Annotated in this window: 433 protein-coding genes, 9 tRNA genes and 5 pseudogenes (2 of these 447 cut by a window edge); 203 read left to right on the plus strand and 244 right to left on the minus strand. The window is 59.8% G+C overall.

Annotated elements, in window-relative coordinates; translation table 11 throughout:
- Both AC13Q5_RS00300 and tehA read right to left on the minus strand, forming a co-directional pair.
- Positions 1–313, minus strand: partial view of a VOC family protein gene (locus tag AC13Q5_RS00300; RefSeq protein ID WP_075856955.1) — the 5' portion only. 59 nt of this gene lie to the left of the window's left edge; 313 of the gene's 372 nt are visible here — the first part of the coding sequence; the start codon lies at positions 311–313; its stop codon lies off the left edge, out of view.
- Between the two features lie 32 nt (positions 314–345).
- Positions 346–1,347 carry a dicarboxylate transporter/tellurite-resistance protein TehA gene (tehA, locus tag AC13Q5_RS00305; RefSeq protein ID WP_488500551.1) on the minus strand — a complete coding sequence of 334 codons (1,002 nt, stop codon included), beginning with the start codon at positions 1,345–1,347 and terminating at the stop codon, positions 346–348.
- A 305-nt stretch (positions 1,348–1,652) separates the two neighbouring features.
- Here tehA and gnd point away from each other — a divergent pair, with 305 nt between their 5' ends.
- The gene (gene gnd / locus AC13Q5_RS00310) at positions 1,653–2,678 is read left to right on the plus strand and encodes a phosphogluconate dehydrogenase (NAD(+)-dependent, decarboxylating) (protein ID WP_075856957.1); all 1,026 of its coding nucleotides are present in this window, start codon (positions 1,653–1,655) and stop codon (positions 2,676–2,678) included.
- A gap of 125 nt (positions 2,679–2,803) precedes the next feature.
- On the opposite strand, the gene AC13Q5_RS00315 is transcribed toward gnd, so the two are convergent.
- The 5 genes from AC13Q5_RS00315 to AC13Q5_RS00335 are packed head-to-tail and all read right to left on the minus strand — an operon-like array spanning position 2,804 to position 8,292.
- A complete protein-coding gene (locus AC13Q5_RS00315) occupies positions 2,804–4,030 on the minus strand; it encodes a molybdopterin molybdotransferase MoeA (RefSeq protein ID WP_488500552.1) in 1,227 nt (408 codons plus the stop codon).
- Positions 4,031–4,033: 3 nt separating this feature from the next.
- A complete protein-coding gene (gene moaC, locus AC13Q5_RS00320; protein WP_488500553.1) occupies positions 4,034–4,528 on the minus strand; it encodes a cyclic pyranopterin monophosphate synthase MoaC in 495 nt (164 codons plus the stop codon).
- Between the two features lies 1 nt (position 4,529).
- Positions 4,530–5,345: an indole-3-glycerol phosphate synthase TrpC gene (gene trpC, locus AC13Q5_RS00325; protein ID WP_488500554.1), complete on the minus strand. Its 816-nt coding sequence runs from the start codon at positions 5,343–5,345 to the stop codon at positions 4,530–4,532.
- A 6-nt stretch (positions 5,346–5,351) separates the two neighbouring features.
- A complete protein-coding gene (gene trpD, locus AC13Q5_RS00330; RefSeq protein WP_457879946.1) occupies positions 5,352–6,374 on the minus strand; it encodes an anthranilate phosphoribosyltransferase in 1,023 nt (340 codons plus the stop codon).
- A gap of 25 nt (positions 6,375–6,399) precedes the next feature.
- Positions 6,400–8,292, minus strand: a complete 1,893-nt coding sequence (locus AC13Q5_RS00335; RefSeq protein WP_457879945.1) for a peptidylprolyl isomerase — start codon at positions 8,290–8,292, stop codon at positions 6,400–6,402.
- Between the two features lie 180 nt (positions 8,293–8,472).
- On the opposite strand from AC13Q5_RS00335, the gene AC13Q5_RS00340 reads away from it, so the two are divergent.
- The 4 genes from AC13Q5_RS00340 (at position 8,473) to AC13Q5_RS00355 (ending at position 12,282) form a co-directional block, all read left to right on the plus strand.
- On the plus strand, positions 8,473–8,754 hold the full coding sequence (locus AC13Q5_RS00340; protein WP_075856963.1) for a hypothetical protein: 282 nt from the start codon (positions 8,473–8,475) through the stop codon (positions 8,752–8,754).
- A 304-nt stretch (positions 8,755–9,058) separates the two neighbouring features.
- Positions 9,059–9,523: a MarR family winged helix-turn-helix transcriptional regulator gene (locus tag AC13Q5_RS00345; RefSeq protein WP_075856964.1), complete on the plus strand. Its 465-nt coding sequence runs from the start codon at positions 9,059–9,061 to the stop codon at positions 9,521–9,523.
- Positions 9,516–10,742 carry an HlyD family secretion protein gene (locus AC13Q5_RS00350; RefSeq protein WP_488500555.1) on the plus strand — a complete coding sequence of 409 codons (1,227 nt, stop codon included), beginning with the start codon at positions 9,516–9,518 and terminating at the stop codon, positions 10,740–10,742. The genes AC13Q5_RS00345 and AC13Q5_RS00350 overlap by 8 nt, the downstream gene beginning before the upstream one ends.
- Positions 10,735–12,282 (plus strand): DHA2 family efflux MFS transporter permease subunit, encoded by a 1,548-nt coding sequence (locus AC13Q5_RS00355; protein WP_488500556.1) that lies wholly within the window; start codon positions 10,735–10,737, stop codon positions 12,280–12,282. The genes AC13Q5_RS00350 and AC13Q5_RS00355 overlap by 8 nt, the downstream gene beginning before the upstream one ends.
- A gap of 75 nt (positions 12,283–12,357) precedes the next feature.
- Here the strand turns inward: AC13Q5_RS00355 and AC13Q5_RS00360 are convergent, their stop codons facing one another.
- Positions 12,358–12,954: a DNA-3-methyladenine glycosylase gene (locus AC13Q5_RS00360; RefSeq protein ID WP_075856967.1), complete on the minus strand. Its 597-nt coding sequence runs from the start codon at positions 12,952–12,954 to the stop codon at positions 12,358–12,360.
- Between the two features lie 776 nt (positions 12,955–13,730).
- Here AC13Q5_RS00360 and AC13Q5_RS00365 point away from each other — a divergent pair.
- A tRNA-Ser gene (locus tag AC13Q5_RS00365) sits at positions 13,731–13,820 on the plus strand.
- Between the two features lie 96 nt (positions 13,821–13,916).
- On the opposite strand, the gene AC13Q5_RS00370 is transcribed toward AC13Q5_RS00365, so the two are convergent.
- Positions 13,917–14,672: an FkbM family methyltransferase gene (locus tag AC13Q5_RS00370; RefSeq protein WP_488500557.1), complete on the minus strand. Its 756-nt coding sequence runs from the start codon at positions 14,670–14,672 to the stop codon at positions 13,917–13,919.
- A 222-nt stretch (positions 14,673–14,894) separates the two neighbouring features.
- Between AC13Q5_RS00370 and AC13Q5_RS00375 the strand changes: the two genes are divergently transcribed.
- From AC13Q5_RS00375 to AC13Q5_RS00405, 7 genes are all read left to right on the plus strand, one after another.
- Positions 14,895–15,518: a flavodoxin family protein gene (locus AC13Q5_RS00375; protein ID WP_488500558.1), complete on the plus strand. Its 624-nt coding sequence runs from the start codon at positions 14,895–14,897 to the stop codon at positions 15,516–15,518.
- Positions 15,511–16,383, plus strand: a complete 873-nt coding sequence (locus AC13Q5_RS00380) for a sigma-70 family RNA polymerase sigma factor (protein WP_488500559.1) — start codon at positions 15,511–15,513, stop codon at positions 16,381–16,383. Before AC13Q5_RS00375 ends, AC13Q5_RS00380 begins: the two co-directional genes overlap by 8 nt.
- A gap of 79 nt (positions 16,384–16,462) precedes the next feature.
- Positions 16,463–16,966 (plus strand): GNAT family N-acetyltransferase, encoded by a 504-nt coding sequence (locus tag AC13Q5_RS00385; protein ID WP_488500560.1) that lies wholly within the window; start codon positions 16,463–16,465, stop codon positions 16,964–16,966.
- 332 nt (positions 16,967–17,298) lie between these two features.
- Positions 17,299–18,468: a septal ring lytic transglycosylase RlpA family protein gene (locus AC13Q5_RS00390; protein WP_488500561.1), complete on the plus strand. Its 1,170-nt coding sequence runs from the start codon at positions 17,299–17,301 to the stop codon at positions 18,466–18,468.
- 70 nt (positions 18,469–18,538) lie between these two features.
- A complete protein-coding gene (locus tag AC13Q5_RS00395) occupies positions 18,539–19,750 on the plus strand; it encodes a D-alanyl-D-alanine carboxypeptidase family protein (RefSeq protein ID WP_488500562.1) in 1,212 nt (403 codons plus the stop codon).
- A 153-nt stretch (positions 19,751–19,903) separates the two neighbouring features.
- Positions 19,904–20,581, plus strand: a complete 678-nt coding sequence (tmk, locus tag AC13Q5_RS00400; protein WP_457879936.1) for a dTMP kinase — start codon at positions 19,904–19,906, stop codon at positions 20,579–20,581.
- Positions 20,578–21,609, plus strand: a complete 1,032-nt coding sequence (locus tag AC13Q5_RS00405; protein WP_075856974.1) for a DNA polymerase III subunit delta' — start codon at positions 20,578–20,580, stop codon at positions 21,607–21,609. Before tmk ends, AC13Q5_RS00405 begins: the two co-directional genes overlap by 4 nt.
- Before the next feature lie 141 nt (positions 21,610–21,750).
- Here the strand turns inward: AC13Q5_RS00405 and AC13Q5_RS00410 are convergent, their stop codons facing one another.
- From AC13Q5_RS00410 to AC13Q5_RS00420, 3 genes are all read right to left on the minus strand, one after another.
- Complete coding sequence (locus AC13Q5_RS00410) at positions 21,751–24,237, minus strand: glycogen/starch/alpha-glucan phosphorylase (protein WP_488500563.1); 2,487 nt, start codon at positions 24,235–24,237, stop codon at positions 21,751–21,753.
- Between the two features lie 334 nt (positions 24,238–24,571).
- On the minus strand, positions 24,572–25,198 hold the full coding sequence (locus tag AC13Q5_RS00415) for a cysteine hydrolase family protein (RefSeq protein ID WP_075856975.1): 627 nt from the start codon (positions 25,196–25,198) through the stop codon (positions 24,572–24,574).
- 185 nt (positions 25,199–25,383) lie between these two features.
- Positions 25,384–26,127, minus strand: a complete 744-nt coding sequence (locus AC13Q5_RS00420) for a sulfite exporter TauE/SafE family protein (RefSeq protein ID WP_457879958.1) — start codon at positions 26,125–26,127, stop codon at positions 25,384–25,386.
- Between the two features lie 305 nt (positions 26,128–26,432).
- Between AC13Q5_RS00420 and metG the strand changes: the two genes are divergently transcribed.
- From metG to AC13Q5_RS00445, 5 genes are read left to right on the plus strand one after another with little or no spacing between them, the layout of a single operon-like run.
- Positions 26,433–27,986, plus strand: a complete 1,554-nt coding sequence (metG, locus tag AC13Q5_RS00425) for a methionine--tRNA ligase (RefSeq protein WP_488500564.1) — start codon at positions 26,433–26,435, stop codon at positions 27,984–27,986.
- Between the two features lie 8 nt (positions 27,987–27,994).
- Positions 27,995–28,777: a TatD family hydrolase gene (locus AC13Q5_RS00430; RefSeq protein WP_075856978.1), complete on the plus strand. Its 783-nt coding sequence runs from the start codon at positions 27,995–27,997 to the stop codon at positions 28,775–28,777.
- Positions 28,778–28,781: 4 nt separating this feature from the next.
- Positions 28,782–29,609: an MBL fold metallo-hydrolase gene (locus AC13Q5_RS00435; protein ID WP_075856979.1), complete on the plus strand. Its 828-nt coding sequence runs from the start codon at positions 28,782–28,784 to the stop codon at positions 29,607–29,609.
- Positions 29,606–30,097 carry a YbaK/EbsC family protein gene (locus AC13Q5_RS00440; RefSeq protein ID WP_075856980.1) on the plus strand — a complete coding sequence of 164 codons (492 nt, stop codon included), beginning with the start codon at positions 29,606–29,608 and terminating at the stop codon, positions 30,095–30,097. Before AC13Q5_RS00435 ends, AC13Q5_RS00440 begins: the two co-directional genes overlap by 4 nt.
- Positions 30,098–30,155: 58 nt before the next feature.
- Positions 30,156–30,635, plus strand: a complete 480-nt coding sequence (locus AC13Q5_RS00445) for an SRPBCC family protein (RefSeq protein WP_488500565.1) — start codon at positions 30,156–30,158, stop codon at positions 30,633–30,635.
- 291 nt (positions 30,636–30,926) lie between these two features.
- Here the strand turns inward: AC13Q5_RS00445 and AC13Q5_RS00450 are convergent, their stop codons facing one another.
- Both AC13Q5_RS00450 and AC13Q5_RS00455 read right to left on the minus strand, forming a co-directional pair.
- Positions 30,927–31,667 (minus strand): class I SAM-dependent methyltransferase, encoded by a 741-nt coding sequence (locus AC13Q5_RS00450; protein WP_488500566.1) that lies wholly within the window; start codon positions 31,665–31,667, stop codon positions 30,927–30,929.
- 463 nt (positions 31,668–32,130) lie between these two features.
- A complete protein-coding gene (locus AC13Q5_RS00455) occupies positions 32,131–32,985 on the minus strand; it encodes a D-alanyl-D-alanine carboxypeptidase family protein (RefSeq protein ID WP_488500567.1) in 855 nt (284 codons plus the stop codon).
- 368 nt (positions 32,986–33,353) lie between these two features.
- On the opposite strand from AC13Q5_RS00455, the gene AC13Q5_RS00460 reads away from it, so the two are divergent.
- Positions 33,354–35,483 carry a TonB-dependent siderophore receptor gene (locus AC13Q5_RS00460; protein WP_488500568.1) on the plus strand — a complete coding sequence of 710 codons (2,130 nt, stop codon included), beginning with the start codon at positions 33,354–33,356 and terminating at the stop codon, positions 35,481–35,483.
- 86 nt (positions 35,484–35,569) lie between these two features.
- Here AC13Q5_RS00460 and AC13Q5_RS00465 read toward each other — a convergent pair whose 3' ends face one another.
- A complete protein-coding gene (locus tag AC13Q5_RS00465; protein ID WP_075852597.1) occupies positions 35,570–35,794 on the minus strand; it encodes a DUF1127 domain-containing protein in 225 nt (74 codons plus the stop codon).
- 103 nt (positions 35,795–35,897) lie between these two features.
- On the opposite strand from AC13Q5_RS00465, the gene AC13Q5_RS00470 reads away from it, so the two are divergent.
- From AC13Q5_RS00470 to AC13Q5_RS00490, 5 genes are all read left to right on the plus strand, one after another.
- A complete protein-coding gene (locus tag AC13Q5_RS00470) occupies positions 35,898–36,788 on the plus strand; it encodes a LysR family transcriptional regulator (protein ID WP_488500569.1) in 891 nt (296 codons plus the stop codon).
- Positions 36,789–37,161: 373 nt separating this feature from the next.
- Positions 37,162–37,371 carry a cold-shock protein gene (locus AC13Q5_RS00475; RefSeq protein WP_075852595.1) on the plus strand — a complete coding sequence of 70 codons (210 nt, stop codon included), beginning with the start codon at positions 37,162–37,164 and terminating at the stop codon, positions 37,369–37,371.
- A gap of 110 nt (positions 37,372–37,481) precedes the next feature.
- Entirely contained in the window at positions 37,482–37,763 is a 282-nt protein-coding gene (locus tag AC13Q5_RS00480) for a cold-shock protein (protein ID WP_488500570.1), read from the plus strand.
- Between the two features lie 28 nt (positions 37,764–37,791).
- A complete protein-coding gene (gene rpsU, locus AC13Q5_RS00485) occupies positions 37,792–38,034 on the plus strand; it encodes a 30S ribosomal protein S21 (RefSeq protein WP_075852593.1) in 243 nt (80 codons plus the stop codon).
- A 45-nt stretch (positions 38,035–38,079) separates the two neighbouring features.
- A complete protein-coding gene (locus tag AC13Q5_RS00490) occupies positions 38,080–38,289 on the plus strand; it encodes a hypothetical protein (protein WP_075852592.1) in 210 nt (69 codons plus the stop codon).
- Positions 38,290–38,566: 277 nt separating this feature from the next.
- On the opposite strand, the gene AC13Q5_RS00495 is transcribed toward AC13Q5_RS00490, so the two are convergent.
- Positions 38,567–39,223, minus strand: coding sequence for a dihydrofolate reductase family protein (locus AC13Q5_RS00495; RefSeq protein WP_488500571.1), 657 nt, complete (start codon positions 39,221–39,223; stop codon positions 38,567–38,569).
- A gap of 264 nt (positions 39,224–39,487) precedes the next feature.
- On the opposite strand from AC13Q5_RS00495, the gene AC13Q5_RS00500 reads away from it, so the two are divergent.
- The 3 genes from AC13Q5_RS00500 to AC13Q5_RS00510 all read left to right on the plus strand — a co-directional run bounded on the left by AC13Q5_RS00500 (position 39,488) and on the right by AC13Q5_RS00510 (position 43,972).
- The gene (locus tag AC13Q5_RS00500; RefSeq protein ID WP_425298676.1) at positions 39,488–41,341 is read left to right on the plus strand and encodes an ABC transporter ATP-binding protein; all 1,854 of its coding nucleotides are present in this window, start codon (positions 39,488–39,490) and stop codon (positions 41,339–41,341) included.
- A gap of 2 nt (positions 41,342–41,343) precedes the next feature.
- Positions 41,344–43,245, plus strand: a complete 1,902-nt coding sequence (locus AC13Q5_RS00505) for an ABC transporter ATP-binding protein (RefSeq protein ID WP_075852590.1) — start codon at positions 41,344–41,346, stop codon at positions 43,243–43,245.
- A gap of 136 nt (positions 43,246–43,381) precedes the next feature.
- Complete coding sequence (locus AC13Q5_RS00510; protein ID WP_488500572.1) at positions 43,382–43,972, plus strand: NADPH-dependent FMN reductase; 591 nt, start codon at positions 43,382–43,384, stop codon at positions 43,970–43,972.
- Between the two features lie 84 nt (positions 43,973–44,056).
- On the opposite strand, the gene AC13Q5_RS00515 is transcribed toward AC13Q5_RS00510, so the two are convergent.
- Positions 44,057–44,548 (minus strand): GNAT family N-acetyltransferase, encoded by a 492-nt coding sequence (locus AC13Q5_RS00515; RefSeq protein WP_488500573.1) that lies wholly within the window; start codon positions 44,546–44,548, stop codon positions 44,057–44,059.
- A gap of 147 nt (positions 44,549–44,695) precedes the next feature.
- Here AC13Q5_RS00515 and AC13Q5_RS00520 point away from each other — a divergent pair, with 147 nt between their 5' ends.
- From AC13Q5_RS00520 to AC13Q5_RS00530, 3 genes are read left to right on the plus strand one after another with little or no spacing between them, the layout of a single operon-like run.
- Positions 44,696–45,202 (plus strand): winged helix-turn-helix transcriptional regulator, encoded by a 507-nt coding sequence (locus tag AC13Q5_RS00520; protein WP_075852677.1) that lies wholly within the window; start codon positions 44,696–44,698, stop codon positions 45,200–45,202.
- Positions 45,203–45,219: 17 nt separating this feature from the next.
- Positions 45,220–46,485 carry a beta-ketoacyl-ACP synthase II gene (gene fabF / locus AC13Q5_RS00525; protein ID WP_488500574.1) on the plus strand — a complete coding sequence of 422 codons (1,266 nt, stop codon included), beginning with the start codon at positions 45,220–45,222 and terminating at the stop codon, positions 46,483–46,485.
- A 57-nt stretch (positions 46,486–46,542) separates the two neighbouring features.
- Positions 46,543–46,965 (plus strand): DUF4864 domain-containing protein, encoded by a 423-nt coding sequence (locus AC13Q5_RS00530; protein WP_457879921.1) that lies wholly within the window; start codon positions 46,543–46,545, stop codon positions 46,963–46,965.
- A gap of 75 nt (positions 46,966–47,040) precedes the next feature.
- Here AC13Q5_RS00530 and AC13Q5_RS00535 read toward each other — a convergent pair whose 3' ends face one another.
- The 7 genes from AC13Q5_RS00535 to coaD form a co-directional block, all read right to left on the minus strand.
- Positions 47,041–47,931, minus strand: a complete 891-nt coding sequence (locus tag AC13Q5_RS00535; protein ID WP_075852586.1) for a cell wall hydrolase — start codon at positions 47,929–47,931, stop codon at positions 47,041–47,043.
- A 253-nt stretch (positions 47,932–48,184) separates the two neighbouring features.
- Positions 48,185–48,610, minus strand: coding sequence for a VOC family protein (locus AC13Q5_RS00540; RefSeq protein ID WP_457879957.1), 426 nt, complete (start codon positions 48,608–48,610; stop codon positions 48,185–48,187).
- A 245-nt stretch (positions 48,611–48,855) separates the two neighbouring features.
- Entirely contained in the window at positions 48,856–49,986 is a 1,131-nt protein-coding gene (gene tgt, locus AC13Q5_RS00545) for a tRNA guanosine(34) transglycosylase Tgt (protein ID WP_488500575.1), read from the minus strand.
- A 6-nt stretch (positions 49,987–49,992) separates the two neighbouring features.
- Positions 49,993–51,078 (minus strand): tRNA preQ1(34) S-adenosylmethionine ribosyltransferase-isomerase QueA, encoded by a 1,086-nt coding sequence (gene queA, locus AC13Q5_RS00550; RefSeq protein ID WP_488500576.1) that lies wholly within the window; start codon positions 51,076–51,078, stop codon positions 49,993–49,995.
- 76 nt (positions 51,079–51,154) lie between these two features.
- A complete protein-coding gene (locus AC13Q5_RS00555; protein WP_075852582.1) occupies positions 51,155–51,664 on the minus strand; it encodes a peptidylprolyl isomerase in 510 nt (169 codons plus the stop codon).
- Between the two features lie 114 nt (positions 51,665–51,778).
- Complete coding sequence (locus tag AC13Q5_RS00560; RefSeq protein WP_075852581.1) at positions 51,779–52,351, minus strand: peptidylprolyl isomerase; 573 nt, start codon at positions 52,349–52,351, stop codon at positions 51,779–51,781.
- Positions 52,352–52,380: 29 nt separating this feature from the next.
- Positions 52,381–52,893, minus strand: a complete 513-nt coding sequence (gene coaD / locus AC13Q5_RS00565; RefSeq protein ID WP_015339888.1) for a pantetheine-phosphate adenylyltransferase — start codon at positions 52,891–52,893, stop codon at positions 52,381–52,383.
- 201 nt (positions 52,894–53,094) lie between these two features.
- Between coaD and AC13Q5_RS00570 the strand changes: the two genes are divergently transcribed.
- The 4 genes from AC13Q5_RS00570 to AC13Q5_RS00585 all read left to right on the plus strand — a co-directional run bounded on the left by AC13Q5_RS00570 (position 53,095) and on the right by AC13Q5_RS00585 (position 54,848).
- Complete coding sequence (locus tag AC13Q5_RS00570) at positions 53,095–53,319, plus strand: hypothetical protein (RefSeq protein WP_075852580.1); 225 nt, start codon at positions 53,095–53,097, stop codon at positions 53,317–53,319.
- A gap of 91 nt (positions 53,320–53,410) precedes the next feature.
- The gene (locus AC13Q5_RS00575; RefSeq protein ID WP_015339886.1) at positions 53,411–53,569 is read left to right on the plus strand and encodes a hypothetical protein; all 159 of its coding nucleotides are present in this window, start codon (positions 53,411–53,413) and stop codon (positions 53,567–53,569) included.
- Between the two features lie 39 nt (positions 53,570–53,608).
- Complete coding sequence (locus tag AC13Q5_RS00580; protein WP_280173817.1) at positions 53,609–53,743, plus strand: hypothetical protein; 135 nt, start codon at positions 53,609–53,611, stop codon at positions 53,741–53,743.
- A gap of 214 nt (positions 53,744–53,957) precedes the next feature.
- Positions 53,958–54,848 (plus strand): NAD-dependent epimerase/dehydratase family protein, encoded by an 891-nt coding sequence (locus AC13Q5_RS00585; protein WP_488500577.1) that lies wholly within the window; start codon positions 53,958–53,960, stop codon positions 54,846–54,848.
- A gap of 148 nt (positions 54,849–54,996) precedes the next feature.
- Here the strand turns inward: AC13Q5_RS00585 and gyrA are convergent, their stop codons facing one another.
- On the minus strand, positions 54,997–57,792 hold the full coding sequence (gyrA, locus tag AC13Q5_RS00590; RefSeq protein ID WP_488500578.1) for a DNA gyrase subunit A: 2,796 nt from the start codon (positions 57,790–57,792) through the stop codon (positions 54,997–54,999).
- A gap of 224 nt (positions 57,793–58,016) precedes the next feature.
- Here gyrA and AC13Q5_RS00595 point away from each other — a divergent pair, with 224 nt between their 5' ends.
- Positions 58,017–58,649: a MarC family protein gene (locus tag AC13Q5_RS00595; RefSeq protein WP_075852675.1), complete on the plus strand. Its 633-nt coding sequence runs from the start codon at positions 58,017–58,019 to the stop codon at positions 58,647–58,649.
- A gap of 51 nt (positions 58,650–58,700) precedes the next feature.
- On the opposite strand, the gene AC13Q5_RS00600 is transcribed toward AC13Q5_RS00595, so the two are convergent.
- Positions 58,701–59,273 carry a single-stranded DNA-binding protein gene (locus tag AC13Q5_RS00600; RefSeq protein WP_488500579.1) on the minus strand — a complete coding sequence of 191 codons (573 nt, stop codon included), beginning with the start codon at positions 59,271–59,273 and terminating at the stop codon, positions 58,701–58,703.
- 271 nt (positions 59,274–59,544) lie between these two features.
- Here AC13Q5_RS00600 and uvrA point away from each other — a divergent pair, with 271 nt between their 5' ends.
- Both uvrA and AC13Q5_RS00610 read left to right on the plus strand, forming a co-directional pair.
- Positions 59,545–62,466, plus strand: coding sequence for an excinuclease ABC subunit UvrA (gene uvrA / locus AC13Q5_RS00605; protein WP_488500580.1), 2,922 nt, complete (start codon positions 59,545–59,547; stop codon positions 62,464–62,466).
- 33 nt (positions 62,467–62,499) lie between these two features.
- Complete coding sequence (locus AC13Q5_RS00610; RefSeq protein ID WP_488500581.1) at positions 62,500–63,306, plus strand: DUF72 domain-containing protein; 807 nt, start codon at positions 62,500–62,502, stop codon at positions 63,304–63,306.
- Between the two features lie 2 nt (positions 63,307–63,308).
- Here AC13Q5_RS00610 and AC13Q5_RS00615 read toward each other — a convergent pair whose 3' ends face one another.
- Positions 63,309–64,784 carry an NAD(P)H-hydrate dehydratase gene (locus AC13Q5_RS00615; protein ID WP_488500582.1) on the minus strand — a complete coding sequence of 492 codons (1,476 nt, stop codon included), beginning with the start codon at positions 64,782–64,784 and terminating at the stop codon, positions 63,309–63,311.
- 347 nt (positions 64,785–65,131) lie between these two features.
- Between AC13Q5_RS00615 and AC13Q5_RS00620 the strand changes: the two genes are divergently transcribed.
- The 3 genes from AC13Q5_RS00620 to hspQ all read left to right on the plus strand — a co-directional run bounded on the left by AC13Q5_RS00620 (position 65,132) and on the right by hspQ (position 67,487).
- Entirely contained in the window at positions 65,132–65,470 is a 339-nt protein-coding gene (locus AC13Q5_RS00620; RefSeq protein WP_015339877.1) for a P-II family nitrogen regulator, read from the plus strand.
- A gap of 63 nt (positions 65,471–65,533) precedes the next feature.
- Positions 65,534–66,943: a type I glutamate--ammonia ligase gene (glnA, locus tag AC13Q5_RS00625; RefSeq protein WP_075852575.1), complete on the plus strand. Its 1,410-nt coding sequence runs from the start codon at positions 65,534–65,536 to the stop codon at positions 66,941–66,943.
- 214 nt (positions 66,944–67,157) lie between these two features.
- A complete protein-coding gene (gene hspQ, locus AC13Q5_RS00630; RefSeq protein WP_075852574.1) occupies positions 67,158–67,487 on the plus strand; it encodes a heat shock protein HspQ in 330 nt (109 codons plus the stop codon).
- 143 nt (positions 67,488–67,630) lie between these two features.
- Here the strand turns inward: hspQ and AC13Q5_RS00635 are convergent, their stop codons facing one another.
- On the minus strand, positions 67,631–68,290 hold the full coding sequence (locus tag AC13Q5_RS00635) for an invasion associated locus B family protein (protein ID WP_047633354.1): 660 nt from the start codon (positions 68,288–68,290) through the stop codon (positions 67,631–67,633).
- 264 nt (positions 68,291–68,554) lie between these two features.
- Here AC13Q5_RS00635 and AC13Q5_RS00640 point away from each other — a divergent pair, with 264 nt between their 5' ends.
- Together AC13Q5_RS00640 and AC13Q5_RS00645 are read left to right on the plus strand one after the other, a co-directional pair.
- Complete coding sequence (locus AC13Q5_RS00640) at positions 68,555–70,366, plus strand: extracellular solute-binding protein (protein ID WP_488500583.1); 1,812 nt, start codon at positions 68,555–68,557, stop codon at positions 70,364–70,366.
- 92 nt (positions 70,367–70,458) lie between these two features.
- Entirely contained in the window at positions 70,459–71,130 is a 672-nt protein-coding gene (locus tag AC13Q5_RS00645) for a DsbA family oxidoreductase (RefSeq protein WP_075852572.1), read from the plus strand.
- Between the two features lie 82 nt (positions 71,131–71,212).
- On the opposite strand, the gene AC13Q5_RS00650 is transcribed toward AC13Q5_RS00645, so the two are convergent.
- A complete protein-coding gene (locus tag AC13Q5_RS00650) occupies positions 71,213–71,800 on the minus strand; it encodes a TetR/AcrR family transcriptional regulator (protein WP_457879913.1) in 588 nt (195 codons plus the stop codon).
- Between the two features lie 169 nt (positions 71,801–71,969).
- Here AC13Q5_RS00650 and AC13Q5_RS00655 point away from each other — a divergent pair, with 169 nt between their 5' ends.
- From AC13Q5_RS00655 to AC13Q5_RS00665, 3 genes are all read left to right on the plus strand, one after another.
- A complete protein-coding gene (locus tag AC13Q5_RS00655) occupies positions 71,970–72,392 on the plus strand; it encodes a RidA family protein (protein ID WP_488501146.1) in 423 nt (140 codons plus the stop codon).
- 150 nt (positions 72,393–72,542) lie between these two features.
- A complete protein-coding gene (gene ubiA / locus AC13Q5_RS00660; RefSeq protein WP_488500584.1) occupies positions 72,543–73,457 on the plus strand; it encodes a 4-hydroxybenzoate octaprenyltransferase in 915 nt (304 codons plus the stop codon).
- 152 nt (positions 73,458–73,609) lie between these two features.
- Positions 73,610–74,407, plus strand: a complete 798-nt coding sequence (locus AC13Q5_RS00665; protein ID WP_488500585.1) for a class I SAM-dependent methyltransferase — start codon at positions 73,610–73,612, stop codon at positions 74,405–74,407.
- 341 nt (positions 74,408–74,748) lie between these two features.
- Here AC13Q5_RS00665 and mfd read toward each other — a convergent pair whose 3' ends face one another.
- Both mfd and AC13Q5_RS00675 read right to left on the minus strand, forming a co-directional pair.
- The gene (gene mfd / locus AC13Q5_RS00670; protein ID WP_488500586.1) at positions 74,749–78,249 is read right to left on the minus strand and encodes a transcription-repair coupling factor; all 3,501 of its coding nucleotides are present in this window, start codon (positions 78,247–78,249) and stop codon (positions 74,749–74,751) included.
- Positions 78,246–78,560 (minus strand): FAD assembly factor SdhE, encoded by a 315-nt coding sequence (locus AC13Q5_RS00675; protein ID WP_075852671.1) that lies wholly within the window; start codon positions 78,558–78,560, stop codon positions 78,246–78,248. Before AC13Q5_RS00675 ends, mfd begins: the two co-directional genes overlap by 4 nt.
- A gap of 173 nt (positions 78,561–78,733) precedes the next feature.
- Here AC13Q5_RS00675 and recG point away from each other — a divergent pair, with 173 nt between their 5' ends.
- Positions 78,734–80,839: an ATP-dependent DNA helicase RecG gene (recG, locus tag AC13Q5_RS00680; RefSeq protein ID WP_488500587.1), complete on the plus strand. Its 2,106-nt coding sequence runs from the start codon at positions 78,734–78,736 to the stop codon at positions 80,837–80,839.
- A gap of 42 nt (positions 80,840–80,881) precedes the next feature.
- Here the strand turns inward: recG and AC13Q5_RS00685 are convergent, their stop codons facing one another.
- From AC13Q5_RS00685 to pcsA, 15 genes are all read right to left on the minus strand, one after another.
- Positions 80,882–82,369: an esterase-like activity of phytase family protein gene (locus AC13Q5_RS00685; protein WP_488501147.1), complete on the minus strand. Its 1,488-nt coding sequence runs from the start codon at positions 82,367–82,369 to the stop codon at positions 80,882–80,884.
- Positions 82,370–82,607: 238 nt separating this feature from the next.
- The gene (locus AC13Q5_RS00690; RefSeq protein WP_075852568.1) at positions 82,608–83,306 is read right to left on the minus strand and encodes a DUF502 domain-containing protein; all 699 of its coding nucleotides are present in this window, start codon (positions 83,304–83,306) and stop codon (positions 82,608–82,610) included.
- 176 nt (positions 83,307–83,482) lie between these two features.
- Entirely contained in the window at positions 83,483–85,309 is a 1,827-nt protein-coding gene (gene glmS, locus AC13Q5_RS00695; RefSeq protein ID WP_488500588.1) for a glutamine--fructose-6-phosphate transaminase (isomerizing), read from the minus strand.
- A gap of 118 nt (positions 85,310–85,427) precedes the next feature.
- On the minus strand, positions 85,428–86,789 hold the full coding sequence (gene glmU / locus AC13Q5_RS00700) for a bifunctional UDP-N-acetylglucosamine diphosphorylase/glucosamine-1-phosphate N-acetyltransferase GlmU (protein ID WP_488500589.1): 1,362 nt from the start codon (positions 86,787–86,789) through the stop codon (positions 85,428–85,430).
- A gap of 101 nt (positions 86,790–86,890) precedes the next feature.
- Positions 86,891–87,637, minus strand: coding sequence for a FadR/GntR family transcriptional regulator (locus tag AC13Q5_RS00705; protein WP_075852565.1), 747 nt, complete (start codon positions 87,635–87,637; stop codon positions 86,891–86,893).
- Between the two features lie 16 nt (positions 87,638–87,653).
- The gene (yjfF, locus tag AC13Q5_RS00710) at positions 87,654–88,622 is read right to left on the minus strand and encodes a galactofuranose ABC transporter, permease protein YjfF (RefSeq protein ID WP_488500590.1); all 969 of its coding nucleotides are present in this window, start codon (positions 88,620–88,622) and stop codon (positions 87,654–87,656) included.
- Positions 88,619–89,647, minus strand: a complete 1,029-nt coding sequence (locus AC13Q5_RS00715; RefSeq protein ID WP_075852563.1) for an ABC transporter permease — start codon at positions 89,645–89,647, stop codon at positions 88,619–88,621. Before AC13Q5_RS00715 ends, yjfF begins: the two co-directional genes overlap by 4 nt.
- The gene (gene ytfR / locus AC13Q5_RS00720; RefSeq protein WP_457882267.1) at positions 89,644–91,167 is read right to left on the minus strand and encodes a galactofuranose ABC transporter, ATP-binding protein YtfR; all 1,524 of its coding nucleotides are present in this window, start codon (positions 91,165–91,167) and stop codon (positions 89,644–89,646) included. Before ytfR ends, AC13Q5_RS00715 begins: the two co-directional genes overlap by 4 nt.
- A gap of 229 nt (positions 91,168–91,396) precedes the next feature.
- Entirely contained in the window at positions 91,397–92,359 is a 963-nt protein-coding gene (gene ytfQ, locus AC13Q5_RS00725; protein WP_075852562.1) for a galactofuranose ABC transporter, galactofuranose-binding protein YtfQ, read from the minus strand.
- Positions 92,360–92,502: 143 nt separating this feature from the next.
- Positions 92,503–93,579 (minus strand): BMP family ABC transporter substrate-binding protein, encoded by a 1,077-nt coding sequence (locus AC13Q5_RS00730; protein ID WP_075852561.1) that lies wholly within the window; start codon positions 93,577–93,579, stop codon positions 92,503–92,505.
- 52 nt (positions 93,580–93,631) lie between these two features.
- Positions 93,632–94,552, minus strand: a complete 921-nt coding sequence (locus tag AC13Q5_RS00735) for an ABC transporter permease (protein WP_488500591.1) — start codon at positions 94,550–94,552, stop codon at positions 93,632–93,634.
- Positions 94,549–95,634 carry an ABC transporter permease gene (locus AC13Q5_RS00740; protein WP_075852559.1) on the minus strand — a complete coding sequence of 362 codons (1,086 nt, stop codon included), beginning with the start codon at positions 95,632–95,634 and terminating at the stop codon, positions 94,549–94,551. The genes AC13Q5_RS00735 and AC13Q5_RS00740 overlap by 4 nt, the downstream gene beginning before the upstream one ends.
- Entirely contained in the window at positions 95,624–97,198 is a 1,575-nt protein-coding gene (locus AC13Q5_RS00745) for an ABC transporter ATP-binding protein (RefSeq protein WP_488500592.1), read from the minus strand. The genes AC13Q5_RS00740 and AC13Q5_RS00745 overlap by 11 nt, the downstream gene beginning before the upstream one ends.
- Positions 97,199–97,239: 41 nt before the next feature.
- Positions 97,240–98,223, minus strand: coding sequence for a quinone oxidoreductase family protein (locus AC13Q5_RS00750; protein WP_075852557.1), 984 nt, complete (start codon positions 98,221–98,223; stop codon positions 97,240–97,242).
- A gap of 12 nt (positions 98,224–98,235) precedes the next feature.
- Positions 98,236–98,961: a phosphatidylcholine synthase gene (pcsA, locus tag AC13Q5_RS00755; RefSeq protein ID WP_075852556.1), complete on the minus strand. Its 726-nt coding sequence runs from the start codon at positions 98,959–98,961 to the stop codon at positions 98,236–98,238.
- A gap of 211 nt (positions 98,962–99,172) precedes the next feature.
- Between pcsA and AC13Q5_RS00760 the strand changes: the two genes are divergently transcribed.
- Positions 99,173–100,375, plus strand: coding sequence for a UbiH/UbiF family hydroxylase (locus AC13Q5_RS00760; RefSeq protein WP_488500593.1), 1,203 nt, complete (start codon positions 99,173–99,175; stop codon positions 100,373–100,375).
- On the opposite strand, the gene AC13Q5_RS00765 is transcribed toward AC13Q5_RS00760, so the two are convergent.
- Complete coding sequence (locus tag AC13Q5_RS00765; protein ID WP_488500594.1) at positions 100,352–101,314, minus strand: AEC family transporter; 963 nt, start codon at positions 101,312–101,314, stop codon at positions 100,352–100,354. The genes AC13Q5_RS00760 and AC13Q5_RS00765 overlap by 24 nt on opposite strands.
- Positions 101,315–101,379: 65 nt before the next feature.
- On the minus strand, positions 101,380–102,147 hold the full coding sequence (locus AC13Q5_RS00770; RefSeq protein ID WP_457882275.1) for a cytochrome c biogenesis CcdA family protein: 768 nt from the start codon (positions 102,145–102,147) through the stop codon (positions 101,380–101,382).
- A 284-nt stretch (positions 102,148–102,431) separates the two neighbouring features.
- Between AC13Q5_RS00770 and AC13Q5_RS00775 the strand changes: the two genes are divergently transcribed.
- Together AC13Q5_RS00775 and AC13Q5_RS00780 are read left to right on the plus strand one after the other, a co-directional pair.
- Positions 102,432–102,713 (plus strand): PsiF family protein, encoded by a 282-nt coding sequence (locus AC13Q5_RS00775; RefSeq protein ID WP_075852552.1) that lies wholly within the window; start codon positions 102,432–102,434, stop codon positions 102,711–102,713.
- Between the two features lie 433 nt (positions 102,714–103,146).
- Positions 103,147–103,362 (plus strand): hypothetical protein, encoded by a 216-nt coding sequence (locus tag AC13Q5_RS00780; protein ID WP_488500595.1) that lies wholly within the window; start codon positions 103,147–103,149, stop codon positions 103,360–103,362.
- A gap of 151 nt (positions 103,363–103,513) precedes the next feature.
- Here AC13Q5_RS00780 and AC13Q5_RS00785 read toward each other — a convergent pair whose 3' ends face one another.
- The 3 genes from AC13Q5_RS00785 to AC13Q5_RS00795 all read right to left on the minus strand — a co-directional run bounded on the left by AC13Q5_RS00785 (position 103,514) and on the right by AC13Q5_RS00795 (position 105,442).
- Positions 103,514–103,717, minus strand: a complete 204-nt coding sequence (locus AC13Q5_RS00785; protein ID WP_075852551.1) for a hypothetical protein — start codon at positions 103,715–103,717, stop codon at positions 103,514–103,516.
- A 458-nt stretch (positions 103,718–104,175) separates the two neighbouring features.
- Positions 104,176–104,538, minus strand: coding sequence for a hypothetical protein (locus tag AC13Q5_RS00790; RefSeq protein WP_488500596.1), 363 nt, complete (start codon positions 104,536–104,538; stop codon positions 104,176–104,178).
- 828 nt (positions 104,539–105,366) lie between these two features.
- Positions 105,367–105,442 (minus strand) — tRNA-Lys (locus AC13Q5_RS00795).
- 377 nt (positions 105,443–105,819) lie between these two features.
- On the opposite strand from AC13Q5_RS00795, the gene AC13Q5_RS00800 reads away from it, so the two are divergent.
- The 3 genes from AC13Q5_RS00800 (at position 105,820) to AC13Q5_RS00810 (ending at position 107,311) form a co-directional block, all read left to right on the plus strand.
- Positions 105,820–106,077, plus strand: coding sequence for a GlsB/YeaQ/YmgE family stress response membrane protein (locus tag AC13Q5_RS00800; protein WP_075852549.1), 258 nt, complete (start codon positions 105,820–105,822; stop codon positions 106,075–106,077).
- 205 nt (positions 106,078–106,282) lie between these two features.
- Positions 106,283–106,489, plus strand: coding sequence for a hypothetical protein (locus AC13Q5_RS00805; protein ID WP_075852548.1), 207 nt, complete (start codon positions 106,283–106,285; stop codon positions 106,487–106,489).
- A gap of 207 nt (positions 106,490–106,696) precedes the next feature.
- Positions 106,697–107,311, plus strand: a complete 615-nt coding sequence (locus tag AC13Q5_RS00810) for a GntR family transcriptional regulator (protein WP_457882279.1) — start codon at positions 106,697–106,699, stop codon at positions 107,309–107,311.
- Positions 107,312–107,368: 57 nt separating this feature from the next.
- Here AC13Q5_RS00810 and AC13Q5_RS00815 read toward each other — a convergent pair whose 3' ends face one another.
- The 5 genes from AC13Q5_RS00815 to cysG form a co-directional block, all read right to left on the minus strand.
- The gene (locus AC13Q5_RS00815; protein ID WP_075852546.1) at positions 107,369–108,181 is read right to left on the minus strand and encodes a ferredoxin--NADP reductase; all 813 of its coding nucleotides are present in this window, start codon (positions 108,179–108,181) and stop codon (positions 107,369–107,371) included.
- Positions 108,182–108,428: 247 nt separating this feature from the next.
- Complete coding sequence (locus tag AC13Q5_RS00820; RefSeq protein ID WP_488500597.1) at positions 108,429–108,941, minus strand: DUF934 domain-containing protein; 513 nt, start codon at positions 108,939–108,941, stop codon at positions 108,429–108,431.
- 11 nt (positions 108,942–108,952) lie between these two features.
- Positions 108,953–110,632 (minus strand): nitrite/sulfite reductase, encoded by a 1,680-nt coding sequence (locus tag AC13Q5_RS00825; RefSeq protein WP_488500598.1) that lies wholly within the window; start codon positions 110,630–110,632, stop codon positions 108,953–108,955.
- 17 nt (positions 110,633–110,649) lie between these two features.
- Positions 110,650–110,964 (minus strand): DUF2849 domain-containing protein, encoded by a 315-nt coding sequence (locus tag AC13Q5_RS00830; protein ID WP_015339836.1) that lies wholly within the window; start codon positions 110,962–110,964, stop codon positions 110,650–110,652.
- A gap of 3 nt (positions 110,965–110,967) precedes the next feature.
- Positions 110,968–112,404, minus strand: a complete 1,437-nt coding sequence (cysG, locus tag AC13Q5_RS00835; protein WP_457882285.1) for a siroheme synthase CysG — start codon at positions 112,402–112,404, stop codon at positions 110,968–110,970.
- Positions 112,405–112,698: 294 nt separating this feature from the next.
- Here cysG and AC13Q5_RS00840 point away from each other — a divergent pair, with 294 nt between their 5' ends.
- Positions 112,699–113,286: a deaminase gene (locus AC13Q5_RS00840; protein WP_075852541.1), complete on the plus strand. Its 588-nt coding sequence runs from the start codon at positions 112,699–112,701 to the stop codon at positions 113,284–113,286.
- Between the two features lie 22 nt (positions 113,287–113,308).
- A complete protein-coding gene (mazG, locus tag AC13Q5_RS00845) occupies positions 113,309–114,157 on the plus strand; it encodes a nucleoside triphosphate pyrophosphohydrolase (protein WP_457882287.1) in 849 nt (282 codons plus the stop codon).
- A gap of 108 nt (positions 114,158–114,265) precedes the next feature.
- On the opposite strand, the gene hflX is transcribed toward mazG, so the two are convergent.
- From hflX to dusB, 8 genes are all read right to left on the minus strand, one after another.
- Positions 114,266–115,600, minus strand: coding sequence for a GTPase HflX (gene hflX / locus AC13Q5_RS00850; protein ID WP_488500599.1), 1,335 nt, complete (start codon positions 115,598–115,600; stop codon positions 114,266–114,268).
- 78 nt (positions 115,601–115,678) lie between these two features.
- A complete protein-coding gene (hfq, locus tag AC13Q5_RS00855; protein WP_003539403.1) occupies positions 115,679–115,921 on the minus strand; it encodes an RNA chaperone Hfq in 243 nt (80 codons plus the stop codon).
- 107 nt (positions 115,922–116,028) lie between these two features.
- Complete coding sequence (locus AC13Q5_RS00860; RefSeq protein ID WP_488500600.1) at positions 116,029–116,892, minus strand: D-amino-acid transaminase; 864 nt, start codon at positions 116,890–116,892, stop codon at positions 116,029–116,031.
- A gap of 65 nt (positions 116,893–116,957) precedes the next feature.
- Entirely contained in the window at positions 116,958–118,322 is a 1,365-nt protein-coding gene (gene ntrX, locus AC13Q5_RS00865) for a nitrogen assimilation response regulator NtrX (RefSeq protein WP_075852537.1), read from the minus strand.
- Entirely contained in the window at positions 118,312–120,585 is a 2,274-nt protein-coding gene (locus tag AC13Q5_RS00870) for a sensor histidine kinase NtrY-like (RefSeq protein ID WP_075852536.1), read from the minus strand. The genes ntrX and AC13Q5_RS00870 overlap by 11 nt, the downstream gene beginning before the upstream one ends.
- Positions 120,586–120,869: 284 nt before the next feature.
- Positions 120,870–122,321: a nitrogen regulation protein NR(I) gene (gene ntrC, locus AC13Q5_RS00875; protein WP_075852535.1), complete on the minus strand. Its 1,452-nt coding sequence runs from the start codon at positions 122,319–122,321 to the stop codon at positions 120,870–120,872.
- Positions 122,318–123,475, minus strand: coding sequence for a two-component system sensor histidine kinase NtrB (locus tag AC13Q5_RS00880; protein ID WP_075852534.1), 1,158 nt, complete (start codon positions 123,473–123,475; stop codon positions 122,318–122,320). The genes ntrC and AC13Q5_RS00880 overlap by 4 nt, the downstream gene beginning before the upstream one ends.
- Positions 123,472–124,500 (minus strand): tRNA dihydrouridine synthase DusB, encoded by a 1,029-nt coding sequence (dusB, locus tag AC13Q5_RS00885; protein ID WP_488500601.1) that lies wholly within the window; start codon positions 124,498–124,500, stop codon positions 123,472–123,474. The genes AC13Q5_RS00880 and dusB overlap by 4 nt, the downstream gene beginning before the upstream one ends.
- 222 nt (positions 124,501–124,722) lie before the next feature.
- Between dusB and AC13Q5_RS00890 the strand changes: the two genes are divergently transcribed.
- Positions 124,723–125,943 (plus strand): bifunctional 2-C-methyl-D-erythritol 4-phosphate cytidylyltransferase/2-C-methyl-D-erythritol 2,4-cyclodiphosphate synthase, encoded by a 1,221-nt coding sequence (locus tag AC13Q5_RS00890; protein WP_075852667.1) that lies wholly within the window; start codon positions 124,723–124,725, stop codon positions 125,941–125,943.
- Positions 125,943–126,437 (plus strand): CinA family protein, encoded by a 495-nt coding sequence (locus tag AC13Q5_RS00895; RefSeq protein WP_075852532.1) that lies wholly within the window; start codon positions 125,943–125,945, stop codon positions 126,435–126,437. Before AC13Q5_RS00890 ends, AC13Q5_RS00895 begins: the two co-directional genes overlap by 1 nt.
- Before the next feature lie 12 nt (positions 126,438–126,449).
- Here AC13Q5_RS00895 and AC13Q5_RS00900 read toward each other — a convergent pair whose 3' ends face one another.
- The 15 genes from AC13Q5_RS00900 to AC13Q5_RS00970 all read right to left on the minus strand — a co-directional run bounded on the left by AC13Q5_RS00900 (position 126,450) and on the right by AC13Q5_RS00970 (position 139,682).
- Positions 126,450–126,896 (minus strand): type II toxin-antitoxin system RatA family toxin, encoded by a 447-nt coding sequence (locus AC13Q5_RS00900; RefSeq protein WP_075852531.1) that lies wholly within the window; start codon positions 126,894–126,896, stop codon positions 126,450–126,452.
- 9 nt (positions 126,897–126,905) lie between these two features.
- Complete coding sequence (locus AC13Q5_RS00905; protein WP_488500602.1) at positions 126,906–127,472, minus strand: P-loop NTPase family protein; 567 nt, start codon at positions 127,470–127,472, stop codon at positions 126,906–126,908.
- 52 nt (positions 127,473–127,524) lie between these two features.
- On the minus strand, positions 127,525–128,118 hold the full coding sequence (locus tag AC13Q5_RS00910; RefSeq protein WP_488500603.1) for a P-loop NTPase family protein: 594 nt from the start codon (positions 128,116–128,118) through the stop codon (positions 127,525–127,527).
- A 155-nt stretch (positions 128,119–128,273) separates the two neighbouring features.
- On the minus strand, positions 128,274–129,245 hold the full coding sequence (gene lipA / locus AC13Q5_RS00915; protein WP_075852528.1) for a lipoyl synthase: 972 nt from the start codon (positions 129,243–129,245) through the stop codon (positions 128,274–128,276).
- A gap of 35 nt (positions 129,246–129,280) precedes the next feature.
- The gene (locus tag AC13Q5_RS00920) at positions 129,281–129,529 is read right to left on the minus strand and encodes a GlsB/YeaQ/YmgE family stress response membrane protein (RefSeq protein WP_047633309.1); all 249 of its coding nucleotides are present in this window, start codon (positions 129,527–129,529) and stop codon (positions 129,281–129,283) included.
- Positions 129,530–129,563: 34 nt separating this feature from the next.
- A complete protein-coding gene (locus AC13Q5_RS00925; RefSeq protein ID WP_075852527.1) occupies positions 129,564–129,818 on the minus strand; it encodes a GlsB/YeaQ/YmgE family stress response membrane protein in 255 nt (84 codons plus the stop codon).
- A gap of 55 nt (positions 129,819–129,873) precedes the next feature.
- Positions 129,874–131,319, minus strand: coding sequence for a dihydrolipoyl dehydrogenase (gene lpdA / locus AC13Q5_RS00930; RefSeq protein WP_075852526.1), 1,446 nt, complete (start codon positions 131,317–131,319; stop codon positions 129,874–129,876).
- Between the two features lie 52 nt (positions 131,320–131,371).
- Positions 131,372–132,013 (minus strand): SGNH/GDSL hydrolase family protein, encoded by a 642-nt coding sequence (locus AC13Q5_RS00935; RefSeq protein WP_075852525.1) that lies wholly within the window; start codon positions 132,011–132,013, stop codon positions 131,372–131,374.
- 25 nt (positions 132,014–132,038) lie between these two features.
- Entirely contained in the window at positions 132,039–133,397 is a 1,359-nt protein-coding gene (locus AC13Q5_RS00940; RefSeq protein ID WP_488500604.1) for a pyruvate dehydrogenase complex dihydrolipoamide acetyltransferase, read from the minus strand.
- 15 nt (positions 133,398–133,412) lie between these two features.
- Positions 133,413–134,789 carry a pyruvate dehydrogenase complex E1 component subunit beta gene (locus AC13Q5_RS00945; protein ID WP_075852523.1) on the minus strand — a complete coding sequence of 459 codons (1,377 nt, stop codon included), beginning with the start codon at positions 134,787–134,789 and terminating at the stop codon, positions 133,413–133,415.
- Between the two features lie 15 nt (positions 134,790–134,804).
- Positions 134,805–135,848: a pyruvate dehydrogenase (acetyl-transferring) E1 component subunit alpha gene (gene pdhA / locus AC13Q5_RS00950; protein WP_075852522.1), complete on the minus strand. Its 1,044-nt coding sequence runs from the start codon at positions 135,846–135,848 to the stop codon at positions 134,805–134,807.
- Between the two features lie 157 nt (positions 135,849–136,005).
- Positions 136,006–136,317, minus strand: a complete 312-nt coding sequence (locus AC13Q5_RS00955; protein ID WP_047633302.1) for an FtsB family cell division protein — start codon at positions 136,315–136,317, stop codon at positions 136,006–136,008.
- Positions 136,318–136,535: 218 nt separating this feature from the next.
- A complete protein-coding gene (gene eno / locus AC13Q5_RS00960) occupies positions 136,536–137,810 on the minus strand; it encodes a phosphopyruvate hydratase (protein WP_092845195.1) in 1,275 nt (424 codons plus the stop codon).
- 148 nt (positions 137,811–137,958) lie between these two features.
- Complete coding sequence (kdsA, locus tag AC13Q5_RS00965; RefSeq protein WP_457882306.1) at positions 137,959–138,798, minus strand: 3-deoxy-8-phosphooctulonate synthase; 840 nt, start codon at positions 138,796–138,798, stop codon at positions 137,959–137,961.
- The gene (locus tag AC13Q5_RS00970) at positions 138,795–139,682 is read right to left on the minus strand and encodes a VOC family protein (RefSeq protein WP_488500605.1); all 888 of its coding nucleotides are present in this window, start codon (positions 139,680–139,682) and stop codon (positions 138,795–138,797) included. Before AC13Q5_RS00970 ends, kdsA begins: the two co-directional genes overlap by 4 nt.
- 419 nt (positions 139,683–140,101) lie before the next feature.
- On the opposite strand from AC13Q5_RS00970, the gene lexA reads away from it, so the two are divergent.
- The gene (lexA, locus tag AC13Q5_RS00975; RefSeq protein WP_047633298.1) at positions 140,102–140,824 is read left to right on the plus strand and encodes a transcriptional repressor LexA; all 723 of its coding nucleotides are present in this window, start codon (positions 140,102–140,104) and stop codon (positions 140,822–140,824) included.
- Here the strand turns inward: lexA and AC13Q5_RS00980 are convergent.
- Entirely contained in the window at positions 140,805–143,282 is a 2,478-nt protein-coding gene (locus AC13Q5_RS00980) for a ComEC/Rec2 family competence protein (RefSeq protein ID WP_488500606.1), read from the minus strand. The genes lexA and AC13Q5_RS00980 overlap by 20 nt on opposite strands.
- Positions 143,283–143,562: 280 nt before the next feature.
- Here AC13Q5_RS00980 and gltA point away from each other — a divergent pair, with 280 nt between their 5' ends.
- Complete coding sequence (gltA, locus tag AC13Q5_RS00985; protein WP_015339806.1) at positions 143,563–144,852, plus strand: citrate synthase; 1,290 nt, start codon at positions 143,563–143,565, stop codon at positions 144,850–144,852.
- Positions 144,853–144,879: 27 nt separating this feature from the next.
- Here gltA and lpxB read toward each other — a convergent pair whose 3' ends face one another.
- From lpxB to AC13Q5_RS01075, 18 genes are all read right to left on the minus strand, one after another.
- The gene (lpxB, locus tag AC13Q5_RS00990) at positions 144,880–146,061 is read right to left on the minus strand and encodes a lipid-A-disaccharide synthase (RefSeq protein WP_488500607.1); all 1,182 of its coding nucleotides are present in this window, start codon (positions 146,059–146,061) and stop codon (positions 144,880–144,882) included.
- The gene (locus AC13Q5_RS00995; protein WP_488500608.1) at positions 146,058–146,939 is read right to left on the minus strand and encodes an LpxI family protein; all 882 of its coding nucleotides are present in this window, start codon (positions 146,937–146,939) and stop codon (positions 146,058–146,060) included. Before AC13Q5_RS00995 ends, lpxB begins: the two co-directional genes overlap by 4 nt.
- A 2-nt stretch (positions 146,940–146,941) precedes the next feature.
- Positions 146,942–147,757: an acyl-ACP--UDP-N-acetylglucosamine O-acyltransferase gene (gene lpxA, locus AC13Q5_RS01000; protein ID WP_457882311.1), complete on the minus strand. Its 816-nt coding sequence runs from the start codon at positions 147,755–147,757 to the stop codon at positions 146,942–146,944.
- Positions 147,754–148,227 carry a 3-hydroxyacyl-ACP dehydratase FabZ gene (gene fabZ, locus AC13Q5_RS01005; protein WP_041677401.1) on the minus strand — a complete coding sequence of 158 codons (474 nt, stop codon included), beginning with the start codon at positions 148,225–148,227 and terminating at the stop codon, positions 147,754–147,756. Before fabZ ends, lpxA begins: the two co-directional genes overlap by 4 nt.
- Positions 148,220–149,287: a UDP-3-O-(3-hydroxymyristoyl)glucosamine N-acyltransferase gene (gene lpxD / locus AC13Q5_RS01010; RefSeq protein WP_457882312.1), complete on the minus strand. Its 1,068-nt coding sequence runs from the start codon at positions 149,285–149,287 to the stop codon at positions 148,220–148,222. The genes fabZ and lpxD overlap by 8 nt, the downstream gene beginning before the upstream one ends.
- 51 nt (positions 149,288–149,338) lie before the next feature.
- Positions 149,339–151,672, minus strand: coding sequence for an outer membrane protein assembly factor BamA (bamA, locus tag AC13Q5_RS01015; protein ID WP_075852513.1), 2,334 nt, complete (start codon positions 151,670–151,672; stop codon positions 149,339–149,341).
- Between the two features lie 197 nt (positions 151,673–151,869).
- A complete protein-coding gene (gene rseP / locus AC13Q5_RS01020; protein ID WP_488500609.1) occupies positions 151,870–153,543 on the minus strand; it encodes an RIP metalloprotease RseP in 1,674 nt (557 codons plus the stop codon).
- Positions 153,544–153,668: 125 nt separating this feature from the next.
- Positions 153,669–154,502, minus strand: a complete 834-nt coding sequence (locus tag AC13Q5_RS01025; RefSeq protein ID WP_075852511.1) for a phosphatidate cytidylyltransferase — start codon at positions 154,500–154,502, stop codon at positions 153,669–153,671.
- A complete protein-coding gene (locus AC13Q5_RS01030) occupies positions 154,502–155,248 on the minus strand; it encodes an isoprenyl transferase (protein WP_075852510.1) in 747 nt (248 codons plus the stop codon). The genes AC13Q5_RS01025 and AC13Q5_RS01030 overlap by 1 nt, the downstream gene beginning before the upstream one ends.
- A 109-nt stretch (positions 155,249–155,357) precedes the next feature.
- Positions 155,358–155,918 (minus strand): ribosome recycling factor, encoded by a 561-nt coding sequence (gene frr, locus AC13Q5_RS01035; protein WP_075852509.1) that lies wholly within the window; start codon positions 155,916–155,918, stop codon positions 155,358–155,360.
- Positions 155,919–155,973: 55 nt separating this feature from the next.
- Positions 155,974–156,693 carry a UMP kinase gene (gene pyrH / locus AC13Q5_RS01040; RefSeq protein ID WP_075852508.1) on the minus strand — a complete coding sequence of 240 codons (720 nt, stop codon included), beginning with the start codon at positions 156,691–156,693 and terminating at the stop codon, positions 155,974–155,976.
- A 135-nt stretch (positions 156,694–156,828) separates the two neighbouring features.
- Positions 156,829–157,755: a translation elongation factor Ts gene (gene tsf, locus AC13Q5_RS01045; RefSeq protein ID WP_457882316.1), complete on the minus strand. Its 927-nt coding sequence runs from the start codon at positions 157,753–157,755 to the stop codon at positions 156,829–156,831.
- Positions 157,756–158,129: 374 nt separating this feature from the next.
- Positions 158,130–158,897, minus strand: coding sequence for a 30S ribosomal protein S2 (gene rpsB / locus AC13Q5_RS01050; RefSeq protein WP_047633284.1), 768 nt, complete (start codon positions 158,895–158,897; stop codon positions 158,130–158,132).
- A 188-nt stretch (positions 158,898–159,085) separates the two neighbouring features.
- The gene (locus tag AC13Q5_RS01055; RefSeq protein WP_075852506.1) at positions 159,086–160,192 is read right to left on the minus strand and encodes a substrate-binding domain-containing protein; all 1,107 of its coding nucleotides are present in this window, start codon (positions 160,190–160,192) and stop codon (positions 159,086–159,088) included.
- A complete protein-coding gene (locus AC13Q5_RS01060) occupies positions 160,192–160,809 on the minus strand; it encodes a 5-bromo-4-chloroindolyl phosphate hydrolysis family protein (RefSeq protein WP_488500610.1) in 618 nt (205 codons plus the stop codon). The genes AC13Q5_RS01055 and AC13Q5_RS01060 overlap by 1 nt, the downstream gene beginning before the upstream one ends.
- Positions 160,810–160,918: 109 nt before the next feature.
- A complete protein-coding gene (locus AC13Q5_RS01065) occupies positions 160,919–162,493 on the minus strand; it encodes a substrate-binding domain-containing protein (protein WP_488500611.1) in 1,575 nt (524 codons plus the stop codon).
- A gap of 5 nt (positions 162,494–162,498) precedes the next feature.
- Entirely contained in the window at positions 162,499–163,578 is a 1,080-nt protein-coding gene (locus AC13Q5_RS01070) for a toxic anion resistance protein (protein ID WP_488500612.1), read from the minus strand.
- Positions 163,579–163,792: 214 nt separating this feature from the next.
- A complete protein-coding gene (locus AC13Q5_RS01075) occupies positions 163,793–164,620 on the minus strand; it encodes a cell envelope integrity EipB family protein (protein WP_457882320.1) in 828 nt (275 codons plus the stop codon).
- A 135-nt stretch (positions 164,621–164,755) separates the two neighbouring features.
- Here AC13Q5_RS01075 and AC13Q5_RS01080 point away from each other — a divergent pair, with 135 nt between their 5' ends.
- The 5 genes and pseudogenes from AC13Q5_RS01080 (at position 164,756) to AC13Q5_RS01100 (ending at position 168,026) form a co-directional block, all read left to right on the plus strand.
- Entirely contained in the window at positions 164,756–165,223 is a 468-nt protein-coding gene (locus tag AC13Q5_RS01080; protein ID WP_092715564.1) for a RidA family protein, read from the plus strand.
- On the plus strand, positions 165,223–165,942 hold the full coding sequence (locus AC13Q5_RS01085; RefSeq protein WP_075852500.1) for a glycerophosphodiester phosphodiesterase: 720 nt from the start codon (positions 165,223–165,225) through the stop codon (positions 165,940–165,942). Before AC13Q5_RS01080 ends, AC13Q5_RS01085 begins: the two co-directional genes overlap by 1 nt.
- Before the next feature lie 123 nt (positions 165,943–166,065).
- Positions 166,066–167,253: a GNAT family N-acetyltransferase gene (locus AC13Q5_RS01090; protein WP_488500613.1), complete on the plus strand. Its 1,188-nt coding sequence runs from the start codon at positions 166,066–166,068 to the stop codon at positions 167,251–167,253.
- Positions 167,254–167,294: 41 nt separating this feature from the next.
- On the plus strand, positions 167,295–167,723 hold the full coding sequence (locus tag AC13Q5_RS01095; protein ID WP_488500614.1) for an HIT family protein: 429 nt from the start codon (positions 167,295–167,297) through the stop codon (positions 167,721–167,723).
- A 13-nt stretch (positions 167,724–167,736) separates the two neighbouring features.
- A pseudogene (locus tag AC13Q5_RS01100) lies at positions 167,737–168,026 on the plus strand (Dabb family protein).
- An 89-nt stretch (positions 168,027–168,115) separates the two neighbouring features.
- Here AC13Q5_RS01100 and clpA read toward each other — a convergent pair.
- The 5 genes from clpA to cysE all read right to left on the minus strand — a co-directional run bounded on the left by clpA (position 168,116) and on the right by cysE (position 173,203).
- On the minus strand, positions 168,116–170,644 hold the full coding sequence (gene clpA / locus AC13Q5_RS01105) for an ATP-dependent Clp protease ATP-binding subunit ClpA (protein WP_488500615.1): 2,529 nt from the start codon (positions 170,642–170,644) through the stop codon (positions 168,116–168,118).
- Positions 170,645–170,654: 10 nt separating this feature from the next.
- Entirely contained in the window at positions 170,655–171,008 is a 354-nt protein-coding gene (clpS, locus tag AC13Q5_RS01110) for an ATP-dependent Clp protease adapter ClpS (RefSeq protein WP_041677877.1), read from the minus strand.
- A gap of 286 nt (positions 171,009–171,294) precedes the next feature.
- Positions 171,295–171,660, minus strand: coding sequence for a phasin family protein (locus AC13Q5_RS01115; protein ID WP_075852495.1), 366 nt, complete (start codon positions 171,658–171,660; stop codon positions 171,295–171,297).
- Between the two features lie 351 nt (positions 171,661–172,011).
- Positions 172,012–172,215: a DUF3126 family protein gene (locus AC13Q5_RS01120; protein WP_015339784.1), complete on the minus strand. Its 204-nt coding sequence runs from the start codon at positions 172,213–172,215 to the stop codon at positions 172,012–172,014.
- Positions 172,216–172,339: 124 nt separating this feature from the next.
- The gene (gene cysE / locus AC13Q5_RS01125) at positions 172,340–173,203 is read right to left on the minus strand and encodes a serine O-acetyltransferase (protein ID WP_457882328.1); all 864 of its coding nucleotides are present in this window, start codon (positions 173,201–173,203) and stop codon (positions 172,340–172,342) included.
- Between the two features lie 76 nt (positions 173,204–173,279).
- Here cysE and AC13Q5_RS01130 point away from each other — a divergent pair, with 76 nt between their 5' ends.
- Entirely contained in the window at positions 173,280–174,080 is an 801-nt protein-coding gene (locus AC13Q5_RS01130) for an enoyl-CoA hydratase-related protein (protein WP_488500616.1), read from the plus strand.
- Positions 174,081–174,172: 92 nt separating this feature from the next.
- Here the strand turns inward: AC13Q5_RS01130 and AC13Q5_RS01135 are convergent, their stop codons facing one another.
- Complete coding sequence (locus AC13Q5_RS01135) at positions 174,173–174,958, minus strand: alpha/beta fold hydrolase (protein ID WP_488500617.1); 786 nt, start codon at positions 174,956–174,958, stop codon at positions 174,173–174,175.
- A 201-nt stretch (positions 174,959–175,159) separates the two neighbouring features.
- On the opposite strand from AC13Q5_RS01135, the gene AC13Q5_RS01140 reads away from it, so the two are divergent.
- Positions 175,160–175,405 (plus strand): zinc-finger domain-containing protein, encoded by a 246-nt coding sequence (locus AC13Q5_RS01140; protein WP_075852492.1) that lies wholly within the window; start codon positions 175,160–175,162, stop codon positions 175,403–175,405.
- Between the two features lie 29 nt (positions 175,406–175,434).
- Positions 175,435–176,598 carry an FAD-dependent monooxygenase gene (locus tag AC13Q5_RS01145; RefSeq protein ID WP_488500618.1) on the plus strand — a complete coding sequence of 388 codons (1,164 nt, stop codon included), beginning with the start codon at positions 175,435–175,437 and terminating at the stop codon, positions 176,596–176,598.
- On the opposite strand, the gene AC13Q5_RS01150 is transcribed toward AC13Q5_RS01145, so the two are convergent.
- Together AC13Q5_RS01150 and AC13Q5_RS01155 are read right to left on the minus strand one after the other, a co-directional pair.
- Positions 176,599–177,789 carry a cystathionine beta-lyase gene (locus AC13Q5_RS01150; RefSeq protein ID WP_075852490.1) on the minus strand — a complete coding sequence of 397 codons (1,191 nt, stop codon included), beginning with the start codon at positions 177,787–177,789 and terminating at the stop codon, positions 176,599–176,601.
- A gap of 99 nt (positions 177,790–177,888) precedes the next feature.
- On the minus strand, positions 177,889–178,101 hold the full coding sequence (locus AC13Q5_RS01155; protein WP_457882334.1) for a hypothetical protein: 213 nt from the start codon (positions 178,099–178,101) through the stop codon (positions 177,889–177,891).
- Positions 178,102–178,160: 59 nt separating this feature from the next.
- Here AC13Q5_RS01155 and AC13Q5_RS01160 point away from each other — a divergent pair, with 59 nt between their 5' ends.
- From AC13Q5_RS01160 to AC13Q5_RS01175, 4 genes are all read left to right on the plus strand, one after another.
- Positions 178,161–179,186 carry an amino acid ABC transporter substrate-binding protein gene (locus AC13Q5_RS01160; RefSeq protein WP_075852489.1) on the plus strand — a complete coding sequence of 342 codons (1,026 nt, stop codon included), beginning with the start codon at positions 178,161–178,163 and terminating at the stop codon, positions 179,184–179,186.
- 96 nt (positions 179,187–179,282) lie between these two features.
- The gene (locus AC13Q5_RS01165; protein ID WP_488500619.1) at positions 179,283–180,476 is read left to right on the plus strand and encodes an amino acid ABC transporter permease; all 1,194 of its coding nucleotides are present in this window, start codon (positions 179,283–179,285) and stop codon (positions 180,474–180,476) included.
- Position 180,477: 1 nt separating this feature from the next.
- A complete protein-coding gene (locus AC13Q5_RS01170; RefSeq protein WP_075852487.1) occupies positions 180,478–181,632 on the plus strand; it encodes an amino acid ABC transporter permease in 1,155 nt (384 codons plus the stop codon).
- 18 nt (positions 181,633–181,650) lie between these two features.
- Positions 181,651–182,424, plus strand: coding sequence for an amino acid ABC transporter ATP-binding protein (locus AC13Q5_RS01175; protein WP_015339774.1), 774 nt, complete (start codon positions 181,651–181,653; stop codon positions 182,422–182,424).
- A gap of 97 nt (positions 182,425–182,521) precedes the next feature.
- Here the strand turns inward: AC13Q5_RS01175 and AC13Q5_RS01180 are convergent, their stop codons facing one another.
- Complete coding sequence (locus tag AC13Q5_RS01180) at positions 182,522–182,989, minus strand: Lrp/AsnC family transcriptional regulator (protein WP_457882336.1); 468 nt, start codon at positions 182,987–182,989, stop codon at positions 182,522–182,524.
- A gap of 104 nt (positions 182,990–183,093) precedes the next feature.
- On the opposite strand from AC13Q5_RS01180, the gene AC13Q5_RS01185 reads away from it, so the two are divergent.
- Both AC13Q5_RS01185 and AC13Q5_RS01190 read left to right on the plus strand, forming a co-directional pair.
- Entirely contained in the window at positions 183,094–183,702 is a 609-nt protein-coding gene (locus AC13Q5_RS01185; RefSeq protein ID WP_488500620.1) for a LysE family translocator, read from the plus strand.
- A 90-nt stretch (positions 183,703–183,792) separates the two neighbouring features.
- Positions 183,793–183,954, plus strand: a complete 162-nt coding sequence (locus tag AC13Q5_RS01190; RefSeq protein WP_167459818.1) for a hypothetical protein — start codon at positions 183,793–183,795, stop codon at positions 183,952–183,954.
- Between the two features lie 434 nt (positions 183,955–184,388).
- Here AC13Q5_RS01190 and AC13Q5_RS01195 read toward each other — a convergent pair whose 3' ends face one another.
- The 3 genes from AC13Q5_RS01195 to AC13Q5_RS01205 all read right to left on the minus strand — a co-directional run bounded on the left by AC13Q5_RS01195 (position 184,389) and on the right by AC13Q5_RS01205 (position 185,627).
- Positions 184,389–184,934 (minus strand): SMI1/KNR4 family protein, encoded by a 546-nt coding sequence (locus AC13Q5_RS01195; RefSeq protein ID WP_488500621.1) that lies wholly within the window; start codon positions 184,932–184,934, stop codon positions 184,389–184,391.
- A gap of 219 nt (positions 184,935–185,153) precedes the next feature.
- A tRNA-Arg gene (locus AC13Q5_RS01200) sits at positions 185,154–185,230 on the minus strand.
- 91 nt (positions 185,231–185,321) lie between these two features.
- The gene (locus tag AC13Q5_RS01205) at positions 185,322–185,627 is read right to left on the minus strand and encodes an ETC complex I subunit (protein ID WP_075852483.1); all 306 of its coding nucleotides are present in this window, start codon (positions 185,625–185,627) and stop codon (positions 185,322–185,324) included.
- 514 nt (positions 185,628–186,141) lie between these two features.
- On the opposite strand from AC13Q5_RS01205, the gene AC13Q5_RS01210 reads away from it, so the two are divergent.
- The 3 genes from AC13Q5_RS01210 to AC13Q5_RS01220 all read left to right on the plus strand — a co-directional run bounded on the left by AC13Q5_RS01210 (position 186,142) and on the right by AC13Q5_RS01220 (position 190,835).
- Positions 186,142–186,909: a GNAT family N-acetyltransferase gene (locus AC13Q5_RS01210; RefSeq protein WP_488500622.1), complete on the plus strand. Its 768-nt coding sequence runs from the start codon at positions 186,142–186,144 to the stop codon at positions 186,907–186,909.
- Positions 186,910–187,708: 799 nt separating this feature from the next.
- Positions 187,709–189,688 carry a hypothetical protein gene (locus AC13Q5_RS01215; RefSeq protein ID WP_488500623.1) on the plus strand — a complete coding sequence of 660 codons (1,980 nt, stop codon included), beginning with the start codon at positions 187,709–187,711 and terminating at the stop codon, positions 189,686–189,688.
- Between the two features lie 22 nt (positions 189,689–189,710).
- The gene (locus AC13Q5_RS01220; RefSeq protein WP_488500624.1) at positions 189,711–190,835 is read left to right on the plus strand and encodes a hypothetical protein; all 1,125 of its coding nucleotides are present in this window, start codon (positions 189,711–189,713) and stop codon (positions 190,833–190,835) included.
- Here the strand turns inward: AC13Q5_RS01220 and AC13Q5_RS01225 are convergent, their stop codons facing one another.
- The 13 genes and pseudogenes from AC13Q5_RS01225 to AC13Q5_RS01285 form a co-directional block, all read right to left on the minus strand.
- Positions 190,836–192,317, minus strand: a complete 1,482-nt coding sequence (locus AC13Q5_RS01225; protein WP_488500625.1) for a DNA cytosine methyltransferase — start codon at positions 192,315–192,317, stop codon at positions 190,836–190,838.
- The gene (locus AC13Q5_RS01230) at positions 192,314–192,733 is read right to left on the minus strand and encodes a very short patch repair endonuclease (protein ID WP_488500626.1); all 420 of its coding nucleotides are present in this window, start codon (positions 192,731–192,733) and stop codon (positions 192,314–192,316) included. Before AC13Q5_RS01230 ends, AC13Q5_RS01225 begins: the two co-directional genes overlap by 4 nt.
- A 250-nt stretch (positions 192,734–192,983) precedes the next feature.
- The gene (locus AC13Q5_RS01235) at positions 192,984–193,619 is read right to left on the minus strand and encodes a recombinase family protein (RefSeq protein WP_488500627.1); all 636 of its coding nucleotides are present in this window, start codon (positions 193,617–193,619) and stop codon (positions 192,984–192,986) included.
- A 117-nt stretch (positions 193,620–193,736) separates the two neighbouring features.
- Positions 193,737–194,117 carry a MarR family winged helix-turn-helix transcriptional regulator gene (locus AC13Q5_RS01240; protein WP_488500628.1) on the minus strand — a complete coding sequence of 127 codons (381 nt, stop codon included), beginning with the start codon at positions 194,115–194,117 and terminating at the stop codon, positions 193,737–193,739.
- Positions 194,118–194,160: 43 nt separating this feature from the next.
- Positions 194,161–194,304, minus strand: a complete 144-nt coding sequence (locus AC13Q5_RS01245; RefSeq protein ID WP_488500629.1) for a hypothetical protein — start codon at positions 194,302–194,304, stop codon at positions 194,161–194,163.
- Positions 194,305–194,606: 302 nt separating this feature from the next.
- Positions 194,607–198,389, minus strand: coding sequence for a transglycosylase SLT domain-containing protein (locus AC13Q5_RS01250; RefSeq protein ID WP_488500630.1), 3,783 nt, complete (start codon positions 198,387–198,389; stop codon positions 194,607–194,609).
- Positions 198,390–198,398: 9 nt separating this feature from the next.
- On the minus strand, positions 198,399–198,698 hold the full coding sequence (locus AC13Q5_RS01255; RefSeq protein WP_488500631.1) for a hypothetical protein: 300 nt from the start codon (positions 198,696–198,698) through the stop codon (positions 198,399–198,401).
- 84 nt (positions 198,699–198,782) lie between these two features.
- Positions 198,783–199,304, minus strand: coding sequence for a virion core protein, T7 gp14 family (locus AC13Q5_RS01260; RefSeq protein ID WP_488501148.1), 522 nt, complete (start codon positions 199,302–199,304; stop codon positions 198,783–198,785).
- 17 nt (positions 199,305–199,321) lie between these two features.
- Positions 199,322–199,693 carry a hypothetical protein gene (locus tag AC13Q5_RS01265; RefSeq protein WP_488500632.1) on the minus strand — a complete coding sequence of 124 codons (372 nt, stop codon included), beginning with the start codon at positions 199,691–199,693 and terminating at the stop codon, positions 199,322–199,324.
- A gap of 554 nt (positions 199,694–200,247) precedes the next feature.
- The gene (locus AC13Q5_RS01270) at positions 200,248–200,814 is read right to left on the minus strand and encodes a Rha family transcriptional regulator (RefSeq protein WP_488500633.1); all 567 of its coding nucleotides are present in this window, start codon (positions 200,812–200,814) and stop codon (positions 200,248–200,250) included.
- A gap of 258 nt (positions 200,815–201,072) precedes the next feature.
- Positions 201,073–201,376, minus strand: a pseudogene (locus AC13Q5_RS01275) (Rha family transcriptional regulator); the annotation flags it as partial.
- A 202-nt stretch (positions 201,377–201,578) separates the two neighbouring features.
- The gene (locus AC13Q5_RS01280; RefSeq protein WP_488500634.1) at positions 201,579–202,049 is read right to left on the minus strand and encodes a hypothetical protein; all 471 of its coding nucleotides are present in this window, start codon (positions 202,047–202,049) and stop codon (positions 201,579–201,581) included.
- A gap of 448 nt (positions 202,050–202,497) precedes the next feature.
- Entirely contained in the window at positions 202,498–202,857 is a 360-nt protein-coding gene (locus AC13Q5_RS01285; protein WP_488501149.1) for a Rha family transcriptional regulator, read from the minus strand.
- A 104-nt stretch (positions 202,858–202,961) separates the two neighbouring features.
- On the opposite strand from AC13Q5_RS01285, the gene AC13Q5_RS01290 reads away from it, so the two are divergent.
- Positions 202,962–204,710, plus strand: coding sequence for a DUF6119 family protein (locus AC13Q5_RS01290; RefSeq protein ID WP_488500635.1), 1,749 nt, complete (start codon positions 202,962–202,964; stop codon positions 204,708–204,710).
- A gap of 288 nt (positions 204,711–204,998) precedes the next feature.
- On the opposite strand, the gene AC13Q5_RS01295 is transcribed toward AC13Q5_RS01290, so the two are convergent.
- The 4 genes from AC13Q5_RS01295 to AC13Q5_RS01310 form a co-directional block, all read right to left on the minus strand.
- Positions 204,999–206,447, minus strand: a complete 1,449-nt coding sequence (locus AC13Q5_RS01295; protein WP_488500636.1) for a site-specific integrase — start codon at positions 206,445–206,447, stop codon at positions 204,999–205,001.
- 218 nt (positions 206,448–206,665) lie between these two features.
- A tRNA-Pro gene (locus AC13Q5_RS01300) sits at positions 206,666–206,742 on the minus strand.
- 146 nt (positions 206,743–206,888) lie between these two features.
- Positions 206,889–207,401: a DUF192 domain-containing protein gene (locus AC13Q5_RS01305; protein WP_488500637.1), complete on the minus strand. Its 513-nt coding sequence runs from the start codon at positions 207,399–207,401 to the stop codon at positions 206,889–206,891.
- 1 nt (position 207,402) lies between these two features.
- Positions 207,403–207,981, minus strand: coding sequence for a cold-shock protein (locus tag AC13Q5_RS01310; RefSeq protein ID WP_488500638.1), 579 nt, complete (start codon positions 207,979–207,981; stop codon positions 207,403–207,405).
- 197 nt (positions 207,982–208,178) lie between these two features.
- Here AC13Q5_RS01310 and AC13Q5_RS01315 point away from each other — a divergent pair, with 197 nt between their 5' ends.
- The 3 genes from AC13Q5_RS01315 (at position 208,179) to AC13Q5_RS01325 (ending at position 209,868) form a co-directional block, all read left to right on the plus strand.
- Entirely contained in the window at positions 208,179–208,619 is a 441-nt protein-coding gene (locus tag AC13Q5_RS01315) for a VOC family protein (protein WP_488500639.1), read from the plus strand.
- Positions 208,620–208,824: 205 nt separating this feature from the next.
- Positions 208,825–209,619, plus strand: a complete 795-nt coding sequence (locus AC13Q5_RS01320) for a hypothetical protein (protein ID WP_488500640.1) — start codon at positions 208,825–208,827, stop codon at positions 209,617–209,619.
- Between the two features lie 174 nt (positions 209,620–209,793).
- A tRNA-Glu gene (locus tag AC13Q5_RS01325) sits at positions 209,794–209,868 on the plus strand.
- A gap of 61 nt (positions 209,869–209,929) precedes the next feature.
- Here the strand turns inward: AC13Q5_RS01325 and recJ are convergent.
- The 4 genes from recJ to AC13Q5_RS01345 all read right to left on the minus strand — a co-directional run bounded on the left by recJ (position 209,930) and on the right by AC13Q5_RS01345 (position 215,061).
- Entirely contained in the window at positions 209,930–211,735 is a 1,806-nt protein-coding gene (gene recJ / locus AC13Q5_RS01330; RefSeq protein WP_488500641.1) for a single-stranded-DNA-specific exonuclease RecJ, read from the minus strand.
- Positions 211,736–211,788: 53 nt separating this feature from the next.
- A complete protein-coding gene (locus AC13Q5_RS01335; RefSeq protein WP_075852477.1) occupies positions 211,789–213,108 on the minus strand; it encodes a homoserine dehydrogenase in 1,320 nt (439 codons plus the stop codon).
- 57 nt (positions 213,109–213,165) lie between these two features.
- Positions 213,166–214,386: an LL-diaminopimelate aminotransferase gene (locus AC13Q5_RS01340; RefSeq protein WP_047634632.1), complete on the minus strand. Its 1,221-nt coding sequence runs from the start codon at positions 214,384–214,386 to the stop codon at positions 213,166–213,168.
- A 222-nt stretch (positions 214,387–214,608) separates the two neighbouring features.
- Positions 214,609–215,061, minus strand: coding sequence for a hypothetical protein (locus tag AC13Q5_RS01345; protein WP_075852476.1), 453 nt, complete (start codon positions 215,059–215,061; stop codon positions 214,609–214,611).
- Between the two features lie 160 nt (positions 215,062–215,221).
- Here AC13Q5_RS01345 and AC13Q5_RS01350 point away from each other — a divergent pair, with 160 nt between their 5' ends.
- The 6 genes and pseudogenes from AC13Q5_RS01350 (at position 215,222) to AC13Q5_RS01375 (ending at position 221,124) form a co-directional block, all read left to right on the plus strand.
- Positions 215,222–217,069: a PHA/PHB synthase family protein gene (locus AC13Q5_RS01350; RefSeq protein ID WP_075852475.1), complete on the plus strand. Its 1,848-nt coding sequence runs from the start codon at positions 215,222–215,224 to the stop codon at positions 217,067–217,069.
- Positions 217,070–217,085: 16 nt separating this feature from the next.
- A complete protein-coding gene (gene sfsA, locus AC13Q5_RS01355) occupies positions 217,086–217,832 on the plus strand; it encodes a DNA/RNA nuclease SfsA (RefSeq protein ID WP_488500642.1) in 747 nt (248 codons plus the stop codon).
- A 2-nt stretch (positions 217,833–217,834) separates the two neighbouring features.
- Positions 217,835–218,671: a type I methionyl aminopeptidase gene (gene map, locus AC13Q5_RS01360; RefSeq protein ID WP_075852473.1), complete on the plus strand. Its 837-nt coding sequence runs from the start codon at positions 217,835–217,837 to the stop codon at positions 218,669–218,671.
- A gap of 3 nt (positions 218,672–218,674) precedes the next feature.
- Positions 218,675–219,388, plus strand: a pseudogene (locus AC13Q5_RS01365) (JAB domain-containing protein); the annotation flags it as partial.
- Positions 219,389–219,586: 198 nt separating this feature from the next.
- Positions 219,587–220,828 carry a tyrosine-type recombinase/integrase gene (locus tag AC13Q5_RS01370; protein WP_488500643.1) on the plus strand — a complete coding sequence of 414 codons (1,242 nt, stop codon included), beginning with the start codon at positions 219,587–219,589 and terminating at the stop codon, positions 220,826–220,828.
- The gene (locus AC13Q5_RS01375; RefSeq protein WP_488500644.1) at positions 220,771–221,124 is read left to right on the plus strand and encodes a DUF1016 N-terminal domain-containing protein; all 354 of its coding nucleotides are present in this window, start codon (positions 220,771–220,773) and stop codon (positions 221,122–221,124) included. The genes AC13Q5_RS01370 and AC13Q5_RS01375 overlap by 58 nt, the downstream gene beginning before the upstream one ends.
- A gap of 246 nt (positions 221,125–221,370) precedes the next feature.
- Here the strand turns inward: AC13Q5_RS01375 and AC13Q5_RS01380 are convergent, their stop codons facing one another.
- From AC13Q5_RS01380 to AC13Q5_RS01400, 5 genes are read right to left on the minus strand one after another with little or no spacing between them, the layout of a single operon-like run.
- Positions 221,371–224,667, minus strand: coding sequence for a DUF499 family protein (locus tag AC13Q5_RS01380; protein ID WP_488500645.1), 3,297 nt, complete (start codon positions 224,665–224,667; stop codon positions 221,371–221,373).
- A 13-nt stretch (positions 224,668–224,680) separates the two neighbouring features.
- Positions 224,681–227,473, minus strand: a complete 2,793-nt coding sequence (locus tag AC13Q5_RS01385; protein ID WP_488500646.1) for a DUF1156 domain-containing protein — start codon at positions 227,471–227,473, stop codon at positions 224,681–224,683.
- 7 nt (positions 227,474–227,480) lie between these two features.
- Positions 227,481–229,112: a hypothetical protein gene (locus AC13Q5_RS01390; RefSeq protein WP_488500647.1), complete on the minus strand. Its 1,632-nt coding sequence runs from the start codon at positions 229,110–229,112 to the stop codon at positions 227,481–227,483.
- Positions 229,113–229,122: 10 nt separating this feature from the next.
- Positions 229,123–232,638, minus strand: coding sequence for a protein NO VEIN domain-containing protein (locus AC13Q5_RS01395; RefSeq protein WP_488500648.1), 3,516 nt, complete (start codon positions 232,636–232,638; stop codon positions 229,123–229,125).
- Between the two features lie 22 nt (positions 232,639–232,660).
- On the minus strand, positions 232,661–233,545 hold the full coding sequence (locus AC13Q5_RS01400) for a BrxR family helix-turn-helix transcriptional regulator (protein ID WP_488500649.1): 885 nt from the start codon (positions 233,543–233,545) through the stop codon (positions 232,661–232,663).
- Between the two features lie 293 nt (positions 233,546–233,838).
- Between AC13Q5_RS01400 and AC13Q5_RS01405 the strand changes: the two genes are divergently transcribed.
- The 3 genes from AC13Q5_RS01405 to AC13Q5_RS01415 are packed head-to-tail and all read left to right on the plus strand — an operon-like array spanning position 233,839 to position 243,244.
- Positions 233,839–236,493 carry a PD-(D/E)XK nuclease family protein gene (locus tag AC13Q5_RS01405; protein WP_488501150.1) on the plus strand — a complete coding sequence of 885 codons (2,655 nt, stop codon included), beginning with the start codon at positions 233,839–233,841 and terminating at the stop codon, positions 236,491–236,493.
- Entirely contained in the window at positions 236,493–239,888 is a 3,396-nt protein-coding gene (locus AC13Q5_RS01410; protein ID WP_488501151.1) for a UvrD-helicase domain-containing protein, read from the plus strand. The genes AC13Q5_RS01405 and AC13Q5_RS01410 overlap by 1 nt, the downstream gene beginning before the upstream one ends.
- Before the next feature lie 14 nt (positions 239,889–239,902).
- Complete coding sequence (locus AC13Q5_RS01415) at positions 239,903–243,244, plus strand: DEAD/DEAH box helicase (RefSeq protein WP_488500650.1); 3,342 nt, start codon at positions 239,903–239,905, stop codon at positions 243,242–243,244.
- A 142-nt stretch (positions 243,245–243,386) separates the two neighbouring features.
- On the opposite strand, the gene AC13Q5_RS01420 is transcribed toward AC13Q5_RS01415, so the two are convergent.
- Positions 243,387–244,607, minus strand: coding sequence for an ATP-binding protein (locus AC13Q5_RS01420; RefSeq protein WP_488500651.1), 1,221 nt, complete (start codon positions 244,605–244,607; stop codon positions 243,387–243,389).
- A gap of 304 nt (positions 244,608–244,911) precedes the next feature.
- Here AC13Q5_RS01420 and AC13Q5_RS01425 point away from each other — a divergent pair, with 304 nt between their 5' ends.
- Complete coding sequence (locus AC13Q5_RS01425) at positions 244,912–245,202, plus strand: hypothetical protein (RefSeq protein ID WP_488500652.1); 291 nt, start codon at positions 244,912–244,914, stop codon at positions 245,200–245,202.
- 5 nt (positions 245,203–245,207) lie between these two features.
- Positions 245,208–245,508, plus strand: a pseudogene (locus AC13Q5_RS01430) (hypothetical protein); the annotation flags it as partial.
- 69 nt (positions 245,509–245,577) lie between these two features.
- On the opposite strand, the gene AC13Q5_RS01435 reads toward AC13Q5_RS01430, so the two are convergent.
- The 3 genes from AC13Q5_RS01435 to AC13Q5_RS01445 all read right to left on the minus strand — a co-directional run bounded on the left by AC13Q5_RS01435 (position 245,578) and on the right by AC13Q5_RS01445 (position 248,049).
- On the minus strand, positions 245,578–246,489 hold the full coding sequence (locus tag AC13Q5_RS01435; RefSeq protein WP_488500653.1) for an aldo/keto reductase family protein: 912 nt from the start codon (positions 246,487–246,489) through the stop codon (positions 245,578–245,580).
- A 10-nt stretch (positions 246,490–246,499) separates the two neighbouring features.
- A complete protein-coding gene (locus AC13Q5_RS01440) occupies positions 246,500–246,811 on the minus strand; it encodes a DUF1330 domain-containing protein (RefSeq protein ID WP_488500654.1) in 312 nt (103 codons plus the stop codon).
- Between the two features lie 344 nt (positions 246,812–247,155).
- Positions 247,156–248,049 carry a LysR family transcriptional regulator gene (locus AC13Q5_RS01445; protein WP_488500655.1) on the minus strand — a complete coding sequence of 298 codons (894 nt, stop codon included), beginning with the start codon at positions 248,047–248,049 and terminating at the stop codon, positions 247,156–247,158.
- Positions 248,050–248,175: 126 nt separating this feature from the next.
- Here AC13Q5_RS01445 and AC13Q5_RS01450 point away from each other — a divergent pair, with 126 nt between their 5' ends.
- From AC13Q5_RS01450 to AC13Q5_RS01490, 9 genes are all read left to right on the plus strand, one after another.
- Positions 248,176–248,634: a (R)-mandelonitrile lyase gene (locus tag AC13Q5_RS01450; protein WP_488500656.1), complete on the plus strand. Its 459-nt coding sequence runs from the start codon at positions 248,176–248,178 to the stop codon at positions 248,632–248,634.
- Between the two features lie 12 nt (positions 248,635–248,646).
- Positions 248,647–249,438: a carboxymuconolactone decarboxylase family protein gene (locus AC13Q5_RS01455; RefSeq protein ID WP_488500657.1), complete on the plus strand. Its 792-nt coding sequence runs from the start codon at positions 248,647–248,649 to the stop codon at positions 249,436–249,438.
- Positions 249,439–249,461: 23 nt separating this feature from the next.
- The gene (locus tag AC13Q5_RS01460; protein ID WP_488500658.1) at positions 249,462–250,655 is read left to right on the plus strand and encodes an arabinose transporter; all 1,194 of its coding nucleotides are present in this window, start codon (positions 249,462–249,464) and stop codon (positions 250,653–250,655) included.
- A gap of 45 nt (positions 250,656–250,700) precedes the next feature.
- A complete protein-coding gene (locus AC13Q5_RS01465; RefSeq protein ID WP_488500659.1) occupies positions 250,701–251,111 on the plus strand; it encodes a (R)-mandelonitrile lyase in 411 nt (136 codons plus the stop codon).
- Positions 251,112–251,114: 3 nt separating this feature from the next.
- On the plus strand, positions 251,115–251,360 hold the full coding sequence (locus AC13Q5_RS01470; RefSeq protein WP_488500660.1) for a tautomerase family protein: 246 nt from the start codon (positions 251,115–251,117) through the stop codon (positions 251,358–251,360).
- A gap of 18 nt (positions 251,361–251,378) precedes the next feature.
- Positions 251,379–252,269 (plus strand): aldo/keto reductase, encoded by an 891-nt coding sequence (locus AC13Q5_RS01475; RefSeq protein WP_488500661.1) that lies wholly within the window; start codon positions 251,379–251,381, stop codon positions 252,267–252,269.
- A 208-nt stretch (positions 252,270–252,477) separates the two neighbouring features.
- Positions 252,478–253,437, plus strand: a complete 960-nt coding sequence (locus AC13Q5_RS01480; RefSeq protein ID WP_488500662.1) for an ArdC family protein — start codon at positions 252,478–252,480, stop codon at positions 253,435–253,437.
- Positions 253,434–253,817 (plus strand): DUF2958 domain-containing protein, encoded by a 384-nt coding sequence (locus AC13Q5_RS01485; protein WP_488500663.1) that lies wholly within the window; start codon positions 253,434–253,436, stop codon positions 253,815–253,817. The genes AC13Q5_RS01480 and AC13Q5_RS01485 overlap by 4 nt, the downstream gene beginning before the upstream one ends.
- 149 nt (positions 253,818–253,966) lie before the next feature.
- A complete protein-coding gene (locus AC13Q5_RS01490) occupies positions 253,967–256,099 on the plus strand; it encodes a ParB/RepB/Spo0J family partition protein (RefSeq protein ID WP_488500664.1) in 2,133 nt (710 codons plus the stop codon).
- Positions 256,100–256,158: 59 nt separating this feature from the next.
- On the opposite strand, the gene AC13Q5_RS01495 is transcribed toward AC13Q5_RS01490, so the two are convergent.
- On the minus strand, positions 256,159–256,314 hold the full coding sequence (locus AC13Q5_RS01495; RefSeq protein WP_488500665.1) for a hypothetical protein: 156 nt from the start codon (positions 256,312–256,314) through the stop codon (positions 256,159–256,161).
- Positions 256,315–256,450: 136 nt separating this feature from the next.
- On the minus strand, positions 256,451–257,362 hold the full coding sequence (locus AC13Q5_RS01500; protein WP_488500666.1) for a LysR family transcriptional regulator: 912 nt from the start codon (positions 257,360–257,362) through the stop codon (positions 256,451–256,453).
- Positions 257,363–257,538: 176 nt separating this feature from the next.
- Between AC13Q5_RS01500 and AC13Q5_RS01505 the strand changes: the two genes are divergently transcribed.
- Positions 257,539–258,456: an alpha/beta hydrolase gene (locus AC13Q5_RS01505; RefSeq protein WP_488500667.1), complete on the plus strand. Its 918-nt coding sequence runs from the start codon at positions 257,539–257,541 to the stop codon at positions 258,454–258,456.
- Between the two features lie 195 nt (positions 258,457–258,651).
- Here AC13Q5_RS01505 and AC13Q5_RS01510 read toward each other — a convergent pair whose 3' ends face one another.
- On the minus strand, positions 258,652–258,834 hold the full coding sequence (locus tag AC13Q5_RS01510; protein WP_488500668.1) for a hypothetical protein: 183 nt from the start codon (positions 258,832–258,834) through the stop codon (positions 258,652–258,654).
- 234 nt (positions 258,835–259,068) lie between these two features.
- Between AC13Q5_RS01510 and AC13Q5_RS01515 the strand changes: the two genes are divergently transcribed.
- The 11 genes from AC13Q5_RS01515 (at position 259,069) to AC13Q5_RS01565 (ending at position 269,890) form a co-directional block, all read left to right on the plus strand.
- Entirely contained in the window at positions 259,069–263,394 is a 4,326-nt protein-coding gene (locus tag AC13Q5_RS01515) for a strawberry notch-like NTP hydrolase domain-containing protein (RefSeq protein ID WP_488500669.1), read from the plus strand.
- Positions 263,394–264,428: a DUF7146 domain-containing protein gene (locus AC13Q5_RS01520; protein WP_488500670.1), complete on the plus strand. Its 1,035-nt coding sequence runs from the start codon at positions 263,394–263,396 to the stop codon at positions 264,426–264,428. The genes AC13Q5_RS01515 and AC13Q5_RS01520 overlap by 1 nt, the downstream gene beginning before the upstream one ends.
- A 309-nt stretch (positions 264,429–264,737) precedes the next feature.
- Positions 264,738–265,661: a DUF2493 domain-containing protein gene (locus AC13Q5_RS01525; RefSeq protein WP_488500671.1), complete on the plus strand. Its 924-nt coding sequence runs from the start codon at positions 264,738–264,740 to the stop codon at positions 265,659–265,661.
- 22 nt (positions 265,662–265,683) lie between these two features.
- Entirely contained in the window at positions 265,684–266,319 is a 636-nt protein-coding gene (locus tag AC13Q5_RS01530) for a hypothetical protein (RefSeq protein WP_488500672.1), read from the plus strand.
- A 220-nt stretch (positions 266,320–266,539) separates the two neighbouring features.
- The gene (locus tag AC13Q5_RS01535) at positions 266,540–266,704 is read left to right on the plus strand and encodes a hypothetical protein (RefSeq protein WP_162894760.1); all 165 of its coding nucleotides are present in this window, start codon (positions 266,540–266,542) and stop codon (positions 266,702–266,704) included.
- A gap of 141 nt (positions 266,705–266,845) precedes the next feature.
- Complete coding sequence (locus AC13Q5_RS01540; RefSeq protein WP_488500673.1) at positions 266,846–267,289, plus strand: hypothetical protein; 444 nt, start codon at positions 266,846–266,848, stop codon at positions 267,287–267,289.
- Positions 267,290–267,854: 565 nt separating this feature from the next.
- Entirely contained in the window at positions 267,855–268,181 is a 327-nt protein-coding gene (locus AC13Q5_RS01545; RefSeq protein ID WP_488500674.1) for a DUF736 domain-containing protein, read from the plus strand.
- Positions 268,182–268,368: 187 nt separating this feature from the next.
- Positions 268,369–268,626: a helix-turn-helix domain-containing protein gene (locus AC13Q5_RS01550; RefSeq protein ID WP_488500675.1), complete on the plus strand. Its 258-nt coding sequence runs from the start codon at positions 268,369–268,371 to the stop codon at positions 268,624–268,626.
- A gap of 96 nt (positions 268,627–268,722) precedes the next feature.
- Entirely contained in the window at positions 268,723–268,989 is a 267-nt protein-coding gene (locus AC13Q5_RS01555; protein ID WP_488500676.1) for a DNA -binding domain-containing protein, read from the plus strand.
- A 141-nt stretch (positions 268,990–269,130) separates the two neighbouring features.
- A complete protein-coding gene (locus tag AC13Q5_RS01560) occupies positions 269,131–269,442 on the plus strand; it encodes a transcriptional regulator domain-containing protein (RefSeq protein ID WP_488501152.1) in 312 nt (103 codons plus the stop codon).
- Positions 269,375–269,890: a DUF2285 domain-containing protein gene (locus AC13Q5_RS01565; protein WP_488500677.1), complete on the plus strand. Its 516-nt coding sequence runs from the start codon at positions 269,375–269,377 to the stop codon at positions 269,888–269,890. Before AC13Q5_RS01560 ends, AC13Q5_RS01565 begins: the two co-directional genes overlap by 68 nt.
- Before the next feature lies 1 nt (position 269,891).
- Here AC13Q5_RS01565 and AC13Q5_RS01570 read toward each other — a convergent pair whose 3' ends face one another.
- Positions 269,892–270,542, minus strand: coding sequence for a nucleotidyltransferase family protein (locus AC13Q5_RS01570; protein ID WP_488500678.1), 651 nt, complete (start codon positions 270,540–270,542; stop codon positions 269,892–269,894).
- Positions 270,543–270,782: 240 nt separating this feature from the next.
- Here AC13Q5_RS01570 and AC13Q5_RS01575 point away from each other — a divergent pair, with 240 nt between their 5' ends.
- The 22 genes from AC13Q5_RS01575 (at position 270,783) to AC13Q5_RS01680 (ending at position 289,546) form a co-directional block, all read left to right on the plus strand.
- Positions 270,783–271,064: a helix-turn-helix transcriptional regulator gene (locus AC13Q5_RS01575; protein ID WP_488500679.1), complete on the plus strand. Its 282-nt coding sequence runs from the start codon at positions 270,783–270,785 to the stop codon at positions 271,062–271,064.
- 11 nt (positions 271,065–271,075) lie between these two features.
- Positions 271,076–271,960: a replication initiator protein A gene (locus tag AC13Q5_RS01580; protein ID WP_488500680.1), complete on the plus strand. Its 885-nt coding sequence runs from the start codon at positions 271,076–271,078 to the stop codon at positions 271,958–271,960.
- 208 nt (positions 271,961–272,168) lie between these two features.
- Positions 272,169–272,807, plus strand: coding sequence for a ParA family partition ATPase (gene parA, locus AC13Q5_RS01585; RefSeq protein WP_488500681.1), 639 nt, complete (start codon positions 272,169–272,171; stop codon positions 272,805–272,807).
- The gene (locus tag AC13Q5_RS01590; RefSeq protein ID WP_488500682.1) at positions 272,804–273,058 is read left to right on the plus strand and encodes a hypothetical protein; all 255 of its coding nucleotides are present in this window, start codon (positions 272,804–272,806) and stop codon (positions 273,056–273,058) included. The genes parA and AC13Q5_RS01590 overlap by 4 nt, the downstream gene beginning before the upstream one ends.
- Entirely contained in the window at positions 273,055–273,576 is a 522-nt protein-coding gene (locus tag AC13Q5_RS01595; protein WP_488500683.1) for a DUF2840 domain-containing protein, read from the plus strand. Before AC13Q5_RS01590 ends, AC13Q5_RS01595 begins: the two co-directional genes overlap by 4 nt.
- Entirely contained in the window at positions 273,573–274,118 is a 546-nt protein-coding gene (locus AC13Q5_RS01600) for a S26 family signal peptidase (RefSeq protein WP_488500684.1), read from the plus strand. Before AC13Q5_RS01595 ends, AC13Q5_RS01600 begins: the two co-directional genes overlap by 4 nt.
- A gap of 36 nt (positions 274,119–274,154) precedes the next feature.
- Positions 274,155–274,490 carry a DUF736 domain-containing protein gene (locus AC13Q5_RS01605; RefSeq protein WP_488500685.1) on the plus strand — a complete coding sequence of 112 codons (336 nt, stop codon included), beginning with the start codon at positions 274,155–274,157 and terminating at the stop codon, positions 274,488–274,490.
- Positions 274,491–274,727: 237 nt separating this feature from the next.
- A complete protein-coding gene (locus AC13Q5_RS01610; RefSeq protein WP_488501153.1) occupies positions 274,728–275,270 on the plus strand; it encodes a lytic transglycosylase domain-containing protein in 543 nt (180 codons plus the stop codon).
- A 244-nt stretch (positions 275,271–275,514) separates the two neighbouring features.
- Positions 275,515–277,251 carry a relaxase/mobilization nuclease domain-containing protein gene (locus AC13Q5_RS01615; RefSeq protein ID WP_488500686.1) on the plus strand — a complete coding sequence of 579 codons (1,737 nt, stop codon included), beginning with the start codon at positions 275,515–275,517 and terminating at the stop codon, positions 277,249–277,251.
- A 28-nt stretch (positions 277,252–277,279) separates the two neighbouring features.
- Positions 277,280–279,277, plus strand: coding sequence for a conjugal transfer protein TraG (locus AC13Q5_RS01620; RefSeq protein WP_488500687.1), 1,998 nt, complete (start codon positions 277,280–277,282; stop codon positions 279,275–279,277).
- Positions 279,278–279,284: 7 nt separating this feature from the next.
- Positions 279,285–279,719, plus strand: coding sequence for a ribbon-helix-helix protein, CopG family (locus AC13Q5_RS01625; protein ID WP_488500688.1), 435 nt, complete (start codon positions 279,285–279,287; stop codon positions 279,717–279,719).
- Between the two features lie 217 nt (positions 279,720–279,936).
- Positions 279,937–280,872, plus strand: coding sequence for a P-type conjugative transfer ATPase TrbB (trbB, locus tag AC13Q5_RS01630; protein ID WP_488500689.1), 936 nt, complete (start codon positions 279,937–279,939; stop codon positions 280,870–280,872).
- Positions 280,869–281,201, plus strand: coding sequence for a TrbC/VirB2 family type IV secretion system protein (locus AC13Q5_RS01635; RefSeq protein ID WP_488500690.1), 333 nt, complete (start codon positions 280,869–280,871; stop codon positions 281,199–281,201). The genes trbB and AC13Q5_RS01635 overlap by 4 nt, the downstream gene beginning before the upstream one ends.
- The gene (locus tag AC13Q5_RS01640; RefSeq protein WP_488500691.1) at positions 281,201–281,482 is read left to right on the plus strand and encodes a VirB3 family type IV secretion system protein; all 282 of its coding nucleotides are present in this window, start codon (positions 281,201–281,203) and stop codon (positions 281,480–281,482) included. The genes AC13Q5_RS01635 and AC13Q5_RS01640 overlap by 1 nt, the downstream gene beginning before the upstream one ends.
- Positions 281,483–281,490: 8 nt before the next feature.
- Entirely contained in the window at positions 281,491–283,929 is a 2,439-nt protein-coding gene (gene trbE / locus AC13Q5_RS01645; RefSeq protein WP_488500692.1) for a conjugal transfer protein TrbE, read from the plus strand.
- Positions 283,926–284,684: a P-type conjugative transfer protein TrbJ gene (gene trbJ / locus AC13Q5_RS01650; RefSeq protein WP_488500693.1), complete on the plus strand. Its 759-nt coding sequence runs from the start codon at positions 283,926–283,928 to the stop codon at positions 284,682–284,684. Before trbE ends, trbJ begins: the two co-directional genes overlap by 4 nt.
- Positions 284,685–284,694: 10 nt before the next feature.
- The gene (gene trbK-alt, locus AC13Q5_RS01655) at positions 284,695–285,030 is read left to right on the plus strand and encodes a putative entry exclusion protein TrbK-alt (protein WP_488500694.1); all 336 of its coding nucleotides are present in this window, start codon (positions 284,695–284,697) and stop codon (positions 285,028–285,030) included.
- Positions 285,031–285,033: 3 nt separating this feature from the next.
- The gene (trbL, locus tag AC13Q5_RS01660; RefSeq protein WP_488500695.1) at positions 285,034–286,392 is read left to right on the plus strand and encodes a P-type conjugative transfer protein TrbL; all 1,359 of its coding nucleotides are present in this window, start codon (positions 285,034–285,036) and stop codon (positions 286,390–286,392) included.
- Positions 286,392–287,075: a conjugal transfer protein TrbF gene (trbF, locus tag AC13Q5_RS01665; RefSeq protein WP_488500696.1), complete on the plus strand. Its 684-nt coding sequence runs from the start codon at positions 286,392–286,394 to the stop codon at positions 287,073–287,075. Before trbL ends, trbF begins: the two co-directional genes overlap by 1 nt.
- Positions 287,072–288,100, plus strand: coding sequence for a P-type conjugative transfer protein TrbG (gene trbG / locus AC13Q5_RS01670; protein ID WP_488500697.1), 1,029 nt, complete (start codon positions 287,072–287,074; stop codon positions 288,098–288,100). Before trbF ends, trbG begins: the two co-directional genes overlap by 4 nt.
- The gene (locus AC13Q5_RS01675; protein ID WP_488500698.1) at positions 288,097–289,311 is read left to right on the plus strand and encodes a TraB/TrbI/VirB10 family type IV secretion system protein; all 1,215 of its coding nucleotides are present in this window, start codon (positions 288,097–288,099) and stop codon (positions 289,309–289,311) included. Before trbG ends, AC13Q5_RS01675 begins: the two co-directional genes overlap by 4 nt.
- A 1-nt stretch (position 289,312) precedes the next feature.
- The gene (locus AC13Q5_RS01680; protein ID WP_488500699.1) at positions 289,313–289,546 is read left to right on the plus strand and encodes a DUF2274 domain-containing protein; all 234 of its coding nucleotides are present in this window, start codon (positions 289,313–289,315) and stop codon (positions 289,544–289,546) included.
- Between the two features lie 22 nt (positions 289,547–289,568).
- Here the strand turns inward: AC13Q5_RS01680 and AC13Q5_RS01685 are convergent, their stop codons facing one another.
- From AC13Q5_RS01685 to AC13Q5_RS01710, 6 genes are all read right to left on the minus strand, one after another.
- Positions 289,569–290,549 carry a S1C family serine protease gene (locus tag AC13Q5_RS01685; protein WP_488501154.1) on the minus strand — a complete coding sequence of 327 codons (981 nt, stop codon included), beginning with the start codon at positions 290,547–290,549 and terminating at the stop codon, positions 289,569–289,571.
- A 13-nt stretch (positions 290,550–290,562) separates the two neighbouring features.
- On the minus strand, positions 290,563–290,925 hold the full coding sequence (locus tag AC13Q5_RS01690) for a response regulator transcription factor (protein WP_488500700.1): 363 nt from the start codon (positions 290,923–290,925) through the stop codon (positions 290,563–290,565).
- Positions 290,922–291,797 (minus strand): S1C family serine protease, encoded by an 876-nt coding sequence (locus AC13Q5_RS01695; protein ID WP_488500701.1) that lies wholly within the window; start codon positions 291,795–291,797, stop codon positions 290,922–290,924. The genes AC13Q5_RS01690 and AC13Q5_RS01695 overlap by 4 nt, the downstream gene beginning before the upstream one ends.
- A gap of 196 nt (positions 291,798–291,993) precedes the next feature.
- Positions 291,994–292,983: a zinc-dependent alcohol dehydrogenase family protein gene (locus AC13Q5_RS01700; RefSeq protein WP_488500702.1), complete on the minus strand. Its 990-nt coding sequence runs from the start codon at positions 292,981–292,983 to the stop codon at positions 291,994–291,996.
- A 91-nt stretch (positions 292,984–293,074) separates the two neighbouring features.
- Complete coding sequence (locus AC13Q5_RS01705; protein WP_488500703.1) at positions 293,075–294,463, minus strand: MATE family efflux transporter; 1,389 nt, start codon at positions 294,461–294,463, stop codon at positions 293,075–293,077.
- 1 nt (position 294,464) lies between these two features.
- The gene (locus AC13Q5_RS01710; protein ID WP_488500704.1) at positions 294,465–296,381 is read right to left on the minus strand and encodes a cation:proton antiporter domain-containing protein; all 1,917 of its coding nucleotides are present in this window, start codon (positions 296,379–296,381) and stop codon (positions 294,465–294,467) included.
- Positions 296,382–296,747: 366 nt separating this feature from the next.
- Between AC13Q5_RS01710 and AC13Q5_RS01715 the strand changes: the two genes are divergently transcribed.
- From AC13Q5_RS01715 to AC13Q5_RS01745, 7 genes are all read left to right on the plus strand, one after another.
- Complete coding sequence (locus tag AC13Q5_RS01715) at positions 296,748–297,656, plus strand: LysR family transcriptional regulator (RefSeq protein ID WP_488500705.1); 909 nt, start codon at positions 296,748–296,750, stop codon at positions 297,654–297,656.
- A gap of 323 nt (positions 297,657–297,979) precedes the next feature.
- Positions 297,980–298,987 (plus strand): zinc-dependent alcohol dehydrogenase family protein, encoded by a 1,008-nt coding sequence (locus AC13Q5_RS01720; RefSeq protein WP_488500706.1) that lies wholly within the window; start codon positions 297,980–297,982, stop codon positions 298,985–298,987.
- A 56-nt stretch (positions 298,988–299,043) separates the two neighbouring features.
- Positions 299,044–299,607 carry a DUF1579 family protein gene (locus AC13Q5_RS01725; RefSeq protein WP_488500707.1) on the plus strand — a complete coding sequence of 188 codons (564 nt, stop codon included), beginning with the start codon at positions 299,044–299,046 and terminating at the stop codon, positions 299,605–299,607.
- Positions 299,608–299,948: 341 nt separating this feature from the next.
- Complete coding sequence (locus AC13Q5_RS01730) at positions 299,949–300,956, plus strand: zinc-dependent alcohol dehydrogenase family protein (RefSeq protein ID WP_488500708.1); 1,008 nt, start codon at positions 299,949–299,951, stop codon at positions 300,954–300,956.
- Between the two features lie 34 nt (positions 300,957–300,990).
- On the plus strand, positions 300,991–301,740 hold the full coding sequence (locus AC13Q5_RS01735) for an SDR family NAD(P)-dependent oxidoreductase (protein WP_488500709.1): 750 nt from the start codon (positions 300,991–300,993) through the stop codon (positions 301,738–301,740).
- A gap of 66 nt (positions 301,741–301,806) precedes the next feature.
- Positions 301,807–302,685, plus strand: a complete 879-nt coding sequence (locus AC13Q5_RS01740) for an aldo/keto reductase (protein ID WP_488500710.1) — start codon at positions 301,807–301,809, stop codon at positions 302,683–302,685.
- A 199-nt stretch (positions 302,686–302,884) separates the two neighbouring features.
- Complete coding sequence (locus AC13Q5_RS01745) at positions 302,885–303,784, plus strand: LysR family transcriptional regulator (RefSeq protein ID WP_488500711.1); 900 nt, start codon at positions 302,885–302,887, stop codon at positions 303,782–303,784.
- 259 nt (positions 303,785–304,043) lie between these two features.
- Here the strand turns inward: AC13Q5_RS01745 and AC13Q5_RS01750 are convergent, their stop codons facing one another.
- Positions 304,044–304,949, minus strand: a complete 906-nt coding sequence (locus tag AC13Q5_RS01750; protein ID WP_488500712.1) for a LysR substrate-binding domain-containing protein — start codon at positions 304,947–304,949, stop codon at positions 304,044–304,046.
- A 117-nt stretch (positions 304,950–305,066) separates the two neighbouring features.
- Positions 305,067–305,795, minus strand: a complete 729-nt coding sequence (locus tag AC13Q5_RS01755) for a carboxymuconolactone decarboxylase family protein (RefSeq protein ID WP_488500713.1) — start codon at positions 305,793–305,795, stop codon at positions 305,067–305,069.
- Positions 305,796–306,227: 432 nt separating this feature from the next.
- Between AC13Q5_RS01755 and AC13Q5_RS01760 the strand changes: the two genes are divergently transcribed.
- The 8 genes from AC13Q5_RS01760 to AC13Q5_RS01795 all read left to right on the plus strand — a co-directional run bounded on the left by AC13Q5_RS01760 (position 306,228) and on the right by AC13Q5_RS01795 (position 314,013).
- Complete coding sequence (locus tag AC13Q5_RS01760) at positions 306,228–306,788, plus strand: flavodoxin family protein (protein WP_488500714.1); 561 nt, start codon at positions 306,228–306,230, stop codon at positions 306,786–306,788.
- Between the two features lie 133 nt (positions 306,789–306,921).
- Positions 306,922–307,809 carry an aldo/keto reductase family protein gene (locus AC13Q5_RS01765; RefSeq protein ID WP_488500715.1) on the plus strand — a complete coding sequence of 296 codons (888 nt, stop codon included), beginning with the start codon at positions 306,922–306,924 and terminating at the stop codon, positions 307,807–307,809.
- Between the two features lie 112 nt (positions 307,810–307,921).
- Positions 307,922–308,488: an isochorismatase family protein gene (locus AC13Q5_RS01770; protein WP_488500716.1), complete on the plus strand. Its 567-nt coding sequence runs from the start codon at positions 307,922–307,924 to the stop codon at positions 308,486–308,488.
- 233 nt (positions 308,489–308,721) lie between these two features.
- A complete protein-coding gene (locus AC13Q5_RS01775) occupies positions 308,722–308,838 on the plus strand; it encodes a helix-turn-helix transcriptional regulator (RefSeq protein WP_488501155.1) in 117 nt (38 codons plus the stop codon).
- 468 nt (positions 308,839–309,306) lie between these two features.
- A complete protein-coding gene (locus AC13Q5_RS01780; protein WP_488500717.1) occupies positions 309,307–311,418 on the plus strand; it encodes a xanthine dehydrogenase family protein molybdopterin-binding subunit in 2,112 nt (703 codons plus the stop codon).
- A gap of 17 nt (positions 311,419–311,435) precedes the next feature.
- Entirely contained in the window at positions 311,436–311,900 is a 465-nt protein-coding gene (locus AC13Q5_RS01785; protein ID WP_488501156.1) for a (2Fe-2S)-binding protein, read from the plus strand.
- Entirely contained in the window at positions 311,897–312,508 is a 612-nt protein-coding gene (locus tag AC13Q5_RS01790) for a hypothetical protein (protein WP_488500718.1), read from the plus strand. The genes AC13Q5_RS01785 and AC13Q5_RS01790 overlap by 4 nt, the downstream gene beginning before the upstream one ends.
- Before the next feature lie 23 nt (positions 312,509–312,531).
- Positions 312,532–314,013, plus strand: a complete 1,482-nt coding sequence (locus tag AC13Q5_RS01795) for an alginate export family protein (RefSeq protein ID WP_488500719.1) — start codon at positions 312,532–312,534, stop codon at positions 314,011–314,013.
- A 7-nt stretch (positions 314,014–314,020) separates the two neighbouring features.
- On the opposite strand, the gene AC13Q5_RS01800 is transcribed toward AC13Q5_RS01795, so the two are convergent.
- Positions 314,021–314,974 (minus strand): XdhC family protein, encoded by a 954-nt coding sequence (locus tag AC13Q5_RS01800; RefSeq protein ID WP_488500720.1) that lies wholly within the window; start codon positions 314,972–314,974, stop codon positions 314,021–314,023.
- A gap of 624 nt (positions 314,975–315,598) precedes the next feature.
- On the opposite strand from AC13Q5_RS01800, the gene AC13Q5_RS01805 reads away from it, so the two are divergent.
- The 5 genes and pseudogenes from AC13Q5_RS01805 (at position 315,599) to sthA (ending at position 318,483) form a co-directional block, all read left to right on the plus strand.
- Positions 315,599–315,829, plus strand: a complete 231-nt coding sequence (locus AC13Q5_RS01805; RefSeq protein ID WP_488500721.1) for a helix-turn-helix transcriptional regulator — start codon at positions 315,599–315,601, stop codon at positions 315,827–315,829.
- Positions 315,830–315,933: 104 nt separating this feature from the next.
- Positions 315,934–316,098 (plus strand): annotated as a pseudogene (locus tag AC13Q5_RS01810) (JAB domain-containing protein); the annotation flags it as partial.
- A 92-nt stretch (positions 316,099–316,190) separates the two neighbouring features.
- Positions 316,191–316,316, plus strand: coding sequence for a hypothetical protein (locus tag AC13Q5_RS01815; RefSeq protein ID WP_457882349.1), 126 nt, complete (start codon positions 316,191–316,193; stop codon positions 316,314–316,316).
- Positions 316,317–316,357: 41 nt separating this feature from the next.
- Entirely contained in the window at positions 316,358–316,954 is a 597-nt protein-coding gene (locus tag AC13Q5_RS01820) for a dual specificity protein phosphatase family protein (RefSeq protein ID WP_075852471.1), read from the plus strand.
- 122 nt (positions 316,955–317,076) lie between these two features.
- Positions 317,077–318,483, plus strand: coding sequence for a Si-specific NAD(P)(+) transhydrogenase (gene sthA / locus AC13Q5_RS01825; RefSeq protein WP_075852470.1), 1,407 nt, complete (start codon positions 317,077–317,079; stop codon positions 318,481–318,483).
- Between the two features lie 37 nt (positions 318,484–318,520).
- Here sthA and AC13Q5_RS01830 read toward each other — a convergent pair whose 3' ends face one another.
- Positions 318,521–319,192: an HAD family hydrolase gene (locus AC13Q5_RS01830; RefSeq protein ID WP_488500722.1), complete on the minus strand. Its 672-nt coding sequence runs from the start codon at positions 319,190–319,192 to the stop codon at positions 318,521–318,523.
- 370 nt (positions 319,193–319,562) lie between these two features.
- On the opposite strand from AC13Q5_RS01830, the gene AC13Q5_RS01835 reads away from it, so the two are divergent.
- Positions 319,563–320,372, plus strand: coding sequence for a phytanoyl-CoA dioxygenase family protein (locus AC13Q5_RS01835; RefSeq protein WP_488500723.1), 810 nt, complete (start codon positions 319,563–319,565; stop codon positions 320,370–320,372).
- A gap of 133 nt (positions 320,373–320,505) precedes the next feature.
- Here AC13Q5_RS01835 and tig read toward each other — a convergent pair whose 3' ends face one another.
- From tig to AC13Q5_RS01855, 4 genes are all read right to left on the minus strand, one after another.
- Positions 320,506–321,996, minus strand: coding sequence for a trigger factor (gene tig, locus AC13Q5_RS01840; RefSeq protein WP_075852468.1), 1,491 nt, complete (start codon positions 321,994–321,996; stop codon positions 320,506–320,508).
- Between the two features lie 279 nt (positions 321,997–322,275).
- Positions 322,276–322,360, minus strand: a tRNA-Leu gene (locus AC13Q5_RS01845).
- Between the two features lie 146 nt (positions 322,361–322,506).
- Entirely contained in the window at positions 322,507–323,127 is a 621-nt protein-coding gene (locus AC13Q5_RS01850) for a GDYXXLXY domain-containing protein (RefSeq protein WP_488500724.1), read from the minus strand.
- On the minus strand, positions 323,124–324,263 hold the full coding sequence (locus tag AC13Q5_RS01855) for a DUF2157 domain-containing protein (protein WP_488500725.1): 1,140 nt from the start codon (positions 324,261–324,263) through the stop codon (positions 323,124–323,126). The genes AC13Q5_RS01850 and AC13Q5_RS01855 overlap by 4 nt, the downstream gene beginning before the upstream one ends.
- A gap of 875 nt (positions 324,264–325,138) precedes the next feature.
- On the opposite strand from AC13Q5_RS01855, the gene AC13Q5_RS01860 reads away from it, so the two are divergent.
- From AC13Q5_RS01860 to trmFO, 3 genes are all read left to right on the plus strand, one after another.
- Complete coding sequence (locus AC13Q5_RS01860; RefSeq protein WP_015339702.1) at positions 325,139–325,285, plus strand: DUF1127 domain-containing protein; 147 nt, start codon at positions 325,139–325,141, stop codon at positions 325,283–325,285.
- 305 nt (positions 325,286–325,590) lie between these two features.
- Positions 325,591–325,734, plus strand: a complete 144-nt coding sequence (locus AC13Q5_RS01865; RefSeq protein ID WP_015339701.1) for a DUF1127 domain-containing protein — start codon at positions 325,591–325,593, stop codon at positions 325,732–325,734.
- A 160-nt stretch (positions 325,735–325,894) separates the two neighbouring features.
- Positions 325,895–327,331 carry a methylenetetrahydrofolate--tRNA-(uracil(54)-C(5))-methyltransferase (FADH(2)-oxidizing) TrmFO gene (gene trmFO / locus AC13Q5_RS01870; protein ID WP_488500726.1) on the plus strand — a complete coding sequence of 479 codons (1,437 nt, stop codon included), beginning with the start codon at positions 325,895–325,897 and terminating at the stop codon, positions 327,329–327,331.
- Positions 327,332–327,349: 18 nt separating this feature from the next.
- Here trmFO and AC13Q5_RS01875 read toward each other — a convergent pair whose 3' ends face one another.
- From AC13Q5_RS01875 to yajC, 5 genes are all read right to left on the minus strand, one after another.
- The gene (locus AC13Q5_RS01875) at positions 327,350–327,811 is read right to left on the minus strand and encodes a hypothetical protein (protein ID WP_075852464.1); all 462 of its coding nucleotides are present in this window, start codon (positions 327,809–327,811) and stop codon (positions 327,350–327,352) included.
- 76 nt (positions 327,812–327,887) lie between these two features.
- Positions 327,888–328,748, minus strand: coding sequence for a phytoene/squalene synthase family protein (locus tag AC13Q5_RS01880; RefSeq protein ID WP_075852463.1), 861 nt, complete (start codon positions 328,746–328,748; stop codon positions 327,888–327,890).
- Positions 328,749–328,765: 17 nt separating this feature from the next.
- Positions 328,766–329,152: an Mth938-like domain-containing protein gene (locus AC13Q5_RS01885; protein WP_075852462.1), complete on the minus strand. Its 387-nt coding sequence runs from the start codon at positions 329,150–329,152 to the stop codon at positions 328,766–328,768.
- A gap of 4 nt (positions 329,153–329,156) precedes the next feature.
- A complete protein-coding gene (secDF, locus tag AC13Q5_RS01890) occupies positions 329,157–331,700 on the minus strand; it encodes a protein translocase subunit SecDF (protein WP_457882361.1) in 2,544 nt (847 codons plus the stop codon).
- Positions 331,701–331,858: 158 nt separating this feature from the next.
- Positions 331,859–332,206: a preprotein translocase subunit YajC gene (gene yajC / locus AC13Q5_RS01895; protein ID WP_047634659.1), complete on the minus strand. Its 348-nt coding sequence runs from the start codon at positions 332,204–332,206 to the stop codon at positions 331,859–331,861.
- A 207-nt stretch (positions 332,207–332,413) separates the two neighbouring features.
- On the opposite strand from yajC, the gene AC13Q5_RS01900 reads away from it, so the two are divergent.
- Positions 332,414–333,286, plus strand: coding sequence for an ATP-binding protein (locus AC13Q5_RS01900; RefSeq protein ID WP_457882362.1), 873 nt, complete (start codon positions 332,414–332,416; stop codon positions 333,284–333,286).
- A gap of 76 nt (positions 333,287–333,362) precedes the next feature.
- On the opposite strand, the gene AC13Q5_RS01905 is transcribed toward AC13Q5_RS01900, so the two are convergent.
- The 14 genes from AC13Q5_RS01905 to AC13Q5_RS01970 all read right to left on the minus strand — a co-directional run bounded on the left by AC13Q5_RS01905 (position 333,363) and on the right by AC13Q5_RS01970 (position 349,344).
- Positions 333,363–335,054 (minus strand): peptidoglycan DD-metalloendopeptidase family protein, encoded by a 1,692-nt coding sequence (locus tag AC13Q5_RS01905; protein ID WP_488500727.1) that lies wholly within the window; start codon positions 335,052–335,054, stop codon positions 333,363–333,365.
- 169 nt (positions 335,055–335,223) lie between these two features.
- Positions 335,224–335,877: a protein-L-isoaspartate(D-aspartate) O-methyltransferase gene (locus AC13Q5_RS01910; RefSeq protein ID WP_075852459.1), complete on the minus strand. Its 654-nt coding sequence runs from the start codon at positions 335,875–335,877 to the stop codon at positions 335,224–335,226.
- Positions 335,878–335,881: 4 nt separating this feature from the next.
- Positions 335,882–336,646: a 5'/3'-nucleotidase SurE gene (surE, locus tag AC13Q5_RS01915; protein WP_075852458.1), complete on the minus strand. Its 765-nt coding sequence runs from the start codon at positions 336,644–336,646 to the stop codon at positions 335,882–335,884.
- Between the two features lie 15 nt (positions 336,647–336,661).
- Positions 336,662–337,945 carry a serine--tRNA ligase gene (gene serS, locus AC13Q5_RS01920; RefSeq protein ID WP_488500728.1) on the minus strand — a complete coding sequence of 428 codons (1,284 nt, stop codon included), beginning with the start codon at positions 337,943–337,945 and terminating at the stop codon, positions 336,662–336,664.
- Between the two features lie 99 nt (positions 337,946–338,044).
- Positions 338,045–338,872, minus strand: coding sequence for a twin-arginine translocase subunit TatC (gene tatC / locus AC13Q5_RS01925; RefSeq protein WP_075852456.1), 828 nt, complete (start codon positions 338,870–338,872; stop codon positions 338,045–338,047).
- Positions 338,869–339,606 carry a Sec-independent protein translocase protein TatB gene (gene tatB / locus AC13Q5_RS01930; protein WP_488500729.1) on the minus strand — a complete coding sequence of 246 codons (738 nt, stop codon included), beginning with the start codon at positions 339,604–339,606 and terminating at the stop codon, positions 338,869–338,871. Before tatB ends, tatC begins: the two co-directional genes overlap by 4 nt.
- Positions 339,607–339,661: 55 nt before the next feature.
- Entirely contained in the window at positions 339,662–339,868 is a 207-nt protein-coding gene (locus AC13Q5_RS01935; RefSeq protein ID WP_075852454.1) for a twin-arginine translocase TatA/TatE family subunit, read from the minus strand.
- A 241-nt stretch (positions 339,869–340,109) separates the two neighbouring features.
- On the minus strand, positions 340,110–340,832 hold the full coding sequence (gene scpB / locus AC13Q5_RS01940; RefSeq protein WP_488500730.1) for an SMC-Scp complex subunit ScpB: 723 nt from the start codon (positions 340,830–340,832) through the stop codon (positions 340,110–340,112).
- 13 nt (positions 340,833–340,845) lie between these two features.
- Entirely contained in the window at positions 340,846–341,643 is a 798-nt protein-coding gene (locus tag AC13Q5_RS01945) for a segregation and condensation protein A (RefSeq protein ID WP_075852662.1), read from the minus strand.
- Between the two features lie 74 nt (positions 341,644–341,717).
- Entirely contained in the window at positions 341,718–342,731 is a 1,014-nt protein-coding gene (gene nagZ / locus AC13Q5_RS01950) for a beta-N-acetylhexosaminidase (RefSeq protein WP_488500731.1), read from the minus strand.
- Between the two features lie 90 nt (positions 342,732–342,821).
- Entirely contained in the window at positions 342,822–343,331 is a 510-nt protein-coding gene (locus AC13Q5_RS01955) for a GNAT family N-acetyltransferase (protein WP_075852452.1), read from the minus strand.
- A gap of 112 nt (positions 343,332–343,443) precedes the next feature.
- Complete coding sequence (locus AC13Q5_RS01960) at positions 343,444–346,248, minus strand: SPOR domain-containing protein (protein ID WP_488500732.1); 2,805 nt, start codon at positions 346,246–346,248, stop codon at positions 343,444–343,446.
- A gap of 61 nt (positions 346,249–346,309) precedes the next feature.
- Positions 346,310–348,070 carry an arginine--tRNA ligase gene (argS, locus tag AC13Q5_RS01965; protein ID WP_488500733.1) on the minus strand — a complete coding sequence of 587 codons (1,761 nt, stop codon included), beginning with the start codon at positions 348,068–348,070 and terminating at the stop codon, positions 346,310–346,312.
- 56 nt (positions 348,071–348,126) lie between these two features.
- Positions 348,127–349,344: a deoxyguanosinetriphosphate triphosphohydrolase gene (locus AC13Q5_RS01970; protein WP_075852450.1), complete on the minus strand. Its 1,218-nt coding sequence runs from the start codon at positions 349,342–349,344 to the stop codon at positions 348,127–348,129.
- A gap of 307 nt (positions 349,345–349,651) precedes the next feature.
- Between AC13Q5_RS01970 and erpA the strand changes: the two genes are divergently transcribed.
- Both erpA and xth read left to right on the plus strand, forming a co-directional pair.
- Complete coding sequence (gene erpA, locus AC13Q5_RS01975) at positions 349,652–349,984, plus strand: iron-sulfur cluster insertion protein ErpA (RefSeq protein ID WP_075852449.1); 333 nt, start codon at positions 349,652–349,654, stop codon at positions 349,982–349,984.
- A gap of 128 nt (positions 349,985–350,112) precedes the next feature.
- Entirely contained in the window at positions 350,113–350,904 is a 792-nt protein-coding gene (gene xth, locus AC13Q5_RS01980; protein WP_488500734.1) for an exodeoxyribonuclease III, read from the plus strand.
- Between the two features lie 66 nt (positions 350,905–350,970).
- Here xth and exoR read toward each other — a convergent pair whose 3' ends face one another.
- The 5 genes from exoR to AC13Q5_RS02005 all read right to left on the minus strand — a co-directional run bounded on the left by exoR (position 350,971) and on the right by AC13Q5_RS02005 (position 358,973).
- Positions 350,971–351,774 (minus strand): exopolysaccharide production regulator ExoR, encoded by an 804-nt coding sequence (exoR, locus tag AC13Q5_RS01985; protein WP_075852447.1) that lies wholly within the window; start codon positions 351,772–351,774, stop codon positions 350,971–350,973.
- A 683-nt stretch (positions 351,775–352,457) separates the two neighbouring features.
- On the minus strand, positions 352,458–353,717 hold the full coding sequence (locus AC13Q5_RS01990; RefSeq protein ID WP_488500735.1) for an OmpP1/FadL family transporter: 1,260 nt from the start codon (positions 353,715–353,717) through the stop codon (positions 352,458–352,460).
- Between the two features lie 510 nt (positions 353,718–354,227).
- A complete protein-coding gene (locus tag AC13Q5_RS01995; protein ID WP_488500736.1) occupies positions 354,228–357,071 on the minus strand; it encodes a valine--tRNA ligase in 2,844 nt (947 codons plus the stop codon).
- Positions 357,072–357,193: 122 nt separating this feature from the next.
- Positions 357,194–358,063, minus strand: coding sequence for a PopZ family protein (locus tag AC13Q5_RS02000; RefSeq protein WP_457882375.1), 870 nt, complete (start codon positions 358,061–358,063; stop codon positions 357,194–357,196).
- 259 nt (positions 358,064–358,322) lie between these two features.
- Positions 358,323–358,973 carry a protein-L-isoaspartate O-methyltransferase family protein gene (locus tag AC13Q5_RS02005; protein WP_457882376.1) on the minus strand — a complete coding sequence of 217 codons (651 nt, stop codon included), beginning with the start codon at positions 358,971–358,973 and terminating at the stop codon, positions 358,323–358,325.
- A gap of 452 nt (positions 358,974–359,425) precedes the next feature.
- Between AC13Q5_RS02005 and AC13Q5_RS02010 the strand changes: the two genes are divergently transcribed.
- Complete coding sequence (locus AC13Q5_RS02010) at positions 359,426–359,866, plus strand: Rap1a/Tai family immunity protein (RefSeq protein WP_075852443.1); 441 nt, start codon at positions 359,426–359,428, stop codon at positions 359,864–359,866.
- A gap of 725 nt (positions 359,867–360,591) precedes the next feature.
- Positions 360,592–360,732 carry a hypothetical protein gene (locus AC13Q5_RS02015; protein ID WP_159444771.1) on the plus strand — a complete coding sequence of 47 codons (141 nt, stop codon included), beginning with the start codon at positions 360,592–360,594 and terminating at the stop codon, positions 360,730–360,732.
- Between the two features lie 251 nt (positions 360,733–360,983).
- Here AC13Q5_RS02015 and AC13Q5_RS02020 read toward each other — a convergent pair.
- A tRNA-Cys gene (locus tag AC13Q5_RS02020) sits at positions 360,984–361,057 on the minus strand.
- A gap of 316 nt (positions 361,058–361,373) precedes the next feature.
- On the opposite strand from AC13Q5_RS02020, the gene AC13Q5_RS02025 reads away from it, so the two are divergent.
- From AC13Q5_RS02025 to AC13Q5_RS02035, 3 genes are all read left to right on the plus strand, one after another.
- Positions 361,374–361,826, plus strand: coding sequence for an acetyltransferase (locus AC13Q5_RS02025; RefSeq protein ID WP_457882377.1), 453 nt, complete (start codon positions 361,374–361,376; stop codon positions 361,824–361,826).
- A gap of 833 nt (positions 361,827–362,659) precedes the next feature.
- On the plus strand, positions 362,660–363,766 hold the full coding sequence (locus AC13Q5_RS02030; RefSeq protein ID WP_075852401.1) for a porin: 1,107 nt from the start codon (positions 362,660–362,662) through the stop codon (positions 363,764–363,766).
- A 209-nt stretch (positions 363,767–363,975) separates the two neighbouring features.
- Positions 363,976–364,293, plus strand: a complete 318-nt coding sequence (locus AC13Q5_RS02035) for a hypothetical protein (protein WP_075852400.1) — start codon at positions 363,976–363,978, stop codon at positions 364,291–364,293.
- Positions 364,294–364,462: 169 nt separating this feature from the next.
- On the opposite strand, the gene AC13Q5_RS02040 is transcribed toward AC13Q5_RS02035, so the two are convergent.
- The 3 genes from AC13Q5_RS02040 to AC13Q5_RS02050 form a co-directional block, all read right to left on the minus strand.
- Positions 364,463–364,642: a hypothetical protein gene (locus tag AC13Q5_RS02040; protein ID WP_075852399.1), complete on the minus strand. Its 180-nt coding sequence runs from the start codon at positions 364,640–364,642 to the stop codon at positions 364,463–364,465.
- Between the two features lie 311 nt (positions 364,643–364,953).
- On the minus strand, positions 364,954–365,358 hold the full coding sequence (locus AC13Q5_RS02045) for a DoxX family protein (protein ID WP_488500737.1): 405 nt from the start codon (positions 365,356–365,358) through the stop codon (positions 364,954–364,956).
- Positions 365,359–365,657: 299 nt separating this feature from the next.
- A tRNA-Asn gene (locus AC13Q5_RS02050) sits at positions 365,658–365,732 on the minus strand.
- A gap of 116 nt (positions 365,733–365,848) precedes the next feature.
- On the opposite strand from AC13Q5_RS02050, the gene AC13Q5_RS02055 reads away from it, so the two are divergent.
- Complete coding sequence (locus AC13Q5_RS02055) at positions 365,849–366,160, plus strand: hypothetical protein (protein WP_075852652.1); 312 nt, start codon at positions 365,849–365,851, stop codon at positions 366,158–366,160.
- Between the two features lie 9 nt (positions 366,161–366,169).
- On the opposite strand, the gene AC13Q5_RS02060 is transcribed toward AC13Q5_RS02055, so the two are convergent.
- Positions 366,170–366,727 (minus strand): sugar O-acetyltransferase, encoded by a 558-nt coding sequence (locus AC13Q5_RS02060; RefSeq protein ID WP_457878558.1) that lies wholly within the window; start codon positions 366,725–366,727, stop codon positions 366,170–366,172.
- A gap of 327 nt (positions 366,728–367,054) precedes the next feature.
- Here AC13Q5_RS02060 and AC13Q5_RS02065 point away from each other — a divergent pair, with 327 nt between their 5' ends.
- From AC13Q5_RS02065 to AC13Q5_RS02080, 4 genes are all read left to right on the plus strand, one after another.
- Complete coding sequence (locus AC13Q5_RS02065) at positions 367,055–368,407, plus strand: extracellular solute-binding protein (protein WP_075852397.1); 1,353 nt, start codon at positions 367,055–367,057, stop codon at positions 368,405–368,407.
- A 98-nt stretch (positions 368,408–368,505) separates the two neighbouring features.
- Positions 368,506–369,390 (plus strand): carbohydrate ABC transporter permease, encoded by an 885-nt coding sequence (locus AC13Q5_RS02070; RefSeq protein ID WP_075852396.1) that lies wholly within the window; start codon positions 368,506–368,508, stop codon positions 369,388–369,390.
- A 7-nt stretch (positions 369,391–369,397) separates the two neighbouring features.
- A complete protein-coding gene (locus tag AC13Q5_RS02075; protein ID WP_075852395.1) occupies positions 369,398–370,312 on the plus strand; it encodes an ABC transporter permease subunit in 915 nt (304 codons plus the stop codon).
- A gap of 561 nt (positions 370,313–370,873) precedes the next feature.
- Positions 370,874–372,490, plus strand: a complete 1,617-nt coding sequence (locus tag AC13Q5_RS02080; RefSeq protein WP_488500738.1) for a tannase/feruloyl esterase family alpha/beta hydrolase — start codon at positions 370,874–370,876, stop codon at positions 372,488–372,490.
- Positions 372,491–372,604: 114 nt separating this feature from the next.
- On the opposite strand, the gene AC13Q5_RS02085 is transcribed toward AC13Q5_RS02080, so the two are convergent.
- Positions 372,605–373,717 carry a sn-glycerol-3-phosphate import ATP-binding protein UgpC gene (locus AC13Q5_RS02085; protein ID WP_075852393.1) on the minus strand — a complete coding sequence of 371 codons (1,113 nt, stop codon included), beginning with the start codon at positions 373,715–373,717 and terminating at the stop codon, positions 372,605–372,607.
- 248 nt (positions 373,718–373,965) lie between these two features.
- On the opposite strand from AC13Q5_RS02085, the gene AC13Q5_RS02090 reads away from it, so the two are divergent.
- Positions 373,966–375,423 carry a cryptochrome/photolyase family protein gene (locus AC13Q5_RS02090; protein WP_488500739.1) on the plus strand — a complete coding sequence of 486 codons (1,458 nt, stop codon included), beginning with the start codon at positions 373,966–373,968 and terminating at the stop codon, positions 375,421–375,423.
- A gap of 3 nt (positions 375,424–375,426) precedes the next feature.
- Here AC13Q5_RS02090 and AC13Q5_RS02095 read toward each other — a convergent pair whose 3' ends face one another.
- A complete protein-coding gene (locus AC13Q5_RS02095) occupies positions 375,427–376,257 on the minus strand; it encodes an SDR family NAD(P)-dependent oxidoreductase (RefSeq protein WP_488500740.1) in 831 nt (276 codons plus the stop codon).
- Between the two features lie 297 nt (positions 376,258–376,554).
- On the opposite strand from AC13Q5_RS02095, the gene AC13Q5_RS02100 reads away from it, so the two are divergent.
- The 5 genes from AC13Q5_RS02100 to AC13Q5_RS02120 all read left to right on the plus strand — a co-directional run bounded on the left by AC13Q5_RS02100 (position 376,555) and on the right by AC13Q5_RS02120 (position 380,415).
- Complete coding sequence (locus AC13Q5_RS02100; protein ID WP_488500741.1) at positions 376,555–377,595, plus strand: cysteine synthase A; 1,041 nt, start codon at positions 376,555–376,557, stop codon at positions 377,593–377,595.
- Positions 377,596–377,599: 4 nt separating this feature from the next.
- On the plus strand, positions 377,600–378,337 hold the full coding sequence (locus tag AC13Q5_RS02105) for an alanyl-tRNA editing protein (protein ID WP_075852390.1): 738 nt from the start codon (positions 377,600–377,602) through the stop codon (positions 378,335–378,337).
- Between the two features lie 60 nt (positions 378,338–378,397).
- A complete protein-coding gene (gene sseA, locus AC13Q5_RS02110) occupies positions 378,398–379,255 on the plus strand; it encodes a 3-mercaptopyruvate sulfurtransferase (RefSeq protein ID WP_488500742.1) in 858 nt (285 codons plus the stop codon).
- Positions 379,210–379,824, plus strand: a complete 615-nt coding sequence (locus AC13Q5_RS02115; RefSeq protein WP_075852388.1) for a GNAT family N-acetyltransferase — start codon at positions 379,210–379,212, stop codon at positions 379,822–379,824. The genes sseA and AC13Q5_RS02115 overlap by 46 nt, the downstream gene beginning before the upstream one ends.
- An 81-nt stretch (positions 379,825–379,905) precedes the next feature.
- On the plus strand, positions 379,906–380,415 hold the full coding sequence (locus AC13Q5_RS02120) for a DUF1203 domain-containing protein (protein ID WP_075852650.1): 510 nt from the start codon (positions 379,906–379,908) through the stop codon (positions 380,413–380,415).
- Positions 380,416–380,432: 17 nt separating this feature from the next.
- On the opposite strand, the gene ald is transcribed toward AC13Q5_RS02120, so the two are convergent.
- Complete coding sequence (gene ald, locus AC13Q5_RS02125; RefSeq protein WP_075852387.1) at positions 380,433–381,551, minus strand: alanine dehydrogenase; 1,119 nt, start codon at positions 381,549–381,551, stop codon at positions 380,433–380,435.
- A 152-nt stretch (positions 381,552–381,703) separates the two neighbouring features.
- Here ald and AC13Q5_RS02130 point away from each other — a divergent pair, with 152 nt between their 5' ends.
- A complete protein-coding gene (locus tag AC13Q5_RS02130) occupies positions 381,704–382,165 on the plus strand; it encodes an Lrp/AsnC family transcriptional regulator (protein WP_457878549.1) in 462 nt (153 codons plus the stop codon).
- 3 nt (positions 382,166–382,168) lie between these two features.
- On the opposite strand, the gene AC13Q5_RS02135 is transcribed toward AC13Q5_RS02130, so the two are convergent.
- Positions 382,169–382,972 carry an endonuclease/exonuclease/phosphatase family protein gene (locus AC13Q5_RS02135; RefSeq protein WP_488500743.1) on the minus strand — a complete coding sequence of 268 codons (804 nt, stop codon included), beginning with the start codon at positions 382,970–382,972 and terminating at the stop codon, positions 382,169–382,171.
- Positions 382,973–383,125: 153 nt separating this feature from the next.
- Between AC13Q5_RS02135 and AC13Q5_RS02140 the strand changes: the two genes are divergently transcribed.
- A complete protein-coding gene (locus tag AC13Q5_RS02140) occupies positions 383,126–383,485 on the plus strand; it encodes a PilZ domain-containing protein (RefSeq protein WP_075852384.1) in 360 nt (119 codons plus the stop codon).
- A gap of 138 nt (positions 383,486–383,623) precedes the next feature.
- Positions 383,624–385,612 carry a bifunctional 2',3'-cyclic-nucleotide 2'-phosphodiesterase/3'-nucleotidase gene (locus AC13Q5_RS02145; RefSeq protein WP_488500744.1) on the plus strand — a complete coding sequence of 663 codons (1,989 nt, stop codon included), beginning with the start codon at positions 383,624–383,626 and terminating at the stop codon, positions 385,610–385,612.
- Positions 385,613–385,654: 42 nt separating this feature from the next.
- Here the strand turns inward: AC13Q5_RS02145 and AC13Q5_RS02150 are convergent, their stop codons facing one another.
- Entirely contained in the window at positions 385,655–386,623 is a 969-nt protein-coding gene (locus AC13Q5_RS02150; RefSeq protein WP_488500745.1) for a LysR family transcriptional regulator, read from the minus strand.
- A 137-nt stretch (positions 386,624–386,760) separates the two neighbouring features.
- On the opposite strand from AC13Q5_RS02150, the gene AC13Q5_RS02155 reads away from it, so the two are divergent.
- A complete protein-coding gene (locus tag AC13Q5_RS02155) occupies positions 386,761–387,375 on the plus strand; it encodes an FMN-dependent NADH-azoreductase (RefSeq protein ID WP_075852381.1) in 615 nt (204 codons plus the stop codon).
- A gap of 53 nt (positions 387,376–387,428) precedes the next feature.
- On the opposite strand, the gene AC13Q5_RS02160 is transcribed toward AC13Q5_RS02155, so the two are convergent.
- Positions 387,429–388,010: a TetR/AcrR family transcriptional regulator gene (locus tag AC13Q5_RS02160; protein ID WP_075852649.1), complete on the minus strand. Its 582-nt coding sequence runs from the start codon at positions 388,008–388,010 to the stop codon at positions 387,429–387,431.
- Between the two features lie 105 nt (positions 388,011–388,115).
- On the opposite strand from AC13Q5_RS02160, the gene AC13Q5_RS02165 reads away from it, so the two are divergent.
- Positions 388,116–388,892 (plus strand): SDR family NAD(P)-dependent oxidoreductase, encoded by a 777-nt coding sequence (locus AC13Q5_RS02165; protein ID WP_488500746.1) that lies wholly within the window; start codon positions 388,116–388,118, stop codon positions 388,890–388,892.
- A gap of 108 nt (positions 388,893–389,000) precedes the next feature.
- Here the strand turns inward: AC13Q5_RS02165 and AC13Q5_RS02170 are convergent, their stop codons facing one another.
- Together AC13Q5_RS02170 and ilvA are read right to left on the minus strand one after the other, a co-directional pair.
- Complete coding sequence (locus tag AC13Q5_RS02170; RefSeq protein WP_075852379.1) at positions 389,001–389,339, minus strand: HlyU family transcriptional regulator; 339 nt, start codon at positions 389,337–389,339, stop codon at positions 389,001–389,003.
- A 37-nt stretch (positions 389,340–389,376) separates the two neighbouring features.
- Complete coding sequence (gene ilvA / locus AC13Q5_RS02175; protein WP_457878537.1) at positions 389,377–390,627, minus strand: threonine ammonia-lyase; 1,251 nt, start codon at positions 390,625–390,627, stop codon at positions 389,377–389,379.
- Positions 390,628–390,937: 310 nt separating this feature from the next.
- Here ilvA and AC13Q5_RS02180 point away from each other — a divergent pair, with 310 nt between their 5' ends.
- Both AC13Q5_RS02180 and AC13Q5_RS02185 read left to right on the plus strand, forming a co-directional pair.
- Positions 390,938–391,324 (plus strand): hypothetical protein, encoded by a 387-nt coding sequence (locus AC13Q5_RS02180; RefSeq protein WP_488500747.1) that lies wholly within the window; start codon positions 390,938–390,940, stop codon positions 391,322–391,324.
- Between the two features lie 88 nt (positions 391,325–391,412).
- Positions 391,413–391,498 (plus strand) — tRNA-Leu (locus tag AC13Q5_RS02185).
- Between the two features lie 80 nt (positions 391,499–391,578).
- Here AC13Q5_RS02185 and wrbA read toward each other — a convergent pair.
- A complete protein-coding gene (wrbA, locus tag AC13Q5_RS02190; RefSeq protein WP_075852376.1) occupies positions 391,579–392,178 on the minus strand; it encodes an NAD(P)H:quinone oxidoreductase type IV in 600 nt (199 codons plus the stop codon).
- 241 nt (positions 392,179–392,419) lie between these two features.
- Here wrbA and AC13Q5_RS02195 point away from each other — a divergent pair, with 241 nt between their 5' ends.
- The 7 genes from AC13Q5_RS02195 (at position 392,420) to AC13Q5_RS02225 (ending at position 403,415) form a co-directional block, all read left to right on the plus strand.
- A complete protein-coding gene (locus AC13Q5_RS02195; RefSeq protein ID WP_488500748.1) occupies positions 392,420–393,193 on the plus strand; it encodes a competence/damage-inducible protein A in 774 nt (257 codons plus the stop codon).
- Positions 393,194–393,308: 115 nt separating this feature from the next.
- Entirely contained in the window at positions 393,309–394,154 is an 846-nt protein-coding gene (locus tag AC13Q5_RS02200; RefSeq protein ID WP_075852375.1) for a universal stress protein, read from the plus strand.
- Between the two features lie 316 nt (positions 394,155–394,470).
- Entirely contained in the window at positions 394,471–394,968 is a 498-nt protein-coding gene (gene gpt / locus AC13Q5_RS02205) for a xanthine phosphoribosyltransferase (RefSeq protein WP_075852374.1), read from the plus strand.
- A 772-nt stretch (positions 394,969–395,740) separates the two neighbouring features.
- The gene (locus AC13Q5_RS02210; protein ID WP_488500749.1) at positions 395,741–399,547 is read left to right on the plus strand and encodes a vitamin B12-dependent ribonucleotide reductase; all 3,807 of its coding nucleotides are present in this window, start codon (positions 395,741–395,743) and stop codon (positions 399,545–399,547) included.
- Between the two features lie 655 nt (positions 399,548–400,202).
- On the plus strand, positions 400,203–401,162 hold the full coding sequence (locus AC13Q5_RS02215) for a DUF1963 domain-containing protein (RefSeq protein ID WP_488500750.1): 960 nt from the start codon (positions 400,203–400,205) through the stop codon (positions 401,160–401,162).
- A gap of 260 nt (positions 401,163–401,422) precedes the next feature.
- Positions 401,423–402,157 (plus strand): phosphotransferase enzyme family protein, encoded by a 735-nt coding sequence (locus AC13Q5_RS02220; RefSeq protein ID WP_488500751.1) that lies wholly within the window; start codon positions 401,423–401,425, stop codon positions 402,155–402,157.
- A gap of 259 nt (positions 402,158–402,416) precedes the next feature.
- Positions 402,417–403,415 carry an acyltransferase family protein gene (locus tag AC13Q5_RS02225; RefSeq protein ID WP_488500752.1) on the plus strand — a complete coding sequence of 333 codons (999 nt, stop codon included), beginning with the start codon at positions 402,417–402,419 and terminating at the stop codon, positions 403,413–403,415.
- 94 nt (positions 403,416–403,509) lie between these two features.
- Here the strand turns inward: AC13Q5_RS02225 and AC13Q5_RS02230 are convergent, their stop codons facing one another.
- A complete protein-coding gene (locus tag AC13Q5_RS02230; RefSeq protein ID WP_488500753.1) occupies positions 403,510–404,628 on the minus strand; it encodes an alpha/beta fold hydrolase in 1,119 nt (372 codons plus the stop codon).
- Between the two features lie 38 nt (positions 404,629–404,666).
- Between AC13Q5_RS02230 and AC13Q5_RS02235 the strand changes: the two genes are divergently transcribed.
- Positions 404,667–404,939: a hypothetical protein gene (locus AC13Q5_RS02235; RefSeq protein ID WP_488500754.1), complete on the plus strand. Its 273-nt coding sequence runs from the start codon at positions 404,667–404,669 to the stop codon at positions 404,937–404,939.
- A 2-nt stretch (positions 404,940–404,941) separates the two neighbouring features.
- Positions 404,942–406,564: an ABC-F family ATP-binding cassette domain-containing protein gene (locus tag AC13Q5_RS02240; RefSeq protein ID WP_075852369.1), complete on the plus strand. Its 1,623-nt coding sequence runs from the start codon at positions 404,942–404,944 to the stop codon at positions 406,562–406,564.
- Between the two features lie 17 nt (positions 406,565–406,581).
- Here AC13Q5_RS02240 and AC13Q5_RS02245 read toward each other — a convergent pair whose 3' ends face one another.
- The 5 genes from AC13Q5_RS02245 to AC13Q5_RS02265 all read right to left on the minus strand — a co-directional run bounded on the left by AC13Q5_RS02245 (position 406,582) and on the right by AC13Q5_RS02265 (position 412,876).
- Positions 406,582–407,595 carry an OmpA family protein gene (locus AC13Q5_RS02245; protein ID WP_075852368.1) on the minus strand — a complete coding sequence of 338 codons (1,014 nt, stop codon included), beginning with the start codon at positions 407,593–407,595 and terminating at the stop codon, positions 406,582–406,584.
- Positions 407,589–408,521, minus strand: coding sequence for a hypothetical protein (locus AC13Q5_RS02250; RefSeq protein ID WP_488500755.1), 933 nt, complete (start codon positions 408,519–408,521; stop codon positions 407,589–407,591). The genes AC13Q5_RS02245 and AC13Q5_RS02250 overlap by 7 nt, the downstream gene beginning before the upstream one ends.
- Positions 408,521–409,339, minus strand: coding sequence for a hypothetical protein (locus AC13Q5_RS02255; protein ID WP_488500756.1), 819 nt, complete (start codon positions 409,337–409,339; stop codon positions 408,521–408,523). Before AC13Q5_RS02255 ends, AC13Q5_RS02250 begins: the two co-directional genes overlap by 1 nt.
- Positions 409,317–410,765 (minus strand): hypothetical protein, encoded by a 1,449-nt coding sequence (locus AC13Q5_RS02260; protein ID WP_488500757.1) that lies wholly within the window; start codon positions 410,763–410,765, stop codon positions 409,317–409,319. The genes AC13Q5_RS02255 and AC13Q5_RS02260 overlap by 23 nt, the downstream gene beginning before the upstream one ends.
- 191 nt (positions 410,766–410,956) lie before the next feature.
- A complete protein-coding gene (locus AC13Q5_RS02265; RefSeq protein ID WP_488500758.1) occupies positions 410,957–412,876 on the minus strand; it encodes an AfsR/SARP family transcriptional regulator in 1,920 nt (639 codons plus the stop codon).
- A 231-nt stretch (positions 412,877–413,107) separates the two neighbouring features.
- On the opposite strand from AC13Q5_RS02265, the gene AC13Q5_RS02270 reads away from it, so the two are divergent.
- The 6 genes from AC13Q5_RS02270 to AC13Q5_RS02295 all read left to right on the plus strand — a co-directional run bounded on the left by AC13Q5_RS02270 (position 413,108) and on the right by AC13Q5_RS02295 (position 416,559).
- Positions 413,108–414,124, plus strand: coding sequence for a ketopantoate reductase family protein (locus AC13Q5_RS02270; RefSeq protein ID WP_488500759.1), 1,017 nt, complete (start codon positions 413,108–413,110; stop codon positions 414,122–414,124).
- 182 nt (positions 414,125–414,306) lie between these two features.
- Entirely contained in the window at positions 414,307–414,534 is a 228-nt protein-coding gene (locus tag AC13Q5_RS02275) for a hypothetical protein (RefSeq protein WP_488500760.1), read from the plus strand.
- A 12-nt stretch (positions 414,535–414,546) separates the two neighbouring features.
- A complete protein-coding gene (gene dapA, locus AC13Q5_RS02280) occupies positions 414,547–415,488 on the plus strand; it encodes a 4-hydroxy-tetrahydrodipicolinate synthase (RefSeq protein WP_488500761.1) in 942 nt (313 codons plus the stop codon).
- 144 nt (positions 415,489–415,632) lie between these two features.
- Positions 415,633–415,827 carry a hypothetical protein gene (locus tag AC13Q5_RS02285; protein WP_457890358.1) on the plus strand — a complete coding sequence of 65 codons (195 nt, stop codon included), beginning with the start codon at positions 415,633–415,635 and terminating at the stop codon, positions 415,825–415,827.
- A gap of 34 nt (positions 415,828–415,861) precedes the next feature.
- Complete coding sequence (locus tag AC13Q5_RS02290; RefSeq protein WP_075852360.1) at positions 415,862–416,131, plus strand: hypothetical protein; 270 nt, start codon at positions 415,862–415,864, stop codon at positions 416,129–416,131.
- A 95-nt stretch (positions 416,132–416,226) separates the two neighbouring features.
- Complete coding sequence (locus tag AC13Q5_RS02295; RefSeq protein ID WP_457890360.1) at positions 416,227–416,559, plus strand: DUF1883 domain-containing protein; 333 nt, start codon at positions 416,227–416,229, stop codon at positions 416,557–416,559.
- Between the two features lie 9 nt (positions 416,560–416,568).
- Here the strand turns inward: AC13Q5_RS02295 and AC13Q5_RS02300 are convergent, their stop codons facing one another.
- Positions 416,569–417,885 (minus strand): replication-associated recombination protein A, encoded by a 1,317-nt coding sequence (locus tag AC13Q5_RS02300; protein WP_075852358.1) that lies wholly within the window; start codon positions 417,883–417,885, stop codon positions 416,569–416,571.
- Positions 417,882–419,285, minus strand: coding sequence for a DegQ family serine endoprotease (locus tag AC13Q5_RS02305; RefSeq protein ID WP_488500762.1), 1,404 nt, complete (start codon positions 419,283–419,285; stop codon positions 417,882–417,884). Before AC13Q5_RS02305 ends, AC13Q5_RS02300 begins: the two co-directional genes overlap by 4 nt.
- A 175-nt stretch (positions 419,286–419,460) precedes the next feature.
- On the opposite strand from AC13Q5_RS02305, the gene AC13Q5_RS02310 reads away from it, so the two are divergent.
- A complete protein-coding gene (locus AC13Q5_RS02310; protein ID WP_488500763.1) occupies positions 419,461–419,808 on the plus strand; it encodes a lysozyme inhibitor LprI family protein in 348 nt (115 codons plus the stop codon).
- 212 nt (positions 419,809–420,020) lie between these two features.
- Here AC13Q5_RS02310 and ilvD read toward each other — a convergent pair whose 3' ends face one another.
- On the minus strand, positions 420,021–421,859 hold the full coding sequence (gene ilvD, locus AC13Q5_RS02315; RefSeq protein ID WP_457878499.1) for a dihydroxy-acid dehydratase: 1,839 nt from the start codon (positions 421,857–421,859) through the stop codon (positions 420,021–420,023).
- A 337-nt stretch (positions 421,860–422,196) separates the two neighbouring features.
- Between ilvD and msrP the strand changes: the two genes are divergently transcribed.
- Both msrP and msrQ read left to right on the plus strand, forming a co-directional pair.
- Complete coding sequence (gene msrP, locus AC13Q5_RS02320) at positions 422,197–423,147, plus strand: protein-methionine-sulfoxide reductase catalytic subunit MsrP (protein ID WP_075852355.1); 951 nt, start codon at positions 422,197–422,199, stop codon at positions 423,145–423,147.
- Positions 423,147–423,800, plus strand: coding sequence for a protein-methionine-sulfoxide reductase heme-binding subunit MsrQ (gene msrQ / locus AC13Q5_RS02325; RefSeq protein WP_075852354.1), 654 nt, complete (start codon positions 423,147–423,149; stop codon positions 423,798–423,800). The genes msrP and msrQ overlap by 1 nt, the downstream gene beginning before the upstream one ends.
- Before the next feature lie 31 nt (positions 423,801–423,831).
- On the opposite strand, the gene AC13Q5_RS02330 is transcribed toward msrQ, so the two are convergent.
- From AC13Q5_RS02330 to AC13Q5_RS02350, 5 genes are all read right to left on the minus strand, one after another.
- Complete coding sequence (locus AC13Q5_RS02330) at positions 423,832–424,722, minus strand: efflux RND transporter periplasmic adaptor subunit (RefSeq protein WP_488500764.1); 891 nt, start codon at positions 424,720–424,722, stop codon at positions 423,832–423,834.
- Positions 424,719–424,928, minus strand: coding sequence for a DUF1656 domain-containing protein (locus AC13Q5_RS02335; protein ID WP_075852352.1), 210 nt, complete (start codon positions 424,926–424,928; stop codon positions 424,719–424,721). Before AC13Q5_RS02335 ends, AC13Q5_RS02330 begins: the two co-directional genes overlap by 4 nt.
- Before the next feature lie 4 nt (positions 424,929–424,932).
- Positions 424,933–427,005 carry an FUSC family protein gene (locus AC13Q5_RS02340; RefSeq protein ID WP_488500765.1) on the minus strand — a complete coding sequence of 691 codons (2,073 nt, stop codon included), beginning with the start codon at positions 427,003–427,005 and terminating at the stop codon, positions 424,933–424,935.
- Positions 427,002–427,478, minus strand: a complete 477-nt coding sequence (locus AC13Q5_RS02345) for a MarR family winged helix-turn-helix transcriptional regulator (protein WP_488500766.1) — start codon at positions 427,476–427,478, stop codon at positions 427,002–427,004. Before AC13Q5_RS02345 ends, AC13Q5_RS02340 begins: the two co-directional genes overlap by 4 nt.
- Before the next feature lie 147 nt (positions 427,479–427,625).
- Positions 427,626–428,264, minus strand: a complete 639-nt coding sequence (locus AC13Q5_RS02350) for a TetR/AcrR family transcriptional regulator (protein WP_083961302.1) — start codon at positions 428,262–428,264, stop codon at positions 427,626–427,628.
- A 71-nt stretch (positions 428,265–428,335) separates the two neighbouring features.
- On the opposite strand from AC13Q5_RS02350, the gene AC13Q5_RS02355 reads away from it, so the two are divergent.
- Positions 428,336–428,854, plus strand: a complete 519-nt coding sequence (locus AC13Q5_RS02355) for a DinB family protein (RefSeq protein ID WP_488500767.1) — start codon at positions 428,336–428,338, stop codon at positions 428,852–428,854.
- Between the two features lie 19 nt (positions 428,855–428,873).
- Here the strand turns inward: AC13Q5_RS02355 and AC13Q5_RS02360 are convergent, their stop codons facing one another.
- The 33 genes from AC13Q5_RS02360 to rpsL form a co-directional block, all read right to left on the minus strand.
- Positions 428,874–430,067, minus strand: a complete 1,194-nt coding sequence (locus tag AC13Q5_RS02360) for a phosphotransferase family protein (protein ID WP_488500768.1) — start codon at positions 430,065–430,067, stop codon at positions 428,874–428,876.
- A 190-nt stretch (positions 430,068–430,257) separates the two neighbouring features.
- Positions 430,258–430,668: a ribosomal maturation YjgA family protein gene (locus AC13Q5_RS02365; protein WP_488500769.1), complete on the minus strand. Its 411-nt coding sequence runs from the start codon at positions 430,666–430,668 to the stop codon at positions 430,258–430,260.
- A gap of 171 nt (positions 430,669–430,839) precedes the next feature.
- Complete coding sequence (gene rplQ, locus AC13Q5_RS02370; RefSeq protein WP_015339614.1) at positions 430,840–431,262, minus strand: 50S ribosomal protein L17; 423 nt, start codon at positions 431,260–431,262, stop codon at positions 430,840–430,842.
- A 48-nt stretch (positions 431,263–431,310) separates the two neighbouring features.
- On the minus strand, positions 431,311–432,321 hold the full coding sequence (locus AC13Q5_RS02375; RefSeq protein WP_047634789.1) for a DNA-directed RNA polymerase subunit alpha: 1,011 nt from the start codon (positions 432,319–432,321) through the stop codon (positions 431,311–431,313).
- Between the two features lie 103 nt (positions 432,322–432,424).
- Positions 432,425–432,814, minus strand: a complete 390-nt coding sequence (gene rpsK, locus AC13Q5_RS02380; RefSeq protein ID WP_004118426.1) for a 30S ribosomal protein S11 — start codon at positions 432,812–432,814, stop codon at positions 432,425–432,427.
- A gap of 131 nt (positions 432,815–432,945) precedes the next feature.
- Positions 432,946–433,314, minus strand: a complete 369-nt coding sequence (gene rpsM, locus AC13Q5_RS02385; protein WP_004118424.1) for a 30S ribosomal protein S13 — start codon at positions 433,312–433,314, stop codon at positions 432,946–432,948.
- A 217-nt stretch (positions 433,315–433,531) separates the two neighbouring features.
- The gene (locus tag AC13Q5_RS02390; protein ID WP_488500770.1) at positions 433,532–434,182 is read right to left on the minus strand and encodes an adenylate kinase; all 651 of its coding nucleotides are present in this window, start codon (positions 434,180–434,182) and stop codon (positions 433,532–433,534) included.
- On the minus strand, positions 434,179–435,519 hold the full coding sequence (gene secY / locus AC13Q5_RS02395; RefSeq protein ID WP_075852346.1) for a preprotein translocase subunit SecY: 1,341 nt from the start codon (positions 435,517–435,519) through the stop codon (positions 434,179–434,181). Before secY ends, AC13Q5_RS02390 begins: the two co-directional genes overlap by 4 nt.
- Before the next feature lie 226 nt (positions 435,520–435,745).
- Positions 435,746–436,219, minus strand: coding sequence for a 50S ribosomal protein L15 (gene rplO / locus AC13Q5_RS02400; protein WP_075852345.1), 474 nt, complete (start codon positions 436,217–436,219; stop codon positions 435,746–435,748).
- 17 nt (positions 436,220–436,236) lie between these two features.
- Positions 436,237–436,449: a 50S ribosomal protein L30 gene (rpmD, locus tag AC13Q5_RS02405; protein ID WP_007690786.1), complete on the minus strand. Its 213-nt coding sequence runs from the start codon at positions 436,447–436,449 to the stop codon at positions 436,237–436,239.
- Between the two features lie 13 nt (positions 436,450–436,462).
- Positions 436,463–437,032, minus strand: coding sequence for a 30S ribosomal protein S5 (rpsE, locus tag AC13Q5_RS02410; protein WP_004118414.1), 570 nt, complete (start codon positions 437,030–437,032; stop codon positions 436,463–436,465).
- A 131-nt stretch (positions 437,033–437,163) separates the two neighbouring features.
- Complete coding sequence (gene rplR / locus AC13Q5_RS02415; protein WP_004118412.1) at positions 437,164–437,526, minus strand: 50S ribosomal protein L18; 363 nt, start codon at positions 437,524–437,526, stop codon at positions 437,164–437,166.
- 12 nt (positions 437,527–437,538) lie between these two features.
- Complete coding sequence (rplF, locus tag AC13Q5_RS02420) at positions 437,539–438,072, minus strand: 50S ribosomal protein L6 (protein WP_075852344.1); 534 nt, start codon at positions 438,070–438,072, stop codon at positions 437,539–437,541.
- 43 nt (positions 438,073–438,115) lie between these two features.
- Entirely contained in the window at positions 438,116–438,514 is a 399-nt protein-coding gene (gene rpsH / locus AC13Q5_RS02425; protein ID WP_015339607.1) for a 30S ribosomal protein S8, read from the minus strand.
- Positions 438,515–438,526: 12 nt separating this feature from the next.
- Positions 438,527–438,832: a 30S ribosomal protein S14 gene (rpsN, locus tag AC13Q5_RS02430; RefSeq protein ID WP_004118406.1), complete on the minus strand. Its 306-nt coding sequence runs from the start codon at positions 438,830–438,832 to the stop codon at positions 438,527–438,529.
- Between the two features lie 33 nt (positions 438,833–438,865).
- Positions 438,866–439,423: a 50S ribosomal protein L5 gene (gene rplE, locus AC13Q5_RS02435; protein ID WP_047634795.1), complete on the minus strand. Its 558-nt coding sequence runs from the start codon at positions 439,421–439,423 to the stop codon at positions 438,866–438,868.
- Positions 439,416–439,724, minus strand: a complete 309-nt coding sequence (gene rplX / locus AC13Q5_RS02440; protein ID WP_015339605.1) for a 50S ribosomal protein L24 — start codon at positions 439,722–439,724, stop codon at positions 439,416–439,418. The genes rplE and rplX overlap by 8 nt, the downstream gene beginning before the upstream one ends.
- Positions 439,725–439,735: 11 nt before the next feature.
- On the minus strand, positions 439,736–440,104 hold the full coding sequence (gene rplN, locus AC13Q5_RS02445; RefSeq protein ID WP_003573790.1) for a 50S ribosomal protein L14: 369 nt from the start codon (positions 440,102–440,104) through the stop codon (positions 439,736–439,738).
- Between the two features lie 225 nt (positions 440,105–440,329).
- A complete protein-coding gene (rpsQ, locus tag AC13Q5_RS02450; protein WP_069611899.1) occupies positions 440,330–440,569 on the minus strand; it encodes a 30S ribosomal protein S17 in 240 nt (79 codons plus the stop codon).
- 12 nt (positions 440,570–440,581) lie between these two features.
- Complete coding sequence (rpmC, locus tag AC13Q5_RS02455; protein WP_007690763.1) at positions 440,582–440,782, minus strand: 50S ribosomal protein L29; 201 nt, start codon at positions 440,780–440,782, stop codon at positions 440,582–440,584.
- A gap of 11 nt (positions 440,783–440,793) precedes the next feature.
- Positions 440,794–441,207: a 50S ribosomal protein L16 gene (gene rplP / locus AC13Q5_RS02460; RefSeq protein WP_004118395.1), complete on the minus strand. Its 414-nt coding sequence runs from the start codon at positions 441,205–441,207 to the stop codon at positions 440,794–440,796.
- A gap of 36 nt (positions 441,208–441,243) precedes the next feature.
- Positions 441,244–441,969: a 30S ribosomal protein S3 gene (gene rpsC, locus AC13Q5_RS02465; protein ID WP_004118393.1), complete on the minus strand. Its 726-nt coding sequence runs from the start codon at positions 441,967–441,969 to the stop codon at positions 441,244–441,246.
- A complete protein-coding gene (gene rplV / locus AC13Q5_RS02470; protein ID WP_004118391.1) occupies positions 441,969–442,358 on the minus strand; it encodes a 50S ribosomal protein L22 in 390 nt (129 codons plus the stop codon). The genes rpsC and rplV overlap by 1 nt, the downstream gene beginning before the upstream one ends.
- Positions 442,359–442,360: 2 nt before the next feature.
- Positions 442,361–442,639 carry a 30S ribosomal protein S19 gene (gene rpsS, locus AC13Q5_RS02475; protein WP_037199970.1) on the minus strand — a complete coding sequence of 93 codons (279 nt, stop codon included), beginning with the start codon at positions 442,637–442,639 and terminating at the stop codon, positions 442,361–442,363.
- Between the two features lie 15 nt (positions 442,640–442,654).
- Positions 442,655–443,491: a 50S ribosomal protein L2 gene (rplB, locus tag AC13Q5_RS02480; protein WP_047634800.1), complete on the minus strand. Its 837-nt coding sequence runs from the start codon at positions 443,489–443,491 to the stop codon at positions 442,655–442,657.
- Positions 443,492–443,502: 11 nt separating this feature from the next.
- On the minus strand, positions 443,503–443,796 hold the full coding sequence (locus tag AC13Q5_RS02485; protein WP_028753972.1) for a 50S ribosomal protein L23: 294 nt from the start codon (positions 443,794–443,796) through the stop codon (positions 443,503–443,505).
- Complete coding sequence (rplD, locus tag AC13Q5_RS02490; protein ID WP_075852343.1) at positions 443,793–444,413, minus strand: 50S ribosomal protein L4; 621 nt, start codon at positions 444,411–444,413, stop codon at positions 443,793–443,795. The genes AC13Q5_RS02485 and rplD overlap by 4 nt, the downstream gene beginning before the upstream one ends.
- A 13-nt stretch (positions 444,414–444,426) precedes the next feature.
- Positions 444,427–445,068: a 50S ribosomal protein L3 gene (gene rplC, locus AC13Q5_RS02495; RefSeq protein WP_075852342.1), complete on the minus strand. Its 642-nt coding sequence runs from the start codon at positions 445,066–445,068 to the stop codon at positions 444,427–444,429.
- 39 nt (positions 445,069–445,107) lie between these two features.
- The gene (rpsJ, locus tag AC13Q5_RS02500; protein WP_003547547.1) at positions 445,108–445,416 is read right to left on the minus strand and encodes a 30S ribosomal protein S10; all 309 of its coding nucleotides are present in this window, start codon (positions 445,414–445,416) and stop codon (positions 445,108–445,110) included.
- A gap of 309 nt (positions 445,417–445,725) precedes the next feature.
- On the minus strand, positions 445,726–446,901 hold the full coding sequence (tuf, locus tag AC13Q5_RS02505; RefSeq protein WP_075852341.1) for an elongation factor Tu: 1,176 nt from the start codon (positions 446,899–446,901) through the stop codon (positions 445,726–445,728).
- Between the two features lie 66 nt (positions 446,902–446,967).
- Positions 446,968–449,067, minus strand: coding sequence for an elongation factor G (fusA, locus tag AC13Q5_RS02510; RefSeq protein WP_075857235.1), 2,100 nt, complete (start codon positions 449,065–449,067; stop codon positions 446,968–446,970).
- 30 nt (positions 449,068–449,097) lie between these two features.
- Positions 449,098–449,568 carry a 30S ribosomal protein S7 gene (gene rpsG, locus AC13Q5_RS02515; RefSeq protein ID WP_075857234.1) on the minus strand — a complete coding sequence of 157 codons (471 nt, stop codon included), beginning with the start codon at positions 449,566–449,568 and terminating at the stop codon, positions 449,098–449,100.
- A gap of 81 nt (positions 449,569–449,649) precedes the next feature.
- The gene (gene rpsL / locus AC13Q5_RS02520; RefSeq protein WP_003507760.1) at positions 449,650–450,021 is read right to left on the minus strand and encodes a 30S ribosomal protein S12; all 372 of its coding nucleotides are present in this window, start codon (positions 450,019–450,021) and stop codon (positions 449,650–449,652) included.
- Positions 450,022–450,530: 509 nt separating this feature from the next.
- Between rpsL and AC13Q5_RS02525 the strand changes: the two genes are divergently transcribed.
- On the plus strand, positions 450,531–450,824 hold the full coding sequence (locus tag AC13Q5_RS02525) for a hypothetical protein (RefSeq protein WP_004123433.1): 294 nt from the start codon (positions 450,531–450,533) through the stop codon (positions 450,822–450,824).
- A gap of 119 nt (positions 450,825–450,943) precedes the next feature.
- On the opposite strand, the gene rpoC is transcribed toward AC13Q5_RS02525, so the two are convergent.
- Positions 450,944–453,593, minus strand: partial view of a DNA-directed RNA polymerase subunit beta' gene (gene rpoC / locus AC13Q5_RS02530; RefSeq protein ID WP_075857233.1) — the 3' portion only. 1,559 nt of this gene lie beyond the right edge of the window; 2,650 of the gene's 4,209 nt are visible here — the last part of the coding sequence; its start codon lies beyond the right edge, outside the window; the stop codon is at positions 450,944–450,946.

The following is a 453,593-nucleotide window of genomic DNA, read 5'->3' on the forward strand; positions in this document are numbered from 1 at the left end:
AGGCGCCATAATAGTTCTGGTGATAGTGAGGGCGAAGCCCGGGAGCGCCATTGTCGATGCCACCGGCCGCAAGTGCCGCCTGGTGAAATTCGTCGACGATTTTCCGGCTACCGGCAGTAAAGGCTATATGCGCACTTGTCTGCGGCGCATCACGCTGGCCGATCCAGAAGAATGCCTTCGGTCTGGCGCCATAACCTGCAAAAGTTTCGCCTTCCGCGTACAGGCGTTCGATGCCGAGAGGGCGCAATACCTTATCGTAGAATATCTTCGAACGTTCAAGGTCGCGAACGCCGATCGTCACATGGTCAAGCATGCCGTCCTCCAAATCGTGCCCCTTGGGCTTCCTCAACCCCGACCAACCGCGCCGGCACCACGATCGGCAAGCTCGACCCAGCCGATGACGAGTTTGCGATTGGCAATCAGCCATATCGTTGCGAGAGCGACCAGACCGACGACGATATTGGCGGCAACAAAGAGAATCGGAGCCAATTGCGTGACCGGACCGACATCGCCGCGCTCGACCAGCCGCATGGGAGCGGCCGCCAAGGCAGTCGCGCCGAAGGTGAAAGCCCAGTAAGCCGGGCTGAATCCTTCCTTCATGATCCAGGGCAGGAGGCGCAACATGATCAGAGCCTGCAGCACGCCGTAGCCGACCATTGCATGGACGAGCATGTCGGGAGCGCCTTGCGTAACGCTGATATAGGCAAGCGCACCAACGGTTGGTGGAGCCAATTGAATTCCAAGCGTCGGCCTTAGTGGCGGTGCCAGCGCCGGTCCCGTCAGCAGGCGATGCAGCAGGGCGGATTCGATGGCAAGCCAGGCGAAGAAGCCTGCGCCAAAGAAAAGCTGCGCCCATTGTGGAAAACCAAGCGCCGCGCCGACGATGGCGGTGACGAAGCTGCCGGCGACACTGGGCAGATAGAGTACGGCTGTCGTCGTCGCGATATCGCGTTCACCCTGCCAGAGCCCTCCTGTGCGCCAGACAGAAAATACCAGGGTGTAGACGGCGCCGATCAGGAATATGGTTTCGGCACCGATGCGCGAATAGGGCAGAAGGCCGCCGGCTACCAACATGGTCGCGACACCGACAAGGCCGATGAAACAGCACTGGACTGGGTGCGCCACTTCCTTGAATGCCTCCTCGCGCGCCACCATCCACTTCAAAGCGTAAAGCACGATCAGCAGCAGCCAGACGGCTAGTGCCAGGAAGGTCAGCACTTCACCGACAAGTCCCGGCAGGTGCCAGATACGCGCACCGACACGCCAGGCATTGGCCAGGCCGGAAAGCCCCAGAACCATGCCGAAAAATGAAGCTGGAACCAGCGGCAGTTTCAAAGACGCAGCCATATGCCCCCTTTGACGCACAATGTGAGCGCCGCCCTAAAGAGAATTATGCAAAGAACCGGAGATCGATGCTAAATCCATCCACTCGAATGGAAGAGCAAAATACAGCTTTCCTCGATGCCGGCAAAGCGCGATCATGGGGAAAAGCGGGAGGTTTGACCAGGCGATATCACAGATGCGTGAACGGGCGAATTTTTCTTCGCTGTCTGGCTTGTGCATAGCTCGCCCGTCATTTGTTCATTGGAAAATGCTGCGAAATGTCTCTATTGAACATTCAAACGATTAAAACCGTCCTAGGAGACTGACATATGCAAATCGGAATGATTGGCCTTGGCCGTATGGGCAACAACATGGTGCAGCGCCTGATGAGGGGCGGTCACAGTGCGGTTGTTTTCGATGCGCGTCCGGAAAGCATCGCGGGGCTGGAGCAGCTCGGCGCCACCGGCAGCAAGTCTCTTGCGGATTTCGTATCGAAACTCGCCAAGCCGCGCGTCGTCTGGATGATGTTGCCGGCTGCAATCGTTGATCAGGAGTTGGCTGCGATCGTGCCTTTGCTGGAAGAGGGCGACATCGTCATCGACGGCGGCAACTCCTATTATCACGACGATATCCGCCGCGCTGAGGAGTTGAAGCCGAAGGGTATCCATTATGTTGACGTCGGCACCAGTGGCGGTGTTTTCGGCCTGGAGCGCGGCTATTGCCTGATGATCGGCGGCGAGAAGGAAACCGTCGAGCATCTCTCGCCGATCTTCGCAACGCTTGCTCCTGGTGTCGGCGATGTAGCTCCGTCGAAGATGCGCTCCGAAGAGGCCGCCAAGAACAGCACGGCGGAGCAGGGCTATCTGCATTGCGGCCCATCCGGCGCCGGCCACTTCGTCAAGATGGTCCACAACGGCATCGAATATGGCCTGATGGCAGCTTACGCCGAAGGCCTGAACGTGTTGCATCATGCCAATATCGGCAAGCAGACTGCCGAGAAGGATGCTGAAACCGCTCCGCTTTCTCATCCGCAGTACTATCAGTATGATCTCGACATTGCCGAAATCAGCGAAGTCTGGCGCCGCGGCAGCGTGATCACCTCCTGGCTGCTCGACCTCACGGCCGACGCCCTGCATGGCGACGCAGCGCTTTCGCAGTATGCCGGTCGTGTTTCCGACTCCGGCGAAGGCCGCTGGACGATTTCGGCTGCCATCGACGAAGGCGTTCCGACACCGGTTCTCAGCGCAGCGCTTTATGGCCGCTTCGCCTCGCGCGGCAATGACGATTACGCCAACAAGGTTCTCTCCGCCATGCGCGCCGGCTTCGGTGGCCACCACGAGAAGCCGGCGAAGTAATTAGTTGGCCTATCGATCTGACGATTGCGAGCCGGGTGGGTCGAACCTCCCGGCTTTTGCTTGTCCGCTCTTATTGCCTCGCTACTTCCGGACGGAGAACCGCCATGCGATTTCCCTGGGCAGCTTCAGCCCAGCAGATCGGGCCGCAGGAATATGACTGGAGTTGGCGAGCCGACTTCAAGCTGCGATGCATGCGGCGGGCGGACGACCAGACAGTCGGCATGCGAAAACACCTTCATCATCGATGAATCCTGCTTCGAGAAGGGCTCGGCGAGCCAGCCGTCGTTATCGGCCCTCGTCAGCGTCGCACGCACATAATCCTGGCGCTGATCGTTAGCCGCAAAGGGCACCGCAGCGCGCGCAATGCCTTCGCGCTTTACCGGCGGCAGGGATGCAAGCTTTCTTATCAGCGGCTCGAGAAAGAGCAGCCCGCAGACGAGGCTGGAAACGGGATTGCCGGGAAGGCCGAGAACATGCATGTCGCCGAGGCTGCCGACCATCAGCGGCTTGCCCGGACGCATGGCGATGCGCCAGAAATCCAGCTTCATGCCTGCGGCAATCATCGTCGCCTGCACCAGATCGTGATCGCCAACGGAGGCGCCACCGAGCGTGACGATGATATCGGCCTTTGCTACCTGCGCACGGCCGATGGCAGCGGTAATCTCGTCGCTGTCGTCGGAAACGATGCCGAGATCAAGCACATGGGCGCCCGCATTGCGCGCAAGTGCGGCAATGCCGAAGGTGTTCGAGGCGATGATTTGCGATGGCCCCGGTTCATTACCCGGTGCGACAAGCTCGTCACCGGTCGCTAGAATCGCCACCAATGGCCGCCGATAAACATCCAATGCCGGATGGTTCATGGCCGCAGCGACAGTGAGCCGCGAAAAATCCATGACTATGCCTGCGGGAAGCACAGCTTCGTCCTCTAGGAAATCCTGTCCACGGGGGCGTATGTGCTGCCCTTTGCGCAAAGGATAGGCGGTGCGGATACGATCGCCTTCCAGGCGCTGCGCGTCTTCCTGCAGGAGAACCGAATCGGCACCTGACGGGACGGGAGCACCCGTGAAGATGCGGACTGCTTCGCCCTTGCCGACGCTGCCATCGAAGGCATGGCCGGCAGCGGAAGCACCTACGACCTCCAATTCTGCGCCCGGCGCCGCAGCATCCTCGAAGCGCAACGCGTAGCCGTCCATGGCCGAGGCGTCGAAAGGTGGTTGTGTCAGACGAGCGGTCAGATCCCTCGCCAGAACTCGGCCCTCGGCCATATCAAGCGGAACGCTCTCGAAACGATGGATCGGCGTGGCACTGTTCAGCAGACGCGCTTGTGCTTCGGCAACGGGTAACAGGCTCATAAATCAGGCCCCCGAATGGCGGAAATCTCCAGATTCGCCGCCGGATTTCTCCAATAGCGTGATGCCGCCGATTTCCATGCCACGATCCGCAGCCTTGGCCATATCGTAGATCGTCAGGCAAGCGACGGAAACCGCCGTCAGCGCTTCCATCTCGACGCCGGTGCGGCCGGTCAGCTTGGCCGTCGCTGTGACGCGCAGGCCGGGCAGGGCGGCATCCTCTTCGATATCGACGGCAACTTTCGTCAGCATCAGCGGATGGCAAAGCGGAATGAGATTGCTCGTCTGTTTCGCCGCCATGATGCCGGCAAGCCGCGCCGTACCGATGACGTCGCCCTTCTTGGCATTGCCTTCGCGAATCAGCGCCAGGGTCTCCGGCTTCATTTTGACGTAGCCGGTGGCCATGGCGCTACGCGCCGTTTCGGCCTTGCCGCCGACATCGACCATATGCGCTTCGCCCGAAGCATCGATATGCGTGAGACCGGCCTTCGGCGTGCTCATTTCACTCAGCCGCCAGAATGCCGGCTTCGCCGTTCAGCAGCAATCGGGTCGCGGCCGTGACGTCATCCTTCCGCATCAGGCTTTCGCCGACGAGGAATGTGGTGATGCCTGCGGCTTCAAGACGCTTGCAATCGGCGTGGGTGAAGACGCCGCTTTCGCCGACCAGCAGCCGATCCTTCTGCACCATGGGTGCTAGGTTCTCGCTGACCGTCAAACTGACTTCGAAGGTGCGCAGATTGCGGTTGTTGATGCCGATCAACGGCGAGGACAGTTTTAGCGCACGATCCATCTCTTCGGCGTCATGTACCTCGACCAACACATCCATGCCGAGGCCGAAGGCTTCGTCCTGGAGACGCTCGGCATCATCGTCCGAAAGCGATGCCATGATGAGCAGGATGCAATCCGCACCCCATGCGCGGGCTTCCTGCACCTGATAGGTGTCGAACATGAAGTCCTTGCGCAGCGCCGGCAGCGCACAGGCCGCGCGGGCAGCCGTCAGGAATTCCGGAGCACCCTGGAAACTCGGTGTATCCGTCAACACCGAAAGACAGGCCGCACCACCGGCCTCATAGGCCTTGGCAAGCGCCGGCGGGTCGAAATCGGGGCGGATCAGACCCTTGGACGGGCTTGCCTTCTTGATTTCGGCAATCAGGCCGAAAGCGCCGGCTTCTTGCTTAGCGAGCAGCGCCTTATGAAAGCCGCGCGGCGCGGACTGTCCGGCCTGCATCGCCTTGAGATCGGCAAGCGACAGCTTTGCCTTGGAGGCAGCGATTTCCTCGCGCTTGTAGGCTTCGATCTTTCTAAGGATATCGGTCATGACGTCCTAGTCCTGTTCTTCCTCGTTGGAAACGGCAATGAGCTTTTCCAACGCAACGGCGGTAGCGCCACTATCGAGCGAATGGGCCGCGAGCTTCATCCCATCATGGAGCGTTTCCGCCTTGCCAGCAATGACCAGCGAGGCCGCCGCATTGGCAAGTGCGATGTCGCGATAGGCGTTCTTTTCGCCGCCAAGCACAGCACGAAGGGCCGCTGCATTGGCAATACCATCGCCGCCCTTGAGATCGGCAAGGTCGGCATGCTTCAGGCCGAAATCTGATGGTGTCAGCTCGAAGGTGCGGATCTTGCCGTTTTCCAGAGCTGCGACGGAGGTCTTGCCGGTCGTCGTGATTTCGTCCAGGCCGTCGCCATGTACGACCCAGACGCTTTCGGCCTTCAGATCCTTCAGAACTTCGGCCAGCGGCAATACCCATTGCGGCGCGAAGACACCCAACAGCTGACGTCGCGCGCCAGCCGGATTCGAAAGAGGGCCAAGAAGGTTGAAGATCGTCCGCGTGCCGAGCTCGACGCGCGAGGGACCGACATGGCGCATAGAGGAGTGATGCAGCTGCGCGAACATGAAGCCGATACCGGCTTCACGAATGCAGCGGGCGATCGTTTCCGGTCCGATATCAAGCTTGATGCCCAATACGGACTGCGTGTCGGCGGTGCCGGCCTTGGAGCTTTGAGCACGATTGCCATGCTTTGCGACAGGCACGCCGGCGCCGGCGACGATGAAGGCCGCCAGCGTCGAGATGTTATATGTGCCAAACCCATCGCCGCCAGTGCCGACGATATCAATGGCATCCGCCGGCGCCTTCACCGGCAGCATTTTGGCGCGCATTGTCGTGACGGCACCGACGATTTCGTCAACCGTTTCGCCGCGCACGCGCAGCGCCATGAGGAACGCGCCGATCTGCGACGGCGTGGCTTCGCCCGACATCAGTATCTCGAACGCCTGCCGGGCTTCGTCCCGCGTCAGTGCCTCGCGATTGGCGACCTTGGCGAGGAAAGGCTTCAATTCGGTCATTGACTATCCATCCTCCCAAACGGGCCTAGCGGGACATCGCTTGTTCGGCGAGGTTCTGGTTGACCGTGACGGCGTATTTGGACTGCAGCTGGCCGACAATCTGGTCTAAGATATCGTCGCCGGCGGCGTTGGCGATCTGGGCGACCTGCTGATCGTCGTTGCTCAGCGCGTCGGTTGTTGGATTATCGTTGACATCGGTGACCTTGAGCAGGATCTGCGTCGTGTCATCGGCGCCGACCGCATTCGCAGCCGTATCGACCGGGCCGGAGAAGGCAGCAGCGATACCGCCACGGCCGAGAACCGGATCGTCGGTCGAGCGTGTAATGCCAGTCTTGCTTTCAACCGCAATGCCGAGTGGGGCGGCGATATCGGCAAGCGACTTGCCCTTCTGCGCTTCCTGCTTCAGCTCGGTCGCCTTGGCGGCAAGCGCCACCTTCTGCTGTTCGGCAGTCCAATCGGCAACGGCCTTTTCACGCACATCGGCAAGAGTGCGATCGTGATCGGGCGTGACATTCGTCACTTCGTACCAGATATAGCCATCGTTACCGACCGTCAGCGGTGCAGGGTTGCCGCCCTGATCGGCCTTGAAGACTTCCGAAATCAGCTGCTGGCGGGCTGGCAGATCCTTGACCTCGTTGCCACTCTGATCGAGGCCGGTCGCATCGATGGCATCGACGGTAACAAGCTTCAGCTTCAGCTGTGTTGCCGCCTCCTGCAGCGAAACGCCGGAACCCCGCAGATCCTCGAACTTGTCGTGGAAGCTGGTGATTTCGTTGGCGGCGTTGCCGAGCGCAATCTGCTTGCGGATATCTTCCTTGACCTCGTCGAAATTCTTCGCCGTTTCGGCCTTTACGTTGGTTACGCGCAAGATAACCGGGCCGAACGAACCATCAACGACGGAGCTGGTGCCGCCTTCCTTGGTTACGGCAAAGGCGGCCTCGGCAACGGTCTTGTCAGGAACCTGATCCTTGGTGAAGGTGCCAAGCAGAACGTCGGAAGGCTTCTTGCCCTGGTCGGTGACGAGCTGATCGAAGGTCGTGCCGGTCTTCAGCGCATCGGCGGCGGCGTTGGCGAGATCCTTATTGGCGAAGGTCAGCTGCTCGATGGTGCGGGTTGCCGGCGTGGTGAAGCTGTCCTTGCGCTTGTCGAACTGCGCGCGCACTTCGTCATCCGTAACACTTGCCAGATCGGCAATATCTTCGGCCTGCAGCTTCACATAGGCGAACTTGCGATATTCGGGCGCACGATATTTCGACTTCACGCCGTCGAACCACTTTTGCAGCACGTCGTCGGCCGGCGCCTTGACGGGATCGATATTGGCGTTGGTCAGCAGCAGATAATCGACGCTGCGGGTCTCGTCGTGATACTGCTTGACCGCATCGGCAAGAACCGCCGGCGCTGTAAAGCCGTTCGAAACAGCCTCGACAATCTGGCTGCGGATCGCGACCTTGCTGCGCTCCTTGATGTAGTCATCAGGCGATATGCTGCTGTTGCGCAGGAGCATATCGAACTTTTGACGGTCAAAGGCGCCATTCGCAGCCTTGAAGGCCGGATCGTCGCCGATGAGCTTGGCAAGCCGGTCCTGCGAAAGGCCGAGGTTCATGTCAGCGGCAAGCTGATCGAGCGAGGCACCAGCAACGAGCTGCGCCACCGTCTGCTGCCCGATGCCAAAGGCGCGAGCCTGCTCCGGCGTGATCTGCATGCGCAACTGCTGGCTGATCGCCTGGATCTGCCGGCGATAGGCAAGACGGAACTCGTTGGTATCGATGTGCTGATCGCCAACCGTGACAACGGTATTGCTGCTGCCGCCGGTGATGAGGGATCGCTCGACGCCCCACACGCCGAAGGCTGCCGCAAGAAGAAGCAACAAACCCTTGGCAACCCAGGTCTGGGCAATTTTTCTCAGCACGTCGAACATCGGAAAGCAAACCTCGTCATCATCAAGCCTTCGCCCGCAGGCGAAACAATCGGAGTTCCTTAGAACAATCCGAACCGGAATTGAAGAGCCAGCAGGGAAATCACCGAGGGAGGCACAAAGGTGCCGGAACCTTTGATAGGTGACAGCGTTCTAACAACACGGAAACTCAAGGAGCATACGATGGCAGAGACGAAATCAGCTTCCGCTCAGTCTTCTTCGGCACGAGCCCAGACGGAAACGGCGATGGAAGATCTTGCCGCCCAGGTGGCAGCGTTGCGCGAAGATCTGGCAAAACTGTCGCAAAGCGTGGCAGCCGTCGGGCAGGGAGCGAAATCTGTCGTCGCCGAAGAAGCCCAAGAGATCACCGAGCAGTTGCGCGAGAGAGTTCGTGAAGAGCCGATTTTCATGGTCGCGGCCGCAGCCGGCATCGGCTATCTGATCGGTCTCCTGAGCAGACGCTAGCTTCAGGACGAGCTTTCGCTCGGTGGACGAGCCCTGCGAGCCACCACAGCTGCGAAACTGCCGAAAAGGCGCGGACAACTTCCGCGCCTTTTCAATTGATCGCAAGTGGAATCGCCCGCACCTGAAAGCTGCAGTTCCTGCCGAATACGCCACAACCACCGCTTGGTGCGGCATCTTTGCGACACTCGCTGCGACATCTTGACCATCGCCACTTGTTGAACGCTCACCCTCTTGTATCACATGGGCGCTTACTATAGGTAATGACAATTATAAGGTTGCTTATGAATAGCAGGCTCCTCATACCATGATTTCGACCCCCACCGTTGGTTTTCTCCTCCATGACGTTGCCCGACTGCTTCGAAAGAGATTCGAGCAGCGTGCAAAGGATTTGGGCCTGACACGCTCGCAATGGCAGACCCTTGCCTACCTCGCGAACAATGAGGGCATCCATCAGGCTGGATTGGCCGAGATTCTGGAAATCGAGCCGATCACCCTGGTGCGTATCCTCGACAAACTCAGCGAACGGGGGCTGGTGGAGCGCCGGCAACATCCGAACGATCGCCGCAGCTGGCTCCTCTACATGCGCGAAGAGGCTCGTCCGCTGATGGACACCATGCGCAGCATAGGTGAACAGTCGCGCCGGGAAGCGCTCGAGGGCGCCTCTCAGGAAGATCAAGAGCGCCTCTATGAATTGCTTACCCTTATGAAATCGAACCTGGTCAGCGCCTGCCGCTCGAAGGCAGTCGACAAAGAGTTACAACATGGCTGAAGCATCTTCCCCGCTTCGCGTACCCGCGAACGCAAATTCCTCCGAACAAAATCAAACTCCAGTCGCCGAGGCCCCATCCTCCAACCCGGCGCCCCAGCCGTCGACGACTGCCCCGGCTACACCTGCGGCACCTCCCGAAAAGCCGCGCAAGCGCCGCAGCATGACGCGACCGGTGATGTTTGCGCTGCTTCCGGTCGCGCTCGTCATCGGCGGCTATTACTACGTCACCGGCGGACAGATCATGTCCACGGACAATGCCTACATCCAGGCCGACATGGTCGGCGTTTCCACTGACGTCTCCGGCACGGTGATTTCGGTCGACGTGCATGAGAACGAGGTCGTGAAGAAAGGGCAGGTGCTCTTCCGCCTGAAGCCCGATTCGTTCCGGATCGCGCTCGAAGGCGCGAAAGCGCAGCTCGGCAATGCCAGGAACCAGATCCTGAACCTGCAGGCAAGCTACAAGCAGGCCCTGGCCGAGATCGCCCAGGCGCAAGCCGACATCCCGTACTATCAAACGGAATTCGACCGCCAGCAGAATCTGATCAACAGCTCGGTCGCTTCCAAGGCGGCTCTCGACCAGGCCAGGCATAATCTCGAAGCCGCGCAACAGAAGGTATTGGTCGCACAGGCTACGGCTGCCGCAACTCTCGCTCAATTGGGCGGCGAAGGCACCGCCGATCTGCCTGCCGAACAGAACCCGCTCTATCTGCAGGCCAAGGCTGCCGTCGACAATGCGCAGCGCGAGCTTGACGATACCGTCGTGAAGGCACCCTTCGACGGCGTGACCGCCAATGTTCCCTCGTTGCAGGTCGGAGCCTATCTGACGGCCTCCCAGCCGGGCTTCTCGCTGGTTTCCACCACGCATCTATGGATCAATGCCAGCCCGAAAGAAACCGAGCTCACTTACGTTCGGCCCGGCCAGAAGGTCGACATCTCGGTCGATGCCTATCCGGGCGTCACCTGGAAGGGCACGGTCGCCAGCATTTCGCCGGCATCCGGCTCGAGCTTCTCGCTTCTGCCAGCGCAGAACACGACCGGTAACTGGGTCAAGGTCGTACAGCGCATACCGATGATCATCAATATCGACGACACGGCAGGCAAGCCTCCGCTACGCGTCGGGATGAGTGTCGTCGCCGATGTCGACACCGGCCACGCCCGCGGCCTGCCTGATTTCATTACCAACCTGCTGGGCCATTCCCGCGGTCAGGATCATGAGTAATAACGCCACAGCTTCTCCCGCCGCACCCGTCGTCGCCAATCGCGGCGCGATTACCGCCTGCGTCATCCTGTCCGTCATCATGCAGGCGCTGGACACGACGATCGCCAATGTGGCGCTGCCGCACATACAGGGCGACGTCTCGGCCAGCGCCGACCAGATCAACTGGGTGCTGACGTCCTACATCGTCGCGGCTGCCATCATGACTCCGCCCTCCGGCTTCCTCTCGGCGAAATTCGGCCGCAAGCGCGTCCTGCTGGTGGCAATTGCCGGCTTCGTCGTTGCCTCGGTCCTATGCGGCCTGTCGGAATCGCTGATACAGATCGTCGGCTTCCGCCTGCTGCAGGGCCTGTTCGGCGCATCGCTCGTGCCGCTGTCGCAGGGCATTCTGCTCGATATCTACAATGTCGAGGAGCGCGGTCGCGCCATGGCACTGTTCGGCGTTTCGGTCATGGTCGGCCCAGTGCTCGGGCCGGTCATCGGCGGCTGGCTGACCGACAATATCAGTTGGCGCTGGGTGTTCTACATCAACGTGCCGATCGGCGCGCTCGCCTTCTTCGGCATCGTCGTCTACGTGACCGAGACAAAGCTCGACGCGCTCGCCAAGCTCGACTGGTTCGGCTTCGGCATGCTTTCGATCGCGATCGCCGGTCTGCAGCTATTCCTCGACCGCGGCGAGCAGCTCGACTGGTTCTATTCGAGCGAGATCATCATCGAGGCACTCGTCTGCGTCAGCGCCTTCTATCTCTTCCTCGTGCATATGTTCACGGCCGAGCGAAGTTTCGTCAATCCGCGGCTCTTCATGGACCAGAACTTTGCCGTCAGCATCCTGTTCATCTTCATCGTCGGCGTGACCTATCTGGCTTCGCTGGCGCTGATGACGCCTTATCTGCAGACGCTGATGGGCTATCCGGTCGTGACGGCCGGCATCGTCATGGGACCGCGCGGCCTCGGCACGATGTTCTGCATGTTCCTGGTCGGGCGGCTGATCGGCAAGGTGGACACGCGCTGGCTGCTGTTCATCGGTCTCGCGCTGACGGCCTGGGCCATGTACGACATGACGGGCTGGACACCGGATGTTTCGCAATGGACGCTAATATCAGTCGGCTTCGTTCAGGGTGCAGGCCTCGGCTTCCTCTTCGTGCCGCTGACGACGATCGCCTTCGCGACGCTGCCGGCTCAGATGCGCGGCGAGGGGACCGGTCTCTACAACCTCTCGCGTAACATCGGCTCCAGCGTCGGCATCTCGGTCGTTTCGATGCTGATTACCGAGAATACGCAGGTCAACCATGCCAACATCGCGGCCTATGTGACGCCGTTCAATCGCTATTTCGACGTCACCGCGGCACAGGGCGTGAGCCCGTTTACGGCAGTCGGCAGGGCATCGCTCGACGGCATGATCACGACGCAGGCGACCATCATCGCTTATATGGACGACTTCAAACTGCTGATGCTGATGTCGATCTTCGCCATGCCGCTGCTGGTGCTCTTGCGCAAGCCTAAGGCGCCGCCGGCAGTCGATCACAGCGTCGCAATGGAATAGCCGCGCAGCCTTTCCAGTTTCACTGTGTGGCTCATGGCCGCCGGGCGCCACCCCGGCGGCCTATTTTTTTGTCGATCACGGAAAACGCCGGCTGACGAAGCGCGAACCGACGGCACCGAAACGCCAGAGCGGGTCCACATTCTTGGTGATGCCAATGCGCTTGCCCGCGACGATTGCCACGGGCTCGGCGAGCGAAACGGCAAACGGCATCGCGTCGAGGGCGCGACCGTCGAGACTTATGTCGACGGCCAATGCCTGGGAGAGTTTGCCAGGCCCGTTGCAAAGCGAAACGATATCATCGAGACCCCGCCGGCGAATCATCTGCTCAATACCGCTTTCCGGCTCCAGCGCGCGGATGAGCACGGCACTTGCGCCGACGCAGACGAAATTCAAACACCAATGAATGCCATAGGACCGGTAAACATAGGCATGCCCGGCCGGTCCGAACATGGCCGCATTGCGCGCCGTAGGCCCGCGATAAGCGTGGGATGCCGCATCATCCGGCCGATAGGCCTCCGTTTCGACAATACGCCCTCCGATACCCGCGACAGTCAAGCGCGCTCCGATCAGCTCCGAGGCAACTGCAACGGCGTCCCGGCTGAAGAAGGCGGCAAGGGCAGGGCCTGCGAGAGGCTTGGTACCGAGGGAGAGGGAACCATTGTCGAGTGTCATGGGCGAGGGCGATATCCAGGTTGATCGACGCCGAACCTTTTGTAAGAGAGCGCAGAACTTTAGAGCCTCTTTTCCTACAAATTTTGATGAAAGCACAGCAGACAATTAGCCCGACGACGGATTTCCAGGATACGCAATCCGATCGACGGCGCTGGAAAGAACATTCCTTTCGCTGGATCGTAAAATCCGCCGACGGACCCTTCTTTAACAAAACCGTCCAACTTACTGATCTAAATAAATCTCCATTTGAAAAAACTGAATAGAAGAGAGCGAGGCGGCAAACGAGGATTGTTTGCCCGCGCCTTTGATTCGCCGAAATGAAGAGGTCGGATGCTTTACGCGATGATAATTGACAAACACTAAGCTTTGCTTATCATTAGTCTGCTTCAGTCAGATTTGACCCCTGACCTGGCGAAGGGGGTTCGGCCGCTTTAGATGGCCGGCCCCCCTTGTTTTTGCCAGCCCAGGCAAGCGCCGCCGAATGGTTTGGATGCTCATCGAGAAGCGATGCGATCCCACAATCCAGCCCCCGACTTTTCATCGCGCTATCAGAATCATGATCCACGCTTGGCTAGCCTCGCCTTCTGGGTATTTCCCCAATTTGCCTATCCGCATGGTGCGCGGGCAATGGAGGCTGGCGATACCGAATAAGTTGACGCAGCGTTGCAAGTCGCTATAAGCGCAAGTCGGAAGCCGAAATAGTCGCTAACTGCGTCGCGACACTACGGTTGCCGCACTGGATATTGGAGAATAAAATTCTTCAATATCAAATAGATGGAAGAGTGTCCGAGTGGTTTAAGGAACCGGTCTTGAAAACCGGCGTGCGGGAAACCGTACCGTGGGTTCGAATCCCACCTCTTCCGCCATATCTCTATGAAATCATTATGTTTTAAGGGCAGGTAGGCGGCTCTCTGTCTGATGCCGCCCAAGGTCACTGCTGGTTAGCGCCGCCCCGATTGGTTTTACAAGGGCGTGCAGAAAAGCTGTACGAATTTGAAGCTCGTCAGCCAGCCAATGTCCGGTGAGACGCCGACGTCAATGACGTCTTTGCCGTCATAGGCATCCACCTTGAAGCTGTAGTCTAGATCCTCGAATATTTTCATGATCGTGTAGACCGTCCTGACGGGATTGTCGAAGAGGAAAGTGTGCAGTTCAAGATTGATGTAGGGCCGATAGGACAGAATCTTTGGTGCCCCGAGCAATACTTCGAGATCAGCTCCGTCCACATCGATCTTCAGGAAATCGACCTTTCTCAAATGATCATAGTCGTCATCCAGCCTGACGACCTCCACCTTCGTCGACATTCTCGGGTCTTGATCCGATGCCAGAACCATGAAGGAACCCTGGCTGTCGTAAACCGGCAACAAGCCCTTCCGGTCGCCAGCCGCGCGCGGATGGACGACGACGTTTTCCAATCCATTCAGCTTGGCATTGCGTTCGATCACGGCAGCATTGGCGGGAGACGCCTCCCAGGCATGGACCACACCGCTCGGCCCGGCGCACAGTGCCAGAAGAACCGTTGTAAGTCCTTGATGTGCACCACATTCAAGGATCGTGGCACCTGGCCTGATGGTGTCGATCCACCATTGCCGTTCGCTTTGCCACTGATTGGGGTAGCTGTACCATTGCCGGCCCAACTCGTCCTGAATATGAATATCGAACTTATGCGGACCGACAAAACGCTCGCGAGCGATGAACGGTTCGAAGACTTCAGACATCTTGGTATGCCCCCTTTACCCAACATACACGACCTGCCGAAAGCAGGCCCATCGAACGCCCGCAGTCTTACAGGATCGCCTGATGTAGATCAATAATTACTAATATATAATGTTGCATCCGATCGCGGGCTGATGGCCGTCGAGAGTGAAGCATGACGTGTCACATTGGGAACGCCTGTCTTGTCTTGTCCTTCGCAACGCCAATTTCAAAGGAGATGACAAATGATCCGCCAGCGCATCGCAATCGTCTATCATAGCGGCTATGGACATACGGGCCGGCAGGCCGAAGCCGTCAGGGCGGGGGTCGAAGAGGTCGATGGCGCAGAAGCCATGCTGTTGACCGTCGACGAAGTGGAGCGCCACTGGGGCGACCTCAATGCCGCGCAGGCGATCATCTTCGGTTCGCCGACCTATATGGGCGCGGTTTCCGCACCGTTCAAAGCCTTTCAGGAAGCGACGTCAAATACCGTTCTTGCCAGAGGCTATCTCTGGAAGGACAAGATCGCAGCCGGCTTCACCACCTCCGGATCGCGATCCGGCGACAAGCTTTCGACGCTGATGCAGATGGTGATCTTCGCAGCCCAGCACGGAATGCATTGGGTCGGCCTCGATCTACCGCCGGCGAACTGCTCTGCGACAGGCTCGGAGGAGGATATGAACCGTCTCGGCTTCTGGCTTGGCGCGGCCGCGCAGGCGAATACGGATGAAGGCCCCGAAACCGCGCCGCCTGCATCCGATCTTGCGACCGCGCGCCATCTTGGAAAACGTGTGGCGCTGACCACGCTGCAATTCGCTCGCGGCCGCGACTTCAATCCATTTCCACGCGAGCTTGCTGCCCATGAGTGAAGCGCCCTCCGACCCGATCTTTTCCGAGCTGCGTCCACGTCTGGTTCGGCTTGCCTACAGGATGCTCGGGTCGGTCGCGGATGCGGAGGACGTCGTCCAGGAGACGTGGCTACGCTGGCTGGCGACCGATCGTTCCTCCGTTCGCGAGCCGGCGGCATTCCTGCGCACCGTCGTCACCAGACTTTGTCTGAACGAGCTGAAATCGGCGCGCCGTCGCCGGGAGTCCTATGTGGGTTCCTGGCTGCCCGAGCCGATTTTCGATCCGGAGGACGGCGATGCCGGCGACGATATAACCATGCCGTTGATGCTGGCCTTGGAGCGCCTTTCGCCGCTGGAGCGTGCCGCCTTTCTTCTGCATGACGTGTTCGGCATGAATTTCGATGAGATCTCCTCCGCGATCGGTCGCGAGGCAGCCGCTTGTCGCAAGCTTGCCAGCCGGGCGAGGGCACATGTCGCTGAAGCCCGGCCGCGCTTCGCCGTCGGCAGGGAGCAGGGGCTCAAGCTTGCCGCGGCCTTCTTCACGGCATCGAGAACGGGAGACATGGCCTCCCTCCAGGCCTTGCTTTCCGAAGATGTCGCTGTCTATGCCGACGGCGGCGGCAAGGTGGCGACATCCCAGCGACCACACATCGGGCTCTCTGCCACCATGCGGCTTCATGAGCAGCTGGCGCGAATTTTCCGCGCGCAGCCCTCACAACTGATCCACTATGCCATCATCGATGGCCTGCCCGGCTTCGTGACAATAGAAGGCGACAATGTGGTGCAGACGACCGCGCTGCAGATCGAGCAGGAAAAGGTCGTCGCCATCTATTGCACCCGCAATCCGGACAAGCTGCAGCACGTTATCGGCGCCATGACACATTGATCGTTGACGGCGCGAAGAGTGAGATGCGAAATGCGCATCTTCCTTGCGCCTCGATGGCGTTTTAGCAGAGAGGATGGGCATGCAGCGCTTCAGCATACGCCGCCTGCAGCGTGACGACGCTTCGATGTTCAGGGAGATACGCCTGGAAGGACTGGCCCGCCATCCGGAAGCATTTGGCGCATCGCACGAAGAAGAGCTGGATTATTCGCGGGCTCAAATTGGCGACGGGATTGAAAACAGCGCCATATTTGGCGGCTTTGCGGATGACGGAACGCTGGTTGGCGTTGTCGCGGTTGCGCGGTCAAAGGGCGCGAAGATGCGCCACATCGCCTCCATCTGGGGCATGTATGTACGCCCGGAAGGCCGAGGCACCGGCCTGTCGCGCTCACTGATGATCGCGGCGATCGACGAGGCAAAACGCACCTGCAGCTCGATACGGCTCACCGTCGTATCTTCCAATGCGGCAGCCATTCGCCTCTATGAATCCCTTGGCTTCAAGGCCTGGGCGGTCGATACGGAAGCGCTAAAAGTCGACGATATCTATCATGACGAAATACTGATGCGTCTTGATACACGCGCCTGAAAGAGCTGCGCCAAATCTGCCCATCGCAATCCCAGCTCAATGACAAACCGAATGAATCTGTTGCAATCCGGAACGACCGGCGGCGGTCAGGAAATAGATTATCACCGGAGCGGGAAGATCATGACCCGCGCTACTTGCAGCAGACGGTACTTTACCGGGCATTAACTATGATCTTCAGAAATTCTTCGGTGCGCTCAATTTGCATCGCAAAATGGACAAACTGCAATCATGATTAAAGCACCGTTAGGTGATTGGAGCGTAGCAGGATACCGGAATGAGGGACCTACCGATAGCAGACCTCCGTCAATGTAATGAGTAGCGGCTTGGGACAGATGAAATTCGAAAATCGTGCAGTGACATACGCAACGGGTATGCGTTGGTTTGCTCTCTCACTGATGTGCGCAACCATCACGGCCTGCGGAACGTCTCAGAAAGTTGCTTCGACGCGTCAGCACGGCAAGGAATATTTCTCCGAGAAGGAATATGGCGTGAAGGCGAGCCCTCGCGTCGTCAACAACGGCCCCGTGCCGAAGGGCGGCGGTCGCTTCATGGTCGGCAATCCCTATCAGGTGAAGGGCAAGTGGTATTACCCCAAGGAAGATTTCGGCTATAACAAGGTCGGCATCGCGTCCTGGTACGGTTCGGCTTTCCACGGCCGCCTAACCGCCAATGGCGAAGTCTACGACCAGCAGTCATTGACCGCGGCACACCCGACCTTCCCGCTACCGAGCTACGCTCGCGTCACCAATGTCGAAACTGGCTCCTCCATCATCGTCCGCGTCAACGATCGCGGCCCATACCATCCCGGCCGCATCATCGATCTTTCCAACAAGACGGCGCAGCTGCTCGATCTCCAGCATAGCGGCACTGGCGACGTGCGTGTGCAGTATGTCGGTCGCGCCCGCATGGACGGCCATGACGAGCCTTATCTGATGGCCTCCTATACCCCGAAGGGTTCGCGTCTGCCCGGCATCAATCCGGGCGGCCAGATCGCGACCGGCGTGATGGTTGCCTCCGCCGGACGCATGACAGCGGATCAGCTGCCCGAAACGGATACTCCCTTCCGTACAAGCCGCCAGCAGCGCAGTTACGAACCCACGCCGGCAATTGCACCCATACCGCGCCAGTCTCCTTATGCGACCACGGCATTTGCCGGCTCAACGCCGGATGCCGGATATAACGGCAACAAGCGCAACAATCCGCCGCCGATGGAATGGAACGGCGGCGCCATGCCGGCCGCGGAGACCGCGGACCCCACAATGGTCGTGCTGCCGCGGATCGGTCCGATCCCCTATGAGCGACCGGACTTCTCTCGGCGTCTTGCAAGCGTTGGGGATCAATCGTTGGGTTCGACCGTTGCCGCCTATCAGGAAGCTCCCATCAAGACCGTCTATGTCGATCTCGCTTTCGATGCCGTCATGGTTCGCAATGACGGGCTCACGCGGGAATCTATCCTCTCGTCCTATCGCCGCCAGCATCAGGATACGACGCAGGTCGATTGATCGGCGTCATTGCCTGAATCTTAACCCGTCACTAAAATAATCGTGCCGGTGGTCGGATGAAGGGGACAATATGCCAAAGCGCTTGATTCTTTTGTTCCTTTTCCTCATCGGAGTCGGTAGCGCCGAAGCTTTTGCGCAGCCAGCCACACCTGGTGCTTTCGATACGAAAGCTGCGCAGGCATTCATGATCGAGGCGTCGACCGGCACCATCCTGCTTGCCAAGAACGAGGATCAGCCGATCTCTCCCGCGTCGCTTGCGAAGCTGATGACACTGGATGTCGTTTTCGATGCGATTGGACGAGGGGAGATCAATCTCGATACTGAGTATCCCGTCTCGGAAAATGCCTGGCGGACAGGCGGCGCGCCGTCGCGCGCATCGACTATGTTCGCGGCACTGAAATCGCGCATCCGCGTCGGCGATCTGATCCAGGGCGTCGCCGTGCAACAGGCGAATGACGCCTGCATCGTTCTGGCGGAAGGCATGTCCGTCAGCGAGCGCGAATTTGCGCGGCGCATGACGGCCCGTGCCCGCGAGATCGGCATGTCGCGGGCGACCTTCACCAATTCCACCGGGCTGCCCGATGCCAACGACCCCAATGGCGGCGGCAAGGTCTCCGCGCGGGAGATGGTCATGCTGGCGCAGGACCTGCAGGAGAAGCACCCGGATCTCTACAAATATTTCGGGCAGGCCGACTTCACCTGGAACAAGATCTATCAGCGCAACAAGAACCCGATGCTTCTGCTCAATATAGGCGTGGATGGCCTGGGGCTCGGCTTTGCCGAAGGCGAGGGTTTTTCGATCGTTGCCTCCATTCAGCGCGACGGCCGCCGGCTGTTTTTGGCACTGGGCGGACTGAAGAGTGACAAGGACCGGATCGAGGAAACGCGCCGCGTCCTCGAATGGGGCCTCAGCAATTTCAAGAGCCAGCGCATCTTCGCTGATGGCGAGGTGATCGGCGACGCCAGCGTCTATGGCGGCGCTGCCTCCACCGTCGGCTTGCAGGCGAAAATACCCGTCGATGTCTATGTTCCGATCGAGACGCCGGATCGGCTGTCGGCGCGCATCGTCTATCGCTGGCCGCTGACAGCGCCGGTGACTGCAGGTTACGAGGCCGGCACCCTTCGCGTGTTCCTGGGCGCGCGTCTGGTGCGGGAGCTGCCACTCTATACGAAGGAAGCGGTTGAGCAGGGCACATTGGGTCGCCGCGCTTTCGATGCCTTCATGGAGCTGGCGGAATCGCTCCTGTTCTCCTGGCTGTGGGACCGGCCATTGCCGACCTGAGTGGGCCGCAAGGTTCGCGAAATCTCTGTTCACACCCCATATAGAGTGGCGAACATCGGGACATGCACGGTTCCACCTGGACATGTCTTGGGTTAAACAGGATGCATATCGCGCGCCGGACAAATGGCACGCGAAAAGTGCAGGACATGATCATTGGCTGATGCAAACGGATTATTCGTAAGCTTCGAAGGCGGCGAGGGAGCTGGCAAATCCACCCAGATTCGCCGCCTGGCCGAGCGGTTGCGCGAGCGCGGCCATGAGGTTCTGGTGACGCGCGAACCCGGCGGATCACCGGGTGCCGAGGCCGTGCGGCACGTCCTGCTTTCGGGCGCTGCGGAAATGTTTGGCACCCGCATGGAGGCCATTCTCTTCGCCGCCGCCCGAAACGATCATGTCGAGGACGTCATCCGTCCGGCACTGGCACGCGGCACCATCGTCCTTTGCGACCGGTTCATGGATTCCTCGCGCGTCTATCAAGGCGTGACAGGCAATCTCGAGCCCGATTATATCGAGGCGCTGCAAAGGGTTGCCGTCAACGGCGTCATTCCGCATTGCACGCTGATTCTCGACATTCCCGCAGAGATCGGGCTGGAGCGTGCACGCAAGCGCGCTTCCGCCGTGACCGCACCCGATCGCTTCGAGAAGGAAGAGATGCAGACTCATGAGAAACGTCGCGAGGCCTTTCTCGATATCGCCGCTCGCGAACCCGATCGTTGCCACGTCATCGATGCGCAGAGGTCGGAAGACGAGATCGCCGCTGAAATCGCGGGGATTGTCGACAAGCGGCTGGTGGCGGCCAATCTCGCCACGGGAACGGAAGCCGCGCAATGAGCGACGAACGGCCGGGCGTTCTCGACGGCGCCATTCCTCCGCAGGATAATACGAAGCTCTTCGGCCACAAGGAGGCGGAGGCTTTCCTCGCGCAATCCTATCGCTCCGGCAAGGGCCATCACGCCATGCTGATCGAAGGGCCTGAGGGCATCGGCAAGGCGACGCTCGCCTTTCGTTTCGCCAATCATGTCCTCTCGCATCCGGATCCGGCATCCGCGCCGGAGGTGATCGGCGATCCGGATCCGGCATCGGTTGTCAGCCGGCAGATTTCTGGCGGCGCGTCCCACAATCTGCTGCATTTGAGCCGGCCGGTCGACGACAAGACGGGCAAGGTGAAATCCGCAATCACCGTCGACGAAGTGCGCCGCGCCGGAAAATTCTTCTCGCAGACCTCAGGCACCGGCAACTGGCGGATCGTCATCATCGATCCCGCCGACGATCTCAACCGCAGCGCCGCCAATGCCATCCTGAAGATCCTCGAGGAACCGCCGAAGCGGGCGCTGTTCCTCGTGCTGTCGCACGCGCCGGGTCGGCTCCTGCCGACGATCCGCTCGCGCTGCTTGCCTCTGAAGCTTGCGCCGCTCGGCGATGATGCCTTGTACTCGGCGCTCGAAAATCTCGGTGTGCCGGCCGGGCAGGGGAGTGGATTACTCTCGGCTGCCAAGGGGAGCGTCAGCGAAGCGCTGAAGCTCCTGAATTACGGCGGCGGCGAGATCATCGAAGCTTATCGGCAAGTGCTTTCGGCGGATGGGCCAGCGGCTCGCAAGGCGATGCACCGCCTCGCCGACGCGCTTTCCGGCAAGGACAGCGATACGATCTTCAGCTTCTTCCTGTCGCATATCGGCGATGACATCATCGACCGAGCTCGCGCTGCTGCGCTTGGCGGATCCATTTCCACCGCCGAGAGGCTGGCTCGGCTGCACTCCGAAACTACGGAGCGGCTGAACGTCTCGCAGGCCTACAATCTCGACCGCAAGCAGACGCTCATCACCATTCTCGGCGAGCTCAAGCAGCAGCTTTCGGCATAGTTTTGTCGCGCAGCCACCGCCGGAAGGCAACTGCGAGCTTTTTTCAGAATAGAGAGCAAACCCCATCAGCGATGGCTTGCGGCCAGAAGCGGATATCTTTCGGGCCGCAAGCAATACGTGTTCGCAGTGGTCGCGCATGCCTCAGGCAACCGGGCAGGGCTTCATGCCCCAGATCTCCGCGGCATATTGCGAGATGGCGCGGTCGGACGAGAATTTGCCCGAACCGGCAACATTAAGGATCGCCTTGCGAGCCCATGCGCCGCGATCGCCATAAAGCGTGCTCAGCGCCTCGTCGGCATTGAGGTAAGAGATGATATCGGCCAGATGCATGTAACGGTCGCCGTTCTTCAGGAGCACATCATGCAGGGCCGAAAACGCACCCGGTTCGTTTGCGCTGAAATAGTTCTGGGCGATCAGGTCGAGTGCATGGCGCGTTTCCGCATCATTCTCATAGTGCCAATAGGGGTTGTACCAGCCGCGGCTGTCAGCGACTTCCTGGGCGGTCAGACCGAAGAGGAAGAAGTTTTCCTCACCGGCCTCTTCGGCCATTTCGATCGTCGCACCGTCCCGCGTGCCGAGTGTCAGCGCACCATTCATCATGAATTTCATGTTGCTGGTGCCGCTGGCTTCGAAGCCAGCCGTCGAAATCTGGTTTGAGACGTCGGCGGCCGGGATGAGGCGCTCGGCGAGCGAAACGCAATAGTCCGGAAGGAAGACCACCTTGATGCGGCCTGCGACGAGTGGGTCCCTTTCGATCGTCAGTGCAAGATTGTTGATGAACTTGATGATGAGCTTGGCGACTTTGTAGGCGGGTGCTGCCTTGCCCGCGAAGAAGAAGGTACGCGGTGCCATGGTCATGCCGGGATTGGCGCGGAGGCGACTGTAGAGAATGATGACGCGCAGCGCATTCAACAATTGCCGCTTGTACTCGTGAATTCTCTTGATGTGGCAATCGAAAATGCTGTCGGGATCGACGACCTGCCCGCTGCTTTCCTTCAGCCAGCTGGCGAACCGCACCTTGGCGTTGCGTTTTGCGCTAAGGAAGGCGTCGCGGAATGACGCATCGTCGGCAAGCGGCTTCAGCCGGCCGATCTGGTCGAAATCGGCCACCCAATTGTCGCCGATCGCCTCGGATATGACGTTCGACAGCTCCGGATTGGCAAGACGCACCCATCGGCGCGGTGTCACGCCATTGGTCTTGTTGTTGAAACGCTCCGGGAACAGCTCGGCGAAATCGCGTACCGTCGTGGTTCGCAACAGTTCAGAATGGATGGCGGCAACGCCGTTGGTGCTGTGCGATCCGACGATCGCCACATGCGCCATGCGGACCTTGTCTTCGTGCCCTTCCTCGATAAGGCTGACACGCTCGACGAGTTTGTCATCGCCGGGATGGCGATTGCGTACGTCGTCGAGGAAACGGCGGTTGATTTCATAGATGATCTCGAGCTGGCGCGGCAGCATCTGCCGGAAATAGTGCAGCGGCCACTTCTCAAGCGCCTCCGGCAGGAGGGTGTGGTTGGTGTAGGCGAGGGTGCGCTGCGTCAGGTCCCAGGCATGGTCCCACTCAAGATGCACGTCATCGAGAAGGATGCGCATCAGTTCCGGCACGGTCAGCGCCGGATGGGTGTCGTTCATCTGGATGGCGACCTTGTTCGGCAGCTCGTTCCAGTCGTCATTGTCGCGGCGGAAGCGGCGCAGCAGATCGGCGAGCGAGCAGGCGACCAGGAAATACTCCTGTGCGAAGCGCAGGCTCTGTCCCATCTCGGTGGAGTCGTCGGGGTAGAGCACGCGTGTCAGCGTCTGCGCGGCAATGCTGCCGACAAGCGCGCCGACGAAATCGCCGGAGCTGAATTCCTGGAAATCGAAATAGTCCGGCGCCGCAGCACTCCACAGACGCAGGCTGTTGATCGTCTTTCCGCCGAAGCCGACGATCGGCCGGTCATAGGGAACACCGATGAGCGTCGAAGGCTTGTTGGCGATGATCGTCAGTGCGCCCTGATGCATTTCGAAGCTGCAGCCGAGCTTCACCTCGACGAACTGGCCGCGGCGCGATACTTCCCACGGGTCCTGCCGGCGCAGCCAGTTGTCGGGCTGCTCCTGCTGCCAGCCATCCTCGATCGCCTGGCGGAACATGCCGTATTCGTAGCGCAGGCCATAACCCATGGCCGGCAGTTCCATGCTCGCCATCGAATCGAGGAAGCAGGCGGCCAGGCGTCCGAGACCGCCATTACCAAGACCGGCGTCCGGCTCCTGCTCGAGAAGATCAAGCCAGTCGAGGTTCGCTTCGCGGCTGGTGTTTTCGATGAACCTGTCGAGCACGAGGTTCATGACATTGTTGCTCATCGAGCGACCGATCAGAAACTCCATCGACATATAATAGACGCGCTTGGGGTTCGCTTGGTCGTAGGTGCGTTGCGTCCTGATCCAGCGGTCGGCCAGAATGTCGCGAACCGAACGCGCCATGGCTTCGAAACGCTGCCGTTGATAGGCCGTTGCCGGCTCCACCAGGGCGTCGGAGAGAAGATGACGTTCGAAAAATGTATCGGCCTGACCTAGGTAAGGCATGGAACTCAGATTTGGGAGATGGGCATGCTTTTCGACAGCATCGGCATGAATCAATTCGTCCACAACCTTCTCCTTTGAAATTAATTAGAGATTTTATAATGTTCGGTCCGACCTTCGCCGCCCGACGGCGTGTACTCGCCAACATTCGACGGACGTTACGATTTTTCGACCGCAGAAATGTGACGCATCCTGACAGCCAGTGTGACGTCCACCCCAGAGGGACAGCCTCACTGGTCACAGGGTGAGCTATGGTGGATTGGCGTCTAGCGAAACCTGGAAATGTCTCCTGGCGGGAGAACCAGCGCTCCATCGCCCGGTTGCCATCCGCTATCAGGCGGCGGCAATTCTCTACCGGATCATATGACGGGCATCTGCCGATATTGTGAACCGGTGATTTTCATCGCGTGCCGGAAATGGCACCTACAAATTCGCTCGAAGTCGTCACGATTGTATCGCCGAGGAAACGCAGCGCATCGAAAGTGCGGTTGGCGGCCACTTCATCTCCGTGACCGCAAGCATCTTCGATGACGATGGGAACAATGCCGAGATCGGCGGCATGCCTGCACGTCGGTTCGATGCCGATTTCCGTGGCGATGCCGCAAATTGCCAGCGAGGAAAGGCCCGCATCGCGCATGGCCAATTGCAAGGGTGTTCCTTCGAAAGCCGACATGCCCAGCTTGTCAAAGACGAAATCCTGCTCCTGGGGACGAAGTTCGGGCACGATCTCGACCGCCTCGCTGCCCCGAAGGAACCAGGGATGCACCTTTTCCGGGTCATCGGTGCGCTGCCAAGCCATCGCCATACGGGTCGCGAACAACCCCATCCACGGCTTGGGCAACGAAAGATGGCGGCAGAAGGCCACGCGGATGCCGGCACTTCTGGCCGCGGCCACGATTGTCGCAATGCGCCGAACTGTTTCATCCGAGCCTTTGACCTGCCGAGCGATACCGATCTGCATGTCGTACACCAGCAAGGCGGTTCGATTTGGAGAAAGCCAATCGGCGAGCGTCGTGGGTATGGTCATCCGCGTAACATCCCTGACTGCAGTCGAGAGTTCTTTTTAGGATAAGCGCGTCCCTTTGCATAGCTTCGGCATTGGCTCTCCGGGAATTGGCAACTCGTCCGCTGCTGGCACGATGCAACCGATCCGATAACCGAACCCGGTTGACGGCACTTACTCTACAATTCCACATTTCCGTGTGAAACGCCTCAGGGAAAGATCAACTTCCAGGCAACAATGGCTAGCGTGACGGCCAGGATGATGCGCACGGACCGCTCATGCAGGCGCGGCGCCAGCAGACTGCCGGCGACGATACCGGGAATGGAGCCCACCAGCAGGGCGAAGAGCATCGTCCAGTTGATTTCGCCAATGAGCCAATAGCCCATGCCACCGATCAAGGTCAGCGGCACGGCATGGACGATGTCCGAGCCGACAATTTCGCGGACATCCGTCTGCGGATAGAGCACCAAAAGCACGGTGACGCCGAGCGCCCCGGCGCCGACGGATGTCATCGTAACGAGAATGCCGAGAACAAGGCCGAGAATGATCGTCAGCATGGCGATGCTGCGCGGCGATATCGTTCCGCGCTCACCACGCCACTTGCGGATTGCCTCCAGAATCTGGCCGCGGAAAATCAGCATCAGCGCCGTCAGAAGCAGAAGACAGCCCAATGACAGGGTAATGGTATGGGCGACAGCGGGGCTCTCGCGATTGACACCGGCCATGATCCACAGCATGGCAAGCGCCGCCGGGACGCTGCCCGACGCCAGCAGGCCGACAACCCTCCAATTGACCCGTCCGTGCATGCCGTGCACGGCCGTTCCTGCCGTCTTGGTGATTGCCGCATAGAGCAGATCAGTGCCGACGGCTGTTGCGGGATGGACACCGAAGAGAAGCACGAGCAGGGGGGTCATCAGCGAGCCGCCGCCCACTCCGGTTATGCCCACCAACATGCCGACGAAAAAGCCGGAAAAGGAATAAAGCGGCTGAAAGGAATCGATCAAACTCAAATTCACGGCCTCTTGAAGCCGTTAGGCAGACCAATACATAAAACGATGAAATTCACGGCCATGCCTGTCCTGCGCTCCACTCTTCCGAAGGCGTAAAGGCGAGGCGGAGTCGAGTCAAGCAAGGCGCCATCCCGAAGTTCCGAATGCTGCGGGCGCGAAACTTGGTGTTTCGCTCATGGCAAACATGCGCTAAAGCGAGCAAAGCAAGAATAACAGCGACGTAACAGTAAAAGCGGGCCACTGCCTCAATGACCGAAAAAACTCCGTTCTACATCACCACCGCGATCGCCTATCCCAACGGCAAGCCGCATATCGGCCATGCCTATGAGCTGATCGCCACCGACGCGCTGGCGCGCTTCCAGCGCCTCGATGGCCGTGACGTCTTCTTCCTGACGGGTACGGACGAACATGGTCAGAAGATGCAGCAGACGGCGCGGGCCGAGGGTCTGGAGCCGCAGCAGCTCGCCAACCGCAATTCCGATGAATTCCAGGCCATGGGCAAGCTGCTGAACGCGTCCAACGACGATTTCATCCGCACGACGCAGCCGCGGCATCACGAAACCTCGCAGAACATCTGGAACCTGATGGCCGATGCCGGCGACATCTACAAGGATTCCTATGCCGGCTGGTATTCGGTGCGCGACGAAGCCTATTACCAGGAAAACGAAACCGAGCTGCGCGCCGATGGCGTGCGCTACGGGCCGCAGGGCACGCCTGTCGAGTGGGTGCAGGAGGAAAGCTACTTCTTCAAGCTCTCCGAATACCAGGACAAGCTCCTGAAGCACTACGAGGAAAACCCGGATTTCATCGGCCCGGCCGAGCGCCGCAACGAAGTGATCTCCTTCGTCAAATCCGGCCTCAAGGACCTGTCGGTTTCGCGCACCACCTTCGACTGGGGCATCAAGGTGCCGAACGATCCCGCACACGTCATGTATGTCTGGGTCGATGCGCTGACGAACTATCTGACGGCGACGGGCTATCTCGAGGATCGGAACAATCCGCGGGCGAAATACTGGCCGGCCGATCTCCATATCATCGGCAAGGACATCATTCGCTTCCACGCGGTCTATTGGCCCGCCTTCCTGATGTCGGCGAAGCTGCCGCTGCCGAAGCGCGTCTATGCCCATGGCTTCCTGCTCAACAAGGGCGAGAAGATGTCGAAGTCGCTCGGCAACGTCGTCGACCCGGTCAACCTCGTGAACCATTTCGGCCTGGACCAGGTGCGCTACTTCTTCCTGCGCGAAGTCTCCTTCGGCCAGGACGGCAGCTATAGCGAAGAGGCGATCGGCACGCGCATCAACTCCGATCTTGCGAACGGTATCGGCAACCTCGCCAGCCGCTCGCTGTCGATGATCGTCAAGAACTGCGACGGCCATATCCCGGAATGCGGGGCACTGACCGACGAAGACAAGGCGCTTCTGGCGCAAGCCGACGGGTTGCTGGCCTCGACGCGCGACGACATGGGCAAGCAGCTCATCCATCGCGCGCTCGCTTCCATTATCGCTGTCGTGTCCGAGACGGACCGTTATTTCGCGGGCCAGGAGCCCTGGGCGCTGAAGAAGACCGACCCGGCCCGCATGGCGACCGTGCTCTATGTCACGGCCGATGTCGTGCGCCAGATCGGTATCTTGCTGCAGCCCTTCATGCCGGAGTCCTCGGCTAAGCTCCTGGATCTCATTGCCATCCCGGCCGACAAGCGTGATTTTGCCGCGCTCGGCGAGGCCGGTCGCCTCGTTGCCGGAACGCCGCTGGAAGCCCCGAAGCCGGTCTTCCCGCGCTATGTCGCGCCGACTGCCGAATAAGGTTTTCCATGTTGATCGATACGCATTGCCATCTGGATTTTGCCGATTTCGAGGAAGAGCGCGACGCGATCGTCGCCCGCGCTCACGAGGTCGGCGTCAAACAGATGGTCACCATCTCGACCAAGGTCAGGAAGCTCGATGGGTTGCTGGCGTTGACTGCACGCTATCCGTCGGTTTTCTGCTCGGTCGGCACGCATCCGAACAGCGCCGACCAGGAGCTGGATATCCAGACGGAAGATCTCGTACGGCTGGCAAATCAGCACGAGAAGGTGGTGGCGATCGGCGAGGCGGGTCTCGACTACTTCTATGATACTGTCAAGCCGGAGGACCAGAAGACGGGCTTCCTGCGCCATATCGCAGCCGCGCGCGAAACGCAGCTGCCGCTCGTCATTCACAGCCGCAGCGCCGACGAAGACATGGCTGATATCCTGACGGAGGAAACAGGGAAGGGGGCTTTCCCCTTCATCTTGCATTGCTTTTCCGCCGGCCCTGCCCTTGCCCGCACCGGCGTCGAGCTTGGCGGCTACATCTCCTTTTCCGGCATCCTGACTTTCCCGAAGTCGGAAGAGCTGCGCGAGATCGCCAAGACGATCCCGCATGACCGGCTGCTGGTCGAGACCGATGCGCCTTATCTCGCGCCGAAGCGCTGGCGGGGAAAACGCAACGAACCGTCCTATGTCGTCAACACGGCGGAAGTGCTGGCTGATACGATCGGCGTCAGCATGGACGAGATCGCTAACATCACGACGGAAAACGCCTTCCGCTGCTTCTCCAAGATGACGAGGGTCTGACGTCGTGACATACCGGCGGCGCTTCACCATTTTGGGCTGTTCATCGTCGCCGGGCGTTCCACGCATCACCGGCGATTGGGGCGCCTGTGATCCCAAGAACGCAAAAAATCGACGTACGCGTGCGGCCTTCCTGATAGAGCAGATCGCGCCGGATGGCGGCATTACCACCGTCGTCATCGATACAGGTCCGGATTTCCGCGAACAGATGATCCACGCCGGCGTCAGTTTCATCGATGCCGTGCTCTATACCCATGCCCATGCCGACCATATTCACGGCATCGACGATCTGCGCGGCTATTTCCATATCGCGAACGAGCGCATCCCGATCTATGCCGATCCGCCGACCATGGATCGCATTCGCGAGGGCTTCCGCTATTGTCTGGAAACGCCGCCCGGCAGCAGCTATCCGCCGATCGTGCGGCCGGTGCTGATCGAGAATCTCGAGAAAAGTTTCACGATCGACGGGGCAGGCGGCCCGATCCGCTTCTGGCCGCACAAGCAGGTGCACGGCGATATCCACTCACTCGGCTTTCGTATCGGAAAACTCGCTTATTGCAGCGATATCAGTGACTTCCCGCCGGAATCGATAGAAAAAGTTCAAAACCTCGACATCCTGATTATCGATGCTCTACAGTATCGGCCACATCCAAGCCATTTGTCGTTGGAACAATCGCTCGAATGGATCGGACGCTTGGCGCCGAAACATGCCATCTTGACCCATATGCATACGCCGCTCGATTATGAAACCGTGCTGGCTGAAACGCCCGATCATGTCGAGCCGGCCTACGATCAGATGCAGATCGAACTCGACGTGGAGGACGATGATCTATGAGCGAAGATATCAAGAAGCTTTCCAGCCTGGAGCGCGTCGAGCTTGCGGCGCGTAATTTGGGCCTCGATATCTCGATCAAGCGCATGGAGCAATCGACGCGGACGGCGGAAGAGGCTGCCAAGGCTGCGGGATGCGCCGTTGGCCAGATCGTCAAATCGCTGGTCTTTGTCAATGCCGATACGCACGCGCTGACGCTGCTTCTTGTCTCTGGTGCCCATAATGCCGATACGGCTTATATCGCAACAGCTTACGGCGTCAGGTTGAAGCGCGCCGATATCGATCGCGTGCGCGACGAAACCGGTTTCGCCATCGGCGGCGTCGCACCGATCGGCCATCTGGTCGATCTGCCAGTTTTCATCGACGAAAGTCTTTTGGCTTATGATCAGGTCTGGTGCGCGGCTGGGCGCCCGGACAGTATCTTCTCCTGCCATCCGACGACGCTGGCTGAGAAGATTGCAGCCAAGGTGATCCGCATCAAGGCGAGCTGAGGCGTAGCGGCGACAGGCTGATCATACGAACCGTCGCGGTTGCGGCGAGGAGGATGCGATGAGCGGAGCTTCCGGCGGCAAGAGAACCGACACGGCTTCCAGAGCGATCCGCGCAACGCCGCGTGCGATCTTCGAGGCTTTTATCGATCCTAAGGCATTGGCTTCATGGCTTCCACCCAAAGGCATGACATGCCGCATCCTTGTGTTCGAACTACGCCAAGGCGGCAGCTATCGAATGGCACTGTCCTATGATGCGCCGGATCATGCGACACCCGGAAAATCGTCCGAGCACACCGATATCGTTTCCGGCCGCTTCGTCGAGATCGTGCCTGACGAGCGCATCGTTCAGGCGGTGGATTTCGAATCCGATGATGCAGCATTCGGCGGAACGATGACCATAACCTGGTCCTTGGCGGAAGTTCCGACCGGCACAAGGGTCACCATAATTTGCGAGAATGTGCCTTGCGGCATCAGCAGAGAAGATCACGACGAGGGACTGAAATCGACCCTCGAAAATCTGGCCAACCATCTGGAATAAAAGCTGAAAATTCCTGCCTCGTTGCCGTAGCGGTATCCGGCTTGGTTCCATAATCTATCTTATCTGATATTTGTTTGCAGGTGGGGTGGGTTCTAGAATGAAGTGCGACTTGCGAATGATGCCAATGGGTTATCACTCGCAAGGACAATGCAATGAAACGCGCCTACTGCCCTCGCATCGTTCCCGACGAACAACGCTTGTCCCTAAGCGTCGATCCGATGCATGTGAGCAGCTTCGTCGCCGTAGCAAACCGCAGCGGCAGACTGGAATTTCAATCGCTCGACAAGCCCATCATGCCTCCAGGGCCATGACGACGATCCAGGCCTGCCATCTGACACCCGGGATTTTCAGCAGCAAATTGTCGATCTGCTTGCCGGTGCCCCGGACCGCGGCGCCGAGCGGGCTTCGGCGAAACGGAATGGAAGCAAGCGCAGTGAGCCCGAAGAATTCCAGATCGCACTTTGAGAAATATTTGCGCACGATCTCGAAGTCGGATTTCAAGAGCGGATGCTCATCGACCGTACGGGCCTCTGGCGTCCGGTTTCGGTAAAGATTGATCACGGGATTGTGGCCGAGCGGCTCGAAGAAGAAGGCCCTGCCGCCGGGTCGTAGCACGCGCCGGATCTCGCTGAGCGATCTCTCCAGAACGAGGTGATGCAGGATGCCGCTGCCGAAGACGACGTCAAAGCTCGCCGACGGCAGATTCATGTCCTCCGCATTGTCGACCTGGAACGTCACGTTGTCGATCCCACGGAGAGCCGCCGTATTCGTGGCCTGTTGAATGGCGACGTCCGAAATGTCGATACCGGTAATCCGCTTGGCGGAGTGTGCGAGGCCAATACTGCTCATGCCGTTTGAGCATCCGTACTCGAGCACGTCCCTTTCAGGACAGGCCTCCCTCACCAGCCGCCAATAGGCGTCCACAGCGGGCTTTACGGCGAAATAGAACGAGTCCTCTTTGCGCTCCTCCACCGCACCGAAGCGTTCATTATGGAAATCGCGCTCACGCGTTAAACGTGCATCATACGTCATTCCGGTCCTCCCAACTTGACCTAATGCGTTGAAATATTTGCGAGATCTATATTATAGGAGCATCAGGCCGATCGCGGCCAATGATGGGTCCTTCATTTTCGGAGAATAACAAACTGAAACCAGATATCTCCGCCTATGCGAATTCGCAGTTCGACGCTTATTCCTACCAGAACATGAAAAGAGCGCAGCGAACGAGCAACTTCCGCTCTAGACATAGGGCAGCCCGCCAGTTCGGCAACAACCACCCGACTATTCATCGTGAGAGAGTTTTCTCCACGATCCGCCGCGAAATGCCCCGGATAAAGAGGAGCATTCGGAGGCATTGCGCATTTGCATGAGGAAACCCGATCCCCCTACCCTTTACGATGGGTATAATGCGGTAGGGGTCAGCGTCTCAGCGGAGCCACCCCTTGTCGGCTGCCCAAAGATGAATGGCTGGCTGGATGCTGAAATCAGGCCGAAATCAGTTGGCTGAGCTTTGCTTGGTAGCACCGGTCGATACGGTGGCCGTTGTCGCAACCGGGGCTAGGTACGTGTCCAGAAGGCTTGCCATCTTGTTGTCGCGAATTTCAGCAGTCTTTTCGCCCATGACCACGCCGACAACACGGCGGCCATTCTTCGTCGCGGAGGTCACGAGATTATAGCCGGAGGCATCGGTATAGCCGGTCTTGATGCCATCGGCTCCAGCATAGCGATACATGAGATTGTTATGACCGCGCAGCTTCATGCCGCGGAATTTGAGGCCGCGCATCGAGAAGAGCTTGAACTCATCAGGAAAGTCCCGCATCAGCGCAACGCCGAGCGTTGCCATGTCGCGCGCGGTGGTCACTTGCTCCGGATCCGGCAGGCCCGAGGGATTCTTGAAGACGGTATTGCTCATGCCGAGTTGATGCGCCTTTGCGGTCATCGTCTTGGCAAAGCTGTCTTCCGAGCCGCCAAGCTGCTCGCCGATGGCAACAGCCGCATCATTGGCCGACAGGACGACGATGCCTTCGACGGCCTCGCGCACGGTGACTTTACGACCTGCACCCACCGCCAGTTTGAACGGTTCCTTGCCTTCGGCATTCGCCGACATGGTCAGCTTCTGATCCCATTTCAGGAGGCCGTCATGCAGCGCTTCGAAAGCAAGATAGAGCGTCATCATCTTGGTGAGCGAGGCCGGATAATTCAGCTCGTTCTCGTTCGATGCTTCCAGCACCTGACCGCTATGCGCATCAACGACGTAGCTCGCCTGCCCCGCCTCTGCCACCGAAGCCGTGCCGAGAAGCGCTAAGGTCGAAATCGCCGCGGCGAAAAGCAGGGATGTTGTCTTGAGCATGGATTTTTGCGGTCTCTTTTATTGGTGTTCTTGATGGAGCAGCCGGTACGCCGAGGTCAACAGGCTGCCAGCTTTTCGAGCGGAATGGATCGGGCAAATCTATGGCGGAAAAAAGAACGAGGCCATGAAAAAAGGACAATCCGAAAATAGTCCCCAGGCTGCTTGTTATCCACCCTCGCCCAAATGCTGATCTTGCAGCCAGTTCAAAAGTCCCTCCATAAAATATGATTATTATACTCATGTATTATTGACGATTACGAGCTTCGCCTTTAAACACTCACGCAACGGTTGCGACCCAGAGGAAGAGAGGCGGATTTCGTATGATTCCATGCAATGATATCAATGGCATAAGACGTCAAACCTCGAGCATGGCCACGGCCACATCGGCTTTCGCTCTTGCCCTGTCGCTATCGGGAAACGCTTTCGCTCAGGACGGCGCGGCGGGTAGCGAAAACGCGACGCGTTTGGAGCCGATCATCGTCGAGGGTGCTGAGTCCGAGCAAAGCGACGGCAGGACCGTAACGGCAAAGCGCAGCCGCGGTGCGACCAAGATCAGCACGCCATTGATCGAGACGCCCCGTTCCGTCTCCGTCATTACCAAGAAGGAATTGGAGGAGCGAGCGGCCAGCAACGTCGTGGAGGCCGTGCGCTACACAGCAGGCGTCACTACCGCCTCGACCGGTTTCGACCCGCGTTACGATGTCATCATGCTGCGTGGCCAGGTGCTGTCGCTGAACGGCGATTATCGCGACGGCCTGCGCCAGTATTACGTCAACTACGGCAACTTCCCGACTGAGCCCTATTCGCTGGAGCGCGTCGAAGTCGTCAAGGGACCTGTTTCGGTGTTCTACGGCTCCGGTTCGCCAGGCGGGATCATCAATAAGGTTTCAAAGGAGCCGCTTGAACAGCCGTTTCACGAGGTCGGCATTCTCTGGGGAACGAAGGATCGCGCGCAGGCGACCTTCGATTTCAGCGGCCCGGTCAAGCAGGGCGACGACCATCTCTTCTATAGACTGACCGGCCTGGCGCGCGTCGGCGATACCAATTTCGACATTGCCGACGATCGCTACATGCTGCAGCCCTCGTTGCGCTGGAATCCGGACGCGGCGACCACCGTCACCCTCTACGGATTGCTGCAGGCAGACGAGAGCGATGGGAGCCCGGGAGCCGTCATTGCGCCGGATGGCCGCGTCCTCGACATTCGCGCCAGCGATCCGGACTATGACCATCAAAAGGTACGCCAGCAGCAGATCGGCTACCGTTTCGAACACGAGTTCGACAATGGCCTGACTTTCCGCCAAAACACACGCTACTCCCACATGGATCTGCGCACGCGCTATCTCAGCGTCGCCAGCTGGACCGGCACGATCGCGCATCGCAGTGCGACGGCCCTGCGTGACGACGCCCATATCTTCCAGGTCGACAATCAGCTCGAAGCGAAATTCGACAGCGGCCCGCTCGCCCATACCATGCTGTTCGGGCTCGACTATACCTATCTGACCTCGTCCTTCGGCTATGGCCTGGATTGGGTCACGAGCGCCGCCTACGATCTCGACATCAGCAATCCGAGATATGGCGTATCGGGACCGACGCCCGACTATAATTTCTCACTGCTGGACAAGGATATCAGCCAGACCGGCATCTACGCGCTCGATCAGATCGAACTCGACAGATGGCGCTTCACGCTCGGCGCCCGCCAGACCTGGGTCAAGCAGACGCTCGACACCACCTACCCGACCGCCGGCACGAGCGACCATCAATCGGAGACCAACAGCGCAACATCCGTCCAGGCCGGTGCACTCTATTTATTCGACAATGGCATCGCGCCCTTTGCCAACTACGCCACTTCGTTCGATCCTGTGACGATGCGCTCGGCTTCCGGACGCGTGCTGGAGCCGACCAAAGGCGAGCAGTTCGAGACAGGCGTGAAATACCAGCCGCCGGGGACGAATATCCTTCTGTCAGCAACCGCCTATCATCTGGTCGAAAGGAACAAGCCGCAATTGGTCAATCCGCTGCTGCTCGCCTACCAGTCGCTTGGCGAGGTGACGACCAAGGGGCTGGAGCTGGAAGCACGCACGGCGCTCGATTCCGGGCTCGATCTGATCGCCACCTATACGCTGAGCCGCTCAGAAATCACGGAGGGCGAGAATGCCGGCAAGGAAGTCGCGGCAAGGCCCCGTCATGTGGCGTCATTGTGGGCAAACTATACCTTTGCGGAAGACTCCGCTGCTGCAGGGCTCAGCGTCGGCGCGGGCCTGCGCTACAACGGCAGAAGCTACACCGACAATGCGAACACCGCCGAAAACGCCTCGACCTTCTATGTCGATGCCGGAATGAGCTACGATTTCGGTGCTGCTAACAAGGACTACGCCGGTTTGATTGCGGCGGTGAATGTACGGAACATCGCAAACCGTCGCGATGCAATGTGCGAAAGCGGCTTCTGCTATCTGGGACAAGGCCGCAACGTCACCGCCTCGCTCAAATATCGCTGGTAGCCGTTTCAATAACACCGCTATTCAAAGGCGTCCGGCCCGATGGCTTGCGCGCCTTTGAGCATCCAATGTGCTTTGCGCAACACGCTTTAACTCCAGAACCATGACTTGCTGACTTCGGTACGTGCTTCGGCGCGCGTCATACCGATGTCGCGAAGCTGATCGTCGGTCAGCTCGCGGAGGGTCCATCTTGTCTCGCGCTTTTCGAGGTAGGCCAGAAATCTCGCCAGCACGCTCCGCAAAAATTGCCGCTTTGGCCGCCCCCTGCCCGCGCCGGCCGCTGCCAGCATCGGCCTATCGATATCGGTGGTCATCTTCCTGCTCCTTGGGGCTCGTATCAACATGGCCTTAGGATGCACTGGCATAAGCAATGAATGAAGCTTATGGTATTTATACAAATCATAAGGAATTCTTCTATTGCTCAATCTGGATCAGCTAACGACTTTCCTCAGCGTGGTCGATCTCGGCAGCTTCACAGCCGCTGCCGACAAGATCGGGCTGACTCAACCTGCCGTCAGCCTGCAGGTGAAGCTTCTGGAGCAGCGCCTCGGCGTAAAACTGATCGAGCGTGTGGGACGGCGGGCGCAGCCCTCGCCAGCCGGACTTGATCTGCTACCGCATGCGCGGCGCATCATCGAAGCCTGTTCCATGGCAGAGGAGGCGATGACACCCTTTCGTGAGGGGTCGGTAGGTCGCGTTCGTATCGGCAGCGGCGGCACGGCCTCGATCCATCTGCTGCCTCGCGCTATCGCCATGGCAAAGAAACGCATGCCTGATCTCGAGATCATCGTCCGCATCGGCAATATCGACGAGATTCTGCGCGATCTCGAAACCAATGCGCTGGATCTCGCGGTAGTCGCCCTGCCCGCTGCCGGACGTTCACTTGAGGTCGAACCATTCCATGACGACGAGCTTTTGGCTGTCGCCCCCAAGGGAAGTGTGATGCCGAATGGCGGGCCGGATGTGGCATTCATGAAGGACAGGACGCTACTGCTTTACGAAGGCGGCAACACGCGTCGCGCCACGAATGAATGGTTCGAGGCTCACGGAATTCGCCCTGAGCCGGCTATGGAGTTCGGTAGCGTCGAGGCCATCAAGGAGCTGGTCGCAGCCGGTCTCGGATGGTCCATCCTTCCGGACATGGCGCTGAGACGCGACAAGTCCGATCTGCTCGTTACTTCGCCGCTCAGGCCAAGGCTCGTTCGGCAACTCGGCATGGTGTTGCGCCGGGACAAGCATCTCACGAAGGGGCTTCGCGAAATCATGAAATCGCTGCGTGAAATTCAGGCGTCGGACCACACGGTATAGCGTAAGCAGAATATTCTGGTCAGCGGCCTTTCGCTTACGGACCAAAGAGTATGTCCACAGCTGCATACTCTAAGAGCGGGTCATCGGCCTCGGGCAGGATAGACCATGATTCAGTCTCGGGATGTTGAAGAGACGGGTCTCGTACCTGAGCAGGCCGAGGTTCGCCTCAAAAAGCCACACCACAGGCCGAGAACTGTCATTTTGAGCGCCTCTGTTGCTAAAATTTGAATTGAACCTATATAGAGCCTATCGACCATTGCTTGCGACGTCGCCGAAGAGCCAACGGACTCTCGCCGGATTTCCTCTCAAATAATCGATCTAATCCCGCAAGGCATCGCGGGAGCAACAACGGTTACTATGAAAGGAAATCGTTATGAACACTGGTACTGTGAAGTGGTTCAACTCCACCAAGGGCTTCGGCTTCATTCAGCCTGATGATGGCAGCACGGACGTTTTTGTCCATATTTCAGCGGTAGAGCGCGCCGGTATGCGGTCGCTTAACGATGGTCAGAAGATCACCTACGACATCGTGCAGGATCGCAGATCTGGCAAGAGTTCGGCCGACAATCTTCGGGCCGCATAAGTTTGTCACGGCTTTGTGCGACCACGGATGTACCGGCGCACAGAAACCATGATCGAGGAAGGTCGGGATACGTCCCGGCCTTTTGTTTTTCATTTCGAACGGAGAACGACATGGCACATGGTCGTTACCGGCCGGGCGACAGCATCGTCCTGAAGCCTGGAATTTTTGGAAACGTCCAACCCGCTGGCAGCATCGTGTCTGTCCTGCCGGTCTCACAAGGCGTTGTTCACTACCGCGTCCGCTTCCAGAACGAGAGTTTCGAGCGGAGCATCCGCCAGGACGATATTGACGTTGAAGCGTCACCATCGTCGCTTTCGCCGGTGCAAGTCGAGATATCGCAAATATCGAAATCGAGCTGGATCAACTCGAATTCAATCCGTACCAAGAAATAAACGCAGCGCGAGCTGAGAAGGAGACATTTTGCAGGTTCTGGTTAGAGACAACAACGTCGATCAAGCGCTCCGCGTCCTGAAAAAGAAGTTGCAGCGGGAAGGCGTGTTCCGGGAAATGAAGGCCCGCAGCGCCTATGAAAAGCCGTCCGAAAAGCGCGCCCGCGAAAAGGGCGAGGCGATCCGCCGCGCTCGGAAGCTTGCCCGTAAGCAGGCACAGCGTGAAGGCTTGCTGCCGGCACCTAAGAAGAAAGTCATAGCGCGAGCTCGCTGACCTCCGCCGTCTTTTGGAAAACGCGCCTGCTGAAATGGAGGAAGCATGACAAAGACGAAAGACAATCTGTTCAAGCCTGAGAAGCTGTCGGCACAGGCCAAATCCGAGCAGACGACGTCGATTGCCAAGGATATCCTGGCGAATGAGACGTCTGCTCGGCAGAAAAAGACGGAAAGGCTTCGTGCGCTCCGTTTGGCGCAAGAGGCGGAGCTAGGACCCGCGCCGAAAGCAACAAAGAAAGGCAAGAAGGGATAGCGATCGCCCGAGGCGGCTACGTTCCCTTCGATCGACTTGCGGCCGTACCCCTTGATCGTCAGCGCCATTGCAGGTCTGCTATGGAGGACAGCCGCAAGAAATATGTTCGTTCTCCTGTGCAGACTAGCTACGCATTAATATTCCGGCGGGCTCGCGCCTCAGGGCTACAGGAGTGGTTATGTACGGGAATTGGTTCTCGGGGACGAGCTTCTGCATTATCGCCGAGAGCGCTGGGTAGCCTCAAACGGTAAGACGGTGATGGCGCCGATCCGACTGTCTATCTAAGCCATTTGCGGCGCTCGATCTCCTCTTCGGACGGATTCGGCCCGACGAAGGAACCGGTCTTCACCGGGCCATCCGGCTGGTAAGTCGCAAAGATGACGCCGGTCGGGGAAGACTGGGTGCGCAAAAGCTTCATTGCGGCAGGAATTGCCCCGTCGGCGAACAGCTTCTTGCCGCCGCCCAGCACGACCGGAAAGATCATCAGCTTGAATTCGTCGATCAGTTCGTGACGCAGCAGGGTCTGAATGAGATCGCCACTGCCCTGAATAAGAAGATCAGGCCCCTCTCCCGCCTTCAATTCCTTGATCGCTGCCACAACATCTTTGCCAAGAGATTGGCTTCCGTTCCATTTCAGCTCGACATCGCTGCGCGTCGCAACATATTTGGTGACGCTGTTGAACCGTTTGGCAATCGGATCGTCGCTCTCAACGTAGGGCCAAAAGGCTGCGAAAATATCGTAGGTCTTGCGTCCGAGCAGCAGATCGAACGGATTTTCGAACAGTTCGAAGAGCGCCTTGCCGGTTTCTTCGTCGGAGTGAGGGAATACCCAGCCACCATGCTCGAAACCGCCTGTGGGGTCCTCGTCCGGGCCGCCGGGTGCCTGCATGACGCCGTCGAGACTGATGAATGTTGCTGCTATAATTTTGCGCATGATGTCCTCCTTTTCTGGCATGGTGCCCGGAGGACGTCTCGCCGGTTTCGATCCCGACATATTCATCGATTATTTTTTAAACACGCAATCTAACGTTCGCGTTGGACTTGTGACCGATTGACTCTTGAACGCCGCCACGGAATCGGCAAAATTCATCCTATCAATATTTTCCTTGAGATACGAACCCGTCTGCGGGCCAGCCTCGTTTAATTATGCCTGGATAAAAGCGTGAGCAGCGATTCATCAAGAAGCGCGCCGAAGCCAATGGCTTCGCGTGCGCATGTCAATGCGGTCGGTTGGGGCCAAGGCCTGTCGACGATCGTTCGTATCACCCATATGACGCTGCGCCATCCCTGGCAGACCAGTTTTGCCATTGGAGCAACTTTTGTAGCTGCAACGTTGCAGCTGACGATCCCGCGCCTGCTGGGCCGTGCCGTCGACGAGACGCAGACGGCGGTTGCCGGTGGTGCCGCCGGTCAGATTGCCGAAAATGCCTTGATGACAACCGCTCTTCTGCTGCTCGTCGTCAGTATTTTGCGCGGCCTGTTCACAATGGTACAGAACTATTATAGCGAGGCCGTCGGCCATCACATGGGCTATGAGCTTCGGCTCGCCTGTTATGAGAAGATTCAGCAGCTCTCCTTCAGCTTCCACGACAAGGCCCATTCCGGCGACCTCATCACAGTCGGCCTGCTCGATCTCGAAGGCGTGCGCATGTATTTCTCGACGGCACTGGTGCGCATGGTGCTGCTCACCATGCTGATCGGCGTCGGCGCCTATATGCTGCTGTCGACCGATGTCGCCCTCGGCCTGCTGGCTCTCAGCTTCGTGCCTTTCGTGGCGTGGCGCTCCTCCGTCACACAGTTGCGGCTACGCTCGACGTGGCTCGATCTGCAAGAGCGCCTCTCGGTGCTGACGCGCGTCATGGAGGAAAATCTCGGTGGCATCCGCGTGGTACGCGCCTTCGCCGCTCAGGCGCACGAACTCCTGAAGTTCGATCGCGCCTCGCACAACGCGCTTTCCCTCGCCCACCAGCGCGTCGGCATCCGCGTCATCAACACCAGCGCCATGAACCTCTCTTTCTTCGTGTCGATGGGGCTTGTGCTCTGGCTTGGCGGCCTGAAGGTCATCGATGGCGTGATCAGCGTCGGTACGCTGGCCTCGTTCCTCACCTTCATGACCATCCTGCAAATGCCGGTGCGCCAACTCGGCCTGATGGTGAATGCCTTCGCGCGCGCCTCCACCTGCGGTTCGCGCCTGTTCGAGCTGCTGGATCTCGATATTCCCATCAAGGATGCCCCAGACGCCAGGCCGCTTGTCGTGACTGACGGCACGCTGCGTTTCGAGAATGTCGATTTCAGCTATCCCGGTGCAGAAGAGCGGCCAGTGCTGAAGAATATCTGTTTCGAGGCGAAGCGTGGCGAGACGATCGGCATCGTCGGGCCACCCGGCAGCGGCAAATCCACCATCGCGCATCTTATTCCGCGCTTCTACGATGTCACGGCCGGACAGATTACGCTCGACGGCCAGGATATCCGCAAGGCGACGCTGCAATCGCTGCGGCAAAACGTTGCCGTCGTGCAGCAGGACTCCTTCCTGTTCACGACGAGCATCGAAAACAACATCGCCTATGGCGACCCATGGGCGAAGGAACCCCGCATCGAACGGGCTGCCGAGTCGGCGCAGCTGCACAACTACATTCTCGGTCTACCGGCCGGCTATACCACAATCGTCGGTGAGCGCGGCGTGTCGCTATCCGGTGGCCAGCGTCAACGCCTGACGATCGCCCGGACATTGATGCTGAAGCCCGCCGTGATGGTATTCGACGATTCCACGGCTGCGATCGACGCCGCGACGGAGCAGCGCATCCGCAGCGCCATGAAGCGCTTCGCGCGGGACCGGGTGACCCTGATCGTCGCCCACAGACTGAGTTCGCTGATGCATGCCAACCAGATCCTCTTTATCGAGGATGGCGAGATCGTCGAGCGCGGCACGCATGAGCAGCTTCTGGCCGCAGGTGGGCGGTACAAGGCGCTCTACGATCTGCAGGTTCGCCCGGAGGATGATATCGTCAGGACATCCGGCGGCGTGCTCGAAAGAGCGAAAAGGGAGGTTTGACGATGTCGGAAATCACCGAAACCGAGCGCAACGATGTGCGCGAGGATGGTCGTCGCCCGCCCCGCGCCGTGGTCGGGTCCCATCGTGTCGAAGAGGAGATCTTCGGCAAGGTCTTCGACAGCAAGATCATCCGCCGCATCTGGGCTTTCGTCAGCCCTTATCGCCGGCAGATCTACATCTCCGTCGCAGCCGTTCTGCTTTTTACCGCATCGCAGATCGTCATACCGCTTGTCATTCGCCATGCAATCGATAGTGCGATGGCGCCCGGCGCCATAGATTATTCTGCCCTCTGGTTGTCTCTGGGAGTTTTCACGGCAGCCATCCTCGTCAATTACGGGGCGAGCTATGTGCAGGAAACCTATGTCGGCCAGGTCGCCGAGGAAGTCCTGTTCGACATTCGCAGGGCGATGTTTGCGCATCTGCAGCGTGTGTCGCTGTCCTTCATGGACAAGACGGAGGTCGGACGCCTGATGTCGCGCCTGCAGGGCGACGTCAACTCCATGCAGGAATTCCTTGAAACCTCGGTGCTTTCCGTCGGCGACATCGCCCTGCTCTTCGGCATCGTCATCGTCATGCTGTCGCTCGATTTCCGGCTTGGCTTGTTGACGCTCTCCGTCATGCCGATCCTGTTCATCGTGCGCCTGTTCTGGCTGCCGAAGGCACGCGTGGCCTTCATGAACGCCCATGAGACCAACTCCGTCACCAATGGCGCGCTGGCGGAAGCGATCCATGGCGTGCGCGCCGTCCAGGGGATGCATCGGCAGGCAGTCAACTTTGCTCTTTTCGATGACAAGGCGCATACAAACCTGCAGTCGCATCTGACGGCTGCGCGCTATGCCCAGGTCATGGTGCCGATCGTCGATACGCTGACCGGCATGGCCATGGCGATCGTCATCATCGTCGGCGGCTCGATGGTGCTGAACCACAAGCTCGATGTCGGCATCATGGTCGCCTTCCTGTTCTATATCCAGCGCTTCTTCGACCCGATCCGCTCGCTGACCATGCAGTATTCGGTGATGCAGCGCGCCATGGCCTCCGGCCAGCGGTTGACCGAAGTGCTCGACGTGCCGGTCGACATCAAGGATGCTCCCGATGCCAAGGAGCTGTCGCCGAATATGGATGGCTCGGTCGAGTTCCGCGACGTCGTCTTCGGCTATAATCCGCAGCACCCCGTGCTGAAGAATGTCAGCTTCAGGGTCAATCCCGGCGAAACCGTAGCACTGATCGGGCCGACGGGTTCAGGCAAATCGAGCTCGATGGCGCTCATCCATCGTTTCTACGATGTGCAGCAGGGCCAGGTGCTGGTCGGCGGTCATGACGTGCGGTCCCTCACCCAGGATTCGCTCGGACGTCAGATCGCCATGGTGCTGCAGGAGCCGTTCCTCTTCACCGGCACGGTGCTGGATAACATCCGCTACAATAAAACGGAGGCGACGCGGGAGGAGGTCATCGAGGCCGCCAAGGCCGTCGGCGCACATGAATTCATCATGCGGCTGCCCGATGGCTACGACAACGTTCTCGGCCAGCGCGGCGGCGGTCTATCGCTCGGTCAGCGCCAGCTCGTCAGCTTTGCCCGCGCCCTGGTCGCCGATGCCAAAATCCTCGTGCTCGATGAAGCCACGGCGAATATCGACAGCTATACCGAAATGCTGATCCAGAAGGCATTGGTGAAGCTGCTCGAAGGTCGAACGGGCCTTGTCATCGCCCATCGTCTGGCGACCATCCGCGAGGCCGACCGTATCCTCGTGCTGCAAAACGGCCAGCTGCTTGAAAGCGGCAACCACAATCAGCTGATGGCGAACGGCAAGCTTTACTCGAAGCTCTATAACCTCAATTATGCGTCCTTCGACGATATTCCGGAGGAGGAAGTCTCCGCTTCGGTGCCCGTGGAGTCGCGAACCTAAAGCTATTCCAGGAAAAGTGCGCAACGGTTTTCCGTCCGGAATTGTGTGAAAACAATGAGATAGAACAGTTCAGAGATTCCATGAAGAGCTGAACTGCTCCAGACATGTCGCACAAGACTGTGGGGGCATAATCAACATGACCGACAGTATTCTGGTTCTCTACGGTTCCTATCGGTCGGATCGCGTCGGCATCCGTCTTGCAAATTATATCGTCAGCAGCCTGCAGCGGCGCAGAAACGATGTGGAGCTCATCGATGCGCAAGCGGTTGGCCTGCCGATGCTCGATCGGATGTACAAGGAGTACCCCAAAGGCTCCGCGCCCCCGACAATGGAGAGGCTCGCCGAAAAAATTCGGGCTGCCGATGCCTTCATCTTCGTAACAGGCGAATATAATTGGGGCATGCAACCCGGTCTGAAAAACCTGACTGATCATTACCTTGAGGAGTGGTTCTGGCGCCCGGCAGCGATTGCCAGCTACTCCGGTGGTCGGCTTTCCGGCGCGCATGCGGCGGTCGCCTGGCATGGCGCCCTTTCCGAGATGGGAATGATCGTCATTTCAAGCACGCTTGCCGTCGCCAATATCTCGGCCGCATTGGACGTCGACAGCAAACCGACCGGGAGCGGCGGCGATGCACTCGCGAGAGCTTTTCCCCGTTTTGCCGATGATCTCGCCTGGTGGACCGAGGCGGCGAAACAGCAGCGTGCCCGCAAAGCACCTCCATACTGAAAGCTCGAGGTCCGTCTGTGGGTAGCCCAGATATCTTACCTTCCCACAACGGTACTGCTACGGAGATGCCTTTGTGATGAATAGCTAACTCACATAGATGATTTGCTCGGCTCCGAATCGAAGCAATCGCCTCAATTCTCTCATCCCCATGCATTCCAGCAGGCGGCGGGATGCGAAATTGGCAGACTGGGTTTCCGCTATCAACCGCTTGAGCTGCAGATCCTTCAAAGCATAATCAAGGACACGCTTTGCAGCTTCCGCCGCATAGCCATGACCCCACGCGCCTGGAAGAAATTGATACGACAATTCGCGGTCCTGACCGTCTCCATGATGTGAAATGGAAATCAAACCAAGAGGCTGCCGCGAGTTCTTGGTTTCCACCAACCACACCGTTTCCCCTTCCTCAAACGCGAAATAGCCAGCAATCACCGCTTCGCGCTGATCAAGCGAAACAGGTCCGCCGAGAAAGCGGCGCACCTTTTCGTGAGTGATCAACTGCCCGACAAAGGCACTGTCGGTAGCAAGAAGCTCGCGCAGGTACAGTCGCTCAGTATCCAGATTACATTTCTCCATCATGGCGCCAGTCTATCGAGAGCCGGATTAGATGTCAGTCGTGGAAAATCATGGCTGATATGACCGCGTTGAAGCCCTTCTCGCAAATGAACTTCTGCCACCCAGCAATAACTTGCATGATGATAGTTACTCATGCTATCTGCCCTGCCCATGCAGAGAACAAGCTTCAGCAGTTTCAAATGCCCCGCCGCCCGTGCGCTCGAAAGCGTCGGCGACTGGTGGAGTATCCTGATCCTGCGCGATGCGCTTCAGGGGTTGAGACGATTCGACGAATTCCAGAAGAATCTCGGCGTTGCACCGAATATCCTGACGCGGCGTCTCAAGCATCTGACCGATGAAGGCCTGTTTGAGCGCCGCCTCTACAATGAGCGGCCACCGCGCTACGAATATGTGCTGACCGACAAGGGCAAGGATTTCTTTCCCGTGCTGATGGCGCTCTTCACATGGGGTAATCGGCATCTACCTGCTGAAGAGGTCGCGATGCGTCTTGTCGACGCCAATACCGGCGAAGACCGCGACCCTCTTCTCATCGACCGCGTCACCGGCCACGCCTTTCAGCCCGAAGACACGATGCTCGTGCCAGGGCCGGCGGCCGACGACACCGTTCATGAACGCATCGCCCAGATGAAAGCATGGTTTCTGGGCTTCGACGCCTGACCAAATAGGAGCAAGATATGGATCGTATCGTCGTCACCGGCATGGGACTGGTTTCTCCCCTGGGCGTGGGTGTCAACGCAAGTTGGAAGCGGCTTGTCGAGGGACGCTCGGGCCTGAGACTGTTGCCTGAGGAAATGGTAGGGGATCTCGCCGCCAAGATTGGTGGCGTCGTGCCCGATATCGCTGAAGACCCGGAGGCCGGATTCGATGTCGATCGCTACGTGCCTGTCAAAGACCAGAAGAAGATGGATCGCTTCATCCTTTTTGCCATGGCCGCCGCCGAGGAAGCGATCCTGCAGGCCGGCTGGCAACCAACCGATGTCGGCGCCCTGGAGCGGACGGCGACGGTGATCGCATCTGGCGTCGGCGGCTTTCCCGCGATCGCCGATGCCGTGCGTACGGCTGAGACAAAGGGCGTGCGCCGTCTGTCACCCTTCACCATCCCATCCTTCCTCGTCAATCTTGCAGCCGGCCAGGTGAGTATCCGTTATGGATACAAGGGACCGCTCGGCGCGCCGGTCACAGCCTGCGCCGCCAGCGTCCAGGCGATCGGCGATGCGGCGCGGCTGATCCGCTCAGGCGAGGCCGAGGTCGCCATCTGCGGCGGCGCGGAAGCCTGCATCGACAAGGTCAGCCTTGGTGGCTTTGCCGCAGCACGCGCGCTCTCGACCGGTTTCAGCAACCGGCCGGAAGAGGCCTCCCGCCCCTTCGACAGCGGCCGTGATGGTTTCGTCATGGGCGAAGGCGCCGGCATGCTTGTTATCGAGACCTTGGAGCATGCGCTCGCGCGCGGTGCCACGCCACTTGCCGAACTCGTCGGCTATGGCACGGCCGCCGATGCCTATCACATGACGGCAGGGCCGGACGATGGCGACGGCGCACGCCGGGCGATGCTTGCCGCCCTTTCCCAGGCGCGGATTTCACCGGCCGAGGTCAAGCATCTCAACGCGCATGCCACATCGACCCAGGTCGGCGACCGTGGCGAGATGGAGGCGATCAAGACCGTCTTCGGACGTGAAGGCGCGATCGCTGTCAGCGGTACCAAGGCCGCAACCGGCCATCTTCTGGGTGCAGCCGGCGGCATGGAGGCGATCTTCGCCATCATGGCTCTGCGCGACCAGATCGCTCCCCCGACCCGCAATCTGCAGGATCCGGATGCCGCTGCCGAAGGTATCGATATCGTCGGTGCCACCGCGCGCCCGATGGCGATGGAATATGCGATTTCCAACGGTTTCGGTTTTGGCGGCGTCAACGCCAGCGCACTTTTCCGTCGCTGGCAGTAATCGCTTCTGCTTGATATCAAAGCGCGCTATGCTCGACCCCTATGGCTGGAGACGGACATGCGCGCTTTCATTTTAGCCGCTTTTCTCTGCTGCACCGCCTTTGCACGGGCCGCTCATGCGGAAGATCCGGTGCAGACGGCACAGAGCCTCATTGAACAACAGATCGAAGCCTTTCTGCACGATGACGCGGCGACTGCCTATTCCTTCGCCGCACCCGGCATCAAGGCGCTTTTCCCGGACAAGGACAGCTTCTTCGCCATGGTGAAGAAGAGCTACCAGCCGGTCTTTCACCCTGGCAACTATGCCTTCGGCAAAAGCCGGGCAATCGACAACGGCGCAGTCGTCTATCAGGAGGTGCTGATCACAGGCACGGATGACAAGGACTGGACGGCGATCTATCAGATAACCCGCCAGCCCGATGGCAGCTACAAGATCAATGGCGTGCAGATGCTCTCCAAGGCGACGAGCGAGGGCATTTAGGAATAACTCAGCCGAAATGCGAACAGCGCGTCTCTTGGCGAGACGCGCTGTTCTAAGCTTTAGGCTAAACGCTTATCAACCGCGAATTCTAAGCGAATTTCCTGCGGATGCGTTGCCGTCGAACTCCGGCCGCGGCTGCGGAATGACAACCGTCGAAGCCGGCATCGGCGTATTCGTGTACATGGTATCGCCGTTCGAGAGCGGTCCCGAAATCGCCATGTCCGTGGGTGCCGGCGTCGGTATCGGCACTGCCGCCGGGATGAGAGCCATATTCTGCGGCATCGTCACCACCGGGTTGGAGACAGGCGTAAAGGCAACGACGGCCGAAGTCGTCGGCGCCGGCTGCGTTTCCGGCAGGACGAAAGGAGATTGCGGCGCGCCCTGCGTGCGCACATAATTCATCGCAACCTCGTATGCCGGAAGCGGCGCTGGCGTCTGAAGCTGGCCATCCCGGCCGCGCTTCTCATAAAATGCATTGCCGCCGGCGTAGGCCACGTAGTGCATATTGTCGTACGGGAACCTCAAGCCCTCCGTATGGAAGAACATCGCGTCCTTCACCTGAGGATGCCGCTCGCCACGCAGGATGGCCGCTGCAGCCGTATCGAGATCCTGCTTTGCCTGATCCTTGACTTCCCTGGTCATCACGCCCGGCGCGAACTGCCTTTCCTGGGAGACCACGCCACAGATCGTGGGCGGATAGGCACCGGACGTCAATCTGTTCATGACGACGCTGCCAACGGCCATATAACCGCTGGGATCAGAACGTTCAGATTCAAAATACATCGCGCGCTCGAGACAATCCTTGTCCTTCGCGGTGTAATTATAGGTAACTTTCGCACCACGGATAGGCTTGGTGGTGTTGCTGGGGGTAGCTGTTGTCTTCTGCGTCGTCGTGCAGCTGGTAGCGGCCAGACCGACAACCAATAGCCCTGAAAGACATGCCCCGAATTTGCGTTGCGCCCTCAACGGCAAGTGCCTCCTATTTTCGGTAGTACAGCCCTTATCGATTAAGAGAATGCGTTTTAGCCGGATTTTTTCAAAATTCCAAGCGGCCACGCAATCAAATCAGCCAATGATGTTTTTCAAAGGCGGATGGACCGTTTATTCCGATTCGCTATTTTTCCCAATGCTTTATTGTCGCCAGATCCATTTTGAAACGCAGTTGGAAACGGAGATTGCCTAGGGCAAGCCCGTTCCAGCCGGCTCAAAATGACGTTGGTTAAAGATAACAATCAATCGATAATAAATGATTTACCAACAGAGCAAGGTCCATGCGCCAGCCGACTTCGATGAGGATTCGCCCCGGCGCAAAACAATAAAACGACCAATTGCCGCGTATGATCGAAGGCGATTTCCAGATCTCGCAGCCGCTCGATTTCACCCGCTCGAACAACAGGTCGACCGCCTCTCGAGAGGGTTGGATGAAGCCGATATGATAAGTATTGCGCCCGATAGAGACGCTATCGGCGCCGCCAAATTTCTCGACTGGCCGGCTGATGACAAGTTCAAGCCCGGCATCGTCGCGAAGGATGGCAAGGCCATTTGCGCCTCGCGTTTCCACCTCCGTCAGGCCGAAAACGGAAACAAAAAAATCCCGGGTCGCGGCGACATCGGGAACATGCAGATCCAGGTGGTTTAGTCTCATGACAGCTCCAAAAGGCTTTCCCGCGGAGACATGTCGGTCGATCCGGCCCACGCCAACGCGAGACACTCGACCACAATGGCCAAGTTCCGCGTCGTGGGCTCTCATACCAATGGCAAGGAGCAGAACTTCCAAACTGGAAGGGGTTGGGCCTACCGAAACCAACCCTGCCTTTTTCGACACGCTTCTGTTAGCGCGAAATGGTAATGGGAGCAAGATCGTATAGTGACACTCACATCCTTCTCGGATCACACAGGCTCGAGATCACCCCTCGCCCAATTCTCCATAGTTTCGGCCATGAAATCGGCGAAACGGCCTTCCGCAATCGCTTGGCGGATGCCCTGCATCAGTTCCTGATAATAAGCGAGATTGTGCCAGGAGAGCAGCATGCCGCCGAGCGCTTCGTTGGCACGGACGAGATGATGCAGATAGGCTCGGGAATAGTCGCGAGAGGCTGGGCAATTGGATTGCTCGTCCAGCGGGCGCATGTCTTCAGCGTGACGGGCGTTGCGAATGTTGACCTTGCCGCGGCGCGTGAAGGCCAGTCCGTGACGGCCCGAGCGGGTCGGCATCACGCAGTCGAACATGTCGATACCGCGGGCAACAGATTTCAGGATGTCGTCCGGCGTGCCGACACCCATCAGATAGCGCGGCTTCTCCGTCGGCAGTTCCGGCAAGGTGATCTCGAGCATGCGCAGCATGACTTCCTGCGGTTCGCCGACGGCAAGACCGCCGACCGCATAGCCCTTCAGGTCCATCCCGCTCAGCGCTTGCGCAGACCGGACGCGAAGCTCCGGAACGTCACCACCCTGCACGATGCCGAACATGGCTTTGCCGGGCTGATTGCCGAAGGCCACCTTACAGCGGTCCGCCCAGCGCAGCGACATTTCCATGGCGCGCTCGATTTCCTTAGGCGTCGCCGGCAGGGCCACGCATTCATCAAGCTGCATCTGGATATCGGAATCGAGCAGTCCCTGGATCTCGATCGATCGCTCCGGCGACATGTGATGCAGGCTGCCGTCGACATGAGATTTGAAGGTGACACCCTGCTCGTCGAGCTTGCGCAGACCGGACAGCGACATCACCTGGAAGCCGCCGGAATCGGTGAGGATCGGATGCGGCCAGCGGATGAGCTGATGCAAGCCGCCGAGGCGAGCGACACGCTCGGCCGTCGGGCGGAGCATCAGGTGATAGGTATTGCCGAGAATGATATCGGCGCCGGTCTCACGCACCTGATCGAGATACATGGCCTTGACGGTGCCGACCGTGCCGACGGGCATGAATGCCGGCGTGCGGATGGTCCCGCGCGGCATGGAAACTTCGCCGAGGCGCGCACCGCCATCCGTCTTCTTCAATTGAAACTGAAAGCTCTCGCTCATCTCGTCCTAGTCTTTCCGGTGGAGCAGGCTGCCATCGCCATAGGAATAGAAGCGATAGCCCGTCTCGATAGCATGGGTATAGGCCGCGCGCATCGTATCGAGGCCGGCAAAGGCCGATACGAGCATGAACAGGGTCGAGCGCGGCAGGTGAAAATTGGTCATCAGCATGTCGACGGCCTTGAAGCGATAGCCGGGCGTGATGAAAATGCCCGTGGCGCCGTGCCAGGGCTTTATGGTGCCGTCGCCAGCGGCGGCACTTTCGATCAGTCGCAGCGACGTGGTGCCGACGCAAACGATGCGCCCGCCCCTTGCCTTCACGGCATTCAGCTTTTCGGCCGTCGCAGCATCGACATAGCCGATCTCGAAATGCATCTTGTGGTCGTCGGTGTCGTCGGCCTTGACCGGCAGAAAGGTGCCGGCGCCGACATGCAGCGTCACGAAGTGCCGCTCGACGCCGAGGGCATCGAGTGCGGCAAACAGGGATGGCGTAAAATGCAGGCCGGCGGTGGGTGCTGCGACCGCACCTTCTTCCCGCGCATAGATTGTCTGGTAGTCGGCACGATCACGCTCGTCTTCGGGACGCTTGGCGGCAATATAGGGCGGCAGCGGAATATGCCCGACCGCAGCAATCGCCTCGTCCAGCGCGGGACCGGAAAGATCGAACCGCAGCGTGATCTCACCGCCTTCACCCTTTTCCTCGACCGTGGCGTCGAGCGAGCCGAGCGCGCAGACATTTTCGCCATGACCAAACTGGATGCGATCGCCGATCTTGATACGCTTGCCGGGCTTTGCAAAAGCCTTCCAACGATCCGGCGCGGCGCGCATGTGCAAGGTCGCGGAGACCTGCTGGCCGGGCGCGCCTTCGCGATGGCGGATACCTTCCAGCTGCGCCGGGATCACCTTGGTGTCGTTGAAGACCACGGCGTCGCCTGGGCGCAAAAAGGATGGCAGATCCCGTATCTCGTGGTCACTCAGCGTATTGGCGCCATTGTTCGGATCGACGACGAGCAGGCGTGCGCTGTCGCGCGGCTCGGCGGGCCTGAGCGCGATACGCTCATCCGGCAGATCGAAATCGAAAAGGTCAACACGCATCTAGCTCATCCAGGCAAAGCGAAACCCGCCCCTCACGCCAAAAGGCGCAAGAGGCGGGTTTCAGGAATAATCACGATCAGACGTCGGCGGCAATCCGCGCAGATACGATCGAATCCGGATCCTTCACCGGCTCGCCGCGCTTGATCTGGTCGACGAATTCCATGCCGGAGATAACCTGACCCCAGACGGAGTACTGCTTGTTCAGCCAGGGAGCGTCGGCAAAGCAGATGAAGAACTGCGAGTTGGCCGAGTTCGGGTTCTGCGAACGAGCCATCGAGCAGGTGCCGCGAATATGCGAAGTCGCGGAAAATTCGGCCTTCAGGTCCGGCTTGGAGGAACCGCCCATGCCGGCACGGCCTGGGTTGAAGGTTTCGCTGCCCTGCTTGCCGAACTGCACGTCGCCGGTCTGAGCCATGAAGCCGTCGATGACGCGATGGAAGACGACGCCATCATAGGCCTTTTCGCGTGCAAGTTCCTTGATGCGGGCAACATGCTCGGGAGCAACCTGCGGCAGAAGCTGAATGACAACCTGGCCCTTGGTGGTTTCCAGGATGAGGGTGTTTTCTGGATCCTTGATCTCAGCCATGTTCGTTTCCTTGTTCTCTCTGTTTGTGCATGGTCCTGCCCGGATCATGCAACTTGCCTTGGCCTGATCTCATCCAAAAGCCGCACGGCGCCTTTTGGGATCATGCCCGTGAAATCACTTCTTGGTGACGGTGACCTTGATCATCTTGTCAGGGTTGCTCACTTCGCCGTTCTGGCCTTCGCCACGCTTGATCTTGTCGACAAGCTCCATGCCCGAGATGACCTTGCCGACAACCGTGTACTGGCCGTTCAGGAAATCGCCATTGGCGAACATGATGAAGAACTGCGAATTGGCGGAGTTCGGGTCCTGGGCGCGCGCCATGCCGACGGTGCCGCGCGTGAAGGGCGTTTTGGAGAATTCAGCCGGAAGGTTCGGCAGGTCGGAACCGCCGGTGCCGGCCTTGTTCGGATCATAACCCTTCGACGCATTGCCGTACTGGACATCGCCGGTCTGCGCCATGAAGCCATCGATGACGCGATGGAAAACGACGTTGTCGTATGCACCCTTCTTCGCCAGCGCTTCGATCTGGGCGACGTGCTTCGGAGCAACCTCCGGCATCAGCTGGATGACCACCGGGCCGTCCTTGAGCTGGATGGTCAGAAGATCTGCGGCTGCGGCCGAGAAGGCGCTGCCTGCCAAGGCGGCAAGGCTCAGGAATCCTGCAAATGCAATATGAAAGAGTTTCATGGATGCTCCGTTCGGGATTGGATTTCGGCTCAGCTGTTGCCGCTGGCCTTATTTTTGAGTTTGCCGTTCAGCGCTTCCAGAACCGCCGACGGCACAAAGGCGCTGACATCGCCGCCCATGGATGCGATCTGCCGCACCAATGTGGCGGTTATGGGCCGCGAGGCCGTGCCGGCGGGCAGAAACAGCGTCTGAATATCAGGCGCCATCTGCCTGTTCATGCCGGCCATCTGCATTTCATAGTCGAGATCGGTGCCATCGCGCAGGCCGCGGACGAGCAAGGTCGCACCATGGGCGCGAGCCGCATCGACCACCAGATTATCGAAGGCGACGACCGAAATATCACCAGCCTTCTGGGGCAGAGCCTCGCCAAGCGATCGGCGGATCAGCTCCGCCCGCTCTTCGAAGGAGAAAAGCGGCTTCTTGCCGGGGTGAATGCCGATCGCGACGATCACCTTGGCGGCGACATTCAACGCCTGCACGAGGACATCGAGATGTCCGTTGGTCATCGGGTCGAAGGATCCGGGATAAAAGGCTGTCGTCATAGCAAGCCGGCTCGTTGTTTCGACGCCTTTTGTCATGGATGCGGCCGCATCGCAAGTCATTTGCAACCCTGAGACCGCCTCTGAATGCGAGATGAACGCGGCGTTCAATCCTGTTTCAGCTGGAGAATGCTTTACTGACATCAACATCGAAACGGGCCTGGCTCAACGGCTCGCCGATCTCGGTTTCAGGGACATCTTGCCATGCTCGTCTTCATCATCGCAGGCGCTATCATCGGTTCATTTCTCGTCGAATATCTCGTTCATCTTTTCGCCGACAATTATGAGATCGAATGGGATTCCGCCTCGGAAAGCGGTAGGGATGTCGATTTTGCCCAAGAAATCGTCACTGCCATGCGCAAAACGCATCGCGAATCTGAACGCCAGATGAACAAGGCATTCAAGGTCGCTTCAGATGCGCATTGCTAGATAGCTCTCAATATCGGCGGAACCATTTGGGAAACGCCGCGTTAACAGTCCGAAACTCAGATTGCACATTGCGGCAAGAAGGAAGAAGAGTATGCCCGACAAGATCACCCTTATTAACGTTGTTTGGATGGCCATGATTTCGGGAATGCTTGCAGCAACGGTTGCGCTTTACGACCAGAAACCTGACCAGTCGAAGATCTACGGTCCCTTTGCTTCGGCTCGTCCCTTCGTTGCCTCAAGCCAGTACTAAGGGATCTGAACGCTAGTCCCACCAAAGGAGGGAGCGATCATGTTCACAATTTTGACGCTGCTTACAGTTTTCATCAGCATCATGTTTGTCGTGTCAGTCGCATCCACCATTTCGGCGCTCCATCGCGAAAGCGAAGAGAGCAAGAGGCTGCATAAGCGTCACAAGACGCTCTGATCTCCGCGTACCGAGCTCTCTCCCCGCCAGATGCTCGGATGGACCCTGAACCGGACGCTATTCCCGCCAGCGTCCGGTTTTTTATTGCCGTTACAATATGAATCCCCTCCCTCCATGCCCTTGTCGTCTCGAAGCAAAAGCATGATTTTGCGAGAGGAAGCGCGCCAGCCACTTCAATCATGCTATGGTGATCGTGGTTCATCGAGGGATCGAGATGCGCATTGTCCTGACAGGAAGCTCCGGGCGACTTGGCCGGGCGATTTTTAATGCGCTGGCGCCAAGCCATACGGTGATAGGCATCGATCGTTCGCCGTTTTCGACGACGCATCTCGTCGGGGATTTCACCGATGCGGCGTTGCTGCGCCAGGCGCTGGAGGGTGCGGATGCAGTCGTCCATTGCGCGGCCCTGCACGCCCCTCATGTCGGCACGTTTTCCGATGATGAATTTCGCCGTATCAATGTCGACGGAACACGTCGACTGGCTGAAGCGGCGTTGGATGCCGGCGTGAAGCGAATGGTCTTTACCAGTACCACGGCCCTTTACGGCCGCGCCGTCGTCGCCGGCGATTGCACATGGATCGATGAAGACACTGTGCCGCAACCGAAAAGCATCTATCACCGCACGAAACTGGAAGCGGAACAGATCCTCAAAGGCATGAGCAGCCTGGATCTGCAGGTCCGCGTTTTGCGCATGTCTAGAAGCTTTCCGGAGCCGACCAATGTGATGGCTGTCTATCGTCTGCATCGCGGCGTCGATATCCGTGATGTTGCGGATGCCCATGTCGCGGCGCTCACGAACGGCGGCAAAGATTTTCAACGACATATCGTCTCCGCCAGCACACTGTTCAAACCGGAAGATTGCGAGGCTCTCGCGGTCGACGCCGCCTCAATCATCCGGTTGCGCGCGCCCGGCCTTGCCGCGAAATTCGCCCAGCAAAACTGGCCTTTGCCTGACAACATCGATCGCATCTACGCATCGAAATCTGCAGGCACGGTCCTCGGCTGGCATTTCCGCTTCGGCTATGACGAGGTTTTCGCGCAGCTTGATCGGGAGAGCCTGGAGGTTTTGCCGCCCTTTTCGCAAAAAAACAGACGCCCGGAATAGAAGACCTTACGGATCCTTGGGCAGCTTCGGCACCCCCCGTTCCAAAAGCAAACGCATGAGCCTGTCGCCAAGCTCATGCGTTTGAAAATGTTATATTTTATTCGGCTCGGCGCGTGGCCTTGGCCTGCCGATAGGGAGCAGCGAAATCCTACTCTTCGCTGCCACCTTCGACATCGCCGCCGGCGTCTCCTGCCTCATCGGCAACGGTCTCATCATCGACCGCCGCATCCTCATCGCTTTCCGGCTCGCTGATACGTTCGACGGATACGACCTTCTCGTCCTTTGCGGTGGAGAAGATGGTGACGCCCTTGGTAGCGCGGCTGGCGACGCGGATGCCACCAACGGGCACGCGAATCAGCTGACCGCCATCCGACACGAGCATGATCTGATCGCCGTCTTCGACCGGGAAAGCGGCGACCAGTTCGCCGATCTCGCCCGTCTTCGAGGTATCGGTGGCACGGATACCCTTGCCGCCGCGGCCGGAGATACGGAAATCGTAAGAGGACGAGCGCTTGCCGAAGCCCTTTTCCGAAACCGTCAGAATGAACTGCTCGAGCGCCTTGAGTTCTTCGTAACGCTCGTCGCCAAGTTGTCCCTCTTCGGTGACTTCCTCGCCGACCAGCGCGATTTCCTCATCCTCGCCCGTCGCGGAACGACGTTCGCTGACGGAACGCTTCAGATAGGCTGCGCGCTCCCACGGCTCGGCGTCCACATGCCGGACGATCGTCATCGAAATAATGCGGTCGCCGGATGCAAGACTGATACCGCGCACGCCGATCGAGTTGCGGCCGGCAAAGACGCGCACATCCGATACCGAGAAGCGGATGCACTGGCCGAGCGCTGTCGTCATCAGCACGTCGTCACGTTCCGTACAGGTCTCGACGGAGAGGATTTCATCACCCTCCTCCTCGAGCTTCATGGCGATCTTGCCATTACGGTTGACCTGTACGAAATCGGACAGCTTGTTGCGGCGCACGGTTCCGCGCGTCGTCGTGAACATCACGTCCAGATTGTCCCAGCTGTCCTCATCCTCGGGCAGAGGCATGATCGTCGTGATGCGCTCGCCGGGCTCCAGCGGCAGCATGTTGATCAGTGCCTTGCCGCGCGACGTCGGCGTGCCGATCGGCAGCCGCCAGACCTTTTCCTTGTAGACGATACCACGGGACGAGAAGAACAGAACCGGCGTATGCGTATTGAGAACGAATAGCCGGGTAACGAAATCCTCGTCGCGAGTCGTCATGCCGGAGCGGCCCTTACCGCCACGGCGCTGCGCACGATAGGTCGTCAGCGGCACGCGCTTGATGTAGCCGAGATGGGAAACGGTCACGACCATGTCCTCACGGGCGATCAGATCCTCGTCGTCCATCTCGAGACCGCCATCGACGATCTCCGTGCGGCGCGGCGTTCCGAACTCGTCGCGAACGGCAGAAAGCTCTTGCTTTACAATGGCTTGTATGCGGGCGCGCGAAGACAGGATATCGAGGTAGTCCTTGATCTCGGCGCCGATCTGATTGAGTTCTTCGTCGATTTCATCGCGACCGAGAGCGGTCAGGCGCGCCAGACGCAGTTCGAGGATGGCGCGGGCCTGCTCTTCCGAGAGGTTGTAGGTACCATCCTCATTGATGCGGTGGCGCGGGTCGTCGATTAGCCGGATAAGCGATTCGACGTCCGCCGCATTCCAGCGGCGCGTCATCAGCTCTTCGCGGGCCGATTGCGGATCCGGTGCCTGGCGGATGACACGGATGACTTCATCGATATTGGCGACCGCGATCGCCAGACCGACCAAGACGTGGGCACGATCACGGGCCTTGCGCAGGAGGTACTTCGTGCGGCGGCTGATGACTTCCTCGCGGAAGGCCACGAAAGCGCGCAGCATGTCCATCAGGTTCATCAGCTCGGGCTTGCCGCCGTTCAACGCCACCATGTTGCAGCCGAAGGAGGTCTGCAGCGGCGTATACCGATAAAGCTGGTTCAGGATGACATCGGCATTGGCGTCGCGCTTCAGCTCGACGACGACGCGATAGCCCTGACGGTCAGACTCGTCGCGCAGGTCCGAGATGCCCTCGATGCGCTTCTCGCGCACGAGTTCGGCCATCTTCTCGATCATCGACGCCTTGTTCACCTGATAGGGAACCTCGGTGATGATGATCTGCTCGCGATCGCCGCGCATCGGCTCGATGGTCGCGACACCGCGCATGACAACGGAGCCGCGGCCCGTCTCATAGGCGGAGCGGATGCCCGCACGGCCGAGGATCTTCGCACCCGTCGGGAAATCCGGGCCGGGGATGATCTGCATCATCTCAGGCAGTTCGATCGCCGGATTGTCGATCAGGGCAATACAGCCGTTGATCACTTCGGAGAGGTTATGTGGCGGAATATTCGTCGCCATGCCGACGGCAATGCCGCCGGAACCGTTGACGAGCAGGTTCGGGAAGCGCGCCGGCAGAACCTTCGGCTCTTCCGTGGTCGCGTCGTAGTTTTCCTGGAAATCGACGGTTTCCTTGTCGATATCCTCGAGAAGCTCGTGGGCGACCTTCGTCAGGCGCGATTCCGTATAACGCATCGCCGCCGGCGGGTCGCCGTCGATGGAGCCGAAATTGCCCTGCCCGTCGATGAGCGGCACGCGCATCGACCAATCCTGCGCCATGCGGACCAAGGCGTCGTAGATCGAGGCGTCGCCGTGCGGGTGGTAGCTACCCATGACGTCGGCGACGGGACGGGCCGACTTCACATATTTACGGTTCCAGTGATAGCCGCTCTGATGCGCCGCATAGAGGATGCGCCGATGAACAGGCTTCAGACCATCACGAACGTCGGGAAGCGCGCGGCTGACGATCACGCTCATGGCGTAATCGAGATACGACCGCTGCATTTCCTCCATGATGGAAATCGGCTCGATGCCTGGCGGGAGCTTCCCGCCGCCGGGTGGTGTTTGCTCAGTCAAAACAGATCACGATCTCTTTTAGAATCACTGCGAAATTTATAGCCGAAAGGCCCAGCGAGCGCCAATTTAGGCCGGTGTTTTTGAACAGACTTTTGCCTCTTTAAGCCATGAAATCGAACATTTCCGTGGCGTAACCCGGCAATAGCGACGCGTGGCCCTTTGCGAAAGCCCATTCGTCGCATAACAATGCTCGATAACAACGATAGACAAGCTTCGGGGACTATATGGCGAGCGCGGATACGCTGATCAATGCTTTCACGACGCTGCTTGTGACTGTCGATCCGCCAGGGCTCGCGCCGCTTTTCATTGGGCTTACGGCGGGCATGAACCGCTCCGAACGCAAACAGGTGGCGCTGCGCGGCTCGCTGATCGCCTTCTTCATCCTGGCAGCCTTCGCCTTGTTCGGCGCGAGCGTTCTTGGCGTTCTCGGCATCTCCATCGGCGCTTTCCGAATTGCCGGCGGGTTGCTGCTGTTCTGGATCGCCTTCGAGATGGTGTTCGAGCGGCGGCAGGACCGGAAAGAAAAGACGACGGAAGTCGCGATCACCAAGGATCACATCCGCAATATCGCGGTTTTTCCCCTCGCCTTGCCGTTGATCGCGGGTCCGGGCGCGATCTCGGCCACGATCCTGCTCGCAGGTTCGCTACAGACGATGCTCGACCGAGCGCAGCTGATCGGCGTCATCGCCCTCAATCTCTGCCTGGTCTTTGCCGCATTGGCCATTTCCGACAGGCTGGACCGCATGCTCGGCGCGACCGGCCGCGCCATCCTGACCCGCCTGCTCGGGGTCATCCTTGCAGCCCTTGCCGCGCAATTTGTCGTGGACGGCGCACGGGCGGCACTCGCCCTTTCATGAAAAAGCCCGCCAAGGCGGCGGGCTTTTAAAGATCAAGCAGCTGCGCCGATCTCAGAACGGGATGTCATCATCCAGATCACGCGAGAAATTACCGCCGCCGCCACCCTGGTTGCCACCGCCACGGTTGCCACCGCCGCCACGGGAGGAGCCCTGAGACGACGACTGGCCGTAATCGTCACCACCGTAATCGCCGCCGTAGCTACCACCAAAATCACCACCGCCGCTGCGACCGCCACGGCTGCCGCCTTCGATGGAGCCGCCGCCGCCTTCGCCACGACCATCCAGCATCGTCAGGGTCGAATTGAAGCCCTGCAGCACGATTTCGGTCGAATACTTATCCTGGCCGTTCTGATCCTGCCACTTGCGCGTCTGCAGCGCGCCTTCGATATAGACCTTGGCGCCCTTCTTCAAATATTGCTCGGCGACCTTGCAGAGGCCTTCATTGAAGATGACGACACGGTGCCATTCCGTCTTTTCCTTGCGCTCGCCGGAATTGCGGTCGCGCCAGGTTTCCGACGTGGCGATGTTGAGGTTGGCGATCGGGCGACCGTCCTGCGTGCGGCGGATTTCCGGGTCAGCCCCGAGATTTCCAACCAGAATTACCTTGTTCACACTACCGGCCATGATACCACCCTGCTTGCCGCCCATCGACGGCTTTGAAATTCAATCCAGACACCTTAACCCATAGCGGGCGTCACGTGCTATTTATGCGGCCTTTCCAGCTCCGTTCATCCACAAAGAAATCGCCGCGATAATTTTGTTCTTTCTTTGTTCTAATTTATCCCTATGATGATGTCAACGGAATCGAAAACCCGCCTCCACCCTTCATTTCAGCCTCGACTCGCGGGCTGGCATCACTAAATAAAGGCAGACTCCAAAGGACCTGCATACGACGATGAGCGAATTGAAGACTATTTCCATACGTGGTGCGCGTGAGCACAATCTCAAGGGCATCGATCTCGACCTGCCACGCAACAAGCTGATCGTCATGACCGGCCTCTCCGGCTCCGGCAAGTCGTCGCTCGCCTTTGACACGATCTATGCCGAAGGGCAGCGACGCTATGTCGAAAGCCTTTCGGCCTATGCGCGCCAGTTCCTCGAAATGATGCAGAAGCCGGATGTCGACCAGATCGACGGCCTCTCGCCGGCGATTTCGATCGAGCAGAAGACCACGTCGCGCAATCCGCGCTCGACGGTCGGCACGGTCACCGAAATCTACGACTATATGCGCCTGTTATTCGCCCGCGTCGGCGTTCCCTATTCGCCTGTCACGGGCCTGCCGATCGAGAGCCAGACGGTCAGCCAGATGGTCGACCGCGTGCTTGCCTACGAGGAAGGCACCAGGCTTTATATTCTCGCACCGCTCGTGCGCGGACGTAAGGGCGAATACAAGAAGGAACTGGCGGAGCTCATGAAGAAGGGCTTCCAGCGCGTCAAGGTCGACGGGCAGTTCTACGAGATCGCCGATGTGCCGGCGCTCGACAAGAAATACAAGCACGACATCGACGTCGTGGTCGACCGTATCGTCGTCCGGCCCGACATGGCAGCGCGTCTTGCGGACAGCTTCGAAACCTCGCTGCGGCTTGCAGACGGTCTTGCGGTCGCGGAATTCGCCGACAAGCCGCTGCCGCCGGAAGAGACCGCCGCTGGCGGCTCGGCCAACAAGTCGTTGAACGAGACGCATGAGCGCGTGCTGTTCTCGGAGAAATTCGCCTGCCCGGTTTCCGGCTTCACCATTCCGGAAATCGAGCCGCGCCTGTTTTCGTTCAACAACCCGTTCGGCGCCTGCCCGTCCTGCGACGGCCTTGGCTCGCAACAGAAGATCGATCCCGAGCTGATCGTGCCGGAGCCGGAACGCACGCTGCGTGACGGCGCCATCGCTCCCTGGGCCAAGTCGACCTCGCCCTATTACAATCAGACGCTGGAAGCGCTCGGCAAGCATTACGGCTTCAAGCTCGGCAGCCGCTGGACCGAACTGTCCGACAAGGCCAAGGACGTCATCCTGAACGGCACGGAAGACAAGATCGAATTCCACTATGCCGACGGCGCACGCTCCTACACAACGCACAAGAATTTCGAAGGCATCGTGCCGAACCTCGAGCGCCGCTGGAAGGAAACGGATTCCGCCTGGGCACGCGAGGAGATCGAACGCTTCATGTCGGCGGCCCCCTGCCCGGCCTGCAACGGCTATCGCCTGAAGCCCGAGGCTTTGGCGGTCAAGATCGACAAGCTGCACATCAGCCAGGTGGCGGAGATGTCGATCCGCGTCGCCCGCGACTGGTTCGATGCGCTGCCTGGGACCTTTACCGACAAGCAGAACGAGATTGCGGTCCGTATCCTCAAGGAAATCCGCGATCGTCTGCGCTTCCTCAACGATGTGGGGCTTGAGTACCTCAGCCTGTCGCGCAACTCCGGTACGTTGTCCGGCGGCGAAAGCCAGCGTATCCGGCTGGCGTCGCAGATCGGTTCGGGCCTGACCGGCGTTCTTTACGTACTCGATGAACCGTCCATCGGTCTGCACCAGCGCGACAATGCCCGCCTGCTGGAAACGCTGAAACATCTGCGCGATATCGGCAACACCGTGATCGTTGTTGAGCATGATGAGGATGCCATTCTGACGGCCGACGATGTGGTCGATATCGGTCCGGCGGCCGGCGTGCATGGTGGCCAGGTGGTGGCACATGGTACGCCGCAGGATATCATGGCAAACCCGAAGTCACTGACCGGTAAATATCTCTCCGGCGAGCTTGGGGTGCCTGTTCCGGACGAGCGCCGCAAGCCGAAGAAGGGCAAGGAAATCAAGGTTGTCGGCGCTAGAGGCAACAACCTCAAGAATGTCACGGCTTCGATCCCGCTCGGCGTGTTCACTGCGGTGACGGGCGTTTCCGGCGGCGGCAAGTCCACCTTCCTGATCGAGACGCTTTATAAGTCGGCGGCGCGGCGCGTCATGGGTGCCCGCGAGATCCCCGCCGATCACGACCGCATCGACGGTTTCGAACATATCGACAAGGTAATCGATATCGACCAGTCGCCGATCGGCCGCACCCCGCGTTCGAACCCGGCGACCTATACGGGCGCCTTCACGCCGATCCGCGACTGGTTTGCCGGCCTGCCGGAAGCCAAGGCGCGCGGCTATCAGCCCGGCCGCTTCTCCTTCAACGTCAAGGGCGGCCGCTGCGAGGCGTGCCAGGGTGATGGCGTCATCAAGATCGAGATGCACTTCCTGCCCGACGTCTACGTCACCTGCGACGTCTGCCATGGCAAGCGCTACAACCGCGAAACCCTTGACGTCACCTTCAAGACCAAGTCGATCGCCGACGTGCTCGACATGACGGTCGAGGAAGGCGTCGATTTCTTTGCTGCCGTTCCCGCCGTGCGCGACAAGCTGCAGAGCCTGAAGGATGTCGGCCTTGGCTATATCAAGGTGGGGCAGCAGGCCAATACGCTTTCGGGTGGCGAGGCGCAGCGCGTCAAGCTAGCCAAGGAACTGTCGAAGCGATCGACGGGCCGCACGCTCTACATTCTCGACGAACCCACAACCGGGCTGCACTTCCACGATGTCGCCAAGCTTCTGGAAATGCTGCACGAGCTGGTCAATCAGGGCAATTCGGTCGTGGTCATCGAGCACAATCTCGAAGTCATCAAGACCGCCGACTGGATCCTCGATTTCGGTCCTGAGGGTGGCGATGGCGGCGGTGAGATCGTGGCCGTCGGTACGCCCGAGACGATCGTCAAGGAGAAGCGCTCCTACACAGGGCAGTTCCTTAGGGAGTTGCTGGAGCGGCGGCCGGTGAAGAAGGTTGCGGCGGCGGAGTAAGGTTTACCCGGACGAACGTCCAAGGAGGAGAGAATGACCAAAGCGGGCGAAATCCGCACAGGCATAGGCGGCTGGACTTTCGAGCCCTGGCGCGGGACCTTCTATCCCGGCACGCTGAAGCAGAAGGACGAGCTGAATTACGCCAGCCGCCAGCTGAGGGTGATCGAGGTCAACGGGACCTATTACAGCACGCAAAAGCCCGAGGTCTTCGCCAAATGGGCCGCTGACGTTCCCGATGGTTTTATCTTCTCCTTGAAGGCGACCCGCTTTGTCACCAACCGCCGTGTTCTTTCCGAGGCCGGCGAATCCATGCAGAAGTTTTTGGAATCGGGCATCAGCGAGCTCGGCGATCATCTCGGCCCCTTGCTCTGGCAGTTCGCGCCGACGAAGAAGTTCGATCCGGATGATTTCGAGGCATTTCTGAAACTCCTGCCGGCCAAGCAGGACGGTCTTGCGCTCAAACATGTCGTCGAAGTCAGGCATGATTCCTTCAAGGTGCCAGAATTCATCGCGCTGCTCGAGAAATACAATGTGGCGCCTGTTTGTGCCGAGCATTTCGAGTATCCGATGATCGCGGATGTTACGGCCAATTTCGTCTATGCCCGCCTGCAGAAGGGATCGGACGATATCAAGACCTGCTATCCGCCGAAGGAGCTGAAAGCCTGGGCGGATCGCCTGAAAACCTGGGCCGACGGCAGGGTGCCGGATGATCTGCCGCTGATCGATGCCAAGCGCAAGGTCAAGGCGGAACCCCGCGATGTCTTTGCCTTCATGATTCACGAGGGCAAGGTGAACGCCCCTCCGGGCGCGATTGCATTGCAGGCGGAAGTCGCGAAATAGCGTTATAGCGGCTTGACGGCCGCCACGAGATCTTCGGCCGTCAGGCCTTTTCCCGCGCGCTGGCCTGCCAGCCCATGCAGCCAGGCGCCAGCGGCCGCTGCTTCGAAGGCCGGCGCCCCTTGCGCCATCAAGCCGCCGACAATGCCGGCGAGCACATCGCCGGAGCCGGCCGTGGCAAGCCAGGGCGGGGCGTTGGCATTGATCAAGGCCCGACCATCCGGGGCGGCAATTACGCTATCGGCACCCTTGTAGATGATGGCGGCATTGGCTCTCGCGGCAGCAGCCCTCGCCTTATCGGTCTTGCTCAGGGTTTCGTCGGCGGCGATGTCGGGAAAGAGCCGGCCGAACTCCCCCTCATGCGGCGTCAGCACCGATCGCGTCGGCCCTTCGGCGAAAGCATCGAAGAGCTGTTGCGGATCATCGCGAAATGCAGTGATGCCGTCTGCATCCAGTACGAGATGGCGGTCTGCGAGTGCGAGACAGAATTGCCGCGCCTTCTCGCCCGAGCCGAAGCCAGGCCCAAGAACGAAGGTCGACAGGCGCCGATCGGCGAGCCATGCCCGCAACGAAGCCTCGTCCTCGACAGCATGCAGCATGATTGCGGTCAGCAGGCCCGCATTGACGCCGAGCGCGTCCGGCGGCGAGGCGATGGTGACGAGCCCTGCCCCGGCCTTCAGCCCGGCCATGGCGGACATACGCGCCGCGCCCGTCGCGTTCGGCCCGCCCGAAAAGACGATAAGGTGGCCGCGCTTGTATTTGTGCGTCTCGGCACCCGCCGAGGGTATGGCCGCGTACCACTGGGCGGGCGTGTTTTCGGCGAGCAAGTCGTCAGCGTGGGCGCGCACGATCCGGCCGGGAATGCCGATGTCGAAAACCTCAAGCTCCCCGCATAGCTCCCGGCCGGGAAGCAGAAGATGACCCGGCTTGCGCGTCATGAAGGTCACAGTGCGCATGGCACGGAAGGCAGCGCCGAGAACCTGGCCGCTGCGCCCATCAAGACCGGACGGCAAGTCGACGGCAATCACGGGAATACCGGCCGCCGCAACGCGAGCGATGACGGCAGCAATATCGTCCGGAACCAGCCTGGAGAGGCCCGCACCGAAAATCGCATCGATGACGATATCGCCAGCCTGTGGAAGATAGCCGCCGATCGCCTCGCCTTCGATGGGGCAATCGGCAAAGGCGCGTGCAGCATCTCCCTTAAGCTGCTGCGGGCCGCCCAGATGAAACAGCCGCACGGTGGTTCCAGTCTGTTGCAGCGCACGGGCCGCCACATAGCCGTCGCCGCCATTGTTGCCCGGCCCGCAGAGGACGACATATCGGATGGCTCCGGGAAAATGCCGGAGTGCGGCAGCAGCCACCGCCTGCCCTGCCTTTTCCATGAGCCCATAGGAATCGATGCCGGAGGCGGCAGCGGCGCTGTCTACGGCAGACATAGCATCGGGGGTAAGGAGCAGATCGGCGAGCGGCAACATCATGCAAACATTATAGATGCGAAATCTGCCTCAAAAACAACCGCTATTGCTGCGGTCAATTTGGTTTATAAATGTGCATTTGCATAATAATTAAACAATAAGATTCAAGGCGTTGCGGAAGCACAAACCTACCGCGCATGGCTGTTTTTTGCGAAATTTTGCTTATCCCACGCATTTCAGCGCGAAATCGCTTCCATTTTTCCGAAAAATCCTCATCAATTCATCGTCTCGGCGCGAATTCGTCGGGATTTTTTACGGCAGCTCGTTTTCAATTGGCATGATACGTGCATTACGTTGGCCGAGCGGGGAGTAGTCCTGCTGTATCAGGAGAAGCGGAGAGACATTTTCTCATGAAAAAGATCGAAGCGATCATTAAGCCCTTCAAGCTCGACGAAGTGAAGGAAGCCCTTCAGGAAGTCGGCCTGCAGGGTATCACCGTCACGGAAGCAAAGGGCTTCGGTCGTCAGAAGGGCCACACGGAGCTTTACCGTGGCGCCGAATACGTCGTCGACTTCCTACCGAAGGTGAAGGTCGAAGTTGTACTGGCGGACGAAAATGCGGAAGCGGTGATCGAAGCCATCCGCAAGGCTGCGCAAACAGGCCGTATCGGCGACGGAAAGATTTTCGTTTCCAACGTGGAAGAAGTCATTCGAATCCGCACCGGCGAAACGGGCATCGACGCCATTTAATCCGCCCGGCCATTTTCGGCCGCGGCTCGTTTAATCGTCATCTAAGTCAAGGGAAGTAATTTAATGACGACCGCAAGCGAAATTTTGAAACAAATCAAGGACAACGACGTCAAGTTCGTAGACCTGCGCTTTACGGATCCGAAGGGCAAGCTCCAACACCTCACCATGGATATCGTCTGTGTCGACGAAGATATGTTCGCCGATGGCGTCATGTTCGACGGCTCCTCGATTGCCGGTTGGAAGGCCATCAACGAATCCGACATGGTGCTGATGCCTGATCCGGATACGGTCCACATGGATCCGTTCTTCGCGCAGTCCACCATGGTCATCCTCTGCGACATCCTCGATCCGGTGTCCGGCGAAGCCTATAACCGCGATCCGCGCGGCACCGCAAAGAAGGCCGAAGCCTATCTCAAGGCCTCAGGCATCGGCGACACCGCCTTTTTTGGCCCGGAAGCCGAATTCTTCGTCTTCGACGACGTCAAGTACAAGGCCGATCCCTATAATACCGGCTTCAAGCTCGATTCCAGCGAACTGCCGTCCAACGACGACACCGATTATGAGACCGGCAACCTCGGCCACCGTCCGCGCGTCAAGGGCGGCTACTTCCCGGTTCCGCCGATCGACAGCTGCCAGGACATGCGTTCGGAGATGCTGACGGTTCTGACCGAAATGGGCGTCGTCGTCGAAAAGCATCACCACGAAGTCGCGGCCGCCCAGCATGAGCTTGGCATCAAGTTCGACACTCTGGTGCGCAACGCCGACAAGATGCAGATCTACAAGTACGTCGTGCATCAGGTCGCCAATGCCTATGGCAAGACGGCAACCTTCATGCCGAAGCCGATCTTCGGCGACAACGGCTCGGGCATGCACGTTCACCAGTCGATCTGGAAGGGCGGCAAGCCGACCTTCGCCGGCGACGAATATGCAGGCCTCTCCGAGAGCTGCCTCTACTATATCGGTGGCATCATCAAGCACGCCAAGGCGATCAATGCCTTCACCAACCCGTCGACGAACTCCTACAAGCGTCTCGTCCCGGGCTATGAGGCTCCGGTTCTGCTTGCCTATTCGGCTCGCAACCGTTCCGCCTCCTGCCGTATCCCGTTCGGCTCGAACCCGAAGGCAAAGCGCGTCGAAGTCCGCTTCCCTGACCCGACCGCCAACCCCTATCTCGGCTTTGCAGCCATGCTGATGGCCGGTCTCGACGGCATCAAGAACAAGATCCATCCCGGCAAGGCCATGGACAAGGATCTGTACGACCTGCCGCCGAAGGAGCTGAAGAAGATCCCGACGGTGTGCGGCTCGCTGCGCGAAGCGCTGGAAAGCCTGGACAAGGACCGCAAGTTCCTGACCGCCGGCGGCGTCTTTGACGACGACCAGATCGATGCCTTCATCGAACTGAAGATGCAGGAAGTCATGCGCTTCGAAATGACCCCGCATCCGGTCGAATACGACATGTACTACTCGGTCTGATATCGGATACGAAAGCCCCGGTTTGCCGGGGCTTTCTTCACAATTGGGCGGCCGGAGGCAGGTCGCCGCCAGATTGCGTTTTTACATTGGGCTATCGCTCGGTATCCGATCGGAGAACCAGGCGGAATGTGACAGTTCAATGAAGGAATGGGGGCAAAATCCTTGATATCAGTGGTGAAAGTCACCACATGATTACCTGAAAGGAAGTCGTGCCATGAAACAACGAAACGCAAAATTCAATATTGGCGACGTGGTTCGACACCGGATGTTCCCCTTCCGTGGTGTCATCTTCGATGTCGATCCGGAATTCGCAAATACCGAGGAATGGTGGAATTCCATTCCGGCTGAAGTGCGGCCCGACAAGGACCAGCCCTTCTATCACCTTCTCGCCGAAAACGACGAAACGGAATATGTGGCTTACGTATCGGAACAGAATCTCGTGAACGACGAAAGCGGTGTTCCCTTGCGCAATCCGCAAGTCGCTCAGATCTTTGATAAGGCCCCGACCGGGCAGCTCAAGCCCAAGATGAGCTTCGCCCACTAATCGCCGGTCAAATCAACATTATCTCAAAGGGAAGGTGCTCCCAACGCCTTCCCTTTTTTGTTTGCGCATCATAGTCGATTACCGCAAAGAAAAAGCCCGGAGCGCTCCGGGCTTTTTCCTTCATAGAACGAAATTCCGTCAGCTTACTGCTGCTTGGCAGCCTTCTGCGCGTCTTCGAGCTTCTTGCGAGCTTCCTCGGCCTTCTTCTGCATGCTGTCCTGCAGGCTCTTCTGGCTTTCGGCAAGCTTCGAGTCGGAGATCGCCGGGCCGTCGAAGGCGGCGCCGAAGCCGGTCAGCGAGATCTTGATCGGGTTCGGAGCGCGGCGGAAGTTGACCGAGGTGAAGGTCACGTCGGTGCCCTTCTTCAGCGAAGCGATCATCGCGTCGGTGACCGGGACTTCGGCAGTGCATTTGTCCGGCAGGCAGACGGCGTAGTCGAGCTTCTGGCCCTTGCCGCCATCGACCTGCATGGTGATGCCGGGCGGGATGAGGCGAGCGGTCGGAACCGAGATCTGCAGGATCTTGCGGTTGACCTTGCCGTCAACGGAGATGAGGCCGACAGCCGTCACGAGCTGGCCGTTGTTCGCCATGATCAGGTTCTGCACGATGCAGATATCGGCATCGTCCTGCTTGGTGCAGGTCTTGTACCAGCCGAGACGCGGCTGATTGGGATCGCCGCCGCCGTCAGCCGGAGCTGCGTTGGACGCATCTTGAGCAAAGGCGGCAGCCGGCATGGCCGCGCCGATCATGAGAGCCAGAGCAGAGAGACCTGCCCGCATTTTGTTGTCAGTCTTGAACATCATAGCGAAACCGCCTCCTGAAATCCGCTGCGGGACGACAGCGTGCCGTCCCATGCTATTCGGGTCAAACCGTCGTCCACCTGTCGAATGAATAAGGCAAATACATGACCCGAGAAACCCGGCACCCCTGTTACATCGCACTGGCAAGGATATCCAGCTTTTCTTTGGCCTTTTCTGCCGAGTCCTAAGATTTCCGCAGTCGCGTGTTGAATTCGGCACGCTCATGATAATGTTCGGCCGAATCGTACCCTTCCCGGAAAGGATGCCATGCAAGCGCTCCGGATCGCTGCCTTCCTGTTCTTCGCAACCTTGTGCAACGCCGCGGCGGCTCAGCCGCTTTACGGCATCGCCATGCACGGAGATCCGGCGTTGCCGGCAGGCTTCAGGCATTTCCCTTACGTCAATCCAGATGTCAAAAAGGGCGGCCGCATCAGCTATGGCGTCGTCGGCACTTTCGACAACCTCAACCCCTTCATTCTGAAGAGCATGCGTACCACGGCGCGCGGCATGTGGGACCCGGAATACGGCAATCTCCTTTATGAGCCGCTGATGGTGCGCTCGCGCGACGAGCCTTTCACGCTTTATGGGCTACTGGCGCAGACGGTCGAATGGGACGACAGCCGAAGCTACATTCAGTTCAACCTCAATCCAGACGCCAAATGGTCGGATGGGCAACCGGTGACGCCGGACGACGTGATCTTCACATTCCAGCTTCTTCGCGACAAAGGCCGCGTGCCGTTCTCATCCTGGCTTGAGACCATCGCCAGCATGGCGAAGGTCGGCGAGCACAGCGTGCTGATCCGCTTCAACGAGAGGGCCAATCGCGAAACGCCACTCATTATCGCCTCGTCGCTGCCGATTCTGCCGAAGCACGCGACCGACTCCGATAGTTTCGATCAGACGTCCCTCCGCATTCCGGTCGGCTCCGCCCCTTACAGGATCAAGAGCATCGATCCGGGCCAGCGTATCGTTTTCGAGCGCCGCCCCGACTATTGGGGCAAGAACCTTCCGTCAAAAATCGGCATCGACAATTATGACGAGATCACCGTCAATTACTTCCTGCAGGACACGACACTGTTCGAAGCCTTCAAGAAAGGCGATGTCGATATTTATCCTGACGGCAGCCCAGGCCATTGGCAGCAGGCCTACAACTTTCCGGCAGTGACTTCCGGCGCCATCGTCAAAGAGACCTTTACGCCGAAAACGCCGAGCGGCATGCTTGGTTTCGTCTTCAATACGCGGCGGCCGATGTTTGCCGACAAGAACGTGCGCAAGGGGCTGACCCTCGCCTTCGATTTCGAATGGATGAACCGCAATCTCTACTCGAACGCCTATAGGCGCACGCAGAGCTATTGGCAGAACTCCGATCTTTCGTCCTTTGGCGTTCCCGCGGATGCGCATGAACTCGCCATGCTGGGTCCGATCAAGGACCGCATCGATCCAGACGTGCTTGATGGGACCTACAAGCTGCCCGTCAGCGACGGTTCGGGACGTGACCGCAAGATCCTGCGCAACGCGGTGGCTCTGCTCAAGGAAGGCGGCTATACGATCCGCGGCGAGAAAATGGTCGATAAGAACGGCCGCCAGCTCAGCTTCGAGATATTGACCCAAAATGCAGACCAGGAGCGCATCGCAATCCCGTATCGCCGGTCTCTGGAACTGCTCGGCATCGCCGTAACGATTCGCACAGTCGATGATTCGCAGTATCAGCTCCGGACGATCAACTACGACTATGACATGATCATCAAGTCCTACCCTTCGTCGCTATCGCCAGGCATCGAGCAAGTGGGGCGCTGGGGCTCCGTTGCCGCCAAGACCGAAGGCAGCCTCAATTTCGTCGGCGTCGCCGATCCCGATGTCGATACGCTGATGTCGCATTTTCTCACGGCACATTCAGCCGAGGATTTCCGCGACGCGGTGCGCTCCTTCGATCGGATGCTAATCTCCGGCTACTATCTCGTGCCGCTTTATCATATCGACCAGCAATGGGCGGCGCGGCGCAGCCGCATTGCCCATCCTGACGCTCTGCCGCTCTACGGCTACTATTTGCCGGCCTGGTGGGACGCCTCGGCGCAATGATGCCAGGCGGTTCCCTTTCGGTAACTGGTTGAAGCCATCCTCACAAAGGCCTAGATGGAGGGGAACAGCCCGAAAAGCGAAAGGATAAAACCATGGAACGCATCACGATCGACATCGTCTCGGACGTCGTCTGCCCATGGTGCTATCTCGGCAAGGCCCGCCTGGAGCTGGCGATTGCCGAAGTGCAGGACGAAGTAGGCGTCGACCTCAACTGGCGGCCCTATCGGCTTAATCCCGACTATCCGCCTGAGGGCGTCGACCAGAAGAAGGCGCTCGAGCAGAAGCTCGGCGGCGCGGAGCGTGTCGCGCAAGGGCACAAGATGCTGACCGATCTCGGCCGCGAGGTCGGCATCAAGTTCGATTTCGATGCCATCAAGATCGGCCCCAACACGCTCGATGCCCATCGCCTCATTCATTGGGCCGTCACCGAAAGCCGCGAAAAGCAGGACAAGGTGGTGGATGCCCTTTTCAAGGCCAATTTCGAACAAGGTCGCAATGTCGGCGATCACGCCGTGCTGCTCGACATTGCCGAAGAGGCAGGCCTCGACCGCTCGGTCATATCAACGCTGCTCGCCTCCGATGCGGACCGCGATCTCATCGTCGGCGAAATCGAAGCTGCTCAGAAGATCGGCGTCAACGGCGTGCCCTTCTTCATCTTCGACCAGCAATATGCCGTCAGCGGTGCTCAGACACCGGATGTGCTCGCTGGAGCATTGCGAGACATCGCCAAGATGAAAGCAGACGCTCGCGCCGGAATGAATTAAGCGGGATTCCGCTTTTTCGATTATCGCTGCAAGCACTTCCGCGAAACGCCGACCGCGGAAGTCATCAAAACGATAGCTTGCATCAGGCCTTCACCAGCAATCCCGAAGCCATCGTCCGGAAGGCGTCTATCGCCTTGGGCAGCACTTCCGCCGGATCATCGCTGGCTGCAACCCAGAGGGCAGCATTCAGCGCTGCGCCTGACAGGAGCCGCGCCGCCGCCTCCGCATCGACCGGCTTGACCACCTCTTGTTCCAGAAGCTTTGACACCGTCTGCCGGGTTCCCGCGAGGCAGCTGTTCTGGCTGGGCCATTTCGAGGGATCGCCGAGCACCGCCGGCCCGTCGAGCAGGACTATGCGCTGGACCTCGGGGTCAAGCGCCATCTTGATATAGGCTTCACCTTCCGCAAGCAGACCTTGCCAGCCGCCGCCCGCCTGTGCGCCGATTTCCTTCGCCTGCAACGCCAGCTCGTTGTCGATCTGATAGACGACGGCGGCGAGCAATCCGCGCTTATCCCCGAAATTATGATAGAGCGCACCCCTCGTCAGGCCGACGTTTGCCGTCAGTTCGTCCATCGACGCGGCGGCGAATCCTTTTTCGGCGAAGGTTTTTCGCGCGGCGGCAATGAGCTTGTTCCGGTTTTCTTCCATCGTTTCCAGGCGCTTTGCCATACCACCCTCAAATTTCACATACGACTCGTATTTGAAATATTGACATACGCCGCGCATATGAATATCTCACATACACGCCGTATATCAAATAAGGCGGCGCTTTGGAATGGCTGCGCAAGCTTGCGCCCTTCCTATCTTTTCACGTCAACGAGAATGAGAGCCGAATATGATGACGACCAGGAATGCAATTTTCCCGAAGAACAGACATGCGCTTTACGAGGAGCATGGCTACTCCGCCGCGATCCGTTCCGGCGATCTGCTGTTCGTCTCCGGCCAGGTCGGCAGCCGCGCGGACGGGAGCCCCGAGCCGGATTTCGAAAAGCAGGTCCAGCTCGCCTTCGACAATCTAAAGGCAACCCTGGAAGCCGCAGGCTGCACCTTCGACGACATCATCGATGTCACCACGTTTCACACCGATCCCGAGCAGCAGTTCGGCGCTATCATGAGCGTCAAGAACCGGGTCTTCAGTGAAAAACCCTACCCGAACTGGACGGCTGTCGGCGTCAACTGGCTGGCGGGCTTCGATTTTGAAATCAAGGTCATCGCGCGCATTCCGGATGCCGGGGAGGCGCGCAAGCCGCGGGCGGCGTAAGGTATAGTCGGATTTCGACCCGCGGCGGAAAATGGCCGCCGCGGGCCAGAAGTCACAGCGAGGCTAAATTGACGCAACCACGATTCCAGTCGTTGCGACATGCGCTAAAGTCGCTATTTTTCTTCAGCGATTAAACTGCGGATTTCGATGATGAACGTTTCCACCCGCCCCGATCTAAGCGATATAAAACTCGGAGACTGGGTGGATCGTCGTTTGCCTGCGGCGTTGAGACCTTACACGCGACTCGCGCGGCTGGATCGGCCGGTTGGCATTTGGCTGACGCTTTTTCCCTGCTGGGCCGCGCTGATCCAAGCCTCGCATGGTTTTCCAGATCTCGGACAACTAGCCATCTTCTCGCTGGGCGCATTGCTGATGAGAAGCGCCGGCTCGACCGTCAACGACATTGCCGATCGAAAGTTTGATGGACATGTCGAGCGCACACGCTTTCGGCCATTGGCGAGCGGACAGATCGGCGTGCCGCAGGCAGTCGTGTTTCTCATGGCAGAGCTGGCGCTGGCCGCTTCGCTCCTCCTCTTCCTGACACCCTACACACGCATCATCGCCATCTGCGTCCTACCGCTCGTCTTTGTCTATCCGCTCTGCAAGCGCTTCACTTATTGGCCTCAGGCCATTCTTGGTGCGGCATTCAATTGGGGAATGCTGATGGCCTGGTCGGAAGTCGCCGGCACAATTCCCGTCGGGGCGGTTCTGATGTGGCTGGGAGCTATCGCCTGGCAGATCGGCTACGACACCGTCTACGCCTATGTCGACGTTCGCGATGATACGCAACTGGGCTTGAAATCGACCGCGATCCTGTTTGGCGCGCGCGGCAAGACCTTCATCGGCCTGTTCTACGCCATGGCTGTCGCAGCATGGTCCGTGGGTGGATGGATGGCGGGCATGTCATTGCCCTATGCAGTCGGGATGCTCGTCATCGCAGCGCATCTCGCCTGGCAGACCTGGCGTCTCGATCTTTCACGCCCCGAGATCAATTACCGGCTGTTTCTGGCGAACATTCTAACGGGCGTATTGCTGGCTGCAGGGGCCTTTGCCGGAACTCTGTAGATAGATCAACCTTAAAGATATTTGGCATTCGGCATTCTTCCATTATAGGTTGGCAATCGGAATTGACTGAAAGCAGAAGGCCGTCGATGGTTTCGACTCGCCGAAAATAACGAACTCGGAATTTTCCAATCCAGATCGAAAGGCATCCGGGCATGTCGTCGATAACCTCCATCAACAAAAAGCAGTATGCGGACAGCAGGAAGCTCGCCGCACGCGCCCGCCTCAACAGCGAATATACGATTGCCGAAATCGGCTGGTTTCCATGGGTGGCGCAGCAGCTTCCGTTGAAAGCCGGGGATCGCATTCTCGATATCGGCTGTGGCCCCGCCTGGTTCTGGGCGGCAACGGTAGCATCACTGCCAAAAGAGCTAGACGTCACCCTTTCTGATCTTTCTCCGGGCATGGTTCAGGAAGCCGTCGAGCGGTGCAAGACCTTACCGTTTGGCAGCGTCACTGGTGAGCGGGCCGACGCTGTGGCCCTGCCCTTTGCGGACGGTTCCTTTGATGGCGTCATTGCGATGCATATGTTCTATCACCTGCCGGATCCGTTCAAGGCGATCGCGGAGATGCATCGTGTGCTCAAACCGGGCGGGTTCCTGGCGATAACGACCAACGGCGCCGGCAATATGCGCAAGATGTATGAGCTGACCAGCGTCTTCGGCAGCCCTCCCTATGATCCCGCCGGCGCGGCCTTCGGCTACGATGCAGCGGAACGGCTGATGCAAACCCAATTCGGCAATGTCAGGATGACCGAACATCCGGCCCGCCTTCGCGTGACGGAACCGGAAGACGTGTACCTCGCCCTCACCTCCTACCCTCCCGGCGATGAGGCCGACGACACACAGCTAACCGCATTTCGCAAGGCGATTGCAGAGGCATTCGACGCTGGCGGCGGCGTGCTTGAAACCGAGAAGGAAACGGGGCTGTTCGTTAGCCGCAAAGAGGGCTGACAACATCGCCGCACGCCACCTTAGCAATCCCGTTGCGAGCTCCATGAACTTCGTAATCATTCGAAGCGCGTTGAGCTTGGCCGTATAAATTAGCGATCTTGCTTTTTATTCGACTTCGGCCACGCAGAGCGAAGTGTTGGCCAAAACTCCCGAAGAGCGATCATCATAGATGCCTCCCAGGGACGCCAAAGAACTCTCAACATCTCGTAGTCCAAGTTTTTAGGCGGTTCTTTCTCGCGCGGCGCTTCATCTTGCATAAGCCTCTCCAACACAGCGGACGACCGCGCCTTCTTCGACCAAAGACGGCGTCCGGATCAACTGCGAACGGATCAATATAGCCCCTACTTCGCCAGCTCCGCCAGCTGCGTCATGACAACGGCCGCTCCCTGCAGCCGCTTTTCCGGCGTCGGCAGGTCGCGGGTCAGGAAGACGCTGTGGTCGGGGCGGATCTTGGCCATCGTGCCCTGCTTGGCGATGTAGCCGACGAGATTGGCGGGGTTGGGGAACTCCTTGTGGCGGAACTGCACCACGACGCCCTTCGGGCCGGCGTCCAGCTTCTCGACATTCGCGATGCGGCAGAGCGACTTGATGTAGACGATCTTGAGGAGATGCTGCACCTCGATCGGCAAGGGGCCGAACCGGTCGATCATTTCGGCACCGAAACCGTCAATCTCCTTGATCTCGGTGATCTCGCCGAGGCGGCGGTAGAGCGCCATGCGCAGATGCAGGTCAGGCACGTAATCGTCCGGGATCATGACCGGCGTGCCGACGGAAATCTGCGGCGACCAGCCGGTGTCCTGGATCTCGTCGACGCCCTTCACCTCGGCGACAGCCTCTTCCAGCATCTGCTGATAAAGCTCGAAGCCGACCTCCTTGATATGACCGGACTGTTCTTCGCCGAGCAGATTGCCGGCGCCGCGGATATCCAGATCGTGGCTGGCGAGCTGGAAGCCGGCGCCAAGCGTGTCCAGCGACTGCAGCACCTTGAGCCGGCGCTCCGCCGTCGTCGTCAGCACCTTGTTGACCGGTAGCGTGAAGAGCGCGAAGGCCCGGACCTTGGAGCGGCCGACGCGGCCACGCAGCTGATAAAGCTGTGCCAGACCGAACATATCGGCGCGATGGACGATCAGCGTGTTGGCCGTCGGCACGTCCAGGCCGGATTCAACGATTGTCGTCGACAGCAACACGTCATAGCGGCCTTCGTAAAAGGCATTCATGATGTCTTCCAGCTCGCCAGCCGGCATCTGGCCATGCGCGACCGCCACCTTCAGTTCCGGTACATCCGACTGCAGGAAGGCGTGGATATCGGCGAGATCGGCAAGACGCGGACAGACGTAGAAGCTCTGGCCGCCGCGATAATGCTCGCGCATCAGCGTTTCGCGGATGACAAGGGAATCGAAGGGCGAGATGAAGGTGCGCACCGCCATGCGGTCGACCGGCGGCGTGGTGATGAGCGACAGCTCGCGCACGCCCGTCATTGCCAGCTGCAGCGTGCGCGGGATCGGCGTGGCCGATAGCGTCAGCACATGCACGTCGCTCTTCAGCTCCTTCAGGCGTTCCTTGTGCTTCACCCCGAAATGCTGCTCCTCGTCGATGACGAGCAGGCCAAGATTGGCGAACTGGATGCCGGCGCCGAGCAGCGCATGCGTGCCGACGACGATATCGGTCTTGCCCTCGGCAACCTCCTTCTTGGTAAGCGCCAGATCCTTGGAACCGACTAGGCGGGACGCCTGCTGGATGCGGATCGGCAGGCCGCGGAAGCGCTCGGAGAAGGTCTTGAAATGCTGGCGCGATAGCAGGGTCGTGGGCACGACGACGGCGACCTGCACGCCATTCATGGCCGCGACGAAGGCGGCGCGGAGCGCCACTTCCGTCTTGCCGAAGCCGACGTCGCCGCAGACGAGGCGATCCATCGGCCGGCCGGCGCCGAGATCTTCCCTCACCGCTTCGATGGCGTTCATCTGGTCATCGGTCTCGTCATATGGGAAGCGTGCAGCAAATTCGTCATACAGTCCGTCCGGCGTGCTGAGCACGGGCGCATGGCGTGTCAGGCGTTCGGCCGCGACGCGAATCAAGGCGCCTGCCATATCGAGCAGGCGCTTCTTGAGCTTCGCCTTGCGCATCTGCCAGGCGCCGCCACCGAGCTTATCGAGCTGCGCCTCGGTGCCCTCGCCGCCATAGCGCGAGAGCAGATCGATGTTTTCGACCGGCAGGAACAGCTTGGCATCGTCGGCATAAAGCAGCTCAAGGCAGGCATGCGGCGCGCCGGCGGCCTCGATTGTCCGGAGCCCGACGAAGCGGCCGATGCCATGCTCGGCATGAACCACGATCGAGCCTTCGTCCAGCCCGGCCACTTCCGAGATGAAATCGGCGGCGCGCTTGCGGCGCTTGGAGCGGCGCACCATGCGGTCGCCGAGAATATCCTGCTCGCCGATGACGATCAGATCGCCGGCCTCGAACCCGGCTTCCAGGCTAAGGACGGCCGCTGCCGCCTCGCCCTTTGCCAGGCCGCCGAGATCCTTGAAGGCCTCGATCGTCTTGACGCGCGCCAGCCCATGTTCGGACAGCACCTGCAGGAGGCGATCGAGCGAGCCTTCGGTCCAGGCCGAAATCAGCACCTTGCCGCCCGCAGCTCGCTTGTCGGCAATGTGCTTGACGACGGCGTCGAAGACGTTGACACGCTCGCTATCGGCGCTTTCGGTTGCGGAGCGCGCCCAGCGCGGCCCCTGACGGGCATCAAGCTCGATGACGCGGCGTGCCTCGCCCTCATGTTCGTTGAAGGGCGAAATGCGGATGGCGCCGAAGGCATCGAGCGCGTTGCCAAAGGCCTTGCCATCCAGATAGAGCTGGCCAGGCGTCACCGGCTTGTATGGCGTGCCCTGCGCCATCTGTCCCTTGGCGGGTTGACCGGATTGAAGGCGGGCGTCGTAGTAGTCGAAGACGAGCTTGGAGCGCTCCTCGGCTGCCTCGCGCACCGTGTGATCCGTCACCAGCCGGAAGCCCTTGAGATAGTCGAAGACCGTCTCCAGCTTCTCGTAGAACAACGGCAGCCAATGTTCCATGCCGGCGTAACGGCGACCTTCCGACACCGCGACATAGAGCGCGTCGTCGCGTGTGGCGGCGCCGAAGGCCGAGAGATAGTTCTTGCGAAAGCGGCTGATCGTATCCGGCGTCAGCGTCACTTCGCTCATCGGATTGAGATCGAGCGAGCGCACCTGCCCGGTCGTACGCTGGCTGGCGGGATCGAAGCTGCGGATGCTTTCCAGCGTATCGCCGAAGAAATCCAGGCGCACCGGCTCTTCCGCGCCCGGAACGAAGACATCGAGAATGCCGCCGCGCACGGCATATTCGCCGACCTCGCGCACGGTCGCCACGCGCTCGAAGCCGTTGCGCTCCAGGCGAGCGGCAATGTCGTCCATCCGGACCTGATTGCCCGGTCGGGCGGAAAAGGCCAGGCTCTCGATAATGTCCTGCGGCGCCACCTTCTGCAGCATGGCGTTGACAGTCACCAGCACTACCGCCGCATGCGGTTTTCGATGATGCGCTATCAGGCCGGACAGGGCCGCAAGGCGTCGCGCAGACGTGTCGGAGCTCGGGGAAACGCGGTCATAGGGAAGGCAGTCCCAGGCTGGGAGCGTGAGAACCGGAATTTCAGGCACGATGAAGCCAAGCATCTGCTCGACATCGGCCATATGCTGGCCGTCGGACATGACATAGGCGATCGGCTGGCCGGCCTTTGCCATTTCGGCGATCAGGAACGGCTCAAGACCGGCCGGGACATGACCGATCGTCATCGGCTCGCTGGCGGCGAGCAGCTTCTTCGCGTCGAAACCGGGGATCATTTCGTTAGTCCAAACCTTTCGGCGATCTCTTCGAAATCGGGCTTGTAGGAGGCCAGGCGCTCAAAGAGCGGTGTGCGCAGATGCTGCGGCGTCGGCTCGCTACCGAGGATCCATTTCAGAAGATCATTGTCCTCTTCGGCCATGATGCGCTCGAGCTCATCAAGCTCAGCCTCCGGAAGACCCGGCAACTCATTGTCGGCGAACTGGCCGAAGACCAAATCCATCTCGCGGATGCCGCGATGCCAACAGCGGAAAAGGATGCGCCGACGACGGGGATCGAGATCGGCACTGCTGAGGGTAAGCCCAGTCATCAGGAACACCTTTATGTTGATGGGTCTCTATAAAACCAGCGCTCAAAGGTGGGAACCGGTTTTTCAGAAAAAAGCACCTGCGATGCAATTTTCCGGGGAGTGTTTGACGCAATGAGGCCGAGTTCTTCGCCGCCCCTTGCCAAATGCGCCCTGCCCGTCGCATTTTGCCGGCCATGCGTCCCGCCATCCTCGACCCGCTGTTTGCCTCCATCTCCTCGCTGCCTGGCGTCGGGCCGAAGGTATCCGAGCTGCTGGTGAAACTGCTCGATCGCGAGACGATCGACGATTGCCGCGTTATCGACCTTATCTTCCATGCGCCGCATTCGATCATCGACCGGCGCGAGCAGCCGGGTATCGCCCGCGCGCCGCAAGGCGCCATCGTCACCATTACGGGCCGCGTCGACCGGCACCAGCCCCCGCCGAACCCGCGCAGCAATGTGCCCTATCGGGTCTATCTGCATGACGAAACCGGCGAGCTTGCACTGGTTTTCTTCCGTGGCAAGGCGCAATGGCTCGAAAAGCAGCTGCCGATCGACGAGACGGTCACGGTCAGCGGCAAGGTCGACTGGTTCAACGGCCGGCCGTCGATGGTGCATCCCGACTATATCATGCGCGAAAGCGAGGCGGAGAACCTGCCGCTGGTCGAACCGGTCTATCCACTGACCGCCGGCCTCACGCCGAAATTCCTGCGCAAGACCATCGAGGGCGCGCTCCCGCGGATTCCGCAACTGCCCGAATGGGATGATATCGCTCTGACGCAGAAGCAGGGCTTTCCCTCGATCTCCGACAGCTTCCATATGCTGCATGCGCCGCAGGACGCCGCCGATATCGACCCGCAGGCACCTGCCCGCCGCCGGCTTGCCTATGACGAGTTCCTGGCGGGGCAATTGTCGCTCTCCCTGGTTCGCCAAAGGCTGCGCAAGGTTGCGGGGCAGCCAGTGCATGCTACTGGAGAAATCAGCGGCAAGATATTAGAATCCCTACCCTTCTCCATGACGAATAGTCAGCGCGATGCGGTCGCCGATATTCTGAAGGATATGGCTGGCACCGAGCGCATGCTGCGGCTGCTGCAGGGCGATGTCGGCGCGGGCAAGACGCTGGTGGCGCTGATGGCGATCGCGGCCGTGATCGAAAGCGGCGGCCAGGCCGTGCTGATGGCGCCGACCGAAATCCTTGCCCGGCAACACTTCGCAACGATCTCGAAATTCGCCGCCAGTGTAAACCTTTCCGTCGAAGTGCTCACAGGCCGCACGAAGGGCCGTGAGCGAGATGCCATCCTGGAGCGTATTGCCTCCGGCGAGGCGCAGATCATCATCGGCACCCACGCTTTGTTCCAGGATAGCGTCGCCTATGCCAATCTCATGCTGGCTGTCGTCGACGAGCAGCATCGCTTCGGCGTCCATCAGCGTCTGCGCCTGACCGCGAAGGGCATCTCGCCCCACATGCTCGTCATGACCGCGACACCGATCCCGCGAACGCTGGTGCTGGCCGCTTTTGGCGACATGGACGTTTCCAAACTCACTGAGAAGCCGGCGGGCCGCAAGCCGATCCAGACGATCACCGTTCCGAACGAACGTACCGGCGATATCGTCACCCGCTTGAGAAGCGCACTCTCCGAAGGCAAGAAAGCCTATTGGATATGCCCACTTGTCGAGGAATCCGAAGAATCCGATTTAATGTCGGTCGAGGAACGACATGAGACATTGACCAAGGCGCTCGGCCCCGGCATCGGCCTCATCCATGGCCGTATGAGCGGTCCGGAAAAAGATGCCGTCATGATGGCCTTCAAGAACGGCGAGATCCGTCTCCTGGTCGCCACGACTGTCGTCGAAGTGGGTGTCGATGTGCCCGATGCGACGATCATGATCATCGAACATGCGGAGCGCTTCGGTCTGGCGCAGCTTCACCAGCTGCGCGGGCGCGTCGGACGCGGCGATGAAGCCTCGACGTGCATTCTTCTCTACAAGGGACCGCTCGGCGAAACCGGCCATGCGCGGCTGTCGATCATGCGCGACACAGAGGATGGCTTCCGGATTGCCGAGGAGGATTTGAAGCTGCGTGGCGAAGGTGAGCTTCTCGGCACGCGCCAGTCCGGAACACCGGGCTTCCGCATCGCCAGCCTTGAGGCTCATGCCGATCTTCTGGAAATCGCCCGCAAGGATGCCGCCTATCTCATCGAGCGCGATCCGGATCTGACGAGCGAGCGCGGGAATGCGGTTCGTACCCTGCTCTACCTCTTCCGCCGCGACGAGGCGATCCGCTTCCTCCGGGCGGGATGAGCGGATGGACGCGATTGCCGCGTCCATCCCAGTCTCACAAGATCACTTGCCGGCAAGACCCGGAATGGTGACCTGAAACACCTGGAACATGGTGTCGACATCGGCTCCGCCATCACCCTTGTAGGCGGCGCCGACCTGGAAGCCGTCCTGGGTCAGGAAGTCGTTGTCGTTGGCGACGAACAGGAAGTAATCGTCCGGCAGCTTCGGATCCTGAATACTGACGAGTGACATGGCTTCCCACTTTTCCGAGAGGTTATTGCGGTCGTTCGGCGCGCCATTGTGCAGGCCGAAGCGAGCGAGATCGGCGCTGTCGTTGATATCGATGAATTGGCTGACCGTTGCCGGCTTCACCGAAGGATCGAGAATACCCTTCGGCGCGACCGCGGTATCGGCATCGAACTTACCGCCGGCAATATCGGTCGCTGCGGACACATCGACAGCAACGATGCTGCGATAGAGCGACTTGTCGCCCTTCTGGCCGTAACCGTTGTTGCTGTCGCGCGCCAGCATCAGGAAGGTCTGTGACGAAAGCGCGTAGATCTCACTCTGGGCGGCAACAGCTGTCTTGCCCTTGTCATTCGTGAACACCGGCAGCGGCACGACGTATTCATGGACCAGCTTCAGATTTGCAGGATCGGCGGCATCATAGACCAGCGCGCGAGTGTTCTGGCGCGTGGAGCTGGAATCGCCGCCATCCTGGCGGGTTGCGGACTGCAGCACGGCGATCAGGAACTTGCCATCGGGCGTCAGCGACATGCCTTCCAGACCCTGGTTGTTCTGGCGGCCGCTGGTCGGATCCTTCGGATCCGGAGCGGTTTCACCGGGGCCGGGATTATTGGAGGCAAAATTGACGACGCCATTGCGCATCGGCAGCAGGGCCGCCGGCGGAGGAGTGGCGGACATCATGCGGCCATCGGCAGCGAAGCGGTAGATATAGGGACCGTACTCGTCGCTGATGAACATCGTGCCGTCGGGCAAATGCGCGACGGCTTCGGTGTCGAGAGAAATCTTACCGTTCGGCGCCTGGGGCAGCAGAGGCATGTTGCCTTCCGCCTTGCGGGTACCGTTCGCCGGGTCGAGACCGGTGGTGTCGGCGCCCTTGTCATCCTTCAACAGTGTCGTATCGACGAGCTTTGCGTCGACGCCCGACTGTTCCTTGCCGGCCGGCGGGGTGATGCCCAGCGCTACGGGCGTCAGCGTGACTTCAATCGTGTTCAGGCGCGGGCGATAATCGGTCGTGCCAACGGCATTGTAGCCGCGGTCCGGCAGCAGCCACAGCGCCCCTTTGTAGGTGCCGTCGGCATTGCGGACCCAGCTCTTGGCGTCGATCGACATGCCAGAACCCGAGCCGAAAGTTTCGCCGAACTTGTCGCGCAGATTGGCCGGGATGCGGCCTACAGCGACGCGGCCCTTGTTGACAAGCGTCACGCCTTCGACCGTCACGGATTTATCTGCAAGCGCCACCACGGGCGCCATTAAAACAAATGTGGCAAATACCGCCGACAGCAGCGCCAGGCTCTTCGAATGCATATATCTCAAGACAATATCCTCCTGATGAAAAGCTTTGTGGAGACAACGGCATCCATCTTCGGCCCGTTTTGCGTCCGCGCCGAAAAACGACTGCCCGGCGCCGGTGCCCCGAACATCGATGCTGAGATACATGCTATTATCTGCCCCAGCTGACGATCTACGTCGTCAATATGATAGAGGCATGACAGTTCGCGCCCCGCGCGAAGATATTGATCCAACTATCGGAAGATGAGCAATTCTAGGTCAAGGACTTTAGAGGAACCGGCTGCCGCAATTCCTTGGCGGGCAGCAGTTCCTTATAGTCAGGGGCTACGAGACCGCCCGAGATCAGCAGCTTGGCGCCGTCCTCGGGGCTCATATCGAGCACCGTGATCTTTTCGCGCGGAACGAAAACCAGAAATCCGGCCGTCGGCACCGGCGTTGGCGGCAGGAAAACCGCCACCATGTCCTGTCCCATGGCGTTGAATTTCGAGGCAATCTCGCCCTTGGCATCCGTCGATATGAAGACCATGGACCAGAGACCCGGGCTCGGATATTCGATCAGCCCGACCTTCTTGAACGAGGTGCCCTGCTCCTTCAGCACCGTTTCGAAGATCTGCTTGACGCTCTTGTAGATGGTCCGCACCAGCGGCACGCGATTGACGATCGACTCGCCGACGCGGACGATGCTCTGCCCGATAAGGTTCTTGGCGAGAAAACCGACCAGCGTGATGAAGATCATCGCGATCAGCAGGCCGGTGCCGGGAACGGCAAAATTGAGATAGCTCTCAGGATCGTAGCGCGCAGGAATATAGGGGCGGACCCAGCTATCGGCCCAGTGGACCACCGACCAGGTCAACCAAAGGGTAATGGCAATCGGAGCGCAGATGATCAGGCCGGCCAGGAAATTGTTTCTGATCCGTGTGGTTACGGACATTTTGATGAGTTTTTCAGTCATTCGCCGCTCGAAAACTCCGTTCCGCCGCCTACCGCTACCCGGCAAATCCTCCCCACCATCTCCGTAGACGAATCGTGCCAGAAATCCGGGCGGCACACAACCCGCCAGCCGCTTCACCGCGCCGAACTAAGGCCTGGCTCACGACGACGTGACGGGAAGTGCGGGACGGAAAGCGCTTATTCCACGGTGACCGATTTGGCGAGATTGCGCGGCTGATCGACGTCCGTGCCCATGAAGACAGCCGTATGATAGGCAAGCAATTGAATCGGCAGCGAAAAGATGATCGGCGCGATGATTTCGTCGACAACGGGCAAGGTAATGGTCGCCATGGTTGGCAAGGTCGAGGCTGCCGCGCCAAGCTCATCCGTGATGAAGATGATTCGGCCGCCGCGCGCCGCCACTTCCTGCATGTTGGAGACGGTCTTGTCGAAGAAGCGGTCATGCGGCGCGATGACGATGACGGGCATGTTCTCGTCGATCAACGCGATCGGCCCATGCTTCAGCTCGCCGGCTGCATAGCCTTCCGCATGGATATAGGAAATTTCCTTGAGCTTCAGTGCGCCTTCCATGGCAAGCGGGAAGCTGGTGCCGCGGCCGAGATAGAGCACGTCCTTGAATTTCGAGATCTCTCGCGACAGGCTTTCCATCTGCGGCTGGATGATATTCAGGACATTCGCCATGATGCGTGGCATCTCGACGAGATGACGCACCATCTCTTCCTCATCCTTGGCGCTGACGGTGCCGCGGGCGACACCCGCTCCGATCGCAAGCGACGCGAGAACGGCAAGCTGGCAGGTGAAGGCCTTCGTCGAGGCGACACCGATCTCAGGACCGGCCAAGATCGGAAACACTGCGTCGGATTCACGCGCGATGGTCGATTCCCTGACATTGACCACGGCGCCGATCTTCAGGCCATTGTCCCTGCAGTAGCGCAGCGAAGCCAAGGTATCCGCGGTCTCGCCGGATTGCGAGATGAACAGCGCCGCCTGCGAAGGCGACAACGGCATTTCGCGATAACGGAACTCGGAGGCGACATCGATTTCCACCGGAAGACGCGCATAGCGCTCGAACCAGTATTTGCCGATCAGGCCGGCAAGATAGGCGGTGCCGCAGGCAGAGATTGCAAGACCCGATACGCCGCCGAAGTCGATCGTCGAAATATCCGGGCGCACGCGATGGCTGGCGAAATCGACATAGTGGCTGAGCGCATGGGAGATGACCTCCGGCTGCTCGTAGATTTCCTTTTCCATGAAGTGACGGTGATTGCCCTTGTCGACCACGTAGGCGGTCGCCTGGGAGATCTGCCGCGGCCTTTTCACTTCCTTGCCGTTGAAGTCGAGGATGGTGGCGCCGGCATGGGTGACGACGGCGCAATCGCCGTCGACGAGATAGGTGATCTCGTTGGTGAACGGGGCAAGCGCGATCGCATCCGAACCGAGGAACATTTCGCCCTTGCCGTAACCGACGGCGAGCGGTGGGCCGGAGCGCGCGGCCATCAGCGTGCCGGGATCGTTTTCGAACATCACAGCCAGTGCGTAGGCACCGGTCACGCGGTTCAGCATCTTCAGCATTGCCGCGCGAGGATCGAGGCCGTCACGGATGTAATTCGCCAGCAGGTGCGCGACGACTTCAGTATCCGTCTGCGAGGCAAATACCCTGCCCTCGGCCTTCAGCTCCTCGCGGAGTTCGGAGAAGTTTTCAATGATGCCGTTATGAACGACGGCGACGCCTTCGACGAAATGCGGATGCGCGTTCGTCTCATTGGGTACGCCATGGGTTGCCCAACGCGTATGAGCGATGCCCGTCGTGCCAGGCAGCGGATCGGACTCGAGCCGCTTTTCCAGATTGAACAGCTTCCCTTCCGCACGGCGGCGATCCATCGCGCCGTTGTGGATCGTCGCAACGCCGGCCGAATCATAGCCGCGGTATTCGAGGCGCCGCAGCGCATCCACCAAGCGATCCGCTACGGGCTTCGTTCCGACGATCCCAACAATGCCGCACATACAACTCTCCGTCTGGCCTCAAATGATGAGGGCAAGTCCTAATCATTCCTAGCATTTTCTCAATTGGCATAACGGTCACTTTCGATTTCCAACCGTTATACGTCAGTCGCCCAAGGGTTTAGTGGCCACCCTTCTTCGCCGCCTTGATGGCAAGGGCTCTTTCGCGGATCACCTTGGCCCGCTCAGGCTTTACTTCCTGGCGAGCCCGGCCAAAGGCCAGTGCATCGGCCGGAACATCGTCGGTGATGACGCTGCCGGAAGCAATATATGCGCCGTCGCCTATACGGATGGGCGCGACCAGCGATGAGTTGGAACCGACGAAAGCATTGGCGCCGATATGCGTCTCATACTTGTTGACGCCATCATAATTGCAGGTGATCGTGCCTGCACCGATATTGCTGGCCGCTCCGATCGTCGCGTCGCCGATATAGGTCAGGTGATTGACCTTGGCGCCCTCGCCGATCTTGCCGTTTTTGACCTCGCAGAAATTGCCGACCTTGGCGCCGCCGGCGAGATCGGCGCCTGGACGCAGCCGCGCAAAAGGCCCGACCGTCGCGCCGGCGCTGACGTGCGCGCCCTCGATATGCGAGAAGGCATGGATGACCGCGCCGCCCTCAATCACCGCGCCGGGACCGAAGACGACATTCGGCTCGATCAAAGCATCCTGGCCGATCACGGTGTCATAGGCGAGAAATACGGTTTCCGGGGCGATCATGGTCACGCCCGACAGCATCAGCTCATGGCGGCGCCGCTCCTGCCAGAGGCGCTCGATGAAAGCAAGTTCTGCTCGATTGTTGCAGCCAGTCATTTCAACCTCAGGCGCATCGACCGCAACGGCACGGCCGCCCAGCGAGCGAGCGATCTCGACGAGATCGGTGAGGTAGTATTCGCCCTTGGCATTGTTGTTGCCGATACGATCAAGGAGATCCAGCGCCTTGCGGCCATTGATCGCCATCAGCCCGCTATTGCACCATTTTATCGCCAGTTCGGCATCGGTCGCATCCTTCGCTTCGCGGATCGCGATCAGTTCGCCGTCCTTGACCAGCAGCCGACCGTAAGCATTTGGATGATCGGTATGAAAACCGATGACGACGACATCGTTGCCGCCGGCCAGTCCCTGGCGGGCGGCACGAAGCGGCACGTCGGTCAACAGAGGGACATCTCCGTAGGCAACGATAACATCGTCATATCCGCGAGCAATCGCCTCGCGCGCCGCCAGCACGGCATGGCCCGTGCCGAGCCGCTCCTTCTGAAGATAGGATTCGACGGTGATACCACCGATCGATGCTGCGGCGCTGACCTCATCCGCATTGCGCCCAACGACCAGAGCCGCTGCCGAAATCTCGGTCTTGGCGATCGCCTCCATGACATGGGCGATCATCGGGCGGCCGGCAATCGGATGCAGGACCTTCGACATCGACGATTTCATGCGGGTACTGTCGCCGGCGGCGAGGATGATGGCGAGGCAGCTGCGTTCCATTTCAAGCTCCGAGATATACGGTCAAGCGCCGCCCGTGACCGGGCGACTCCCCTCATATCAACAAGTCGAGCGATGAACTACGGCGAAATTCAAGGCGACCTTCAGGCCTCGGCAAGAGCCCCGAAAGCTTCGAGGACATGTTGACGCCCATCGATGATGACAAACTCCATCGCCTTATGGGCAGAAAGCCCGTCGCGCGCCGCTATCGCATCCACGATGGCCATATGCGTATCCGCAATATTGGCAAAGCCATTGGTCGAAGGCGGTGCGCTCATGCGAAACATGCCAACGAGTGCAGCCTCGATAAGCCCACCCAGCGATCGCATGAATGGGTTCTGCGAAGCCTCTGTGACGGCCAGATGGAAATGCAGATCAGCGACGGCAAGGCTATCGGAGGTATGATGCGGCGCGGCCATGGCGGCGGCAAGACTGCGAAGCAGCTCGATGTCCTCCCGACTGGCCCGTTCCGCCACCAGGCTCGCGGCAAAGGGCTCGAATGCCATGCGTATATCGTAAAGATGGAGAAGGAACTCCTTGTTGACGCCACTTTCGAAATGCCAGTTGAGCACTTCGTTGTCGAACATGTTCCAATGGATCTTTTCGGTAACGCGGGTGCCGACACGCGCGCGCGGCACCACCAGCCCCTTTGCGGCCAAAGTCTTCATGCTTTCACGCAGCACGGTGCGGGATACCTTGAATCGCTGCAGAAGCTCGCTGTCGCCGGGAAGAATGCTTCCGATCGGAAATGCGCCGGAGACGATCGCCTTGCCTAGCTCATCGACCACCTGAGCATGGCTCGTGCGCGATTTCCCCTCTGATTTTCCGGTCTCAAGCAATCGGTCGCGCAAGCGCTCTGTCCTTCCCTCAGACATATCGTCGATTCAAGCGGGAAAGTAGCAGAAGACCCTTCTGCATCAGAATAAAGGCAAACAGCAACAAGCCGATCAATATCTTCGTCCACCAGCTGGAAAGCGTTCCATCAAAGGTGATGTAGGTCTGAATCAAGCCCTGTATGAGAATTCCGATGAGTGTTCCTCCGACGAACCCCGCTCCTCCCGTCAGCAGTGTTCCGCCTATGACCACGGCAGCGATCGCATCAAGTTCGACGCCGACCGTGGCAAGCGAATATCCCGCTGAGGTATAAATGGAAAAAACGATTCCGGATAGACCGGCGAGAAAGCCGGACAGAGCGTAGATCTGGATGGTCGTTTTCCCCACCGGTACGCCCATCAGCTCGGCGGTCTGAGCACCGCCGCCGAGCGCATAGACATTGGCGCCAAAGCGGGTGCGATGCGCCAGCACGATGCCGCCGGCGAAGACGATCAACATCAGGCCGCCGATCAAAGTCAGCCGGCCGCCGCCGGGCATCAGCCAATAGAGATCGTTGAGCCGAGAATAGAAATCATGCTCGATCGGGATGCTGTCGATCGACAGCACGAAAGCGATGCCTCGCGCCAGAAACATGCCGGCCAGGGTGACGATGAAGGGCGGCATGCTGAGATAATAAATGATGGCGCCCATGCCGGCACCAAAAATGGTCGTGATGACGAGAACCAGGAGGAAAGCGATCAAGGGATGAATCGTCGTGTCACGCAGGACGATCGCCAGGAAAACGCCGGTAAAGGCAATGACCGAGCCAATGGACAGATCGATGCCGCCGGAAATGATCACGAACGTCATGCCAACGGCAGCGATACCGAGGAAGGCATTATCGGTCAAAAGATTGCCGATCACCCGCGTCGACAGCATGTTCGGATATTGCATCACGCAGCCGGCATAGGCCAGAATGAAGATGACAATCGTCGCAAGCAGCGGAAGATATTTCGAATTCACTTTGCCTGCTCCTTTTGCACCATCTGCCCCTCGCCGCGCCGACGCCAGAAAAACGCAGTTGCAGACTGCATGGCCGGCGACTGGATCACCAGAATGACGATGACGATGATCGCCTTGATCACCAGATTGAACTCCGGCGGAAAGCCGGAGAGCAGGATTCCCGTATTGACCGATTGGATGATCATCGCGCCGATCAGCGAGCCGACGATGCTGAAACGGCCGCCGAGCAGCGAATTGCCGCCGACGACGACTGCCAGAATCGCGTCCAGCTCAAGCCACAGACCGGCATTGTTGGCGTCCGCACCCTTGATGTCGGCCGTAACGATGATACCGGCGATGGAGGCGCAGAGACCGCTTAATGCATAAACCGCGATGAGCAGGACCGGGGTGCGGATACCGGAGAGCGTGCTTGCCCGGCGGTTGATGCCGATGGCTTCGACCAGCATCCCAAGAGCCGTACGCCGAACCAGAGCAATCACCACAAGCGCAACCAGAAGCCAGATCACGACAGGCATGGGCAGTGCGGCAAACGAGCCGCTGCCAAGGAAGATCAGCCCGTCATTGTTGAAGGTGAGGATCGTGCCTTCGGTGATCAACTGCGCGATGCCGCGACCCGCCACCATCAGCACCAGCGTTGCGATGATCGGCTGGATATCGAGCGCGGCGACAAGAAAGCCGTTCCATAGACCGCATGCCAGACCGATACCGATCGTCAGCAACAGCGTATAAGCAAGCGAATAACCGGCAACGATCGATGATGCAGCGACAGCACCGCAGATGGCGATCACCGCGCCGACCGAAAGATCGATCCCCTTGGTGGCAATGACCAGCGTCATACCGATGGACAAAAGTGCCACCGGCGCGCCGCGATTGAGCACATCAATGAGGCTTCCGTAAAGTCTTCCATTTTGAATTTCCAGATGAAAGAATTGCGGGAACATGATGAAATTCAAAAGAAGAATGACCGCGAGCGCAATGAGCTGCGGCATCAAACGAAGCAAAGATGCCTTGATTTGCGAGCTCATGCGTTCTCCTTTGCCTTCTGAGCCGTGGCAATGGCCTCGACGATATTTCCGGCGGTTATCTCGCTGCCGGTCAACTCGGCAATGTGCTCACGATCACGCAGAACGATAACGCGCGAACTATAGGCGACAAGCTCCTCCAGTTCGGACGAAATGACCACCAGGGACATTCCCTGACGGCAAAGGTCTTCGATCAGCCGTATGATTTCCGCATGGGCACCGACATCGATACCGCGGGTCGGCTCGTCCAGGATCAGGAAATTCGGGTTCGTCGCCAGCCATCGTGCGAGAATCGCCTTCTGCTGGTTGCCGCCTGAAAGAAGCCGGATGGGCTTTTCCCGATCGGTCGTGCGGATATCCAACGCCTTGATGTAGCGATCGGCGATAGCGTTCTGCTCGCTGCGTGCAAGAGGTCTCGCCCAGCCCCGCCGCGCCTGCAGCGCCATGATGATGTTCTCCCGAATGGAAAGATCGCCTATGATGCCATCGGTCTTGCGATCTTCCGGGCAGAAGCCGAAGCCGCTCTTGATTGCAGCGCGCGGGCTGGAGAGCACGACCGTATTGCCTTCAATCTTCGCTTCGCCGCTATCGGCACGCTCAACGCCGAAAAGCACTTCGGCCGTTTCCGTGCGGCCGGACCCGAGCAGGCCGGCGATACCGACAACTTCGCCAACGCGCACCTCCATATCGAATGGCTTGATCTTGCCGCGCTTGCCGAAATTCGTGAAATTATATCGGACCGGGCCGCTTTCCGTCTCGGTCTGCTTCACCGTGCTTTCCGTCTCAGCGAGTTCACGGCCAAGCATCATGGCGATCAGGGTCTGCCTGGGTAGACCCTCCGCTTCGCGCGTGCCGACCAGGCGGCCGTTGCGAAGAACGGTGATGCGATCGCAGATCTCGTAAACTTGCTCCAGAAAATGCGTAATGAAAACAATTCCCAAGCCGCGCTGCTTCAAGCGCCTGACGATGCCGAACAGCATTTCGACTTCATGCGTATCGAGGCTCGCCGTCGGTTCGTCGAGGATCAGCACCTTACCGGAGAGATCGACTGCGCGGGCAATTGCGATGACCTGCTGTATGGCGACCGAGAAGCGGTCGAGCTGGCGGCTGACATCGATATCCATGCCATACTGCGACAGCAGGTCTCTCGCCATGCCGTTCATGGTGCGGCTGCTGACCATACCGAACCGCTGCGGCTGACGACCGAGGAACAGATTTTCCGCGACGCTCAGATTGGGCAGCAGGTTCACTTCCTGATAGACGGTTCCGATGCCGAGCTTCTGGGCTGCCAGCGTGTCATGCGGATCGATCCCGGCCCCATCGAGAACCAGAGTGCCGGCGTCGCGACGATAGGCGCCGGTCATGCACTTGATCAGTGTGGATTTTCCCGCGCCGTTCTCGCCAAGCAGCGCATGGACCTCGCCGCGCATCAATGTGAAATCGACATGATCGAGAGCGGTCGAACCGGGAAAATACTTACAAAAGCCTGTCGCTGTCAGAAGTCGCTCGACGTCGTGAGCCATGAAGCGCTGATGTCCCTGCATTGAGCCAATAGAGCAACTCCAGGAAAAGTGCGTAGCGGTTTTCCGTCCGGAATTGCGAGAAAATAAAAAACAGAGCGTTTCGGAGATTCCGTGAAAAGCTGAACCGCTCTAGGCGAAAGCGATAGCCGGCGCATTGCGTTGACGCGCCGGCATCTTGCACAAGAATTCGCACCGGTGGCGTTGCCAGCCGGTGCGATCAGCTTTTGTCTTAGTAGCCGAGGTCCTTCTTCTGCTCGTAGACCTTCTGCGGATCGTCAGCCTGCGTGTAGAGTTTGGACTCGGTCTGGATCCACTTCGGCGGCTCTTTCTTGGTCTTCAGATAGGCATCGAGCGCGTCGAAGGCGGGACCGGCCATGTTCGGGGTCAGTTCCACGGTTGCGTTCGCTTCGCCGGCAGCCATGGCCTTGAAGAGATCCGGAACCGAATCGATCGACACGGTCAGGATGTCCTTGCCCGGCTTCAGGCCTGCTTCCTTAATCGCCTGGATGGCACCGACGGCCATGTCGTCGTTGTGGGCATAGAGCGCGCAGATGTCCTTGCCGCCGTTCTCAGCCTTCAGGAAGCTTTCCATGACTTCCTTGCCCTTTGCGCGGGTGAAGTCACCAGTCTGGCTCCGAACGATCTTCAGGTTGTCATGACCCTTAATGGCCTCTTCGAAGCCCTTCTTGCGGCCGATGGCCGGCGAGGAACCGGTTGTACCCTGCAGCTCGACGATGTTGCACTTCTTGTCGCCGACCGTCTTGACGAGCCAGTCGCCGGCAACCTTGCCTTCATGAACCAAGTCCGACGTGACGGCCGTCAGGTAAAGATCCTTCGGCGCATTGACCGTGCGGTCAAGCAGGATGACGGGGATCTTGGCTTCCTTGGCTTCCTTCAGGACAGCATCCCAGCCGGTCTCGACGACGGGTGCCAACAGGATCGCATCAACGCCCTGTGCGATGAAGGAACGGATCGCCTTGATCTGGTTTTCCTGCTTCTGCTGCGCGTCTGCGAACTTCAAGTCGATGCCGCGCTTCTTCGCTTCCTGCTTCGTCAACGTCGTTTCGGCCGCACGCCAACCGGATTCCGAACCGATTTGCGAGAATCCGACGACCAGGTCTTTAGCCGATGCCGACGTAAACATGCAGGCAGCAAGCATCGTGGCACTGATCAGTGCAGTCTTCAATTTCATGATGTCCTCCCAAAGGCCGTTTCCTCAGGCCTGCAGTCAAAAAATCATATAGTAATACTTTTGTAAATCGGCATTCGATGATGCAGCGCAACAAAAAAGGGCGCCTTTGGGCGCCCTTTCTCAACTTAAACTATTTCGTCTGCTTATTTCGAAGCCGGCAGTTTGTCGTCGACGCCTTCGATGTAGAAGTTCATGCCGAGTAGCGTGCCGTCATCAGCCTTTTCGCCAGCCTTCAGCCAGGGCGTACCGTCCTGCTTGTTGATCGGGCCGGTGAAGGGAGCGAGCTCGCCGGACTTGATCTTGGCTTCGGTCTCCTGAGCCATCTTCTTCACGTCGTCAGGCATGTTCGTGTAGTCCGCCATCTTCAGGATGCCGTCCTTCAGGCCGTCCCAGCTCTGCTCGGACTTCCACTTGCCATCCAGCAGTGCGTGAACGCGCTTGGAGTAGTAGTTGCCCCAGGTGTCGACGATCGCCGTCAACTGCGCCTTCGGGCCAGCCTTGATCATGTCGGAAGCCTGACCAAAAGCATGGATACCGCGTTCTTCGGCAACCTGCATCGGCGCCGTCGTGTCGGTGTGCTGCGTCAGGATATCGACGCCCTGGTCGACCATGGCCTTGGCGGCATCGGCTTCCTTGCCGGGATCGAACCAGGTGTTGACCCATACGACCTTGAGCTTGAAGCTCGGATCGATCGAGCGGGCGCCCTGCTCGAAGGAATTGATGCCCATGACGACTTCCGGGATCGGGAAGGACGCGATGTAGGCAGCACCGTGATTCTTCGACGTCTTGGCGGCGATCTGGCCGAGGATATAGCGGCCTTCATAGAAGCGCGAGTTGTAGGTCGCGAGATTCGGGCCGCTCTTGAAGCCGGTCGCGTGTTCGAACTTCACCTTCGGGAACTTGGCGGCAACCTTGACGGTGGCGTCCATGAAGCCGAACGAGGTGGAGAAGATCAGCGAGCAGCCGGAGCGGGCGAGACGCTCGATGGCGCGCTCGGCATCCGGGCCTTCCGGCACGTTTTCGAGATAGGGCGTCTCGATCTTGTCGCCGAATTCCTTCTGGATCTGCTGGCGGCCGAGATCATGCGCCTGCGAATAGCCGCCGTCCGTGTGCGAACCGACATAGACGAAGCAGACCTTGGTCGGCGCCGCTTCGGCGCCGGCAGCGAAACCAACGATGGCGGCGGCTGTCGTTGTGAGGGCGAGTGCTAGTTTTTTCATGGTTACCCCTGTTGGTTTGACATGTTTTACAGAAATCGGTCCGGTATTGCGATCAACGCTCCGGAACGAAGGCCTTGCCGAGCGACGCTGGCGTATTGATCAAGGTCGCGCGACGATTTTGAGAGATGATGACGAGAACCACAATAGTCGATGCGTAAGGCAGCATCGACAGGAACTGCGAGGGAATGCCGACGCCAAAACCCTGCGCGTGAAACTGCAGGATCGTTACAGCGCCAAAAAGATAACCGCCGGCCATGACGCGCATCGGCCGCCACGACGCAAAGACCACGAGGGCCAACGTCACCCAGCCGCGACCGGCCGACATGTTCTCCACCCATTGCGGCGTGTAGACGAGCGAAAGCTGTGCGCCGGCAAGGCCCGCGCAGGCGCCGCCGAACATGACGGCCAGATAGCGCGTGCGGATAACGTCGATGCCAAGTGCATGGGCAGAGCCATGGCTATCGCCGACGGCACGCAGCTTCAGGCCGGCGCGGCTGCGGAAGAGGAACCAGTTGACGCCGACGAGCAAAGCGATCGAGAGGTAGAAGGTCAAGTCCTGCTTGAACAACACCGAGCCGATCAGCGGAATATCCGACAGGAGCGGGAAGACGATCTCGTGCAGTTGCACACCGGGCACGCTGACATAGCCTTCACCGATCATGCCGGAAAGACCGAGCCCTAGAATGGTCAACGCCAGGCCGGTTGCCACCTGGTTCGTCACCAGCGTCAAGGTCAGGAAGCCGAACAATAGCGAGAAGAGCGCCCCGGCGATGATGCCGGTCAGCAGGCCGACATAGGGCGATCCGCTCATCTGCGCGCCAACGAAGGCGGCGACGGCGCCGATGATCATCATGCCTTCAACGCCGAGGTTGAGCACGCCGGAGCGTTCCACCACCAGCTCGCCGAGGCCGGCGATGACGAGCGGCGTCGATGCTGTGATGATGGTGAGCAGAATGGCTTCAAACACGCTCATGCCGCACCTCCCCGAACCCGCGACCAGACCAGGCGGATCTTGTAATAGATCAGCGTGTCGCAGGAGAGCACGAAGAACAAAAGTAAGCCCTGGAAAACGCTTGCCGCCTTGGCCGAAATCCCCGGCGACAATTGCGCCGCCTCTCCACCGAGATAGGTTAGCGCCAATACGAGACCCGAGAGGATGGCTCCGAGCGGATTGAGGCGTGCCAAGAAGGCTACGATGATGGCGGTGAAGCCATAGCCCGGCGAGATCGCGGGCTGCAGGTGGCCGATGGAACCCGAAACCTCGGATATGCCGGCCAATCCCGCCAATGCTCCGGAGAAAAGGAAGGCGAACCAGACCATTTTCCGCGAGGAAAAGCCGGCGAAACGCCCTGCCCGCGCCGACTGGCCGAGCACCACGATTTCGAAGCCTTTCAGCGTGTATTTCATCAGGAACCAGGCAAGGATCGCGGCAACCACGGCAAAGACGATGCCCCAATGCGCGCGCCCGGAATCTTCCCAGATCGCCGGCAGAACCGCTTCGGGCGGGAAGTCGATGCTCTGCGGGAAATTATGGCCCTGCGGATCGCGCCACGGCCCGCGCGACAGCCAATCCAGAAAGAGCTGTGCGATATAGACCAGCATCAGGCTCGTCAGGATCTCGTTGGTATTGAAATGCGCTTTCAGGAGCGCCGGAATGGCGGCATAGAGCGCGCCGCCGATGGCGCCGGCAATCAGCATCAAAGGCAGCACCATCGGCGAATGCCAATCGGTGAAGACAATCGGGATGAAGGAGCCAGCGACAGCTCCCATCGTGAACTGGCCTTCGGCACCAATATTCCAGTTGTTGGAGCGATAGCAGAGGCAAAGGCCGACGGCGATCAGGATCAGCGGACCGGCCTTGATCGCCAGTTCATGCAGCGACCAGACTTCCAGCAGAGGCTCGACGAAGAAGGCGTCGAGCGCCTCGACGGGATCCTTGCCCATGAGGGCGAACATGATGGTGCCGGCAATCAATGCCAATGCGAGGGCAAGAAGGGGCGACAGGAGGCCGAACAGCTTCGAGACCTGCGGGCGCTTTTCAAGTTCAATGCGCATGTGCAGGCTCCGAATGCGTCTTCGATTCATGCAGGCCGCCCATCAGCAGGCCGATCTTTTCGCGGGTCAGCTCGCCGGCCGGATAGGACGGAGACAAACGCCCTTCCGAGATGACGGCAATATCGGTCGCGACTTCGAAAATCTCGTCGAGATCCTGGCTGATGACGACCACGGCCGAACCATCGCGCGCGAGATCGACCATGGCCTGACGGATACGGCTGGCGGCGCCGGCATCCACGCCCCAGGTCGGCTGGTTGACGACAAGAACGCTCGGTTGACGGTCCAGCTCGCGACCGACGATGAACTTCTGCAGATTGCCGCCGGACAGCGCGCCGGCAGCGGGATCCTCGCCGCTCTTGCGCACATCCATCGCCTCGCAGATCCGCTTCGTCGCTTGCCGGACGGCACCGTGTCTGATGATGTTGAGGAACCGGCCGCTCAAAAACGCCTTGCGATCCGACTGATTGCGAGCGAGCACGAGATTGTCGGACAGCTTCAGTGCGGATACGGCGGCATGGCCGTGACGCTCTTCCGGCACGAAACCAGCGCCGAGCAGCCGGCGCGCATTGATGCCCTTGGTGCCGACGCCTTCGCCGCGCAGCCGAACCAAGTCATCGGACGCGACGGCATATTCGCCCGATATGACATCGAACAATTCGCCCTGCCCGTTTCCGGCCACGCCGGCTATCGCCAGTATTTCACCGGCACGCACGCGCAATGAGAGATCTTTCAGGGACATGGCAAAGGGAGTGCGCGCAGGAGCAGAAAGGCCGGCGACTTCCAGAAGGACGTCCCCTTTCTTGTCCATGCCGCCATGCTGTACGCTCGCAACATCGCTGCCAACCATCATGCGGGCTAGCGACCCCGTCGTTTCCTGCCGTGGATCACAAGCACCCGTTACTTTGCCATGACGAAGAACCGTGGCGCGCGAACAGATGCGCTGCACTTCCTCCAGCCGGTGGCTGATATAAAGTACCGAGCGCCCTTCGTCGCGCAGCTGGAACAGGGTCTCGAACAGGCGATCAGCCTCCTGCGGCGTCAGAACGGAGGTCGGTTCGTCGAGAATGATCAGCTTCGGATTCTGCAAAAGCGCGCGGAGGATTTCGATGCGCTGCCGCTCGCCAACCGACAGGTCGGCAACATGTGCATTGGGATCGAGCGGCAGGCCATAAGCTTGCGAAAGCTTCGCCGCCTCTTCCGCGATCTTGGCGATCGGAATATTGCTGTCTAGCGAGAGTGCGATGTTTTCCGCGACGGTCAGCGCCTCGAACAGACAAAAATGCTGAAATACCATGCCGATGCCGAGCTTGCGCGCCGTGCCCGGTGCATCGATCGACACAGGCTGGCCCTGCCAGACGATCTGCCCATGCGATGGTTCAAGCACGCCGAACAGCATTTTGACCAGCGTGGACTTGCCAGCGCCGTTTTCGCCTAGAAGGGCATGAATTTCGCCCGGCTGAATTTCAAGATCGATTTCGTTGCAGGCTGCAAAACTGCCGAACAGTTTCGTCAGTTTGCGAACCGACAATAGTGCACCGCTTGCCGGCGCATCGGATGACGACACGTTCCCCTCATTTCCTTCCCACCGACCTGTCCTTTACGGATCTATGGGATCAGTAGTGTAGTTCCACTCGTTTTCCTGGCTTCCAGATCCGCGTGCGCGCGCCCAGCATCGCCCAACGGATAAGTCTGATGAATATTGATACGCACTTTGCTGCTTTGCACAACAGCAAATAACGCCTTTGCACTGGCTCTCAACTCCTCAGGCGTGCCGACATAGGCAAAGAGGCTCGGCCGCGTCGTGAAAAGCGAACCCTTCTGATTGAGGATGGCGAGATTGAAGTTCTCGATCGGACCGGAAGACTGACCGAAAGTGACCCACATGCCCCGCGGCTTCAGGCAATCGAGCGACTGAGGAAACGTGTCCTTGCCGACGGAGTCATAGACGACATCGACGCCCTTGCCACCGGTGATTTCTCGCACACGATCGGCAAAATTCTCCTTGCTGTAGTCGATGACGTGGTCATAACCATGCGCCAAGGCCAATTCGACCTTTTCAGCCGAGCCTGCCGTTCCAATCACCGTCGCAGCACCGAGGGCCTTGGCCCATTGGCCGGCAATCAGGCCGACGCCGCCGGCTGCCGCATGAAACAGCAGCGTCGTTCCAGGACCGACCTTGAAGGTGCGGTTCAGCAGATATTCGGCTGTCATGCCCTTCAGCATCATGGATGCTGCGGTTTCGAGCGGGATATCGTCGGGCACCTTGACGAGATGGCGGGTCTCGATGTTGCGCTCGGTGCTGTAGGCGCCATCGCTGCCGACATAGGCAACGCGATCACCGACGGCAAAGTCAGTCACGCCGGGGCCGACTTCGGTGACCGTACCTGCGGCTTCCTTGCCGAGCGGCAAAGGAAAATAGGGCGCCTTGTAGAGGCCGGAGCGGAAATAGACGTCGATGAAGTTGAGGCCGATCGCGGCATGACGAAGCTGTACCTCGCCCGCGCCCGGAGGCGGCAGATCCACCTCCTCCAGCTTCATGACCTCAGGACCACCATTTTCATGGATACGGATAACTTTGGTCTTCTTCATAATGCGTCTTCCTTATTGGCGTCCGAGGGACGGGAAAAACTGCAGCACGGCACCAATGCAATAAAGATAAATACCACTGATGATAAAGAGGACAACGGCCCATTGCGGCATGACGAAATGCATCAGCAGCGAATAGATGCCGAGCGCCGACCAGAAGAGAAATATGCCAAGGTTCAGCGGCCGCAAACGCTTGACGCGCACGGGATGCAGAAAGTTGATCGGCAGGAAGGTCAGGACGACGGAAAAGCCGACGAGGATCATGGCGGTCGTCGCGCTGGCGCCGATGACGAAAAGCGTGAAGATCACCATGTTCCAGACGACCGGAAAACCGGAGAAGAAATACTCATCCGTCTTCATGCCGGTATCCGCGTAATAGATGGCGCTGGAGACCACGATCATGCCGGCGGCGACGAACGACCAGGGCTGGCCGATCATGCCGCTCTCATAGAGCGCGAAGGCCGGAAGCAGCACATAGGTCACGTAGTCGATGATATTGTCGAGCGTGTCACCGGACCAGTTGGGCAGCACTTCCTTGACGCGAACCTTGCGCGCAATCGGCCCATCGATGCCATCGACCAGCAGCGCCAGGCCGAGCCACCAGAACATGTCGACAAAGCGATGCTCGGATGCTGCAACGACGCCGAGAAAGGCGAGAAACGATCCGGATGCCGTCAGGATATGAACGGAGAAAGCACGCATCTCCGCATAAGGCACCCGCTTGTAATTGAAGATTTTCATCCGCCCCACGATTCGTCAGCTTATGCGCCTGCCCCGGCAGGCGGTTTTTTCGCTAATATGCATCCTTTGGTTTGCACCGCCAGCACAAAAGCGTCGATCCCGGCACGCTAGCGCGACTTACTGTCATTTTCACCCATTGCGATGTTTCATCCCATGGATTTCAACAGGCTAAGCGCTTATTTTCAGGACAAGAGGCAATTGAGGCATCGATATGAAGCAGATTGAAGTGGCCGTTATCGGCGGTGGCCTGGCCGGCATGATTACGGCTTTCGCGCTCGCGCGCAGCGGAAGGTCCGTCGCCCTTGTCGCCGCGCCACACAATAAAGCCGACAAGCGGACGACGGCGCTGATGGATCAATCGATCCGCTTTCTGGAGCGCCTGACGCTGTGGGACAGGATCGCGCCTTCTGCGACGCCGCTGACCACTATGCGCATCATAGACGGTACGTCACGGCTGCTGCGGGCGCCGACTGTCTCGTTCCGCTCGTCAGAAATCGGCCTGGAGGCTTTCGGCTACAATATTCCGAATGCCGTATTGCTCGACAATCTGAGCGAAGCCATCAACGCGGAAGGCAATGTGAGCCGCATCGAAGCCACCGCTTCCGAAATCACCTTCCGCGATGATGGCGTATCGATCGCCCTCGACAACGGCGGTTCGATCGATGCCGCATTCGTCGTCGGCGCGGACGGCCGCAATTCGATGGTGCGTGAGACGCTTGATATCAAGACCAAGGGCTGGTCCTATCCGCAATCGGCGATGGTTCTGAATTTTTCGCATAGCCTGCCGCACCAAAACATCTCCACGGAGTTCCACACGGAAAGCGGTCCCTTTACGCAGGTGCCGCTTTCCGGCCAACGCTCCAGTCTTGTCTGGGTGCAGAAGCCGGCGGAAGCGGCTGCCAATGCGGAGAAGTCGCTCGAAGAGCTCGGCCGTCTGGTCGAAGAGCGAATGCAGTCAATGCTCGGTCAGGTCACGATCGAAGACAGCGTGCAGGTCTGGCCGCTTTCCGGCATGACGGCCTATCGCTTCGGCAAGGGTCGCGCCGCGCTGATCGGCGAAGCAGCCCACGTCTTTCCGCCAATCGGCGCGCAGGGCCTCAATCTCAGCCTTCGCGATATACTGGCGCTGACGGAGATCCTGAATACGCGTTCGGACCTGCCGATCCCGGCAACATCCGGCGACAGTTTTGATCGCAAGAGACGCGCTGACATCATCAGCCGCACGGCCAGCGTCGATCTCCTCAATCGCTCGCTTCTGTCGGATTTCCTGCCCGTGCAGATGCTGCGTGCAGCCGGCCTGCATGTGCTTTCCGCCATCGCTCCGCTGCGCAACATCGTCATGCGCGAGGGCATAGAGCCTGGCGGCGGCTTGCGCAATTTTTCGTCGGCATTACGTGAAAAGCTGCGCCGGTAAGACGCCCGACTTTATCAGATAGAGAACAACGGAAACCGTCACCACGGAACAGGCCGTGGTGATCAGGATGGTAGCGGAGGCCCGCTCCTGCCAGACGCCATATTGCTGACCGATGACGAAGACGTTCGTTGCCGTCGGCAGGGCCGCCAACAACACGGCCGCCTCTATCCAGATCGGATCGAAGCCGCCGACGGCCTGCAAAACGATATAGACGACAAGCGGATGCAGGATGAGCTTTGCGGGTACGATATAGCCAATCTCGACCGGAATCCGCTTCAGCGGACGCAGCGCAAGCGTTATCCCCATGGCGAATAACGCACAGGGTGCAGCCGCTTGCGCGAGATAATTGACAAATCGCTCGAAGGCGGCCGGCTGATGTAGCGAAAGCGCCGCCACGACGAAACCAAGCGCGGTCGACAGGATGAAAGGGTGCAGCAGAACCTTACGTGCGATATCCACAGCAACGCGCCATGGCGAGCGCCTATCGCCGCCTTCCAGCGCCATCAGCGCGGGCGCTACGATGAAATGCAGTGCGTTTTCAAAGCACACGATCAACGCCACCGGAACCGCGGCCCTTTCACCCAGCGCCAATAGCGCAAGCCCCGGCCCCATATAGCCGATATTGCCGTAAGCACCGGCAAAAGCCTGAATCGTACAGTCGGCGAGCGAATTGCGGCGCAGGAAGCGGCCGATCAGAAACAACAGCAGAAAAATCGAGTAGGTCGCGGCGATATCGGTGGCGATAAAATCGACCCGGGTCAGCTGTTCGATCGGCGTCTGCGAAACAAGCTTGAAGAACAGCGCCGGCAATGCCGCGTAGATAATGAACGTATTCAGCCAGCCGAGCGCTTCTGCCGGCTGCTTTGTAACGCGTGCTGCGACATAGCCGATCAGGATCAGGCCGAAGAATGGCAGCAGCAGACCAATGATATCAGCCATGGGGGTCAGCCATCAGGCACGTTCCATTTTACCGGGGGAAACGAGGGCGAAAGATATCGCCCGACTTAGCCGATTTTCATCAGGATTGGAAAGGTCTGCTGAAACCAGATCGCCATATCGCTGACATAGCCGAAGATGAAGGCGAGGCCCGTCAGCACCAGAAGCCCGCCCATGACCTTCTCGACCGTGCCGAGATGGCGGCGGAATCGGGACAGAAAACGCATGAAGGCACCGGAAAAACCGGCGGCGATCCAGAAGGGAATGGCAAGCCCGAGCGAATAGACGGCGAGCAGTCCGGCGCCGGCGCCGACCGTTTCACGCGAAGCGGCAATGCCGAGGATGGCGCCGAGCACTGGGCCGATGCAGGGCGTCCAACCGAAGGCGAAGGCAAGGCCCATGATATAGGCGCCCGTCAGCGTCGCAGGCTTGCCGCCGCTCTGGAAGCGCGCCTCGCGGGCGAGAATGCCGATGCGGAAAACGCCAAGGAAGTTCAGGCCCATGATGACGATGATGAGGCCGCCGATCTTGGCAAGAATATCGAGATGCTGGCGCAAGAGCATGCCGATGGAAGAGGCACCGGCGCCGAGCGCGACGAACACCGTCGCAAATCCCAAGGTGAAGAACAGCGCCGACATCAGCACATTGCCGCGAACGCTCGGGCCAGGAACAATCGGGCCTCCCGCTACGGCTGCACCACCGCCGCGAAACTGCTCGACCGAGATCCCAGCCATGTAACAGAGATAAGGTGGCACGAGCGGCAACACGCAGGGCGAAAGAAACGAAAGCGCTCCGGCGAGCAATGCACTCAGAAGCGAGATATCGGCAAGCGACACGATGGACTCCGGCTATGTCATTCCGATTCTTTCCTAACGGCGCGGGTATCGGAAAGCCAATCACCTTTTCGAGCGGGCTTGGCATCTTGCCTTAAAGTTGTCGGAATTGAGATACGCACAGCCATGCACAAAACCCCGGTTTTCCCCGGATTTTCCGGGCGTGACCAACGGTCGCGCCACTGCCAAATGAACGAATTGCTTTTGCAAAAATATTGGTCCAAGCTGTTGATGTTCGTCGAACAACGTACATTCCACCCCAGCTAGTCAGCGGAGGAAAAGCCCCCATGAGAATTGCTACTATGTTCACGACTGCAGCCTTTGTCGCACTCTTCAGCGTAAGCGCGATGGCACAAACGGCAACTACCCCCAGCACCACGACAACGACTACCCCGAGTGCAACGACGTCGGCTCCATCAACGACCACCACGACGAAGCCGAAGGCAATGAAGCCTGCTCAAACTGCCGTTTCCAAGGCATGTTCGGCCCAGGCCGACGCCAAGGGCTTGCATGGAAAGGCCCGCGCCAAATTCCGAAGCGATTGCAAGAAGAACGGCGGCAAGGCCTAGAAACTCGTTTCACTCTCGAATCGTGGTCAACTTTACCGTCCAGCTGGCGGTAGAGTTGATCGCTACGGCGCTCTCATCAAATAATTCTGACGAAAAGACCGAGCAGCAGCGTCGCAATGTCGTTGCTGGATATGATCGTTTGTCCTGTGAACCTTTCGTTGGATGTATCCCATTGTTTTTATGGAATTCCGGACGGAAAGCCGCTTGAGCACTTTTTCCTGGAACACTCTGGGGGCTGGCGCCATTGATGCCGGCCCGAGCAAGTAAGCATTATCCGGATATCGCCCGCCAGCTATCGACATCGATCATGACCCTGGCCCTCCCAAGGCCGCGCGGCAATAGCAACGTTCTGCAATAAACGAGACAAACCCGGGAAACCCGCTGAAATTAGAGTCCATCCCTATCCGGTCGAATCAATAGACGGAGCAGGAAGTTGAGACCCGCCATAAACCCTCCCCCTTCGGAAGCAGCATCACAGACAAACTATCTGACCGCCTGCCTTTTCGCCTTAGAACCCTCCATCGAGAGCTTGGTTGCTGCGGCGATGAAATCAGGCTGGAAGCGCGAATATGTTCTTCTTGCCATCATGGCCATCGCGATGAACGACGGCAGTACAAATGGATCGTCATCCCAGTCATTGCATTCGTGAATGATGGAGAAGCAAGTCACCCACGCAAACCGCAACGGCACCGCCGAAACGATTATCGTCGCAGTGCCACTTCGTTGGCCTGCGAGATTATCTTCTCCCTATGGGAAACGGTGCATGAAACGCATGAGCCACTGTCCAACACAGGTATCACTCATGCATTTCCAGGCTTGCGCTCCTTTGTCAGCGGATCGACTTTGCCCTCCGCAAGCCTGTTGCGGGGATCGGCGACGAGGGAAGCCTCGTCCTTATCCTCATTCGGCTGATCGCCCTTGCGCACCTTGCTGTGCTGTATCTTCGCCAAAGCTTGCTTCTTCTCGCGCCCGCCATGCGATTCACTTTGCCGATCCCGTGCCAAGCTGCACCTCCTCTCTGTTGAAAAGGGAACTCACGTGATGGGATTAGGTTCCGGTGGGAATAACAACACCGTCATATTCGGCGATCTCCCATCCAACTACCGAGCAGGTTTCGGAGGATTGCCGTCTTCGAAAGTGACAAAGCGCCACCCTACTGTACTTTTAGCGACACATAATATTATAATGCGACGATAGACACGAAACGAATCATGAATCTCATGCGTTTAAGCTTCACTGCCATGTGAGGAAAGCTGATCATGACGTCGATCGAAAAGAAGAAGCTCGCGCGGCTTGTTATGCTCAAATTGCTACCGATCTTCGGTGGCCTGACGGCTGTTGCGGTCGTCGCACTCTCCACAATCGCGTAGGAACTAGCCGCAGAACCTGCGTCGACAAGCTCGACCGCAAGTGATCGCTGATTTTGAAGCAAGGCGCTTCTGATGTTTTGTCTGTCCAAACGTCAGGAGCAGTCGGCACTATCGACCGAAAATGAATAATCCCTGCCCTTCAGCTGATAGATGTAATTCGCCAGGGATGCTTCGCCGGAACTGAACTTCGGTAGCAGGAAGTCGCAGAGGTCTGTGAGCTGGGCGGATTTGACGAGAGGCGGATCGAAATCGTCATCATCGTCGTCAAGATCGAAGAAATAGCTATAGATATGATCGGTGAGGTCTATTTTCGTCAGCGTGGTCTTCTGGTCGATCTTCCTCGGCAGATCCTTGTTGGCAAAGATCACCGGATAGCGCTCCGTAAGGTAGGGGATCACAACTCGCTCCGTCACCGGTGTCGTGATCGCGATACCCATCAGCGGCAGTACGCTCAAGGCTATCGAAAACCTCCTGCCTGCCATCAATCCAAACAAAAGCCCCAGAGAACCCAACAACCCGCAAACGATTGCATAGATTTCCCATAGGGACAGCTCTGCCACGAATTCCATCATTCGCCCGTCGTCTTCACCAATCATCTTATTGATGAGACTATGGTACTACCAAATCGATATTTTTCACCAGCTAATTTGTACCGAATGCCATCAACAACCTGTGCGTTATGGCTAGCTGAAAAAGTCGACCCCGCGCCGAGGCCGCGCAATTAACGAGATTCAACAATGCAGATACAATCGGGGAGGCTTTACGCTCTAATTGCTTCGTTCGAAACTGAACGGCAGGCGCTGAGCTACCCACGGCCTTCCAATCTAGGCTACGCACAAAAACCCGGATTGCGGCGTTATACCCGGTTGGACTGATCTTTGGCCCAGCCGATCATTCCATTCAATGAACCAGCTTCGCAACGGGCGGAACAGTTTGCTCCGCGCTCTCGTGCCGTCCCGAAGTCGACCCGATGATAACCGCAACGACGGCGACCATTATGTAAATAATGACACCTTTAGGCTTTCGGTCCGATACGCAATGCCTTGTCGACTCTAGTGAACGCAGATGGTCAGACATCATGATCCTTTGGTATTGAAGGACACTCATTTAGTCGATCAGTGGTCCCTAATGAATATCCCGATTCGCGCATCTCCCTTGCAGCAGGCGAATACCGGGTCTTTTCTCGGATCCAAATTGTCCGGCAAAAAAGCCGACCCCATGCTCGCACGCAGCAGATAGAGCCGAAACCAAGTCCTGAAAAACTGCAGAACTAATGAAATCTATGGTGAGAGCGATGGGATTCGAACCCATGACCTACTGATTAAAAGTCAGTTGCTCTACCGACTGAGCTACGCTCTCCCTTTCCGCAGGCAGAGGCTGCCTCGGCTGGAAGTGCGCGGAACATATGCAGACGCCCTATTGTGGTCAACCCATAAAATTGTGGTTGCTGGCGACCGAAGATGCTTTTCCTCACCTCGCTACCGCGAAATGACGGCATCGAGCTAAAGAAATCGCCTATTATCAAGGAAAATCGGAAATCCGACGCCATAGATGGACGAGCTTCAACAAGGCAAACGATTCTCAAGGAGCCAAACAACCGTAACAATTTCCCTTAATAATCAGGGTTGCAATGAACGGATTGATCGGCTCGCCATCCGCAACAGTTGGGGTGCGAATCGTTTTTGGTGTATATCAGTTATTGTTAACAACCTGTCGGGCCCTCAGGAGGTTCTTTTATGGAAGACGCAAACGTCGGTTGGATTGCAGCAATTATCATCGGCGGCTTAGCTGGCTGGTTCGCCGAGATGATCATGAAAAGCAACACAGGCATCATCATGAACATCATCCTCGGCATCGTCGGCGCGCTTGTCGCCAGCTGGCTGTTCCGGACGCTCGGTATCGCGCTGCCGTTCCATGTATGGCTGAACTACCTGATCACAGGTTTCATCGGCGCCTGCATCCTGATTTTCGTCGGTCGACTGATCAGACGTTAGCGGCGCATCGGGCTGCACAAGCCCGAATTGGGAAGAGGAAAAAGGGAAGGCGGGCAAAACCCGCCTTTCCTTTTTTTATTGCTTGAGTTCTGCGAGACACAAGGGCTTCAGCAAGCCGTGGAAAAGTGTTCCGGCGCTCTTGAGACCTTTCCAAGCCGGACCTCGGCTCTATCTACCAAAAGGGAACCGAAAGGAGGTTGGAAATATGACGGAAAACGCCAATCGGACAACCACCCGCAAAGTCATCCGCGGCCGCCCCTACAGCATTGCGGAGTTTGCACGGAAGTATCGCCTCGATGATGCGGAGGCAAAGCGCCTCTTCTACAAGTTCGGTCCGTCGTCCACCGAACTGGACCTGCTCATGGCCGCCAAACGAAGGCCACCTACCCTTGCGACCGCAATCGGTCGGTAACACGCGGCTTTTCCTGCCAGCTTTGCGAAATGCCACCGAGATCGTCGACCGCAAAGCGAAGATCAGGCAGATGCGATATTCGGGCACGATGAACGGCCATGACGCTTGCCTTTGCAATTTCGCATGCTGATATATCACGCTTGGTTGCCTTCGAGGATGCTAGATGACACTGTGTGCCACCCAAGCATATGTCGGACGCAGCCTAGCATGCAGAATTCGCTTAGCCACCTCGCCTATCTCGCGTTGGAATACGCGATTGTGACGCTTGCGCTGAAGCCCGGCGCCCTCGTCACCGAAAAGCAGCTGATCGAAGTGGCGCAGCACGGGCGAACACCAGTGCGCGAGGCAATCCAGAAACTTGCATGGCAGGGATTGATCCACGTGCGGCCGCGCGTCGGCCTGCAGATCGCGGAGATTCGCCCGGAAGACCATCAATATGTCATGCAGGTGAGACGGGGGTTGGAGCCGATTGCAGCCTCGCTCGCTGCCACCCATGCCGATCCGGAGCAGCGCGAGCAGTTGCGGGAATGCGCCCGCCTGATGACGGAGTGCGCTGCCACCGGCAACCTTCCCGGCTTTTTCGCTGCCGATAAGGCCTTCGACGAGATTCTCGAGGCCGCCTGCCCCAACAACTTCATCACGGCGGCGCTCACACCAGTGCAGACCCATGCGCGCCGGCTGTGGTACTCTAAAGGGATGCATGACCGCATGGGCCAGGCGATCGCAATGCATATTCAGGCCATCGAAGCCATTCAGGGCGGTGATGCGAATGCTGCCGAGAAAGCTATGGCCTCACTTATCGATTATCTCAGCGGTACATGAAAAAGCGGCCTCGTTGCCAAAGCCGCCTTTCTTTCAGAATTTAAATAGTTCGTTGGATCAACCGACGAAAGCGCGTTCGATGACGAACTCAGCCGGCTTGTTGTTGGCACCTTCGTTCAGGCCAGCCTTCTCGAGCAGACCCTTGGTGTCCTTCAGCATGGCAGAGGAGCCGCAGATCATGCCGCGATCGATCGCGGGATCTAACGGCGGCACGCCGAGATCGCTGAAAAGCTTGCCATTCTCGATGAGATCGGTGATGCGACCGGTGAAGGGGAACTCCTCGCGGGTGACAGTCGCGTAATGACGCAGCTTGTCGCCAACCACTTCGCTCAGAATCTCGTCGTTTCGGATTTCCTCGACGAGATCGAAACCGTATTTCAGCTCGGCGACATCGCGCGTCGTGTGGGTGAGGATGACTTCCTCATACTTCTCATAGGTTTCCGGATCGCGGATCAGGCTCGCAAACGGCGCGATGCCGGTGCCGGTGGAGAACATGTACAGGCGACGGCCTGGGGTCAGTGCATCCAGAACCAGCGTGCCGGTCGGCTTCTTGCGCATCAGCACCTCGTCGCCGGGCTTGATGTTCTGCAGATGAGAGGTCAGCGGACCATCCGGCACCTTAATGGAAAAGAATTCAAGCTCGTCGGCCCAGGCTGGGCTTGCGATCGAATAGGCGCGATAGAGCGGCTTGCCATCGACCATCAGACCGATCATGGCGAATTCACCGGAACGGAAGCGGAAGCCTTGCGGCCGGGTCATGGTGAAGCGGAAGAGCCGGTCGGTATAATGCGTGACGCTCAGCACCTTCTCGGCGAAGACGCCGGCGGGCACTGCTGAAGCAAATTCATCTGTCTTTGCGGGGGCGTTCATTCTGTCTCGGATCCCGTATTAGTCTTACACGTATTCCCTGGCACGTCTTTCCTGGCAGGCTCATTTCGCGACGCTGATATTATAATATAGTCGGTTTTGAAAGGCATTCCATTCCAACCGACGACACAGGACTGAAATATGTATATTTCAGTCAAGATTCCAATTCACCGACCTTACATCATTCGAAAGGCCTGAATACGGCAATCCGACACCGTCAAATTGCCGCAACAGAATGCGTCTTTCGACATCAGGCCGACTTCGCCGGCAAACGCCGCCAGCTGTAGGCCTGACCGCCTTCGGCGCGGCGTGCGGTCGGCTGGTAATAGTGCGGAATACCCGGCAAGCGGTTTTCCGACAATCTTTTCAGCGCGGTCTCATTCGTCACAGCGAAACTGTCGACGCCGACGCGCAGCATCAACGGTACCTGATCGATCAGCACGTCGCCGACGGCACGCAACTCCCTGGCATAACCCAGGCGCTGGCGCAGCAGCGAGGCATGGCTGAAGGCGCGACCATCGCTGAATGCCGGAAAGGCGACCGCGACGATTTCGAGGCGATCGAGATAGGGCTGCAGCCGGGTGACATCGTCAGCCGGCTTGATGACGACGCCGAGGCCGACGTCGTTGCTTTCTTCAGCCCTTGCGATCAGCGCATCAATGCTCAGAAGAGGTTTCTGCGTCTCATTCGCCTTGACCTCGTCGGTCTCGATAACCCACGGATCATTTTCCACGAAACCGGTTTCCCGCCAGATCTTGGTCATGGTCAATCTCCTTACGCCGCTTCGGCTGCCGACGAGGACGCGCCGTAAAGCGCGGTCTTGAACGGCTGCGGCCCGACGCGACGATAGGCGACGAGGAAGGTTTCGGAGGGATCTAGGCGAAGGCCAAGATAGGTGTCGACGATGGTCTCGATGGCATCCGTCACCTTGTCGGGCTCGAAGCCACGCCCGATGATTTCGCCGATCGACGTATTCTCGTCGCCGGAGCCGCCGAGCGTGATCTGGTAGAGTTCAGCGCCCTTCTTCTCCACACCAAGCAGGCCGATATGGCCGACATGGTGATGGCCGCAGGCATTGATGCAGCCGGAAATCTTGATCTTCAACTCGCCGATCTCGGCCTGGCGCTCAGGCGAGCCAAATCGCGCGGAAATCTCCTGCGCAACCGGGATCGAGCGCGCATTGGCAAGGGCGCAATAGTCGAGACCGGGACAGGCGATGATATCGGTGATCAGGCCGGCATTCGCCGTCTCCAGACCGTTGGCCACCAAGCCACGATAGACGGCTTCGAGATCGGCCAATGCGACGTGCGGCAGGATCAGATTCTGCTCATGGCTGACGCGGATTTCGTCGAAGGCATATTCCTCGGCGATATCGGCGACGGCGTCCATCTGAGCATCCGAGGCATCGCCCGGAATGCCGCCGATCGGCTTCAGCGAGATCGTCACCATGCCGTAATCGGGATTCTTGTGCGGTTGCACATTCTGCTGCACCCAGCGGGCAAAGGCCGGATCGGCCTTCTTCCAGTGCGCCAGGCTTTCCCAGCCTTCGGCACGCTGTGGCAGTGCCGGCGGCGCGAAATAGGCGGAGATGGCCTGAACATCGGCTTCCGGCAGCTTCAGTTCGGTGTCTTTCAGCTTGTCGAATTCGACCTCGACCTGACGTGCCAGTTCTTCGGCGCCGGTTTCATGCACGAGGATCTTGATGCGCGCCTTGTACTTGTTGTCGCGGCGGCCATGCAGGTTGTAAACGCGCATAATCGCCGTCGTGTATGACAGGAGATCCTCTTCCGGGAGGAAGTCGCGAATGAGTTTGGCGACGAGCGGCGTGCGGCCCTGCCCGCCTCCGACGTAGACAGCAAAGCCGATCTCGCCCTTGTCATTCTTCTTCAGATGCAGGCCGATATCATGCACCTGGATCGCGGCGCGGTCGCGCTCCGCACCGGTGACGGCGATCTTGAACTTGCGCGGCAGGAACGAGAATTCCGGATGAACCGACGACCACTGGCGCAGAATTTCGGCGTAGGGTCGGGGGTCGGCGACTTCGTCAGCCGCGGCGCCGGCGAAATGGTCGGCCGTCACGTTGCGAATGCAGTTGCCCGAAGTCTGGATGGCGTGCATTTCGACCGACGCGAGATCGGCCAGCGCATCGGGCATTTCGGAGAGCTTCGGCCAGTTGAACTGCAGGTTCTGACGCGTGGTGAAGTGGCCGTAACCGCGGTCATAGGTGCGCGCGACATGGGCGAGCATGCGCATCTGGCGCGAACTCAGCGTGCCGTAGGGAATGGCGATGCGCAGCATGTAGGCATGAAGCTGCAGATAGACGCCGTTCATCAGGCGCAGCGGCTTGAAGGCATCTTCCGAAAGCTCACCCGAGAGGCGCCGCTCCACCTGATCGCGGAACTGGGCAACCCGTTCCGCAACGAAGGCGTGGTCGAATTCATCGTAACGATACATGATTTCCTCGGGACTTCTCAGACTGCAATGAAATCGGGATCGGCCGCGGCGTAGCCCGGCGCGTATTCCATGGTTGGGCCTTCGGCGCGGATACGCTCGCGCAAGCGCAGCGGCCAGAGCTTGCCGCCGGTTTCCTGTACGTCGATCAGATTGACGTCGACAACCTTGTTGTCGGCATAGGCCTGCTTGCCGATCGCTTCCAGAGCGGCTTCCGCTTCGGCATGGCGAGCGACCAGCGCTTCCTGCAGCGATGTCACCCACTCACCATTTGCGTTCAGCCAGACGGCGACGCCATCGGTGAGCCGGTTTGCGGTCAGAACCTTGTCGACCATCAATCAGTTCCTTGCATAGTCTTGAGCAGCGGTCTCGCGACGGACCAGCGGCTCGGATTGTTCAAAATTCGCACCGGCGACAGCATCGCCGATAATAACCATGACCGGTCCGCCCAGCTCATCGCGGTGCTCGAGATCAGGCAGATCCCGCAATATACCGTGCATCAGGCGGCGATCGCGACGGCTGGCATTCTCGATGATGGCAACGGTCGTCTCGGGCGGCAAACCGGCCTGCATAAGACGGCCGGCGACGGAAGCGGCAACCGTGCGTCCCATATATACGGCAATCGTGGCGCCGGATACAGCCAGGCTTGCCCAATCGGGCAGCACGTCGCCTGTAAGATCGTGACCCGTCGTAAAGACCAGCGAAGAGGCAACGCCGCGCAGCGTCAGCGGCAGTTCGAAATCTGCAGCAGCAGCGAAGGCCGAGGTGATGCCGGGAACGATCTCATAGCCGATGCCGGCAGCACGCAGGGCCGCCATTTCCTCGCCTGCACGGCCATAAACCAGCGGATCGCCCGACTTCAGCCGTACGACGCGCCTGCCTTCGCGGCCAAGCTGCACCAACAGATCGTTGATCTCTTCCTGCGACTTGCTGTGGCATCCCTTGCGCTTGCCGACGGACAGACGCTCAGCATCGCGCCGTCCCATATCGACGATCGCCTGTGGCACGAGGGCATCATAGACGATGACATCGGCTTCCATCATCACGCGCTGCGCCCGCAAGGTCAGCAGATCTTCCGCACCTGGGCCGGCGCCGACCAGCCAGACGCGGCCCTCAACCTCACGCGACGACTGCAGCAACTCATCGGCCGCCTGCTCGGCCTGCGCGATATGGCCCGCATTGACGGCATCGGCGACAGGTCCTGAAAAGAACTGCCGCCAGAACATGCGGCGGGCAACGCCGCGCGGCACAAGGTGCTCGACCGGCTTGCGGAAACGCGTCGCAAGCTCAGCCAGCTTGCCGAGCGACGGCGACAGCATCTGGTCGATCTGCGCGCGGATCATTTGCGCCAGTACCGGACCGGCGCCTTCCGTGCCGATGGCAACGGCCACGGGAGCGCGATTGACCAGCGCCGGCGTGTAGAAATCGCAGTAATCGGGCTGATCGACGGCGTTTGCCGGAATTCTCTCGGCGCGGGCGGCATCGACAATCGCGCGATCCGCCGCAGCGTCACCGGTGGCGGCAAAGACCAGCGCGGCGCCCTTGATCTGATCCGATGAGAAATCGCCGCGTACGGTTTCAATCCGGTTGGCGATGAGGAAGGCGTGATAGTCAGCCTCGGGCGACTGCACATAGGCAACGATTCTCGCCTGCGTATTCAGAAGCAGCCGCACCTTGGCAAAGGCTTCGTCGCCATTGCCGAAGACAGCCGTAACCCTTCCTTCCACACGGAAGAAGGCGGGGAACGCCGAAAGCTGTTCAGTCCTGGGAGGCATCGTTATTCCACTTCGAGATTTGGCGAATATCGCCCTTGCGGCCAAGAGATTGAAGAAACAGAAATTCTAATGCCTATGCATGCGCGTATTCTTTTGCTCGACATCTCAAGGATTTGAGCAAAACTCACCAGACGAGCAGATCGAGATAAATATAGGAAATCTATAGACTTTTATCATTGACTGACGTCTGCGGTGATTTTATTGCCTGTGACAAATGTGGTCCATACGTCATTTGCGCATTCCGTCGAGTGGGCAATGCCGATAGACTATAGCCGAAATTCCTGGAGGAAATCCTTGTCCGACAATAGCATCGCAGCCCGCCTTCTTGACGTCGTGGAGCACGACATCCTGCCCCTGACCCGCAAGGGCGTGGCGGCCGGCAACAAGGTGTTCGGCGCGGCCATCCTGCGCAAATCCGACCTTTCGCTCGTCATCGCTGAAACGAACAATGAGTTGGAGAACCCGCTCTGGCACGGCGAAGTCCATGCCCTCAAGCGCTTCTACGAGCTCGGCGAAAAGCCCGTGACCAAGGATCTGATCTTCCTGTCCACCCATGAGCCCTGCACCATGTGCATGTCGGCGATCACCTGGGCCGGGTTCGACAATTTCTATTATTTCTTCAGCCACGAGGACTCTCGCGACGCCTTCGCGATCCCGCATGATCTCAAGATTCTGAAGGAAGTCTTCGGCCTGGAACCTGGTGGTTATCGCCGCCAAAACGCTTTCTGGAACAGCTTTGCCATCTCTGACCTCGTAGAGACGGAAGATGATCCGCGCAAGGGCGAGTTGAAGGACCAGACAGCGCGCATCAAGGCAGCCTATGCCGGATTGTCCGACAGCTACCAGGCGTCTAAGAGCGACAACGACATCCCCTTGAATTGACAGAGCAAGACCCGAGGCAATGATGGAAGCATCGCGAGACATTTCCGGCCTGATCGACATCATGGCGGCGCTGCGAAATCCCGAGAGCGGCTGCCCATGGGATATCGTCCAGACCTTCGAAACCATCAAGCCCTATACCATCGAAGAAGCCTACGAAGTGGCGGATGCGATCGAGCGGAAGGATAACGACGATCTCTGCGACGAGCTCGGCGATCTCCTGCTGCAGGTCGTATTCCATGCCCGGATCGCCGAGGAGGCCGGCGCATTTTCCTTTGGTGACGTCGTGCACGCCATCACCCGCAAGATGATCCGCCGCCATCCGCATGTCTTTGCCGTCTCCGATGCGAAGACCGAGGACGCGGTGACGCTGCAATGGGATAGGATCAAGGCCGAGGAGAAGCGGGAGCGGGCCGAACGTCGTGCCAAGAGCGGTATCACGGAGGATTTCAAGGCCGGCTTCCTGGGCTCGGTGCAGCGGACGTTCCCTGCCCTGACGGAAGCGTTGAAACTGCAGGAGCGGGCCGCCAAGGTCGGCTTCGACTGGTCGGCACCGGAGCCGATTCTCGACAAGATCGAGGAGGAGATCGGCGAATTGCGGGCAGCGCTCGCGAGCGGCGACAAGGCCAAGGTCAGCGACGAACTCGGCGACCTGATCTTTGCCGTCGTCAATATCGGACGGCATGTGAATACCGATCCGGAACAAGCCCTACGCGGCACGAATACGAAGTTCCGCCGCCGCTTCCATCACATCGAAACGACGCTCGATGCGGAAGGCGAGACGCTGGAAGGCGCCTCGCTGGAGCGGATGGAAGAGATCTGGCAGTCGGCAAAGGCGATAGAGCGGCAGCTCGCAGGCGTGAAAACGGCCTGAAGCGCGCCGCGATCCTTCGGATTCGCTTCTTGCGCTTCTGGCTCGGATCTTTCGCATGTCGTTATTGCAAAACCGCTTCACACTTTTGCGCGACATGCGGAATGCCGCCTATTCCCAATCCTCGCGCTGCGGCTTGGGACCATTACCCATGCGCCGCTCCAGCTCAGCCGCCTCGGTTTCTGTCAACCGGACGTCGAGCGTCACGGTGCCGTCCTCATTATCTTCACGGTTATCGACGATGGCATGATTGTAGAGCCAAGGCAGCAGCGCCAGCTTTTCGACAGGAAGCGTGATCGTCGTTTCCGTGAGCACGCCGGACAGGCGGCGACTGATTTCGTCCATCAGGCGATCGACGCCCTCACCGCTCATCGCAGAGACGGCAATGACGTTCTCGGTGGTCGATGCCTTCTGCACGATGGCGTCATGCGCTTCCGGCTCGAGCCGATCGATCTTGTTCCAGACCTCGAGGATGCGCTCCGCACCTTCGGCCTCGCCGATGCCGAGATCGCCGAGAATGCGCATGACATCGGCGCTCTGAGCCTGATTGTCATCATCCGAGAGATCGCGCACATGCAGGATGAGATCGGCTTCCAACACTTCTTCGAGCGTCGCTCTGAAAGCGGCCACCAGGTGAGTCGGCAGATCCGAGATAAAGCCGACGGTGTCGGAGAGGATGACGGTGCGGCCATGCGGCAGCTTCATGCGCCGCAGCGTCGGATCGAGCGTTGCAAACAGCATGTCTTCCGCCAGCACGCCGGCGCCGGTGATACGGTTGAACAGCGTCGACTTGCCGGCGTTGGTATAGCCGACGAGAGCCACGATCGGATGCGGCACCTTCCGGCGCTTGGCGCGGTGAAGCTGGCGGGTGCGAACCACCTGCTCCAGCTCGCGCTCCAGCCGGATTATCCGTTCCTGCAGCATGCGCCGGTCGGCTTCGATCTGGGTTTCACCCGGGCCGCCCATGAAGCCGGCACCGCCGCGCTGGCGCTCAAGGTGGGTCCAGCTTCGGACCAGCCGGCCCTTCTGATAGTTCAGATGCGCAAGCTCGACCTGCAGCGTGCCTTCCTTGGTGGAGGCGCGGCGGCCGAAGATTTCGAGGATGAGGCCCGTGCGGTCGATGACCTTGGCGTTCCATGCCTTCTCGAGATTGCGCTGCTGCACCGGCGTCAACGGATGATCGACGATGACGAGGCCGGCGTTGAACTCGTCAAGCAGCGCGCGAATCTCTTCAATCTTGCCGGTTCCAAGCAGCGTTGCCGGTCGCGGATCGTTGATCGGGACGATGGAGCCGTTGACGACATCGAGATCGATGGCAAGTGCGAGGCCCTTGGCCTCTTCCAGCCGGCTTTCGGGCGGGCGCGAAACGGAGATGGCACTGTCGGCCTGGGCGGAACGCGCGGCGCGCGCCTGTTTCAGCACAGGCACGACGACAACTGCGCGCATATCATCCCGGTGCTTTACGGTCTCCGGGATGAGGGAATCATTTTTGGTATCGCGTGTCGTGATAGTAGCAAGTCCCGGTTAGGAAGCGGCTTCTTCGCTCTCGAACATCTGCATCGGCTGACCCGGCATGATCGTCGAGATCGCGTGCTTGTAGACGAGCTGCGAATGGCCATCACGGCGGAGCAAGACACAGAAATTGTCGAAGGAGGTTACGACACCCGTGAGCTTCACACCGTTAATCAAGAAAATTGTCAGTGAAATCTTTTGCTTGCGAACAGTATTGAGAAATAGGTCCTGCAAGTTCTGAGAACGTTCCGCCATCGCGCCGCTTCTTTCTTTTTTGCCGACCGAGGTCGGTTAAATGTCATGATATACAGAGGTCCCGGACAGGAGATACCCTCATTCTCTCCCCCCAGCGAATGTTGGTATCAAATCGCAGTCTTTTCCGCAACGTCGAAAAAGGCTTCACGAATTTTCTGTGACATGCTGCCCGGATGACCGTTGGCAATGGTCTCGCCGTCGATAGAAACGACCGGAAAACAGATACTTGTCGCCGCTGTTATGAAGACTTCACGGGCCTTCATCATCTCTTCGACCGAGAAGAATCGCTCGACGATCGTCACCTCGAGTTTTGCCGCGACATCCAAAAGCGTCGTGCGGGTGATGCCGCGCAGGATGCCGTGATCGGCGGGGCGCGTGACGAGATTCCCGTCGTGATCGACGATCCAGACGTTGGTGGCGGCCCCTTCCTTCACCATGCCGTTATGGTCGATATAGATCGCTTCCTGCGCGCCGGCTTCCTTGGCCTGCTGGCGGGCCATCGCATTCGGAAGCAGGCCGACCGACTTGATATCCACCCGGTCCCAGCGGTTATCGCGAACGGTGATTGCCTTGATGCCATTGGCATTCTTCTTGGCAATCACCGACTGATCGGTACTCTTGGCGGTCACGACGATCGAAGACGGCGTACCATCAGGCGGAAAGACATGATCGCGCCGGGCCACGCCGCGCGTTACCTGCAGGTAGAACAGGCCATTGCGGACGTGATTGCGACGCAGCGTCTCGCGAATCACCAGGATCAAGGCCTGGCGCGTCATCGGCCAGGCAATGCGAAGCTCGCTCAGCGACCGGTTGAGGCGATCGAGATGGCGCGTCATGTCGACGATCACGCCGTGACGAACCTCGCACACCTCATAGACGCCATCAGCAAACTGATAGCCGCGATCTTCGATATGCACCATGGCATCGCTGTGCCTGACGTAACGGCCGTTGACATAAGCTATTCTCGGCATGGAAGCCCCTGATCCGAATTCTTTGACGTTTAAAAGTCGGGGATGTTTGAAAGTCGGGCGACTGATCAGACGCCCAACGACTTCAGCTTGCGATGCAGCGCGGAACGCTCCATGCCGACAAATTCCGCCGTGCGCGAGATATTGCCGCCAAAACGGTTGATCTGGGCGATGAGATAATCGCGCTCGAACATTTCACGTGCTTCGCGCAGCGGCAGCGTCATGATGTGATAGTCGTTCTTGGCGGAGACCTTGGGCAGCATGTCGCCGAGGTCGGTCGGCAGCATTTCCGCCGTGATCGGCGTGTCCGCACCATCGGAGCGCGCCAGGATCATCAGCCGCTCGATGTTGTTGCGCAGCTGGCGGATGTTACCGGGCCAGTCATGTGCCTGCAGCACGGCCATGGCGTCATCGCCGATCCGACGAGGGCGAATGCCGGCCTGTTCGGAAATCTGGCGCATCAGCTGGTCGACGAGGAAGGGGATATCTTCCCGGCGCTCGGCAAGAGCCGGCACACGGACGGGCACGACGGCGAGGCGGTGGTAAAGATCCTCCCGGAACAGACCTTCGGCAATGCGGCTCTCGAGATTATAGGCCGTGGACGAGATAATACGCACATCCACCTTGACGCGCTTGGAGCCGCCGACGCGCTCGAACTGCTGGTCGACGAGCACCCGCAGGATCTTGTTCTGCGTCTCGCGCGGCATTTCGCCGACTTCGTCGAGATAGAGGATACCGCGATGGGCCTCTTCCAAAGCGCCGATCTTGCGCGCCTGTCCCGGCGAGCCCTCCGTGCCAAACAGAGCGATTTCCATGCGCTCCGGCGTGATGGTCGCCGCATTCAGCGCCACGAAGGGACCGTTGGCACGCGTCGACTTCTTGTGGATCATGCGGGCCACCAGTTCCTTGCCGGAACCGGATGGGCCAAAAATCATCACGCGGCTGTTGGTCGGCGAAACCTTGTCGATCGTCTGGCGCAGCTGCGAAACGGCGACCGATGTGCCAATCAGCTCCACAGCGTCGCCTGTGCGGCGCTTCAACTCGGAAACCTCGCGCTTCAGCTTGGAGTTTTCCAGCGCGCGCTCGGCAATCAGGATCAGGCGATCGGCCTTGAATGGCTTCTCGATGAAATCGAAGGCGCCGCGCTTGATGGCGGAGACGGCCGTCTCGATATTGCCATGACCCGAAATCATGACCACGGGCAGCTCCGGATGGCGCGCCTTGATCTCGTCGAGCAGCGCAAGACCATCGAGCTTGCTGCCTTGCATCCAGATATCGAGGAAGATCAGCCGTGGCGCGCGGTCGGAAATCGCGGCAAGCGCACTATCGCTGTCATGTGCGGTTCGGGTTTCGTGCCCTTCATCCGAAAGAATTCCCGAAACGATTTCGCGAATGTCTTCCTCGTCGTCCACCACGAGAATGTCAGATGCCATAGACGCTTTCCTTGTCACTTGCTGTCTGGGCGACGGCGGCCTGCTCACGGCGCGGCAGATGCACGCGGATCATGGCCCCCCTGCCCTGGTCGAAATCGGCCGGCGCGTCGTGGAGTTCGATCTGCCCGCCATGGTCTTCAATGATCTTCTTGACGATGGCGAGCCCGAGGCCCGTGCCCTTTTCGCGCATCGTCATATAGGGTTCGAGAATGCTGTGCCGGTTCTCGACCGGCAGGCCGCGGCCGTTGTCGATGACATCGACAGTAAAGCGATCGCGGTCCGGGTCCAGGGACGAACGCACCAGGATCTTCGGCTGCTCGCGCGCCTGATCGCTCGGTACGCCCTCGATCGCCTCGACGGCATTCTTGATCAGATTGCCGAAGGCTTGGCCAAGCATTCGCGCATCGAACATGCCCTCCAGCCGTTCGTCGCCCAGCTCACGCTCGAATTTGACGTGATTGTTGCCCATTTCGCGCAGGAACACGGCATCGCGCAGAATATCGCGCAGATCGGTCGGCTCCATGGTCGGCTTCGGCATGCGGGCAAAGGAGGAGAACTCATCGACCATGCGGCCGATATCGCCTACCTGCCGAATGATCGTATCCGTGCACTGGTCGAAGACCGGACGGTCGGCATCGGCGATATTCTTGCCGAAGCGGCGGCGGATGCGCTCGGCCGACAGCTGGATCGGCGTCAACGGGTTCTTGATCTCGTGCGCGATGCGGCGCGCAACGTCGGCCCAGGCCGTCGAGCGCTGCGCGATGACGAGATCGGTGATGTCATCGAGCGTGATGACATAGGATTCATTGGCGTCGCGCGATTCCTCGCGCGTCACCTGGACGCTCAGCGTACGCACAGTTCCGCCGCGAACGAGACTGATCTGCTTGCGAAAATCGCTGCGATGGCGTGTCGTCGCTTCTGTGACAACCTGATCGACCTCGGGGGCCATATCCGACAGATTCTTACCGATGAGCTCGTCGCTCTTCAGTGTCAGCAGGTCTTCGGCCGAGGTGTTGACGATGGTGATGCGCCGATCGTGCTCGACGCCGATCACGGCTGCGGTCACACCTGAGAGCACGGCTTCGATGAAGCGGCGACGGTCGTCGACCTCATCCTTCGCTTCCAGAATTTCGTCTCGCTGCGTGCGGATTTCCGAGATCATCTTGTTGAAGGTGCGCGACAGGCTGCCGACGTCGCCATCGGCCGAGCGTACGGGCACCAGCACGTTCATATTGCCCGAGGCAACATTGTCTGCGGCACTGATGAGAAGGCGGATCGGCCGCACGATACGGTCGGCAATCGCAATCGCGGTCCAGATCGCGGCCAACAGCACGATGAGGGCGAAGCCGATATAGAGGACGGCGAACGCGATCTGCAGCGACATGCGCCCAGCTTCCATCGCCTTGTATTCGACGGTGTTGTCTTCCACCATCCGCATGGCGTTCATGACGCGCGGATCGACCGCACGCACGGTATAGAGAAACGAACCTGGAAGCTCGTCCAACTTGATGACCGCGCCGACGAGGTTGGTCACACCGGGCGGGATGAGCGTCGGCTGACCATTGGCCGAGGAATCGAGCGCATCCTTCGGAATGGCCGGTAGCGGGCGTTCGGTCTTGATCTCGGCCTGGACGATGGCGGTGCCGTCGCGGCGCACGAGGAAGGCGCCCAGCAAGCCGCGTCCGCGCGCCTGCCGGGTCATCAGATCGGCAAAACCGGTGCGGTCGAGGTTGAAGAGCGAGCGGTTGCGCTCCAGATCGTTCGCCATCGAGACGGTCTGACCCTGCAGGTAGCTCGCATTCTCCATCAAATAGGCTTGTGCAACATTTTGCGAAGAGCTGATGATCTGCTGAGTTCGCACACCGAACCAGCGATCAAGACCGACATTGAGCGTCAGACTGGCAACGATGGCCACGAGAATGGCCGGTGTGATCGCGACGATCGAGAAAAGAACGACGATACGGATATGCAGGCGGGCTGCCGCACGCCCACGGCTGCGCGCCTTCATCAGCCGCGCCACCTCGCGGGCAATCAGAGCGATCAGCCCCAGCACGAACAGGCCGTTGATGACGACCGAGGTAAAGACGACCGACGAGGTGGGTGCGATCGGCGTCAGCCCGAGAAGCATCAATAAGGTCGCGATGGCGCACAGAAGAGCGCCGCCGGCCAAGATCAGACCAGGCAGGGCAAAGGAAGCACGACGGTCCGTCACTTTGACAACCGCCTCGTCGCTCGCCGCCGGCGACACCGCGTCCTGCATCATTCCCATCAATCTCCACGCCCGAGCGACGGTCGGCGCCCTGGTCAAATCGCATGGCCCTAGTTGGCATTCATGCGAGCGACAGGCAGAGGCGTGAACTGTCGTCCGGTTTCGCACAGAAGCGAAACCTTTACTTCATGTCACTTTTGCAACAAGTTGAAAAATCAGACGAACTCTCATTCTGACGAGAGTGGGTCAGATGAATCGCCACCGCAAAAACGACGAATCTGCTGCGTGACCTTTAAGCAACGCATTGTGGCGAAAATGCAACGCATCGGATTGTGTTGTCAAGCCGTGCGCGAGCTTCTGTAAACCGAAACACCCAGTTCTCTGATCTTTTTGCGCAGCGTATTGCGATTCAGGCCCAAAAGATCGGCCGCCTTGATCTGATTGCCGCGCGTGGCGGTCAGGGCGGCGAGAATCAGCGGGTATTCCATTTCAGTTAACACGCGGTCATAGAGACCTGGGGGCGGCAGGTTCTCACCAAAGCTTGAGAAATAGGTCCGCATGTTCTCTTCCACCGCTTGGGCGATGGTCATCGTGCCAGTGCGAACCGGACCTTTTTCGATCGGGCTGTCGGGCACATCGGCGCGCAGTTCCGCGTCGATGATCTCCTTGGTGATGACATCCTGCGGATAAAGCGCCATCAGCCGGCGGATGAGATTTTCCAGTTCGCGGACGTTGCCGGGCCAGGGATAGGCCTTCATCAGCTCAAGTGCTTCCTGATCGAAGCGCTTGGAACCCAAACCTTCTTTCTCGGCCTGCTGGATGAAATGGCGCACCAGATCCGGAATATCCTCGGCGCGGTCACGCAGCGGCGGCAGGCGCAACGGCACGACGTTGAGGCGGTAATAGAGATCCTCGCGGAACAGGCCCTGATTGATCGCCTGCTTCAGATCCTTGTTGGTGGCGGCGACGATGCGGACGTCGGTGCGGATCGGCGTGCGGCCGCCGACGGTCGTATATTCGCCCTGCTGCAGCACGCGCAGCAGGCGCGTCTGCGCGTCCATCGGCATGTCGCCGATTTCATCCAAGAACAGCGTGCCACCCTCGGCCTGTTCGAAGCGGCCGGTCGAGCGGGTCTGAGCGCCGGTGAAGGCGCCCTTCTCGTGGCCGAACAGTTCGGATTCGATCAGATCGCGCGGGATCGCGGCCATGTTGATCGCCACGAACGGACCGTTGCGGCGCTTGCCGTAATCATGCAGCGCGCGCGCCACCAGCTCCTTGCCGGTGCCGGATTCGCCGGTGATCATCAGCGTCAGATCGGTCTGCATCAGGCGCGCGAGCACGCGGTAGATTTCCTGCATGGCGGCGGACCGGCCGACAAGCGGCATGCCGTCCTGCATGTCGTCATCGATCTTTGCCGGCTTGCGCTTCGGTTCGGACAGAGCGCGACCGACGATGGCAATCAGCTCGGTCAGGTCGAACGGCTTCGGCAGATAGTCGTAAGCGCCCTTTTCCGATGCCTTGATCGCCGTCATGAAGGTGTTCTGCGCGCTCATGACCAGAACAGGCAGATCCGGTCTCGCCTTCTTGATGCGCGGCAACAGGTCAAATGCGTTTTCGTCGGGCATTACGACGTCGGTTACGACAAGGTCGCCTTCGCCGGCCGAAACCCAACGCCAGAGCGTGGCGGCGTTCGACGTGATGCGGACATCGTAACCCGCGCGGCTCAAAGCCTGGTTGAGCACGGTGCGGATGGCCGCATCGTCATCGGCGACAAGGATCGTGGCTGTCATCGAGTAGTCCCTGTAGAGTTCGGAAGTGGGGCATCTTCTGAGGTGATGCCCTTGGAAGCAGGCATCAAAACGCGGAAAGTGGTGCGATGGTTCTGGCTGTCGCATTCGACGATGCCGCCGTGGTCGCCGATGATCTTGGCGACCAGCGCAAGGCCGAGGCCGGTCCCGTTCGTCTTGGTGGTGATGAACGGATCGAAGAGATGCGGCACGAGATCGGCCGGCACGCCGGGGCCGTTGTCGATGACACAGAATTCCAGCGGCAGCGATATCTTCTCCCGCGTACCGGCAACCGAGAGCCTAATGCCGGGGCGATAGGCCGTTGTCAGCATGATCTCACCATCCTGACGATCGCCGACCGCTTCGGCGGCGTTCTTCACCAGATTGAGGAAGACCTGTACGAGCTGGTCCCGGTTTGCGAAAACCGCCGGCAGCGACGGGTCGTAATTCTCGGAAATCTTGATGTTGCGGGCAAAGCCGGCCTTGGCGATTGCCTTCACATGATCGAGCACGGAATGGATATTGACAGGAACGCGATCGACCGGCCGCTCGTCGGAGAAAACCTCCATACGGTCGACCAGCGAGACGATGCGGTCGGTCTCGTCGCAGATAAGGCGCGTCAACGCGCGGTCGTCGTCCTCGACCGATTGCTCAAGCAGCTGCGCAGCACCGCGAATGCCCGAGAGTGGGTTCTTGATTTCGTGCGCCAGCATGGAGGCAAGGCCGGTGACCGAACGGGCCGCGGCGCGATGCGTCAGCTGCCGGTCGATCTTGTCCGCCATGGAGCGCTCCTGGAACACCACCACGACCGAACCGGGCGCGCTGGAAACCGGCGCGACATAGATGTCCACCAGCTTATCCTGTCCCAGTCGTGGCGAGCTCAGATCGACACGGTATTCGTTGACGGGCGCGCGGCGCTCGCGCACCTGATCGATCAAGGCGAGCAAGGGGCTGCCGAACGGTATGAAGGTGGAGATCTTGTAGCGGGACAGGTGCGAGGCGCTAGCGCCGAAGAAGGCTTCCGCCTCCCAATTGGCGAAAGCGATAAGGCCGGCCTCATCGACCATGACGACAGGGTTCTGGATCGCGTTGAGAACGGCCATGGCCACGGAGTTGGCCGGGGTGTCACCGGCGCCGGAGCTGGATTTCGAAGTCATGCAGCCTCCTGAACGCAATGGGCGAGATCGGCGCCAGCCTGCAGCGCGGCATGGAAGGATGCAGCCACTTCACCGCTTTCTTTCGACGTCATGATTTTCGCCTTGTCCGCACCTGTCGTTGCCGGCGCATAACGATCGAGATACCAGGCGAGATGCTTGCGGGCGTGGCGAATGCCGACGGCTTCGCCGTAAAATTCCAGCATCATGCGATAATGCTCGAGGGCGATTTCGACGATCTCCTGATGATTTGGCTCGCGATGGCCGGCGATCACGCCCGCATGCCACGGACGGCCCTGGCAGCCACGGCCGATCATGACGGCGTCGGCGCCGGAGCGACGCAGGATTTCCTCAGCGTCCTCAGCCGTTTCGACATCGCCATTGGCGACAAGCGGGATGGAGACGACATCGCGTACGGCGCGGATCGCATCCCAATCCGCCCTGCCCTCGTAGAACTGCATGCGCGTGCGGCCATGAATGGTGACGAGCTGAATGCCGGCCTCTTCGGCTCGGCGCGCGATATCAGGCGCGTTGATGGAGTTTTCGTCCCAGCCAAGCCGCATCTTCAGCGTCACGGGGATGTTCACCGCGCGGACGGTCGCCTCGATCAAGGTCAGCGCATGATCCGGATCGCGCATCAGCGCCGAGCCGGAATAACCGCCGATCACCTTCTTGGCGGGACAACCCATGTTGATATCAATGATATCGGCGCCATTATCGGCAGCGATCTTGGCCGCCTCGGCCATCCAATAAGCTTCTCGCCCGGCAAGCTGCACCATATGCGGCCTCAACCCGGCACTCTTCAACCGCGCCCAGGACTCGGCCGTATCCTGCACGAGCTCGCGACTGGCGACCATTTCCGTGACGACCAGACCGGCGCCGTAGCGTAATGCGAGCTGCCGGAAAGGAAGATCGGTCACGCCCGACATCGGTGCAAGGATCACGCGATTTCGGATAGGCACGGAACCGACGGAAAATGGAGCTGCAAGCTTGAGAGAAAGCAAATGATTATCTTTCGGGCACACCATATATCTGCACTATTTTTAGACACGCTTTGAAAGTTTGCCAAGGGGTTTCGAAGAATCCCGATATTTTTTGGGCAGATGCTGGAAAATACTCAGTTGAGGCGATAGACCCTGCTGAAGCAGGATCCCGTTTTGGCGATCTATTTAGCATGTGCTTGTTCAAAGGAAAGCTCTACGCTTTTCAAAGCCATGCCGCAGACCGAGCCTTTCATCCTTCGGGGGTTTATGACGCAAATGCATTCAAAGCAACCGCTGTCGGTGGGAATCGTCATCGTTGCCGCCGGGCGTGGTGAAAGGGCAGGCTCTCCCGAAGAAGGCCCCAAGCAATATCGCCCGATCGGCGGCAGAGCGGTTATTGCGCATACGCTTGAAAGATTCGTGACATGGCCACAGGCATCCAAGATCGTCGTCGTCATCCATCGCGATGACGAAAAGCTGTTGCGGGCGGCGCTGGAGCAGGTTGACGGTCTACCCGAGGTTGAGATCGCCTTCGGGGGTGCGACACGCCAGCAATCCGTGCTTGCGGGCCTTCGGCACCTGAAGGCAAGCGGCGTGACGCATGTCATGATCCATGACGCCGTTCGCCCCTTCTTCGACCATGATCTGCTGGATCGTGTTGCCATAGCATTGGCTGAGGGTGCGCCGGCCGTGTTGCCTGCCATGCCCGTCACCGACACGCTGAAACGCGGCGACGCAAACGGCCTGGTCGTCGATACCGTGCCTCGCGCCGGCCTTCACGCCGCGCAGACACCGCAATCCTTCCGCTTCGTCGATATTCTCGCCGCACATGAGAAAGCCGAAGCCGACGGCAAGGTTGATTTCACCGACGATGCGGCGATTGCGGAATGGTGCGGCCTGCCTGTGACATTGGTGACGGGCAGTGCGGACAACGTAAAACTGACGATCAAGAGGGATATTGCCATGGCCGATGAAAAGCTCAGTGCCGGGTTGCTGCCCGATGTGCGCACCGGCAATGGCTATGACGTGCATCAGCTGGAGCCGGGCGATGGCGTTACCCTTTGCGGCGTCTTCATTCCGCACGACCAGAAGCTGAAGGGGCATTCGGACGCCGATGTCGCCCTGCATGCCCTGACGGATGCCCTGCTTGCCACCTGCGGCGCCGGCGATATCGGCGATCATTTCCCGCCCTCCGATCCGCAATGGAAGGGCGCCCCTTCCCGTATCTTCATCGAGCACGCGGCAAAGATCGTGCGCGAGCGCGGCGGCACCATCATGAATGCGGATGTCTCGCTGATCGCCGAAGCCCCGAAAGTCGGGCCGCATCGCGACGTCATGCGCGCAAGGCTATCGGAGTTTCTCGGCATCAGCATCGATCGCTGTTCGGTCAAGGCAACCACAAACGAGAAGATCGGCTTCGTCGGTCGCCGCGAAGGCATCGCGGCGATCGCGACGGCGACCGTCGTCTATCGCGGAGGCAAGGCATAATGCATTTTCCGGAGGAGATTCTCGCGCTCGCGCAAAAGATCGTCACAGACTTCACGGCCAGGGGCTGGATGGTCGCGACAGCCGAATCCTGCACCGGCGGATTGATCGCCGGCGCGCTGACAGAGATCCCCGGCTCCTCCGCCGTCGTCGATCGCGGTTTCGTCACCTACACCAATACCGCCAAGATGGAGATGCTCGGCGTGCAGGAGCAGACGCTGGCGCAGTTCGGTGCTGTCTCGAAGGAAACGGCGCTGCAGATGGTGCATGGCGCCCTCTTCCGCTCCCGGGCCGATTTCGCCGTGGCGGTAACGGGTATCGCCGGCCCTGGCGGCGGCTCCGCGGAAAAGCCGGTGGGGCTCGTCCACCTCGCCGCCAAGGCGCGCAGCGGCGGCCTCATCCATCACGAAATGCGCTATGGCGATATCGGCCGCGACAAGGTTCGGCTCGCCACCTTGAATACGGCGCTGGAGATGCTCGTCACGCTCGGTCAGTAACCGAGCGTAGCTTCAAGCATAGATCTTGCTCGCGCGTGTTTCGAAGGCATCCGTGAACATGCGGAAGGCCCGATCGAACATCGATCCCATCAGAGCGCCGAGAATGCGGCTCTTGAATTCGTAATCGATGAAGAAATCAATGACGCTGCCGCCATTGTCCGACGGCGTAAAGCGCCAGCGATTGTCGAGATATTTGAATGGGCCGTCAATGTACTTGACGTCGATGGCGCGCTCCGCCTTGTTTAGCAGCACCTGCGTCGTGAAGGTCTCGCGGATCGCCTTGTAACCGACGGTCATGTCGGCAACGAGCAAGACCTTGCCGTCGCGCTCCTTGCGGCTGCGGACCGTGAGTGCCTCGCAAAGCGGCAGGAATTCCGGATAACGCTCCACGTCGGCGACGAGGTCGAACATCTGATCGGGCGAATGGGGAACGGGGCGATGGGTTTCGAACTGAGGCATGAGCCGCAATTAAGCAGGACAGCCAAGAAGATCAAGAAGCTGACGCATTTCGCCGCGGGATTTCAGCTGCAAAACGGGGACATCCGGGCCATGCTGTGCTAGGCTCGCCAGAACCTTCGGCGCAGATTTCTGCTCCCAATCCCATATGTAGCGCAGAAACTCCCAATCGATGCGTTCGGGGCACCCTGGGGCCATATCGGGGCGCGACCGCCCCAGCCATCGCAGTGCCCTCGACAAAGCGCCCCATATGCAGATCCAGCGCGGCATGCGCACCCAAAGCACAAGCTCGGTGCGCGGCAATCTGAGATCGAAGCTGGATGGTCCCGTTCCATCGATCAGCCAGCGACCCTCGGCAACCTTCGCCGCAATAAGCGCACGTTCCTCCGCCTTGTCTCTCTTCACCCAGCCCGGCAGCCAGAAAAACTCCCGATCCATGGAGACATAGGGCAAATCCAGAAAAGCAACGATCTTCCGCGCCAATGTCGACTTGCCGCCGCCGGAACAGCCCATGATAAGGATGCGATCGGCCGCCCTGAGATGGGCCGCGCCCTCAGCTATGCTGCTCAATTCCTGCATATGTCACCTCCGGCAACCGAGTGAGCACAATAATTTGAATGTCTGGCAGCGCCTATGCGGGTTTTGCGAGCAAATCGAGCAATTCGCTCATTTGCCGGCGACTGGTCAATTGGAGGACAGGCACATCAGGTCCATGCTGGGCGAGCCCAGCCAGAACTCTTGGCGCAAACTTCTCCTCGAACGTCCAGATGAAACGAAGAAATTCCCAGTCGACCTTCTCGACGCAGCCTGGCGCCATTTCCGGGCGCGTGCGGCCCATCCATTTGATCCAACGGGACACCGCTCCCCATACGCATAACAATCGCGGCATCCGCACCCAGATGACGAAATCCGTGCGCGGCAGACGCACATCGAATGTCGAGGGATTGGTGCCATCCAGGATCCATCGCTCTTCCTGAACCCTGGCTGCGATGATGGCGCGCTGCTCGTCCTTTGCGCGCTCGACCCAGCCCGGCAGCCACAGGACGTCGCGATCGATCGAGACATAGGTGAGGCCAAAACGGGCGGCAATCTTCTGCGACAGGGTCGATTTGCCGCCGCCGGAGCAGCCCATGACGAGGATTCGGTTCGCCCTGCGGATATGATCGGCCGCCGCTTCGGTATCGACGGCACGCAAAAGCGCCTGCGGCGCAACAATATGCTCCACGGTTCAGCTCCATAGTCGATTCTAAAGCGCCGATACCGGTGACAAACGGCGGCGCGTTGCTTAGGCCGGGTCGATGACAAATGAATGACAGAACAAAAAAACCGCGGCACAATCGCCGCGGCTCGTTCGGATGACAGAATGTAATCCTGGTGCGCTTATTCGGCAGCCAGCAGCAGCTTCTTTTCGCGAGCGGCACGCAGACGTTCGAAATCATCGCCGGCGTGATGCGAGGAGCGCGTCAGCGGGCTCGAGGCGACCATCAGGAAGCCCTTGGTGTAAGCCACTGTTTCGTAGGACTTGAACTCTTCCGGCGTGACGAAGCTCATCACCTGGTGATGCTTGCGCGTCGGCTGCAGGTATTGGCCGATGGTCAGGAAGTCGACATCGGCGGTGCGCAGGTCGTCCATCAGCTGCAGCACTTCATTGCGCTCCTCGCCGAGGCCGACCATGATGCCCGACTTGGTGAACATCGTGGGATCGAGTTCCTTGACCCGCTGCAGCAGACGAACGGAATGGAAATAACGCGCGCCGGGGCGAACCTTCAGGTAGTTGCCGGGCACGGTTTCCAGATTGTGATTGAAGACGTCGGGCTTTGCGGCAACGACGCGCTCCAGGGCGCCCGGCTTCTTCAGGAAGTCCGGCGTGAGGATCTCGATCGTCGTTGCCGGCGAAGCGGCGCGGATCGCCCAGATCACTTTCTCGAAGTGCTCGGCGCCGCCATCTTCCAGATCATCGCGGTCGACCGAGGTGATGACGACGTGGCTGAGGCCCATCTCCTTGACAGCCTTGGCGACATTCTCCGGCTCGGCCATGTCGAGCGCATTCGGCTTGCCGGTCGCGACGTTGCAGAAGGCGCAGGCGCGGGTACAGATCTCGCCCATGATCATGAAGGTGGCGTGCTTCTTGTCCCAGCACTCGCCGATATTCGGGCAGCCGGCCTCCTCGCAGACCGTGACGAGCTTGTGCTCCTTCACGATCGAGCGGGTTTCGGCGTAACCCTTCGATGTCGGCGCCTTCACACGGATCCAATCCGGCTTGCGCAGGACTTCCGTATCAGGCCGATGGGCCTTTTCCGGGTGTCGCACGCGCTTGGCGTCCGGGTTGATCGTGTCGAGAATGGTGACCATGAAACGTCTACTTTCCGCCGCTCAGATGCGGCCCTTCATCGCCGAGCGAATTTGGCGAGGAATATCAGAATACATGCACCGATGAAACCGGTGATGAAAAAGCCGAGCCGGCCGCCGGGTATGCCGACATGCAGGGCTGTCATGAGCCCCGCAGCGACCACCGAGCCGGCGATACCGAGGATGATGTTCAGGATGATCCCGTAGCGCGCGTCCATCAGCTTGCCCGCGAGCCAGCCCGCAAGACCGCCGATGATGATCAGACCCAACCAACCGACACTTTCCATCAAACCCTCGTTTCAGGCCTATTGCTGAGGTGCCCTAAGCGATCAATCTCGCCAACAACACCACGATGATCGCGCCGACCGTGGCATGGATGATCTCCACGACCAGCGCATTTTGAATGCCGAGCGAAATCCCAAAATAATGAAACAGGAAACCACCCACGAAAGCGCCGATCACGCCGCTCACCAGACAACTGATGAGCCCGCCTCCACCAACGATCAGGCTGGCGAGAAAACCCGCGACCAGCCCGATGAGAAGAAAGACGATCCAACCTTCCGTCGTGATAGACATGTTGATTTCCTTTCCTGTTTTCCACCCCCTGGATAAAGGGCATGGCAGGAAATTATCAAGCGTTCAGCACCCGGCCGTAGGCGTCCAGCACGGCTTCCTTCATCGTTTCCGAAACGGTCGGATGCGGGAAGATCGTGTGCATCAGTTCTTCTTCCGTCGTCTCCAGGTTCATCGCAACGACGAAGCCCTGGATGAGTTCGGTCACTTCGGCGCCGACCATATGCGCGCCGAGGAGCTCGCCGGTCTTCTTGTCGAATATGACCTTGCAGAGACCCTGATCTTCGCCGAGCGCAATCGCCTTGCCGTTGGCAACGAAGGAGAAACGGCCGACGCGGATGTCGCGGCCGAGTTCCTTGGCCTTGGCTTCAGTGAGGCCGACGGAAGCGACCTGCGGCTGGCAATAGGTGCAGCCCGGAACCTTGCTCTTGTCGGTCGGATGGACGTTCGGCAGGCCGGCGATCTTTTCGATGCAGACGACCCCTTCGTGCTCGGCCTTGTGCGCCAGCATCGGCGGGCCGGCGACGTCGCCGATCGCATAGATGCCAGGAACATTCGTCTTGCCGTAGCCGTCGATGACCACGCAGCCGCGATCGGTCTTCACGCCCAGTGCCTCAAGGCCGAGGTTCTCGATATTGCCCTGCACGCCGACGGCGGAGATCATGCGGTCGGCAACGATCTGCTGAACCTTGCCGTCTTCGGTTTCGACATGGGCGGTGATCGAATTGGCGGCCTTGTCGACCTTCGTGACCTTCGCCTTGGTGAAGATCTTCAGGCCGCGCTTCTCGAGCTGCTTGCGGGCGATACCGGAGATTTCGGCGTCTTCGACGGGCATGATGGTCGGCATGACTTCGACGACGGTGACATCGACGCCCATCGAGCGATAGAAGCTTGCGAATTCGATGCCGATAGCACCAGAGCCCATCACGAGCAGCGACTTCGGCAGGAAGTCCGGCTTCAGCGCTTCGAAATAGGTCCAGATCAGCTTGCCGTCCGGCTCGATGCCCGGCAGCGCACGCGGGCGGGCGCCGGTCGCGACGATGATGTGCTTGGCGGTATAAGTGCCTTCGCCCTTGACGTTCTTCGGCAACGGATGCTGCGGCTCGACGACGGGCTTCGTCGACTTGCCGACGACGATCTCGCCGGGCTTGGTGATCTTGGCTTCGCCCCAGATCACATCGACCTTGTTCTTCTTCATCAGGAAGCCGACGCCCTGGTTGAGGCGGGCGGAGACGCCGCGCGAGCGGGCGACCACTGCCTTCACATCCGCGCTCACCTTGCCTTCGAGAACGAGGCCGTAATCCTTCAGATGGTTGGAATGATCGAGAATTTCGGCTGAACGGAGCAGTGCCTTAGTGGGAATGCAGCCCCAGTTGAGGCAGATGCCGCCCAGGTGTTCGCGCTCGACGATCGCGGTCTTCAGGCCAAGCTGGCCGGCGCGCACGGCGGCGACATAACCGCCCGGACCGGAGCCGATGATAATGACGTCGTAATTCTCAGCCATGTGTTTCCTGCCTTATTGCTGGCGGCGGATCAGAGCCGGCGCCTTGAATTTATCAGAGACCGAGCATCATCCGCACGATCGGCTCGAGGCCGCGACCGAGCGCCCGGGTGTTTTCCGCATCGAGATGAACGCCATCGAGCGGCGTGGTGACGGCGACCGTATTGGCATCGAAAAAGCCGCATCCGAGTTCATCCGCCAGATCGCCATAGAGCGTCGGCAGCTTGGCCGATTCCTTGATTGCGCCGAGAAAGCTGGCCGCAAAGGCGGCATTGGCCGTCTCGGTGATTGCAGGCGGGGCGACGATGAGGATATCGGGCACCTCGTAGTCGAACCCCCAGGCATGATTGCGCACGAGCTGAACCAGCCGGCTGATACCCTGCAGAGCGGCGAAGGCCGAACCGGCGACAACCGGCTTCATGTCGTTGGTGCCGAGCATGATGATGACGAGATCGAGCGGATTGTGGCTCTGCAGAATCGTCGGCAAGATCCTCGCGCCGTTGCGATCGCAATCGGCGAGATGATCGTCGAAAGCGGTCGTGCGGCCGTTCAGCCCTTCCGGGATGATGCGTACCTGGTTGCCGAGCGCCTTTTGCAGCACGCTCGGCCACCGATCTTCATAGGCATGACGGCCGACCGTTTCGGCACTGTAGCCCCATGTCAGCGAGTCGCCATAACACAGAACAGTCTTGGTCATTCATGCCTCCGTGTCAGAACAAGGCTCAGACGAGCATCCCCATCGGATTTTCGATGTAGCCCTTGAAGGCCGCCAGAAGCTCGGCGCCGAGCGCACCATCGACGGCACGATGGTCGGTCGACAGCGTGACGGTCATCACGTTGGCAATCACCATTTCACCCTTCTTGACGATGACACGCTGCTCGCCCGCGCCGACGGCCAGGATGGTCGCATGCGGCGGGTTGACGACGGCGGCGAAGTTCTTGACGCCCATCATGCCCATGTTCGACACGGCAGTCGTACCGCCCTGGTACTCCTCAGGCTTCAGCTTGCGCTCCTTGGCGCGCTTGCCGTAGTCCTTCATCTCGTTGGAGATGGTCGAGAGCGTCTTCTGCTCGGCGCTGCGGATGATCGGCGTGATCAGGCCGCCCGGAATGGAGACGGCGACGCCGACATCGGCATGCTTGTGCTTGACCATGGCGCTGTCGGTCCAGGAGACGTTGGCATCCGGAACATCGCGCAGCGCCAGCGCCAGGGCCTTGATGACCATGTCGTTGACCGAGAGCTTGTAGGCCGGAACGCCGTCCTTCGACTTCGGTGCGGAATCGTTGAGCTGTGTGCGGAGCGCTAGCAGCGCGTCGAGTTCGCAATCGACCGAAACGTAGAAGTGCGGGATCGTCTGCTTGGATTCCTGCAGGCGCTTGGCGATGGTCTTGCGCATGCCGTCATGCGGCACGAGCTCGTAGGAACCCTGCTCGAACAGCTTGAGGACGGCGTCGTCGGACATGCCCTTCGGCGCGACCGGAGCAGTGGCGGCAGCCGGCTGTACGGCCGGTGCGGCGGCGGGAGCAGCCTTGGCGGTGCCGCCGGAAACCGCAGCTTCGATGTCCTTCTTGACGACGCGGCCATGCGGGCCGGTGCCGGAAACCGCAGTCACATCGATGCCGGATTCCTTGGCTAGGCGGCGTGCAAGCGGCGAAGCGAAGGTGCGATGACCGTCGTTTGCTGCCGAAGCCGATGCAACGGGTGCAGGTGCAGCCGCAGGAGCCGAAACGCTTGCCGGAGCCGAAGCTGCCGCGGGAGCGGCTTCCGCCTTCGGAGCTTCCTTGGCGGCCGGAGCAGCACCGGCGCCAGCGCCGGAAGCTGCAGCCGCGACATCTTCGCCATCGGCAGCAAGCACGGCGATCAGGGCATTGACCTTCACGCCTTCGGTGCCGGCGGGAACGACGATCTTGGCGACCGTGCCCTCATCGACAGCCTCGACTTCCATCGTTGCCTTGTCAGTCTCGATCTCGGCGATGACATCGCCGGACTTGATCTTGTCGCCTTCCTTGACCAGCCACTTGGCGAGGTTACCCTCTTCCATGGTCGGCGAGAGGGCAGGCATGGTGATGTTGATAGGCATCGATGAGCCCTCCCCTTACTTGTAGCAAACGGCCTTCACCGCATCGACCACTTCGGCGACGCTCGGGAGCGCCAGCTTTTCGAGGTTGGCGGCGTATGGCATGGGTACGTCCTTGCCAGCGATCGTCAGGATCGGCGCATCGAGATAGTCGAAGGCCTGCTGCATGACGCGGGTGGCGATTTCCGTGCCGACGGAGGACTGCGGGTAGCCTTCCTCGACGGTGACCAGGCGGCCGGTCTTCTTGACCGATTCGATGATCGTCGGAAGATCCATCGGGCGGATGGTGCGCAGGTCGATGAGTTCGACATCGATGCCCTGGGCTTCCAGCTCGGCGACGGCCTTGGTGGCATAGGTCATGCCGATGCCGAAGGAGACGACCGTGACGTCCTTGCCCGGACGGTGAATACGGGCCTTGCCGATCGGCAGAACGAAGTTATCAAGCTTCGGCACATCGAAGTGCTGACCGTAGAGGATTTCGTTCTCAAGGAAGATGACCGGGTTCGGATCGCGGATGGCAGCCTTGAGCAGGCCCTTGGCGTCGGCTGCCGTGTAGGGCATGACGACCTTGAGGCCCGGAATATGGCTATACCAAGCGGCGTAATCCTGGCTGTGCTGGGCGCCGACGCGAGCCGCTGCACCGTTCGGGCCGCGGAAGACGATCGGAGCGCCCATCTGGCCGCCGGACATGTAGAGCGTCTTGGCGGCGGAGTTGATGATCTGGTCGATCGCCTGCATGGCGAAGTTGAAGGTCATGAACTCGACGATCGGGCGAAGGCCGGCCATCGCAGCGCCGACGCCGATACCGGCAAAGCCATGCTCGGTGATCGGGGTGTCGATGACGCGGCGGTCGCCGAATTCCTGCAGCAGCCCCTGGGTGACCTTGTAGGCGCCCTGGTATTCCGCGACTTCTTCACCCATGACGAAGACATCCGCGTTGGCGCGCATTTCTTCGGCCATTGCGTCGCGCAGTGCTTCACGCACTGTCATCGACACCATTTCCGTGCCGGCCGGAATTTCCGGATCGGCGGCGGCGGCAACCTTCGGCTGAGCCGGGACCGATGCGGCAGCCGGCGCCGGAGCGGCAGCTTCGGTCTTTGCCGGCTCGGCGGCAGGTGCAGCCTTGGCAGAGGAAATAGCGTCTGCGGATTCACCGTCCTGCAGCAGGATGGCGATCTTGGTATTGACCTTGACGCCTTCGGTGCCGGCGTCGATCAGCAACTTGCCGATCGTGCCCTCGTCGACGGCTTCCACTTCCATGGTGGCCTTGTCGGTTTCGATTTCGGCAATGACGTCACCGGAAACGACCTTGTCGCCTTCCTTCTTGAGCCATTTCGAAAGGGTACCCTCTTCCATCGTCGGAGAAAGGGCGGGCATGAGAATGTCGATGGGCATAGTGTCCCTCCCCGATTAGAGCAGAATGTCGGTGTAGAGCTCGGATGCATCCGGCTCCGGATCGTTCTGGGCAAAATCGGCGCTGTCGGCTACGATTTCGCGGACATCCTTGTCGATATCCTTCAGATCGTCTTCGGTCGCCCAGCCCTTTTCGATAAGGCGGGCACGAACCTGCTCGATCGGGTCATGCTCGGAGCGCATCTTCTGCACTTCGTCCTTGGAGCGGTACTTCGCCGGGTCGGACATGGAGTGACCACGGTAGCGGTAGGTCAGCATTTCCAGGATGATCGGGCCTTTGCCGGAACGGCAATGCGCAACGGCTTCGTCAGCCGCGGCCTTGACGGCGCGAACATCCATGCCGTCGACCTGGAGGCCGGGAATGCCGAAGGAGGCGCCGCGCTTGGAGAAATCGGCCTGCGCAGTGGCGCGAGCGGTCGACGTACCCATGGCGTAGCGGTTGTTTTCGATCACGAAGATAACCGGCAGCTTCCAGAGCTGCGCCATGTTGAAGCTTTCGTAGACCTGGCCCTGGTTGGCGGCGCCGTCACCGAAATAAGCAACGCTGACATTGTCGTTGCCGCGATACCAGTTGGCGAAACCAAGACCGGTGCCGAGCGAGACCTGAGCGCCGACGATGCCGTGACCGCCGTAGAAATTCTTTTCCTTGGAGAACATGTGCATCGAGCCGCCCTTCCCTCGGGAATAGCCGCCCTGGCGTCCGGTGAGCTCAGCCATGACGCCACGTGCGCTCATGCCGGTTGCCAGCATGTGGCCGTGGTCGCGATAACCGGTGATGACCTGGTCGCCATCCTTCAGCGCCAGCTGCATGCCGACGACGACTGCTTCCTGGCCGATATAAAGGTGACAGAAACCGCCGATGAAGCCCATGCCGTAAAGCTGGCCGGCCTTCTCTTCGAAACGGCGGATCAGGAGCATCTCACGATAAGCCTTGAGCTCCGCATCACGATCGAAATCTGCGATCGGGCCGCCATTGGTTTCCTTGGCAGGCCTTGATGCTGTCTTACGGCTGGAAACGGTCGCGTTTTTTCGCGGCGCCATACAACCCTCCCTGTGTGAGTAGCCTCGTTTTGTGGTGAGGCGTAACATAGGCAAGATTGTTCGCCACAGCAATGCTATAATTGCATGGCTCATATTCATTGCAAGCTACTGATATAACTCGCAAAAATTCGATTAACCGAAATTCGGTTAATTATGGCTATTTATTGAAGATGACGATCTCGTTCGCCTTGGAATAGGTCAGCTGATAGCGCGCATATTGGTCGAGCATATCCTTGTCCAGGGAACCATCGCTCAGCAAGGCAACCTCCTTTTCAAGGTGCTCGCGCTTGGCGACAAGATCAGCCAGCTCCTTGGCGCGATCGATGCGGCGCTGCTCAAAAACCTCGGTTGCCTTCAGGCCGTAATCGCCATGAATGCAATGATAACCGAAGTAGCTCACAAAAGCGATGGTGATGGCGGGAAGGATGAGACGGCCGAACCTTCTCTTCTTATGATACTTTGTCCACATACTCGCTCGAACGCTCTGGCTTTACGCGATCTCGGTTCAAGGCCAATGCAGCCCGCAACAAGATCACATCAAATCAAACACCTAAAGCTAATTTATCCGGCAGAGATTAACCGTCCGTTGACTCTAACTGCACGGTCCAACAAAAAACCGCGCCCGGAGGCGCGGTTCGACTTCACTGAAGGCTATGCCGCGGATCCAAAGAGATCCGCGGGATATTATCAGCCGCGCAGAATGGAGCGGCCGGCATACTTTGCCTGCGGGCCGAGCGCTTCTTCGATGCGGATCAGCTGGTTGTATTTGGCGAGACGATCGGAGCGCGACAGCGAGCCGGTCTTGATCTGACCGCAGTTGGTGGCAACGGCGAGATCGGCGATCGTGGAATCTTCCGTTTCGCCCGAACGGTGCGACATGACGGCCGTGTAGTTGGCCTTATGCGCGGTCTCGACGGCGTCGAGGGTCTCGGTCAGTGAGCCGATCTGGTTGACCTTGACGAGGATCGAGTTGGCAACGCCCATGCGGATACCGTCGCGCAGGCGAGCGGAGTTGGTGACGAACAGGTCGTCGCCGACGAGCTGGGTCTTCTTGCCGATCAGGTCGGTGAGCGTCTTCCAGCCTTCCCAGTCGTCTTCGGCCATGCCGTCTTCGATCGAAACGATCGGGTACTTGGCGGCGAGCTCGGCGAGGTATTCAGCCATGGCGCCAGATTCCAGCGTGCGGCCTTCGCCTTCGAGCACGTACTTGCCGTCCTTGAAGAATTCGGTCGAGGCGCAATCAAGGCCGAGAGCGATTTCTTCACCCGGCTTGTAGCCGGCCTTTTCGATGGACTTCATGATGAAGTCGAGAGCTGCCGGAGCGCTAGAGAGGCCTGGTGCGAAACCGCCTTCGTCGCCAACGTTGGTGTTATGGCCCTGCGAAGCCAGTTCCTTCTTCAGAACGTGGAAGATTTCCGAGCCCATGCGAACGGCGTCGCGGATGGATTCTGCACCAACCGGCAGGATCATGAATTCCTGGAAGTCGATCGGGTTGTCGGCATGGGCGCCGCCGTTGATGATGTTCATCATCGGGACCGGCAGCAGGCGGGCATGAGCGCCGCCGACATAGCGGTAGAGCGGCAGGTTGGCGCTCTGGGCAGCAGCCTTGGCGACGGCGAGCGAGACGCCAAGGATCGCGTTTGCACCGAGGCGGGATTTGTTCGGCGTGCCGTCGAGTTCGATCATGATGTTGTCGAGCTGGATCTGGTTCTCGGCATCCATGCCGCCGATCGCGTCGAAGATTTCCGAATTGACGGCTTCGACGGCCTTCTCGACACCCTTGCCATGGTAGCGCTTGCCGCCATCGCGAAGCTCGACGGCTTCATGCGCGCCGGTCGATGCACCCGACGGAACCGCCGCGCGGCCCATGCTGCCATCTTCGAGGTAGACATCGACTTCGACAGTCGGATTGCCACGGCTGTCGAGAATCTCGCGGGCGATAATGTCGGTGATTGCGGTCATGATAGCTTCCTGCTCGCTGGTTTATAAATCGATTTAAATCGTCTTAATCGAAGGCGCGGAAATTACAATGGCGATCCGCGCCGCGATTTCGCACTCCTTCAGGCCCGTAACGCAAATTCATGTCAGCCTGTTGAATGCTGGCTACGTTTCAGGCCTTGGCGATGGCGTCGAAGGCCAACAGCTTCTCCAGAAGCCGCGGCATATCCTTCAGATAGACCATATTCGGGCCATCCGACGGTGCATTATCTGGATCCTCATGCGTCTCGACGAACACGCCGGCAACGCCGACGGCGACGGCCGCGCGCGCCAGCGTCTCGACGAATCGGCGATCACCGCCGGTCGAGCCGCCCTGCCCGCCGGGCTGCTGCACCGAGTGGGTCGCATCGAAAATAACCGGCGCGCCCATCGCCGCCATGATCGGCAGCGAGCGCATGTCGGAAACAAGCGTGTTGTAACCAAAGGAAGCGCCGCGTTCGCACAGAAGAATATTCGGATTGCCGCTCTCGTTCAGCTTGGCCAGCACGTTCTTCATATCCCAGGGGGCGAGGAACTGACCCTTCTTGACGTTGACCACGCGGCCAGTCTTGGCCGCGGCAACCAAAAGGTCGGTCTGGCGCGACAGGAAGGCTGGGATCTGCAGGATATCGACCGTCTTGGCGACGATCGCGCACTGCTCTTCCGTATGAATGTCGGTCAGGACCGGAAAGCCGTATTCCTTCTTCAGGTCGGCAAAAATCTCCAATCCCTTTTCTATTCCAAGACCTCGACCGGCTTTCAGCGAGGTGCGGTTAGCTTTGTCATAAGACGACTTGTAAACAAGTCCGATGCCGAGCTTGCCGCAAAGCTCCTTTAGGACGCCGGCAACCATGAACGCATGGTCGCGGCTTTCCATTGCACATGGGCCGGCGATCAGCGACAGCTTGGCAGTGTTGGAAAAGAGGACCTTGGAGGCACCCTCGCCGACGGTGACTTCGGAATTTGTGCTCATGCTATCTCCTCGAAGGCGAACAACGCGCCCTCACCGGGCGCCAGTCTCGCCAATATACGATTGTTCTTACGCGTATAGGTGACGCCGTTAGCAGTGAAATGCGACGATGTCACGGAAAGATCGCGCGTTTTAAAAAGGATTGCCCGCGCACGCAGGCCCGGATCGTTGCCGCGAACAGGCAGATCATAGAAAGCCTCCATTCCCTCCGGCGTCAAAATCTCCAGATCGGCATTGGCAGCCCTGATCGTCAGGCCAAAGGAATGCGTCATGATCTGCGGGCCGCCGACAACCTCTTCGAAGAAGCTGCGATACACCGCCGGCTTCGGTGCGCTGAGCGCCACCCGTCCGATGCCGGTCACACCGTTCTCGTGACGCTCGAGCACGCTGCGGTCGGCGGGCAAGGCATTGATGCGCTGACAGCAGAAGGCGAGAAAATCCGGCGCGCGCAGATCGGCGGCGAAGGCAAGACGAAAGCCGGCCATGGTTTCCGTTCCGTCCGGCATCTTCATGGGACGGGAGAAATCCAGCATCTGCCCCGCCGAAATCGCAGCCGCTTTGAAACGCCCGTCATCAGCCACCGCATCATCCGTGCCGAACACCACGGCCGAGAAGCCATCCTCTCCGACCCGGAAGCGAAAAGCCTGGTCGCGCGCAACGAAAACATTGCCGTCCACGATGCTCTTCTCGCACTGCTCCGGAGATGCCACGCCCAGAGGTTCGAGATAGGTTTTGTCGGCAAGGAAAACGCAGGCATTCTGCGTGCCAAAGGGATGGCGCGCATCCGGAGCCACCGTGAAACCGAGCTTGCCGAGGCGTTCGCGCGCCAGAGCGATATTGACGGTCGGCAGTACGAGATGATCCAGCGGATGCGGGGACGAAATCATGGTTCCTCCTGTTTGCCTGCGGCAACAGATTTGCGCCCATCCCTCGCGCAATTCAAGATGGAAGCACGGAGCGCCCGAAGCGCACGACATGAACCGAACGCAATCTCGCAAACGTGATTGCTGATTCTCTCCTATAGCCGGCTTATTCGGTGACCCACCACATTCATCCAAGTCTTGAGCATACCGGCCGAACGACAAAGCCCTGGAAGCAGGCAGAGCGGCATTTCCCATATTTTTCGTTGGGTTAGCGCAGACATAGCGCCGCGATGCTCCGAGCCTATCCATTCGCAAATGGTAATTATTTAACTGGCCCAACAAGGCTTTACCGAAATTTAAGTACTTGCGGAACACATATGGAACATATAGTGTCCGTTCTGGATTTGTTTCACAGCTTTTCTTGATTCTGGGGTTCCAAGACGATGTTGACGCGCAAGCAGCAGGAACTGCTTCTCTTCATTCACGAACGCATGAAGGAATCCGGTGTGCCGCCATCTTTCGACGAGATGAAGGACGCACTGGATCTGGCATCCAAATCCGGCATTCACCGCCTGATCACGGCGCTGGAGGAGCGAGGCTTCATCCGCCGGCTGCCGAACCGGGCCAGGGCGCTCGAAGTCATCAAGCTTCCCGATGCCTATAATCCCAGCCTGCAGCCGCGCCGTGGCTTTTCGCCCAGCGTCATCGAGGGCAGCCTCGGCAAGCCGCAGCCTGTTGCCCCACCGGCTCCGCCGAAGGTGGCAAATGATGATCACAATGGCTCGGCGTCGGTGCCGGTGATGGGTCGCATCGCCGCCGGCGTTCCGATCTCAGCCATCCAGAACAATACGCACGATATCACTGTACCCGCGGACATGCTCGGCTCTGGCGAGCATTATGCGCTTGAAGTTCGGGGGGATTCGATGATCGATGCCGGAATTTTCGACGGCGATACGGTCATCATCCGCAATTCGACGACCGCCAATCCCGGCGACATCGTTGTCGCGCTTGTCGACGATGAAGAAGCAACACTGAAGCGCTTCCGCCGCAAGGGTGCCTCGATCGCACTGGAAGCCGCCAATCCTGCCTATGAAACCCGCATCTTCGGACCGGATCGCGTCAAGGTCCAGGGCAAGCTCGTCGGCCTCATTCGTCGCTATCACTGACCGGCGAATTGTCAGCGGCTGGCGACACCCGCGCAAGTGGCACGTCGAATTTACCGGTGCGCCAATCATAGGTTCGATGCCTGGTCCATGGCCGCTGCGGATTTTCGAATGCAGCGGAGATAATGGGTTTGTCGGTGGTGAGCGCCATTTCGATAGATCCGGTTTTGCGCAATGTCGCACCGGTTATGAGCATCGCTCCGGAGCGGCAATGATCCAGTCGCAATCGAATTGGCGTTACGACGATGTTCGCCGTATCGCAGGCTGAGGGCAGATAGGCTGCGTTCTCGATCGTGACCAATATCGCGCCATTTTCGAGCATGGCTGCACACCATGCTCCTTTCTGGCAGGCAAAACTGCCCTGCATAGTGCGATCCAGGGCTTCCTCCATTGCCTTGCGGACGGCCTTCTGTTCTTCACTGTTCAATCGCTTATGCCGATCCGTCTTACTGATCTGTGGAAGCCGGCTATCGGCAGGAAGCATGGTCGGCGGCTGATGCTCGGCTGCAACCAATGCCTTTTGCCATTGTTCGAAAATGAAGGCCTGTGGTCTCTCGCGATTGGTGGCTAATATATCGTCCTGGCGCAACGCGACCAGGACGCCATCTTCGGAAATCATCAGGTCGGGTTTCGGTACGCCGGATCCGAATGCTGCCAAGCCCACGGAGGAGAGCAATAATAACAGACCCAGATGGCGCAGCCGGGTCCGCAAGATGCTCATGATCAGGAAACCGACAATGAATGTCGGCATCAGCCAGGCTGGTTGGCGGCCGAAGGTAATGTCGCCTCCCCAACCGGCGACGGTTCTTGCAATCACGATGACGAGCTCAAGCCCCTCTCCGGTGACTTTCCAGAAAGGTCCGTCCAAGCCGAAAGGCATGAGCAGCATCGCCGCCATGCCGAACGGCATGACGATGAAGGAGACCACCGGCATGGCGGCAAGATTCGCCGCAAGGCCATATGTCGCCAGCCGGTGAAAATGCTCGATCGAGAAGATGGCCGTCGACGCGCCGCCGATGAATGAAGTCGACATCACGCCTGCGAAGAAACGCGTGGCGAACAATAACGGACTTAACAGACGAACGCGCGACAGAATGCTTTCGCGATGCCGCCGCCGCTTCCACAGCGAATAACCCGACACCAGTGCCAGCGTCGCCGCATAGGACATCTGGAAACTCGGGCCGAGCACTTGCGACGGCGATAGAACAAGAATGATGATAGCTGAAAGTGCGACGTTGCGCAGACTGATCGATGGCCGATCGAATAGCACGGCCACCAGCATGATCGCCATCATGATGAAGGCACGCTCGGCGGACACGCCAAAGCCAGAGATGAGGTAATAGGCCGTTACAGTGAGAAGCGCGCCGAAGGCTGCGAATTTCTTGGTTGGCCAAGCCTGCGCGACACCGGGAAAGAGGCTGAACAAATAGCGTAGGCCAACATAGAAAATGCCGGCCGACAGCGCCATGTTCAGGCCGGAAATCGCAATAATATGGGTCAGGCCGGCAATTCTCAGCGCCTCGGTCGTATCCTTGGAGATGGCACGTCTCTCATCGGTGACAAGTGCTGCAGCAAAAGCGCCGGTATCTCCCGGCAGGGTTTGCCTGATCCTGTCACCTATGCTGTTGCGCAGACTGGCAAGCCAAATATCGGCCGCATCCATCAGAGAGCCGGCGACATTATCACTGGCCGGGGACAATAGTTTCGGCGTTCCGTAGGCAAAGCCATTCGCGCCGATGCCATTGAAATAGGAACTGAAGGCGAAATCGTTGAGACCAAGCAAAGCTGGCCCGGCGGGAGGCGTCAAGCGCGCCCTGCCCTGAACACGATCACCGAGATCGAACGGTTCCGCCTGCTTGCGCACAAAGATCGTAACCCGTTGCGGCGCGCGGTGAATGGAAGGCTTTTCCGTTGCCTCGACACGGACGACATAGCGCCAGCGTCCATTGTCATAGGATTCCCGTCGCTCGATCTGACCGGTCACGGTCGTCGTCACGGCCGAATCGAGCATGACAGTGGAAACTCGCCAGCTTTCGCATTGCGCCAACGCCATGCCCAGACAAAGGAGCATGCCGGCGAAAAGCACGTGGCGAAGCAGCCGGCCCGCCTCCCGCATGAGCGCAAAGCCACTGGAGAAGACCAATAAACCTGCAAGAACGGCCTGTGGAGGCGGATCGCTGCCGGCCTTGAACCAGAAAATCGCACCAAGGCCCATGTAGATCGGCGCGAGCAGGATTGCGCGACCATGGGCCGCCTCCTCTTCGATCAGTCCAAAGGTGCCGAGCCGAATGCGGCTTAATATCCGCAGCAGCCGAGATGTCAGCCGCGTCTGATCCTGCGTCCGTTCCCATCGCTGCGCTTCGGCGGAGAAGGCAATCGTGGCAATAACAGGGCGAGGCTGCGAGGGCGCAGCAACATCCCCACCATCCTTCTGCTGCTCGGATGCCTCCAAATTAGGCACTCACGGTCGCCCCCACGCAAAACTACAGCTTTCGCGCGATTTTTGCCGTCAGCAGGCAATGAATTCAACCAAAATCGGCGCAAGCAGGCTCAATTGGGCCGGTTTCCCCGCGTAGCATAAGTAGAGACGCTTCTGCAGTGCCCAAAAGTTGATACTGCATTGCACAATTCAGCGTTAGGATAACTTGGCATTAGGCTCTGGATCATATAGCTAGTCGGTAGTCGCTTAACCTTTTGGCGCTTTTTATGGCGTCAATCCCGCCAAATCTTGGAGGATCAGCATGACGGAACAAAGCGCGAAACTAACTTGGGGTGAAAAGACGGTGGACTTGCCGGTCAAGACCGGAACCATCGGCCCGAGTGTCATTGATATTGGTGCCCTTTATAAGAACACCTCCACTTTCACTTACGATCCTGGCTTCACCTCCACCGCGTCGTGCGAGTCGAGCATTACCTATATCGATGGCGACGAAGGCGTTCTGCTGCATCGCGGCTATCCGATCGATCAGCTGGCCGAACACGGCGATTTCCTCGAAGTTTGCTACCTCCTTCTTTACGGCGAACTGCCGACGGCGGCACAGAAGAAGGACTTCGATTATCGCGTGACCCACCACACGATGGTGCATGAGCAGATGTCGCGCTTCTTCACCGGCTTCCGCCGTGACGCGCATCCGATGGCTGTCATGTGCGGCTGTGTCGGCGCACTCTCCGCCTTCTATCACGACTCGACCGACATCACCGATCCGCACCAGCGCATGGTCGCAAGCCTGCGCATGATCGCCAAGATGCCGACGCTCGCCGCCATGGCCTATAAGTACCATATCGGCCAGCCCTTCGTTTACCCGAAGAACGATCTCGATTATGCGTCCAACTTCCTGCGCATGTGCTTTGCCGTTCCGTGCGAAGAATATGTCGTCAATCCGGTGCTCGCCCGCGCCATGGACCGCATTTTCATCCTGCATGCCGATCACGAGCAGAATGCCTCGACCTCGACGGTTCGCCTGGCTGGCTCTTCCGGCGCCAATCCGTTTGCCTGTATCGCAGCAGGCATCGCCTGCCTCTGGGGACCGGCTCACGGCGGCGCCAACGAAGCGGCGCTGAACATGCTGAACGAAATCGGCACGGTCGATCGCATTCCGGAATTCATCGCCCGCGCCAAGGACAAGAACGATCCGTTCCGCCTGATGGGCTTCGGTCACCGCGTCTACAAGAACTACGATCCGCGTGCCAAGATCATGCAGAAGACCGCGCACGAAGTTCTCGGCGAACTCGGCATCAAGGACGATCCGTTGCTCGACATCGCGATCGAACTCGAGCGTATCGCTCTGACCGATGAGTATTTCATCGAGAAGAAGCTATACCCGAACGTCGACTTCTACTCCGGCATCACGCTGAAGGCTCTCGGCTTCCCCACGACCATGTTTACCGTTCTGTTCGCTCTTGCCCGCACCGTCGGCTGGATCGCTCAGTGGAACGAGATGATCGAGGATCCGCATCAGCGCATCGGCCGCCCGCGTCAGCTCTACACCGGCGCTCCGCTGCGCGAATACGTGCCTGTTTCCAAGCGCTAAGCTTCGGTAATGAAACAAAAAAACCGGTCAGAGATGACCGGTTTTTTTATGGGATAGAACGTCCAGAACAATCTGCGCCGCCTTGTCGCCGGGCGGCTCCTCGGTCTGCATTCGCTCCCAGACGAGATTGTAGCCCGCCAGCATCGCCGCACGCTCCGGCGTCTCGCTCGACAGTCGCTCCATATAGCGGGCCAACATGCCCGGCCGCAGAACGTCATTGATGAGCTCAGGCAGAACCGCGTAATCGGCAATCAGGTTTGGCAGAGCTGCCGTCCATATCTTGATGCGCGACAGCACGAACTTCGCCAGCCACTCGGTCTTGTAGGTCGAGACCACGGGAACGCCGGCAAGCCCCAGCTCCAGAATAACCGTGCCGGAGGCCGCCATGGCAGCATCCGCCTGCGCGAATGCGCTCCATTTGGCATCCTGGCCGACGAAGATATCCGGCTTGACCTGCCAATTAGCCGTCAAAGAACGAACCAATGCCTCCTGCCGAGGCACCGTCGGCAGTAGAAGACGAACATTATCATTTCGCCGACTAAGCTCTTCGGTAGCCCGCTCAAAAACCGGAAGGAGTTGCTTGATTTCCGACGCACGCGATCCGGGCAGAAGCAGGATCGTCTTCTGCGCATCAGGGCCTGCCAGTCCTCGCAAGGCACGCTGGCGGCGGGTCTCGACAAGATTGGCGTCGACCGTCAGACGGTGACCGACATAGGTGGTTGCCGGACCGCCCAGGCGCTCCATGGCGGCAGGCTCGAAGGGCAAGACGGCCAGCACATGATCGACATAGGCGAGCATCTGCTGCGCGCGATATTCCTTCCACGCCCAGACGCTGGGGCAGACGTAATTAACGATCGGCAGGTTGGGTAGAGCCTTGCGCACACGCTTGGCAACGCGATGGGTGAAATCGGGGCTGTCGATGATCAGAAGCACGTCGGGCTTTGCGGCAATGATCGCATCGGCCGTCTGCCGGATGCGGGCCAGCAATTTCGGCAGCCGCTTGATGACCTGAATGAATCCCATGATCGAGAGTTCGGAATAATCGAAGAGCGAGCGCAGGCCCTGCGCTTCCAGCGCCTCGCCACCAACGCCCACCAGTTCGATCGGGCCATCGTGGCGGCGCTTCAGGGCCGCGACCAGATCGCCGCCCAGCAGATCGCCGGAAACCTCTCCGGCAACGACTGCTAGCTTCAACGGCGCGCTGCTCACATAAAGCCCTCCGCGCTCAGACCGCGATCAATACCACAGACAAAAATGCCGGCTTCGTCAGCGGCGGCGATCACCGCTTGCCGGTCGAGGATCAGCGCCCTGCCGGCTTCGACGGCGACACCGGCCAGTCCTGCCTTCTTGGCGTTTAGAACCGTGGAAACGCCGATCGACGGCAAATCGGCCCGGACATCCTGCTGCGGCTTGCAGAGCTTGACGAGCACGCCGCGCCGGCGGGTGGAAATACGCCCGGCCGCGCGCAGTTCGGCAACCCGCTCAATCATCTTGTCCGTGCCTTCGGCGCCTTCGAGCGCGACGACGCGACCGCCGACACTGACTGCGCCCTGCCCCACATCGAGAAGTCCCAGCGCATCCGCAGCCTTGGCACCCTGCGCAATGTCGCGCAAATCCTCTTCCGCCGGCGCGATTTTCCCCAGTGGGCCTGTCGTTGCCAAAAGATCGGGCGCGATTTCATGCGCGCCCACGACGCGAACGCCGCCAGCCTCGATCAGGCGAATGACCATCTGCAGGACGGCATTGTCGCCGCCCGAAAGAAGTGTGCGGATCGTCGAGGGCAAGTCCCTGATGACGCGCCAGGTCGGATGCACCTGCCGCCAAGAGGGGCGCCGCGCCACACCGCCCGACATGACGACGCGATCGACGCCGTGACGACGGAACATCGCCTCGAGGCCAGCAAAATTTCCGACGCCAAGATTGGCGTGATCGAAGGCGGACCAATCGCGGTCCGCCTCGTCGGTCAAAGCGATGATCACGGGATTTTCACCGGCCTGCCGGGCAGCATCTGCGACATAGACAGGCAAAAGGCCACTGCCTGCGATGATCGCCAGCCTGCCCTTGTCGTTCTGGCCGGCCGAAACCACCCTCAGGCCTTGCCGCGGTTGGGCGACGACAATGCGCGATCGCTATCGGCAGCGATGAAATCGAGGATCTCCATCGCTTCCTTGCAGTCGGCATATTCATCACGTATGGCGGCTGCATTATCGCGAACCGAACCTTCGGTCTCGAAGATGCTCTTGTAAGCGCGGCGAACCCGATGAATGACAGCGCGGTCGATGCCCGCACGCGTCATGCCGACGATATTCAGCCCGGAGAGCACGCCCGGATTGCCGTTCAGCATGCCATAGGGAATGACATCGTAACTCGCGGCCGTGAGACCACCGATAAAAGCCTGTCGACCAATGCGGGTAAACTGATGCACCGCACAACCACCGCCAAGAATGGCGCGGTCCTCGATGGTGACATGTCCAGCCAGCATGACGTTGTTCGACATGATCACGTTGTTGCCCACACGGCAGTCGTGAGCGACATGCGAATTGGCAAGGAACAGGTTGTTGTTGCCGATAATCGTCTTGCCGCCGTAATCGGCCGTGCCGGTGTTGATCGTCACGCCCTCGCGGATTGTGCAATTCTCGCCGACATCAAGCGTCGTTTCCTCGCCGTGATGATGAACGCTCTGCGGATCACCGCCAACGACGGCCATCGGAAAGATCTTCGTTCCCTTGCCGATCGTCGTACGACCCGTCACGACAGCATTGTTGAGCAACTGAATATCGTCATGCAGCACAACTTTGGGACCGACATAGCAGAACGGGCCGACAACAACATTCTCGCCGACGACCGCGCCGTCTTCGACAACCGCCAGCTTATGGATGCGGGCGCTCTTTGCGATGCTGCTCATGCCTGTTCCTGATCCTTCCGTACGATCATTGCACCGATATCGGCCTCGGCGACCAGGGAACCGTCGACCTTGGCATCGCAATGGAACTTCCAGATTGTGCCGCGCTGTTTCTGCTTGACGACATGGAATTCGACGCGGTCGCCAGGAACGACCGGCCTGCGGAAACGAGCGTTATCGATCGTCATGAAGTAGACGAGATTGCCGCCGATGCCATCCTTGCGGGCGCAGATCGCGCCGGCGGTCTGGGCCATCCCTTCGATGAGCAGCACACCCGGCATGATCGGCGATTCCGGAAAATGTCCGGTGAATTGCGGCTCATTGGCCGTCACATTCTTGATGCCGATCGCGGAATTGTCGCTATCGATCTCGATGATCTTGTCGACCATCAGGAAGGGATAGCGATGCGGCAACAGCTTCATAATTTCCAGAACGTCGGCCGACGACAACGACGCCTTGGCTTCCTCAGTCATGCTCCGCACTCCCGTCTTTCTTTTCCCTGGCTCCTGACCGCTTCGCGATCTCCGCCGATTCCCTTAGAAAATCCCATAGAGGCCGCGCTGGAAGGCCCGCATAGCGCTCTCCCGCCGGAATACTGTTCATCACGCCGCTCTTGGCACCGATCTGCACGCCGTCGCCGATGTGGATGTGGCCGTTGAGGCCTGCCTGGCCGCCGATCTGGACACCATCTCCGATCACCGTGCTGCCGGCGATACCAACCTGGCTGACGATAGCACAATGCCGACCGATGCGGACGTTATGTCCGATCTGAACCTGATTGTCGATCTTCGTGCCCTCGCCGATCACGGTATCATCCATGGTGCCGCGATCGATCGTCGTATTGGCGCCGATCTCGACATTGTCCTGGATGATGACGCGGCCGATCTGCACGATCTTGACCATGCCGCGCGGCCCCGGCGCATAGCCGAAACCGTCCTGGCCGATGCGCGCACCATTATGGACGATCACGCCATTGCCGAGATAGGCGCAGAGCACGCTCGCGCCACCACCAATATTGCAATTGCGGCCGATCTTGACACCCGGCCCGATAAGGGCATTGGCGCCGATATAGGTCCCCTCACCGATCTCGGCACCTGCGCCGATGACCGCACCAGGTTCGATGCCGATATTGGCTTCGAGCTTTGCGGTGGGATCGATAGTGGCGGCCGACGAGATTGCTCCGAGATTCGAGGTGAATGCCACCGGTCGCGTGGCCTCCGGATGCAGCAACCCACCGACGATGGCGAAATCCGTATGCGGCTTTTTCGACAACAGCACCGGAATATGATCGGGAACGAAAGATTTCAGCGCCGGCAGGCAGATAATGGCCGAAGCCTTGCAGGTCTCCAGCTCAGCGCGATTCTTCCGGGAAAGGATATAGCAAATATCACCTTCGCCTGCCCGATACACGGGGGCGATAGACCTGATGACAACCTCCGAAGAGGCCGTATCAGCCAGTTCCGCCCCAAGATGTTCAGCCAGTTGTTTCAAGCTGACGCCACCATGGGGCGGGAAAAAACCAGTATGTTCCATAAGCACCAGCTCCAGAAGGGTGTTCAAGCCCGCAGTTCTGGACTGCCGATATCAGAACTGGTTGGCGATGCCAAACCGGAAATTCTCGACCTTGTCGTAATCTTCCTTCAGGACCGGTACGGCATAGTCGACGCGGATGACGCCGAACGGCGACGACCAGATCAGACCTGCACCGAGCGATGCACGGATCGAATTGTCGTTGTGAAGCGTATCGCCGAAGAGATTCGCCTTGTTGCCGTAGAGCGTGCCTGCATCAGCGAAGGCTGCAATACGCAGGCCGATATCCTGGGGAACGCCCGGCATCGGCATGCTCGCTTCAGCCGAAGCGGTGAAGTAGGTCGTACCACCAAGCGGATCGCCATGCGACGAACGCGGACCGATACCTGCATTCTCGAAGCCGCGGATTTCACGGCCGCCGAGCGTGAACTGATCGAAGACGTTCAGCTTGCCATTCGTCGGCATCACATAGCCGGCACCCACTGTCAGCGAGCCGATGATATCGGCTTCGTCGCTGATCATCTGGTAGTAACGAGCCTTGCCGCTCAGCTTATAGAAGTCGGAGTCGCCGCCGAGACCTGCAAATTCATGCGTGAACTTGGCGATGATACCCTCACGCGGAAGGTTCTGATCGTCCAGCGTGTTGTAGGTGAAGGTCTGCGAAACCGTCGACTGAACCCACGGGCCGTTCTCTACGAGGTTGAGATACGGAGCCGAAAGATTGTTCTGCCAATCGTTCGTGCCATCGTAGGTCAGGCGCTTGTAGTTGTAGCGCAGGGTCGTCGCCAGGTTCTCGGTGATCGGCGCGGTGACGCGCAGCGAGAAACCTTCTTCCGAATAGTCGTAGTAATCGTCGCTCGACGTCTGGTTCTTGAAGATATCGAAACCGGCAGCGAGACGATAACCGAGGAAATAAGGCTCGGTGAACGAGATGTTGTAGGTACGATTGCCTTCCGTACCGGCGCCTGCGGCGAGACGGATGTACTGACCGCGGCCCAGGAAGTTCTTTTCTTCAACCGAAGCTTCGAGAAGCAGGCCGCCGTTGTTGCCGACAGCGTAACCAGCGCCGATACCGAAGGAGCCCGTCGGCTGGTCTTCGACGTTGACGATGACGATGACGCGATCCGGAGCACTGCCCTGAGCCGTCGAGATATCGACCTTGGTGAAGTAGCCGAGCGCATCGAGGCGACGCTTGGCGCGCGTGATCATTTCCTGGTTGAAGGCATCGCCTTCGTTCAGGTCGAACTCGCGGCGGATGACGTAATCGCGCGTGCGGGTGTTGCCGCGGATTTCAATACGCTCGACATAGGCGCGCTCGCCCTGGTCGACCAGATATTCGATACCGATGGTGTGACCGGACAGATCGCGGTTGCCGCGCGGCGTGATGCGGGCGAATGGATAGCCGGCAGCCGCAACGCGCTTGGAAATGTTCTCGATCGAAGTCTGGATATCCTTGGCGCTGTAGACATCGCCCTTGTGGGTGATGACAAGGCCCTTCAGTTCGTCGGCGTTGACGCCTTCGACGGTCGAGATGACGTTGACATCGCCGTAGGTATAACGCGGACCTTCATCGACATTGAAGTTCAGCGTGTATTCGTTGTTCTGCTCGTTCAGCGTCGCATCGGCGCTGACGACGCGGAAGTCGGCATAACCATGGTTATAGTAGAACTGACGCAGCTGATCCTGGTCGCCCTGCAGGCGCTCGGGGCTATAGACGTCCTTGCGCGTCAGGAACGACAGGAAGTTGCTCTTCTTCGTGCTGATGACCGAAGCAAGGCGACCACTGCCATAGGCCTGGTTACCCGAGAAATTGATCTTGTCGATCTTGGTGCGATCGCCTTCATTGATGACGAAAGCCACGTTCAGGCGGCCCGGCGCGACCTCGGCGGTCTGCGTCGTTACCTGCACATCGTTACGACCGATGGATGCATAGGCATCCTTGATGGTCTTGACGTCAGCCTGGATGGTCGCCTCGTTATACGGGCCTGCCGCATGGGTCTGGACGATCCCCTGCAGCTTGTCATCCTTGATCTTTCGGTTGCCGTTGAAGACCACGGCGTTGATGAGCTTGTTTTCGCTGACCGATACGACCAGCGTGCTGCCCGAAACAGTGATGTGGACATCGGAGAAATATCCGGTGGCATAAAGCTGCTTCACCGAAGCGTCGATGTCACTGGGGGAGAAGCTCTTACCGGGCTTAATAGTGATATTGTCCCGGACAGCCGTCTCACCGACACGCCCAGCCCCGCGAACGTCAACCCGCTGAATAACAGCTGCTTCCGCGACTGAAACAGAGGCAAGGGTGATCACACCAGCGCCCGACGCAACAACACCTGCAGACAGCGCTACCGCCGACACTGCGTTCAAAAATTTTGAACCAGCCTTCATTTCACTTCTTACCTTTTTTCAATCGTCCCCAGCCCCGAGCGAACCCGATTCCGGCCACGTGTGTCGTTTTACCCGCTTTTGACATACAAGCAAGGGAGCACGTTAATTTCTGTTTACTTCATTTCAAAGCGTGGCCCATTCGCCACTACGGCTTTGAAACATCGTAAATAAATCGTAATTTTCCTCTCGTCGCCCCACTAGCCTATTCTGGAACTAATATCGTTCCAGGTCGCAAACACCATGAGCGAGAGCACCATCGCAAATCCAATCCGGAAAGCGATATCCTGTGCTCGTGCACCCAGGGGTTTTCCCCGTACGGCTTCAATCGCATAGAACATCAGATGCCCGCCATCAAGTACCGGGACCGGCATCAAATTTAATAACCCTATTGAAACAGAAAGTATGGCGGCGAATTGGAGCACCGCAGCAAAACCCAAGGTTGCCATTTGTCCGGATAGCTGCGCAACCCGAATCGGCCCGCCGAGCTGATCCGCCTTCATGTATCCGCCGATGACGTTGCCGATATATTCGAAGGTGCCGGAAACGATGCTGCCGGTCTGCTTCACGCCTTCGGTAAGCGCCTGCAGCGGCCCGTAGGCCTCGTAACGCAGCCTGATCGGCTTCTGACCATCGCTGATACCGATCGTGGCAATCTCCGTCCTTGCGCCGAAGACATCGGTCTCCTCCGACTTTCTCGGCGTCACCGTCACGTCGCGCGTCTGGCCGGTACGCTCGATCGACAGCGCGATGGGCTTGTCGGCGTGAGCTGCCGCATAACGCTGCACTTCGCCGATGGAGCCGATCTCCCGTCCATCCACAGAAAGAATGCGATCACCAAGTTCCAAGCCCGCAGTCTGGGCAGGACTGTCGGAGCCGATCGATGCAATCAGGGGATCGATCGGCGCAATGCCGATGCTGCCGACATCCTTTTTGTTGCCGGACGCATCCGTATCAACAAATGTCGCCGTCATGACCGGCAAATCGCGGATCGCGCCATTACGCTGTATGGTCAACACAACGCTCTTGCCGGGGCGCTCGGCGATATAGCGGCCGATATCGTAATAAGTAGCGGCATTATTGCCATCGACAGCAATCAGGCGGTCGCCTGCCTGCACGCCGGCCTTTGCCGCCGGCCCGGCCGGTTCCACCGTAGTCACAACCGGGTCGACGAGCGCAATGCCGATGCGGCCCATCTCCATCTTGTTGCCGAACTGATCCGTGTCTTCGACCAGTTTCGGAACGATGCGGAAATCACGATTCTGCCCATCCCGGTCGACCGTCAACACAATGGTGCGGCCTGGGCGCAGGCCGACATAGCGCTGCACTTCATCGAAAGTCGTCACTTTGTTGCCGTCGACGGCGATCAGGCGATCACCCGGCTCGATGCCGGCCTCCGCGGCAGCGCCGTCACGCGTCACCATCTCAACAACGGGATCGGCGACCGTACGGCCGTAAACGCTAAAGAGAACGGCGAAGATCACAATGGCGAGCAGGAAATTGGCGATCGGTCCGGCCGCAACGGTTGCAGCCCGCTTCCAGAGCTTGGCTCCAGCGAAGGATTGGGCGCGCTCCTCCTCCGTCATGGCCGAGAGCTGATCCACGTCGGTCTTGCTGGAGGCGTCCTCGTCGCCAAAGAATCGCACGTAACCGCCGAGCGGAATGAGGGAAAGCTTCCAGCGCGTGCCGTGCCTGTCGGTAAACCCGGCAATCTCCGGCCCGAAGCCGATCGAAAAAGCCATGATGCGGATGCCGGACCAGCGACCGACCAGATAATGGCCCATCTCGTGCACAAAAACGAGCAGCGACAGCACAAAGACAAATGTGATGACGTTGTTCGTCAAGAAACCGATGAAGCCAGCCGCGCTACCCATGCAACGATCCTGTTCGTGTTAGAGCGGTTCGACTTTCACGGAAGCTCCGAACCGCTCCATCTTTCTGTTTTCTCACAATTCCACACGGAAAAACGCGGCGCGCTTTTCCTGGAATTGCTCTAGTATCAGACCCCGAGCAGAACGCCGCCCAATGAAAAGGTCTCGCCGCTCATTGTCAGCGTTATTACGATAGCCAACAAAAACGCTGCAAAACAAGCAAAAATTAGTCCATCGACCCGATCCATGACGCCGCCATGGCCGGGAATCAGACGGCTGGAGTCTTTCACGCCAAACTTGCGCTTGACGAACGACTCGAACAGGTCGCCGATCTGGCTGCAGACGGAAAGCACCAGGGCAAGGAGAGGAATCCACAGGTCTTCGGCGGAAAAAAAGCTCCAGACCACCGCCGTTCCCGCGATTACGGCCGCGATAGCACCGCCGATAGCGCCTGACCAGGTCTTGCCCGGCGATATGCTCGGCGCGAGCTTCGGCCCGCCGATGGCTCGGCCGACGAAATAGGCAAAAATGTCGGTCGCCCATACCGTGGCAAAGACGAACAGCATCAGCACAAAGCCGCGAAAATCATCATCGCGGATCTCCGCAAGAGCAATCGCCGTCAATCCGGAATAGAATATGCCGCCCGGAAGCCACCAGCTCTTGCCACGTACGGCGACCATGATCGCCGTGACGGCAACGAAGGCGGCCAGAACCTCGATGGAATAGACGGATTCGCTCAATGCCGTCGCACCGGCGATCAATACGAGCCCAAGCCAGCCGAGCGCGTTTCCCTGAGGGTCGCGGCCGTGCAGATCCGATATCGTGGACCATTCATAATAGACGAGCAGGCCGATGACCGCGGCCAACAGGCGAAAACCTGAACCGCCATACCAGGTAGCGGCAAGAACGATGACGGCGAGGATAATGCCGGAGATGATGCGCAGCCTGAGTTCGCGACTCATCAGGACCCCACGGCCGCCGCCTGCTTGGCGGAAAGCCCACCAAAGCGCCGGTCGCGCGCAGCATATTTCTCCAGTGCGGCGAAGAAGAGATCGCGGCTGAAATCGGGCCAATAGTCCGGCACGAACATGAATTCCGAATAGGCCGCCTGCCAGAGCAGGAAATTCGAGAGCCGCTCTTCGCCGCTCGTGCGGATAATGAGATCCGGATCGGGAATGCCGGCGGTGTCCAGACGGGCATCGACCAGTTCCGGAGTGATATCCTGCGGGCGCAACCGCCCGGCCTCGACATCTTTTGCGAGGCCGGCAAAGGCACGCGTGATTTCGTCGCGCGAACCGTAATTGAAGGCAATGACCAGCGTCAGAGCCGTATTGTTCCTCGTGGTCTCCTCCGCCTCGATCAACAAGGGCAGGATATCGCCGCGCAGGCCGGTGCGATCGCCGATGACGCGGATGCGCACATTCTGACGATGAAGTTCGGCAAGGTCTCGTCGAATGAAGGCCTTGAGGAGGCCAAGGAGGTCGCTCACCTCGGCTTCGGGCCTGCGCCAGTTCTCCGAGGAAAAGGCAAACAGCGTCAGATATTTTATGCCGATGTCGCCGGCCGCCCGCACCGTCTCCCGGACCGCCTCCACGCCCTTGCGATGGCCCATGGTGCGCGGCAGGCCGCGCGCATTGGCCCAGCGACCGTTACCATCCATGATGATGGCAACGTGTTCAGGAACAACAGAGAACGTAGGAGCTGACATATGGGTCCAGTTTCGTTCGGCAGAAAGGAGTTCTGGCCTCGTAATCTAGGGCGCGGCCGCCGCTTTCAATATTGCGAAAATCGAAAGTGCGACATTCCCCAGCGTACGATCAGACCTGCATGATTTCCTTTTCTTTGTCGGCGAGCAAGCGGTCGATTTCCGAAATCGTCTCATCCGTCATCTTCTGCACACGTTCGGAGAGAGAGCGGCTCTCATCCTGGCCGATTACGCCATCCTTTTCGGCCTTTTTGAGGCCATCCATGCCATCACGGCGTACATGGCGAATCGCCACCTTCGCCTTTTCGGCATATTCATGGGCGACCTTCACCAACGAACGGCGACGCTCCTCGTTGAGCTCCGGCAGCGGGATGCGCAGGTTCTGGCCATCGACGATGGGATTGAGGCCGAGGTTGGATTCGCGGATGGCGCGCTCGACAGCGCTGACCATCGACTTGTCCCAAACCGACACAGTCAACATGCGCGGCTCCGGCACGGTGATATTCGCGACCTGGTTCAGCGGCATGCGCGAGCCATAGGCTTCGATCGTGACCGGATCGAGAATGTTGGCGGATGCACGTCCGGTGCGCAGCGAGGCGATGTCGCTCTTGAATGCCGCAATGGCGCCATCCATACGGCGCTTCAGTTCCTTGAGATCGCTGGCTTCACTCATGTCTATGCTCCCCTGTAATGAGGCGACACCGGGCCGACCCGGCGTCACAGGAATGTCAATTGTCTGATACGATGGTCTTGCGGCCGCCGCCGGTCAAGATTTCCGCGAAGCCGCCCTTCTCGTGAATGGAGAAGACGACGATCGGAATGGAATTTTCGCGTGCAAGCGCCACGGCGGCGATATCCATGACGGCAAGCCCCTTCTCGAGCACCTGGCTATGGGTGAGATGGTCGAAGCGCTCGGCATCGGGGAACTTCTTCGGATCGGCGGAATAGATGCCGTCGACCTGGGTACCCTTGAAGATCGCCTCGGCACCCATCTCGGCGGCGCGCAGCGCTGCAGCAGAATCGGTCGTGAAGAAGGGATTGCCCGTGCCGCCGGCAAAGATCACCACGCGGCCGAGCGAGAGATGATAGAGCGTGGCGCGCTGCGAGAAGCTTTCGCAGATTTCCGGCATGGAGATGGCCGAGAGCACGACTGTATCGATGTCGAGCTTGCGCAGCGAGGTTGCCAGCGCCAGCGCGTTGATGACTGTGCCGAGCATGCCCATATGGTCGCCGGTCACGCGGTCGCCACCCTTGGAGGCTACGGCAACGCCACGGAAGATATTGCCACCTCCGACGACGACACCAACTTCGACACCCATGGCGCGCGCTTCCGCGATATCGCCGGCAATCCGGTCGGCGACGGTGACGTCGATACCGAAGCCCTGGCTGCCCATCAGAGCTTCACCGGAGGCCTTGAGCAACACGCGCTTGTAGATCGGCTGGGACATCGTAGCTCCTTGAAGTGATCACCGGGGGAATGATTGTGAAAGCCGGATACACGAAGGGCACCGCGTTGTCACGCGATGCCCATACGTTTTCCCTGATATGGTTTCACCAAACCGGGATATGTCTCTTTTCGGCGATCAGCCCTTGGCGACGGCAGCAACTTCGGCAGCGAAGTCGGTTTCTTCCTTCTCGACGCCTTCGCCGAGGAGCAGACGGGCCATGCCGGTGATTTCGATCGGGGCGCCGGCGGTCTTTTCAGCTTCCTTGAGGGCGGCACCGACCGTCAGGTCCGGGTTGATGACGAAAGCCTGCGAGAGAAGAGCGACTTCCTCGAAGAACTTGCGCATGCGGCCTTCGACCATCTTTTCGATGATGGCTTCCGGCTTGCCGGATTCGCGCGACTGCTCGATGAAGACGTTGCGTTCGCGCTCGGCGACGGCTGCGTCGACTTCTTCGGCGCGGATAGCGAGCGGGTTGGTCGCAGCGATGTGCATGGCAACCTGGCGGCCGATCGACGTCAGAACGGCCTTGTCGCCGACCGACTTCAGGGCGACGAGAACGCCGAGCTTGCCGATACCGTCGCCGGCAGCGTTGTGGATGTAGGTCGCCACGACGCCGTGCTCGACTTCCAGCTTGGCGGCACGACGAAGCGTCATGTTCTCGCCGATGGTCGCGATTGCGTCCTTGATGGCTTCAGCGACAGGCTTGCCGGATGCCGGGTAAGTCGCAGCCGAAATGGCTTCGACCGTGCCGTTGGTGGACAGCGCGACTTCGGCGATGCCGCGAGCGAGGTCCTGGAAGGCATCGTTACGGGCAACGAAGTCGGTTTCGGAGTTGAGCTCGACGACGACAGCCTTGTGACCGGCGCCGGCAATGGCGACCAGGCCTTCAGCGGCGGTGCGGCCAGACTTCTTGTCGGCCTTGGAGATGCCCTTGGCGCGCAGCCAGTCGATCGCTGCTTCGATATCGCCGTTGGTTTCCGTCAGCGCCTTCTTGCAGTCCATCATGCCTGCGCCAGACTTTTCGCGCAGTTCCTTCACCAGTGCAGCCGTAATCTCGGTCATAAGCTTCCTCTTGTCGGTTCATACGGTGCGGCTGCGTTTTGAGCTTGAGCGGCACCGATTTGAGGGACGAAATGTACCCGTAAGTATGACAGCGTTATGAAGCAGCGTCATACTATGGAATTCTGTTTGGAACGTGCCTGGATTTACCGCCTACAGCGCCGTGCGTCATAAGTGACGCGCAAAGGTCGCTGCAGCACTTTAAATCCGCTGCATAATTTCACCCTTAAATCGATTTCGATTTAAGGAACTATGCAGTAGGCGAGGCGTTACCAAAAACGCGATAAGGCCGCTCGAACTTGTTGAAGTCGCAAACGGCCTTATCCCGGATGTCATTGCGCTTGGGCGGACAGTTTATTGTCCGCCTCGTGGCGCGATCAGGCTTCGGTGCCGTCCGCCAGGGTCGGCTCGACCGGAGCTTCTTCAGAAGCGCCGAGGTCACGGCCCGATGCGCTCTGCTGGCGAGCGATGCCGTCGATGGCAGCGCGCGAGATCAGGTCGCAGTAAAGAGCGATGGCGCGCGAGGCGTCGTCGTTGCCCGGGATCGGATAGTCGATCAGGTCCGGATCGCAGTTCGAGTCGATGATGGCGACGACCGGGATGCCGAGACGCTTGGCTTCGTCGATCGCGATCTTTTCCTTGTTGGTGTCGATGATGAACATCAGGTCCGGCGTGCCGCCCATGTCCTTGATACCGCCGAGGGCCTTGTCGAGCTTTTCGCGTTCGCGCTCGAGGTTCAGACGCTCCTTCTTCGTGAAGCCCTGGGCTTCGCCGGAGAGGATTTCGTCGAGCTTGCGCAGACGCTGGATCGAGTTGGAGATCGTCTTCCAGTTGGTCATCATGCCGCCGAGCCAGCGGGCGTTGACGTAATACTGAGCCGAACGCTTTGCGCTGTCGGCGATCAGTTCGGACGCCTGACGCTTGGTGCCGACGAACAGAACGCGGCCGCCACGGGCAACGGTGTCGCTGACAACCTGCAGAGCGCGGCTCAGCATCGGAACCGTCTGGGCGAGGTCGATGATGTGGATGTTGTTACGATCGCCGAAAATGTACGGCTTCATCTTCGGGTTCCAGCGATGCGTCTGGTGGCCGAAGTGAACACCTGCTTCGAGAAGCTGGCGCATAGAAAAATCGGGCAATGCCATGCCTTTGTATCCTTTTCCGGTTGAACCTCCGCAAGGCGAACAGCATCCTCTTCGAGAATGCCACCGGGCGGAAAAATCCGGATTTCTCCCGGACAATCCCATGCCTTACGTGTGGAATGCGGGTGCCCTTACATTCGATTCGCTTGGAATGCAAGGCTTTTGAAGCAAAAAACGATCGCGCCCCGCCCTCAAGCGGCGAGTTTGTTGAGCAGCGCCAGCATGACATTGGCGTCCGGCATGGGCAATACGGCATCGATTTCTGCGGGCAGCAGACCGGCAATCGCGCTGTCGGCATCGCCGGTCGCCGTGCCGAGCGGCCCGCGGAAGCCGTGCTTGGTCCAGGCGAGCTCCTGCAATCGCGGACTGATGAGAGCCTCAATCATGCGATCGACCTGTTCGTCGATGGCGATGAGCGGATGCGCGGAATAGACGGTCGGGTGCGGATAGAGCACGACGGGCTTGGCGCTGTTGCTCGCCTGCACCCGCTTCCAGCGCTGCGGATCGGCGATGATCCATTCCACCAGCTGATTCTCGTAGCCGACGATCATCGGTTCGCCACCAATGCCGCCGGCGAGATACTGCTCGAACAGCTTGCCCGACGACGACGACTTGAAACCCATGTTGCGGAAAATCGCCTGGGCCTTGTCGCCGAACTGCGCGAGAGCGTCCGCGCTCGCCACGTTGCCGCTCAAGAGACTCAGCACCAGGCCGGAAAACATGAAGCCGGAATTGGAACGATTCGGGTCGGTCGAGACGATCCTCGCCTGACCATAGAGCGAATTGACGCCAAGCTTCGACCAATTCGTCCCCGCAAGCACGGCATCCAGCAGCGCCTTGAGATCGAGCTGGTGTTGCCCCTCTGGCGTCGTGGTGACGAGCCCCGCCTTGGTCAATCCGTCGACCACAGGCTGCCAGGAATAGACGACGACGGGCGTGTTGAGGATGACGCGGTCGTTACGGATCTTGATGCCACCCTGCCGGGCGATATCGACCATGATCGACGAGGAGGGCCACAGGAAGGCCGGATTTTGCGACAGAAGCGCCTGCTCCCGCACCATCTCCACGGAGCCCGCGACACGGCTGTTGATTTCGAGCCCATGGCCGTGCAGCGCCGAGATCACATCCTGATCGGCGAGGAATGCTTCCTTCTCGCCGCCGATGAAGCCGAAGAGCTTGGTGCTGTTGCCGAGCAGGCCCTGCAGCTCGGGCCGGTCCTTGACGGCGAAATAGCCTCCGGTCCCTGCGACACCGGCGGCAAGAAGCCCTACTCCAAAAGCGCGGCGGGAAATGGCCATCAGCGTCCTATATCCTCTTTGAGCGAGGCCTGTATGAGGCGCAGCTCCGTATCAAGCGTATCGAGCCTGTCTTCGACCAGGCTGTCGGAATAATGTACGAAAGCGTCTTCCAGCTTGGTCAGTACGAGGCCGACCTCCTGCAGGCGTGCGGCATCCGGCTGGCGCTTCGCCTCGATGACGGCAAATCCCTCCGCTACCTCCGCCGCGCGCGGCAAATAATAGCTGAGGAACCGCCGGACGGTGCCGGCACTTTCCGGATTGGCCTCCACCTTGGCGAAGACGTCGGCGGCGATTTCCGCCAGATGCCGAACCCGCTTTGCCACGTCCTTGCTGCCGATCTGTTTTGCCGATGCCTCGAGCCTGTCGGCGGCAGGTGCCGCAGCGCTCAACAGGTCACGGGCAAATTCCATGCGTCCCCGGCCGATCGCCTTGGCATCCAGCCCCTCGAACATGCGCTTCGGCGCGAGCACGAAGATCAGGCCGACGAAAACGAAAAGACCGATGATCGCGGCGATCCATATCGGCATGCCGGCAAAGAAGCTGAGCAAAGGCACGACGATGGCGGCGGCAAGCCCCGCCACGATCCAGTTCCAGTCATTGCCGAACCAATTGCGCATTATCGTCCTAGAACAATTCCAGCAAAGGTGCGAAGCGGCTTCGCGTCCGGAATTGCGTGAAAACAAAGAGATAGAGCATTTCTGTTGCTTCGTTCAAAGCAGAAGTGCCCTAGTTATAGCCGCGCACTGCCCGGAATGCGCTGACCAGATCACCACGGCCATCGAAGACACGCGCCGCGGTTTCCTGCGCGAGCGCATCGAGCTGCCGCTTATCCGCATCGCCGAAGGTGATACCGAACACGGGCACATGCGGGTTGACCGCCGCCCACCGGCTCATGAAATCGCCATTGGCATCATCAGACTTTCCATCGGTCATGATGACAATTGCCGGCAGATAGGATGACAGATCTCCTGTGCCCTTCATCCAGTCAAGCGCCCGGCTCGCGCAGGCATACATGTCCGTGCCGCCGCCGGCGCGCTGGCGAGAAACCTGGTCGACCAGCATTTTCTGCTGAGCCGGATTTCCCGTACCCTCAAAGGTCGTTCGCACATTGGCGTCGAAGGGAATGACCATGATGCGATCGGCGGGCGTCCATTGCGCCAGAACCTTGCCTGTTTCATCCGGATTGAACAGGAACTGCATGGCCGCCTGGAGCTGTTCCTCGCCCTTGCCCGCCATCGAGCCCGAAAAATCGAGGCAGAGGGCGGTCAGCGACGGCTTGCGCAATGCAACCTGATAGAGATCCAGCGCCTGGCGGATCATGGCGGGCTCCGGCATGCGGATAGCCGTCACGATCCGGGTCGGATCGAAGTTCCATGTCGGGTCCGGCTTGGCGGCGATATCGGAAAGGGGAATGCGACGCCCGGTATCGGCGATGCGCTTCTGCACCGGGGCGGAGCGCAAATAGTCGACGAGCTGATTGAAGAAGGTCTCAACCTCCTGCCCTCGCCCGTGATCGACGAAGCCGATCGGCGAATCGGCAACGACGACGCCATCGGCCGGGTAGATTGCGTAAAGCGGCTCCTTGCCCATGCCGGTCAGCTTGTCGTTGGTTTCCTTCAGGATCGCCTCGTAGTTCCACATGGCGTCATAGAGCACGCCCTTGCCGGCCGAATCCGTGTAGAGATCCGCAAGCCAGCCGGACGAGCCCGAGGAACGCTCGACACCGGCAAGTAGCCCGCGAACCGCGCCCTGGACATCGGGCTTGTCGAGATCGCCAGGTTCGATGACAGGCTTGTTGCCGAGTGCGCTCGACAGCATGGCCAGATAGGCGCTGGCGCCGGAATTGGATTGCGTCGCCGATGTCATGAGAAACTTCAGCGAGCCGTTCTTCACCGCTGCCAATATGTCTTTCATATAGACCGGCTTGCCGACCCACCCGAGCGCCTCGGCCTTTGACTTGCGCACGCCGAGAATGACGGGCATCTGCGCGACCGACGTCAGCGACTTCACCCGGCGCTTTGTATCGAACATATCGACCCAGACGCCAGACGCCGGCCAGACGGCATCCTGCTCGACGCCCTGCTCGCTCTGGAGCGCCAGGCCGATATCCAGCGTGCCCTCATAGCTGAAGCTGCAGGTCGCCTTCTTTTCCTTGCAGAATTCCTCGACGATCGGCTGAAGAACCGTGTTTTCCGAGCCGGAGATGATCGAGAATTTCGGGCCTTGCCCGCCGATATTGCAGCCGCTCAGTGCGAGAGCTGCCACGAGCGTCAGGCCGGTAACGAATGTGCGGATTGTCATGCGAATTACCGCGCCTCGATCATTGCTTTCTTGAGCTCGATGGTCATTTTCTGCATTCGCTGTTCGGCCTCGGCCCGCTTGGCGCGGCCATCTTCCTGCACCTTCAGGACACCACCGATCGTGTCGATCAGGTCGCGATTGGCGGCGGCAAGCGTGTCGATATCGACGATACCGCGCTGCGATTGCTGTTCTATGGCGATCGCCTGATCCTTCATCATTTTCGATGCCTGGCGGATCATGTCGTTCGTGGCGTCGGTGACGGTCTTCTGCAGTTCAAGCGCGGATTTCTGCTGGGTCAGGCCGAGCAGAATCACCATCTTCTGCTTCCAGGCCGGTACGGTCAGCGCCGATGTTGCCTGCAGGTTCTCGATCAGCGTTTCATCACCGGCCTGAACGATTCTGATCTGCGGCAATTGCTGGATGCCGAGCTGGCGGGCCTGCTGCAGGTAGAATATGCGCTTTTCCAGACGGTCGAGCGCCTGGAGGCTGTCCTGATAGATCTGCGCCTCCAGCATGCCGCCGCCGGGATTGGCCGAGGCTGCATCGGCGGCACTTTTCAGTCGGGGAAGGTCGGTCGCGCGAAAACGCTCGGCGAAATCCTTGCCAGCCTGCACATAGGCATCGAGCTGCACGATAGATTGCTTTGTCTCCTCATGCAGATCGTCGAGGAGAGCAATATCCCGGCGCAGGATGTCCTTGTGCCGATCGAGCTCGAGGCCAATGCGGTCGATCTGGCCGGCGACATCCTCGAACTGCTCCTTGAAGCGCTCCAGCTTGGCCCTGAACGAGGAAAACATCCGTGACAGGAAACCCTCGTCCTTCAGTGAGGCCGGATCGAGCTTCTTCGACTTGACGATGATATCGGTCAGCAGCTTGCCGACCTCGCCGAGATCGCGATTGCGGACCTCGCGCAGGATACGATCGGAATAGTCGGAAACGGCTTGCTGGGCGCGATCGCCATAGACGGAGATGCCGGCACGGTCGGTCAGATCGATGCTGTCACCGATGCGGGCGATTTCCGCCGGGTCGGCTGTGACAGCCGGCAGCGTATTTTTGGAGCCGGCTGATATATCGGTATTGCTCATAGGTCGTGCTTTCTCGTCCATAGACTAGGGAGCCGACCGCAAAAATTGCCAATCGCCCCCAAGACGATGCCCCCCGCGCGCCCCACTGCAATTCAAGATCGAAACAAAGGGAAGTAACGCTTACCTCTGCGTGCCGATCATTTCACACAATAGTGAAACTTGGATCACAGTTTTATGACAGAGATTTCACGCCGGGAGCCGCACCGCAGAAGAGCTATTGGCAGGCCTTGTTATCGAGAACCTCGAGCTTGGTGAGCTTGCCGGTCAGCACGAAGTCGCCATAATCCATGGTGAGATCGCGCGTGATGCCGTTCTCATAGAGCTTGAAGGACATGCGATAGACGGGCATGGCGTCGCCCGTGGACTTTTCATTGAAATAAGCCACGGTCACCGGCCAGAAAGGCGTCGTGGCAAAGGCGCCAGCCTTGTCGGCATCGGGATCATCCTTGGCCGGTGTCTGCTCCTTTCCGACGACGGTGGTCGCGATCAACGGCTTGTCGCCGTCATCGGAACCGTCAAAGACCTGCGCCTCGAAGAAATTCTTGCCGAGCTTCGCATTGTGGATGATGTCGAGCATATGCTCCGTCGGGAAGCGGCTTTCGATGATCTGGACCTGCTTGTTGTGCGGCTGGGTGAGATCGACCTTTATGCCCTTCTGGTCGTCGCTTGCGGCACCGCGTACGTCCTTGTCGAGCTGGCTGTCGGTGTAGGACTTGGTCTCGAAGCGGAACAGGCGCTTGCTTAGATCCTCGAACGTCGTGGTCTGCTGGTCGCTGACGCGGGTGGAATCACCGGTATCGATCTTCGTCACGAAGCGGAAATTGGTGGTGAAGCCCGTGCAATCGGAGCCTTCGAACTCATAGACCATGCGGCCTACCATGCCGGAAATGCCGGACCGATCGGAGGCATCCTTCAATTCGAGATCGTAGACGGCGCGATGCGCGATCAGCCCGCTCGGACCGGCCGCATAGGCAGCAGAAGTCCCCAAAGACAGAATGCTCAGCCCCGAAATGACAGTAGCAGCAAGACTCGAGCGGAACATTCATTATCTCCTGTTGGACTCGCACGCGATGTTATAAGAACGCTTTCGGCTGAAACGAGGCTGCCGATCCTAAGTGACGGAATTTAGTCTTGATGCCGGATTTTTGAAGTTTTTACAACAAAACGGGAGATGAAAATGTCCGACGCTATTGAGGGCCGCCTGAAGGAACTCGGCATCGTTCTGCCGCAGGCTGCGGCACCGGCCGCCAACTACGTTCCCTACGTCATCAGCGGCAATCTCCTCTATCTCTCGGGCCAGCTGCCGATGGAAAACGGCAAGATCGGCGTGACAGGCCATCTCGGCAAGGACGTCGACGTTGCCGGCGGCCAGCGTGCTGCCGAACTCTGCGCCATCAACATCCTCGCTCAGGCAAAGGCGGCCCTCGGCGGCGATCTCGGCCGTATCAAGCGCCTGATCAAGCTGAACGGCTTCGTCGCCTCGACGCCTGATTTCGTCGAACAACACCTTGTGATCAACGGCGCTTCCAATCTTCTGGCAAATGTACTGGGCGAAGCTGGCAAGCATGCCCGCGCCGCCGTCGGCATGGCAGCCCTGCCGCTCAATGCCGCCGTCGAAATCGATGCCATTCTGGAAATCGCGTAATGAGCAAGCTTGCCTGGTTGACCGAACGTCCCGTCGCTCACCGCGGCTATCATGACATGAACGGCCAAGTCTGGGAGAACACGCTCTCAGCCTTCAGCCGCGCCATCGAAGCGGGTTTCGCCATCGAGTGCGACCTGCATTATGCCTCGGACGGCGTTCCGGTCGTCTTCCATGACGACGATCTGCAGCGCGTCTGCAACCTGCCGGGCGAAGTGCGCGAGCGCACCTCGGCCGAGCTCGGCCTGCTGTCGATCGGCGGCACCAAGGACAAGATCCCCACGCTGAAGCAGCTCCTGCGGCTTTGCGACGGCAAGGTGCCGCTGGTGCTGGAGCTGAAGGGACGCGAAGGCGACGATGATGGCTTTGCGGAATCCGTTCTTGAAGTGCTCGAAGGCTACAAGGGACATGTGGCCCTGATGAGCTTCGACCATTGGCTGCTCAAGGACCTCAAGGCGCTCGATGCACCCTACCCTGTGGGACTGACGGCCGAAGGAAACAAGCCTGAGACGTTTTTTCAGCATGACGAAGCCATGCATCTTGGGCTAGACTTCATTTCGTACTTCTACGGCCACCTGCCGAACCCTTTTGTCACGGCGCAGCGCCAGCGCGGCATTCCGGTCATCACCTGGACCGTGCGCGACGAAGCGGCCCGCAAACATACATTTGCCAATGCAGACCAGATGACCTTCGAAGGTTTTGACCCGCGCATAGTCTCGTAAATCGGGATCGACTGAAGGAGAGGCTTTGCGCAAACCCAAATTATCGCTGCGCCTGTGGCGCGTCCCATCCGACGCATGGCGCAGCGGTGAGAGCCCTCCCTTCCTTCTTAGCGCAAGAGTTTGATGACAGACGAATTATCCATTCGAGTCGAACGATCCTTCAAGAATATCGCTCCGGAAAGCTGGTCGAAGCTGGCCGGGGCGTCCAGAACCGGCAGCGTGCTGCCGTACAATCCCTTCGTCTCGCATGCCTTCCTGTCGTCGCTGGAGGAATCCGGCTCCGCGACCGACAAGACCGGGTGGCTCGGCAATCACCTGCTGCTGGAAACCGATGGCGGCGAACTGCTCGGCGCTGTCGTGGGCTACCTGAAGAGCCATAGCCAGGGCGAATATGTCTTCGACCATGGCTGGGCCGATGCTTTCGAGCGGGCCGGCGGCCGCTATTATCCCAAGCTGCAATGCTCCATTCCCTTCACGCCCGCCACGGGACCGAGGCTCCTCGTCGCCGAGGAACAGGACCGCAGCGTGCTGCAGCCGGCGCTGGCCGAAAGCCTCAAGGAAGTCACCCGGCAGCTCGGCGTTTCCTCCGCGCACATCACCTTCCTGCCCGAAGACGAAGCTTCGGTCTTCGAAGGCGATGGCTATCTGCATCGCACCGATCAGCAGTTCCACTTCATCAACGAAGGCTATGCCGATCACGACGCTTTTCTGGAGACACTGGCGTCGCGCAAGCGCAAGGCGCTGAAGAAGGAGCGGCGCGCGGCAGTCGAGCACGGCATTACCATCGACTGGCTGACCGGCAGCGATCTCACCGAAAACATCTGGGACCAATTCTTCGCCTTCTATATGGATACCGGCAGCCGCAAATGGGGCCGCCCCTATCTCACGCGGAAATTCTATTCGCTGATCGGCGAACGCATGCCTGACGATGTCCTGCTCGTCATGGCCAAGCGCGAGGGCCGCTATATCGCCGGCGCCATCAATTTCATCGGCGGCGAGACACTGTACGGCCGGCACTGGGGCTGCATCGAGGATCATCCCTTCCTGCATTTCGAGGTCTGCTATCATCAGGCGATCGATTTCGCGCTGAACAAGGGATTGAAACGGGTGGAAGCCGGCGCGCAGGGCGAGCACAAGCTGGCGCGCGGCTATCTTCCCGTTATCACCCATTCGGCGCACTATATCGGCCACCAGGGCTTGCGACGCGCCGTTGCCGACTACCTGAAGCATGAGCGGGAACAGGTGGAGGAGATGAGCGAAATCCTCACCGAGCACAGCCCCTTCCGCAAGGGTGAGCGGCAAGATATCTAACCATTCGGAATAAACACAAACGCAAGACGAGGAGACACTGGATGACCAGCCCCGCCTATGACGACAACAATATCTTCGCAAAGATCCTGAAGGGCGAGATACCTTCCTACCGCGTCTACGAGGATGAGCACACCGTTGCCTTCATGGACGTGATGCCGCAATCGCCTGGCCATACGCTTGTCGTACCGAAGGCTCCCTCGCGCAACATTCTCGACGCCGACCCGGCTGCCTTGCAGCAGGCGATCACGGTTGTCCAGAAAATCGCCATAGCGGTTCAGGAAGCCTTCGATGCCGATGGCGTCTATATTGCCCAGTTCAATGAGCCATCGGCCGGGCAGACCGTGTTTCATCTGCATTTCCACATCATCCCGCGGCTTGAAGGCGTCGCGCTGAAGCCGCATTCGGGCAAGATGGAGGATGGTGCGGTGCTGGCGGAAAACGCCAGGAAGATCATCGAAGCGCTGGCCTGAACTGGAGAGGCAGATGATTCGCCATACCGTCGCCTTCCGCCTGAAACACGAAGCTGGCTCGGCTGAAGAGGCCAGCTTTCTCAAGGACGCTCTTGTTCTGGAGAAGATACCGAGCGTCCGGAACTTCGAGCAGCTTCGGCAGACGAGCCCGAAAAACGACTTTACCTTCGGCTTCTCGATGGAATTCGATGACCAGTCAGTTACGACGCCTACAACGTCCACCCTGACCATGTCGCTTTCGTCAGAGATCGATGGGTGCCTGAAGTCGTGGCCTTTCTCGAAATCGACTACACGAACCTCTAGTATTACATTAACACATTCAAATAAGCATATAAAAAGGCTGCATTGTCTCCAATGCAGCCTTTCATTTTTCTCAGATCTTCGACCGGCGACTACTTGCGCGGAACCTTTGGAACCGTGCCACCGCCCTTGCGCGGCGACTTGCCCTCGGACTCGTCGCTCAACGTCGAGGCCTTGGCCGAGCGGCGGCTGTCAGCTGCCGTTGCAGCCTTGCCGACGCGGCTTCTGGCCTTGACGGTCGTATCACCGTCATCCTCTTCCACCTCGGCCGGTGCATCGCCCACTTCGGCCTCCGGCTTCGGCCGGATCGGAGCGGTATCGGCGATCGCATCGAGAAGGATGCCGGTCGAGCCGTCTTCCTTCTTGCCGACCGTGACGGTGACGACGCCACCCTTCTTCAGCTTGCCGAAAAGGATTTCGTTCGCCAGCGGCTTCTTGATGTTTTCCTGGATGACGCGCGCCAGCGGACGGGCGCCCATCTTGTCGTCGTAACCCTTCTCGGACAGCCAGCCGATGGCGTCCTCGTGCAGGTCGAAGGTCACGTTGCGTTCCGAAAGCTGTGCTTCCAGCTGCATGATGAACTTCTGCACGACCTTGTGGATGACCGTGGTCGGCAGCGGCGCGAAGGGAATGACCGCATCCAGACGGTTGCGGAATTCCGGCGTGAACATCCGGTTGAGAGCCTCTTCGTCCTCGCCCGTGCGCTTGGACGAACCGAAGCCGATGGCGGCCTTGGCCATTTCCGAAGCGCCCGCATTGGTCGTCATGATCAGGATGACGTTGCGGAAGTCGATCTTCTTGCCGTTGTGGTCGGTCAGCGCGCCGTGGTCCATGACCTGCAGCAGGATATTGAAGATATCCGGATGCGCCTTCTCGATTTCGTCGAGCAAAACCACGCTGTGCGGATGCTGGTCGACGCCATCGGTTAGGAGGCCGCCCTGGTCGAAGCCGACATAGCCGGGAGGTGCACCGAGCAAACGGGAAACCGTATGGCGCTCCATATATTCCGACATGTCGAAGCGCAGCAGTTCGACACCGAGCGACGACGCAAGCTGCTTGGCGACTTCGGTCTTACCGACGCCAGTGGGGCCGGAGAAGACATAGCAGCCGATCGGCTTGTTCGGTTCGCGCAAGCCCGCACGGGCCAGCTTGATCGAGGTCGAAAGGGCTTCGATCGCCGTATCCTGACCGTAGACGACCGAACGCAGCTCCTGTTCGAGGTTGGCGAGAACCATCTCGTCATCTTTCGATACCGTCTTCGGCGGAATGCGGGCCATGGTCGCGATCGTGACCTCGATCTCGCGCTCGGTGATCAGCTTGCGGCGCTTCGACGGCGGCAGCAGCATTTGCGCGGCACCCGTCTCGTCAATGACGTCGATCGCCTTGTCCGGCAGCTTGCGGTCGGAGATATAACGAGCCGACAGCTCGACAGCCGACTTGATGGCGTCGTTCGAGTAGCGCAGGTGGTGATACTCTTCGAAATAGGGCTTCAGGCCCTTCATGATTTCGATGGCATCCTCGATGCTCGGCTCGTTGACGTCGATCTTCTGGAAGCGGCGGACCAACGCCCGGTCCTTCTCGAAGAACTGGCGATATTCCTTATAGGTGGTCGATCCGATGCAACGAATCGCCCCCGAAGAAAGAGCCGGCTTCAGCAGGTTCGATGCATCCATCGCACCGCCGGAAGTCGCGCCCGCACCGATGACGGTGTGGATCTCGTCGATGAACAGCACGGCGCCCGGATATTCTTCGAGTTCCTTGACGACCTGCTTCAGACGTTCCTCGAAATCGCCGCGATAACGGGTGCCGGCAAGCAGCGTGCCCATATCGAGCGAAAAGATCGTGGCATCGGCCAGAGCTTCGGGAACCTTGCCCTCGACGATGCGCTTGGCAAGGCCTTCGGCAATCGCCGTCTTGCCGACGCCGGGATCACCGACATAGAGCGGATTGTTCTTCGAGCGACGGCACAGCACCTGGATGGTCCGGTTGACCTCCGAGTGACGGCCGATCAACGGATCGATCTTGCCGTTCTTGGCCTTCTCGTTGAGATTGACGCAATAGGCCTTCAGCGCGTCCTGCTGCTTCTTGCCATTCCCTTCCTCCTGCTCGCCGCGGGAGGTCGGCTTGCTTTCGGATTCGCTTTCCTCAGCGCCTCGGGGCGTGCGGGTCTGGGAGGAACCCGGGCGCTTGCCGATGCCGTGCGAGATATAGTTGACCGCGTCGTAGCGGGTCATTTCCTGCTCCTGCAGGAAGAAGGCCGCATGGCTTTCCCGTTCGGCGAAAATCGCGACGAGAACATTGGCACCCGTCACTTCCTCGCGGCCGGAAGATTGTACATGGATCACGGCGCGCTGGATGACGCGCTGGAAGCCGGAGGTCGGCTTCGAGTCCTCGTCATAGCCCGTGACCAGGTTGGAGAGTTCATTATCGACGTATTCAGTCAGAGTCTTACGGAGCGCGTCGAGATCAACATTGCACGCGCCCATGACAGCTGCGGCATCGGCGTCGTCTACCAGCGCCAAAAGCAGATGTTCCAGCGTGGCATACTCGTGATGCCGCTCGTTCGCGTAGGTCAGTGCCTGATGCAGCGCCTTCTCAAGACTAGGCGAAAATGTTGGCACGTTCAGATCCTCACTTCTTTTCCATAACACATTGCAGCGGATGCTGGTGCTGCCGGGCAAAGTCCATCACCTGGCTCACCTTCGTTTCGGCTACTTCATATGTATATATCCCGCATTCGCCCACGCCATGGTTGTGGACATGAAGCATGATGCGGGTGGCACCTTCTAGATCCTTTTGGAAGAAACGCTCCAGGATATGGATCACGAAGTCCATGGGCGTATAGTCGTCATTCAGAAGCAGCACGCGATACAGGTTCGGTTTTTTGGTCTTGGGCTTGGTACGTGTGATGACCGAGGTCCCACGGTTTCCGTTGTCCCCGTTCCTTTCGCTGTTGTTTTGCATCCGGATCGGCTCAGCGATCATTTCATTCATTCCTCAAATCATCCGGCAGAAGCTATCGCATTCCGACTTGGCACTGGGTTGGTTTCTTCACTTGGTCGGGCCGGATATCCGAACCTCTAACTTAGTTCATATTGGCGTGATTTTAAGCCCCTTGCGGGACACTGCAATCACAATTCGCTGACAAAACGGGCTGCGGTCAAAAAAGTCGCTGCATATCGTCACGTCCGGTTCAGCGCGCCAAAACGCAAAAGACCGGCCACGCATCGCGCAGCCGGCCTTTCCTGAAATTTTGCCTTTCGGCGAAAGTTTAAGCGGCGGTCGCCGTTGCTGCTGCCTTGCTGGCAGCCTTCGTCGCAGCCGCAACGGGCGCTTCGTAAGGCTTGTAGGCGTTCTTGGCGAGATCGGCATACATTTCGCCGAGCTTCGTGGCTTCAGCGACGAAGTTTTCGTAGGAGGACTTCACATAGCTGCTCTGCAGTTCGAAGGCAGCTTCGAAGCTCTTGACGCCGGCGAGCGTTTCGAAATGTGCAACGCCATCCTGGAACGACTTCTTGGAGTATTCAGCAGCTTCAGCAGCAATCGCCTGAAAGCCCTTGGTGACATCGGAATAGCTCTTCAGCGCCGTGTCCATGGCTTCCTTGCCCTTCTTGTTTGCTTCATCGAAATTGAACATGCTTCTCCGTCCCTTGTTGGCCGGCCGGCGGCCGGTTTACAGGGACAAAGGTTAAATGCGACGCACAATTAGTCAAGTAGTCTTGTGCGACGCAATATCACCTTTTGGTTGCATTTCGAATGACAACGCAATGTCAGCAACAGTGAGTGCGCCGCATCATTTTGTTTTTCCTAATATATATCATTGCGCCTGCAACCACAGGCTTTGATTAAAATATTGGCATTTAGGCCAAAGAAGCTACCGTAGATCAGAACGGCCACGGAATGATCAAATTGGCGATTGCCAAAGAAAAAGGCCGTATTTCAATGAAATACGGCCCGAATATTCAATCGCTATACGCGACCAATATAATTAGAGATCGACGTCCAGAATGGCCATCGAGAAATTATAGGAGCGATCGCCATCTTCGTCGTCAATGTAGACGACACCCAGAAACTCTTCACCGAGATAGACTTCAGCCGAATCGTTCTTGCGCGGGCGAGCCTTCACCACGACCTGCGGGTTGAACGTGCGCTTGAAATAGGCGTCGAGTTTCTTGATTTCTTCTGGCTTCACAATGCTTCTCCGTGAGGATCTCGGTTGGCCGCTTCTTGCATAGGAAAAGCGGCGGTGTAAAGACCGGAACCGCGCATAGCTCCCCAGCGACAGCGCAAGCCTCCGAAAGTCAGTCTGGATTTTCCTAGATTCCCGCGCCCATGATCTGATCCACGACCAATTGCTCTGCCAAGAGCTGGTCCATCGAGCGTGAGGGTTCCGAACACCCTGCTTCTCCGACCACCTTGGCCGGCACGCCGGCAACGGTCGTCTTGGCGGGTACTTCCTTGAGTACCACCGAGCCGGCGGCGATGCGCGAGCAATGGCCAATCTGGATATTGCCGAGGATCTTGGCTCCCGCGCCGATCAAGACGCCATGGGCGATCTTCGGGTGGCGGTCGCTGCCTTCCTTGCCGGTGCCGCCAAGCGTGACGCCATGCAGGATCGAGACGTTATCGCCGATCACGGCCGTTTCGCCCACCACAAGGCCGGTCGCGTGATCGAGGAAGATGCCCTTGCCGATACGCGCCGCCGGATTGATGTCGGTCTGGAAGACGCTGGAGGATCGGCTCTGCAGATAGAGCGCGAAATCGCGGCGGCCGCGATTATACAGCCAGTGCGCCAGGCGGTGCGTCTGCAGCGCGTGGAAGCCTTTGAAATAAAGAACAGGCTCCAGGAACCGCAGGCAGGCGGGATCGCGATCGTAAACGGCCTGGATATCGACGCGAAGGATCGATCCCCATTCCGGCCAGTCTGCCAGCATTTCCTCAAAGGTCTGCCGCAGGAGGATGGCCTGCATGTCCGGATGGTCGAGGCGCTCGCAGATGCGATAGATGACGCATTCCTCCAACGAACGATGATTTATGATCGTCGAATAGAGGAAAGCGGCAAGCAGTGGGTCCTGTGCGGCAGCAGCGCGTGCTTCCTCGCGCATGCTGTCCCAGATCGGGTCCATGACCTTCACTGCGCCCAAGCCTTCTACCTGGCGAATATCCGTTGCTGCGACCATTGGCGGTCTCCCGATTTTCTGTCAGGGGTGCATTATATAGAATAAATGCCACACAAGACAAATGGGTTGGTCGCGCATGAATTTCGAGCATGACTTTGCCGGGGGGTCCATTCGCGCGACATGCGGCGATGCCATAGGCACGATCACGATCGGCAACCCCGATAGAAAGAATGCCGTGACAGCCGCCATGTGGCGCGCCATCCCACAGGCAGTGCGCATTCTGACCGATGAGGCGCATGCGCATGTGATCATCCTGCGCGGCACAGGCACGGACTTTTCGGCCGGCGCCGATATCAGCGAATTCGACAGCGTGCGCAAGAATTCCGAGACGGCGGTCGCCTATGAAGCGCTGAACAGCCAGGCCTTTACCGCCATCCGCCACTGCCGCGTACCGACGATAGCAGCGATCCGAGGCATCTGCTACGGCGGCGGCTTCGGGCTTGCTGCCGCCTGTGATCTGCGCATCGCCGAAAGAGGCGCACGGTTTTCCGTGCCCGCCGTTCGCCTCGGCATCGCCTATCCCGCCGACGCCGTGCAGGATATCGTCAACGCGCTCGGGCCGCAGATGGCCAAGGTCACGCTATTCACCGGTGCTCCGATGTCGAGCGAGAAGATGGTTGCCGCCGGCTTTCTTCTGGAAGAAACCGAGGCAGACGTATTCGATGGCGAAGTCTCTGCCCTCGCCCATGCGATCGCCGCCAATGCACCGATCGCGCTGCACGCCTCGAAACTCGCGATCCGCGCCGTCATCGAGCAGGACGGCGACCTGTTGCGCGAGGCGGAAGTGATCGGTGCCGAGACTTTCGACAGCGCTGATTATGCCGAAGGCCGCGCCGCCTTTGCAGAGCGACGAAAGCCGCACTTCACCGGCAAGTGACCTAGAGCGATTCCTCGTTCGCGGAATCGATCTATCTCTTTTTCTACGCAACTCCGGACGGAAAACCGCTGCGCACTTTTCCTGGAATTGCTCTAGCGCCTGTCGAGACGCTGGTAGAATTCCAGAACCGCCGCCTTGAAGATCTTGTCGCCGACAGCGAGCATGTGATCACGGTTCGGAATGTCTATGGCCTCGGCGTTCGGCATCAAAGCGGCGAGTTCATGACCGGAGCCGGCGATATCGTCCTTGGTGCCGACTGCAATCAAGGTCGGCGCCTCGATCTTCGCCACATCCTCTCTTGCCGCCAGGTCGCGCGAGCCCTGGATGCAGGCGGCCAACGCCTGACGGTCGCTCTTGGTCTGCTCGGCAAAGGCACGGAACATGCGGCCGCGCGCATGGGTGACATCGTCGAGCGAGGGCGCAACCAGCGCATCGGCGATCGGGTCCCAGTCACCGACGCCCTCGACCATGCCGATACCAAGGCCCCCCAGCACCAGCGAGCGGACGCGATCGGGATGCGCGATCGCCATGAAGGTCGAAACGCGGGCGCCCATGGAATAGCCCATGACGTGCGCCTCGGGGATGCCCAGATGGTCAAGAAGGGCAACGGCATCCTCGGCCATGATCCAGGGATGGTAGACATCAGCATCATAGAGCTTGTCGCTCAAACCGTGGCCGCGATTATCAATGGCGATGACACGATAACCCGCCTCACCGAGCGTCTTCAGCCAACCGGGATTGACCCAGTTGGCAATCGCAGTCGAAGCGAAACCGTGAATGAGCAGCACCGGCGGGCCGTTCGGATCGCCTTCATCGAAAAAGGCGAGCTTCAATCCGTCTCGGACAAAATGGGACATCGGGGGAGCATTCAAATTCATGGCTTTGTCTTTGCAAGCTAGATCCTGTCGGCGCCGGACCATATTTTATCGGTGATACCAAATGAACCCTAAGCCTGCGAAAATCTCTGCATCAAGCCGGACTTTCGCACTACACAATCGGGAAGAAGGATTATAAAGAGGGGCTACCAAGTCTGGCGCAACATTCATGCCGCTTTCGGCAAGACGCATTCGGAGATCATCATGGCCGGCCATAATATTCCCCATTTCCAGAACGACGGCGGACATCGCGTCATCGAAATCGGCGTGAAGGAATTCATGTGCACCGGCGCCTCGATTCCCTATGATCATCCGCACATCTTCATCGATCTCGGCGACGAGAGCGAGAAGGTCTGCTCCTACTGCTCGACGCTTTACCGCTACAATCCGTCGCTGAAGGCGGACCAGACCAACCCGGCTGGCTGCGTCTTCCATTTCAAGGCAGCGTGATAGCGTAGCCTTCGATCGGACATAGGGACATGCCGATCAAAGCAGCCGCAATCATCGGCGCCGGAATAGCCGGATTGACGGCGGCGCTGGCGCTGGCGAGACATGGCATTGCCTCCGACATTTTCGAACAGGCAGAGGTGCTGACCGAAGTCGGCGCCGGCCTGCAGATTTCACCGAATGCTTCTCGCATCCTCGATACGCTTGGCGTACTCGTCAAGCTTCGGTCCGTTTGGCTGGAGCCGGAGGAAGTTCGGCTCGTATCCGGCTCGGCGCTGCGTCCCGTTGCATCCGTTCCCTGTGGAAAATTTGCAAGAGAGCGATGGGGCGCGCCCTATGGCACCGCGCATCGGGCGACCCTGCAGAAAGCGCTTCTCGAAGCCGTGAACTCCAATGAGCTCTGCAGGCTGCATCTCGGCCGGCAGATCGATATCAGAAACAAGCGGGCGCTCGAGGAGATGGCCGGAAGAGAATTCGATCTCGTCATCGGTGCCGATGGCGTTTGGTCAAAGGCGCATGCGATGGTGCCTGGAGCGCCCTCGCCGCTCTTCTCCGGCAATATTGCCTGGCGCTTCTCGATTGCCGAGGCGGCGGCGCCGGGCATCCTGGACAAGACCAGCGTCACGGCGTTTCTCGGGTCTTCCAGCCATCTCGTCTGCTATCCCATCCGTGAAAATGCAGCCTTTAACATCGTCGCCATCGTCTCCGGCAGCAGCGCCAACCGCGATTGGGGTGCCGCCGGCAGCAAAACGCAGCGCGAGCATATGCTGCGAGGCTTTTCCGGCTGGAACGCAACGATCCTGCAAATGCTCGAAGCCCAGCAACAGGCGAGCTTCTGGCCGCTCTATGAAATGAAGGACGGCCGGTGGCACAATGGCAGCGATACGATCCTGATCGGGGATGCTGCGCACGCGATGATGCCGTTTGCGGCTCAGGGCGCGGCCATGGCGATCGAGGACGCCTTCGAACTCGCCGGACTGCTTTCGGCCCGATCACCGGCGCAAGCCTTCGAGCTCTATGAAAAGCATCGAGCGCCGCGGATCGCTCGCCTGCGCCAGCGTGCAGCCTTCAATCAATTTGCCTATCACGCCCGCGGCCCGATCCGCTTGGCGCGCGATCTCGTTCTCTCACTTCGCCCGCCGCAAAGCCTCGCGGCGGACATGGACTGGATCTACGGCTATCGCGCCATCGGCTGATCAGACCGCTTTGGCTGCAGCAAAGCCCTTTTCGATATCCGCCTTGATATCGGCGACGTCTTCCAGGCCGATCTGCAGGCGGATGACTGGCCCCTCCTTTGGAGCCTTGGTCACGCGCCGGTCGTTGAGGTTGACCTGCAAGGCAAGGCTTTCGAAGCCGCCCCAGGAGTAGCCGAGACCGAAAATACGCAAGGCATCAAGGAAGGCGTGCGCCTTCACCTTGAACTTCTGTGGATCGTCGACGGCGAGAACGAAAGAGAAGATGCCGCTTGCACCCTTGAAGTCACGCTTCCAAAGATCGTGACCCGGGAAGCTTGGCAGGGCTGGATGCAGCACGCGGGCGACTTCTTCCCTGCCCTCAAGCCACTGTGCGATCGCCAGAGCGCTTTCCTGGTGACGCTCCAGGCGTACGCCCATGGTGCGCAAACCGCGCAGTACTTGATAGGCATCATCAGGCGCGCCGCAAATGCCGAGCTGGCCATGCGCATCGAGCAGCTGCTTCCAGTGCGTCTCATTGGCCGACACGGTTCCCATCAGAATATCGGAATGGCCGGCCGGATACTTCGTCACCGCGTGGATGGAAACGTCGACACCGTGATCAAGCGGCTTGAAATAGAGCGGCGTCGCCCAGGTATTGTCCATGGTGACGACACAGCCGTGGCGGTGAGCTGCAGCGGAAATCGCCGGAATATCCTGCATTTCGAAGGTGTTGGAGCCTGGCGCTTCGGTATGAACCAACCGGGTGTTCGGCTTGATCAGTTGCTCGATGCCGGCGCCGACAAGCGGATCGTAATAATCCACCTCGATGCCGAGGCGCTTCAGCATGGTATCGCAGAAGAAGCGCGTGGGGCCGTAAACCGAATCAACGACCAGCGCGTGATCGCCGGCGGACAAGTAGGCAAGGAACGGCACGGTGACTGCCGCAAGCCCGGATGGCACGATAACCGTTCCAGCCGACCCTTCCAGCGCATCCATCGCCTCGCATAGCGCATCCGTCGTCGGCGTGCCGCGCGTGCCATAGGTATATTTCTGGTCGTGCGTCTCCATCACCCGGGCATTGGGGAACAGCACCGTCGAAGCATGCACCACGGGTGGATTGACGAAGCCGTGATAATCAAAGGGCGAATTGCCGATATGGGACAAACGCGTGTTGATGCCGGCGTTGTGCAGGAAGTTGTCTTTGTCTTTCATGTCCGGATATGCCTTTGGCGCTGTAGGAAGCTGGATTTGTGGCGGCCAAGTCCAGTGGGGTCAACCCCGATCATTCCGACACCACATATTATTAGAAGGCTAAAATAACGAAAATAGTGAAGGAAACCGCATTTTCGCGCAGATTTTTGGCAAAACACCGCTCATTTTGACGCCAAATGCCCATTTTTCGACAGCGCGCGGCGAAAATGCCGAATAAATCCGCAATAATTGGGGCGATCTCTTGACCGCTACACCATTTGCGACTGTGATAGCACCACTCGCACCGGCAAGGGAAGGAACACGGTTCTCCATGAACCTGCTTCGGACGCGATACACTTTAACTATAAAACAAAGAGACAAAGGTAGGGAAAATGAAAAAGATTGCTCTCTCCGCATTCCTCGGAGTCGCAGCCTTGGCTTACACCGCGTCGGGCGCTTCGGCGTCGACGCTGAGCGACGTAAAGGCCAAGGGCTTCGTTCAATGCGGCGTGAATACGGGCCTTCTCGGCTTCGCGCAGCCGGACGCGTCCGGTAACTGGGCGGGCTTCGATATCGACTTCTGCAAGGCTGTCGCTTCCGCCGTATTCGGCGATCCGACCAAGGTGAAATACACGCCTCTCAGCGCCAAGGACCGTTTCACCGCGCTGCAGTCCGGTGAAATCGATGTGCTTTCCCGTAACACGACCTGGACCATTAACCGCGACACCGCGCTCGGCCTCAAGTTCCGTCCTGTCACCTATTATGACGGCCAGGGCTTCATGGTCCGCAAGGAGCTGAACGTGAAGTCGGCGCTCGAACTGTCGGGTGCTGCCATCTGCGTCCAGTCCGGCACGACGACCGAACTCAACCTTGCCGACTACTTCAAGACCAACAACCTGCAGTACAATCCGGTCGTCTTCGACAAGCTCGAAGAAGTCAACACGGCCTATGATTCCGGCCGTTGCGACGTCTACACGACCGACCAGTCCGGTCTCTACTCTCTGCGCCTGACCTTGAAGAACCCGGACGACAACGTCGTTCTGCCTGAGATCATCTCCAAGGAGCCGCTCGGCCCGGCCGTTCGCCAGGGCGACGACCAGTGGTTCAACATCGTCAGCTGGACGGCCTATGCCCTCGTGAACGCCGAAGAATTCGGCATCACGCAGAAGAACGTCGACGAGATGAAGGGTTCGGCTAACCCGGACATCAAGCGCTTCCTCGGCGCCGAGCAGGGCTCCACCATCGGCACCGACCTCGGCCTGACTAATGACTGGGCCTACAACATCATCAAGGGCGTCGGTAACTACGGCGAAGTCTTCGACCGCAACATCGGCGCAGGCAGCCCGTTGAAAATCGCTCGCGGCCTCAATGCCCTGTGGAACAAGGGCGGTATCCAGTACGCGCCTCCGGTCCGCTAAGTCGCAAACGACCAGACTTCCAGAGAAAGGCGGCAATCCGCCTTTCTCCCCTCAAGAAAACAAGCCTGAAACAGGCACATTGGGGAAAAACTCTATATGGCAATTACTGTAAACTCGCCTGAAGGCGAGCGTTCAGCCTTATCGGCGGCGTTGTACGACCCCAAAGTTCGGGGTGCCTTCTATCAGGCGCTTACCATCGTCATTCTCGCGGGGCTCTGCTGGTTTATCGTCACGAATACCATCGATAACCTGCGCGCATTGAACCGCTCATTCGGCTTTGGTTTTCTCGAAGGGCGCGCCGGCTTCAACCTGGGACAAGCGCTGATTCCCTATTCCAGCGATTCGACCAACGCCACTGCCCTTCTCGTCGGCGTGCTCAACACACTCTTGATTTCGGTGGTGGGCATTATTGCTGCGACGGTCGTCGGCTTCATCATCGGCATCGGCAGACTTTCGCATAATTGGCTGATTGCGAAGCTCTCCCAGGCCTATGTCGAAATCTTCCGCAACATCCCGCCCCTGCTCGTCATCTTCTTCTGGTACAGCGGTGTTCTGGTGTTGCTGCCGCAGGCGCGCGATGCTGTGCATCTGCCGTTCTCCAGCTATCTCAGCAATCGCGGCCTCGCCTTCCCGAGCCCGATCTTCGGTGCAGGCATGTGGGCAGTCGGCATTGCCTTCCTCGTCGCCATGGCTGCGGTCTTTTTTGTGGCGCGCTGGGCGCGCAAGCGCCAGGTGGCAACCGGCCAGCAATTCCACACGATCTGGGTGTCGATCGGCATATTGATCGGCCTGCCGTTGCTGGTCTTCCTTGTGACCGGCATGCCGCTTTCCTTCGATTACCCCATCGCCGGCAAGTTCAACCTGACGGGAGGCACGGTCATAGGACCGGAGTTCCTCGCGCTTCTCCTCGCCCTTTCCCTTTACACCGCATCCTATATTGCCGAGATCGTTCGTGCCGGCATCCGTGGCGTGCCAAAGGGGCAATCGGAAGCGGCAGGTGCACTTGGTCTGCGGGCGTCAGCCATCAACCGGCTGATCGTCATACCGCAGGCAATGCGCATCATCATTCCACCGCTGACGAGCCAATATCTCAATCTGATCAAGAACTCGTCCCTCGCCATCGCCATCGGCTATGCCGATCTCGTCGCCGTCGGCGGCGTGATCCTCAATCAGTCCGGCCGAGCCGTCGAAGTCGTCATCATCTGGATGATCATCTATCTCGCCCTGAGCATCGTAACGTCGCTGTTCATGAACTGGTTCAACGCCAAGATGGCCCTGGTGGAGAGATAGGATGTCGAGCGTAGATCAACACTTCGTCAGCAAGACACTGCTCGTGGCTCAGCCAGCACCCGCCAGCGAAAAGGGCATGTGGCACTGGTTGAAAAAGAACCTGTTTGCCACGCCGAAGGATATCGTCCTGACCGTGCTTGCCGTCACCTTCCTGGCCTGGACGATCCCGCACCTGGTCAACTGGCTGTTCATAAATGCAGTCTGGAGCGGAACCGACCGCACCTTCTGCGCCACCACGGTTCAAGGCGGAACGCAGCCGGACGGCTGGAATGCCGCTTGCTGGGCCTTCGTCCGCGCGAAATTCGCCATCTTCATGTTCGGCCTTTATCCACCGGACGAGCGCTGGCGGCCGATACTCGTCTGCATCCTGATGGTCGTCAGCTTCGCACCGCTGCTGATACCGTCCGTTCCCAGGAAGGGATTGAACGCTATCCTGGCGTTCTTCGTGCTGCCCGTTGTTTCGTTCTTCCTGCTCCACGGGGGCTTCGGCCTTGAGACCGTCGAAACGGAAAGATGGGGCGGCCTGCTGGTGACGCTGGTGATCGCCTTCGTTGCGATCGCAGTCTCCTTCCCCTTCGGCATCGTGCTCGCGCTCGGCCGTCGCTCCAAGATGCCCGTCGTCCGCATGCTCTGCGTGTCGTTCATCGAAATCATCCGCGGCGTGCCGTTGATCACGGTGCTGTTCATGGCCAGCTACATGCTGCCGCTGTTCATGCCGCAGGGCTGGACTGTCGATAAGCTGTTGCGCGCCGTCGTCGGCGTTGCGATCTTCACCTCTGCCTATATGGCGGAAGTCATTCGCGGCGGCCTGCAGGCGATACCCAAGGGCCAGTTCGAGGGCGCGGACTCGCTCGGCCTCGGCTACTGGCAGAAGATGCGGCTGATCATTCTGCCGCAGGCGATCAAGCTGGTCATCCCCGGCATCGTCAACACCTACATCGGCATGTTCAAGGACACGTCGCTCGTGGCGATCATCGGCATGTTCGACCTGCTTGGCATCGTCCGTCAGAACTTCGCGGATGCCACTTGGGCAAGTGCGGTGACCCCCGTAACGGGTCTTGTTTTCGCCGGCTTCGTTTTTTGGCTGTTCTGCTTCGGCATGTCGCGCTATTCAGGCTTTGTGGAACGCCATCTCGATACCGGCCACAAGCGATAAAATTGAGGGAAATACAAAATGGCTGAAGCCCAATCGAAAAAAATGACCGTCTCCGAGACAGAAGTCGCGGTCGACATGATCAACATGAACAAGTGGTATGGCGACTTCCACGTGCTGCGCGATATCAACCTCAAGGTCATGCGCGGCGAGCGCATCGTCATTGCCGGCCCTTCCGGCTCGGGCAAATCGACGATGATCCGCTGCATCAACCGCCTGGAAGAACACCAGAAGGGCCAGATCATCGTTGACGGCGTCGAGCTGACGAACGACCTGAAGAAGATCGATGAAGTGCGTCGCGAAGTCGGCATGGTGTTCCAGCACTTCAACCTCTTCCCACATCTGACCATTCTGGAAAACTGCACGCTGGCGCCGATCTGGGTGCGCAAGATGCCGAAGAAGCAGGCGGAAGAAATCGCCATGCACTTCCTCACCCGCGTCAAGATTCCGGAACAGGCGAAGAAGTATCCCGGCCAGCTTTCCGGCGGCCAGCAGCAGCGCGTGGCGATCGCCCGCTCGCTCTGCATGAACCCGAAGATCATGCTGTTTGACGAGCCGACCTCGGCGCTCGACCCGGAAATGATCAAGGAAGTGCTCGACACCATGGTTGGCCTTGCCGAAGAAGGCATGACGATGCTGTGCGTGACCCACGAAATGGGCTTTGCCCGCCAGGTCGCCAACCGCGTCATCTTCATGGACCAGGGGCAGATCGTCGAACAGAATTCGCCGAAGGAATTCTTCGACAATCCGCAACATGAGCGCACCAAGCTTTTCCTCAGCCAGATCCTGCACTGATCCGGCGTAGATCGAATGCAAGAACCCGCCGCTGCCACGCAGCCGGCGGGTTTTTCATTGAATGCCGCTCTCCACGCGTGCGGCGAAGCAGGGCCGCTCAGCGCAACGGCAGAGCATAGGTCTGTTTGACGATCTGGCTCGGTACATCGGTCTTGACGTTCTGAATGCCGTTGACCTTCGTCAGATGCGTCGACTGGAACCGCCTGTAGTCGTCGAGATCGGAAACAGCGACACGCAGCAGCGCGTCACTCTCCCCGAGCATGATGTAGCATTCCATCACCTCAGGCAGTTTCTTCATCGCTGCGATGAAATGGTCGATCGTTTCCGCATCCTGCGCCGTCAGCCAGACCCGCGCGAACATCGATAGCGGCAGGCCAGCCTTGACCGGATTCACGACGGCCACATAACGATCGATGATGCCGGCATCCTCCAGGAGCTTCACACGCCGCAGGCAAGGCGATGGCGAAAGCCCGACCTCTTTTGCCAGCTCCACATTCTGCATCCGCCCGTCGCGCTGCAGCGCCCGCAAGATACGCTTGTCGATCTCGTCCAGCCGCATTGGCATTCTCCACCGATAAAATAGATTTTTTGGATTCCAATGCCAATTATGGGGTATAAGCTAGCATTTTTGCAAGCCAATTGCGCCGGCAAGCCTCTAGGCTTCCGTTCATGGAAAACGCCAATCTTCTTCTTTTTGCAGCCACCGTCTTGCCTCTTATCTGCACGCCAGGGCCGGATATACTGTTCGTGGCATCGCAGACGATCTCCGGCGGTGCCATCGCCGGACTACGTTCGACGGCCGGCATCTGCATCGGCTACGTCGTCCATTCCATACTGGCTGCCCTCGGCGTAGCGGCCATCATCACCGCCTTTCCCCTCCTGTTCATGCTGCTGCGCTGGGTCGGCATCGCTTATCTTGCCTACCTTGCGGCCCGCCTCATAAGGTCCTCAATGAAGGCTGGCGAGGTCACGCCAGTATCCAGAATTGCGACAAATGGATTTCGGCGTGGCTTTCTGACCTCTGTCCTCAATCCCAAGGGCATGATGATCTATTTCGCCATCCTGCCGCAGTTCATCAACCACGGTGGAAACATAGCGCTGCAAGCATCATTGCTATCATCCGTGTTCATCGGGCTCTGCGCGATCGTCGATGTCCTCCTCAGCATCAGCCTGGCAACGATCGGATCGCGCGCCGGTTTCAGCGATCGCCATCGGCGTTGGACCGAGGGTATCGCAGGCTGTCTCCTCCTGATTGCCGCCTGGCGATTGGCAGCGTGAGTAAGCCGAGTGGCGCTTTGCGCAGAACGCGATATAGTTTCCGGTACCGCGAATAATGCGGGATTCACGCGACGTCGGGGGAAGCGAGCCGTGAAAAAAAGCGACAGAATCATCGGCGGGCTCGCTCTATTAAGCGTCGCCATCATCGTCATCAAGCTGGCCGGAGCAATATACGGCTACGACCTGATCCAGATGGCGGTCGATGCTACCAGGCCGAAAGATGCCGGCGGCTGGCCGACGGCGGTGAACTAAGTAGGGCTTGAGCAGCCAACGCCATAGATTGCCCGCTTGATGCGATAAAGGCAAATACGGAGAAATGGCGACCCACCAACGACGAAAGTCTGAACAGCGATAACTATCGGTTTATATAAAATAAATCGGCAATCGAGCGAATGTAAAATCTGCGGCATGACCGCGTTGCGCCGAGACAATAGATCTCGGCACTCGCACATATTGAGGATTAAAATAATCAGGATGAGTCAGCAGCTTTAAAAGACTAAAAAATAGCTCTGAAAAGTAATTTATCCAAAACAAAACAATAGCTTATCTGGAATATATGCAAAGCTCGGAATTTGAGGAATTGAAAGACATCTGAAGAGGTTGATGTATCGAATGCCACTGCCGCTGAGTTACGACAGTTCATCGAGCGTATGTGGAACCTCATTTCTGAATAAGGGCAACTGCAATCAGACCAGTTTGGCATACATCTCCAGCAAAGCGTTGAATGAGGGAGCAATCGGCGTGAAGAAGCCATGCTCGATAAACGTGCTAATCAGGGCATCGGGCGTGTTGGTCCAGTCGGTCTCAGCCTCTTCAAAATAGCCCCAGTACATCTCGCCATCCGTGTACATGATCTCGCCAAGCCTCGAACCCTCCGTGATTTCAACAAAGGTGCAAAAGTCGCCTCCGACGGCAATCGGCGGCGCAAAGGCGAGCAATTCTCTTCCGGATGCGTCCATCTTCGGAATAATGGTCAGAATATCAGCGTAGTCACGTCCATTTTCGACACCATAGAAGGTATTGATATCCGCTAAAGCCATACTCAGGCCGACCCGCTTTACCTCATCGAAGTCGAACGTCGTGCGCAAACCGTTGCAGCAGGTTAGAAAGTGGATGTAGTCCTGTGAAAGATATATGCCGTGTTCGTTCACCAGGCGTTCGAGCGCTGCCGAGGTTGCCTTCCCAAAAGATTCGACTCTGTCGGATCGGAGGATTGTGTCCAGCGTCGTCATAAGCTCTCCTTTGGGCAGCTATTTCGAATTTCTCGGTCTTTCACATTTCATCAAAGCACGGGCGCAATGCCAGGAGTGTTGCGACTACATTCTATGCCGTACCCGGATGGCACTCTCGGATAAGCGTACGACTTCCTTGCGACATTCCGTGCGGTTTCGTCGCAAAATTAGTCGTTGAGCTGAGAAAATACCAGCAAGCGGCTGTAACATTTAAAGTTTTGGCGACCCCTGCAGGATTCGAACCTGCGACCACATGCTTAGAAGGCAAGTGCTCTATCCAGCTGAGCTAAGGGGCCGTAGGGCCTCGCCACGCTTTACGCGCGGCGGGCAACACATGCCTGAAAGCGCCGCCAAACTCAATGGCTGGCGTTCAATAAGTGCTTGGCTTCAGTGAGTCCAGGGCTGCATGCGGTTGAAGCGGAAGTTGTCGGAATAGGATACGGTCTGCCGGATAGGATCCTTCGGCGCGATGACGCGGTATTCGATGCCTTCGCGCTTGGCATAGTCCTCCGCCTGCTCCTGCGTATCGAACGTCAGCTTGAGCTGCTGGCGCATGTCGCCCGACGATGTATAGCCCATGATCGGATCGATCTTGCGCGGCGTTTCCTGGTCGAACTCCAGAACCCAGACATTGGTCTTGGCCTTGCCGGACTGCATGGCGGTCTTTGCGGGACGATAAATCTTGGCAGGCATTGCTGCAGCGCCTCCGAATGAAGCGGGAGCGACCCGCCTTTGTGCTTCACTTGTCTTGCCGCGTCCTCTGCAGGTCGGGCACATCTCGATTTTGATTAGCTGCGAATCCCTTTGTTTTCAAGCAAAAAGGCAGCCGAAATCCGCAGGAATTCTTCCACCGGAACGGGGCTTCGCGCTTGTGGCGGAACGGCCGCTCGACGCCGACAATATGCAAGCGCCCGCGGCGGGGACGGTAAACCTGAACCATTCCCGGACATTCGCCTTGACGCGCAGTTGTTCGAGGCGAACAGGCAATCCGCCATCATCACATGTCACGCCCATGTCACGCGACAGCCTGCTTCCGTTCCTGTAAGCAGCAGCCGGCTTTTGCGGCAAGACCTTTTGGGGAGCGATATGATGTCGACTTCGGTGCTGATTGCTTTGACGGTGTCCTCCGCTTTGGCGACACTCGGTCTCATGGCCCTGCAGTTCATTCGCTGATATCCGAGACGGCACCAATCCCTAGCGAGCCAACTTGCGCGGCGCCTATCGTCCTTTCCTGAAAACTCGCACCGACCCATTTTGGGCTGGACCTATGCGACCCGCCCTCTCTAAGATGCTGGCGGAGCCTTCCAAAGAACGCAAGACGCGGATTGTCCGTTGCGCTATCTGCCCCAATCCCGACCCGTCATCGCTGGAGTTGTTTGTGAGCCAAATTTCATCTGCTTGCGCGTCCCTCGCGGAAGCCCTTCTCGACGATCCGTTCTATCGCGCCGTGACGGTCGAATCGGGGGAGGATGAAGAGAGAAGACAAGGAGTTCTGGCGCAATATTTCGAACTCGCGATTGCCGAGGCGGATGGAATTGGCGAAGTGCACTATGCCAATGCCGATGGCGCCGCTATCTGGCATACCAATGAAGCGCATGCCGATGACACTGCAGCCTATGTCAAAGCGCGCAAGCAGGGGCTTGCTGCGCTGCTTGGAGACGCAGGCTTCGGCAATTATCTGCGGATATCCAAATCCATGGCGGAGCACGCACCGCCTCACCTCGCCGATGCCTGGTATCTCTCGATCCTGGGCTTAAGGCGGGCAGCTCGAGGACGGGGATTGGCACAACACCTCATCGAAATGACGCTACGCCGAGCCGATCTCCGGGGCGCCACCTGCTTTCTGGAGACTTTCAATCCTCTGAGCCTGCCCTTCTATCAACGCCTTGGTTTCAAGGACGAGATTCGCTGTTTCGAAAGGGTAACGGGGCGCAACTACTGGATACTTACAAGACATGCGGTCTCGCCGACCTGACAATGGGACGCAAGCCGCAGCCACGATCAAGCGATTGCCGTCGTCTACAGGTCTGAAATTTCGGGATGACTTCAATTAGTGGTCGGAGTGGAGAGATTCGAAGTCTGGATGACTTCGCATCATACGCCAGATTTGCTGGGTTTTTCGCGCTTAAATCGAGACGTTGTGTACCAACGGCGTGCCCCTACGTCAAGTTTTTGACAGACACTTCCTGCCAGTGGGCTATTGCTCCGCCCAACCATCGCCAGCCGAGACGAGAAATGCGTCCTGACCGGTGCTTCGTCTTCCTCTTCGATGGTTTGATGGGGGTCAAGGCAATAGAATAAAACACGGGAGTTGTGATACGAAGCTCCACGGCACAAGCAAGAGTGTTTATTTGGGTGGGCGTATTCGTGGAAGCGTTGGCTTATCGTGCGTTGCAGCTCGGAGACGCGGGCTCCGTGCTACTGAGTTGGATAATCATGCTCGTATCGGGAGCAGCGGCGATTGCCTTACCCATGAGAAAGGCACAGCTTTCGCCGCGTCCTATTAGTTTCCATATCGATGGCGCTTCTCTTTGGTGCGGATGACAGAGGACCATTGTTTCGCTCGTTTGTTATTGATTTCAAAGAATTTTTCGTCAGCGCACGAAATAGATTTGTAGCGCTATTGCCGTCTATACCTTCTCCAGTTCGTTCAAGTGGTAGCCAGCAGGAGCACAACAAAATCGCGATTGATTGGATAGCGAATACTGTCTTAGGTTGACTTCCAAAGCGACGATTCGTCGTCTTTATTCAATCTCGAACGTAGGGCAACATTGATGAGCGATCTGTTTGAAACCCAACAGCAGGTGTGGGACCCTCTGGAGGCCGTGAATGGGTCAGATCAGGAGATTCTAACCGCTGCCAAGAAGCGGGAAATCAAGAACATCCTAAAATCCTATGTTGGAACTTACGATCCGATGTCGGAGCTCATTCAAAATGCAATGGATGCGGTTGAACGGCGTCAGACAGCCGGGGAGACTTTTTCTCCCAAACTTATCATTAAGATTGATCTTTGCGAAAACTCATTCCAGGTGGTGGACAACGGCGTCGGCTTTACCCGCGATCAGTTTCGAGCTTTCATTGCTCCAAACATCTCCTTTAAACGGGAGGCAACCACCCGAGGAAATAAAGGTGTGGGAGCGACATACATTGGGTATGGCTTCAATCATCTTGAAATTCGCACACGAAATAGCGAGTTCAAATTTCAAGGACAGTTTCGAAACGGTAGAGAATGGGTTGAGGATACGTCTGGAACCATCCACCGTCCTCAGGTCGAGGTAACCACTTCGCACGACGTGATTTTTGATCAAATTGACCAGGGTAGCAGCTTTAAAATTCGCTTTGGCGGGAAGAACACTCGGCCACTAAATCTCAATTGGTATCAAGCCACCACGCCGGACCAGTGGCTATATCTTCTGCTGCTAAAGACACCGCTAGGATACCTTAATTTGGAAAACGGCGTTGTGAGCGCTGTGGCGTTTGATCTTATAGTTGTAGACGCAACGGGAAATGAGCTGTCCAGCCGTGATTGTGCGGCAAAGTACAAATATCCACATGAGGAAATTAAAGCCAGCCAAAGGTTGTCGGATGTCAAGACTGCGCAATTCCAGGCCGTGGAGCGCGGGAAGGACCCGTCAGCAGCGATAGACAAATTTAGGAATTCAAATGGAATCTATGAGTTCTATAAGCCCAAAGATATTCTCTCGTTTGTTAGGACCCTATCCGCCGAGGAGGCAGAATCTGTTGAGAGCTATAACGTCCATGCTTACGGGTATTTCGTCTATTCGACCTCTGTTTGGGACCATCTCAACGATACCAAGGCTGAGTTGCGGAAAGGCTATCGCGTCCTGCGGGGCGGTCTCCAGATGGCCAACAATAGCATGGCGCAGGGGGACCTGATTACAATTCCTCTATCGAAGAACATCGGCCACCAAAATCAAACGCATGTGGTAGTTCATTTTTCCGGTGCGGAACCAGACCTCGGACGCAAGGGCTTTCAGCCAGAACTTCGTACTCTTTCCGAGAAGATTGCCGGTTTCATTGTTGGCCAATTGTCGGCTCGGAGAGATATCTTAAAAGGCGATAGCGGAGAGCGCCCTGATATTGATCGCGAGATCAAAGTTCATGATTGGATACGGGACCAGGAAAGCCACGAAAAGTCCCACCCTCTGGTTCTAACGAGCGAAAACTTCTTTCTACCAATGAGAAAGATCTCGGTGCAGTCCGAGCCATTATCAGAACAAGACGTGATCGTACTTTTTAATCAGCTCGTGGCGGGAGGGGTCATCCGTGGGGTTCGGCTGCTCGCGACATCACAAGTTTCTCAATACGATGGAGCCTTGCGTTATGTAGCTGAAAAGCCCTTTGCCAATTTGACCTTCGATAAGAAGACCAATCCGCTGGGGGTCTACGAAGAGCAGTTACAGAAAGAGTATGTTGGCCCACCTAAAATCCTTGAGTATAAATACTCGCTGGACGGTCTGATCAGAGAATTTGAGAGCGGCTATAAACTAGAGAGTGACGTGTCACTTGCCGTTTTTTGGGACTTCGGCCAGGAATACAAGCGGGATTATTCGGTAACCTCGCTCCTTGATTTCGACCATATTCACCACCGCCCACATCACGGCATAACCCATTTGATCAGGTCCGCGAACTCTCGTTTTTATGCAATCTGCCTGCGCGAGCTAATCGAGCTTCTTAATGATCCCGATGAAGCCCAACGCCTTCAAAAGGCGCGGTATAGTGACGACATCTGAGAAATAAACCACGGTTAGAACAATGCTCTATAGTCTAAAGCGCCTCACTCCGTCAGACCTAACGTTCTTTGAAGATAAATATCGCCAATCCAACGTCGGAAACCAGAAGGCAATCAATCTAAATCGGAGAGTATTTATTGATTTGCTCTACCCTTCAGCACGAGTGCTGGCCGGAGGGCGCGCACTTCAATTTCCGTGTGAACTTAAGATTTTTGGGCCCAACGCGATAGCGACACCCACCACCGTTATGCGAAAAATTATCGCCGCAGGCGGTACACAGAAAAATTGGCGGTTAAACGGAGAGACTGTCCACGCTCCGACCGACCAACCCCATCCAGATCGCTATCGAGATTTGGAAGCCGGCGATCTGGTAGTTTTTGGTTTCACAGGCGGTGAAGTCCCGACGGAAGCGCTGATGGTATTGGTGTCAAGGACTGCGCCCTTAGACGCAGCTGTCTTTAATGTCCTTAACACAATTATTGGCTCGTCCAGGATGGTGGCTGTCTCGGAAGCGCAAATGCTGAGTGCTGTTGAAGCATCCGAGGCGAGCCATCCAATTCGGGAACTTCTTGATAGGGAGCTTGACGAGGCGCTTGCTGAGGCAGCCATGGGGTCTCCCACCGCTGTTGAAACATTGCGTTCTCGTGGCCTTCGCAGGACGACGCACAAAGCACTTGCTGAAGCACGTGCCAAGGCTGAGCGTGTTGGACGGGATGGCGAGGCTCTTGTGAACGGCCACCTAAAGGGCCTTCTTCAGAGCGGGCGTATCGCCGGCTTCAGATGGGAAGCAGAAGTCAATGCCACCCATCCTTTCGATTTTACATTGGAACGAACAAAAGGGGCATTTACTAGCGTTGAAGTAAAGTCCACGGAGGGAGACCACAATCGCGGGCTTATGTTTTCGCACGCGGAGATCGAATTTGCCGCCACAATGCCCGGTCTGGAGGTCTGGCGGCTGTCCAACATGGCTGATGGGCATGCGGAAGTCCGAACATCCTTGAATTTACAACACCTTGCAAAGCAACTGTTAGCAGCCAGAAGCTTGGCAGACGGTGCCGTTCCCACAGGATGGACAATTTCCGTTGACGCCTTGTCGCCGTGGAGTGACGCGTTCCCGATCAGTTTTGAAGATGACCCCGACGACTAATCATTCAGCGGCAATCGCGTGGGGCTTAGAATTCGGCACAGCGTACAACAACGTTCGGATTTGCGCCGCTAGGCGTCTTGCCATTACAGGCGGCACAGCGTTCCCAATTTGCTTGTAGGCGGCATTCATTGCACCTGCGAACTTAAATCCATCAGGAAACGACTGAAGTCTGGCCGCCTCACGAACCGAGATGACGCGCGCTTGCGCGCTATCATAATGTATGTGGGAATAGGTATCTTTCCCGATATGTGCGAGAAGAGTGCGCGAAGGCCGATCTGCGCGTAACTTCCACCAGCGATTAGGGAAATTGTGTACTGGATAGGGTGGCACCATCGCCCGCTGAAGTTTCGCACGCTGTGCTTCGTCTAAATTACGTCTTGTCTCACGCTCGATCTTCGCAACTTGCTTTTCAAACAGGGCCACAGCTGTCGCATGAGCGGCGGGGTATTCGCCACCATTTGGCATGTTTCTGAAGATGTCAGTGTCCCTTGGCAGATATCGAATCACATGATCAGTGAGCCCATCTGGAGGTGCACCAAAGCCGGGCCAGTTGCGCATCAAATGTGCAAATTGTGAAAGTGGAACATCAGAATTATAGCTAACGGCTGTATTGAAGCGGCGCGCACCACGTTTCAATAGTCCCTCTAGGTGGAGGGTGATTGGCGGCAAATCGCCAATCGCTTCAGCAGCAGTTATAGGGCCTTCGAGGCTTTCATTGCCTAAATCCGCACTGATGAAAGCGCTGCCAGGGTCTGTAGAAATGTTCTTTAGGGCGACCGCGCGAGTTCCTTCGTATCCCTGTGAAAGGATTAAATGCCGTTCAGCGTCTGGAAACGACACCTTAGTTCCGACGACGCGATGAATCGCGATCAAAAAAACCCTGTCCCGAAGCTGCGGCACACCATGAAAAGCCGTATTAACCAAGGAATAACGCGCATCATATCCCAAGCCTTCTAGGACTTCAGCGATTTCGCCCATCACATTGTGACCGCCGTAGTTCAGTACGTCAGGGACATTCTCCACAAGTACGGCCAGGGGTTGTGCCGCTCGAACATACTGCAGGTATCGTAGGTATAGATTGCCCCTGGGATCAACTTTAAAAGCTTCAGGATGTTCGGCAACATCACGAAGTTTAGCTCTACCAACCCGAGCATACGCCTGACACGGGGGGCCACCAACAACGATGTCGAAAGCGTCTTCCACCGCCCCCAGGCCCAACTCCTCTGTCAATTCATGCGGTTCTATCTTGGTGATATCTCTTGGGCGAGCGTGCAAAGAGTTTCCATTATGAAAATTCAGAGCATGGGTCGCTGCAGCAGTTGGATCTATTTCCACAGCCGCGTCGATACTGTAGCCTTCGGCGTGGAATCCCAAAGAAATCCCGCCACAACCTGCAAAGAGGTCGAGGACACGGGGCGCATAGCCAGCAGAAAGCCGCTCGATTTTCCTCTGGAGAACCTCGCTAGCCAATTCTTTCATCATCGAGCATGTCCATTAAGAAATTCGTGAATCGCTGTTTTCATAACCGTATCATCCTTGGTTTGGCATTCCCATAGGACGAGAACCCTCCAGCCGAGATGAACCAATGTTTCAACTGCATTCTGGTCGCGGCGAATGTTGGCTTCGAACTTCTTGTTCCAGAATTCCGTTCGACTCTTCGGCAAGTACGCGAGCTTGCAGCCAGCATGGCGATGCCAGAAGCATCCGTGCACGAAAACGACGGTGTGATGCTTCGGCAAAACGATGTCGGGGCATCCTGGTAAATCACTACGGTGAAGACGAAATCGATAACCAAGTCGATGGAGTACCTTGCGGACTCTGACCTCCGGGCCTGTATTGCGGCCCGTGATCTGTGCCATATTCCATGACCGCCTCTCAGGCGAAATCCTATCAACCACTAGCTACCTCTTGCTCCACCAAATCACGCATGACGCCAATGCTTTTGGCAGTCAAGTTCGGTTGATGCCAACGAGAGGCCTATTGCTTTCGCAGCGTGTTGCATGCTGCAGAGGAGCGATAGTGGTATCCAGAGCGTGCCTTTGAATTTCTAACGTGGCCGCAGCTCTTTCCCAGAGTTTCTGAGAAAACCCAAAACACATAATCAGGGCAGAAGACACGAACGCCGATATTTTCTCGCGGGTAGCCATCTCACACCGACCAAATAGCCAATGCTTTCTCTGCTGCTGCTGGATCGTCTTTGATCCTGTAGACAGTCTGGCGGGTTAGGCCCGATGCCTGGGCGATCTCTGACACGCTAACATTCTTGCCGAGAAGGTCGACAACCATCTCATATGCGGCTCGGGTGAAGCTGGGCTTACGACCCTTATAGGTGCCGTCATCCTTAGCCTTGAGGTGCGCGATGGCTACTTTCTGCGCCTCCTTCGTGGCCTCGGCCTGCGCTTGCGCTGTGGCAGCCATGAAGCTGATCATCGCATCCCTCACGGCCATCTGCATCGGGTCGGAGGTCGAGCCGTCAAAGGTCATGTTGTTGATGACCGTCCTGATCACCACACCACGGCGCATGAACTCTCTGATGGTGTCAGTCACGTCAGCATAGTTCCTGCCTAGCCGGTCAACCCACCGCACCACCAACACGTCACCGGCCCGCAGCATGTCGAAAAGGCGCTTTCCTTCCGGTCTGTCCTTCATGAGTACGGATACCCCAGACACACCGTGGTCGGCAACCACATGATCGAAGGTGAAACCAGCCTTCTCGCCTTGAGTCTGCTGGTGGTCGAGCGTCTGCTCAGATGTCGATACGCGAGCATAAAGGAAGGTTGCCACAGTTCAGTCCGTATGTCCGTTGGAGTTGGGTCCGAATGGATATTTGTACGAAAGACTTATGTCAACCCTAACGGACGCCAATGTACGCTGAATTTGAGCGTACCCTAAGGTATACCCTTACGGACAAAGATCGCCCCAATCTTCGCCGGTCGATGCAATCATCTTGTCGATCAGTGCCTCCCCTGTTCGGCTCAGGTTGAGACGGACTTGGCGGCTATCTAATGGGTCTCGGGACTGGACAATCAAACCGAGGCCGGGTTTTCCGTGGCGGTTAACAGCGGCAAGAGCCATCACGTTTCGCGACACGGCAGCTTGGCTGATGTCCAATAGCATCACTAGGTCCCGTTGAGGGATGCCGGGCTTCATTGCGATGACGAGGAAGACGGAAACGGTTTGCATCGGAAGGTCTGGAAATGACTCGCGAAGCGTCTCGATGAACTGGAACGTTTTGAACAATGCTGGTTTGCGGTCACTGACAGCGATTGTGGCTGTTATCATTTCTAATTTCCTGAGAAGTATGTGTGAAAGACTGAGGCACAGTTCAGCGGCCTGGACGAAAGATCGTCGAGCCAAGGTAGCTGTCCTCATCGGAAGAGCCGTGGCCGCGTTGGCTGGTGGCGGCAAAGATCAGAAAGCAAACAACTGATAGGCAGAATAGCCAAGTCAGCACGATGTCCTTGGTCATTGGTAACGCCCCCTAGCAATCAACGAGAGGCTACTGTTGAGAAGGAACGGTTGCAATAGTCCAACGATATCAACGACTCCAAGCTGCAAAAGCTAGTGATGTTAGGCGTTTGCGGCGGCGGGAGAGGTTGTGGAATGGTGTGGACAGAGGGGCTGCGGGGGGATCGCGGGAGGCCCCACATCTGATTGGGGTCTCAGAATTTTGCACTCAACATTTCGACGGCAGATGTTTGATGCGCTTTGTCCCACCAATCAGAGGAAGCAGCGGGCCCCCAAGGTCTACCTCAGGGGCCAGCCATTGCGTTAGTTACGGAGTTCCCGCCGAGGGAGACCTGAGCCGACCCAATTGAGGAACTGGACAGCGCCCATCATTCGAGCAAAGGGCAGGACACGGGTGAGGTTCTGCCAATCCTGCTGAGAGTAGTCGTCCCCGAACATTGCCGAGGTGACCCCCGCGATGCCAGAGAAGCCCGATACCACGAGGTCACCCGTGGGATTGCCGAGGGTCCCCTGCATCGTCGTCTTCAATCCCGACGATCTGCTATCGAACAGCGGCGAGTCTCCAAAGAACTGCCAGCCGATATCTGCGGCCATCGGGATCAAGGCGCTTTCTGAAGATCGAGCGAAGCCCGCCAAGGCCAACTGAGACCACGTAAGCTTCTCCTTAAGCTGCTTGTCGCGGTCCTGCCGACCAATCAGGTTGAGGTGCGTTTGACCGGCATAGACAGCAGCCCCGAGGAAGCTCGCTGCAAGCATGCCGAAGATAGCAGGCCCATCACGCAGGTTCAGACCCTGCAACAGCGCCTTGGTGTGGGCTGCCATCGCGAAGGTTCGGAACTGCATGACCATCTGCCCAAGCGGGTGAGCCAGCCAGCGGTGCATCTGCCCGGGGTCGTTCTCAAGGATCATCGTTCGGTTCAGCCGGAACATTGCGTCCTCGAACATCGACAGAGTGTTGCCGTCCCATTTCTTGGTGCCGAGGCTTTGGAGCTTCGAGGGGGACTGAACGCCATCCTTGAAGGTGGCATGCGTCTTGATTGCGTCGAAAATCGCCTCAGCATCCTTCTTGTCCAGACCAAGGGCGCGAAGGCGTTCCCCGTCGATCTTATCCCCGAACATGGCCATCTTAGTGAACTTCACAGCAGCCGCTCGGGCCGACCATTTTTGGAACACGCGGTTGATTGGGGCCATGCCTGAACCCATTGAGACGAAGCGGTTCATGGCGTGGAGCTTCGGGTTCACTACACCAGCCACTCGCTGGACCATAGAGTCGGTCCCGCTGGTCACCGGAACGCCTAGCTCATCGGTATCGAGGTAGTGAGCAGTACGCTCGTAGTCGGTACCGAATGCACCCAACGCGTCCAGCTCTTCGGCCAGCTCATCGGTCATCTTGCCCGAGCGAGCCATGTCGATCAGATGGCGGAAGGAAGGGACGGCTTGGAAGGTGGTCTTGACACCGACCTGTGAGACCTGACGCCCGAACTCAGGAACCTGAGAGAAACCTACCTGCCCCATCAGACGGACGAAGTTGAAATCCCTCAGCATGCGCAGGAAGGTTGCCCCGTCAGAGCCTCGATCAATACCGGCCAACGGGGTTCCCGTAATTGCCGAATAGAGGAAGTCCAGGTTCTTTTCGTCGAGCGTGTTGTTCGCTCCTGTGGCCTCACCTACCGACTTGATCTGGTTCTTGAGCTTGGTCCAGTCGTTCCCATTCTTGATGCCGTCGATCAAAACCTTGCCAGTCTCAGGATCGCGGACCTGAACGCGGGCCATGGCAAGCTGGCCGCTCATGTTGCGAGAGTAGAGCTGAAAGGCTGTGTGTGGGTCTTTGACGTAGAAATCGGAGATGCTCACCCGCTTCACCCCGTCACGCTTGGTCATGATATCCGCGAAGTGGTTCTCGTCGAGCATGATACGAGCCTTCATGCGGGAAGGTCCGCCCGCTTCACCTTCAGCCTTCTCGTTGCGCGATGCCCACGCCTTCACGTTGGCGATCTGGTCGTCATCGAGATAATGCCGAAGCTCTGCGCCAAGGTCGTCTAGGTCGAAGCCAAGATGGCCAGAGCCGAACATCTCCTCGCCCGAACTGAGCTTCTGGAACCGGTCGAGAACAGCGTAGCCCATTCGCTTCGCGATCTCAGGGTCCAGCTCAGGTTGCTTCTTCAGGATGGCCTGCTGAAACAGATCGGTGAGACCACCGTTTCGGTCCATGCTATAGCCGACATCCCTGATCAGCTTCGTGGCCTTCGCGAGGTGACCGTAGCGCGGGAAGTAGTTCTCGACGCCCGCCTCGCTCCTCGTCAGACCCAGCTCTTGGGCCTCTTTCCAGAACGACTTCATCTCGGTCTGGAATGCCCCGGCAGCCTGTTTCACCTCAGCGGGGAACTGAGCACGGACGCTCGGGTTCGTTTCGCGGATGTAGTCGGTGATCTGTTCCTTGAAGTTCAGCTCGGCATCCTTGGCCTTGAAGGCGTTGATGCCATTGGCCTTGCGGTAGCTCGTCCAAGCATCATCATAGCCGCGATACCAATTGACCTGAGCGACACGAAGACGGCGCTGCATGCGCTCGGTAGCGGCGATCTCGGTGACCACACCGCTGCCCTTGGCAGCTCGAACACCATCCTCACCGAGGTAGCGGGCAAGTGTCTGGGCCATCGGGTTCTTCGAGGCCATGAGCTGGCCCACTGCGTCGATACGCCAGTTCAGGAACGCGCCCTTAGGGTCGAGGCGCTTGAACTCATCGATAAGGTCTGAGGTATCGGTGCGCGTGAAGTTGTCACCCAAGACAGACGCAGCGCCTGCCGAGCGTCCACCGGAAGAGATTACAGGGGCCGAAGCCTCCTGCTGCATCTGCTGGCCGATCTTGGCTATCTGCTTGGCTTCCTCGTTGAACATCGGGTTCCGCCTGAAGGCTCCCATCACACCGCCCATGACGAGGCCGGTACCGATGCTGTATTTCAGGTCGTCGAAGGAGACGTTGCGGGTTGGGTCAACGGCTGCGAGGGGGATGTCTGTAGCTAAGTTTCCGGCCACCCCTTCAGCCGCGCTAAGGCCCACAAGACCGACACGACCAAGCCGAGACGCCACAGCCGCAGGGACGCCGAAGCCACCTGTGATTGCCCCGATGGCAGCCGTAGCTGCAATAGCACCGGGGTCTGTCAAGGCAGCACCCATAGAGATCACCATGCCCGCAGTGCCCATAGAGGCGATCTTCTGATTGTCTTCGAGCTGCGTCGTGAGGCGGTCGCGGATGGCCTGAGCGTGTTCGTCAGAGACGGCATCCTCAAACTCGCTGAGGTAGGCGTCAGGGATGTTCTGGCCATAGGCTTTCAGCTTGTCTTCGGTGAGCTTGTAGTTCGGCTCAGGGTCGTAATGACCGAGTGCGCGGAAAGGCGTCAGGATCGACCACTCATTCTTCACCGCAGTCGCCACGGCCTCCCCGTAGGAAGGCATCGCAGCCTTTCGATCTTTCTCCTGCTGGACGCTCTCGGCTCGCGTGGTGTTCATCGTCGGGATCACATCAGACGCACTGACGCGGCCCTGATCGTGGACCGAGAAGTCACCGGGGTTCTGGGAATTGGCCATCGACCCCGGCATGGAGACACCGACTGGAGCACTTCCCGGCATGGTGCCGTCCATCTTGCGGGTCCACAGAGAGGCGAATTCCGAGGCCGTCATGCCAGCCTGACCAGCATTTCCGAGGACAGCGGCGCGGCCTACGAGGTCCACTGCCATCGCCTCGGGGTTGGCTAGGAGGTTCAATGCCCCGCCAGCTCCCTGCTGGTGAGCGAGGTACATCTCGCCCTTCGTCAGGTCGCGACCGAGCTTGCCTTTGAGGAAGTTCTGATTGTCGCGCGTGAGGCGCATGAAGGCGTCCGCATTGGCATAGGCATCGAACTTCGACTCGCCCTTGCCGTACTTGCTCCAAGTGCCATCAATGAATTGGAAAAGGCCCCCTGCGGTGGAGCCTTTAGCCTGTGCGTGTGGGTCGAGACCGCTCTCGATCTGGGCCGTCTTGAGGGCGAAATCGGGGTCAACGCCATAGCGGGCTGCGGCGTCGGTGATGATGGACCTTACATCGGCCATGGGCTTTCCTTAGCGTGCGTTCTGCGTGTCGACGATGTTGAGACGCCCAACGTCACCCTTGTCGATGAGCGTCACGGGGCCAAATGTCCTGCCTCGGTCGTGAACCTCTGACTCAATGAATGGGATATTGAGCGCTGCGAGCGTCGACCTGTAATCGCCGTCGTCGTCAGCCGGGATGCCTGCGTTTTCCGCAACATCTTGGGCGAGAAAGTAGGGTACATCCTCGATTTCAACGAAGCGCAGGCGCATTGGCGGAATTGTCTCGTCATGGGAGACAATGAACATGGCATTGATACGCGGGAGGTTCATGGTAGTCCTTCGTACAGCCGAAGCTGCGATATGGGTTGTGGTGGTGATTTGAAGAGCACCCCTGGCTAGGAGGGGTATTGGTGATCAAGGCCGCTGGGCTCTTCGCTGCGGGTCTTTGAAGTCGTTGTAGGAGTCGAGGGCACGTCCTCCGATCTTCAGACCGGTGCTGAAGAAAGACGGAGCGGCTGCCCGCTGGACGGAGTTAATCCGGTCCTCAGCATTCGACCTAATGCCCTTCATCTCGTTGTTGAGCTGGGTCAGTGTCCATTCGGTGTTCTGATCGGTGCGGTCATTGGCTGCCGCAGCTCGGCCATCGTACTCGGCCAGAAGGGCATCGACCGAAAGGCCAGAGACACCGGCCTCGCCAGCGGCCACTGTAGCGGTCGCCTTAGCAGCGCGTGCTTGGCGGAGCGTGTCTGCCTTTTCATCAGCGCCCTTCTCCTGTTCCTGCAACATGCGCTGCTGGGTCTGGAACATCTGGTCGCGGGCATTCTGGTTCGCCCTGGCTGCGTTCTCGCGATAAAGCTCGTTCTGCTGACTGGCGGCTGATCTCTCAGCCTGATAGCTCATGACCTGCCCTGCCGCGCCAATCGCGAACCCAACCATCGATAAAGGATCGCACACTATGCGGCCTCCTTGGTGAACTGAGGCATGGCCTTGTAGGCAATGAAGCGCGGGCCGTGACGGTCGCTCTCGCTGACCGTTAAGGTTGCTGCTTTGGCGATGTCGGGGATGACGAGCCGAGGATGAGAGCGGGTGTCATCCCAAACCTCAAGCGGACCGGCGCGACCAAGGGCGACCATATAGCGGCACGCATCACCGGTAGGGTTGCGGGAACTGGCGATGATGACAGTACCGTCGAGCGAGACCGAATAATTCTGCCCACGGCTACCAATGCTGACAGGACGGATGATGATCTTGATGGACGTGGCCCGAGATGATGGAAACAAAGCTCCGCCATCCTCCCGACCAACGGGGGGAGTTTCATTGTGCATGATGTTCTTCCGTAAATTCTGTGGTGGTGAGGGCGTATCGCGGAAGTGGTGGAATGAAGACCGGTCCCCTCATCAGCAGAACCTGCAACAAGAGGACCGGGGCCACCACAGCCTACGAGAACCAGAGACATCGGCTCAAATCTGAACCCATGTGTCAGCGCACTCTCAGGTGTCGAGCGTCCGTGATGGAACGTGTGCGTGGTTGTAGGAGGACGGAGGCTACCTTATAGGTTTACCTTAAGGTAGCCTCTGGGGATTATGGGTTGGGGGATGAGGGTTCTTTCCACTCTCATCCATCATAAAGATCATTCGGAGAGAGGAACTCTTTTTCATCACCCCCCTCTCCTCATCCTTTATTCTGGTCTTCCCTCTTAGGCCCTTCCTAAAGTGAGGGGTAATCTCAGGGTTGTCTTTATCCTAGGTCGAACCACCGGAGGGTGGTGTCATTCTGCCTTCCAAAGACCTGATCTGCGAAGTTCCGCAGCTCGGCTTCGAGCAGTGCTGACTTATGTTCGTCAGCCGCCTTCTCGGTGTCTCTGCCTCTTGATCTCTGCTTAAGTGCGTTGAAATTCAAGGTTGTTATTCAATATAATTATCTCTACCCAAGGGTGCCGCTGGGCTAGTTTCTGCTCTCGATGACCGAGGTAGGCCGTGCGGTGCTGTCGACGAAGTTCTTCCTCCAGCGCGTTGAAGCGGGCGATGTAGGCCAGCTTGAACTTGGCGGCGAGCGAACCTGTGTAGCCCATGACCAGGAACATGAAGCCGTTTTTGGTCATGTCGAAGACTGGCTTCTTGCGGCCTCGTTCGTCGGTGTAGGTAATGGGCTGAAAATTCAGCTCATTAAATTCAGGACTACAGTCAAGGTTCTGAATGCCCTGCAGTACGTTCTTGTGGAGGCGGGAGAAGAGCCGCGCTACGTCCCTACTGTTGGTGATGACACGCCCCATCTTGGCAGTGACGACGGGGGGGATTTTAACCGTTACATCGCAAACGGATATAGACACCGGCCAACGCAATAACGCCGCTGTAGGGTCGATACGTAGGAAGAAAGAATGGCTATCGACGTCTTGCGGACCCAATCGCGTTGGTCTAATCTTTTTGCGGGTTAGGAATAGGGTCATGGTGCAACATTGCGCCGTGGCCTTTTTCTTTTCAACGCCGGATGCCGTGAAGGTTCTTAAAGGAGGCAATAGCGACGTGCCCCTTGACCGGTGTCGGGACATAACGAGGAGCATCAAGAGGCACGGCTGTCGGAACAACGCCCTGGAGCTGAACGAGATCAGCCACGAGCTTGACCAGAGGAGCGACGACCTTCTCCTGCATGTCGGCCATATATTGGAACATGCGAGTTGAGGCGTCGGTCACCGTGATCGGAGCGTCTTGCTGCGCTTCAAGTTCCATCCACCGGTCGATGATGCGGGCGCGAAGTTCGACCGAATAGCCGGAAACCAGGATGAGGGTCTCGCGCTTGGGGAGGCGGAACACCACTGCTGTACGCTTCGAGTTGTTCGGACCAGCGTACTGAGCCGTGGCTGAAAACTCAGCCTCAGCTTTGTTCAGGCCGGTCAACATCGTGCGAATGTCGGCAAGCACATTCTTGTGCGCCTTCCTTGTCAGCTCAGCGATCTCAAGGCTGGACATCGTGAGCGTGGAAGCGGTGTTTAGGTTTACGATCTGGTTCATTTGAAGTGCCCTGCTAAGCACCCTCTCAGGGTGCGCGTTGGAGTAATGCTTAAGTGAGGGGTAATCCGATAGCCTTTCATTATGCCGTACAGACCCTGTAGCGAGATTTCGTGATTTCTCGACCGGCAAACGCCGCCATTCGTTAAAACGCTTCCCACGGTCACATGTGGCACCAAGGAACTAATATTCACCCAAGCGAATATTAAGGTCCCGCACGTCCCGTGGTGGATGGTCGCTTCCTCCGAGTGGTGAACCTTCGCGTTCGTATCGTCTGCCTCAGCTTCGACCGCAGGGCATCAATCACCATGCCGTTTCGCCCTTCACTGATTTGCCCAGCGAACGACATCAAACTCAGGCGCAAGGCCTCTTTGATATCCATCCGAGGTAAGGTCTCATTGTGAAATTCTCGGAAGGTCTCCATCACGGAGTAGTACGCTATGGCTGCCTTCCTGCTTGTCGAGAAGTTACAAACTGCAAGGGCCTGCCGTTCGCTGAGATAATAAGCCCCTCCGTCCTTGTGGAGGAAACCGCAGTTCAGGAGGACATCGCGCAGCATAACGATGTGGCCGGTTCGGATGTCGATTGGACGTCGCATGCCAAGGGCTGCCGCAAGGTCGATATCGAGGACGTACGGCTCACCGGCGATGAAATGGAGGTCGAGTGTGGTTGCCATGTCGAGCTACCTTGAAGGGGAATGGTAAGGCTGCCCTGTAGGTGTTTCCCGCAGGGCAGCGGTTCATGCCGGTGATCACGAGACCGAAGGCTCGGGCGTGGTAACTTTGCGACGGTGGAAGTGCACTGCCAGATAGCATCGACCAAGCCAAAATTCGTGGCCATTGCCCTTGCTACGGCGGTCGAAGAAGTGGGTTAGGATGCGACGCTTCTCGACCTCGAAGTACATTTCAAACCGCTGTGTTTGCTTGAAAAACTTGAATGTCATGTCTTTGAATTTGCCCCCAAATGAATTCGCTCCATGATCGAAGCAGCACCGTTAGACTCCGGCTAACGAACCCCGTCAATGTGGAAAATTGTGTTATTTTTCAGATGCTTATTCACCGGTGAATGGGTTGAGGCGACTTTCGCTGAAAGCATTGAGATATCCGCCGCCACCGGTGAATAGGTCAGCGCGAAAAAAGTTGTGCGATGAGGGAGACCTCACCTGAAAGGAAGTCAGGGAGAGCCGGAGTGGTTACCTGAACGCTTGCCTCAAGTTCCATCCAGCGATCGACGATGCGGGCACGGAGCTGGATGCTGTAACCGGAGACGAGGATCATGGTCTCGCGCTTAGGGAGACGGAACTCAGGATATTCTTCCCCGTTCTGAGGATCACGGTACGTGTGCTCAAAAGTGAGCAGACCCTGTTGGTCGCCCAACCCCGTCAGCATCTTTCGAATGTCACGGGTAACGTTCTTGTGCGCCTTTTTCGTCAGCTCAGCGATCTCACGGCTGGACGTGATGATCTTCCTTAGGCGGTCCGGCAGACAGTCAGAGCGAAAATTTGTAGTAACTTAACAAGTAATGGGCGATATTATCGATGCGGGTATCCGCGATAAGGTTGTGTCGATAGTAGCTACTTGAGGAAAGCATGGCCGAGAAAGACGCCGCAGAAATAGCCCAAATCACATTTTTCCTTGCGCGCGAAGGTGCAAACTTTGGGTCGCTAATTGATCCCGAAGCTGACATCACAAATAAAAACAACTACCGCAAATACTTATTCAAATCGGACGATGTTTCCTGCGAATTTCGTTTCTTTGAAACTTATTCGGAGCGGGCAAACCCTCCTTGGTTGGACTTCATAAATGAGAAGCTTGCTCCCAAGGAAAAGGTCGCATTTAGTGGTCATAGCAAGAGCGCCAACGGCGTCCTGCTGGTGAAGCTTGGTGAAAGAATTTTCGCGGCAACATTCGGCAGGTCCGCAATCGGCTGCTTAAAGCGCGACAAACTGGAGCCGGATTTTGGAATCAAAACTGCCATGAACATGTGTGGCAACGAGGAAATTCGGCAAACAAAAAGCCAGAGCAACACGATTACAACAACGCATATCGACAGGCAGGTTGCGCAGCCCTCGGACGCCTTCGTGTTCGGACTTAGCGAGGCTGAAGACCTCAAATATATATCCGCCCACGTGAGAGGTGACAAATCCATAACACTGCAGGGGCGGGACAGCCTGACGGTGAAAATCGTAGGTGACGATAAACTAACGTGGAACAGGTTGATAAATCAGTGCGAAATATTCCTGAAGGCCTATGCCGGTACGGAGTACACGTCTCTGTTCCCAAACTATAAAAACTTTAGACCCGCAACAGAGGAAGAATCCAAGAGTTTAGACCTTGTATTGGTAAATAAGTTACGGGCCGGTGATCTTGAAAATGTTCGCCTTAGCATCCCAGAGTTTTTGTCCGACGACGAATTCAGTTTCTCGTACACGAACTATCCAAGCAAAGACAATGTTATCTATTCACATCTTGAAATTTCTCAACTCAAGTTCGCACTGAAGCTCGACGATATCGATGTAGATAAAATAAAGAACAAACGAATATATGCGTACTCACCGGAGGACGACAGAATAATACAGAATAAACGATGGCCATTGTACGATTGCTTTGTTTTCGAGCACGAACTCGCCGGAAAGTATTACATTTTAAGTGACGGTCGCTGGGCTGAAGTTGATCAAGATTTCTATCAGTCTATCAAAGAATTCATTGAGAAACGCCTGCACATTGAGCCGCCAGAGAAAGAATTTGTTGGAATCGCGATCGGTGATAATGAGGCTCTAAAAAATCGAGAGGGCATATTTAACGATGGGGTTATAAAAGTCCGCCCAACAGCTATTCTTTTTGATCGCGCAAAGTTGCGGATAGGCAAAGGACGAAAAGATAAGGAGTTCTGCGATATTCTCGATATAAACGACGCGGGCGCACTACGAATTATCAATTGCAAGCCTTTTAAAGAAGCCTCTTCCTTAAATTACCTATTTTCACAAGCAAAGTTCTATTGTGAGGCGTTCCTTCATGATGAAACCTTCTTGGCCGCCATCCGGGAGTTTATCACTGAGTCGGAGTCGGAGCTGAAGGATCAATACCTTTCTCGCATAAGCAACAATATCGAAGACATTAAAGGTCAAGACTACACCGTTTGCCTGTGGTTACTTTATGACGATCGAGAAAAAGCGCCAAATCACAATAACATACCGCTAATTTCTCAGTATGAGCTCAAGCTCATGCACGATCACTTAAGAAAAACTTGTAAATTTAAAGACATAATTCTGCGTTTTATTCCGGTGAAGATGTCAAACTTCTCGAAAAAAGTATCTCCGAAGCCAAAATCGACTTGAGGCTCTTACAGAAATAACAGTGATTAACCGACGTCGCCAGCATTCTTCTTCTATATGGGCGTTAATTGATCAGCGTGTTAGGGGCGCTCGAAGAGTATGCGATGCACGGGCCAAATTTCCCTGAGATCAGTGGTGCGGCCCGTCTTGTGCGTGAGAACCACCGGTGGGAAGTCCCCACTGATTTCTAGGCTTTCGAGAACGACTGTGTTCGCAGTGTTACACCGCAACCGCTTGAAGTAGCGATTTCGTCTCCGTCACAGGCTATAACTCTGAGGCACCGCTTGGGGGTCACAGAAGGCGTTTCACCTTCTTCATCTCAGTCGCTAACCCCGGCAACATTACGTCGCTTTTCCCATAACCAGCGTCGGATTTTCCGTTCATGCGCCCCGTAATATGGAGGCGGGCAGCGTCCAGCACACCACCCACCATGCAAAGGTCTTCGAACAGGTGACGCCACCCGTGGCTTGGGGCCAATTCCTCTCGCGTTATGCCAACGGAGCCTCGAACCCACTCACCAATCTCCTGCTGGGAACGCGTTGAGAAAATGCGCTGCCCGTCACCAACGCGGAGTTTCGTGATGAAATCTATGACGCCCTCATCAATCAACGCTGGGTGGACCGGTACTCGACGTTCACTGCTGCGTGTTTTTAGGGTTTTGCCGCCCATGGTGGTCAATCGATAGAACCAGTCGTCCCCGATCTGGAAGAAAGCGTCTTTCGTAAGCTGCGCTACCTCCTCTATGCGTGCCCCCGAATAGGCACATAGCCAAGGCAACCAGCGCCGGTCATGTCGGGTTTCCTTGCGCGCGGCGATCAGTACAATTTTTGCTTCTTCCAACGTGTAGGTGCGCAGGTAGCTCGGCTTCGGCTGAAAGCTGGGACGTTCAACAAACTCAAGAGGATTGCCGTGTGGGAAAAGTCTGCCAAGGCTGTCCCCCCGCGCCCACTCAATAACCGTCCTGACGTTCTGCAAGCGTTGCCCAATTGTGCGGTTGCTGAGTGTCCCCGCCTCCAACATCACCAGCTTCCACCGGTCGGCTTCAATGGCTGTCACTGTGGTTATGTCACTTGACTTTCTAAAGGTGGAGAACTCATCGCAAGCAAGGCGATACTTACCAACTGTCTCGTCTCGAAGCGGCGCTGCGTCCTTGCCAGCCGCCCGACGACGAACGCGCTCGTCGATGGCCTTAGAGAAGGTCAGTGACGCCATCTCAGGGTTCGCCTCAGGAGCGGCGCGTGGCTGTTCGAATGCCGGATATCGTTGCGTCTGGCCGCTGTCGGAGTAGTCGCCCTCGGCCTTGGCGAGATTGACGCGGGCCATATCATCCAGCCCTTGCGCAACCTGTAGCAGGAGGCGCTGTCGGTACTGAGGTGCAAGAATGATGCCATGGGCAGCTAAGCGAGCGTCGGCAATTCCACCGAAGCGCGTCTCCATGTCCTTCGCCTGTTGTCCCAGCGTCGGGATTGTCAGCGGATTTAAGCGCCCTTTCCTTGCTGCAGCATTGGCGGAAAGCACTTGCGACCACGTTCGGGGCGACCCTGGGTCATCATCAAAGGCGTCGATGAATGCCGCTCTGATCTCACCCGCTATGGCAAGGGATTGCTTTTGGCTCAGCGGCTTGGGGCCCTCCTTAAGCGACCGCCACACGGCTTGCAGGGCTGAGTAGGTTTCCGCAAAGCGTTCCTTAGCCACCCGAGGCTCACGCGTTTCCAATGATACCTTCACGAAGTCAGTCATCGTGATGATTCTCGGATTTCCGCAAACCGTAAGCGTTATTCTCTGACGCTTGGAAGGATTAGGGACGTCAGCGGGGACACGAACGCGAAGATAGTAGGTGCTACCAATTAAGACGGGGGAAGGCATTATGAGAACCATGTGCGCCACCTTTGTGTACTAAGGCGATTGGCGCAAAACTCAACAAGATCAATTACCTAGCCATTTAAATGGAAAGGCGTTGGTCGGAGTGGAGAGATTCGAACTCCCGACCCTCTGGTCCCAAACCAGATGCGCTACCAGACTGCGCTACACTCCGTACCGTTTCAGTATGATCACAGAGGGATCATGTCCTGATTTCGTGCCGCCGGATAACTCTCCTGTGGAACGAGTGGGGAGATACACGGTTCATCTGCCCGCTGCAACAGGTAAAATCTTGCCGGGCAGATCTTCCCCTAGGAAAATCTACTTGCCGAGCTTGGCCGCAATGGTGGCGCTCGTCACCTTGTCGCCCACAGCCAGGCCGAGTTTCTTGACCACTCCACCATTCAGCTCGATTACGTAAGCGACCGGCCCATTGGAGTTGATAATCGCTTCGGAATAGGGAACGGCGTTTTCCTGGATATGGGTGACGACACCCTTTTGATCCAGAAAGAGCATGTCGAGCGGCAACTCGGTGTTCTTCATCCACATCATGACCGGTCGCGGCGTGCCGAAGTCGAACAGCATGCCATGGTCGGCCGGCATCTTGTCGCGGTACATCAGGCCGAATTCGAGCTGTGGCGGCGCCAAGGCCAGTTCCACGGTGAATTTATGCGTCTGGCCTTTGGGCGATGCGATCGAAAGCGATTCCGAATCGAAAGCCATCGACTGCTGCCCTGCGATCTGTGCCGCGAAAGACGATGGGGCTACGGCCCCAACGAGAAAAAGCGCCAAAATGGCGCTTTTCAAAATTCCGAGAAATCCATCTCTCTTCATATCAATGCGACCGCGTGACCGGGCTCGGTGCATCCGGGTGGATTTCCGCGGCCATCAGGCCCTTTTCACCCGGTCCGAAGCGGACGAGAACCACCTGGCCCGGCCGCAGCTCGGCCAGGCCGAAGCGACGCAGCGTTTCCATATGTACGAAGATATCCTCGGTGCCTTCGCCGCGCGTCAGGAAGCCGAAGCCCTTGGTGCGGTTGAACCATTTGACCAGCGCGCGCTCCAAGCCGCTCGTCGCCGTTACCTGCACATGGGTGCGCACCGGCGGCATCTGCGAGGGATGCACTGCAGTCGATTGGTCCATGGAGAGGATCTTGAAGGCCTGATAACCACGCTCCCGACGCTGAATCAGCGCGACGATGCGGGTTCCTTCGAGAATCGTCTGATAACCATCACGGCGCAGACACGTCACATGCAGCAAGACATCCTGCATGCCGTTATCCGGCACGATGAAACCGAATCCCTTGGCGACATCGAACCACTTGACGACGCCTGAGATTTCGATGAGCTCGACGGTATCGCCGGACATCTCCTCGAAGTCGACAACTCCCTTCGATGAAATTCTGTCACCCATCCTAGCCAGCCCTCGATTACGCGTCACACTGTTACGGTTAACTGATTCCCTGATATCAAGATTAACATCTTGGTAACGGAAAAGCGCAAGTCCTAGTTTTCGTTTATTCCCACCCTAAGATTATCGCTCCAAGACTTGCGCGAAGCTGGTGCCCCGATCGAAGATCCGCTCGGCTCAACATTAAGAGAGGAAATAGAATGCGTTATCTCCATACGATGGTTCGCGTCACCGATCTCGACGCCTCGTTGCATTTTTATAGCACCCTATTCGGACTTACCGAAACCCGCCGCTACGAAAACGAGAAAGGCCGTTTCACACTCGTTTTCCTTGCGGCCAGCGAGGATGCCGAATCATCCCGCAGCAATGGTGCCCCCAGCCTGGAACTGACCTACAACTGGGACCCGGAAGAATATAGCGGAGGACGCAATTTCGGCCACCTCGCCTACGAGGTCGACGATATCTATGCGACCTGCCAGAAGCTGATGGACAACGGCATCACGATCAACCGCCCGCCGCGCGATGGTCACATGGCTTTCGTGCGTTCTCCGGACGGCATTTCCATCGAGATCCTGCAGAAGGGCGCCAATCTTCCCCCAGCCGAGCCCTGGGCTTCCATGGCCAACACCGGCTCCTGGTAAGGCCTAAGCTTTCGCGAGGCTTACGGCATGCGCGGAGCCATCCGTTTCGCGCTTGCCGCCCATGCCCATCATCCGGCATGCTTGGACGACTCGAAGCATCATGCATCGGATATCGCGCGGCCATCGTTCCCAGTCGGCGCGTGCGGTATCGTCGTCCCCCGCAAGAGGCCGTTCCGATGCAAGCCTTTTTTGCAGGGAACGTCCTATGTGCGATCAACAGATTTTATACGGCAGGAAGAAGCTAGCAAGCACAATTGCCATTCTTGCCTCATTTGTGATGATTGCCGGCTGTGCGACCACGGCCAAAAAGCCGACCGAAACATCCGACATTGCGCCAGCGGCGCAGCCGACGGCAGCCGAACAGCTCGCGGCCGATATGAACAACAAGGCCGACGCCCGGCGACGCAAAGCCGACCTTGGCTACCGTGACCCCCTAGTGCACAGCGTCAACGGCACACGCCAGCAGATCGTCGCCCAGCAGAATCAAGCGCTCTATCCGGCGCCTGCGGAAACGCCTCCCGACGGGCAAACCGGTATTGCCGGGCTGGTCACACAACCGACCGGCGTCAATGCGAACAGAAGCAGCATCTTCTCCGCCCCGCCGCCGATTGCCGTTAACCCCGACGGCACGCTTGCAAAGAACCAGCCTGATGGCTCCCAGGCGATCACGCCGATGATGCGCAGCGTCTACAGCACACCGCCAGCAGCAATGCAGGCCGCGGCACCGCAAACCATGGATGCCGCCAGCGTGCCCAATGGCCGCACTTCGGCGGACATGCTGCCACCGCCGGTCATCCGCCACTCGACCTCGCCGGCTGCGGCTTCGCCACAGCCGATCGCGCAGGTGACAGCGTCGGGAGTTTCGACGACGCCGAACCCGAATGTGCGCGAGCTGAACGGCAGACAGGCGGCAGCGCTGGCGCAATTCATCGCCGCGAAGAACCAACCCCAGAATGGCAAGCTGCTAGTGCAGCCTGTGCCAGGCGCCAATGGTCAGTAGAAAAGCCCGCGTTTCCAGGGATTCTTCAATGTCGCCGGCAAGAGCCTGTTAAGTCTCACTTATTCGTGGTCGGCCACCGTTTCACCCATCTGTCATTTTTTCCACAAAAAAGCAAAATTGCCGCTTGCAGGAATGAAATCACCCCGCTATAAGCGCGCCACACAGCAGCTGCACGCGCCCTTCGTCTATCGGTTAGGACGACAGATTTTCATTCTGTAAAGAGGGGTTCGACTCCCCTAGGGCGTGCCACTGTTTCTTCCCGCTAAACCGTTGATTTTTATTCTCAGAGCGACACCGCGCGTACTCTACGTCACGGAGCTTTTGCCGCATCCGTGACACGCAGCTGTACGCGTCGGCTTCCCTGCCAATGATCGGCGCCCAATGTCCCGGCAACATGGATTTGTGCGCCGCGGAAAGACATCAGCAATTCGCCTAAAGGTGTCTCAGCCGCGCGGAAGGCGATGCCGTCCACTCGGCCGCCGTCCATCGCCTCCAGCGTGATCTTGATGTGCGACTGGCCGACGAGGCGGGAATCGCGCAGCCGGTGGCTCGGAAGCGCAAAGACGGGCTGCGGATGGCCTGATCCGTAAGGGCCGGCCGTCTCGAGCCTGTCGATGAGCTCCACGGTCGCGCCGCTCGCACCGAGAGCGCCGTCGATCTTCAGCGTTTCATTGGCGACCAGCCCGGCCACCTGTTTTTCCGCCTTCTCTGTGAAGAAGGCGCGCAGCTTGCCGAGATTGCTTCGTTCAACCGTCAGGCCGGCAGCCATGGCATGGCCGCCACCCTTGACCAACAGGCCGGCATCGACGGCGGCGCGCACCATGCGGCCCATGTCGAAACCATTGATGGAGCGGCCGGAGCCGGTGCCCTTTCCCATCGGATCGAAGGCGATGGCGAAGGCTGGTCGGCGGAACTTGTCCTTGAGGCGCGAGGCGATCAGCCCGACGATGCCCGGATGCCAGCTCTCGCGCGCCGTGACGATGACGGAGGCGCCATCGCCATTGCCATATTCCGCCAGCGCTTCGGCCTCGGCCTCCTGCAGCATGGCGGCCTCCATGGCCTGCCTCTCGCGATTGAGCTCGTCGAGCTTTGCGGCGATCGTCTCGGCCTCGCCGGTATCGTCGAGCGTCAGCAGACGCGCGCCGAGTGCTGCATCACCAATGCGGCCGCCGGCATTGATGCGCGGACCGATGAGGAAGCCGAAATGATACGGCGAGACAGGACCGTTGAGACCAGCCTTGCGAAACAGCGCTGCAAGCCCAAGATTGCCCTGATGGCGCGCGGCGATCAGCCCCTTGACGACATAGGCGCGGTTCAAGCCCTTCAGCGGCACGACATCGCAAACGGTCGCGAGCGCGACGATATCGAGCCAGGCAAGCAGGTCGATGGATCGCACACGGGAATCGCCCGCCTCGCGCAACAGCCGCAAGGCCGCGACCAGAACCATGAAGACCACGCCAGCAGCGCAAAGATGCCCCTGCCCCGACAGATCATCCTCACGGTTCGGATTGACCAGCGCATGGCACGGTGGCAGTTCGTGCGCCACCTGGTGGTGATCTATGACGACGACATCAATGCCCCGCGCCTTGGCCACCTCAAGCGATTCGAAGCTGGTGGAGCCGCAATCGACCGTGACGATCAATGTCGCGCCATTGTCGATGAGCTGGCCGATGGCAGTCGGATTGGGGCCGTAGCCTTCAAAGATGCGGTCGGGAATATAGATGCTGGCTGGAACACCGAAATGCGTCAGGAAGCGATAGATGAGCGCCGAGGAGGCTGCGCCATCGACATCGTAATCGCCGAAGATCGCGACCGTCTCGCCCTTCTTGATCGCGTGCAGGAGACGCCTCGCCGCCTTCTCGCAATCGGTCAGCAGATGCGGGTCCGGCATCAGGCCGCGAATGGTCGGATCGAGGAAGGCCATAGCCTCGTCTTGCCCGACGCCACGTCCTGCAAGCACTCGGGCAATCAGCTCCGGCAAGCCATGGGTCTGCGCAATGGCGAGCGCCCTGTTCTGGCCCGCCTGATCGAGCCGGGAAACCCAGCGATTGCCCGATACCGAGCGCTCGACGCCCAGAAACGCCCGCTGAACTGGATCGACCGGTTGCTCCACCATCTCTCCCGGAATTTGAGGGCGGCGTCCTTACGGGATACGCCGCCGCTGTCAGTCTATTCTTTCGGCCGCTCGATACGGATGACCTGCGGTTCGCCGACGAGATAGCCTTCGTTCTTGATGGAGGCAACCGCCTTGCGCACCGAATCCTCCGTCGTCGCGTGGGTGACGAGGATGATCGTCTGATGATCGGAGGGTGCCAGATGCTGCTTCGAGCGCTGCACGATCGATTCGAGCGAAATATGGTTTTCCGCCATGCGGGTAGCGACGCTTGCGAAGACACCTGTGCGATCGAGCACCGTCAGGCGGATGAAATAGCCGCCTTCATGGCTCTGCATCTGCGCCTTGCGATAGGGCTCCAGCGCCTTGGCAGGATGGCCGAGCACCGGCACGCGCTGCTCGCCCGGACGGCTCTTAGCGATATCGGCGATGTCGCCGAGCACGGAGGATGCCGTCGCATTGCCGCCGGCGCCGGGGCCGACCATCAACAGTTCACCGAGGATATCGGATTCGATCGCCACGGCATTGGTGACGCCATCGACCTGAGCGATGACCGAATCGAGCGGCACCATGGTCGGATGCACCCGCTGTTCGATACCGCTTTCGGTGCGTTGGGCAACGCCGAGCAGCTTGATGCGGTAGCCGAGATCGGCGGCTGCGCGGATATCCTCGATGGAGACGTTGGTGATACCCTCGAGATAGATGTCGTCGGCCGCGATGCGATTGCCGAAGGCAAGCGTTGTCAGGATGGCGAGCTTGTGGGCGGTGTCGTTGCCCTCGATGTCGAAAGCCGGATCGGCTTCGGCATAGCCGAGACGCTGTGCTTCCTTGAGGCAATCGGCAAAGGACAGGCCCTCCTTCTCCATCCGGGTCAAGATGTAGTTGCAGGTGCCGTTCATGATGCCGTAGACGCGGGAAATCGTATTGCCGGTCAGGGATTCGCGCAGCGCCTTAATAACCGGAATGCCGCCGGCAACAGCCGCTTCGAAATTGAGCAGCACGCCCTTTTCTTCCGCGATCTGCGCAAGCTCGACGCCGTGATAGGCAAGCAGCGCCTTGTTGGCGGTGACGACATGCAGGCCCCGCGCCAGGGCCGCCCGCACGGCAGCGTTGGCAGCGCCCTCGGAGCCGCCGATCAGCTCGACGAAAACGTCGATATCGGCCTTCTGCGCGAGATCGACCGGACCGCCGAACCATTCGATGCCTGTCAAATCGATGCCGCGATCCCGCGTGCGATCGCGCGCGGTGACGGCGACGATCTTGACGGGACGACCGCAGGTAACGGCAAGCTCGTTAGCGCGGCTCTGGATGATGCGGACGAGCGAGGCACCAACGGTGCCCAAGCCCGCAATGCCGATTTTGAGGGCATCTGCCATGGAAAATTCCTGATCGGTATGGGGAACGGCAGCCACCGGAGCAGCTGCCGCGCGATATTACGAACGATGAGCGTTCAGCGAAATGACATTGTGCATCGTCTCATCCGCCGTGGAGAGGAAGCGCTTCAGATTGCGCGCTGCCTGACGGATGCGGTGTTCGTTTTCAACGAGTGCGATGCGAACATAATCGTCGCCCTGCTCGCCGAAGCCGATGCCGGGAGCAACCGCGATGTCGGCCTTCTCGACCAGCAGCTTGGAAAACTCCAGCGAGCCGAGATGACGGAACTTCTCCGGGATCTTCGCCCAGGCAAACATGGTCGCGGCTGGCGGCGGCACGTCGAAGCCGGCCTTGCCGAAGCTGTCGACCAGGACGTCGCGGCGGCGCTTGTAGATGCTACGGACCTCGGCAATATCGGAACCGTCGCCGTTCAGCGCGTGGGTCGCCGCCACCTGGATCGGCGTGAAAGCGCCGTAATCGAGATAGGACTTTACGCGCGTCAGCGCAGCGATCAGCCGCTCGTTGCCGACAGCGAAGCCCATGCGCCATCCAGGCATCGAGAAGGTCTTCGACATCGAGGTGAACTCAACCGTGACGTCGATAGCACCCGGAACCTCCAGAACGGACGGCGGCGGTGCGTCATCGAAATAGATTTCCGAATAGGCCAGATCCGACAGCACGATGATGTCGTGCTTCTTCGCGAAGGCGACGACTTCCTTGTAGAAATCGAGCGTCGCGACATAGGCCGTCGGGTTCGACGGATAGTTCAGGATCAGCGCCAGCGGCTTCGGGATCGAGTGACGCACGGCCCGCTCCAGCGGCGGGAAGAAGCTGTCATCGGGCTCGACCGGGATCGAACGGATCACGCCGCCGGCCATCAGGAAGCCGAAGGCGTGGATCGGATAGGTCGGGTTCGGGCAGAGAATGACGTCGCCAGGCGCGGTGATCGCCTGCGCCATGTTGGCGAAGCCTTCCTTGGAGCCGAGGGTGGCGACCACCTGCGTATCCGGATTGAGCTTCACGCCGAAGCGGCGGGCGTAGTAAGCGGCCTGCGCGCGGCGAAGGCCGGGAATGCCCTTTGAGGAGGAGTAACGATGCGTGCGCGGGTCCTGAACCACTTCGCACAGCTTGTCGACGATCGCCTTGGGGGTCGGAAGATCTGGATTGCCCATGCCGAGGTCGATAATGTCCGCCCCGCCCGCTCGCGCGCTCGCTTTCAAACGATTGACCTGTTCGAAAACGTAGGGCGGCAAACGCCGGACTTTATGAAACTCTTCCATTTCTTTCCCCATGGGACAGCGGCCCTCAAAACCGCGCTGAAGTTCGTTGATCTACCGGCCAGCCGCGATACGAACTTGGAAATCGCGGCGCCGCAACCATGCTGACTCGAAAGATAAGGTGAATCTTGGGCGATTATGCACGCAAAGTGCAATTCGCCGGTCAGACACATCCAAATTCGGCCTATCCGAACGCTTTGCGTCCAAATTACCTGAAACGCAAGGCTAATTCTGCGTTTGCGCCGGTTGGGCGCTGCCCTCTTTCTGAATTTCCTTCAGCGTATCCTGGCCATGTTCGGCGGCAAGCTTGCGCATCTCAGCGACGCGCTTCTGGTATTCGGCCTCGGAGATCGTACCGGCCTTGCGCTGCGATCCCAGTGCCGTCAGCTGCTTGGCCAGGTCGCCGGCCTGTTGATCGTTGATCTGCACGTTAGCTGCGGTCGGCGGCGCATTGAAGGAGGGATAGCCGTCCTTGTAATATTGCTGCGTGCTGGTTTCCACGATCGGCGTGCCCTTGGCGGGCTTTACGATGACAGCCTGAGGCGGCTGCTTGCGCTTGGCGTAGGCAGCCTTTTCCTCGGGCGTCGAGCAGCCCGCGAGCGTCAATGCGAGAATTCCGCACATTGCACCGCAGAGTACGGAATACCGGTTCAGTCTTGCCACCATGCCGCTGCCCATAATTGTCTTCCTGCCCAATTCCTTGCTGTGGGTTGCGACTGTTAAATTTGTCGCAGCAGCAAAGCAAGAGCAGGGTTGCGTTTCATTCGACTTGTATTCCTTTTCCCGCAAGATGTACAAATGGAAAACAAGACACGAGCTGCCGCCGGGAGGATGATGCGTGACCGACAGCAAGCGGGACAAGAATGAAGGTAATGGCGGCTTTCCCGGCTTTGATCCAAAGTCGGTCGAGCCTTACATCGTCAGGGATCCCGAAGCGATGGCCGTCAACTTTGCCCGTGCGCTCGAGAATCTCGGCAAGGCAGCCTCCGCCTGGCTTGCGCCGCGCGAACGCGGCGAGAAGGTCGATACGGTCGCCGATCCCTTCACCGATATGGTCAAGACGCTGTCCAAGGTCGGCGAATACTGGCTTTCGGACCCTCGCCGGACGCTGGAGGCGCAGACGCAGCTCCTGTCCGGCTATTTCGGCCTGTGGACGAAAACCATGCAGCGCCTTAGCGGCGATTCGTCTGCCGAGGCGGAAGCTGAGCCGGTCAAGGACAGGCGCTTTGCCGACGAAGACTGGCAGAAGAACCCATTCTTCGACTTTCTGAAGCAGACCTATCTTCTGACGTCGAATTGGGCGGAAAAGCTGGTCGGTGAAGCCGAAGGGCTGGACGAGCATACGCGTCACAAGGCAGCGTTCTACACCAAGCAGATCACCGCCGCCTTTTCGCCGACCAATTTCGTCGCGACGAATCCGCAGGTCTATCGCGAGACCATCGCGTCCAACGCCGAAAACCTTGTGCGCGGCATGAAGATGCTGGCGGAGGATATCAGCCTCGGCCATGGCGAGCTGCGTCTGCGACAAACCGACATGACGAAATTCGCTGTCGGGCGCGACATGGCGCTGACGCCAGGCAAGGTGATCGCGCAAAGCGATGTCTGCCAGATTATCCAATATGAGCCGGCGACCGACAAGGTGCTGAAGCGACCGCTGCTGATCTGCCCGCCATGGATCAACAAATTCTATATTCTCGACCTCAACCCGCAGAAATCCTTCATCAAATGGTGCGTGGAGCAGGGTCACACGGTGTTCGTCATCTCCTGGGTGAACCCAGATCAGCGCCATGCCACGAAGGATTGGACTTCCTATGCTCGCGAAGGCATCGATTTCGCGCTCGATACGATCGAAAAGGCGACGGGCGAGCAGGAGGTCAATGCTGTCGGATATTGCGTCGGCGGCACGCTGCTCGCGGCCACTCTCGCGCTCCATGCCAAGGAAAAAAACAAGCGCATCCGCACGGTGACTTTCCTGACGACGCAGGTCGATTTTACCTTCGCCGGCGACTTGAAGGTTTTCGTCGACGAGGAGCAGATTGCAGCGCTGGAAGAGCAGATGAATGTGCTCGGCTATCTCGAAGGCTCGAAGATGGCGACGGCCTTCAACATGCTGCGCGCTTCGGAACTGATCTGGCCCTATTTCGTCAACAACTATCTAAAGGGACAGGAACCCCTGCCCTTCGACCTCCTGTTCTGGAATGCCGATTCCACCCGCATGGCGGCCGCCAACCACTCCTTCTATCTGCGCAACTGCTACCTCAACAATGCGCTAAGCCAAGGCAAGATGGTGCTCGACGGCAAGACGCTGTCGCTGAAGGACGTGCGCATTCCTGTCTATAATCTCGCGACGCGCGAAGATCATATCGCGCCCGCCAAGTCCGTCTTCGTCGGCAGCCAGTATTTCGGCGGGCCTGTGGAATTCGTCGTGACGGGTTCCGGCCATATCGCCGGCGTCGTCAACCCGCCGGACAAGCACAAATACCAGTTCTGGACCGGTGGCTCGATGAGCGGCAACTATGAAAACTGGCTGACCGAGGCAGCTGAGACGCCCGGTTCCTGGTGGCCGCATTGGCACGCCTGGATCCTTGCGCAGGATCACCGCATGACCGCAGCCCGCCAACCCGGAGGCAAGGCTCTCAACGCGCTGGAAGAGGCACCCGGCAGCTTCGTCATGGAACGGGCGTAAGAGCAACCACCCGATCATGCAGTTTCCTTCGCCTCTCGTCCCTGCCCGTCTGATTTCGCGCTACAAGCGCTTCCTCTTCGATGCCGAGCTGGAGGATGGGACCTTCATCACCGGCTCATGTCCGAATACCGGCTCGATGCTTGGCCTGACGACGCCCGGCTCGCGCATATGGCTCTCCGAACATGAGGGCGCGAAGCGAAAATACCGTCATGTCTTCGAGCTGATCGAAGCCGACGACACCACGGTCGGCGTCAATACCGGGATGCCGAACCGCATCGCGGCGGAAGCGATCGCGCTCGGACAAGTCTCCGATCTCGGCGATTACACGACGGTCAAGCGCGAACAGAATTATGGTCGCAACTCCCGCATCGACCTGCTCTTGACTGACCCTTTGCGGACAACCACCTATGTCGAGGTGAAAAACGTCCACTTCATGCGGCGGCCGGCTCTCGCAGAATTTCCCGATACGGCAACGGCACGCGGCGCCAAGCATCTGGAAGAGCTTGGCGATATGGCAGAGGCCGGCTACCGGGCCATCATGCTCTTCGTGATCCAGCGCTACGATTGCGACCGCTTCCGGATCTGTGGTGATCTCGATCCGGTCTACGCTCGGGCCTATGATCGTGCTTTGGCGCGTGGCGTCGAAGTCTATGCGCTGAAATGCAAGGTTTCGCCGACGGAAATCGCGCCTGCCGGGTTGATCCCGATAGACGAACCCGGCATAGCTGCATTAGAACAGTTTAAGATCTCTACCAAAGGCTAGTCATGGTGAATTACATCGAAGCGGCAACGGCGCCGGCGAAGAATACGGGCGCTATCCGCATCTACGGGCAGGATGCCTTTGCGGGAATGCGCAAGGCATGCCAGCTGACCGCCCGCTGCCTCGATGAACTGGCTGCCATCGTCAAGCCTGGTGTAGCCACCGACGTCATCGATCGCTTCGTTTTCGAATTCGGCATGGATCACGGCGCCTATCCGGCGACGCTGAACTATCGCGGCTACATGAAGTCCTCCTGCACGTCGATCAACCATGTTGTCTGCCACGGCATTCCCAACGACAAGCCGCTGCGCGAAGGCGATATCGTCAATATCGACGTGACCTATGTGCTCGATGGCTGGCACGGCGATTCCAGCCGCATGTATCCGGTCGGCGAAATCAAGCGCTCGGCGGAGCGTCTTCTGGAAGTTACCTACGAATCCCTGATGCGCGGCATCGCCGCCGTCCGGCCGGGTGCCCGCACCGGCGCCATCGGCGAAGCGATCCAGAGCTATGCCGAGGGCGAGCGCTGCTCGGTCGTGCGCGACTTCTGCGGCCACGGCGTCGGCAGCCTCTTCCATGACTCGCCGAATATTCTGCATTACGGCCGCGTCAATGACGGCCCGGAGCTGCGCGAAGGTATGATCTTCACCATCGAGCCGATGATCAATCTCGGCAAGCCGCATGTGAAGGTGCTCGGAGACGGCTGGACGGCAGTTACCCGCGACCGTTCGCTCTCGGCGCAATATGAGCATACGGTCGGCGTCACTGCGACGGGTTGCGAAATCTTCACCCTATCGCCTGGCGGTCTGGACCGCCCCGGCCTGCTGCCGCTGCAGGGATAGTTCATGGCGAAACGTCCCGCTTCTTCCAACGGACATGGCAACATGCCCCTCGATAGCGGTGGGAAGACGGAGGCGTTGGAAGATGCGCCGCTGCTGGACGAGCGGCTATTCTTCGCCCAACAGGTTGCCAAACCCGTTTCACAGACCAACAAATCCGCGCCGGCCACCAAGTCCGCGCCAACGAACGTGGAGGCCCATTATCATGGTCACCGCGAACGGCTGCGCAATCGCTACCGTGATGGCGGCGATGCGGCGTTGGCTGATTACGAAATTCTCGAGCTGCTGCTTTTCCGGCTGATCCCACGCCGCGACACGAAGCCGATCGCCAAGGCATTGCTCGCCCGTTTCGGCACGCTTGGCGGCGTGTTCGGCGCGCCGATCAACCTGCTGACCGAAGTCAGTGGCGTCGGCGATGCCGTTGCGCTCGATCTGAAGCTGGTTGCGAGCGTCGGACAGCGTATGCTGAAAAGCGAGCTGACGGGCAAGCCGGTGCTTTCCTCCTGGAAAGCGCTCATCGACTATTGTCACGCCGCGATGGCGCACGAGGCACGCGAGCAATTCCGCCTGCTATTTCTCGATAAGCGCAACGCTCTTATCGCCGACGAGGTTCAAGGTTTCGGCACGGTCGATCATACGCCCGTCTACCCGCGCGAAGTCGTCAAACGGGCGCTCGAACTATCCGCATCGGCGGTGATTCTGGTGCACAACCATCCCACTACCCCCTTTTCGATCACGCTGGGTCACGCTCAATACCACTGAGTCATCAAGGAATTAGCTGATTTTCGTGCATTGCGTACAGGCGGCGGCTGTGGCAAATTGGGGGCGGTTAGAGGGGTTGAAAACGGCTTTCCGATCCCAGCAAACGATCCCCGTTTCTCCTCGACCGATCCCAGTTGCGGGACCAGGAGGAACGCCATGCCAAGCCTGACCGACACAGCGATCCGACATGCGCTGAAGCGCGTCGAGATGAGTCAGAAGCAAGAAAACCTCGCCGACGGCGAAGGGCGCGGCACCGGTCGTCTTGTCCTCGTCCTCAAGCCCATGCCGAAGCGCGTCACGGCCGACTGGATGGCGCAGCAATGGCGCGATGGGAAGCGCACCAAGAAGAAGATCGGCGCCTACCCGTCAATGACGCTCGGCCAAGCCCGTGAGATCTTCAAACGCGACTATGCCGACGTCATCCAAAAGGGCCGAAGCATCAAGATCGCCACCGACACGCGCCCCGGCACCGTAGCCGATCTTTTTGAGGGCTACGTCGCGTCGCTCAAAGCTGCGGACAAACCGTCCTGGAAGGAAACCGAAAAGGGTCTGAACAAAATTGCCGACACGCTCGGACGCAACCGCCTCGCCCGCGAGATCGAAGCCGAGGAAATCATCGAGCTGATCCGTCCAATCTACGAGCGCGGCGCGAAGTCGATGGCTGATCATGTGCGATCCTATCTCCATGCCTCCTTTAGCTGGGGCATGAAGTCCGACAACGACTATCGGCAGCAGTCCGCTCGCCGATTCCGTATCCCTTTCAATCCGGCCGCAGGTATTCCGACAGAACCAAAGGTCAAGGGCACGCGCTGGCTCGACGAGGACGAATTCGTGCAGCTCTATCGCTGGCTGGAGTGTCCCGACACGCCTGTCCATCCGCCATATACCCGTGCGGTTCGAATCCTCATGTTGACTGGCCAGCGGGTCGAGGAGATCGCGAATCTCCACATCGACCAATGGGACGCGAAAGAAAAGATCATCGACTGGTCCAAGACCAAGAACGACCAGCCCCACGCCGTCCCGGTGCCGGCTCTGGCCGCAGAGCTAATCTCATCAATCAACGTCAATGAATACGGTTGGTTCTTCCCTTCGGCCAAGGACCCGTCGAAACCCGTCAGCCACGGCACGCTCTATTCGTTCATGTGGCGTCAGCGGGATCGCGGCGTAATCCCCTACGTGACGAATCGCGACCTGCGCCGGACCTTCAAGACGCTAACCGGCAAGGCGGGCATTCCAAAAGAAATCCGCGATCGACTGCAAAACCACGCCTTGCAGGACGTCAGCTCCAAGCACTACGACCGCTGGAACTACATGGCCGAGAAGCGGGCCGGGATGGCGAAATGGGACAAGTTCGTCCGCGCCATGTTGGCGAAGAAGCGCTTGAAGGTCGCCGCGTGACTTCCCGGCTGCAGAAACCCGTCCTTTGTCACGCAAGGAGATCCGATCCCGCCGCAGAAATCGACGCACAGGACCTACGCACCCTCGTCGGAGATCTGAAGCAGAAGATCGCTGCTGCGCGCCACCGGGCTGGCTTGTCGATCAATCGCGAGTTGGTGGTCCTCTATTGGACCATTGGTCGCGACATTCTGGGCCGGCAGGAGCGTGAGGGTTGGGGCGCCAGAGTCATCGACCGCCTGGCCGGCGACCTGGGCCAAGCTTTCCCGGAGATGACTGGGCCCTCGGCCGAAACCTGAAGTTTATATCGCATCGCCGCGGCCTGGCCCGACCGCGAATTCGTGCAACAGGTTGTTGCACTATTGCCCTGGGGCCATAACGTCCGCCTCCTCGACGCCCTCAAGTCACCGGAGAACGCACCTTAGTTGGTCGGCGATGAAGAGTGGCCACCGACGGCCCTCAAGCTGCTCGAAATGCCCGAGCAGCTTGCAATCTTGGACCGACGATAGTGAATGCCTCAGATCTCAGAGAACTTCGTTCGCTTCTTACTCCACAGACTTTTCCATAAATCCGAGGGTGTTTGCGTTCTCTATGAGGGTGCGTACCTTCGCGCGATCGAGACCCGACGGGACCTCCGCATCGATTTCCAGTCGAAGTTTCACATCGCTACCCGGTAGCGTTGTCAACTGCTCGACGATGGCTTCAACAATCTGATGGATGTCCCTCGCAGGTCTTTCCGGCGAGATCATCACCGTACCAGTGAATCGCGTTGGTTTTCTTTCTACCGGCGGCGCAGTCGGTCCATCGCCCTCTGGCGGACTGCCGACGGGTAGCGCGCCGTCACCAGGACCTGTGGGCGTGTCGGCCGGAACGGACGGGGTGAGCACAGGACGATAGGCCTCTGCCACAGGCGGTTTCACAATGACGCTGTCGCTGTCGATCACGACTACAGCGTTCACCGCGCGTTCGATCGCCAGTCCCAGATAGGTGTCCGACTTCTCGTCCCATCGCTCAGCATAAGCGAACGGACCGGGCAGCATACCGCTCACGGCCGCCTGTACGGCCTTGACCAGAACGTCCTGGCCCTTGAGGCGCGGCAGATAGATGTAGCGGTTGAGATATTCCCGCAGATCTTTCAGCGACAAGTGAGGTTTGTCGTTCCAGATATATTTTTGGAGATCGCGATCAAGGCGCGACGGCCCCAACTCAACGAGCAAACCTTCTTCAGCCACCAGCTTCCTGCTGGCCCGCGCCAGCAGGCCGTCCTGCGCTGGGATCTTGCCAGACTGCCACTCCCAATCGGCCTGGGCGCTCTCCTGAGCCGGATAGTGCAGATAGCACCACGCCTCTTTCAAGCGCGTCTTCATTGTTTCGTTCGCCTCGGCCAGCTTGGCTTTGGCAAGCGCGCTGTCGCTCTGGGTGAGATTGAGCCGCTCCGTATCGCGGACGATCTCACCCCAAGCCAGGGAAGCACGCACGGCGTCTTTCAGATGATCGAGCTGGCGGGCTTCCGCAGCGATGAACACCAGCATATTACGATAGACACGCGGCGTGCTGCCGCGCTGCATAAGGATGTCCTTCGCCTCGACCAGCGCTTCCGAGCCGTCGCGGCCGTTATGCGGATATTTGACGCCCAGCACGACGGCACGCACGCCGCCCGCTTCATCGGGGACTTCAGCCGATGAGGCCGGCGCAACCTGCACGGCGTCGAAATGCCCCCGATCGGCGAGACCGTTCACATATTTGCCGAGTTCCGCGTCGATCGTCACGTCGACCAGCGCCGCCTCGATCTGCGCCGCCTTGTCCGCCGCGACGCGGTTGAGGCTCGCCGACATCGAGTACCAATACCGACCAAGATCGGCGTGCATGAACTTGGCCTGATTGGTCAAACGGCGCAGGGCATCGCCGAAGATCGCCGGACGCTCGCCCGGCTGCACAACGCCGAGATTGATCTGCTTGTCGTCGAGGCCGGTGTTCTGCTGCTGATGCGTGGGTGCCGTCCCCATGAAGATCGCACGGGCGACGCGCCGGGTCGCCGAATAGCGGTTCAGGTTGGGCGCCGACTGGTCGACCTTGTACGGGGTGGACGCCGTGCCATCGACATCGCCAGCGATGATGGATTGCCAGCTTACATCCAGATAGTGGAGCAATTCCGGTTCCACACGCGGCGAACTCACCGCCACGCTGCCCGGCATGATCATCACCGACGGATCGGCATTCATCCAAAGCTCGTGGATGGCCTGCGCCATCAAGCGCAGGACGCCGCGCGTGCGCTGGAATTTCTCGAGCGAACCCCAGCTCGTATAGAGCTGGTCAAACAGCTCCGGATGGATCGGATAGGCTTTCTCCAGCTTCCGCCGGTAGTCCTCATCCGCGCAACCCTGCGGGAACTCATTGGCGTTCTCCCGGTACAGCTTGGCGAACTGCTTCAGCGTGTTATCACGGTGATGAAACTTGTCTCCGGGGACTTCCTTGAACAGCCGCCGCCGGACGATCTCATAACTCTCTTCCTGGCTTGCCGGCCGCCATGACGATTCCACGCGACTGAAGGTCTGCTTGAGCCGGGCCAACGCCTCCTGACCGCCTTCGCCACCCACCTCGATCTGCGAGGCCGGCAACGAGGCCACCAGCAGGGTGCCGGGGCTGGCCTTCACCGCCTCGGTCAGCGACTGGACGAAAGACAGGTTCGCGTCGAACGACCCCGACGGCAGCCCCTCGACCTTATATATCTGACGCAGATAGGCGACCCATTCGTCGATCAGGATCAGGCATGGCGCGTATTTCTTGAAGAGCGCCTCAAGAAGGTTCGAGCCCGGTGCAATGCCACTGGCGTCATTCTCCGCCACCATGGCGAAGGCATCGGCACCACCGAGCTGCCAGGCGAGTTCGCCCCAGGTCGTGCGGATCTTCCTGTCGCCCTCGACGTGGAGCACGTCCTGCGGTCCCCGCGACGTGCCGACGAGCACCGCCCGGTTGATGCTCTTCGGCACCTCCAGGCCGATTTTGTCGAGCAACTGGTCCAGACCCGACAGGTCCTGCACCGGCGTCGGCCCGGCCATGTGATACAGGGCCAGCATCGAGTGCGTCTTGCCGCCGCCGAAGTTGGTTTGCAGTTCGACTACCGGATCGCCGCCGCTGCCGGAAAGCCGCTTCGCGGCCCCGATCAGCAGCGCACTCAGACCCTCGGTCAGATAGGTGCGGCTGAAGAATTGACGCGGATCACGATATTCCGGCGGCGCGCTGCCCGAATGGACCTTGGCGAGGTCGGCCGCGAACTCAGCCTGCTGGAACTCGCCGGTCGCGACATCTTGGTGCGGCTCGACCACCTCGCGCCACGGCAGCAGGCCCGCCACGGTCTCCACCGAGATTTCCAGGCGTTGGGTTTTCCGCCGCTCCTCATTGCGCGCCAGTTCCGTGAACTTCGTGCGCAGGATGGTGTCGCGCATCTTGCCGAGTTGCTCGGCCGTCTCGCCGGCGCTGATCGCCTCCATGAGCCGGCGCATGGAATCGAGCGCGCGCTCGGCATCGTCATAGGTGAAGGTCTCGTTGTGCGAGAGCTTGTTGCGGACATCGCTCAGCTCGTTTACCAGCGACCGCTCGGCGCGGCCGAGGACGGCTTTGAACGCCTCGGTCCAGAAACGATCCATCGCGTTGAACAGCGCGGCCTGATCCCAGCCGACTTCACCGTTGCTGTTGGGGCGCAGGTTCGACAGCTTCTCCAGAACCTGGACCTGCCAGTGCCCCTTGAGGGAGGTTTCGAGCCTCTTTTCAACGAAGGGGATCAGCGCCGCCGGCAGCAGTTCCATCCCTTCAAACACATATTGGCGCGTACTCTTTGCCACGTCCCGTTTCCCCTCAAATATCCAGCCGGATCTGACGATCCCCGCGCGTGTCATGGATGGCCGCCGCAGCCTTCGTCAGCTCGGTCCAGTCGGCGATCAAAGCGTTGTAGGCCGTGGCCTCTTTCGCATCCTTCCGCTTGTTCGCACTGATATCGTAGAGGCAGTAGGCGAGATCCTTCACCGCCTCGACATGTGTGTTGATCCTTTTCAGCAGGACCGCAGTGTCGTAAGATATGCCGTCCTTCTCGTGCAGACGGACCAGATGCTGGAGGCATTCCCACACAGTCAGGTGACGGTCGTCCTCCGGATCCCAATCATCATCGAGTTCATCGCGTGAAAGGATGCGGACTTTGCCGGCGGCGCTTTCCACGATCCCCGCGTGCTTGACACTGTCGACCGAGATACCGCGGGCTGTGGCGATGCTGTTGGCTGTGCCATAATCGCCCGCCTTGAGACCGTTCTGCTCAAACCAAGTGATGGCGAACCGCGTATCCGCATCAAACTCGCCCTGGATGCCGCCGAGATATTCGTCCAGCTCCCGATTGATGAGCTGAAGCGCGGTCTTCACGCTCATCGGACTGTCATCGGATTCCAGGACGGCCCTGTAGCGCGAGAACACTCCCATGCCCGGGCCGATTGCCGATTGCGGCATATCAGCGGGAGCGATGTTGGCGCCTTGAAGCTCGGCGATTGCCGGCGGTAGTTCACGCTTCAGCGCGCGAACGAACTCGGCACGAGTGATGATCTCAGCAGTGACCTCCTTCTTGCGACATACCAGAACGACCGAATTGGCGAGGGCGTTTGTGCCAGAGGCAATCATTCGAGTCGCCATCTCGGTACGAAGCGGCCACGTTCCGACTACGGCATAGCCAGCCTCAACGACGGCTTGAAGAAATGTAGCCCATCCTGTTGAACTCACACCATCTTGACTGACTTCGCTTTGCTTGAATGCGTAGTAGATTGTTGCAGGATAGTCGTCAGATGATTGACTGGACATGTTGGAGATCGCATGGCTCATTCCTTCAAGGAAAAATGCCTCTGCCGCTTCATTTCCTCCATGACGATAAGGTGCTGCGATTAGCTCCTCTGCCTTTGGGGTGGCGAGCACGCTAAAGCCATCCGGATAAACCGAACGAAGGACAGGCCTCATCCAGCAATAGAAAAAATCCGATAGATCCGCGTAGCCGATGTTGTCGTAGTACGGTGGATCGGTCGAGATAACAGTCGAGCGGGGATATTCGACGGTCTGGGCATCATGGTGCACCAAGCGGCCGTCAGCAGCAGCCCTCAGCCTGTCAAGCATTCCAGAAGCGCCCATAACGACGCCTTGAAAGTCACCGCCAGCACCTGCGAACGGGTTAACTTCGGCGTAGTCCCAAACCATCGGTATTGCCTGGCGACCGAATGCAGGCGCCGTCTTGCTTTCACCCGCTCTCCATCGAGAAAGCGCGTTGAGAAAGACTGATGCTTTACTGACGCTTATTCCCAAGTAGACGCTGACCGCTTCGGCATAAGCCTTTGCACCCTTGCCACCGTCGCGGAGCGGCGTCGGGTCGGAAGAAAGGCCCGCCAGTACGCCATCGATTTCGATTTGTGCACGCACTTCGTGCACGAGATCACTGAAGGTATTCAGTGCCATCAACTGCCGATTTGTAAATAGATCGCCAAAAGTAGTGATGCCGTAGTCGACGGTCCGAAAATTGCGCGGATCATCCGGCAAGCTAGTTTCCGGCTTCCAGTTCGGCTTGACCGACAACGCGATGGCCGCTTGTTCGTCAGACGGCGCGACAGGTACTCGATTGCGGCTGCCCTCTGCTACAATTGCAAGCAACGTCTGCCCCATTTTGCCGTCCCGGCCCGTCTGTTTGACGTAGTCGGGCGTGATCGCTGTTTCCGAGATCAAGCAACGAAAGTTTGCGCCGCGCCCAGCTTTCGTCCCTTCCTTGGCCGCGGAAATCTCAGCCTTTGTTCCGCCATGCCGGATGCGATAGGTGATGGTTTTAGCCTGACGGTCCACGATGGGCTCGATCCAAGCCTCCTTCCCAGCCTTCGAACTCAGCAGGAAGCTTGATGCGATCGGCACCTGCACGCCCGCGAACGCGGGATCTGGACTGGGCACCGTCCGCGCCCAAATCCAGGCGATCACAGTCGCTTGTCCTCCGCCGTTTTCCTTTGGCAGATCCACTTGCGGATAGAGATGCCCGATGCGCTCCCACGCCTTCTCACGCATCCATTCGCCATAGAATTTCACATCCTCGGCCAATCCTTCAGCATGGCGGTAGAATTGCCGGTCCTTGACACCAGGATGGATCGGCTCCTTGTCCTTGAACTTCGGCGGGATCTCAATCACCGCCTTGCCGATCATCACTGCGACGGGATTCAGATCCGACCCATAAGCGGGTAGGCCGAGGCGTTGCGCCTCCAATGGAATAGACCCACCACCCGAGAACGGATCATAGACCGGCGGCAGTTCGCCCCCGCAACTCTTGCGGATTTCAGTGCGGGCTCGTTCCAGTACTTCCTCGTTGGTCGAGTTCTCCCACAACACCAATTCCTCGATGATGCTAAACAGCCGCTTGCGCTCGGCCTCCTGCGCTTCATGCGTGGGGAATTTTTCGAGGTCGCTCGACGGATCATCGACAAGCTGGGCGAACAGCACCGCGCGACAGGCCGCCAGCGGCCGCCGCGCCCACCACAGATGCAACGTGGACGGATGCCCATGCCGAATTGACTTCTCGCGCGCAGACGCCGCGTTAATGGCCTCAAGTGGGATAGCAACTTCAATGAGTTTCTTTTTATAGGTCATGATGCCTCTACGTGATGTCGTTGCTCAGGTGCCCAGGCAAATACCCGACGATAACGCGGGCGGTCTCAGCATCCCAAAAATAATAAAGTCGAAAGCCCAGCCTTCCGTCGCGACTGTCGCTTCCCTTCAAATGCCAATCCAGCTCTCTTTTGGATTCTTGGTATCGGACAAAATACTCCCCACCAAACTGTTTGGCCTTATTCTGCTGCGAAAAGCAGGGAGTATTTTCCAGTCCCAACTCGGCCAACTTCTGCTCGAATTTGTTTTTGTATTCGATACCCCCTATGCGCCGCATTGGAACGTAATAGTCGCGCATCATAAGAAGCACTTTGTAGACGAACGCTACGTCTTTGAAATTCGAGTCGCGCAGGGCCTTCATTGCTCGTGGATGCAATTCTATTTGGCCGCTCAGATGCGTTCGCGACCAGTTTTCGACAACATCAATAGTATCTGGGATCTCAACGATATTGTTCGCTTTACCCTCAGCAAGAAGGGCATCCAGACGCTGCTGCAGCGCCATATAGCTTGCTTTGATCTGTCCAAGCTCCGAGGTTGCCTGTTGACGCTCGGCATCAGCATTGAGAGCCAATTCTAGACTGGCTTCTACTTCCTGTTTTGCCGCCTTCAACTCCTCATCGACCAACAGCAAAATTTCCGCTTCACTTTGTCCCGCTGCTGAGGCGCTCTCGCGGGCCTGCTGTGCAGCAATCCGTTTGATGTGCTGGAACGACGGCTGCTCGCGCTCCAACACATCTCGTGGCCGCGTGATGCGGAGCGTCTGCTCCACCAGAAAATCTGCGAAAGCGAAGTCGGCGCCTTCGCCCCAACCGGCAATGCGCGACGCCGAGGCAAGCGGATGATCGCTTGGGAGATCAGATGTTGGATCGAAGCCGGGATTATAGGTTCTAACTGCCTGGCGATATACCGAAAACTCACGACCAAGGCGGTCCGTAAGGGCAAATGCCGCGTCGGAAGTCAGAATCACCGCATGTGCAAAACCAACCACTTTTCGAATGAAAGGACGGACCGGGGTCGCAGTTTCATCCGGGTTTTCGCTCCCCTCAGGTGTAGCGAAGACAACAACGGGATGATGACGGCTAGGCGCTTCCAGGAATTCGATCAACTCGTCGACACCGTGATCTGTGTCCACGACCCAAGGCTCAGCGGACGTGCGACGTCCATCAAGGAAGGCATTTTGTGTGAACGCTATGCCACGAACAAAACTAGGTATTGACCTTGGAATTGGCTCCGCATTTCCGCGCTGAGCACAGATAAGTCGTACACCAATCACTGCCTCGGTGGAGCCACGTTCAGCGATTCCAACTTCGGTGGTCCAGATACGTGATGTATCCTTCAGACGTTCTCGCAGTCGAAAAGCCCAATACCGAGGCTGGTCCAGCTTGACAGCCTCAGCTTGTTCGGAATTGTCCTGATCGATTTCGAACGTCTCGCCTTCCCAAGCGCCCGCGGGAATGTTCCTGAGGTTCCTACCGGGATCAAACCCCCACTTCAGGACCCTCTCTTGTAACGTTCGAAAAACATTGTTGCCCCTGACAACAAGTCCGACTTGAGAAGATATCTGAACGAAAATACGTCGTTCAGCATCCTCGCCGGAAATATGCTCCACAGCCTGCTTCATCGTTTCCCCCTCATGTCGGCTCAGAGGTCCGCTCGAGCAAGCGGCGCAAATCGAATTGTATTGCGGTTTCCAAGAATGACGGTTCACGCTCAACGAGCGGGCCGCGTACATAGCGCGGCGCATGGGCGAGACCGCCGGTGACCGAAACGATGGCGAGAATGAACTTCTCCGGCTCATGTAGGGAGGTGATGACCTCCTGCCGCGTGACCATCACGCTATCTGCGCCGTCGATACGTCCCTTGACCTCTATGAAGCGCAGATGCCCCGATTTCGGATCGTGGGAAGCAATGTCGTAACCGATTTTCTGGGCAGAGACGTCGGCCGGCTCGTTCCCGAGCGCCCGCTCGGCCGCCATAACGGCTTCCATCGCCGCAAGCTCGATCCGACGGCGTGCTTCTGAATCTTCGGAGAAGTGGCCGGGAGCGCCCACCGCCGTGTCGGGTACTTGACGTGCCTCCAGCAGGCCGCGCGGGATGACGACCATGCCGCCCCGCACTCTCGGCGGCTGCGATGAAATGAACCGCTCTCGCTCGAGTTGGTCCATGCGGCGCTTCTGTCGGTCCGCCAGGTCTTCTGCCCGGCGCTGGGCGTTCTGCCAGTTCACCCGCGTCTTCTTGCCGGCCCGCTCCTCTTCCTTGAGCTCGAAGGCGCGCGAGTCCCAGTAGTTGATCTCCTTCTTGAGCCGCGCGCGAACCTCCTGCTCGACCTTATCGATCTCGGGCAGGCGCCGCGCTTTGACCTCGGCGACATGGCCCTGGGCCAACTCGACCGTCGCAAAACGGATCGCGGCCTTCTCCAGATCGGTGGTCAGCCAGCTCTCGTCCAGCAGGCCACGCACGCTGGCGACCTCCTCCGGCTTAGCGGGTCGCAGATTCAAATGCGGCGCGATGCCGGCGTTGACGGTGTTCCCGGCCTTATCGATTGCGGCGAACTGGAGCCGTTGCGAAATCACATGCGGCTTGCCCACGCTGGTGACGCGGCCGTCTTGGACGGTGTGCTCTAGCAGGAAGATTGCCGATATCGCGTCACCGGCATCGGTTTCGTCCACCAGGATCGCGCCTTGCCGCATGATCTGCTCATACTGCTCGCGGATCAGGCTGATGACGGCTTCGAGCAGCGGGTGGCCGGGGCAGACGAAGGCCGCGACCGGCTGCTGGTTGATCTTGTTCTTCTCGAAGCAGATGCGCTCATATTGCGTCTGGACCGGCGCGCCGGTCCCGATCTGACGATCCCGCTCGCGGATACGCACGGGCACATGGGTGACCTCCCAGCGCCCTTCCTCGCGGCGCTTGATCCGGCCGCCCAGATGCTGGAACGCCTCGACGAAGAAGCTCTGGATGTGGTGCGGCTGAAGACGCAGCGCCTCGGCGCGCTCCATTTCAAGCCGCAGCTCCTCGACCCTGGCTCCCGGCATGGTGTCATTGGTCAGTGCACGGCGGCGCAGCAACTCAAGCAGGTTCGCCTGATCGACAGCGCCATCGACCTGTTGGAACAAGCGCGCTTTGACCTCTTCCTTCTCGCCATACTGGATCGCTTCGAACAGCAAATCCTTGAGCGCCACACCGTCGAACAACTCGCCGAGCACGTCATAAACCCGGCCGCCCAACGCCTCGCGCGCCGCTTCCAGCTTTTCGAGAAGCCGGGCATAAACCTCGCCCTCGCGCGTATCGGCCGCGACGAGATTCCAGAGATGGCAAACCTCGGTCTGGCCGATACGGTGGATGCGGCCGAATCGCTGCTCGATCTTGTTCGGGTTCCACGGCAGATCGTAATTGACCATAAGGTGGCCACGCTGAAGGTTCACGCCTTCGCCGGCCGCGTCGTTGGCAATCAAGACCAGCATGTCCTTGTCCTGCATGAAGCGTTCAACGACCTTGCGACGCTCTTCGCGCGACACGCCGCCGTGGATCACTTCAACGGCTCCGGGATTGCCGAGCCGCGCTCGCACCTTGTCGAGGAGGTAGTGGAGCGTATCCTTGGGCTCCGTGAAGATGATCAGCTTGCGGCGATTGCCAGCGGCATCGATCATGAGATCGTCGTCGAGGATGCGATTGAGCTGGCTCCACTTCGTATCCACGCCCGAGCGCAGCACACCGAGCGCCATCGTTTCCAGGCCCTTCAGTGTCTCAACTTCCAGCGCGAGCTGCTCGACCGTCTCGGCCGTCGTCGCACCCGTCGAGATCAGATCCTCAAGCTCGTCGATCTCCTCCTGGCCGTATTCCTCGATGTTGCGCAGCATGTCGGCGCTAATCGCCGAGTCGCCCATGCCTGTCCGACGCCCCTTGGCGGCAAGGCGCGCCTCGCCCAGCTCGCCCTCCAGCCGCTCGCGGCGCCGCTTAAGGGAGTGATAGATGGCAGCCGGCGAAGACGCGAGACGCCGCTGGAGGATCTGCAAGGCGAAGCCGACATTGTTGCGCTTCTTCCCATCACCCTCCGCGAACCGCTGCACGCGGTTCATTTCGGTGCGCACATATTCGGTGACGGCGGTGTAGAGCGCCGCTTCCCCCTTCGAGAGCTGATACTTGACGGTGCGCGCCCGCCGCTCGGGGAACAGCGGCCGGCCATCGAACTTCAGCAGTTCCTCCTTGGTAAGCCGTCGCATCATGTCTTCGGTGTCGGCATAGTGGACACCGTCGCGGAAGCGGCCTTCGAACCGATCGCCGTCGAGCAGCGCCATGAAAAGCTGGAAATCCTCTTCCTTGCCGTTGTGCGGTGTCGCCGACATCAGCAGCAGGTGCCGGCAGACCTGGCCGAGCTTCTGACCGACCTGGTAGCGGCGCGTGTATTTGACTTCACCGCCGAAATAAGTGGCCGACATGCGATGGGCTTCGTCGCAGATGATCAGATCCCATTCGCGCGCGCTCACGAGCTTCTCCTGAAGCTCCTCGTTGCGCGCCAGCACATCGAGACGGACGATCAACCGATCCCGATCGCCGAACGGATTGCCCGAACGCGAATTCTCGATCATGTCGCGGGATAGGATATCGAACTCGAGATTGAACTTCTGGCCGAGTTCGTCCTGCCATTGCTCGACCAGGCTGCCCGGAGCAACGACGAGACACCGTTCCAAATCACTGCGGGCGATCAATTCCTTCATCAGCAACCCGGCCATGATCGTCTTGCCGGCGCCGGGATCGTCTGCGAGGAGGAAGCGAAGCGGCTGCCGCGGCAGCATTTCACCATAGACGGCCGAAATCTGGTGCGGCAGCGGATCGACCAAGCTCGTATGGATCGCCAGATACGGGTCGAAATAATGCGCCAGCTTGATGCGGTTGGCCTCCGTCACCAGGCGCAGCAGCGCGCCATCGGCGTCGAACGACCAGGGCCGTCCGTTCTGCTCGACTTCAAGACGATGTTCGTCGTCCCGGTAAAGAATAGCCTCGGCTATTGCGCCATTGTGATCGCGGTAAACGACGCTGATCGCTTGATCGCCGATCCAGTCGACCGAAATGACATGCACGGCCTGCGCCGAGGCCACGCCCCGCACGGATGCGCCGTTCTTTACTTCCTCAAGCCGTGCCGCCATCAGTCGGCGCTCCCCCGTTCGTTCATAGCTGAAACTCCGCCTTCTCAAGCGCGGCTTCAGTCTCTTTGCGGTTGATTGTCACGATATGCTGAGTATGGGCACTCTGTTTTGCCGCGTCACCAAGCAACCCCAGACGCTTCAAAACATAGAAGAGCATCGCGTACCGGACTGTGAGTACGCCATTGCCGTGATCAAGCCCGTAATCCTTGGCCACGACCTTCTTCTGACTAGCCGTGAGCGCGGGATGCGGCCCGATAACGACATCGAAATAGTTGTTCCAGAGCCAATCCTGCTCACCAGCCACGCCCGGCTCGCCCTTCGCACCAGCCTCTAGAACACGCGGCAACAGGAAATCCTTGAACTTGTGCTCAAGGTGGCAATAGGCCCGGGCGTGCCAGCGGAAACCGTCATAACCAAAGGCGTGGGGCGTGATCCGGCGCCAGATCGGTTCCGGCCGCGCCTGGTTCATCGACTGATAGAAAATGTCTAGGGAGACGCGCTCGCGGCTGGCGTCGAGGATCTTGCGCAGAACCTTGATGTCAATGTCCCGCCGCGGGGTCAGTGCGACGTCGGCACTGGGAAGCGCCGAAATCCACGAATCGTGCGCGGGCACAGCGCCTTCGGCAACCGAGCGAAGTTGCGAGAGATAGACGTAGGGGTCTGGCTCCAAAAAACGCAGAACGAACTGCTCGGCGGCGACATAGCGCTTGGCGCGAGTGTCATATTCCATGTTTCCAGGCGCCCGCTCCTGATAGAGCGTCAAGTCCTTCGATGCCTGCGGAACCGACACACCGAATACCTCAACGAGGTCGGCACGATTGATCGAGCCCTCCCAGAACAGCCGGAACTCGATGAATTCGAGCCGGCGCTCCACACCCCATTTCAACGCCGTGGCGCCTTCGACCATTACACTTCGCCTCCAAATCGCACATGCGGATAAAAAGTATATGGACAAGCCGCCGCGATCCGTATAACTATTATTCGCATAATGCCCACTCGTCAATGGTGGCGAGCTCGAAATTCGTGAGGAACGGCAATGCCCAAGCGTAGTCCAAACCGCGAAGTGACCAGCAAGAAAGCGGCAAGCGCCGCATCTAAGGTTCTGCGGGATCCCAAGAGCAGCAAAGCCGCAAAAAGCGCGGCAGCCTCGGCGCTGACGCAGCGCCCGAACAAGAAGTAGTCCGGAGAGGGGGAATGGCGATGACAGCCGCGAGTCGGTCCACTCTTGTCATTCATGGTCGCCTCGCGATGCGCGAGGCCCGTCTCGCGGCCGCCCGCAGCGGTCGCCACGGCCTCCAGATCATGTCCTTCGAGCAAGCCGCCGTGCGGCTCGCGGGTGGATTCGCCCGACCGATCGATGAGGAAAGCCTGCGCGCGGCGATCCAGGCGGTCCTTCCCACCACGCCGATGGGTGAGCTGGAAAGCATCAAGATGCTGCCGGGCATGATCGGCGCGGCCGCAGACACGCTGCATAAGGCCTGGCGCTCCGGCATCGATTTGGCTGCGCGGTCGACCGGTCACCCGCGTCTCGACGCCATCGCCCACCTGGAGGCAGCCGTTCTCGCTCAGCTTCCCGACGGGATGATGCGGCCACTCGATATTGTCGCCGCAGCCAGCAGGCGTATCGCCCACGCACCGGCCATTATCGGCTCAATGGAAATTGCCGGGCTGACTGAGCTGTCTCCGTGCTGGCGTCCCCTGGCGAAGGAACTCGCTGCGCTGATTCCGGTGCAATGGACGGCAGGCCCCCGTTCCGTCCCGGACTGGCTCAGCGATAGCGGCGTCATTGTCGTACAGACCAAGGCGGAAGGGCCAGCGGTTGGTTCCGTCAGCGCCGCGACCGCCTATCACGAAGCCATTGAGGCCATGCGCTGGGCGCGCGCGTTGCTTACGTCAGGCGTCTCGCCTTCCGACATCGCGATCGCCACGGCGTCGCCAGCCGACTATGACGACCATTTCCTGGCGCTGCGCGCCGACGCCAATATCGACCTGCATTTCGTTCACGGCGTCCGGACCGCCACGACCCGCGAAGGACAAGCAGCCGCAGCGCTTGCCGACATCGTCGTGCGCGGTCTCTCGCAATCGCGCCTGCGCCGCCTTGCGGCCCTGTGCCGGGATTCGGCGCCATTGGCCTCGCTTCCTGAGGGTTGGTTGCGCGTCCTCCCGAGCGATGCGCCGTTGTCCACGTCTACGGCCTGGAACCGCCTGCTGACTCGCCTCAAGCCGGACAATTGGCCCGATGGCGTGAACCATGTCCCCGAGTTGCGCACGGCGGTCGACCTGCTGGCGAAGGGACCGGACGCGGCGCAGGAGATCGGTGAAGCCTTCCTCAAGGGCCGAGCCCTGTCGATCTGGCGCAAGGCGCTGCTCGCCGGGCCGGCCGCCTCGATCGATGTCACGCTCGAAATGCTGAAACAGGATGACGGGCTGGAAGCATGTGTCTCGGTCGCCTGGATGCCGGCCAGTGCGCTCGCGGCATCGCCTCGCCGTTTCGTCCGCCTGATCGGCCTCAACTCCTCGCGCTGGCCACGCGGGATTTCCGAGGACCGGCTGATCCCGGACCACATTATCCCGACCACCGAGCTCGACCCGCTTCCCGTCAGCCTGGCCGACCGTCGTGACTTCGAGACGATCCTCGCGACCACCTCCGGCGAGGTGGTCCTGTCACGGGCGCGGCGCGATAGCGACGGCCGGTTGCTCGGTCGGAGCCCGTTGCTCGCCGGCCATGGAGACGAAACCTATCTGCGCCGCAACGCGATCCCCACGCGTGCCTTCAGCGAAACCGATCGGCTTATGGCCCGGCCGCAGGAGTTCGCCGCTGATCCCCAGGCGGTCAGCGCACGCACTTGCTGGAGCGACTGGCGCCAAGCCGACGTCACGCCCCACGATGGCCTCGTGCGGCCCGATCATCCGCTCATTCTCGCGATCCTCGCGCGCACCCAGTCGGCCAGCTCGCTCAAGACATTGCTCCGCAGTCCGCTCGGCTTCCTCTGGCGCTACGCTTTCGGTTGGAAGACCCCGCAAAGCAGTGCCGAGCCCCTTGTGCTCGACGCACTTGCGGCAGGTGATCTCATCCATCTGGTGCTTGATCGCGCCTTGCGGAATCTGGAATCGAGCGGAGGACTCGCTTCCGCCAATGCGGCGGCCATCGACGCAGCCGTGGGCGAAGCTGCGGACGCGGTAGCTGCCGAATGGGAAAGCGAGCGGCCAGTTCCGCCCAATGTCATTTGGGGCCGGACGCTTGGCGACGCACGCCTTCTCTCCAGTCAGGCTCTCACCTACGGCGACCACCATCTGCCCGGCAGCCGCTCCTATGGCGAAGTACCCTTCGGCGGGTCCGAACCCAAATCTCAGGCGGAACTTCCCTGGGATGCGAACCTGCCCGTGACGATCCCGGACACGGGCTTCCAGATTGCGGGCTACATTGACCGGCTCGACATTGCCGGTGACGGTAGCCGGGCACTCGTTCGCGACTACAAGACCGGCCGGCCGCCAAAGAGCGACATCCGCCTGAACGGCGGGCGCGAACTTCAGCGCTGTCTTTATGCCTTCGCTGTCAAGGCGCTCTTGGGCAATCACGTCGCGATCAGCGCCTCGCTGCTCTACCCGCGCGAACCGCTGGATCTTCAGCTCGATGAACCCGAAGCCGTGCTAGCCGAGATCACGGGTTATCTGAAGGCGGCGCGAATTGCATTGTCGAGCGGCGCCGCATTGCCGGGTCCGGATACGGGCGGCGACTATGACGATCTCGCCTTTGCCCTGCCGGCGAATGCCAGCGCCACATATTGCAAACGCAAACAAACCGCCGCGACCGAGCGGCTCGGCGATGTCGCTCAGGTCTGGGAGGCGGAATGATGAACATGATGTCGAAGGCACTCAAGGACGATGGCGCCCGCCGTGACGCGATCAGCCATCACCATCGTTCCATCCTCGTCGAGGCCGGTGCAGGGTCGGGCAAGACCGCTGTCATGGCCGGACGCATCGCCGTCATGCTGGCGCAGGGCGTTGCACCACGCGCAATCGCCGCAGTCACCTTCACCGAACTGGCGGCGAGTGAGCTCCTCGCGCGCGTCCGGGATTTCGTCGCCGACCTCGCCGCAGGCCACATCGCGCCCGAGCTTGCAGTGGGTCTGCCCGACGGGCTTTCGCAGGCGCAGCGCGATAATCTGATCACGGCGACCGCCGCGATTGACGAAATCACCTGTTCAACCATCCACGGTTTCTGTCAGCGCCTGATCAAGCCCTATCCCGCCGAGGCCGATATCGATCCGGGTGCGGCCATCATGGACCGCAACCAAGCCGATCTCGCCTTTCTCGAAATCGTCGATGGCTGGCTGCGCGAGCGCCTGTCCGGCGGGCATGGCGGCATCCTGGCAGAGATGGTGCTGCACAGCCCCGGCGAGACCGTGGCGCTGATGCACAAGATCGCAGAAGCTCTCCGCCGCCGCAGAGGCCTCGCGGCGCCAGCAGTGACACCGCTGGCCGATCATCTGCAGGTATTCCGGCAGGCGGCAGACGACCTTGCCGCCTTCATGCATGCCGCAGGCGCCAGCGAACCGGAAACGGAGGTCTTCGCGGTACGGTTCTCCGAAATGGCAACGGCGCTGCCGACCGCCGCAGAATCCGCCACACCCGCAGGCCTGGTTGGATTGCTGGTCTCGCGTCCCCATCCTGATCTCTGCACCAAGGCCGGAACCTTTTCCTCCTACCGGAAGAAGGGCAAGTGGGCGACCGCCGCCAAGCAGGCGGGTCTGTCCAAAGCTGACGGCGAGCGACTGAACGATACCGCTCAAGCTCTTTTCGAGGCGTGCTGCTCGGCCTGGGACGCCCTCCTTCAGGCAGCTTCCGGTCAGGTTCTCGCCGCGCTGATCGATGAGGCTCGGCCGATCCTGGACCGCTATCACGAGCACAAGCGCGCCAGCGCCCAGCTTGACTTCGACGACCTCATCTATGCCGCTCGCGATCTGCTGCGCGATCATGAGGCAGTGCGGCAGGCTCTTGGCCAGCGGTACGCGAAGGTGCTCGTCGACGAATTTCAGGACACCGATCCGCTGCAGGCTGAGATCTTCTGGCGCCTGTGCGGCGAACCCGGGGACGATCCGCGGGATTGGACCAGCTTCCGGATTCGGCCGGGCGCGCTCTTCCTTGTGGGCGATCCCAAGCAAGCCGTGTACCGTTTCCGCGGCGCCGACGTCGGTGCCTATGTCCAGGCCCGCTCTGCCTTCGAGGCGCAGGATGCCGACGGCCTCATGTCGATCTCGACCAATTTCCGCTCCTGCGCCTCGATCCTCACCTTCGTCAACGAGCGTTTCGAGGCGATCCTGTCGGCGGATGGTCAGCCCGGATTCACGGCGCTCGATCCCTTCCACGATGATCGCGGTGAAGGCGTCTGCGTTGCCGCGATCGACATCGCCGTCGCCGATGAGAACGGCAAGGCCAGCGCCGAGCGGCAGCGTGACGCCGAAGCCGATGCCGTGGCTGACCTGTGCGCCCGGCTGATCGGCAGCCATCCGGTTCTGGATCGCAAGGCCGGTGCGGAACGCCCCTGCCAGCCGGGCGACATTGCCCTACTTGCGCCCACCGGCGCGGACCTGTGGCGCTATGAGGAAGCCCTTGAACGGCGCGGCATTCCGGTGGCGACACAGGCCGGCAAGGGCCTGTTCCGCCGGCAGGAGGTTCAAGACCTTATTGCGCTGACCCGGGTGCTGGCCGACCGCCGTGACACCCTGGCGCTCGGCGCGCTTCTTCGCGGCCCACTGGTTGGGCTCAGCGAGGAGGAACTGCTGGACATCGTCTGGGCGCTTCCCCGGTCCGAGGACGAGCCCGACCGAATTCCCCGCCTCGATCTTGGTGTCGACCTGGCGGCGATCGGCCATCCGCTTGCACGCGATGTAGTCGAGAAGCTGCAGGCGCTCTATCGGCGCGGCAACAGCACGACGCCGCACGAACTGCTTTCGCAAGCCGTCGATGTCCTGCGGTTGCGTCCCATTCTGCTCGACCGCCATCGCGGTCAGGCCGAGCGCGCGCTCGCCAATGTCGATCTCTATCTCAGCCTCTCGACCAGCTATTCGGTGCGTGGCCTGCGGGCCTTCTCGGAGGCGATGACGGCGGCCTGGACCGATGAGGCGCGCGCGGTCGAGGGCCGGCCGGACGCGCAGGAAGAAGCCGTCGCGCTTTTCACAATGCACGCCGCCAAAGGTCTCGAATGGCCGGTGGTCATTCCCATTAACACCATGACCGGTGTGATGGCGCACGACAGCGCCGTGATCGATCGCCAGACCGACACCTTCTATTGCCCGGTCCTCGGCGTCGTGCCGTCTCGCTATGACGTTGTGCGTGAGGCCGAGAAGGATGAACTGGACCGCGAACGCGTTCGCCTCTGGTATGTCGCGGCGACGCGCGCCCGGGAACTGCTGATTCTGCCGCGGCTCGATGTTACGCCCTCCAAGTCGGCCTGGATCGGTCTTGTCGATCTCTCCCTCGCCGAGCTTCCCGCCTTTGATGCGTCGCACTTGCCGCTCGATCCGATCGTTGCGGCCGGGAGCGCCAGCAACGATCAGACACGGGACAGTTTCGCCGCCGAGGCCAGCGCGATCGCAGATCGGCAGGTGCATTTGACCTGGCTCGCCCCGAGCCGCGACGAGAATGCAACCGGCACAGTGTTGATGGAGGAGGAAGCCGGCATCTGGGCCAGTTCGGACGATGAACCGCCCGCAGAGATCGAGACTCCCGCCCCCATGCAAGGGGGCCGCGAACGCGGGCTCATCCTGCACAAGCTGATGGAAGAAGTCCTGACCGGCCAGACCGTTGACGCCCTTCGCGCGCTCGCCATACGCGCTGAGTCTCTGATCTGCGCGCTCGGCAAGATCCCCGTCGCCGATCCGGCCGCAGGGCTAGCCCCCGAGGAACTGGCCGGCTGCGTCACGCGCACGCTGGCGCTACCGGAGATCGCGGCCCTGCGGCCCGCGCTGCTCGCCGAATTTCCGGTCTACGCTCTTCGCAGCGAAGACACCGAACTTGTCGCGACGGCGGGCATCGCCGATGCGCTGACGGTCAACCCCGACGGCCGGCCGGTCGTGGTCATCGACTGGAAGAGCGATGTGAACCCAGATCCGCGAACGCTCGACCACTATCGTGCGCAGGTGCGCGCCTATCTCGACATGACCGGAGCCGAACAGGGCCTGATCGTCCTGATGACGAGCGCAACAGTAATCATCGTTGCGCCCTCCCCGCAGACAATGGCGGCGTGACGGAGGACGTCTCGATGGCCACCCGCAAACGCACCACCGCTTCCGACCAGGGTGATCTCTTCAATCCGGAAGTCGAGCTGCTGCTGCCCCCTCGTCTCGCCATAGACGGCAAGGTGCTGGCGAGCCCCGTCCGTCAGTTGGCGGTTCCGGCGCAACGTGTGCGCTGCAAACTGCGCCCTTTCGCGATCCGCCGCGTCACTGGCCATGAGGCCACGCTCAAATCTGGCGAGACCCTGAAAATTATCAGTACGAAAACGGCAACGCCGCTGGACGCCGATCTCATTCTCCTTGTGCCCGGCGCAACCGAGGCTGCACGAATCGCAGAGGCGCTCGAACTGGGCGAAGGCCGCTGGATGAACGTGCAGCCGGCCAACATCGCCACGCTTGACCGCGCCGCACGTGCCGATCGGCTGGCCGCTGTCTCCGCCTCCTGGCGGGATGCGGTTTACTTGCGCGAAGGACGAGCCGCTGAGGCCGGCCAGCCGGCACGGCCCGGGCTGCGGCGTCCTCAGGTCGGGGCGCTTCACGCGGCGCTCGCCCACGCGACGCGATCGACCGATCCGGCCACCATTGTCATGCCGACCGGCACTGGCAAGACCGAAACCATGCTCGCACTCAATGCCCACCAGAACTTCGAACGGCTGCTGGTGGTGGTGCCCACCGACGCCTTGCGCGAGCAGATCGCCGGCAAATTTGAGACCTTCGGCGTTCTCAAGCAACAGCAATGTCTCGCCGACGCAGCAGCCTTTCCGCTTGTCATGCGGCTGTCCCATATTCCGACGAGCCCGGCGGAGGTCGATGAAATCTTCGACAGCGCCAATGTCGTCGTCACCACCATGCAGATCGCCGGGCGCGCCGACGCACCCGTTCAAGAGCAGATGGCTGCACGCGCTTCGGCGCTCTTCATCGATGAGGCGCATCATATCGGCGCCCCAACCTGGGCTCGCTTCCGAGGCCTCTTTGTCGATCGGGAACCGCCTCTGCCCATCGTTCAGTTCACGGCCACCCCCTTCCGTGAGGATGGCAGGCGTGTCGACGGTGAGTTCATCTACACATATCCGCTCAAGAAGGCGCAGACCGAGGGCTATTTTAAACCGATCCGTTTCGAGGCGGTGTTCGGGCTGGACCAGGCCGATGCCGATCTTGCGATTGCCGAGAAGCTCGGCGAAGTCCTGCAGGGCGATCTGGATGCGGATCTCAATCACCTTGCCATGGCACGCTGCCAGACGATCGACCGCGCCAACGATCTCCACCAGCTCTATAGCGCGATGTTCCCCGAATTCCGGCCGGTCATCGTTCACAGTCAGCAGTCGATCCGCGAGCGCCGCGCGAACCTCGCGGCGCTCAGGCGCTTCGAGAGCCGGGTCATCATCTGCGTCGATATGCTAGGCGAAGGTTTCGATCTCCCAGAGCTGAAGATCGCTGCGCTGCACGATCCACACAAAAGCATCGCCGTCACCATCCAGTTCGTCGGCCGGTTCACCCGCCAGGACCCGCGCCTGGGCGATGCTACTGTCATCGCCAATACTGGCGTGGACGATATCGACCGATCGCTCGCCAAGCTCTACGCGGAGGACGCCGATTGGAACGCGCTGGTCGAAGCGCTCAGCACCGCAAAAATCGACCGGCAGGTTCGGCGCGCCGAGATGTTCAAGGGCTTCGTCGGCGACCTCAGCGATATTCCGCTCCAGACGCTCGAACCGAAAATGAACGCGGTAGTCTACCGGACGTCTTGCGACGCTTGGGAGCCGATGCGCGCCGAGGACCTCTATAATCCAGGCGTCTATCTCGGCATGAAGGTCAATCCGCACCAGCGCGTCGCTATCTTCGTCACCCGATCCGAGGAACAGGCTGGCTGGACGACCGCGCAGCATGCGACCAACGTCATCTGGGACCTGCACATGATCCATTGGGATCCCGACCGGCAGCTCCTCTATATCAGTGGTTCCGCCAAAGGCCCCTACGACCGGCTGGCAAAAGCCATATGTGGTGACATGGCACGCCGCGTCGAGGGCGAGGAAGTCTTCCGCAGCCTGCACGGGTTCAACCGCCTCATCCTGCGCAATCTTGGTCTGACCCATCATCAGGGCCGCGGCGTTCGCTACTCCATGTACATGGGCGTTGATGTCGCCGATGGTCTCGATACCGCCAAGTCGCAGTCCCGTATCAAGAATAATGTCTTTGCGACTGGTTTTCTCGATGGCGTCCCCGCCTCGCGCGGCTGCTCGGCCAAGGGCAAATTCTGGTCGATCTCTCCGGTGCGCGATCTCACCGACTGGGTCGAATGGTGTGCGGATATCGGCGAGGCCGTGAACGATCCTGGGATCACCACCGATGGTGTGTTCAAGAGCGCCATGCGTCCCCGACAGATCAGCGATCGGCCCGCCGTGCCGCCGGTCGCGATCCATTGGCCGGAGTCACTGCTGACGCAGATCGAGGACCGTGTAGAGATCAGCTTCGGCGACCGGGCTGTGCCATTCGCCGAATGCGATATCGAACTGCTCGATCATGGACGCACCGGACCGCTGCGTTTCTCGGTGCGGAGCGATGTTGATGTCGCAGAGTTCGAGATTGTTTTCGCCGAGGGCGGAGCCCGCTACCCGCAGCGCTCGGGACCGAAAACGGCTATCAAGGTCGGCGGCAAAGTAAAGACCCTGTCGGAATCCTTCGGCGAGGATTCACCGCAGATCGATTTCGGGGACGGATCGCTTCTGATCTACAGCCACCTCTACGCCTTACCCGATGGTGTTGCCATCGAACCCTACCCCTCGGATCAGATCGAGGTCTGGGACTGGTCCAAGACAAACATCCGTGCCGAGGCGCAAGGAACTCAAAAGCGCGCCGACTCTGTGCAGCGGCGAGTGATCGACGCGTTGCTGGCTGATGATCAAGCCTATGATCTCGTCTTCGACGACGACGGCGCTGGCGAAATCGCCGACGTGGTCACCCTTCGCGTGATGGAAGGCCTTGTGCAAGTGACCCTGCATCACTGCAAATATTCCAGCGCGGACACACCGGGAGGACGCGTTAAGGATCTCTACGAGGTCTGCGGTCAGGCACAGAAATCCGCCCGATGGCGTGATCGTCCCCATCGCATGTTCACGCACATGCTGAAGCGGGAAAAGCTGCGTCTCGACAAGGGGCAGAGCTCGCGCTTCGAACAAGGAACAGCGGCCTTTCTCAAGAAGCTGAAGGCAAGCTGGCAGGACTATCGCTACGAGTTCGACGTCAGGATCGTGCAGCCGGGCCTCTCCCGCGCAGCCATCACCGAAGAAGGTCTGCACCTCTTGGCCGGTGTCGAGACCTATTTGATGGAGACACGCGCGATGAAGCTGCGGATCATCGGCAGCGCGTGATTGTCCACACCCATCGACTCTTCGTCCATCTGCGCCTTGGCCCGCGCCAGCGCCTCCCGCGACATATAGGTCCATCCCAGAGCAGGCTCGATCGGCGGGTTGCGCCTTGTACGGGACGATTTTGCCGATTGATGCACCGCCCTCACCCCCACAAAGCGGACAATGGCGCTGCTGCCAACTTGTCGCCAAAGGGCACAAGATCGGTACTGTCGTAGAGGACGACGCCATAGGCGAATCGGTCCTTGCATGCTTCGGCCAAGGTCCGCAGTCCGGCAAAGTCGCTGGACTTCACCGTCGCTGACGCCTTGACCTCGATTCCCACGATCATGCCGTCGTCGCGTTCCAGCACGATATCTACCTCATGCATCTGCTGGTCGCGAAAATGATATGGCGTCAGCCGCAGATCGGACGCACTTATGAGCTTCAGGACTTCGGCGAACACGAAGCTTTCCAAAAGCGCGCCAAATACACCGCGGTCCGCCTTTACCCGATCGAAGGTCAACCCGCGCGCCGTGGCGAGGAGGCCGGAGTCGAGGAAATGCAGCTTCGGCGTCTTGGCGATCCGCTTCAGCGTGTTCGTGTACCAAGGCTGCAATGTTGAGACGAGAAAGACCTGCTCCAGCAGCGCGACATAGCGCTGTCCTGTCTTGTGGCTGACATTGATGCTGGAGCCGAACTGCGAGTAGTTGACCAATTGCCCCGAATGCTCCGCGAGCAGTCGAACGAATTTCGGCAGTTCGGTCAGCTTCTCGATCTCGGCGATGTCTCTGAGGTCGCGGGTCAGAACCGACGTAAGATAGGACCGCGCCCAATCCTGCCGCCGCCGTTCGCTCTCACGGCTGATCGCCTCGGGAAAGCCTCCGAACAGTGCGAGTTGGATGAGGTCGTCACCAACAACCGCCTCACGGTCCCCCTGGAGTTTCCCAGCGAACAGACGCTCCAGAAAGGTCGGCGCCTTGCCTGTTATTTCCGCCCGAGCCAGCGGCAGCATTCGAATGGTTTCCATCCGGCCCGCCAAGCTGTCGGCAACCCGTGGCAAGGTCAGCACATTGGCCGAGCCGGTCAGGAGGAAGCGGCCGGGGCGATAGTCCTCGTCTACCGTCTTCTTGATTGCCAACAGCAGATCGGGCGCGCGCTGGATCTCGTCGATAATCGCGCGATCCAGACCGCGAATGAAACCGGCCGGATCGGACTGTGCAGCGTCGAGCACTGTCTGGTCATCGAGCGTGATATAGCTCCGGCCCGTCTCACCCATCTTCCGGACAAGCGTGGTCTTGCCCGCCCGGCGTGGTCCCACGATCAGGACCACCGGGGTGTCTGAAAGGGCTTCCACCACCCGATGCTCGACGAGCCGTTCGTACATGCCTGTTTCCGATTCTCTGACGACTGGAACTATGAGGCATGATAATTGGAAGTCAATGACCCGCAGATTGGAAATGGTAGAACCGTGATCCGGGAATGGGTGAAGGAGAAGGCCTTCCCCTGCGGCCGAGCCATGGTCTCGTCCGACCCCTTCTGCGGGGAAGATCCCCGCAACGCCCACTATAGAGTGAGAGAGTGGCCGGGTTCTCCGTGACGGGTTGAGGGCCGGGAGAGAGGCTTCCGGCGCCCGTCATGGAGTTTCGTCCCATGAATATGCAAGTTCTGAAGGCACCGGGAGAGGTGTCATGACGGACGTCGAAACAATCTTCGCGGACGATCGCAAACGTCCACTACTGGAGCGGTCGCTACCCTGGCCTGAAACCTCCGGCGGTGTCACCGTTATCGTCGAACCAAAGCCCCGTTGGGCGAGCGACCTTCGCGCGTTCCGGCTCGATGCCCAGGAATACTGCGCCTATAGAGATTGGACGGAAAACGGGGTACGAGCCCGGTTCTTCAGCCATGTCGACACGAGCGGCGACATAATAATGCGCAAGGCGCGTGCTTTGATCGCCCGCGAGATCGCTGACGGACTCTAGCATGGCGGCGCATCGACGCCGCCATGCTGCGCACTGCGACGTAATCCGCCTTCGTCGCTTCGGATTACCAAAGTCTGAGATTGGAAGACGGCCTATGACGCGTGCGAAGCGGCGATTGTCCTGTTTCTGCGTAAATATGGAAAAGCGCTTTTCCGCAAAGCCGTGTCTCCTGCTGCACGGCTTTGCGCCATCTCAAAGATCGTCCTGCCGACGAACACGCGCCGCTCCGAGGAGAGCCAAGTGCTTCAGCAATTCTCGACGCCTTCTCCGCTCGGCCTAGCAGCCGTTACGCGCACGCTCTTGTCTTCCTGGAAGACATAGTATCTGGTTTCGACTGGGCTGCAGGATCGAGACCGAGTCCCACAGCGAAGCAGTTCAAACGACCTTCGTGGGGTCGCCCATCGACCAGGCGATGCCGCCGCCGCGATCCATCGTCGCGATCTCTGCCATGTCGGCGTCATCGATCGCGAACCCATCGAGCTCGATGTTCTGTCGCATGCGTTCCGGGTTCAGGCTCTTCGGGAGGACCGCATAGCCCTTCTGGACGCCCCACCGCAGGAGAAGCTGCGCTTCGGTCACGCCGTACTTGGCCGCCATGACGGCGAAGACCTCGTCGCCCTTATGGTCTTCGGTTTTGGCGCTGTCCTGGCCAGGAGCGATGCGCCAGGTCGATAGCGGCGCAAGGCTGCTATAGGCGATCGGAGCAATCTCGTTCTTCAGCATGTAGGCGACCAAGTCGGGCTTCTGCGACCAGGGGTGCAACTCGATCTGGTTGGCCTCGGGTGCGGGAAGCCCCGCCGCCTTGATTTCCTCAAGATGGCCTTCGCTAAAATTGCTAACGCCGATGCTGCGGGCCTTGCCGGCCTGCTTTACATCGACGAGGCCGCGCCATTCATTGACGCGCTCTTGGCCGCCATGGGGCGAGTGGATCAGGTATAGATCGAGATAATCGAGACCGAGCCGATTGAGGCTGGCCTCGCATTCCGCGACGGTCTGCGCCCGCGTCTTGGCGGTCTCGCCCCATTCCGGAGCGCCTGGCCAGAGCTTTGTCGTCACAAAAATATCCTGACGGACAAGACCATTGTCCTTGAGACCAGCGCGGATGCCTTCACCGACGCCTTCTTCATTCTGGTAGACGGCCGCCGTATCGACGTGGCGGTAGCCGACCCCGATCGCGGCGCGGACCGCCGCGGCGACATCATCCTGGCTGATCAGATAGGTGCCGAAACCGACGGCGGGAATGTGCGTGTCGGCGTTGATGGCGAATGTTGTTCGAAGAAGTCCCATGTTCAAACCTCTATGCGTTGACGGAAAAGCCGGACGTCAGGGCAAGGAATCCGCCGGTCGTTGCCTTGATCCGCAGTTCCTTGACCGGCGCATATTCCGGAGAGTGATAGAAAGCCTCAGCGTCTTTCAGGCTCGGAAACTGGATAACCACCAGCACAGTCTCAGCCCTGCCTTCGACTGGAGACAGGTCCTGGTCCGACAGGATGATTTGGCCGCCATGTTGTTCGACCAACGGTCGCGCCCGCTTGCTGTATTCCGCCATCAAGGCTGCGTCGGTGACTGTGAAGTTACCGGTCAAATAGGCATGCGGCGTTGTCGGCATAAAAATTTCCTGTTCGGTTGTTCTCGTCCCATTCGGAGCAAGACAGCTTCGGCTGCCGGCCCATGACCGCGGATGGCTGATGCGCCCCGCCGTTGACGTGATTGTAGAATAAGGCACTCTAATACGGATTTCACGCCCAATATTGGAGCTATTTGGTCCCGTATCTGTAGCGGGAAATTCTTCAACGGCTGGGAGACTCGGCTTGGCTTCCGGCTTTCACCAGCCAGCACAGGTAGAGCCTGGCAGGGTGGAGCACGGCAATACGCCGACCCGCACATACGGATTTCCGGCTTTACGGATGCGGCGCCGTGCTGCCCTTCACCTGAACCGTTGATCCCGCCGGATCAGCCCCGATAGCGCAGAGCGTCAACGAGCAAAGCGAAGGCGGGCGTCGGTTGGCGGCGACTGGGGTAGTAGAGGTGATAGCCCGAGAACGGCTCGCACCAGTCGGCCAGCACCCGCACGAAGCGGCCGTCCGCGAGATAGGGTGCGACCTGGCCTTCGGTCAGATAGACAAGACCGCTCCCCTCAAGCGCGGCCTTCAACATCAGACTGGAGGTGTTGAAGACGAGTTGCCCATCGACCCGCACATTGAGCGCTCGCCCCTTCTTCTCGAATTCCCACGCATAGAGGCCGCCGTGGATCGGCAGGCGCAGGTTGATGCAGTTGTGGCCGGTCAAGTCCTGCGGGGTCTTCGGCTGGGACCGCGATGCGAAATAGGACGGCGCCCCGGCGACCGCCATCCGCAGCTCCGGGCCGATCGGCACCGCGATCATGTCCTTCGCGATCGTCTCGCCCGGCCGCACGCCGGCGTCAAACCGCTCGCCGACAATATCCGTCAGGCCGTAATCGGTGACGATCTCCACCTTGATGTCGGGATACTCCCTCACCAGCTTCGCGACGGCCGGCCAAAGGATCGCTTCGGCGGCATGTTCCGTCGCCGTCAGCCGGATGGTGCCTGACGGCTTCTCGCGAAGATCGCTCAGCGCATCCAGCTCTCTTCGGATCTCCTCGATCCGCGGCCCGATCGAATGGATGAGCCGCTCGCCGGCTTCGGTTGGCGCCACGCTACGGGTCGTGCGGGTCAGCAGCCGCAGGCCAAGCCGCGCTTCCAGAACACGGATGGTCTGGCTCAGCGCCGACTGCGAGACGCCCAGGCGCTTCGCCGCGCGGGTAAAATTCCGCTCCTGTGCGACCACGAGGAATGACGCTAGGTCGTTCAGGTTATCAGATTCCATTTAGAAGCTTTCCTTATTGGTCCATACACAATCTAGCATCTAATAACTTATTCCGCTCTGGCTTATCTTTGCGCTGCACCCAAAATTGCGAAAATCCGCGTCGAGCGCGGAAGGAAGAAGCGCAAAATGAAGAAGATTCTAACCGCAGCCGCCATTAGTGCGGCAGGCATCGTTCCGGCCCAGGCCGACACCATTGAGATCAGACCGAATGGCGGAACGCCCGCGATGATTGGCGCGCCCGACAATTTCACCGGCCATGCCGTGATCAGCCCGCTGTTCCCGCCGAACGATTTCACCCGGTCCAATGCCGGTCTGGTCAACTTCGCGCCAGGCGCGCGCACGGTCTGGCATACCCATCCTGCTGGACAGTTGCTGATCGTGACCGCCGGCCAAGGCTGGGTACAGGAAGACGGCAAGGAACGACGCGCGATCAATCCCGGCGATGCCGTGTGGATCCCGCCGCATGTGAAGCATTGGCATGGCGCGACCGCCACCAGCCCGATGAGCCACATCGCCATCACCTACATGGAAGGCGGCAAGAACGTCGATTGGCTCGAAGCCGTCAGCGACGAGCTGATCCGATAGAGCCGCGTGGCGATGAAAGGATTTATCATGACTACGACCACCGCCCTGGCCTTGGCGCTCTCGCTCGGCGCATCCGAAACACTCGCTCAAACCGGCACGCAGACCGGTCCGCTGTCGGTCGATGACGTCGGTTCGGTGTCGCCCGCTCTGGCGCGCTATGCCACCGATAAACTCGCAACGGATCTCTGGAATCGGCCCGGCCTTTCCCGACGCGATCGCAGCCTTGTCACGCTCGCTGCGGTCATCACCCGCAATCAAGGCGTATTGCTGCCCGAGCAACTGCGGCTGGCGCTCGACAATGGCGTAAAGCCCACCGAGATATCCGAGACCGTCACCCATCTCGCCTTCTATGCCGGCTGGGGGAATGCGATCGCCGCAACGGTGATTGCCAAGGCCGTCTTCGCCGAACGCGGCATTGGCGCAGACCAACTCCCCAAGGCTTCCGTGGATCACCTTCCGCTCAATGAGGCGGCTGAAGCCGCGCGCGCCATAGCGGTCGAAGAGAGCACCGGCCCGGCATCGCCCGGCCTGGTACGCGACACGGCCGAGGTGCTCTTTCGCGACCTGTGGCTTCGCCCCGATCTCGCACCGCGCGATCGGAGCCTGGTGACGGTAAGCGCGCTGATCTCCAACGGTCAGGTGCAGCAGATCCCGTTCCATCTCAATAAGGCGATGGACAATGGCCTGACCCGCGAGGAAGCGGGCGAGATCGTCAGCCAGCTCGCCTTCTATGCCGGCTGGCCAAACGCTTTCTCGGCCGCTCCCGTCGTCCGCTCCGTCTTCGAGCAGCGTGCATCCAAGTAACGAGCGATGAAGTTCCAACGCCCATGTCGCACGCTGCTTCCTCCGCACTCTCCGGACGGTCCGTCGCCCTCCGCCTGACCCCGATCATGGCGGCGGTGCTCGCCGCCTTCCTCATCATCGGCCTGTCGCTGCCGGTCCTGCCCCTTTACGTTAAAGACAATCTCGGCTTCGGCACCTTCGTCGTCGGGCTGGTGGCGGGCGCTCAATTTGCCGCGTCGCTCGTATCGCGTATCTGGGCGGGGTCCTTCTCCGACAAGCATGGCGCAAAGCGTAGCGTCTTGGCCGGCCTGGTCGCGGCGGCCATTTCGGGCCTGCTCTATCTCCTCTCGCTTGCGTTCGTCGGCGCGCCGGTCATGTCGGTGGCGATCCTCCTCGTCGGCCGTGCTCTGCTTGGCGGCGCGGAGAGCTTTATCATCACGGGCGCAATGAGCTGGGGCCTCGCGCTCTTCGACAAGGAGCATGCAGGCAAGGTCATCGCTTGGGTCGGAACCGCGATGTTCGCGGCCTTGGCGCTCGGCGGTCCCGTCGGCACCGCCCTGTTCTCCCCTTATGGGTTCGCCGCTATCGCGCTGACGACGACGCTGCTCCCGCTCATCGTGCTGGCAGGTCTGCTGGGCATGCCCGCCATCTCGCCGCTTCCGCCCAGGGACCGCGGCGAAGTCAAAGCTGTCGTGCGCTCCGTCTGGTTGCCCGGACTTGGCGCGGCGCTCAGCAGTGTCGGCTATTGCTCCATTCTGGCCTTCAGCTCGCTGTTCTTCGCCGAGCAGCACTGGCAACCGATCTGGCTGCCGTTCAGCGCATTCGGCGCTGCGCTCATCCTGGCTCGCATGATTGTTGGCCACTGGCCGGATCAATACGGCGGCGCCCGGGTGGCGTTGATTTTCGTGGCCGTGCAATCGGCTGGCCTCGCCTTCATGGCTTTGGCGCCCAACATCGTCATCGCGTCCGCGAGCGCGACGCTTGCAGGCTTCGGCTATTCACTCGTTTATCCGGGGCTGGGCGCGGAAGCGGTGCGCGAGACGTCGCCGGAAAATCGTGGCCTCGCCATGGGCATCTACACCGTGTTCCTCGATGTCGCGATGGCGATCGGCAGCCCGGTACTGGGATGGATCGCGGCGGAACGCGGGTTGAGCGCCGTCTTTATCGTCAGCGCCGTTGCCGTGCTTTGCGCGGCGGGCATCGCGATCAGGCTCCTGCGTCAGAAATCTACCGCCTGATGCTGAACGCCCAGCGCGGGCTCTACACAGAAAGGAACCACGACAATGGATATTACTCGCAAGGCGGAACTGAAGACCGTCGACGGGCCTGCGGACTACTTCACCGGCAAGGTCACGATCACCGGGCAATTCCAACGGCCCGATCCGTCGCGTGTTAGCGGCGCCATCGTCCATTTCGAACCAGGCGCGCGCACGGCTTGGCACTCGCACCCGGCGGGCCAGACGCTCATCGTGACCGAAGGTGTCGGATGGACCCAGGTGGAAGGCGGGCCGAAGCTCGAGTTCTACGCAGGCGACGTGCTGTGGTGTCCGGCGGAGCACAAGCACTGGCACGGTGCCACGCCGCATGAGGGCATGACCCACGTCGCCATCCAGGATACCGTCAACGGCGCGAACCTGACCTGGATGGAGCACGTGACCGACGAGCAATATTTCGCCCCCCTGCAGAAGGACTGAGCCATGCCGCACGTCATCGTCAAACTCTGGCCTGGGAAGTCCGATGCGCAGAAGCGCGATCTGTCGGACGCCATCGTGCGCGATGTGACCAGGATCCTGAACTATGGGGACGAGTCCGTCTCGGTGGGCTTCGAGGAAGTCGCCCCAGCCGAATGGTCCACACAGGTCTACGCCCCGGATATCCAAGGCAAATGGGACACGCTGGTCAAGCAGCCCGGCTATGGCCCCGGCCCGAATTCCACCGACTGAATTTGAAAGGTTAGCACCATGATTTTGCAAGAGACGTTCGCCCTGCCGAACGGCATTGAGATCCCCAAGCTCGGGCTCGGCACCTGGATGATCCCCGATGGCGAGGTCGCTCGGGTCGTGCGCGAGGCCGTCGAGATCGGCTATCGCCACTTCGACACCGCCCAGGCCTATGCGAACGAGCGCGGCGTTGGCGAAGGCCTACGGGCGAGCGGCCTGCAGCGCGACCAATTCTTTGTCACGACCAAGCTCGCGGCGGAGTGCAAAAGCTACGCCGAGGCCAAAGACCTCATCGACGGGTCGCTGCAGACGCTCGGGCTCGATCACATCGACATGATGCTAATCCACAGCCCGCAGCCCTGGGCGGAATTCAGAGAGGGCGAGCACTTCTTCGAGGGTAATCTCGAGGCATGGCGCGCGCTTGAACAAGGGCACCGCGAGGGCAAGCTGCGCGCAATCGGGGTATCCAATTTCGAGCGGGCGGACCTGGACAACCTGCTCGACAACGGCAGCGTCAAGCCGATGGTCAACCAGATTCTGGCGCATGTCGGCAACACGCCGTTCGACCTGATCGACTACGCGCGATCCAAAGACATTCTCGTGGAAGCCTATTCGCCCGTCGCCCACGGCGCTCTGCTGAAGAATGTGGAAATCAGAGCCTTGGCAGAGAAATATGGTGTCGATGTCGCGCAGCTCTGCATCCGATACTGCCTCCAACTCGGCCTCCTTCCCTTGCCGAAGACGGCCAACGCCGCGCACATGCGGACCAATGCTGCCGTGGATTTCGTGATCTCTGATGCAGACATTGCGATCTTGAAGGATGCTCGGGAGAGCACCGACTACGGTGCGGCGAGCAAGTTTCCAGTGTTCGGCAAGAAGCGCCAAATCCACAACACGACGCCGGAAGGCTGAACTGCCGACCCATCAATCTCATCCAGTCGACATCAATGTGCGCAAGAGGCCTTGAGGGGAAGGCCTTCCCCTGCGGCCGAGCCTTGCGTCTCGGCTTCTGCGGGGAGCCCCCGCAACGCCCCCTGTAGAGTGAGAGTGCGGACCGGCTTAGCCGTGACGGGTTGAGAGCTGGGAGAGAGGCTTCCGGTGCCCGTCGCGGAGATCCGCGATGTCCAGAAAGACCGCATCCGCTCGCTCCGGCCAGGACCGGACGAGCCTTTACGACGAAATCACCGGCAAGATCATCGGCGAACTGGAGGCTGGCCGCGTGCCCTGGGTTCAACCCTGGGGAACAGCGGCGGCGAAGGCACCGCTCGCCATGCCGAGGAACGCCGCCACGGGCCGGCATTATTCCGGGATCAACGTGCTGATCCTTTGGGGCGCCGTGATCGAGCACGGCTTTCCCGGCCAGAGCTGGCTCACCTTTCGCCAGGCGCTCGCGCTCGGCGGCAATGTCCGCAAGGGCGAGCGCGGCACGACCGTCGTCTATGCCGACCGCTTCGTGCCTGACGACGAGAAGCGACGCGCCCGCGAGACCGGCGACGAAGCCCAGGCGATCCCGTTCCTGAAGCGCTTCACGGTGTTCAACGCGGCGCAATGCGAGGGCCTGCCCGACGACGTCGCGATCGTCGCGCCCCCGCCGGCGCCGGGCCTGATCGAGCCCCAGGTCGAGGCGCTGATCCGCGCGACGGAGATCGACTTCCGCATCGGCGGCAATCGCGCCTTCTACGTGCCGGCGCTCGACTATGTGCAGGTCCCGCCGCCCCAGGCCTATTTCGAGCCGATCAACTGGCATCGGACGGCGCTGCACGAGCTGGGGCATGCGACCGGCCATCCGTCCCGGCTCGGCCGCGACATGAGCGGCAGCTTCGGCACCAAGAAGTACGCGTTCGAGGAGCTGGTCGCCGAGATGAATGCAGCCTTTTGCTGCGCCTCGCTCGGCATCGTGCCGACCGTGCGGCACGCGGATTATATCGGCTCCTGGCTGGAGGTGCTGCGCGAGGACAACCGCGCCATCGTCCGCGCCGCCAGCCAGGCGAGCAAGGCCGCCGACTGGCTTCTCGGCTTCGTGCCGGCCGACGGGGCCGCGCTTTCGGCCGAACCCGCGATCGACAGGAGGGCCGCATGATCCTCCTGACCCCCGAGTTGCGGGAGCAGCTCCTCGCCAACGGCCGCGACCGCGACGCCGACCACATCCCCGTGGTGAAGTTCTTCAATCCCCTCGGCCAAGGCGTCTGGCTCGCGACCGAACTCGATGATGACGGCGACACCTTATTCGGCCTGGCCGATCTCGGCGAGCCCGAGCTCGGCTCGTTCAGCCTTGCAGAGATGATCGCCGTTCGCCTGCCGATGGGTCTCGGCATCGAGCGCGACATCCTGTTCGAGGGCCTCTATCCGATCTCGGCCTGGGCCGAGGCGGCCCGTCGAACCGGCGGCATCCGCGAGGCCGAACGCGTGCTTCACGCCGTCCACCGAAGCACCACGTCCAGCCAATCCGCAAAGGCGTAAATCCGTGGCGGCGGGACTGCGCTTTTGCGTCTCCCGTCGCCGCGCCAGGAGGTGCCGGCACGTAGAGAGTGAGAGGGAGGACGGGATTTTCGTGACGGGTTGGAGGTCGAGAGAGAGGCTCTCGGCCGCCCGTCGCGGAGCAATCCCCAATGGCTACTGCAGTTCAGAAGATCGTCCTGTCGTCCTCGCGTGACATTCCCTTCAACAAGCTGGTGCTCAGCCAGTCTAACGTCCGCCGCGTGAAGGCCGGCGTCTCGATCGAGGACCTGGCGGCCTCGATCGCGCGGCGCGGCCTCATCCAGAGCCTCAGCGTCGTGCCCGTCGTCGACGCCGAGGGCCAGGAGACCGGCATGTTCGAAGTGCCGGCCGGCGGCCGCCGCTTCCGCGCGCTGGAGCTGCTCGTCAAGCAGAAGCGCCTCGCCAAGATCGCGCCCGTGCCGTGCGTCGTGCGCAAGCGCGACGACGAGATCCTCTCCGAGGAAGTGTCGCTGGTCGAGAACATCGACCGCGCGCCGCTCCATCCACTGGACCAGTTCCGAGCGTTCCAGGACATGCGGGTGAAGGGCAAGACCGAGGAGGAAATCGCCGCGGCCCTCTTCGTGCCCGTGCAGGTGGTCAAGCAGCGCCTGCGCCTCGCCACCGCATCGCCCACCTTGCTCGACGTCTATGCCGAAGACGGCATGACGCTCGACCAGCTCATGGCCTTCACCGTCACTGACGACCATGCCCGCCAGGAGCAGGTCTGGGAGGCGATCAAGGATGCCTGGTCGAAGGAGCCCTATCAAATCCGCCGCATGCTCACCGAGACGACGGTGCGCGCCTCGGACAAGCGCGCCATCTTCGTCGGCGTCGAGGCGTATGAGGCCGCCGGCGGCATCGTCATGCGCGACCTGTTCCAGTCCGACGACGGCGGCTGGCTGCAGGATGCGGCGCTGCTCGATCGGCTGGTCGCCGAGAAGCTGAAGGCGACAGCCGAGACGATCGCCGCCGAGGGCTGGAAGTGGATCGAGGTCGCGGTCGGATTTCCCTATGACGCCACGCGCGGCCTGCGCGAGCTGCAGGGCGAACCGCTCGACCTGACGGCGGAAGAACAGGCGACGATCGAGGCGCTCAACGCCGAATACCAAAAGCTCGAGGCTGAATATGAAGGCGCTGACGAACTGCCCGACGAGGTCGACCACCGGCTCGGCGAGATCGAGACGGCCCTGTCCGCCTTCGAGACCCGTCCTGTCCGCTTCGAGGCCGAGGACATTGCCCGCGCCGGCGTGTTCATCAGCATCGCTCACGACGGCAACGTCGCCATCGATCGCGGCTACGTCCGGGCCGAGGACGAGACTCCCGAACCCAGCGCCGAGACCGATGAGGACGAAACCGAAGGTCGGCCGGACGAGCCCGGTGCGCCGGTCGTGCAGCGCGCCGTCATTACGATCGGCGGCCAGCCCGTCGAGGAGGAGGACGATGAGGACGACGCAATCAAGCCGCTCCCCGAGCGCCTTGTCATCGAGCTGACGGCGTATCGCACCCTCGCGCTGCGCAACGCCGTCGCGGAAAACCCGCACGTCGCCATGACCGCGCTCCTCCACAAGCTGGTCTCGGACACCTTCATGACCCGCATGTATACGGGCGCCATCGAGGCCGGGGTGAAGCACATCTTCTTCCCGGCACAGGACGATGCGCTGAAGGACAGCCCGTCCGCCCGTGCGGTGCAGGACAGGCACGCCGCCTGGGCCCGCGACATCCCGAAGGACGACGACGCCCTGTGGGACTGGCTCGCGGACCTGGACGATACCAGCCGGATGGCGCTGCTGGCGCATTGCGTCAGCTATGGCGTGAACGCGCTCTATGAGCGGCCGAACCCGCACAGCGCCGGCGGCGTGTCGCAGCATACGCTCGATATGCGGCTCGCCCAGGCCGACCGCCTGACGAAGGCGACGGGCGTCAACCTGGTGGAGGCCGGCTGGCGCCCGACCTTCGGCAACTACCTCAGCCGCGTCACCAAGCCCCGCATCCTGCAGGCGGTCCGCGAGGGCGTCGGCGAGCAGTCCGCGCAGCTCATCGACCACCTAAAGAAGGGCGACATGGCCAAGGAGGCCGAGCGGCTTCTCGCTGACAGCGGCTGGTTGCCCGAGCCGCTGCGCCTGATCGACGACGCGGAGGCGCCCACGCCGGAGGTCGAGGACGTCGGCGAGGACGAGGCGCTTCCCGCATTCCTCATCGAGGGCGATGAGGATGTCGCGGCCGAGGCCCATGACGTCGAACCGCACCTTGCTGCGGCCGAATGACGGGCACCCGGAGCGGCTTCGGCCGCTCCGGCCACCTCCCCCATCGAAGTGATAGACTGCTAGATCGTCGCGGCGACCTTCGTCGCTACGTCCACGATCCAATCCATGGCCGGATCCGGCGCCGCGCCCGCAAGGCGCGCAAGGCCGATAGACCATGACGGGACTGGCGCCGGTTGCGGATGAATGGCGATCGCTACGGCGGCGGCGACGCGCATCCACAAGCGGATCCTAGCGTCAGCAGCCCGGCAATTCTGCCCATGGCACGAATGGCACCGCGAAGCCGGCCGCTCGATCAGCTCGCTAATGTCAGGATTGGCTCGCACCAGGCGCGCGTTCTCCATCCCAGAAAGGTTACTCAGCCTCGACTGAAGATCTCCAAAAATCGATAAAGGCGCGAAGCTTCGGCAGAATCTGCTTTCTGTCTGGAAAGAAGATGAAGAATCCAGGGCTCTCGGGCAGGAACGGTTCAAGGCACGTAGTCAGCAACCCTCGGTCGATCAGCGGTCGCACGACGGTGCCAATGTTGTAGGTGAGGCCAACGCCGGCAATGCCGGCCGACAGACACATCGCGGGCCCATTCACGATCAACGGACCTTTCACAGCAATTGAAAAGGTCTGATCCCCCTCTGGACGACTATCATCAATGAACTCCCATCGATGGATAGCGCCTCCGACTAGGCGGGCGTTGATGCACGAATGGTCTTCCAACTGCTCCGGTCGCTTCGGTTTACCTCGATCGGCGAAATAGGCTGGGGAGCCCACAACCACTTTCGGAGAGGGACGTGTGAGCCGAACGGCCACCATGTCCTGTTCGATCATCTCGCCGATCCGGATCCCCGCGTCGTAGCCTTCGGCCGCAATGTCCACGAACCGATCCTCGAAGACGAGTTCCAGCTCGATGTCGGGATAAGCCGCAGCAAACCCGCGCAATACGGGCTCGAGAACCGTATGCGCCACGTAGGGAACACTAAGGCGCAACAAGCCTCGCGGACTAGCGCCAAGCCGCTGCGCTGCCTCGAAGGCAGCTTCGATGTGGACCACTCCGGCGCGTGCCTGTTCCAGGAACAACTCGCCGGCCTCGGTCAATCCGACCGAACGGGTCGTTCTGGTGAGGAGCGGCGCACCTACCCGTCTTTCAAGGCTCTTGATGCTCCAACTGACTGCCGCCGGGGTGACTCCTAGCTCCTTCGCAGCAGCGGTGAAGCTGCGCCTCTCCGCTACGCGCGTGAAAACCACTATTCCGTCGAGCAGATCCGGCTGCATTATCAAATCCAACTTACAAGACCATGAAAATTTTCCGATATTATCAAAGTTTGCGGCAGTGGCTACCCTACAGGCATGGAACAACAGGAAGCGCGCTGATGCCCCACATGTTTACGCGCAGGCAACTTGGTCTGGCCGCTGGAGCGAGCGTCGCCCTTTTCAGCATGAGAAACGCCATGGCAGAAACACTTACAGAACGCAGCCAACCCAAGGCGCAGAAGGTCAGCTTCCCGAGCGGAGACGGCTTCGTCGTGGCGAACCTGTATCTCCCTGAAGGGCACGCTCCCTCGAAGCGCTATCCTGCCGTCGCCGTGGGCGGCTCGATGAACTCGGTCAAGGAAATGATGGGCGGCAATCACGCGGGTGAGCTTGCGCGCCGAGGAATCATTGCGCTGTCAGTCGACTACCGGAACTACGGCGAGAGTAGCGGTGCCAAGCGGCAGTACGAGGACCCGGAAAGCAAGGCGGAGGACCTGTCCGCCGCACTGCGTTTTCTGAAGCGGCGGCCGGATGTCTCGGGCACCGGGCTATTGGGCGTATGCACGAGCGGCGGCGCTGTGATGTACACCGCCACCGAGGATCCGAACGTCGGCGCGGTAGCCACGGTGGCGGGTTTCTTCTCCGACCCCGAGTCGGCAGTGAAGATCTTCACGCGCGAGGGTTATGACAGCAGAGTGGCCGCGGGTCGCGCGGCGCGTAAGCGATATGACGAGACTGGCGTCATTGACATTGTTCCCGCCTACGATCCGGGCAACATGCAGGCGGCAAGTTCGAGCCCGAGCGAGTATTACATGGATAAGTCCCGCGGCGGGGGCGTCCGTTCCTGGCGTAACGAGTTCGCGGTCATGGGGTGGGAGCCCTGGCTCCAGTTCGATCCGATGTCGCGCGCGCCGCTCGTAAAGGCGCCGACGCTGGTGATCCATTCGGACGAAGCGGCGTTCCCCGATCGAGCGCGTAAGATCTACGGGCTGCTGGGCGGCCCGAAAGAGCTGTTCTGGACGGAGGGAAAGCACTTTGACTTCTACGATGATGCCGAAACCGTTCGCCGAGCCGCTGACCGCGTAGCGGCACACTTCCGCGAAAAGCTCGCTTAGACATCGGGGCGACCACGCCCCGATGTTACCCCATGTCACTCCACCCCCGACTCGAACGGTACGCCTTCAGCCCAAGCTCGGCCGTTCCGCGGTCACGTAGCAGCTGCTGCAGGGATCGCCGTTCTCCGCCCGTGCCGGGGACGGTGGAAACTCTTCCATCGGCGAGGTTCGCGCACGGTTGATCCCACCGCGCCCCTACCTGACTGCCACCTCCCACCGCCCGTTGACACGGGCAAAGCCGATCGGCCGGTTCTCTTCCTCGCTCGATTGGGCGAGGCCGGCGACGGCCGGAGATGCGCCAACCGGGGCCGGAGCACGAAACCCGCGCCGAACACGACCGCCAACATGCCGCGCCAGTTGATGCAGTTCTTGCTGCATTTCATCACTTCTCCGCGTCGTCGTCCGGTGCGGCGGACTCGAAGGAGCGGGCTGTCGCAGCTTCTCTTTCCCAATGGAGCGGAGCGTCCCACCCTCACCGCCGGAAGCCGGAGCGATAGACCGGGTTCAACCCGCGCCAGAGTGAGAGGGTGGCCGGGACGGGTTTGAGCCCGTCCGGTCGAGAGAGAGCGCCGGGCCGGCTCGTCCTGGTCCCGCTCTCCGAGGTCTCCCTCCATGTTCCATGCTCCGCTCCCAGCCGCTCAGGTGGCTTCGCTTCCGCTTGTTCCGCACACGCCGCCGGCCGCCTCCATCCTTGCCGCCGCCGAGCGCATCCTCTCCCACCTCGAACAGGGCCGCACCGTCGATGCCGTCATGCTGCGCAGCGCCATGGAGGACGCCTTCGGCGCGTCCGACGCTGCTGGCGCATGGGATTGGAAAACTGCCTATGACGCCTGCGAGGCCGCGACCGTCCTGTTCCTGCGCAAATACGGAAAGCCGCTTTTCCGTAAAGCCGCATCGCCGGCTTCACGGCTTTCGGCCCTCGCCAAGATCGTCTGGCTGCTGCCGACGCACACCCGCCGATCCGAGGAGGCACAGGCCTTCCAGCAATTCTCGACTCCGATCCCGCTTGGCCTGGCCGCGCTCACGGCGGCAACATTGACCCGGGCCGACCGCGTGCTGGAGCCGTCCGCCGGCACCGGGCTGCTCGGCGTGCTCGCCGAGACCGTAGGCGCTTCGCTGATCCTCAACGAGCTGGCCGAGACACGCGCCGATCTTCTCACTTCTCTCTTTCCGGCCGTCCCCGTCACGCGCTTCGACGCCGCCCAGATCGACGACCATCTCGATCCGGCCGCCGTGCCGAGCGTCGTCATCATGAACCCGCCGTTCTCGGTGATGGCGAACGTCACCGGGCGCGTCGCCGACGCCGCCTATCGGCATATTGCCTCGGCGCTCGCCCGGCTTGCCGACGGCGGGCGCCTGGTCGCCATCACCGGCGCGAACTTCTCGCCCGAGCTTCCGGCCTGGCGGGACGCTTTCGTCCGGCTGCAGGGGCGCGGCCGTGTCGTGTTCACCGCCGCGATTGCCGGCTCGGTCTATGCCAAGCACGGCACGACCATCGAGACCCGCCTGACCGTCATCGACAAGGCGCCGGCCGAGGACCCCGAGCATTTTCCAGACTCCGCCGGCATCGCACCCGATGTCGCGACGCTGCTCGGCTGGATCGACACGCAGCTTCCCGCGCGCCTGCCGGTCTCGATCGCGCGTCCTGTCACTATGCCGGCCACCCAGCCGCGCACAGTGCGAGGCTATCTCGCCCGCGCGGCGGTGACTCAGCCCGCCCGTCGCATCGCTCAGCTCGAAGGCGTGCCGCTCGCCTATGAGACCATCGACTGGAAGCCGCCGGAGACCGGCCGCCTGTCGGACTCGATCTATGAGGCCTATGCGCTCCAGTCGATCCGCATCGAGGGCGCGCAGCCGCATCCGACCAAGCTGGTGCAGTCCGCCGCCATGGCCTCGGTCGCGCCGCCGAAGCCGAGCTATCGGCCGACGCTGCCGGCGGCGATCGTCACCGACGGCATCCTCTCCGACGCCCAGCTCGAGACGGTGATCTATGCCGGCGAGGCCCACGGCGAATATCTCGCCGGAGCCTGGACCGTGGACGAGACCGGCGACCTCGTCACCGCCGCGCCGGACGATGCCCCGAACGCGGTTCGCTTCCGCCGTGGCTTCATGCTCGGCGACGGCACCGGCGCCGGCAAGGGCCGCCAGTCGGCCGGCATCATCCTCGACAACTGGCTCCAGGGCCGCCGCAAGGCGGTCTGGATTTCCAAGTCCGACAAGCTGCTCGAAGATGCCCAGCGCGACTGGTCGGCGGTTGGCATGGAACGCTTGCTGGTCACGCCGCTCTCGCGCTTCCCGCAGGGTACGTCGATCCGGCTGCCCGAAGGCGTCCTATTCACCACCTATGCTACGCTACGGTCCGACGACCGCGGGGAGAAGCTTTCGCGCGTCAAGCAGATCGTCGAATGGTTGGGCTCCGATTTCGACGGAGTGATCATTTTCGACGAGTCCCACGCGATGCAGAACGCCGGCGGCGGCAAGGGAGAACGGGGCGATGTGGCCCCATCGCAGCAAGGCCGTGCGGGCCTGAGGCTCCAGCACGCGCTACCGAACGCCCGCGTAGTCTACGTGTCGGCGACCGGCGCCACGACCGTACACAATCTCGCCTATGCCCAGCGGCTTGGCCTCTGGGGCGGCGAGGATTTTCCGTTCGCCAACCGCGCCGAATTCGTCGAGGCCGTCGACAATGGCGGCGTTGCAGCCATGGAAGTCTTGGCCCGAGACCTGCGTGCGCTCGGCCTCTACACGGCTCGCTCGCTCTCTTATGACGGCGTCGAGTACGAACTGGTCGAGCACCAGCTCACGCCCGAGCAGACCCGGATCTATGATGCCTATGCCGGCGCCTTCGCCATCATCCACAATCATCTCGACGCCGCGATGCAGGCCGCCAACATCATCGGTGATAGCGGAACGCTGAACCGTCAGGCGAAGTCGGCCGCACGCTCCGCCTTCGAGAGCGCCAAGCAGCGCTTCTTCGGCCATCTGCTGACCAGCATGAAAACGCCGACGCTGGTCCGCTCGATCGAGCAGGACCTGGCGGACGGCCATTCCGCCGTCATCCAGATCGTCTCGACCGGCGAGGCCCTGATGGAGCGCCGCCTGGCAGAGATCCCGACCGAGGAATGGAACGACGTGCGCGTCGACATCACGCCGCGCGAATATGTGATGGACTATCTCGCCCATTCCTTCCCGGTGCAGCTCTACGAGCCGTTCTCCGACAGCGAGGGCAATCTGTCGTCGCGGCCGGTCTTTCGCGATGGCCAGCCCGTCGAGAGCCGCGAGGCCGTCGCCCGGCGCGACGAGCTCATCGAACGGCTCGCATCGCTCCCGCCTGTCCCTGGCGCGCTCGACCAGATCGTCCAGCGCTTCGGCACGGACATCGTCGCCGAGGTGACGGGACGATCGCGCCGTGTGGTGCGCAAGGGCGAACGGCTCGTCGTCGAGAACCGGGCGGCATCCGCCAATCTCGCCGAGGCGGCCGCGTTCATGGACGACGACAAGCGCGTCCTCGTCTTCTCCGACGCCGGCGGCACCGGCCGCAGCTATCACGCGGACCTTGCCGCCCGGAACCAGCGCCTGCGTATCCACTATCTGCTGGAGCCCGGCTGGAAGGCGGACGCCGCGATCCAGGGCCTCGGCCGCACCAATCGCTCCAACCAGGCGCAGCCGCCGCTGTTCCGGCCGATCGCCACCGACGTGAAGGCTGAGAAGCGCTTCCTCTCGACCATCGCGCGCCGGCTCGACACACTCGGCGCCATCACGCGCGGCCAGCGCCAGACCGGCGGTCAGGGCCTGTTCCGGCCCGAAGACAATCTCGAATCCCACTATGCGCGCGATGCGCTGCGCCAGCTCTACCTGCTGCTCGTGCGCGGCAAGGTCGAAGGCTGCTCGCTCGATCGCTTCGAAGCCGCCACCGGCCTGAAGCTGATGGACGACAACGGCATCAAGGATGAGTTGCCGCCGATCACCACCTTCCTCAACCGGCTGCTGGCGCTCACCATCGAGCTACAGGGCATCCTGTTCACCGCGTTCGAGCAGCTCCTGATGGCGAAGATCGAGGGTGCGATCCGCAGCGGCCACTATGACCTCGGGCTGGAGACGCTTCAGGCCGAGAGCTTCGTGGTCACCGACAGCCAGGTGATCCATGTGCATCCCGGCACCGGCGCGGAGACTCGGCTGCTGACCATCACGCGCCGGGAGCGCAATCGACCCATCACGCTGCTCGATGCGCTCGGCAATCGCGCCGATCCGTGTGCGCGGCTGCTCGTCAATGGTCGCTCCGGTCGCGCCGCGGTGCAGATGCCGGCCCCGTCGATGATGCTCGATGACGGCGAGATCGAACGCCGCGTCTGCCTGATCCGGCCGATGGAGCGGCACTATCCGCCGCTGCGCATGATGGACGAGAGCCATTGGGAGGAAACCGATCGCGACCGCTTCGCCGCCGCATGGGAGGCCGAGCTTGCCGACATCCCGGAATTCTCCGACAGCACGATCCACATCGCCGCCGGCCTGCTGCTGCCGATCTGGAAGCGCCTGCCGGACGAGTCGACGCGGGTCTACCGGCTCCAGACCGATGCGGGCGAACGGATCATCGGCCGCCGCGTGTCGCCGGCCTGGGCCGTCAACGCCGCCTCGCAGGGGGCGAGCACGCTGACGCCGGAACACGCCTTCGCCGCGCTGATGGAGGGCAGCACGGTCCTGGATCTCGCCGAGGGCCTCCAGCTTCGCCGCGCCCGCGTCATGAACGCCCATCGTCTGGAGCTGACCGGGTTCACCGAGGCGATGCGCGACCGGCTGCGCGCCTATGGCCTGTTCAGCGAGATCATCTCCTGGAAGCTGCGCTTCTTCGTTCCGGCCGACGCCAGTGGTGCAGCGGTGCTCGCCAAGCTGCTCGACACCTATCCAGTGACGCGCATCGCCGAACGGGGGGCCGCGTGATGTCCCGTCACGATGCTTCCGATCTTGCGCAGCGTCTCGGCCGGCAGGCCGAGGCGGTGTGCCGCCATTACCTGTCCAGCGGCCGGCGCGAGGGCCGCTACTGGCTGGTCGGCGACGCGCGCAACACGCCGGGCCGTTCGATGTACGTCCGCCTCAAGGACTCGCCGAAGGGTCCGGCCGGCAAATGGACCGACGCCGCGACCGGCGAGCATGGCGATCTTCTCGACGTGATCCGCGAGAGCTGCGGCCTGATCGACTTCAAGGACGTCACTGAGGAGGCGCGGACCTTCCTCAGCATGCCGCAGCCCGAACTGTCGCCGGCAAACCCTCGTCAGGCACCCGTACCGCACGGGTCGCCAGAGGCGGCCCGCCGTCTGATCGGCATGTCGCAGCCGATTACGGGCACGCTCGTGCAGTCGTATCTACGGGAACGCGGCATTACGGATCTACGCGGAACCGGAAATCTGCGCTTCCACCCGCGATGCTACTATCGGCCGGACGAGCATTCTCCGACCGAAATCTGGCCGGCGATGATCGCAGCCGTCACCGACCTTGGCGGCAAGATCACCGGGGCACATCGCACCTGGCTCGACCCGCGCCGTCGCGACAAGGCGCCACTCGATACGCCGAGGCGGGCGATGGGCGATCTTCTCGGCAACGCGGTCCGCTTCGGCGCAGGCGGCGAAGTCATGGCGGCCGGCGAAGGCATCGAGACCGTACTGTCGGTCAGGCAAGTCTTGCCCGACATGCCGATGCTGGCGGCGCTCTCCGCAGCCCATCTCGCCGGCATCCTGCTCCCGGACACGCTGCGGCGGCTCTACATCCTCCGCGACGACGATCCGGCCGGTGACGGTGCGCGTGACAGCCTGGTTGAACGGGCGAATGCGGCCGGGATCGAGGCAATCGTCATCTCGCCCCAGCTCGGCGACTTCAACGAGGATCTCCGCACCCTCGGCATCGACGCGCTCAGAAGCCAGACCCGGATGCAGATCGGGCCGCAGGACGTCGCGCGTTTCATGGCGCTCGCGGCCTAGCCGCCAGGGAGGAAGGTGGCGGCGGTGCCGCCATGCCCGTCCGGATACCCCATACCGTCTGAGAGGAGCGCGCCTCGGCCTTCGAGAGGGCGATCGGCCCACAGTCGGGCCGGCCCGGCAATGGCGGCGGCCGACTATTTTCCGGCGGCGCATGCCGCGCCTTTCCATCGCGAGGCAAAATAGCCGGCCTTCGCCATCCTCCGCTGACGCTCCGGCCCTACGCTGCGCTCCGGGTGCAAAGCCGTCCCGCCGATGGGCTTCGTCGCCATAAAGGCCGCGACGGTCGCGGTCCTACCGACGGAGCATCCCATGGACGACCACGACGACTTCGAACCGCACCACGAATCCTCCCCCACCGACCACGTCCTCAACGAACTGCAGCTCCACGGCTACCGGCCCTTCGCCGACGAGCCCGACCAGCGGCTTCTGCCCGACGGCAACCAGGTCGCGGGCGCCGTCGCCGACATCTTCGACGCGCTGATCGGCACCCTGGAGGACACGCGGCTCGAACCCGATCTCGACGATCTCCTGTGGTCGACCGTCAACGTCTTCCACCGTGCCACCGACCGGATCGGCCGAGAACTGGACGATAACGAGCAGGCCCAGAAGCGGGCGCAGCGCGAACAGGACGGCAGCGAGGTAAAATCGGTCGAACTGGAGCGCCTGATCGCCGAGGGCATAACGCTGATCGAGCGCCAGAACGCCTTCGAGCTAATGCGCGACCAGGCCGCCGAACACTACGAGCGTCACGTCGGCAAGACTTGGCTCCCGCGCAGCGGATCGAAGGTCAACCATCGTAATCTGACGTCAGCGATGATCGACAGCCGCGATTTCCTGATGGCGAAGAAGCGGGCCGACCAGGAGGTGCTCCTGCCACCGGGCCCGAAGATCGTCGTGACCGGCGGGCTCGACTATGACGACCATCGGCTGATCTGGGCCAAGCTCGACCAAGTTCACGAGAAGCATCCCGCTATGGTGCTGATCCACGGCAAGTCGCCGAAAGGAGCCGAGAAGATCGCCTCGCTCTGGGCGAAGAACCGCAACGTCCCGCAGATCGGCTTCGCGCCAGACTGGACGAAGCACGGCCGGGCAGCGCCGTTCAAGCGCAACGATCAGATGCTGGAAATCGTGCCGAAGGGCGTGATGCACTTCCCGGGCACCGGCATCAACGACAACCTCGCCGACAAGGCCAAGAAGCTCGGCATCCCGGTCTGGAAGTTCGGCGGCGCGTAAGCGCCGTCAGACTTCGCAATACTTGTCGATCGCGAGTATTGTTGCGCGGCCGAATATCAGAAAGGAAAAGCCTCTGAATCTCGACCTGGACCTTCCGCCGCGCACCGAACCGCTCATCATTCCCTGGCCATCGCCGGGAATGTCCGGTGGATTCCTTCAGTTCAACGATCCGCAGACATGGCGGAAATTCATCGTCGGCCTCGGCATCGACGAGCGCATCCCGGACATCGTGCGTGCGAAGTTCGCGCGTGCGCAGACGCTCTACCTCCTGGGCTGGGTCGACCTCGACGTGCTGAAGGCCGGCGAGCTTGCGGCGCTGATCGCCCTCGAACTCGCCACGATGGACCGATACGGCGGTCAGATCCCGAAGAAGGGCCGCACCTTCGCGACGCTGCTGAGGCACATGGTGGACGCCGACGGCCTGACCGACGCGCACATTCCGATGATCGTCCGCACCGGAGGCACCGCGATCGGATTCGTCACCGGCGATGCAAAGCCCAGCCTCAGCCAGCGGCGCAACGGCATGGCCCATGGCGATCCCTTCGACGGCCTGCCGGTCGGCGGGCTGCTCGAGCTGGTGCGCGACCTGATCAACTATGCCTACCGCGACTACATCGCCAACGCCCCGGCATGGCGAATGCAGGTGCTTCCCGACTGACGGGACAGGGCCGGCTCTCCCGACGCCGAGCACCACACCCGCTTTTCTGCGCTGATCCTTGGTCAGACTGGCCGCTTGGCGCCATCAACCCGTAAAGGGTCGGCTATGCGAGCATGCCGCCGCTGCGGCTGCGCCTGCGCGGTGATTGCAGCGACCAGTTCGACACTTCGGGCGCCTGTCAGCGGGGGATGGTCCTCCGCTCGAAACAGGAGCCGGATCGATGTCCCTCAAGCAAGCACACGCCTTCGCCTTCAGCCTCGCCACCTCGCTGATGGCCGCCATCGTCATCTTCCAGGCCGGCGACGGCACCCATTCAGTCATGCCCGCCAGCGAGTACGACGGGGACACCGCCGCGATCGTCCATGAGATCGATCCTTTCGCCTGACCGGGAGAACCCGGTCCGCCAAAGCGGAAATCCGCCGCGATTTCCGCTCCCGGCACAGTCGATCTTCCGCTATAGTGCGGTCGCGCCGTGGTGGTGGTGGCAGGCGCAACCGTCAGACCTTTTGGCACGGAGGCCACCACTATGATCATCCTCGCTATACTCGCATCTCTCGCGGCAATAGGCCTGCTTTGCTGGCTGTTGTTCACGCTGGCCGTTTTCGCGCTGCCGGCCTTCGTCGGCTTCGCCGCAGCCGCCTGGGCCCACGGTACCGGCGCCGGCATCCCCGGCGCGATCCTGGTCGGCCTCATCGCCGCGGCCGTCACCTTCGCAGTCGGCCAGCTCCTCATCACCTTCGCACGGCCGATGTGGCTGAAGCTCGCGGTCGCCGTCATCTTCGTCGCACCCGCCGCCGTCGCGGGCTTCCACGCCACCCATGGCATCGTAAAGCACCTGATGCCGTCGGACGCTTGGCAGATCACATTCTCCGTCATCGGGGCCATCGCCGTCGGCATCACGGCCTCCGTCCGGGTCGCGGGGATGGCCACGGCCCGCGGCCCCACCGGCCGGGACCTCGCGCGGGCCTGACATCGCGCATGTAGCCGTGGTGGGGACCAGGGCGCGGATCGAAGCGGCGATGCCCGTCAAGAGAGTGGGCGGTTGCGGGGCTTGGAAAGCGGATCGAGGCTCGGTCCTGAGAAGCGACCCACGGGAGGCGCAGGCGCAGCGTCAGCCGTCATGGTTTGTCCGGGATCCGATGATACGGAGACATTCCCCCGGAGGCAGGCCGGGCCAGGATGCCGTGATCGGCCCGGACAAGGGAACATGGCTCGCCGGTGAGGTTCGTGGCGAAGTCATCTTGGCAGCAGCGGTGGGCCGCCATCTCTCCCTTTCTGACCGTCACGCGACCGCTCCAAACGGCCTCTCCAATGGCCTGATCTGGCCGAAAGCCGGCTTCGCCTCGATCGCCTATGACGCAACAGCCGCGTCGAACTTTCTTCCCCTGCCGGCTATGCCGTCATTCCTCGCGAGCCAAGAAAGCCCTCCTTGGCTGTCAGGCCCCTTCGGGGTGCGCCGTCGATCGCCTCCGGCCTGCCGATCGCCATCGAGGCCGCAATGGTGCGGGCTCGGGAACGGAAAACGGAGACTTACAATGGCGACCATCGGCACCTTCAAGAAGACCGGCTCGAACGAGTTCACCGGCGAAATCGTCACCCTCAGCGTCCAGGCCAAGAACGTGCGCATCGTCCCCGATCAGCGCGCCACCGGCGAGAACGCCCCTAGCCACCGGGTCTTGGTCGGCCGCGCCGAGATCGGCGCCGCTTGGACCAAGCGCTCCAACGAAGGCCGCGACTATCTGGGCCTCAAGCTCGACGATCCGAGCTTCAACGCCCCGATCTACGCCAACCTCTTCGACGATGAGGACGGCGACACATTCTCCCTGATCTGGTCCCGCCCCAACGGACGGCGCGGCGACTGAGGTCCCTGCGCAAGGCCCCGGCCGAAAGGTCGGGGCCTTCGGCGTCGAAGGCGACCGAATCAGTTTATCCGCTCGCCGACCGTACAAAGTTGAAATGACGGTGTTTGGCCTCGCCAAGCCAGTCAAAGACGACTATTATAGTCGTTTTCGTAGCGTGCGGAGTCTCGACTGTAGGAGGTGATCATGCATGATCACCGCCCGACAGTCACGGGCCGCCCGCGCGTTGCTTGGTTGGAATCAGGAGACGCTCGCCGACAAGGCCCTGGTATCGCTCACCGCTCTCAAACGCGTCGAGTCCGAGAATGGACTCGCCGTGCACGAGTCGACACGCGATCAGGTCCGGAGAGCACTTGAGGGGAACGGCATCGTCTTCCTCAGCTCCGATCAGGGCGAAGGAGTGATGCTTGTCCGGCAAAACGGTCAACGGCCCGCGCAGCGCGCTTAAAATCAACAACGCCGCAACGCGCCGTCGCTTCTGCGCTACCACCGTCGTGCAAACTCCATCCGTTTCGGATATTACATCGGTGGGGGAATATTAACGATGAGCGCGAAAGCCGACTTTCTAGACCGACCGCCAACAGACCCGCGGCTCACCGACTACGACCGCGCACATCTCGCGACCTATCTTCGGCTTCTCGACGCCGAAAACGACGGCGCCTGTTGGCGAGAAGTGACCTTGATCATCTTCGGCCTCGATCCGAAGAGCGATTTTGCTCGCGCCGAACTCGTGTACCAAAGCCATCTCGCCCGCGCCCATTGGATGACCCAAAATGGGTTTCGCGACCTCATTCGTTCCAGTCTTCATTAATCCTCTTCGTTCCCCTCCTTAGCTCCGTGATGCAGATCATGCATCGCCCGTGTCGATCTTCGACCTTCCCAACCAGGCACTCAACCGGGAATCGTTATCGCTTGCACTTCTCGCGCCGTGCGAGGAATGGGAGGCCATATGATGCCGGAGCAAGGCAAATGGCGGATCTCAACCGCCTACGACTATGTGAGTGAACTCGACGCTCCGGATCTGGCCTGGGAATTCCTGCGGCGCAATTCCGAGTATCGGCACGACTACAATCAATTAAAGCGTACCGGTCTCGACGCGGACCACGTCGAGGCCGCCCTCTCTGACAAATGGGGGTTATCCTTTCGCGGCCGATCCCGACCTCTCAGCAACGGATGCAAAACCCGCGTGGACGCCAATGGCCGATCCTTGGACGCTGATCTTGCAGGCGCTCCCGACCTGGGTTGCTGCTGCATCGTCTGCTAGCGGACATATGTCGGAGCCGCCTGCCGTATCCGACAAGCGGATCGCGCTCGGCAACGAGGTCGCCCGAGCGCGCCTCGTCGGCCTTGACGACGCGACTGCGCCTCGGGCGGCGGTCATTGTGCTGGATGACTCGACGCCGGACCGCCTTGAGGCGATCGCCCGCTACTGGCGCGGCGCCCTTGCGCCACCAGCGCCACCGGACCCGCGCGTGACTCCACAACGACGCCTGCGCCTCCGCCAGATGTTGCGCGCCGTGGACGCTCGTCTCGAACGCGAAAGCTATCGCGCAATCGCGTTGGTACTCTTCCCCACCCACAAGATCGAGGCCGCTTCCTGGGCGGGCGACGCGTTGCGAGAAACAACGATCCGTCTCGCACGGGACGGCATGAATCTCGTCCGCGGCGGCTACCTCAGCCTCCTGAAGCGGCAGCGCAAACCCTTGTCTTAGTCTAGTTGAGAAAATCAGGCAGGGTTCCGCCAGCGGCGTGCAAATCTGCTTCCGTATCGATGTCGATTGTGGCCGCAGGGCCGATTTCGACATGAAGGATGTCCAGCCCGCATGTTTCGATCAACCGTTGGGCGCCGCGATCTCCCTCCAATTCCAGAAGACGGGGATACAGGATACGAGGCAAAATAACAGGATTGCCGGCTCGATCGCCGAACGAGGCGCGCACGATAGCGCGGCCTCCCGCATTAGAAAATGCCTCAATCAGCGCGTCGAGATGTGCCGAGCTGATGGCCGGCATGTCGGCGAGAAGAATAAGAATTCCATCGGCTTCCTGCGCCCCCTGTGCATTCAGACCAGAGACGATTGAACTCGCCATTCCGTGGGAAAAATCAGAGTTGTAGACAGAATGTACAGCGAGGCCGGACAGACATTCTTCAACAGCCTTCTCCATAAAACCGGTGACGACGAAGGTGCGTTCAGCCTTGCTCGCGATGGCACGTTCCGCGGCAATTCGAATAAGCGGGACGCCGTTGACGAGGGCCAGCATCTTGTGGGCTCGCCCATTTAACATCCGACTCGACCGGCCCGCAGCCAGAATGATGGCAAAAACCGAACACTTGGTGTGTTCGTCGTTGGCGTGATTTCCTAACAATACCCCTTGGCCTCCACGAATTTATAGAAAGCGCTCCGTCTCGATTCTATTGGCCTAGCTTAGCAGCGAGTTTGTAACTGAGCTTATGCCGCTGCACTAGACAGTCGATCTCGGCCGGTTTCGGGGTGTCGATTTTTCCCGCAAATCTTCGACATCGTCGATTGCGCGCAAACGACCGACCGTGCGCTGGAACCGCCGCCGACATCCGGCGGCCCGCCAGCACCGCACGGAGCTTCGATCATGGCCGAAAGCGCGACCGTCCAAGTCCCCCCACGCTATCTCCGCACGCCGGAAGCGGCGCGCTTTCTTGGTCTGTCGGGCCGGACGCTCGAAAAGCATCGCACCTATGGGACGGGTCCAGCATTCAAGAAGCTCGGCGGCCGCGTCGTTTACGCCGTCGCCGATCTCCAAGCCTGGGCCAATCGCGGCACGAAGAACTCCACTGCCGAGACTGACGCTGTCCTCCCAGCCAAGCGTCATGACGGGAACGGGGCGACGCGCGCCCAAGTGCCACAGCGCTGAGCCGCTCGGAGATGTCGGCGCGCCATCACAGCAGCGAACGCGAGCAGCTCGATCTCTTCCGGTCGCTGCCCGGCGATCTCGCGCCGCGCGACGCGCAGGACCTGATGGCATACCCGTTTTTCGCGCTCGGCAAGTCGAAACGGATCGCTCCGATCAACTTCAAAGCCGGTTCCGTCGTCATCCGCGTGGAGGCCGTTCCCGAGCACGGCATGGCCACCATTTGGGACGCCGACGTGCTGATCTGGGCAGCCTCCCAGATCGTCGAGGCGCGCGATCACGGCCTGCGGCCGTCGCGCCTGATGGCGACCACGCCCTACGAAATTCTGCAATTCATCGGCCGCGGCGTCAGCCTGCGCGACTACGACCGATTGAAGGCCGCGCTCGACCGGCTCCAGTCGACGACGGTGGCGACATCGATCCGCCAGCCGACTGAACGGCGGTTGCACCGCTTCTCCTGGATCAACGAGTGGAAGGAGCGCGCCGACGCACGCGGACGGCCGCTCGGGCTCGAATTGATCGTGCCGGACTGGTTCTACGCCGCCGTTCTGGACGATGCGCTCGTGCTGACGATCGACCGCGATTATTTCGGTCTGACGGGCGGGCTTGAGCGCTGGCTTTACCGCCTCGTGCGCAAGCACGGCGGCCGCCAAGAGTTCGGCTGGAGTTTCGATTTTCCGCATCTCCACGCCAAGTCCGGCTCGCTCTCGCCGCTCAAGCATTTCGCCTACGACCTGCGCGACATCGTCCGTCGCCAGCCGCTGCCCGGCTACCGCCTGACCATCGAGCAATACCTCGGCGGTCCCGAAATCCTCTCCTTCAAACCCATCGACCCGCACGCGCTCGGCATTCCGCGCCAGCGTCGGCGCGCGCTCGCCCGCTCTGGGGATAAGCTGTGAATCATCTCGTGCTATCAGGGACCGGACCCATCGTGCCATCGAGGACCCGATCCTCGTGCTATCAGGGACCGGAATCGTCGAATCCGCTCGCTGAATCAGCAACTTGCGAGCCCCGTAACTTCTCTAACCTAGATTCCTTCGGAATCTTTCTAACGCAACCGCCGTTTTCGGCCGCTGTGGACGAGTCCCCGATCGCCGGAAGACCGTCATGATCGTCGCTCTCCTCAACCAAAAGGGCGGCGTCGGAAAGACAACGATCGCGCTCCATCTCGCCGGCGAATGGGCGCAGCGAGGCCATCGCGTCACGCTGATCGACGCCGACCCGCAGGGCTCCGCGCTCGACTGGTCGCAGCAGCGGGCGCGCGAAAGCCTGCCACGGCTCTTCGGCGTCGTCGGCCTGGCCCGCGACACGCTGCATCGCGAGGCTCCCGAGATCGCCCGCGACGTCGACCACGTCATCATCGATGGGCCGCCCCGTGTCGCCGGGCTGATGCGCTCGGCGCTGCTCGCCGCCGACCTGGTGCTGATCCCGGTGCAGCCGTCACCCTTCGACGGCTGGGCATCGGCCGAGATGCTGTCGCTGCTCGGCGAGGCCCGCATCTACCGACCGCAGCTCGCGGCGCGCTTCATCCTCAACCGCTGCGCCGCGCGCACGGTCATTGCCCGCGAGACGGCCGAGACGTTGGCCGACCACGATCCGCCGCTGCTCGCTGCCACGATCGGGCAGCGCGTCGCCTTCGCCGACACCGCGAAGACCGGCCGTCTCGTCGGCGAGCTGGACGGCGACAGTCCCGCCGCGCGCGAGATCGCGGCGCTCGCCACCGAGATCGCGAGGATCGCACCATGAGCGCGACGCCTCCCAAACGCGGCTTCGCCACGCGGCCGGGCGATCCGGAGAACTGGATCAAGGCCGCCGATGCACCGCCGGCGCGTGCCGCCGATGCCGCCATCTATTCGGCCCGCCTGACCATCGACGTCACGCCCGACCAGCGCGCCCGCATCAAGATCGCCGCCTTCGGCCGCGGCGTCACGGTGGCCGACATGATGCGCGAGCTGCTCGCGCGCGAATTCCCCCCAAGCAACGGAGACGCGACATGACCAGCGCCGGCGCCATCCATGCACGCGGCGCACCAGGTCCGGCCGCGCCGCCACCAACTTGCCTGACCGAGGTCGAACTCACCTGGATCGAAAAGCGCGTCGAGAACTGGATCAGGTTCGGCCGCGAGGTCGGCGAACAGATCCTCGATCGCCGCCGCCGCGTGCTGCGCTTCGCGCCGGACAGCGTGTTCGGGTTCGTGCGCTGGGCCGCGAATGATCACGGCACCATCGCTTCACATCTTGATGTGCTGCGCGCGGCGCTGCCAACCGAACCGCAACAGACCGTGCCGTTCGTGCGGCCCGGCGGCGACATCCTTCTGAAGGTCGAGGGCTGGCCGAAGGTCGAGCGCGTGTTGCAGATGATCGACGCCATCGAGTCCGCCGGCATCGATGCGGCCGACGTCTCGCCCGATCACTGGCGGCACGTCCACAACCGCATGACGGCCGGCCAGCCGCCGCGCCCGTACACGATCGGCCACCACAAGGCCTTCCTCCTTCGGCGGAGGGTCGGCGCATGAGCCGCTTTGGCTACGTGATGGGCACCTATCTGATGACCATGGGAGTGGCGATCGCATCGTTCGTCCATTTCCCGACAAAGCTCATCTGGAACGCGTCCGCGAGCACGCCGATCGGGCTCTACAGTATCGCGCCCGCGCGCCACCTCGAAGTCACCGACCTGGTCGCCGTCCGTGCGCCCAAGCAGTTCGCGGGCCTGATGGTCGAGCGCGGCTATATCGGGCGCGACGTGCCACTGATGAAACGTGTCGCGGGCCTGCCCGGACAACAGGTCTGCCGCCGCGACCATGCCATCACGGTCGACGGCGTGCCGATGGGCGATGCGCTCGACCGCGATCATCTCGGCCGTCCGCTGCCCGTCTGGCAGGGCTGCCGCCGCATCGGCGACGACGAGCTTTTCCTCATGAACTGGTCGGTCCCCGACAGCCTCGACGGCCGCTACTTCGGCCCGCTGCCGACCAGCACCGTGATCGGCCGGGCGACCCCGCTCTGGACCGATGAAGACGGCGACGGCCGCTACGTCTGGCGCGCGCCCACCAACTGACTTGCCGCTTCCAATCCTCAACCGAAGGAGACGACCATGACGCAGATCGGCCAATTCACCCGCACCAAATCCGGCTATTCCGGGCGGCTCTCCGCGCTCGGCATCGACGCTGAACTCGCCATCGTTCCCGCCGAAGCGTCCGACGCCGAGAACGCGCCGGACTACCGCGTGCTGCTCGGCGGCGAAGAAGGCAGCGAGATCGGCGCCGGATGGAAGCATGTCGGCGAGCGTGCCGGCGACTATGTCTCTATACAACTCGACAGCCCGCTGTTCCCGCGACCGCTGCGCGCCAATCTTTTCCGTTCCGGCGACGACAACTCCGCCTGGGGCCTGCATTGGTCGCGGCCCGCCAAGCCGCGCAAGGAGGACTGATCGGTGTGCGCCCTGCATCGATCGCAGCGGCACGGGAGCGGCGCGACGAACCCTCGCGCCGCTCGCCGGCTACTCCTCCCTCTCCTTACCGGCCTGTCGTTGTTGGGCGTCGAGGCCGTGCCCGTCCACGCGCAGACGAAGGCCCCGGTAGTGGCGGAAACCAGCGCACCCTTCGCGGCCTTCGTCGCGGAGGCCTCGCAGCGCTTCGGCATTCCGGTCGCATGGATTCGGGGGCTCATGCGCGTCGAGAGCGCCAACGACATCCGGGCGATCTCCCCCAAGGGCGCGCAGGGTCTGATGCAACTCATGCCCGATACCTGGGCCTATTTGCGCACCCGGTATCGGCTCGGCAGCGACCCGTTCGACCCGCACGACAATATCATCGCGGGCACGGCCTATATGCGCGAACTCTACGATCGCTACGGATCGCCGGGCTTTCTCTCGGCCTACAATGCCGGTCCCGGGCGCTACGACGAATTCCTCGCGGGCGGCCGCGCCTTGCCGGCCGAGACGCGCGCCTATGTCGCTCAGTTCGCCCCCCTTGTCGGCGGCGCACCATCGCCGGCCATGGTCAATGTTGCCGCCGCCGACCCGCTGGCGTGGACGCGCGCACCGCTGTTCATCGGTGCTCCCGAGCGCGTTTCGATCGCAGCGACAGCGCCGGCCGATGCGCAGCCCGGCGACAGCTATCCCGCTGTCCGGCCGCGCGACGTTTCGGCCGATGCGAACCCGACGGGCGGGCTCTTCGTCTCCCGGCGGGAGACGGCAGGCCCCCGATGAGGCGTTCATCCATCCATCGCAGCATGGCGAACCCCAGCGCATCTTGGAGGGCGTTGGGAGGGGAAGACGCAAGCACAACCGCACGATGGCAGGATAAAGGGGCGCGATGTGCGCTTCGTGTCGGTTGTGCTTTTTCAAGGACTTATGCCGCGCTTTCGCGAGGTGCGCCTGATCGGCGCAGCCTGCGCGCTGGCGCTTTTTCCAGGAAAATCATCGGCTTTGCGCGATGTGCAGGGGCTCAGCCATGAGCGACGAGCGCGACTTCCGCATTCGGCCAGGCCGCATCCGTTCGACCAGCGCGCAGCGGGCGCGGTCCTTCATCGCCCAGGCGCTCGCCGCCGCCCAGCGGGCCGGCGGCAGCGTCTCCCGGCAAGGGAAGATCGGGCCGGGTGCGCGGTCCCGGTTCGGGCGCGGCCAGCGCGCCTCGATCCAGGCCAATCGCCTGATCACCGCGCGCTCGCGCGGCGCAGTGATCAAGGCGCGCGTCGTTCGTCATGGCGGCCGCTCGGCGCCGCTCGCGACCCATCTCAATTATCTCCAGCGCCACGGCGTCACCCGCGACGGGGAGAAGGCGCGGCTGTTCGGCCCCGGCGGTGATGGCGCCGACGCCAAGGATTTCGCAAGCCAAGCCGAGAACGACCGCCATCATTTCCGCTTCATCGTCTCGCCGGACGACGCGCTGGAGATGTCCGACCTCAAGGGCTTCACCCGCGAGTTGGTCGGCCAGATGGAGAAGGACCTCGGCACGCGGCTCGAATGGGTCGCGGTCGATCATTGGAACACAGAGCATCCGCACGTCCACCTGATCGTGCGCGGCGTGCGCGACGACGGCGAGAACCTCGTCATCTCGCGCGACTATATAAAGGAGGGCATGCGCGACCGGGCGCGCGACCTGATCACCCAGGAGCTCGGCCCGCGCACCGACCAGGAGATTCGCCGCACGTTGGAGCGGCAGATCGATGCGGACCGCTGGACCAATCTCGATCGCCAACTCGCGCGCGATGCCTATCGCACCGGCGTCATCGATCTCGCGCCGCATGCCGATCGCCAGCCCGACGAATTCCACGCGCTGAAGGTCGGGCGCCTGCGCAAGCTGGAGGGGCTCGGCCTCGCCGATGAGATCGGCCCCGGCCAATGGACATTGTCCGATAAGGCCGAGGCGACGCTGCGCGAACTCGGCGAGCGCGGCGACATCATCAAGCGCATCCACCACGGCCTGACCGAGCGCGGCATCGATCGCGGCGCGTCGAGCTATGTGCTCGCCTCCGAAAGCCTCAGCGATCCGGTCATCGGCCGCCTGGTCGCCCGCGGCCTCGACGACGAGCTGAAGGGCACGGCCTTCGCCGTCGTCGATGGGATTGACGGGCGCACGCATCATATCAAGCTGCCGGACCTCGACGCGGCCGGCGACAGCGCGCCGGGCTCGATCGTCGAGCTGCGCAAGTTCGACGACGCGCGCGGCCAGCGGCGCGTGGCGATTGCGGTGCGCTCCGATCTCGACATCGAGCGGCAGGTCACCGCGACTGGCGCCACCTGGCTCGACCGGCAGGCCATCGCCCGCGAGCCCGTCGCGCTCGGCGGCGGCTTCGGCGCCGAGGTGCGCGACGCCATGGATCGCCGCGCCGAGCATCTGGTCGGCCAGGGTCTCGCCGAGCGCCAGAAGCGCGGCGTCAGCTTCCAGCCCGGACTGGTCGACACCTTGCGCCGGCGCGAGTTGGACACGGTTGCCGAGCGCATCTCCGCCGAGACCGGACGCCCACAGGTCAAGCCCGAGTCCGGCGAATATGTCACCGGCACCTATCAGCGTCGCCTGACGCTCGCGACCGGGCGCTTCGCCATGATCGACGACGGGCTCGGCTTCAGCCTCGTGCCCTGGACGCCTTCACTCGAAAAGCAGCTCGGCCGCCACGTCTCGGGCGTCGCTCGTAGCGACGGCGGCATCGACTGGAGCTTCGGCCGGCAACGGGGGATCGGCCTGTGATCACCATCCCGTTCGAAAGGACCCCGCCATGTCGGCCACCAAGATTCTCTGGGGACAGATCCTCACCGTCTTCACCATCGTCATCCTGACGACCTGGACGGCTACCCAGTGGACGGCCTGGAAGCTCGGCTTCCAGCCACAGCTCGGGCCGCCCTGGTTCATGCTCGGGCACTGGCCGATCTATTATCCGTGGTCCTTCTTTCCATGGTGGTACTTCTACGACGCCTATGCGCCGCCGATCTTCGTCGAGGGCGCCTATATCGCAGCGTCGGGTGGCTTCGTCTCGATCGCAGTGGCGATCGGCATGTCGGTGTGGCGCGCCCGTGAGGCGAAGAATGCCGAGACCTTCGGCTCGGCGCGCTGGGCGCGTGCCGATGAGGTGCGCGGCGCGAGCTTGCTCGGCGAGGATGGCGTGGTGCTCGGCAAGTACGACCACACCTATCTCAGGCATGACGGACCCGAGCATGTGCTGTGCTTCGCGCCGACACGATCGGGCAAGGGCGTCGGCCTGGTGGTGCCGTCGTTGCTGACCTGGCCGGGCAGCGCGATCGTCCACGACATCAAGGGCGAGAACTGGACGCTCACGGCAGGCTTTCGCGCCCGACACGGCCGGGTGCTGCTGTTCGATCCGACCAACGCGAAGTCGGCCGCCTACAATCCGCTGCTCGAGGTGCGTCGCGGAGAGTGGGAAGTCCGTGACGTGCAGAACATCGCCGACATCCTGGTCGATCCGGAAGGATCGCTGGAGAAGCGGAACCACTGGGAGAAAACCAGTCACGCGCTTCTGGTCGGCGCCATTCTCCATGTCCTCTACGCCGAGGAGGACAAGACGCTCGCCGGCGTAGCCGGCTTCCTCTCCGATCCCAAGCGGCCGATCGAGTCGACGCTCGCGGCGATGATGAAGACCTCGCACCTCGGCGAGGCCGGACCGCATCCCGTCATCGCCTCGGCCGCGCGCGAGCTGCTCAACAAATCCGATAACGAACGGTCAGGCGTGCTGTCGACCGCGATGTCGTTCCTTGGCCTCTATCGCGATCCCGTCGTTGCGGAGGTAACGCGGCGCTGCGACTGGCGCATCGCCGACATCGTCGGCGCTCGCTATCCGACCAGCCTTTACCTGGTCGTGCCGCCATCCGACATCGCCCGGACGAAACCGCTCATCCGCCTCATCCTCAATCAGATCGGGCGGCGGTTGACCGAGGACCTGCAGGCGAAGGGCAACCGCCATCGGCTGCTCCTCATGCTCGACGAATTCCCGGCGCTCGGCCGGCTCGACTTCTTCGAATCCGCGCTTGCCTTCATGGCGGGCTACGGCCTGAAGAGCTTCCTGATCGCGCAATCGCTGAACCAGATCGAGAAGGCCTATGGCCCGAACAACTCGATCCTCGACAACTGCCATGTCCGGGTCAGCTTCGCGACCAACGACGAACGCACCGCCAAGCGCGTGTCGGACGCGCTCGGCACGGCGACCGAGATGCGCGCCATGCGCAACTATGCCGGCCATCGGCTGTCGCCCTGGCTCGGCCACCTGATGGTCTCGCGCTCGGAGACCGCCAGGCCGCTCATGACCCCCGGCGAGATCATGCAGCTTCCGCCGACCGATGAGATCGTCATGGTCGCCGGCACCCCGCCGATCCGGGCCAAGAAGGCGCGCTACTTCGAGGACCGGCGTTTCAAGGAGCGCATCATGCCGCCGCCGGCGCTGACCAGGCCGGCGCAGCCGAGCGCCGACGACTGGAGCCGGCTGCCACTTCCGGCTCAGCCAGCCGCGATCGTCGCCCAGAGCGCGGCCGAGGCCGAGGCCGAGGCCGGCGACGAAGATCCAACCGGCTCGGAGCGCCGTCACCAGCCCGAGTTGGAGCGTGCCCCGTCGGTCGAGAAGAAGGCGCCGATCGAGAATGAGTTCGACGGCGGCTTCGACGATGACGCCGACGACGACACCGCTCGCATCAGTGGCACCAACCAGATCATGCAGGGCGTGGCGCGTCAGGTCTCGCTCGATCCGAACGACGGAATGGACCTGTGAGGCGCCGATGTCGAAACCGCCGAAGAAGCAGCGCCTGTCCGTCTACCTCGAACCCGACGTGATGAAGGCGCTTGCGGCCCATGCCGCCCGCCGTGACCAGTCCCGTTCGCTGATCGCCGAGGCAGCAATCGCATCCTTCCTGTCGCCGGACGCGGCCGAGCGGCAGGAGGCAGCGACCACCAAACGCCTCGACCAGCTCGACCGACGCATGACGCGCATGGAGCGCGATCTCGGCATCTCGGTCGAGATGCTCGCCGTCTTCGTGCGCTTCTGGCTCACCACGAACCCGCCGTTGCCCGAGCCGGCGCAGGCTGCGGCGCGTGCTCAGGCAGGCGAACGCTATGACGCCTTCGTCGCCGCGCTCGGCCGACGTCTCGCCAAAGGCCCGAAGCTGCGCCAGGAGATTTCCGAGGACATCGAGTCCGCGCGCGACGCGCAATAAGCAGCGATTATGGCAACTCAAGTATTCGTCGATCCCGCCGAACACCTGTCTTTCTACGCCACGCCACTACTACGCCCCGACATCTATTGCCGAGAGCGAGTTTCCGGTTCTCTTAATCATCCCCGATCCAGGGACGGCCTTACGCGGTCCCGCAGAGAACGGGGACAACGTGGCGTCTTCATCCGATAAATCTGAAGCGATAGTTCGAGGGGCTCGCATGCTGCGGACCGCTCTCGGCCCCGCCATCGCCGGGTTTCTCGGGGACGCCAGCGTCGTCGAGGTGATGCTCAACCCCGACGGCCGTCTCTGGATCGACCGGCTGTCGGAGGGCTTGTCGGACACCGGAGAGCGGCTTTCGCCAGCCGACGGCGAACGCATCGTGCGTCTCGTCGCCCACCATGTCGGCGCCGAGGTCCACTCCGGCAATCCGCGCGTCTCGGCGGAACTGCCGGAAACTGGGGAGCGGTTCGAGGGGCTTCTGCCGCCGGTCGTCGCCGCGCCGGCCTTCGCGATCCGTAAGCCGGCCGTCGCGGTGTTCACCCTGCAGGATTATGTCGACGGCGGCATCATGTCGTCCGAGCAGGCCGAGATCCTGCGCCAGGCGGTCACCGATCGCCACAACATCCTCGTCGCCGGCGGCACGTCGACCGGCAAGACCACGCTCACCAATGCGCTGCTCGCCGAGGTCTCCAAGACCTCCGACCGCGTCGTGCTGATCGAAGACACGCGCGAACTTCAATGCGCCGCGCCCAATCTCGTCGCCATGCGGACCAAGGATGGCGTTGCAACGCTCTCCGATCTCGTCCGCTCGTCGCTGCGACTTCGCCCAGACCGGATTCCGATCGGCGAGGTGCGCGGCGCCGAGGCGCTCGACTTGCTCAAGGCCTGGGGCACCGGCCATCCCGGGGGGATCGGCACGATCCACGCGGGCACGGCGCTCGGCGCCCTGCGCCGTCTCGAGCAGCTCATCCAGGAAGCGGTCATCACCGTGCCCCGCGCGCTGATCGCCGAGACGATCGACCTCGTCGCCGTGCTCTCGGGCCGCGGCGCCACCCGACGCCTGGCCGAGCTCGGCCGCGTCGAAGGGCTCGGTCCCGACGGCGACTACCGCGTCCTCCCCGCCAACAAGCCCCCCGAAGGAGACCCCGTATGATCCGCCGCGCCCTGCATTTCCGTCGCCATGTCGCGACCGCCGCATCCGTCCTGATCGCCAGCGTCATGCTGGCGCCCGCCGCCCACGCCTCCGGCTCCTCGATGCCGTGGGAACAACCGCTCCAGCAGATCCTCCAGTCGATCGAAGGTCCAGTCGCCAAGATCGTCGCGGTGATCATCATCATCGTTACTGGCCTGTCGCTCGCCTTCGGCGATACCTCGGGCGGCTTCCGCCGGCTCATTCAGATCGTCTTCGGCCTGTCGATAGCCTTCGCAGCCTCGAGCTTCTTCCTGTCGTTCTTCTCGTTCGGCGGCGGAGCGCTCGTCTGATGGCGGGCCTCACCGAGAGCGGCACCGATATGCCGGGCTACAGCGTCCCGGTCCACCGGGCGCTCACCGAGCACATCCTGCTTGGGGGCGCACCGCGGAGCATCGCCATCCTCAACGGCACGCTCGCCGCCGCTCTCGGTCTGGGTCTGCGCCTTTGGCTCGTCGGCCTCCTGATCTGGGCCGTCGGCCATTTCACCGCAGTCTGGGCAGCCAAGCGCGATCCGCAGTTCGTCGATGTCGGACGCCGGCATCTGCGCATCCCCGGTCATCTCGGAGTCTGAAGCCGGCCATGATGAATCTCGCCGAATATCGCCGGTCCTCGACCCGTCTCGCAGACTTCTTGCCCTGGGCCGCGCTCGTCGCGCCGGGCGTCGTGCTCAACAAGGACGGCAGCTTTCAGCGCAGCGCGCGCTTTCGCGGTCCCGATCTCGATTCCGCCGTACAGGCCGAGTTGATCGCGGTCGCCGGCCGTCTCAACAGCGCCTTCCGCCGGCTCGGAAGCGGCTGGGCGATTTTCGTCGAAGCGCAGCGCCATGCGGTCGGCGCCTATCCGGCGAGCCGCTTTCCCGATCCGGCGTCGGCGATCGTCGATGCCGAGCGCAAGGCCGATTTCGAGGAAGACGCTGCGCACTACGAGTCGAGCTATTTCCTGACCTTCGCCTTCCTGCCGCCCGCCGAGGACGCCGCCCGCGCCGAGACCTGGCTCTACGAAGGCAAGTCCGATCGTGGCGTCGATGCCTGGGAGGCGCTGCGCGGCTTCGTGGATCGGACCGACCGCATCCTCCAGCTGGTCGAAGCCTTCATGCCGGAATGCGCCTGGCTCGACGATGTCGAAACGCTGACCTTTCTCCACACGACGGTCTCCACGAAGCGCTACCGCGTCCGCGTTCCCGAGACGCCGATGTATCTCGACGCGCTGGTTGCCGATCAGCCGCTCACCGGCGGCCTGGAGCCACGCCTTGGAGAGACGCATCTGCGCATCCTGACGATCGTCGGCTTTCCGACCGCTACGACGCCGGGGATCCTCGACGAGCTGAACCGGCTCGCCTTTCCGTATCGCTGGGCGACGCGTGCGATCCTGCTCGACAAGACCGACGCCACCAAACTGCTCACCAAGATCCGGCGGCAATGGTTCGCCAAGCGCAAGTCGATCGCCGCGATTCTGAAGGAGGTGATGACCAACGAGGCGAGCGTCCTCGTCGATACCGACGCCGCCAACAAGGCTGCCGACGCTGACCTCGCGCTCCAGGAGCTGGGTGCCGATTATGCCGGTCAGGCCTATGTCACCGCCACGATCGCGGTCTGGGACGCGGACCCGCGCGTGGCAGCCGAAAAGCTCCGTCTCGTCGAGAAGGTGGTTCAGGGCCGCGACTTCACGGCCATGCCCGAGACGATCAACGCCGTAGACGCCTGGCTCGGCTCGCTGCCCGGCCATGTCTACGCCAACGTCCGGCAGCCGCCGATCTCGACGCTCAATCTCGCCCACATGATCCCCCTAAGCGCCGTGTGGGCGGGGCCGGAACGGGATGAGCACTTCAGTGCGCCCCCCTTGCTGTACGGCAAGACCGAAGGGTCCACCCCGTTCCGGTTCTCCATTCACGTCGGCGACGTCGGTCATACCCTGGTGGTAGGCCCGACCGGCGCCGGCAAGTCGGTGCTGCTGGCGCTCATGGCACTGCAATTCCGGCGCTATGCCCAGGCCCAGGTGTTCGCCTTCGATTTCGGCGGATCGATCCGCGCCGCCGCGATTGCGATGGCCGGCGACTGGCACGATCTGGGTGGCGGCCTGACCGAGGGCTCGGCCGACAGCGTGGCGCTGCAGCCGCTGTCGCGCATCGACGAGGCCGCCGAGCGCGCCTGGGCGGCGGATTGGATCGCCGCGATCCTTATCGGCGAAAGCGTCCAGATCACGCCGGAGGTCAAGGAACTGATCTGGACGGCGCTGTCGTCGCTCGCCAGCGCGCCGATCGGCGAGCGGACGATGACGGGCCTGTCTGTGCTGCTCCAATCCAACGACCTGAAGCAGGCGCTGCGACCCTATTGCGTCGGCGGGCCCTATGGCCGGCTACTCGACGCCGAGAGCGAACAACTCGGCGTCGCGACCGTCCAGGCGTTTGAAACCGAGGGGCTGATCGGGACGGCCGCAGCGCCTGCGGTTCTAGCCTATCTCTTCCATCGCATCGAAGATCGGCTGAACGGCGAGCCGACGCTCATCATCGTCGACGAAGGCTGGCTCGCCCTCGACGACGAGGGTTTCGCCGGCCAGCTCCGGGAATGGCTGAAGACGCTGCGCAAGAAGAACGCCAGCGTCGTCTTCGCCACGCAGTCGCTCTCCGACATCGACGGCTCAGCGATCGCGCCGGCCATCATCGAAAGCTGCCAGACGCGGCTGCTCCTGCCGAACGAGCGCGCGATCGAACCACAGATCACGGCAATCTACCGCCGGTTCGGGCTTAACGACCGCCAGATCGAGATCCTCGCGCGGGCCATGCCTAAGCGTGACTATTACTGCCAGTCGCGTCGCGGCAACCGGCTCTTCGAGCTGGGCCTCTCGGACGTCGCGTTGGCGCTCTGCGCCGCATCTTCCAAGACCGATCAGGCGGCCATCGACCGCATCGTCTCCGAGTACGGTCGCGACGGCTTCCTAGCCGCCTGGCTGCGCGATCGCGGCGTCGATTGGGCCACCGATCTCATCCCCAACCTCACCAACCTGGAGAAGACCCCATGAAACCGAGCCGTCTTCGCGCGGTGCGGCTAGCCGCCGCGCTGATTGTGCCGTCCGTTGCGATCGCCCCGATGCTGGCGACGCCGGCTCACGCGATCATTGTCTTTGACCCGAGCAACTATGCGCAGAACGTGCTTCAGGCGGCTCGAGCGCTCCAGGAGATCAACAACCAGATCACTTCGCTTCAGAACGAAGCGCAGATGCTGATCAACCAGGCCCGCAACCTCGCCAGCCTGCCCTACTCCTCGCTGATGCAGCTCCAGCAGTCGGTCCAACGGACCCAGCAACTCCTGCAACAGGCGCAGGGCATCGCCTACAACGTCCAGAACATTGACCAGGCCTTCCGCACCACTTACGGCAACGCTTCGATGTCGGCCTCCGACCAGCAGCTCGTCGCCGACGCCCGCACGCGCTGGCAGAACACCGTGTCCGGCCTGCAGGACGCCATGCGCGTCCAAGCCGGCGTCGTCGGCAATATCGATACCAACCGGACCCAAATGTCGGCGCTGGTCGGCCAGAGCCAGGGCGCGACCGGTGCGCTGCAAGCGACCCAGGCCGGCAACCAGCTCCTTGCACTCCAGGCCCAACAGCTTGCCGATCTCACCGCCGTCGTCGCCGCAAACGGCCGGGCGCAGGCCCTGAGCGACGCGGAACGAGCGGCGGCGGCTGATCAGGGTCGGGAGCAACGCCGTCGCTTCCTCACGCCGGGCAGCGGTTACCAGCCCGGCAACGCGCAAATGTTCCCCGCCAGCAACTGAGGACGCGGCAATGGACGGGAAAACGCTCGCGCGCATCGGCGCCATCGTCTTCGTTGCAGTTGCGATCACCGCGACCGCAATCGAGGTCACTCGCAAGGCACAGCCCACCGAGAGCTGGGGCGCCAGCGGCCCATCCCCCACGAAAGCCGATCCACTTCGTGCCGAACTGTTGCGCTGCCAGGCGCTTGGTGAAGGAGGCCCGCGCGATCCAGCGTGCCTGCGCGCCTGGGCGGAGAACCGCACGCGTTTCCTTGCCCCTGGGTCCCGCCCGGAGGAACGGCTTCCCGAAGCACAGCCCGAGCAGCTTCCGGCGACGCCACAGGCGCAACCCGCAGAGGCGCACTGAACCATGGGCAACACTGGTGTCATCGACCATTTTCTCGAGGTCTTCACGCGCTACATTGACGGCGGCTTCGGTTTGCTCCGCGGTGAAGTGGCCTTCATTGCAACGACACTGATCGTCATCGACGTCACGCTGGCCGCGCTGTTTTGGTCGTGGGGCGCGGATGACGATATCATCGCGCGGCTGGTGAAGAAGACGCTGTTCGTCGGTATCTTCGCCTACATCATCGGCAACTGGAACAATCTCGCCCGCATCGTCTTTGAGAGCTTCGCCGGCCTCGGCCTGAAGGCAAGCGGTACGAGCTTCACCACGGCCGATCTGCTGCGTCCAGGGAAAGTGGCTCAGACCGGCCTCGACGCCGGCCGACCACTGCTGGACTCGATCTCCGGCTTGATGGGCTATTGGTCCTTCTTCGAGAACTTCATCCAGATCGCCGTGATGTTGCTCGCATGGGCGTTGGTGCTGCTCGCCTTCTTCATTCTCGCCGTCCAACTCTTCGTCACCCTCATCGAGTTCAAGCTGACGACGCTGGCCGGCTTCGTGCTGATCCCGTTCGGCCTCTTCGGCAAATCGGCCTTCATGGCAGAACGTGTGCTCGGCAACGTCATTTCCTCGGGCATCAAGGTGCTTGTGCTGGCCGTCATCATCGGCATCGGCTCGACGCTGTTTTCCGAATTCACTGCCGGCTTTGGTGGTGCCACGCCGACGATCGATGACGCCATGGCCATCGTGCTGGCCGCGTTGTCGCTCCTCGGTCTCGGTATGTTCGGACCTGGAATCGCCAACGGCCTGATCTCGGGCGGCCCTCAACTCGGGGCAGGTGCGGCGGTTGGCACGAGCCTCGCTGCCGGCGGCATGGTCGCTGCGGGCGCAGCTGCTGTCGGCGCCGTTGCCTCCGGCGGTGCCGCATTGGCAAGCGGAGCGGCTGCCGCAGCTCGCGGCGGGGCTGCTCTCGCCGGTGGCGCGTCGACCTCATACAGCCTCGGCGCTGCGGGCCAGTCCGGCGCCTCCGGCGTGATGGGCGGCCTCGGGGGCGTTGCCCGGGCTGCAGGCTCTGCCGCCACCTCGCCGCTTCGGCGTGCCGCCGAGCGTTCGGCCGAAAGCATCCGATCAAGTTTTGCTGGCGGTGCGCGTGCGGCCTTCGAGGCGACAGGCGGCTCCTCGACCATGGGCACCGTAGGCGACGCTGCCGCGGAGCCGGCGCCCCCGGCAGCGAGCGGCGGCGACCAGCCGCCGGCCTGGGCGCGCCAGATGAAGCGCTCTCAACAGATGAGCCACGCGGTATCGACGACGGCCCATGCCGTTCGTAGCGGCGACAGCCATGGCGGCGGCTCCTCCATCAATCTCTCGGAAGGCGACCGCTGATGTTTCGACGCCCCTCTACGCACTACGGAAAAGCCCCTGAACCCGAAACGCCGTATCAGCGCGCCGCGCAGGTCTGGGACGACCGCATCGGCTCGGCCCGCGTCCAGGCGCGCAACTGGCGCTACATGGCGTTCGGCTCTCTTTTCCTTTCTGCGGGCTTCGCTGCCGCGCTGATCTGGCAATCGGCGCATGGGACCGTCGTGCCGTGGGTGGTCCAGACGGACAGGCTCGGCCAGGCTCAGGCGATCGCGCCAGCGACCGCCGATTATCAGCCCACCGATCCGCAGATCGCTTTCCACCTCGCGCGTTTCATCGAGGAGGTCCGATCGATCCCGGCCGACCCCATCATCGTCCGCCAGAACTGGTTGCGCGCCTACGACTTCACGACCGATCGCGGCGCAGCCGCGCTCAACGACTACGCGCGCGCCAACGATCCCTTCACCAAAGTCGGCCGCCAGCAGGTCGCCATCGACGTGTCGAGCGTGATCCGCGCATCACCGGACAGCTTCCGCGTCGCCTGGACCGAGCATCGCTACGAGAACGGCCAACTCGCCGAAACAGCCCGATGGACGGCGATCCTCACCATCGTTGTCCAGATTCCGAGCAATGCCGACCGGCTGCGCGCCAATCCGCTCGGGATCTACGTCAACGCAATTTCTTGGTCACGGGAGCTGGGACAATGAACCTGCCGATTTTCCGTAAAGCCGGCGAACCGGCTTTCCGCAACCACACATTCGCGGCTTTCCTCCTTTCCGCCACTGCGCTCGGCGGCTGCGCGACGACGCAAAAGCCGCCCGAAATCAGCTACGACGATGCGCCGGCCGCCGTGCAGTCCGTCGACCCGCCAGCGCCGGTCCAGGTAGTCGAGCTGCCGAAACCGCTGCCGCTGCCCGGACAATTGCAGCGCGTCGAACCTTCGCGCTCGACGCCGGAACCGGCGGATCCCACGGCGCGCGTCAATCAGGCGAACGCGGCGGCGCGCATGCAGCCGGTTCGTAACGGCTTCATCAATTCGATGCAGGTCTATCCCTTCACGCAGGGCGCGCTCTATCAGGTCTATACGGCGGTCGGTCAGATCACCGACATCGCGCTGCAGCCCGGCGAGCAGCTCGTCGGCTCTGGTCCGGTGGCGGCCGGTGACACGGTACGCTGGATCATCGGCGACACCCAGAGCGGTGCCGGCGCGACGCTGCAGGTCCATATCCTGGTAAAGCCCACGCGCCCGGACCTGATGACCAACCTGGTCATCAACACCAACCTGCGCACGTACCACATGGAGCTGCGCTCGACCGAGCGCACCTATATGGCATCGGTCTCCTGGCAATATCCGCAGGACCAGCTCATCGCGCTGCGCCGCCAGAATGCCGAAGCGCAAGCGACCCAGCCGGTGGCGACCGGGGTCGATCTCGCGCGGATCAACTTCCGATACGAGGTCACCGGCGACCGCGCGCCCTGGCGTCCGCTACGAGCCTACGATGATGGCCGGCAGGTTTTTATCGAATTCCCGCGAGGCATCGCCCAGGGCGAGATGCCGCCGCTGTTCGTCGTCGGCGCCGAGGGCAACACCTCCGAACTCGTCAACTACAGGGTCCGCAACAACTACATGATCGTCGACCGGCTCTTCGCCGCGGCCGAGCTGCGCTTCGGTTCGGGCGACAATCAGAAGCGCGTTCGCATCACCCGCACCGACGGGAGGCCCGCGTCGTGAGCGAAGACCGGAATGAGGATGAGGAAGCCGGTGCGCCGCTCACCGGGTCGACGCCGGAGCAGGCCACGCCGATGCGGCTGCGCGCGGATGCGCCGCGTGTCACGCGACTGTCGCGCAAGGTTCTGGCGGGTCTCGGCCTGGTCGCGAGTCTCGGGATTGGCGGCGCGCTCGTCTATGCGCTTCAGACCCGCAATAGCGGGCGGCCGCCCGAGGAGCTTTACTCGACGGACAACCGTTCCACCGCCGATGGCCTGCAAGGCTTGCCTCACGACTATACGGGCGTGCCGCAACTCGGCCCGCCGCTGCCGGGCGATCTCGGCCGACCGATCCTCAGCGCGCAGAACCGGGGGCAGCCGGTCCCGGTGCCGGGCGTGGTTCAACCGCAACCCGGTCTCAGCGCCGAGGAGCAGCGCCGCCTTCAGGAAATAGAGACCGCGCGCACCAGCCGTCTGTTCTCGACGTCGGAAGCGCGCACGACCATGTCGGTTGCCGAGGCGACAACACCGAACGCGGCGGCGCCGGATCTGACGAGTCTAGGCCTCGCGCCGCAACCTGCGACCCCGACGGCCCAGGAACGCCAGCAAGCCTTCCTGAACGCACCTGTTGATCGGCGCACGGTGGCAGCCGATCGCGTCGCGGCTCCGGCTTCCCCAAACATTCTTCAGGCTGGAGCCGTGATCTCGGCTGCGTTGATTACCGGCATTCGGTCTGACCTGCCGGGCCAGATCACCGCGCAGGTCAGCGAAAATATCTACGACAGCCCGACAGGTCACATCCTGCTCATCCCGCAGGGTACGCGTGTGATCGGTCAGTATGACAATGGTGTGGGCTTCGGTCAGCGTCGCATCCTGTTGGTCTGGAACCGTTTGATCTTCCCCAATGGTCGTTCGATCGTACTGGAACGCCAGCCAGGTGCGGATGCGGAGGGTTACGCTGGCCTCGAGGATGGTGTCGACTACCACTGGGGCGAGTTGTTCAAGGCCGCCGTCCTGTCGACCATTCTTAGCGTCGGCGCCGAGGCTGGAACGAGCGACAGTGAGAACAACCTGGCCCAAGCTATTCGCATGGGTGCATCGAACAGCATCAGCCAGACCGGCCAGCAGATCGTCAGTCGGCAGCTCAATATTGCGCCGACGCTCACCATCCGTCCCGGCTTCCCGGTCCGTGTGATCGTCACGCACGATCTTGTCCTCGAACCCTATGGAGGCTGACATGGGCAAACTGAAACTCAGCGCGATCGCAAACGACAAACCCGTCAGGGTCACGTTGGAACTTCCCGCCAGCCTGCATCGCGACCTTACCGTTTATGCCGAGATCCTCGGCCGCGAGGCTGGCCAGCCAGCCGCCGATCCGGTCCGTTTGATCGTCCCCATGTTGGAGCGCTTCATCGCTACAGATCGCGGTTTCGCAAAGTCTCGGCGAGAGCAGCCGAAGCCGGCGGAATAGGAACCGCCCATGGCGATACGGGTCAGCGCGTGCGCTTGGCCCGCTCAATCGGAACGACATCGATCCGGTCGAGTCGCCCATTGCGAATTACACTGAGCGAAACACGTTTTCCAACGCGGTCCCCATCCAGCAGCCGAACCAGATGATCCGTCCCGGTTATGGAGACGCCTTCGAGGCTGAGTATGATATCGCCCGATCTGAGGCCAGCTCGCGACGCGGGACCACCCGGCTCGACTTCGCTGATCCGAATAGCGCGTGGCCCCACGCCAACCGCGAGCTCGAGTCTCCTCGGTAGGTCGATGGTTTGCGCGGCGATTCCCAGATGAGCACGCCGCACACGTCCATGGATGATCAATTCACCCAATACGAACTGGGCCGTGTTGCTCGAGACCGCGAAGCAAAGGCCTTGAGCGCCACCAATAATGGCCGTGTTCACGCCGATCACCTCGCCTTGGCTGGTGACCAACGGCCCGCCCGAGTTGCCCGGATTCAAAGCCGCATCGGTCTGTATCACATCCTCGATCAGACGACCTTCGTGACCGCGGAGCGACCGCCCCAAAGCAGAGACAACTCCCGCCGTGACGGTCGAATCGAAGCCGAACGGGTTTCCGATCGCGACGACCAACTGGCCGCGCTTGAGAGTTCGGGAGTCCCCCAAAGTTGCGACCGCCGTGCCGCGAGGAATTTCGGCGCGCAGCAAAGCGATGTCAGTGTCGACGTCCTCGCCAAGCACGATGGCGCCTGTGGTTTCGCCATCGGAAAGCGTCAGTCGCAACTCCTTGGCGCCGGCGACAACGTGAGCGTTCGTCAGCAGGAGCCCGTCATGTGCGATGACAAATCCTGAACCGCTCCCGCCTCCCGCGCCACGTCGATTTTCGACTCGCACCACGGCAGGGCCAACGGTTTCTGCGACGTGCACGACAGCCCGCGAGTAGGCATCTATCGGATCGTCATCGGGTAATTCGCCATCGGAACGGCAGTCGGCTGCAAGTGTATCGAGCATGGTCAGAACGCTTTCACAGATGAATGACGCCGCGCCGAGCAGCGTGCGCCACCGCATCGGTACGGCCTGTCGCATCGAGCTTGTCGATGACGCGGCCGACATGAAACTTCGCCGTATCGACTGAGATGCCGAGCCTGCGAGCGATCTCCTTGTTCGAGAGGCCTTCAGCGAGGAGAGCCACAACTTCCCGCTCGCGAGACGTCAGGCCCGCGCCTGCATCCGTGTTGGCCCGCGCTGCGGAGAGCACCAACTCGGAAGCCTCGTCTGCGGACACCAAACGCACCCAATCGACGGAGCTCAGCAACTCGCTCAATCGCTCCGCCAGCGCAGGATCGTCTATGCGCACCGCGATCGTTACAGGGTCCGTGTCCATCATCCGCGGGGTCGACTCGCGATAGTGGCAGCCACCTCGACATCGACGCCCGCCCGGCTGATCCCCAAAGCGACCGAGCGGCCGATGGAATGATGATCGAGCGACCGAACGAGGGCGTTGACGGAAGGCGCGGCCTCGCCGTTCCAGCGAACGATGATGTCTCCTTGCAGGACGCCACCGATGGCGCCGGGTCCATCTGGATCGACACTCATGACCATAGCGCCCTGGCCGCCTCCGGTAACGACCACCTGTTGCAGGCCAAGTCCGAGATAGCCGCGCGGAACCACGCCATGTTCGAGCAGAAGAGCGGCCGCAGCGTTTATAGTTGCGGAGGGAATAACGAGCGTTCGACCGCGAGGGCCGCGCACCGCCATGCCAAAGACATTCCCATCAGCGGTGATCGCCAATCCGCCCTCTGCGCGATGGCGTAATCTCACATCAAGTTCGATGCGGGCGTCGATCTTCCCGCCGCGCATCGATCGCCAGGCCGGCCCGACCGCGATCGCGCTGCCGAAGGAAACCAGCGGCGCACTTTCGGCCGCCGCGGCGACCACGACGAGCGCGCCCGGACGGGGCACCTCTTGGCTGAGCACAACCGCCGGCGCGCTGGCTCCTTCGACACGAAGGAGCGTTATGTCGGTCGAGGGATCTCGCCCCACAACACTGGCGGGCTTCTGCGAGCCGTCCGCGAACTCGACCAGGATCTGCCCTTCGTCGGACAGCGTTTCATCGGCAGTGATAATGAGCCCGTCGCGCCAGACAAAGCCGCTGGCGAGCGAACGGTTCGAGGCAATTTCAACAATGCTCGGCGCCACCAATGCGGCGGTCTCAACGATCGTGGCAGACAATTGGGCGAGGATATTGGGTTCGGTCATGAGCGATCTCCTGTAGAGTCTAAATGTGTGCCTCTACGCAGCAGATCGCCACTGCCCGGTTAGGTAGGCGAATTGTGCTCCCTTGCGGATGGCTTTTCGCGCTTCACTTAAGATCGTGAACAATAGAAATCTACGAACACGCACCAAAAACACAGACCTGAAGCTAACTCTATATCTCCATCTCAGTATTGGCACGTCACGTCAAAGCAACAATTTTTCCGATATGTGAGTTGGATTCCAGATGGCGATGCGCCTCCACGATCTCGTCAAAATTGTAAGTCTTGGCTATGATCGGCTTGAGCTCCTTGTTTGCCAGCCCCGCGAGGACAAAGGTCGTCATTGCCTCGAAAACTGCGTTATCTTGCATAGCGCCCGATATTCCGAAACTGCGGATCGTCAAGTCGCGGGCTAAAACGCCGAATATCGGCAGAGGAGTAACCTCAGAGCTCAACTGTCCGTACACGACGACCTGACCTCGAGGCTTCATCGAAGCTATTATCTTTGGAAAGGATTTTCCTCCGACCGGATCGAAAGCGAGATCGGCACCGCGACCACCTGTCAGCTTCATGATTTCGGCTTCGATATCCTGTTCATCAGTTACAATGATGGATCGCGCACCCGCGCTTCTCAAGGCGTCTGACTTATTCGAACTTCGGGTGAGCGCGATAGGTTGGCCCCCGATCGCATTTGCAATCTGAATCGCCGCAAGGCCAACGCTACTTGTCGCAGCGGGAACCAACACGGCTTCCCCCTTCTTAAGCTGCCCTACATGGATTAGTCCGCCCCAGGCAGTGCCATATGCCATCCAGATGGCGGCAGCATCCGTCCATCCCATTCCTATGGGGATTTTGACAAGCGCGGAAGCTGGTGCGAGAGACGTCTCTCCATAGAGGCCGTATGCATCAATCGGGAAAGACGGCACGACTGCAACCCGGTCGCCTACCGAAAAATTTTTGACGTCTTTGCCGATCTGCTCGATTTCGCCAGCCGCCTCATATCCAAATTGAGCGGGGAAATGCGGCTGTCCCAAATACTCTCCCGCTCTGAACATCAAGTCTGCGCGGTTAAGGCCGATGGCCCTGATCTTGAGTACGACTTCGCCCTCACCAGGTAAAAGCAAGCCCGTATCTTCATACTGTAAGACGTCCGGACCGCCGGTGCGATGAATTCTGATCGTTTTCGACATTAAGTTTCCTCGATTTTTTACGAAATTTTTGACGTCAACTCAGACGAGCATCCTCGCCGATGCCACTCAGCGGGCGAAGGACGACTTGATGTCATTTTGAACGCCCAAAGAGGACTTGCCAGCGGCTATGACGGACGAAGGGGTCGGCCAGGGCGGGCCGTGGGTCCTGCATGACTCGTTGTGCCAGTAGCCATGCGATGCCGGCAAAAAATACGCCGCCCGCAGCCTGACCGATCAACGCGCCCGACGCGCCCCACCAACCCGCGCCCACGATCACGAAGGGCCAGGTGCCGAGGGTATGACGCCCCCAATTGATGGACGTCGAATAGAGCGGATGGCCGAGATTGTTGAAGCTGGCATTGGCGACGAAAATCACGCCGTTAAAGAAGGACATCAGCGCGAGCGGGCCACAGAACAACAAGATCAGCGTGCGCGCTTCGCCCTTCGCCGAAAACAGCGCCACCGCACCGTCGCGAACGATGAAGAGGATCGCGGAGGCCAGCACCACATACGCGGCGGTAAACAGGATTGCCGCTTTGAAGGCCGAGCGCACCCGGTCGCTGCGCCCTGCTCCAGCATTCTGACCTATGATTGGGCCGATCGCTCCAGAGAGGGCAAATATCACAGCGAAGGCCAGCGGCGTGAGACGCCCAATGACGGCCGTGCCCGCGACCGCTTCCGTTCCGAACCGAGCGACCGCGCGGGTGACGATCGCCGTTCCGATCGGCGTTGCAATATTGGCTGCGACGGCCGGAAGCGCTATGGTGGCCGCCTGGCCGAGATTTGCCTTCAACGCTTCAACCGAAGGGCCCGCAAAGGCGTTGTGGACCCTGATCGCCGGCTGAAGCGCCATTACCAACATGACGATGTAGGAAAGCACCGTGGCGATCGCCGCGCCATCGAGCCCAAGTCCAAATCCGAAAATCAACAAGGGAGCGAGACCCGCATTGACCACGCCGCCAATCAAGGTGGCCAGCATCGATCGCCGCGCATCGCCATAGGCGCGTAGCACAGCCATGCTCGTCATCGCGAGAGCGGTGACGGCCATGCTCGGCAGAACGATCTTGAGAAAGCCCTCGGCCAGGCTCGCAACCTCACCTTTCGCACCCAGCATGTCGAGGACCGTCGGAAGCAATGGCCACATCAGCAAGGGCACGATCAGACCGACGATGGCTGCGAGTATGGCAACCGTCGTTGCCTGATTGCGGGCAGCCACGGCATTTCCACTGCCTGCCGCTCGCGCCGTCAGCGAGCCTGCGGCGATCGACAAGCCTATGTTGATGGAGTTTACGAAAAAAAGGATCGTCCCTGCATAGCCGACAGCGGCCGCCAAGGCGTTGTTCCCGATCATCGAGATGAAGACCATGTCTGCGAAGTCGACCGCGAACATGGCCATAAGACCGATGCTTGCCGTGAACGACATGACCGAGACATGGCGCATCAAGCTGCCCGACAAGAACACTCCGTTCTGGTCGGACATACTAACCCTCGCTCTCGATAGCGTCCGGCTCACCGCGAAGATCGAGCGAGGTCCTCTCCGCCGCAGGTGGCTCTTGTAATATCCCAGTCCGGCTTCTCAGCGATGCCACCTGGCGGTCGATCAATTCGCGAGCGCGCGTGCGGTAGGCCTCGTTTTCATGTTCCGGCACATCGGGGTCGAACAGGGCGGCTAGTTCGGCGATATTGCGGCGATCATCTGCTACAAATGACTCGGCGAGCCGTTCAGCATCGGGGCGGGACATGCCAAGGGCTTCATAGGCAGATCGTCCGGCGCGAACGGAGCTGTCGAAGACCTCCCGGATGATGTCCCGACAACCAGCAGCGTAGAGCTCGTACACATGACGTCGGTTCCGGGCGCGGGCGATGACATGCACATTGGGGTACGCGTGGCGGACGTAGCGCACCATGGCGGTGGCCTGCTCCATGTCGTCGATCGCCACGACCAGAAGGGCGGCCTTCTCGATACCAGCGGCGTGCAGAAGGTCGGGACGCGTCGCGTCTCCGTAAAATCCCTGGATGCCGAAGGAGCGGAGCGTTTCCAGTTGGGCCGCGGAGTGATCCAGCACAACCGTTTCGTGACCCGCGATAAGGAGCATCCGGTTCACGGTCCCGCCAAAGCGGCCATTGCCCGCAATGATTATGCGGGCGGGCTCCGTGATCGCATCGGCTTCGTGAGTTTCCTGGCGGTTGAAGCGAGGGCCGATCACCTTGTCATAGAGAATGAAGAGCGCCGGCGTCAGCATCATCGACAGCGTGATGATCAGCGTTAGGCGCGGGGCGATGTCAGGCGGTAGGACATAATGTGCCAACGCGAACGAGATCAGCACGAACCCGAATTCCCCCGCCTGTGCCAGACCCAGCCCGAAGAGCCAACCCTGTCCGGCTCGCACGCGGAATAGGCGTGCCAACAGCAGAAGAACCGCTGTCTTGATCGCCATCACGGCAAGCGTCAGCCCAATGATCGGCAGCGCTTCCGTGACGAGTAGCCGAAAGTCGATGCTCGCCCCGACGGTCATGAAGAAGAGGCCGAGAAGCAAACCGCGAAAAGGATCGATGTCGCTTTGCAATTCGTGTCGATATTCGCTGTTGGCCAGAACCACGCCCGCCAGGAACGTGCCGAGCGCGGGCGAAAGACCGACCATCATCATCAGAAGCGCGATGCCGATCACGAACTTCAACGCCGTAGCCACGAAAATCTCGCGCAAACGGGCCTTGGCGACAAAGCGGAATATGGGTCGGGCCAGAAACATGCCCGCCGCGATCACGGCGCCGACCGCCGCCAGCGTGACCAATGCCGTCTGCCAGCCACTCAATCCTGCGACGATCGAGAACGCCGGGCCGTGGCCGGCATCACTGGGATTTAATGCACCATGCGCCACAAGATCCGGCAACGCCAACAGGGGCACGAGCGCGAGGATCGGAATAACGGAGATATCCTGGAAAAGCAGGACCGAGAAGCTTGCGTGTCCGCCATCGCCTTTCATCAGGCCTTTCTCGTTCAGCGTCTGCAAGACAATGGCGGTCGACGACATTGCCAGGATCAGGCCCACCGCCATCGCGACGCGCCAGTCGAGACCGAGCAACAGCGCGCCGCCCATGATGACCGTGGCCGTGCCTGCCACCTGCAATCCGCCCATACCGATGAGGCGATGACGCATCGCCCAGAGCAGCTTCGGCTCCAGCTCCAGTCCGACAAGGAACAGCATCATCACCACGCCGAACTCAGCGAACTGCTGAATCGCGTGCACATCGACCTTGAGCAGCGCCAAAATCGGGCTGAGGACGATGCCCGCGCTCAGGTAACCAAGGACCGAACCGAGGCCCAACCGCGTCGCGATCGGCACCAGCACAATGCCGGCGGTTAGGAAAAGAAAGGCAAGTAACAAAAATTCGGACATCAGTTCATCCCGTGCGATCACGCATGTTTTCGTTGCCGCGAGCCAGCGTCTCGACGCGGTCTCGCGACAGCCGGTGGGTCACAGCGCTGCAGTGAGCTGGAGATTTCGGAAGAACTTGTCGTCGTACCGTCGACTCGAAGGCCTGGCGAGACTTTGCGCCGCCAGCCCCGCGCCGCAAATCACAAGACGGCACCCCGTGGACACGTGCAGCATCGGCAAATCGCCTTCCCCGCTACGCCGCCCCTCTGCCTGCGCCTTTTCTCCGCTTATTCCTCCGTTAATTCATGATACTGTAGAATTGCAGGCTTATTTGCGGATAAGTTTTCTACATAATGTAGCGCCAGAGTTGACGGAGGAAGCCGCACGATGCGGGACAGTTTGGATGGGGTCAGCGTGTTCGTGGAAGCGGTTGAGGCAGGCGGTTTCGCCAAGGCGGCGGACCGCCTGCTCCTTACGCGCTCCGCGGTCGGCAAAACGATCGCGCGCTTAGAGGCTAGACTCGGCGTTCGTCTCTTTCATCGAACCACCCGCAGCCAACACCTCACCGAAGACGGTCAAATTTACTACGAACACTGCTTGCGTGCGTTGAAAGAGATTCGTGCGGGAGAAGCCTCCGTAGAGTCCGGCAGGCACGACGTAAGCGGCAAGCTCAAGGTCTCCGTCCCGCTCATGATCGGCCGTCATTGCATTGAGCCGGTTTTGCTCGAACTAGCCGAGCGATATCCCAATCTTGAGTTGGATCTCAGGTTTAGCGATGGATTGGTTGACCTGATCGGAGATGGATTTGATCTTGCCATCCGAAATAGAACACCAGGTGACGGCGATGGCCTCAGCACCAGAAAGCTCGCCAGCCAAAGAGCCGTCATATGTGCGGCGCCATCATATCTAGCCCGTCACGGCACCCCGACATCGATCTCCAGCCTCAAAGATCACGAAGCGCTCGTCTATTGGCAGAATGACCACCCTGTGCCCTGGATATTTCGTAGCGAGGCTGGCCATACCACCGAAGCAGAGCTGAAGTGGCGGTTGCAATTTAATAGTCAGGAAGCAATTGCAGACGCTGCGGTGCAAGGGATGGGCCTCGCAAGACTTCTGACCTGGCTTGTCAAAGATCATCTTGACGCAGGTCGATTGGTAGCCATGCCCGCTGATCGCTTCCCGACGATCCCGCTCGATACTTATTTGGTCTGGCCATCGACAAAACACCTTCCGATGAGGCTGCGTGCCGCAATTGATGTCCTGGCGGCTAGACTTCCGCACATGATCGACGTCTGACTCAGATGGTGGCGCGGAAGCAACCGCGCGGAGCGTCACCCATTCGAGTTTGCGCAGGCGCCCGATCGCGGCGGCTGGTGATGTCTGGTCAAGCAGCTCTTGCAAACGCTTGGATTTCGAACGGGTCACCATGCGATCGTAGAACTGGACGCTACATATTGTAGATCTCTAAGCGATACACCGCCATTTGAAACTACAATATAATCTCGCAACAATTGGCGGGACGATCGCGCTCTGAGCCGGCCCTCACAGCCGGCGCTCAGACTATCGCGTCTCAATCTTGGCTTCTGCCTCTCCGCCGCCGCATCACGAGAGGGCCAAAGATGCTTGCTTATGAAATGAATGGCGCAAACGGGGTGGACAGCGTCGTTCAAGTGCAACGTCCAGATCCTGAGCCTCTAAGCGGCCAGATTCTCATTCAGATGAAGGCTTGGTCACTCAATGCACGCGACCTCCTTGTCATCAACGGTCATTATCACGGTCTGATACCGACCCATATCATCGCGCTTTCGGATAGCGCGGGTGAAGTCGTCGCCATCGGACCCGACGTTCGCCGTTTCAAGGTCGGGGATAGGGTCAGCCCCACCTTCTCCAGCAGTTGGATCGCCGGCACCATGGCCGCGAGCGACATCCCTTTGTCGCGCGGCGGCTCGATTGACGGGGTCTTAGCCGAACTGGTTGCCTGCGACGAGAACCACGCAGTTCGCATTCCGGACCATCTCTCCTTTCAAGAGGCTGCTTGCCTCCCCTGCGCCGGCGTCGTCGCCTGGAGCGCGCTCTTTGGCCCCAGGCCGCTGTTGAGTGGGCAGACCGTCCTCACTCTGGGCACCGGCGTTGTGTCAACTTTTGCCATCCAGTTCGCCAACGCTGCTGGGGCGCGGGTGATTGCGACCTCGTCGAGTGAATCCAAGATGCGGGCGATCCGCTCGATCGGCGCGTCCGAGACCATCAATTACCGGACCTTTCCGGAATGGCAGGAGGAGGTCCTCCGGCTTACTGAGGGCCGTGGTGTCGACCATGTCGTTGAGGTCGGCGGCGGCCCCGTCGAGCGATCGGTGGCGAGTACGGCCGTCGGCGGACAAATCCACGTAGTCGGCCCATTAAACGCGAAAACACTCGATCCCTGGGCGCTCACATCCGCGAAGACGCTACGCGGGCTCATGGTCGGCTCGCGCGCCGACCATGAAGCGATGAACAGGATGGTCGAGCTGCATAAGATTCACCCTCTCGTCGGCCAGGTCTTCGCGTTCGAAGAGGTCGTTGACGCCTATCGAGCGCTCGAGGCAGGCGGGCTCATGGGAAAATTGGTCATCGCGCGGAACGAGGAATAGGTCCTCACAAGGTTCCATACCCCATCTCTTACTCTAGCTATTATATGAGGAGCGCCATGCGTATCACTGCACTGTTGTTCATTTCCCTTTTGGCCGGACCAGCCTTCGCACAAGATAAGCCTTCGAATTCGGCGCTACCGGTCCCCACACCGGCAGCCGAACTTGAGCGCCTGAAACCGCTTGCCGGAAAGTGGGTCTGCAAGGGCCAGGTTCCTGGATCGCCCGTCAGGACCTACACTTCCGAAATCACGATCGAGCCCATCCGCGACGGCTTTGCCTACACGGTCGCCTACGATCAGAAGGAGGCGAAGCCTCCCTATTCGGGCGCGTGGACGGTCGCGTGGGATGGTGGACAGAAGAAGCTCGTCTTCTTCTGGCTCGACAATGTCGGCAATGTCGGCGTGGAAACGGCTGGCGATTGGAGCGGCGATACGTTCGTAGCAGAGGGCGTAGGCTTTGTACCGCCGGGCTTCGTGCCAGTAGCCCTCGCGGGCACCGCCGGCTTCCGCGACACATTCACACGCAAGAGCGACGGCGGTATGCACTGGACTGGCGAATTAAAGCTCCACGGCGCGAGCTCGTGGACCATCATCGGCGAAGACGACTGTATTAAGAAGTAAAACGTCTGCGCCCGACGCGTCGCGTTCCAAGCCTGCCAGCCTCTTGGCGCGACGCGGACGGATACGCTGGCCCTCTGCAACGCGCATCAGAGGGTTAGAGCAAAATGCCCCACATCAAGGCCGCCAAGGATCCTTTGCCGTGCCCGCGGCACGCCCGGCCTTTAGATTGTAGACCCTCAATCAACATGATGTGGAACAAAGATCTCTATTGGTTATCTCAAATATCCAATATTTTAGGTTGTGCCGCAGTCTGTAAACCGCAGCGTCGCCCAAGGGCTACGTCTGATGACGGCTGTTACTTGATAGCGACAACGGACGGTCGCAACAGATGAGTATAAAAAATGCGTGTCTACGAACTTAACGGAGCCAACGGCCTCGACAGCGTTAGCCTGACTGAACGACCGAATCCTGAAGCCGTTCGCGGCCAGGTCTTGATCAAGATGAGAGCTTGGTCGCTTAACTTCCGCGACCTGCTCATCATCAACGACAACTACAATGGCTTGAGGCCGAACCATACTATCGCCTTATCGGACGGTGCGGGCGAGGTTATCGCGGTCGGGCCGGACGTCAGCCGATTCAAGGTCGGTGACCGGGTAACTCCCACATTCAGTAGCAGTTGGATTGCCGGGCCGATGACGGCGCAAGATCCGCCGCGTTTCCGCGGTGCGGTCGTAGACGGCGTACTGGCTGAGATTATCGCTTGCGATGAGCGCCATGCCGTCCATGTCCCCGATCATCTCTCGTACCAGGAAGCGGCTTGCTTTCCTTGCGCGGGCGTAACCGCCTTCAACGCGCTATTTGGCGCGCGCCCCGTCCTGAGCGGACAAACGGTGCTCACGCTGGGCACCGGTGGCGTGTCGACCTTTGCCATCCGCTTCGCCAGCGCGGCCGGCGCGCGGGTCATCGCGACCTCCTCGAGCAATGACAAGCTGGAAACCGCGCGCAATCTCGGAGCGGCCGAGATCATCAACTATCAGGCGTTTCCCGAATGGCAGCAGGAAGTTCTGCGGCTGACGGACGGTCGCGGTGTCGACCATGTCGTGGAGGTCGGCGGCGGCGGGACGATCGATCGCTCGGCCGCGAGCGCCGCTGTCGGTGGCCAGATTCATATGATCGGCGCTTTGTCCAGCGGCGCTCTCAGCCCTCGGGCCCTGGTGCCGTGGAAAACACTTCGCGGCGTAATGGTCGGATCCACAGCCGATCATGAGGCCATGAACCGAATGATTCAGCACCACAAAATCCGACCGGTAATCGGCAAGGTTTTCGCCTTCGAGGAAGCCGTCGACGCCTACCGATATCTGGAGTCCGCCTCTCACATTGGCAAAGTCGTGATCGAACTTGGCCAGTAATAGATCTTCGCAACTGCACCAAATGGAGCAAGAAATGACTAATCGCCTCGAAAATAAAACTGTGCTCCTGACGGGTGGCAGCACCGGCATCGGTCGCGACATCGCCAAGCGGCTTGCCAGTGAAGGCGCTGACGTGCTGATCACTGGCCGCCACGAGGACGCGCTCAAGGAGTCGGCAAGCCAGAATGACAAGATCTCCTATCTCGTGGCCGACATCGGTCGCGAAGAGGATGTCGTGCGCACCTTGGCCGAGGTCACGCAGCGCTATGGCAAGCTCGACGTGTTGGTGAACAACGTCGGCATCGCGCCGGCGTCGCCACTGGCGGAAATCGAGCTTGCCCATTTCGACAACGTCTTCCGCGTCAACGTCAGGGGTTTGATTGACACTACTCGGCAAGCCTTGCCCCTGCTGAAGGTCTCCAAGGGGACCATCATCAACATCTCCTCGGTGATCGCGATTCGCCCGATGAAGAACCTTTCAGTCTATTCGGCCAGCAAGGCGGCCGTTACGGCGCTCAGCAAGTCCTGGGCGAAGGAACTGGCCAGCGAAGGGATCCGCGTCAACATCGTCAGCCCCGGCCCCATCCAGACGCCGATCTATGACAAAACCGGCCAGGCGGCGGACGTAAACCAGGACATGACAAATGGCCTGACGCAGGCCACCCCACTCGGCCGCTTTGGCAGGCCGGAGGAGGTGGCCGGAATCGTGGCCCTTCTCGCCTCCCCAGAAGCCAGCTTCGTTACCGGCGCCGAGTATGCCGTCGACGGCGGCTGGGCCGCCTGAGCATTCGGGCAAGATAGGCTACCCATCAACGTTCAAACGGAAGAGACTATGACCTCGAGCCCCACGATGACACTGAATAATGGTGTGCGGATGCCAGCCCTGGGACTCGGGGTCCTCTTCAGCGGCGGTGACGAGACAGCCGGCATGGTGCGGACCGCCATCGAGACCGGCTACCGCCTCATCGACACCGCCGCTGCCTACGGCAATGAAACCAACGTTGGCGAGGGCATTCGCCAGAGCGGCATCGATCGTTCCGAGCTGTTCGTCACGACCAAGCTCTTCCTAGCCGACTATGGCTATGAGGCCGCCCTGCAAGGCTTTGAGACCAGCTTGGCGAAACTGGGTCTCGACTATCTCGACCTCTATCTCCTTCACTGGCCGATTCCGCGTACCTTCGACGCGACACTGGCGTCCTGGCGCGCGCTGGAGAAGCTGCTCGTCGAGGGACGAACACGCGCGATCGGAGTCTGCAACTTCAATCCCGACCATCTGGTCAACCTGATCAAGAACAGCGACGTGGCGCCCGCCATCAATCAGGTCGAGCTTCATCCCTATTTCACGCAGCCAGCGGTGCGGGCTGCCAACAACGAGCATGCCGTCATAACGCAAGCCTGGTCGCCCATTGGCGGGGTGAAGCGCTATTGGGCCAAAGATCCGGCGATCGTGCACGACCCGCTCCATGATCAGGTCATCACGAGAATTGCGGCAAAATACGGAAAGACCGCGGCGCAGATTATTTTGCGCTGGCACCTACAGCACGGAATTTCTGCAATTCCGAAGTCAAGCCGTTCCGAAAGGATCGCAGAAAACATCGACATCTTCGACTTTCAGCTCACACCCGAGGAAATCGATTCCATTGACGCTCTCGACTGCAACGAGCGTGGCGGACCGGACCCGGAGTTGAACGACCTCGAAACGATAAGAAATCGAAGGTCTGCCAGGTGAACGCTCATCAGATTGCTAACGTAAGGCCCTGCCGAGACTGCATCATGAGCTCGTCAACTGCTCTTCAAGCAAATGGACAAAATTAGTCAAAGCGTCCCCATCATGCATTCGGAACCCGCGTGTTCTGGTCTCAGAAACTTGCCAGGACGGGCGCTCTTATTGCTTCGAGTGAACTATATTCCCGCGACGAGGTGTTTCATTGAGAATAGATGCACTTCGAGCGCTCCGATACGTCATCGCGGCAGCCGACTACGGCAGCATGCGACGCGTTGCGCAAGCGCTTGGTGTGCAGGAATCAACCGTCAGCAGAAACATTGCCGCCATCGAGCAATACCTCAATGTCCAACTCTTCGAGCGCAAAAATGATGGCGTTCAGCTTACGGCGGAAGGCAAGGACTGGCTAGCATCGGCGCGTGGACATTTCGACGGCCTAGAGGATGCCCTTATCGAGGCGGCTCAGCGGGACGAGAAAACATCTGTGCTCCGTATTGGGCTGGGCGTGCCGGTTGGCCAGGAGTCTCTATTGCGGCTAGTGGACCGCTTCCGGAATCGATACCCGCACGTCGATGTTTCAATTCGCGATGGAACGGCGTCACAATTGATCGCCGCCGTAAGGCGCCGCCGCCTCGACGTCGCGTTCGTCGATGGCTGCTGCAATGTGAATGCCTGCTCTGCTGAGATGATCTGGCAGGAGGAGCTCTCTGTTCTTCTGCCGGCCGGTCATCACCTCGTACAGCGCGAGACTTTAACATGGGAGGACTTCTCAAATGAGAGGCTCCTCGTGCCGATGGGAGTGGACGGCCCACAAATCGACCCCGCCTCCTTTCGGATCCTTTTCGAGGGAATGGCCGCTCCGGAAATTGAATACTGCCAAGCTGGCCAAGCCACGGTGGCGGTAAAAGTGAAACTCGGAAAGGGTGTTACGCTGGGCGATGTGGGATCAGCTCAATCCATATCGATCGATGGTACAGTGTGGCGCCGGATCACCGGCCGCAATAGCTCCTGCCCAATCAAGGCTGCTTGGTTGGACACAAACCCCGAGCACTACGTCCTCCGCCTCGTTGCGATCGCAAAGGGTATGATGGACCAACACGCCTAGACGGCCAGGACACGGACGCCAATGAGATCGAAAAGATACTGCTTAATTGACCCCGAGTCGGGTGCCGCCGCCGGTGGGGGCGCACCGCCGTGGACGGTACGGGCGAGCGGCCTGGAATTGTGATCAAATGTTCAGATAGGCCCGGATCTTCGAGATAAGCGCTGAACCTTCACCAACGGCGGATGCGACCTGCTTGACGGACCTGGCCCGAACGCCGCCCACCGCGAATATCCCCGGTTGAGACGTTGCATATGGCGAATTAGGGACTGCCGGCCCATTGGAGCCCATCCATTAACGCATCGACGGCGACGCGAAGTTTCATCGGCAGATTTTTCGCGGCAGGCCACACGACGAATGTGTCGAAGGGAATCGTCGGAACATCTTCCAGCAAGGAAATGAGCCGGTTCGTCTCCAGATGATCGCGGATCAGCCAATTGGGGAGGCAGGCGACCCCCATCCCCTTTACGGCAGCGTCTGTGACCGCTTCGTAGCTGTCAAACTGCAAGCGCCATCTCAGTTCGGGCTCGACCGGGCGATCATCGCCTCCTTGGAAGGTCCAGGGAAAAATGTGATCACGGTGCCAATACACCAGCGCCTCGTGCTCGATCAGCGTGGCGAGATCCGTCGGTGTGCCACGAGCGGCCAGATAGCTGGGAGAGGCGCACACCACCTTCCGCAGGCTGACGATCTTTTTCGCTTGGAGAGCGCCACCAGAGCCGGGCGAGTGATGGCGGATTGCGAGATCAAACCCGTCGCCGATGAGATCAACCACCTGGTCGCTCAAATGGATATCCAATTCCAGCTTGGGATGTTGAGCCGCGAGTTCCAGCAGAATTGGTGTCACGCAGTAGCGACCGAACAGCAGCGGCATGGCGATCTTGAGTCTTCCGGCAACCTCACGGCGCCCAGACTCCAGCAGCGCCGCGCCAATCTTCAGCTCCTCCAACGCCCGCAAGCAGCGTTCGTAATAGATCTGTCCGTCTTCGGTGAGGCTCTGACTGCGCGTGGTGCGATGGAACAGGCGAACGCCCAATCGGGACTCAAGACGAGCAATGGTCTTGCCGACGGCCGAGCGAGACAGCGCCAAGCGCTCGGCCGCACGAGAGAATCCTCCCGCTTCGGCCGCCTCTACGAAGACCCCAATTCCATCCAAACTATCTCTCATAGACCACTCGCGTAGACGCCGGGATTTGCGAACGGAAAGGCCGAAAGTGACCCTGTATTGCTATCGGCTCGATTCACGCTCGCCACCCGGCGATCGGATGCTTCGATTGTGTCGCGATCAGCGCCCACTTCGCTGCGCAAAGAATTTGTTGGCGACTGTCGCGGCTTCAACCGCATTGCTCCATCCCGCGTAGAAGGCGGTGTGACCGAGCAGTTCACCGATCTCCTCTTTCGTTACACCCTTCATGACGGCGCGGTTCATGTAGATCGGCAAGAATGTAAACTGTCCCAGCGCGCAGAGCACCGCAATTGTCGCCAGTCCTCGGTCGCGCGGCGCGAGACCTGGCCGCAGCCAGATCTCATGGTAGAGTAGATTGTCGGTGAAATGCTGCAAAGCGCCGGAGATAGGAGCAACATTCTCCTGGATGTATGCGACGCGTGCACTCTCATCTGGAAGCGCCTCTTCGATTGGGAGAAGCTTCGGCGACACTTCCTGCAGACCCTCAACGCCGATCCCGCGCTGCGTGAAGATGTCGTGCAGTACCCCGTTTGCAGCTAACGCGTAAGGCCAGCTTGCATAGAACGCAACGTGAGTGATCAGTTCCGAAACTTCTGCCGGCTTCAATCCACTATCAAGAGCCTTTGTGAAATAGTGCGGAAGCGCACCAATGCTGTTTCGTGAAATCAGCGTAGACAGCGTCACAATCGACCTATCGCGCGGCGAGAGACCTGGCCTATGCCAGAGGTCGCCCACGATTTGCTCCTGAGTGTACTTCATTAATAAGGATGCGCGGGACTCGTTCATCGTCGAGTGAAGTGCGTTGAGAGGGGCCGGGGACTCGGTCATGAACGGGAGTTCTCCAAGGGTCGGAAAGAAAGCAGCGCCCTGATCGCCAACAGCAATCATCCGCCTTAAATTGCAAAGGGGCCGCAACACACCGAGCGTGGCCTGGCAGAGCAATCAGGCGCTGAAATATTGCAAATCATGTTAGTGTAGAATTCTGACCGCCGGTGGCGATATATTTTCACCACGCTGTAGATTCGAAGCCTACAATCCGCCTGCGTGCACCCGCACAGCGGCAAGAATTGTAGACGCAGTGGCTACTCGTTGACGATGAAATTTCCACACTGTCGTCATCCAGTCTCCAGTATCATGAATGCGCATGGCCAACCTGCCCCTCTGAAGGTGCGTTCTCTGAAACGTTGACGCGATCTACGCGCACTCCGGAGATCTGTGGGCCACACAAGCGAACTCGATATATAAGGTGGACTAAACGGCATGAAGATAGCGATCGTATATGACAGCGGCTACGGGCACACAGCCAAACAGGCTGACGCTGTAGCGCAAGGCGTAGCCAGGGTGGCGGGTGTCGAAGCCAAGCTTATTGCAGTCGCTGACAGCGAAATTGACTGGGACGAACTTGAAGCCTGCGACGGAATCATCTTTGGTTCACCTACATACAACGGGCTGATCAGCGCACGCCTCAAGGCGTTCATGGAAGCCTCGACCCGGCCTGCGTGGTTCCCGCAAAAGTGGCGCAACAAGACCGCCGCCGGCTTTACCAACTCGGGCGCCATGCACGGCGACAAGCTCAATTCTCTGGTATCGATGGCTCTGTTTGCAGCCCAGCATGGCATGATCTGGATCGGCCTCGATATCTTTCCTGGCAAGAGTAACGGCGAACTCAATCGGGTCGGAGGCTGGCTCGGCGCGATGGCTCAGTCGAACGATGAATCACCGGAGCTTTCACCAATCGAGAGCGATCTGCTGACGGCGGCCTATCTCGGTCAACGTGTAGCCGAGATCACTTCGCAATTCCGCAAAGGCGTGACCGCCTAGACTGCGGCCGCCGCGAGACGAGTACGCTCCTCGTCCACCTTTCTGCCCCTCGCTCGCTACCAACTCCTTTCAGAGCCAAAATCAGGCGCAGGGGCAGAAAGACGTCTAGCCGGATGAATTCAGGAGACTTTCGATGACGATCCTTCAGAGAACATTTCCCATCAATGCGGATACGAACATTCCGGCGGTCGGATTCGGAACCTTTTTGGTTTCCCCGAACGACGCGCCGGACGCTGTGCGCGCCGCCATCACCGTCGGATATCGTCATGTCGATACGGCGGCGGTCTATCAGAATGAGGAGGCGGTCGGTGCGGGTATCCGCGCAGGCCTGGAAAGCACCGGGCTGTCCCGCCAAGATATGTTCGTGACCGCCAAGCTGTGGCCAGGCCATCCCGAGCATACGGCCACCCAATGTGACGCCAGCTTAGCGCGCCTCGGACTGAGCTACGTCGATCTCTATCTGATCCATTCGCCACAGGGCGGTCGCGAACGCTTGGCCCAATGGCGTGCTCTCCTCGAACTCAAGCGCATCGGAAAGGCGCGGGCGGTCGGAGTCAGCAACTTCCGCCAAAAGCATCTTGAAGAAATCAAGGCGGCCGGCCTTCCGATGCCGGAAGCCAATCAGGTCGAGCTTCATCCCTGGTCGCAGAAACCCGATCTCGTCGCTTACATGCGGGCGAACGGCATCGCTCCGATCGCGTATAGCAGCCTTGCTCCGCTATCGACATGGAGGTCTAAGCCTGGACAGAGCAGCGCGAAGACCGAAGAGATGAAGCGAGACGATGGCGTCTTCGCAACAATCGCTCAAAAATATTCGGTCACGGAGGCCCAGCTTCTCCTAAAGTGGGGCGTTCAGAATGGCTATGCAGTGCTTCCCAAGAGCCTCAATCCAGAGCGCATGCGGCAGAACATCGACCTCGATGGTTTTTCGATCGACGACCAGGACATGGAGCTGATCAGCACCTTGGACCGCGGCGATGGGATCGCTTGGTCATCTGGCGACCCGAGCCTCGTTGATTGACCGTACACTGTTCTCGACCGGCGACATTCATTGCACGCGCGGGACACATCGGCTGAAGGTGCATCGAGCACCTCTATCTCCGTGCCAACCACCATCCCGGGCGAGCAGTCCCATGACTCCCATTGTCGGTGAAACGCAGTTATTCTTCGTCGATCTCCAACCAGCGATTATCGCAAACAGTCGCACCAACCCGCCAGCCGCCCTTTCATCGGCAGTCGCGGTCCTGGCCGTGGCCGGAGAGTTGCTTGGTCTGCCGATGACCTTTGCACTGGTGCCAGACTCGCGGGGACCCGGGACGCTAATTCCCGAACTTGAGCTATTCGCGACAGAAGCCAATAGCTTTCAACGGACCATCGCCAGTCCATTTCTCAAAGGCGAGATCGTCCAGTCCCTCGCGGTTCATAAACGTCGAACCCTCGTTATAGCCGGCTGTTCTACGGAGGTGGCGGTCCTCCAGACCGCGCTCGACGGCCTCGCGGCAGGGTATGAAGTGATTGTTCCGGTCGACGCAATCGGCAGCCGATCCCAGCGGACCGAAAGTGCTGTTCTTCGCCAGATGGAAAACGCCGGCGCCACGGTGACCTGTGTCCGAAGCATTCTGATGAGACTGGCACCTGATGTCGCAACCCGCCCTGGCGCCGAGATATTACGCCTTCTTCGAGAACTGGAAGAAAACTAGACCACGCTGTGCAGAGAAAGAGGCTTCACGGCGGACTTATGATTGATCTCATGCACTCCGTCCGATTTGCACGCTGCGATACGCTATTGCCGCACGTATGCCTGTGACCTCTTCACTTTCCAAGACCTATCGCTTTCTATTTCAGGCAGAGAAATCGGTAGGAGATTTAAATGACTCCTGCGTCTGCTAGCGCACCACTGCGCCGAACGATTCGACGGCAACAGTTGCGCGAAATGATCCCGCTCGCCGACAGCACAATTTACGAAATGGAACAACGCGGAGAGTTCCCGCAGCGTTTCGCGCTTTCCGCGAGATGTATCGTGTGGGACCCGGCAGAAGCCGAGGCATGACTGCAGGCGCGACGCACGACGCCAGTTAGGCGCGCCCCGCACCCAGACGTCACCAAGCGAAGGCACGACCGATCAAGAGGATGGAATAGCATCTGCGGTTGGAAACGCTGAGCCTATCTTCACTTCACGGCCGAATGCCCCAGAAACCCTCTTGTGCGTTTCTTGCGCCATGTCTACGGCCACCGGACCCGAGCTGGCGACCTCTCCAGAGCAAGCCATTGTAGACGCTCGATCTACTGGCTGGGGAAAACTTCTCGCCACTGACAACCGCGCCTCCCCATTATACTGGCGCTCAAAGGGCAGAAGATTGTGGGGTCCTGAAGGCGGTGCAGCAACGCGCCTGGTGTCCATGGCTTCTGCCGAAATCCGGCGGAATTCAGCTCTATGCGCGACAACTCTCCCACAGATGTTATTCAAATCGACCGGCGGCGTCTGATCCAATCCACTGCATTGCTTGCAGGTGGTTTCATGCTGAGCCTTTCGGCTCCTGTAAGGGCCGCGCAGTTGGTCGGAGCCGCGACAAAGGAAGTGCCCGCAGGCGAGATCGCGCTCAACGCATGGGTTCGCGTGCAATCAGACAACACAGTCACCATCATCCTCAGCCAAGCCGAGATCGGGCAAGGCATCAGCACAACTTTGCCCGCTACTCTCGTGGATGAACTCGGCGCGGACTGGGCGAACGTCCGGCTGGAAAATGCACCCTACGACCCCGCCTACGCCAATCCCTTGTTCAAGTGGATGTTCACTGGCAACAGCATGAGCATCCAGACCTTCTACGACATCATGCGCACCGTCGGGGCAAGCGCACGGGAAATGCTGCTCGCGGCGGCGAGCCAGACCTGGGGTCTTCCGGCATCCGAAATGAAGACCGAGCAAAGCTTCGTCATCCATATGCCGAGCGGAAGGCGCGCGTCGTTCGGAGAGCTGGCCGCCTCAGCCGCGAAGATTACCCCGCCCGAAAAACCCAAGCTCAAGGAGGATGCCGAACTCAAGCTCGTCGGCCGATCGCTGGCGCGGGTCGACGTACCATCCAAGGTGGATGGCTCGGCCGTCTTCGGGATCGATTTCAAGGTCCCTGGCATGCTCAATGCTGCGGTGCGGACCGGCGCAGCTTTCGGATCCCAGCTCGAGCTCAACAATCGCGACGCGCTGCTGCGGATGCCCGGCGTCGTCGCGGTCGTTCCAATCGACGGAGGCTTCGCCGTTGTCGCCGACACCTACTGGCATGCACGCAGCGCGATGCTCAAGGCCGACACGACGACCAAGAATCCCGCGTCTGCTGCAAAGATCAACACCGAAGCCCTAAGCGAAGCTTACAAGGACCGGCTGAATTCCGGCCCCTTCGCGACGCCCGTAAATGAGGGCGACGCTCCCGCGCATGTTGCCGCGGCAAAGAAACGGATCGAGCGGGACTATGAGAACCCGTTCCTTGCTCATGCCACCATGGAGCCAATGAACGCTGTCGCGCATACGACGGACGATCATTGCGTCGTCTGGGCCCCGACAGCCGGTCAGAACCTCGCATGGTACCAACTGCAAGCTGCGCTCGGATTCAAGGGCGAGCAGGTCGAAGTCAACCGAACACCCTATATGGGCGGTGCCTTCGGTCGCCGGTCACAGGCCGATTTCATCGTACAGGCGGCGCTGATTTCCCGCGCGGTAAAGGCCCCGGTCAAAGTCCTCTGGGACCGCGAAGAGGACATGCACAGGGATGCCTTCCGCCCTGCGACCTCCGTGAGATTGACGGCAGCACTGGATAAGGAAGGGTTTCCAGAGGCTATCGTTGCTCGTGTTGTGTCACCGACCATTATCAGCGCGGTCAATCCGGCACTCGTCGATCAGGTTAAGCAAAGCCGCATCGACCCCTTTTGCATCGAGGGCATGAAGGAATGCCTCTACGCGATCGAGCATCGCCACGTAGATTTCCATCTGCTCGAGGTGGGCGTTCCGACATCGACCATGCGGACGACGGGCTATGGTCCGAACATTTTCGCGCTTGAAAGCTTCATCGACGAGTTGGCCGGCGTGGCGGGCCAGGACCCCTATGCATATCGACGTCACCTTCTGCGATCGAATGCCAAGGCGCTGAAGGTCCTCGATCGCGCCGCAGAACTCAGCAATTGGGGGAAGCCTCTCCAAAAAGGTCAAGGTCGCGGCATCGCTTTTGCCTTGGCCTTCGGCTCGCTCATTGCCCAGGTCCTTCAGGTTCACGTCCGCGGCGACCAAGTCAAGGTCGAGCGCGCGACCTCCGTTGTCGATCCCGGTCGGGTGTTCGATCCCGGCATTTCCGCCGCCCAGATCGAAGGCGGCACCATTTTTGGGCTGGCCGGGTGCAAGTCGGAAGTGACGTTCGCGGACGGTGCAGTCCGCCAAACCAACTTCGACACCTATGCCATGCCCTATCTTGGCGAAAGCCCGATGCTAATCACCGAATTCATTGAGGGCGGCGGTCCCCTAGGGGCGATGGGTGAGGTCAGCCCTGTGGTGACAGCCCCCGCTCTCGCCAACGCAATCTTTGCGGCCACCGGCAAGCGTTTGCGCGCAATGCCGCTGTCTCGAAACAATCTGCAACTTGCCTAACGACGACGGGGGCCCCGATCATGAAATTCACCGTAAACGGCCACGACGTCGATATCGATGCTCCCCCTGACGAACCGTTGCTTTGGGTCATCCGGGAGTTGGTCGGGCTGACAGGCACGAAATTCGGCTGCGGCATTGGCGCGTGCGGAGCGTGCACGGTTCACGTGGATGGCGAGTCCGTGCGCTCGTGCACCTACCCGGCCGCGCTGCTCGAAGGCAAGCACGTCACCACGATCGAGGGACTCTCGCCGGACCGCTCCCACCCCGTGCAGGTCGCGTGGGTCCAACACCAGGTTCCTCAATGCGGCTACTGCCAATCGGGGATGATCATGTCGGCGGCGGCCCTTCTCCAGAAGATTCCACACCCCAGTGACGAGGATATCAGCCAGGGCATCACCAACGTATGCCGCTGCGGGACCTACGCGCGCGTCCGGCCGGCAATCCACACTGCGGCAAACCTCGCAGCGAAGGGCAAGTCATGACCACTCTCGGACGATCCTTCGCGTACTGGATCTTCGGCGCATGTGCGATCAGTGCCGTGGCTGTGGCGATCGCGGCGGCGGCCGCACCTCCGCCGTCCACCAAGCGGGAAGACGGCTTGGCGCAATGGCGGGTGATGGAATCCGTGATGATGAGCCCGCGCTGCTCCAACTGTCACACGCACACGGATTTTCCCCGCCAGGGTGATGATCGACACCGGCATAACTTCGAGATCGTGCGCGGTCCTGACGGGTTCGGCGTGCCCGGCGCGCAATGCGCGATGTGCCACCACGATACGAACTCCGATGCATCTGGCGTCCCTGGAGCTCCTGGATGGCATCTGGCACCCCGGTCGATGCAATGGGAGCGGGCACCAGGTGTGCTCATGACCGGCCATGAGCTTTGCATGCTGATGAATGATCAAAGCCGGAATGGTCATCGCACGGCCGAACAACTGATCGAGCACAACGCAACGGAGCATCTCGTCTTGTGGGCATGGTCACCAGGCAAGCGAGCTGACGGAACCGAGCGCCAGACGCCGCCGGTGAGTCACGATGCATTTGTTGCGGCAACACGGGCGTGGGCCAAAGCTGGATCGCCTTGCCCTTGAGAGTTCGTCGACCCGCAATATCCTTGAGACGCACCGACGTAAAACCACCGCCATGCGGAGGCGCCTCGCCGCGCAGCTTCGGTGCAGCACGCACTAAACAAGCCGCATTTGCCTTATCCGTCCTTTGCCTGTTTGCACATCCGCAGAGCGCTCTGGCACAAGAGCAAAGCGACCAGCCAGCGACACCCCAACTGCCGGCCATATTATTCAACCGATGGCAGGAAGATTGGTCGGTGCTCGCGGACCCGCGCGTTCCGCGCCAGCCGTTCGACGACCTCAAATACATTCCCCTATCCGATACCGATCCGCAGACGTATCTCTCCTTCGGCGCGAACACGCGGGATCGATTTGAGTCCAACAATGCGCAAGGGTTCGGCGTCGGCACCAATCGCGGCCAGAATTTTGTCATCAGTCGCAACGAATTTCATGCCGACCTTCGCGTCGCAGATCAGTTGCAGATTTTTGTTCAGCTCCAGAGCGACTTTGCCCCGTGGAAGGACAAGCCGCTACCCATCGACCAAAATCGTCTGGATCTTGAGCAGGCTTTCGTTGCACTTACTGAGCCGGTCGGGGACGGAACACTAAGGTTTCGACTCGGGCGCCAGCAAATCGGGTTCGACCTGCAGCGCTTTGTGTCCGTGCGAGATGGGCCGAACGTCCGCCAATCTTATGACGCCGCCTGGGCCGAGTACGAAACCGGTCCATGGCGTTATGAGCTTCTATATAGCCTCCCGGTCCAAACGCGGGACGGCGCAGCGTTCGACGACTATAGTGGCGTCAATCATCAGACCTTCGCGGGGATGCGCGTAGAGCACAAGCTATCCGAATCCACAAACATCAGTGCCTACTACGCGAAATTTACGCAAGCGGATGGCCGTTTCCCAAACGCGGTCGGTGATGAGCGCCGAGATATTTTCGATGTCCACGTCGGCGGCCAGGCCAATCACATCGACTGGGACTTGGAGGCGATGAACCAAACGGGTCGCATCGGCTCTCGCAATATCGAGGCCTGGGCGTTTGGAGCAATCGCAGGCTACACAATTGCCGATATGTTTTGGACACCCAGATTGGGGATCCAAATCGACGCTGCATCGGGCGACAGCAAGTCGGCTGGAGAGGACTTCGGCACTTTCAATCCTCTATTTCCTAACGGCGCCTATCTCATGCTCGCTGGATACACAGGTTACTCGAACCTCGTCCACGTGAAGCCTTCACTCACGCTCTATCCCACCTCATCGTTGAAGGTGATGTTGGCTGCCGCGGCCCAATGGCGTGAGAACACGGCCGACGCAATCTACACCTATCCGGTCGTGCCCGTGCCGAACACGGCTGGGCGTCCTGGAGCGTACACAGGAAGTTACGGCCAGATACGACTCGACTGGACGGTAGATCGCGCGACGACCGTGGCAGTCGAGGCCGTACATTTTGCGATCGGCGACGCCTTGCGAAATGCGGGCGCTCACGACGCGAACTATGTTGGTGTCGAGTTCAAGCATGGGTGGTAGCCGCTGCCTAACGCAGCGGCGTTTTCGCTCGACCGGCCAACTGGCTATGACCAACGATCTGGCTGAGGATCGAAACTGCCAGGGAATCTGGATCACGAGTCGAAGGGATCAATCCCAGCGGAGCGACAAGCCGAGAAATATTGCTCGCAGAGACGCCGCTCGCGCGAAGAATCTCGACGCGCTTTTCGTGTGTCCGCTTGCTGCCCATCGCCCCAACAAAGAAAGCATCGCTCTCCAGCGCCTGGCCGAGAAGCTCCGGTTCCCAATCATGGTCGTGGAAAAGCAGGACGGCGGCGGTGTGCCGGTCGGCCATAAAATCAGGCGTCCGCCTCGGCCCCTGCAGCTGGCGAGCCCACAGGCCTCTGCGCATAACTTCGTCTGCCACGCGCGCGTCAGGCGTCAGCACCGCTACGTCGGCGCCGAATGTGCCCGCCAGAGCGGCAAGAGAAATTGTCTCCTCCCCATGGCCAACGATTTGCAATCTAAGATCAGGATCATGGCGAACCAGATATCCTTGGTCTCTCCAACCTGTTCGATCTTCGGACGCACTGAGGACGGCTGACATTTCACCTTCTTGCGTTAGCAGCAACGACACGGAGTGACGCGCCGCAAGTAGGTCATGGGCTACACCAAGCGCGTCTAGCGCGGGGTTGGGCACGAAGAGCAGGTCCAAGCCGCCGCCACATGGAAGCCGTATGTCAATGTAGCGCGAGCCAGCGCCGAAACGAATGAGTTCGGCACGGCCGCTTGCAATGATGCGCTTCGCTTCTCCCACTACTGCCGCCTCAACACACCCGCCAGAGAGCGAACCCCACCAGGCACCAGTCTCACTTACCGCCATGTGTGTTCCGGCAGTTCGGGACGAAGCGCCCTCGACGCCGGTAATGGTAACTAGGGCCGTGCTCTCTCCGCGATCAGCGGCATTCATCAGGAAGCGGAATACTGAGCGAGCTTTCTTCATGCGCTCGTCGCCCTCTCAGATTCGGAGAGAAGCGCAATTTCCGAGGCGGCGGTAACTCCAGTCGAAAAAGGGCTTCCGTGCAGGGTCAGCAACGGGCGGAGAATACCGCGACTCTTGGCCGTTTTGGGTATCACCAACCGCAAGCAGAGCTCGAACCATCAATTGTACGCGCATCGCATCCATGATCTCCGTTGGCGGGCCAGGTCCACCTCGTGCGTGCAGGAGCCGCTGGACATGCGCGCGACAGCTCGGAGATCGACAATTCACCTTTCACGGGTGATATTAATGTAGAAACCTTACCGACAGCAGCGATTTGTTTTCCGCAGCAAGGAGAATAGGATTCTACAATCGTGCAATTGGATGCGGGTTGGTCGCCGCTATTTGTACCAAACAAACCCGCCGATATGCCGCCGCGGATATCCGTTTTCCCTACGCCAAGCGGATGGGCCTTCTAAAGAGCTCGCAAGTTCTGCATGAATGTCCGTGCACAGGCATGAGGCAGCGGGCAATGGCCGCCAATCTCTGTCCAAGGCGTCGTTGAGCGGCATATACACGCCGTTCCGCATCCAACATCCAAATTTGATCGGCGACGAGGCCGATTACGTTGCCACGCGGGAGACAGCTATGACTGAAAGTAAATTCCTCACGCCCGAAGAAGTGTCCGAACGCTATCGTGGTGGCGTTTCTGTCGGCACACTTCGAAACTGGCGGGTGATGCGAGTGGGTCCCTCGTTCGTGAAAATCGGCAAAGCGGTTCTTTATCCGGTCGGTGAACTTGATTCGTGGGACGAAAGAAATAAGGTGCAGTGCCGTGCGTCAAAGGCTGTCACCATGACGAATGGTGATGAAGCGTGACGATCACGATCGGACACTGGCAGCATGTCCCAGTCTCAGCCCCCAACGTCGGGCATAGGCTATATTTTCCTTAGATTTATCAATAACTTGCCAAGAGAAGAGGCCTGGTGCACAACCATCCATCGGGAGACCCAACTCCGTCCCGCGCGGATATCGAGATGACCAAGACAATCATCGACACCGCCAAGCCTTTGGGCATCACCGTTCACGATCATGTTATCATTGGGAAAAACGGCCATGTCAGCTTCCGCGCGTTGCGGCTGATTTGAAATTGTCGCACGCGCGATAATCAAATACTTCAATTTTATAATATATATTTTTGATTTTATTTAATTATTTTTAGATTCTGGTTCTTGCGATCTTGGCGAAATATCCCGAAATCGTCATCGCGATCACTCCTTTCATTTTTCAGCTCGGCGTCAGGATGATCTGGCAGAAGGATCGCCACATCCTGCCAGCAGGTTCGCTGGCGGAAGCTGTTGTTTGATTTGGCCTATTCGCCTGCATGCGTGGCCATCTGGAGATCGAATGCCGAAGATGTCGCCCGTGCTTGCCAATCGCCTCCTTCGTATCGGTCGCGGCGCGCTTGTTACGGCGGGCGCTTTTCTGGTGGTCGCCGGCGGCTTCTATGCCCACATGCTCTGGACGACAAACTTCCATCCGGTCATCGTCGGCGAACTGTACCGCTCCTCGCAGCCGTCGGCCACCAACATCGCCGAGTTCCAGAAGCAATACGGCATCAAGACCATTATCAACCTGCGTGGCGACAATAGTGGGCACCATTGGTACGATAAGGAAGTTGCCGAGGCGAAAGAGCTCAACATCAACCATATCGATTTCCACATGTCTTCCGGCCGAGAGCTGACACAGGCGCAGGCCGCGCAGCTTGTCGAAATCATGCGCGATGCGCCGAAGCCGATTCTCATTCATTGCCAGGCCGGCGCCGACAGAACCGGCCTTGCCTCGGCGCTTTACCTTGCTGCCATTGCCAAGACCAATGAGGCTACCGCAGAAGGCCAGATGTCGATCATCTACGGTCATCTGCCATTCTCCTTCACGCGCGCCTACGCCATGAACCGGACATTCGAGAAGCTGGAACCCTGGCTCGGCTTCTCTGCCTCCTGATATCTGGCTCCTGATCTCAGACGTTTCCTGTTAGATAATCTGTAACATTGAGCAGCTACCGGTTGACGGAGCATGTTGCATTGCGACATTGATTCCCTATTCCAGTCAGCCGAGGCTTCCCGATGGACCAATTCGATCTTCTAGTCGTGGGTAGCGGCCCTGCCGGCCGCAGGGGCGCTATCCAAGCCGCCAAACTCGGCAAGAGGGTGCTCGTGATCGAGCAAGGCAAGCGCGTTGGCGGCGTTTCTGTCCACACCGGCACCATTCCCTCCAAGACGCTGCGCGAAACCGCGCTCAACCTCTCCGGCTGGCGCGAGCGCGGCTTCTACGGTCGCGCCTACCGCGTCAAGCAGGAGATCAGCGCGGAAGATCTGCGGCGTCGTCTGCTGATCACGCTCGACCATGAAGTCGAGGTGCTGGAACACCAGTTCGCGCGCAATCGCGTTCAACATATTCGCGGCAAGGCAAGCTTCGTCGATCCGCAGACCATGCAGGTCGTCAAGGATGATGGCGAAGTCGTCACGGTCACCGCGGCAAGCATTCTGCTTGCCGTGGGCACCAAGCCGTTTCGTCCGGATTATATGCCCTTCGATGGCAAGACGGTTCTCGACAGCGACGAGCTGCTTGATATCGAGGAATTGCCCCGGTCGATGGTTGTCATCGGCGCCGGCGTCATCGGCATCGAATATGCGACCATCTTCAGCGCGCTTGACACGCAAGTGACGCTGATCGATCCGAAGTCGACCATGCTTGATTTTATCGACAAGGAGATCGTCGAAGACTTCACCTATCAGCTGCGCGATCGCAACATGAAGCTGCTGCTCGGCCAGAAGGCTGAGAAGGTGGAGCGCCTGCCGAATGGCAAGGTGGAACTGACGCTCGACAACGGCCGCCGCCTGACCACCGACATGGTTCTCTTCGCCGCCGGCCGCATGGGTGCGACCGATACACTTAATCTCCCCGCCGCCGGCCTTGAGGCCGACGCCCGCGGCCGCTTGAGCGTCAATCCGGAAACCTTCGCCACCAAGGTCCCGCATATCTTTGCGGCAGGCGATGTCGTCGGCTTCCCGAGCCTTGCTTCCACCTCGATGGAACAGGGCCGCATCGCCGCCCGCGTCGCTGTCGGCGCGATCGCCAAGGAGCCGCCGAAATACTTCCCCTATGGCATCTACGCCGTGCCGGAAATTTCGACCTGCGGCCTTTCCGAGGAAGAAGTCAAGGAAAGGCATATCCCTTATGAATGCGGCATTGCCCGCTTCCGCGAGACCTCGCGCGGCCACATCATGGGCCTCGACACGGGCCTGTTGAAAATGATCTTCTCGCTGAAGACCCGCCGCCTCCTCGGCGTCCACATCGTCGGTGAAGGTGCGACCGAGCTCGTGCACATCGGTCAGGCCGTGCTGAACCTCAAGGGCACTGTCGAATATTTCGTCGAAAACACCTTCAACTATCCGACACTCGCCGAAGCCTACAAGATTGCGGGCCTCGATGCCTGGAATCGTATGGGCGACATCAAGTCGGAGCTCTAGGCACCATGAAGCTCACGCCAGGTGACAGCGTTGAGCTTCATGCTAAGGCTTCGATCAGGGGTAAGATTTCGACGAATGTATCGATGCGGTACTTCGGCGATGGCAGCATGTCCGGCCAAGACGTACCGGCACCATAAAATATGCCCTTCATTCCAGCGGCTTCCGCGCCCCTGACATCGGCCTCCGGGTTGTCGCCGACAAAGATGCAGCACGCCGGCACTACGCCCAGACGTTCGGCGGCGAGCTGGAAAATGCCAGGGTCTGGCTTGCGTAAGCCGACATCTTCCGAAATGACAACAAGATCGACGGCATCCCTAAGACCAGTGATATCAATTTTTGCGGACTGAACATCGGTGTGGCCATTGCTGATGATGGCTGTCTTCAAACCATGTGCCCGCAGCGCAATCAGCATCTCAAGAGCGCCAATCGACGGTCTGGCGAAAGATGGATATCGCATTTGAAAATCGGAAAGCAAAAGAGCTCCGGACTCATTGCTCATGCCTAAGGTCGCCGCCAATCGCGGGTAAAGTTTTTGTTTGTCGAGGAAACCTTCCTTCTCCAGAGCAAAGAAGGTTGCCTGAAAAGTCTGAAGCGCTACGCCCTTTAGTTGATCTTCCAGTCGCCTGAACTGATCTGGTAGAAATGCCATCAAGGCGGCGCGACGGTCGATAAGAGTTTCATCAAGGTCAAACATTGCAGCTTCAATCAAGCTCGGCCTCCATCCCATCCTATCGTGCCACGTTTCCAGATAGAGCTTCTCACACTGGAAAGAAACGGCCATTGCAACCGGATGGCTTTTTAGCACTGAAGACAGTGTCTGGAACCGCATGGGCGATATCAAGCCGGAACTCCAGACGAGACAATATTGACCATGCAGGTAGGGCTCATTACTCTGTCGGCATGATGAGCATTTTCAACATCGCTTCGGTCTTCTTCATAAGCCGCTGATCCGGTGGCTTTCAGCCAAATGAAGACGAGACCGCCTCAGCGGCTAGGACGCCGCCGGCCGGTCTATGCTGAAACAGTCGTATTCCCCAATAAGAAGGGCGAGATACGACGCGATGATTGAGAGAGATTTCATGCCATCCAAGGACCAGTACCCGGCCGCGCTTTCCCGCGCACAGCTGAACGATTTCATCGAACATGGTTTTGTACGCATCGATGATGCGTTTTCTGAGGAACAAGCTGCCGAAGCTCGTGCCATCATGTGGCGCGATATCCCCTGCAGTGAACACGATCCGGCGAGTTGGAGATTTCCTGTCGTCCGGTTGCCGGGCTATGGCGGCGAGCCATTCCGCACCATCGCCAACATGCCCGTACTACACGCTGCCTTCGACCAGCTAGTCGGACCTGGGCGATGGCTGCCGCGGGACGGTCTCGGCACCTTCCCGGTGCGCTTTCCACACCCCGACGATCCCGGTGACGCCGGCTGGCATGTCGATCTTAGCTTTCCCGGTGACGACTGTGATCCGAATGAGCAAAGCGACTTCTCCGCCTGGCGTGTGAATGTCACTTCGCGAGGGCGTGCGCTGCTTACGCTGTTCCTGTTTTCAGATATCAGTGAAGACGATGCGCCGACCCGCATCCGCGTCGGTTCCCATATGGAGATGGCACGCTACCTCGAGCCGGCGGGAGAGCAAGGTCGTTCTCATATGATGCTCGAGCACATGGGAGCCGACCGCCCGCAGGCACTGGCGACGGGAAAAGCGGGCACGGTCTACATCTGCCATCCCTTCCTTGTTCATGCCGCCCAGAAGCATCGAGGCACCAGGCCGCGCTTCATGGCGCAGCCTTCGATCGGGCTCGCCGAGCCTTGTCGATTGGAACGACCTGATGGCGCCTATAGCCCGGTCGAGATCGCCATCCGCCGCGCACTCGGTAAGGAATAGCGTATGAGCCAATAAGCGTGGCCCCTCACCCCAGCCCTTTCCCCGCCTGCGGAGAGAGGGAGGCAATCATGCGTGAAAACAAAAAAGCCCCGCCGTTTCGGCGGGGCTTAATTTCAGTCCGGAAGAAAACCGATTATTCGGCGCTGTCTTCAGCAGCCTTCTTCTTCGGAGCGGCCTTCTTCTTCGGAGCGGCAGCTTCTTCGCCTTCGGCGGCGGCTTCGGTTGCTTCAGCCTTGGCGGCAGCCTTCTTCTTCGGAGCGGCCTTCTTGGCAGCCGGCTTGTCTTCTTCTTCGTCGTCGGCCAGCAGCGCTTCCTTGGAAACGGTCTTGTCTGTGACGTTCACTTCGGTCAGCAGGTGATCGATGACCTTTTCTTCGAAGATCGGCGCACGCAGGTTGGCGGAAGCGCCGGGCGTGTTGCGGAAGAATTCCAGGATTTCCTTTTCCTGGCCCGGGAACTGCTGGAGCTGGGCATAAAGCGCGCGCTGCAGTTCATCTTCGCTGACTTCGACGCCGGCCTTTTCGCCGATTTCGGAGAGAACGAGGCCGAGGCGAACGCGACGCTCAGCAAGCTTGCGGTATTCTTCGCGAGCCTTCTCTTCGGTGGTGTCTTCGTCTTCGAAGGTCTTGCCGGATTCGCTGAGATCGGTCTCGATCTGACGCCAGATGCTGGCGAATTCAGCGTCGACAAGCTTCTGCGGGGTGTCGAACTGGTACATTTCGTCGAGCTGGTCGAGGATCTGACGCTTGACCTTCTGGCGGGTGACCGAGCCATACTGGCTTTCGATCTGGCCGCGAACGATCTCCTTCAGGCGATCGGCAGATTCGAGGCCGAGCTTGGAAGCGAGTTCGTCGTTGATTTCGACTTCGCCGGGTGCTGCAACTTCCTTGACGTTGATGTCGAAGGTGGCTTCCTTGCCAGCGAGGTTCTTGGCCGGATAGTCGGCCGGGAAGGTTACGGTGATGACCTTCTCATCGCCAGCCTTGACACCGACGAGCTGCTCTTCGAAGCCCGGGATGAAACGGTTGGAGCCGAGAACGAGCTGCGAATCTTCGTCCTTGCCGCCGTCGAAGGCAACGCCGTCGACCTTGCCGAGGTAGTCGATGGTGACGCGGTCGCCGTTGGCAGCCTTGCCCTTCTTGGCTTCGTAGCTACGAGCGCTTTCAGCGATCTTGAGGATCTGCTCGGTGACTTCGTCTTCGCCGATTTCAGCGACTTCGCGGGTGACCTTGATGCCGCCTACCGGCTTCAGTTCGATCGCCGGGATGACTTCGTAAGACAGCGTGAATTCGAAGTCGGCCTGGGCGGAGAGGATCTTTTCTGCCTCATCCTGGTCTTCCGTCATGGCGATTTCCGGCTGGGTAGCCGACTTTTCGCCGCGCTCGGTCAGGATCGCCGGCGGCTGGTCGCGAACGATTTCGTTGACCAGATCGGCCATGATCGACTTGCCGTAGACCTTCTTCAGGTGCGAGACCGGAACCTTGCCCGGGCGGAAGCCGTTGATGCGGACCTTGTCCTTGACCTCGGCCAGGCGCTCGTTCATGCGCACTTCCATGTCTTTGGCCGGGATGACCACCTTGATTTCGCGCTTCAGCCCTTCAGCGAGCGTTTCGATAACCTGCATTGTCCTACCTTCATTCATGGCGGCCGTGCCCAGACAGCCGTTCGTTTCGATGAGCACGACGCCGGAAAATCCCGAGCGTGGCTTGGATGCAATTCTCTTTCACCTTGCAAGAGCGCCGCGCATTCGAACGAACGCGCAAAAGGCAGCTCTATCCCGTCACGAGCCAAAACATCTTATCCACTTTCCTCATCGAAAGCGGGATGCTTTGGGCAAGATGCGCGTCCTGCGGCATATCGGAAGACAGACTTCTTCAGCCTCCCCCCGTCCACAAGACAGTGTTGGTGCGGGTAGAGAGACTTGAACTCCCACGCCTTGCGGCACCAGAACCTAAATCTGGCGTGTCTACCAATTTCACCATACCCGCGTTCCCAAAACCGCATGGCGAATGCCTGCCCATGGGGCCTTCCGGAGCGCGGCGTCTCTATATCACCCGTTTTAAACCACGCAAAGGAAAAATGACGGTTCCGCGACGACGCTTAAAGCTTATCGGAGCTCTTCACGCAGATACCGTCAGTAGAGCGGCTCTTCGTAGACGGATTTGCCATCGAGAAGCAGGCTTCTGATATGGGCAGCACCATCGGAAGACACCCGCGCCGCAATGGCGACGCGATTGTCGTTGCGGGCGCTCTCGATATCGTGCCCCTGCCCCTCCGGCACATAATAGCGCTCGATGCCATAGGTGACGCCGACGATCGCCTGGGACGGATCGGTGGCATCGCCATAGAAAACATAGTCGACAGGCAGACTCTTGAGCACGACCGTATCGGGTTTCGCATCGAGCTTGCCGAAGGATGATTCGACGATGCCCCAATAACCATCATCCTGCTTCTTCAGGCGAACAGACAGGATTGCGGCACTTCGGCTCATTTTCGGTGGTCCCTCGACCATCGTCGAGAACGGAACCCGCGAGATGTCGTAGTTCAAGGTCACGTAGTCGCCGCGCAGAAGATCGCGTGGATCGACCGGCGCCGTCTTCAGGAGAATCTCAACGCCGCTGCGCAGGCCCCAGGCCCGCTCGCCGACCATATAGCCGAGCACAGCGGTTTGCAGAGCGGCAACGACGATAGCGGCAATCCAGACCCTGCGAGCATTCCCGTTTGCAACCATGCTCCTGTCAGCCAAATCAGTCATGCCCGCTTCCCCTGCCCGCGATTATCGGAAAAACGCCGTTCCAGCTGAATGACCAGCCAGGCGGCAATCGCCACAAGCAGGCCGGCAACGAGGAAGAACCCCGCCGTGCCGATGATCGAACCGATCGTCTCGCTGGCGAGGTAGAGAATCTCGCAGGAAAAGACAAAATAGGCGAGATAGCGCACCGCGCCATTGTCGCGGCCACTGAGCGTGATGGCGATCACCGAGCTCGCCAGTGTCGCTGCCGCCACGATGATAAGCGGCAATTTGTCTTCGACCCAGACATTGTTCTCAAACGAGCCTTTGCTGATTTCGGCGTGGATCAGAAAGAAGCCGATCGATGCGACGAGAAAGGCATAGAAAGCCGGCGCGGCGCCGGCTGTACGCGCAAAGGGCATCAGCGGCGACGCGGGAATGCTGACGGCGAGGAAAGCCGCCATGCCGAGAGCGGCAAACAGAATCGCGGTATTTAGCCCCTCGTGGCGGCCAAACAGCCATGTCAGCCAGCCGACGAGCATGAGGTAGGCCAGATGCCGGGCGGCCGGCGCGTCGGCATAGCGAACCAGCACAATCAGGACCACGGCCATCAAAGGCGGCATCCAGGGCATCAATCCATACCATTCGTCGAAATGCCCCCAGAGATAGACGCCGCAAAATGCCCAGGCGAGAAAGCCGGCGAGCCCGACCTGCGCCGAGGAGCGAAACGACGCCGCGACAATACAGGCGGCAATGAACCAGACGATCATCATTCTGAGCTCGTCGCCGGACAGATTGTACATTTGGCCGACCAGCGCCATGGCGCCGCCAAAACTCAAGGTGCCGAGGATCAAAAGGCCGGCGGCGAGGATGGAACGCCCACGCACCAGCAGATATGCGGCTGCGAGATAGAAGCCCCAGATCATCGCCACCAGCCCCAGCAGACGGGCAATTCTCGGAAGAGCCTCCCAGTTTGCGGAAATGAAAAGCAATATGGCGAGACCGAGAAGCACGGCCGCAATAATGGTCAATACCCGGCCGGCACTGAAACTTGCCTGGCGACCGTCATATTCGCTCAGTATGGCTTTCGCCGTTCCAGCGTCGACCAGCCCTTTGTCGGTCCAAATTTTCAGATCCCGCTCCAGCCTGCCTCTGTACATGCCCGGCTCCCCTCACTGCGATTCTGCTTGCGACAGAGTTAGCACAAATCGCCACACAATCGATGCGAGCCGGGTGCTTCGGGCGGAAGCTTCGGCTCACAGGAATATGTGTCATATTAATACGGAATTAAGCGATCATAGAGTATGCTCTGGACCGGTAAAGAGATACCGGCAAAAGATATGCGCGCAGCTCATGCCTCCTATGAAATTATTGCGCTGCACAAATTCGAAAAGTCATACTATTTATAGGACAAGAAAGATGGCAGTGGCGTGCCGGACCGGTGCAGATCGGACAAAGCCTGGGGATGAATATCCCGACACCATATTCGGAGCCGCATACTCCTCCTCCCAATGCGCTCCGATCGATTGACGACACTCCTCCTCCCAAGTCGTCAATCACCATAAATGACGCCCACCGCATCCTCCTCCCGCGGTGGGCGTTATTTTTTGTCCACCTAAATCGGTTTATACTCCTCGGAAGCGGGCGAAGCCCTAAGAATGGCTCTCGACGTCAAGGCATGCGGCCAAGCCGACTTTGCGCCCGCCGAAAGCGGCCTTTCCGCCAATCGATCTCCCCAAAACAGCAAGGCTGGCGAAATGATGGCCAAAAGCGGGCAGCACTCTGCAAATGCTTGGGAATGCTGGGCACGGGCTTGAAATGACTCGCCAGCAGCAATCTTCGTTTGGCCGTGATATGCACATAAAGCAGCCACCATCTTGGGCAGATTGCCCCGAAGACTTGCATCTAATGCATAGGTGGCATGAAGCTTTCGCTCTTTTAGTTTTCGCGGCGCAGCATATATTTAAATCCATTAGATCGACGGCGGAACCAATCCTGGAACTGCTCGATCCTGAGATCCTCGAAAGGGACTACAATGAACCTGACCCGCTCCTTCAACAACTGGCGCAAGTATCGTCAGACCGTTAACGAACTCGGCCGTATGAGCTCGCGTGAACTGCACGACCTCGGCATCGACCGCGCCGACATCCATCGCGTTGCTCGCGAAGCCACCGGCCGTTAATCGCCGGATAGGCTTCGCCTTTCAGCGAAAGCCTTCTCAACGCCCGTTGCGGACCTCCGCGGCGGGCGTTCTTTTTTGCCTATCGACTGAGCAAGCGCAGCATGACCAATTCTGCTGCGAGCTATTCCCTATCTGCAAAGCACACAAATTTTGAGCATTGGCGGCTTTTTGGGCGTCATATTGCACAAATGCATAGCAGACGCCTTTTCTTTGCACTGCACAAATCACGTCCTCGCGCCTATATAGAGTGCAAGCGCTGAGGCGGTAATCGTACCGCCCGCAAACAAGATACCAAGGACAAGATCATGAACCCGCTTCGCATTGCAAAGAACTGGATCAGCTACCGCCGCACTCTGAACGAACTTGGCAACCTCTCCAGCCAGACCCTTTCGGATATCGGCGTCAGCCGCTACGAAATCCGCAACATCGCTGCCCGTTCTTTCCGTTAATAGGAACGGACTGAGCAGACTGCCTCAAGACGGCGCCTTTCGGCGCCGTTTTTGATTCCGGCGATTAAACGGCGTCGGGGCCGGAAAGTGCGGCCACTTTTGCGCGACATGCCTTAGCAAAGCATTGGATCGCCGGCCTGCCCGTGATAATGACGCGCGCATGACACAGATCACTTCCCATTCTCCCATTCACATCATCGGCGGCGGCCTCGCCGGCTCGGAAGCCGCATGGCAAATCGCCAATACCGGCGTGCCCGTCATCCTGCATGAGATGCGCGGCGTGCGCGGTACGGAAGCACACAAGACGGACGATCTTGCCGAACTCGTGTGCTCCAACTCCTTCCGATCCGACGATGCGACCAGCAATGCCGTTGGCGTCATCCACGCCGAGATGCGCATGGCGGGCTCGCTGATCATGGCATGCGCGGACAAGCATCAGGTGCCAGCCGGCGGTGCGCTCGCCGTCGACCGCGATGGCTTTTCGGCTGCCGTGACGCAGGCGGTATATGGCCACCCGCTGATCACAGTCGTTCGTGAGGAAATCCAGGGCCTACCGCCCACGCAATGGGACCAGGCGATCATCTCGACCGGCCCGCTGACGGCACCTGGGCTTGCCAGCGCCATCCAGGCTGAAACCGGTGCAGATGCGCTCGCCTTCTTCGACGCCATCGCGCCGATCGTCTATCGCGAGAGCATCAACATGGATATCTGCTGGTATCAGTCCCGCTACGACAAGGTCGGCCCCGGCGGCACCGGCAAGGACTATATCAACTGCCCGATGGACCAAGCGCAGTATAACGCCTTCGTCGATGCGCTGATCGCCGGCGACGCCGTCGGCTTCAAGGAATGGGAAGGCACGCCCTATTTCGACGGCTGCCTGCCGATCGAAGTCATGGCGGAGCGCGGGCGCGAGACGCTGCGCCACGGGCCGATGAAGCCGATGGGGCTGACCAATGCCCACAACCCCACAGTGAAGGCCTATGCGGTGGTGCAGCTGCGCCAGGACAATGCGCTCGGCACGCTCTACAACATGGTCGGCTTCCAGACGAAACTGAAGTATGGCGCGCAGGCGGAAATCTTCCGGCTCATTCCCGGCCTCGAGAATGCGGAATTCGCACGCCTCGGCGGTCTGCATCGCAATACCTACATCAACTCCCCGACCCTGCTTGACCGCTCGCTGGCCCTGAAATCCCGGCCGGGCCTGCGTTTTGCCGGGCAAATCACCGGCTGCGAGGGCTATGTCGAGAGCGCCAGCATCGGGCTGCTCGCCGGCCGTTTCGCCGCTGCCGAGCGTAAGGGCGAAGCACCCTCGCTGCCGCCGTCCACGACAGCACTCGGCTCATTGCTGAACCACATCACCGGCGGCCACATCGTATCGGACGAAGAGCCGGGCAAGCGCTCCTTCCAGCCGATGAACATCAATTTCGGGCTGTTCCCGGAGCTGGAACCTGGCTCGATCGTCAAGCCGGAGGGCGTAAAGCGCTTTCGCGGCAAGGACAAGACGATCATGAAGCGCCAACTCATCGCCAAGCGTGCGCTTGCCGATTGTGCCAAGTGGCTCGGCGTGCAGGCGCCAGTGTTCGCGGAAAGCGCCTGACTATAAGACCTTCGGATTTCAGGTGGTTGCCGGCGGCGCGTGGTGCTCGAGCTTCGCGTCCTCGCCGGCAACATAATTGCCCAGCAGCCAGAGCGAGACTTCCGCAGCTTCCGCCGGCGTCTTGAACTCGAAGGTGCCGTTGTGATGCGGCACATCGAGAAAATCGACCGTCAGGCCGCGACCGGTTCCCGAGATCTTGGCACGCGCCCGGCCGGGCTCGATCAGGTGGACGCTGAAGTGATTGCGCACATTGCGCATGAACCCGGCCTTGTCGTCATGCAGGCGCACGAACACCGCCTGCCCGTCCGCCGTGGTCTGCAGCTGCCGGATCGCCTCGGTCGGAAAAGCGCGGCCGAATTCCAGAATCGCAAGGCCGGTATCGTGCAGGCCGTCTTCCTTGTTCCGCGATGCCATCCGTGTCGCGTAGTAAGCAACGAAGATGACGATCGCAAACAGTATGCACCAGACAACAATACCCACAGCAGATCCCCCTGAAATGCAAATCAAGTGCCCGCCATCTCCATAGACGGCGAGACTTGTGCGAGCTTGGTGTATTTTAGAGTTTCTTTGTGATCGACGCTATCGCCATGCGCAATTGCCGGCGCCATTGCGGCAGCCCCAGGGATTGATCGAAGATGCCGGCGCCGAGCTTCTGCGCCTTCTTCAAGACAGGTTCGGCCAGAGTGACGGGCAGAAAGGCAGGGAATATGGCCGGCGGTATGGTGCCCGCTGCCCTCGCCTTGGCGAGATGCTCACGACCAAGACCAGCAAAGGCTTCGACCGCCGCCGAAATGCGCGGCTTGTCCTCGCCGGCGAGAAAGCTGTCGCGATCGAGCCCGGTTGCCGACAAGATCTCGAGTGGAAGGTAGAGCTGGCCACGGTGGCGATTTAGCGGCATCAGGAGCAGCAGGCCGGCGATTGCCTGCGCGACGCCGGCATGACCGGCGGCATCAGCGGAGCGCTTCGACTCGTCGGCGGACAAGACCAGGCTTGCAAGCTGGATGAGGGCCGACGCAGTCTCTCCGGCATAGCCTTCCAGGCTGCTGCGGCTCTCCATCGGATCATCGTAGAGATCGAAGATGCGGGCATCGATCATGTCGATCAGCGTCTGACGCGGCAAACGGTATTCTTCGATTGCGGTCAGAAGTTCGGAGGCCAGCGGATTGGCTTCGCTCGATCCGTGAGATTGTCCTTCGAGGAGATCGCGCCAGTACTGCATCCGCACTTCGCCGGGCAGCGGCTCATGGACAAGATCGCGAATACGGGCCAGTTCGGCGTTAAAGGCATAGAGCGCAGCCAGCGCCGGACGCTTCTCCTCTGGCGCCAACAGGCAGGCGAGATAGCGGTCGCGATCGGTGTCGCGAAGCGTGGCGAGGCAGATGTCCCGGTTGCTACGGGGCGCAGCTGATGTCGTCATACTCTTGGATCCGAAGGTCAGACAGCGATCAACGCCGCAGCCACGGCACGCGATTCGGAGAGCATGATGTTGAAGGTGCGTACGGCGGCCCCGGTGCTCATCGGGTCGGAGGAAATCTGCTTGGCGCGCAAGGCAGCCTTGAGCTCGGCCGGCAGCGGACGCAGCTCCGTCCCGGTGCCGACGAGCAGCACTTCGATCTCTGCGGCCTCATCAAGAACCTTCTGGAAGCGATCCGGCGTCAGCGCATCGCCCTGCAACATGTCCCAGCCGTAGATTCCGGAAGGCAGGCAGAGCAGAGAGCCGCGATGCGACATATCGGCGAAGCGGAAGCCGCCATTGCCGTAAGCGTCGATCGGTGCGCGCCCCGGGAAATGCGCGTTTCGAATTTCTATTCCTTTTGCCACTATATCACACCGCTGGTTTGCCTGACTGGATATTGCCGGCCGCGGGTCCATTGCTTTCGCCGCCGGTCTGGAACTTGTCCGGACGCAGCTTGAACAGGATCAACACGGGCGCCGCAATATAAATCGACGAAAAAGTACCGACAGCGACGCCGAAAAGCAGAACGAAGGTGAAGGCACGGATCACCTCGCCGCCGAAGATGTAGAGTGCGAGCAGCGCCAGAAGCGTCGTCGCGGACGTCAGGATGGTACGAGATAGTGTCTGATTGATGGAGGCGTCGATCAGGATCGGCAGCGGCATCTGCGAGTAGCGCTTGAGATTCTCGCGCATGCGGTCATAGACAACAACCGTATCGTTCAGCGAGTAGCCGACAATGGTCAGGATCGCGGCGATGCCTGTCATATTGAATTCCATGCCTGATAGCACGAAGAGGCCGAGCGTCAGGATGACATCGTGCAGCGTCGCGATGATCGCGCCGACGGCAAACTGCCATTCGAACCGCAGCCATATGTAGATGAGGATTGCTGCCAGCGCCGCCAGGACGGCAAGGGAGGCTGTCGTGGTGATTTCGCCCGACACGGACGGACCGACCACTTCGACGCGGGAGAAATTGTAATCCTTGCCCAGTTCGTCCTGAACGAGCGAGACGGCGGATTGTTCAGCGTTTTCACCGCCCTCCTGCGCATGGACGCGAACCACCGCACCAAGACGATCGGCAAGCCGTTCGACACGCACGTCGCCCGGAATGACGGCATCAAGACGCGTTTGAATGTCGACAGGATCGGCTACGCCCTGCTTAGCGCGGACCTCGATGATCGATCCGCCGGCAAAATCGATGCCGAGATGCATTCCGACTGTCGCAAAGGCAATGAGCGTGATGACGGACAGGGCGGCCGAGACCGTGAATGTATAACGGCGGATGCCCATGAAGCGGATATTGGCATTGTCGAAAATGCCGCTGCGCACGCCGACAAGCAAAGTGCGGGGCTTGCGGCGCGAAATCCACATATTGACCAGTGATCGCGTCACGAAACAGGAGGTGAAGAAGGTCGAGATAACGCCGACCATGAGAGTAGCGGCAAAGCCGCGTACAGCACCGGTGCTGGCGTAGAAAAGAATGGCCGCAACGATGAGAACGGTCAGATTGGCATCCGCAACGGTCGCCGCCGCCCGGTTGAAACCATGACGCAGCGCATCGACAAGAAGATGGGTCTTCTTTTCCTCCTCACGCACGCGCTCGTAGATCAGCACCAGCGCGTCCAGGCCGATCCCGATGATGAGGACGATGGCGGCGACGCCGGGCAAAGTCAGGGTAATGCCGAGCAGCCCCATCAGCGCTGCGACCATGACCATGTTGATGACGAGCGAAATGGTCGCGATGATGCCGAGCAAGCGATAGAAACCGATCATCAAGGCGGCGACGAAGACCGCGGCGGCAATGCAGGCAATCAGGCCATAACGCGCCGTCTCGCCGCCTAGACCCGGCTGAATGGTGCGCTCCTCGACCGTCGTCAGCGTCGCGGGCAGCGGCCCACTCTTGACCATGACGGCGAGATCCTGTGCCCCCTGGGCGGTGAAATCTCCGGGAACGTCGATCTCGCCCGTTGCGATGACCGTCTTCAGAGACGCTGCGGAGATGACCTGATCGTCAAGCACGACGACGATGATCCTGCCGAGGTTGCTGGCGGTTGCCTGCGCGAAACGATGTGTTGCCTCCGGGGTCAACTTGACCGAGACGGCGCCCTCGCCCTTTTGATTGTCGACGCTGGCGATGGCATCGGAAAAATCTATGTTCGAGAGCAGCGGCTGTCGCTGCACCAGATAACCGACGGGCGGATCGTCTTCGGAAAACAGCACGTCGGACCCGGCAGGCGGCTGTTTGTCCATGGCATCCTGCACCGACATCGATTGATCGATAAGACGGAAGCTGAGTTTGGCCGGCTGGCCGAGAAGATTTTTCAACCGCTGCGCATCGGCAAGATCGGGCACCTGAACGACGATACGGTCAGATCCCTGACGGCGGATCAGAGGTTCCCCGACTCCGAGTTGCGCGATACGGGCGTGGATGACCTTCAGTGCGCGTGCGATCGCCGCCGACACATGACTGTTGATGTCGGCATCGGTGATATCAAGCGTCAGCGCGCCGTTGTCCCCCTGAGACAAGGCGACGGACGGCTTGTCCGGTCCTGATGTCAGCGGCCGCAATGCCGTTAGAGCTGCTTGGACCTGTGCGGGGTCGTTGATGCGAAGCTGGATCTTGCGGCCGGTGCCGGTGAGACCCGAATAGGCGACATTGACGGTGCGCAGCCGGCTGGCGATATCGCCGACGATGCTTTCCAGGCGATCTTTTTCGACGTCACCCCGTTCGATCTTCAGCAGCAGATGCGATCCGCCGCGAAGATCGAGGCCGAGCTCGATCTTTCGATGCGCCCACCATGCAGGAAGGGATGACAGCGCGCGCTCACCAAGCAGGTTGGGAGCGGCCAAAAGCACGCTCAAGAGAACGACGAACCAGATTAGGGCGGTCTTCCACCAGGAGACGTGCAACATCGCTCTCTCGAATTAGGACTTCCTTACTGCGCCCCACCTTCAACAGAAAATGCAAAGGGCGCAGTAACACCTTGAATTTGTGCACAGTCCTTCAAGAAAGTCGATGCCGAATTTCGAAGATACGCAGCGGCGCCGGGCGCCGCTTCCCGCAAAATGCGTTACGCGGCGTCTGCCTTGACGGGCTCACCCTTGACGCGAACCTCGGAAATGGCGCTGCGGACGACGCGGATGCGCACGCCTTCGGCGATCTCGACTTCCAGTTCCTTTTCGTCGATGACCTTGGTGACCTTGCCGACGATACCGCTGGTGACGATCTGATCACCGCGACGAATGTTCTTCAGGATCTCGTCACGCTTCTTTGCCTGCGCACGCTGCGGGCGAATGAGAAGGAAATACCAAACGACCATCAGCGGCACAAACAGGATGATCATTTCAAAGCCGGAACCGCCGAAGGCACTCGCGGCCGAATCTGTTGCGCTCTGCGCATATGCGTTGGTGATAAACATCGAGAACTCCCTTGAACTCCTAGCGGGAACAAGGCCCCGCGTCAGGTGGCCGGAATATAGTTACGCGCTTGGCGAATGCAACAAAAACAGCCGCAAACCGTACCGTTTTCCCGGTCTGTTAGCCTTTCAGCCCCCAAAGGAGCATGATACCCGGCAAGACAGCGCGCGCATTTTACGACTTTCTTGTTCAATATTCAGGAGGAAACGGTGACTGAAGACCAAAACGCCCTGATCCTTGCCGAAGTCCGTCGCCTTGCCGACGCTGTCGAACGCCTGGCAGGGCCGGCGCCGGCCGTCAATGACTGGAATGCCGCGGATTGTTTCGTCTGGGCGCCCGCCCGGCTCTATCTGCAGCCCGTCCCGCGGCCGAACCGCGTGGCGCTCACCCTCATTCGCGGTGTCGACCATGTGCGCGATATCCTGCATGAAAACACGCTGCGTTTTGCCGAAGGTTTCGCGGCAAACAATGTGCTGCTCTGGGGCGCACGCGGCATGGGCAAATCCTCACTCGTCAAAGCGGTGCACGAAGATGTGCGTCGGGCGACCGGCGTTTCGCTGAAACTGATCGAGGTGCATCGCGAGGATATTTCCTCGCTGCCGGTACTGCTCGATATCCTGAAGGCAACGCCGCATCGCATCATCATCTTCTGCGACGACCTCTCCTTCGACCATGACGACACTGCCTACAAGTCGCTGAAGGCGGCGCTGGACGGCGGTGTCGAGGGTCGGCCGGACAATGTGCTATTCTATGCCACATCGAACCGCCGCCACCTGCTGCCGCGCCACATGATGGAAAACGAGCAATCGACTGCCATCAATCCGTCCGAAGCCGTCGAGGAAAAGGTGTCGCTCTCCGATCGCTTCGGGCTCTGGCTCGGCTTCCATAAGTGCAGCCAGGAAGACTATCTGCAGATGATCGACGCCTATGCCGATCACTTCAAGCTGGCGCTTGATCGTGCCCAGATGCATCACGAAGCCCTGGAGTGGGCAACAACGCGTGGCGCTCGTTCCGGCCGCGTTGCCTGGCAATATATCCAGGATCTCGCCGGCCGGCTGCGCATAGTGCTCGACCGCGACTGATCTTCGAGACCAAGCCATAAACGACAAAAAGCCCGGCTTTGACCGGGCTTTTTGCAGAGTCCTTGAGACGCACTACCTATTCAAGGAACGTCATTGGGTTGACCGGAGCCGAATTCTTGCGGACTTCGAAGTGCAGCTGCGGCTGGCTGACATTGCCGCTCATGCCCGAAGTCGCCAGCGTCTGGCCGCGCTGGACCTTCTGTCCACGGGTCACGCTGAGCGCATCGGCATGGCCGTACACTGTGACCGTGCCGTCGTCGTGGCGGACGAGGACCGTGTTGCCGAGCTCCTTCAGGCCGTTGCCGGCATAGATGACGACGCCGTTCTCAGCAGCCTTGATCGGCGTCCCCTCGGGAACCGAGATGTCGATACCGTCGTTACGGCTGCCATTGACGTTGGAGCCATAACCGGCGACGACCGCACCGCGGACCGGCCAGCGATATTTGCCGATACCGGTTGCCTCCGGCGCATCCGCCTGCGCATCGGACTTGGCGGCGTCATTGATGGACTGGCTCGGCGAAGCAGAGGCAACTTCCTTCGGCTTGGCAGCGGCATCGGGTGCAGCATCGGCATGGGCAACAGCCTTGGGTGCCTGCTTGGCAATCGGATCAGCTGCAGCCTGCTTCGGCTCGACGGGGAGTGCGCCCGGCTTGACTGACGCCTTCTGCGGTTCGATCGAAGCGGTCTTGACCGGATCCGCGGAAGCAACGGCGCCATGCGGCAACGCGATTGCCTGCCCGATGCGAATGCTGTCTCCGGCCTGCATGTTGTTCGCACGCTTCAGTTCGGCGACGCTCACGCCGCTTTCCTTGGCAATTCTCGCCAGAGAGTCACCCGGCTTGACGACATAGGTACCCTTCGGGGTCGGGCCTTTGCCATTACCGGCGGCGAGCTTGTTGGGGTCAGCAAGGCCAGCCTGAGACTTGCCGCGCATCTGATTGCCGGACGGCAACGCGAGCGCTTCCTGCTGCGGCGCCTTGGCCGGACCAGGCATCTTGCCGCCCTTGGAAAGGTCTGTCGCTTCAGAGGCCATCTTGGCTGGGCCTGAGACACCTGCTCCATTCATCGTCGGGATGACGATCTGCTGGCCTGGCTGCGCGGCAGCACCGTTACGCAGGCCGTTCGCGCGCAGGATTTCCTTTTCCGGAACACCGTAGCGGCGCGACAGCAGCGCGATATTCTCACCCTGATGCAGCGTCACGCTCGGCGCATTGACCGTGGTCCAGCCGGGAGACATCTGTTGCGCAGCAGCTGTCTTGATCGTACCCGTCGACATGGTGTCGGGAGCGAGTGCCGGCGCGGCGCGGGAGCCATTGTTGCGCGATGCCGGGAACGGCTGCGCCATCGCCTCCGATTCCGCCTGCTGCACCCGACGAGGACTGCCGGTGCTGGCGGAAGCGCTCGGAGCAGCAAGATCGGCGCGCTGAATTGCGACAGGAGCGGTCGAAGCCCGTGCGCTGGAATAGGACGGGTTATAGCGGGCCGGCGAGTTCGGGTAGGGTTGCGATACCGGCGCACTCTGCTGCGAATAATCCTGCTGGCCGTAGCCGCCTGCCTGGGCGACGTCGGCGCGGGGCACCGGATCCCCGTTCGGACCATTCAGGCTACGGCGATTGATCGAGCCGGTCGTTACGTTGTCCGTCTTGTTGAAGAGACCGCTGAAGCGAGTCGTATCCGAACTACAAGCTGTGGCAGTGCTCGCCAGAAGGATGGCCACCAGGACTTTCCCTGCCGATTTGCTGCCGTTTGAAGAAAGACTGAAACCCATGACTCGACCCACTTAAGACGCAACCGATTATGGGTCGATTAAAGCGCGTTAATCTTACCATGCGGTTAAAGCACTGGTGCGGCATGTGTTTTTTTGAGGAATTGCTAACCATAGAAAATGAAACGGCGCCAATGCGCCCGTTTCATAAGGCATCAGCCCGAATGGAGCCTCAAAGATACGAGGCGAGCATGGGTACGATGGGCTGATAGGGAACGTCGAATAATTCTTCGCGTTCGAATCGGCTGCCGGTTTTCGTCAGGCGAACGAGACGGCAGACATCGTCCGACACCAGCAGCGGCGCGATCATCGATCCGCCGGACACAAGCTGCTCGGCGTAGAAGCGCGGCATGGTCGGGAATGCGGCCGTCACCAGAATCCGGTCAAAGGTGCCCTCACCCGGCAGACCAGAGCTGCCATCCGCCTGACGGATGATGACGTTGCGCAGGCCGAGCGCATCCATACGCTGCTGGGCCGATGTCGTCAGCGTCTTGTAGCGATCGACCGTCAGCACGCGTTCGACGATTCGCCCCATGACCGCGGCGGTGAAACCGCTCCCTGTGCCGATCTCGAGAACGCGATGACCCGGCTTGATCTTCAAGCCGTGGAGAATCCGCACGACGAGATCGATGCCTTCCATGAAGGCGCCGCAGTCGATCGGGATCGTCCGGCTGGAATAGGCATCATCGGCAAATTGCACCGGCACAAAAGGCAGGCGCGGTGTCTGCTCGACAGCCGTCATCAGGTCGATGTCCAATATGCCTTCCGCCCGCAACCGCAACACCACGGCCGCAAAGCCTTCCTTTTCCACCAAGCGAGGTGTCAATCCGCTACTCCATACCGAGCGCCCGCGCCACGCGGTCTTGTGCCGAATAATCCGTCAAATCGAGTTTCAAAGGCGTTACCGAAATACGATTTTGTTTCAACGCCTGAATATCAGTTCCGGGACGGAAGATACCGCTTCGCTCGCCGAAGCGAAGCCAATAATAAGGAAAGCCGCGGCCATCGGCGCGCTCCTCGACCTGCACGTTGAAGGCAAGATTGCCCTGTGCAGTCACTTCCGTTCCGTCGACTTCGTCGGGGCGGCAATTCGGAAAATTCAGATTGAGGAAGGTACCATCAGGCAGATCGACATTCATGAGCTTGCCGAGCAAAGCGGGCGCATGTGTTTCGGCGACTTCCCAGGGCACGACCCGCGCACCGTTGTCATAGACATAGGCCTGACTCAGTGCAAAGGAGCGCACGCCCTGCAGCGTACCTTCGATCGCGCCGGCGATGGTTCCAGAATAGGTGACGTCGTCGGCGACGTTGGAGCCGGAATTGACGCCGGAAAGCACGAGATCCGGCTTGATATCCAGCACCTTGCGGATCGCCATGATGACGCAATCGGTCGGCGTTCCCCTGAGCGCATAATGCTTGTCGGAGACCTTGCGCATGCGCAACGGCTCGGAAAGGCTCAATGAGTGAGCAAGGCCGCTCTGATCCGTCTCCGGCGCGACGACCCAGACATCATCGGACAGTGTGCGGGCGATACGCTCCAATGCCGCCAGACCTTCGGCATGAATGCCGTCATCATTGGTCAGAAGAATACGCATCGCCCCACCACCCGATTATGCCGCTTTTTCAATCCTCTTCAGACCACCCATATATGGCAGGAGTGCGTCGGGGACAGTGACCGAACCATCGGCATTGAGATAATTCTCAAGCACGGCGATCAGGCAGCGGCCGACGGCCGTGCCGGAACCGTTCAGCGTGTGAACGAACTTGGTGTTCTTGTCGTCCTTGCCGCGATAGCGCGCATTCATGCGCCGCGCCTGGAAATCACCGCAGACCGAGCAGGAAGAAATCTCGCGATAGGTATCCTGCCCCGGCAGCCAGACTTCGAGGTCATAGGTCTTGCGCGCGCCGAAGCCCATGTCGCCGGTCGAGAGCGTCATGACGCGATAGTGCAGGCCGAGGCGCTTCAGCACCTCTTCGGCACAAGCCGTCATGCGTTCATGTTCGGCAATGGAGCTCTCGGCGTCGGTGATCGATACCAGCTCGCACTTCCAGAACTGGTGCTGACGCAGCATGCCGCGGGTATCGCGACCGGCGGAGCCTGCTTCCGACCGGAAGGACGGGGTCAGGGCCGTGAAGCGCAGCGGCAGCTTCTCGTGATCAAGGATCTCGCCGGAAACGAGATTGGTCAGCGAAACCTCTGCCGTCGGGATCAGCCAGCGACCGTCCGTGGTCCTGAACAGATCCTCTGCAAATTTCGGCAGCTGGCCGGTTCCGAACATCGCCTCGTCGCGCACAAGCAGAGGCGAACTGACCTCAGTGTAACCATGCTCGCCGGTATGCAGATCAAGCATGAACTGACCGAGCGCCCGTTCGAGGCGAGCAAGCTGTGCCGTCAACACCGTGAAGCGCGAGCCGGAGAGCTTTGCAGCGCGCTCGAAATCCATGTAGCCGAGCGCTTCGCCGATATCGAAGTGCTCTTTCGGTTCATGGTTCCAGGTCGGCTTGGCGCCCCAGGCGTGCTTGACGACATTGTCGTGCTCGTCCTTACCGACCGGCACGTCCTCGAGCGGGATGTTCGGGATACGCGACAGCGCGTCATGGAGCTCGGCCGTCAGCGCACGCTCTTCCTCTTCCTGAGCCGGAAGCGAGACCTTGATGTCCGCCACTTCGGCCTTCAGCTTTTCGGCGAGTTCGCTGTTCTTCTGGGCCATCGCTGCGCCGATCTCCTTCGAGGCGGCATTGCGGCGGGACTGCATATCCTGGACGGACTGAATGACGGAGCGGCGCTTCTCGTCGAGCGCGATGAGGCTTTGCGACTGAGGCTCCGCACCGCGCTTTGCAAGCGCTGCATCGAAAGCTTCGGCATTCTCACGAATCCATCTGATATCAAGCATCTTCGTTCCAGGTCGTTTGACATGAGTATAACTCCGACCGAGGTCTCGGTCGGAGGTCGAAACGGCAATAGCTGGGAAACGAGGCTGAGCCTTCCGCGCCTAGACGTCGTCCGTCTTGGTGATCTCGGAAGCCCCGCCACTCTCTTCAAGCGTTTGCCGGCTACGCTGGCGTTCCACGAGTCTCGCCGCGTAGATGGAAATCTCGTAGAGAAGGATCGTCGGCAGTGCAAGACCGATCTGGGACATCGGATCCGGCGGCGTCAGCACGGCGGCAACGATAAAGGCAAAAACGATGGCGAACTTGCGCTTTTCCGCCAGCCATGCCGACGTCAGCAGGCCAACGCGCGCAAGCAGCGTCGTGATGACGGGCAGCTGGAAGACGAGGCCGAAGGAGAAGACCAGCGTCATGATGAGGCTCAGATATTCCGAGACCTTCGGCATCAACTGGATACCAACCTGACCGTCACCGCCGGTCTGCTGCATCTTCAGGAAGAACCACATCACCATGGGGGTGAAGAAGAAGTAGACCAGCGCGGCCCCCATCAGGAACAAGACGGGGGACGCGATCAGGAACGGAAGGAAGGCGCTACGCTCGTTCTTGTAGAGTCCCGGCGCTACGAACTTGTAGATCTGGGAGGCTATGATCGGGAAGGAAATTACCAGCGCGCCGAACATGGCGACCTTCACCTGGGTGAAGAAGAATTCCTGCGGTGCCGTGTAGATCAGCTCGGACTTGGCGAGATCGAGATGAGCCCATTCGACGGCCCATTTATACGGGTAAACCAGGTAGTTGAAGAGATGCTTCGCAACGGCGAAACAGCCGATAAAGGCAATGAAAAATGCCACGATCGACCAGATGAGCCGCGTGCGCAATTCCATGAGGTGTTCGATAAGCGGTTGCGGCTTATCGTCGATATCACCCGTCATGCCTGGTCCTTCTTCTTGGGCGTTTTAGGCGTCACCTTGCTGGCTGTAGCGGTCGGGCGCTTCCTGGGAGCTGGAGGCGTCTTTTCTACGGCGGCAGTGGTCGCGACCTTGCGCGGGGCGCGCTTTGGTTTTTCCGTCACGACGGGCGTCTGGGGTTTTTCCGCCACGACGGGCGTCCGGACGGCGGCGGCGGCAACATCGTCGAACTTGGTGACAGCTTTTGGGCGCGGCTTGCGCACGGCCTTCGGTTTCTCGACAGGTTCGCCGGCAACAACTTGGCTCGCCGCAGCGACTGGCTGCGGCGCGGGTGCCGCGACCGGGACAGGATTGCTCGACGCAGACGTAGCCGCCAGGGCTTCCGGCAGGCCGGACGAAACACCCGGAACCGGCTCGGATGGCAATGGCGTCGCGGCAGGCGCTGCTTTGTCCGGTGTTGCCGCACGCTGCAGATCTGCCTTTATCTCATTGCCCATATCCCGGAGCGGATTCATGGCTTCCCGCAACGAGTTGACCGGATTGAGCTTCTGGGCATCGGCGATTGTCTGGCGCACGTCGTCCAGATCCGCCTCGCGCATGGCTTCGTCGAACTGGGCACGAAATTCGCCAGCGACCTTCCTGGCTCGCGCCGTCATCTTACCGATCGTCCGCAAGGTCGATGGCAATTCCTTGGGGCCGATCACCACCAAGGCCACGACGGCAATAATCACCAGCTCGGACCAGCCTATATCGAACATGCAAAGGCTCCTGGGCCAACGGCAAGCCTCTCAGCTTGGCGCCTGCCCGACATGATTACTTCGTTTCGTCAGCCTTGTGCTCGACAGTACGGGACGCCGTCGACGTGGATGTCGACGTATCTTCGTCGTCGTTCATGCCCTTCTTGAAGCTCTTGATGCCCTTGGCGACATCACCCATCAGCTCCGGGATCTTTCCACGGCCGAACAACAACAGCGCGATGGCCAGGACGATCAGCCAGTGCCATATGCTTAGAGAACCCATTGCTTTAACTCCCAATTACAGTGTCTTTCCGATGTAAGACGTTTGCGGATGTTTTTCAAACACCAAAATGTACTGCATCCACGCATATCGGGATGACGAACGCCTATGCGGGCGATCAAACGTCTCCAAGCCGAGAGGATGATTATTATATTCGCACCCGCTGATGGCAAAAGAGAGACTTTGCCGGCGGTTTCGCGAAAATCTTGAGACAGGCTTACAACCCACCGCGCAGGCCAGCCAATCAATCGCCGGAGCTTGCGTCGCTTGGCGGCAGGATGCCAAGCTCTTCCAGATCCATCTGCGTGATCGGATCTTCGTCTTCGGTCAGTTCATCGCTCATCAATGGCGAGGGAATGTTGAAATTGGCCGGAATCCGACCTGACAACAACCCCGCCCCCTTCAGCTCTTCGAGACCGGGCAGATCGCGCAGCTCTTCCAGGCCGAAGTGATCGAGGAAATCTCGTGTCGTGCCGAGGGTCACGGGCCGCCCCGGCGTGCGACGGCGGCCGCGGAAGCGGACCCAACCAGACTCCATCAGGACATCGAGCGTGCCCTTGGAGGTCTGCACGCCCCTGATGTCCTCTATCTCGGCGCGCGTGACCGGCTGATGATAGGCGATAATGGCAAGCACTTCCAACGCCGCGCGGGATAGCTTGCGCACCTCGCTCTCATCCCGGCGGATCACGAAGGAAAGGTCTGCTGCCGTCCGGAAGGCCCAGGCGCCATCCACCTGAACCAGATTGACGCCACGCATGGCGTAGTCGGTCTTGAGCTTCTGCATGACGGCGGGAATATCGACCCCACGCGCGACGCGTTCGGCGATGAATGCCTCGGAGACGGGCTGGGCGGAGGCGAAGACCAGCGCTTCGGCGATGCGCTCGGCCTCGCTCAGCCGACGATCGTCGAGATCGGATGTTTCCGCCTCGAGCTCCAAATGCTGATGTTCGCCGTCCGGTTCGCTCACGCTCTTCCCTACCCTATTCCGCTGCTTCCAGCGACGAATGCTTCGGCCCGCGCCGCATATAGAGCGGTTGAAACGCGCCTTCCTGGCGAATTTCCAGCTGCCCTTCGCGCACCAGCTCAAGCGAAGCGGCAAACGCGCTGGCGATGGCCGTTACCCGCTCGCTGGCCGTCGTCATATAGCTCAGCAGGTAATGTTCCAAGGCTGTCCAGTCGGTGATCTCGCCGATCATCCGGTCCAGAATCACGCGGGCATCGGCCAGCGACCAGACGCGGCGCTTCTCGATCGTCACCTGTGTCACGGCCTGGCGCTGACGCAGGCTGGCATAGGCCGTCAGGAGATCGTAGAGACTGGCGTCGAAGGCCGACTGCCGCCGGTCCGGAATATGCTCTGGCGCACCACGCGCAAAGATATCGCGGCCGAGGCGATTGCGATTGACGAGGTCGGTTGCCGCGTCGCGCATGGCCTCGAGGCGCTTGAGGCGGAAGGCGAGCGTTGCCGCCATCTCCTCGCCCGTCGGCCCGTCTTCCTTGCTCTGCTGCGGGATCAGCAGCTTGGATTTGAGATAGGCCAGCCATGCAGCCATGACGAGATAATCGGCCGCGAGCTCGATGCGGATGCGCCGGGCACTATCGATGAACAGCAGATATTGCTCGGCAAGCGCCAGAACGGAGATGCGGGAGAGATCGACCTTCTGATTGCGCGCCAAATGCAGCAGCAAATCGAGCGGCCCTTCAAAGCCGGCAAGGTCCACGACCAGCGACGGCTCGTGCGAGCCGCGTTGCGCCTCGCCTTCCTGCCAGAGCTTGTCCATCGGCGTTGCCGCCTGCTGAAGCTTGTCCGTGCTGCCGCTCACCTTGTCACCCGTCCGTTCCTCGAAGTCCGGTTTTACGCCACTGCGAACATCGCGTCGAATTCCGCCCGAATAGAGGCTTCATCGGCGCCGTCATTTTTGCCGAAAGCCGCTTCGACCGCCTTGGCTCTTGCCAGCGATGCACCCGCCAACACCGGAACATTGCGAACCACCTGCCGCATCTCGTCCATGACGCCATTGCAATGCAGCACGATATCGCATCCGCCCGCAATAATATTTGCTGCACGCTCGCCAATCGTGCCCCTCAGCGCGTTCATCGAGGTGTCGTCCGACAAAAGCAGGCCCCGGAAGCCAATATGGCCGCGGATGATCTCCTCGATCACCTTACGCGAGGTCGTCGCCGGGTTTTCCGGATCGATATCGGTGAAGACGACATGACAGGTCATCGCCATCAGCTCATCCTTGAGCGCCACGAACGGAGCGAAATCATGTACTTCCAGCTCCGCGCGCGGAACCGAGACGACAGGCAGCTCGTGATGCGAATCGGCAAAGCCACGTCCATGGCCGGGCATGTGCTTCATGACGGGCAGCATACCGCCGGCCTTCAAGCCCTCCGCCGCAGCACGCCCCATCTCCGTCACCGTCATGGGATCGGCGCCATAGGCGCGGTTGCCGATGACGTTGCTCGATCCTTCCACAGGAACGTCCAATACGGGCAGGCAATCGACATTGATGCCGAATTTCAGCAAATCGAAGGCATGGAGACGCGACATCAGCCATGCAGCGCGCAGACCGCGCGCGCGATCCTGGCGATAGATGTCACCCAGCGCCTGTCCCGACGGGTAATGCTGCAGGATCGGCGGGCGAATGCGCTGCACCCTGCCGCCTTCCTGATCGATAAACACCGGCGCATGGCGCCCGACGCTGTCGCGCAGGGACGCTACGAGATCGGCGATCTGCGCTGGCTCGGAAATATTGCGTCCGAACAGGATAAAGCCCCAGGGCTGCTCCCCATGATAGAAGGATCGCTCTTCGGGCGTGATGGTGTGGCCGCTACAGCCGAGGATCATGGATTTCGATTCGGTCATATCCGAATCATAAGGCTTACGCTGGGAAATGCGAGTGACGTCAAGCCGGGATACACAGGAACAACCAGCTTTGACCGGCTATTTCGGCAATCAAGCGCGCATTGGCGGTATGTGGTAGACAAGGGAACGGTACTTGGGATTTGTCCTGTGCCCCCTCACCTCGCCGCCATAAGCTTCGGCTATCCGCCTGCTGGCAATATTCTCCTCTGCCACCGGATATTCGAAATATCGAATAGGAAAACTCTCGCTTGCCCAACCGATAATCGTGCCGATCAATTCGCGGCCGAATCCCAGACCGTGCGCTTCGCTGCGAAGCCAAATTCCAAGCTCCGGCGTTCCGGTCAACGCCGCGTGCACACCGATAACGCCCAGAAAACGATCGTCATTCCTGCTCCGCACTACGAAGTGGAATTCCGAACCATCTTCGATCGTCTTGAGCCATGACCGCCACACATCTGCAAATGCAGCCTCTGTCTCAGGCGGATCCCAAGCCATGTGCCGCGTAATCTCAGGCGATATGCTGGCAAAGATGTCCGGAGCATCTTCAGGAACAAAAAGCCTGATGGACGCTCGACGCGTCGATAGCTGGAGATGCCGCATAGTTCGCCATGTCCCACGCTTAGCTCGCCAAAAGCAAATCCGCCCGTAGATTGATCTCTGCGGGCGGATTTTTCAACTTTCTCAGAACAGCTGGGCCTGAAAGCCCAATCGACTACTTCGAGATCAGGCAGGTGCCGCCAGCGGCGCGATAGCGCGTGCAGATGGCCGCGGCCTCATCCTTCGAGCCGGCGACGACACGGACGCGATAGTAGGTGCCCTTGCCGGCGATATCGGCCTTGCGGATCTCCAGCGGATGATTGCCGATGACGCTGGCGAACTTGACCTTGAGGTTCGCCTGCGACTTCTGAGCGTCGGCTTCGGTCGGCAAGGACGCGATCTGGACGCCGTAGGCGCCGCCACCTGCAGCGGAGGTCGCAGCCGGGGCTGCCGCCGGGCTAGCCGATGCGACCTGCTTCGGCTGAGCCTTGGGCTGAGCTTGGGCTTGGGCTTCCTGGGCCGGAGCAGCCGTATTGGCCTTGGCGGTCGGCTCGGGGCGTGCCGTCGGAACCGGGTTCGTCTTGACGACGCGGATCGGCGTGCTTTCGGCGCTGGCAGCATCGGTGTTATCCGACGGGGTTGCTGCCTGAGTATTTGCCTGAGACGGGCGCGGAGTGGTCGATGCGACCTGATTGTTCGCCGGCTTGACGGCTGCGGTCGTCGTATCGGCGACCGGCTCGTCGCGCGGCACCAACGAGCCATCCGGCTTGACGATCATCGTGCGCACCTTGCGCGGAGAGACCGATGGCACCTGATCGTCATTGTTGGCCGCGACATTGGTGTTTCCACCATTCTGGTTCGGCAGCAGGCGCGGATCTTCCGTTTCACCGACCGGCGTCGACGTGACCTGATCGCCGTCGCTGTCGTCAGGCGATACGGCTTCGGGGATCAGCGTCTTCTGGACGACATCAACCGGCTGCTCGTTGGAGGAGACAAGCTCCTTCTGCTTGGGCGCCGCGGTACCATCGCCGGCAACGCGGTCGTAGACGGCCTTGTCCTGATTCGGAACGACGGTGCCGCCCGGATTTTCCGGAGCGACCTTTATCGGATCGCTGTCGGCCGCGATCACGCGCGGCTCGCCGGAGAAGCTGGAGATCGGAGCGCCGTGGCGGATCCAACTGTAGGCGCCATAGGCACCGACGCCGAGAACCGCGATGACAGCAGCAGTCGTCACCATGCCGCGCACGGAGCGAACCGGCCGACGGCTACCCGCAGCCGGGTTCAACGTCATCCTGGCGACATTCTCGACCGGATTGGAGGCTTCGCGATAGCTGCGGCGGAAGTCCTCTTCCAGCGCACGCTCAAACTCGTCGAACTCCTCGATCGGCTGCTTTGCGACGGGTGCAGCAGACTGGGCAACCGCATTCTTCGACCAGGACGCCGCGACGGCGGCACCGCCAAGTGCGGCGGCGACGGCCGGCTTGATCGGCTCGGGTGCTGCTTCCTTGGCCGGAGTGCCCAGCAGACTCGCCATTTCCGAATCGAGATCGAAATCAAATTCCGACGGAACCGCAATCGGCTCCTCCGGCTCGATCGCCGGCAGATGCGGAACATGCGAACCCTCGAAGGTTTCGACACGATCCTCCGTCTCGGCGATTTCCGTGGGATCGAATGGCAAAGGCTGATCGGCTTCGAATACCGGCGCCGCCTTGCTCGCGGCAGGTACGACGCTTGCAGTTGGTGCAACCGGTTCTGGGGCAGCCTGCATCGGCTGCGGTACTGTAGCGGCAATCATTGGGGCGGAGGGCACCGGAGCAGCAGGTGCAGGCGCAACGGGCGTTGCGCGGGAAAGGATCGGCTCCGCGATCGGAGCGGCCGGAGCCGGCTGCCATGCGGCGGGAGACTTTTCAGCTTCGGCGAAATCGAGACCGGCGAGCTCCATTTCAATATCAGCCAGATCGAATTCGAAGTCCTGACCGGCGAAGGGGTCTTCCGCACCAAAGGTAATCGGCTTCGGCTCTTCATGCCTTGCTGCAGCCGCAGGAGCGGCGGGCAACTCTGCAGGCTCAGAAAACGAGACACCGAAATCGCCGAAATCCGGCTCTTCCTTCGCTGCAGGCGTATTGGCCCTCGGCGGAACCGGATAGCGATTCACGTCGGCCAGCAAAGCATCGATCTCAGCGGAAAGCGCAGCCGGATCGGCCTTCACGACCTTTGGCGGCTCGGGCGCCTGGAAGACGATCGAAGCCGGCTGGGATGCGGAGGCCTGCGGGGCAACCTCCGAAGCGCGCGGAAGCTCGACAGGATCAAACGCTTCGAAATCAAGGGCACCGTCGAACAGCGCTTCATCGGACGTGGTTTTCGGCGCCGGCTGGGCAACGGCAGGCGCTGCAGCCGGCGTGAACTGCTCACGCGAGGCAGCGGGCGTTGCCAGGGTAAAGTTGGCAAGCGGCAGCCGTATGGTGGCGGCGGCGGATTGCGGCGTCGGCTTCAGCACCGGAGCAGCCGGCTGCGGCTCGACAGGTGCGGTCTTCTGTGTCGGCTGCAGAACCGGCGCAATCGACATTTCCAGTTCGTCGATCAGATCGCGAGCGCCGATCGTCGGCTTCACCGAAGCAGCAACCTGCGGAGCAGGCTCTTCAAGCTTCGGCTCGGGAAAAGTTGGCTCGACAAAGGTCGGCTCGGCCCGCACAGGCTCGGCGGAATGCACAACCTCGTCATGGCTTGGCGGCGACACCTGTTCCGCCGGAGCGGCGATGTCATTTGCCGGACTCATTCGCGGCGTATCGTAGCGCTCGAATTCGCGAAGAAGCTCGTCTTCCAGGTTGAAGGCCGGCTCCTGCCGCTGAGCCGCAGGAGTTGCCTGAGCAGCGGGGCGCGGCTCAAAACCCACGATACGAGCGAGTTCTGCGAGCGGATCATCATCCGCAAAGAACTCGTCGTTTCCGCTTGCGCGATACGCCAACTGTTTTTCTGCCATCACCCGTTCCACTCGCAAACACTACAGTTAATGCCAGCGCAATGTGGGTAAATGGTGACGTTTATCGCATTTCGTCCGGTGCTGCGGTCCCGGTTATACCAAGACCCGACTTCAAAACCGACGCGACAGCGTACACCAGCCCAAGTCTGGCAATGCTCAATTCTCGGTTCTTATCGTTAACAAAACGTAATTCCGGTAAATCTTTACCTTTATTCCAGTGTCCATGGAAGGAACTGGCCAAATCGTAAAGATAAAAAGCGATGCGATGCGGCTCTTGAGACTGTGCTGCAGCTTCGATGATTCGCGGGAATTCCGCAATCTTTGCAACCAACTGCAATTCAGCCGGATCGGAGATCGCGCCAACGACCGCCTTAGACAGATCTAGCGAGGCGATATCGAGGTCCGGGAAGGCTTCCTTGGCCTGACGGAAGACGGACATGCAGCGGGCATGCGCATATTGCACATAGAAGACCGGGTTGTCCTTCGACTGCTCGGTGACCTTGGCGAAATCGAAGTCCAAGGGCTCGGAATTCTTCCGGTAAAGCATCATGAAGCGCACCGAATCGCGGCCGACTTCATCGACAACTTCACGCAGCGTGACGAAATCGCCCGAGCGCTTCGACATCTTCACCGGTTCGCCATTTCGATACAGCTTGACGAGCTGGCACAGAAGCACCGTCAGCTTTGCCGCGCCATCGGAAACGCCGCGAGCAACCGCTTCAAGCCGCTTGACGTAGCCGCCATGGTCAGCGCCGAGGATGTAGATCATCTCGTTGAAGCCGCGGTCGAACTTGTTCTTGAAGTAAGCAACGTCGGCGGCAAAATAAGTATAGGAACCATCCGACTTGATCAGAGGACGGTCGATATCATCGCCGACCTCGGTCGAGCGGAACAGCGTCTGTTCGCGATCCTCCCAGTCTTCCGGCAACTGCCCCTTCGGCGGCGGCAGCGCGCCCTTGTAGACATAGCCCTTGAACGTCAGGTCATTGATCGCGGTGCGGATGAGTGCCGCACCGTTGGCATGCAAGGTGCGCTCGGAGAAGAAGACGTCGTGATGGACGTTCAGCGCCTCCAGATCCTCCTTGATCATCGCCATCATCGCGTCGATGGCGCGTTCCTTGATGATCGGAAGCCACTGATCTTCCGGCATGCCGCGCAGCTTGGTGCCGAATTCCTTGGCGAGCGCCTCGCCGACCGGGACCAGATAGTCGCCCGGATAGAGGCCTGGCGGAATCTCGCCGACCTGCTCGCCGAGAGCCTCGCGATAGCGAATGAAGACGGATCGCGCCAGCACGTCGATCTGCGAGCCGGCGTCGTTGATGTAATATTCCTTGGTGACCTCATAGCCGGAGAAGGCCAGCAGGTTTGCCAATGCATCACCAACCACGGCGCCGCGGCAATGGCCGACATGCATCGGCCCGGTTGGGTTGGCCGAGACATATTCAACATTGACCTTCTGCCCCTCGCCGAGCTTGGAACGACCGAACTTCTCGCCCTCGGAAACCATCGTCGACAGCAGCCGCTGCCAGTAGCCGACCGAAAGACGGATATTGATGAAGCCGGGACCGGCGACCGAAACCTCGGCGACGTCGACATCCTCCTTCAGCTTGGCGACGATGATTTCAGCAAGCGCACGCGGATTCGTGCCCAATGGCTTGGACAGAACCATTGCCGCATTGGTGGCGACATCGCCATGGCTGGCGTCTCGCGGCGGCTCCACGCCGATACGTCCGAAGTCAACTTCAGATCGCTTTTCCCGCACAATATCAATTTGTTCGAGAGCGTTCTTAATTCTTACTTCGAAGTCGGTGAAAAGGTTCATGATATCGTCCATGCATTAGCTTCGTCGGGCCGCTATCGGCCCGACGCCGCCGCTGCCTACCGCAAATCGGGAGTCTGGTCAAACAGGCGCTTGTGGGCGCTGATGGCGTAAGTGTCCGTCATGCCGGCCAGATAGTCGCCGACATGCCTTGCCTTGGGGGCGATTGCGAGCCCGGCGATATGATCCACCCAGTAATGGCTCTGCATCTCCCTGGGATTTTCCATATAGGCGTGAAAAAGGTCGGTGACGATCCGCGCCGCGCCCGCACGGATACGCATGATGTCAGGGTGACGGTAGATGCGCTTGAACAGCATCTGCTTGATCAGCCTATCGGTTTCAGCCATGTCCGACGAAAACGTCGCGATGATCCGACCGGCGGCACGAATGTCAGCCACATTGCCCGGCCTGATTTCGGCTAGCGCCTGCTGCGAGACGGCGATGACATCTTCCACCATGCGAGTGATCTGCCGGCGCATGATCTCGTGCGTGAAGCGGCTCGGCTCCAGATGCGGGTAGCGCGCCCTCACCTCGGCCATCAGCCTGGAAAGGAACGGCACTTCCTCCAGCATGTCGAACGTCAGATAGCCGGAACGCAGGCCATCATCGATATCGTGCGTGTTGTAGGCGATATCATCGGCGATCGCGGCGACCTGCGCCTCCAGGCTGGCAAAGGATGCGATTTCAAGATCGTGGATCTCACAGTAATCGAGGATGGGTTGCGGCACCGGGCCGCGAGTACCCTTGCCGTCGGGCGTCATCAGCGGACCATTATGCTTGACCAGGCCTTCAAGCGTCTCCCAGGTCAGATTGAGCCCGTCGAAATCGGCGTAGCGACGCTCGAGCTTGGTGACGATGCGCAGCGATTGCGCGTTGTGATCGAAGCCACCATAAGGCAACAGCACCTCGTGCAGCGCATCCTCGCCGGTGTGACCGAAGGGCGTGTGGCCGAAATCGTGGACAAGAGCCACGCCCTCCGCCAGATCCTCGTCCAACTTCAGGGCTCGCGCCAGGGCGCGGGCAATCTGGGCAACCTCGATCGTATGCGTCAGCCGGGTACGATAGTGATCGCCGTCCTGGGCGATGAAGACCTGAGTCTTGTGCTTCAGCCGGCGGAAAGCGGTGGTATGCACGATCCGATCGCGGTCGCGCTGGAATTCGGAGCGCGTCGGGCTCGATCCTTCCTCGTAGAGCCTTCCACGCGACTCCCAGGGATTCGTTGCATAGACTGCCTTTTCCCCATATCCGAAACCCAATGCATGCGTATCAATCGTCATTATCAATCCATTCCGGCATTTGGCTCCCGCACCGCCCTCGGCGCGACAGTCGTTTCCCTGCAGTCGGCCCCCGGTCCTGCCCGGCTATCCGCGCTCTGGCCCGCTCTTCGTACATCCCGGCCCATTGACGCCGCTTTGCGACCTTCATACCTATAGACAAGAAAACAGCAAAATGGTGTGTGGCTCAACCATGAAACCATAGCTGTCACCGGCCTGACTTTCATGATAAAGGCTACGGATATCAGCCGTTTGAAAGTTTGACGGCTTATTGGTTCTCTCCGGATCTTGACCCCGGCAGGAGGAAAGCATGACTGAAACAAGTGTTACCCTATCGGATGCCGCGGCCAAGCGAATCGCTGCTATCGTCGGTGCGGAAACCGGCAAGCGGGCATTGCGCGTTGCTGTCGAAGGCGGCGGCTGCTCGGGCTTTTCCTATAAATTCGACCTCGTGGAAGGTCCCGAAGATGACGATGTCGTCGTCGAAAAGAACAATGCCACCGTGCTGATCGACCAACTATCTCTGGTTTACATGGCAGGCTCGGAGATCGATTTCGTCGACAATCTCCTCGGGCAATCCTTTCAGATAAAGAATCCGAATGCCGTCGCAAGCTGCGGATGCGGAACCAGTTTCGCGATCTGATCCCTGTCCCTTTTTCCACAATTTGATGACCGGCCGGGAGCCTTCGCTCCGGGCCGGTTTTCATATGGGCTGTAGTCAAGCCGATCGGCTGCAGATACAACAGGGCGAAGCAAAGGAATGAGCCGCCCATGAAAATCGCGACCTGGAACATCAACGGCGTCAAAGCGCGTATCGAGAATCTCTGCCAGTGGCTGAAGGACTCGAACCCGGACATTGTCTGCCTGCAGGAAATCAAGACGGTCGACGAAGGTTTTCCGCGTCTGGAGATCGAAGCGCTCGGCTATCACGTCGAAACGCATGGACAAAAGGGCTTCAACGGCGTTGCGATTCTCTCAAAAACCAAGCCGGATGAGGTGACTCGCGGTTTGCCGGGTGACGATAGCGACGAACAGGCCCGCTTCATCGAGGCAGTGTTCTCCGTTGAAGGACACGGCGCCTTGCGTGTCTGCTGCCTCTATCTGCCGAACGGCAATCCGGTCGATACGGAAAAATACCCCTATAAGCTCGCCTGGATGGAGCGCCTGCGCAAGTTCGCATCGGCCCGCCTCGCATTGGAAGAGCCCCTGATCCTCGCCGGCGACTACAACGTCATCCCCGAGCCACACGACTGCTTCGACCCGAAGGTCTGGGAGAGCGACGCTCTCTTCCTGCCGCAGACACGCCAAGCTTTCCGCCAGCTCGAACATCTCGGCTTTACCGATGCCGTACGCGCGACGACGGATGCGATCAAGCTTTACTCGTTCTGGGATTATCAGGCCGGTGCCTGGCCGAAAAACAACGGCATTCGCATCGACCATCTGATGCTGTCGCCCGAGGCTGCCGATCGCCTTACCGCGACGGCAATCGAGAAACATGTGCGCGCCTGGGAAAAGCCGTCGGATCACGTGCCCGTTGTCGCCCACCTGGATTTCAGCAACTAATCGTCGATCCTGACCAGGAAGGGCTGCGCTCATCGCTGCCGGATGGAAGCTCGATTGCGGTGCCGATCAATCGGAGCCGGCAACGTCAAGCTGATGGGCCATGGAGACCGCCACACGGCGGTCATTCTCGTTGGCGATGGAGAAGGCCTGCTCCTGCATGTCTTCCATCCAGCTACAATCCTTCGGCTTGCACTTGTCGAGTGCGGCGGTCATGAAGGCCAGGCCGCGGATCGATTGGCCTTCCTGGAACAGGATATTGCCGAAAACGGCCATGGCGCCCGGATGGCCGCTCTTGCGCGCCTGATTCAGCCACTTCTTGGCCTGCTGAACATTGGCGGCACCGCCCTCGCCGGATAGCATCATCTGCGCCAGCTGGAACTGCGCTTCTGGAACGCCGAAGGTCGATGCCACCTGGAAATAGAGCTGACGGGCCTGGTTGAGGTCAATCTTCACCGGGCTGTTGGGGATACCGGTCTTGTAGTAGCTCGCGAGCGCCAGAAGCGCATTGATGAAGAAGCCGGTATCTTCCGAACCTGGCTCCACACCCTGCTGGGCGATCTCGCTATAGATCTTGAAGGCCTCGAAATCATTCTGCGCAACGCCGTCGCCATCGGCATACATATTGGCCAAGGCCCAGCGTGAGCCAGTATGACCCTTTTCGGCGGCGTAGCGATAGGCTTCGACCGCCTCTTCCTTCTGCCCGTTCTTGTAGGCCTTGAAGCCGAACTTGAAGAGATCGAACGGACCCGATTCCTTGGTGACACCGGCATTGATATCGAATGCCCTGGCTTGACCCGCCAGCACCACCGCAGTGGCAAGGGACAGGCTGAGCATCATGACTCTCGCTGATATGAACTCGGACTTAAACATAACAGTCGATTTCTTTCGCTCCATTCGGACCTGTCACGGCACTGGCACAAACGCCGTCAGTTTCACGAATGTTTTCCCTGATGGCGCACGAGACTGGATCGTCCTTCGAAAAGGCGGTTCCTGTGGCATCCAACCGATGCTGTTTGCCACAATTGCGAGCATAGCTTGCAATTATGTCCAAACCAGCATTTGTGCGGCCGCTATCGCATCCCACCATCGAAGGAGCGCTCTCACCCGCCTTCCGATGATAGAGCCCAAAGATCGGTCGGCTGACCACTTCCCTTGGCAGACAACGAGTTTTCGGCGGCATCAGAAGCATCACGGCTCCGACCCCGAATTGTTGCTTATGCCAAAGTGGAAGTTCACCCATCGACCGCTTACGCACTTTCTACAAAGCTTGCCCCTGTACCCACGTAATCGCTGCTCCCCATTTGTGGCGGGAAATGGACAAATTGTAATCTGATCACGTGGCTGCAATGTCTTGAAATGGAGTGTTGCTAATTCGTCACAAAGATTTTATCGGACTTGAGATTTCTTTAACCATAAATCAGGCAAAAGACGCAGTTTGCGCTCCGCTTTTTGCCGATCAGACAAAGAAACGTCGCGAGACTTGGAAGAGCCCGCGACGTTGATGACGAGGTGAAGGAACAGTCAATAAGCTCCTTCAATTCAATGGTTTATCGTCAGAAGCTGACTTTTACCGATGTCTGAAGAGCAGCGACCAAATCGTTACCGAAGCTATAGGTCGCATCATTGCCATAGACGACACCGCCGCGTGTGACCGGACCGGATTTGCCCGATGTCATGAGGCCGAGAGCGCCGCCGAAATTGAACTGAACATGCTCTGTCGCCTTGTAGGCCACGCCCGCGCCGAGGGTCCATGTATCGGAATTCATGCCATAGCCATCACTCGTACCGCGATCCCAGGTCAGGCTGACGGCGCCGCTCCATTTGTCATTGAACTTGTGTCCGACACCGCCGGTGATCGTCCAGCCGTCCCTGTACAGCAAGTCAAGCGAGGTGAGCTCGGTGGGGCCATTGGCCCGGCAGGATATGCTGCGGGTGGAGCTCGGGCAGAGAGCGATGCTCTGCAGGATGCTCCAGTTCGTCCACTTGACCGAACCGAAGGCGAGCCAGTCCGGCGCAATACCGGTCTGCACCTTCCACTCCAGGGAATCGGGAGCATCGGCCGAGCCGAAAACAGACGTTACCTTGCCACCGAAGCCGGGGACAACAGGCGGCGGCACTTCGGTCAGGTCGACGCTACCCTTCAGGTTGTCGTATTTGACCCGGCTGTTGTAGACGAGGCTCGTGCGGAAGGCATATTCCGGAATTTCATAGGCGATACCGGCGCGCCAGCCCCAGCCGTGACCATCGATGTCAAGCGAACCCATGCCGTTGTAAATGGCAGAAATCGGAGCTGGAGTGGCGTAAACGAGACGTGACTTGTAACCGCTGACTTCCTGATAGAAGCCGCCACCGATCAGGCGCAGCTGCCCCGGACCCGCATCGAACTTGTACGAGCAAGTGGCCGAATAGTTGTTCGTGCGCACCTTGACTTCAGTTTCGTTATTGGCGCCCGCCCAGTTTGAACCTTCGTTGAGGTGACCGCCGAACGGCTGCGAATAATCGGCCATGCAGTCAAGGTCGTCGGTGATGCCGATCTTGAAGGCGGCATAAGGAATGGCGTAATTTTCCAATGCGTCCGTCGAACGGCTGCGGTTATTGAGATTGCCGTCAGCGGGATTGATGTCCTTGGCGTTCTTCAGCTTGCGATCCGGCATGACATAGGTGACGCCTGACTCGAAAACGTAACGGCCCTTGTCGAAGAGCAGATCGATATCATAGCCGCCACGATCAAGGCCGCCCGCAAAGGCAGCGCTGGCGAAAGACGAGCTGATAACGAGTGTAAGTGCGCCCCTCAGCGCAACGGAAAATGCCATTGTATCTCCCCCACAGGTGCATTCATTGGTTTGATTGTTGCGATGATCACGTGAATTGGCAATGTGGCGCATAAGAGCACAGGTCATGTAAGAGAGTGATTGATTTACGTAAGAAAACGAACCCCGCCTCCGAAAATCTATCAGTGTAGGTAATTTTTTCTTTCGAAATAGCATTTTCGGCCCCTGATAGATTCTCATTCTTCACAGCAACAATTCTGTTACAATATGACAACAGTTTTGCTTTTCGAGCGTGTCCAACAGCTTTAGGGGTAATCTGTTTCGCCTGTGCGAAACTGGCGGCGGATCTGGGGCGTTAGATCCAGTCAATCCCCCTCGAATCGAGGAATAAACAAAAAGGCACGCGGCGGATACCGCGTGCCTTTTTCGATCCCAGATCTCTACTTTTCTAAAGCGAATCGCGATTTCTCAGCTTCGCTTCTTGGGCTTTTCACCTTTGATCGCGCACATGCCGCGGCCGCTGAACCACGGCATGGTTTTGCGCGACATGCCTTAGCCGGCTTCACTCACCCGGGCCAGTGCAACCTTGAGGCTCGACTGCTGCCCCTCGAGCTCGCCGAGGCGCTCGCGCTCGGCAGCGACCACGTCCGGATTGGCATTGGCAACGAACTTCTCGTTCGAAAGCTTGCCGGCAATGCGGGCGATCTCCTGATCGTTCTTGGCAATCGCCTTTTCGAGACGCGCTTTCTCGGCGGAGAGATCGATGAGGCTGCCAAGCGGCAGGCAGACGGTCGCCTCGCCGACGACGATCTGAGCGGCACCCTTCGGTGCAGTATCCGCAAGCGAAATCGCTTCCACACGCGCCAGCCGCTTGATGGCGGCGTCATGACGGAACAGGCGCTCGCGCGTCAGGCTATTGGCATCGACAACGACCAATGGCGCCGTTGCGGCCGGCGGCACGTTCATTTCAGAGCGAACGGAGCGAATGCCGGAGACCAGATCGATCAACCAATTGATTTCATCGGCGGCAACATTGTCGGCATAGGACGGCGCAGGCCAATCGGCATGGCAGATCAGGCCTTCGCGTTCCTGGCCCTCGCCTGCCGTGTGCGCCCAAAGCTCCTCGGTCATGAAGGGCATGAACGGATGCAGGAGCTTGTAGGTCTCTTCGAGAACATAGGCCGCACAGGACTGAGCCTCTGCCTTGGCATTCTCGTCTTCGCCGCCGAAGATCGGCTTCAGCAGCTCAAGATACCAGTCGCAGAACTGGTTCCAGATGAAGCGGTAGAGAGCGCCTGCCGCATCATTGAAGCGGAAGCTTTCCAGTGCTTCGGTGACGTCGCGCTCCGCACGTGCCAGCTCCGTCAGGATCCAGCGGTTGACGGTAAGCTCGGCGGCTTCGGGCACGAAATGCGGATCGCTCTTGGCGCCGTTCATCTCGGCAAATCGCGTGGCGTTCCAAAGCTTGGTGCCGAAATTGCGGTAGCCGGCGATGCGGGCCGGGTCGAGTTTCACGTCGCGACCCTGCGCCGCCATGATCGCCAGCGTGAAGCGGAGCGAGTCGGCACCGTATTGGTCGATCAGTTCGAGCGGGTCGATGACGTTGCCCTTGGACTTCGACATCTTCTGCCCGTTCTTGTCGCGCACCAGGGCGTGAATATAGACCGTGCTGAACGGTTCGACGGGATTGCCGTTCTCATCCTTCATGAAGTGCAGGCCCATCTGCATCATGCGAACGACCCAGAACGGGATGATGTCGAAGCCGGTAACGAGGAGATTCGTCGGATAGTAGCGCGCCAGTTCCGGAGTCTCATCCGGCCAGCCGAGCGTCGAGAACGGCCAGAGTGCGGACGAGAACCAGGTGTCCAGCACGTCTTCGTCGCGCGTCAGAATTTCGCCGGGCTTGAAGTTCTCCAGCAGATCTTCGACGTAGGCCTTCATCGGCCCTTCATGCGAAAGATAATGCTGGATCGCCGCCTGCAGTGCCTCTTCCTCGGTCTTTTCGACGAAAACCTGACCATCCGGTCCATACCACGCCGGGATCTGATGGCCCCACCAAAGCTGGCGGGAAATGCACCACGGCTCGATGTTTTCAAGCCAGTTGAAATAGGTGTTTTCCCAGTTCCTGGGGACGAACTTGGTTCTTCCTTCGCGGACGGATTCCAGCGCGGGTTGTCCCAAGGTCTTGTTGTCGACGAACCACTGCTCGGTCAGGCGTGGCTCGATCGGCACGCCGCCGCGGTCGCCATGCGGTACGGCATGCGTATGCGGCTCGATCTTGTCGAGCAGGCCCGCCTCTTCGAAGATGCGCACGATGATCTTGCGCGCCTCCGAGCGGTCCTTGGCTTCCAGCTCGTCCCAGGCGCCATGCAGCGCCGCGGGATTATCGAGGCCCTCGAGGAAATCCTCGTTCTCCTTGATATTGATGGAGGCATCGACGTTCATGACGTTGATGGCACGCAGTCCCGTTCGCTTGCCGACTTCGAAGTCGTTGAAATCATGCGCAGGGGTGATCTTCACCGCGCCGGTGCCGGCGGTCGGATCGGCATAGGAATCGGCGACGATCGGAATGCGACGACCGACGATCGGCAGAATGACATGCTTGCCGACGATGCCACGATAGCGTTCGTCTTCCGGATTGACAGCAATGCCGGTATCGCCGAGCATCGTTTCCGGTCGCGTCGTCGCGACAACGATGTAATCGCGCGTCTCGAATTCGGTCGGCTTGCCTTCCTCATCGAAAGCGACCGGATATTGATAGGTAACGCCGGGCTCCAACGGATAGCGCAGGTGCCAGAGATTGCCCTTCACCTCATGCTGCTCGACCTCCATGTCGGAGATTGCCGTCAGCAGCTTCGGATCCCAATTGACGAGGCGCTTGTCCTTGTAGATCAGGCCTTCCTTGTAGAGTGTGACGAAGACTTCGAGAACGGCTTTGGACAGGCCCTCATCCATCGTGAAGCGCTCGCGCGACCAGTCGCAGGAGGCGCCGAGGCGCTTCAGCTGATTGAAGATCAAGCCGCCCGATTCAGCTTTCCATTCCCAGATCTTCTCGATGAAGGCCTCGCGGCCCATCTTGCGGCGATCCGGCTGCTGGCGCTCGGCAAGACGACGCTCGACGACCATCTGCGTGGCGATGCCGGCATGGTCCATGCCCGGCTGCCAGAGAACGTCCTTGCCGCGCATGCGCTCGAACCGCACCATGATATCCTGCAGCGTGTTGTTCAGCGCATGACCCATGTGCAGCGAACCGGTCACGTTCGGCGGCGGGATGACGATGGTGAAGGTTTCCGCGCCCGGCTTGGCGTTCGCGCCGGCGCGAAAGGCGTCGGCCTCATCCCATTTTTGGGCGATCTTCGGTTCGACGGTGGCGGAATCATATGTTTTGTCGAGCATTTTATGACCGGATCTAGAGGACTGGATGATGCGGGTTGTAAATAGGATGGCCGTGGGCAAGTCAATAAAAAAGCCGCCCCGGAGCCCGGAGCGGCGTATCGTCTAGCCGAAGCTCAGGCTTGTCAGCGGCGCGGGCCGCGGGCCACTCGTTCGATTTCTTCACGCACGAGACGCTCGACAAGGGTGGGCAAATTGTCGTCGAGCCATTCCTGCAGCATGGGGCGCAGCATCTCCTGCGCCAGCTCATCAAGGGAACGGCGTGGGCCGCCATCGACGATGGCGGCCAGTTCTTCAAACGAGCGGCTGACCTGCGCACCGGCAGCCTCCGACATCAGCGGCGATGCGGACACGGCCTGGGCCGATGGCAAGGATGCCTCCGCCTCCACATTAAGGGTAAGTTCCGGCGCCTCAAAGATCGGTGCCTCGACGGACGCTACAGCCTGAGGCGCCACAGCGACAGCCATCGGCTTCTGTTCTTCCACCTCAGGTTCAACCTCGGCCACCGCCTGCATAGCAGGCTGAGCGACCGGTGCGACAACATCTGTAACGGCTTGCCTCAGCGGGACATCGGCGACCGGTTCGACATGCACCTCGGCAAGGCGCGCGGCCATGGCCGGCGGCAGCTCGCGCGGCTGCTGGGATTCGCGCCCGGCGGCCAGCAGTGCGGCGGTATTGCGCTCGGAAGCAGCACGGACACGCGCGGCGACATCGGCCAGCGACAGGCCGCGACCGGCAGCCTCCGGCTCGGCAACGGGCATCTGGGAATTTGCAGCGACGAAACGTGGCTCCTGTTCGGCAGCACGGGCGCGGTCAGCAGCCGCAAACTCTTCATCGACAGTCAATTGAATATCATCGTCACGCATGCCATGGCCGGCAAAATGCGTGGCGGGGATCGGCTTGGAGCCTACGGGTTCGTTGCTTTCGATGATCCTGCGGATCGACGCCAGGATCTCTTCCATGGACGGTTCACGCACTACATTTGGCTGAGCCATATTCATCCCCGTTTTCCCATATTCGTCGACCGGAAACCCGCACCAGAAACTCGCCAGGCGGCGCCCGAATCAGGGTCACCCTAGATGACTGTCTTCGGGAAAAAAATCACCTGGAAAGCACTAAACCCGGTGATGCACAGTTTTGTTACGATCACGACGAATCGCTCTGCTAAGCACGATTCTGCCACAGGCAGCGACAATAAAAAACAGGCGCCAAAAGGCGCCTGTCTCAAGCTCAATAAGCAGGTCGTTCAGGAAATCAGAAGACGAATTCCTTGGCCTTGGCGAAGCCCGGGAGCGGCTTGATCGACGCGTTGAAGAAAACGTTTTCCGAAAAGGCGCCGCGTTCGCGCATGAAAACAGTCGCGCGGGCGGCGTGACCATAGCCGATGACGGTGATCAGACGGCCATCTTCGCCGAGCTGGTCAAGCAGGCCCTGCGGCAGCTGCTCGATCGAGCCATTGAGGAAAATCACATCATAGGGTGCGCTACCGGCATGACCCTTTTCAAGATCGCCGCCAACGACGGTCACGTTGTCGTAGCCAAGCTCGGCAAGATTGGTCTTCGCCTGAGCGGCGAGCTCCTCGTTGGATTCAAGCGCGATAACTTTGCCGGCGACCAAGGACAGAACGGCGGAGACATAGCCTGTACCACAGCCGACATCGAGAACCTTGTCGTCCCTGGTAACGGCGCCGAGCTGCAGCAACTTTGCGAGCGGCGAGGCTTCCATGAGGAAGCGCCCAGGAGCAACCTCGATATCGCAATCGACATAGGCCAGGAGCTTCGACTTCTCCGGTACGAAATTTTCGCGCGGTACGGCGAAAAACGCATTCAACACGGAATGGGAGGTGACATCCGTCGTCCGGATCTGGTTCTCGACCATCTTCACGCGCGCTGCTTCGAAATCCATCTTATCCTCTTGCGCCCTTGGTGCCCGAACGGGCTGGCTCTACTTTCTGTTACGCGTGTCTTAATCGCCTGACGCTACGCTTTCAAGGCATTGCGGCAACAGGCGCCGAGATTCATGACCAAGCGTCGCCGACGAACAACAATCGGTGCCCCTAAACGTGGGCCGGCGACTTCCGGCATCGTGGATCTGCGACGCCTTGCGAATCCGCCATGCCTCAGATCGGGACGCCCGTTAGCAAAATGTTAACTTCGCGCGACCACGCTTCAGGGCATTGGACCCGCCCGGGTGTGGTGACCAATCAACCTTCCGGCCCGAAGCCATTCGGCCCAAACATTAAATTTGAATAGAAGGTGGCTGGGATGCCTGTTTCTCTTGTTCTTTTCGTCGTAACGTCGCTGCCGCTGGTGGTTTTTCTGGCCGCGAGTCTTTCCTCGATGATGTAGGTTTTCCGAATGAGGCTTTCGCTCTTCGTCGCAGCGCTTCTCCTTCTCTTACCCCAGGTCGCGTTGAGCGAGGAAACGTCAAGCGAGGACGAGCCGAAAGAGACAGCCCCGATCATCGGACATGTCGTTACCGGAAAGCAGCTCGACGAATGGTGCGAAGAGGACCGAGCGCTCGCCTCCGTCTATATCCAGGGCATTCTCGATGAAGCCCAGCGAACGAAGAACCTTACGATCCGAGCCACCAAGCAGACGCCGAAAAATTCGTCGCGCTACGAGCGCTATCTTCAACAGTTCGTCGGCGCTTTCTGTCTGCCACCCGATCTCAACAATGCAAAGGCGACAGCAACCGCCTGCAAATGGATGGCGGAGCACTCCTGGCAGCTCGAGCGGCCAGCCAGCTCGCTGATCGCACGCGCCTACAAATTCGCCTTTCCCTGCCTTGAGGAATAGTCATTTTCCCGCAACGGCGGTTAAGAACCGATGCGAGACAGCTGAAGCTTTCGCGCAGGATTGAGAATCATCCAAACCGACGAGGCCCCTGCCCGTCGATATTGCGGACCAAATACGCAACGGAAACCAGCACCTCAAGCAACGATCGCAGCCAGTGCTAAGAGCGCGACGCTTGAACCGCAAAACGTCACATCGCATTTGCGTTGACAACTACTAAGCATGCCTTATAATTAGGATGCTGAATTTGATTGACCTCTAGTCCAGCAAAAGGCGGCCCAGTTTTTTCCCTAGACTGGACCGCTTTTGCTTTTATGGAGCGCCAGTTCTCCAATCCATTTGCTTAACACACGTCCGACGCCGATAGATCCGATCGAGCAACGGACGTTGTCGCCAGGATGAGAAGCAACCAGCCCGCAATCTAGGTGCGGTATTTTCCCGCTGTCCCATCGGCTCAGCCACCGAACCATCGTGCCCTAGCAACTAGGTACTTTGGACCGACGAGGACACCTGGACCCTTGCGCCGACCTCCGCAGCAGCTGCTGCGTTCAATATGCAATTGAAAAATATGACGGATGCCAGATCGGCATCCGATTGGATTTGCCACTCAGGCGCAATGCCGAAACTGAAGCGCCTGCAGCCATCGTCCTCAACTCCTGCAACTCCCCAATACCTTAAGCGTCAGTTCAGTTTCGAATGCGACGCTGAGACGGGGATAGGGAGTATCAATGTCGTTACCGAAGTCACGGTGGCTTGCGCTGACAATGGGTGAGCGCAAGAAGCTTGCTCGCCAGATTATGATTCTGCTGCTGCCAATCCTTGGCGCTTTGGCGCTGCTCGGCAGCGTGTTGCTTATATTGTTTACCTAACAGAGAGTTTCGAAGACCAAACTCTGCCACTCTCAAATCAGCGATGCGACACGAGAATGCCGCACCTCATCTCTCATTCCGAGCCATGGATAGGCACCAAATTATTGCTGGCGGTTGATGAGACGGAAAGCTGAAAGCGGAACGGCTTGCCGCACTCCGTTTGGGTGTGGCGGAACGGCTCAGGTCTAAATTGCCACATCTGAAAAATTCAATAGGAAAAACAAATGCTTGCAACGGCAAGAAGGGAAGGATGGAGGCCTCGCCCGGAATCGAACCGGGGTGCAAGGATTTGCAGTCCTCTGCGTAACCACTCCGCCACGAGGCCATCCGAAAGCAATTTGCGTTGTGGTGGCGCGGATTTAGAATGATCCAAAGAAAACCGCAAGAGGCTTATTCTGAATTCTGTCCTTTTTTCATTCCGAAAAGATAATTGCCTGCCGCTCTTGTCGAGGCCATCAATGCCGGTGATCAAACACATTGCGTGCAGGGCGGCAGGTACGTCGCGGATGCGAGTTACATCGGCGGCTCCAGGGTGGCGCAGGGAATGGTTGTACGGCTCGAGGCCGCACAGCCTTTACGCGGCGGCGCGGGAACATTAATAGCCATGCTGAAATTTCGAACAGCATAATGAGAATTCAGACATGTTCCTGCTGCGGTCCGCAACGCCTGCCGACATCCCGCGCAATTATGAGATATGGCGAACCTCCGTCGAAGCCACCCATGACTTTCTCGGTGCATCGGACCGGGAAGCGATTGCGAGGATGGTCCTGGAAGACTATCTGCCGAACGCAGAGTTCACGGTGGCGGCGGATGCCAACAATTTGCCGCATGGCTTCCTGGGAGCGACCGGGAACCATATCGATTCGCTCTTCGTACACGCCGACAGCAGAGGCACAGGCTTGGGACGTCTGCTTTTCGACGGCTTCCGTGCCGGAAAGGATGTCGTGACCGTCGACGTGAATGAGCAGAATGCCGGCGCTGTCGGCTTTTACGAGCGACTCGGATTCAGGGTGACAGGACGCGCCGATGTCGACGATCAGGGGCGTCCCTACCCGATTCTTCATTTGCGATGGCAAAGACCGACTGCGCCATGAGATGCAACTGCCAATGAGGTTCCATTCGGATGCTCTGCCGATCATCTTGGATTTTGGCGAACCGGCGGGAATTGAGGACTAAAAGATCACTGCCGGATCGAGGCGCAGCCTCGCGTTCGGAGGCAGGAACTGCCAGCCCATTCAGGTAGGTTATAGAAACCTATGGTAGATGCTAGAATTAGTACTACCGGTTTGTACGCCACCCACGGACCGGACAGTGCCGCGTCCGACGAGACTACGCCCCCAGTAATGTCGTCGGACGCACCATGGCCAAGCGCCCGGCAGCTGCATCGCAACTAAACGCGATTGCCTGACAGGCTCTCACCTTCTCTTCCATAGAGCGATGCGCGTCCCCTATGGGTTTCTCTGCCCGAGAATCGTTCAATATTCGCGACTCAAAAGAGCCGTGCTTCGGTGCTGCCATCCCTATTATGCGACGATCGACCGTGCCCGGTCACAGGATTGGCCATAGTCATGTCGCTGCGGCTTCCCATCCTCGCCCACCCCCGTCAGCACGCTCATTGCCTTTAACACCCGGAGACCTAATGCTTTCCGGGTTTACAGAACGGAAGTCATCCAAGGGGGATGAAAGAGAAGCCGGGATCAGCCACCCCCGCGAATTGCGTCATTTTTGCAACAACGTCGGTTTTCAAGTAGTGCACATATAGTTCCATACCCTTAGTATCTTGCCAAATCACCGAAGCAGGTTCAGGAAATAGTTCGTGGAGCTTATTACTTCACACCTACTGATAGGGAACATGAACGGGATGGGGTTGGGCACGTCGTTTCTCGGCGCGATATCTCATGCCCAATCAAGAAAGATTGGAGTTATTATGAACATCAAGAGCCTTCTTCTCGGCTCCGCTGCTGCGCTTGCAGCAGTATCCGGTGCTCACGCGGCTGACGCTATCGTAGCAGCTGAGCCGGAGCCGCTGGAATACGTCCGTATCTGCGACGCATACGGCGCTGGCTACTTCTTCATCCCGGGTACCGAAACCTGCCTCAAGATCGGCGGCAAGGTTCGTACGGAAGGTGAATGGTACAACGCTTACAATCGCGACAGCCATCAGGGCACGCTGTGGCACACCCGCGCTGAGCTGAACGTCGACACCGCGACCGACACCGAATACGGTCCGCTGAAGACCGAAACCATCGTTCGTTGGGACTGGAACGACGGCGGCTCCACTTCCACCAACCTGCTGTGGTCCTACATCAGCCTCGGTGGCTTTACCGTTGGTAAGAAGGACTCGCAGTACAACTTGTACATGGGTTATGCCGGCGACGTCATCAACGACGACGTGATCTATGACGGCCCGTACGAACTCAACCAGTTGACCTATGAATATGACGGCGGCAACGGCTTCTCGGCTGTGATCTCGCTCGAAGATTCCAACTCTGCCACGACGGGCTCGGCATCTTACGGTGCAAGCTGGTGGACGGACGACAAGACCAATCACTACGCTCCTGACGTTGTTGCCGGTGCTGGCTTCAAGTCCGGCGCATGGGGCTTCAAGGTTGTCGGCGGCTACGACTCGATCGTCGAAGAAGGCGCCATCAAGGCTCGCGTCGATGCTGACTTCGGCGCATTCACGGCCTTCTTGATGGGCGGCTGGAATACCGACGGCGACAAGCTCAACAAGTACGCAGGCACCAACCAGGACGTCTCTGCTTGCACGGCACCGAACGGTACCGTCAATGCTTCGAAATGCGGCTGGGGTGACTGGGCTGTTTGGGGCGGCGTTGGCGTTCCGTTCAACGACAAGCTGAAGTGGAACCTCCAGCTCGCCTACTCCGACTCGAAGATCTTCGAAGCCACCACGAACCTGAAGTTCAACCCGGTCAAGAACCTCCTGGTCGAGCCGGAACTGACTTACGTTCACTACGACTATGCTCACGACGACACCGTTTCGGGCATCCTGCGTTTCGAACGCAACTTCTAACCTGATCAGACTTGACCTCCGATCAGAGAAGGAAGGGGGCCGGCTTTCCCTGCCGGCCCCCTTTTTTGTCGGCAACTCCTGAAATTATCAGTTTCCCCTGCGATCAGCGCACGAGCGGCAAGGATCTCCAATCGACGAAAAGGGGAACCTAGTCGTCACCGTGGCGTTTAGCCATGAAAGGGACGCGACTGAATATAGGAGTTACCACCTTGAAACACTTCGCTTCATTCGCTTTGAGCGCTGCGCTGGCCGTGGGTGCGGTATTGTGCGCCACCCTGCCCGCAGCCTCCGCGCCACTTGGCGGCCCGTCATCATCGACAGCTTCCAACGTTATTCTGGTGCAGGAGCAGGGAACGCGCAGATATCCGAACGACGATCGCCGAGCCTATTGGCGCGATCGCGATCGTGATCACCGTCATTGGCGCGAGCGCCGCTGGGAGCGCCGTCATTGGGATGACAGATGGCGGGATGACCGTCGCTATCATCATCGTCGCCACGGCGGCGTCATATTCGAGATTCGGCCATAACTCCGCTTTGTCAGCGATCAAGGCGCCGCACCTCCCCGCAAGCACCTGACGCTTAACGAAAGGATCGGCCGCTAAGAGCAGCCCTGAAATGATACGGCCGCTGCCGGAACCCCGGCAGCGGCTGACTAAGCTTAGAACGGAACTTGCGCCAGTTCCGTGCGCCTACCGACTAGCGGCAGACGCGTACCCGACGAACGACCCAGCGGCCGTGAACCCGGTGCTTTACCTTCTTCATGTAGCAGTGATGATGATGGTGATGACGATGATGCATCGGAGCGGCCTCGGACGGCGCGCTGACGGCAAAAACCGATGCCACGGCAACTGCAGAAGCAAGAATCAGATTTTTCATGTCGAACCTCTAAAGCATTGGGGGACTATGCTGCGCGGATCGCGCATCTATGTTCATGCGCCGCGTCGCATTAACGACACATGAACATCTTCTCACATTCGCGAGAGCAACCATACCTTGAACTAATTTTCTCAGAAATACCACATATATCCGCCCGAGAGCCGTCGCCGCGAGCCCTCGAAAACCACGGATGTGTCGCGTTGGCACACTCTCATTAGCCCGCTACCAACCGCGATGACGATCGAGACGATGTGCGGCGCAAGATATTGTTATTGCATCGCAAAAAGCCTGAACGAGCTATGCTTCAATTTTTAGCCGTTCACCGAACGAAGGGGCAGCAAGCGTCGAACCCGTTCGTCGCGAAGATAGAGACCACCCCATGTGAGGACGCCGAGAAACAAACTTATAAGTTGTGGAGGAGGTCCAATTTCTCCGAGGCGGAAATGGGCGCAAATAGCGCCGCCGAAGAAACCGGTCGCAAGGATCGCTCCAAGGACTGCGGTGCGCGGAATTGCATAAAGAACGACACAGACGAGGATGATTAGGCCAACCGGCGTTGCCAGACCGGCGGGAAAGCCCGTCTTCTCCATCTGTGCGCTAACCAATGATGGTGCAAACAGATCAACGGTCGCATCGGTCGCCAACGCAAGAATCACGATTGCGCTCAGAACCCGTCCCAACGCCACTCCTCGACGAAAGTTCGTATTCTCAGCCATCTTATCCCCCAATGCGCCGAAGCTGGCCCAGATCCCCAATCGCCCAACGGACTTTCGTGCCTGGCTGACAAGCGGCGGCAATCTGGCACGAATGAGAAAGCGAGGTCAACGAAGATACGGTCATCGAACAGAGCGGACTCCCGCCGGAATCAATATCCCGAGGCATGTGCAATAAAACTGCAAAAATGCGCTGGTATAAGCCCGCCGACATTCATCGAGCTTCAGAACAGCCGACATTGGATCGGGTCATCGGGCGCGTAAGCGCCGACACCTACTGCAAATGTTCTGTAGAAGAAGAGTGGCTCCCCGGGCCGGATTCGAACCGGCGACCTGTCGATTAACAGTCGAATGCTCTACCGCTGAGCTACCAGGGAATGCGCTTGGCGCGGTGTGAGCGGGGTAATACAAATGCTTTCCCGATTTGCCAAGCGGTTTTTTCAAAAAAATCGCATTCTCTTGCATTATTTCCTCGCGCCACCATTTCCTGTGGATGACCGATCAAAGCGAAACGACAGCAAATGCCGATCGAAATGGCCGGAAAACCCGCCGTTTTGGCATTGATCCCTCCACGCGCGAGCTGGTTTTCGGCTCGGTGAGAATTCCCCTGCCCCGATCACGTCTTGCCCGCGTCGGCGTGGGTGTAGCGCTCATTTTCGGTGGCCTGCTCGGCTTTCTGCCGGTGCTCGGCTTCTGGATGCTGCCACTGGGCTTCATCGTGCTCTCGCACGACATGCCGATGGTTCGCCGCTGGCGCCGCCGCTTCGCCGTATGGTGGACGCGAAAACGCCGCCCGGCAAACTGAGCTTCCCTCTTATCCCGCGCGAACAGGGCGAGCCGGATTGCCGACAACGGTCGCACCGGGCGCAACATCTCTGGTCACGACCGCGCCGGCGCCGATGATCGCGCCATCGCCGATCGTGACGCCTCCGACGAGGATCACCCCTCCACCGATCCACACGCTTCTGCCGATCGTCACTGGCCGGGCGACTTCCAGACCCGCTCCGCGCAATTCGGCATCCTTATGGTGCTCTGCACAATAGATATGGACGCCCGGCCCGAGCATGCTGCCATCGCCGATACGGACGCTTGCGCTATCGAGGATCGTACAGCCGGCGTTCATGTAGACCCGGCGGCCGAGCGAAATATTGATACCATAGGAGCAGTGAAACGGCGCCTCGATGAAGACGCTCTCGCCGATGTCAGCAAAGAGCGCAGACAAAGCTGGCGCGAGATTGCCGCGTTGGGAGGGCGGCATTGTATTATGTGCATGCACAGCCTCGCGCGCCTGCCAGCGCAAGGCGTCGAGTTCCGGATCGAAACAGCAGTACCACTCCCCCGCCGCCATTTTCTGCCGCTCGCTGAGACCCATATTTTCATTCCCTCCAATGCCGTCCGAACGTCCCGCCGACAATCTTGCAACATCGCTCCGGGCACAGGCAAGGAAGGCGCATCATGTCTTTTTAGCCGATCAACAATCTATGGGCGAACCTGTTCGACCCACATCTCTTGACTAGCAAAATCTCAAATGTACGATCCTGCAAGGAGCGCTCCTCTGCAAAGCCGCTAGCCTTGTGAAAAAGCCCGTCAATGCGGGATTCTTGCCCTCAACAAACTGTCACACAGCTTGTCTATAACCCGCGCTACCGCGGACTTGCGCAAGACCACCGGTTCCAAGCTTTCAAAAGGAAATAAGATTATGTCGAAACTTAAAAGTTACATTTCTGCCGCCGCTGCTGGCGTCATGAGCGTCGCTTTGGCGATGCCGGCTGCCGCTGCTCCGGTCAAGTTCGATTTCTGGTTTGGCCTGTCGGGCGACCTGCAGCGCGTCGTTGAGACCATGTGCAAGAACTTCAACGATTCCCAGAAGGATTACGAAGTTTCCTGCGTCAGCCAGGGCAACTACGACGCCGCTCTGCAGAACACGATTGCCGCCTTCCGCGCCGGCAAGCAGCCGACGATCGTTCAGGTCTATGACGTCGGTACGGCAACGATGATGCTTTCGGGCGCCTACTATCCGGTCAACAAGCTGATGGCAGAGAACGGCTACAAGGTCGACTGGAACAACTATTTCCCGGGTATTGCCCGCTACTACGCCACATCAAAGGGCGAACTGCTTTCCTTCCCCTTCAACTCTTCGACCGCCCTGCTCTACTGGAACAAGGACGCCTTCGCGAAGATTGGCAAGACTGCCGCTCCGAAGACCTGGGAAGAAGCTGCCGAAGACATGAAGGCGCTGAAGGGCGCCGGCTATGATTGCCCGATGGCAATCAACATCTCCGGCAACGAAAGCTGGCAGCTGATGGAGCAGTTCTCTGCTATCCACGACCAGCCGGTTGCCACGAAGAACAACGGCTATGACGGCCTCGACGCTCGTCTGACCGTCAACAAGACCAAGTTCGTCAAGTACGTCACCGACCTCAAGAGCTGGTACGACCAGGGCCTCATCAAGATCAAGTCCAAGGACCTCGGTCAGGACATGGTTCAGGCCTTCGCTTCGGGCGATTGCCAAATGATCATGACCTCGGTCGGCGACCATGGCACTGTCACCAAGACCCAGAAGGCTGGCATGAACTGGGATGTTGCCGAACTCCCGGTCTACGCTGGCACCGAGCGCAAGAATTCGCTCGTCGGCGGCGCTTCGCTCTGGGTTCTCTCGGGCAAGTCCTCTGACGAGTACAAGGGCGCTGCTGCGTTCCTGAACTTCATCGCCAAGCCGGAAACCGCTCTCTTCTGGTCGACCAACACCGGCTACATCCCGGTTACGAAGTCCGGCTTCGAATTCATGAAGTCCTCCGGCTTCTACGACAAGGCTCCTTATAAGGGCCGCGAAGTCGCCATCGCCAGCTTGACCGCTTCCGAGCCGACCCCGATCACCCGCGGCGTCCGCCTCGGCAGCTTCACGCAGATCCGCGCTGAATTCGGCAACCAGATGCAGGCCATCTTCGCCAACAAGGTCAGCGCCCAGGAAGGCATCGACAATCTCGTCAAGAACGGCGACGCTGTCCTCGAGCGTTTCGAAGCCACCTACAAGGGCAAGCAGCTGCCGTAAGCCGCGCAGCTCATGAAACAGCAGCGTCCGCCGGGTTTCCCGGCGGACGTTCGTTATGAGAGCAAGCGTGGTATCGGGATCCCCAGCCGGAAGAGACAATGGAAAAGCGCATAACTTTCAGCAAATGGAGCGTCGGCATCCTGTTCGCAGTGCCGCAGTTGCTCCTCATTTTCACCTTCTTCTATTGGCCAGCCGGTCAGGCGGTCTTCTGGTCGGTGACGCTGCAGCAGCCCTGGGGCGGCGGCAATATCTGGGTCGGCCTCGATAATTTCAAATCCATTATTGCCAATGCGGACTACTGGAACTCGGTCACGATCAGCATCACCTTCGCGGTGATCAGCACTGGCATTTCCATGGTGGGCGGGCTCATACTCGCAGCGTTGACCGATCGGCAAATGCGCGGTTCGAAAATCTACCGCGTGGTACTGATCTGGCCCTACGGCATCGCCGCCCCCGCATCGGCAATGGCTTTCCGCTTCATCCTCGCGCCGGAGGCAGGTCTTATCGCCGTCGTCAATCAGTGGTGGCCGGGAATCTGGGATCCGGGCCTCGACGGCAACGCCGCGATGGCCTGCATCATCGCCGCCTTCTCGTGGAAATATATCGCTTACAGCTTTATCTTTTTCTTGGCCGCTTTTCAGGCAATTCCTCGTTCGCTGATTGAAGCCGCTGCCATGGACGGTTCGAGCGTCCTCCGTCGCTTCTGGGATGTCCAGTTCCCGTTGATCACACCCACCATCTTCTTCCTGCTCGTCATCAACATCACCGAGAGCTTCCAGGATTCTTTCGGCATCGTCGACATCATGACATCAGGCGGCCCGCACAACTCGACCAATCTCATGGTCTACAAGATCTATTCCGATGGCTTCAAAGGACTCGATTTTTCCGGCGCGGCGGCGCAGAGCATCATTCTGATGCTGCTGATCATCGTGCTCACCGTCTTCCAGTTCCGCTTCATCGAGAAGCGCGTGCATTACCGTTGAGGCTGACATGGTCGAGCGCACACCCATTCTCAATTTCTTCACTCATCTAATCCTGTTTATCGGCTTCTTGGTGGCAGTGGGTCCGATAGCCATCGTTGCCATCGCGGCATCCCACAACATCGCCGACGTCAACAAAGTGCCGATGTCGCTGATCCCCGGCTCGGATTTCTGGGCCAATATGCAGACGGCCTGGACAACCGCCAATCTCGGCCCCAAGCTGCTGAACAGCCTGATCTTTGCCAGCGGCGTGGCCGCTGGAAAGGTGATCATTTCGGCGATCACCGCCTTCTCGCTGGTCTATTTCCGCTATCCCGGCCGTCACTTCATCTTCTGGCTGATTTTCATAACGCTGATGCTGCCGCTCGAAGTGCGTATCGTGCCGACCTATGCGGTCGCAGCAAACGTCTTGTCACCCTTCCAGGGGATTCTCGACATTACCGGTATCACCTGGCTTATCGGAAGGCTTACAGGCGTTGAGGTCGCGCTGAATTTCGGACTGCTCAACTCCTCGCTCGGCTTGATCCTGCCACTGATCGCGACAGCGACAGGCACCTTCCTCTATCGTCAGTTCTTCCTGACGATCCCGGACGAGTTAACCGAGGCCGCCCGCATGGACGGCGCCGGAGCACTGCGCTTCTTCATCGACATCCTGCTGCCGCTGTCGCGCACCAATATGGCGGCACTCGGCACCATCATGTTCCTCTGGGCCTGGAATCAGTATCTATGGCCGCTGCTCGTCACCACAGATCCCGCGCATGTGACGGCCGTACACGAACTCAAATCGCTCATCCCGAACGTCGGCGGCCTTCCGGAATGGCATATCGCCATGGCCGGCACGCTGATCGTCATGCTGCCGCCGCTACTGGTCGTCGTGTTGATGCAGCGCTGGTTCGTTCGCGGCCTGATCGCGACCGAGAAGTGATATGATCATCTGTCGCGCCCGCCTGCGGGCGCGACAGTTTCTGACAGGGGAGCCGCCGACGAGCCGTCTCGGCGCTGGGGTTATCGCCCTCACCCGATCCTCCAAGCAATGCCGCTGCTCCGAGCCGGCCGATTGCCACCTCGATTGCTCGCACCCGCGCGAACGCACCTGCCGCCAGCATTTACCGCGGCCGAACTTCCCCACAGAATGATCTGACCGCAACATCACAAAGGCTTCGGCATCCCGCCCCGGGGCAAAGCTTGGCCCACCTACAGATGTTCGATTAGTGCAATTTATTGCTTGAAAAATGCATTGTGACGCTCCGTCGTTCCCGGCATTTTTCACTGACGCAATCGGATGGAGAGGCCGATTGGGGGAGTCGTCAAGCTTCCGCTAGCCGCATCTTGTTCGTCGCGATCTCGCTCCGCATCGCTGAGGTGCGGCCGGTATCCGTGACGAAGCGATGTCGCACGCGCAGAATTTCCGGAGCGAACCGAAGAATTCTTCGGGGTGACAAGTCCAACCGCGTGAGCGTTTCGAAATCGCAAAGAGGAGGATGCAATGAGACTTTGGCAATTGATCACGGCGAATACGGTGCTTTTCTTGAGTGCTGGCATCAGTAACGCTCAAACCATGCCGACGCCGGAAGAGGCGCATTGCATGGCTCTGCGCGGGATGTTGATTTCACCCGAGAAGATCGGTGAGCCGGCTCGCCGTGCTGTTATCTATTCCGCCGATCTTGCCAAAGGCGAACAAGCCGCAGGTGGTGGCTTCTGCAAGGTGCTGGGCGGGATCGAGCCTATCGATCCCAAGGCACCGAACATCAACTTCCAAATCAACCTACCGCTCTCCTGGAACGACAAGATCATCCAATATGGCGGTGGCGGATATGACGGAATTCTGATCGAGGCGGTCAAGAACGTCTCCTTTGGATCGGACGCCGTCAAGACGCCGCTGCAGCGTGGCTATGTCACCTTCGGCAGCGACAGTGGCCACCAGTCTCCTTCGGTGCTTGACGGCAAATTCCTTCTGAACGACGAGGCGCTGGCCAATTTCGGCGGTCTCCAGATCAAGAAGACCCATGACGTCACCATGGCCGTGGTCGAAGGCTATTACGGCCGGAAGCCGCAGAAGAGCTATATTCAGGGCAATTCCCAAGGCGGACATGAATCCCTGATCGCGATCCAGCGCTGGCCGGCCGACTATGACGGCGCCATCATCACCCACCCCGCCAATCCCTTCTCCGCCCTGCAGCTTTCCGGCAATTATCTTGCAAAGGCTTTCTACAAGAACGGCGCCTATCTGAACCCGGCGAAAGTGGAGCTGCTCAACACCACCGTCACCAAGGCGTGCGACAAGCTCGACGGTATCGAAGACGGCCTCATTTCGAATACGGCAGCGTGCGATGCGACCTTCAAGGTCGAATATCTTCGTTGCGCAAGCGGCAAGGATGAAGGCGATACCTGCCTTTCGGATCCACAGATCGCCGTGCTGAAGACCATCAACACGCCTTACAAGTCTCCAGTCAGGCTGGAGGATGGTGTCGATGGCTTCCCGCGCTGGCCGATTTTTCAGGGCGGCGATCTCTACGGCCTTTGGAGTTTCGGCTCGTCGCCTGATCTGACGACACCACCGACACCCTTCGCCAATTTCGGACTGGCCGTCCTTGCCGATCCAATGATCCGTTATGCGGTCGTGCGGGATCCGAAATTCGCCTCGATAACGTTCGATCCGACGAAATATGCCAAGCGGATTGCACAGGTTTCCAAGCTGATCGATGCAAACAGCGCCGACCTCTCCGCCTTCGAGAAACGCGGCGGCAAGATGCTGCTGATGCACGGCACCATCGATTTCGCGATCTCGCCCTACAACACGGTGTCCTATTATGAGCGTCTCGTCAAAACGATGGGGGCAAACAACGTCCACAGCTTCATGCGCTTCTACCTCGTGCCCGGCTTCGGCCATGGCAGCGGCAAGTTCATCGCCGCCTGGGATCCGCTGACAGCGCTGGAGAACTGGGCCGAAAAAGGGAAAGCTCCGGAGAACCTGGTCGTCAGCGATGCCGGCAAGGATGGCGCCGGTCGCACACGGCCCATGTGCGAGTACCCGTCCTATCCGAAATACAAGTCCGGCGCGACCGATCCGAGCAAGGCTGAGAATTTCGAATGCGCGAAATGATCTGCCGGTTGGTTTAAGCCGGACCTCTCCCGCATTCGGTCTAGGCTTCGCATAAAAAAGCCCGGAAGTCGGGAAAACTTCCGGGCAACACCTACTGAAAAGTTATGTTTGAAATCAGCTTGCCAGCACCTTGAGAGGCGTGACGGAGGCGACGGCATCCAGCCGCAGCCCGGTATCCTGAGCGAAGAGATGCGTGTGCTGCTGCGGCAATTCCAGCGCAACGGACTGGCCGGTCTGGCCTGTGGTATGATCGGCAACGGCAACGGCGAAGCTCGAACCATTGATATCGCAATGGATGACACGGCCGGCACCGAGTTCCTCGACGAAATCCACCGTTGCCGGGATGGCGCCGGGCGTACCGGCAGGAACGAGACGTGCGTGCTCAGGCCGGAGGCCGAGAGCGACCGGCTGGCCGGCGTGGCGCTTGCCGATATTGGCGTCGATGGCAATCGGAATGCCGTCGAAGATGAATTGCTCGCCGTTGGCCGCGAAGGTGCCTTCCAGGAAGTTCATGGCCGGCGAGCCGATGAAGGAGCCGACGAAGCGGGTGCGCGGCGTGTTGTAGACTTCGAGCGGCGTGCCGACCTGCTCGACATTGCCCTTGTACATGACGACGAGCTTGTCGGCGAGCGTCATGGCCTCGACCTGGTCGTGCGTCACGAAAACGGAAGTGGCCGACAGGCGCTTGTGCAGGCGGCGGATTTCCACGCGCATCTGCACGCGCAGCTTGGCATCGAGGTTGGAGAGCGGCTCGTCAAACAGGAAGACCTTCGGTTCGCGGATGATGGCGCGGCCCATGGCGACGCGCTGGCGCTGACCGCCGGAAAGTTCGGCCGGCTTGCGGGCGAGGAAATCTTCGAGGCCGACGATCTTGGCGGTTTCCTTGATACGGCGATCGCGCTCCTCGCGCGGCACGCCGGCGACCTTGAGCGCATAGCCCATGTTGGCGGCGACATCCATGTGCGGATAGAGCGCATAATTCTGGAAAACCATGGCGCAGCCACGCTCGCGCGGCTCGAGCTGGTTGACCACCTTGCCGTCGATGATGATCTCGCCTGAGGTGATGTCCTCAAGTCCTGCGATCATTCGCAGCAACGTGGACTTGCCACAGCCGGACGGGCCGAGGATGACGACAAATTCGCCTGATCGGAAATTCAGGTCGACGCCATGAACGACCGGATTGCGTCCATAGGCCTTGCGAACTTGTTCGATCCGGATTTCCGCCATTTTAATCTTCCCCGCCTGTCAATTCTGGGCCTGTCAATCGGGTGGACTGCTAGCGAATTTGCATTACAGAACAGTGACAAGCATCCCTTATATCACAAGTGGAATCAAGATTCGCCAATGGGAGTTGCGTGCAAGATTTCCTTATGAAACGCCTGGTAGTGGAACCACTTCGCCGGCCGCGTCATATGCTGGTTCCGGTGGCGACACGACATGCGGGAAACTGAAAGGTAGAGCAATCGGCGATGACCATGACGACATCGAAGAAGGGGCAGAACCCCGTCCTGCTGTGGTTTCGCAAGGACCTGCGCCTCGACGACAATCACGCCCTGCAAGCCGCCGCGACATCAGGTCGTCCGGTCGTTCCGATCTATATTCGCGAGCCGGAAGTGGATGGCAACGGCCCGCTGGGCGCCGCTCAGGAATGGTGGCTGCATCATTCGCTGGCTGCGCTGCAAAAGGCTCTCGGCACGCTCAACAGCGGACTAATCCTTCGACAAGGCGATCCGCTGGCCGTACTCGAAAAACTTATTGCAGAGACTGGCGCCGAGACCATCGTCTGGAACCGGCGTTACGATCCGGCCGGCATAGCAGTGGACACACAGGTCAAGAAGATACTGCGGGACAACGGCATCGAGGCCAACAGCTTTGCCGGCCAGCTGCTGCATGAACCGACGCGCCTGCGCACCGGCGCGGGTGGCCATTACAAGACCTACACGCCGTTCTGGCGCGCATTCGAACAATCCGGCGAGCCGCCATTTCCGATCGAGGCGCCCGAAAAGCTCCTCGCCCCCAGCCATTGGCCGAAATCGGACACACTCGCCTCTTGGTCGCTGCTGCCCATCAGGCCGAACTGGGCGTCAGAATTCCCCGATACGTGGACGCCAGGCGAAGCCGCAGCCCTTGAGAAGCTGAAAGACTTCATCGACGGCGCGCTTGATGATTATGCGGTCGGTCGCGACTTCCCGGACACGCCGGCAACCTCCCTGCTCTCGCCGCATCTGGCGCTCGGAGAGATTTCACCTGCCCGCATCTGGCATGCGACGCGCGGATTGTCCGGCAAGATCCCGACGGACGATATCATTCGCTTTCGTAAGGAGCTTGTATGGCGGGAGTTCTGCTACCATCAGCTTTTCCATTTTCCGAAGCTCAGGACGGCCAATTGGAACGACCGTTACGACGATTTTCCCTGGCTTTCCGATGCCAGGCGGCTGAAGAGCTGGCAGCGCGGACAAACGGGCTATCCGATCGTCGATGCCGGCATGCGGCAGCTTTGGCGCCACGGCTGGATGCACAATCGCGTCCGTATGATCGCGGCCTCCTTCCTGATCAAGGATCTGCTGATCGATTGGCGCGAAGGCGAAGCCTGGTTTCGGGATACCCTCGTCGATGCCGATCCGGCGGCCAATACGGCAAACTGGCAATGGGTAGCGGGCTCCGGCGCCGACGCTTCACCCTTCTTCCGCATCTTCAATCCGGTGCTGCAAGGCGAGAAATTCGATCCGGATGGCGGTTACGTCCGAACCTTCGTGCCAGAGCTCTCCAAGCTCGACAGCAAATATATCCATCGACCGTTCGAGGCGCCCGATGATGTGCTTAGGCGCGCGGGCATAGAGCTTGGCAAGCATTATCCCCGGCCGATCGTCGATCATGCCGTGGCGCGTCAGCGTGCGCTCGCTGCGCACGCGTCGCTCAAAAACGATGGATAGGCGCTATTCGGCCGGATGCGCGGTCACGCGAGGGCCGACCGACTGACGTTTACGGCCACTTCCGAGAAAATATCTCAGCACACGGAAATAGAGGCTGTAAGGCAGGAGCTTCAAGAGCTTTGCACGCAAGACCATGCTCTTCGGGAAGCTGATGTCGAAGACTGGTGATTTCAGCCCGGCGGCGATTGCGTCGGCCGCCTGTTGTGCCGAGACGATGTCAGGCATCTCGAACTTGTTCTGCGCCGTCAGCTGTGTTTCGACGTATCCGGGCGTGACGAGCTGGATATGGATACCCATGCGGTCGAGCTCGAAGTTCAGGCTTTCGGCCATGTTGATGAGCGCGGCCTTACTGGCTCCGTAAGCCGCGCCGCCGGGCAGACCGCCATAACCGGCTACAGAGGATACGAGGGCAACCTGACCATATCCCCTCGCCCGCATATGCCGCACCGCTGGAACAAGACAATTGACGACTCCATGAAGATTGACGGCAAAACTGCGCTCGAACACCTCGTGATTAAGGTCTTCGCCGCGCGCCGGCAGATAAATGCCTGCGTTCAGAACCACCAACGCGACCGGACCGTGCTGATATTCGATTGCGGCGACCGTGTGCTCCATATCCTCGGCATCGGTCACGTCGCCATCGAGCACGACGATGCTGCCGGCAAGCGTGCTTGCTTCGGCCTGCAGAGCCAGAAGCTTGTCGTGGCTGCGGGCCGTCACAGCCACCTTATAGCCCTCTTCCGCCAGCTTCAGCGCGAGCGCGCGGCCGATACCGGAACTGGCACCGGTGATCCAAACCACTCCATGTTCAGGACGTGCGATGAACGGGCTCATGGCTCTTCTCCTTGGCTGATGGCCGCCTACATCAAACGCTCAAACCGCGGCCATCCGTAGCATTTTAGAGATAGCGCATCATTGTGGCCGCTTTCGGCCTGTTTGGCGGCTGGATACGGAAAACAATGTCACCAAACAGAGACAGTCGCCTCACTGGAAAAGACTTCCGCAAATAAACACAGGCAAGTGGAATTTTGCGGCGCGAACAAAGAGCAAGGAACAGAATTTCTTGCCTATGCAGCCTTGTGAAGGGAAAAGACCGTTCTTACAGTAGTTGCGAACAGAAGGCAGATTCCAATGACCGTCCATCCGTCCGTCCTCGAAGCAATTGGCAATACGCCGTTGATCAAGCTCAAGGGCGCCTCCGAGGCGACGGGCTCGACCATTCTCGGCAAGGCTGAGTTTTTGAATCCGGGCCAATCGGTCAAGGACCGCGCAGCGCTCTACATCATCCGCGACGCCGAGAAGAAAGGTCTGCTGAGGCCCGGCGGCGTCATCGTCGAAGGTACGGCCGGCAATACGGGCATTGGCCTGACGCTGGTTGCCAAGGCGCTCGGCTACCGCACGGTCATCGTCATTCCTGAGACACAGAGCCAGGAAAAGAAGGACGCGCTGAAGCTGCTCGGCGCCGAACTGGTCGAGGTTCCGGCCGTTCCCTACAAGAACCCGAACAACTACGTGAAGGTTTCCGGCCGTCTTGCCGAACAGCTGGCAAAGACCGAGCCGAACGGCGCGATCTGGGCGAACCAGTTCGACAATGTCGCCAACCGCCAGGCGCATATCGAAACGACCGCCAAGGAGATCTGGGCCGACACCAGTGGCAAGGTCGACGGTTTCATCTGCTCGGTTGGTTCCGGCGGTACGCTCGCAGGTGTGGCCATGGGCCTGCATGCCTTCAACAAGGACATCAAGATCGGCATTGCCGATCCGGAAGGCGCCGCCCTCTACGAGTTCTATAAGAACGGCGAGCTGAAATCCTCCGGCTCATCCATCACCGAGGGCATCGGCCAGGGCCGCATCACGGCGAACCTGGAGGGCTTCACGCCCGACTTCGCCTATCAGATCACCGATGCGGAAGCGCTTCCCTATGTCTTCGACCTGGTCGAATATGAAGGCCTGTGCCTCGGCGGCTCGACAGCCATCAACATTGCCGGCGCGGTTCGCCTCGCGAGGGATCTCGGCCCCGGACATACGATCGTGACCATCCTGTGCGATTACGGCAATCGCTATCAGTCCAAGCTCTTCAATCCGGACTTTCTGAAGTCGAAGGGACTGCCGCTGCCGGCCTATCTAGAAAAGCGGGCGGATATCGCCGTCCCATACGAAACAACAGCGTGATCATATGACCGTCAATGCCCTCTATCGTGACGATTTCTATCTCTCGACGGCCGAAGCGGTCGTCACCGCAATTCACGAAGACGGGGGCATAGAGCTCGATCAGACCTGCTTCTACGCCACATCGGGCGGCCAGCCGGGCGACACGGGTTTCCTGGAGCGCGGTGACGGCTCCAGGATCATGCTCGGCCAGACGAAGCATGGTCCGATCAAGGACATCATCATCCATGTGCCGATTGAGGGTGAACCTCTGCCGATCGTTGGCGAGAAACTGGTGCTGCATATCGACTGGGCGCGGCGTTACAAGCTGATGCGCATGCACACGGCCTGCCATCTCCTCTCGGTGGTTTGCCCATATCCGATCACGGGTGCGGCAGTCGGCGAGGAAGAAAGCCGCGTCGATTTCGACATGAGCGAAACGATCGACAAGGACGAAGTGACGGCAAGGATGATGGCGCTCGTCAGCGAGAATCATCCCGTTTTCCTCCGCTGGATCACCGATGAGGAGCTGATCGCCAATCCCGGCATCGTCAAATCCAAGAATGTGCGCCCGCCGATGGGGCTCGGCCGCGTCAGCCTTGTCTGCATCGGCGAGGAATCGTCCGTCGACAGCCAGCCTTGCGGCGGCACGCATGTCTCGGAGACGCAGGAAGTCGGCGCGATCCATATCGCCAAGATCGAGAAGAAGGGCAAGGAAAACCGCCGCTTCCGCATTCGTTTCGGCGCACCGACCGACGAGAATTGACTGGGCAAGCGCCTATATCTCGATATCAAGATCAATAAACCATAGCAGGGAGTGATCATCATGACAGCGGACAAGAGCCGTTTCGTCGTATCCGCCGACTGGCTGCAAGGCGAGCTGGGCGCCAAGGACCTGCGCATTCTCGACGCATCCTTCTATCTGCCGGCGCAGAAGCGTGATGCCAATGCGGAATATGCCAGCGGCCATATTCCGGGCGCGATCCGCTTCGATCAGGACAAGATATCGGATCACTCCACCGGCCTGCCGCATATGGTGCCCTCGCCCGAATTCTTCGCGGCCGAGGTCGGCAAACTCGGCATCGGCGAAAACGACCGCATCGTCATCTATGACGGTCCGGGCCTGTTCGCCTCCCCACGCGTCTGGTGGTTGTTCCATATCGTCATGGGCGCGCCGAACGTCTTCGTGCTCGACGGTGGTCTGGATGGCTGGAAGGCCGAAGGGCGGCCGCTGGAGCAGGCACTGCCTGCCTTTGCGCCCGCGACGTTCAAGCCGAATTTCAACGGCAGCCGCGTGGTTTCGCTCGATGCGATGCGTGACATCGTCGACAGCCACTCCCTGCAGATCGCCGATGCCCGCAGTGGCGGCCGTTTTGCAGCAACGGAGCCGGAACCACGCGAAGGCATGCGCTCCGGGCATATGCCGGGCGCAAAAAGCCTGCCATCGGGCGTCTTCGCCACGAACGGCAAGTTCAAGTCGCTGCCGGAATTGCGCGAGACGATCGAGAAGGCCGGCATCGATCTCGACAAGCCCGTGGTGACGACCTGCGGGTCCGGCATTACCGCAGCCATCATCACGCTGGCGCTCGAATCCCTCGGCCATGGCAACAACAAGCTCTACGACGGCTCCTGGTCGGAATGGGGCAGCCGGGCGGATACGCCCATCGTTACCGGTCAAGATTGAGCATCGCCGCCGTGAAGACGCCCTCGTCGATCAAAGTCCACATCACTCGCCTGGAAATGACCGCGCCGCCCAAGGCAAGCCTGCCTGTGCCGGTCAATATCCAGACCGCGATCATGCGTGCACCCGGTATTCCGCTGCCCTTCTATCGCTACCTCTATCGTCAGGTCGGTGCCCGCTGGCATTGGGTGGAGCGCCTGCGTCTCTCCGACGAGCAATTGACCGCAGTCCTTCACGACCAGCGCAACGATATCAGCGTGCTTTACGTCAATGGCGCGCCGGGCGGATTCTTCGAATATTTCCGCCAGGACGAGGAGACGATCGAGCTCAGCCATTTCGGCCTTATCGAGAACGCGCTAGGCCTCGGTATCGGCAAATGGTTCCTGCTGCAATCGCTCTACGCCATATGGACGTTGAACCCACAACGGATCATCACGACGACGAACAATCTCGATCATCCGCGGGCGTTGCAGCTCTACCAGATGTTCGGCTTTTCGCCGATCTCGACCGGCGAAGGCATCGTCCGGCCGCTGAGCGACAAGGAATTGCTCGAGCTCGCTAAGAAGGGCTAAGAGCCCTTTGGCCGCAGGAATCGGGTGGCTTCGCGCCTTGATCCGGCGCATCACATGGCAAATCTCGAAAGGAGCTTTGCCATGCCTTCCATCGCCTTCGCAGCCATGCCCACCTCCGACGCCGAAGCTTTGTGGAACGGCGGTGCGGATGCCTACGGTCACCAGCCGGAGACCATGATTTCTGATGGTCCGGGCAATCCCTGCCGCCATTGCCTGCGCAATATCGATGCCGGCCAGGAGCTATTCGTCTTTGCCTACCGCCCCTTCCCGGAATTGCAGCCCTATGCGGAGACGGGACCGATCTTCCTGCACAAGACACCGTGCCAACGCTACGAGGCGGAAGAAATCCTGCCGCCTGTGCTGGCGAGCAGCCGGGATTTCATCGTGCGTGGCTATGGCAGGAACGACCGCATCGTCTACGGAACCGGCGCCGTGACGCCGACCGGCGACATCGCGGTTTATGCGGCCTCGCTGCTTGAGCGTCCCGACATTGCCTATGTCCATGTCCGCTCAGCGCGTAACAATTGCTATCAATGCCGGATCGATAAAACAGGAGCGCCAGCATACGCGGATGCCGGCGCCTCCATCTGACGTGCGCGCGATGGGCTTTACGCGACGTTCAGAATGCTTTCGGGTGCAACGGCCTCATAGCCGAGCGCTTCGGCCACCGGCCGGTTTGTGATGCGGCCCTTATGGACATTGAGGCCATTGCGGAGGTGCTTGTCTTCCGCGATGGCGCGCAGGCCGCGATCGGCGAGCGCGAGGCCGTGATAGATCGTGGCGTTGTTCAAGGCATGGGCCGAGGTGACGGGAACCGCGCCCGGCATGTTGGCGACGCAATAATGCACGACGCCTTCGACCACATAGGTCGGATCGGAATGGGTTGTCGCGTGCGAGGTCTCGAAGCAGCCGCCCTGGTCGATGGCGACATCGACGATGACGGAGCCCTGCTTCATGCCCGACAGCATTTCGCGGGTCACCAGCTTCGGCGCGGCAGCACCGGGGATCAGGACGGCACCGATGACGAGATCGGCGGAGAAGACTTCCTCTTCGAGCGCCTGGATGCTGGAATAGCGGGTATGGACGCGACCGTTGAAGATGTCGTCGAGCTGGCGCAGGCGCGGCAGCGAGCGGTCGAGGATGCTGACATCGGCACCGAGGCCTGCCGCCATCTTCGCCGCATGCAGGCCGACGACGCCACCGCCGATGATCGTCACCTTGGCCGGCAGTACACCCGGTACGCCGCCGAGCAGGATGCCCAGACCGCCATTGGCCTTCTGCAGAGCCGTCGCGCCCGCCTGGATGGATAGACGCCCAGCGACTTCGGACATCGGCGCCAGCAGCGGCAGGCCGCCGCGCTCGTCAGTGACAGTCTCGTAGGCAACAGCCGTTACGCCTGATGCAAGCAGGCCCTTGGTCTGTTCGGGATCGGGCGCGAGATGCAGATAGGTGTAGAGAAGCTGGCCTTCGCGAAGCTGCGCCCACTCGGAGGGCTGCGGCTCCTTGACCTTCACGATCATGTCGCACTTCTCGAAAATATCCTTGGCGCTTGCGGCGATCTTAGCGCCGGCGGCAATGTAGGCGTGATCGTCGGCTCCGATGCCGGCACCGGCTTTCGTTTCGACCCATACCTCATGGCCATGGGCAACATATTCACGAACGGATGCCGGCGTCAGACCGACGCGATATTCGTGGTTCTTGATTTCCTTGGGACAACCAACGCGCATTTCACTCCTCCTCGAATGCTTGCTCGTCTGCATTTTTCTCCTGCGAAGATCAGACCACCTCCGCCCCGCAATGTCCTTGCAAAGACGATTTGCGCTGCGGTCATTTTTCGTGATTTATTGCGCAAACAGGAGTTTTTTCGAAAGTTCTTCGAATGTCTGACCTCGACACCATCGATCATTCGATTCTGCGGATGCTGCAGCAGAATGCGCGGATCACAAACGCGGAACTGGCCGAAAAGGTCGGCCTGTCGCCCTCGGCCTGTTCGCGCCGGCTTGACATCCTCGAAAAGAGCGGCGTCATCGACGGCTATCACGCGCATCTCTCGCACAAGGCGCTGGACTACAAGATGATTGCCTTCGTGCACATCTCCCTGTCGGGACAGTTCGCCAAGACGCTGTCAGAATTCGAGACTGCGGTGAAACGTTGCCCCAACGCACTCTCCTGCTACCTCATGTCCGGGGAATATGATTACATCTTACGGGTCGCGGCACGGGACCTCGAGGATTACGAACGCATCCATCGCGACTGGCTATCGGCCCTGCCGCATGTCGTGAAGATCAATTCCAGCTTCGCGCTGCGCGAAATCATCGACCGGCCGAATGTCGGCCTCTGAGCGTCAGCGCAGGTCGAGCAGCAAGGCGCGATGGTCCGAAACCTCGGGTTCGGCGACCGGATCGAAGCTGATAACCTCGATGTCCTGCGTCACCAGCATGTAGTCGGCAAAGCGGGGCTGCTTCTTGTAATGAGAGGTGCGTGTGTCGTCGTGTCCGCGCGAGGTGACGAGATCGACAAGCCCCAGGCCGCCGAGGATCTCGAAGGTTTCGCTATCCGGCAGCACGTTGAAATCGCCGCAGACGACCAGCCGGTCGCCGTCATGTTTCACCTGCCGGATCAGTTCGACAAACGCAGCCGCCTGATGGCGGCGCGCTGACGTGTCGCCCTTGCCTTCCAAATCCCGCAGACCGTGCATATGGGCAATGGTGATAGGATAACCGCGCTCATAATCGAAAAGGCGGATGCAATGAGCATTGCGCGAACGCGGATGCGGCCCATAGCCGTCGACCGAGAATTCACCATGAACGAAGCCGGCTGCCTGGCCGATGATCGGATGGCTCCTGCGCACGAAAGTTGCCAGCCCGAATTCTGAATCGAACCGCTTGTCCCCATCGAAAAGGTCGCCTCGTGCCACGGGGAGGAAGAAGGCATCGTGAGCCGGCAAAGCAGCCTTCAACTCCTCGAAGAAATTGGCGCGCTGCGGAAGCTCGACGCCATGGTCGCGATAGACCAACCATCCTGGTTCTGCATCCTTCGTGCGAACCACTTCCTGTAGGCACAGGAGATCCGCATCGACATCGACGAGATAAGGCATCAGCGGCTCATGCAGCCGACCGCCCCATGCATTCAAAGAAACAATGCGCAACGTTTCCCCCTTCTCCGCCCCACAGGGAATCTGCCAGCTGCTTCTCGTACCGATTCGGAACGGGCGACTGCAATTTTAACGGTTATGCTAAGCATCCTTCAATGCAGGCCTGCTATCCAGAAGCCGAAAAGTCGCACGAGCCGGGATAACATCATGCAGTTCTCTTCGAAATCTCTCGTCCAAGACAATCTGAAAATCAAGACGCGAGGTTCGCCCCGCCATTACGCGCGACTGACGGGTCAGGTACGATACTTCACCAAGCTGGTCGCCGGTCGTGTCGTCAATATTTCCACCAGCGGTATCGCTCTCGACCTGCAAGCACCTCTTTATGCGGCCGCCGGCAGCAAGGTTCGCGTCGAATGCGACGATATCGGCCTTTTGGATGGTTTCGTGCGCTGGGCTCACAACGGTCGCATCGGCATCGAGTTCGATCGCTCGTCCAATGCGTCGGCGAAAGTCGCTTCCTATTTCCGCTTTTTCCACAAGGACATAAAGCCGGTTCTCAAACGTTGACCGAATGCAGGCACAAGCCGGCTACGATCCACAATAAGCCTGTCACATTACTGGTGCACACCTTCGAAAATCGTCCTAATCTCCCTCGCCCGAGAGATGATCGACGGACTTATAGCCCCATCGTTGAAGGAGTGTCTTATGTCTTCCATTCTGGATTTGCCCAGCATGTCGCGCCGTTCCCTGCTGCAAGGCCTGAGCGCCACGGCAGCGCTGATCGTGCTGCATCCTTTCGCCGCCCGTGCCGCCGGCAACCAGGCGCATCTGCGCCTCATGGAAACGACTGACATCCACGTCAACGTGTTCCCCTATGACTACTATGCCGACAAGCCGAACGACACGATGGGCCTGACGCGCACCGCAACGATCATCGACAATATCCGCGCCGAAGCCACCAACTCGCTCCTCATTGACAATGGCGACGTGCTGCAGGGCAATCCGATGGGCGATTACATGGCCTATCAGCACGGCATGAAGGACGGCGACGTCCATCCCGTCATCAAGGCGATGAACACGCTCGGCTATTCCGTCGGCACGCTCGGCAACCACGAATTCAACTATGGCCTCGACTTCATGTTCAAGGTGCTCGGTGGCGCGAACTTCCCGTTCGTCTGCGCCAACCTGACCAAAGGCCAGCTTGCCTCCGATCCGACGAAGGACGATCTGTTCTTCAAGCCCTATCTGATCCTCGAAAAGAAGATCAAGGATGGTGCCGGCAATGAAAGCCCGATCAAGATCGGCTTCATCGGTTTCGTGCCGCCCCAGATCATGCTCTGGGACATCAAGAACCTCGAAGGCAAGGCGCAGACGCGCGATATCGTCCAGGCTGCCAAGGCCTGGGTGCCGGTCATGAAGGCCGAAGGCGCCGACATCATCATCGCCCTCTCGCATTCCGGCATCGACGGCAGCGGCCCGAGCGAGAAGATGGAAAACGCCTCGCTCTATGTCGCGGCGGTCGATGGTATCGACGCCGTGTTCACCGGCCACCAGCATCTCGTCTTCCCCGGCCCGAAGACCTGGGACGGCATCAAGGATGCCGATCCGGTCAAGGGCACGTTGCATGGCAAGCCTGCCGTCATGGCCGGCTTCTGGGGCTCGCATCTCGGCCTCATCGACCTCTTGCTCGAAAAAGACGGCAAGAGCTGGAAGATTGTCGACTTCACCTCCGAAGCGCGCCCGATCTACCACCGCGACGACAAGAAGAAGGTCATCGCGGATGTCGCCGACAAGAAGGAAGTCGTCGAAGCCGCAAAGGCCGAACACGAGGCGACGCTGACCTATGTGCGCACGCCCGTCGGCAAGACGTCTGCGCCGCTTTACTCCTACTTCGCGCTGGTCGCCGATGATCCGTCGGTTCAGATCGTCAGCCAGGCTCAGGTCTGGTACATCAAGGACATGCTGAAGGAAACGCAGTACAAGGACCTGCCGGTTCTTTCGGCAGCGGCTCCCTTCAAATGCGGCGGACGCAACGGCGCCGACTACTACACGGACGTTCCGGCCGGCAATATCGCCATCAAGAACGTCGCCGACCTCTACCTCTATCCGAATACGGTTCAGGCCGTCGTCATCAACGGCGCACAGGTCAAGAACTGGCTGGAAATGTCGGCTGCCATGTTCAATCAGGTCAAGCCCGGTGCCAAGGATGCGGATCTGATCAACAACAGCTTCCCATCCTACAATTTCGACGTCATCGACGGCGTCACATACCAGATCGACGTCTCGCAGCCGCGCCGCTTCGGCGATGACGGCAAGGTTCTGAATGCCGATTCGAACCGCATCCAGAACCTGCAATTCAACGGCAAGCCGATCGACCCCACACAGAAGTTCCTGGTCGTCACCAATAACTATCGCGCCGGCGGCGGCGGCAACTTCCCGGAAATCGCGGCGGACAAGGTCGTCTACCAGGCGCCCGACACCAACCGCGACGTCATCGTGCGCTATGTCCATGATCAGGGCACGATCAATCCGACCGCCGACGGCAACTGGACCTTCAAGCCACTGCCGGGTACCACCGTGCAGTTCCAGAGTTCGCCGAAGGCCAAGGATTTCCTCGATCAGGTCAAGAGCGTGAAGATCGAAGACGCCGGCGAAGGCGCGGACGGCTTCCGCAACTACCGACTGGTGCTCTGACCATCAACAAGTTGGTCCTCTCCTCCTTGCGGGGAGAGGCCTTTATTCAGCGGCCAGCCGCTTTTCCTCCGGATGGAACATCTCGACGGCCGCCTTGAAGTCCGCCTGATTCGGGCAGCGTGAAAGGCGCGAGCTGAAGGCTTCGATCATCCAGGCCGCAGCCGGACCTGGGGGATTGTCGACCTTGCGGACGGCGTAGATCGGGTATTCACTCTGATCGTAGGCATCAAGAGCCAGAGGTACCAGTCGGCCCTTCTGCAGATCCTCCATGATGAACGATGCCGGCAGCCCACCCCAACCGAGCCCGCCGCGGATCAGCTGGTGCTTGGTGGCGATATCGCTGACATGCCAGATCTTGTAGGACAGGACGTTGAAATCCTTGCCATTCGTGAGGCTGGAGGCATCGGTGACAACCAGCTGCACTTCCTCGCGCACGTCTGTGAGCGTCAGCGGTCGTCCCAATTGAGCAAGCGGATGCGTGGGCGCTGCAACCGGCAGCATGAAGGAATGGCCGATACGCTCGATGACCATGGAATCATCCTGCTTCAGCACCGAGCCGCCGATACCGATCGTCGACTTGCCACTGGCAACCAGCTCCAGCATCGAGCCGAGTTCGCCGGTGTCGAGACGCAAGGCAACGTAAGGGAAGCGGTCGCGGAATTCGCGCAGCACATCGACGGTCGCATGCACCGGCACCATGACGCTAATGGCAACAGCCACTTCCGCTTCAAGCCCGCTCTTCAAGCCCTTAACTCGCGCGCGCATCACCTGCAGATCGGAAAGAATGCGGCGGGCATCCTCGAGCATCACCCTGCCCGCATCCGTCAGTTTCGGCTGGCGCGAGCCGGAGCGCTCGAACAGCGGCATTTCAAGCTGCGCCTCCAGATTGGCGATCGTATAGCTGATGACCGACTGCGCGCGGTTGAGCATACGCGAAGCGGCAGAAAAGCTGCCTGACTCGGCGACGGTCAGAAAGACCTGCAATTGGTCGAGGGTGGGATTGGGGAGCATCTGCCATCCATTCTATCGATAATTCCGATCCATATTATCACAGTTTTTCTCGATAGCACTGAAGACTTATCTATTGATCCGAAGGCGATCGGACTCTCCCAGCCGAACTTCGCAACCCATTGAAAAGGAAAACGGATATGTCCTCCATTCTGCTTTTGACTTCCAGCCCGCGCCCGGACTCGCTCTCCACCAAGATCGCAACCGAGCTTGCCGAGAAGATCAAGACCAACAATCCGGGCAAGACGCTCGTTCATCGCGACCTCGCTGCCGACAACCTTCCGCATATCGATGGCCCGTTCACGGCTGCCATCCGCACGCCGGCCGACGCCCGTACGCCCGAGCAGCAGGAACTGGTCAAGGTTTCCGACGCACTCGTCGACGAGCTGCTCGCAGCCGACACCGTGGTCATCGGCACCGGCCTCATCAACTTCAACATCTATTCGTCGCTGAAGACCTGGATTGACAACATCGCTCGCGCCGGCCGCACCTTCACCTACACGGAAACCGGCCCGAAGGGCTTGGTCACCGGCAAGAAGGCCTACATCGTGCTCGCCTCCGGCGGCGTCTACTCCGAAGGCCCGGCTGCCCCGCTGAACCATGCCGTTCCCTACCTGAAGTCGGTTCTCGCCTTCATCGGCATCACCGATGTCGAGACCGTTTATATCGAAGGCGTCGCATTCGGTCCGGAAGCTGCCGAGAAGGCTATCGGTGCCGCTCAGGCCCGCGCCTCCGAACTGGCGCTTGCCGCTTAATCGGCTGCCGTATTCGGATACTGACAGGCGGCCGGTTTCAACCGGCCGCTTTGCTATTCTGCCTGCGGCAATTCTTTCACGAACTGCTTGACGGTTTCCAGAATTTCATCGGAAAGCGCCTCGTCGTTTGCCACGCGTGCAAGGCCGAGTGCTCCCGTCATAAGGCAGGAGGCAATAATCGCCTTCCGTCTGGCTTCGGCTGTCTCCGGCTTTGGCATACGCGCCGTCATGGCCTCGAAATTCCTCTGCAAGCCCTCCGTCGCGACGGAACGGACCATATCGCTGCTGCGCGCCATATCTGCCGTCAGCGCCGCATAGGCGCAGCCTTCGCCGCAATGATCTCGGTGACGTTCGCTGAGATAAGTATCGACATACTCGTCGAGCGAGATGCTAGTCGGATCGATCCCCTTTTCCTCCTGCTGTCGTCGCCATGATCCAATCGCCGATTCCACGGCTTCCGCCACGAGCTCGTCGCGGGAGGCAAAATGCTTGTAGAAGCCTCCGACCGTCAGCCCCGCCTCCTTCATCAGATCGGCGACGCCGATCCCTTGCAATCCTTCTTCGCGCAGACGCCTGGCTGCGAGCGTCACGATGCGCTCGTGCGTCTTCTGCTTTTCCAGTTGTGAACGGCCCATCGAAAATCCTTTCATGCCCGGCTTGACAAAATGGATTACGACCATAATCCTTATAGATAACGATCATAATCCAGATCGTGACAAAAGCCAACAGGAGCTACGAACATGCGTCTCAAGAACAAGGTCGCCATCATCACTGGCGGAAACAGCGGCATTGGCCTTGCCACAGCCCGCCTCTTCCTCGCCGAAGGTGCCAAGGTCGCCATTACCGGCCGCAACGCGAAGACATTGGCCGCTGCAGCGGAACAACTCGGCGGCGACGTGCTGGCATTGCAGGCTGACACCACCGACATCCCAGCCATGGAAAGGGCGTTTGCCGAGACTGCGGAGAAGCTTGGAAAATTCGATGTGGTCTTTGCCAATGCCGGCATTGCCGGCGACACTCCGCTCGGCAAGACCACGCTTGAGCAGTTCGAAACCATCGTCCGCATTAATTTCACCGGCGTATTCTTCACCGTGCAGGCCGCCCTGCCATATCTGAATGATGGCGGCTCCGTCATCCTGAACGGCTCCGTACATGCCGTTCTCGGCATTCCCGGCGCTTCGGCCTATGCCGGCACGAAGGGCGCCGTCCGCGCCATGACGCGCAATCTCGCTTCAGAGCTTGCGCCCCGCAGCATCCGCGTCAATCAGGTCACGCCGGGCGCCACCAAGACGCCGATCTGGGAACCGCGCGCCACAACGCCGGAGGCCCTGGATGCGCTACAAGCCCGTTTCGGCAGCCTGAGCCCGCTCGGCCGCATGAGCGAAGCCGATGAAATCGCCAAGGCCGCGCTCTATTTCGCCTCAGACGATTCCGCCAATGTCACGGCCATCGAAATCACAGTCGACGGCGGCGCCATCAACGCTCCGTCCGGCGCCAAGCTGTTCCGCACGGCTTGAGGCCTTACCAGTAATTATCCAGCGATTTCAATAGACTCTACGGGCCGCCGGAAGCGAGTGAGAGGCGGCCCAAAATTCAGACGCGCATGAGAGAAAACGCGCCGAAGATCAGACCTGGCGAACCTTTTCGCCATCACCGAAGAGGCCTGGGCCGTTCTGGTCGATGATCTGCTGGCCCTTGCGGAAGGTCGACTCCACCGCATCATCAGACGAGGTGAAGACGTCGGCGCGGATGAAATTGCGCACGAGGATCTCGCCGTTCACATCCTTCTCGATCCGGCCCATGAGGCGGAACTGATTGCCCTCGCGCTGCGGCGTCGCGTGGATCGTGCAGCCGGCATGGACCTGGGGTTCGACGCTGACCGTCGAACCGCCGGACTTTTCAGTGCCCGCCTGCGACGCGCCACCGGTGAAGATCGAGATGATATTTGAAAAAAACGAAGCCATGGATCGCCTTTAGCATGAAGGTTGCAAGGTCGCAAAGTCAAATGATCAGGTTTGCCAGGATCTCGTTTTCGGTGATGTCCTCGTAGCCCATGCCGGAACTTTCGAAATTTGCGATAAGCTGCTTGAAATTATCGGGATTCTTCGTCTCGATGCCGATCAGGATGGAGCCGAAATTGCGGGCGCTCTTCTTCAGATATTCGAAGCGGGCGATATCGTCCTCCGGCCCGAGCATGTTGAGGAAATCCCGAAGCGCGCCGGGGCGCTGCGCAAGGCGCAGGATGAAGTATTTCTTCAGCCCGGCGTAGCGCATGGCGCGCTCCTTGACATCGGGCAGGCGCTCGAAGTCGAAGTTGCCGCCGGAGACGACGGCGACGATGGTCTTGCCGCGGATGCTGTCGCGATCGAGCTTTTCCAGAGCGGTGATCGCCAGCGCGCCGGCCGGCTCCAGCACCACGCCTTCGACATTCAGCATATCGGTGATGGTGACGCAGATGGCGTTTTCCTCGATAAGCTTGACCTGTTCGGCAGCAAAGCCCTTGAGCGCGGAAAAGTTCAGCTCGCCGATGCGCCCGACGGCGGCGCCATCGACGAAATTGTCGACCTTGGCAAGCGTCACCACCTGCCCCGCCTCGATGCTGCGGCGCAAGCTCGGCGCTCCCGCCGGCTCGGCAAAGGTAAAAGCTTCGCGAGGGAGCGTATCGGCGAAATAGCCGGTGATCCCCGCGGCAAGACCGCCGCCGCCGACGGGAAGAAGGATGTGATCGGGAATGACACCCTCAGGCAGTTGCTCGGCGATCTCGGCCGCAACCGTCGCCTGCCCTTCGATGATATCGGCATGATCGAAAGGCGGCACCATGACGCCGTCGATCTTTTCGACATGCTCGCGCGCGGCCTGATAGCACTGATCAAAGAAATCGCCGAAAAGCTTGATGGTGATGAACTCACCACCGAAGATGCGGGTCTTGTCGATTTTCTGCTGCGGCGTCGTCACAGGCATGTAGACCACGCCCGGCACGCCGAAATGCCGGCAGACGAAGGCAAAGCCCTGGGCATGATTGCCGGCGGATGCGCAGACGAAGGTCTTTCCCGTACCACCCTCGGCAATCACCTTGCGGAAGAAATTGAAGGCGCCACGGATCTTATAGGAACGGACCGGTGTCAAATCCTCGCGCTTCAGCCAGATATCGGCACCATAGCGGGCAGAAAGATGCTCGTTCAGCTGCAGCGGCGTTGCGGGAAAAAGGCCACGCATGGCCTCTGTGGCTTCGAGAACAGTCTGTTTGTCCACGGTCTATCCGTCCTTCTTCAATCCACCCCCGCTATGACACAGGAAACATGAGCAAAGAAAGCCTGTTTATCGCGCTTTCGGTCCTGCAATAGCGAGACTGGCCACACCCAACGGGTCATTAACCATTTATGCCCCTGACCGCCGAAACCCCTAAATCTGTGAATTGACAGCCAAGCTCCCTCTGCGTCCAATATGACACAGCCATCATGATGATGGTTAGAGGCCCGCCCTAAATCCGATCCGTCGGCTCCGGCGGGCTTCGCCTATTTCTGAGCGCAAACTTATACTTGTGCCCGGGATTGAGAATCGCGTGAAGGATGCTTATCCCAGTTTTATTCGAGGGGAGAACATCATCATGCGCCTTATACGCTCAGCTATCATTGCGTTCAGTCTCACTGTGCTCGCTTCCTGCACTTCGCAGGAAAAGGGCTTCGAAAAGATCATCCCCATCTTGAAGGAAAGCCCGACAGCGCGAGTACAGGTCATCGACAAGTGCATGGCACAGCACCTGCCCCCCGAAACGCTGGATGAAATCGCTTTCTACGTCAAATCTCAGAGGAGCGAAGCAAAGCGGCTCTTTTGTCAGCGGCTGACGAACGGCTTGGCATCTGGAAAGATCAGCTATGCGGATTTCAAGGCCATGTTCCAGCAGAAGAAAGTGACGCCCGCGCTTGTCAGCGTTCTCAAGGGTCACTGAGCCACGCGCAGCGCTGGCACCTGTCGACCCCTTTCCCGCAAAACATTTCCTTGACTGAATCGCTCAAGTGCTTGATGGGGAAAGGCACGCGGACGTGGCGAAACTGGTAGACGCAAGGGACTTAAAATCCCTCGACCTTTGGTTGTACGGGTTCGACCCCCGTCGTCCGCACCAAAAATCAAACTTCATCAAAGTCCAAACGAAAAAGGCGCAACTTTCGCCGCGCCTCTCTTAATTCACATGCAAAAATCGAATTAGGCCGTGATCTTGGCAGCGATCTTGGCGACGTGGGCGCCTTGGTATTTTGCCGCTTCCAGCTCGATTTCGGAAGGCTGGCGGGAGCCGTCGCCGTTGGTGATGGTGGAAGCGCCGTAGGGCGAGCCACCCTTGACTTCTTCGGTGCCCATCTGGCCCTGGAAGGCATAGGGAAGGCCGACGACGGCCATGCCGTGGTGCAGGAGTGTCGGGATGAAGCCGAGGATGGTGGATTCCTGGCCGCCGTGCTGCGTTGCCGACGAGGTGAAGACCGAGCCGACCTTGCCGACGAGCTTGCCGCCGAACCAGAGGCCGCCGGTCTGATCCCAGAAATTGCGCATCTGCGAGGCGACCGTGCCGAAGCGGGTGCCGGCGCCGACAATGATGGCGTCATAGTCTGCCAGTTCATCCGGCGTTGCGATCGGGGCTTCCTGATCGAGCTTGAAGTAGGAAGCCTTGGCGACTTCTTCGGGAACGAGTTCGGGCACGCGCTTGACGGTGACGTCTGCGCCGGCAGACTTCGCACCTTCTGCGACGGCATAGGCCATCTTCTCGATGTGACCGTAAGCGGAATAATAGAGAACCAGAACCTTAGCCATAAGAACGTCTCCCGTTTGTTGGACGCATTGAATGTCGAGGAATGTTGTATCAGCGATGCGACAGGGGCACAGCCCCCACGCTCAGAACGCACTGTTCATCCAGCGTAGACGGAAATTCACTTGCAACATCTTGTGATGACCGGCGGTCCGGCAAAAGGAGCGTTTGCATTCGCCGTAAACAACGCTACCTATTTCGGACCTTTTGCGAACGCGCGGATTGCGCATTTTCCTGGATGTCTTCATGTCGAACGAAACCATTGTCACAGCCGCCATGCTCGCCATCGGCGACGAACTGCTCTCCGGCCGGACGAAGGACAAGAATATCGGCCATCTCGCCGATGTGCTGCTGCTGGCTGGCATCGACCTGAAGGAAGTCCGCATCGTGGCCGACGACGAGGACGCGATCGTCTCGGCGCTGAACGCCCTGCGCGGCCAATATGATTACATCTTCACGTCGGGCGGCATCGGTCCGACCCATGACGATATTACCGCCGATGCCATCGCCAAGGCTTTCGGCGTGCCCTGCGAGCACGATGCCGAAGCCATGCGGATCATGGGTGAAATGTATGCCCGGCGCGAGATGGAGTTCACCGAGGCACGCCAGCGCATGGCGCGCATGCCGGTGGGATCGAAGCATATCGCCAATCCTGTCTCGACCGCTCCCGGCTTCAACATCGGCAATGTCTATGTGATGGCCGGCGTGCCGCAGGTTTTCCAGGCGATGCTCGACAATGTCATCCCGACGCTCAGAACCGGCGCGCGCATCCTGTCGACCGCGATTTCCTGCCCCTATGGCGAAGGCGAGATCGGCACGCCGCTCGGCCTCATCCAGAAGGCGCATCCTGATACCAGCATCGGCTCCTACCCGCGCTATGTCGGCCAATTCTTCTCGACGGAGATCGTCGTCAGGGGCCGCTCGGCAGAGCTGGTTGAAAATGTCGCGGCCGAAGTGCGCGCCATGATCGAAACCATCCGCCAGTCAAAAGCCAAGGAAAATCAGTCGGCTGAAGCCTGATTCTCAACGACGGCGTGCAACCGGCCGGGAACTCTCAGCGCGTTTAGGACGTTATCTCATAGCGGAATGCTGATATCATGATCCGATCCAACCCTTCCGCATGGGAGATCTCTTCATGTCCTACAAAACGATAGTGACCGTTCTCGATAATCCCGACAATACGCGCGTCGCCGCCGCGTTTTCGGCAGCGCTCGCGAAAGAGCATGGCGCCCATGTCGTCGGCCTTCATGCGGAGATCGTCTCGACCGTACCGCTGGTGGCGCCAATGGAAATTCCGGATCCAGTCGCAGTTCAGGCGCTGCAGGATGTCGCTCATAATCAGGCGATTGAAATCGAACGCTTGTTCCGCACGGGAATGGAACGGGCCGGTCTCGACTACGAATGGCACAGCTTTACCAGCACCGTCGGCTACGGCACCGAGCCGCTGATCGAAAGTGCCCGCAGCGCCGACCTGCTTGTGGCCGTGCAGCCGGACCCGGCGAAATATGCGGACTCGCAGGTCGATGTCGAAACCTTCCTGTTCGACAGCGGCAGGCCGGTCCTGTTGATCCCCTATATTCTCAAGGAGCCGAAGCCCATCCGCCGCGTGCTGATCGCCTGGAACGGCTCCAAGGAGGTGGCGCGCGCCACTTTCGATGCAATGCCTTTCCTCAAGGCTGCGGATTCGGTCGAGATCCTCTCGGTCAGCACATCCGACAAGGATCCCCATCCCTCACAGGAAACCGGCGTCCAGATCGCGGCGGCGCTGACGCGTCACGGCGTTCGTGCCAAGTTCGAAACGGCCACCTGCGCCGGCAAATCGACGCCATCGCAGGTCATCGAAAACCGGCTGGCCGACGACAGCATCGACCTGCTGGTCATGGGCGCCTATACGCATTCCTGGCTATGGCAGATGATCTTCGGCGGCACGACGCGCACCCTGCTGCAATCGATGACGGCAATGACGTTGCTGGCCCGCTGAGCGGCTGAAAGCTCAAATCCTGTGGCAACCGGTGCAAATGTGCACCGGCTGGCCGCTTCGCAGCTATTGCCTTTTGCCCGCAAATCCAGCAGAAAGCAGCGACCGATGACAGAATTCCCGCCAGGGAACCGTTCGCGCGGTCGAAGGAGCATGATCCCGAAAAGCATATGGCTTTTCCCGGATGAGATCCTGTTCAAGCAGATGGCAAGCGAATCGCGTTCCGGATTTGGTTCTTGGTCCGCGCCCGCCGCGGGGTCTGCTCAGGGTCGCCGGTGCTACCGGTGTGTTATTATTCCATGCCCCGGAGCCTTCTGCCATGTCCCTGCCCGATAAAGCCTTCCCCGTATCCTGGGATCAGTTCCATCGCGATGCGCGCGCGCTTGCCTGGCGGCTTGCCGGCCTCAACCGCGAATTCAAGGCGATCGTCTGTATCACCCGCGGCGGCCTGGTGCCGGCTGCCATCATCTCACGCGAGCTCAATATCCGCCTGATCGAAACGGTCTGCGTCGCCTCCTACCACGACTATTCCAGCCAAGGTGAAATGAACCTGCTGAAGGGCATCGCACCCGAACTCTCGGTCAATGGCGGCGAAGGCGTCCTCGTCGTCGACGACCTTACCGATACCGGCAAGACGGCCCTCGAAGTCCGGGCCATGCTGCCGAATGCGCATTTCGCCTGCGTCTATGCAAAGCCGACCGGTGTGCCAACCATCGACACCTTCATCACCGAAGTCAGCCAGGATACCTGGATCTACTTCCCGTGGGACATGGGCTTCACCTATCAGGAGCCGATCGCCAAGGGCCATCGCGGCTGATCTCCAGCTGACGGCAGCGCGAATCAGTCACGATCCGTGCGCCTTGGCGAAATATGATTCGGATGACGGTAATAGAGGTGGGCGCTGCGGCGCCCACTAGATTTAGTGGGCGTTACAAAGACGAGAAAGCGTGAGATTCAAGGCTTTCGGCGCGAATCATGATGCTCCACGGCATGAATTTGGCGCGCTGCCAATGGCATCGAGGCCACGGTCACAATTTTGTCGCTTTCGACTCCGGCAGTGATGATACTTGTTGCGTCAACGGTCGCGCGAAGGGCGAGCATCCCTCCCCAAGCTCTTGAATCTCTTGCTCTACTGGCGTTTCCCCAATTTCCACAGGCAAGCCCACAAGATATTGTGGTTAACAATCCCTAGCAAACCACCCCTTGACGGAATCGGGTCTTTCAAAGTTAATGGACGACGTTGCGGCGGCGACTGGACCAGGCGGGGTTACGAGGGCTGGTTCTCATTTCGAAATCGGATTTGGATTCAAGGCGGTTCACCCTAGCCGGTGACCGCCGAGAGGTTTTTTGTGCCGATTTCGATGCTGCCAAAAAATAGATGCGGGGACTGGCGGCAATAAGCTGTTAATACTATATTTAGTGTTTGCAGCCACCATCACCACAAGATACAGGAAAGACATCTCCGGGTGACACCTCCTGTCAGAAAGCGGATCAGAGACTGGCTGCGCGTTGAATTCGCGATGCCGGAATGAGAATATCTGCGCCCAGTTTTCATGCGGGCGCGCACCAACGAATGAAGGATTGGGACCATGCGCATCGAACGTCGTTTTACGAAGGCCGGCCAGTCACCTTATGCGGAGATAGAGTTCCGCAAGGCGACGAGCGAGATCAAGAATCCTGACGGTTCGATCGTGTTCCGCCTCGAAAATATCGACGTGCCCGCGCAGTTCTCGCAGGTTGCCGCCGACATTCTCGCGCAGAAATACTTCCGCAAGGCCGGCGTTCCCGCCAAGCTCAAGAAGGTTGAGGAAAACGACGTTCCTTCCTTCCTGTGGCGTTCGGTTCCCGACGATGCCGCCATGAAGGATCTGGCCAAGGATCAGCAGAGCGGTTCGGAAACCGATGCACGCCAGGTCTTCGATCGCCTCGCCGGCACCTGGACCTACTGGGGCTGGAAGGGCGGCTACTTCTCGTCCGAAGAAGATGCCTCCGCTTTCTGCGACGAGCTTGCCTACATGCTCGCCACGCAGCGCGTCGCACCGAATTCGCCGCAGTGGTTCAACACCGGCATGCACTGGGCCTACGGCATCGACGGTCCCGGCCAGGGCCACTATTATGTCGACCCGTTCACCGGCAAGCTCACCAAGTCCAAATCGGCCTATGAGCATCCGCAGCCGCATGCCTGCTTCATCCAGTCGGTCGAGGACGACCTCGTCAACGAGGGCGGCATCATGGATCTGTGGGTTCGCGAAGCCCGTCTGTTCAAATACGGTTCCGGCACCGGCTCGAACTTCTCGATGCTGCGCGCCGAAGGCGAAAAGCTTTCCGGCGGCGGCCGTTCTTCCGGCCTGATGAGCTTCCTCAAGATCGGTGACCGCGCTGCCGGCGCCATCAAGTCGGGCGGCACGACCCGCCGCGCCGCCAAGATGGTGGTCGTCGACATCGACCATCCGGATATCGAGGACTACATCAACTGGAAGGTCAAGGAAGAACAGAAGGTTGCCGCCCTCGTCACCGGCTCCAAGATCGTCGCCAAGCACCTGAAGGCGATCATGAAGGCGACCGTCAATTGCGAAGGCGACAATGACGATTGCTTCGACCCGGCCAAGAACCCTGCCCTGAAGCGCGAGATCCGCGCTGCCAAGAAGGACCAGGTTCCGGAAAACTACGTCCAGCGCGTCATCCAGTTTGCCCGCCAGGGCTACAAGGATCTCGAATTCAAGACCTACGACACGGACTGGGATTCGGAGGCCTACCTCACCGTATCCGGCCAGAACTCCAACAACTCCGTTTCCATCAAGGACGACTTCCTGCGCGCTGTCGAGAATGATGGCGACTGGAACCTGACCGCCCGCAAGGACGGCAAGGTCGTCAAGACGCTGAAGGCCCGCGACCTCTGGGAATCGATCTCCTACGCCGCCTGGGCATCGGCCGATCCGGGCCTGCACTTCAACACGACGATGAACGACTGGCACACCAGCCCGGCTGCCGGCCCGATCCGCGCATCCAACCCGTGCTCGGAATACATGTTCCTCGACGACACGGCCTGCAATCTCGCCTCGCTGAACCTGATGACCTTCAAGGACGCAGCGACGAAGCGCATCAACATTGCCGACTATGAGCATGCCGTCCGCCTCTGGACCGTCGTTCTCGAAGTCTCCGTGATGATGGCGCAGTTCCCCTCGCGCCGTATCGCCGAGCTTTCCTACGAATACCGCACGCTCGGCCTCGGCTACGCCAATATCGGCGGCCTGCTGATGTCGTCGGGCATTCCCTATGACAGCGACGAAGCCCGCGCCATCGCCGGCTCGCTGACCGCGATCATGACCGGCATCGCCTATGCGACCTCGGCGGAAATGGCCTCCGAGCTCGGGACCTTCCCGATGTTCAAGCCGAACCGCGAAAACATGCTGCGCGTCATCCGCAACCATCGCCGCGCCGCTTACGGCGAGACTTCGGGCTATGAGAGCCTGTCCGTCAATCCGGTGGCGCTGATCCACTCCGACAATCCGGACAAGGATCTCGTTGCCCATGCCAAGGCTGCGTGGGACAAGGCGCTCGAACTCGGCGAGAAGCACGGCTACCGCAACGCCCAGGCAACCGTGATTGCGCCGACCGGCACGATCGGCCTTGTCATGGATTGCGACACGACCGGTATCGAGCCGGACTTCGCCCTGGTGAAGTTCAAGAAGCTCGCCGGCGGCGGCTACTTCAAGATCATCAACCGCGCCGTTCCGGAAGCGCTGCGCACACTTGGTTACTCAGAGAGCCAGATCGCCGAGATCGAGGCCTATGCCGTCGGCCATGGCAACCTGAACCAGGCTCCGGCCATCAACCCCTCGACGCTGAAGGCCAAGGGCTTCACGACCGAGAAGGTCGACGCCGTCAACGCCGCTCTGAAGAGCGCCTTCGACATCAAGTTCGTCTTCAACCAGTGGACGCTCGGCGCCGACTTCCTGAAGGGCACGCTGAAGGTTTCCGACGAGCAGATGGCCGACATGAGCTTCAACCTGCTCGACCATCTCGGCTTCTCCAAGAAGGACATCGAGGCTGCGAACATCCACGTTTGCGGTGCGATGACGCTGGAAGGCGCTCCGTTCCTCAAGAACGAACATCTCGCCGTCTTCGATTGCGCCAATCCTTGCGGCAAGATCGGCAAGCGTTACCTCTCGGTCGAAAGCCATATCCGTATGATGGCTGCCGCCCAGCCCTTCATCTCGGGCGCAATTTCCAAGACGATCAACATGCCGAACGAGGCGACCGTCGAGGATTGCAAGACCGCCTACATGCTCTCCTGGAAGCTTGGCCTGAAGGCGAACGCTCTCTATCGCGATGGCTCCAAGCTCAGCCAGCCGCTGAACGCCTCGCTGATCGAGGACGACAGCGACGAGGATGCGCTGGAGGAGTTTCTGCAGGCTCCGGCGGCCGCACAGGCTGTCACCATCACGGAAAAGATCGTCGAGCGCGTGATCGAAAAGGTCATCCGCACGCAGGAAAAGCTGCCGAGCCGTCGCAAGGGTTACACCCAGAAGGCCAAGATCGGCGGGCACACGATCTTCCTGCGCACCGGTGAATATGACGATGGCCGTCTCGGCGAAATCTTCCTTGATATGAACAAGGAAGGCTCTGCTCTGCGCGCCTTCATCAACAACTTTGCGATCTCCGTCTCGCTCGGCCTGCAGTATGGCGTGCCGCTCGAAGAGTATGTCGACGCCTTCACCTTCACCAAGTTCGAGCCGGCCGGCATTGTGACTGGCAATGACGCCATCAAGAATGCCACGTCGATCCTCGACTACGTGTTCCGCGAACTGGCGATCTCCTATCTCGGCCGCCACGATCTCGCCCATGTCGACACGTCCGACTTCAACAACACGGCGCTCGGCCGCGGTGTTTCCGAAGGCAAGGCCGATGTCGTCTCCAAGGGCCTCACCCGCGGCTACAAGCCGACGCTGGTTCCGACATCCGGCGAGCGTCCGGCCGCCGAAGTCAAGGGTTCGGCAACCGCCGCCCCTGCTCGCGCTGCCTCGCTTTCGACCGTGACAGCCTTTGCCGGCAACACGGTGCGCAAGCTGGAGCCGGCAGGCGCCGTCTCCACTTCCGAAGTCGTCGCCTTCAAGCGCGATTATGAGGAGCGTGCCAAGGAACTGGCCGAAGAGATCGCCGAGGAACTGGCAAGCGAAACCGCGGAGACCACCGGCCTCTTCAGCGACAAGGCCGCGAGCGACGCAGCAGCCGCGAAAACGGACGCCAAGAAGCTGGAATCCGAGCGACGCGCCCGCTCCATCATGCAGGGCTATACCGGCAACATGTGCACCGAGTGCCAGAACTTCACGATGGTCCGCAACGGCACCTGCGAGAAGTGCGACACCTGCGGCGCGACGAGCGGCTGCAGCTGAGCGTTCGACTGATCGCCCAGGTGCTGGCAGTCAATGAATTTGACGCGCAGCCACTAGAATGACGCAGTAAAACGAAGGCCGCAACGTCCGCTGCGGCCTTCGAGACTCAGAGAACCGCGAAAAAGCCGCCCATCGCCCCCATGTGAGGAAGCGCGCGCTTCCGGTCCGCTGGTTTCGTTATTTCTTCTTCTCTTGATCGCGATGCCACTTGATGGCGAAGAACATGCCCGTGCCTAACACGAGAAGCTTGAGCGGAAAGAAGACTATAGGGAACCAATCCCACATTTCGGATATTTCCAGGCTATTACTTGACACTCTATCGTGGGGAGCACTACCTCAAAACTGCAGCATACAACATCAGCCATGTTGACGCAGATGAGATCATAACATTCCCATCACATGGCATGAGTGGGCTCGCCCCATGTTTCCGGACAGGTTGTTTAACCTAACAAGCTGGTGACCGCTTCTGGCGCATTCTTGCCACCTCTATCACAACCGCAGCGTCCGAAACGGGCCAACATTCTTGGTCAAGGTGCTAGGAAAGCAGCGCTTACCCCCTTCCTTACGCGGGTGGTAAACAGGCTACCTGGCGCTTTAGAGCTAAAAAAACCGACCTAAATCCCCATCAAAAAGCCGTGCGAACGAAGAGGACTTGATGGCCGCGTTTCTGACCAAGGAAGATATTAGGCGCGCCTTGGCAGATGAAAATCTGTCGCAATTTGAAGATCGTGTCCTCGCTACGGTGAAACCTGCCATCGATTTCGTTCGTCGACAGAGAAAAGATAAGGATCTCCCGGTAGGTATCAGCAAGATGGGAGGCCTTCCGGATCTGCCGACAGGATTTCGTTGGCCGACGCGAACCGCTCTCGCCCACGAAACCGGCAACGAGCCCACGACCTCCCGTGACATCTATGACGAGATGCGAGAAGAGGCGCGCCGAAGGGAGTTCCCGCTGGCGTTCTTCGCGCAACTGAACTTGAATACGCTCTCGCTGGAAGCCGGCTTCGATCTGGATCTCCCCGACAGCGGAATACTGTATATTTTCGAAGATATAACCGCCTACGACGAGCATGAGGCGTATCGCGTTTTTCGAATTGAAGAAAATCTGGGACGACTGGAGAGACATACACCTCCCGAGGAATTGGTTCTCCTGTCTGATGCGAAGGATCCTACTCTACCATTTTCCGATCAGCAGATGGCAGAAGTGCTCGAACCCTATTCGATCCTGACAGTGCCGTTTCACTGGCTCCAATCGTCAGGCTCATTTTATTCCCGGATGTATGACTTCCTCGAGAAGCCGAGCACGGATTATTGTCCGGTTATAGAGGCTACCGACGGCGAGAACGTCAACCCATTCGGCGATCGTCTGGGAGGATGGCCCGTACCCATTCAGCACGATCCAGAGCCGAAGTTCAGGGATGATCGCTCACGTTCTTTCTTGCCGGGAAACGACGAAATTCGTCTTTTGTTTTCATGGGGCGGCGAATATTTCGCTGGTACGCGCCTAATGCATTCCGATCTCAGTGGCGACGGAGTAATGCATCTAATGATGCATCGGGAGGACATGCTCGCCGGTCGTTTCGACAAAGCAAAGGCCCTCTATCAATATACATAGCCCTGTCGCCTCTCGGAACAATCATCATGGCCGATTGCCTCGCACGCATGCCTGCATACCTTCGAGTAGGCACCTTGTCAGGAAACGTTCGACTCGATAGCGAGGAATCGTAGCCTTGAGGGGCGCTGCAAACTCCTGGATGTCCCTAGAGCATATGTGACAACGTCAACTTGCCGAGCTTGCTGAACTCGAGTTAATTGGCTTGTCCGCGCCTGCGGCCAAGTAAGTTCAGCACTGATGATGCGCTGAGGGTATCACCAATGGGATGGGAAGCACTCCGGCAATGGGGTGAAGATGTAGTTCGCGTCGAACCACTCACCGGTGGAGTAGCCAACGACGTGTGGAGCATTCGCATCTGCGGACAGATTGCGGTCGGTCGCCTCGGCTCCAGGCCCGACGCTGATCTCTCATGGGAAACCGAGCTACTCCGGCACCTCGACCGCGAAGGTATGACCGTTCCGGTGCCAATCCCGACGACGGATGGCCGGCTGTTCGTGGATGGTCTGGTGGTGATGGAATATATGGAAGGCAGACCGCCCGAGACGGAATCCGATTGGCGTCGCGTTGCCGACACGCTTCGCGAACTGCATCGGCTGACGCAGGGCTGGCCGCAACGCCCCGGCTGGAAATCGTCGACCGATCTCCTGCATGTCGAGACCGGAACGAGGGTCAATCTTGCCGCGATGCCCCGCGAGGGCGTTATTCGATGCCGAGCAGCGTGGGCGCGGCTCGTCGGGCGTCAGACATGCGTTGTCCACGGCAACCCAAGCAACCCCAGTAATATCCGCATGACCGCAGATCGCGTTGCGCTGATCGACTGGGATGAGTCACATGTCGATGTTCCAGATCTTGACCTCGTGTTGCCCGACAACGCTGCCGACCTTGACGATAGTGCCTATGACATCGCCTCGCAGGCGTCTGCCGCTTGGGAGGCTGCTGTCTGTTGGCGCGACGAATACGCGATCAAGCGGCTTGCCGAAGTTCGCGCGGTCTGAGCGATTTCGGCGGCATGACGGAAGCCCTTGGCTTTATCACCGTTCACGCCAAAGCATCCCAATTGCCCGATTTCGGCCACGAAACCGGCGGGAAATGATCCATTTTCATTGAAATTGTTGCTGCAGCAATATGCAGCAATATTCGGTCTGCCGAGCCTCAAACCCGTCATGCACGGTGCCCGGCCTTTCGACGCATTTTATCGCTAAATCCGGCCTTTAGGGCGTCGGCGATAGCAGTTCAGTCGCGCGAGGCACCGTCTTGAAAATCGGCAGCGATATCACGAGCATTCAATATCTGCGGGCCATCGCAGCAATCTCCGTTCTTTGCTTCCATGTCTGCGAAACATATGGCCTGGACTTCAAGAGCGGAGCAGCGGGGGTCGATATATTCTTTGTCATCAGCGGCTTCATCATGTGGGTTACGACCGACGGAAGGTCGCTCGGCCCGCAGGAATTCATGTGGCGCCGGCTCATCAGGATCGTGCCGCTTTACTGGATTGCGACGGCAGCAACTTTCGTCATCGCCGTACTGAAGCCACAGTTCTTCTTCGACGCGAATTCGAGCATCGAGAATTTGATCGGCTCGCTGTTTTTCGTGCCCTTCATGAAGGGTGAGGCATTGCAGCCCGTCGTCGAGCAGGGATGGACGCTCTCCTATGAGATGTTCTTCTATCTCATCTTTTCGATTTCACTGCTTCTGCCTGAGTTCAGGCGGCTATGCTTCCTGATGGCGGCTCTGGTGACTGTCGTGATGGCGCATTACCTGTTGCCCCTCGGCTATCTCAGTGTTTTCACCCAGCCGGTCATTCTGGAATTTGCGGCCGGCATTGTCATCGGGCGCCTGTGGAAACAGGGCTTTCGGCTACCTTTTCCTGCGGCCATCGGCTTGATGGTCGTCGGAGTCGTGCTGCTTGTGGCGAGCGACCCGCTGATCCATTTGGAACGGGCTATCCGCTGGGGCATACCGGCAGTGTTGCTATTGTCAGGCGCTGTTTTCGCGGAGCGGGAACGAGGCGTGCCCCAGCTGGCATTCCTGCATTTCCTGGGGAACGCCTCCTATTCCATCTATGTTTGGCACGTCCTCACCGGCATCCTGGTCACCGCGCTGCTTTTGCGCGTCGGGATGCCGCACAACATGCAGCCTGTGCCCATCGCATTGGGTTCGCTGGCCTTTGCCATCGTCTGCTACTTGTGCATCGAACGCCCGCTACAGCGAAAAATGCGCTTGTCGCGTCCGCGGCCGGCCTATCGCAGCTGACGCGCCAGAGTGGGCGGCCAGATATCGGTGGACCGAAACGCCTCAGGTTACGATTGCGCGCGGTCGTCATAGGGAACGAGACGCTGGAGAGACCTTACGGCACCGCTCCGGATACTTTTGCGGTCCCGTCGATAACCGGGCAGGATGGCGGCACCGGTCGATCGAACAGAACGGCGATGCCGCAACCCGAGGTAAACATCCCTTCATTGTCATGCCCCACGCCAGGCACTTCGACGACCTTCTGATCGAGATCGGAAGGATGCCGCTTCTTCATATAGTCAAAATAGGTCAGCCCGCGTGCAAGCCGATACGGCCCCTGCGCCATTGCCCCGCAGGAGCGGTCAATGAAATGGGTGTAGGGATTTGTGTCTGCCTGGCCCAGCAGATAGACCACCTTGCGCGCGGCATATCTTGTTTCGAGAAGCTTCGGATCCTGCGAGGATACGTATGGTGGTGCGCCGGCGAGCCCGTATCGCCATTGGGTCGCCTTCGGGCATGAAGCCAGCCCCGCTTGCTGATCCTGCAAGGCTGGTCGCTCATCGTCGAAATAGACATAGCTCGACGGGTTGGCGACGAGATAACGAACGGCGATGCCCGCGCTCGTCAGATTTTCCGCCTCCCGTCCGACGACGGCATAGCGCTGGACCAATTGTGCTCCCGCCGAGTGCCCCATCACGACAATGGTCTTCAGCGAAGGATACAGGCGCCGATCGACAAAATGCTGCAGCAGGGCATCGAGCGCGGCGAAGGAACTGATCGGCGCCGGCTGGACCGCGGCTTCTCCGCCCTTCCAACCGTTCTGCGTCCAGGCCAGCGTCTGCGCGGAAAGAGAGAAAGCATTGACATCTGGTCTTATCAGGAATTGCGGCGCGACAACCATCGTACCGTCGGCAAGATCGCCTGCCTTTGCGAGCAGTTCCTGCCCAGTTGCGTAATAGGCATCGGCGTTTCGGAGCGTGCCATGGACTATGATCAACACCTTGGTCACGTCAGGCGACGCCGCCTCGATCGCGTGATCCGCGTAGACCGGTAGCTCCCCCTTCCCCTCGGGCGTATCGAGGAGCAGGCGCTGATCTGCAACTTCCTTGACGGGTTCTTCGAGCCGCGCGTGTTGGGAAGCCGCATTGGCCGACTGGGCTTCGCCTGACATGCCGATGGCGATCAACGCTGCGATCGTCAGTCGGGTACAAACCCGGCGCTGAATGCTTCTCATAATCTTCATCTGTAAGAACTCGGCTGGGACGGATAATAATGAATATAGCGACTTCCAATCAGGCGGAAGACAGCCGGCGATCCGATCAAGAGCCGACGCTGCTGGAAGATATGCTGCTTGAACGAGCGCGTGGACAAGAATCCGTCGTCCCGGCAAAAGTTTCTCTTCCGCATGGCAAGTGGGCCTTCCAGAAGTTGTCGCCTCTGAACGTCAGTTCGCCATCGATCTCAATTCTCTGCTCGAAAAGCTGCGACAGAGACGATAACCCGTGGCATAAGGCCCCCGAAAAACTTTCTTCGGGCCACGCGTAATCATGATTCGTATCGAGAATATCAGCAAGCAGAACAGCCATCGCATCCTCTTCATCGAGGCATCCGCGGCGCTTAACAGAGGCGAGAGCGTTGGGCTTGTCGGCCCTAACGGTGCCGGCAAGACGACGCTTTTCCGCATGATCACCGGACAGGAGCTGCCGGATGAAGGGCAAGTTTCCGTCGATAAAGGCGTCAGCATCGGCTATTTCAACCAGGATGTCGGCGAGATGGAAGGCCGTAGCGCCGTCTCCGAAGTCATGGAGGGTGCCGGTCCAGTGAGCGCTGTCGCTGCCGAGCTGCGCGAGCTTGAAGCGGCCATGAGCGATCCGGATCAGGCCGACCGGATGGACGAGATCATCGAGCGTTACGGCGAGGTGCAGGCACGCTATGAGGAGCTCGATGGCTATGCGCTCGAGGGCCGTGCCCGCGAAGTGCTGGCGGGCCTGAGCTTTACCCAGGAGATGATGGATGGCGATGTCGGCGCGCTTTCCGGCGGATGGAAGATGCGTGTGGCACTTGCCCGCATTCTGCTGATGCGCCCCGACGTCATGCTGCTCGACGAGCCGAGCAACCATCTGGATCTCGAAAGCCTGATCTGGCTCGAATCCTTTCTGAAGGGCTACGAGGGCGCGCTTTTGATGACCTCGCACGACCGCGAGTTCATGAACCGCATCGTCACCAAGATCATCGAAATCGATGCCGGCAGCCTGACCAGCTATTCGGGCGACTACGAATTCTACGAGCAGCAGCGGGCGCAGAACGAAAAACAGCAGCAGGCGCAATTCGAGCGCCAGCAGGCCATGCTCGCCAAGGAAATCAAGTTCATCGAGCGCTTCAAGGCGCGTGCGTCGCATGCCTCGCAGGTGCAGAGCCGCGTGAAGAAGCTGGAAAAGATCGACCGCGTCGAGCCGCCGAAGCGCCGCCAGACCGTTGCCTTCGAGTTCCAGCCGGCGCCGCGCTCGGGCGAAGACGTGGCCGTGCTGAAGAACGTTCACAAGAAGTATGGCAGCCGCAGCATCTATGAAGGGCTTGATTTCATGGTACGCCGCCGCGAGCGCTGGTGCATCATGGGCATCAACGGCGCCGGCAAATCCACGCTCCTGAAGCTCGTCGCGGGTTCCACGCAGCCGGATGAAGGCAGCGTCGCGCTCGGCGCCAGCGTCAAGATGGGCTATTTCGCCCAGCACGCCATGGATCTGCTGGATGGAGAGCGCACCGTATTCCAGCAGCTCGAACACGATTTCCCGCAAGCGGGCCAAGGCCCCCTTCGAGCGCTTGCCGGCTGCTTCGGCTTCTCCGGCGACGATGTGGAAAAGAAGTGCCGGGTGCTGTCGGGCGGCGAGAAGGCGCGGCTCGTCATGGCGATCATGCTCTTTGACCCGCCGAACCTCTTGGTGCTGGACGAGCCGACCAACCACCTCGACCTCGACACCAAGGAAATGCTCATCCAGGCCTTGTCGCAATATGAGGGCACGATGCTCTTCGTTTCGCACGACCGGCATTTCCTGGCAGCACTCTCCAACCGCGTGCTGGAGCTGACGCCGGATGGCGTCCATCAATATACAGGCGGCTACACGGAATATGTCGAGCGCACCGGCTACGAGGCGCCGGGCCTGCACAGCTGATAACTGCGCAATCGCCGTTATTGCGTGTTGATTGAGGACGCGGCGCCGGCATTGATCACGGCAACAGGCGCCGTTCGGCCGCGGACACGGATTTCGATGCGGCGGCGTGACTCGACGGCGCCGCTCTGACCCGATGTGACGGTATCGCCGGGCAGGATCAGCTGTGCGGCCGACATCGGCAGGATCGTGGCGTCCTTCAGCTTGGGATTGGCCCTCAGCACATTGGCAACCGCAATGGCGCGGGCAAGGCCGAGACCGGCATTGTCGGCCGGAAGCAAAGCCGAGACCGGCAGCTTGCCATCCATCGCGCTGATGATCGTATCGTCGAGATTGGATTTTTCTCGCGCCACCGGCTGCTCGTCCGTGTGACCGATCACCTCGACGATATTGGCGCCGTAGAGGCTCAGATTGCTGGCGATTTCATCGGTGATCGTCGTGCTGAGCAGGTCGGCGAAAGTGCCGGTCAACTGGGCGCTTCCCGATTGGAAATAGTTCTTCTTGGCATCGTCGAGATTGATGATGGGCGGCCAGTCATGCATGCCCTTCCCACCCGCGTTGCCAGCCAAAAGCTTGTTGACCTCATCGGGTGCCGCCGCCAGCGAAACGCCATGCTCCTTCAAAACGGCGGCAATCTTGGAAAGCGATTGCAGATCGGCCGATGTCGCACCCTGATCCGCCATGGTGTCGAGCGCTTCCTTCGCCAGCACCAGCTCCCGCCATTGCTTGTCCACCACGGCCTTGTCGGCGGCGGAGAGATCACCGGAGACGACCTTCGACTGTAACAGGACGATCTCGGCCGCCTGCTCGGCCCGCTTTTTCTCCAGCAAGGCGACCTGCTGTTCGGCCTTCTCAAGCTTGCGCTCGACCTCGTAGCGTTTGTGTCTCTCGGCGGAAATCAGAGCAGCGGCCACCAGCAGCAGGCAGAAGACCAGGAGCAGCATGGATTCGGCCATCGTCAGGCCGAGGATCAGGCCGCGATTGTAGCCCTTGTGCTCCAGTTTCGGCGTGCTGTCCGAGGCATCCGTCACCATAGATGCCACCAGCGTTTTCGAGGTATTGCCTCGGGCTCGGCGACGATCTTGCCATCGGTCGCGGGCAAGGGTGCCTGCCCCATCGCTTCGGCCATGCGACCGAGCGCCAGCTCGATGTTGCGCAATGGCTGCAATTGCGCCTCCGACATCTCCTTGATGGCCGTAATCGCCGGCGCCAGCTCGGCGCGCACGACGTCTTCCGGCGAGCGGATCTCTTCCAGCTTCCTGCCAACACTCTCGACGGCGGTGCCGAATGTTCCGATGATCTCCGAAAGCTGCGAGGTCGTCGCCGTCAGCTGTGCGGCGGCGTCGTTGATCGGCGTCACCGCCTGCTTTGCCAGCATTTCGAGGATCTTGTTGATCTCCTCGCCGTTGCGCTCGGCCTGACGCGCGATCTCCTCGAAACCTTCCGACAGCATCTGGTTGCTGACGCGCCGGTAGTGCGAGAATTCGCGCGACGAGGAGTCGAGCTCGGTGCGCACGCGCCGCGTCATTTCCGCAAGCTCGTGGCGCACGCTGCGCTCGATGTCGATCGGATCTCGCCGCATCTGGTTGAAGAGGATGCGCAACGTCACGCCGGCAATGGTCGAAGTAACGGCGATGCCGAAATTGCGGACGATCGTCTCGATCGATGTTTCGCCGGCAAAGAGATAGAGCGACACACCGAGACTCGAGAGGGTGAAGAGAAAACCCATGTAATACAGGTTGTCGCCCGCCTGCTCGTTGTGCAGCCGGAACCCGGCAACGGCCAGCGACACGATGAAGTAGATCCCCATCAGCACCAGCGGCACGCCGGTCACGACAGGCAGCGACCACCCCATGAGCTTCGACGACCAGATGAAGATCATCCCGCCGATGGTGATGGAGGCGAAAAGCACCATCGGCCCATAGTCCCGGATGAGATATCTGGCGTCAGTGTTAGCCATCAGCGTATCCCCTCCAGGCGCACGAAGCCGTCGAAATCACCTTTGTTGTTCTTGATCCACTGCGCCCAGAAGTTCGCAAGATCCTCCATGCTGAACTTCATGTTCGGCCTTTGAAAGGCAAGAATCTTGACCGTGACACCGCTCAGTGACGTGCGAAAGCGATCGTTCGCCGGACTGTTTTGATATTTCTGATAGGAGACGCCATCACGGTAATTGGAGAAGGCAGCTGTGTGCTCAAGCATGTCGGAAGCAATATAGAGGCGCTTCGGGATGCCGACCGGCGCGTTGGCAAAGACTTCCAGATTGATCTTCTGGATCGCCGCCATGATCGGAGACAGCGTGCCGGCCCCGCCTGCAGTCAACTTGCCGGCGATATCGGTGAGCGGCTTCTGGAACCCCTTCTCCCAGCGTGCCTGCGCGAGCCGAGGATTGCTGGTCCATTCGTCGACATTTGCGCCGCTTCCCGGATTGCAGCCGTGGAAGGTCTGGATCAGCTCTCCCTCCTTCTCGGTCAGCGCGTAGATGTCGATCGCGCCGCCGATCGGCACCCCGGCCACGATCTTCTGGAACTGGTTGCGCAGATCGAGCGCCGTCGCATCGGCGATCGGATCGGTGACATCGAGCAGGATGGCCGTTTCCGCCTTCGGCCCATCCACCGGGCAGAGGGACGCCTGGTCGACGGCGACATTGCCGCTCGCCTTGTAGCGCAGCCAGCCATAGGCGCCGACGATCCCGAGCGACAAGACCGCAAGGCAGATCGTTGCGATGATGAGACCGGCGGACCCGCCGCGCCGGCTACGCCGCTTGCGTCGCGCCAAGGATGCTCTCCGGGAAAAGATTGTCGAGCTGATGGTATTTCTCGATGGCTCGCTCGAATTCGTCGCCGATCCGCTTAATCTGATCCGAAAGCTCCGCCTGGGCGCTCTGGATGCGCGAGCCAAGCACCTTGTCGTCCCATTCCTCTTCGGTTCGGATCACAGGCGTCAGGCGCTCCATCTTGTAGGCGACCTTGAAGTAGGATGGTTCTGGCTCGGTGCGAACATTCTGGTTGGCATCGCGATAGGAGGTCAGCAACACATTGGCGGCGCGCTCGAGATGGTTCTGATGCTCGGCAAAAAGGCCCGCCGTCCTGGCACGATGCGCAATGATGGCTGATGTTTCCTGCCGGCGCAGCGAGAGATCTCGGATGATCTCCTCGATCTTGCTGTTGTGGTCGTCGCGGATTTCGCGAAGGTCTTCGATGAGATCAAGCTTGCGGTCGATATAATTGTCCCTCGCCGCATCAAGACGCTTCTGCACGCCGGCAAAGCCCGGATAGGGGTCCGTCAGATAGCAGCCGTCGATGAAGGCGACGAGCGAGAACATCAGGCCGATGGCAAAGAGCATCCAGGAATTCAGCTCCTGTAGGCCGAGCGGTGCAGCCTTCAGCCGCTGGATCACCTCGGCACCGGCGCCGCTCAAAATCGTCGCCGAAACCTCGCGATAATGCGCAAGCGCAATGTTGATCCCGAGGGCCACGGCGACATAGGCGACGAGCCCGAGAAGGCCGAGCAGCTTCAGCGCGTAGGAGCGGTGCACCAGGAAGCGGACGCAGAAGAAGGAAAATATCAGTGCCATGCCGATATTCAGGAAGGCGAAGGCGGCCGCCTCCGTCACACCACCGACGATGCCCTGCTCGCTTCCCTTGGCGAGGAAGCTGCCGTTCATCACCATTTCGATCAGCACGAGGAAGACGATCAGCGAAACCTTGAAGCCCCATGCGGCCCTGCTGGAAACCTTTGCTGCACGCTGCAGCTTATGCCTGGCCTTGAAACCCACCATTTCATCCTCGGCCGTTTTCAGCTTTCGGCGCAGACCGTGAAGCTCATCGACGCCGCTTGCCACCTCCGCCTTGAAATCCGAGACGCTCGACGCATTCGCCTGGCGGATCAGCCCGAACTGGCCCTCGAAATCGAGGTTGCGCAGGCGGCTGTCGAAGGTCTGGAACTGGTCTTCGAGGATCTGGTAGGAGCTCTTCTTCTCCGCCTCGACCCAGGCAATCACGCGCTGTTCCGTCTCGTCATGCGATTGCGCATCCGGCGGCGGCCGGTTCTGCCGACCGGCAGCGGCGCCTTTTTCCTTCAGGTCGAGGGTCGTGCCCAGCTTTTCGATATCGACGACGGGAAATACGTCCGTCGAGGCGCGGAAATCATGACTGGTCTCCCGAACGCTGTCCCAGAGACGGTTGAGGGCTTCGAAACGCAACGATCTTCCCCGGCGAATTCATCAACTTAGAAAGGACAATTGAGAAATCGATACCGCACTGGTTGTCCACGGTCCAGAGCGATCTAGCAGAGGTTAGGATGCGATTGTGGTAAAGACTAGCCCGAGCCTGCGGTGATCAGAAAACAGTTGCTTGAGCGAGAGCGACGCTTCGGCCTGATGGCAAACTGCCGCTATGCGAGGGTCACGTTCGGGGTTGCCTTCCAGAAACCTGCCCGGCGCAGCCCTTCCCGATAGATGTCACGCTGCCATTGCTCCTTGAACGGCACAACGGAAAGCCATCGATCGACATCGAAATCCGGACTGGTTCTTTGGACACGCCGAACGAAAAAGCCCGCTTTTTCCTGATGCCCGAGCATCGCCCAGCTCGCCGCGGAAATCCTGTCCGCCAGACGTGCATTCGCCATTCGATCGATATAATCGAGGGCAGCTTCGAAGCGACCGAGCGTATAGCTCGCCACGGAAGCGGTCCAAAGATACGTATCGGGGCTTACCGGATTGAGCGCGATGGCGCTTTCAATCTTCGTCAGCGCCAGATCCGGCCGGGACGCATGAAGCAATGCTTCGGCATGGTCGGCAATGATGCCGGCATGGCCTGGGCTAAGGGCTTCAGCCAGTTTCAATGCCTCAATGCTCTCGTCACTCGCCTTCCGGAAGACCTTCGTCATGCCAAGCTCGCGATAGCCGTCGGCAATATCGCGCCGCGCCGCGATGGCCCGCATCGCGTAGCTTTCCGCCTCGTCCAGCAAAGCTGCATCAGCACCGAAGGTCAACACCCATTCCTTGGAATAGGTGCGGGCCATCGAGCTCAAGGCGGGCGCGAAATGGCCGCCGGTGCGCAACGCCATCTGAAGCTCCCCACGCGCCCTCTGCAGGTCTGGTACGGAGAGGCGCTCGATGTACCGCTTGCCGGCGAGATAGCGCTGATAGGCGGCCGGGTTCTCCTCGAATTGAGACCTCATCATCTCCCTGCGTTCGATCTGCCCTGCAAGTGACAGCACGATACGGCGTGCGACGGCCTGTCTCTGTTCTTCTGACGAGGATTGTCCTAGGCTGATGCGCTCGGCCCAGATGATTTCATCGCTTGCGGCATCGACCAGCTGCGAAAACAGCAGCGGTCCGTTGTCGCGAAGGCTAAGCCGCATCTCGAGAATGTAGGAGCGATCCCATTTATCGAACGTTGCGGCGGCGCGTTCCCCAGCCCTGCCAACCCGGACAGCAGTGTAGCGATCCGCAATCTGGAGACTGTCCAGCGCGCAGAAGCCGATTGTAATATCGTTCACGAGGGATGAGGTATCATAGTCCTTCCCTTGCCCCCCCGTGGACGGCAGGAGAAGGAGGGGTATCTTCACTCTCGTTCGAGTACCCAAAGTCCTTTCGCGATGGAAAATGGCATCCCCGGCTCGAATTTCCGAAGCATATTCCTGCTGCGCCGACCATGAGGTCAGCAGCGCGGCACGCTGCTTGAAAATCTGCCTGAAATGCTCCACCTCACCTTCCGCATCGAATATCCGCAACAGGATGCGATGAATATCCCGGTCTTCAGGGTCTATACCAAAAACCAAGAGTGCCGCCTCTCGCACCAGAGCGATATCGTCCATCCCATTGGCTTCGGCGGCCGCGGCATTCAACGCCTCCTTCAACGCAGACAGATGCCTACCGCTTTGAACCTCTCGCCAATGAAAGAAAACCGCGCTCTGGCAATCGATAGCCTGCAGGAATTCCACCTCGAGCGTTTTCACCAACGATTTCAATCTTGCGAAGATTGGGCCGCCGTCGTGCGAACGGGCGAACCAGAGATCGGAGATCGTTGGAGGTGCGTCGAGTTCTACGGCTGTTTCGCTGAAACGAAGAAATGATCTCCCGAGCGCTTCCTGACGGAGCCTGATACGCGAAACCAGCTTGCGCAGATTGACCTGCGCGCTGCCATTGTCGTCTCCCCACAAAAGCCGGGCGATCATACTGCGCGACGCGCGTGCTGTCGGTTCCAGCATCAGATAGACCAGGATCAGCAGGCCCTTTTCGGGAAAGGCGGCCTCGCGACCATCGCCGTCCAAAAGCTTCAAGCCGCCAAATGTATGTAGTGAAAACATAATCCTGTTCACAAAATCCGGGTGAAGCAGCGGCGGCTGAGAAGGTATTTCCTTTACCCGTTAACCCCATTCGCGCTCGGACGAGTATGGTGAAATTTCGATAAGGCTGTAGTGTGTCGGAAGGTTTGGCGATTTTCAATTCCAATTGCCGACAATCTGATAAACCACTCGCTAAATCACGGGCTCGACATATGTTTTTAGAGCACGCGACCCCATTCGGAGCATCAAATCATGACGCCCTCCCCCTTCAAGAACATCTGTGTCTACGGCGCCGGCGCACTGGGTGGTGCGATCGCCACAAAACTGGCTTCCTCCGAAGGGACGCGGACACAGATTTCGGTCGTTGCGCGCGGAGCTCATTTGGAGGCCATTCGCGCTGGCGGCATAAGCCTGTGGGAAGCGGGCGCGCATAGTCCCCTCGTTGCGCAGATGACGGCAACGGCCGATGCCGGCGAACTGCCGCCGCAGGATCTCGTCATCACCGGCCTCAAGGGTCATCAGCTTGCCGCAGCCGTCCCCGGCATCGCGAAATTGCTGCATCCGGGAACCCGCGTCGTCATGATCCTCAACGGCGTGCCATGGTGGTATTTCCATCGGGACCGCCAAAGCGGCCATGCCGAACATCAGATGGCAGAACTCGATCCGAACGGCGATCTCTGGCGCCTGATCGGTCCGGAGCGCGTCATCGGCTGCGTCGCCTATCAGGGTGCGGAAGTCGTCGCACCCGGCGAGGTCAAGCTCGCCAACAACGGTCATTTCATCCTGGGCGAGCCATCCGGCGAGACGACGGCTGATATCGAGGCTGTCGCAACGCTACTCCGACAGGCCGGCGTCAACGTTTCCATATCCTCGCGCATACGCGACGATATCTGGAGCAAGCTGATGGGCAATGCCGCCTTCAATCCAATCAGTGCGCTTACCCGCGGATTGATGTCCGACATCATGGACGATCCGGCGCTTTCAGCGATGGTCGGTCAGGTAATGAGCGAAGTGAAGGCCGTCGCCGAGGCCCTCGGGTCGCAAATCGCCATGCCCGTCGAAGAGCGCCTCGAGCGCTCGCGCCAGATCGGACCCGTACGCACCTCGATGCTTCAGGATCTGCTTGCCGGCAAGGCGTTGGAAATCACGCCTCTCGGCGGCGTCGTCGTCTCGCTCGGAAAGCTCGCAAATGTGCCGACGCCGGTCTCGGCGACCATTCTGGCACTGGTGACACAGCTCGACCGTAAGAACCAGCAAGTCGCCGACTAGGCGACCATCGAATACGCCAGATAGATTTTCGATCCTCCAGCTTGCGGCCTTGCGGCCAGTTGCCGAAGGAAATCAGGGCGCGTGGGCTCTTTATATCTCACTTACTTCTTCGTCTTCCACCCCGAATGGATTTCCTATGGGGGCCGGCGTTACGCTTGCGATGGAATATGGAGATAGATCCCATGCTCGACACGCACGCACCCAATCTCACGGAATCCATCCGTGTCCTTGTACATGACAGCGACGAGAAGCATCGTCGCATTCCGGCATCGGCTGCAACAACGAAAAATCCGCGCAAGCGCCAGCTTCGCTCGCATCAGATTCGGGAAAAACGCACCTTTCAGGCCATGTTCGCCTTCGGGTTGCTGCTCGGCGCTCTCGAACTGTTCATCGTACTGCACTACCTCTGAGATTTCACAAGCATGAGCAGACCGACTTTTCAAAGGCGCATCGGCGGTGCGATCACAGCCCTCATCACGCCTTTTCGCGACGGCATTTTCGATGGCGTCGACATGATGGCCCATATCGAGTGGCAGCTGCTGAGCGGGATCGACGGGCTTCTGGTCTGTTCGCTGACCGGCGAAGGCCCGACGCTGACCGAGGCCGAGCGCATCCGCGCCATCGAAATCTGCATCGAGCTTTCCGAAGACAAGGTGCCCGTCATCGTCGCGACCGGGACCAACGACACGAAGACGACCCTGGAGCAAACGATACAGGCACAGCGCCTTGGCGCCGACGCCGCCTTTGTGACGGTGCCCTATTATTCCAAGCCGACGCAGAAGGGGATCATCCACCATTTCGAGCAGCTGGCGTCGCAGACCGAGCTGCCGATCATCGTCCACAATCAGCCATCGCATACAGCCGTCGACCTCGCTCCGGCAACGGTCGCGCGGCTTGCTGAAATCCGAGGGATCATCGGAATCGCCGACGACGGCTGCGACATCTCGCGCATCGATCTATGGCGCCCCTTTTTGCCGGAACGGTTCGGCCTGTTCACATCGAATGACGCAATCGCGCTCGGCTTCACGGCTGTGGGCGGTCATGGCTGCTTTTCGAGTGCTGCCAACATCGTGCCGCGGCTCTTTCAATCCATGCAGCATTCGGCCACGTGCGGCAATGTCGGTGCAGCCCAATCCATCGATGAGCGGCTGCAGCCATTGTTCGGCGCACTGGCCCGCGAATGCGAGCCGGCAACAGTCAAGCATGCCTTGTCACTGGTGAGAGATATCGAGGCGGAGGTTCGCCTGCCACTGGTCGGCATCGGGACAGAAACGGCCGCCGCGATCCAGGCGGCAATCACCCCGTTTCAACTCGATGGCAGCGGCCGCTTCGCCTCACGGCATGCCCATCGCCTGGGATTGTGAAACTGCTCCATCCCTATGAGATTTTTATATTTTTGCCATTCCGGACAAATGGAAAACCTAGCAACTCCCCCATAGATTCAAGTGCGTAGCATCGAAAATGGTCTTATCGGACCCATGATGCTGGCGACACTGAAAGGAACTATGATGTCACGCTACAGGCATGTCGGCCTATCCGCCGACCCTCTCCAACGCCCTCGTGCCGTCGCTGTTGCGCGTAACGAGCGGCACTTCTCTTCGGACGCATTGCTGGACGGAATTCGCTCCGTCGCTCCGCGCCTCGGACTTGTCCTCCTGATCGCCGCCGCCCTGCAAATGGTGCTGCATCTGACCGGACACTGAGTGCAATCGAAGAGATCGAAGAGGAAATATACACATGGCAAACGTACAGCATCTTCAGCGCCGCTCGGCCCACAGCCTGCTCTCGCCGGCTCCGGCGCGCTTCATCATCGGTCGTGACCGCCGCGGCAGCTGGATCGTTCAGGACCGAGAAGGTCTGGTCGGCGGCCTGTTCCGCAACGAAGCGGCCGCCCTGCATTTCGCCGCTGAAGAATGCAACCACAATCCGGCCGACATCTGCCTGGCGCCTGAAGGCGCGATCCTCGATCTGGACGGCTTCACCCCCGCCTCGTCCAATCTGCACTGAACTTGCCCTTGGCAGGCTTCGACAATATCCCGCCGAACGCTTCCTTAACCGCCCTAAGTTAAGCTTCCGGCCGGATATCCATAGAACAGAAGACAATGTCGAAGCCTGCCTTCCGCTACAGCCACTACGACCTCAAGGAACAGCGCGCCGGAACGGTGATCGAGATCACGCTTTCGGCGATCGCCAATGTCAGGCTGATGAACGGCTCGAATTTCGAGCGCTTCACGGAAACGCTTAAGCATCAGTTTCTCGGCGGCGTCGCCAAGAAATCGCCGATCCGGCTCACGATCCCCGAATCCGGCCACTGGCATCTCGTCGTCGATATGGAAGGCCATAATGGACAGGCCGAGTCGAGCGTGAAGATCGTCGATGCGGCACCGGCTCCCCGCATGCAGAAGGCGCCGCAAGAAACCACCGCCGGTCGGTGATTCGGGACTTTAGCGCTCGCCGCGCTCCTTGCGCAGCTTCGACCACCAATCCAGTCGCTTGCGGATCTCCCGCTCGAAACCGCGCTCCGGCGGATCGTAGAAGGTCTGGCGGCCCATTTTTTCAGGAAAATAATTCTGACCTGAAAACGCATCCGGCTCGTCATGGTCGTAGCGATAGCCGTCGCCATAGCCTTCGGTGCGCATGAGTTTCGTCGGCGCATTGAGGATATGCTTCGGCGGCAACAGCGAGCCATTCTGCTTGGCTGCCTGTGTCGCAGCCTTGAAAGCCGTGTAGACGGCATTCGATTTAGGCGCGGTCGCGAGATAGACGCAGGCCTGTGCCAGCGCCAATTCGCCTTCCGGCGACCCGAGATAATCATAGGCGTCCTTGGCAGCATTGCAGATCACCAGGGCCTGCGGATCGGCAAGCCCGATATCCTCCACCGCCATGCGCACCAGCCGGCGCCCGAGATAGAGCGGATCCTCGCCGGCATCGAACATGCGAGCGAGATAATAAAGTGCGGCATCGGGGTCGGAACCACGAACGGATTTATGCAGCGCCGAAATCAGATTGTAATGGCCGTCCTGCGCCTTGTCATAGACCGGGGCGCGGCGCTGGACGATCTTGACCAGCATGTCGGGATCGAAAAGCTCGTCCTTGCGCGCGGCGCGCCAGACTTCTTCCGCCAGCGTCAGCACCGAACGGCCATCGCCATCGGCCATGCGGATCAGGCTGGCGCGGGCATCCTCCGTCAACGGCAGCGGCTTGCCTTCCACCGTCTCGGCCCGGCGCAGCAGTTCTTCCAGGCTTTCCTCATCATGCGAGCGAAACGTCAGGACACGGGCGCGGGAGAGAAGAGCGGCGTTGAGCTCGAAGGACGGATTTTCCGTCGTAGCCCCAACGAGAATGACGGTGCCGTCTTCCATGACCGGCAGGAAGCTATCCTGCTGGGCGCGATTGAAGCGATGGATCTCGTCGACGAACAGCAGGGTCTGACGGCCATCCATGCGCCGCAGCCTCGCCGCCTCGAAGACCTTCTTCAGATCGGCAACACCGGAGAAAATCGCCGAAATCTGCTCGAAGGCGAGACCCGCCTCGCCCGAAAGCAGCCTGGCCACCGTCGTCTTGCCGGTGCCGGGCGGCCCCCAGAAGATCATCGATCCGAGCGAACCCGCCTCGATCATCCGGCGCAACACGCCGTCCTCGCCGGTCAGATGTTCCTGGCCGGTGACTTCGGCCAATGTTTGCGGCCGCAGGCGATCGGCGAGAGGCCGCTTGTTGGCGACCTCCTCCGGTATCCGCGGTGCAAACAGATCATCGCTCATCGGAAGAACTGCCGGATACGCTGGCCGTCACGCTCGATCTCGACGCGCCAGAAGCTTGGGTTTGACGTGACGGTCTTCTGAAGGATTTCCGTGGTGTTGATCGCGACGCCATTGATGGAGATAACGATATCGCGGGCGGCAAATCCAAGGCGGTCAGCCGGCGAATTCTGCTTCAGGCTCTCGATGACGACGCCGGTGGAATCCGGCGGCATATGCAGATCATCGGCGACACGTGGCGAGAGGTTGGCAACGGTCGCGCCGGAGAAGGGATTGTTGCCCTCGATCACCCGCTCGTCGCGCGGCGTCGATTCCGGAGCTGCGGCAAGCGTCATCGTGGCCTGATGCTCCTTGCCATTGTCGAGCACCGTCAACGACACGGTAGCGCCGAGACCTGCCGTGGTCAGGCGGTAGCCGAGCGCGTCGGGATGTTCGATCGAGATATTGTTCAAGGCCGTGATCACTTCACCGGGCTTGAGGCCCGCCTTGGCCGCTGGGCCGCCGTCGACCACCTTCGTCACCAGCGCACCGCGCACCTTATCAAGGCCGAGCGCTTCGGCGACGTCGGAAGTCACCGGCTCGAAGGAGGCGCCGATATAGGGGCGCTCGAAGGACTTATCGCCGCGATCGGCGGCAGCGAGGAAGACTTTGACCAGATTGGCGGGAATGGCAAAACCGATACCGTTGGAGCCGCCGCCCTGGGAGAAGATCGCCGTGTTGAGCCCGATCAGCTCGCCGGTCATGTTGACGAGCGCGCCACCGGAGTTGCCGGGGTTGATCGAGGCATCGGTCTGGATGAAGAAGCCGACTTCGTTCTTCACCTGATTGCGGGCAAGTGCCGAGACGATACCGCTCGTAACCGTCTGTCCCACGCCGAAGGGATTGCCGATCGCCAGCACGAGATCGCCGACCTCGATACCATCCGAGTTGCCGAGCGGCAGAACCGGGAAGGTCTCGTTCTTCGACTGGATCTTCAAGACGGCCAGATCGACGCGATCATCCTTCAGAATGACCTTGCAGGGAAATTCGCGGCCATCCGAAAGCGCGATCTTGATGTCATCGGCACCATCGACGACGTGGTTGTTGGTGATGACGGTGCCATTCGCCTCCACGATGACACCCGAGCCCAGCGACGACTGCTTCTCCGTGCGATTCGGCATGCGCTGGCCGAAAAACTGCTCGAAGAAGGGGTCGCCGGCGAAGGGCGACTGACGCTGTACGACGCGCTCGGCATAGACGTTCACCACGGCGCCGGAGGTCTGCTTGACCAGCGGAGCGAAGGAAAGCTGCATCTGCGTCTGGCTTTCCGGCAGCGTCTTTGCCGTCTGAGCCCCAGCGGAAAGCGGCATCGCCACGACGAGGGCAATCATCGAAACGGCGGTGCGCTTCAGGAGGACATGCATGGAAATTTCCCTTTTTAATTCTCTTTAAACAACGTTGTAGCGCCCGACGCTAGAAAGAAAAGAGGGCGGAACCATGAAGCATAAATGGAAGTTTGCGGCGATAAAAAACAGGCTCGCTGAACAAAAACATGCTGTCATGCATTTCGCGTTGGGAATCGTCAAAAGGGAACCGGATATGCGATTGAACCATCTTGCCGCCGCCACTTTCTTCATTTCGCTGGGTGTGGCCGGCACCTCCCATGCCGCCAGTTTCGATTGCGAGGCGCAGAACCTGAAGCCGGACGAAAAGACGATCTGCGATGTGCGTGCCCTTAACGACGCCGACGTGAGGATGGTGACGACCTTCGACCTGCTCTCCGGCCTTCTGGCAATGGGCGCGCGCGGCACGATGCAGGACCAGCAGACCGAATGGCTGAAGAAGCGGCAGGCCTGCGGGGCCGATGTCGCTTGCCTGACTACGTCCTATCAGGAGCGTCAGAAAGAGCTGAACGACGCGTACAAGCAGATCAATCGACCGCTGTAAATTCGTAGTACGCTTTGGGTTTAAAAGGTTGCCGCGTAAGTCCCCTCTCCCCGCCTGCGGGGAGAGGGCTAGGGTGAGGGGCAAGCGCAGGGACAGATAAGTTCTGCCGTTGCGATAAAGCTCGAAAGCCCCTCATCCGTCCTCTCGCGGCCGAGCTCCGCTCGTCCGTTCGAGTCCACCTTCTCCCCGCTGCGCAGGGCGAAGGGGCTTGGTTATTTTCCACCCAAATCGCGAACTGCACCACGATCCGCGCTCGTGGCAAAAGCGGCGTAAGCCTTCAAGGCCGTGGTGACGTTGCGCTTGCGCGGTTCTGCCGGATGCCAGCCCTTGGCGTTCTGAGCTTCGCGGCGAGCGGCAAGTTCCTTGTCATCGACGCGCAGGCTGATCGTGCGGTTCGGAATGTCGATGTCGATCATATCGCCTTCGCGCACCAGACCGATCGTGCCGCCATTGGCCGCTTCCGGTGAAGCATGGCCGATCGAGAGACCCGAGGTGCCGCCGGAGAAGCGGCCGTCAGTGATCAGCGCGCACGCCTTGCCGAGGCCCTTAGACTTCAGGTAGCTCGTCGGATAGAGCATTTCCTGCATGCCGGGGCCGCCCTTCGGGCCTTCATAGCGGATGACGACGACGTCGCCGGCCTTGATCTCGTTGCTGAGGATGGCCTTGACGGACGCGTCCTGGCTCTCGAAGACCCTAGCAGGACCGGAGAATTTCAGGATCGATTCATCAACGCCGGCCGTCTTCACGATGCAGCCGTCGAGCGCCAGATTGCCCTTGAGAACGGCCAGACCGCCATCCTTGGAGAAAGGATGCTCGACGGAACGGATGACGCCCTTCTCGCGGTCAGTGTCGAGCTCATCCCAGCGGGAGCTCTGGCTGAATGCAACCTGCGTCGGAACGCCGCCCGGAGCCGCGCGGAAGAACTCGCGCACGCTTTCGCTATTGGTGCGGGTGATATCCCAGCGGTCGATGGCGTCGCCGAGCGTTTCGGCATGAACGGTCGGGCAATCACGATTGATCAGGCCGCCCTTATCGAGCTCGCCGAGGATCGACATGATGCCGCCGGCGCGGTGCACGTCTTCCATGTGAACGTCGCTCTTGGCGGGTGCGACCTTGGAGAGGCATGGCACGCGGCGCGACAGCGCATCGATGTCGGCCATGGTAAAGTCAATCTCGCCCTCATGCGCGGCCGCCAGGATGTGCAGCACGGTGTTGGTCGAGCCGCCCATGGCGATATCGAGCGACATGGCGTTTTCGAATGCTTGCTTCGAGGCCACGTTGCGCGGCAAGATCGTCGCATCGTCCTGCTCGTAGTAGCGGCGAGCGAGATCGACGACCAGGTGGCCGGCTTCGACGAAGAGACGCTTGCGGTCGGCGTGGGTTGCGAGCGTCGAGCCGTTGCCCGGCAGCGACAGACCGAGCGCCTCGGTCAGGCAGTTCATCGAATTGGCGGTGAACATGCCCGAGCACGAGCCGCAGGTCGGACAGGCGGAGCGCTCGATGACCTGGACGTCTTCGTCGCTGATCTTGTCGTCAGCCGCGGCGACCATGGCATCGACCAGGTCGAGGGCGACCTTCTTGCCATGCAGAACGACCTTGCCGGCTTCCATCGGGCCGCCGGACACGAAGACCGTCGGGATATTGAGGCGCAGCGAGGCCATCAGCATGCCGGGGGTGATCTTGTCGCAGTTCGAAATGCAGACCATGGCGTCGGCGCAATGGGCATTGACCATGTATTCGACGCTGTCGGCGATCAGCTCGCGCGACGGCAGCGAATAGAGCATGCCGTCATGGCCCATGGCGATACCGTCATCGACGGCGATGGTGTTGAATTCCTTGGCTACGCCGCCGGCCGCTTCGATTTCGCGGGCGACGAGCTGGCCGAGATCCTTGAGATGAACGTGGCCGGGCACGAACTGAGTGAAGGAGTTGACCACTGCAATAATAGGCTTGCCGAAATCGCTGTCCTTCATACCCGTCGCACGCCAAAGGCCGCGCGCGCCGGCCATGTTGCGGCCGTGGGTGGTGGTTCTGGAACGATAAGCTGGCATGGTGTCTTCCTCGTCATCCTGGAATTTGTGCGGCGTCGGCAGGGCTCGAGGCTCGAGCCGAAGGGGACGCCGGCAACTCCGCTTTTTGGAATTGTCCTAATCCAATCGTGCAATACTGTCACTATCAACTCAAGCGAATCCGGTACGCTGCGGGACAAGCACCGCGTCCGGGCAAACAAGCGTCAAGACCACAATTGGGAACGAAGCAGCCTGTTCACAAGCACACACAAAAAGTTGCTTTCACTTCCAAAGAAATGCCTGCCTAAGAGTGTAACAAAATCCGCGTCCGCTGCGTATGGCTGATATCGACGCTGTTACCGCATAGAGGAATTGCTCCATGGCCTCCTTCCGCCCACCGAAAATCACATCCTCCGAGATCACGCCCCGCTCGATCTATCTGAAGCGCCGCGACTTCCTGACGGTGGCGGCAGCCGGTATCGGCATGGCGGCGATCGGCGGTAAGGCAGCGATGGCCGACGCGCTGACGGCGACCAAGAGCAACTATACGGTCAACGAGAAGCTGACACCGATCAAGGACGTCACCACCTACAACAACTTCTACGAATTCGGCCTCGACAAGGCCGATCCGGCCAACCTCTCGGGCAAGTTCAAGCCTAGGCCCTGGACGATCAAGGTCGACGGCATGGTCAACAAGCCCGGCACCTTCGATGTCGATGCGCTGATCAAGGAATTTCCGCCGGAAGAGCGCGTCTATCGCATGCGCTGTGTCGAAGCCTGGTCGATGGTCATCCCCTGGGACGGTTTCCAGCTGTCGGCTCTGCTCGACAAGGTGGAGCCGCAGAGCAGCGCCAAATTCGTAGCCTTTGAGACCGTCGTGCGGCCGGAGGAAATGCCGGGGCAGTCGGGCGTCTTCCAATCGCTGGACTGGCCCTATGTCGAGGGCCTACGCCTGGACGAAGCCCGCAATCCCCTCACGCTGCTTGCCGTCGGCCTTTATGGCGAGACCCTGCCCAACCAGAACGGCGCACCGATCCGGCTCGTCGTGCCATGGAAATATGGCTTCAAGGGCATCAAGTCGATCGTTCGTATCACGCTCACCGACAAGCAGCCGGTGAATACGTGGCAGGCAACGAACAGCCAGGAATATGGCTTCTACGCCAACGTCAATCCGGCCGTCGACCATCCGCGCTGGAGCCAGGCAACGGAACGGCGCATCGGCGAAGGCGGCTTTTTCGGCTCAAACCGCCACCCCACCCTGCCCTTCAACGGCTATGCCGATCAGGTCGCCAGCCTCTATAGCGGCATGGACCTCAGGGTGAATTTCTAATGGCTCTTTCCTTCGCCCTGCCCAAACGCTGGCAGCCTGCCTCCGTCTGGGCGCTCTATGTCGTCGGGCTTCTGCCTGCCACCTGGGAATTCTATCTCGGCGCGACCGACCAGCTTGGTGCCGATGCGGTCAAGACCTTCGAGCTTTTCCTGGGGCTATGGGCGATCCGCTTTCTGCTGCTGACGCTTGCGGTCACGCCGCTGCGCGATCTCTTCGGCTGGAACTATCTGCGCTATCGCCGCGCGCTCGGCCTGCTCTGTTTCTACTATGCGCTGATGCACCTGACCGTCTACATGGTGCTTGATCAGGCGCTCGACGTGCAAGCCGTCATCGATGACGTGCTGAAGCGGCCCTTCATCATGTTCGGCATGGCGGGCCTCGTCATGCTGCTGGCGCTCGCCGTGACTTCGAACAACTTCTCGATCAAGCGTCTCGGCAAAAAGTGGATCTGGCTGCACCGCCTCGTCTATATCGTCGCCGCCTGCGGCGCCTTGCACTTCGCCCTGTCGACCAAGGTCCTGTCGCTGGAGCAATTCATCTATATCGGCCTGCTGATCGCCATGATCCTCTACAGATCCTACAGGCCGATCATGATGGAAAGACGTCGAGCGGCGCGCAGGCCCGCTCCAGCCTCAAGTTCCAGAGCGGCCTGAAGACGACCGCCCTGTCCTTTTCAAGCTGTTGTCATTCCGCAGCGCTGGCGATCTTCGCCTGGCCCTGCTCCTGCACCTCGACGGTCGCCGTCAGGCCGGCGATCAGCTTCGTGCCATCGGGCACCTTGTCGAGGGCGATACGCACCGGTACGCGCTGCGCCAGCCGCACCCAGCTGAAGGTAGGGGTGATATTGGCAAGCAGGCTGCCGGAGGTGCGTTCGCGGTCCTCGATGCCGTAGGCGATGCTTTCGACATGGCCCGTCAGCTTCTCGGCCTGGCCCATCAGATGGATGTGGACTTCGTCGCCGACATGGATGCGCGGCAGCTTGGTTTCCTCGAAATAGCCCTCGACGCGAAGGGAATCGCTGTCGATCAGCGCCACCTTGGCGGTGCCGGCAGAGACATAGTCGCCCGGACGCAGGCTGAGGTTCGAAATCGTGCCGTTGACGGTGGCGCGCACTTCGGAGCGGTCGAGGTTCAGCTGGGCAAGCTCGCGATTGGCGGTCGCCTGACGAACGGCGGCTTCATCCTGCTGCACGGTGGTTAGCGCCTGCTCCTTCTGCTGCAAAGAGGCAGCGTCGCCGAGGCGAGCCTGCCGCGCGCTTTCGCGCTGGGCTTGCTCGAGAGCGGCATTGCTGCTTGCAAGGGCTGCATCCGCCTGTTCAAGGGCGATGGCGAAGCGGTCGCGATCGACACGGAAGAGGACATCGCCCTTCTTGACCGCCTGGTTATCCTTGACGAGGACCTCGCTGACGAGACCCGAGACGTCAGGCGCGATGCCGACGACATCGGCCCTGAGGCGCGCATCGCGCGTCCAGGGCTCGTCCATGTAGTGGCCCCAGAGCTGGCGACCGACATAGACGGCGGCAACGACGAAGATGAGTGTGACGGCCACACGGCCGATGAGTTTTAACGCGTTCATATGAAGTACCAACGAGAGACGGAGGAAACGGCGCCGAGCAGCAGGACGTAAAGCGCGAGATCGAAAAGACCGCGATGCCAGACCAGAGTGTAGACTCCGATCCATGCCAGCAGGCGTCGAAGGATGATGACGGCAAACAGCGTCACCAGCATGAGAACAAGAAGGCGCGGGATGTAGACGCCATAAAGATCGAATTCTGCGGGCATGGTATTACTCGGCGGCAATGGGAAGGTGATGGGCGATATCCGATACGGGCGGCTGCCAGCTCGCTGGCGACTCGGCATGCGGGAAGAGCGCGCGGCGAAGGCCGACGAGCGCATCGAGGCTCGCCCGGCCGGAGTGACGCCTTTCCTGTGCGACCGCCTCGAGACTATGGTCGATCGACACGCGCAGCTCGTCGGAGGGGTCCACCGCACGCTTGGCCTTAAGCCGCAAACGATAGAAATCCGATACGCCGATCAGGACTTCGCTGACCGATGTGGCGGCGGCCGGCTTCAGCTGACCACGCTCCTTCTGCAGCATCAGCACGTTGAAGCCGAGGCGGACATCGGCATAGCCGTCGACCTTCTTCAGCTCGCGATCCTCGATGCCTGCAAGGCGCGGCACAAGCTGGCCGAGGCGGTCGAGGATTCGGCCGGAGAGGCGCTCATGATCGGCACGGCGGATGCCGGCTGCGGTTTCGGCCAGATCTCTCCAGCCGGCCCGCACCAGCCGCCACGCAGCAAGCTCGGAACCGAATGGGCGGGTGAGCAAAGTCCAAACGAGAGCAAAGCCGATGCCTGCCAGTGCGGCGATCGAGCTATTGGCAAAGCTCGCGAAATCAGCGGCATAGCGATCCTGCAAGGCGATGAAGGAGGCGCCGTTTACCGCCAGCAGCATGGCGAGCATGTTCGTCTGCGGACGCGGAATCAACAAGCCCATCACCAGGAAGGGCGGTGCGAACACCAGCACCAGCATTTCGAAACCGGAGATCGACGGCAATATGCCGAAAATGTAGACGCACGCGATAACGAGGCTTACGGCGCTCCAGATGAACATCGAGGTGATGAAGGGCGCCGGCCGATCAAGCGAGGCAAAAAACGAACAGGCTACAGCCGCCATCGTAATAAAGCCTGCGCCGTCCTCCCATCCGGAATAGATCCAGAAGAAGCATGCAATCGTGATGCCGACGACGACAGCGCCAGCCGAGAAGGCCAGCAGCGCATAGTCATAGTGCCTGATATGGGCGACGACATTGCGGTGGCGGAAGGCCGGACGCCAGGTGCCGATCTGCTGACCGGACATGATCTGATCGCGCAGCGTGAGGCAATCCTGCCAGAGGTCGACGATTTCCTTCAGGCGCGCCAGAGCGCTCGACCGGACGAGATCATCCCAACCGAGATCAAGATCGTTGTCCTGCAGCTCCTCAATCTTCTTCGACAGGGTGTCTGCGGTTTCGTCAACCTTGCAACGACCACCCTGCCCCAGCCAGTCGGCCACATCGTTCAGCACAGTGACCAGTTCCTGCGGCAATGGCTTTCCGCCGGCCTTCAGCGCATGCAGACGGTCGGCAAGGGACGAGAAGAGCGGCAGCAGCATCAAGAGACGACCGCGCAGCTCGCGCGAATGGCGGACAATATCGCGGCTGCCGGCATCATATTTGAGCTGGCTGATGACGAGATCGAGGCCGGAGACATCCGCAGCAAGCTTCTGGCGCTTCAAAGGCGTCGCGGGAGAAGCGCCCTCGCCGCGCAAGATCTCATCGGCCCAGGTGCCGGCATCATCGAGCCAGGAGCCGATGCGCTGGCCAAGTACGGTGCCGACACTGCTCGGAAAGACAATGGCGCTGACGACGCTCGCGCAGACGATGCCGATGATGATCTCCTCGGAGCGGGCGAGCGCCACATCGAATATGGTTTCCGGTGAGCCGACGGTCGGCAGCGCGATCAGCGGCAGCGAATATCCGGCCAGCATGAACACATAGCTGCGCGAGGTGCGATCGAGCATGGAGATGAACAGCAAGGTACCGGTCCACAGCGCGACGACGACGGAGAGCAGTTCCGGCGCGTTGACGAACAGCGGAACGAGGATCACCGATGCGGTGGCGCCGACGAGCGTGCCCAACGCACGATAGAGCCCCTTGGAACTCGTTGCCCCGGCAAGAGGATTGGCGACCACATAGACGGCGGCCATCGCCCAGTAAGGGCGCGGCAGGTCCAGCGACAGCGCGATGAACAGCGCCATGATCGCAGCAATGAAGGCTTTGACCGAAAACAGCCAGTCGCGCCAGGATGGGATGCTCATAAGACTTTCTCCCGCTCCGGCTCTGCATCAGCTGCCGTTGGCGCCTCGAACTCCTCGAACGCCTTCAGTACGCGGATGGCGGCTTCGATATCCGCCTGGGCGACATTGGCAAGGATCTTGCCGCGCAGCCCGTCCAGGGCGTCCTCCATGCGGGAGGCCAGCTTTTCACCCTCCGGCGTCAGCCACAGGCCTTTCGCGCGCCGATCCGTCGGATCGTCCTTGCGGATGACGAGATCCATGCTTTCGAGCTGATCGAGCAGGCGAACCAGGGACGGGCCTTCGATGCCAATATAGGTGGCGAGAACCACCTGCCGCACACCTCCTCCCAGACGACCGATCCACAGCAGCGGCGCGGCCACGGCCTCGGATATGCCATGAGAGCTCAGCGTGATGTCGACGACCCGGCGCCACTGGCGGCCGGTCGTGAGCAGATTGGCGGTGAATATGCGCTGTATGGCGTTTAACGATTTCATAGGATTCTATTAGCACTAAACTAATTAGGATTCAAATTATTATGACCCAAAGCGCTATATGAAATGCGAAATGCAGCTATGCGAATATTGATGAGCGACAGGTGGATATGTCGGGAATAGCCAGCAATGGACAGCCTGGCGGATCGTTCAAATCCTCGCTTGTCGATCGATACCGCCGAGATAGGAGCAGATCATCCTGACCAGTTCCTGCTTCAGATCGGGCGAATCGAGCGTGCCTTTCCGCGCTCCGTTGTGGATCACGCCTTCGACCATGCCGGATAGAACCTGCGCGAGGACGTCATTGGAAGGACCCGAGCCAACGCGGCGATGGATAGCGACAAAATCTCTGTAGTACCGTTGATAGTCGGCCAGGAACGTATCATGGGCCGACCTGGAGCCCTCAAATCCTGGCACCTCATCCAGAAGCACCCGGTGAAGTTCTGGATTAAGGCCATGAGCGTCGATCATGCCCTGAACCAATGCATCCGCGCCCTGCTTCAGCGGCAGGTCGGCTACAGCCACCTGACGCAGGACGGCGAGGACTTCGTCGAAATGGCGGCGCCTTATCGCTTCGACCAGGGAGAGCTTGTCCGGAAAATACTGGTAGAGCGACCCGATGCTGATGCCGGCGACGGCCGCGACGATATTCGTCGTGAAGCCAGCCCATCCACGGTCACCCAAAACGCGAGCACCCGCTTCGACGATGGCATCCACCGTCGCCCGGGAACGCGCCTGCGTCGGCTCCTTCCGCATCGGCGGACGCTGCTTTTGAATGCGAGTAGACATGCGCTCAGTCCTTCATGAAAATGTGAGCAGATTACTCGCTTTCTTCCATCCGATGAAAGGCCAAACTCATCATGAGCGAAATGTCATTGCTGCGAACGCTTTTCCGCTATCAAGCCTGGGCGAACGAGGAGCTGCTCGACGCCATCGGCCGCCTCGATCCGGACCGCCATGACAAGGAGCGCCATCTCTGCATACGGCTGATGAATCACTCGCTGGTCGTCGGCCGCATATTTGCGGCGCACCTCACTGGACAGGCCCATGGCTATACGGACGACAACACACCCGAGACACCCGCCCTGCCCGAGCTTCGCGCGGCGCTTACGGCATCCGATTACTGGTATCTGAACTACCTCGAAACCATCAGTACAGAGCTTCTGTCCGAAGCCGTACCCTTCATCTTCACGGATGGCGACCGCGGCCGCATGACACGCGAGGAGATGCTTCTTCACGTCGCCACGCATGGAGGCTACCACCGAGGCGAAATCGGCCGCCTGCTGGCGCAGCTCTCCATCACGCCGCCCTGGGATACGCTCGCGGTCCATCTTCACCGCAGCGAACCATCGCGACGGCTGGCGATGGCGGCGGAGTAATATGAGCTCTACCTTGCATTCAACTGGATTTTTTGAGTAGAGCCGCGGTATCGCGTAACCAGCCGGCCGGATCGTCGCGGTGATAGATCCGCTCCGACGGCTCGATATTGTCGAGGAAACGCCGATAGATCACGGCGCGCCTTGCCATGGCAATCGGCGCGAGCAGCTCGGCGGCGCGCGCGGGGTTACTGCCGGATACCCGGGCCAGCCACTCGCGATTCCAATGATCCTTGATCGTCTCGACGTATTCCTGTGCCATCCCGTCGAGAAAGGCGGACTGATCGAGCAAGGGGTGACCGATACCGCTGTCGCCCCAATCCAGCAGCGTGAGCGCCCCTTCCGTGCCGCGAAAATTGCCGGGATGGCAGTCGCCATGAACGAGTGTATCCGGCAAGCCGCAGGCATGGATTTCGGCAAACAAGGCCGGAAGACCTTGCACAAAGCGCTGTAGCGTCACGCGTTCGTCCTCCGACAGCTCTTCGCTTGTCCGCCGCACAACCTCGGCGATTTCAAAGCACAGGCTCTGGCCACACCAATCAGGCAAGCCCATCATGCGCAATTCCTCGACGCGATCGATCCACGAAGCCTGTATTTCGACGAGCAGTGTCACCATGGCGAGCAATTGCAGCAATGTCGCCTCATACAAGTCGTCGCCGGGGATCTCCGCAATCAGAACGCGCCCGTATTCGTCGTGACCATACAATGTTGGGACATGATGACCGGACAAGGCGTTGATGACGCGACCCTCATGCGCCAGAAACGGCGGCACGACTTTCAGCCAGCCCGATTGCGCACCGAGTGGTATGCGCCAGACGCTGGAAAGGTTCCAGGTGCGAATCTGGATAGGCTTTGCCGTGGGTGCCAAGCCATGTCCGACGAGCACTCGCGCCGCCCAATCGAGATCGGCGTCAGGACCGCCGGGTTCGGCATAGGCTTGGCGCAAGGGGTGAGCCTCGAGCTTTCCTGCCCAGGCGTCCGCCGGCACGGGTTGCGCAATCTCGGCGAGATAGGTGACCTCGCCACCCGGTGCCCGGTCGCGAGAGGCCTCGAGCAGGCGCAGGATCGTCACATCGATGCCATGACGGTCACGCGCGGCGCGCACGACAGATTCCACTTCCTGCCACCAGGGAACCTCGACTGGAATCGGCGCGAGACAACCGACCACGGTGCCATCAGGTGTCACCAGCACCAATCGTGCCGTGCGCGACGGCACCGTTGTCTCCTCCTGGTTCTCCATCCTTACGCGCCCTTTTCGCTAACATGCCGCATACGCCCCTGCCAATTCCACCCTACCCTGCAAAGGCACCATCTCTGCTACCCTAGCGACAGCAATGCGGCAAGCCGAACAATGCCCGTTCAGCCGCCATTCCGCAGCGCCTGGCTGTGAAATTCGGAAAAAAGCATCAAGCTACTGGCGTGGTCCGTGACAGGACCCGATCAATCGCCAGCGCCGCCACGATACCCATGGCATAGGCCAGAATATTCCAGGGCGAGAACACTCTTCCGAGCAACAGGGCACCGGCTGTGGTCAATCGAAAGGCGTCGAGACCCGGCGTATGCCACAGCCTGAAGAGCTCCACGGCGACCGCAATGACTAGCGCCGCCACGGCAATTCTGAAACACCCTGATAACAGGAATATCGTTGCCAGGAGCCAATAGACCATCGCTCCCCACAACAACGAGCCGCCATATTTGACGACCACAAAGGGCAGATCAATCGCGTAACCATACCGCCGCAGCGCAAGACCGCCGGCGATAGTCAACAGCAGCGCAAGGAGCGGAAGCAGTCTTCCGCGTATCAATCTTTGCTGCATGTTCTGCGACGCTCCCAGTTATCTGATGCTCTTGAGCCGGATGCGACTCATCAAGCTGTTGCGATACTCCGAAGCAATCCGGAAAATTGAAAGGCCACTCCCGCGAGCCTAAACGCCAAAAGGCCGGATGATCGCTCATCCGGCCCTTCAAATTGTATCCGAAGCTTGGCCTTAAGCGGCTGCAGCTTCTTCTTCAGCGGCAACGCGAGCCTTGTCGGCTGCGCCCTTGGCATTGACGTCGCGATCGACGAATTCGACAACGGCGAGAGCGGCATTGTCGCCCTGGCGGAAGCCAGCCTTCATGATACGCAGGTAGCCGCCGTTGCGCGTGGCGTAGCGGGTTGCAATCGCATCGAACAGCTTCGAAACGACAGCAGCGTCGCGGATCTGCGAGATGGCCTGACGACGAGCGTGCAGGTCGCCGCGCTTGCCGAGAGTTACCAGCTTCTCGACGATCGGGCGAATTTCCTTCGCCTTCGGGAGCGTGGTGACGATCTGCTCATGGGTGATGAGCGAAGCTGCCATGTTGGCGAACATCGCCTTACGGTGGCTAGCGGTTCTATTCAGCTTGCGGCCGGCTTTACCGTGGCGCATTGCTATTCTCCTTCACTTGCAGGCATCATGCGCCTGCCGTTTGAAACGTTAGTACTGGTCTTCGTATCGCTTGGCGAGATCTTCGATGTTCTCGGGCGGCCATGCCGGCACTTCCATGCCGAGGTGCAGGCCCATGGAAGCGAGAACTTCCTTGATTTCGTTCAGCGACTTGCGACCAAAATTCGGCGTGCGGAGCATTTCTGCTTCGGTCTTCTGAATGAGGTCGCCGATATAGACGATGTTGTCGTTCTTCAGGCAATTTGCCGAACGAACGGACAGTTCGAGTTCGTCTACCTTCTTGAGGAGCGCCGGGTTGAAAGCGAGTTCGGTGACTGCTTCTTCTTCGGCTTCCTTCTGCGGCTCGTCGAAGTTGACGAACACGCCAAGCTGATCCTGAAGGATGCGAGCCGCGAAAGCGACGGCATCTTCACCGCTGATCGAACCATCGGTTTCGATCGACATGCTCAGCTTGTCGTAGTCGAGAACCTGTCCTTCACGGGTATTTTCAACCTTGTAGGACACCTTCTTGACCGGCGAATAGAGGCTGTCGACCGGGATGAGGCCGATCGGAGCATCTTCCGCACGATTGCGCTCGGCCGGGACATAGCCCTTGCCGTTGTTGACGGTGAATTCCATGCGGATTTCGGCGCCCTCGTCGAGCGTGCAGATGACATGCTCGGGGTTGAGGATTTCGATATCGCCGACCGTCTGGATGTCGCCAGCCGTTACAACGCCTGGGCCCTGCTTGCGGACGACCATGCGCTTGCTGTCATCGCCGTCCATCTTGATGGCGATTTCCTTGATGTTCAGCACGATGTCCGTCACGTCTTCCCGGACGCCCGGGATAGAGGAGAACTCATGCAGCACGCCGTCGATCTGCACGGCCGTCACAGCGGCGCCGCGCAGAGAGGACAGCAGAACGCGACGCAGCGCGTTACCGAGGGTGAGACCAAAGCCACGCTCCAGCGGTTCGGCCACGAGCGTTGCCTTGGTACGGCCGCTCGAGGTGAACTCGACCTTGTTGGGCTTGATCAGTTCCTGCCAGTTTTTCTGAATCATGTTTTTGCCTTCCGTTCGTTGCCACCATCCAATCGTGGCAACCGAGCTTGAGTAACACCAAGCCGGGCGCATCTACCCCGGCCGGTGTCGTGAGTGGCGATGATCAGACGCGACGCTTCTTGCGCGGGCGGCAACCATTGTGCGGAATCGGGGTCACGTCGCGGATGGACGTGATCATGAAACCAGCAGCCTGGAGGGCGCGCAGAGCGGATTCACGACCGGAGCCCGGACCGCAAACTTCAACTTCCAGCGACTTCATGCCGTGTTCCTGAGCCTTCTTGGCGCAGTCTTCAGCAGCGATCTGGGCAGCGAACGGGGTCGACTTACGCGAACCCTTGAAGCCCTTGGCACCAGCGGACGACCAGGCAATAGCATTGCCCTGTGCGTCGGTGATGGTGATCATCGTGTTGTTGAAGGTCGAGTTGACGTGTGCGACGCCCGACGTGATATTCTTGCGCTCGCGACGACGAACGCGGACGGCTTCCTTGGCCATGTTATTCCTTTCTTGGATCTCTGCACCGCCGTAATCCCAGCGGCTACACCGAAGCAGCACCCGTGGAGCACCGCTTCAAACTCAAAAGAGGCCGGCGGACCGCCAGCCTCCCAAATCCGGTTGCCCGGAAATTACTTCTTCTTACCGGCGATCGCCTTTGCCGGACCCTTGCGGGTGCGGGCATTGGTGTGCGTGCGCTGACCGCGAACCGGCAGGCCACGACGATGACGCAGGCCACGATAAGAACCAAGGTCCATAAGACGCTTGATGTTCATCGCGGTTTCGCGACGCAGGTCACCTTCGACCTGATAGTCACGATCGATGGTTTCGCGGATCTGCAAAACTTCAGCATCGGTCAACTGGTTGACGCGACGCTCGGCCGGAATACCAACCTTCTCGCAGATTTCCTGTGCAAACTTCGGTCCGATCCCGTGAATGTAACGAAGCGCAATAACTACGCGCTTTGCAGTCGGGATGTTGACGCCAGCGATACGAGCCACGCCTGTTCTCCTTGCATTCCTTTTGCCTTGGCAAAGGGTCTTGTTATGCAGCCCGGGAGCTGCTTGTTCGATGTGTGTCCGCCACATGTCAAAACGACCGTGCTCGGACTTCCCGTTGGAAATCCGCGCCGATCGCATAGCATGTCGCGAGTTGGCGCGGTGTTTAGCGGAATCAGCGCAAAAAAGCAACCGCTCCGGCAAGTTTATTTTAGGCTATCTAAAGCTTAGCCAGGATAGCCTCTATGCTGTCGGTCACATGCTCGATATCGGCCATGCCGTCGATACTCTGCAACTTGCCTTTTGCATAGTAGTAACCGATCAAGGGCGAGGTCTCCTTGTAATAGACTTGGAGACGGGTCGCCATGGTTTCGGCATTATCGTCCGGACGGCGCTTGAAATGCGTCGAACCGCATTTGTCGCAAACGCCAGCCGTTGCCGGAAGCTTGTCAGTGTCGTGATAGACGCTACCGCAGTTCGAGCAGGAGTAGCGGCCCGAAACACGGCGAATCAGTTCAGCGTCGTCGACCTTCAGCTCGATCACGATGGAGAGCTCGAGGCCCTTCGCATTGAGCATCTTTCCGGTTGCATCCGCCTGAACCAGCGTACGCGGGAAACCGTCGAGGATGAAACCCCTGGCGCAATCCGGCTGATCGATACGCTCGGAAACGATGGCGTTGACCACCTCATCCGGAACGAGCTTGCCAGCCTTCATCAGGGCGTCGGCGCGCTTGCCGACTTCCGTGCCGGCCTGAACGGCCGCGCGCAGCATATCGCCTGTGGAAAGCTGCGGAATGCCATGCTTTTCCACAATGCGCTGGGCCTGGGTCCCCTTACCTGCTCCCGGCGGCCCTAAAAGTATGAGTCTCATCGCCCCCTCTTTCCTCCACGCAACTTCGATTTCTTGATCAGGCCTTCATATTGCTGTGCGATCAGGTGACCCTGAATCTGCGCCACCGTATCCAGCGTTACGCTAACCACGATCAGAAGCGAAGTGCCACCCAGAGACAAGGGAATACCTGTCTGGGATACGAGAATTTCGGGCAGGATGCAGACGAAGACGAGATAGATCGCGCCGATGACCGTGATACGGGTCAGCACGTAATCGATATATTCGGCAGTACGCTCGCCGGGACGGATGCCCGGAATGAAGCCGCCATGCTTCTTCAGATTGTCGGCCGTGTCCTTCGGATTAAAGACCAGCGCCGTGTAGAAGAAGGCGAAGAAGGCGATCAGCGCGGCGTAAAGCACCATGTAGACCGGCTGTCCGTGACCAAGCGCGGCGACGATTGACGTGACCCAGGTCGGAAGCGCCGTGTTGTTCCCAAGTCCTGCTGCCGTTGCAGGCAGCAGCAGCAGCGAGGAGGCAAAGATCGCCGGAATAACACCCGAGGTATTGAGCTTCAGCGGCAGGTGCGACGTATCGCCCTGGAACATGCGTGTACCGACCTGGCGCTTCGGATACTGGATCAGAAGGCGACGCTGGGCGCGCTCGACGAAGACGATAAGCGCAATGACCAGAATGGCAACGACCAGCACGGCGAGAATAAGGGGCGTGGAAAGCGCACCGGTGCGGCCAAGTTCGAGCGTGCCGGCAAGAGCGGTCGGGAGACCGGCAGCAATACCCGCGAAGATGATCAGCGAGATACCGTTGCCAATACCGCGCGACGTCACCTGCTCGCCGAGCCACATCAGGAACATCGTGCCGCCGAGCAGCGTGATGACGGTGGATATGCGGAAGAACCAGCCGGGATCGACGACGACGCCGTTGCCATGCTCAAGGCCGATCGCAATGCCATAAGCCTGCAAGGCGCCGAGCAGCACCGTGCCGTAGCGGGTGTACTGGTTGATGATCTTGCGGCCCTGCTCGCCTTCCTTCTTCAGGTTTTCGAGCGACGGAACGACCGAGGTCATCAGCTGAACGATGATCGAGGCCGAAATGTACGGCATGATGCCGAGCGCGAAGATCGCCATGCGCTGCACAGCGCCGCCCGAGAACATGTTGAAGAGGCCAAGAATGCCGCCCGACTGATTCTGGAAAGCCTGAGCGTAGGCGGCAGGATTGAGGCCAGGAAGCGGAATGTGGGTGCCGAGCCGGTAAACGAGGAGAGCGCCGAGGGTAAACCACAGGCGCTTCTTGAGATCCTCGGCTTTGGCAAAGGTCGAAAAATTGAGGTTGGACGCCAATTGTTCCGCTGCAGAAGCCATGCAAATCTCCGCATCACCAATTCCGGCATAGTCGGCCGAGCCCGGAATCAGTCTGTAAATTGTTCAAAAGCCGGGCTTCGGACGGATTGCGCAGCAATCGGGCGCCTCACCCTTGGTTCCCGTTATCGATCGGAAAGACACGTGCCGCATCGATCAGATTCGTGAGGCTCACATATGGGAGCAAAATCGCCCGAAGTGAAGTCACTTCGGGCGATTATTGATAATATTATTCTGCAGCAGCGACAGCGAGCAGCTTGACGGAACCGCCAGCCTTTTCGATCTTCTCGACTGCGGTCTTGGAAGCGCCTGCAACTTCGAGAGCGAGCTTCGTCTTCAGTTCGCCGTCAGAGAGAACGCGAACGCCGTCCTTGACGCGGCGAATGACGCCAGCGGCCTTGAGAGCGGCTGCATCAACCGTGTTCTTGGCATCGAGCTTGCCGGCATCGACGGCAGCCTGGATGCGTGCCAGCGACACGACAACATAGTCGGCTGCGAAGATGTTGTTGAAGCCGCGCTTCGGCAGACGACGGTAGATGGGCATCTGACCGCCTTCGAAGCCGTTGATCGCAACGCCCGAACGAGACTTCTGACCCTTTACACCACGGCCGCCGGTCTTGCCGGAGCCGGAGCCGATGCCGCGGCCGAGGCGCTTGCGGCTGTGGGTCGAGCCTTCGTTATCCTTGATTTCATTCAGTTTCATAGCGAATTACCTCCGGCTCACTTCTCGTCGACAACGCGAACGAGATGCTGGACAGCACGGATCATGCCACGAACAGCCGGAGTATCTTCCAGCGTGCGGCGACGGTGCATCTTGTTCAGTCCGAGACCGATCAGCGTCTTCTGCTGAACATCCGGACGGCGGATCGGGCTGCCAATCTGCTCGACCGTAACGGTCGCCTTAGCTTCAGCCTTCTTGGTCGTCTTGGCCATAGGTCAAACTCCCTTATTCTTCGGAGGCGTTGCCCGAAGCGGCGCGGCGAGCCTGCAGGGTGGCATACTTGATGCCGCGCTGAGCTGCGATGTCCTTCGGGTGAACCTGGTGCTTCAGGGCGTCGAACGTGGCGCGAACCATGTTGTACGGGTTCGACGAACCGGTCGACTTGGCAACGACGTCGTGAACGCCGAGCGTTTCGAAAACGGCGCGCATCGGGCCGCCGGCGATGATACCGGTACCGACCTTGGCCGAGCGCAGCAGAACCTTGCCAGCGCCGTGGCGGCCATGAACGTCGTGATGCAGCGTACGGCCGTCGCGCAGCGGTACGAAGATCATGTCGCGCTTGGCGCTTTCGGTTGCCTTGCGGATGGCTTCCGGCACTTCGCGTGCCTTGCCATGGCCGAAGCCTACGCGGCCCTTCTGGTCGCCAACGACGACGAGAGCGGCGAAGCCGAAGCGACGGCCACCCTTAACAACCTTGGCGACGCGGTTGATCGCGACCAGCTTGTCGACGAATTCGCTATCGCGCTCTTCACGGCTCTGACGGTCTTCCCGCGGAGCCCTCTTTTCCTGTGCCATTGTCCTCTTCCTTTTTCTTTTCCGGGTGCAATCGGCAAACAAAACGAAGACCGCATGCATTCCCTTGCGGGAAACCTGCGGTCCGGTGAGTATCCGGCCGGCGTCCTTGGGATCACCGGCCGGAAATCAGATTAGAAGGTCAGGCCGCCTTCGCGGGCTGCTTCAGCCAGGGCCTTGATGCGGCCGTGGTAGATGAAAGCGCCGCGATCGAACACGACTTCCTTCACGCCGGCCTTGGAGGCGCGCTCGGCAACGAGCTTGCCAACGAGGGCTGCGGCTGCGGTATCGGCACCGGTCTTCAGAGAACCGCGCAGATCCTTGTCGAGGGTGGAGGCAGCCGCGAGGGTCTTGCCAGCCACGTCATCGATGACCTGGGCGTAGATGTTCTTCGACGAGCGATGAACCGACAGGCGCGGACGGCCATTGGCCACCGACTTGATTTGACGGCGCACGCGGTTGGCGCGACGCGCAAGTGCTTCTTTCCTGCTAGCCATTTCGCGTGTTCCTTACTTCTTCTTGCCTTCTTTGCGGATGATCCGCTCTTCGGCATACTTAACACCCTTGCCCTTGTAGGGCTCGGGGCCGCGGTATTCGCGGATTTCAGCTGCAACCTGGCCGACCTGCTGCTTGTTGATGCCGGTGACGACGATTTCCGTCGGCTTCGGCACAGCGATCGTGATGCCCTGCGGCGGCTCATAAACCACGTCGTGGCTGAAGCCGAGCGCCAGCTGCAGGTTCTTGCCCTGCATGGACGCACGATAGCCGACGCCGTTGATTTCGAGCTTGCGCTCGTAGCCGTCCTTAACACCCTTCAGGATGTTCTCGATCATCGTGCGGGACATGCCCCACTTTGCGCGAGCATCCTTGGAGTCGTTGAGCGGCGTCACGACGATTGCGTTGTTTTCCAGCTTGAGACCGATTTCGTCGTTAGCGACGAAAAACAGCTCGCCCTTGGGGCCCTTGGCAGTCACCTTCTGGCCATCAACCGTGGCCGTGATCCCTGCAGGTACCTGAACGGGCTTCTTACCGATACGAGACATTTTTCAAACCTGTCTGTTTCGAGGGAGATATCTCTGTTCGATCTTAGAAGACCGAGCAGAGAACCTCGCCACCAACATTCTGTTCGCGAGCCTGGTGATCGGCCATCACGCCCTTCGGGGTCGAAAGGATGGTGATGCCGAGACCGTTCGCGACCTGCGGAATGGACTTGACCGAGACATAAACCCGGCGGCCCGGCTTAGACACACGGCCGATCTCGCGGATCACCGATGCGCCTTCGTAGTACTTGAGTTCGATATTGAGCTCAGACTTGCCGTTGCCGAAATCGACGACGGAATAGCCACGGATGTAGCCTTCAGCCTGGAGCACATCGAGAACGCGTGCACGGAGCTTGGACGCAGGCGTCGAAACCGACGACTTGCGGCGCGAAGCGCCATTGCGGATGCGGGTGAGCATATCGCCCAAAGGATCAGTCATAGACATCTAATCTGCTCCTTACCAGCTGGACTTGACGATACCCGGCACCTTGCCGAGATTGCCGAGTTCACGCAGCGCGATACGCGACATGCGCAGTTTGCGGTAGTAGGCGCGCGGACGGCCAGACACTTCGCAACGGTTGCGAATACGGGTCTTCGATCCATCGCGCGGCAGCGATGCCAGCTTCAGAGTGGCCTTGAACCGGTCTTCGATCGAGAGAGACTGGTTCATGATGATTGCCTTGAGAGCAGCCCGCTTTGCGGCCTGGTTGGCAACCGTATTGCGGCGGCGCTTGTTCTTTTCAACTGCGCTTGTCTTCGCCATATCAGGGTTCCTTTTCTACGCTCGTCGTTACGGTTATTGACGGAACGGGAAGTTGAACTCTTTCAGAAGAGCCCGTGCTTCGTCGTCGGTCGTCGCCGTCGTGCAAACGATGATGTCCATGCCCCACATCTGATCAACCTTATCGTAGTTGATCTCAGGGAACACAATGTGCTCCTTGATGCCCATGGCAAAATTGCCACGACCGTCAAAGCTCTTCGGGTTCAGGCCGCGGAAGTCGCGAACGCGCGGAAGCGCGATGTTGACCAGACGATCCAGGAACTCATACATGCGGGCGCCGCGCAGGGTGACCTTCGCGCCGATCGGCATATTTTCGCGGACCTTGAAGCCAGCGATGGAGTTGCGTGCGCGGGTGATGACCGGCTTCTGGCCTGCGATGGCCGCGAGGTCTGCAGCAGCAACGGTTGGCTTCTTCGAATCAGCCGTCGCTTCGCCAACACCCATGTTGATCACGATCTTGTCCAGCTTCGGGATCTGCATCTCGTTAGCGTAGGAGAACTTCTCCTGCATCGCCGCGCGGATGCGAGCAACGTATTCCTTCTTGAGCCGCGGCTCGTACTTTACCTCAGCCATCGATCACTTCTCCCGAGGTCTTGGCCACGCGGACCTTCTTGCCATCCACAACCTTGAAACCGACGCGGGTCGGCTTACCGTCCTTGTCGACGATTGCCAGGTTGGACAGGTGAAGCGAGGCTTCCTTGCTGATGATGCCGGCTTCCTGGTTCTGCGTCTGGCGCTGATGGCGCTTGATGACGTTGACGCCACGAACGACCGCACGGTCTTCCTTCGGCAGCACTTGAATGACTTCGCCGGTACGGCCCTTGTCCTTACCGGTCAATACGACAACCTTGTCGCCTTTACGGATCTTCTGCATCGCTCCGCTCCTTACAGTACTTCTGGAGCCAGCGAGATGATCTTCATGTGGTTCTTGGCGCGAAGTTCGCGCGGAACCGGTCCGAAGATACGGGTGCCGATCGGCTCTTTCTTGTTGTCGATGAGGACTGCTGCGTTGGTATCGAAGCGGATGACGCTGCCATCCGGACGACGGATGTCCTTGGCGGTACGAACGACGACCGCCTTCATCACGTCACCCTTCTTCACACGGCCGCGCGGAATAGCTTCCTTGATCGAAACGACGATAACGTCGCCGATCGAGGCATACTTGCGCTTCGAGCCGCCCAGCACCTTGATGCACATGACACGACGTGCGCCGGAATTATCCGCCACGTCGAGGTTTGTTTGCATCTGAATCATGTCAGGTCGCCTTCTTGTTGTTACCGGAATGGTTGGGCCAATCGACCCCCTACCCCGGCTTATGGACTAGTGTCTTGTCTGATTATGCCTGGCTTCGGGACCTCAAGGATCGTCTCTGCCGGCCATCAATAAAGCAAAAGAACGCCCGTTCTCGAGCGTCCTGCTTCCAAGCTCGTGCTTCATACAGATATTTCGCCCAGACGCAAGGGCCTGAGCGAAATTCTGTTACTTGGACTGGGCGGAAACGACCGTCCAGGTCTTATCCTTGGAGATCGGCGCGCATTCCTCGATGGAAACGACGTCGCCGGTCTTGTACTGATTGTTTTCGTCGTGAGCCTTGTACTTCTTGGAACGACGAACGGTCTTCTGGAGCAGCGGGTGAGCGAAACGACGCTCAACGCGGACAACTACCGTCTTCTCGTTCTTGTCGCTGACCACGACGCCCTGCAGAATGCGCTTCGGCATGTTATTTTTCCTTTAGGCCTTTGCTTCTGCCGCCTTCTGGCGGGCAATGGTTTTTACGCGAGCGATGTCCTTACGGACTTCGTTGATGCGCGAGGACTTCTCGAGCTGGCCGGTCGCCTTCTGAAAGCGCAGGTTGAACTGCTCCTTCTTCAGCTTGGCAAGCTCGTCCTTGAGTTGGTCGGCGCTCAGGGCGCGAACATCTGCGGCTTTCATGAGCTTCTTCCTTACTCTGCAATGCGCTGAACGAAGCGCGTCTTGACCGAGAGCTTGGCAGCGCCGAGGCGCAGAGCCTCACGAGCGATTTCTTCGCTCACACCGTCGATCTCGAACATCATACGGCCGGGCTTGACCTTGCATGCCCAGTATTCGACAGAGCCCTTACCTTTACCCATACGGACTTCGGTCGGCTTTGCGGTTACCGGAACATCCGGGAACACGCGGATCCATACACGGCCGGCGCGCTTCATATAGCGCGTGATCGCGCGGCGAGCCGCTTCGATCTCACGAGCGTTGACGCGGTTGGGCTCCTGCGACTTCAGGCCGAATTCGCCGAACGCCAGATCAGAACCACCCTTGGCAACGCCCTTGATGCGGCCCTTGAATTGCTTGCGGTACTTCGTACGCTTTGGCTGCAACATTTTCTTATTCTCCGAACTTATCTGCCACGTACGCTATCAAGCGTTGTCGCGGCGACGGTCTCTATCGCGATCGCGGCTAGCCGGACCCTGGGCGTCGCCTTCGAGCGCGCGGCGTTCGGAGGCCATCGGATCATGCTCAAGGATTTCGCCCTTGAAGATCCAGACCTTGATGCCGCAGATACCGAAAGCGGTTTCTGCTTCAGCCGTACCGTAGTCGATGTCGGCGCGCAGCGTGTGCAGCGGCACGCGACCTTCGCGGTACCATTCCGTACGAGCGATTTCAGCACCGCCGAGACGGCCGGCGCAGGTGATCTTGATGCCTTCGGCGCCAAGACGCATCGCGGACTGAACGGCGCGCTTCATGGCGCGACGGAAAGCAACACGGCGTTCCAGCTGCTGAGCGATCGACTGGGCAACCAGCGTCGCGTCGATTTCCGGCTTGCGAACTTCAACGATGTTGAGGTGCGTTTCGGAATTCGTCATGTCCGACAGCTTCTTGCGAAGCTTGTCGATGTCTGCGCCCTTCTTGCCGATGATCAGGCCCGGACGAGCCGAGTGGATCGTGACGCGGCACTTCTTGTGCGGACGCTCGATGACCACCTTGGAGATACCAGCCTGCTTCAGTTCGTTCATGACGAACTTACGCATCTTCAGGTCTTCGTGGAGGAGCTGGCCGTACTCGGCATTGTCCGCAAACCAGCGGCTATCCCAGGTACGGTTGATGCCAAGACGAAAGCCGATCGGATTGATTTTCTGACCCATTATGCGGCCTCCCCTTGAGCTTCCACTTCACGAACGACGATCGTCAGGTGCGCGAACGGACGCTCGATACGAGACGCACGGCCACGGCCACGAGCGTGGAAACGCTTCATGACGATGGACTTGCCGACGTAAGCTTCCGCTACGACCAGCGAGTCAACGTCGAGATCGTGGTTGTTTTCTGCATTGGCGATCGCAGATTCGAGCGTCTTCTTCACGGCGCCAGCGATACGCTTGCGCGAGAATTCCAGCTCTGCGAGCGCGCGATCAACCTTCTTGCCACGGATCGAAGCCGCGACCAGGTTGAGCTTCTGCGGGCTGACACGGAGCGTGCGCGCAACTGCCTGCGCTTCATTGTCCTTCAGCCGGCGTTCGGTTTTTGCCTTGCCCATTGTTACTTCCTCTTCGCCTTCTTGTCCGCACCGTGACCATAATAGGTACGGGTCGGGGCGAACTCGCCGAACTTGTGTCCGACCATGTCTTCATTGACACTGACCGGAATGTGCTTGCTGCCGTTGTAGACGCCGAAGGTAAGACCGACGAACTGCGGCATGATGGTGGAGCGACGGCTCCACATCTTGATTACTTCGTTACGTCCGCCTTCACGCACCTTCTCAGCCTTCTTGAGAAGATAGCCGTCAACAAACGGACCTTTCCATACTGAACGAGCCACTTGAGACTTCCTCTCTTACTTCTTGCGCTGATGGCGCGAGCGCATAATCATCTTGTCGGTCGACTTGTTCGACCGCGTACGCTTGCCCTTGGTCGGCTTGCCCCATGGGGTCACCGGATGGCGACCACCGGAGGTGCGGCCTTCACCACCGCCGTGCGGATGGTCGACCGGGTTCATGACAACACCGCGGTTATGCGGCTTCTTGCCACGCCAACGCGAACGACCGGCCTTACCGTCGTTGATGTTGGCATGATCCGGGTTCGAAACCGCACCGATCGTTGCCAGGCAAGTGCCATGCACGAGGCGCTGTTCGCCAGAGTTCAGGCGAAGGATCGCCATGCCCTGGTCGCGACCGACGAGCTGCGCGTAGGAGCCGGCGGAGCGAGCGATCTGGCCACCCTTGCCCGGCTTCATCTCCACGTTGTGGATGATGGAGCCGACCGGGATGAACTGAAGCGGCATGGTGTTGCCCGGCTTCACGTCCACTGCCTTTTCCGAAGCGATGACCTTGTCGCCGGCAGCGAGGCGCTGCGGAGCGAGGATGTAGGCCAGTTCGCCATCCGTGTACTTCACCAGAGCGATGTAAGCGGTACGGTTCGGATCGTATTCGATGCGCTCGACCGATGCTTCAACGTCGAACTTGCGACGCTTGAAGTCGACCAGACGATAGCTGCGCTTGTGACCACCGCCCTGGAAGCGAACGGTGATGCGGCCGGTGTTGTTACGGCCACCCTTGGAGGTGAGGCCTTCCGTCAGCGTCTTGACCGGCTTGCCCTTGTAGAGCGAGGAGCGATCGACGATGACCAGCTGACGCTGGCTCGGGGTCGTCGGATTGAATGTTTTCAATGCCATTTTCTTATTCCTCAGAGACCGGTGGAGACGTCGATCGACTGGCCTTCGGCGAGCGTCACAACAGCCTTCTTCACGTCCTTCTGCTTGCCGACGAGACCTTTGAACCGCTTGGTCTTGCCCTTGCGCAGCAGAGTGTTGACGGCCGTAACCTTGACGCCGAACAGCGCCTCGACGGCAGCCTTGATTTCAGGCTTCGTCGCGGTCTTGGCAACGTTGAAAACAACCTGGTTATTATCCGAAACCAGCGTGGACTTTTCGGTGATCGCAGGAGAAACGATCACATCGTAATGGCGAAGATCCGTCACTTGAATCGCTCCTCTAGAGCTTCAACTGCAGCCTTGGACAGCACGAGCTTGCCGCGGCGCAGGATGTCGTAAACGTTGATGCCCTGAACCGGCAGAACATCGATGTTCGGGATGTTCTTGGCTGCGAGCTTGAAGTTGCTGTCGAGCTCAGCGCCGCCGATGAACAGAGCGTTCGTCAGGCCGAGCGTCTCGAAAGCGCCAGCGAGTGCCTTGGTCTTGGCTTCGGTTGCGACGAGATTGTCGATGACGATCACGTCTTCAGCCTTGAACTTGGCCGAGAGAGCGTGACGCAGGCCGAGGGCGCGAACCTTCTTCGGCAGATCGTGCTCGTGGCTGCGAGCGACCGGGCCGTGAGCCTTACCACCGCCGCGGAACTGCGGAGCGCGAGCCGAATGGTGACGAGCGCGGCCCGTACCCTTCTGCTTGTACATCTTGGCACCGGTGCGCGCTACGTCAGCGCGGCCCTTGGCCTGATGCGTGCCCTGCTGCTTCTTGGCAAGCTGCCAGCGAACGACGCGAGCGAGAATGTCTTCACGCGGCTCGAGGCCGAAAATCGCATCAGAAAGGGAAACCTTCCCGGCGTCTTTGCCCTCAAGAGTCTTGACGTTGAATTCCATTGATCCGGCTCCCTTACTTCGCTGCCGACTTGACGGCGTCGCGCACGATGATCCAGGCACCCTTGGAGCCGGGAACCGCACCCTTGACCAGGATCAGACCACGATCTTCGTCGGTCGATACCACTTCAAGGTTCTGCGTCGTAACGCGGGTCTGGCCCATGTGACCAGCCATCTTCTTGTTCTTGAACACCTTGCCCGGGTCCTGGCGCGAACCGGTCGAACCGTGCGAGCGGTGCGAAACCGACACACCGTGCGTGGCGCGCAGACCGCCGAAGCCGTGGCGCTTGATGGCGCCGGCAAAGCCCTTACCGATCGTCGTGCCGGTCACATCGACGAGCTGACCCGCCGTGAAGTGACCTGCGTTGAGCTCGGTGCCAACTGCGAGCAGATTGTCTTCCGTGACACGGAATTCTGCGAGCTTGGCCTTCGGCTCTACGCTTGCAACGGCGAAATGGCCGCGAAGAGCCTTCGTCGTGTTCTTAACCTTAGCCTGGCCGGCACCGAGCTGAACTGCGGTGTAGCCATTCTTTTCAACTGTGCGCTGGGCCACGACCTGGCAGCCTTCCATACGCAATACGGTAACCGGGACATGCTCGCCGGCGTCGTTATAGACGCGGGTCATTCCCACCTTCTGTGCAATCACACCTGAACGCATCGGTTCAATCCTTCTCACTCAGCTCGAGAACCAGAGGTCTCAGAGCTTGATCTCAACATCGACACCGGCGGCGAGATCGAGCTTCATCAGCGCGTCTACCGTCTGCGGGGTCGGGTCAACGATGTCGAGAAGGCGCTTGTGCGTGCGCATCTCGAACTGCTCGCGGCTCTTCTTGTCGATGTGCGGGGACCGGTTGACCGTAAACTTCTCGATACGAGTCGGAAGCGGAACGGGGCCCCGGACGCTAGCACCGGTGCGCTTCGCCGTCGACACGATCTCGCGCGTGGAAGCATCGAGAATCCGGTGATCGAACGCCTTCAGGCGAATGCGGATATTTTGGCCGTTCATTCGACGTTATCCTTGTGTTTGTTATCTCGCGTGCCTCTCGAAAAGGGCACGGATTGTTCTGTTTCCTAAGGCGGACCACCGGTTTCAAAGATCGAGAGGGACGCCAGCGACGGCATCCCCATCCACTCTTTAGGCCTTTCGGCCCACCTTATTGTTAATTTCATTGGCCGCTTCGTCATCCGAAGCAGCACGCAAATCGCGCTCGCGCGCCATTTGCAACATTTCTATGTCATAAGCAAGCGGCTACAGCCGCTTGCATCATAATATTGTCATCGAATCGGCTACTCGGATGGAGCGGCCGACTTCGAATTACTCGACGATGGAGGCAACGATGCCTGCGCCGACGGTACGGCCGCCTTCGCGGATCGCGAAGCGAAGCTTTTCTTCCATCGCGATCGGAACGATCAGCTCAACGGCAACCGTGACGTTGTCGCCAGGCATGACCATTTCCGTGCCTTCCGGAAGCGTCACGATGCCCGTCACGTCAGTCGTACGGAAGTAGAACTGCGGACGGTAGTTCGTGAAGAACGGCGTATGACGGCCGCCTTCTTCCTTCGTCAGGATGTAGGCTTCAGCCATGAACTTCTTGTGCGGCTTGACAGAGCCCGGCTTGCACAGGATCTGACCACGCTCGACGCCGTCACGGTTAACACCGCGGATCAGCGCGCCGATGTTGTCGCCAGCCTGGCCCTGGTCGAGCAGCTTGCGGAACATTTCAACGCCGGTAACCGTCGTCTTCGACGTCGGACGGATGCCGACGATTTCGACTTCTTCACCAACCTTGACGATACCGCGCTCGACGCGGCCCGTCACAACCGTACCACGGCCAGAGATCGAGAACACGTCTTCGATCGGCATCAGGAACGGCTGGTCGATCGGACGCTCCGGCGTCGGGATGTAGGCGTCAACCTGAGCCATCAGCTCGCGGATCGCGTCTTCGCCGATCTTCTTGTCCGAATCTTCAAGAGCAGCAAGAGCCGAACCCTTGACAACCGGGATGTCGTCACCCGGGAAGTCGTAGGACGACAGAAGTTCGCGAACTTCGAGCTCGACCAGCTCGAGAAGTTCAGCGTCGTCAACCTGGTCGACCTTGTTCAGGAACACGACGATTGCCGGAACGCCAACCTGGCGAGCAAGCAGGATGTGCTCGCGCGTCTGCGGCATCGGGCCGTCAGCGGCAGAGCAAACCAGGATCGCGCCGTCCATCTGGGCGGCACCCGTGATCATGTTCTTGACGTAGTCGGCGTGGCCGGGGCAGTCAACGTGCGCATAGTGGCGGTTCGGCGTCTCGTATTCAACGTGGGCCGTCGAGATCGTGATACCACGAGCCTTCTCTTCCGGAGCAGCGTCGATCTGGTCGTACGCCTTGAACTCGCCGAAGTACTTCGTGATCGCTGCCGTCAAGGACGTCTTGCCGTGGTCAACGTGACCGATCGTACCAATGTTAACGTGCGGCTTATTGCGCTCAAACTTACTCTTTGCCATTTTCGGCTCTCCGTTTTCCTGTCCCCTGGGGGATCAATTCTTGTTATCGGTCAATTGGTATTCCGGTCACTTCTGACCGGAATACTTTGCCTGGATTTCCTGTGCGACGTTCGACGGAACCGGCGCGTAATGATCGAAGGTCATCGTGTACTGTGCACGACCCTGAGACATCGAACGCAGGTTATCGACGTACTTGAACATGTTCGCCAGCGGGACGTTCGCGTTGATGACAACAGCGATACCGCGGCTTTCCTGACCCTGGATCTGACCACGACGCGAGTTCAGGTCGCCGATGACGTCGCCGACGTAATCTTCCGGCGTTACAACTTCGACCTTCATCATCGGCTCGAGGAGCTGGGCACCGGCTTCGCGGGCTGCTTCACGGAAGCAAGCGCGGGAAGCGATTTCGAAGGCCAGAACCGACGAGTCAACATCGTGGAAGGCGCCGTCGATGAGCGTCGCCTTGACGCCGAGCATCGGGAAGCCAGCCAGCGGGCCGGAAGACAGAACGCTTTCGATACCCTTCTGAACGCCCGGTACGAATTCCTTCGGAACAGCACCGCCGACGATCTTGGACTCGAACTTGAAGTCGTCGCCTTCCGGGTTCGGTTCGAACACGATTTTGACGCGTGCGAACTGACCGGTACCACCGGACTGCTTCTTGTGCGTGTAGTCCTTCTCGGTCTGACGCGTGATCGTTTCGCGGTAAGCAACCTGCGGCGCGCCGACGGTCGCTTCGACCTTGAACTCACGACGCATGCGGTCGACGATGATGTCGAGGTGCAGTTCACCCATGCCGGCGATGATCGTCTGACCCGATTCCTGGTCCGTCTTCACGCGGAAGGACGGATCTTCGGCAGCCAGACGGTTGAGCGCGAGGCCCATCTTTTCCTGGTCGCCCTTGGTCTTCGGCTCGATCGCGATCTGGATGACCGGCTCGGGGAATTCCATGCGCTCGAGAACAACCGGCTTCAGCGGATCGCAAAGCGTATCGCCCGTCGTGGTTTCCTTGAGGCCGGCGAGAGCAACGATGTCGCCTGCGAAGGCTTCTTCGATGTCTTCACGCGAGTTGGAGTGCATCTGCAGCATGCGGCCGACACGCTCGCGCTTGTCCTTGACCGTGTTCATGACCGATGCGCCCTTTTCCAGCTTGCCGGAATAGATACGGGCGAAGGTGAGCGAACCGACGAAGGGGTCGTTCATGATCTTGAACGCGAGCATGGAAAGCGGCTCGTTGTCGTCAGCGTGACGCTCGATTTCGGCTTCCGTCTTGAAATCGATGCCCTTGATCGCCGGAATGTCGAGCGGCGACGGCAGATAGTCGACAACGGCGTCGAGCAGCGGCTGAACGCCCTTGTTCTTGAAGGCGGTGCCGCAGAACATCGGATGGAACTTGACGTCGATCGTGCCGCGACGAACGAGCGCGCGGATCTGTTCGTTGTCAGGCAGGTTGCCTTCGAGGTAGGCTTCAGTCGCAGCTTCGTCGATCTCGACAACGGTCTCGATCAGCTTTTCGCGGTATTCGGCAGCCTTTGCCTTCATGTCTTCCGGGATTTCGACGACGTCCCACTGAGCGCCGAGCGACTCGTCGCGCCAGATAAGGGCGTTCATCTCGATCAGGTCGATAACGCCCTTGAAATCGCTTTCAGCGCCGATCGGCAGCTGCATGACGACGGCGGTCGCGCCGAGGCGGGTCTTGATCATCTCGACCGAGCGATAGAAGTCAGCGCCGGTCTTGTCCATCTTGTTGCAGAAGATCATGCGCGGAACATGATACTTCTCAGCCTGGCGCCATACGGTTTCCGTCTGCGGCTCAACGCCGGCATTGGCGTCGAGCAGAGCAATGGCACCGTCGAGAACGCGCAGCGAACGCTCGACTTCGATGGTGAAGTCGACGTGGCCGGGGGTGTCGATGATGTTGAAGCGGCGGGTCTTGCCGTCGCGGCCCTTCCAGAAGGTGGTCGTAGCAGCGGAGGTGATCGTGATGCCACGCTCCTGCTCCTGCTCCATCCAGTCCATGGTGGCTGCGCCGTCGTGCACTTCGCCGATCTTGTGCGACTTGCCGGTGTAGTAAAGAATACGCTCGGTGGTCGTGGTCTTGCCGGCGTCGATGTGCGCCATGATACCGAAATTGCGGTAGTCTTCGATTTTATATTCGCGAGCCATAATGGACTGCCTTTCCGAAACCGTTCGGGATTACCAGCGATAATGCGAGAACGCACGGTTGGCGTCAGCCATCTTGTGCGTGTCTTCGCGCTTCTTGACGGCAGCGCCGCGGTTGTTGGAGGCATCGAGAAGTTCGCCGCACAGACGATCGACCATCGTCGTCTCGTTACGCTTGCGAGCAGCAGTGATCAGCCAGCGGATGGCCAGAGCCTGACGGCGCTCAGGGCGAACATCAACCGGAACCTGGTACGTAGCACCACCAACGCGACGCGAGCGAACTTCAACGTGCGGAGCGATGTTATCCAAAGCCTGATGGAACACGCCGAGCGGCTCCTGCTTTGCCTTGCCCTGCACGGCGTCGAATGCGCCGTATACGATGCTTTCAGCGACGGACTTCTTGCCGTCGAGCATGATAGCATTCATGAACTTGGTGACGACCAGATCGCCGAACTTCGGGTCCGGGTTGATCTCGCGCTTTTCTGCTCTATGACGTCTGGACATGTACTTCTCGTCTCTCAACTGTTAGCGGCGCTTCACCACGCGGAGAACCTCGCGCAGCGCCGGATTATCTAAAAATCCGAATTACTTCGGACGCTTCGCACCGTACTTCGAACGGCGCTGCTTGCGGTTCTTGACACCCTGGGTATCGAGAACGCCGCGGATGATGTGATAGCGAACACCCGGAAGGTCCTTCACGCGGCCGCCACGGATCATGACGACAGAGTGCTCCTGAAGGTTATGACCTTCACCGGGGATGTAACCAATGACTTCGAAGCCGTTGGTCAGGCGGATCTTTGCGACCTTACGCAGAGCCGAGTTCGGCTTCTTCGGCGTCGTCGTGTAGACGCGGGTGCAAACGCCGCGCTTCTGCGGGTTCTCCTGGAGAGCGGGAACCTTATTACGCTTTACCTGCGCCTGGCGAGGCTTGCGGATCAGCTGGTTTACGGTAGGCATTCAACCATCCCTTGTAAATCTATGTCGACACCCTTGCGGGCTTCACTTGCGCCGTCACCGGCAACGACACACGTTCGTCTCAATGCGCAAAACGTGGCCCGATCCGCTCTCGCAGATGGACCACAAAAAAGCAGAGGACGCCGTAAATAGCGTCGTGCGTGCAGCATTCGTGTCTTCAACGTGCGTTTAGAACCTTGTTTGAGGTGAACTTCAGGGCGCGTCGCCCCGAACAGCCATGCCTCACATGGGTTCCGATGGCGGCGGTACTACTGGTTTCCCGCCGGTTCGTCAAGGCCGGTTAAGAAATTATCTTTGTCATAAAGCCCGGAAAGGCCGGGCAAACCAGCCATTTGGCGTGTTGAATACGGAAATGCCGCCTCCTCGGCAAGATGGACTTTGGTATTTTGTCAAAATCCCTATAAGGAATCACGGAAGGACATTTCCATCCGACGGACCCGCGCGGCGAAAAGGAATCGCCGGGTCGATTCGACACTCCCGAAGGAAGACTCATGATTACTGCGCCAGACAACGACAACAATTCCGACGGCCCCATGGTCTTCATCATCATAGGCAAGGGATATGAGACCGATGGCGGCGAAGGTATCGACCTGCATGTCATGCTGAAAGCGCCTGACGACGATACCGCTGTGCGCGAGGCGCTGAATGCGCTTGCCGAAGAAGGTTTCATCGAGGCCGACCTCGACCAGATCGGACTGTTGACGGACATACCGGACGAAGAACCACACGCCTCGGCCTATCAGGGCGCACTCGAAGGCGAAGTCGCGATCATTCGCTTCCGCTGATCGGACGGCCGCCCAACGAAGGCGGCCTCCCCTCACCCATTCGATCTCATCATCACGCAAAAAAGAAACCGCCCGGATCGCTCCGGGCGGTTTTGATTTTTGATCTATTCAGCTCCAGCTTATTCGGCCGGAGTGTTCTCGCTGGCGAGATCCTGCAGCATCGGCGTTGCGACACCGGCGCCGGTGCCCTTGCGGCGCTCTTCGAGGATGAGCTCGTCGCGGGCCGTGGCGATGCGGCGGATCTGCGTCATGGTACCGCCGGTACCGGCCGGGATCAGGCGACCGACGATGACGTTTTCCTTCAGACCCTGCAGACCGTCGGTCTTGCCGGCGATCGCAGCTTCGGTGAGCACCTTCGTCGTTTCCTGGAAGGATGCGGCCGAGATGAAGGACGGCGTCTGCAGCGATGCCTTGGTGATACCGAGTAGGACCGGATCGCCATAAGCGGGCTTCTTGCCTTCTTCGATCAGGCGATCGTTGGCGTCGTCCAGTTCGATACGGTCGACGTTGTCGCCGACGATGTACTGGCTGTCGCCCGCATCGGTGATCTCAACCTTCTGCAGCATCTGACGGACAATCACTTCGATGTGCTTGTCGTTGATGACAACGCCCTGCAAGCGGTAGACTTCCTGGATTTCGTTGACCAGGTAGGAAGCCAGAGCTTCCACGCCCTTGATCGCCAGGATGTCGTGCGGAGCCGGGTTACCGTCGAGGATGTAGTCACCCTTTTCGATATAGTCGCCTTCCTGAAGGTGGAAGGGCTTGCCCTTCGGGATCAGGTATTCGACCGGCTCGACACCGTCTTCCGCCGGCTCGATGATGACGCGACGCTTGTTCTTGTAGTCGCGGCCGAGGCGGATCGTACCATCGATCTCTGCGATGATGGCGTGGTCCTTCGGACGACGAGCTTCGAACAGTTCGGCAACACGCGGCAGACCACCCGTGATGTCCTTGGTCTTGGCGCTTTCCAGCGGCGAACGGGCGAGAACGTCACCCTGCGACACCTTCGTGCCCGGCTCGACCGACAGGATCGCGTCGACCGAGAGCAGGAAGCGGGCTTCGCCACCGCGCGAGAGCTTGGCGACATTGCCGCTGGCGTCCTTGATGACGATCGCCGGCTTCAGATCGGAGCCGCGCGGCGTCGAGCGCCAGTCGATAACCTGACGCTTGGTGATGCCGGTGGACTCGTCCGTCGCTTCGAGGACCGAGAGACCGTCGACGACGTCTTCGAAGTGAACCGTACCGGCCACTTCCGTCATCATCGGACGGGTATAGGGGTCCCACTCTGCCAGACGCTGACCGCGCTTCACCTTGTCGCCGTCGTCGACATACAGCTTCGAGCCATAAGCAACGCGCTGCGAGGAACGTTCGACACCACGTTCGTCCAGGATCTGGACCGTCATGTTGCGGCCCATGGCAACCAGGTTGCCATCGGAGTTGCGCAGCATGTTGCGGTTCTTGATCTGAACCGTGCCCTCGTAAGAGGCTTCCAGGAACGACTGGTCGACCACGGTCGCCGTGCCGCCCAAGTGGAAGGTACGCATGGTCAGCTGTGTGCCCGGCTCACCGATCGACTGCGCGGCGATGACGCCGACAGCTTCACCGATGTTGACAGGCGTACCGCGAGCAAGGTCACGGCCGTAGCAGACCGAGCACACGCCCGTCTGGATTTCGCAGGTCAGTGCCGAACGGATGCGGATCGACTGGATACCAGCCTTCTCGATCTCGATGACATCGGGCTCGAGGATCATCTTGCCGGCGTCGACGATGCGCTCACCCGTGACCGGATGATCGATGTCGTCCAGGGCCGTACGGCCGAGGATGCGGGCGCCGAGCGAAGCAACAACCTGACCGGCATCGACGATGGCGGTCATGGTGAGGCCGTTTTCGGTACCGCAATCGACGTGCGTGACGATGCAATCCTGCGCGACGTCGACGAGACGGCGGGTCAGGTAGCCCGAGTTCGCGGTCTTCAAGGCGGTGTCGGCGAGACCCTTACGGGCACCGTGGGTCGAGTTGAAGTACTCGTTAACGGTGAGGCCTTCCTTGAAGTTCGAGATGATCGGCGTCTCGATGATTTCGCCCGACGGCTTGGCCATGAGGCCGCGCATGCCGCCCAGCTGGCGCATCTGGTTCGGAGAACCACGAGCACCCGAGTGGCTCATCATGTAGATCGAGTTCATCGGCTTCTGGCGACCGGTCTTTTCGTCGAATTCGACGGCCTTAATGCGGGCCATCATTTCTTCGGCGACCTTTTCCGTGGCCTTGCCCCAGGCGTCGACGACCTTGTTGTACTTCTCGCCCTGGGTGATCAGACCGTCATTGTACTGCTGCTCGTATTCCTTCACGAGCGCTTCGGTATCGCCGACGATCTTAACCTTGGTGTCCGGAATGACCATGTCGTCCTTGCCGAACGAAATGCCGGCGCGGCAAGCATGGGAGAAGCCAAGCTGCATGATACGGTCGCAGAAAATGACCGTGTCCTTCTGGCCGCAATGACGGTAGACCGTGTCGATCATCTTGGAGATGTTCTTCTTGGTCATTTCCTGGTTGCAGATGTCGAAGGTGACCTTGCCGTGCTTCGGCAGAAGTTCGCCGATCAGCAGACGGCCAGGGGTCGTTTCATAGATCTTCGAATAGGGCTTGCCATCTTCGCCGATCGACTTGAAGCGGCCGCGGATCTTCGAGTGCAGCGTCACGACCTTGTTTTCGAGGGCGTGATGCAGCTCGCCGAGGTCGGAGAAGGCCATGCCTTCGCCCGGCTCGTTC

This window comes from Martinezella sp. CNPSo 3964, assembly GCF_057784375.1.

What these genes read in the sequence shown, in the direction of transcription:
- tehA (WP_488500551.1), bottom strand. Translation starts at nt 1,347, where the DNA reads ATGGCTGCGTCTTTGAAACTGCCGCTGGTTCCAGCTTCATTTTTCGGC.
- gnd (WP_075856957.1), top strand. Translation starts at nt 1,653, where the DNA reads ATGCAAATCGGAATGATTGGCCTTGGCCGTATGGGCAACAACATGGTG.
- AC13Q5_RS00315 (WP_488500552.1), bottom strand. Translation starts at nt 4,030, where the DNA reads ATGAGCCTGTTACCCGTTGCCGAAGCACAAGCGCGTCTGCTGAACAGT.
- moaC (WP_488500553.1), bottom strand. Translation starts at nt 4,528, where the DNA reads ATGAGCACGCCGAAGGCCGGTCTCACGCATATCGATGCTTCGGGCGAA.
- trpC (WP_488500554.1), bottom strand. Translation starts at nt 5,345, where the DNA reads ATGACCGATATCCTTAGAAAGATCGAAGCCTACAAGCGCGAGGAAATC.
- trpD (WP_457879946.1), bottom strand. Translation starts at nt 6,374, where the DNA reads ATGACCGAATTGAAGCCTTTCCTCGCCAAGGTCGCCAATCGCGAGGCA.
- AC13Q5_RS00335 (WP_457879945.1), bottom strand. Translation starts at nt 8,292, where the DNA reads ATGTTCGACGTGCTGAGAAAAATTGCCCAGACCTGGGTTGCCAAGGGT.
- AC13Q5_RS00340 (WP_075856963.1), top strand. Translation starts at nt 8,473, where the DNA reads ATGGCAGAGACGAAATCAGCTTCCGCTCAGTCTTCTTCGGCACGAGCC.
- AC13Q5_RS00345 (WP_075856964.1), top strand. Translation starts at nt 9,059, where the DNA reads ATGATTTCGACCCCCACCGTTGGTTTTCTCCTCCATGACGTTGCCCGA.
- AC13Q5_RS00350 (WP_488500555.1), top strand. Translation starts at nt 9,516, where the DNA reads ATGGCTGAAGCATCTTCCCCGCTTCGCGTACCCGCGAACGCAAATTCC.
- AC13Q5_RS00355 (WP_488500556.1), top strand. Translation starts at nt 10,735, where the DNA reads ATGAGTAATAACGCCACAGCTTCTCCCGCCGCACCCGTCGTCGCCAAT.
- AC13Q5_RS00360 (WP_075856967.1), bottom strand. Translation starts at nt 12,954, where the DNA reads ATGACACTCGACAATGGTTCCCTCTCCCTCGGTACCAAGCCTCTCGCA.
- AC13Q5_RS00370 (WP_488500557.1), bottom strand. Translation starts at nt 14,672, where the DNA reads ATGTCTGAAGTCTTCGAACCGTTCATCGCTCGCGAGCGTTTTGTCGGT.
- AC13Q5_RS00375 (WP_488500558.1), top strand. Translation starts at nt 14,895, where the DNA reads ATGATCCGCCAGCGCATCGCAATCGTCTATCATAGCGGCTATGGACAT.
- AC13Q5_RS00380 (WP_488500559.1), top strand. Translation starts at nt 15,511, where the DNA reads ATGAGTGAAGCGCCCTCCGACCCGATCTTTTCCGAGCTGCGTCCACGT.
- AC13Q5_RS00385 (WP_488500560.1), top strand. Translation starts at nt 16,463, where the DNA reads ATGCAGCGCTTCAGCATACGCCGCCTGCAGCGTGACGACGCTTCGATG.
- AC13Q5_RS00390 (WP_488500561.1), top strand. Translation starts at nt 17,299, where the DNA reads ATGAAATTCGAAAATCGTGCAGTGACATACGCAACGGGTATGCGTTGG.
- AC13Q5_RS00395 (WP_488500562.1), top strand. Translation starts at nt 18,539, where the DNA reads ATGCCAAAGCGCTTGATTCTTTTGTTCCTTTTCCTCATCGGAGTCGGT.
- AC13Q5_RS00405 (WP_075856974.1), top strand. Translation starts at nt 20,578, where the DNA reads ATGAGCGACGAACGGCCGGGCGTTCTCGACGGCGCCATTCCTCCGCAG.
- AC13Q5_RS00415 (WP_075856975.1), bottom strand. Translation starts at nt 25,198, where the DNA reads ATGACCATACCCACGACGCTCGCCGATTGGCTTTCTCCAAATCGAACC.
- AC13Q5_RS00420 (WP_457879958.1), bottom strand. Translation starts at nt 26,127, where the DNA reads ATGTTGGTGGGCATAACCGGAGTGGGCGGCGGCTCGCTGATGACCCCC.
- metG (WP_488500564.1), top strand. Translation starts at nt 26,433, where the DNA reads ATGACCGAAAAAACTCCGTTCTACATCACCACCGCGATCGCCTATCCC.
- AC13Q5_RS00430 (WP_075856978.1), top strand. Translation starts at nt 27,995, where the DNA reads ATGTTGATCGATACGCATTGCCATCTGGATTTTGCCGATTTCGAGGAA.
- AC13Q5_RS00440 (WP_075856980.1), top strand. Translation starts at nt 29,606, where the DNA reads ATGAGCGAAGATATCAAGAAGCTTTCCAGCCTGGAGCGCGTCGAGCTT.
- AC13Q5_RS00445 (WP_488500565.1), top strand. Translation starts at nt 30,156, where the DNA reads ATGAGCGGAGCTTCCGGCGGCAAGAGAACCGACACGGCTTCCAGAGCG.
- AC13Q5_RS00450 (WP_488500566.1), bottom strand. Translation starts at nt 31,667, where the DNA reads ATGACGTATGATGCACGTTTAACGCGTGAGCGCGATTTCCATAATGAA.
- AC13Q5_RS00455 (WP_488500567.1), bottom strand. Translation starts at nt 32,985, where the DNA reads ATGCTCAAGACAACATCCCTGCTTTTCGCCGCGGCGATTTCGACCTTA.
- AC13Q5_RS00460 (WP_488500568.1), top strand. Translation starts at nt 33,354, where the DNA reads ATGGCCACGGCCACATCGGCTTTCGCTCTTGCCCTGTCGCTATCGGGA.
- AC13Q5_RS00465 (WP_075852597.1), bottom strand. Translation starts at nt 35,794, where the DNA reads ATGACCACCGATATCGATAGGCCGATGCTGGCAGCGGCCGGCGCGGGC.
- AC13Q5_RS00475 (WP_075852595.1), top strand. Translation starts at nt 37,162, where the DNA reads ATGAACACTGGTACTGTGAAGTGGTTCAACTCCACCAAGGGCTTCGGC.
- AC13Q5_RS00480 (WP_488500570.1), top strand. Translation starts at nt 37,482, where the DNA reads ATGGCACATGGTCGTTACCGGCCGGGCGACAGCATCGTCCTGAAGCCT.
- AC13Q5_RS00490 (WP_075852592.1), top strand. Translation starts at nt 38,080, where the DNA reads ATGACAAAGACGAAAGACAATCTGTTCAAGCCTGAGAAGCTGTCGGCA.
- AC13Q5_RS00495 (WP_488500571.1), bottom strand. Translation starts at nt 39,223, where the DNA reads ATGCGCAAAATTATAGCAGCAACATTCATCAGTCTCGACGGCGTCATG.
- AC13Q5_RS00500 (WP_425298676.1), top strand. Translation starts at nt 39,488, where the DNA reads ATGGCTTCGCGTGCGCATGTCAATGCGGTCGGTTGGGGCCAAGGCCTG.
- AC13Q5_RS00505 (WP_075852590.1), top strand. Translation starts at nt 41,344, where the DNA reads ATGTCGGAAATCACCGAAACCGAGCGCAACGATGTGCGCGAGGATGGT.
- AC13Q5_RS00510 (WP_488500572.1), top strand. Translation starts at nt 43,382, where the DNA reads ATGACCGACAGTATTCTGGTTCTCTACGGTTCCTATCGGTCGGATCGC.
- AC13Q5_RS00515 (WP_488500573.1), bottom strand. Translation starts at nt 44,548, where the DNA reads ATGATGGAGAAATGTAATCTGGATACTGAGCGACTGTACCTGCGCGAG.
- AC13Q5_RS00520 (WP_075852677.1), top strand. Translation starts at nt 44,696, where the DNA reads ATGCAGAGAACAAGCTTCAGCAGTTTCAAATGCCCCGCCGCCCGTGCG.
- fabF (WP_488500574.1), top strand. Translation starts at nt 45,220, where the DNA reads ATGGATCGTATCGTCGTCACCGGCATGGGACTGGTTTCTCCCCTGGGC.
- AC13Q5_RS00530 (WP_457879921.1), top strand. Translation starts at nt 46,543, where the DNA reads ATGCGCGCTTTCATTTTAGCCGCTTTTCTCTGCTGCACCGCCTTTGCA.
- AC13Q5_RS00540 (WP_457879957.1), bottom strand. Translation starts at nt 48,610, where the DNA reads ATGAGACTAAACCACCTGGATCTGCATGTTCCCGATGTCGCCGCGACC.
- tgt (WP_488500575.1), bottom strand. Translation starts at nt 49,986, where the DNA reads ATGAGCGAGAGCTTTCAGTTTCAATTGAAGAAGACGGATGGCGGTGCG.
- queA (WP_488500576.1), bottom strand. Translation starts at nt 51,078, where the DNA reads ATGCGTGTTGACCTTTTCGATTTCGATCTGCCGGATGAGCGTATCGCG.
- AC13Q5_RS00555 (WP_075852582.1), bottom strand. Translation starts at nt 51,664, where the DNA reads ATGGCTGAGATCAAGGATCCAGAAAACACCCTCATCCTGGAAACCACC.
- AC13Q5_RS00560 (WP_075852581.1), bottom strand. Translation starts at nt 52,351, where the DNA reads ATGAAACTCTTTCATATTGCATTTGCAGGATTCCTGAGCCTTGCCGCC.
- coaD (WP_015339888.1), bottom strand. Translation starts at nt 52,893, where the DNA reads ATGACGACAGCCTTTTATCCCGGATCCTTCGACCCGATGACCAACGGA.
- AC13Q5_RS00570 (WP_075852580.1), top strand. Translation starts at nt 53,095, where the DNA reads ATGCTCGTCTTCATCATCGCAGGCGCTATCATCGGTTCATTTCTCGTC.
- AC13Q5_RS00575 (WP_015339886.1), top strand. Translation starts at nt 53,411, where the DNA reads ATGCCCGACAAGATCACCCTTATTAACGTTGTTTGGATGGCCATGATT.
- AC13Q5_RS00580 (WP_280173817.1), top strand. Translation starts at nt 53,609, where the DNA reads ATGTTCACAATTTTGACGCTGCTTACAGTTTTCATCAGCATCATGTTT.
- AC13Q5_RS00585 (WP_488500577.1), top strand. Translation starts at nt 53,958, where the DNA reads ATGCGCATTGTCCTGACAGGAAGCTCCGGGCGACTTGGCCGGGCGATT.
- AC13Q5_RS00595 (WP_075852675.1), top strand. Translation starts at nt 58,017, where the DNA reads ATGGCGAGCGCGGATACGCTGATCAATGCTTTCACGACGCTGCTTGTG.
- AC13Q5_RS00600 (WP_488500579.1), bottom strand. Translation starts at nt 59,273, where the DNA reads ATGGCCGGTAGTGTGAACAAGGTAATTCTGGTTGGAAATCTCGGGGCT.
- uvrA (WP_488500580.1), top strand. Translation starts at nt 59,545, where the DNA reads ATGAGCGAATTGAAGACTATTTCCATACGTGGTGCGCGTGAGCACAAT.
- AC13Q5_RS00610 (WP_488500581.1), top strand. Translation starts at nt 62,500, where the DNA reads ATGACCAAAGCGGGCGAAATCCGCACAGGCATAGGCGGCTGGACTTTC.
- AC13Q5_RS00615 (WP_488500582.1), bottom strand. Translation starts at nt 64,784, where the DNA reads ATGATGTTGCCGCTCGCCGATCTGCTCCTTACCCCCGATGCTATGTCT.
- AC13Q5_RS00620 (WP_015339877.1), top strand. Translation starts at nt 65,132, where the DNA reads ATGAAAAAGATCGAAGCGATCATTAAGCCCTTCAAGCTCGACGAAGTG.
- glnA (WP_075852575.1), top strand. Translation starts at nt 65,534, where the DNA reads ATGACGACCGCAAGCGAAATTTTGAAACAAATCAAGGACAACGACGTC.
- hspQ (WP_075852574.1), top strand. Translation starts at nt 67,158, where the DNA reads ATGAAACAACGAAACGCAAAATTCAATATTGGCGACGTGGTTCGACAC.
- AC13Q5_RS00635 (WP_047633354.1), bottom strand. Translation starts at nt 68,290, where the DNA reads ATGATGTTCAAGACTGACAACAAAATGCGGGCAGGTCTCTCTGCTCTG.
- AC13Q5_RS00640 (WP_488500583.1), top strand. Translation starts at nt 68,555, where the DNA reads ATGCAAGCGCTCCGGATCGCTGCCTTCCTGTTCTTCGCAACCTTGTGC.
- AC13Q5_RS00645 (WP_075852572.1), top strand. Translation starts at nt 70,459, where the DNA reads ATGGAACGCATCACGATCGACATCGTCTCGGACGTCGTCTGCCCATGG.
- AC13Q5_RS00650 (WP_457879913.1), bottom strand. Translation starts at nt 71,800, where the DNA reads ATGGCAAAGCGCCTGGAAACGATGGAAGAAAACCGGAACAAGCTCATT.
- AC13Q5_RS00655 (WP_488501146.1), top strand. Translation starts at nt 71,970, where the DNA reads ATGACGACCAGGAATGCAATTTTCCCGAAGAACAGACATGCGCTTTAC.
- ubiA (WP_488500584.1), top strand. Translation starts at nt 72,543, where the DNA reads ATGAACGTTTCCACCCGCCCCGATCTAAGCGATATAAAACTCGGAGAC.
- AC13Q5_RS00665 (WP_488500585.1), top strand. Translation starts at nt 73,610, where the DNA reads ATGTCGTCGATAACCTCCATCAACAAAAAGCAGTATGCGGACAGCAGG.
- mfd (WP_488500586.1), bottom strand. Translation starts at nt 78,249, where the DNA reads ATGATCCCCGGTTTCGACGCGAAGAAGCTGCTCGCCGCCAGCGAGCCG.
- AC13Q5_RS00675 (WP_075852671.1), bottom strand. Translation starts at nt 78,560, where the DNA reads ATGACTGGGCTTACCCTCAGCAGTGCCGATCTCGATCCCCGTCGTCGG.
- recG (WP_488500587.1), top strand. Translation starts at nt 78,734, where the DNA reads ATGCGTCCCGCCATCCTCGACCCGCTGTTTGCCTCCATCTCCTCGCTG.
- AC13Q5_RS00685 (WP_488501147.1), bottom strand. Translation starts at nt 82,369, where the DNA reads ATGCATTCGAAGAGCCTGGCGCTGCTGTCGGCGGTATTTGCCACATTT.
- AC13Q5_RS00690 (WP_075852568.1), bottom strand. Translation starts at nt 83,306, where the DNA reads ATGACTGAAAAACTCATCAAAATGTCCGTAACCACACGGATCAGAAAC.
- glmS (WP_488500588.1), bottom strand. Translation starts at nt 85,309, where the DNA reads ATGTGCGGCATTGTTGGGATCGTCGGAACGAAGCCCGTAGCGGATCGC.
- glmU (WP_488500589.1), bottom strand. Translation starts at nt 86,789, where the DNA reads ATGGAACGCAGCTGCCTCGCCATCATCCTCGCCGCCGGCGACAGTACC.
- AC13Q5_RS00715 (WP_075852563.1), bottom strand. Translation starts at nt 89,647, where the DNA reads ATGAGCTCGCAAATCAAGGCATCTTTGCTTCGTTTGATGCCGCAGCTC.
- ytfR (WP_457882267.1), bottom strand. Translation starts at nt 91,167, where the DNA reads ATGGCTCACGACGTCGAGCGACTTCTGACAGCGACAGGCTTTTGTAAG.
- ytfQ (WP_075852562.1), bottom strand. Translation starts at nt 92,359, where the DNA reads ATGAAATTGAAGACTGCACTGATCAGTGCCACGATGCTTGCTGCCTGC.
- AC13Q5_RS00730 (WP_075852561.1), bottom strand. Translation starts at nt 93,579, where the DNA reads ATGAAAAAACTAGCACTCGCCCTCACAACGACAGCCGCCGCCATCGTT.
- AC13Q5_RS00735 (WP_488500591.1), bottom strand. Translation starts at nt 94,552, where the DNA reads ATGAGCGTGTTTGAAGCCATTCTGCTCACCATCATCACAGCATCGACG.
- AC13Q5_RS00740 (WP_075852559.1), bottom strand. Translation starts at nt 95,634, where the DNA reads ATGCGCATTGAACTTGAAAAGCGCCCGCAGGTCTCGAAGCTGTTCGGC.
- AC13Q5_RS00750 (WP_075852557.1), bottom strand. Translation starts at nt 98,223, where the DNA reads ATGAAGAAGACCAAAGTTATCCGTATCCATGAAAATGGTGGTCCTGAG.
- pcsA (WP_075852556.1), bottom strand. Translation starts at nt 98,961, where the DNA reads ATGAAAATCTTCAATTACAAGCGGGTGCCTTATGCGGAGATGCGTGCT.
- AC13Q5_RS00760 (WP_488500593.1), top strand. Translation starts at nt 99,173, where the DNA reads ATGAAGCAGATTGAAGTGGCCGTTATCGGCGGTGGCCTGGCCGGCATG.
- AC13Q5_RS00765 (WP_488500594.1), bottom strand. Translation starts at nt 101,314, where the DNA reads ATGGCTGATATCATTGGTCTGCTGCTGCCATTCTTCGGCCTGATCCTG.
- AC13Q5_RS00775 (WP_075852552.1), top strand. Translation starts at nt 102,432, where the DNA reads ATGAGAATTGCTACTATGTTCACGACTGCAGCCTTTGTCGCACTCTTC.
- AC13Q5_RS00800 (WP_075852549.1), top strand. Translation starts at nt 105,820, where the DNA reads ATGGAAGACGCAAACGTCGGTTGGATTGCAGCAATTATCATCGGCGGC.
- AC13Q5_RS00805 (WP_075852548.1), top strand. Translation starts at nt 106,283, where the DNA reads ATGACGGAAAACGCCAATCGGACAACCACCCGCAAAGTCATCCGCGGC.
- AC13Q5_RS00810 (WP_457882279.1), top strand. Translation starts at nt 106,697, where the DNA reads ATGCAGAATTCGCTTAGCCACCTCGCCTATCTCGCGTTGGAATACGCG.
- AC13Q5_RS00815 (WP_075852546.1), bottom strand. Translation starts at nt 108,181, where the DNA reads ATGAACGCCCCCGCAAAGACAGATGAATTTGCTTCAGCAGTGCCCGCC.
- AC13Q5_RS00820 (WP_488500597.1), bottom strand. Translation starts at nt 108,941, where the DNA reads ATGACCAAGATCTGGCGGGAAACCGGTTTCGTGGAAAATGATCCGTGG.
- AC13Q5_RS00825 (WP_488500598.1), bottom strand. Translation starts at nt 110,632, where the DNA reads ATGTATCGTTACGATGAATTCGACCACGCCTTCGTTGCGGAACGGGTT.
- AC13Q5_RS00830 (WP_015339836.1), bottom strand. Translation starts at nt 110,964, where the DNA reads ATGGTCGACAAGGTTCTGACCGCAAACCGGCTCACCGATGGCGTCGCC.
- cysG (WP_457882285.1), bottom strand. Translation starts at nt 112,404, where the DNA reads ATGCCTCCCAGGACTGAACAGCTTTCGGCGTTCCCCGCCTTCTTCCGT.
- mazG (WP_457882287.1), top strand. Translation starts at nt 113,309, where the DNA reads ATGGAAGCATCGCGAGACATTTCCGGCCTGATCGACATCATGGCGGCG.
- hflX (WP_488500599.1), bottom strand. Translation starts at nt 115,600, where the DNA reads ATGCGCGCAGTTGTCGTCGTGCCTGTGCTGAAACAGGCGCGCGCCGCG.
- hfq (WP_003539403.1), bottom strand. Translation starts at nt 115,921, where the DNA reads ATGGCGGAACGTTCTCAGAACTTGCAGGACCTATTTCTCAATACTGTT.
- AC13Q5_RS00860 (WP_488500600.1), bottom strand. Translation starts at nt 116,892, where the DNA reads ATGCCGAGAATAGCTTATGTCAACGGCCGTTACGTCAGGCACAGCGAT.
- ntrX (WP_075852537.1), bottom strand. Translation starts at nt 118,322, where the DNA reads ATGGCATCTGACATTCTCGTGGTGGACGACGAGGAAGACATTCGCGAA.
- AC13Q5_RS00870 (WP_075852536.1), bottom strand. Translation starts at nt 120,585, where the DNA reads ATGATGCAGGACGCGGTGTCGCCGGCGGCGAGCGACGAGGCGGTTGTC.
- ntrC (WP_075852535.1), bottom strand. Translation starts at nt 122,321, where the DNA reads ATGACAGCCACGATCCTTGTCGCCGATGACGATGCGGCCATCCGCACC.
- AC13Q5_RS00880 (WP_075852534.1), bottom strand. Translation starts at nt 123,475, where the DNA reads ATGACTTCGAAATCCAGCTCCGGCGCCGGTGACACCCCGGCCAACTCC.
- dusB (WP_488500601.1), bottom strand. Translation starts at nt 124,500, where the DNA reads ATGGTGTGCCCGAAAGATAATCATTTGCTTTCTCTCAAGCTTGCAGCT.
- AC13Q5_RS00890 (WP_075852667.1), top strand. Translation starts at nt 124,723, where the DNA reads ATGACGCAAATGCATTCAAAGCAACCGCTGTCGGTGGGAATCGTCATC.
- AC13Q5_RS00895 (WP_075852532.1), top strand. Translation starts at nt 125,943, where the DNA reads ATGCATTTTCCGGAGGAGATTCTCGCGCTCGCGCAAAAGATCGTCACA.
- AC13Q5_RS00900 (WP_075852531.1), bottom strand. Translation starts at nt 126,896, where the DNA reads ATGCCTCAGTTCGAAACCCATCGCCCCGTTCCCCATTCGCCCGATCAG.
- AC13Q5_RS00905 (WP_488500602.1), bottom strand. Translation starts at nt 127,472, where the DNA reads ATGCAGGAATTGAGCAGCATAGCTGAGGGCGCGGCCCATCTCAGGGCG.
- lipA (WP_075852528.1), bottom strand. Translation starts at nt 129,245, where the DNA reads ATGGTCACCATTCTCGACACGATCAACCCGGACGCCAAGCGCGTGCGA.
- AC13Q5_RS00920 (WP_047633309.1), bottom strand. Translation starts at nt 129,529, where the DNA reads ATGGAAAGTGTCGGTTGGTTGGGTCTGATCATCATCGGCGGTCTTGCG.
- AC13Q5_RS00925 (WP_075852527.1), bottom strand. Translation starts at nt 129,818, where the DNA reads ATGTCTATCACGACGGAAGGTTGGATCGTCTTTCTTCTCATCGGGCTG.
- lpdA (WP_075852526.1), bottom strand. Translation starts at nt 131,319, where the DNA reads ATGGCTGAGAATTACGACGTCATTATCATCGGCTCCGGTCCGGGCGGT.
- AC13Q5_RS00935 (WP_075852525.1), bottom strand. Translation starts at nt 132,013, where the DNA reads ATGACCAAGACTGTTCTGTGTTATGGCGACTCGCTGACATGGGGCTAC.
- AC13Q5_RS00940 (WP_488500604.1), bottom strand. Translation starts at nt 133,397, where the DNA reads ATGCCTATCAACATCACCATGCCTGCCCTCTCGCCGACCATGGAAGAG.
- AC13Q5_RS00945 (WP_075852523.1), bottom strand. Translation starts at nt 134,789, where the DNA reads ATGCCCATCGACATTCTCATGCCCGCCCTTTCTCCGACGATGGAAGAG.
- pdhA (WP_075852522.1), bottom strand. Translation starts at nt 135,848, where the DNA reads ATGGCGCCGCGAAAAAACGCGACCGTTTCCAGCCGTAAGACAGCATCA.
- AC13Q5_RS00955 (WP_047633302.1), bottom strand. Translation starts at nt 136,317, where the DNA reads ATGTGGACAAAGTATCATAAGAAGAGAAGGTTCGGCCGTCTCATCCTT.
- eno (WP_092845195.1), bottom strand. Translation starts at nt 137,810, where the DNA reads ATGACCGCAATCACCGACATTATCGCCCGCGAGATTCTCGACAGCCGT.
- kdsA (WP_457882306.1), bottom strand. Translation starts at nt 138,798, where the DNA reads ATGAGCACAAATTCCGAAGTCACCGTCGGCGAGGGTGCCTCCAAGGTC.
- AC13Q5_RS00970 (WP_488500605.1), bottom strand. Translation starts at nt 139,682, where the DNA reads ATGATTTCGTCCCCGCATCCGCTGGATCATCTCGTACTGCCGACCGTC.
- lexA (WP_047633298.1), top strand. Translation starts at nt 140,102, where the DNA reads ATGTTGACGCGCAAGCAGCAGGAACTGCTTCTCTTCATTCACGAACGC.
- gltA (WP_015339806.1), top strand. Translation starts at nt 143,563, where the DNA reads ATGACGGAACAAAGCGCGAAACTAACTTGGGGTGAAAAGACGGTGGAC.
- lpxA (WP_457882311.1), bottom strand. Translation starts at nt 147,757, where the DNA reads ATGAGCAGCATCGCAAAGAGCGCCCGCATCCATAAGCTGGCGGTTGTC.
- fabZ (WP_041677401.1), bottom strand. Translation starts at nt 148,227, where the DNA reads ATGACTGAGGAAGCCAAGGCGTCGTTGTCGTCGGCCGACGTTCTGGAA.
- lpxD (WP_457882312.1), bottom strand. Translation starts at nt 149,287, where the DNA reads ATGGAACATACTGGTTTTTTCCCGCCCCATGGTGGCGTCAGCTTGAAA.
- bamA (WP_075852513.1), bottom strand. Translation starts at nt 151,672, where the DNA reads ATGAAGGCTGGTTCAAAATTTTTGAACGCAGTGTCGGCGGTAGCGCTG.
- rseP (WP_488500609.1), bottom strand. Translation starts at nt 153,543, where the DNA reads ATGGGTAGCGCGGCTGGCTTCATCGGTTTCTTGACGAACAACGTCATC.
- AC13Q5_RS01025 (WP_075852511.1), bottom strand. Translation starts at nt 154,502, where the DNA reads ATGAGTCGCGAACTCAGGCTGCGCATCATCTCCGGCATTATCCTCGCC.
- AC13Q5_RS01030 (WP_075852510.1), bottom strand. Translation starts at nt 155,248, where the DNA reads ATGTCAGCTCCTACGTTCTCTGTTGTTCCTGAACACGTTGCCATCATC.
- frr (WP_075852509.1), bottom strand. Translation starts at nt 155,918, where the DNA reads ATGAGTGAAGCCAGCGATCTCAAGGAACTGAAGCGCCGTATGGATGGC.
- pyrH (WP_075852508.1), bottom strand. Translation starts at nt 156,693, where the DNA reads ATGTCCCAGCCGATCTACAAGCGCGTGTTGCTCAAGGCCTCCGGTGAA.
- tsf (WP_457882316.1), bottom strand. Translation starts at nt 157,755, where the DNA reads ATGACCGAGATTACGGCTGCACTGGTGAAGGAACTGCGCGAAAAGTCT.
- rpsB (WP_047633284.1), bottom strand. Translation starts at nt 158,897, where the DNA reads ATGGCATTGCCCGATTTTTCTATGCGCCAGCTTCTCGAAGCAGGTGTT.
- AC13Q5_RS01055 (WP_075852506.1), bottom strand. Translation starts at nt 160,192, where the DNA reads ATGGCCATTTCCCGCCGCGCTTTTGGAGTAGGGCTTCTTGCCGCCGGT.
- AC13Q5_RS01060 (WP_488500610.1), bottom strand. Translation starts at nt 160,809, where the DNA reads ATGCGCAATTGGTTCGGCAATGACTGGAACTGGATCGTGGCGGGGCTT.
- AC13Q5_RS01065 (WP_488500611.1), bottom strand. Translation starts at nt 162,493, where the DNA reads ATGACAATCCGCACATTCGTTACCGGCCTGACGCTCGTGGCAGCTCTC.
- AC13Q5_RS01070 (WP_488500612.1), bottom strand. Translation starts at nt 163,578, where the DNA reads ATGAGCAATACCGATATATCAGCCGGCTCCAAAAATACGCTGCCGGCT.
- AC13Q5_RS01075 (WP_457882320.1), bottom strand. Translation starts at nt 164,620, where the DNA reads ATGTTCCGCTCGAGTCTTGCTGCTACTGTCATTTCGGGGCTGAGCATT.
- AC13Q5_RS01080 (WP_092715564.1), top strand. Translation starts at nt 164,756, where the DNA reads ATGTCCGACGCTATTGAGGGCCGCCTGAAGGAACTCGGCATCGTTCTG.
- AC13Q5_RS01085 (WP_075852500.1), top strand. Translation starts at nt 165,223, where the DNA reads ATGAGCAAGCTTGCCTGGTTGACCGAACGTCCCGTCGCTCACCGCGGC.
- AC13Q5_RS01090 (WP_488500613.1), top strand. Translation starts at nt 166,066, where the DNA reads ATGACAGACGAATTATCCATTCGAGTCGAACGATCCTTCAAGAATATC.
- AC13Q5_RS01095 (WP_488500614.1), top strand. Translation starts at nt 167,295, where the DNA reads ATGACCAGCCCCGCCTATGACGACAACAATATCTTCGCAAAGATCCTG.
- clpS (WP_041677877.1), bottom strand. Translation starts at nt 171,008, where the DNA reads ATGATCGCTGAGCCGATCCGGATGCAAAACAACAGCGAAAGGAACGGG.
- AC13Q5_RS01115 (WP_075852495.1), bottom strand. Translation starts at nt 171,660, where the DNA reads ATGTTCAATTTCGATGAAGCAAACAAGAAGGGCAAGGAAGCCATGGAC.
- cysE (WP_457882328.1), bottom strand. Translation starts at nt 173,203, where the DNA reads ATGGTCGCAGCAACGGATATTCGCCAGGTAGAAGGCTTGGGCGCAGTG.
- AC13Q5_RS01130 (WP_488500616.1), top strand. Translation starts at nt 173,280, where the DNA reads ATGAATTTCGAGCATGACTTTGCCGGGGGGTCCATTCGCGCGACATGC.
- AC13Q5_RS01135 (WP_488500617.1), bottom strand. Translation starts at nt 174,958, where the DNA reads ATGAATTTGAATGCTCCCCCGATGTCCCATTTTGTCCGAGACGGATTG.
- AC13Q5_RS01140 (WP_075852492.1), top strand. Translation starts at nt 175,160, where the DNA reads ATGGCCGGCCATAATATTCCCCATTTCCAGAACGACGGCGGACATCGC.
- AC13Q5_RS01145 (WP_488500618.1), top strand. Translation starts at nt 175,435, where the DNA reads ATGCCGATCAAAGCAGCCGCAATCATCGGCGCCGGAATAGCCGGATTG.
- AC13Q5_RS01150 (WP_075852490.1), bottom strand. Translation starts at nt 177,789, where the DNA reads ATGAAAGACAAAGACAACTTCCTGCACAACGCCGGCATCAACACGCGT.
- AC13Q5_RS01155 (WP_457882334.1), bottom strand. Translation starts at nt 178,101, where the DNA reads ATGGAGAACCGTGTTCCTTCCCTTGCCGGTGCGAGTGGTGCTATCACA.
- AC13Q5_RS01160 (WP_075852489.1), top strand. Translation starts at nt 178,161, where the DNA reads ATGAAAAAGATTGCTCTCTCCGCATTCCTCGGAGTCGCAGCCTTGGCT.
- AC13Q5_RS01165 (WP_488500619.1), top strand. Translation starts at nt 179,283, where the DNA reads ATGGCAATTACTGTAAACTCGCCTGAAGGCGAGCGTTCAGCCTTATCG.
- AC13Q5_RS01170 (WP_075852487.1), top strand. Translation starts at nt 180,478, where the DNA reads ATGTCGAGCGTAGATCAACACTTCGTCAGCAAGACACTGCTCGTGGCT.
- AC13Q5_RS01175 (WP_015339774.1), top strand. Translation starts at nt 181,651, where the DNA reads ATGGCTGAAGCCCAATCGAAAAAAATGACCGTCTCCGAGACAGAAGTC.
- AC13Q5_RS01180 (WP_457882336.1), bottom strand. Translation starts at nt 182,989, where the DNA reads ATGCCAATGCGGCTGGACGAGATCGACAAGCGTATCTTGCGGGCGCTG.
- AC13Q5_RS01185 (WP_488500620.1), top strand. Translation starts at nt 183,094, where the DNA reads ATGGAAAACGCCAATCTTCTTCTTTTTGCAGCCACCGTCTTGCCTCTT.
- AC13Q5_RS01195 (WP_488500621.1), bottom strand. Translation starts at nt 184,934, where the DNA reads ATGACGACGCTGGACACAATCCTCCGATCCGACAGAGTCGAATCTTTT.
- AC13Q5_RS01205 (WP_075852483.1), bottom strand. Translation starts at nt 185,627, where the DNA reads ATGCCTGCCAAGATTTATCGTCCCGCAAAGACCGCCATGCAGTCCGGC.
- AC13Q5_RS01215 (WP_488500623.1), top strand. Translation starts at nt 187,709, where the DNA reads ATGAGCGATCTGTTTGAAACCCAACAGCAGGTGTGGGACCCTCTGGAG.
- AC13Q5_RS01220 (WP_488500624.1), top strand. Translation starts at nt 189,711, where the DNA reads ATGCTCTATAGTCTAAAGCGCCTCACTCCGTCAGACCTAACGTTCTTT.
- AC13Q5_RS01225 (WP_488500625.1), bottom strand. Translation starts at nt 192,317, where the DNA reads ATGATGAAAGAATTGGCTAGCGAGGTTCTCCAGAGGAAAATCGAGCGG.
- AC13Q5_RS01240 (WP_488500628.1), bottom strand. Translation starts at nt 194,117, where the DNA reads ATGATAACAGCCACAATCGCTGTCAGTGACCGCAAACCAGCATTGTTC.
- AC13Q5_RS01245 (WP_488500629.1), bottom strand. Translation starts at nt 194,304, where the DNA reads ATGACCAAGGACATCGTGCTGACTTGGCTATTCTGCCTATCAGTTGTT.
- AC13Q5_RS01250 (WP_488500630.1), bottom strand. Translation starts at nt 198,389, where the DNA reads ATGGCCGATGTAAGGTCCATCATCACCGACGCCGCAGCCCGCTATGGC.
- AC13Q5_RS01255 (WP_488500631.1), bottom strand. Translation starts at nt 198,698, where the DNA reads ATGAACCTCCCGCGTATCAATGCCATGTTCATTGTCTCCCATGACGAG.
- AC13Q5_RS01260 (WP_488501148.1), bottom strand. Translation starts at nt 199,304, where the DNA reads ATGGTTGGGTTCGCGATTGGCGCGGCAGGGCAGGTCATGAGCTATCAG.
- AC13Q5_RS01265 (WP_488500632.1), bottom strand. Translation starts at nt 199,693, where the DNA reads ATGCACAATGAAACTCCCCCCGTTGGTCGGGAGGATGGCGGAGCTTTG.
- AC13Q5_RS01270 (WP_488500633.1), bottom strand. Translation starts at nt 200,814, where the DNA reads ATGACCCTATTCCTAACCCGCAAAAAGATTAGACCAACGCGATTGGGT.
- AC13Q5_RS01280 (WP_488500634.1), bottom strand. Translation starts at nt 202,049, where the DNA reads ATGGCAACCACACTCGACCTCCATTTCATCGCCGGTGAGCCGTACGTC.
- AC13Q5_RS01290 (WP_488500635.1), top strand. Translation starts at nt 202,962, where the DNA reads ATGGCCGAGAAAGACGCCGCAGAAATAGCCCAAATCACATTTTTCCTT.
- AC13Q5_RS01295 (WP_488500636.1), bottom strand. Translation starts at nt 206,447, where the DNA reads ATGACTGACTTCGTGAAGGTATCATTGGAAACGCGTGAGCCTCGGGTG.
- AC13Q5_RS01305 (WP_488500637.1), bottom strand. Translation starts at nt 207,401, where the DNA reads ATGAAGAGAGATGGATTTCTCGGAATTTTGAAAAGCGCCATTTTGGCG.
- AC13Q5_RS01310 (WP_488500638.1), bottom strand. Translation starts at nt 207,981, where the DNA reads ATGGGTGACAGAATTTCATCGAAGGGAGTTGTCGACTTCGAGGAGATG.
- AC13Q5_RS01315 (WP_488500639.1), top strand. Translation starts at nt 208,179, where the DNA reads ATGCGTTATCTCCATACGATGGTTCGCGTCACCGATCTCGACGCCTCG.
- AC13Q5_RS01320 (WP_488500640.1), top strand. Translation starts at nt 208,825, where the DNA reads ATGTGCGATCAACAGATTTTATACGGCAGGAAGAAGCTAGCAAGCACA.
- recJ (WP_488500641.1), bottom strand. Translation starts at nt 211,735, where the DNA reads ATGGTGGAGCAACCGGTCGATCCAGTTCAGCGGGCGTTTCTGGGCGTC.
- AC13Q5_RS01335 (WP_075852477.1), bottom strand. Translation starts at nt 213,108, where the DNA reads ATGGCAGATGCCCTCAAAATCGGCATTGCGGGCTTGGGCACCGTTGGT.
- AC13Q5_RS01340 (WP_047634632.1), bottom strand. Translation starts at nt 214,386, where the DNA reads ATGGAAGAGTTTCATAAAGTCCGGCGTTTGCCGCCCTACGTTTTCGAA.
- AC13Q5_RS01345 (WP_075852476.1), bottom strand. Translation starts at nt 215,061, where the DNA reads ATGGGCAGCGGCATGGTGGCAAGACTGAACCGGTATTCCGTACTCTGC.
- sfsA (WP_488500642.1), top strand. Translation starts at nt 217,086, where the DNA reads ATGCAGTTTCCTTCGCCTCTCGTCCCTGCCCGTCTGATTTCGCGCTAC.
- map (WP_075852473.1), top strand. Translation starts at nt 217,835, where the DNA reads ATGGTGAATTACATCGAAGCGGCAACGGCGCCGGCGAAGAATACGGGC.
- AC13Q5_RS01370 (WP_488500643.1), top strand. Translation starts at nt 219,587, where the DNA reads ATGCCAAGCCTGACCGACACAGCGATCCGACATGCGCTGAAGCGCGTC.
- AC13Q5_RS01375 (WP_488500644.1), top strand. Translation starts at nt 220,771, where the DNA reads ATGGGACAAGTTCGTCCGCGCCATGTTGGCGAAGAAGCGCTTGAAGGT.
- AC13Q5_RS01385 (WP_488500646.1), bottom strand. Translation starts at nt 227,473, where the DNA reads ATGACCTATAAAAAGAAACTCATTGAAGTTGCTATCCCACTTGAGGCC.
- AC13Q5_RS01390 (WP_488500647.1), bottom strand. Translation starts at nt 229,112, where the DNA reads ATGAAGCAGGCTGTGGAGCATATTTCCGGCGAGGATGCTGAACGACGT.
- AC13Q5_RS01395 (WP_488500648.1), bottom strand. Translation starts at nt 232,638, where the DNA reads ATGGCGGCACGGCTTGAGGAAGTAAAGAACGGCGCATCCGTGCGGGGC.
- AC13Q5_RS01400 (WP_488500649.1), bottom strand. Translation starts at nt 233,545, where the DNA reads ATGGTCGAAGGCGCCACGGCGTTGAAATGGGGTGTGGAGCGCCGGCTC.
- AC13Q5_RS01405 (WP_488501150.1), top strand. Translation starts at nt 233,839, where the DNA reads ATGACAGCCGCGAGTCGGTCCACTCTTGTCATTCATGGTCGCCTCGCG.
- AC13Q5_RS01410 (WP_488501151.1), top strand. Translation starts at nt 236,493, where the DNA reads ATGAACATGATGTCGAAGGCACTCAAGGACGATGGCGCCCGCCGTGAC.
- AC13Q5_RS01415 (WP_488500650.1), top strand. Translation starts at nt 239,903, where the DNA reads ATGGCCACCCGCAAACGCACCACCGCTTCCGACCAGGGTGATCTCTTC.
- AC13Q5_RS01420 (WP_488500651.1), bottom strand. Translation starts at nt 244,607, where the DNA reads ATGTACGAACGGCTCGTCGAGCATCGGGTGGTGGAAGCCCTTTCAGAC.
- AC13Q5_RS01425 (WP_488500652.1), top strand. Translation starts at nt 244,912, where the DNA reads ATGACGGACGTCGAAACAATCTTCGCGGACGATCGCAAACGTCCACTA.
- AC13Q5_RS01435 (WP_488500653.1), bottom strand. Translation starts at nt 246,489, where the DNA reads ATGGGACTTCTTCGAACAACATTCGCCATCAACGCCGACACGCACATT.
- AC13Q5_RS01440 (WP_488500654.1), bottom strand. Translation starts at nt 246,811, where the DNA reads ATGCCGACAACGCCGCATGCCTATTTGACCGGTAACTTCACAGTCACC.
- AC13Q5_RS01445 (WP_488500655.1), bottom strand. Translation starts at nt 248,049, where the DNA reads ATGGAATCTGATAACCTGAACGACCTAGCGTCATTCCTCGTGGTCGCA.
- AC13Q5_RS01450 (WP_488500656.1), top strand. Translation starts at nt 248,176, where the DNA reads ATGAAGAAGATTCTAACCGCAGCCGCCATTAGTGCGGCAGGCATCGTT.
- AC13Q5_RS01455 (WP_488500657.1), top strand. Translation starts at nt 248,647, where the DNA reads ATGAAAGGATTTATCATGACTACGACCACCGCCCTGGCCTTGGCGCTC.
- AC13Q5_RS01460 (WP_488500658.1), top strand. Translation starts at nt 249,462, where the DNA reads ATGTCGCACGCTGCTTCCTCCGCACTCTCCGGACGGTCCGTCGCCCTC.
- AC13Q5_RS01465 (WP_488500659.1), top strand. Translation starts at nt 250,701, where the DNA reads ATGGATATTACTCGCAAGGCGGAACTGAAGACCGTCGACGGGCCTGCG.
- AC13Q5_RS01470 (WP_488500660.1), top strand. Translation starts at nt 251,115, where the DNA reads ATGCCGCACGTCATCGTCAAACTCTGGCCTGGGAAGTCCGATGCGCAG.
- AC13Q5_RS01475 (WP_488500661.1), top strand. Translation starts at nt 251,379, where the DNA reads ATGATTTTGCAAGAGACGTTCGCCCTGCCGAACGGCATTGAGATCCCC.
- AC13Q5_RS01480 (WP_488500662.1), top strand. Translation starts at nt 252,478, where the DNA reads ATGTCCAGAAAGACCGCATCCGCTCGCTCCGGCCAGGACCGGACGAGC.
- AC13Q5_RS01485 (WP_488500663.1), top strand. Translation starts at nt 253,434, where the DNA reads ATGATCCTCCTGACCCCCGAGTTGCGGGAGCAGCTCCTCGCCAACGGC.
- AC13Q5_RS01490 (WP_488500664.1), top strand. Translation starts at nt 253,967, where the DNA reads ATGGCTACTGCAGTTCAGAAGATCGTCCTGTCGTCCTCGCGTGACATT.
- AC13Q5_RS01495 (WP_488500665.1), bottom strand. Translation starts at nt 256,314, where the DNA reads ATGCGCGTCGCCGCCGCCGTAGCGATCGCCATTCATCCGCAACCGGCG.
- AC13Q5_RS01500 (WP_488500666.1), bottom strand. Translation starts at nt 257,362, where the DNA reads ATGCAGCCGGATCTGCTCGACGGAATAGTGGTTTTCACGCGCGTAGCG.
- AC13Q5_RS01505 (WP_488500667.1), top strand. Translation starts at nt 257,539, where the DNA reads ATGGCAGAAACACTTACAGAACGCAGCCAACCCAAGGCGCAGAAGGTC.
- AC13Q5_RS01510 (WP_488500668.1), bottom strand. Translation starts at nt 258,834, where the DNA reads ATGCAGCAAGAACTGCATCAACTGGCGCGGCATGTTGGCGGTCGTGTT.
- AC13Q5_RS01515 (WP_488500669.1), top strand. Translation starts at nt 259,069, where the DNA reads ATGTTCCATGCTCCGCTCCCAGCCGCTCAGGTGGCTTCGCTTCCGCTT.
- AC13Q5_RS01520 (WP_488500670.1), top strand. Translation starts at nt 263,394, where the DNA reads ATGTCCCGTCACGATGCTTCCGATCTTGCGCAGCGTCTCGGCCGGCAG.
- AC13Q5_RS01525 (WP_488500671.1), top strand. Translation starts at nt 264,738, where the DNA reads ATGGACGACCACGACGACTTCGAACCGCACCACGAATCCTCCCCCACC.
- AC13Q5_RS01535 (WP_162894760.1), top strand. Translation starts at nt 266,540, where the DNA reads ATGTCCCTCAAGCAAGCACACGCCTTCGCCTTCAGCCTCGCCACCTCG.
- AC13Q5_RS01540 (WP_488500673.1), top strand. Translation starts at nt 266,846, where the DNA reads ATGATCATCCTCGCTATACTCGCATCTCTCGCGGCAATAGGCCTGCTT.
- AC13Q5_RS01545 (WP_488500674.1), top strand. Translation starts at nt 267,855, where the DNA reads ATGGCGACCATCGGCACCTTCAAGAAGACCGGCTCGAACGAGTTCACC.
- AC13Q5_RS01550 (WP_488500675.1), top strand. Translation starts at nt 268,369, where the DNA reads ATGATCACCGCCCGACAGTCACGGGCCGCCCGCGCGTTGCTTGGTTGG.
- AC13Q5_RS01555 (WP_488500676.1), top strand. Translation starts at nt 268,723, where the DNA reads ATGAGCGCGAAAGCCGACTTTCTAGACCGACCGCCAACAGACCCGCGG.
- AC13Q5_RS01560 (WP_488501152.1), top strand. Translation starts at nt 269,131, where the DNA reads ATGCCGGAGCAAGGCAAATGGCGGATCTCAACCGCCTACGACTATGTG.
- AC13Q5_RS01565 (WP_488500677.1), top strand. Translation starts at nt 269,375, where the DNA reads ATGGCCGATCCTTGGACGCTGATCTTGCAGGCGCTCCCGACCTGGGTT.
- AC13Q5_RS01575 (WP_488500679.1), top strand. Translation starts at nt 270,783, where the DNA reads ATGGCCGAAAGCGCGACCGTCCAAGTCCCCCCACGCTATCTCCGCACG.
- AC13Q5_RS01580 (WP_488500680.1), top strand. Translation starts at nt 271,076, where the DNA reads ATGTCGGCGCGCCATCACAGCAGCGAACGCGAGCAGCTCGATCTCTTC.
- parA (WP_488500681.1), top strand. Translation starts at nt 272,169, where the DNA reads ATGATCGTCGCTCTCCTCAACCAAAAGGGCGGCGTCGGAAAGACAACG.
- AC13Q5_RS01590 (WP_488500682.1), top strand. Translation starts at nt 272,804, where the DNA reads ATGAGCGCGACGCCTCCCAAACGCGGCTTCGCCACGCGGCCGGGCGAT.
- AC13Q5_RS01595 (WP_488500683.1), top strand. Translation starts at nt 273,055, where the DNA reads ATGACCAGCGCCGGCGCCATCCATGCACGCGGCGCACCAGGTCCGGCC.
- AC13Q5_RS01600 (WP_488500684.1), top strand. Translation starts at nt 273,573, where the DNA reads ATGAGCCGCTTTGGCTACGTGATGGGCACCTATCTGATGACCATGGGA.
- AC13Q5_RS01605 (WP_488500685.1), top strand. Translation starts at nt 274,155, where the DNA reads ATGACGCAGATCGGCCAATTCACCCGCACCAAATCCGGCTATTCCGGG.
- AC13Q5_RS01610 (WP_488501153.1), top strand. Translation starts at nt 274,728, where the DNA reads ATGCGCGTCGAGAGCGCCAACGACATCCGGGCGATCTCCCCCAAGGGC.
- AC13Q5_RS01615 (WP_488500686.1), top strand. Translation starts at nt 275,515, where the DNA reads ATGAGCGACGAGCGCGACTTCCGCATTCGGCCAGGCCGCATCCGTTCG.
- AC13Q5_RS01620 (WP_488500687.1), top strand. Translation starts at nt 277,280, where the DNA reads ATGTCGGCCACCAAGATTCTCTGGGGACAGATCCTCACCGTCTTCACC.
- AC13Q5_RS01625 (WP_488500688.1), top strand. Translation starts at nt 279,285, where the DNA reads ATGTCGAAACCGCCGAAGAAGCAGCGCCTGTCCGTCTACCTCGAACCC.
- trbB (WP_488500689.1), top strand. Translation starts at nt 279,937, where the DNA reads ATGCTGCGGACCGCTCTCGGCCCCGCCATCGCCGGGTTTCTCGGGGAC.
- AC13Q5_RS01635 (WP_488500690.1), top strand. Translation starts at nt 280,869, where the DNA reads ATGATCCGCCGCGCCCTGCATTTCCGTCGCCATGTCGCGACCGCCGCA.
- AC13Q5_RS01640 (WP_488500691.1), top strand. Translation starts at nt 281,201, where the DNA reads ATGGCGGGCCTCACCGAGAGCGGCACCGATATGCCGGGCTACAGCGTC.
- trbE (WP_488500692.1), top strand. Translation starts at nt 281,491, where the DNA reads ATGATGAATCTCGCCGAATATCGCCGGTCCTCGACCCGTCTCGCAGAC.
- trbJ (WP_488500693.1), top strand. Translation starts at nt 283,926, where the DNA reads ATGAAACCGAGCCGTCTTCGCGCGGTGCGGCTAGCCGCCGCGCTGATT.
- trbK-alt (WP_488500694.1), top strand. Translation starts at nt 284,695, where the DNA reads ATGGACGGGAAAACGCTCGCGCGCATCGGCGCCATCGTCTTCGTTGCA.
- trbL (WP_488500695.1), top strand. Translation starts at nt 285,034, where the DNA reads ATGGGCAACACTGGTGTCATCGACCATTTTCTCGAGGTCTTCACGCGC.
- trbF (WP_488500696.1), top strand. Translation starts at nt 286,392, where the DNA reads ATGTTTCGACGCCCCTCTACGCACTACGGAAAAGCCCCTGAACCCGAA.
- trbG (WP_488500697.1), top strand. Translation starts at nt 287,072, where the DNA reads ATGAACCTGCCGATTTTCCGTAAAGCCGGCGAACCGGCTTTCCGCAAC.
- AC13Q5_RS01680 (WP_488500699.1), top strand. Translation starts at nt 289,313, where the DNA reads ATGGGCAAACTGAAACTCAGCGCGATCGCAAACGACAAACCCGTCAGG.
- AC13Q5_RS01685 (WP_488501154.1), bottom strand. Translation starts at nt 290,549, where the DNA reads ATGCTCGATACACTTGCAGCCGACTGCCGTTCCGATGGCGAATTACCC.
- AC13Q5_RS01690 (WP_488500700.1), bottom strand. Translation starts at nt 290,925, where the DNA reads ATGATGGACACGGACCCTGTAACGATCGCGGTGCGCATAGACGATCCT.
- AC13Q5_RS01695 (WP_488500701.1), bottom strand. Translation starts at nt 291,797, where the DNA reads ATGACCGAACCCAATATCCTCGCCCAATTGTCTGCCACGATCGTTGAG.
- AC13Q5_RS01700 (WP_488500702.1), bottom strand. Translation starts at nt 292,983, where the DNA reads ATGTCGAAAACGATCAGAATTCATCGCACCGGCGGTCCGGACGTCTTA.
- AC13Q5_RS01705 (WP_488500703.1), bottom strand. Translation starts at nt 294,463, where the DNA reads ATGTCCGACCAGAACGGAGTGTTCTTGTCGGGCAGCTTGATGCGCCAT.
- AC13Q5_RS01710 (WP_488500704.1), bottom strand. Translation starts at nt 296,381, where the DNA reads ATGTCCGAATTTTTGTTACTTGCCTTTCTTTTCCTAACCGCCGGCATT.
- AC13Q5_RS01715 (WP_488500705.1), top strand. Translation starts at nt 296,748, where the DNA reads ATGCGGGACAGTTTGGATGGGGTCAGCGTGTTCGTGGAAGCGGTTGAG.
- AC13Q5_RS01720 (WP_488500706.1), top strand. Translation starts at nt 297,980, where the DNA reads ATGCTTGCTTATGAAATGAATGGCGCAAACGGGGTGGACAGCGTCGTT.
- AC13Q5_RS01725 (WP_488500707.1), top strand. Translation starts at nt 299,044, where the DNA reads ATGCGTATCACTGCACTGTTGTTCATTTCCCTTTTGGCCGGACCAGCC.
- AC13Q5_RS01730 (WP_488500708.1), top strand. Translation starts at nt 299,949, where the DNA reads ATGCGTGTCTACGAACTTAACGGAGCCAACGGCCTCGACAGCGTTAGC.
- AC13Q5_RS01735 (WP_488500709.1), top strand. Translation starts at nt 300,991, where the DNA reads ATGACTAATCGCCTCGAAAATAAAACTGTGCTCCTGACGGGTGGCAGC.
- AC13Q5_RS01740 (WP_488500710.1), top strand. Translation starts at nt 301,807, where the DNA reads ATGACACTGAATAATGGTGTGCGGATGCCAGCCCTGGGACTCGGGGTC.
- AC13Q5_RS01750 (WP_488500712.1), bottom strand. Translation starts at nt 304,949, where the DNA reads ATGAGAGATAGTTTGGATGGAATTGGGGTCTTCGTAGAGGCGGCCGAA.
- AC13Q5_RS01755 (WP_488500713.1), bottom strand. Translation starts at nt 305,795, where the DNA reads ATGACCGAGTCCCCGGCCCCTCTCAACGCACTTCACTCGACGATGAAC.
- AC13Q5_RS01760 (WP_488500714.1), top strand. Translation starts at nt 306,228, where the DNA reads ATGAAGATAGCGATCGTATATGACAGCGGCTACGGGCACACAGCCAAA.
- AC13Q5_RS01765 (WP_488500715.1), top strand. Translation starts at nt 306,922, where the DNA reads ATGACGATCCTTCAGAGAACATTTCCCATCAATGCGGATACGAACATT.
- AC13Q5_RS01770 (WP_488500716.1), top strand. Translation starts at nt 307,922, where the DNA reads ATGACTCCCATTGTCGGTGAAACGCAGTTATTCTTCGTCGATCTCCAA.
- AC13Q5_RS01775 (WP_488501155.1), top strand. Translation starts at nt 308,722, where the DNA reads ATGATCCCGCTCGCCGACAGCACAATTTACGAAATGGAACAACGCGGA.
- AC13Q5_RS01780 (WP_488500717.1), top strand. Translation starts at nt 309,307, where the DNA reads ATGCTGAGCCTTTCGGCTCCTGTAAGGGCCGCGCAGTTGGTCGGAGCC.
- AC13Q5_RS01790 (WP_488500718.1), top strand. Translation starts at nt 311,897, where the DNA reads ATGACCACTCTCGGACGATCCTTCGCGTACTGGATCTTCGGCGCATGT.
- AC13Q5_RS01800 (WP_488500720.1), bottom strand. Translation starts at nt 314,974, where the DNA reads ATGAAGAAAGCTCGCTCAGTATTCCGCTTCCTGATGAATGCCGCTGAT.
- AC13Q5_RS01805 (WP_488500721.1), top strand. Translation starts at nt 315,599, where the DNA reads ATGACTGAAAGTAAATTCCTCACGCCCGAAGAAGTGTCCGAACGCTAT.
- AC13Q5_RS01820 (WP_075852471.1), top strand. Translation starts at nt 316,358, where the DNA reads ATGCCGAAGATGTCGCCCGTGCTTGCCAATCGCCTCCTTCGTATCGGT.
- sthA (WP_075852470.1), top strand. Translation starts at nt 317,077, where the DNA reads ATGGACCAATTCGATCTTCTAGTCGTGGGTAGCGGCCCTGCCGGCCGC.
- AC13Q5_RS01835 (WP_488500723.1), top strand. Translation starts at nt 319,563, where the DNA reads ATGCCATCCAAGGACCAGTACCCGGCCGCGCTTTCCCGCGCACAGCTG.
- tig (WP_075852468.1), bottom strand. Translation starts at nt 321,996, where the DNA reads ATGCAGGTTATCGAAACGCTCGCTGAAGGGCTGAAGCGCGAAATCAAG.
- AC13Q5_RS01850 (WP_488500724.1), bottom strand. Translation starts at nt 323,127, where the DNA reads ATGACTGATTTGGCTGACAGGAGCATGGTTGCAAACGGGAATGCTCGC.
- AC13Q5_RS01855 (WP_488500725.1), bottom strand. Translation starts at nt 324,263, where the DNA reads ATGTACAGAGGCAGGCTGGAGCGGGATCTGAAAATTTGGACCGACAAA.
- AC13Q5_RS01860 (WP_015339702.1), top strand. Translation starts at nt 325,139, where the DNA reads ATGAACCTGACCCGCTCCTTCAACAACTGGCGCAAGTATCGTCAGACC.
- AC13Q5_RS01865 (WP_015339701.1), top strand. Translation starts at nt 325,591, where the DNA reads ATGAACCCGCTTCGCATTGCAAAGAACTGGATCAGCTACCGCCGCACT.
- trmFO (WP_488500726.1), top strand. Translation starts at nt 325,895, where the DNA reads ATGACACAGATCACTTCCCATTCTCCCATTCACATCATCGGCGGCGGC.
- AC13Q5_RS01880 (WP_075852463.1), bottom strand. Translation starts at nt 328,748, where the DNA reads ATGACGACATCAGCTGCGCCCCGTAGCAACCGGGACATCTGCCTCGCC.
- secDF (WP_457882361.1), bottom strand. Translation starts at nt 331,700, where the DNA reads ATGTTGCACGTCTCCTGGTGGAAGACCGCCCTAATCTGGTTCGTCGTT.
- yajC (WP_047634659.1), bottom strand. Translation starts at nt 332,206, where the DNA reads ATGTTTATCACCAACGCATATGCGCAGAGCGCAACAGATTCGGCCGCG.
- AC13Q5_RS01905 (WP_488500727.1), bottom strand. Translation starts at nt 335,054, where the DNA reads ATGGGTTTCAGTCTTTCTTCAAACGGCAGCAAATCGGCAGGGAAAGTC.
- surE (WP_075852458.1), bottom strand. Translation starts at nt 336,646, where the DNA reads ATGCGTATTCTTCTGACCAATGATGACGGCATTCATGCCGAAGGTCTG.
- serS (WP_488500728.1), bottom strand. Translation starts at nt 337,945, where the DNA reads ATGCTTGATATCAGATGGATTCGTGAGAATGCCGAAGCTTTCGATGCA.
- tatC (WP_075852456.1), bottom strand. Translation starts at nt 338,872, where the DNA reads ATGACGGGTGATATCGACGATAAGCCGCAACCGCTTATCGAACACCTC.
- tatB (WP_488500729.1), bottom strand. Translation starts at nt 339,606, where the DNA reads ATGTTCGATATAGGCTGGTCCGAGCTGGTGATTATTGCCGTCGTGGCC.
- AC13Q5_RS01935 (WP_075852454.1), bottom strand. Translation starts at nt 339,868, where the DNA reads ATGGGTTCTCTAAGCATATGGCACTGGCTGATCGTCCTGGCCATCGCG.
- AC13Q5_RS01945 (WP_075852662.1), bottom strand. Translation starts at nt 341,643, where the DNA reads ATGGACAAGCTCTGGCAGGAAGGCGAGGCGCAACGCGGCTCGCACGAG.
- nagZ (WP_488500731.1), bottom strand. Translation starts at nt 342,731, where the DNA reads ATGACCGAATCGAAATCCATGATCCTCGGCTGTAGCGGCCACACCATC.
- AC13Q5_RS01955 (WP_075852452.1), bottom strand. Translation starts at nt 343,331, where the DNA reads ATGCGGCATCTCCAGCTATCGACGCGTCGAGCGTCCATCAGGCTTTTT.
- AC13Q5_RS01960 (WP_488500732.1), bottom strand. Translation starts at nt 346,248, where the DNA reads ATGGCAGAAAAACAGTTGGCGTATCGCGCAAGCGGAAACGACGAGTTC.
- argS (WP_488500733.1), bottom strand. Translation starts at nt 348,070, where the DNA reads ATGAACCTTTTCACCGACTTCGAAGTAAGAATTAAGAACGCTCTCGAA.
- AC13Q5_RS01970 (WP_075852450.1), bottom strand. Translation starts at nt 349,344, where the DNA reads ATGACGATTGATACGCATGCATTGGGTTTCGGATATGGGGAAAAGGCA.
- erpA (WP_075852449.1), top strand. Translation starts at nt 349,652, where the DNA reads ATGACTGAAACAAGTGTTACCCTATCGGATGCCGCGGCCAAGCGAATC.
- xth (WP_488500734.1), top strand. Translation starts at nt 350,113, where the DNA reads ATGAAAATCGCGACCTGGAACATCAACGGCGTCAAAGCGCGTATCGAG.
- exoR (WP_075852447.1), bottom strand. Translation starts at nt 351,774, where the DNA reads ATGTTTAAGTCCGAGTTCATATCAGCGAGAGTCATGATGCTCAGCCTG.
- AC13Q5_RS01990 (WP_488500735.1), bottom strand. Translation starts at nt 353,717, where the DNA reads ATGGCATTTTCCGTTGCGCTGAGGGGCGCACTTACACTCGTTATCAGC.
- AC13Q5_RS01995 (WP_488500736.1), bottom strand. Translation starts at nt 357,071, where the DNA reads ATGCTCGACAAAACATATGATTCCGCCACCGTCGAACCGAAGATCGCC.
- AC13Q5_RS02000 (WP_457882375.1), bottom strand. Translation starts at nt 358,063, where the DNA reads ATGGCTCAGCCAAATGTAGTGCGTGAACCGTCCATGGAAGAGATCCTG.
- AC13Q5_RS02005 (WP_457882376.1), bottom strand. Translation starts at nt 358,973, where the DNA reads ATGGATTTCGAAGCAGCGCGCGTGAAGATGGTCGAGAACCAGATCCGG.
- AC13Q5_RS02010 (WP_075852443.1), top strand. Translation starts at nt 359,426, where the DNA reads ATGAGGCTTTCGCTCTTCGTCGCAGCGCTTCTCCTTCTCTTACCCCAG.
- AC13Q5_RS02015 (WP_159444771.1), top strand. Translation starts at nt 360,592, where the DNA reads ATGTCGTTACCGAAGTCACGGTGGCTTGCGCTGACAATGGGTGAGCGC.
- AC13Q5_RS02025 (WP_457882377.1), top strand. Translation starts at nt 361,374, where the DNA reads ATGTTCCTGCTGCGGTCCGCAACGCCTGCCGACATCCCGCGCAATTAT.
- AC13Q5_RS02030 (WP_075852401.1), top strand. Translation starts at nt 362,660, where the DNA reads ATGAACATCAAGAGCCTTCTTCTCGGCTCCGCTGCTGCGCTTGCAGCA.
- AC13Q5_RS02040 (WP_075852399.1), bottom strand. Translation starts at nt 364,642, where the DNA reads ATGAAAAATCTGATTCTTGCTTCTGCAGTTGCCGTGGCATCGGTTTTT.
- AC13Q5_RS02045 (WP_488500737.1), bottom strand. Translation starts at nt 365,358, where the DNA reads ATGGCTGAGAATACGAACTTTCGTCGAGGAGTGGCGTTGGGACGGGTT.
- AC13Q5_RS02055 (WP_075852652.1), top strand. Translation starts at nt 365,849, where the DNA reads ATGACCGATCAAAGCGAAACGACAGCAAATGCCGATCGAAATGGCCGG.
- AC13Q5_RS02060 (WP_457878558.1), bottom strand. Translation starts at nt 366,727, where the DNA reads ATGGGTCTCAGCGAGCGGCAGAAAATGGCGGCGGGGGAGTGGTACTGC.
- AC13Q5_RS02065 (WP_075852397.1), top strand. Translation starts at nt 367,055, where the DNA reads ATGTCGAAACTTAAAAGTTACATTTCTGCCGCCGCTGCTGGCGTCATG.
- AC13Q5_RS02070 (WP_075852396.1), top strand. Translation starts at nt 368,506, where the DNA reads ATGGAAAAGCGCATAACTTTCAGCAAATGGAGCGTCGGCATCCTGTTC.
- AC13Q5_RS02075 (WP_075852395.1), top strand. Translation starts at nt 369,398, where the DNA reads ATGGTCGAGCGCACACCCATTCTCAATTTCTTCACTCATCTAATCCTG.
- AC13Q5_RS02080 (WP_488500738.1), top strand. Translation starts at nt 370,874, where the DNA reads ATGAGACTTTGGCAATTGATCACGGCGAATACGGTGCTTTTCTTGAGT.
- AC13Q5_RS02085 (WP_075852393.1), bottom strand. Translation starts at nt 373,717, where the DNA reads ATGGCGGAAATCCGGATCGAACAAGTTCGCAAGGCCTATGGACGCAAT.
- AC13Q5_RS02090 (WP_488500739.1), top strand. Translation starts at nt 373,966, where the DNA reads ATGACGACATCGAAGAAGGGGCAGAACCCCGTCCTGCTGTGGTTTCGC.
- AC13Q5_RS02095 (WP_488500740.1), bottom strand. Translation starts at nt 376,257, where the DNA reads ATGAGCCCGTTCATCGCACGTCCTGAACATGGAGTGGTTTGGATCACC.
- AC13Q5_RS02100 (WP_488500741.1), top strand. Translation starts at nt 376,555, where the DNA reads ATGACCGTCCATCCGTCCGTCCTCGAAGCAATTGGCAATACGCCGTTG.
- AC13Q5_RS02105 (WP_075852390.1), top strand. Translation starts at nt 377,600, where the DNA reads ATGACCGTCAATGCCCTCTATCGTGACGATTTCTATCTCTCGACGGCC.
- sseA (WP_488500742.1), top strand. Translation starts at nt 378,398, where the DNA reads ATGACAGCGGACAAGAGCCGTTTCGTCGTATCCGCCGACTGGCTGCAA.
- AC13Q5_RS02115 (WP_075852388.1), top strand. Translation starts at nt 379,210, where the DNA reads ATGGGGCAGCCGGGCGGATACGCCCATCGTTACCGGTCAAGATTGAGC.
- AC13Q5_RS02120 (WP_075852650.1), top strand. Translation starts at nt 379,906, where the DNA reads ATGCCTTCCATCGCCTTCGCAGCCATGCCCACCTCCGACGCCGAAGCT.
- ald (WP_075852387.1), bottom strand. Translation starts at nt 381,551, where the DNA reads ATGCGCGTTGGTTGTCCCAAGGAAATCAAGAACCACGAATATCGCGTC.
- AC13Q5_RS02130 (WP_457878549.1), top strand. Translation starts at nt 381,704, where the DNA reads ATGTCTGACCTCGACACCATCGATCATTCGATTCTGCGGATGCTGCAG.
- AC13Q5_RS02140 (WP_075852384.1), top strand. Translation starts at nt 383,126, where the DNA reads ATGCAGTTCTCTTCGAAATCTCTCGTCCAAGACAATCTGAAAATCAAG.
- AC13Q5_RS02145 (WP_488500744.1), top strand. Translation starts at nt 383,624, where the DNA reads ATGTCTTCCATTCTGGATTTGCCCAGCATGTCGCGCCGTTCCCTGCTG.
- AC13Q5_RS02150 (WP_488500745.1), bottom strand. Translation starts at nt 386,623, where the DNA reads ATGCTCCCCAATCCCACCCTCGACCAATTGCAGGTCTTTCTGACCGTC.
- AC13Q5_RS02155 (WP_075852381.1), top strand. Translation starts at nt 386,761, where the DNA reads ATGTCCTCCATTCTGCTTTTGACTTCCAGCCCGCGCCCGGACTCGCTC.
- AC13Q5_RS02160 (WP_075852649.1), bottom strand. Translation starts at nt 388,010, where the DNA reads ATGGGCCGTTCACAACTGGAAAAGCAGAAGACGCACGAGCGCATCGTG.
- AC13Q5_RS02165 (WP_488500746.1), top strand. Translation starts at nt 388,116, where the DNA reads ATGCGTCTCAAGAACAAGGTCGCCATCATCACTGGCGGAAACAGCGGC.
- AC13Q5_RS02170 (WP_075852379.1), bottom strand. Translation starts at nt 389,339, where the DNA reads ATGGCTTCGTTTTTTTCAAATATCATCTCGATCTTCACCGGTGGCGCG.
- wrbA (WP_075852376.1), bottom strand. Translation starts at nt 392,178, where the DNA reads ATGGCTAAGGTTCTGGTTCTCTATTATTCCGCTTACGGTCACATCGAG.
- AC13Q5_RS02195 (WP_488500748.1), top strand. Translation starts at nt 392,420, where the DNA reads ATGTCGAACGAAACCATTGTCACAGCCGCCATGCTCGCCATCGGCGAC.
- AC13Q5_RS02200 (WP_075852375.1), top strand. Translation starts at nt 393,309, where the DNA reads ATGTCCTACAAAACGATAGTGACCGTTCTCGATAATCCCGACAATACG.
- gpt (WP_075852374.1), top strand. Translation starts at nt 394,471, where the DNA reads ATGTCCCTGCCCGATAAAGCCTTCCCCGTATCCTGGGATCAGTTCCAT.
- AC13Q5_RS02210 (WP_488500749.1), top strand. Translation starts at nt 395,741, where the DNA reads ATGCGCATCGAACGTCGTTTTACGAAGGCCGGCCAGTCACCTTATGCG.
- AC13Q5_RS02215 (WP_488500750.1), top strand. Translation starts at nt 400,203, where the DNA reads ATGGCCGCGTTTCTGACCAAGGAAGATATTAGGCGCGCCTTGGCAGAT.
- AC13Q5_RS02220 (WP_488500751.1), top strand. Translation starts at nt 401,423, where the DNA reads ATGGGATGGGAAGCACTCCGGCAATGGGGTGAAGATGTAGTTCGCGTC.
- AC13Q5_RS02230 (WP_488500753.1), bottom strand. Translation starts at nt 404,628, where the DNA reads ATGAGAAGCATTCAGCGCCGGGTTTGTACCCGACTGACGATCGCAGCG.
- AC13Q5_RS02235 (WP_488500754.1), top strand. Translation starts at nt 404,667, where the DNA reads ATGAATATAGCGACTTCCAATCAGGCGGAAGACAGCCGGCGATCCGAT.
- AC13Q5_RS02240 (WP_075852369.1), top strand. Translation starts at nt 404,942, where the DNA reads ATGATTCGTATCGAGAATATCAGCAAGCAGAACAGCCATCGCATCCTC.
- AC13Q5_RS02245 (WP_075852368.1), bottom strand. Translation starts at nt 407,595, where the DNA reads ATGGTGACGGATGCCTCGGACAGCACGCCGAAACTGGAGCACAAGGGC.
- AC13Q5_RS02250 (WP_488500755.1), bottom strand. Translation starts at nt 408,521, where the DNA reads ATGGCTAACACTGACGCCAGATATCTCATCCGGGACTATGGGCCGATG.
- AC13Q5_RS02265 (WP_488500758.1), bottom strand. Translation starts at nt 412,876, where the DNA reads ATGTTTTCACTACATACATTTGGCGGCTTGAAGCTTTTGGACGGCGAT.
- AC13Q5_RS02270 (WP_488500759.1), top strand. Translation starts at nt 413,108, where the DNA reads ATGACGCCCTCCCCCTTCAAGAACATCTGTGTCTACGGCGCCGGCGCA.
- AC13Q5_RS02275 (WP_488500760.1), top strand. Translation starts at nt 414,307, where the DNA reads ATGCTCGACACGCACGCACCCAATCTCACGGAATCCATCCGTGTCCTT.
- dapA (WP_488500761.1), top strand. Translation starts at nt 414,547, where the DNA reads ATGAGCAGACCGACTTTTCAAAGGCGCATCGGCGGTGCGATCACAGCC.
- AC13Q5_RS02285 (WP_457890358.1), top strand. Translation starts at nt 415,633, where the DNA reads ATGTCACGCTACAGGCATGTCGGCCTATCCGCCGACCCTCTCCAACGC.
- AC13Q5_RS02290 (WP_075852360.1), top strand. Translation starts at nt 415,862, where the DNA reads ATGGCAAACGTACAGCATCTTCAGCGCCGCTCGGCCCACAGCCTGCTC.
- AC13Q5_RS02295 (WP_457890360.1), top strand. Translation starts at nt 416,227, where the DNA reads ATGTCGAAGCCTGCCTTCCGCTACAGCCACTACGACCTCAAGGAACAG.
- AC13Q5_RS02300 (WP_075852358.1), bottom strand. Translation starts at nt 417,885, where the DNA reads ATGAGCGATGATCTGTTTGCACCGCGGATACCGGAGGAGGTCGCCAAC.
- AC13Q5_RS02305 (WP_488500762.1), bottom strand. Translation starts at nt 419,285, where the DNA reads ATGCATGTCCTCCTGAAGCGCACCGCCGTTTCGATGATTGCCCTCGTC.
- AC13Q5_RS02310 (WP_488500763.1), top strand. Translation starts at nt 419,461, where the DNA reads ATGCGATTGAACCATCTTGCCGCCGCCACTTTCTTCATTTCGCTGGGT.
- ilvD (WP_457878499.1), bottom strand. Translation starts at nt 421,859, where the DNA reads ATGCCAGCTTATCGTTCCAGAACCACCACCCACGGCCGCAACATGGCC.
- msrP (WP_075852355.1), top strand. Translation starts at nt 422,197, where the DNA reads ATGGCCTCCTTCCGCCCACCGAAAATCACATCCTCCGAGATCACGCCC.
- msrQ (WP_075852354.1), top strand. Translation starts at nt 423,147, where the DNA reads ATGGCTCTTTCCTTCGCCCTGCCCAAACGCTGGCAGCCTGCCTCCGTC.
- AC13Q5_RS02330 (WP_488500764.1), bottom strand. Translation starts at nt 424,722, where the DNA reads ATGAACGCGTTAAAACTCATCGGCCGTGTGGCCGTCACACTCATCTTC.
- AC13Q5_RS02335 (WP_075852352.1), bottom strand. Translation starts at nt 424,928, where the DNA reads ATGCCCGCAGAATTCGATCTTTATGGCGTCTACATCCCGCGCCTTCTT.
- AC13Q5_RS02340 (WP_488500765.1), bottom strand. Translation starts at nt 427,005, where the DNA reads ATGAGCATCCCATCCTGGCGCGACTGGCTGTTTTCGGTCAAAGCCTTC.
- AC13Q5_RS02345 (WP_488500766.1), bottom strand. Translation starts at nt 427,478, where the DNA reads ATGAAATCGTTAAACGCCATACAGCGCATATTCACCGCCAATCTGCTC.
- AC13Q5_RS02350 (WP_083961302.1), bottom strand. Translation starts at nt 428,264, where the DNA reads ATGTCTACTCGCATTCAAAAGCAGCGTCCGCCGATGCGGAAGGAGCCG.
- AC13Q5_RS02355 (WP_488500767.1), top strand. Translation starts at nt 428,336, where the DNA reads ATGAGCGAAATGTCATTGCTGCGAACGCTTTTCCGCTATCAAGCCTGG.
- AC13Q5_RS02365 (WP_488500769.1), bottom strand. Translation starts at nt 430,668, where the DNA reads ATGCAGCAAAGATTGATACGCGGAAGACTGCTTCCGCTCCTTGCGCTG.
- rplQ (WP_015339614.1), bottom strand. Translation starts at nt 431,262, where the DNA reads ATGCGCCACGGTAAAGCCGGCCGCAAGCTGAATAGAACCGCTAGCCAC.
- AC13Q5_RS02375 (WP_047634789.1), bottom strand. Translation starts at nt 432,321, where the DNA reads ATGATTCAGAAAAACTGGCAGGAACTGATCAAGCCCAACAAGGTCGAG.
- rpsK (WP_004118426.1), bottom strand. Translation starts at nt 432,814, where the DNA reads ATGGCCAAGGAAGCCGTCCGCGTTCGTCGTCGCGAGCGCAAGAATATC.
- AC13Q5_RS02390 (WP_488500770.1), bottom strand. Translation starts at nt 434,182, where the DNA reads ATGAGACTCATACTTTTAGGGCCGCCGGGAGCAGGTAAGGGGACCCAG.
- secY (WP_075852346.1), bottom strand. Translation starts at nt 435,519, where the DNA reads ATGGCTTCTGCAGCGGAACAATTGGCGTCCAACCTCAATTTTTCGACC.
- rplO (WP_075852345.1), bottom strand. Translation starts at nt 436,219, where the DNA reads ATGAAACTGAATGAAATCAAGGATAACGAAGGCTCGACCCACAGCCGC.
- rpmD (WP_007690786.1), bottom strand. Translation starts at nt 436,449, where the DNA reads ATGGCCAAGACGACCAAGAAGGCTGAAGCTAAGGCGACCGTTACGGTC.
- rpsE (WP_004118414.1), bottom strand. Translation starts at nt 437,032, where the DNA reads ATGGCACAGGAAAAGAGGGCTCCGCGGGAAGACCGTCAGAGCCGTGAA.
- rplR (WP_004118412.1), bottom strand. Translation starts at nt 437,526, where the DNA reads ATGGCTAGCAGGAAAGAAGCACTTGCGCGTCGCGCCAACCGCGTGCGC.
- rplF (WP_075852344.1), bottom strand. Translation starts at nt 438,072, where the DNA reads ATGTCTCGTATCGGTAAGAAGCCCGTTCAGGTACCTGCAGGGATCACG.
- rpsH (WP_015339607.1), bottom strand. Translation starts at nt 438,514, where the DNA reads ATGTCTATGACTGATCCTTTGGGCGATATGCTCACCCGCATCCGCAAT.
- rpsN (WP_004118406.1), bottom strand. Translation starts at nt 438,832, where the DNA reads ATGGCGAAGACAAGCGCAGTTGAAAAGAACAAGCGCCGCCGCAATACG.
- rplE (WP_047634795.1), bottom strand. Translation starts at nt 439,423, where the DNA reads ATGGCTGAGGTAAAGTACGAGCCGCGGCTCAAGAAGGAATACGTTGCT.
- rplX (WP_015339605.1), bottom strand. Translation starts at nt 439,724, where the DNA reads ATGCAGAAGATCCGTAAAGGCGACAAGGTTGTCGTATTGACCGGTAAG.
- rplN (WP_003573790.1), bottom strand. Translation starts at nt 440,104, where the DNA reads ATGATTCAGATGCAAACAAACCTCGACGTGGCGGATAATTCCGGCGCA.
- rpsQ (WP_069611899.1), bottom strand. Translation starts at nt 440,569, where the DNA reads ATGCCGAAGCGCATTCTGCAGGGCGTCGTGGTCAGCGACAAGAACGAG.
- rpmC (WP_007690763.1), bottom strand. Translation starts at nt 440,782, where the DNA reads ATGAAAGCCGCAGATGTTCGCGCCCTGAGCGCCGACCAACTCAAGGAC.
- rplP (WP_004118395.1), bottom strand. Translation starts at nt 441,207, where the DNA reads ATGTTGCAGCCAAAGCGTACGAAGTACCGCAAGCAATTCAAGGGCCGC.
- rpsC (WP_004118393.1), bottom strand. Translation starts at nt 441,969, where the DNA reads ATGGGTCAGAAAATCAATCCGATCGGCTTTCGTCTTGGCATCAACCGT.
- rplV (WP_004118391.1), bottom strand. Translation starts at nt 442,358, where the DNA reads ATGGGCAAGGCAAAAACCGAACGCCGGCTGAAGGACAATGAAGCGCAG.
- rplB (WP_047634800.1), bottom strand. Translation starts at nt 443,491, where the DNA reads ATGGCATTGAAAACATTCAATCCGACGACCCCGAGCCAGCGTCAGCTG.
- rplD (WP_075852343.1), bottom strand. Translation starts at nt 444,413, where the DNA reads ATGGAATTCAACGTCAAGACTCTTGAGGGCAAAGACGCCGGGAAGGTT.
- rplC (WP_075852342.1), bottom strand. Translation starts at nt 445,068, where the DNA reads ATGCGTTCAGGTGTGATTGCACAGAAGGTGGGAATGACCCGCGTCTAT.
- rpsJ (WP_003547547.1), bottom strand. Translation starts at nt 445,416, where the DNA reads ATGAACGGCCAAAATATCCGCATTCGCCTGAAGGCGTTCGATCACCGG.
- tuf (WP_075852341.1), bottom strand. Translation starts at nt 446,901, where the DNA reads ATGGCAAAGAGTAAGTTTGAGCGCAATAAGCCGCACGTTAACATTGGT.
- fusA (WP_075857235.1), bottom strand. Translation starts at nt 449,067, where the DNA reads ATGGCTCGCGAATATAAAATCGAAGACTACCGCAATTTCGGTATCATG.
- rpsG (WP_075857234.1), bottom strand. Translation starts at nt 449,568, where the DNA reads ATGTCCAGACGTCATAGAGCAGAAAAGCGCGAGATCAACCCGGACCCG.
- rpsL (WP_003507760.1), bottom strand. Translation starts at nt 450,021, where the DNA reads ATGCCTACCGTAAACCAGCTGATCCGCAAGCCTCGCCAGGCGCAGGTA.
- AC13Q5_RS02525 (WP_004123433.1), top strand. Translation starts at nt 450,531, where the DNA reads ATGATTACTGCGCCAGACAACGACAACAATTCCGACGGCCCCATGGTC.